Here is a 461,373-nt window from a genome sequence, read left to right as displayed (position 1 = left end):
CACAAGCCACCCCCACGCCCCACCTCGCTCGCCGATCCACGCCCTTGCCTCCGCCTCGGCAACCTCCACGCCCCACCCGCCCATCCACCGTCCCCTCACGCCTCGATCGCCCCCACTCGCGTCTTGGCCACCCTCGCGCCCCGCACCGCCACGCTCCGGCCCCACCTGTCGCCCCGCACCCGAGCGCTGCGCACGCCCCACACACCGGGTTTCCACGGCAGGGGGCCTCGGGCATAGCTGTGGAGCCCGTCAGGCGGGCGTGTGTGGCGGCAAGAGGGGCCCTGTGGGCGTGCGGGAGCCCGGGGCGGCGGGAAGGGGTGGGGCGGTCGCGGGTGTGCGGCGAGGCCCCGGCAGGGAGCGAAAGGGAAATCCGCCGCCGACCCGGCGAGGCGAAGACCGGGAGAGCGGGGTTCCGGGCTAGGTGCGAGGTGCTGTCGGGCGTGAGAAGGGATGGGTTAGGGGTCGGAGCGGAGGACGCCGCGTTCTGTGGCGCGGACGCCGGCCTGGAAGCGGCTGCGGGCCCCCAGGAGTGTCATGAGCTCGGCGGTGATCCGGCGCGTGGTCCGGATCGAGACGCCGAGGCGGCGGGCGATGGTCTCGTCGGTGTGGCCGTCGGCCAGCAGGCGCAGTACGGCCAGCTGCTGCGCGGTCAGCTCCTCTCCCTGGCGGCGTGGCTGCCCGGCCCCGAGTTCGGCGGAGTTCTCCCACACCGACTCGAAGTGCTCGCACAGCGCGTTGACGATCCCCGTCCCTCTGATCAGGACGGCCCCCATGGTCTCCTCCTCCGGGTTGACCGGCACCAGCGCGCTCTCCCTGTCGTAGATGAGCAGCCGCTGGGAGAGCGCTCCGTACGTGCGCACCAGCGCGCCGGCCTCGGTCAGCCAGTGGGCGTACTCGAGGGTCAGGCTGTCGTTGTAGATGCTCTGCACGTAGATCGTCCGCATGAGGACGCCGCGGTCAAGGATGGCCTGATCGAGCGGGCGGCTGGCTTCCATAGCCTCCCTGGTCTGCGCGCCGCGGGGCGCGAAGGCCATCAGCTCGGTCTGGCAGGTGTTGGCGAGCTCTTCGATACGGGTGCGGATCTCGTCGAGGCCGGTCAAATGGTCAACCTCGGGGTGCTGGGCCGCACGCTGTCTCGAGTGTTGCTCGATGAGCTCCATCACCGCCCGCCGGTTGGCGGCCAGTTCTTGCTGGCGCTGGAGAAGCTCCTGCTCCTGGCGGGCCAGGAGAGTGGAGAACCCCACCGCGGGGGTCACCGCCAGCAGGGTTTCCGGATGTTCCCACGACGGGCGTACCAGCGATAACTCGGCCAGCTCGTCGAGGATGTGGCGCACTCGTTTCGGCGGCCAGCCGAGGAGGTCCGCCAGATCGTTCACACCGTACTGAGGGTTGTCCAGGATTGCGCTGTACAACGTAGCTGCGTCTGGGCCCAAACCTATGGACTCGAACACGCCGCCTCCCGAAGCTGCCAACGGGCATCGTTGGACGTTGAGTCTCCCGTGGGGATTCTACTTTGGCAATCTTGACATGGCCCTTTCCTTTGGCCACTTTTTCTCAGTTTGGCGAGCCCGGCTCGTGCTTTACCGCAGTGAGAAATAGGACGTCCAGATAAGCGGGCCGCCGCGGGCTCTGTTTGCGCTGGTACGCCGTTGATCCACGGCCGTCCCGGCGCGCTTCGCGCCGGGCCCGTCGGAGCCGCCGCGGGGGCTGATGTCGTTCTCCACCCGCTCATCCTCACAGTCCGTGTTCGTGCGGGTACGGCAGGCCGACCCGGGCACAGGAGGCTGGCAGCACCCTGCCACCGCAGGTTCATGACACGGCAGCATGCTGCCCATCCAATATTTGTGGCCATATACTTATGGAGATCGATTGGGAGAAAGTGCTGCGGTTTTAATCAGGGATTGATGAATAGTGTATATCGTCACAGCCCGATTGAGCGGGCGGTCACCTGGAGCGAACGCAGAACGGTTCGAACTCTCCCTGCGGAGCTTCGTCGGTCGCGCGAGCGGCCTGGAGCATTTCCACGTGAGAGCCGAGCCAGATGGCATGAACGTGGTCTTTTTCCTCCTGCAGGCGTCGCTTCTGGAAGCGGAGGCCAAGGCCGTCGAGATCTGCCAGCAGGCGCTGGACATGGCCGGACGCGGCGATTGGGTCATAACGCAGTGCATGGCCACCATCGTCGACCAGGCGGAGGACATCATCATTTCCGACTGGGCGGCCGTGCCGGTGCCGCAGTTCCCGGAAAAGGGCGTCACCGAGCGCCCGTCGACCAGGGTGCGCGGCGTCGGCCCCAGCGTGATCGGCCAGATGAACGAGCGCTACGTCCTCGACCTGATCCGCCACCTCGGCCGGGTCTCGCGGGCCGAGCTGGCCAGGGTGTCCGGGCTGTCGAAGCCGACGGTCTCCTCCGCGGTCATGAACCTGGAGAACAACGGCCTGGTCGAGCGCTACGGCAAGCAGGAGGGCGGGCCGGGACGGGCCGCCACCCTCTTCCGCGTGCGGCGCGAGGCAGGCTGGGTCATGGGCGTCGACGTCCGCGACGGCGTCGCGCAGTGGGCGGTCTCCCGGCTGGACGGCGACACGCGGGTCACCCGGGTCTCCGCGCTGCGCGGCGAGAACGAGGCCGAGTGCTTCGAGGACGTCATGCGCACCGTTGACCTGGTCTGCAAGCAGGCCGGCATCGCCCGCGAGGACCTCACGTGGGTGGTGGCCGGCTTCTCCGCGCCGCCGTGCGAGGTGGCGCCCAGCCCGCGCGGCACCAGTTGCCACGCCGCCGTGGACCGCGCGCTCAGCCGCCTGTTCGGCCCGAACTACCTGGCCAGGCGGGCGGTGGAGATGGAGATGCTTTACAAGTACCGCATCAGCGACCGGCGTGAGGCCAGGGACATGGCCTACGTCGCGGTCGGCCGTTCCATCGAGATCGGCCTGATCGTCGACGGCCGGCTCCAGGCCTCGCCGGCGCCCGTCTGCGTCCCCGAGGCGCTGACGCTCGCCGGCCGCATGTCGGGCGCCGCCGAACGGCGGGTGTGCGAACGGCCGGCCGACGGCCCCGTCCAGACCGACCTGGAACGCATCCTGGCCACCCGTGGCCTGGGCGAACTGTCGCTGGACGAGCTGGTCGAAGGCGCGGAGCGCGGACACGACGACGCGCTGCGGATCGTGGCGGAGATGGCGGTGCTGACCGCCAGGCTCCTCGTCGCGGTCTCCGCGATCACCCGGCCTGAACTGGTGGTGTTCATCGGCAGGCTGGCCTGCCTGCCGGGCTTCCCTGACCAGGTGAGCGCCGAGCTGGCCGCCATGGCCGCCTGGATGTCGCCCGAGATGGAGGTCGGCACGGGACGGGGCGAGGTCGTCCTGGACGGATGCCTGGCCGAGGGCTTCGACCTCGCGTGGAATTCCATACTCGACGACCTCGGTCGTGGATAGCGTTTACCGAACATCATTCGGTTCGCCGGGTGTTCGGCCTGCCGGGACGACGGGACGTTCCCGGACCATTGGGCGCGCTTTCGCCTTGCGTTAAGTGCGCGTTCAATTGGTCCGGGATATTCGCATGCCCTTTTACCGACCTCTTTGACACGGTCCTGCCATTGCAGGGTGCTGACACTTGAAAACCTCGATTTCGGCATTGCGGCGGTCAAGAATCAAAAGCGAAGCAAGGGCTTCAAGAAATACACGAAGGAGGAAGAACAATGATCAGCACGATGGCCAAGCGAATCGCCCTTCCGATCATCATCAGCGCCGCCGCTTTCTCTTCGGTCGCCGCAGTGTCCTCCGCCGCGTACGCCGCAGCGCCGCCCAACACGACCACGGCCGACAAGGACACCAATGGCTGGGGCTGACCTTTCAGAATCGCCGGCCGAACGCCGTCGCATTCGTGAAAAGGCCCGGGACGATGCAGATCGCTGATCGGATCCCGGGCCCGCGCGCCGGGGGCGCGAGAAATCTGAACTTTTCCTGTGAAATTCGGGTGCAGTTGCCATTCGGGGGTTCTGATGGAAGGTCCGCACAACCCGCATTACGCGACCGGGATCCGTGTCCAGGACCCGTGCGCCTTCCCCGCCGCCACGCTAGGTAGCCGTACCCGGGAGCATCGCGTGTCCTCAGGGGGATATTCCGGTATCGCGATGGCCACCGCCCTCCTGGCGCTCCTCACAGGAGTCTTCGCCCGAGGGAGCAGGGACATGAAGACGAGGATCACTCCGGCCGACACGCACGCCGACCCGTCACGGGACCCGGGCGCCCCGAGGGTGCCCGCCGCACAGCCCGACCTCACACGGGTCGCCGCCACGCTGCCAGAAGGCGTGGAGATCGACTGGCCGTAGGCCCACCCGGCCGTGTACCTCCCCGGCCGCCAGGACCACCGCCACACCAGGATCACCACACCAGGATCACCACACCTGGATCACCGCCACACCTGCACCGCCACCTGGATCGCTGTCACGCCTGGATCGCTTTCGCAGGCCGACGCCGCACGCCCGCGTCGACCCGCCCACGCGCTCGCGCAGGCAGTCCTGCGAAGCCATCCACCCAGCGCCCGCGCCGCCACCCCCAGGCCGCGCGGGCGCTCCCATGCACAAGAACACCGGCTGGTGCGCCCCACGGTCACCCCCAACCCGCCAAGCCCAAAGCCACCCACATTGCAAGCCCAAAGCTCCCGTGGCAAGACCGGATCCAGCGAGAAACCGGCCACGTGGCAAGACCCTGACTGGCCGGAGGCCACGCACGTGGCAAGGCTCTGACGGGCCGGAGGCCGCGCACGTGGCAAGGTCAAGGGCACTCGCATGGCAAGGCCGTGCATGACAGGGCCGCGGGTTGGCGCCGGAGATGGGCAAGAGCGGAGTCGTTGCGGTGAGGACCCCGTGAGCCCTCACGACCGGCGCTCGACAGAGGCCCGCCCTCGGCGGCGGGGCGGGGTGGCGTGGCGCTAGCCGTAACGGAGCAGCGAGGTTGTAAGGGGCGCGCGGGCAGAAGAGAAACAGCACGGAACTACGTCGAGGAACCCAAGTAGTAGTGGGTGGCGTCGCCGCGGAGGGGGAGGCTGGGGCGGCCGTCGGGGCCGATGGGGACGTCGCCGGCGACGGTGAGGCGTTCGCCGCGGCGGTGCTGGTCGCCGTAGTCGAAGACGGCGTAGTGCTGGGTGGCGCGGTTGTCCCAGATGGCAAGGTCGCCTGCGCGCCATTTCCAGCGGACCGTGTTCTCGGGGCGGGTGACGTGTTCCTGCAGGACGCGGATCAGGTCGCGGCCGGCCTGGCGGGGGTAGCCGGACACGCTCACGGCGAATCCGCCCAGCAGCAGGGAGCGGTTGCCGGTTTCGGGGTGTACGCGGACGGCGGGGTGCTCGGTTTCGAACACCTTGGACAGCATCGACTCGTGCAGCGCCCGCACGGCCGCGTCGGTGGCGCCCTCGCGTTCGTAGATGGCGGCGTAGTCGGAGTCGTTGCTGTGGACGATCCGCAGCCGGTCGGCCAGGTCGCGGAGTTCGGGCGGCAGGCCGGCGTAGGCGGTCTCGGTGTTGGCCCAGATCGTGTCGCCGCCGACCGGCGGGATGACCACGCCGTACAGGATGGTGAACGCGGGTGGCCGGTCCACGAACGTCAGGTCGGTGTGCCAGTGGTTGGCGCGCATGCCCTTGTGGGAGTCCATCTCCTCGCGGAGCGGCTCTTTCCCGTGGGATTCGAAGATCGGGTGCCCGAGCGTCACGTCGCCGAGCCGGCGCGCGAAGGCCACCTGGGTGTCGTAGGTGAGGATCTGGTCGCGCAGGAACACCACCTTGTGGTCCAGCAGCGCCTGCCGGACCGTGGCGGCGGTGTCGTCGGCGAGCGGGGAACCGGCGTCGACGCCCCGGATCTCGGCACCGATGTTGCCGGCCAGGCGGACGATCTCCACGGCGGTGGCGGCGGGCAGGGTGGGTGCGGTCATGGTGCGTACCTTTCTGCTGGTCGATAGCCAGGTACGGCCTTGCCAAACTTGGCATCAAGCTTGCCATATATTGCCTAATGTGACAATCTCGGGGGTGAAGGTGTCGGCTTAGACCGAGGAGCCTCCCGTGATCCCTGTCCACATCGGCCCGCCGCCGCCGTTCGACCACGAGCTCGCGGCCCCGCTCCGGGCGATTCTCAGCGACCTGCCGAGCCCGCTCACGCCCGAACTGATCGCCGACCGGCGCCGCCGTACGCTCGCGGGGTCGCTCTCCGACACCGAGATCCGCCGGGGCGGCGCCTTCGACGTCGAGGAGCGGGTGGTGCCGGGGCCGCCGGGCGCGCCGTACATCTCGCTGCTGGTCTGCCGACCTACGGCCACGCCGGGACCGCACGCGATCATCTACAACACCCACGGCGGCGGGATGGTGGCCGGCAACAACCGCACCACCGAACTCGCCTCCGAGCTCGAACGCGCGCAGGAGCTGCAGATCGCGGTCGTGGCGGTCGAGTACCGCCTGGCCCCCGAACACCCGGATCCCGCGCCGGTCGAGGACTGCTACGCCGGCCTGGTGTGGCTGTATCACCACGCGGCGCTGCTCGGGCTCGACTGCGACCGGATCGTCATCAGCGGCAACAGCGCCGGTGGCGCGCTCGCGGCCGGGGTCTCCCTGCTGGCCCGCGACTGCGGCGGCCCGCCGCTGATCGGCCAGATGCTGCAGTGCCCCATGCTCGACGACCGGTGCGACAGCCCATCGGCCCACCAGATGGACGGCGTCGGCCTGTGGGACCGCCGCTCCGGCCTCACCGGCTGGACGGCCCTGCTCGGCGAACGGCGCGGCGGCCCCGGGGTGTCCTGTTACGCCGCTCCCGCCCGTGCCCGCGACCTGACCGGGCTGCCGCCGGCGTTCATCGACGTCGGCTCCGTGGAGGCCCTGCGCGACGAGGCCGTCGCCTACGCCGGCCGGATCTGGCAGGCCGGGGGTCAGGCCGAGCTGCACGTGTGGTCCGGCGCCTTCCATAGCTTCGACGAGTGGGTGCCCGGCGCGGTCATCTCCCGCGCCGCCCAGAACGCCAGGATCGCCTGGCTGCGCCGCGTGCTGGCCGCCTGCTCCACCCGCCAACCGACCGCCGCACACGTCTAGCCCGCTCCCGAGCCCACGGCAGCTCCAGCGACGACGCATGCCCTGAGGCGGGGAGCCCCGGCGGTGACGACGAAAAGTCCTGGCGGTGAACGCAAACGGTGGTGGCGGACGCAACGGCGCCTGGTCCCTGTATGAGGACCAGGCGCCGTCGCGATGTCGGAGCGTCTGTCATGGGCCCGCTGCGGCCACGGGCTCCGCCAGCAGGTCGAGCACGATGGTGGTCTGACGTCCGAGGGTACGGCCGGCCAGCATCGACCGGATCGGCACCCGGATCCCGAGCTCCTGGTTGACCTTCCTGGCCAGGCTGGTGATGAGCAGCGAGTCGCCGCCGAGCTGGAAGAAGTCGGACTCGGCCGTCAGATCCGACTGGCCCAGCAACTCCGCCCACAGCCCGGCCAGCACCGCGGGCGCGTCCGTGGCCCGATCCGCCGGGACCTCGTCCCAGGAGGGGCTCTCGACGACAGACAGGGCGAGGTCCTGGGCGGCGGCCTCCGGAGCCACCCACCGAGGCCCGGCGAACGGATACGTGGGCAGGTGTACGCGCTGCCCGACCCCGCACAGCGCGCGCGGATCGACAGGCTGACCGAGGGTCCACAGCCGGCCCAGCGCGTTCAGCACCTCGTCGGCCGGGCGGGTGGAGGCGCGGCCGGGGGAGAGCGGCACGGTGACCAGGTTCGCTGCCAGGGCCGACAGCGTGGTGCCGGGGCCGATCTCGATCGCGACCGCCCCGGGCAGCGACAGGGCGGTGGAGGCCATGGCCTCGGCGTAGCGTACGGTGTGGCGGGCCTGTTCGATGAACGTCTCCGGGCTCACCACCACCCCGGCGGGAATCACCCGCCCGGTGCTGTTGGCCGCGTAAGGGAGCACGGGCCGCCGCAGCCGGATGTCGGTGAGCTCCATCGCCAGCTCCGGCACCGCGGGCTGGACCAGGCGCGTGTGGAAGGCGTGGCTGGTACGCAGCCTGCGGTGGAAGACCTTGTCGCCCAGGGCCAGCTCGAAGCGTTCGACCGCGGCGACGGTGCCGCCCAGCACGCAGGAGTCGGCCGAGTTGACCGCGGCCAGTTCCAGGTCGACGCCGGCCTCCGCGGCCAGCTTCATGCCCTGCGCCTCCGGGCAGCCCAGCGCGATCATGGCACCGGCCGGGCAGCCCTGCATCGCGCTGCCCCGCACGGCCACGAACCGGGCCGCGTCGGGCAGCGTGAACACCCCGGCCAGGCAGGCGGCGGTGATCTCGCCGAGGCTGTGGCCGATCAGGGACGCCGGCCGTACCCCCAAGGCCATGAGGGCGGTGGCGGCGGCGTGCTCCAGCGCGAACAGCGACGGCTGCGCCAGCTCCGTCTCCCGCAGGTCGTCGGCGGGGAAGGCGGGATCGAGCAGCGCCCGCTCGACCCGCTCGGCGAGTTCCGGGGTGAAGCAGTCCAGGCAGGCGGCCAGCGCCGAGGGGAAGCCCGGCAGCGACCGCGCGAACGGCACCGCCATCCCCGGACGCTGGCTGCCCTGGCCGGGGAAGAGGAAGACGACCGGGGCGGGCCCATCCGTCGGACGGCGCCCCCGGGCCGCGCCGTCCGACAGGGCCAAGGCCACCTCGGCGGCCGTGCGCCCGGTCACCGCCAGCCGCTCCGGCAACTCCGCCCGGCCGGTGGCCAGCGTGAAGGACACGTCGGCCAGTTCGGGCGCCCGCGCGGTGAGGTGACCCGCCAGCCGGCGCGCCGCCCGATCCAGCGCCTCACGATCAGCCGCCGACACCAACACAAGCTGCGCGGGCTCCTCTTCCTGCCGATCGAGGCCGGACGGCTCATCCAAGAAGCGGTCGAGAGCGATCCCGGCGTTGTGGTGCGCGGGCGTCCCTTCCCGCGCGGGCGTCCCTTCCCACAGGTCGAGAGCGAAGGGGGCGAGGGGGGAGAGGGCGGTGTGGTGGGTGGGGGGTTGCTCGATGATGACGTGGGCGTTGGTGCCGCCGATGCCGAAGGCGCTGACCCCGGCGCGGCGCGGCAGCGGCCCGGTCCAGGCGGCCAGTTCCTCCGGCACGCGAAGGGGCGACTCGCCGGTCTCCAGCAGCGGGTTGAGCCGGGTGAACCCGGCCACCGGCGGCACGATGCCATCCCGCACCACCAGTAACGCCTTGACCAGGGCGGCGAGCCCGGCGGCCGCGTCGAGGTGGCCGATGTTGGCCTTGAGCGCGCCCACCGCCACCTGTCCCGGCCCGGCGCCCATGCCCTTGAGGGCTGCCGAGGCGGCCGACCACTCGATGGGGTCGCCGACCCGGGTGCCGGTCGCGTGCGCCTCCAGATAGCCGATGGACTCGCCGCCGACGTCGGCGGCGCCCAGCGCGGACCTGATCACCGCCTCCTGCCCGGCCACGGACGGGGCGTGGTAGCCGGCCTTGGCGGCGCCGTCGTTGTTGATCGCCGTGCCGAGGATGATCCCGTACGGCGAAGGCCCGTCGTCCAAGGCGTCGGCCAGCCGCCGCAGCACCACGCAGACCACCCCCGACCCGGCGACCACGCCGTCGGCCCGCGCGTCGAAGGGCCGGCAGGATCCGGCGGCCGACTGGATCCCGCCCGGCATGCACAGATGCCCGGCCTGCGGGAAGCCGAGCCCGGCCGCCACGACGACGGCCTGGTCGCAGTCGCCGGCGACCAGCGCCTGCACGGCCAGGTGGACGCCGACCAGCGAGGACGAGCAGGCGGTCTGCACGGCCATGGCGGGCCCGGTCAGGCCGAGCTTGTAGGCGATGCGGCTGGCCATGAAGTCGGGCTCGGTGCCGTGGATGACCTGGTCGAGCGTGGCCGGGTCGAGCGTGCGGCCGGCGACCAGGCTGCGCAGGTAGCCGCTACCGCTGCTGGAGGCGTACACGCCGGTGCGGGGGCCCTCGCCGGACCGTCCGGCCCCGGCGTCCTCCAGCGCCGCCCATGCCGCTTCCAGCATGAGGCGGTGCTGCGGGTCCATGAGCTGCGCCTCGCGGGCGCTGACCCGGAAGAGCGTGTTGTCGAAGCGGTCGGCGCCGTCGAGGTGGCCGCGCACGGGCACGTAGTCGGGGTCGTCGGCCAGCGCGGCCGGCACTCCGGCGGCCAGCAGCGCGGCCCTGTCGTAGCGCGTGGTGAGCACCGTCCCCGACGTCAGCGCGGCCCACCACGCGTCGAGGTCCTTCGAGCCGGGGAACCTGGCGGAGATTCCCGTCACGGCGATGTCGAGCGATCGGTCGCGGGCCATGAGCACACCTCCCGGGAACTGTCGAGCAATAGCTTGCCGGATTTGGCAACCATATGGCAACCTTTTGACAAGAATGTTGGAAAGCGGTGGCACGTGAGGGGAGTGGAAACCGTGCAGCCAGATTCGAGCTGGACGACGGGGCGCCCGTGCGCCTCGCTCAGCGAAGGCCTGCACGAGGTGCTCGCGCGGACGGCACTGTCACGACCGGACGCGCCCGCCTTGGTGTCGGGACACACCACCGTGACCTATGGCGAGCTCAACCGGACCGCCGACGCGTGGGCGGCCCGGCTGGCCGAGGCCGGAGTGACCAGGGGCGCCCGCGTGCCCATCCTGCTGCCGAGAAGCATCGAGCTGGTGATCGCGCTGCTGGCCGTACTGAAGACGGGGGCCGCTTACGCGCTGCTCGACCCCGCCTGGCCCGAGCGCCGCCTCACCGAGGTGACCGAGGACCTGGCCGCCGGGCTGGTGGTGTGCTGGCCGGACGCCGGCTGCCCCGACCTCGGGCTGCCGGTGTGGTCGCCGCCGGACGGGCCGGTCACCGTGCCGGACGGCTACCGGCCGGCCGCCGTCAGCGGCGGCGACCCCGCGTGCGTCTTCTTCACCTCGGGCACGACGGGACGGCCCAAAGGCGTGCTGACCCCGCATTGGGCCACGGCCCGGCTCTTCCAGCACGACGGGTTCGCCCGCTTCGGCGCCCACACGGTGATGCCGCTGGCCGCGCCGACCCCGTGGGACGCCTTCTCGCTGGAGTTGTGGTCGGTGCTGCTGAACGGCGGCACCTCGCTGATCGTCGAGGAGCCCTACCTGTCGGCGGGCTGCCTGCGCGCGGCCGTCGAGACCCACGGCACGGACACGATCTGGCTCACCAGCAGCCTGTTCAACATGATCGTCGACGAGGACGTCGACGCCTTCCACGGCCTGCGCCAGGTCATGATCGGCGGCGAGCGGCTGTCGGCCGGGCACGTGGCCAGGTTCATCGCCAGGCATCCGGTGATCGTGCTGCTCAACGGCTACGGCCCGGTCGAGAGCACCGTCTTCGCCACCACGCATCGCGTCACCGCCGCCGACTGCGAACGCCCCGGCGGCATCCCGCTCGGCCGCCCGGTGCCCGGCACGCAGGTGCACGTCCTGGACGGCGTCCGCCCCTGCGCCGTGGGGGAGACCGGCGAGATCTGCATCGCCGGAGAGGGCCTGGCACTCGGCTACCTCGGCGACGAGGAGCTCACCCGGGCCAAGTTCACCCACGTGCGGGTCGGCGGCCGCCGCACCCGCGTCTACCGCACCGGCGACCTCGGCGTCTGGAGCCCCGACGGCCTGCTGCACTTCCGCGGCCGCGCCGACCGCCAGGTCAAGATCCGCGGCCACCGCATCGAGCCCGCCGAGATCGAGCGCCAGGTCGAACGCCTCCTGCCCGCGGTACGGCACTGCCGTGTGCTGGCCCGTCCTGGCGACGGCGGCGCCGCCCGCGACCTGGTGGCGTTCTGCGTGCCGCAAAACCCCGGCGACCCGCTGGAGGCGGCGCTCGGCGCCCTGAACCTGGTTCTGGCCCCCTACCACCGCCCCGCCGCGGTGGTGAGCGTGCCCGCCTTCCCGGTGACAGAACGCGGCAAGCTCGACGAACCCGCCCTCCTGGCCCTGGCGCCGACCACCGCGCCCCAGCCCGGACCCGACGCCGATGCGGTCTCGGACGATCCCCTCGACAAGCTCGTGGCCGCCGTCTTCCGCGAGGTGCTCGGCAGGCAGGAAGTCCCCCACGACGTCCCCCTGGTCGAGCTGGGCGGCGACTCGCTGGCCGCCGGGCGGGTCTGCGCCCGGCTGTCGGCCCGCCTGGACCGGCCCGTCCCCGTCTCCCGCATCTACGCCCACCCCACCGCCGCCGCCCTGGCCGCCTGGCTGCGTACCACCGCCGGCCAGGACGGCCAGGACGGCGCCCCGGCCGCCTGCGACGTCGTCCCGCTGACCCCCATGCAGGTCGTCTACCTGACCAAGCACCTGGTCTCACCCGGCGACCGCACCGCGCACTGCCTGCTCACCTGGACCGTCGAGGGCGAGCTCGACCGCGCCGCCCTGGAAGCGGCCGTGGCCGCCGTGCACCGCAAGCACGAGCCGCTGCGCGCCGTCTACCTGGCCGACCCCAGGCCCGCCGCCTGGACCTCGCCCGACATCCCGCCCCCGCCCCTGGAAGTGCTTCCGGCCCGGCCGGACGTCGAGGCCGCCGTCCGCGAACTGCGCACCGCCCTGGCCGACCCGCTGGAGCTGACCGGTGGCGAGGTGTGGCGCACCGCGCTGGTCCCCGTCACGCCAAACCTGGCCGTCTTCGGCGCGGCCGTCCACCACATCGCCTTCGACGGCTGGTCGGAGTCCGTCCTGGCCGCGGACCTGGCCGACGCCTACAACCACGGCCACTGCGGCCCCGCGCCGCGGCCGAGCCGCCACCCGGTCGCCGCCGACCTCGCCGACCACCGCGACTACCTGCTCGACGAGCTCACCGGAGTCCCCGAGCTGCGCTGGCCCGCCGACGAGGTGAACCCGCTGGCCGGCGGCCCCCGCCACCTGGAGAGCCCGCTGGCCCCCGCCGTCGTGGCCCGGGTCGACGAACTGGCCGCCCGGCTCGGCGTCACGCGCTTCGCCGCGCTGCTCGCGCTGTGCGCGAGCAGCCTGGCCGAGGTGACCGGCCAGCGCGACTTCGCCGTCGGCGTCCCCATCGCCCAGAGGTACGGCCCGGCCCTCGACCGAGCCGTCGGCTGCCACATCAACATGCTCTGCGTCCGCCTGCGCGACAGCGCGCTGGACGGCGGCCCGGCCGCGGTGAGGGAGACCGGGAACGTCGTCGCCAGAGCGTTCGCCGCCCAGGACGTGCCCTTCCCCGAGGTGCTGCGGCTGGTGAACCCGCCGCGCACCGACCGCCCGCCGATCTACCAGACGCTCTTCGCCCTGCAGGACAACGCGCCCGCCGGGCTCGCGCTGAGCGGGCTCAGGACCGCGTTCGTGCGGCAGCCGTACCTGGAACTGCCGCTTGAGCTGCACACGGAGCTGTGGCCACGGGCGGACGGCGGCCTGCGGATGGTCGTCTCCTACCGGCCGCAGACCGTCGCGGAGAGCACCGCCGAGGAGTTCGCCAAGCGCTTCACCGACCGCCTGCACACCATCCCGTCAGGAGTCCGGCCATGACGGCACCCACGATCGAGCCCGCCAGCCTTGCCGATCCCGCGCTGTTCGCCGACGGCGACCCGCACGGGCTCTGGCGGTGGATGCGCGCGCACGCGCCCGTGCACTGGCATCCGCCGGGCGAACTGCCCGGATTCTGGTCGCTCACCCGTTACGAGGACGCGCGGGCGGTCTACCGGGACGCCCAGACGTTCAGCTCGGCGCGCGGGGTGCTGCTGCGGCCCGTGCGCTGCGGCGAGGACCCGGGCAACGGGCGCACGATCGCGCTGACCGACCCGCCGCGCCACCGGCGGATGCGCGGGCTGATCGCCGGCTGGTTCGGCGAGCGGGCCGTGCGCTCGGTGGAGGAGAGCATGCGCCCGCTGGCCCGCCGCCTCATCGCGCGGGCCGCCGAACGCGGCACGTTCGACTTCGTCGACGATCTGGCCGCCCGCTTCTCCCTGTCGGTCATCTGCGGCATCATCGGCGTCGCCGAACGCGACCACGACGACCTCTTCCGCTGGAGCAACGCCGCCTTCGACGCCAAGGGCATCGCCCACCAGCGCGTCATGCAGTACTTCCTCGACCTCATCTACGACCGCATGGCCGAGCCGGCCGACGACATGATCAGCGCGCTCGTCCACGGCAAGGTCGACGGCGAACTGCTCACCGAGGAGGAGATCCTCCTCAACTGCGAAAATCTGCTCGGCGCCACCGAGAACGGACGGCTGGCGCTCATCGGCGGCATGCACGCCTTCCTCGAACACCCCGCCCAGTGGGAACGGCTGCGCGCCGAGCGCGGCCTGCTGGCCACGGCCGGAGAGGAGGTCCTGCGCTGGACCTCCAGCGGCACCCACTCCATGCGCACCGTCACCCGCGAGACGAGCGTGCGCGGGGCGCGGATGCGGCCCGGCGACCGGGTCGTGGTCTGGCTCCCTTCGGCCAACCGGGACGAGTCCGTCTTCCCCGACCCCGACCGCTTCGACATCACCCGCACCCCGAACCGCCACCTCGCGCTCGGCGGCGGCGAACACTTCTGCATCGGCGCCACGCTCGTCCGCGCCGAGATGCGCGTGCTCTTCGACGAACTGCTGGAGTCCGGCCACCGCATCGAACAGGCCGGCCCCGCCGTGCCCGTGCGCTCGATCGCGGTCAGCGGGCTGGCCCATCTCCCGGTGAGGATGACGGCACGATGACCCAGATGTCCACGCTCGACCGCCTGTCCAGGCCCGCCTCCGAGTCCGCCATCGAGGTGCGGCGGCTGGTCAAGACGTTCAGGACCGCCCGCCGTTCCCCGGGGGTGCGCGGCGCGCTGCGCGCGCTGATCGCGCCGGAGCTGGAGTCCAAGACCGCCGTGGACGACGTCTCCTTCTCCGTCGCGACCGGCGAACTGCTGGCGCTGCTCGGACCCAACGGCGCCGGCAAGTCCACCACGATCAAGGTGCTGACCGGCATCCTGACCCCGACCTCCGGGCAGGCCACGGTGGCCGGCGTCGTCCCCTACCGCGAGCGCGAGCGCAACGCGCGCAACATCGGCGCCGTCTTCGGCCAGCGCACCCAGCTGTGGTGGGACCTGCCCGCCCGCGAGTCGTTCCGCATCCTGCGCGACATCTACGGCGTCGCCCCCGGCGACTACAAGGCCAGGATGCGCGAGTTCGACGAACTGCTGGAACTCTGCTCCTTCTGGGACACCCGGGTCCGGCACCTGTCGCTCGGCCAGCGCGTGCGCTGCGACCTGGCCGCCGCCCTCCTGCACGACCCGCCCGTGGTCGTCCTCGACGAGCCCACCATCGGCATGGACGTCGTCGCCAAGGAACAGGTGCGCGAGCTGCTGCGCCACCAGGTCGAGCGGCGCGGGCGCACCGTCCTGCTCACCACCCACGACATGACCGAGGTCGAACGGCTGGCCGAACGCGTCGTCCTCATCAACCACGGCCGCATCGTCCTGGACGGCACGCTCACCGAGATGCGCGAGCGCTTCGGCCGGGGCTGGCGCGTCCACGTCACGCTGACCGGCCCCGACGAACGGCCCTGCCCGCCCGGCCTGACCGTGCTCGAACGCGACGGCGCCCGGCTCGTCCTCGGCCCCACCGGCGGCGCCGACGCCGTCCCCACGCACCAGGCGCTCAAGCGCATCATCGAGCGCTACGAGGTCATGGACATCCGCGTCGAGGAGAGCGACCTGGAGGACGTCATGCGCGCCGCCTACCGCGACGCGCGGCAGGAGTCGCCAGCGTGACCATACTCGCCGTCCCATCAGGCTGGCGCACCGGCGCCATCACCGCCGTCACCGAATGGCACTCGCCGAGCCGGATGACCGCCGCGGGGCTGCGGCTGGCCGTACACCTGTTCCTGGTGGTGTGCCTGTGGCACGCCCTGTACGCCGGCACGACCGTCAGCGCCGGACTGACCGAGGCGCAGGCGGTCACCTACGCCGTGCTCGCCGTCCTCATCGTGCGCCCGCGCGCCAACGACCGCTACAGCGCCAGGGACACCGTCATCCAGCACATCAACTTCGGCACCATCGTCTACTGGTTCCTGCGCCCGCTGCCCGCGCGCCGCTACTACTTCTTCCGCGCCGCCGGCGACCAGGTGTACGGCCTGGCCTGGGCGCTGGCCGGCTACCTGGTCTGCCTGGCGGCCGGCGTGCTGGACCCGCCGCCGAGCGCCGGGGCCGCACTCGCCTTCGCGGCCACGTTCGCGCTCGGGCAGGCGGTGACGTACTACCTGCTGCTGCTGACCGACCAGCTGTGCTTCTGGACGATCAAGAACAGTTCGGCGGTGGACATCATGATGTTCACGCAGAACCTGCTGTCGGGGGCGTACGCGGCGCTGTGGTTCTTTCCCGGCTGGTTCCAGGCGCTCAGCGCGGCGCTGCCGTTCCAGGCGACGATCAACGTTCCGCTGTCGTTCTACGTCGGCCGGCTGCCGCTCTCCGAGCTGCCTGGGCAGCTGGCGCTGCAGGGGTTCTGGGTGCTGCTGCTGGCGGCGCTGACCAGGTTCCTGTGGACCAGGGCGGCCGGTCGCGTCGTGGCGCAGGGAGGATGAGGATGCGCGGCTTTCTTCCGGCGTGGGCGCTGGCGTTGCGGGTGGTCGGGCTCACCTTCCGGGCGCAGCTTGAATACCGGGGCGAGTTCTGGATGCGGGTCGCGCTCGGCCTCGCCTGGCAGACCTCGATCATCGTGTTCGCCACCGTGCTGCTCGGCCGCTTCCCCGGCATGGGCGGCTGGTCCAGCGACGCGGTGCTGATGATCGCGGCCGTGCGGATGCTCGGCCACGCCTTCTACGAGGTGTTCTTCGGCCGGGTGGGGGAGCTGGCGGTGCTGGTGCAGGAGGGCAGGTTCGACGCGTTCCTGCTGCGGCCGCTGCCCGTCTACCGGCAGGTGCAGCTGTCGGCGTTTCCCAGCAACGCGCTGGGCGACCTGCTCGTCGGCGGGTCGCTGTTCGCGTGGGCGGTGTGGAGCATCGAGCTGGAGTGGGCGCCGTGGCAGATCGCCTACATCGTCGCCGCGCTGGTCGGCGGCATGCTGGTGGAGGCGGCGGTCTTCACCGCGCTGTCCAGCCTCCACCTGCACTTCCCGTCGGCGATCACGTGGAGCTACTGGACCGAGGAGCTCATGACCACGTTCGGCAACTACCCGCTGAAGATCCTGCCCGGCGTGATCAGCGGCGCGTTCACGTTCGTGGTCCCGCTGGCCTTCGTCGCCTACTTCCCGGTGGCGGTGCTGACCGGCAACACCGCGGGGCTGGGGGTGCCGGTAGCGGTGGCCGCGGCGGCGCCGCTGATCGGCCTGGCCGCCTTCGCCGGTTCGCGGGTCCTCTGGAACTGGAGCCTGACCCGCTACACCGGCGTCAACGGCTAGCGATCAGGCCTTGCTGTAGAGCGTGGTGGCCAGGATCTTCCAGATCTCGGCCGCCAGCTCGACGTTGAGCGCCTCCTGCGCCTGCGTGGCGAGCGTGCGCAGCGCGGTGTTGCCCTCCTCGACCTGGCCGTCGAGGATGAGCAGCTGGCTGCGCAGCGCCTGGAACCTGATCCGGTCGCGGAAGGACAGCAGCAGCTCGCCCACCTCGCCGATCCGCTCGACCAGCTCACGGGCCTGCTCGATCCGGCCCTCCTCGAAGGCCAGGTGGGCGCGGAGCGTGAGCAGCTGCTGCTGGTGCAGGTCGGTGCCGACCAGGTCGAGCACCGGCCCGACCTCGTCCAGCCTGGCCGCCGCCCGGTCGGTCAGCGGCGGGGTGATCTGCAGGTAGAGCGAGGCGGCGGCGAGGCGCAGCCGCATCCACAGCTGCAGGTCGCCCCGGCTGTCGAGGCCGAGCAGCGCGCGCTCCAGCGCCTCCTGGGCGCCCAGATAGTCGCCCTGCCGGATGCGGACGGTGGCCGAGGCCCACAGCGCCTTGATGAACAGCGTGCCGCCGGCCTGCTCCGTCACCTCGCACAGCTCGTCGGCGTGCGCCCTGGCCTCGGCCAGCCGGCCGGCCTCCGCCTCGGCCGAGACGAGTGCCTGGAGCGCGCCGGCCCGATCGGCGGTGGACAGGTCGGGGGAGAGCGAGTAGGCCTCGTGCGCGTAGTCGCGGGCCCGCGTGTTGTCGCCGAGGGCCTGCACACACCGCGACAGCTCGGTGCGCGAGCGGGCGCGCAGCTCGGGCGAGCCCAGGCTGTCGCTCAGCGCGACCAGCTCATGCAGAAGCTGCAGCTCCTCGTCGTGGCGGCCCTGGCCGCCGCGGATGCGGGCGAGCAGCCACATCGCCTGCCAGCTCAGGGCGGGGTTGACGCGGTCGTCTGCGCGCAGGGCGTCGGCCAGGGCCTCGCCCGGGTCGCCGGTCTCCTCCGCTGAGGTCACCGAGGCCAGCACCTGGGCCAGCGACTGCGGTTCGTGCGCGGCGTCGAAGGCCGACACCGGCACGCCGAGGCGTTCCGCCAGGTGCTCGACGACGCGGGCGGTGGGCGGGCGGGCGCCGGACTCCAGCCGGGAGAGATAGCCGGTGGACAGCCCGCCGGCGGCGAGCGCGGCCTGCGACAGCCCGCGTTCGAGACGGAGCGCCCTGAGGCGATGGCCGAAGGCCGGTTGAGCGAGCATTCCTTCTCTCAGCAGACATTATGAGGCGTGTGCATTGTGTCAGAAACTAATCACATTGTGCCAGAAATGGCAACGTGATGTCGGTCATCGATGACTGGATGTGACCTTGGCAACACGCTGCAATGGGCACATGCTGCCGCACACAGATGCTGCAGGGGTGGTGGTATGCCTGGAAATGTGTAAGTCATGACACTCACGGGGATAGCGGGGGCGTCGCTGGCGATTGCCGGTCTTTCTGGAGTACGCGCGGTCGCCTTCGACTTTAACGGCACCATCACCAGCGACGACGAACTGCAATATCTCGTCTACGCCGAAACGGCCGCCGCCGAGCTGGGCGTGGAGCTCGACCGCCCTTTCTTCCGCGCCAGACTCGACGGCCTGAGCGATCAGGACCTGTTCCATGAGATCCATCGTGCCTTCCGCCTGCGGCCACCGACGCCCGAACAGCTCGAACGGCTGGGCCGGGTCCGCCTGGCGCGTTACCTGGATCGCCTGCGCACGGTGTCGCCGGTCCGGCCCGAGGCGGCCGTGCTGATCCGGCGCCTCGCCGTCCACCTGCCGCTGGCGCTCGTCACCAACGCGCCGCGCGCCGAGGTGGAGCCCGTGCTGGCGCTCGCCGGGCTCACCCACCTGTTCGCGACCGTGCTGTCGCGCGAGGACGTCACACACGGAAAACCACACCCGGAGGGATATATCACGGCGATGGAGCGGCTCGCCGAAATAGTCCCGAGGTTACGCCCCGAAGACATCGTTGTCTTCGAGGATTCGGCGGTTGGAATTTCGGCCGCCGGAGCCGCCGGAATGCGCACCGTGGCCGTTCACCCGGCCGCCGGAAAGCACGCCGACCTGATGTGCGCCGCCATGGCCGAAATGGAGTTGGCACGAGAGGGATGGACAATTGGCTGACCTCAAGCTGAGCGTCGCGGTCATGTATCACCCGAGCCGGGAAACGGCCGCCAAGGCGCTCGCCGCGCAGTGCGCGGAGCTCTCACCCAGGCTCGTCGCCGACCCCGACCCGACCGGCCCGCCCAGCCCTCTGCGCACCGCCAAGCGCGCCTGGGCGGCCTGCCCCGCCGAGGCCACCCACCACCTGGTCCTGCAGGACGACGTGGTGCTCGCCAAGGACTTCGTCGCGCACCTCAAAGCGGCCATCCGGCAGCGCCCCGGCCACGGCATCGCCCTCTACGTCAACCGCAACAGCCCGCGCAACTCCTACCTGTTCCGCCGGGCGGCGGCACTCGGGGTGCCCTGGGCGGCGCTCTCACACCACGAGTACACCCCGACGCTCGGCTTCCTGCTGCCAGCCGACCACGCCCGCGCGCTGGCCGCGCGCCTGGCGGAGGTGCCGGACGAGTACCGCGACGACGACGAGGTGGTGACGGTCTTCTGCCGCGAGCGCGGCGTGCGCGTGGTCTCGGTCGTGCCCAGCCTCATCGACCACGGCGACCTGCCCAGCGTCGCGGGCAACGACGATCACGGGGTACGGCACGCCGTCGCCTTCGCCGACCACGCCGGGATCGACCCGTCCTCCTGGGCCGGGGGCGCGGCCGACGGGGTCGCCTGGCCGTGGCCCGGCCTGCCGTACACGCTGGAGCTGCATGACTCGCGGTGCCTGATCAGGTTCGCCCGCCCGGTTTCGGGCGAGCCCGTCGACAACCTGTTCGGCTGGTACTGGCACGACTGGTGCGACCTGCTGGGCGTCGTCGCGGACGAGGTGATCGACGGGTGGACGGCGTACATGGAGGACATCTCGCTGTTCAAGCCCGTCAGCGTGGCCGGGCTGGTCTTCCCCTACGCCGCCGCGCTCGAGGTGTGGGCAGCGGGCTACATCCTCGGCTTCGACGTCTGCTCCTCGCGGCCCGGCAGCCGCCCGCCCGACCCGGTCTCGCCGACCTTCCGCGCCGGCGTGGCCTCGTGGCTGGCCGGCGGGCTGAGCCGGGAGGACGAGGAACGCCTGGACTCCTACGGCCGGGCGGAGCTCGCCGACATGTGCGTGGCCGGGTTCGGTGCCGGATGCGCGGCGACCGTGCTGGTCGCCAGCCTGGAATGATCTTCAGAAGGAGGTCAAGTGAGATGTATCCGACGCTGCCCTTCGACCTGCTGTCACGGATGGCCCGGCGGGAGGCCGGAGCCCTGACGCTCGTCCCGGACCTGCGGGTGCGGACCGACCGGCCGGAGCCGGAGATCCTGTTCACGTTCGTCCCGTGCCGGTGGTGCGCCGCCGCCGGCCCCGCCCTGCCGCCGCTGCGCGAGGTGGCCGTGGTGGAGAAGCCGAGCCTGGCGCGCGACACCACACTGCCCGTGCTCACGCTGCTGCGCTGCGAGGAGCTCACCGCGCGCTCGCTGCTGCCGCTGAGCCTGATCAGGACCGCGCCCGCCGCGCCGCAGCCGCGCTTCAGCACCCGCGCGGCCTACTGGAGCCGGTACGTGCCCGCCGACTGGACCTCGCCATCCGCCGTGGACCGGGGCCTGGAGCTGCTGGACGCCAAGGAGAGCTGGCTGGACGCCTTCCGGCCCGGGGCCGTGCCGTGGACCTGGGGCGAGGAGGTGGTGCTGCCCGCCTCCACCCGCGCCGCCGCCCATCCCGGCGTGCCCGACCGGCCGACCGACGAGGTGGCCGCCGGCCGCCGCAGCCTCCACTTCCTGACCCCGCACGCGGCCTCCGCCTACACCGCCCGCCTCAACGACGCCTACCTGTTCGCCCGCATCACCGCCGTGCGGGCGGCACTGAGCACCCAGGACCACATCGCCTACGCGGTCTGACCCAACCCACCCCCAACACCCACGGCACGCTCGCAAACCCGAAATGTCTAGTGGCTCCGCCAGATTCCGAGGGGCTGCCGCGGGGCCGGGCCGGGAAGCGGGGCCGGTTGCCGGGGCGACGGACGGGGCTATCGAGCGGGGGTGTCGGGGGCGAGGGAGGCGGTGATGCCGTCCAGGACGAGCGTGAGTTTGCGGTCGAACCAGACGGCGGCCGGCTCGCTGAGGGCGGCGCGCATCAGGGTTTCGATCTCGGGTCCCACGCCCTCGGCCCACGCGTCAGCCGTCGCCACCCGCACCGGCCCGTCCGCCGCGGGCCGGTCCATCTGCTGCCCCCGCCCGAACACGTCCACCGTCAGGTCGAACACCGTGTCCACCGCGAGGAAGGCCCGCTCCGGCGTGAACCCGCACGAGACCAGCTGCCGCACCGCCGCCCCGAACCGCACCATGATCTGCGACGGGAACCGCGTCAGCCGCAGGAACTCCTGGATGAGCCCCGGGTGCTCGTCGAGCAGCCGCCAGATCGCCCACGCCTGCTCGCGCAGGTCGGCCCGCCAGTCGCCGGTGGGAGGCGGCCACTCGGCCCGCTGCATGGCCCGGTCGATGGCCAGGATGACGAGCTCCTGCCGGTCGGTCACGTGCCGGTAGAGGGCGGAGTGGCTGACGTGCAGCCGTTCGCCCACGGTGGCCAGCGTCAGGTTGTCGAAGCCGACGGCGAGGGCGGCGTCGGCGATGGCCGGGCGCGTGATGCGGGGCGGCCGCCCGCGGGGGCGGCCGAGTACTCGCCACTGGGGTCGTTCCTCGGCCATGGCCCCATTGTCCCCTACGCCCGCCCGGCCAGCCTCCACCCCTGCGCCCGCGACCGCTCCCGCCAGAACGCCGCGTAGCGCCCGTCGCGGGTGAGCAACTCGTCGTGGGTGCCGAGTTCGGCCACCCGCCCGGCCTCCAGGACCACGATCTGGTCGGCGCGCGCGATCGTCTGCAGCCGGTGCGCGATGACCAGCAGCGTGCGCTCGCGGGCCAGCGCCGACAGCGCGTCCACGAGCGCCGCCTCGTTCTCGGGGTCGAGCGCGGCGGTGGCCTCGTCGAGCAGCACGATCGGGGCGTCCTTGAGCAGGGCGCGGGCGATGGAGACGCGCTGGCGTTCGCCTCCTGACAGGGTGGCGCCGCCCTCGCCGACCCGGGTCTGCCAGCCGCCGGGCAGGCGCTCGACGATCTCGTCCACGCGCGCCGCCCGCCCGGCCGCGCGTACCTCGTCGTCGGTGGCGGCGGGGCGGCCGAGGCGGATGTTGTCCTCGACGCTGCCCTCGAAGAGGTAGACGTCCTGGAACACCATGGAGACCATGCCCATGAGCCGCTCGGTGGACAGTTCGCGCACGTCCTGGCCGCCGACGCGGACGGTTCCGGAGCCGGTGTCCCAGAAGCGGGCGATGAGCCGGGTGAGCGTGGTCTTGCCCGAGCCGGACGGGCCGACGAGCGCGGTCATGGTGCCGGGGGCGACGGTGAAGGAGACCTCGTGCAGGACGGGCGCGTCGCCGTAGGAGAAGCCGACGTCCTCAAGCTCCACCGACGGTACGGCGGGCTCCTTCGGCGAGCCGGGCTCGGGCAGCGCGGGCGTGGACAGGAGCTCGTTGACGCGCGCGAGGCTGCCCCGCGCCAGCCGCAGCTCGGCGCCCACGTCCGCGGCGGCCAGCAGCGGCTCGGTGAAGCGCACGGCGAGGACGAGCACCCCGGCCAGCTCCGGCACGTCCACCGAGCCGCCGAGCGCGAGCGCGCACCCGGCGATCAGCGTGACGGTGAAGGCGAGCTGCACCGACAGCGCGACCGCGCCGAGGCCGGGCAGCGCGGTGCCGAGCAGCCTGCGCAGCGCGGTGCGCTGCCGGGCCAGCGCCTTGTCCAGCAGGTCGAAGCCCTCGCTGGTCCGCCCGAAGGCGCGCAGCACCGCCTGCTGCTGGGCGAACTCCACGACCCGGTCCCCGGCCTCGGCGGCGGCGTCGTGCACGGCGGCGTCGTTGCGCTGCACGAGCGCGGCGGTCCAGCGGAAGGCCAGCCAGATCAGCGGCGCCGTGGCCAGCGCGGCCAGGGCCAGCCGCCAGTCGAAGAAGAGCATGCACACCAGGACGGTCGCCGGCGTCACGACCGCGGTCACCAGCACCTGCATGAGGTGGGCGGGCACGCTCATGACATCCATGACGCCCTTGCCCGCCAGCTGCCCGAGCCGGCCCACGCGGTCGCCGCTGAACCAGCCGACCGGCAGCGTGGCCACGTGGTCGCCGATGCGGTGGAACAGGCCGCGCATGGCCGACAGGCCGACGGCGTAGCCGTACCGGGACTGGATGTAGTGGGCGACGGCGGTGGCGGCGACGACGGCGGCGAAGACGGTCAGCCAGCCGGTCGCGGACTGACCGCCGAGCAGCGCCCGCAGGACCGGCACGAGCAGGGCGAACGTCAGTCCCTGCAGGACGGCGTAGACGGCGGTGATGGCGAGCTGCCGCCGGAAGCTCGCGCCCAGGAGGGTGGTGAGGCTGCGGATCATCGGACGACCTCCTCGTCGTGGGTCCAGTCGCGTTCGCTCGCGCGGGCGTAGGCGGCCCACTGGCGGGCGTAGGGTCCGTCCTGGGCCAGCAGGTCCGCGTGCACCCCGCGCTCGCCCACGGCGCCGCCGTCGAGGACGAGGATCTGGTCGGCCCCGGTGATCGTGGACAGCCGGTGCGCGATGACCAGGAGCGTGCGGCCGGCGATCAGGGTGGACAGGGCGTCCTGGATGGCCGACTCCGACTCGGGGTCGGCGAACGCGGTGGCCTCGTCGAGCACCAGGATGGGCGCGTCGGCCAGCAGCGCGCGGGCGATCGAGACCCGCTGGGCCTCGCCGCCGGACAGGTGGGCGTCCTCGCCGATCACCGAGTCGTAGCCGCGCGGCAGGGCCAGGATGCGATCGTGGATCTGCGCGGCCCTGGCCGCCCGTTCGATCTCCTCCGTGCCGGCGCCGGGGCGGCCGAGCGCGATGTTGGCGGCGACGGGGGCGCGCAGCAGCTGCACCTCCTGGAAGACGAAGCCCACGTGCCGGTAGAGCCGGTCGGAGCCGATCGCCCGCACGTCCTGCCCGCCGATGAGGACGGCGCCCTCGGTGACGTCGTGGAAGCGGGGCAGCAGCTTGGCCAGCGTCGACTTGCCCGACCCCGACGGGCCGACCAGCGCGGTGACCATGCCGGGCTCCATGACCAGGTCGATCTCGCGCAATACCTGGGTCTCGCCGTCGTAGGAGAAGCCCACGCCGCGAAACTCCACCCGGCTGCCCTCCGGCGCGACCGGCTCCTCCGGCTCAGGCAGGACCGGGCTGTCCAGCAGCGCGGCGACCTTCCCGGCCGACTCCGCCGCCCGGCGCAGCCGCATCGAGCCCATGTCGAGCGTCAGGAACGGGGCAGTCAGCCCCACGCCGACCAGCGCGAACGGCAGCACGTCCGGCGCGGCCAGCCAGCCCTGCGAGACGAACAGCGCGCCGCCCGCCAGCACGACGAGCAGCATCGTCGGCGGCGAGATCAGCGCCATGCTGAGTCCGCTGAGCCGCAGCATCGGCCGTACCCACGCGCCGAAGAAGTCGGCGAAGTCGTCCACCGCCTCGGCGAAGCGCCGGTAGGAACGCTGCGTCTGCCCGAACGTCTTGATCACCGCGATGCCGCGGACGAACTCGACGACCGCCGCGTTGATCCGCTCGTTCGCCTCGGCCCAGCGGCTCATCTGGTCGCCGAAGCCGCGCATCATCACCGCGAAGGCCACCGCGAACAGCGGCACCGGCAGCAGCGTGACCAGCGTGAGCCGCCAGTCCACCGTCAGCAGGTACGCCAGCGCCGCCAGCGGCGTCACCACGGCCGCCAGCAGGTCGAGCAGGGCATGCGCGACCAGGTGGTGCATCTCCCTGACGTCGTCCTGCACGGCCTTCTTGACCTGGCCGGAGTTGCGGTCGGTGAACCAGCCGAGCGGCACCCTGGCCAGGTGCGCCGCCATCCGCCTGCGCAGGTGCAGCTGCAGGTCGGCATCGGCGAAGTGCATGATCGCGCCGGCCGCGCCGAAGGCGAGGAAGCGCACCAGCAGGCCGCCGATCGCCACCGCCGCGATGGTCCAGACACGCGCTCCGTCGGGCGGGCCCGGGGCCAGCAGTTCCCTGGCCAGCTCCGCCACGCACACGAACGGCACCAGCGCCGACACCGCGTACACCACCTGCAGCGCCGACGCCGCCACCACCCGGCCGCGGATCGGCGCCATGAGATCCATCAGCGCCGCGCGATCGCTCATCGGGGGCCTCCCTGGTCGTCGAGGAGAGCGGACAGCATGGGCCGGAACTTCAGCCACGTCTCGGCCAGCTCCCGCTCCGGGTCGGAGCCGGCGACGATGCCGCAGCCGGCGAAGAGGGTCGCGACGGCGCCGTCGAGCAGCGCCGAGCGCAGCGCGACCGCGAAGTCGCCCTCGTGGCCGGCGTTCACCCAGCCGATCGGGCCGGAGTACCAGCCCCGGTCGAACCGCTCGGCCGCGCGCAGCCAGCCCAGCGCCTCCTCGCGGGGGTGGCCGCCGACGGCCGGCGTCGGGTGCAGCCGCTCCACGAGGTCGAGCACGCCGGTCGTCTCCGGGTCGGCGATCCGGCCGCGCACCCGGCTGTGCAGGTGCCGTACGTGCGGCAGGTCGAGCACCTCCGGCTCGTCCGGCGCCTCCACCTCATGGCAGACCCCGGCCAGCGCGCCGCGCAGCATGTCGGTGACGATGGCCTGCTCGCGGCGGCACTTGGCGTCGCCGAGCAGCTCCGCGCGCAGCCGGGCGTCGTCGCCGCCGGTGCTCCCGCGCGGCAGCGTGGCGGCCAGGCTCATCGTCTCGGCCCGCCCGCCGCGCACCGCCACCAGCCGCTCGGGGGTGGCGCCGGCGAAGGTCCTGGTGCCGGTCCCGGCCGCGAAGACGGTGGTGCCGGGCTGGGCGCCGACGAGCGTGTGCAGCAATCCACCCAGGTCCGGCGGGTACGGCAGGCGTACCCGCAGCCGGCGGGCGAGCACGACCTTGCTGAACCGGCCCGCCTCGATGTGGCCGACGGCCCTGGCCACCATCGCCTTCCACTCCCCGGCCGTGGGCAGCTCCTCGATCACGGCGCCGGTGACCGGGAGCGGCGGGCACGGCCGTACGACGGTGTTCGCCAGCCAGCTGACGGCGCGCCAGGCCGTACGGGCGGCATCGTCCTCGACGCCGTGGACCGGATCGGCGCGGGCGGCCAGGCACAGCGTGGCCGGGCCGCGGGCGCGCTGCGCGACCAGCACGCGCGGCACCCACATCAGCGAGCCGGGGCCGTCGCCGAAGGAGAACGCGCCCACCAGCGCGGGCGTGGCGCGGTCGCCGGGACCGCCGCCGACCATCGTGCGCGCCGCCCGTTCCCACGCCCGGCGCACCTCGGCGAAGCGGTTGGGGCCCTCGGCGGGGAAGGCGGCGGCGCGGTCCATGGCCAGGATCGTGAGGTCCCCCGACGACCAGAAGAACGTGCCGCGCGACGGCGTGGACGGCAGCAGCGGCTCGACCCGCTCGATCTCCTCGCGCCACACCGCCAGGACGGGGTGCCCGGCGTTCCCGGCCTCGGCCGCGGCCTTGGCGCAGATCTCCTCGAATCCGGCGTGCATCAGCCGACCATCGCGGTCAGGGCCTTCTTGCTGACCTTGCCGAGAGGGGTGAGGGGGAACTCCGCCATGATCCACAGCCGGTCGGGCACCTTGAACGCGGCCAGCCCGCGCTCGCGCAGGAACGCGGCCAGCTCGGCCAGCGTCGGCGGCTCGCCGCGCGGCACCACGCAGGCGCAGCCGCGCTCGCCGAGCACCTCGTCGGGCACGCCGACCAGCGCGACCTGGCGGACCTTCGGGTGGGCGAGCAGGTGGTTCTCGACCTCCTCGGCCGCGATCTTGTCGCCGCCGCGGTTGATCTGGTCCTTCACCCGGCCCTCGAAGACCACGTGGCCGGTGGGCAGCAGGCGCACCAGGTCGCCGGTGCGGTAGAAGCCGTCGGAGGTGAAGGACTGCGCGTTGTGCTCGGGGGAGCGGTAATAGCCGCGGATCGTGTACGGCCCGCGCGCCAGCAACTGCCCGATCTCGCCCGGCGGCACGTCCCTGTCGTCCTCGTCGACCACCCGCAACTCGTCGGCCGGCGAGACCGGCAGCCCCTGGCTGACCAGCACCACCTCGGGCGGATCGGCGGGCCGGTGGAAGCCGCACAGCCCCTCGGCCATGCCGAACGCCTGCTGCAGCCGGCAGCCGAGCGCGGGCTCGACCCGGGTGGCCAGCTCGTCGCTCAGCTTGGAGCCGCCGATCGTGACGCGCCGCAGGCTGGACAGGTCGTGCTCGCCCCACTCGGCGGCCTCCATCCAGAGCAGCGCGACGCCGGGCACCAGCCCGGTCTCGGTTACGCCCTCCCGCTCGACCAGCGGGAACGTCTCGTCGGGGCTCGGCCCCGAGGCCAGCACGAGCGTGCCGCCCGCGTGAACGGTGGCCAGCAGGCCGTGGGTCAGCGGCCAGTTGTGGCCCAGCGGCAGGCTCACCAGGTGAACCGTGCTCGCGTCGTAGTCGCAGGCCTCGGCCACGGCCCGCCCGCTGTAGGCCCACTCCTGGTGGGTGCGGGGGACCAGCTTGGGCACGCCCGTGGTGCCGCCCGACAGCAGGAACAACGCCACGTCCGCCGGGTCGGGCCTGGGCAGCTCGACCGGCTCGGCCTCCGGGATGGTGGTCAGCACGTGTTTGAGCGCGGGCAGGCCGGCGCGTACCTCCTCGGCGAGCGCGCGGTACTCGGGCTCGTCGGGGATGGCGTACGCGGCCGCGCCGGTGAACGCGCAGAAGTACCCGATCTCGCTGGAGCGGTGGGCGGGCAGCGCGAACACCGGCAGCGCGCCGAGCCGGAACAGCCCGAAGATCAGCGCCACGAAGCCCGCGGTGTTCGGCAGCTGGACCACGACCCGGTCGCCCGGCCCGATGCCCAGCGCGAGCAGCCCGGCCGCGACCCGGTCGGCCCGCGCGTCCAGCTCCGCGTAGGTGTATCTCTCCTGTCCCACGACCAGGGCGGGCCGCTCGCCGCGCTCGCGGGCCCGGGCGCGCAACATCTCGCCCAGCGTCTCGTCTTTCCAGTACCCGGCGGCGCGGTATCGCTCCGCGAACTCCTCCGGCCAGGGCACGCACCCGTCCAGCACAGAACCCGTCCTCTCGCCCGATGTCTACGGGGTTCCCGATTTTGTTACAGGGAGTCTTGATTAGGCAAGGGTTACCTAACTATTGTCGCGGTGGCCCCGGCAAGCTGACCGATAAGGGAAATCTGTGCTGTCTTTGGAGTCCATGCGTGCCGACATCGCGGCGCAGCTCGACATCTCCCCCTCCGTCATCTCCGACGACGCCGACCTGATCGGCCTCGGCCTGGACTCGCTGCGCGCCATGCGGCTGGCCGGCCGGTGGCGGCGGGCCGGCGCCCGCATCGCCTTCGCCGACCTCGCCGGGGAGACCACGCTGGCCGCCTGGTGGGCCCTGGTCGCCACCCGCCTGAGCGCGACGCCGGCCGCCGCCGCCCCGCCCGTGGACGAGGCCGCGCCGTTCCCGCTGACGCCCGTGCAGCTCGCGTACGCGATCGGACGGGCCGACGGGCAGCCGCTCGGCGGCGTGGGCTGCCACGCCTACCTCGAGTTCGACGGCCGCGGCGTCGAGCCGGAGCGGCTGGAGGCGGCCGTGCGCGCGCTCGTGCGCCGCCACGGCATGCTGCGCGCGGTCTTCCACGACGACGGCACCCAGCAGATCACCGATACCGGCGCCTGGCCGGGACTGACCGTCTACTCCTCCGGCGCCGAGAGCGTGCGCGCGGAGCTTTCGCACCGCCGTTTCGACGCCGCGCGCGGCGAGCTGTTCGACGTACGGCTGTCGCTGCTGCCCGGCGGAGCCACACGCGTCCACGTCGAGGTCGACTTCCTGGCCGCCGACGTGCTCGGCCTGCAGATCTTCCTGCGCGACCTGGCCAGGCTCTACCTCGGCCGCGACCTGCCGGGTCTGGACTGCTCCTTCCCCCGCTACCTGGCCGCCAGGCCCGCGCCGCCGGAGGCCGACCGCCTCTACTGGGAGGGCCGTCTGGCCGGGCTGCCCGGCCCGCCCCAGCTCCCGCTGGCCGCCGACCCGGCCGCGATCACCGCGCCGCGCTTCGTGCGCCGCGAGCGCTGGCTCGACGTCGACACCTGGAAGCTGGTCAAGGAGCAGGCCCGCGAGCACGGCCTGACCCCGGCCATGGTCCTGGCCACCGCCTACAGCGAGGTGCTGGCCGCCTGGAGCGTCGAGCCGCGCTTCCTGCTGAACGTGCCGCTGTTCGACCGCGACGAGACCGTGCACCCGTCCGTGCCGCACCTGGTGGCCGACTTCACCAACCTCATCCTGCTGGAGGCCGACCTCACCGAGGGCGAGTCGTTCGCCGCCCGCGTGCGGGCCCTGCAGCGGCGCTTCCGCGCCGACGCCCGCCACACCGGGCACTCCGGCGTGGACGTGCTGCGGGACCTGGCCAAGCGGGGCAGCCCGGCCGCTGCGCCCGTCGTCTTCGCCTGCAACCTGGGCGCCGAGCTGATCGCGCCCGAGGTGCGCGAGGCGTTCGGCGAGCCCGGCTGGATGATCACCCAGACGCCGCAGGTATGGCTGGACCACCAGATCAACGAGTACGACGACGGGCTCCACCTGGCCTGGGACGCCGTCGACGAGTTGTTCGCGCCCGGGGTGCTGGACGCCATGTTCGGTGCTTATGGGGCGTTGCTGGAGCATCTGGCGCGGGCCGACTGGTCGGTTCCGGCGCCCCTGCCGCTGCCGGAGGACCAGCTGAGGGTGCGGCGGGCGGTCAACGACACGGCGGGAGCCGTACCCGAGGGGCTGCTGCACGACGCGTTCTTCGAGCGGGCCGCCCGCGAGCCCGCCCGCCGGGCACTCGCCGGCGACTTCGGCACGGCCACCTACGGCGAGCTGGCCGCCGACGCCCTTCAGGTGGCCGGTCGGCTGCGCGCGCAGGGGGTACGGCCGGGCGACGCGGTGGCCGTGACGCTGCCCAAGGGGCCGGGGCAGGTGGCGGCGGTGCTCGGCGTGCTGGCCGCGGGCGGCGTGTACGTGCCGGTCGGCGTCGAACAGCCGCCCGCCCGCCGCGAGCGCATCCTCACCCGCTCGGCCGCCGCGCACGTGATCGACGCCGCCTGGCCGAAGACGCCCGCCGAGCCGCTGCCCGCGCCCGTCCGCGTGGATCCGGGCTCGTCCGCGTACGTCATCTTCACCTCAGGCTCCACCGGCGAGCCCAAGGGGGTGGAGGTCGCCCACCGGGCCGCCCTGAACACCATCGTCGACATCGGCGAGCGCTACGGCGTCGGCCCCGGCGACCGGGTGCTCGCCCTGTCCGCCCTCGACTTCGACCTGTCCGTCTACGACCTGTTCGGCGTCCTCGGCGCGGGCGGCACGCTCGTGCTCGTCGAGGAGGACCAGCGCCGCGACGCCCAGGCCTGGGCCCGCCTGTGCGCCGAGCACGGTGTCACCCTCTGGAACACCGTGCCGACCCTCCTGGACATGCTGCTCGTCACCGCCCCCGAACTGCCGCCGTCGCTGCGCCTGGCGTTGGTCTCCGGCGACTGGGTCGGCCTCGACCTGCCCGGCCGCCTCGCCGCCCAGAGCGGCGGACGCTGCCGCCTGGTCGCCCTCGGCGGCGCCACCGAGGCCGCCATCTGGTCGAACGCGCACGATGTCACCGGCGTGCCGCCGCACTGGACCTCCATCCCGTACGGCAAGCCGCTGCGCAACCAGCGCTACCGCGTCGTAGACCCCACCGGCGCCGACCGCCCCGACTGGGTGCCAGGCGAGCTGTGGATCGGCGGCACGGGCCTGGCCACCGCCTACCGGGGCGACCCCCAGACCACCGCCGCCCGCTTCGCCGAACACGACGGCGAACGCTGGTACCGCACCGGCGACCTCGGCCGCTACTGGCCCGACGGCACCCTGGAGTTCCTGGGCCGGGCCGACCAGCAGGTCAAGGTCCGCGGCCACCGCATCGAACTGGGCGAGGTCGAGGCGGTCCTGGAATCACACCCGGCGGTCGCCCGCGCCGTCGCGGTCGCCACCGGCCCGCGCACCCACCGCCACCTGCACGCCTTCGCCATCGCGCCCGGAACCGCCCCGACCGGGGACGACCTGCGCGCCCACGCCGCGGAACTGCTGCCCGGCTACGCCGTCCCGGCGGCAGTCACCCTGGTGGAGAGCCTCCCGCTGACCGCCAACGGCAAGGTCGACAGAGGGGCCCTGGCCGTGCTCGCGCGACAGCCCGTACCGGATGAGAAGGCGGGCGGGCAGGCTCCCGAGGGTCAGGTGGAGGAGACGGTCGCGGCGATCTGGGCCGACCTCCTGGAGGTGCCCGAGGTGAGCAGGGACTCCGGGTTCTTCGCCCTGGGCGGTGACTCCCTGCTGGCCACCCGCCTGATCGCCCGCCTGCGCGCGGCCGGGATCGCCGACGCCAAGCTCAGCGTCCTTTTCCAGCGCCCCACCCTGAGCGCCTTCGCGGCCACGCTCACCCTCGGCGACGCGGCCGGCCTCACCCCCGAGATCCACGCGGACGACGAGCACCGCCACACCCCGTTCCCGCCCACCGAGGTCCAGCGCGCCTACTGGCTGGGCCGGGCCGGGCACTTCACCCTGGGCGGCGTCGGCTGCCACTTCTACACCGAGTACGACGGCGACATCGATCTCGACCGCCTCGAAGAGGCCTGGAACCGCCTGATCGCCCGGCATCCGATGCTGCGCGTCGTCTTCGACGCCGACGGCCTGCAGCGGGTCCTGCCCGAGGTGCCGCGCTTCACGATCCGGCGCGAGGACACCGCGGACGAACTGCGCGCCCGCATGTCCCACCAGGTCCTGGACCCCGCCGTCTGGCCGCTGTTCGACGCCCGCGCCGTCGTCCACGAGCAGGGTGTACGGCTCGGCGTCAGCTTCGACAACATCGCCATGGACGCCCTCAGCACCATGGTCTTCCTCAGCGAGCTCGACCGCCTCTACCACGACCCCGACGCCCGGTTGCCCCCGGTCGAGGTCACCTTCCGCGACTACCTCCTCGCCCAGCACCCCGACCCCGCCGTCCTCGAACGGGCCAAGGACTACTGGTCGGCCCGCCTGCCCGGCCTGCCGCCCGCGCCGCGCCTGCCGCTGGCGACGCTCCCCGAGGAGGTGGAGCGGCCGAGGTTCGCGCGCCGCGAGGCCAGGCTGCCCGCCCGGCTGTGGCGGCTGGTCGGCGGGCTGGCGCGGGGACACGACCTGACGCCGTCCACGGTGCTGGCGGCGGCGTTCGGCGAGGTGCTGGGGGCGTGGAGCGGGCAGCGCGAGCTGACGCTGAACCTGACCCTGTTCGACCGGCGCGAGGCGCACCCGCACATCCACCGGGTACTCGGCGACTTCACCTCGCTCATGCTGGTCGCCCACCAGGCGGGCGGCGGATGGCTGGAGGGGGCGCGCGGGCTGCAGGAGGAGGTGTGGCGCGGGCTCGAACACGGCGAGGTGTCGGCCGTGTGGGTCATGCGCGAACTGGCCCGCCGGGCCGCCGCCGCGGCCATGACCATGCCCGTGGTCTTCACCAGCACCCTCGGCGTCGCCGACCCCGCCCTGACCTCGGGCCCGTCCTTCGCCCGGCCGGTGTGGGGCGTCTCGCAGACGCCGCAGGTGTGGCTCGACTGCCAGGTGGGCGAGGTGGACGGCGAACTGCTGATCCGCTGGGACGCCGTCGAGTCCCTCTTCCCGCCCGGCGCCCTGGACACCGCCTTCACCACGTACCTGCGGGTCCTGGAGTGGCTCGCCACCGCCGACTGGACCACCCCGCCAACCCCCCTCTCCGAGTACGGCCCCGCCACCGGCACGGCCGATGGTGCGTCCGGGGCTGTGGCGGACGGGCATGAGGCGGGGGTGCCTCGGGGCGGGCTGGAGGCGGAACTGGCCGCCGTCTGGGCGGAACTGCTGGGGACACCGGTCATGGACCGGGTGGACAACTTCTTCGCGCTGGGCGGCGACTCGCTGCTGGCCACGCGGATGGCGGCGATCGCCGCCGAGCGGCTGGGCGTGGAGGTGCCGTTGCGGCGCTTCTTCGCCGACCCGACGCTCGCCGGGTGCGCGCGGGCCATGGACGACATCGAGGAGGGGACGCTGTGAGAGGAGGGGACGCGGTGAACGGGGCGCCTGCCGTACAGGAGCTGATCGCCGAGCTGGAGACGGCCGGGATCAGGCTGTGGGAGGACGACGGGCGGCTGCGGTTCCGCGCGCCTAAGGGCGCGCTGACGCCGGAGCGGCGGGCGGCGGTGCAGGCCGTCAAGGGGGAGATCCTTGAGGTCCTGCGGCTTGAGGCCTCGGCGGAGGTGTTCACGGCCGATCCGGGCGGGCGCTTCGAGCCGTTCCCGCTGACGGACGTGCAGCAGGCCTACCTGCTGGGACGCAACGACGCGTTCGGGTTCGGCGGGGTCGCCTGTCACGGGTACGTGGAGGTGGCCTTCGCCGAGCTGGACCCGGTACGGGCACAGGCGGCGTGGCGGGCGCTGATCCGGCGGCACGACATGTTGCGGGCCGTGGTGCATGCCGACGGTTATCAGCGGGTGCTGCCTGAGGTGCCCGACTACGAGATCCGGGTGACGGATCTGCGCGGGGTGGATCCGGGGGCGGCGATCGCGGCGATCCGCGAGGAGATGGGGCACACCGTCTACCCGGTGGGGGCGTGGCCGCTGTTCGAGCTGCGGATCACGCTGACGGACGAGGGCGCGGTGCTGCACGCCTCGATCGATCTTCTTATTTCGGACTATGTCAGCATTCAGGTGCTGTTGAGGGAGTTTCAGGGGTTGCATGATGATCCGGAGGTGGGGCTGCCTGCCGTACCGGTGAGGTTCCGTGACTGTGTGCTCGCGTTGCGGGCGCGGCGGGAGAGCGCTCGCCACGAGCGTGATCGCGCCTACTGGCAGGCTCGGCTGGACGATCTGCCCGCCGCGCCCGAATTGCCCGCGCTTAGTGGTGCGCCGGGGCGGTTCCGGCGGTGGGAGAGCGTGGTCGGGGCCGAGGTCTGGGCCGCGGTGCGGGAGCGGGCCTCCGGGCAAGGGGTCACGGCGTCGCAGGCCGTGCTGGCCGCCTACGCCGAGGTCGTCGGCCGGTGGAGCCGCCGTCCGCGCTTCACGCTCAACCTCACCCTGCTCGACCGGCCCTCGCTGCACCCCGGGATCGACGGGGTGGTCGGCGACTTCACCTCGCTCAACCTCCTGGCCGTCGACACCACGCCCGACGCCACGTTCGGCGAGCGCGCCAAGGTCGTCGGCCGGCAGCTCTTCGACGACCTGGAGCACCGGCGGCACACCGGCATCGAGGTCATCAGGGAACTGGCCCGGCGGCGGGGACGGGCCGCCAGCCTGATGCCGGTCGTGTTCACCAGCGCCATCGGGCTCGGCCAGGACGAAGCGGAACGCGGAAGGCCCGGCTACGGCATCAGCCAGACGCCGCAGGTGTGGATCGACTGCCAGGTCAAGGAGCACCGGGGCGAGCTGCTGGTCAACTGGGACGTCCGCGAGGGGGTCCTGCCTGACGGGGTGGTGGACGACATGTTCGCCGCCTTCACCGGCCTGCTGCCTCGGCTGGCCGCGCCGGAGACCTGGGCCGCGTACTCGCCCGTGGACCTGCCCCCGGCCCAGCGCCGACGCCGGGACGAGGCGAACGCCACCGCCGCCCCGCTGCCCGACGGCCTGCTCCACGAGCCGTTCCTGCGGCAGGCCGCCAAGACGCCCGGCCGGGTGGCCGTGATCACCCCGGCGGAGCGGGTCACCTACGGCGAACTGCTACGCCGGGCCACCGAGGTGGCCGGGGCCCTCAAGGAGCGCGGCCTGACGCCGGGCGAGACCGTGGCGGTGGCCATGGACAAGGGCGTCGAACAGGTGGCCGCCGTCATCGGCACCCTTCTGGCGGGCGGCGTCTACCTGCCCATCGACACCACCCAGCCCCAGGCCCGCCGCGACCAGATCCTCACCGACGCCGAAGCCCGCCTGGTCCTCCTCCCCACCGCCCCAACCGCCACCGGAAGCACAGAAAACACCGGGAAAGCCAATGACACCACCACCGGCGCTGTCTTGAGCACCCCGGGGAATCCCGATGACGCCGCTTACGTGATCTACACGTCCGGGTCCACCGGCACGCCCAAGGGTGTCGTGGTCAGCCACCGGGCCGCCCGCAACACCCTCGACGACATCACCGCCCGCTTCGGCGTCCACGAGGGAGATCGCGTCCTGGGCCTGGCCGCGCTCGGCTTCGACCTGTCCGTCTACGACGTCTTCGGCACGCTGGCCACCGGCGCCGCCCTCGTGCTGCCCGACCCGGCCCGCAGGGGCGACCCCGCGCACTGGGCCGCCTGCGTGGCCGAGCACGGCGTCACCGTGTGGAACTCGGTGCCCGCCCAGCTCCAGATGCTCCAGCACTACCTGGACGCCGAGCCCGCGCTCGACCTGCCGTCCCTGAGGCTCGGGTTGCTGTCCGGCGACTGGATCCCGCTCACCCTGCCCGGCCTGGTACGCACCAGGCTGCCCGGATTCCGCCTCATCAGCCTGGGCGGCGCCACCGAGGCGGCCGTCTGGTCGATCTTCCACCCGATCGAGGGGGAACGGCCGGGCTGGCCCAGCGTCCCGTACGGCAGGCCGCTGGCCAACCAGAGCTTCCACGTCCTCGACCCGGCGATGCGCCCGTGCCCGGACTGGGTGCCGGGCGAGTTGTACATCGGCGGCGCCGGACTCGCGCTGGGCTACCGGGGAGACGAGGCGAGGACGGCCGAGCGGTTCGTCCACCACGGCGGCGAGCGCCTCTACCGGACCGGCGACCTGGGCCGCTACCGGCCGGACGGGAACATCGAGTTCCTGGGCCGCGAGGACCTCCAGGTCAAGGTCCGCGGCCACCGCATCGAGCTGGCCGACGTGGAGGCGGCGCTGCTGGCCCATCCGTCGCTGGCCGCGGCGGCCGTCATCGCCGACGGTGAAGGGCCGATGGAGCGCCGCCTGCTGGGGTTCGCGCAGGCCGTACAGAAGCAGGACGAGGAGCAGGCGCCGCTGCCTGCCCCGCCCGCCGCCGAGCGGGTGGACACCGGCGCGGTGGTCGAGGTGGCCGCCACGCTGGAGGAGATCGCCATGACCGCGATGGCCGCCGCGCTCCGCGCGGCCGGCCTGTTCGACGACCAGAGCACCGGCCATGACGTGAAGGAGGTGCTGGAGCGGGCCGGGGTCGTGCCGCGTCATCACGGGCTGATCCGGCGCTGGCTGGCCGCGTTGCACGAGCGTGGCCGTCTGGACCTGGACCCGGTGACCGGCCGCTACCACCGCCTGCGCGAGGGCCCGGCCCTGGAGGACGCCTGGCGGCGGGTCGAGGAGCTCACCAAGGATCTCGACTACGGCGACGAGCTGATCGCCTTCCTCAGACAGGGCACCACCCGGCTGCCCGAGCTGATGAGGGGCGAGCTGGAGGCCAGGGACCTGCTGTTCCCCGAGGCCGCCACCCGCACCGCCGAGGGCGCCTACCGGGACAACGTCCTGAGCCGCTATGTGAACGGCGTGGCCAGGCACGTCCTGGGCCACCTCGCCGGCGAGCACGCGCAGCGCGGGAGGGGAGCGCTGCGCGTGCTCGAGGTGGGCGCGGGCGTGGGCGGCACCAGCGCCGAGCTCATCCCGGAGCTGGCCGGGCACGAGGTGGACTACCTGTTCACCGACCTGTCCCGCTTCTTCCTGGACGAGGCGGCCGAGCGCTTCGCCGGGCACCCGTGGGTCCGCTACGGGATCTTCGACCTGAACGCCGACCACCGCGCGCAGGGGCTGGCGCCGAACGCGTTCGAGGTCGTGGTGGCGGCGAACGTCCTGCACAACGCGCACGACCGGGCGGCGGTCCTGGCCCGCTTCCGCGAGCTGCTCACGCCGGGCGGCTGGCTGGTGTTCATCGAGACCACGCGCGACCACGCGCAGATCATGGCCTCGATGGAGTTCCTGATGGACCCGCACGACCGGCCCAGGACGTTCACCACCCGCGAGGAGTGGCTGGCGCTGCTTGAAGAGGCCGGCGCCACCGCCTACACGTGCCTGCCCGGCCCGGACGAACCGCTGGCGGCGCTCGGGCAGTGCGTGTTCGCCGCCCGCTTCCCGGCCGACCGCGCCGTGGTCGACCTGGCGGAGCTGCGCGCCTTCCTGGCCGACCGGTTGCCCGAGTACATGATCCCGGCCACCGTCCAGGTCGTGGACGCGCTGCCGCTGACCGGCAACGGCAAGCTCGACCGGGCCGCGCTGGCCGCTCTCGTGCCCGGCCGCGCCGGACCGGCCGCCAGCGCGGGCGAGGCGCCGCGAGACGAGCTGGAACGCGCCCTCGCCGCCCTGTGGGCCGAGGCGCTCGGCCTGCCCGAGGTCGGCCGCGACCAGGACTTCTTCCTGCTCGGCGGCGACTCGCTGCTGGTCACCAAGCTGGCCGGCCGGATCAGGGAGACGCTGGCGCCCGACCTCTACTGGGACAGCCTGGTCAGGCGGCTCATCAACCAGCCCACGGTGGCGGCGCTGGCCGTACACCTGAGGGAGGAGCGCGAGGATCAGGAGCGCGGCACGACGGCGGCGTCGCCGCTGGTCAGGCTGGCCGAGGGGAGCGGCGCCACCCGCGTGCTGGTCCACGACGGCTCGGGCACGCTGGCCCCCTACCGCGCGCTGATCCGCGAACTCGGCGACGGCGCGCCCCTGGTGGGTCTCGCCGTCGCCGACCTCGCCGGATACCTGGAGCTGGACCCGGCCACCGCCGTCGGGACGCTCGCCGCCGCCTACGCCCGCCACCTGCTCAAGGACGGCGCCACCCGCTTCGAGGTGATCGGCTACTGCATGGGCGGCCTGATCGCCACCGAGCTGGCCCGCCACCTCACCGAGAGCGGCGCGCACGTCGAGCGTCTCACCGTGATCAGCAGCTCCCGCTTCCCCTACCGCGTCGAGGACGACCTCATGATCGAGTACGGCTTCGCGCAGGCCGCCGGCATCGACCCGGCCCGCCTGGGCTACCCGCCGCTCGACCTGGCCGGGGCCCTGCGCGAGGTGCTGGCCGGCTCGCCCGGCCTGGTCGGGCAGGGCGCGCTGGCCGCACTGGACGGAGAGACCGGCCGCGCCTTCGCCGCCTTGGCCGCCATTCCCCGCGAGGAACGTGTGGCCGCGCTGTCCCGCGAGGCCGGCACGGACGTGGACGGCGCGCTGCGCGTCTTCAGCCAGAGCTTCGCCGCCGTCACCCGCTACGACCCCGAGCCGTACGCGGGCGACCTGACCTTCCTGCGCCAGCGCGGCGTCACGAACCTGGTGCCCACCCTCCAAGACGACATGACCGCCTTCTGGCGCGAGCTTTGCCTGGGCCGCCTGACCGTCGAGGACGTCGACGGCGACCACTTCACCTGCCTCGACCCCGCCCACGCCGCCGACGTCGCCCGCCGGATCGCCCGGTGATCGGCGTGCTGGGCGCCTCGGGCGCCGTCGGGCGCACCGTCGCCGCCCTGCTGGCGGACCATGAGGTACGCCGGGGCAGCAGGTCGAGCGGCGCCGACGCCTACGATCCGGGCGCGCTGGCCGCCTTCTGCGTGGGCTGCCGCGTCGTGGTCAACTGCGCGGGCCCCTCGCACCGGCTGGGCGACCGCGTCGCGCGGGCCGCCTTCGCGGCGGGCGCGGACTACGTCGACGCCGCCGGCGACGACCCGTTGCACGACCTGCTCACCCGATCCGGTACGGCCGGCCGCACCGCGATCGTCTCGGCCGGAATGCTGCCCGGCCTGTCCGGCCTGCTCCCGCGCCTGCTGGCCGGGCCGGGCGGCGTCGCCCGCCTGGACGTCTTCACCGGCGGCCGAGACCGTCTCACCCCGGCCGCGGCCGAGGACGTCCTGTTGTCCGGCGGGTACGGGGAGGCGCTGGCCGCCTGGCGTGGTGGCGTACGGGTCTCGCGGGCGCTGAGCCCGGCCGAGGAGGTGGAGCTGCCGTACTTTCCCGAGCGGGTGAACCTGCACCCCTACCTGACCACCGAGGCGGAGCGGGTGGCCCGCCGGCTCGGGGTGGGGGAGTCGCGCTGGTACACGGTGACCTCGCGGGAGCGGGTGCTGGCCCTCGCGCAGGGATCGGCCGCCGACCTGGAGCGGGCAGCGGCTCTCGAACTTGCGGGACGTACACCGTACTATGTCATGCTTTTTCAAGGGAGTGATGCTCAGGGGGGCATCCGGACTCTCGCCCTGCGCACCACGGACACCTCCGCGCTCACCGCGGCCGTCGCGGCACACGCGGCGCGCACGGTCCTGGCCGGCGGGCCCGGACCGGGCACGCACTACGCCGCAGACGTGCTCGATCCCGCGGCCGTGCTGAGCGCGATCGCGCCCGTGGCCCAGGCCGGGCTGAGCACGACGGTCGCGCCCCTGGACCCGCACGCTCCGCCGATCGAGGAGGGCGAGCTGTGAAGCGGATCGTGGTCTGCGGCACCACGTTCGGCCAGGTCTACCTGGACGCGCTGCGCGAGGGGCCGTTCGAGCTGACCGGCATCCTGGCCAAGGGCAGCGCCAGGTCGGCCGCGCGTGCCCGCGAGCACGGCGTCCCGCTGCTGACCCGTCCGGATCAGGTTCCCGAGGTGGCCGACGCCGCCTGCGTGGTCGTGCGCTCGGGCGTCGTCGGCGGCGACGGCACGGAACTGACCGCGGCGCTGCTGGAACACGGCGTGCACGTGCTCCAGGAGCACCCCGTGCACCCCGACGAGCTGGCCCGCGTGCTGCGCACCGCCAGGTCGGCCGGGGCCGTGCACCACCTCAACACCCTCTACCCGCACCTGGAGCCGGTCCGCCGCTTCATCGAGGCCGCCCGCAGGCTGCGCGCCCTCCAGCAGCCGCTGTACGTGGACGCGGCCTGCAGCGTTCACGTCGCCTACGCCCTGCTCGACATCCTCGGGCAGGCGCTCGGCTCGCCGCGCCCCTGGTCGTTCGCCTCGGCCGCGCCCGGCGCGCCGTTCACCGGCGTGAGCGGCAGCTTCGGCGGCGTGCCGCTCACGCTGCGGGTGCAGAACCAGATCGCCCCCAACGACCCCGACGCCCATCTGCACCTGCTGCACCGCATCACGCTCGGCGCCGAGGGCGGCAGCCTCACGCTGGTCAACACCCACGGCCCGCTGGTGTGGAGCCCCCGCATGTACGTCGGCCGCGAGGACGACGGCCGCTTCGCCACCGGCGGCCCCGGCCTGGAGCTGCCCAGCGCCACCGTGTTGGGTCCCGCCGAGGCGCCCGCCTTCCGCGACATCGTCACCCGCCTGTGGCCGGAAGGGGTACGGCGCGCCCTGACCGGCCTGCACGACGCCGTCACCGGCGGCGGCGACCCCCTGAGCCAGGGCCAGTACCACCTGGCGCTGGGCCGCGCCTGGCTCGACCTGACCAGGACCATCGGCCGCCCCGACCTGCTCACCCAGGAACCGCCCAGGCCGCTGGCCGCCGAGGAGATCGCATGAATCCCTTCCACTGCTACGAGGTCCGCCCCGAGGCCACGCTGCGCGTGTTCTGCTTCCCGCACGCCGGAGGCAGCGCCGCCTACTTCCGCCTCTGGCACCGCGGCTCGCCCGGGGCCGAGGTGCGTGCCGTGCAATATCCGGGCCGAGCGGACCGCTCCGGCGAGCCGTTCGCCGAGAGCGTCGCGCTGCTGGCCAAGCATCTCGCCGAGGCGATGACGCCGCTGCTCGACCGGCCCGCCGTGCTCTTCGGCCACAGCCTCGGCGCGCTGATCGCCTACGAGAGCGCCCGCGAGCTGCGCGCCCGCGGCCGCGGCGTCGCCGCCCTGGTCGCCTCGGGACGGCACGCCGCCCACGAACGGCTGGCCGTCAGCGCCCACCTGGGCTCCGATGACGAGCTGGCCGCCGAGCTGGGCAGGCTCGGCGGCTCCGACCCGGAACTGCTGGAGGATCCGGTGATCAGGGAGCTGGTTCTGCCGGCCGTACGCAATGACTACCGGCTGGAGGAGACCTACCGGCACCGCCACGACGCCCCGCTCGACTGCCCCGTCCTCGCCCTCGTCGGCGCGGACGACCCCGAGGTGAGCGCCGAGCAGGCCGCGCGCTGGGCCGAGCTGACCAGCGGCGGCTTCACCCTGCGCACCCTGCCCGGCGACCACTTCTACCTGCAGGACCGGCGGGAGGACGTCATGCGGGCCGTGCTCGCCGCCGTGCCGCCGTCCACTCCTTGAGGAGCACCACCATGATCGAGAACGAGCTCATGCGCATTCTCACCGGCGGGTGGGTGGCGCAGGCGACCAACGTCGCGGCCAGGCTCGGCATCCCGGACGCGCTGGCCGACGGCCCGCGCACCGCCGAAGACCTGGCCGAGGCCCTGAAGGTCAACCAGAGCGCCCTCACCCGGCTGCTGCGCCTGCTGGCGGCGGCGGGGATCCTGGAGGGGCGCGGCGAGCGCTTCGCGCTGACCGAGATGGGCGCCCTGCTGCGCCGCGACCAGCTCGGCCCGCTGGCCGCCCTGTATGCCTCCGACTACTTCACCGCCTCCTGGGCCGCGCTGGAGGACAACGTCGCCACGGGCGAGCAGGGCTTCCACCACGTGTACGGGCTGCCCGTCTTCGACTACCTGGCGGGCGAGCCGGACAAGGCGGCGGAGTTCAACGCCGGGATGGCGGCCGGGACCCTGTACTTCCGCCGGGTCCCGGAAAAGCATGACTTCTCCGGCGCCCGCACCGTGGTCGACCTGGCCGGAGGCACCGGGGCTCTGCTGGCCCAGGTTCTGCGGGCCGTACCCGGCGCCCGGGGGGTGCTGTTCGACGTGCCCGAGGTGATCGCCGCGGCCGGGCCGCACCTGGAGGGCCTGCTGGATCGCTGCGAGCTGGTGGCCGGAGACCTGTTCGCCGCCGTGCCCGACGGCGGCGACGTCTACATGCTCTCCCGCGTCCTGCACGACTGGGACGACGAGCAGTGCGCCGCCATCCTCGCCAACTGCGCCAAGGCCATGCCGGCCGGCGCCAGGTTGCTCGTCATCGAGCGCGTCGCCGGCGCCGACGCTCTGCTGCCCGCCGCCTTCGACCTGCACATGATGGTCATGACCGACGGCCGCGAACGCACCCTGCCCGAATACCGCGCCCTGCTCGGGCACGCCGGGCTGACCATCGAGTACGTCACCGAGCTGCCCCTGGGCATGAGCCTGCTGAGCGCCGTCCTGGAGACCACGTGAACCGACTGCTGCCCGTCCTGGCAGGCCTCTACTTCGCTCAGGGCGTGCCCGTGGGCTTCTCCCTCGTCGCCCTGCCCGCGATCCTGTACGGCGCGGGCGTCGGACTCGGCCAGCTCGGCATGCTGGGCGTGCTGATCATGCCGTGGGCGCTGAAGTTCCTGTGGGCGCCGCAGATCGACAACCGCACGCCGCCGGTGCGGTTGGGCGCGGGCCGCCGGGCGGGCTGGGTGCTGACCTGCCAGCTGGCCGCCGTCCCCGCCGCCGCGCTCCTGCTGGCCGTGGACCCGGTACGCGACTTCACCTGGCTGCTGGCCGTGCTGTTCGTGCTGAACATCCTGTTCGCCACCCAGGACATCGCCACCGACGCCCTGGCCGTCACCCGGCTGGCCGGACGCGGGTGGCTCAGCGCCAACGCCGTCCAGGGCGGCGCGTTCTCCGTCGGCCTGGTGGCGGGTGGCAGCGGCACCCTGCTGGCGTACGCGCTGCTCGGCTGGCCCGGCACGGTGGCCTGCCTGGTGCTGCTGCTCGTGGCCGGGCTGGCGCCGCTGTGGCTGTCACGCGCCCACTTCAGCACCGAGCAGGGGGAGCCCGCCGCCGGGCGCGCCTCCATCCGCCGCTTCCTGCGCCGGAAGGGCTCCTGGGGACTGCTGGCCCTGTCGGCCGCGTACAAGCTGCCGCTCATGATGGGCTACGGGCTGGTCAGCAGCCTCTTAGTTCACCAGGGCGCCTCCTACACCACGATCTCGGTGACGGCGGCGACCGCCGTCACGGCCGTCTCGGTCGCCGGGGCCGTGGTCGCGCCCAGGCTGACGGTGAAGCTCGGCTTCCACCGGTACCTGTTCACCGCGCTGGCGCTGTCGGCGGTGGTGTGGCTGGGGCTCGGCGCGTGGCTCCTGCTGGCCGGCGACGGCATCGTGGTCCCGATCGTCGCCCAGGCGCTGGGCTACCTGTTCGTGACGTCCGCCGCGGTCACCGTGTACGCCCTGTTCATGGCCCTGTCCAACCAGGGCCAGGCGGGCACCGACTACACCCTGCTCTACTGCGCCGAGGCCTTCGGCAACGCCGCGGCCGGCGGCCTGGCGGGTGCGATCGCGGGAGCGCTCGGCTTCGCGCCCACCTTCATGATCGCCGGAGCGCTGGGGCTGCTGCTCCTGCCCGTCCTCGTCCCCGCCTTCCGCCGCCTGCGCGGCCCCGCGGAGGAGCTCACCACCGTCACCGCATAGAGCACCTATCCCGCAGGACGCCCACACCCCAGCATGGACGACATGACCGACATCAGGCTGGTCCAGCGGCGAACCCTCGTCGTCCTCCTCTTCTCCCAGGTCATCGGCACCATCGTCCTCGGAGTCCTCGGCCCCGTCTTACCCCTGCTCGCCGAGGAGATGACCGGATCGCAGACGCTCGCAGGACTCTCCCAGGCGCTCATCACCTCCGGGGCGATGGTGTTCACGATCGTGCTGGCCGCCCTCGCGGTCCGGCACGGCCGCCGCGCCGGCATCGCCACCGGCTCCCTGGTGAGCGGGGCCGGGGTGCTGCTGATCGTGCCCGGCTACCACCTCGACGTCTTCCCGCTGGTCCTGGTCGGCTGCCTGCTGGCCGGCGGCGGCATCGCGGCCGGGCTCCAGGCCCGCTTCGCCGCCACCGACCTGGCCGAACGGCCGGGCCGGGCGCTCGGCGTGCTGCAGTGGGCCTCGCTGGCCGGGGGAGTGGCCGGGCCGCTGCTCATCCCGCTCGCCGACCGGATCATCCCGGGACTGCCGCCGATGACCGGGATGTTCGTCGTGACCGCCGCGCTGTTCTTCCTCGGGGCGCTGATCGTGGCGCTGGGCCTGCGCCCGGACCCGCTCAGCCTGGTCGCCGCGCCCGAACGGGTCCCGCTGCGGACCGCGGTGCGCACCGTCCTCACCATCCCGGCCGCCCGGCACGGCCTGGTGGCCATGGTGACCGTGCACGCCGTCATGGTCGCGCTCATGAACATGGCCGGCATCCACCTGCACCACCACGGCGCCACCCTGCAGGTGATCGGCGTCGTCGTGAGCTTCCACGTGGCCGCGATGTTCCTGCCGGGACCGCTGGTCGGCCTGCTGGCCGACCGCCTCGGCCCCGAACGGCTCCTCGCGGCGGGACTGCTGCTGCAGGTGGCCGCGGCCGCCGTGCTGCAGTCGGGCGACGGGCCGGTCGTCATCGGGACCGGGCTCGTGCTCCTGGGCGCGGGCTGGTCGGCCGGGTTCATCGCCGGGTCGATCGTGCTGACCACCGCCATCCCGGTGCCGCGCCGCCCGATGGCCCAGGGCGCCTCCGACTTCCTCATGCAGCTGACCGCCGCCGCCGGGGCGCTGGCCGCCGGGACGGTCGTGTCCTTGCTCGGGTACGCGGGGCTGGCCAGGGTCGCCGGAGTGATCGTGCTGGCGGTGCTGGCCGGGCCGTACGTGGTCAGGCTGCTGCGCCGCCGCGGCGGCGGCGCGGGCGCGGAGGAGCCCGAGGGGAGTCTCACCCAGCGGTGAGAACGGCCGCCGGGGTGGCTAGGATCGGCGCCATGGTGGCGACGGGAGGCCCGGCGGGCGTTCGAGGGGCAAGAAGCCGGCCGTGATGGCGTTCAGCAGGCGTGCCCGCTGGACGGCCGCCGTCCTCTCCCGCTTCCACCACCCCGCCCAGGTCGTGGTGACCTCCTTCGGCCTGCTCGTGCTCGCCGGCACGTTCCTGCTCATGCAGCCGATCTCCACCGTCGGCCCCGCAGCGACCACGGTCGAGGCGCTGTTCACCGCCACCTCCGCGGTCACCGTCACCGGCCTGGCCATCGTCGACACCCAGTCGCACTGGTCGGTCTTCGGCGAGGTGGTCATCGCCGGGCTCGTGCAGGTGGGCGGCCTCGGCATCATGACGTTCGCGACCCTGTTCGCGGTGATCGTCGGCCGCCGCGTGGGCCTGCGCTTCCGGCTGCTCGCCCAGGCCGAGACCAGCATGCTGAGCGTCGCCGACGTGCGCTCGATCGCCCGCCGCGTGGTCGTGTTCAGCCTTTCCTGCGAGGCGGTCTTCGCCGCCGTCCTCGCCGGCCGCTGGATGATCGGGTACGGCGAGCCGTTCGGCCAGGCCACCTATTACGGCGTCTTCCACAGCATCATGGCCTTCAACCACGCCGGGTTCGCCCTGTGGCCCGACAGCCTGACCAGGTTCGTCGCCGACCCGTGGATCAGCCTGACCGCCTCGGCCGCCGTCATCGTCGGCGGGCTCGGCTTCCCGGTGGTCTTCGAGCTCATGCGCACCTGGCGGCGTCCCGGCACGTGGTCCATCATGACCAGGCTGACCGTCTGGATCTCGCTGGCGCTGCTGGCCATCGGCACGTTGTTCCTGCTCGTGGCCGAGTGGAACAACCCGAAGACGTTCGGCCCGCTGGACGACGGCGGCAAGCTGCTGGCCGCCTTCTTCGCCTCGACCATGACCCGCTCGGCCGGGCTCAACTCGGTCGACATCGGGCAGATGGAGACTTCCAGCCTGCTGGTCAGCGACGTGCTCATGTTCATCGGCGGCGCCAGCGCCAGCACCGCGGGCGGCATCAGGGTCACCACGTTCGGCGTGCTCGCGTTCGTCATCTGGGCCGAGCTGCGCGGCGAGCCGAGGGTCAACATCGGCCATCGCAGGGTGGCGGACTCCGTGCAGCGCCAGGCCATCGCGATCAGCCTGCTCAGCGTCGCCGTCGTCGTGGTCGCCACGTACGTGCTGCTGGTGATCAGCCCGTTCGCCCTCGACCAGGTGCTCTTCGAGGTGATCTCGGCCTTCACCACGACGGGCCTGTCCACCGGCATCACCGCGCAGTTCTCGCCCGCCGGACAGATCGTCCTGACGCTGCTCATGTTCATGGGCAGGACGGGCACGCTCACCCTGGGGACCGCCCTGGCCATGCAGGAGCGCACCCGCCGCTACGAACTCCCGGAGGAGAGGGTTCTCGTTGGCTGACAAGAACAGCGACCCGGTGGTGGTGATCGGCCTCGGCCGGTTCGGCACCGCCATCGCGCTGGAGCTCACCCGGCGCGGCACCGAGGTGCTGGCCATCGACAGCAGGCCCAAGGTCGGGCAGTCGCTGGCCGGGCGCATCACGCACATCGCCACCGCCGACGCCACCGACATGGAGACGCTGAACCAGCTCGGCGTCCCCGACTTCTACCGCGCGGTCGTGGCCATCGGCGGCGACCTGGAGGCCAGCATCCTCGCCACCTCGCTGCTGGCCGAGCTGGAGATCGACGACATCTGGGCCAAGGCCATCAGCGAGCAGCACGGCCAGATCCTGCGCCGCATCGGCGCCCACCACGTGGTCTTCCCCGAGCACGACATGGGCGAGCGCGTCGCCCACCTGGTCAGCGGCCGGATGCTCGACTACATGCAGGTCGACGAGAACTTCGCGCTCATCAAGAGCCGGCCGCCGAAGGAATACACCGGCGTCCCGCTCGGCCGCTCCGGCCTGCGCAAGAAGTACGGCGTGACCGTCGTCGCGGTCAAGAGCGAGAACGAGGAGTTCACGTACGCCACCGCCGAGACCGAACTCGTCTACAGCGACGTGGTGCTGGTGTCGGGGCGCACCGAGGACGTCGAACGGTTCGCCGAACTACCGTAAACGCCAGTATCCCTCCCCTCCGTCGCGACGGAACATGAGTCGGCCGACTACCGGGCGTCAGACGTAAGGGGATCGCGTGCGCGCAGACGGATCGCTGCCCAGCTATGCCCAGCTCTTCGGTCAGCTCGACTTCCGCGAGGGGGAGGAGGCGCGCACCGTCAGCTCGCCCGCCGCCTACCTGGTCGAGCTCTTCCGGCTCATGGAGGGCGCCTTCGGCCGCGTCCCGATCCTGGACCGGCGGCCGGACCTGCGCGAGATCCCGCTGGACGCGGGCAACACCTTCACCCCGGTCCCGTACCTCGACATCGTCAACCGGGTGCTGGAACGCCTGGTCGAGGGCAAGCCTCCTTACGAGGAGCTGCTGGAGCGGCGTCACCCGCTGGCGCTGCCGTTCTCGATCGACCACGAGCGGGTCAAGAACCACCTGCGTCACCTCGGGGTGGATCCGGTCGAGTTCGCGCGGCTGTTCACCGGCGCCGGCGGCCACGCCCTGGCCGCCCGCCTCCACCTCGGCCTGTCCGCCGACGACGTCGAGGTCATCGTCACGCCGGTCAGCGGGGCGACCGGAGTCAAGGGACTGTACGGGCTGGGGAACCGGGACCCGGTCGCGAACCTGTACGAGCCCGAGACCTTCCGCCGCGCCCTCGGGCTGGGCCCCGCCGAACTCGGGGAACTGCTGAGGTTGCCCGGGTCGCGGGTCACGGCCGACGCCACGCGGACTCGGCTGCTGTGGGACGGGGCCGAGGTGGCCCTGCCGCTGGAGTGGCTGGACCTGGTGAACCGGTTCGTGCGGCTGGCCCGCCGTACCGGATGGACGCTGACGGACCTCGGCCTGGCGCTGCGGACCTGCAACGAGGCACGGGTGGACGCGGCGGCGGTGCGCGTCGTCGCGGCGCTCGCCGGCCTGCGCGAGGCGTTCGGGCTCGGCGTCGAGGAGCTCTGCGTCCTGGTGTCTCCCGCCGCGATCCGCACCGAACCCCGTGAGGAGTACGCCGCCGGCGCGGCGCTGGCCGGGCTCGGCGTGTGGACCGGGGACCTGCTGGGCGCGCACAACAAGCAGTACCGGCACGACCTCGCGCACGCCGCCGACCTGGCGGAGAGCGACCTCGCCGAGATCGTCGCCCGCTACCGCGCCCGCCACGGCGAGACCGATCCCGGCCCGTTCGACCGGCCGCAGGAGACCTGGCAGGCGCTGACGCTGCTCCACCGGGCCGGCCTGCTGGCCGGTGCGCTGGGCGTCTCGGTCGCCGAGCTGCTCGACCTGCTGGACGCCCTCGAAAGCGACCCCGCCCTCGACCGGCACACCGCCTTCCCCGTGCTGAGCGGCCGCGGCCCCGGCATCCAGAACCTCCACCGCGTCCTGGAGGGCGGCGCGCCCGCCGACGCGCTCTGGCTGGTCGAGACGCTCCACGCGCTCACGACCTGGATGCGGGAGACCGGCTTCGGCGGCCGCGAGTTGAAGGCCGTGCTCAACGGCCCGCCCGAGGAGGCGGCCGAGCGGGAGGCGCTGCTCGTGGCGCTCGCCCAGCGCTTCGAACGGGTCGAGCTGGAGCCCAGGGTCTTCGCCGGAGAGCGCTTCGGCGAGCGGGCCGCGCAGGTCGTGCACGACGTGCTCGCCGCCTACGACGACGGCGTGGTCTCCCGCCGCGACCCCCGCCTGCTCAAGCTCGACCCGGCGACGGTACGCGCAGCGGCCTACGACGCCGTGCACGACCTCGGAGTGATCACCAAGGAGGACTTCACCGGGCTCGGCCTGGGCGAGCGGCTGGCCGGGAAGATCTTCACGAACCTGGTCCTGACCGGCGGCCTGGCCGAGGGCGGCCTGCTGGCCGAGCCCGTCGATGACCGGCCCCTGGCCCGCGACTTCTCCGCGCACGCCGCGGCCGTCGCCGCGCTGGCCGAGGCGGGCGAGGGGCGGCTGTACCCGTCTGACCTGGCGGGCCTGGCCGGCCTGTCCGAGGCGGAGCGGGCGGAGCTGTACGACAACCTGCTGTACAACGGCGTCGTCGACACCGAGGGGAGCGTCCTCGGGCCGATCGAGGTCAACGCCGAGCTCGGTGACGTGGCGGCGGCAGTGCTTGAGGTCCTGCGCGAGCGGGCCGCGCGGTTCGCGGCCGAGCCCCTGGTCGCCGAACTCGGCCTGTACGGCGGGCAGGACCCCATCCCGAGCCTGCGCTTCAACGGCTACCTGGACGAGGACGGCGCCTACCTGGACAAGGCGGCGCTGGCCCGGCTCCGGCCGGCGGACTTCACGCTGGCGCTGGAGTTCTACCCGCACCGGCGGGCCATCCTCGACGCGGTTCAGGGGCAGATCGCGGCGTTCAGGACGGAGCTGTTCACCTTCACGGCCGACGACTTCGCCCAGGTCGCCGACGAGGCCGCCGCCCGGCGCGTACTCCAAGCCTTCACCGCCAACCTGGAGGAGCCGCCGTCCCCCGACGACGGCCTGCCCCTGTGGGTCCTGGACGCCACGGGCACGGTTCCGGCGGACGGGTCGCCGGGGCTCACGACGGCGATCACGGCGGGCGTCACGACGGACTTCACGGCCGCCGAGGTGGCGACGGTCGGGACCCGGCTTGAGGAGATCCGGGCCGAGCAGCGGCCCTACCGGCTCGATCCGGCCGCGCTGGAAGAGCTGGGGTTCGACGAGGGCGAGCGCGACGGGCTTATCGGGCTGCTCGTCGAGCGGGGCGACCTGGACGACGGGCTGGCCGTACCGCTGGAGCGGCTGGACGTGTTCGGCAACGTGGCCGCGGCGCTCGACTTCACGCTGGAGGGCCTGGAGGACTACGCCAAGGACGTGTTCTTCCTCCTGCACACGGCGGCGACGGAGACCACGGCCGCGATGGCCGAGGTCGGCGCGGCGCTGGCCAGGCAGGTGGGACGGCAGCGGGCGGCGCTGGCCGACGTGCTCCAGGACGCGCTCGGCGTCCCGGCCGACACGGCCGAGGCGATCTGCGCGGCCGTCGCGGGCAGTATGGACGAGGCGCTCGACATCCTGGTCCCGCCCGCGCTGGAGGGCGCCGCCGACACCCGGTTCCGGCTGACGCACCGGCGCGTCAGGCGGTTCGCGCTGCTGGCGGCCAAGCTGGGCCTGGACCCGGCCGAGGTGGCCGTGGCCTTCCACGACCAGGACCTGGTCGGCAAGTTCCCCGAGCCGCTGGTGCTGCCGCCGGGCACCGAGCGCTTCGACGCGCTGCTGGACAGCTCAGACGGCCACGTCTACGTCTTCATCGGCGACCGCTACCTGCTCTACTCCGCCGGAACCCTGGCCAGGACCGACGAGGTGACGCACCCGCTGAGCGAGCTGTCGCCCCGCTTCGCCGGGCTGGAGGCGGTGGACGCCGCCTTCGCGCTGCCGGACGGCGAGGAGTGGATCGTCGCGCACGGCCCCGACCGGGCCGCCCGCTCCTTCACCCGTCAGCGAGGCGGCACCCGCTGGGTGCCGAGGGAGCAGCAGTGGGGCAAGGTCGCGAACGCCTTCGACGACCCGGCCAGGATCGACAGCGCCCACGTGGACGCGGCGGGCCGGGTGCACCTGGTCGCGGGCGGCCAGCGGGTGCGCTACTCGGGCCGCGACTACGGCTTCGCCGACGAGGGCTTCCCGCGGGCCGCCGGTGCGGGCATCGACGCCCAGTTCTACGGCGGCGACGGCCGTACCTACACCTTCACCGGCGGCACCTGGCACGTCACGACCGGAGACGCCGAGCCCACGGGCCAGGAAGACCACGCCGAGGGCACCTCGGTGGCCGGAACGTGGGGCCGGGTGCGCAACGCCTTCGACGGCGCCACCCGCGTCGACGCCGCCTACACCGACCGAGGCAAGGTCTACCTGTTCACCGGCGACCAGGTCGTCCGCTACACCGACAGCATCGAGAACGACGGCGTCCACGTGGACGACGGCTACCCGCGCCGCGCCGAGGAGCAGTTCGACGCCGCCTTCGCCGACGCCTCCGGCACCCTGCACCGGTTCAGGGACGGCATGGCCACCTCGGGCGACGACCGGCCCGTCCCGGCGGCGCAACGATGGGGCGTACTGGAGCCCGCGCTACGCGACGGCCAGGTGGACGCGGCGTTCGTCGGTCTGGACGGCAAGACGTACCTGTTCGGCGGCGAGAAATACATCCGCTACTCCGGCGCCGACTACACCACGACCGACCTCGGCTACCCCCGGCGCATCGCGGGCGACTGGGGCGGGCTGACACGGGTCGGCGCGGCGTTCGTCCTGGACGGCAAAACCTACCTGTTCGGCGAAGGCCGGTACGTCCGCTACTCCGGGCGGGACTACACCGTGCCCGACGAGGGCTACCCGAAGCCGGTCTCGGACAACTGGTGGAACCTGCCCCAGCCGATGGCGGTGGACGCGGTGTTCACCGGCCGCGACAACCTCACCTACCTGTTCTCCGGCGGCCGGTTCGTGGTCCATGACAACAAGCGGCGCTGGTGGTCGGAGCCGCGCGGGCTGCGGGAGCACTGGGACAGCGTGCCGTTCGGCCAGGTCGACGCGGCCTTCGTCGGCATGGACGGCCGCACCTACGTCTTCGGCGAGCGTAGTTACGTGCGCTATTCGAGCGCCGACTACACCAAGGCGGACGACGGCTACCCGGCGCCGGTCACCTCCTTCTGGGGCAACGTGGACTGCACCCTGGCCAGGACCGGGCGGGTGGACGCGACGCTGGTCACGCAGGCCGTCGAACTGGTCGGCGAGGTCGAGACTCCGCGCCGCTACACCTACCTGTTCTCCGGCGGGCAGTACGTCCGCTACACCGACGACCGCTTCCACGTCGTGGACGACGGCTACCCGCGCGCCCTGTCGGCGTTGTCCGGAGAGCCGCGCCTGTCCGGCCTGCGGATGCCGCTCGACGGCCTGGACGCCGCCTTCGCCGACCGGCGCAACGTCTACCTCTTCCGCGGCGACCGGTGCCACGTCGTCTCGGACACCCTCTACCGCCGCTACGACGGCGTCCCGGTGACCTGCGCCTTCCTGGAGGACGGCGCGATCATGGCCGAGCGGGACGGCGCGTGGCGCCACCTCCCGTCGATCGAGGCGGGACCGTCGGGAGACGCGGATCTGGTGCGCCCGAGGACGCTGCGCACGGTCCCCGACGCCTTTCGCGGCGGCCTCGACGCGGTGCTGACCGGCGCCGACGGCACCACGTACCTGTTCAAGGGCGCCGCGTGCCTCAACGTGCGGCTGGGCAAGGAGTACCCGCTGGCGGAGGAGTGGGGCCACCCCCGTAACCGCATTTATCATGACAACACGGTCGATGCGGCCTTCGTCGGCCGGGACGGGAAGACGTACCTCTTCAGCGGCGACCAGTTCGTCACCTACACCGGCGCGGACACCGTCACCGACGCCGACCCCCAGCCCGTCGCCGCCCACTGGGGCGGCCTCACCAGCGTCGCCCTGGCCTACGTCAGGAACGGCACCACCTACCTGTTCGAGAGGCCCGACCCGGGCGGCAAGACGCGCTACGTCGCCTACTCGGGCACCAGCTACGCCGAACCCGATCTCGGCTACCCGGTCACCGCCGACTCCGGCTTCTGGGACGTCCCCGACCACTACCGAGTCGAGGGCCACCCGATCCCGGACGCCGTCCTGTTCCAGGACCAGACCATGCTCCTGCTGTACGGCGAGCAGTGCGTCCAGTACGACGAGCGGGCGGCCCACTGGTCCTACCCGCGCCCCGTCGCACGCATCTGGCCCGGCTACGACCGCGGCCTCGAACCCGGCGACGCCCTGCGCACCGCCTTCACCGCCGCCGACGGCGCCATGTACTTCTTCTTCAAGGAGCACTACACCAGGCACGGCGAGTCCCCCGCGCCCATCCGCGAGCGGTGGGGCAGGTCCCGCAACCCGTTCGTGGCCGAGGGCGGCACGATCGACGCCGCCGTGGTGACCGGCCGCCACACGTACCTGTTCTCCGGGCCCCGCTACGTCCGCTACACCGGCCCCGAGTACCGCTACACCGACCCCGGCTATCCCAGGCCGATCGCCGGGAACCTGCGCGCGGAGGAGGCCTTCGCCGCCCTGCCCGAGGCGTTCGACGACACCGAGCGGGTGGACGCGGTGCTGGCCGGACCGCGCAACGTCTACGTGTTCGCGGGCGGCGCCTGCCACGTGGCCGCCAGGACGGCCGCGGCCACCGACGGCCTCGGGCAGCTCGGCCGGGTCCGCAACGTCCTGGCCGAGCGGGGCCGGGTGGACGCGGCGCTGGTCAGCGGCGGCCGCACGTACCTGTTCTCCGGCGACCAATATGTCCGCTACACCGGCACCGCCTTCGCCCACGTGGACGACGGCTACCCGCGCACGATCGCCGCCGGCCTCCCCGGCGAGCTGCCCGGCCTGCGCGACCTGCCGCCGGACTTCCAGGACGGGATCGACGCCGCCTTCGCCGCGCCGAGCGGCGTCTACCTGTTCAAGGGCAGGAACTACCTGGACAAGGGCCGGGTACGCCCGGTCGCCGGGACGTGGGGCCGGGTGCGCAACGCCTTCACCGGCGCGATCGACGCCGCCTTCGCCACCCCGGCGGGCGAGATCTTCGCCTTCCGCGCCGGACAGTACGTCCGCTACCGCCCCGGCGTGCTCGACCAGGTGGAGCCGGGCTACCCGCGCACGGTCCTGGACGACTGGGGCGACCTGCCCGACACTTTCGAGCGCGGCCCCGAGGCCGCCTTCACCCTGCACGAACGCACCTACCTGCTCCAGCACGGCCAGTTCGTGCGCTACTCCGGCCCCGGCTTCGCCAGGATCGACCGCACCTTCCCCCAGGAGGTACGCCACCGCTGGGCCGACGCGGCCGACTACCGGCTGAGCGACCTGCACACGATCGCCGCCTTCGCCCGGCTGTCCGGCGCCCATCCCGGCCTGCCGGACTTCCTGGACAAGGGCGGGGCCGACCCCTACACGTTCCTGTCGGGCCTGTTCGGCTGGGACCTCGACGAGGTGCGCTGGGCACGGCGCAACACCGGGCTGCTGCACGCGGTCACGGTCGAGGAGTCGCGCTTCGAGATCGAGTTCCTGCTGCGCCTGGACACGCTGTTCACCGTCGCCGGGCGGATGGGCGTGCCGCCGTCGCGGCTGCACGCCGACGTCTGGGAGCCGCTGCGCACCGGAAGGCTCGGCGTCGTGGGCGACGCGCTGGAGCGGCTGCTGGCCCGGCGGCCCGGCTGGGCCACGTTGTCGGCCACGGTGCGCGACGAGCTCAACGTGCTCAGGCGGGACGCGCTCCTGGCCTGCGTCGCGGCGGGCCGTACCCCGAAGGAGCTGTTCGAGCGGCTGCTCATCGACGTCGAGATGGGCGCGGCCGGCCGGACCTCACCCGTGCGCGAGGCGATCGCGGCCACCCAGCTCTACCTGCATCGTTACCTGCTCGACCTGGAACAGGTGAGCCTGCCCGCCGGGCGCGAGCCCGAGACCGTCAGGCGGCGGATCCGGACGTGGTGGGCCTGGATGCGCAACTACCGGCTCTGGGAGGCCAACCGCAAGGTCTTCCTGCACCCGGAGAACTACCTGCGGCCCGAGCTGCGCGGCGGCAAGACCCCCGCCTTCCGCGTGCTGGAGGACGAACTGCTCCAGGGCGAGATCACCGAGGACGGGGTACGGCGCGCCTACAAGCGCTACCTGGACGAGTACACCGAGGTCTCGCGGCTGGCCATCGCCGGCGGCTACGTCTACACCGCCGACGGCGCGCTGCCCGGCGAGCGGCGGCTGGTGCTGTTCGGCCGCACCAGGACAGCGCCGATGCGCTACTACTGCCGGACCGCGGAGTTCAGGGACCGCGACCGGCTGTCGGCCACGTGGCAGCCCTGGCAGAAGGTCGGCGTGCAGATCGACGTCGAGAAGGTCTACCCCGTGCACGCCTTCGGCCGGATCTTCGTCTTCTGGCCGGTCGTCGAGACCGTCTCCCCGCCGGTCACCGCGACGACGACCATCTCCGACGAGCAGAAGGACGGCAAGCGGGAGGTGAGCGCGCCGCCGCCGTCCTACCAGATCAGGATCCGCTACTCCTTCTCCAACCTCACCGACGAGTGGGTCGCCGCGCAGGAACTCCCGGTCGAGGAACTGGCGGACGAGCCGATCACCGGGGTGACCCTGTCCGTGCAGGCCTCGCGGACGGTGCCCGGGCAGGCCGCGGGCGCGCACGACACGATCGTGGTCACCTGCTCCTACCAGGTCGGCGGCCTGACGACGAGCTCGTCGTTCGTGCTCACGCCCGAGCTGTACGCCAGCCGCGCCACCGTGCCGGTCGCGCTGCCCCCGAAGGCGGCCGAACCGGTGAACATCTTCGACGAGCACGTCGCCGCCGCGGGCGTCGTGCCGTTCAACATGCCCGTCGGGTCGCAGGACGGCCCGTGGCTGAGCGTCGACCACAAGGGCGGCAGCTTCCTTTGCCGGCCGATCACCGCCGTGCCGGGCGACGAGCCGCAGCTCCGGCCGATCAGCTCGGCCCCCGGCGAACTGCCCGCCTGGAACCGGATCGACGCGGGCTTCGTGACCTCCTCCGGCGACCGCTACTTCTTCGACAACGGCGCCAAGCGCTACACGGTCCTGTCCGGCAAGGGCGAGGCGGACCCCCAGCCCACCTCCGGCCGGTGGGGCGTCGTGGCCACCAACCTGCTCAGAACCGGCGTCGTGGACGCGGTGCTGGTGCGCGGCGAGCAGGTCTTCCTCTTCTCCGGCGACCAGTACTACCGCTACACCGGCCGCACCTTCGGCACCCTCGACCCCGGCTACCCCCTGCCGCTCGCGGGCAACATCGAGAACCTCCCGCAGTGGCGCAAGGTCGAGGCCGCCTTCAGCGGCCCCGGCGACACCGAGCACTTCCTGTCCCATGACGGGTACGCCCGATCCGGCGCGCTCGGCACGCTCATCCCGCTGCCGGGCCGCCGCTCGGAGTCGGCGGTGAAGCGCTTCCTGCGCGCGGTGAGCGGCCGCGACGACGCCGACGACCGCGTCGCCTTCGCCTTCGGCGGCCGCACGTACGTCTTCGACAACGCCGCGGGCACCTACACCGACGGCGACCGCACCCGCCGGACCCGCGAGCTCGGCCGGGTCGCGACCGCCGTCGACACCAGCGGCACGGTCGAGTCCGCCTTCGTCGAGGGCGACTTCCTTTACCTCACCTCCCAGCTCGAGGTCGTCCGCTACACGCTGCCCCCGGGCGGCGGCGTCCCCGAGTACGTCGACGCCGGCTACCCCAAGCCGATCCAGGCGCGGGTCAACGCCGTCTTCCGCCGCTACGTCTTCTCCGGCCCCCTGTACGGCCGGCTCCGCCCCGGCCAGGCCCTCGGCACGCTCCGGCCGCTGCTGCCCGTCAGAGAGAACTGGCGCTCGCTGCCCGCCGGCCCGATCTCCGGCGTGCTCGACGCCGAGAACCTGCTCTACGTCTTCAGCGGCGAGTCGTACGCCGCCTACCCGAAGGGCGTGCCGATCCCGCGCCCGTACGAGTGGGCGGCGCTGCCGCACGAGATCGTCCGCCTGACCTCCAGCACCGCCTACGAGCTCAACCGGCGGCTGCTGGTCGGCGGCGTCCCGGCGCTGCTCGACCCCGAGACCCAGGAGATCGACGAGCTGCCCGCCTTCAGCGCCGAGCCGACCGACGCCTCCACCCCGACCATGATCAAGGTCAAGGGCGAGGTGTTCCCCTCCGGCGTGCCGGCCAGCACGCACCTGGACTTCCAGAGCGCCAACGGCCTCTACTACTGGGAGATCTTCTTCCACGCGCCGATGCTCATCGCGCAGGCGCTCAACGGCGCCCAGAACTTCGAGGAGGCCCGCCGCTGGTACGAGTACGTCTTCGACCCCACCGAGCCCGGCGGGCACTGGCGCTTCGTGCCGTTCCTGGCCGCCGACGTGCGCGCGCTCGTCGACGGCTGCCGCGCCGACCTGCGCGAACTCGGCACGCCCGCGGACGCGGTGGCCGCCGAGCTGGAGCCGCACCTGCGCCGCCTGGAACCGCTGCACGAGGCCTTCCTGCAATACCGCGAGCTCGACGGCCGCGAGCTCGACTTCCTCGCGACCCTGTCCACGGTACGGCCGGCCGTACCGGATGGCACCACGCCGCAGACCCGTGAGGCGGCGCGGCGGCTGCGCGAGCGGATCGGCATGCTGGGCCGGCTCGGCCGCCAGTACGCGCTCATGGGCGACCGGGGAGCGCTGATGAAGGCCTACATGGACGACCCGCGCGACCCCCACGCGATCGCCGAGCTGCGCCCGTCCGCCTACCGGCGATGGGTCGTGATGGCCTACGTCGACAACCTGCTCGACTGGGGCGACCTGCTGTTCGGCCAGCACACGGCGGAGAGCGTCGACGAGGCCAGGATGCTCTACGTCTTCGCCCACGACCTGCTCGGCGAACGCGACTTCGGCTACGGGCCGAAGGCGCTGTCGCCGGCGCTGCCCTACGCGCGGCTGCCGGTGGCGAAGAACGGCACCACCCCGGCCGAGCTCACCGCCGGCGGCAGCCTGCTGAAGGAGTCGGGGGAGGTGCACGCGGGGGTGGCTGAGCCGTACTTCCACGTGCCGGAGAACGCCGAGTTCGGCGCGTACTGGACGCGGGTGGAGGACCGGCTGCGCAACATCAGGCGGTCGCTGAACATCCACGGGGTCGCCCAGCCGCTGCCGCTGTTCGAGCCGCCGGCCGACGTCATGGCGCTGGTGCGCGGCACCGCGGCGAACGGCGCGGCCGCCGGGGCCGGGGCGGCGGCGCTCACGGCGCCGGTGCCGCACCACCGCTTCCCCGTCGTGTTCAGGAAGGCGCAGGAGCTGGCCGACAAGCTGCGCCAGTTCGGCGCCGACCTGCTCAGCGCCTTCGAACGGCGCGACGCCGAGGAACTGGCTCTCCTGCAGAACCGGCAGCAGGGCACGATCCTCGACCTGACCCGCGCGATCAAGGAGGCGGAGGTCGGCATCGCCGCCGAGAACCTGAACGAGCTGGAGGCGGGCCGGGCCGCAGCCAAGGACCGGGCCGGCCACTACGAGCGGTTGCTCGCCACCGGGCTCACGCCGACGCAGCGGGCGCAGCTCGACGTCATGGCCGCGGCGGCGGCCATGCACTTCGCCGGCAGCGGGCTGAAGATCGCCGCGGCGCTGGCCTCCGGGACGCCGCAGGCCCTCGTGGGCCCGTTCATCATGGGCATCGAGTACGGCGGCGACCAGCTGGGTGACGCGCTCGACCAGATCGCCGAGATCTCCACGACGCTGGGCGAGGGGCTCAGCGTGGCCGGCGAGCTGCTCGGGGTCCGCGCCGAGCACGAGAGCACCAGCGACGACTGGCGCCTGCAGCTCGGCCTGGCCAAGAGCGACCTGACCCAGCTCGGGCACCAGATCGCCGCGGAGAAGCTCAGGCTCGGCGCCGCCCGGCGCGAGCTGGAGATCCTCGAACAGGACCTCGCCCACCAGCGGGCCGTGGCCACCTTCCTCACCGGGAAGTTCGCCGGGGCGCAGCTCTACCAGTGGATGTCCGGGCAGCTGGCCGGCATGTACTTCCAGGCCTATCACCTGGCCCACGAGCTGGCCCGGTCGGCCGAGCGCGCCTACCAGTACGAGCGGGGCGGGGAGGGCGAGCCGTACATCCGGCCGGTCTACTGGGAGAGCAGGCGCGGCGGCCTGATGGCGGGGGAGAGCCTCGCCTTCGACCTGGACCGGCTCGGCAAGGCCTACCTGGACGGCTCCGGGCGCGACCTGGAGATCACCAGGCAGGTCTCGCTGCTGGACCTCGACCCGCTGGCGCTGCTCAGCCTGCGTGACACCGGCAGGTGCGAGTTCTCGCTCGGCGAGGCGATGTTCGACCGCGACTTCCCCGGCCACTACCGGCGGCGCGTGCGCACGATCGCGCTCGCCTTCGACGCCGCCGAACCGGTCAACGCGACCCTCGTCCAGCTGTCCGGGCGTACCGTGCTGGAGCCCGATCCGAAGGCGGTCGCCTACCTGCTCGACCCCAAGGGCGCGCCGCCCGCCGCGCTGCGCGCGGACTGGCGGCCCGGCCAGCAGGTCGCGCTGTCGCACGTGCAGCCGGGGATGGAGAACAACGGCCTGTTCGAGCTGCGCTACGACGACGACCGTTACCTGCCCTTCGAAGGCTGCGGCGCGGTGTCCACCTGGCGGCTGGAGCTGTCCGGCCGGCGTCCCGCCGACCTCGCCGACGTCATGATCACCCTGCGCTACACGGCCCTGCCCGGCGGGGAGGTCTTCGCCAACGCGGTCAGGGGCATGCTGCGCCCGTACCCGGCCGCCCGGTTCTTCGACGTGCCCGCCGACTTCCCCGTCGCGTGGGAGGACTTCCTGGCGGATGAGGGGACGCGCGGGCTGACGCTGCCGCTGACGCCGGAGCTGTTCCCCGGCATGAGCGGCCGCCAGATCACCGGCGTCTACGCCCGCTACGACCTCGACGGCGGCGCCGCCCGCTTCCTGGTCAACGGCGACCCGCGCTTCGCGCTGGAGCACGGCAAACCGGTGCGCACCCCCGGACTCGGCCTCGGTGCTCCCTGGGCGCTGGTGCTGGAGGGCGACAAGAACGCGCTCGCCGGCCTCGGCCTGGTCCTGACCTACCGGGCACTGTAGATCTTCCGGGCGCTTCAGAAGGAGGCACGCCATGCCCGCCCACGGCAACGCCAGGAACCGGCAGAACACCAACACGCGCACCCGCCGCCGCAGCACGGGCACCACCACGGCGGCGAACCTGCGCCGCCCGCGCGGCGGCGTGACCAAGAACAGGCGGCTCACCTCGGTGCCCGCCTGGACCGACACCGAGCGCCAGACGCTCAGCTCCGACGCCGACAAGCGGGCGCTGCGCGCCGTCTACAACCGCTTCTACCAGGGCCAGGAACGCCGGCTCTCCACGGCGGCAGCCGACAGCGTGACCTCGACGAAGGTCTACAACTTCGTCACCAAGGCCGACAACGGCTACCTGAACCGGAGCGTCGACAAGGCCGCGATGCGCCGGTTCAGGGACGACGGCGGCCGGGTCTACGACGTGGTCCCCCAGAGCGGCGACCGCTTCGAGGACGCGCTCAACTCCAATGGCGACTACTTCCGCGTCCAGAACCGCAACGCCGCGCGCGACGACGCCACTCTGGACGGCAAGGCCCGGCGCATCGTCGTCAACGTCAACAACCAGGAGGCCGCCCTCCGCATAGGCCGCAACCTCACACAGCTCTACTCAGACCCCCTGGTGTCCCGATATTTCCGGCAGTTCAAGATGTACGCCTCAGGCCAGGACCAGCAGGGCGTCCCCACCAAACACGACAAGATCGTGATTTATTACGCCATGCGGGACAACAACGCGCCCCAAGACCAGGTCGGCAACCGCATCGTCGAGGTGCTGGAGGAGTCCGTCGGCCCCGAGGACCTCGACGACACGCTCGCCCCCTTCTACCGCCGCCTGGCCCCCGGCATCGGCTGGTCGCACGAGCCCGCCCGTTACCTGAAGAGCCTGCAGAAGGACAACCCCAGCTTCACCGAAGCGCGCTCGGAGGTCATCGCCAACGCCATGCTCGCCAACCCTCAGGTCAAGACCGCGCAGGAGTTCTACGACATGATCAACGCCGCGCTGCTCAACGCCAAGGTCGACCCGGCCCGCCCCCACCGCCAGGGCAGCTAGTCCGGCGCCCAGTACTTCTCCAGGGCCTTCTCCAGGTCCCTGACCACCGGGGACCAGGTCTTGGTGAGCTGATACTTGCTGACGCGGTGGCCGCGATACGTCAGCGTGTACTTCAGGAAGTCGGCCCCCTGCGGGCGGGCCTGCGACCTGCCCAGCTTCAGCCGCTTCAGGTGCGCCTTGAGCGTGCGCCACTCCGCCCTGGTCAGGCACTTGTCGACGGTCGGGCCGGTGCGGCGGCTGAGCCGTACGCAGGAGTTGGTGTAGACCCTCACGCGGTCGCTGAACCCCGCGAAGCCGCCCTCCCTGCGCAGCTCCACCAGCAGTTTCTTCTGCTGTACGGCTGCCGCCTGGGCGGGCAGGCCCAGCCCGGCGACCAAACCGAGCAGCAGCACCGGCAAGAGGATGAGGCGCCAGATCTTCATACCCTTTAGACGCGCGGCGGGGCCGCCCGGCTCACGTGTTCCTCGATCCGTTCGCGTTCCCACGCGCCGTTGCCGATCACCAGGGCGTAGGCGAGGTCGAGGGTGGCTTCCGGCGGCAGCCGTACCTCGTCGTGGAAGGCGATCGACGGGTTGACCGCCGGGAACCACGCGTTCCTGGCGAACCACGTCTGGCCCGGCCCGCTCAGGAACAGCAGCGTCGAGGCGCGGTCCACCTCGTCGTGCCTGCCGGTGTAGGCCAGCCAGGGGGCGTTCTGGCCCATCATGTCCTCGCCCGACCGGCCGTCAGAGGACAGGATCGTGCCGCCGGTGAGGTCGCGCGGGCCGCGCCAGAACAGGCCGCTGTAGCCGGCCAGGGGACGGCCGTGCGTCGTGGGGCTGCCGAACATCAGGTCCGCGCCGCGCACGTTGCGCAGGGAGGTGGCGAAGTCGAGCCGCCACCACGACTCCTCCACCGTGACGCGGAAGCGGCGGGTCTCCTCCACCCACCGCTCGCCGGCCCGCGTCCACCAGGTCAGCCGTTCGACGCCGGGGGCGAGCCACTCCTCGTGGCGCATGGCGCCGTTGTTGTCGCGCTGGATGTAGCGGGCCCGGTCGTGGACGTACGTGCCGCCGCCCCAGAAGTTCTGCCCGGACAGGTGCGAGGCGGTCATCTGCAGGCCCTTGTGCCAGCGGTGGTCGTGCGGGCGGTAACCCGTGACGACGTCGCCGTCCAGGGTCCGCAGCGGGTGGAAGTACGGCTTGGGGGACTCCTCGACGGGCATGTCGGGGCGGTAGACGTAGCGGAGGATCTCCACGCCGCCCGCCTCGTGGATCAGCTCGGAACCGGTGTCCTTCACGGCGGTGATGCTATCCGTTGGGAAAGCGGTTTCCAAGGTGGGCGGCGCGGATCGCTCCTCTTACAGCCCGTACTCCTCCAGCAGGCGCAGCCACACCTCGCTGACCGCCGGGAAGGACGGGACCGCGTGCCACAGCTTCTCCAGCGGCACCTCGGCCGTCACCGCGATCGTCGCCGCGTGCAGCAGCTCGCCCACGCCCGGCCCGACGAAGGTCACCCCGACCGGCACCTTGCGCGACTCGTCCACGACCATCCTGGCCCGTCCGACATATCCGTCGCCGAGCAGGTACGCCCCCGCCACCGACGCCATGTCGTAGTCCACCACCCGCACGTCCATCCCCTGGTCCCGGGCCGCCTGCGCGGTCAGGCCCACCGAAGCGGCCTGCGGATCGGTGAAGACCACCTGCGGCGCCCCGCGCCCGTCCGCGCTGTCGCGCAGCGCCGGGCCGTCGTCCGGCTCGCCCGCCGCACGCGCCACGATCACGTCGCCGCACACCCGCGCCTGGTACTTGCCCATGTGGGTGAGCAGGTTGCGCCCGTTGACATCGCCGACCGCGTACAGCCAGTCGAAGCCCGGCACCCGCATGCTGTCGTCCACCTCGACGGGCCCCTCGGCCGCCAGGCCGACGCTCTCCAGCCCCACGTCGCCGACGGCCGCCTCACGCCCCGTCGCCACCAGCAGCTCGTCGGCCTCCACCGCCGAGCCGTCCGACAGGCGCACGGTGACCGGCCCGCCGTCCACCGGCCGCTCCACCCGCTCCACCGACACGCCGGTACGCAGGTCGATGCCCGACTTCCGCAGCGAATCGGCCAGCAGTTCCCCGGCGAACGGCTCCATCCGGCCCAGCAGCCCGCCGCGTACCAGCAACGTCGTCTCGCGCGCGCCCAGCGCGTGCAGCGCCTGCGCCATCTCGCAGGCCACCACGCCGCCGCCCAGCACGACCAGGCGCTCGGGCACCTGCCGCACCGTGGTCGCCTCCCGGTTGAACCACGGGCGCGCCTGCGCCAGGCCCGGGATGCCGGGCACCACCGGGACGCTTCCGGTCGCCAGCACCACCGCGTGCCGGGCCCGCAGGCGGGTCACCGTACCGTCGGCCGCGGTGACCTCCACCTCGCGCGGGCCGGTCAGCCGCCCTCGGCCGCGCACCAGCGCGGCCGGAAGCTTCTCCACCCACTCCACCTGGCCGCTGTCGTCCAGGCCGGAGATCGCCTCGTCGCGCCGGGCCAGCACCGCGGCGACGTCCACCGGACCGGTGCTCAGGCCCGGCACCCGCGACACCTCGGCCGCCAGCTCCATCGGGCGCAGCAGCGCCTTGCTGGGGATGCAGGCGTAGTAGGAGCATTCGCCTCCGGCCAGGTGCTCCTCCACGACCGCGGCGCTCAGCCCGCCGCGCACCGCCCGGCCTGCCACGTTCTCCCCGGCCGGTCCGGCGCCGATGACCACCACGTCCACGTCCACACGCGGCTCCCTTCTCGTCGGCCACCCACGCTAGCCTGAAACGCACGATGAACCGTTTGACCACGTCACGCGGCGAGCTTGAGCTCACCCGCCACCCAGAGGACCCTCGCGACCCGCTGCGCGCGTGGGACGCCGCCGACGCCTACCTGCTGCGCCACCTCGGCGAGCCGGCCGATCCCGGCCAGGTCGTGATCGCCTTCGACCGGTGGGGCGCCCTGGCGACCGCGCTGGCCGCCTGCCGGCCCACCCAGATCTCCGACTCCCACCTCGCCCAGGAGGCCACCCGCGCCAACCTCAAACGCAACGGCGTGGACGCCGACGCGGTCCGGCTGCTGTCCACCCGGGACGATCCGCCGCCGCGCGCCGACACGCTGCTCGTGCGGGTGCCCAAGAGCCTGGCCCTGCTGGAGGACCAGCTCCACCGGCTGGCGCCGTCGCTGCGTCCTGGCACGGTCGTGGTGGGGGCCGGGATGGTCAAGGAGATCCACACCTCGACGCTGCGGCTGTTCGAGACCATCATCGGGCCGACGCGGACGTCGCTGGCCGAGCAGAAGGCCCGGCTGATCTTCAGCACGCCCGCTTCGCCGGGTGGCGTGAATCCCTGGCCGCTGTCCTACGCCCTGCCGGGCGGGATCGGGCCCGCCTCGGGGCGCACGGTGGTCAACCACGCCGGGGTCTTCTGCGCCGACCGGCTCGACGTCGGCACCCGCTTCTTCCTGGCCCACCTGCCCCGCACCACCGGGCCTGTCACCATCGCCGACCTGGGCTGCGGCAACGGCGTCGTCGGCATGTCCGCCGCCCTGGACAACCCCGAGGCCACGATCGTCTACGCCGACGAGTCACACCAGGCCATCGCGTCGGCCCGGGTCAACGCCCCGCCGGGGGCCGCGCGCTTCCTGCTCGCCGACGGCCTGACCGGGGTCGACCCGGGCTCGGTCGATCTCGTGCTCAACAATCCGCCCTTCCACACCCACCAGGCCGTCGGCGACGCGACCGCGTGGCGGATGTTCACCGGGGCGCGGCGGGCGCTGCGGGCCGGGGGAGAGCTGTGGGTGATCGGCAACCGGCACCTCGGCTACCACGTCAAGCTGCGCCGGATCTTCGGCAACTGCGAGGTGATGGCCAGCGATCCCAAGTTCGTGGTGCTGCGCGCGAGAAAGGACCGGCCATAGCGGGCTTTACGGTGAGTCCCCCTGCGGAGTGTCGGTCTGTGTGCCTTCGGGGTGGCGGAGCCCCGTGGCCGTCTTCTTGCCGCCGTCCCTGCGCCGCCTGCGGCTGCGCCGGGCGGGGGCGCGGTGGGAGCCGGTGCCGGTCAGCGAGCGTACCGACAGCTCCTGGTAGCGCTCCGGATCCACCTTCTCGTCGCTGAGCAACGTCCCCAGCACCGCGCACAGGAACCCGAACGGGATCGACACCAGCCCCGGGTTCTCCAGCGGGAACACGTGGAAGTTCACCCCGGCCGGCAGCAGCGACAGCGACCGTCCCGACACCGGGTCCACCTTGCCGGAGACCACCGGCGACAACACCACCAGGAGCACCGACGCCCCGAGCCCGCCGTAGATCCCGGCCACCACCCCGCTGGAGTTGAACCGCCGCCAGAACAGCGACAGCACGATCGCGGGCAGGTTCGCCGAAGCGGCCATCGCGAACGCCAGCGCCACCAGGAACGCCACGTTCTGGTGCCGGGCGATCACCGCCAGCCCGATCGCCAGCAGCCCGATCACACACGAGGAGAACCGGGCCACCGCCACCTCCTGCGACTCCCTCGGCCGGCCGAACATCAGCACGTGCCCGAAGTAGTCGTGCGCCAGCGAGGTCGAGGAGGCCAGCACCAGCCCCGACACCACCGCCAGGATCGTCGCGAAGGCCACCGCGCCGATGAACGCCAGCAGCACGTCACCGCCCAGCGCCCGCGCGAGCTGCAGCGCGGCGGCGTTGCCCGCCGGGTCCTGGGCGGCGATCGCGTCCTGCCCCACCAGCGCCGTCGCGCCGAACCCCAGCGCCAGCGTCATCAGGTAGAAGACGCCGACCAGGCCGATGGCCCAGTTCACCGAGGTACGCGCCGCCCGCGCGTCCGGCACCGTGAAGAAGCGGCTGACGATGTGCGGGAGCCCGGCGGTGCCCAGCACCAGCGCGAGCGCCAGGCTGATGAAGTCGAGCTTGTTGACCAGAGTCCGCAGCGGATCGCCGGCCACCTCCTTGCCGAACCGGCCGCCGGGCTGCAGGAACCCGGCATGGCCGCTGTTGCGGGCGGCGGCGCCGAGCATGTCGCTGAGGTTGAAGCCGAACCGGCTCAGGACCATGACCGTCAGCACGGTGGTGCCGCCCATGAGCAGCACCGCCTTGATGATCTGCACCCACGTGGTGGCCTTCATGCCGCCGAACATGACGTAGACGATCATCATCGCGCCGACCGCGACGATCGTCACGATCTTCGCCGTGTCCGTGGAGACGCCGAGCAGCAGGGACACCAGCGCGCCCGCGCCGACCATCTGCGCGAGCAGGTAGAAGACGGACACGGTGACGGTCGACGCCACGGCCGCCGTTCGCACGCGGGGCTGGCGCCGTACCCGATAGGACAGGACGTCGGCCATGGTGAAGCGCCCCGCGTTGCGCATCAGCTCCACCAGCAGGAGCGTGAGCAGCCAGGCGACAAGAAAGCCGATCGAGTACAGAAACCCGTCGTAGCCCGACAACGCGATGATGCCCGCGATGCCGAGGAAGGAGGCCGCCGACATGTAGTCACCGGCGAGCGCGAGCCCGTTCTGGGCGCCGGAGAAGGCCCTGCCCCCGGCGTAGTAGTCGTCGGTGCCGCGGGTGTTGGCCCTGGCCCAGAACGTGATGACCAACGTGATGGCGATGAACAGGATGAACAGCGTGAACGTCAGCGCCGGCCCCATCAAGAGCGACCTTCCCGGGTCCTGCGATGAGCGGCGTTACGACGAGGCGGCGCCCAGCTCTCGATCCGCTGCCGCTCGGCCGCCAGCCGTTCGGCGTGCTCGCGCTCCGCCTCCATGGCGGCCGCCTCTTCCCGAAGCTGCTCGGACAGAGGATCGAGCATGCGGCGCGCATAGCGCGAGTAGCGCCAGGCAAGGGCGAACGTGGACACGAACTGCAACACGCCCAGCAGCAGGGCCACGTTGATGTTGCCGACGACGGGCCGGGCCATGAACTCCCGGGCGAAGGCCGACAGCCAGATGTAGAGGAAGTACCAGCCCAGGAACGAGGCGACGATCCCGATGGCCAGCCGATAGAACCTCGTCCGTAGTAACCGGAACCTCCGGTCTTGCGCCAGGCCCGCGTACCACCCCCGCGGAGCCCCGGCGCTGCGATGCCGCGCCTCCCCCACCATCACTCCTACCTGGTTGTGACATTCTGTGGCGAGTTGACTCCACAGTGATACGAACGATAGGGGCCCCAGGCTGGTAATTCCGGCGATTAGCGGTATTGCCCACGAGTACGGTCTTCGCGCGGGGCGCTTCGCGCTTTGGCTCAGGCAGTGCCCCTTTGGGGCGCCGCCCCAAGCCCCGACCGAGCGCTCGCGCCCACGCGTGGCCAGGAAATCGACGGCGTGCACCCAGACTCAGTTGGGAAGTGGAGTGCCAAGGGAGCAGGGCACGCCACATGTCGTCCGCAGGACCACCGCGCCAGTGCCTACTGGGGCGAGCCAGAGTCGGTCACCATCCGCCGGGCGGTCCTCGCCAAGGCGGGCGCTGGTCAGGTGGGCGTGTGGCTGGGCGGGGCGGACGGGGGCGCGACGCCGGGACCCGCTCAGTCCTCCACGGCCAGCATCACATCCGACGCCTTGATCACCGCGGCCAGCTCACTCCCCGGCCGCAACCCGAGCTCCTCGACCGCCTCCACCGTGATCGACGCCATCAACCGCACACCACCGGCGTCCAGCTCCACGTTCGCCGTCGCCTCGCCCTTGGTGATCGCCGTCACCCGGGCCGGAATCCTGTTACGCGCGCTCAGCCGCATGATGTCCCTCACCTCGTCGCCCGCCTGACCTGCCGGCGAATCCAGCGATCACATCCCTGGCCGCCCACATCGGGGGCATGAGGTGATCTTGCCTGGGACGTCCAGGGCAATGCGGTCCGGGGGAGTAAAGAACCGGCAACGCTGAGGAAGGACGGGGTCGCGGGGTGTCAGGCGATGCCGTCCGGCCGTTCCTCGTGCTCCAGCACGTCGATCGCGTCGAGCACGCCGCGCAGCCCGATCTGCTCACGCTCGACGTCCGTGGGGTCGAACAGCCACTCGGTGATCGGCAGCGCGTACTCCTCCTCCGGACGGCTGGCCACGGTCGCGGTCAGTTCGACCTCGACCTCGCTCTCAAGTTCGTGCAAGAACTCGTCCTCGCCGCGCATGTCGTCTCCTAGCCCTGGGCCGCGAGCCAGTCGCGGTAGCGGATCCGGCCGAGGGTGGCGCCGTCGCCGGGGACGAGCGTGCGCTCGCCGGGCACGCTGCCGAAGTACTGCGCCTGCGGGTCGGTGACGACTTCGCGTGAGTCGCCCCAGGCGGTCAAGGCCTCGCGGAAGAACTCATCCATCGGGGACTGTTCGGGCCCGGCCACCTTCACCCGGCCGTTCAACGGCGTCCCGGCCGTCGCCCGGCTCACCGCCTGGGCCACCTCGTCGCCGGCGATCGGCTGGAACCGTACCGGCGCCACGTGCACGGTTCCGTCCACCGTGGCGGCGTCGGCGATGCTGCGGGCGAACTCGAAGAACTCCATCACCGCGGCCCGCTCGAACGACGGCGAGTTCGACACGTCGACCACCACCTGCGCACCGGCCAGCACCTCGGCCAGCCCTTCCCCGGTGAGCGTGTTGACCCCGGTGTTCGGCGACGCCGCCACCGCCTCGTGGCCGTGCTCCGTCAGCTTCGTCACGACCTCGGACCCGATGAGCCCGGTCCCGCCGATCACCACGATCTTCATGGCACGCCTTCCTGTACGCCGGAGGCGCCCGTTGCCCCGGTCGCCAGCTAAGACCGGGCAGCCTCCGGCGTTGTGACAGCCGCGGCGAAGAAACTTGTTCTATTCGACGAGCTTGCCCTCGCTGGAGACCTCGCGCATGAGCCCGGCGATCTCGGTGGGAATCGCCGGGATGGTCTCCCTTTCCACTGATCCAGGGCCGGACCACACGAGATTGACCTGCAGGGCGGGGTCGAGCTCGGGGTAGTCGGAGCGGTTGTGGCAGCCGCGGGTCTCGCGGCGTTCGAGCGCGGTCTCCATCGTCGCGCGGGCGGACAGGGCCGCGGACTTCAGGTCGAAGGCGTGGGCCAGATCCTGGAAGCCGGCGATGTCCGGGTGCACGCCGACCTGGCCGATGCGCGCCTCCAGCGTGGCGAGTTCGGCCAGGCCCTTCAGCAGCCCGGCCTCGTCGCGGACCACGCCGGCGTGCTCGGTCATGATGTTGCGCAGGGCGCGCTGCAGGGCCCGCACGTTCTCGGGTCCGTCGGCGGCGAGGAGTTCGTCCACCTCGGCCCGCGCTTCGTCGAGCGCCTCGGCCGAACGGCGCTGGGCGTCCAGACCGGCTGAGTACGCGGCCGCCTCCTGGCCGACGATGCGGCCGAAGACGAGCAGCTCGATGAGCGAGTTGCCGCCCAGGCGGTTGGCGCCGTGCAGCCCGCTGGCTGCCTCGCCGATCGCGTACAGGCCGTCGACCCCGGTGCCGTGGTCCTCGGGCCGCACCCAGACGCCGCCCATCGAGTAGTGCGCGGTGGGCGCGATCTCGATCGGATCCGTGGTGATGTCGAGCATCTGCAGTTCCATGAGCGTCTGGTAGACGCGCGGCAGCCGTTCCATGATCGTCTGTCGGGGGAGGTGCGACACGTCGAGCCAGACGCCGCCGTCCGGCGTGCCGCGTCCTTCCTTGATCTCGGTGTACGCGGCCAGCGCGATCCGGTCACGTGTCGACAGTTCCATGCGCTCCGGGTCGTAGTGTGACATGAAGCGCTCACCGAGCTGGTTGCGCAGGATGCCGCCTTCGCCGCGGGCGGCTTCGGAGACGAGCGTGCCGGCGGCGTTCTCGGGGGCGATGAGCCCGGACGGGTGGAACTGCACCAGTTCGGGATCGCGGATCCGGCACCCGGCGAGGCTGGCCAGGCGGAAGGAGTCGCCGGTGTTCTCGTCGCGGCGCGAGGAGGTGCGCCGCCAGATGCGGGTGTGGCCGCCGGCCGCCAGGATGACCGCGTCGGCGTGGATGACGTAGCGGCGGCCGTCGTTCAGGTCGAAGCCGTACGCGCCGAAGACGGCGTTGTCCTTTACCAGGATTTTGGTGATGTAGGCGGTGTCGAGAATGGGGATGTCGAGCTGGGCCGCCCGGTTGATCAACGTGCGCTGGATCTCCAGCCCGGTGTAGTCGCCGGCGTAGGCGGTGCGCCGGAAGGTGTGGGCGCCGAAGAACCGCTGCGAGATCCGGCCGTCCTGCTCACGGGCGAATGGCATGCCGTACCGCTGAAGATCTTCGATGCCCCGCGCGGCCCCTTCGGTGACGATCTGAACGGTGTGCGGGTTGGCGAGGAGATAACTCTCCTTGAGGGTGTCGGCGGCGTGCTGCTGCCAGCTGTCCTCGGGGTCCATCGTGGCCAGCGCCGCGTTGATGCCGCCGGCCGCGAGCGAGGTGTGCGCGTCCGCCTTCGGCCGTTTGCCCACCGCCACCACGCTGACGCCGCGCTCGGCGAGCTCGATCGCGGCCCGCAATCCGGCCCCTCCCGTGCCGATGACCAGGACTGAGGTGGCGATCCGGTTCTCTGGCGAGTACATGGCGCTCCTTTAACCGCATCTGCGAAGAACAGTTCCTAATCTAATGACTTGACGGTGGCGTGATTTGTGACGTCGACACTGGTGAGAGCGGTCACACTCGGCCGTCGCTGGGGGAGTGTTAGCCTGCGGCGGGGCCACCGGCACCGGTGCCAAGGCAGGGGGCGAAAAGTGGAGGATCTCGACGAAGCCGTGGCGGTCTTCGAGGGCGTGCGGTCGCGCCTTTTCGGGATCGCCTACCGGATGCTGTCCAGCGTCACCGAGGCGGAGGACCTGGTGCAGGACGTCTGGCTGCGCTGGCAGGCCTACGACCGCACGACGGTGGAGAGCCCCACCGGGTTCCTGGCGACGATCACCACGAGGCTGGCGATCAACGCCTCCCAGTCGGCCCGCGTACGCCGCGAGACTTACCTCGGCCCCTGGCTGCCCGAACCCGTCGACACCACCGCCGACCCCTACCTGGGCGCGGAGCGGGGCGAGGCTCTGGAGTTCGCGGTCCTGTTGCTTCTGGAACGGCTCTCGCCGCTCGAACGCGCCGCCTATGTGCTGCGCGAGGCGTTCGACTACCCGTACCGGCAGATAGCCGAGATCATCGAGGTCAGCGAACCGGCGGTCCGCCAGCACGTCAGCCGGGCCAGAAAACACCTGCGGGCCGAGCGGCGGGCCGCCGTCACCGGCGCCGAACAGCGCAGACTGCTGGCGGCCTTCGTCACCGCCGCCCGCTCCGGGGAACTGGAGGCGCTGGAAGAGCTGCTGGCGGCCGATGCGATCAGCTACTCCGACGGGGGCGGGGCCGTGCGCGCGTCCCGGTTTCCGGTGGCGGGCTCGGTGCGGGTGGCGAAGTACGTCAAGGCGTTCGCCGGCCACTTCTGGGTGGGGGTGGAGGTGGCATGGGCGAACACGAACGGCCAGACCTCGGCCCTGCTGATCCGCGACGGCCAGGTCTTCACGGTCCTCACGATCAACGCCTCACCGGACGGCATCGACCAGATCCTGTGGATGATGAACCCCGCCAAGCTCGCCGGCGTGGCGCCGAAGGCATAGGGATCATCCATAATCGGGATCATGAGGCGCAGGTGGGTGTCCGTCGTGTTGACGGCCGCGCTGCTGACCGGTGGTGTGGCCGCGGCGGATGTGACGACGCGGGGCGAGGCGGCCGCGCGCACCGATGATCCGGGCGGCATGAGCTCGCGGACCGGCGAGGTGGAGCGCGCGGTCGCGCCGCTGCCCCCGCCCCGGGGGCCGTGGCCGACATCCGGGGGTCTCATGGTGATGCTTCACCTGGTTCTGGATGATCCGGCGGACCTCGCCCCGATCGCCGCGGCGGTCAAGGGGCTTGCCGCGGTGGACGAAGTCTCACGGCACATGTGAGGCGCGGCCATGAGAGTCATCGTCGTCGGCGGCAGCGGCTTCCTGGGCAGTGAGCTCGCCCGGCGGGCCGCGGCCGACGGCCATCAGGTGGCCGCCACCTTTCTGACCCGCCCGGGTCAGGCGCGGGGAGCCGAGTGGCTGAGGCTCGACGTCCGCGACCGCGCCGCTGTCGCCGCCCGGATCGCCGAGTTCGGCCCTGACGTGGTGGTCAACGCGGCCTACCGGCCCTCTGACTGGGTGACGACGGCGGTGGGCGCCGCTCATGTGGCCGGGGCGGTGTCCGAGAGCGGCGGGCGTCTGGTCCACGTGTCCAGCGATGCCGTCTTCTCCGGTCAGGCGGTCGTCTATGCGGAAACGAGCGTCCCTGACCCGATCAGCCCCTACGGCGCGGCGAAGGCGGCGGCTGAGGTGGCCGTGCGGGCGATGGTCCCCGCGGCGGCGATCGTGCGGACCTCGCTGATCGTCGGGGACGGCGGTTCGTCGCACGAGGCGTTCGCCCACGCGCTGGCGGCGGGGCGGGAGGGCGTGTTGTTCACCGACGACGTGCGCTGCCCCGTGCACGTCGCCGATCTCGCCGCCGCGCTCCTGGAGCTCACGGGTCCGGACGGGGCGGGGGTCCACCACGTCGCCGGTGCGGACGCGGTGAGCCGGTACGAGCTGGGATGCCTGATCGCGCGCCGGGACGGGCTCGACCCCGCCCGCCTGCCGAGCGGCACCCGAGCGGCCACGGACCTGCGCGGGCCCCTCGACGTGCGGCTGGACTGCCGGGTCACCCAGGCACGGCTGCGGACCCGGCTGCGCGGCGCCCGCGAGTTCATGACGTGACCCTCAAACAGCCCAAGGCCGCGCACGCGCTGCGGACGTGCGCTGCCTTGGGGTGAGGCCGGTGGCGGCGCACGTCCGGACGTGCGCCGCCTGGTGTCGTGTTATCCGGCGGCGTCCTCGGGGTCGCACGTCTCCGCCAGGTCGGCGCCGAACCCCTGGATCGGCTTGGCCCGCTTGAGCGCGTCCAGCAGGGACTCCACCTTCTGTCCGGCCAGCTTCCCGGCGAGCGCCCCGTCGGGGCTCTCCCCGGTCATGAGCGCCTTGTTCTGTACGGCGGTGCGCACCCGCCCCTCGTACTCCCCTTGACCGATGACCTCCCCGTCGTACGGCAGGATCGCCCCCGAGCCGAGGCTGCCCCAGGTCCCCTTGGCGGGGTCGTCCGAGCAGGGATCGTCACGCCAGCGCAGGGCCGCGATGTAGGTGTGCCCGGCCTCGACCCGAGGCCGGCCCTCCAGCGCGAACTTGGCCGTCCCGGCGCCGTCGTTGTCGTTGAAGGCCGAGCCGTACGTCCGGAAGTCCCAGGCCCCCGCGGGCGGCTTGAGCGCGCCGTCCCCGGACCACAGGACCTTGTCGATGCGGGCGTGAACGGTGCGGTAGGTGAGGCCTTCCCGCCGTTCGATCTCGCTGTCCTGCGGTGGTTGCTCGGTCTCGCCGGTCACGGTGTAGGTGACGACGTGCTGGGCGCCGGACACCCAGTGGTCGGCGGTCTGGCTGTCGACGACCTCCAGGCCGTGGCCCATGACGATGGCGTCACGGGGGCCGGCCGAAGGGTTCGCGGCGGCGCCGCCGTTCATCATGAGGACGCCGGTGGCCAGGACCGCCGCGCCCGCCAGCGCCGAGAGGGAGATCGTGGAAGTGCGGTTCATGGAGCTCCTCCAGCGGGCTAGTAGACCTCGTTGATGAAGTACTTGTTGTTGGCCCCGAGCGAGCCCGGGGGGATCCTGCCCGTCTGCATGCACCCGAGGCGGCTGTCCTGGTAGTGGATCTCGGGGTCGGTGTTGAATCCGTGCAGGAGCCCCACCACGTGGCCGGTCTCGTGGCAGGTGACCCCGTGCTTCTGGTAATAGCCGTTGCCCGCGATGCGGACGTAGGTCTGGTCGCAGCGCCAGTTGTTGCCGTTGACGCGGTCGTTGCACCACGCCACGCCGATGGCGCCGTCGAGGCCCCGGCTGTCTTCCTGGTAGACGATGTCGGTCTCCGCCTCGCCGTCGAAGACGGGGCTGTAGTCGTAGGAGACGCTGAGGTTGGTGGGGTCGTACTGCTGGTAGAGCATCTCGCCGAGTTCCAGCTTGTCGAGGTCCTCGACCTTGCCCCACCCGGAGGAGTCGGCGTAGTACGTGAGCGTGCTGTTGTCGGTGAGGCAGACGGTGGCCGAGCCGGTCGGCTCGCCGCCGAGGTCGGCGCAGGTGGGGCGGTATCTGTCGTTGGGGTAGATGCCGTCGTAGCCGGGGGCGGCGGCGGAGGCCTGCAGCGGGGCCAGCACGGCGACCACGCCGATCAGCACGGCGACGATGCGCGCCGGGGCCGATCTGCCGAGGGTCGCGGCGTGCTTGGCGTACGTGTGGAGCAAGGCAGCGTTCCTTCCATGCGGGTAACGGTGCGAACGAGCTCTTGGCGCAGGCCGGCCTGCTGGCGGAGTCCGCGGGGAAGGGCGCGCCGTCGCGGACTCCGTCAGTGAGGTGATCTTGGTGAGCCCGGTGCTAAACCGACATAAGTTCTGGGCTCGAAGAGATCTGATCACTCAGTGATCAGATCTGTCAAGATGTCAGAAAACGGCGACAAGTCCTGATATTTCGAGGGATTGGCGCTCTTGGCCAGGTCAGTCCGGGAAGCGGATGTACACCGGCGGCACGGTCGCGGCGAGCCAGACACCGTTGGCGGTCAGGTGGAAGTCATGACCGGAGGCGTGCATGGCGGCGGAGTCGACGACGAGGATGACCGGGCGGCCGCGGCGGGCGCCCACGCGCCGGGCGGTCTCGCGGTCGGGGGAGAGGTGCACGTGGTGACGGTTCATCGGGCGCAGGCCCTCGGCCCTGATGGCCGGCAGCACCCGGGCCACCGTGCCGTGGAACAGGATCTCGGGCGGCGTCGCGACCGGCAGGTCCAGGTCGACGGGGATCGAGTGGCCCTGGTTGGCGCGGATGCGGCCGTCATCGACGGTGAAGCGGCGCTTGTCGTTCTGGGCGACGGCCGCGTCGAGCTCATCCCCGGTGATCGGGAAGCCGTGGGCAGTGGCGGCGGCCAGGAACGTGCCGATGTCCGTCCAGCCGTTGGGGTCGAGCTCCAGGCCGATCCGGCCGGGCTCGTGCCGCAGGTGCTTGGACTGGTACTTCGAGACACGCACCAGCCGCCGCTCGTCCATCAGCGCAGTCCGGCGAACAGGTCGTCCTCGTGGTCGGGGGCCTCGACCGTGGAGCTGACGCGGATGAAGGCCTCGTGGGAGAAGACCATCTTCTGTGCCTCGTCGGGCATCTGCAGGACGAAGATGCTGTCGCCCTGGCTGGCGTGCGCGCGCAGCGCCTTGAGCTTGCGCTCTATCATCGCGGAGACGTCCACGACGGAGGTGATGAGCTCGTCGGGGGTGCCGAAGTCGGCGTCGGGGTCGAAGTCCTCGCCGAAGTCGACGCCTGCGGCCTTCATCTGCTCGAACATCTCGCGCATCCGCGCGCGGGGGATGGCGGTGTAGTAGAACTTCGCCGGGATGCCCGTGCTCTTCGCCGCGGCGAGCGCGACGCGGTGGGCCTGGATGTGGTCGGGGTGGCCGTAGCCGCCGTTTTCGTCGTAGGTGACGACGACCTGCGGGCGGTAGCGCTCGATCAGGGCGCTCAGCTTGGCGGCGGCCTCCTCGACCGGCACGTTGGCGAAGGAGGAGGCGTCATGGTTGGCGTCCCAGCCGTCCATGCCGGAGTCCTGGTAGCCGAGCAGCTCCACGTGGGTGATGCCCAGGTGCCCGGCCGACTCGCGCAGCTCGGCCAGCCGCTGCTGGGCCACGGCGGCGGCGTCATGGCCTTCCTGACCCGGCTTCACCCCGCCCACGCCGTCGCCCTGCTCCCCGTTGGTGCAGGTCACGAGGACGGTGCGGATGCCCTCGTCGGCATAGCGCGCGAGAATGCCACCGGTGCTCAGGACCTCGTCGTCGGGGTGGGCGTGCACGGCCATCAGCGTCAGTTGGTCCATGAAGGTGGAGCCTACTCGGCGAGCCCGACAAATCCCGTCCGGGTCTCGCACGGCGGCCGGTACGGCAGGCCGGGGAAGTGCGTGGCCCATTCCGCCTCGGTGATCCGGGGGAAGGCGGCCTCGCACAACCGGGCGGCCAGCCGTACCGTGGCGGTCTCCCAGACCAGCGCCGTGCGGTCGTGACTGCCGGTCGCCACGGTGTGGCCGTCGGGACCGAACGCGACGGAGGAGACCCCGTCGGCGTGCGCGCCGAGCGCGGCCATCTCCACGGGGCGGCGGCGGTCGGCCAGGTCCCACAGACGCAGCGAGCGGTCGTTGCCCGTCGTGGCCAGCCGGCGGCCGTCCGGGCTGAAGGCGACCATGGAGACGCTGCCGGTGTGACCGTTGAGCGTGGCCAGCGCGTGGGCGTGCGCGGGGTCGGTGACGTCCCAGAGGCGGGCGGTGCGGTCGAAGCTCGCGGTGGCCAGCGTGCGGCCGTCGGGGCTGAAGGCGAGGGAGTTGATGCCGTCGGCGTGGCCGGTCAGCGTGGACAGGGGGATGGGGCGGCTCAGGTCGGTGACGTTCCACAGCCGGGCGTCGTGGTCCCAGCCGGCGGTGGCCAGGGTGCGGCCATCGGGGCTGAAGGCGAGCGTGTTGACGCCTTCGGCGTCGGCCGTGAAGCCGCCCGAGTGGCGGGGCCGGCGGGGGTCGCGCACGTCGGTGAACCGCACGGTGGTGTCCAGGCTCGCGCTGGCCAGGGTGGCGCCGTCGGGGGAGAAGGCGACGGCGTTGACGTTGGCGGTGTGGCCGGTGAGCGTCGCGAGCGGGCCGGGGCGGGCGGCGGCGACGTCCCAGAGCCGGACGGTGCGGTCGTAGGCGGCGGTGGCCGCTGTGGCGCCGTCGGGGCTGAACGTCACGCCCCAGACGGCCGCGTCGTGGCCGGTCAGGACGGCGCGCTGCCGGGTGCGGCCGGGCTCGGCGACGTCCCACAGGTGCAGCGCGCGGTCCTCCCCGACGGTCGCGAGCGTGCGGCCGCCGGGGCTGAACGCCAGCCAGTAGACGCCGCCGGTGTGCCCGGTCAGCGCGGGATAGGGCAGGTCCCAGAGCCGGACGGTGTAGTCGTCGCTGGCCGAGGCCAGCGTGCGCCCGCCGGGGGCGAACACGGCCGAGACCGCGTTGCCGGTGTGGCCGGTGAACGTGGTCAGTGCCCGGGGCCGGTCCGGGTCGGCGACGTCGGTCAGGCGCACGGCGTCGTCGTGCCCGGCGCTGACGAGCGTGCGGCCGTCGGTGCTGAAGGCGACCGAGCGCACGATGTCCTCGTGCTCGCCGACGAGCCCCCGCGCCCGCGCGCGGGTCCCGTCGACCTGCCAGAGGCGGACGTCGCCGTCGTTGCCGGCCGTGGCGAGCAGGTGGCCGTCCGGCCGGTACGCCACCCAGGCCACAGGGCCGATGTGCCCACGCAGGGAGACCGGCCGGCCGGGGCCGGCCAGATCCCACAGCCGGGCGGTGTGGTCGAAGCAGCCGGTGGCCAGCGTGCGCCCGTCGGGACTGAACGCCACCGACACCACGGCGGCGCGGTGACCCCGCAGGCTCGCCGCGACCCGCAGCCCGGCGACGTCCCACACCCGGGCGATGCGGTCGTCGCTCGCCGTGGCCAGCAGCCTGCCGTCGGGGCTGAAGGCGACCGCGTTCACGTTGGCGTCGTGCGGCAGTACGGCCGGCGGCCGCCCGGGATCGGAAAGGTGCCACAGCCGCACCGTGTGGTCCCAGCTCGCCGTGGCGGCCAGCCGGCCGTCGGGGCTGAAGGCGGCGGCGTTGACGTTGCCGCGGTGCCCGGTCAGCACCGCCAGCCGGCGCGGCCGGTGCGGATGGGTGATGTCCCAGAGCTGCGCGGTCCGGTCGCGGCTCGCGCTGATCAGCGTGTGGCCGTCCGGGCTCACCGCGACCGAGTTGACCCGGTCACTGTGGCCGGTCAGCCGGGTGGCGTACGGGGTGGCGAAGACGCGCAGCAGGCTGTTGCGCGCGTCCTCGGTGGGCGACAGGCGGTAGGCGGCCAGGCTGAGCTGCGCGGACAACGCAGGGTCGGTCTGGCGGAGCCGGTCGGCCTCGCCGGCGACCTTCTGCGACAGGGCCAGGTCGCGCTGGCGGGTGGCGGCCTGCTCGGAGCGGACGGCGTAGATCATGGTGGCCGTGGTCAGCATCACCAGGACGGCCAGCAGCGCCGTGAGCCGCCGCAGCCGCCGGGCCCGCCGCCGGGCCGCGGCCTGGTCCTCGGCCGCCGCGGTGGCGCTGGCGGCCAGGAAGTCGCGTTCCCTCGGCGACAGGAGCGGACGGTGGGCGGCCGCCCACTCCAGGGCGACGGCCAGGCGGGTGCCGCGGTGCAGCGCGGCGTGGTCCCTGCTCTCCTCCTCCCACGCCTCGGCCGCCTCGGTGATCTGGCGGTGGACGCGCAGGCCGTCGCGGTCATCGGCCAGCCAGGCGCGCAGGCGCGGCCAGGACCTGATCAGCGCTTCGTGCGCGATCTCCACGGCGTCGCCGTGCAGGGTGATGAGCCGGGCGCGGGCCAGCGCTTCGAGCACCTCGGCGGCCTGCGGATGGTCGAGTTCGCCGCGGGAGATGCGGCGTCTGGTGTCCTCGGTGCCCTCGCCGAGCGCGGTCAGCCGGAGGAAGATCTGCCGGACCAGTGCCTGCCCGTCCGCGCCGAGCGCGTTGTAGACCGCCTCCGAGCTCTGGGCGACGGCGCGTTCGATGCCGCCGGTGGCCTCGTACCCGGTCAGGCTGACCGTGTTGCCGCGCCGCCGCCGCCAGGTCTCCAGCAGCGTGTGGGACAGCAGCGGCAGCACGCCCGCCTGGCCGGTGGCGTCGGCGACCAGCCGGGAGACCAGCGCGGTCTCGACCCGGTAGCCCAGGTCGACGGCCGGTTGCGTGATCGCCAGGTGAAGCTCTTCCGCGGTCATCGGGCCGACGAGCACCTGCGCGTCCTGCAGGACCTCGGCCAGGCCGGGGTGCTGGGCGCAGTGGTGGTAGAAGTCGGTGCGCACGCCGATGACGACGCGGGTGCGGTTGCCGGGATCGCCGGCCGCGGCCACCAGCGCCGCGATGAAGGCGGCCCGCTCCGCGGCGTCCTGGCACAGCGTGAACACCTCCTCGAACTGGTCGGCGACCAGCACGAAGTCCTGCTCCGAACCCTCTTTGGCCACGACCTGCCTGGTCAGCAGGCCGAGGTCGGCGGGCCGTTCGGTCAGCTCCCTGAGCAGCCCTCCTGGCGCGACGCCGAGCATCGCGCCCAGACCCGTCGCGTACTCGCGCAGCGGATGGGCGCCCGGGGTCAGCACCAGCGAGGGCCGCCCCGCGAGCGCGGGCAGCAGCCCCGCGCGCAGCAGCGACGACTTCCCCGAGCCCGACGCCCCCAGCACCGCGACGAACCGCCGCTCCGACACCATCGTCCGCACCCGCTCCACGAGCCGCTCCCGGCCGTGGAAGCGCTCGGCGTCCTGCTGCCTGAAGGCCGCCAGTCCGAGGTACGGCGCCGCCGCCTCGTCGACCGGCTCCTCCGGGGCCAGCTCGTCGGCCAGCCCGTACCATCGGGCCCGCCACTCCTGAAGGTCCCCGCCACATGAGGCGACATAAGCCAACGTCACCGACAAACTCGGAAGTTTACGGCCCCCGGCCGCCTCAGAAAGGGTGCTGGCCGAATAATGCGCGCGTTTGGCGAGTTCCCGGTACGACGGCGTCCCGGCCTTTTCCCTGAGTTTCCTCAGGTCCGCCGCGAACCGCGATAACCCGTCGTCAGCCGGGCCCAGCGGGCGTTCCTGGCGAGGTATCGTCGCCCCCCTTGTCGATAGGCGGCCGGGGTTCATTGTTCAGCGGTTGATGTTCGGTGTCCAGCGCGTGAGACCGAACAACGCCTTTACTCCTATACAGGGAGGCGTCCGCGAAAGCCGGAATACCGAACCCGGAAAACGAGGGGAAATGACCATGAAGAGACTCGCGGTGGCACTCGTCGCCTCCGTCGCGCTGCTGGGGCTCGCCGTCCCGGCCCAGGCGGCTCCCGTCCGCGCGGCCGAGGTCTCGGCCGCCGCGCTGCCCACGAAGTGCAACAACATCGGCTGGGGCCCGAGCCTGGTGTGCATCGACATCAACGCCGGGGAGCGGTGGATCACCGTCTGGTACGACCGCAGGGACGGGGTCGGCCGCCAGTGGGTGCACGGCCTGTCGTACACGGGCCCTGATGGAAACCACCAGGACGAGGGCGGTTTCTACATCAACCCCGGTGAGCTCAAGGGGTACCGCTGGTACAACGTGCCCACCGGTCGCGGTGGCTACGTAGGTTTCGTGCGCACGGACGCCGGCACCGACAACACCGGCACGCTCTGGATCTAGCGACCGGGGGCGGGGGTCCAGGAGGGGGCCCCGCCCCCACGCGGTCAGCGGGCGGCGACCGTGGCGGCGAGCACCAGGCAGGCAGCGCCGAGTGCGTGGGCGCTGTCGTCCCACGGCCGCACCGAGATCTCCAGGCCCGACAGGACGCCGCCCTCCACCGCGGGGCGGAACCCCGGCTCCAGATAGGGCCACAGCACATGGCTCTCACCGATGACCGTGAGGGCCCGCACCGCCAGCACGTTCACTATCCCGGCCGCCGCCCGGCCCAGCGTGGCTCCCGCCTCGGCCATCAGGTCGCGGATGCCGGGCGTGTCGGCCAGCGCGAGCGCGTGCAGCTCGTCCACGGCCACCGCCCGCGAGGTCAGCCCCCGCTCCACCGCCCGAGCGGCCAGCGCGTAGTCCGCGGCGTAGGTCTCCACGCAGCCGCGCCGCCCGCACACGCACGGCGGGCCGAGCGGGTCGACGGGCACGTGCCCGAACTCCCCGGCCACCCCGTCCGGTCCCCGGTGCACCCGCCTTCCGAGCACGATGCCCATGCCGACGCCCCCGCCGACGGCCAGCACGAGGAAGTCGTCGTGGTCGCGCCCGGTGCCGAACAGCAGCTCGGCCGTGGTGCTGGCACGCGTGTCGTTGTCGATCAGCACCGGCACCGGCAGCAGCTCGGCCAGGCGCGGGCGTAGGGCCAGGTCCGACCAGCCGAGGTGCGGCGAGAGCCGTACCACTCCCTTGGCGGGGTCGATCACGCCGGGCACGGCGAGCCCGACGCCGCGCACGCGCTCGCCCGTGCCCGGCTCGCCGAGCACCTCCAGGCACATCTTGGCCAGCTGCTCCACGGGCTCGGCGCGCGGGTCGAAGGGCTGGGTGAAGCGGCGTACCTCGCTGCCGTTGAGCCGCATGAGCACCCCCACGACGTGGGTGTGGTGCACGCGCAGGCCGAGCGTGTACGCGGCGTCGGGCAGCACCTCCAGCGGCACTCTCGGCCGGCCTCGCCCGCTCACCTGTGGAGCGAGTTCTCGCAGGTAGCCTAGGTCGATGAGCCTCCGCGTGTGCTCGGTGACGGTGGCCGCACCGAGCCCAAGCCGGGCCGCGATCTCCGAGCGGTTGAGCGGCTCCCGCCCGAGCATGGCCAGGATCTCCGCCCTGACCAGATCTTCGCGCAATGTTCCTCCTGCCCCTTGACGTCCTCGGCCGACCAAGCCTAGGGTCCACGACCATAATAATTTCGTCGCCGAAATTAAGGAAACCGCACATGAAGGGCTTTCTGGCAGCGGGGCTCGCGCTCATCCTCGGAGCGACCGCCTGTGGCGGTGGCGGTGCATCTGGTACGGCGGGCGGCGCCAAGCAGGACGACGGCACGGTCACCCTCGACTGGGAGATGTGGGCGGGCAGCGAGGACGAGAAGGCCCAGCTGGACCACCTCGCCAAGCTCGTCACCCAGCAGAACCCCAAGATCAAGATCGCGCTGCGCACCGCGCCGTTCAACGACTACTTCACCAAGCTCCAGACCGAGTTCGCCGCCGGCAAGCAGGCGTGCATCGTCTCCATGCAGAGCCTGCGCCTCGGCGCGTACGCCGACCTCTTGGAGCCGCTGACCGCCCCCGAGGGGTTCGCCCCTGCCTCGCTGGAGGCGCTGAAGATGGGCGGAAAGCAGCTCGCCCTGCCGTACGACCTGGCCTCGATGCTCGTCTACTACAACAAGGACGCCTTCGCGAAGGCCGGGCTGCCCGAGCCGAAGGCGGGCTGGACCGTCGCCGACTTCGAGAAGGCCGCGAAGACCCTGTCGACCGGGGGCAAGGCCGGGTTCGGCATGTCGTTCTCCGACCTGCACACGCTGTCGCTGCTGCTGTCCTACAACGGGGCCGCGCCGGTCACCCAGGACGTCAAGCTGCAACTGGACAGCCAGCCGATGGTCGACGCCCTCACCTGGTACGCGGGCCTGGCCAAGAGCAAGTCCGGCAGTGTGCCCGCCTCCTCGGCCGAAGGCGGCTGGGGTGAGACGCAGTTCGTCAACGGCAACGCGATGATGGCCGTGGACGGCTCCTGGAACCTCGGCTCCCACATCAAGGACGCCAAGTTCGACGTCGGCCTCGCGCCGCTGCCCGCCGGGGCGAACGGGTCCAAGACCTACGTCGCCGGCTCCGGCTTCGGCGTGGCCAAGAGCTGCCCCTACAAGGCCGAGGCGATCAAGGTGGTCGAGACGCTGACCGGCAAGGACGCCCAGGCCTACCTCGCCGGCGTCGGGCGCGGCTTCCCCTCCCGCACCGAGCAGCAGGCCGGCTACGAGGAGTTCCTGGTCAAGCAGAACGCCGGCAAGGCCGCCGACGTCAAGGCGGCCATGGGCGCGGTCAGGGAGGGGCTGGCCGGCGGCACCCCGCTGTTCACCACCAAGAACTGGGACAACGTCAACAAGCTCATGGCCCAGTACTTCCTGCAGGTCTACACCGGGGCCCAGGCGCCCAAGGACGCCCTGGCCACCATCCAGCAGCAGGGAGCGCGCGGCCAGTGAGGACTCGCGAGACGTGGAGCGCGCTCGGGTTCGCCACCCCGAGCGTGCTCGGCCTCGGGCTGTTCACGCTGTTCCCCGTCGGCATGGCCGTGGTCATGAGCTTCTTCAACTGGCCGATGCTGGGCGGCAGCGAGTTCATCGGGCTCGACAACTTCCGCTACCTGTTCGGCGAGGACCCCGACTTCCTGGCCGCGCTGCGCAACACGTTCGTCTTCACCGGCCTGTACGTGCCGCTGAACATCCTGCTCGCGCTCGGCCTGGCCTTCTGGATCAGCAACTCGCGCTGGCAGAACCTGTGGCGGGTGCTGTTCTTCATCCCGGCGATCACCCCGATGGTGGCCAACGCGGTCATCTTCAAGCTGCTCTTCCAGCTCGTCGGCACCGAGCCGAACCTGCTGGCCGACGGCCGTACGGCGCTGCTGTCGGTGGTCGCGATGAGCGTGTGGCAGGGCTTCGGCTACAACATGATCGTGTTCTCGGCGGCGATCAACGAGATGCCCAAGCCGGTGCTGGAGGCCGCCTCGCTGGACGGCGCCACCGGCCTGCGCCGCCTGGTGAGCGTGCAGCTGCCGCTGATCTCGCCCGCGCTGTTCTTCGCCACCACCATGACGGTGATCACCGCGCTGCAGGTGTTCACGCAGCCGTACATCCTCACGGCCGGCGGTCCCGGCAACGCCACCGAGACCCTCGTCATGAACGTCTACCAGGCCGGCTTCCAGTCGCGTGACCTGGGCCTGGCCGCCGCGGCGGCGTGGGTGCTGTTCGCGATCATCCTGGTCGTCACGTTCGTGCAGTTCCTCGGCCAGAAGCGGTGGGTGCACTATGAAAGTTAAGAGCCCCCTGAAGAGCACCGTCTCGCACGCTCTGCTGGCCGCGGTCACACTGGCCTTCCTCTACCCGCTGATCTTCGCCGTCGCCACCGCGCTGAAGCCCGCCGGGGAGACCTTCTCCGACCCCGGCTCGCTCGTGGGCTCCTCGATCCGCTGGCAGAACTTCGCCGACGTCTTCACCTACGTGCCCTTCCAGCGCTACATCCTCAACGGGGTGCTGGTCGCCGGCGTCGGCACGCTCGTGGTGCTGACCGCCTCGGCGCTGTCGGCCTACGCCTTCGCCGCGCTGCGCTGGCGCGGCCGCGACGGCGTCTTCCTGATCTTCCTGGCCACGCTGATGGTGCCGCAGGAAGTGCTGGTCGTGCCCATGTTCATCCTCATGCAGTCGCTCGGCTGGGTGGACACCTACCAGGCGCTGATCTTCCCGTGGGCGTTCACCGCGTTCGGCACGTTCCTGCTGCGCCAGTTCTTCCGCTCGGTGCCGCGCGAGATGCAGGAGGCCGCCCGCATCGACAGCGCCGGAGAGCTGCGCATCTTCACCCAGATCATGCTGCCGATGGCCAGGCCCGCGCTCGGCGTGCTCGCCGTCTTCACCTTCATCAACTACTGGAACAGCTTCCTGTGGCCGCTCATCATGATCAACGACGTGAGCGCGCGGGGCACCGTCCCGCTCGGCCTGCAGCTGTTCTTCGGGCAGAACGGCAACCAGTGGCACCTGGTCATGGCCGCCTCCATCGTCTCCATCCTGCCGACCCTGCTGCTGCTCATCGCCCTGCAGAAGCACCTGGTCAAGGGCATCGCCACCGCCGGCCTGGCCGGCCGCTGAAAGGATCGGTCTTGCTGCAGTTCGACCGCCGCGTCGGGCCCGACCTGGGCGTCACCTACCCGTCGCGGGAGGTCCCCGCGTGGTTCAGGGACGCCAAGTTCGGGGTGTTCGTCCACTGGGGCCTCTACTCGGTGCCCGGATGGGCCAGCCCCCGGCTGCCGGGGCAGAACGTGCCGGCGGAACTCGAATACAGCCACCACCAATATGCCGAGTGGTACGCCAACACCGTCCGCATCCCCGGCTCGCCCGCGCAGGACTTCCACGAGCGCAGGTACGGCGTCGGCGTCTCCTACGAGGACCTCGCCGACGTCTGGACCGCCGAGGCGTTCGACCCGGCCGGATGGATGCGCCTGTTCGCCGAGAGCGGCGCCCGCTACGTCGTGCCCACGGCCAAGCACCACGACGGCTTCTGCCTCTGGGACACCGCCACCACCCCGTTCAACAGCGCCCGCCGCGGCCCGCGCCGCGACCTCATGGCCGCCATGGCCGAGGAAGCGCGGGAGGCCGGGCTGCGGTTCGGCTTCTACTACTCCGGCGCGCTCGACTGGCACGTCTCGCACTTCCCGCCGATCCGCTCGCTCACCGACCTGTTCACGCTGCGCCGCAACGACGAGGCCTTCGCCCGCCACTCCTTCGAGCAGGTGGCGGAACTGGTCGACCGGCACGCCCCCGACCTGCTGTGGAACGACATCGACTGGCCGGACTCGGCCAAGGCGGGCGGGCCGTACGGGTTGAGCGAGCTTTTCGATCGCTACTACGCGCGGGTGCCCGACGGCGTGGTCAACGACCGGTGGGGGGTGGCGCACCTCGGCTACCGCACCCGCGAGTACCAGTCGGAGTCGCGCACCTCGCCGTGGGTGTGGGAGGCGACGCGCGGGCTCGGCCAGTCCTTCGGCTACAACCGGGCCGAGGACGAGCGCCACCTGCTCGGGCGCGAGGAACTGGTGCACCTGCTGGTGGACACCGTCGCCAAGAACGGCAACCTGCTGCTCAACATCGGGCCGCACGCCGACGGGTCGCTGCCGGGGGACCAGGTGGAGCGGCTGCGGTACCTGGGGGAGTGGCTGCGGGCCTTCGGGGACGCGGTCTACGGCACCCGTCCTTGGGTACGGCACGCCGAGCCGGCCGGTCAGCCGGTGCGCTACACGCTGCGGCCGGACGGCACGCTCAACGTGATCGTGCTGGACCCGGGGGCCGGGGTGCTGACCTTGGCCGGGGATCTGGTGGAGACGGCGCGGGCCACGGGGTCGTGGGGGGACGGGCCGGTCAAGATTGACTCGTCCGGAAATATCGAGATTCCCGGGGGTTTGCGGGAGCTGCCGGCCGCCGTCCTCACCATGCGAACGCCCTAGCCGCCGTTGTCGCCGTGGGGCGGGCTGACGTCAGTTGTCGCCGTGGGGCGGGCCGGCGTCAGGCCTGCCGTACCAGCTGATCGGCCTTGAGACGGGCGGCGGTCGCGGCGGCGCGCTCGCCGAGCTGCTCGGCCAGCGCGCCCTGCTTGAGCCAGTTGAACGGGCTGCACGGCCGCACCCCGATGCGCTCGCTCAGCAGCACCCTGGCCACGTCCCCGCGGCCGCCGCGCAGCGCCGCCTCCAGCAGGGTCTTCTGCACGGCGTCGCGCTGCGCGTGGCTGCCGCCGAACTCGTTGATCCGGTGCCGGATCGGATACAGCAGGTCCACCACCGTGTCGTACGCGCCGCGGCCGAAGGCGACGATCGCCCGGCACACCGGCAGGCCCACCCGGGCGGTCATCTCCTGGTTGGTGACCCCCGGGCGCGGCTCGGCGAGGTAGTGCTGCCGGTCGGCGATCAGCTTGTCCGCCTCCCGCAGGCGGCCCGAGCCGGTGTAGGCCATGACGGCGTGCATGTCGTTGAACGCGTAGAAGGCCGCGCCGGCCTTGGGTGTCCAGGCGTCGGCGAGGGCCTGCCAGCGCTCGTGCCGTATGTCGCCTTCGAGGTAGAGCCGCCACAGCAGCGCCGCCGCGTCCAGCAGCTCTATCACGCCCTGGCCGCCGGCGAGCACGGCGTCGTAGATCTCCAGGGCCCGCCCGGTGTCTCCGGCTTCGAGCGTGTAAAGGGAGTAGTGCCACCAGTTGTGCACGTTGAAGAACGTGCCGGTGGACCAGTCGTCCAGCCTGGCGTCCATGTAGCGCACGCCCTGGCCGAAGCGGCCCTGCATCTCGTAGGTGTGCACGACCGCGTGGATGCCCCAGACGTCGCGGGCGTTGAGCTCGACCGCGCGCAGGCCCACCTCCTCCGAGCGGTCGTAGTGGCCCGCCTCCTCCAGCCCGAAGGCGTACATGCCCAGCACGTGCCCGTAGTGCCGGTCGTCCTCCGACCAGCCGGTCAGCGCGCCGCCGATCCGGTCGCGCAGCGAGCGGGCGTCGCCGGTGAAGAAGTCGACCTGATGACCGGCGGCCAGGGCGAGCGCGTCGCGCGGGTGCGCCTCGGTGATCGCCTGCAGCCGGGTGCCGCAGGTGCGGAAGTCGCCGTCCAGCAGGGCCTGCACCGCCTCCACGTGCGCCCGCTCGCGGGGGAGCAGGCGGCTCTCGTCGGCGCGCGCCCGGAAGGCGGCGAAGCGCTCGCGGGCCGCCCTGGCGTCGTCCGCCTCGGTGGTGAGCAGCCCGAGGTAGGCCTGGAGCACGTTGCCCATCGCGAACCCGGGCTCCGCCTCGACGGCGGCCGCCGCGTGCCCGTCCACCTCGATCTGGAAGTGGAGCAGCGCGTCGACGGCCTGGTCGTAGTGCCGGACGGCCGCGCCGGAGCCCGTGGTCGCCAGTCCATGCTGATCCGTGGTCATATCCCCTAAACTAGTGGGTATTACGGTGGGCAGAGTGCCAGGCCCGCGCCGATGTCGGCGAGGTCGGCGTCCGGCACGAACCCCGACCCGGTGGCCGCGGCCAGCAGCCGGTTGGTGACCATCGAGGCGCGTACGACCGAGGTGGGCGGCAGCGCGTCGCGCAGCTCCTCCCACCACAGCGCCGCGACCCCCGCCACGTGCGGAGCCGCCATGCTGGTCCCGTTCTTGGCCGACAGCCCGCCGCCCAGCCGTGCCGAGAACACGTCCTTGCCCGGCGCGCACACGTCGGCGAAGGTGTTGGAGAACCGGGTCACGTCCAGCAGGCCGTCCACCTTCTGCAACGCGCCCACGGCCAGCACCCCGTCGGCCGCCGACGGCAGCTCCGCCCCCACCTCGAACGCCGGGTTCACCTCCCGCATGCTCGAGTTGCCCGAGGCCGCGATGACCAGCGTGCCCTTGTCCACGGCGGAACGCTCGGCCAGCATCCGCATCAGCGAGTCGAACAGCCGCAGGTTGGCCCGGTAGGCCTCCAGCGCCCGCGCCGTGGCCAGGAAGACCGGCAGCCCCTCGGCCACGTCCTCCTCGACGGCCTTGGTGAACGCGAACGACACCGACATCGTGATCACGTCCGCGCCCTGCTGCGTGGCCCACAGGATGGCTTCGAGCAGCGCGTCCGTGGTGCCGCCCCCGGCGTCCCTGATGACCTTGCCGATGAGTGCTTTCCTGATGCCCGGGGCGACGCCGATCCTGATGCCCTCCACCGGCCGTCCGAACACGGTGCCGGCGACGTGCGTACCGTGGCCGCGTTTGTCGCCGTTCCCGTCACCGGTGAAGTCCTTCTGCACGAACTCCATCCCCGCGAACGCCGAGTGCCCCGCGTCGATGCCCGAGTCCAGCACCGCGACCAGCGACCCCTCGCCCGTCCTGCCGGACCCCGCCGCCCCGACCGCCGCGACACCCCACGTGACGTCGGTGGGCGCGGGCGGCTCGTCCCCGTCCACGTCGATCGGCAGCCCGATCGGCATCGACGGCGCCAGCGCCGCCACACCCGGCTCGGCCGCCAGCGCCCGGGCCTCGCTCTTACTGAGGTCGACCATCTCCAGATGCGGCTCCCCCGGCCCGCCACCCGTCCGCCGAGCCTCCAGCGGCCCCGCGGTGAACGTCCGGGTCAGGTCGCGCAGCACCACGTATCTGTCGCCCATCACTTCCGCCTTTCCGAAGGTATGGGCACAGCCTGCGCGAGCACGACAGGAACGACATGAGTAGCCCCTACTCAGCCATCGGCGACGCCGACGGTGAGCATGTGCCCGGAGACGCCGAGCAGCGTCGGCTCGGTCTCCATCGAGCGCTGGGCGTCGAGGACGAGCGAGCGGCGCCACGGGTCGTCGAGCCAGTCGTCCATGTCGCCGTAGAGCCAGAAGGCGCCTTCCACCCCGTACCTGACCGGATCGGGCAGACCGGCGTCGGCGAACTCCCCGGGCACCTCGTCCGGATCGTGGAAGTAAGCGGTGAACCCCGCTCCCGGGGAGAGCATGAAGCCGTCGGCCGCGGCGGAACGAGCCGCCCGCCGTTCCGGCTCACGCAGGTAGTGGCCGAGACAGATCGTGCCGAGTGTGGCCGCGTGGCGGTTGATGGTGGCGGCGGCCACCGGTCCGCCCGGCCGTACCACGCGGCGGGCCTCGCGCAGCGCCCGCACCCGGTCCGCGCGCTCGCCCAGGTGGTAGAGCGGCCCGAGAAGCAGCACCGCGTCCATGACGGCGTCCGGGTACGGCAGCCGCCGCGCGTCACCGGCCACCGCGGTGACACCCGGCAGCGCGGCGGCCCGTTCCACGTGCAAGGGGATCGGATCGATCACCGTCACCTCGTAGCCGTCGGCCGACAGCCACTCGGCGTGGACCCCGGGCCGCCGCCCACATCCAGGATCCGGGCGGGCGGCGGAGGCAACACGCGGCGCAGCACGTCCTGGGTGCGCCAGAGCTCCAGCCGGTCACGGCCCGCACGCAGCCTCAGATGTTCCTTGTCCCTCTCGTAGTAGGCCTGGAGTTCAGGTGTGACGTCCATGTCTGATCATGCGTGGCGGCTCTCGGCGCGAACAACCGATTTTCCGTGCCCGGTCAGCGGGTGCTGAGGTCGGTTACCAGGTTGGTGACGCCCAGGGAGGCGAGGGCCTCTTCCATTGAGCCGGCCGGGCGGAGGTCTTCCAGGTGGTCGCGCCATACCCGCAGGTCGTCGCGCCAGGCGTCCAGGTAGCGCACGCACAGTTCCGGGGTGATGCGGGTCAGGCGGCCGAGTGCGGCGCGCAGGGACTCCTCCATCGGCGTCCGCTTGGCCGGGTCGGCCTCGGGCAGGCGGGCGTGGATGTGTTCGATGAAGCTTCTGCGCCTGCGCAGGAACGTCCGCCAGTGCTCCAGGTCGGCCTCGCTCACCGGGCGCCGGTCGTCCAGGAGCCAGAAGATGCCTTCGGCCAGCACGTCGCCGAACTCCTCGTCGCGGGCGCGCTCGGGGCTCTCGTAAGGATCGTACGGCGCCTGCCACATCCGGCCCGTCACCGCCAGCCGGGGCACTTCGAGGACGAAGAACCAGTCCTCGTTGTACACGTCGGGAAAGAAGGAGCGCGCCTGTGCGGTGTCCACGACCAGCGCGCCGCTGCCGACGAAGGTGTCCTGGTCGCCGCCGACGTCGCGGTAGGCATGGCAGACCACCGAGTTGTCCGGGTAGCCGGAGACCGACAGCGCCACCGCGCCGTGCTCGTCCAGCAGGGCGGCGGCCGAGCGCAGGTCGCCGGGGGAGGAGACGACGATGTCGTCGTCGAGGAAGGCCAGGTTGCGCCAGCCCATCATCCTGGCCAGCAAGAGTCCCGCGTTCCGCTTGGCCGCCAGGTCGCCGGAGCGCTGGAAGGAGTGGGGCAGCACGCGGGAGGTGGCGAAGTCGGGTAACCGGAGCTGCTCCGGCCCTGGGAAGTCGGCGGCGATCACCCAGGGCAGGCGCCGCCGTACCAGGGCCGCGCCGGTGCGGGGGCCGCTGCACAGGGCGACCACGGGACAGCCGAGCTGCTTGGCCAGGTCGGCGGCGTGGTCGAGGAAGGCGGGCGGGCGCGCCGTCGGGATGACGATGGCGTCGATCCGCCCCGTACGCGCGGGAGCGGTTCGGGAGGAGAGCAGCTTGCGATGTGAGCCGTGATGATCAGGTGACAAAGAAGCCTCTTTCCCACGAAGCTCCCATCATCGCAATGATGACGGGAACGGAGAAAGAGTCTTGTAAAGAATGTGACATCTGTCTGGTTTGCGCTCGCTTGTCCCGTCCTCGTGGAGGATCTCCTCGGTCGTCGGCACCGGGGAGTGCTTCCACTTGCGGTACCCCAGGCGCAGATACAGCCGGTACGCCTGCTGGTTGTCCGGATCGACGCCGAGCGCGACGGTCGAGTGGCCGCGTTCGATGAGCTTCTGCTCGGCCACGTAGACGAGCATGGTGCCGAACCCGGTGTCGCGGTATTCGGGCAACAGATCAAGATGCATGAGCAGGGGCGTACCCGGTAGCCGGCGCCGCAGCCTTTTCTCCTCCGCCTTGTCCAGCCAGATGTAGACGGTGCCCACGGCCCGCTCGCGATCCCAGGCGATCAGCAGGACGCCGTGGCCGCTCTCCTGCCTGGCCAGGGCGCGCACGAAGTAGGGCCGCTGCCCGAAGGAGGCCACCAGGGCGGGGATGCCGGCCTCGGTGAGCGGCTCGAACCTGACCAGCCCGCCCTCGGGACGGGGGATGCGGACCGCGTACGGCGCGGCCGTACCCGGCGGGTCGCCCAGGGTGTAGGCGGCCGGACGCCGCTCCTGGTGGTGCACGGCCAGCTCCGGATGGCGCTCCCGCAGCTCGGCGCAGGCCCGCGCGGTCGTCAGCCCGGTCGGCAGTGAGTCGAGGTGGGCCTGCCAGCTCTTCCTGGCGACGGCCCAGTCCTCCACGAAGCGATGGCACGCGCGCGCCTTGATGAGCTTGAGCTGCTCGCGGGCGGCCACCAGCGCGGCCCGCGCGGGCGCTCTGCGCTCCCTGAGCAGGAGGTCATCGACCAGCCTGCGGCGCCGGCGCAGCATTTCCCGCCAGTGGTCCAGGTCCGCCGCCTGCCAGGAGACGCCCGCGTCGAGCAGCCACATCAGGCCCTCGCCGAGCACGTCGCCGAACTCCTCGCGCCTGGCCCGCTCCGGCGTGCCGTAGGGGTCGTACTCCCGCTGCAGCGCCGCGCCGACGCTGGCCGTCGGCCGCAGCAGGCCGTCGTCGCCGAGCAGGTCGAACCAATCCTCGTTGTAGACGGCCGGATAGTAGGCCGGAGCCCTGGCCGCTGCCACGGCCATCGCGCCCGCTCCGGCGAAGGTGGACTGGTCGGCGCCGCCGTTGTCGCGGTAGGCGTGGCACACCACGGAGTTGTCGGGGAAGCCGCCGAGCGTCAGCGCCACCCGGTCGTACGAGCCCAGCAGCGCCGCCGCCCGGGACAGGTCGGCCGGATCGGGTACCACGACGTCGTCGTCCAGGAACATGACGTTCTCCCAGCCGGTCATGGTGGCCAGCAGCATGCCGACGTTGCGCTTGGCGGCGGTGTCGGCGCGGCAGTCGAGCGGCGTTGAACGCGGGAACTCCGGCCCATGGACGGGCGCGGCCAGCGGCCGGTGCCGCGACAGGTCGATGGCGACCAGCTCCACGCCCAGCTCGCCCAGCCCGCGCATGGTCCGCGCCGCCGAGGTGTAGCGCCCGCTCGACAGCGTGACCAGCGGGCAGTCGAGCCGCTCGGCCACCGCAGCCGCGTCCCGCAGGTACGCCGGCGGCCGCACGGTCGGCACGATGATCGCGTCGACCCGCGCGGTCCCGGCGGGCCGCGGGACGGACGCCAGGAGGTGCCGGTGTGAGCCGTGATGGTGACGGCTCACCCCGTCTCCTCCGGCCACTCGTGGAGCACGTTGCCGGAAAGGCGCCAGTCGGGGGTGAGCACGGCGCCGCCCATGACGAGGACCCGGGTGATCAGGCTGAAGCTCTCCTGCCCGGCGAAGCGGGTGTTGAGGTACTCGCTGTTGGCCTCGGCCAGCGCCGGATCGGTCAGCGCGCGCACGGCGCCGAGGGTGCCGCGCCCGAACATGCCGTTGCACATGGTCAGCGTGCCGCTCTGGTAGAGCGGGTTGGGGCCTCGGTAGAAGTGGGCCACGTCCTCCAGCAGGATCTCCCGCCCGTCGGCGCCCCTCTCCAGCGTCGGCGAGTAGTGTTCTTCGCCGACCTCGAAGTAGACCCGGCCCGCGTCCCACTCGGCCACCTGCTTGACCGGCATCGCGGGGTCGGCCAGCACGTCGGCGGTGCGCGGGTTGAAGTCGACGCCGCCGAGCAGCACGACGTGGCCGGCGAAGTCCTCGGTCGGCGAGACGGTGTCGACCCGGCGGCGGCGGACCTTGCTCGCCGGGTTGAGCGCGCGCAGGTGGCCGTGGAGCTCGAAGAGGGCGTCGATGTCGGCGTAGGTGTAGAGGTCCATGTAGTCGGGGTCGTCGGGGTCGACGTACTTGCTCAGGCTCGCGGTCAGGTCGGGCGGCAGGCTGCCGCAGATGATGGTGATCGGCCGCTCGTCGCGGAAGTCCCACGGGTTGGCGGTCGCGCCGGCCGGCTCGTGCACCGCGTCGTTGCGCAGGCTGAGCAGGTCGGCCCGGATACGCCCGCGCTCGGCGAGCTCCTCGGCGGTCAGCTCGGCGACCGGCAGCAGGCGCAGCGTGCCGTCCTTGATCGAGCGCGGGGTGCAGAACAGGGTGGCGTAGTCGTCGAGGCGCGCCAGCGGCGGCGTCTTCGGAGTCGTGCTCGACTCCCAGGAGCTGATCAGTCCGGAGCTGAGCGGCCGGCCGCCCTTGGCCAGGGCCTCGCCCAGCATCGGCTGGGTGATCTTCACCTCCGGCCAGCGCCGGGTGCGCAGCGACTTCAGCCGTTGCGCCAGAACCCGGACGGCGTCGTCCATCGGTTCCATCAGTGAACACCCTTCATCTGAACTTCAGTCTCCAAGTAAACATCTACTGGCGTCCAGATGCGAGTAGTTCGTTTGGCCAGTTCACTGGCATGGCCGCCAGCGTAAAGCCATGAGCCCCGTGTGCGCAGGTTTTTCGCGCCGTCAGCAGGGGAATTCTTCCTTCAGGAGAAGAAGTGAAGATTAGGTAAAGGTTAACCATGAACCAGTCGCGCGCACCGCCCCGCATCAGTCAGACGCGGGCACAGCACCCCCTGCGATCACGCAGGCACTCCCGGGTCGGGGCAGACGATCTCCAGGAGTGCCCGCACTCGTAAGCCCCATCGGCGCGTCAAACACCGGGGAACTCCATGACAACCGTAATCCTCCTCACCACCGCCAGCCCAGAGGGAGTGGCAGCGGCCCGCGGTCTGCTCTCACTCCTCGCGATAGCCTCCGTCTGGGCGATGCTCTTCGCCGTCCGCCAGGTGGCGAAGGCAGTCTCCTTCCTCCTGCGCATCGTTCTCGTCCTGATCGCCGCGGTCGCGCTGGGCGCGCTGGCCGTGGTGCTCCTCGCGCAGGTCGCTCTGGCCCTCGGGCCGTGAACCGCGGAGATGGGCGCGACCCCGCAGCGCCCATCTCGGGTGACGCCTACAGGCGCGCCAGCCTCCTATAGGAGTCGAGACGCTCGTCCAGGTCGTAGGTGTTCATCGTGACCAGCACCTCATCGGCCCCTGACCGCTCCACCAGGTCGTCGAGGGCCAGCGCCACCTCCCCGGCCGTCCCGTGGATCTGCCCGGCCCGCGCCTCCTCCAGATACCCCCGCTCCCTCTCGCTCATCTCCGCGGCGAGGATCTCCGCCGCCGGGGCAAGGGGCGGGAAAGCGCCGCGCGTCCGTGACACCGCCGTCGCCCAGGCCTCCGGCACCTGCAGGTACGCCGCCGCTGCCGCCGTCTCGCCGACCGCCACGTTCGCCGCCACCATCACGTACGGCCGCGCCGCCCACTCCGAGGCCCGGAACGCGGCCCGGTAACGCCCGACCGCCTCCGCCGTCCGGGCGCCGTTCCCGATCACCATGGGCAGCCCGTGCTCGGCGGCGATGTCGGCGCCGGCCCCCATCGCCAGCACGAACACCTCCGGCCGCAGTCCCTCCGCGGGATAGGCGTGCACGCCGGGATGGGCCTCCTGCTTGCCGGTGAAGAAGCCGAGCAGTTCCTCCAGCCGTTCGCCGAAGTCGTCGGCGTCGGCCAGCCCGTGCCCCAGTGCCTTGCGGATGCCGCCGGTGAACCCCACGGAACGGCCGAGCCCCATGTCGACGCGCCCCGGATACAGCGACTCCAGCACGCCGAACTGCTCGGCCACCACCAGCGGCCGGTGGTTGGGCAGCATCACGCCGCCGGTGCCGACCCTGATGCGCGAGGTCGCCGCCGCGACGGCGGCGGCCAGCACGGTCGGCGCGGAACCGGCCACGCCGGGCACGCTGTGGTGCTCGGAGACCCAGAAGCGGTGGTAGCCCAGCTTCTCCGCCTGCCGGGCGAACTCGATGGTGTCCCGCAGCGCCCGCGCCGGTTCCTGTCCGGCGCGGACGAGCGAGCGGTCAAGGATCGAGTAACGAGTCACCTTTGCTGTAACACCTGACGGCCGGAAAGATTTCCTACTTGCCGTACACGCCCACCGACCAGCGGACGGGCCGGTTGGGGTGGGAGCCGCCGTCCATGCGCAGCTTGAGCGTGACGGTCGAGGTCTTGCCCTCCGGCAGCGCGTGCATCCCCATCGCCCAGGGGAAGTCACCCCGCTTCCAGACGGCGCAACTGCCGTTGACGCCGGTGTCCGTGCCGTTGACGGACACACTGAACCTGAGCCGCGAGGCCAGATCGCCGGTGCAGATCTTCTCCAGGCCGATCGCGCCGGTCGTGCGGAAGGTGACGGTGTCCTGCTCCGGCCAGGTTCCCGACTCGCTCTTTCGCAGTTTCATCTCGCCCATCCGTCCCGGCAGGGCGCGCGGCTCCTCGGGGATCACCGGACGCGCCGGAGGGATCCACTCGTAGAAGGCGAGCGACCAGACGCTCCGCTCGATCTTCGGCTGGTCACACGGACCGTTCTTCTTCGTCTGGATGCAGCCCGTGCCGGCGACCATGGGATCGATGACGACCTCGGCCTTGCCGGCGCCCTTCGGGACCTGGAGGCCGAGCACCTGCATCTCCTTGGAGCAGGCCACGAGGCCGTGCTGCGGGGGCAGTCCGGCCGCGGCGACCGACGGCGTGATGCTTCCCCGGACCGCGCCCGTGCAGCTGGCGGCCAGGTCGATGGGGTTGCCGGTCAGCGGGACGGTCACGATGACCTTCTTCTTGCCCGGGGTCACCACGGTCGTGGCGGCCACCTTGCGGTACTCGGTGCCGTCGGCGGCGACGAAGGTGTCGGGCAGCGCCGGCTTGGTGGCCGCCGTCTGGTCGGGCGGCTGAGCCGTACCGGGGAGAAGGGTGGCGGCGAGTGCGACGGCGGCCGCGATCGCGCCGCCCGCCACCGCGCGGCTGCGCAGCCGCCTGCGGCGGATGCGGGCCTCGACCTGGGTACGGCGGGCCGGGTTGGGCGGCGGCGCGGCGGCACCGTGCTCCCGGAGCACCTCGCGCAAGTCCTGCACGGTCATCGCTGCAACTCCTTCACGATCGATTCGTCCACCCGCAACTTGGCCAGGGCCTTGGCCGTCTGGCTCTTGACCGTGCCCGGTTCGCAGCCGAGGGCCTGGGCCGTCTCGGCGACCGGCAGGTCCTCGTAGAAGCGCAGCACGATCACCGCCCGCTGCCTGGCCGGCAGCCGTCCGATGGCCCGCCACAGCGAGTCGTGCTCGTCGATGCCGCCGGTGGCGTCGAGGTGCGCGGTCTCGGGCAGGTCGTGGCTGGGCAGCTCGCGCCGCCAGCGCCGCCGCCACCAGGAGGTGAAGGTGGTGACGATGACCCGGCGCACGTACGGCTCCGGCTCCTCCACCCTCGGCCAGGCGAACCACGCCTTGGTCAGCGCCTCCTGCAGCAGGTCCTCGGCCAGCGCCCAGTCGTGGGTCAGCAGGTAGGCGGTGCGGAGGAGGCGGTCCGAGCGTGTCGCCACGAAATCATGAAATATCGATCTGTCTGCCACCTGATGGCCTCTCGGGTCGTCGCCTGTCGACCGTACTGACGCATCGGGCGGCGGGCCCGGTTGCCCTGGGGCAGGATGGAATCCATGGCGATTCCGGCGCGGCTGACCTGGGCGGTGGACACCCTCGACGTGCGGCCGGGGGAGCGGATACTCGAGATCGGGTGCGGCCGCGGCGTGGCCGCCGAGCTGGTCTGCGACCGGGGCGGGAGGGTGACCGGGCTCGACCGTTCCGCGACCGCGATCAAGGCGGCCGAGCTGCGCAACCGCCGCCACCTCGACGCCGGTCTGGCCGTCTTCCGCCTCGGGGCGCTGGAGCACGGCATCGGCGACGGCGGCTACGACAAGGTGTTCGCGGTCAACGTCAACCTCTTCTGGACCCGCTCACCGGCCAGGGAGCTCGGCCTCATCACCGGCGCCCTCGCCGGGCGGGGCGCGCTCTACGTCTTCTACGAGCCGCCGGGACGCGTCGAGGAGCTGGCGGAGAAGGTGGGCGGCGCGCTGGCCGGAGGCGGCTTCCACGTCACGACCGTGCGCGAGGGCAACCTGCTGTGCGTGAAGGGCGAGGTCACAGCGCCCGCTTGACGGTGAACGGCACCAGCTCGCCCAGCCCGCGCACCGTGAGCCGGTCGACCGGGACCAGCCGGAAGGCGCGGTCACCGGTCAGCTCCTCGGCGATGTCCGGGTCGGCGAGGATCGTCCCGGGGTGCGCCAGCGCCGTCAGCCTGCTGGCGAGGTTGACCGTGGTGCCGAACACGTCGCCCATGCGGCCGATGACCGGCCCCACCGCCAGGCCCACGCGCAGCTCCGGCATGCCGCGCACCTTGGCGTGGGCGGCCAGCAGCCGCAGCGCGATCTCCGCCGCGTCGTGCGCCTTGCCCGAGACGAACAGCACCGAGTCGCCCAGCGTCTTGATCACCCGGCCGCCGGTCGAGGTGACCACGTCGGCCGACCTGCCCTCGAACTCGTCGACCAGCGCGGCCAGTTCGATCTCGGAGATCTGCCTGCTCAGCCGGGTGAACCCGACGAGGTCGGCGAAGCCCACCGCCAGGCGTACCGCGGTCTTCTCCTGCTCGACCATGCGGCCGGCCGCGGCGGCGAGCTGCCTGCGCCAGGCGTAGACGAGCAGCTTCTCCAGGTCGGGGACCACGCGCCTGGCCCGGCGCGTCCACGCGCGCGGCCGGTCGGCCAGCGGCACGCCCGCCTGGTCGAGCTCCTCGGCGCCCAGCTCGGCCTGCGACTCGGCCAGCCGCGCCGTCGCCCGGCCCAGCGAGCGGGCCATGAGCAGCACGTGGCCCTCGTCGTACAGGCCCCTGCTCACCATGCCGAGCAGCGTGCGCAGGGCCTCGACGTCGGAGTCGGTGAACTCGACCGCGTCGTCGGCGACGTTGGCGAAGCCGAGCGCGCGCCAGAACTTGCGCGCACGGTAGACGGGCACCCCGGCCATCTCGGCGACCTGGTGGCTGGTGTAACGACGGTGCTCCCGGAGGAACGCCTCCGTCAGCCCGTCCTCACTCGTCACGGCTGCAACCTAACACCCAGACGGGCCGCCGGTCAGTCCAGGAGGGCGCGCAGGGCGGCGCGTTCCGGGGCGGGCACATAGGTGACGTAGTAGTCGTACATGGTCTGCCGCGACAGCCGCGCCGCCAGCGGTCCGTCGCCCGCCCGCACCGCGGCCAGGACCTCCTCGTGGTGGCGGATGCTCTGCCGCATCAGCCCGTCCTGGTCGGGCGCGGCGGCGATCTTCTCCGCGATCAGGTTCAGCACGATCGAGCGCACCACGTCGGTGCAGATCTGGATGAGCTTGTTGCCGCTGGCCCTGGCCACCGCGTCGTGGAAGGCGACGTCGGCCGCGCTGAACGCGTCGTAGCCGGTCCCGGCCGCGGCCCGCATCGCGCTGATCGCCGCGTCCATCTCCGCCAGCTGCGCCTCGGTACGCAGCCGCGCCGCCAGCAGGTTGGCCGCGGCGTCGAGCGTCATGCGGAACCCGACCAGCTCGCCCAGCGACAGCTGGTCCACCCGGGCCAGCGTGGTCATCGACTTGTGCAGCGCGGCCGGGGTGAACGGCAGCACCTCGGCCCCGTTGGGGTCGCCCGGCCGGGAGCGGACCAGCCCGCGGGCCTGCAGCACGCGCAGCGCCTCGCGCACGGTCGAACGGCTGACGGAGAACTGCGCCATCAGGTCCCGCTCGCTGGGCAGCCGGTGTCCGGGGGTGAGCGTGCCGGTCTCGACGGCCTCCTCGATCTGCTCGACGATGCGCTCGTACGCGCGGACGGTGCGCACCGGTTCAAACCGCGGTCCGCCCATGGAAGAGCCCCCTTGACCCGAGCAGTTGAGGACTGGCAGTGTGCGTAGCCTACTGGTCCGACCAGTGCACTAGCCAGGAGGCTGTTGAACATGAGGCGAATCGGGACCATGATCGCCGCCGGCGGTCTCCTGCTGGCCACTGCCTGCGGCGGCGGTGGCGGCGGGCAGCCGGGCGGGAACACGGCGTCGAAACAGGAGTCGCTGTCGGTCGGGTTCGTGGCGGAACCGGCCAACCTCGACTTCACCGCGACCGAGGGCGCCGCGATCCCGCAGGCCCTGCTGGTCAACGTCTACGAGGGCCTGGTCAAGCTGGACCAGGACGGCAAGATCGTCCCGCTCCTCGCCGAGAAGTGGGAGATCTCCCCGGACCGCAAGAGTTACACCTTCACCCTACGCAAGGGCGTCACCTTCACCAGCGGCGCCCCCTTCACCGCCGACGACGTCGTCTTCTCCTTCGACCGGGTCAAGTCCGACTGGAAGCTGAAGATCAAGGCCCAGCTCGACGTCGTCGACAAGGTGGAGAAGAAGGACGACACCACCGCCGTCGTCACGCTCAAGCAGCCGAGCAACGGCTTCCTCTACGCGCTGGCCACCCGCCTCGGCGCCATGTTCAGCAGGACGGGCGTCGCCGACCTGGCCAACAAGCCCGTCGGCACCGGCCCCTACCAGCTCGGCAGCTGGAAGCGCGGCGACTCCATCCAGCTCACCGCCAACGGCGAGTACTGGGGAACCAAGCCCGCCATCCCCGGCGTCACGCTGAAGTACTTCAAGGACGCCACGGCGATGAACAACGCGCTGCTGACCGGCGGCATCGACGTCATCTCCAGCGTCCAGGCCCCCGAGTCGCTGCAGCAGTTCGCCGACCCCAACAGGTTCCAGACGGTCGAGGGCACCACCAACGGGGAGGTCGTGCTCTCCCTCAACAACGGCCGCCCGCCGTTCAACGACAAGAAGGTACGGCAGGCCGTACGCCACGCCATCGACCACAAGGCGCTCCTGGACACCGCCTGGGCCGGAAGAGGCCAGCTCATCGGCACCATGGTCCCGCCCACCGACCCGTGGTACGAGGACCGCACCGGCGACCACCCGCACGACGTGACCAAGGCCAAGGAACTGCTCGGCGGCAAGACCTACAACGTCAAGATGCGCATCCCCAACCTGCCGTACGCGGTGGCCGCAGCCCAGGTGGTCAAGTCGCAGCTCGCGCAGGTGGGCATCACCGCCGACATCGAGCCGCTGGAGTTCCCGGCCCGCTGGCTGGACGTGGTGTTCAAGCAGGGCGACTACGACCTGTCGATCATCAACCACGTCGAACCCCGTGACATGGGCATCTTCGCCGACAAGTCGTACTACTTCCGCTACGACAATCCCGCGTTCGGCAAGCTGCTCGCCGAGGCCGACAAGGGCACCGAGCAGGAGCAGACCGACAAGCTCAAGCAGGCGGCCAAGCTGCTGTCCGACGACGCCGCCGCCGACTGGCTCTTCCTCTTCCCGAACCTCATCGTCGCGAAGAAGGGCGTCACCGGGCTGCCGAAGAACGCCATCGCCGAGTCCTTCGACTTCACCGGACTCGCCAAGCAGTGATCGTCTACCTGGTCAAGCGGCTGGCGGTGCTCCTGGCGAGCACCGCCGTCGCCGGCGTGGTCGTCTTCGCCTTCATGGCGCTGCTGCCGGGTGACCCGGCCGAGATCGCGCTCGGCGTCAACGCCACCCCGGAGGCCGTGGCCCAGCTGCGGCAGCAGTACGGCACCGACCGGCCGCCCGTCACCCAGTTCCTCGACTGGTTCGGCGGCCTGGTCACCGGCGACTTCGGCACCTCCTACGTGACCAGCTCGCCCATCGGCCCGCAGATCGGCGAGCGGCTGGCGGTCACCGCCGTGCTCGTGACCGGCGGCATGGTCATCGCGCTGCTGGTGGCGGTCCCGGCCGGCACCTTCGCCGCCGTGCACCACCGCAACCCGCTCGGCGCCGCGATCAGCGCCGTCAGCCAGGTCGGCATCGCCATCCCGGCGTTCCTGGCCGGCATCCTGCTGGTGTTCGTCTTCGCGGTGAAGGCGCAGGCGCTGCCCTCGGGCGGCTACGTGCCCATGGCCGAGGACCCCGCACAATGGCTGCTGAGCCTGCTGCTGCCGTGGCTGTCGCTGGGCCTGGTGCAGGGCGCCGTCCTGACCCGCTACGTCCGCTCGTCGGTGCTCGACGTCATGCGCGAGGACTACCTGCGCACCGCCCGCGCCAAGGGCCGCGGCCGCATGGGCGCCCTGTGGCGGCACGGCCTGCGCAACGCCTCCATCCCCGTCGTCACCGTGCTCGGCCTCCAGCTCGCGACGCTGCTCATCGGCGCCGTGGTCGTCGAGCGCGTCTTCGTCATCCCCGGCCTCGGCGACCTGCTCCTGAACGGCGTGGCCGGCCGCGACCTCCTGCTCGTCCAGGGCGTCGTCATGGTGCTCGTGGTCGCGGTGCTGCTCATCAATTTCGTGGTCGACCTGGCCTACGCCGTGCTCGACCCCCGGCTGCGAGGTGCGCCATGAGGGGCAGGATGAACGCCGGGCTGATCGTCGGCGGCACGCTCGTCGCCCTCGTGGTGATCGCCGCGCTCGTCTCGTTCGTGTGGACGCCGCACGACCCGACCCTGGTCGACGCAGCCAGGAAGCTCCGGGAACCCGGCGGCGGCTACCTGCTCGGCGCCGACAAGTTCGGCCGCGACACCTTCAGCCAGCTCATGGTCGGCGCCCGCACCACCTTGTACGTCGGCATCGTGGCCGTCGGCATCGCCGCGCTGATCGGCGCCCCGCTCGGCATGATCGCCGGGATGACCCCGCACGGCTGGCTGTCGGAGCTGGTCATGCGGGTCAACGACCTCGTCTTCGCCTTCCCCGCGCTGCTGCTCGCGGTCATGCTCGGCGCCGTCTACGGGGCCGGCACGCTCACCGCGATGATCGCCATCGGCGTGGCCACCGTGCCCGCCTTCGCCCGCGTCGCCCGCGCCGCGACCATGCAGGTCATGGTCACCGACTACATCCTGGCCGCGCGCGCCGCCGGGCGCGGCCGGATGGCGATCGCCGGACGGCACGTGCTGCCGAACATCGCCTCGATGCTCATCGTGCAGGCGTCGGTGTCGTTCGCCATCGCGATCCTGGCCGAGGCGGCCCTGTCGTTCCTCGGCTTCGGCACCCGGCCGCCCACCCCGTCGTGGGGGCGCATGCTCCAGGAGTCGCAGGAACTCCTCTTCTCCACGCCCCGCCTGGCCCTGTGGCCCGGCCTCGCGATCGCGCTGGCCGTCCTCGGCTTCAACCTCCTCGGCGACGGCCTGCGCGACTATCTCGACCCGAAGCTGAGGAGGATCAGGGAGCGAACCCGACGCAGCGAACGGAGTGGAGGCCCGACGAAGGAGGGACTCCGCGGAGTGAGTGAGGAGCGGTGAGCGACCCAGTGAAACTGCTGAGCGTTGAAGGGCTCTCCGTCCGCGCCGGGGAGCTCGAACTGGTGCGTGAGGTCTCCTTCGCCATCGCGCCCGGCGAGCGGGTCGGGCTCATCGGCGAGTCCGGTTCGGGCAAGTCGCTCACCGCGCTGTCGCTCATGGGACTGCTCCCGGAGGGCGTCAGCGCCTCGGGCACCGCCGTCCTGGGCGGGCACCGGCTGCTCGGCGTGCCGGAGAAGCGGCTCAAGGGGCTGCGCGGCCGTACCGTGTCGATGGTCTTCCAGGAGCCGATGACCGCGCTCAACCCGCTCATGCGGGTCGGCGCGCAGGTGTCGGAGGTGATGACGCTGCACGGCCGCGACCGCGCGGCCGCCCGCGCCCGCACGCTCGACCTCCTGGATCGGGTACGGCTCCCGCACCCCGCCCAGATCGCCCGCGCCTACCCCCACCAGCTCTCCGGCGGCCAGCGCCAGCGCGTCATGCTGGCCATCGCCCTCGCCAACGAGCCCGACCTGCTCATCTGCGACGAGCCGACCACCGCCCTGGACGTGACGGTGCAGAAGCAGATGCTGGAGCTGATCGCCGAGGTGGCCCCGGCGCTGCTGTTCATCACCCACGACCTGGCGGTGGTGGCGTCGATGTGCGAGCGCGTCCTGGTCATGTACGGCGGCCGCGTCGTCGAGTCCGGACCCATGCGCGAGGTCTTCACCCGCCCCCGCCACCGCTACACCGAGGGCCTGCTCGACGCCTCCCGGCTGACCCCGCGCGGCACCCGGCTGCCCACGATCAAGGGCAGCGTGCCGTCGGCCGGGGCGTTCCCGGAAGGCTGCGTGTTCCGCAACCGCTGCCCCCACGCCGGCCCCCGGTGCGAGACCGAACCGGCGTTGACAGGAGAGGCCCATGGCTATGCCTGCTGGCACCCCGGTGATTGAGGCCCGCGACCTCACCCGCGTCTACCGCCGCCCGCGCACCTCGCTCACCAGGCCGGGCGAGGCCGTGCACGCGCTGAAGGGCGTCTCGCTGAGCGTCGCCCGCGGCGAGCGCTACGGGATCGTCGGCGAGTCCGGCTCCGGCAAGTCGACGCTGCTGCGGCTGCTGTGCGGGCTCGACCGGCCCACCAGCGGCTCGATCAGGTTCGCCGGGCAGGAGATCGTGGGACGCCGCGACCTGCGCTTCCTGCGCAACGACCTGCAGATCGTCTTCCAGGACCCGATGAGCTCACTCGACCCGCGCATGCGGGTACGCGACATCGTCGCCGAGCCGCTGGTCGCCCAGAGACTCCCGGTAGGGACCCGGGTCGCCGAACTGCTGGACGAGGTCGGGCTGCCCGCCGCCGCGGCCGAGCGCTACCCGCACCAGTTCTCCGGCGGCCAGCGCCAGCGCATCGCCATCGCCCGCGCGCTCGCGCCCGCCCCCAAGGTGCTCGTCGCCGACGAGGCGGTCAGCGCGCTCGACGTCTCGGTCCGCGGCCAGATCCTCAACCTGCTCGCCGACCTCATCGACGCGCACGGCCTCACGCTGGTCTTCGTCTCCCACGACCTGTCCGTGGTCAGGCACGTCTGCGAGAGCGTCGCGGTGATGAGCGAAGGGGAGATCGTGGAGAGCGGAGCCGTGGACGAGGTCTGGGCCGAGCCCAAACACCCCTACACGCGCACGTTGCTGCGGGCCGTACCGACCTTGGAGGGACTTCTGTGATCGAGATCGACATCGAGATCGACTCTGTGGGCGTGGTGGAGTTCACCCAGGCGCTGGTGCGCGTGCCCAGCACCAACGACCCGGCGCGCGGGCGCAACGAACTGCCGGCCGCCGAACTCGTCGCCGCGAAGATGCGCTCCTGGGGCTGGGAGCCGCGGATCTCCGAGGCCGCGCCCGGCCGTCCCAACGTGGTCGCCGTCGTCGAGGGCGGGCTGCCCGGGCCCACGCTCATGTTCGAGGGCCACACCGACGTGGTGACCGAGGGCGACCTGTCGGAGTGGACCGTCGACCCGTTCGGCGGCGAGATCCGCGACGGCCGGCTGTGGGGGCGCGGCAGCGCCGACATGAAGTCCGGCCTGGCCGCCACCCTCTACGCGGTACGCGCGCTGCAGCTCGCTGGACCGTTCCCCGGCCGGGTGAAGGTGTGCGCGCTGGCCGATGAGGAAGGGCTGATGCTCGGCGCCCACCACTTCGTCGAATCCGGGCTGGCCGCCGACGTGGACGGTGCCATCGTGGCCGAGCCCGAGGCGGGCGAGATCTGCGCCGTGGCCAAGGGCGCGCTGCGCCTGCGGGTGGACTTCACCGGCAAGATGGCGCACGGCGCGATGCCCCAGCACGGCCGCAACCCGATCCCGGCCGCCGGCGCGCTGATCGTCGCCCTCGGGGCCTACCAGGACGAGCTGCAGAAACGTTTTCCCGAGCACGAGCACCTCGGCCAGGTGTACGTCACGCCCACCGTGGCCCGCGCCGGGACCGAGGAGCAGGTCAACGTCATCCCGGTGGCTGCCTCGGTCTTCGTGGACGTACGCACGCTGCCGGGCATGTCGCACGCCGAGATTGCCGGCCGGGTCGGTGAGCTGGCCGCGTTCACCGGGATCGCCACCGAGGTCGCCGTCCTGGTGGACCGGCCAGCGGTCGAGGTCCCCGTGGACGACCCCGTCGTGGCCGCCCTCGCCGCGGCCCACCGCGCCGTCACCGGGGAGGAGCCGGTGTACGGCGGCGTGCCTGGCTCCACCGACGGCACCGTCCTCACCCACTGGGGCGGCGTCCCCTCGGTGGTGTACGGCCCGGGCGGCAAGTGGATCGCCCACCAGGCCGACGAGTTCGTGGAGGTGGCGGAGATCGTCCGGTGCGCCCGCGTGTTCGCCGAGGCCGCCCGCCGCTTCCTGACCCGGGACCCCGCATGAAGCCGGGGGCCGCTCTTTGGAGGACGACGTGAAGCCGGGGCCGCTCTTTTGGGGGACGACGGCGCTCTTTCGGGGAGCGGCGTGAGGGCGGGGGCGCGCAACGCGCTCACCGACGTTCCGGGTATCCGGGTCGGGCACGCGCAGCGTGTGGGCGGCGGCTATCTCACCGGGACCACCGTGATCCTGCCGCCGGGCGAGGGCGCGGTGGCCGGGGTGGACGTGCGCGGCGCCGCCCCAGGCACCCGCGAGACCGAGCTGCTCGACCCCCGCAACCTGGTCGAGCGGGTCCACGCCGTCGTCCTGACCGGCGGCAGCGCGTACGGCCTCAGCGCGGCCTGCGGCGTCATGGACCGCCTCGCCGACGCCGGGGCCGGCTTCCCGGTGGAGGGCGGCGTCGTCCCGATCGTCCCCTCCGCCGTCATCTACGATCTGGGCCGGGGCGGCCACTTCCGCGCCACCCCCGCCGCCGAGCTGGGCGCCGCCGCCTACGACGCCGCCTCGGCCGACGAGGCGCGCAACGGCTCCATCGGCGCGGGCACCGGCGCGGTGGCGGGCGGGCTGGCCGGTGGCGTCGGCACCGCCAGCGCCGTCCTCGGCTCGGGCGTCACCGTGGCCGCCCTGGCCGTGGTGAACGCCGCCGGATCGGTCCTGGACCCCTCGGGCGGCCTGCTGGCGGGCGCCCGTTACGGCCTGCCGGGCGAGTTCGGCGGTCTCGGGCCGCCGTCCGCGCGGGAGGCGGACGCCTGGCGGCCGGTGAAGGTCACCAGCTTCAACACCACCATCGGCGTCGTGGCCACCGACACCGCGCTGTCGAAGGCCCAGTGCGGCAAGCTCGCCGGGGTGGCCCACGACGGCCTGGCCCGCGCGATCCGCCCGGCCCACACCATGGTCGACGGCGACACCATCTTCGGGCTGTCCACCGCCGCCCGATCCGCGCCGTCGAGCGCGGAGCCGCAGGACGTCCTGGCCGCAGGGGCCGACGTGTTCAGCCGCGCCGTGGCCCACGCCGTGCTGGCCGCCACCGGCCGCCCGGAGGCGCCCGCCTATCTCGACGTCTTCCCCAGCGCCCGACTCCTGCAGGAGGAACGACCGTGAACTGGCCGAGCGGACTGCCGATAGGGGCGGGCTGGCTGCCCGTCGAGGACACCACCGAGATCGTCTTCCCTTACGACGGCAGCGTGGTGGCCACGGCGCCGCTGGGCACGGCCGAGCTGGCCGCTCAGGCCGTGGAGGAGGCGCTGGCCGTGGCGCCCGCCATGGCGCGGGTGCCCTCGCACGCCCGCCGTACCGCGCTGATGGGCGCGCACGACGCGCTGGTGGAGCGGCGCGCGGAGGTCGAGCGGCTGCTCGTGCTGGAGACCGGCAAGCCGCTGGTCGACTGCCGGGTCGAGGTGGCGCGGACGATCGTCACGCTGGCCACAGCCGCCGAGGAGGTGGCCAGGCTGCACGGCGAGACCGTCCCGCTGGACCTGCTGCCCTCCGGCGAGGGGCTGACCGGGTTCTGGACGCGGCGGCCGATCGGCGTCGTGGTCGGCATCACCGGCTTCAACTACCCGCTGCTCCTGGCCGCCCACAAGATCGCCCCGGCTATCGCGGCGGGCTGCCCGGTGATCGTCAAACCGGCGCCGGCCACCCCGCTGGCCACGCTCTGGCTGGTCCACCTGCTGCGGGAGACCGGAGCGCTGCCTTCGGCCGCGGTTCAGCTGGTCACGGGGGACGTCGAGGTCGGCCGTACGCTCGTCGAGGACCGCAGGATCGGCGCGGTCTCCTTCACCGGCTCCGCGGCGGCCGGGCACGCCATCGCCCGCAACGCCGCCCCGACCAAGGTCGTGCTCGAACTCGGCTCCAACGCCGCTCTGGTGGTCGCCGCCGACGCCGACCTGGAGGCCGCGGCTGACGCGGTGGTGCGCGGCGGTTACTACGCCTCCGGGCAGGCGTGCATTTCGGTGCAGCGGGTGCTGGTCGAAGAGCGGGTCAGGGACCGGTTCCTGCCTCTGCTCGCCGAGCGCATGAAGAACGTGGTCAGCGGCGACCCGCGCGAGGCGGAGACCCGGGTCGCGCCGCTGATCGACGAGCGTTCGACCGCGCGCGTGCTCGAATGGGTGGAGGCGGCCGTGGACGCGGGCGCGAGCCTGGCGACCGGCGGACGGCGCGCGGGCCGGGAGATCGTGCCGACGCTGCTGGCCGACGTCCCCGACGGGGTGGCCGCCTGGGACGAGGAGATCTTCGGCCCCGTCGTGTGCGTACGGACCGTGGCGGACCTGGACGAGGCCTTCGCCACCGTCAACCGCTCCCGCTACGGCCTGCACGCCTCCGTCTTCACCACCTCCCTGGCCACGGCCTTCGCCGCGATCGACCGGATCGAGGCGGGCGGCGTCGTGGTCAACGAGGTGCCGGGCTTCCGCGCGGACAACATGCCCTACGGCGGCGTCAAGGACTCCGGCATCGGCCGGGAGGGTCCGCGCTTCGCCATCGAGGAGTTCACCGTCACCCGGATGGCGATCATCCGCCCGTAGCCGTGCGGGCCGGGGGGAACCCGGCCCGCACGGTTCTATCCGTGGGAGTCGGGTGAGGTACGGGCCAGGCCGAAGCAGGAGGGCCCGTTGGGTCCGTCGAACCTGACGGAGTTGAAGAAGTCGCGGAAGGTGCTGAAGAAGTTCCCCTTGTCGCGGGGCCGGGTGACCGCGGAGCAGCCGCCGTAGTCGGCCTCGGAGTAGAGGTGGATCCACGAGTCGGTGCGGTTCCAGTCGGACTTGCCCCTGCTGCCCATGCCGAGGGCGGCGAGGCTGGGGGTGTCGCCCTGGATCTCGATGATGTCGCCGGTGCCGTCGAGCCCGGAGAACATGCAGTAGTAGCCGTCGCGGCAGCGGTCGTACCCGTCTGCCGCCTGGGCGGGGGTGCTGGTCAGGGCGGCCATGGCCATGGCCGCGATCGGGAGCGCCAACAGGTGAAGCTTCTTGCCCACTGTCCCTCCATACCTGAAACTTTCCTTCGACCCTACAGGCTGCGATCTTGGCGGTGAAGAGGGATCTTGCGGCGGGTAAGGAATTCCTGTCTAGGCTGGCGCATGATCACTCACGCGGTCTCAGCCGTGGCCCTGACGGCCGCCCTCTCCCAGCTCGCCAACCGCACGACCTGCCTGTCCTCGCCGACCGGGCCTCAGGACAACCGCAGAGTCCTGGTACGGCCCTGCGCCAAGGCCGGCCGGCTCACGTTCACCCGCGTCCGCCGGGGCATGGACGGCGAGCACCTGCGGATCTCCTGGAAGAACGGCCTGTGCCTGGCGGGCAACTACAAGGGCCACGTCTACCGGGCGGCTGCTCGGCCATCGCCGCCGCATGGGTCGTCGTCCGCTGGTCCATGGACTAGCGGACGGCCCACCTGGTGCACTGGTCGGACCAGTCACTAGAGTGCTGACCATGACGAGCTACGAGAGGTTGTTCCGCCTGGACGGACGGCGGGCGGTCGTGATCGGCGCCGGCAGCGGGATCGGCAGGGAGTCGGCGCTGGCCCTGGCCGCCCAGGGCGCCGAGGTGGTCTGCGCCGACCGGGACCTGCCCGCCGCCGAGCGGACGGCCGCCCTGTGCGGCGCGAGCGCGTACGAGGTGGACGTGCTCGACGCCGCGGCCGTGTGGACGCTGGCCGCCCAGGAGCCCGCCGACGTGCTCGTCTTCACCGCCGCCACCAACGTGCGCAAGCGCCTGCTCGACTACACCGGCGAGGAGTTCGCCCGCGTGGTGGACCTCAACCTGCGCGCCTCCTTCGAGGTGGTGAGGGCCTTCGGCGCCGGCATGGTGGAGCGCGGGCGCGGCTCGATCATCGGCTTCGCCTCCATCAGGGCCGCGGTGACCGAGCCGGGCCAGGGCGTGTACTCGGCCACGAAGGCCGGGCTCGTGCAGCTTCTGCGCACCGCGGCGGCCGAGTTCGGACCCTCGGGGGTGCGCGTCAACGCGGTCGCGCCCGGCGTGGTCGAGACCCCGCTGACCCGCCAGATCAAGGACAACCCGGACTGGTACGCCGCCTACGCCGCCAAGTCCGCCCTGGGCCGCTGGGCCCGCCCCGAGGAGATGGCCGGCGCCGTCGTCTACCTGGCCGGTGACGCCGCGAGCTTCGTCACCGGCTCCGTCCTCTACGTGGACGGCGGCTGGACCGCCGTAGACGGCCGCTTCGACCCGCCCAACTGACCCATCAGGCCCGCTCCAGCCGACCTCCCAGGCCCGCGTCAGCTGACCTCTCAGGCTGGTCCAGCTGATCTCTCAGGCCCGCTCCAGCCGTGCCTGCAGCGGCCGTCCGTGCACGGTCTCGAACTCGACCACCGTCCGCGCCCCCGCCGGGCGCACGCGGCACGGCTGCCCGCCGGAGGCGCGCCAGCGGCCCGACAGCGTCGCCCGCAGCAGGTGCGGATGGCTCGGATCGTCCAGCCAGCGGCGCGACCACGGGCTGTAGTGGCCGACGTAGCGGCCCCGCTCGTACTGGTCGGGGTCGATGCCGCCGTACAACCGCAGGTCGGGGTCGCACACGGCGAGCACGAGGCCATCCGCCTCCTGCCTGGTCAGCAGCATGGACGGCGTGTCGACCGCGCGCACCAGCCCCTCCCCGGCCGACAGCCGCTCGAACAGCGCGTACCCGGTGATCCCGCTCGCCCGGTCCGTCACGATATGAGCTCCCTCGTCCGCCCGATGCACCGTGTACGGCGCGCGCCCCGCGTCGGCCATGTCGGCGGCGAAGGCGGCCATGCGCGCGGCAGTGGCGTTGACGACCATCGCGTACTCGTAGCGCCCGCCCCTGGGCGCCGTGCCGTGCCTGATCCAGGCGGTGGAGAAGTCGCCGCTGGTCGGCGCCTCGGTGGCGTTGTGCCGCGAGGCCTGGGTGGTGCGGGTGAGCGCGACCCGCTGGCCGGGGGCGAGGTAGTAGCCGATCCCCTTGTCGTCCAGCAGCCAGCGCGGCGACAGGTCGCGGGCGTCGTGGCCCCAGGGGACCTCGGCCCCGTCCATGAGCAGCGCGCCGCCGGTGCGGGTGGTCTGGAAGAGCGTGGTCTCGGTCTCGTCGCGGGCCTCGTCGTTGCCGATGCCGGTGCCGATCGCCACGATCCGGTCGTCGAACAGGAAGACGGACTTCCTGGCCCGGTGCGAGCCCTCGTACTTCGGGTGCTCGCGCAGATCCATCGCGAACATGCCGTCGCGGTCGTCGATGCTGTGCGCCCCCGCGAACCGCGCGTCGGTGAGCAGCATCTCCTCGATCGCGCCGGTCAGGTCGCCCTTGAGGTCGTCCCAGGACTTGTGGATCGTGGTGGCGCCGGGGCGGCGGTTCCAGTCGTAGCCGTTGTGCGCGTAGCCGCTGTCGAGGTTGGTGCCCTTGTTCACCACCTGGATCTGGCCGTAGGTGTTGTAGCGGCCGTACCAGTTCGCGCCGACGTAGATCTCGGTGCTCCACAGGTAGCGGTTGTGGCCGCGTACCGTCACCTGCCACTCCTCGCGGCGGTGCACGGCCAGCGCCGCGTAGTTGAGCGCCCACGTGCCCGTGGGCGCCGCCTCGGGCTTGACGCCGCGCGCGGCCAGCCGTTCGGCGATCGCCTTCTGCTGCGGCGTCGGTACGGCCGGCAGCAACCGCAGGAACGCGGCGCCGATCTCGTCGTCCACCTGGGCCAGCCACTGGAAGGGCACCACCGACAACGCCGTCAGCCCGCTGGGATTGCGGCCGCTGCACGAGATCGGCCACTGGGTCCGGCCGGCGTAGACACGCTGGGCCAGCAGGGCCTTCCTGAGCCAGCCGTACGCCTGCGTGGACAGGCCGAAGCTGCCGCCGTGCAGCAGATAGACGATGGGCGCCAGCCCCGCGAAGCCGTCGCGCACGTAGTCGGGGAAGAAGCCGACGTGGTGGAAGGCGGTGCCGTCGACCTTGATGCCGTCCTGGATGCCGTCGGTGGGCAGGAGGGTGGCGCTGAGCCAGTCGCGCAGGACCCGGAGGTAGGCGACCTGCTCGGCGTCGCCGTCGCGCAGCATGATGGTGGCGAGCATGCCGCGCACGGTCGTGTTGTAGAGGTCCATCATGCTGCCGCGGGCCATCCGGAAGCCGAATCCGCGGAACATCCGGCCGAGTCCGGTCAGCCAGTCGAGGTCGGCGCGGATCTCCTCCAGCAGCCCGGCCTCGCGCAGGGCGTCGCGCATGAGGTAGGCGGAGTCGTAGTAGCCGCGCACGTCGTAGCCGAGGTGGTGGATGGTGCCCTGGCAACTGCCCCGGGTCCAGCCCTGCTCGCGCAGGTGGCGCAGCATCTTGACGTACAGGGCGGCGAGGGCGGGACGGTCGGGCGGGCTGGCGTGGTGGGCCAGGGCGACGGTGCGCAGCAGGTCGGTGACGGCGCGCAGGGTCGCCGGGTTGACGAATGCCCTCAGCTCGGCGGCGATCTCGGCCGGGTAGATCTGGGCCTGGTAGGCGTGGACGGGGCGGCCGAGCAGGGCGTCGGCCTGGGCGGTCAGGCCGGGCACGTCGACGGTGACCGGGGCGATCAGGTACTCGTCGAGGTAGCGGGCGCGCAGGGCGTGGAGGTCGGCGGTTTCGGCGGCGGACGGCGGCGACATGTCCGGCTTTTTCGTCTTAAGCAGGTGATCGAACCGATAGAGCGCCTGCCAGTGCTGGTTGTCGTACTCGTCGCCCTCGGGAGCGATCTCCGGCAACTGGTAGTCACGGCACGGCGCGTCCGGGCGCAGCGGCACGTTGAGCATGAGCTGGTCGATGTGCAGCACCCCGGCGCGGCGCGGCGCGACGATCCGCAGCGTGTCCATGTCCGGATGCGGGCGGCCGCGCATGTCGTAGGCGTACCGCAGCCAGGCGGTACGCCAGCCGGTGAACCCGAGCCGGAACTCGAACCAGACGTCGGTACGCGCCCCCCGCCCGAACTCGAAGCGCACCACGTCGTCGGCCGGTTCCGTGTTGTGGATCCAGACGCAGAAGGCGTCCACGAGCCCCTGCCAGGCCTGGTCGTCACCGAGCCGGTAGGGGTCGGGTCGCCAGCGCAGCGGGGCGCTGACCGTGATCACGTCCCGGCCGCCGTGCTCCCAGCGCAGGGAACGCGTGCCGCAGACCGCCACCTCACCCGACAGGCTGAGCCCGGTCCCGGACAACTGCGGCGGCACCGCCGTCTCCAGCAGGAACACCGGCGGATCCATGGCCAGCGCGCGCTGCTCCAGGTCCAGGGCGCGCTGCTCTGGGGCCAGGAGTCCGGGGGTCGTCTGGGCGGCGGCGGGGAGGTGGGGGAGGAAGAAGGCGCTTGCCGCACCGGCCGCGATGGCGGATCGGCGGGTGATCTCGGGTGCCATGCGCGTATCCAATGCGAAAATTATCTTCACGTAAACCCCTCCTCGCGGCACATTCTGCCGCCACCCACCCACCGCACTCGCGGACTGGCAAACCGCCGGCTGGCCAGCCCCGCCGAGTGGCCAGACCGCCAGACCGCTGGGTGGCCAGACTGCCGGGCGGCCAGACGGCCAGACCGCCGGGCGGCTGGACTGCGGGGAGAGGGCCGCCGGGCTGCTGGGTCGTTGGGTAGTTGGGACCCCAAGTCGGGGACGAATTGACGGTGAGTTGGGACCTGTGGTCGGCTCGTTACTTATGTTTCTGATGGGATGATGAGAACCGGTTCCGGGGGATAGCTCTTCGATGTCGTGGCGTGTCCACACCACTTCCGCGTTCCTGGCCGTCTGCGCGCTGGTCGTAGGGCCAGTTCCGGCTCCGGCTTCCGCGCAGGCCAAACCGGTGATCACGCCGGTGCCCGAGGTGGCGGCCCCGCCTCAGGCCGCGGACGGGAGCGCCGTGAAGCGGCAGCCGTCGGCGGCCCTGGCGGCGGTTCCCGAACGGGCCGTCGGACCGGCGGCCCCCGAGGTGACCACACCTGCCGGGCCCGCGCTCATCGACGAGCTCAGCGCCGCCGCCGACCGGCGCCGCCATGCCGTACCGGATCTGATCCCGGACACCCGCCAGGCCGGGACGCTCGCGTTGTCGCGCCCGCTCGCCTCGGTCACGAAGCTGTTCGACGGGATCGACCCGCTCAAGGGCGTCCCGCTGCTCACTTACCGGCTGTGCGTGAAGACCGCCGAGGTCGCCTGCTCGGCCACGCAGCCGCTGGTCAAGCCGGTGGTCGCCGACGTCAGCGGCGACGGCGCGCCCGACCTGGCCGCGAACCTGGTGCCCACCGCGGGCGCCGAGGGCACGGTCGGGCTCGGCTTCACGACCCGGCGGCTGAGTGAGGAGCCGCTGGAGGCGACGGTCTGGGCCGAGTACGACGGCCGCGTGGCCATCGGCTTCTCCGGCGACCTCTCGCGCGCCGACAAGGGCACGTTCAGCGTCGACCTGGACGGCAAGAGCGTCAGGGCGAGCGTCAAGCGGACCGAGCCCGGCGACCGCGTCGCCACCATCGCCGGGCTGCCCGGCAAGAGCGCGGTCCGCCTGACCCAGGAGCCCGCCGCCACCAGCTTCACCGCCACCGCGCGGCTGGACCGCCCGCGCCTGGAGGTGACCAGCTCGACCCCGGCCAAGCTGGAGGCGCTCGCCGTCAGCGGCGGCCAGACCACCCAGGTGGTCCTGGACAAGCTGCGCGCCCGCACCACCGTCGAGCTCGTCAGGGGCGCGGCCACCGAGGCGCGCTTCCGCTCCGGCGCCGCCATCGGCCGCGCCGAGCTGCGCACCTACGCCTACCACGACGGCCGCCTGGCCCGCCTGGCCGAGGTCGCCGTCGACCGGGTGCCGCCCACGTTCACCGCCCGCTACGGCAAGCAGCGCCTGTCCGTCGACTCCGGCGCGCCGCGGGCCCGTTCGGCGACGATCACCTACTTCGACCGCGCCGCCGACAAGACCGTGCTGAAGGCGGCGCTGCGCGGCCTGCCCGCCGGCGTCACCCTCCAGCACGACCTCGCCGCCCACCGCGTCACGCACACCTCCAGCTCGGCACTCGGCCGCTTCGAGATCCTGCTGCAGCGCAACGAGGGCGCGATCGCCAGCCCGCGCGGCGGCCACGTCACCATGATCAAGAACGGCGCCGCCGTCGGGGTGTCGGCCCTGATGAGCGGCCTGTCCGGGTTCGACGTCACCTACGGCGCCGCCCCCAAGGCACACCTGAAGACGGGAGCGGGCGGCAACTCCTTCACCGGCGCCGCCAGCATCGACGGCACCCACCTGGCCCGCCTGGAGATCTCCAACACGCCCGCCGAGGTGGACGTGGCCCTCGACCCCGCCGCGCGGACCGCCGAATACACCGCGAAAGGCGTCATCAAGACGCTGCGCGCCGCGTACACGAACATGAAGACAGGACCGACGGTCGAGGGGACCGTGCGCGGCATCCGCGACCGGGTCAAGGCCACGTGGGAGCTGGGCGAACGCTCGACCGTCGAGGTCAGCACCGCCTCCAGCCTGCGCGACATCACCCTGTACGCCAACCGGGCACACGTCACCAAGCCCCCGGACCGGAGCGCGAAGGGCGGGGCCGAACTGCGCGCCGAGGTCGCCGGGCTGCGCAAGCGGGTGACGCTGACGGCCGGCCCCAAGTCGCTCACCTGGGACGCCGACGCCGCCGTCCGATCGGTCTCGGCGACCGCCAGGGCCGACGTGGGCGGACGGGACTTCCGCGCCGCCGCCGCGATCAAGGACGTGCCCGCCCGGTTCGAGGCGTCCTGGGGCCCGGACGGCTACCGCTTCGACGGCGCCGGCGGCAAGATCGGCGAGGCAGCCCTGGCGGTCACCAACCACGACGACGCCCGGGCGCCCGGCGGACCCCACCTGGCCGCCCACTACGACCAGGCCACCGGCGACCTGGACGCCAGCGTGCGGATCAAGGGACTGCGGTCGGCCACGTTCGCCCCCTCGGGCGAGGGTTTCGCCGCCGAGGTGCGCGGCACGCCCCAGACCCTGGCCCTGGACGCCGACCTGTCCGTGGCCGACCTCCGCTATGGTGCGCTGGGCACCGTGGGCCCGTTCCCCGGCCGGCTGGCGGTCTCGGCGGGCGGCGGCAAGGTCACCTACGCGGGCACCCGCCTGGACGTGAAGGGCCAGGTCTGGCTCGGCAAGTCCGCTGCCCTCAGCGCGCTGCGCCCCGCCCCCGTGCTCAAGAACGGACTCTCCCTGACCACCGCCCCCGCCACCGGGGACGGGGCGTTCTGCGTGGCGGGCAAGGGGTGCTTCGGGGTGCGGGCGCACCTGGACCTGACCGGGCTGCCCGAGCAGGTCACCGTGGACACCACGGCCAAGACGTTCGCCTTCTCCGGATATCGCCCCAAGAGCCGCACCCTCCGCCTCTACCTCCACTCCACCGCGCTGGCCCAGGTCAAGGCGTCGGCCACCCTGCGCGGCCTGCCGGAGCGGATCACGAAGATGGACCTGGGCCCGTTCGAGGCGGGCAACGCGGCCTACCGGATCGAGCCCGCGGCCACGCTGGGCTCGCTCGACCTGCGGGCCGAGTCGGGTGACATCAGGGGGAGCCTGTCGATCGATCCGGTGCCCGCGGCGGTAGCCGTACAGGGGACTTATGGGGCGCAGACCCGCATCCGCGTGCAGAACTCCGCGGCCGTGCGGCGGCTCGCGGCCAAGGTGACGGTCAAGGGCAAGGGGAGCGGCGAGCTGCGGCTGGGCGACGTGCCGAAGACCTTCTCCGTGGACGCCGACGCCTCGGCCGCCGGGCTGAAGGTTCCTGCGGTCACCTACAGGGCGGACGCGGGGACGCTGGACGGGTTCATCGGGGTGGAGAGCGGGCTGGCCGATCCGAGCGGGAAGCTGGGCGACGTGTCGCTGGCCGTGAAGGATCTGGCGGCCGAGACGACCGTCCGGCTGAACCCGGACCAGTCGCTGGACCTGGTGTCGCGGCCGAAGCCGACCGGGCTGCTGCGGGTGCACGCGGGGCTCACCGTCGAGGCCGTGGCGCCGCAGCGGATCGCGGTCAGCAAGGAGGTGCCGCACGCGGCCGGGTTCCTCAGCTACCACGTCGGCGGCGCCTTCGGGCTGGGGCGCAGCACCGTCGATGACCTGTCGCTGGGGATCAGGGGCCTGACGTGGCTGAAGATCCGGCCGGGGAAGGTTCCGTTCGGGCTCAAGGCGCCGCCCGCGCTCGGGTACGTGACGCCGGGCTTCGAGGGCCAGTACACCCGGCTGGACCTGCGGGCGGACGGCGTCGACCTGCGTCCGGACGTTCGGCTGGACGTCAAGCTGAGCCGGAAGATCGGCGAGGACCTGTTCAAGGAGAGCGTGCGCCTCGTGCCGACCGGCGACCTGGCGCTGCGCCGCTACGACCAGCGCATGCGCCGCATCGGGGCCAAGCAGCGCGTCAGCACCGCCGGGCTCCAGCTGGCCTGCCTGACCCTGGACGCCAAGCCCGGCTTCGCCGCGGGCGGCGCCAACGCCATCACGCTGCGCGGCGCCGACGGCCCGCAGATGGTCTCCCTGCTCGACCCCGGCGGCCGCGCGCCCGACTATGCCGTGGACCTGCTCACGCACTTCATGTCGCCGTTCCCCGGCGCGGACTGGCAGGTGGCCGGGGTGAAAGCCGGGAAGTGTGGCTGAGGAATGCCGGTATCTGACTTACTAGAGGGGGATTTGTCGCTGAGTCGCGGGAGCTGACCGATGGGCGAGCCGCTGCGCGTGGCCGGACGGGCCGTGCACGAGCTCCTGGACAAGCAGAAGGTACGGCTGGCGCGCGAGCTCGTCTCCGGCTTCGTGGCCGAGATCCCCTTCTACCGCGAGTTACCCGCGGAAGAGCTGAGCGACGACATCTTCCGCATCACCGAGGAGAACCTGCGCCTGGTGTCCAGGCTGTTCCGCGAAAGGCGCCTGCCCAGGCCCGAGGAGCTGGAGCCGTCCTGCGCCTCGGCCGCCCGCCGGGCCCAGGAAGGGGTGCCGCTGGAGGCCATCCTGGCCGCCTACCACCTGGGCGCCGGCCGCGTCTGGGACCTGGTGACGACGGACGCGCGGCCGGAGGAGGTGTCCGACGCGCTGGCCGCCGGCCGGCTCATGCTCGGCTACACCGAGGCGGTGACCACCGCCGTCTGCGCCGCCTACCAGCAGGAACGCGAGAGCATGGTGAGCCAGGACCAGCACGCCCGGCACGCCGCCATCACCGCGCTGCTCAGCGGCGAGACCCAGGCCGGGGCCGGCATCCGGCTGGCCGCCCGCTACCTGGTGCTGGCGGTGACGCTCGACGCCCATCCCGACGAGCGCTTCGGCGCGGTCGCCGGGCGGCGCAAGCTGCACCGCGTGCGCGACGCCGTGCAGAGGCACGCGGCCGAGCCGGTGCTGTCGCTGCTCGAACCCGCCGGTGGGCTCATCCTGGTGCCCGACCTCGACTGGTGCGCCGCGGCGGCGCTGGTCGCGGCGATGGCGGAGGCGGCCGGGGTCGAGGTGCGGGCGGCGGCTGAGGTCGCCGCGCCCGAGGGCGTGGCGGCGGCGGCGCGGCTGGCGCAGGAGGTGCTCGACGTGGTCCACCTCTTCCACCACCCGGCCGGGCTTTACCGGCTGGCCGACGTGCTGCTGGAATACCAGCTGACCCGGCCGAGCGAGGCGATGAGCGGGCTGGCCACGCTGCTCGACCCGCTCACCGACAACCCCGACCTCCTGCAGACGCTCACCGTCTACCTGGAGACCGGACTGGACCGCAGGCGCACCGCCGAGCGGCTGCACGTGCACCCCAACACCGTCGACTACCGGCTGCGCCGGGCGGTCACCCTGACGGGTCTCGACCCGGTGGACCCGGCGCAGCTGCAGAGCATCGGGGCGGCGCTGGCCGCCCGGCGCGTCACGAACCGGCCGGGACCTCTGCCGGACTCCGCCGCCTGAGCAGGAATCCCGCCGCGGCCGCGGTGAAGAACATGATCACGCCATAGGTGGCCGAGGGGACGGCCATCTGCGGGATGGCCAGCAGCCCCATCGCCACCGTGATCGACAGGGTGGCGTTGTGGATGCCGATCTCCATGCAGGACGCGATCGCCTGCTCACGCCCCACCTTGAACAGGCGCGGCGCCCAGTAGCCGACCGCCAGGCTGAGCACGCTGAAGACCAGGGTGATCAGCCCGACGTCGCGGATGTAGCCGCCGATGTTGGCGCGCTCCTGCAGGACCACGCCGACGACGACCAGGAAGAGGATGATCGCCGAGGCGATCTTGACGGGCTTGTGCATGCGCTCGGCGAACGCGCTGAACCGCGCCCGCACGAGCATGCCGATGGCCACCGGCACCAGCACGAGCGCGAAGACCTGCAGGCTCTTGTCGAACTGCAGGCCCAGCGCGCCCGATTCCGCGCCGAAGTAACCGATGGCCAGGTTCGTCACCAGCGGCATCGTGAACACCGCGAGCACCGAGTTGATGGCGGTCAGCGTCACGTTGAGCGCGACGTCGCCGCCGAACAGATGGCTGTACAGGTTGGCGGTCGTCCCGCCGGGGGAAGCGGCCAGCAGCATCATGCCCACCGCCAGCACGGGCGGCAGGTCGAACAGCAGCACCAGGCCGAGGCACAGTGCGGGGAGCAGGAGGATCTGGCACACGAGCGCGATCACGCTCGCCTTCGGGTAGGCCAGCACGCGGCGGAAGTCCGCCACGGTCAGGCCGAGCCCCAGGCCGAGCATGATGATGGCCAGGGCGATGGGCAGGAAGACGCTGGCAAGGCTCATAGAAGCGGGGTCCTGACTGTACGGGTGACGATGGCCGCGAAGTTCCGCATGCCGAGGGCGTTCGGATGGAACGGCGTGGCCGCCGACGCTGGGACGTAGGGCTCGATCCAGCGGACGCTGGAGGACTTGCAGGGATCGTGGCCCTCACTGGGGGTCTGGAAGTCGACGAAGCCGACTCCCTGTGCCGCCGCCTGCTCCCGGAGGGCCTGGTTGAAGTAGGCGATGGTGGCGCGGATGTAGTTGGCGTCGACTCCGAGCACCGGGACCCGGGGCCAGCAGCCGTTCCTGGGGGCGTAGGTGGCGTAGCCTACGACGAAGATCCGGGCTTGGGGAGCGCGGGCGCGGATGTCGCGGATCAGCTGGTCGACGCGGGGGCGCAGGGCGTCGGTGCCGTCGCGGAAGCGGTCGCGGCCGTTGTCCTGGTACTCGTCGTAGCAGGGGTCGCCGGGCAGCAGGCTCAGGCAGTCCTCGATGAAGCCGGTCAGGTCGAGGTCGTTGCCGCCGATCTGCACCGTGACCAGGGTGGCGTCCGGGCCGACGGCGTCGAGCTGGGGCGGCACGCTGCCCAGCTCGGTGCTCTGCGACTCGTACATGTCCTGGATATCGGCGCCGGAGCAGGTGACGTCACGCAGGGAGCCGCCGAGATCGCGGGACGACAGGTGGGCGTAGTTGCGGTCGGAGCGGAAACAGCCGAGCTGGGGCAGGATCTGGTTCGGGATGAGCGGGCCGGAGGCGGCCGAGTCGCCGAGCGCCACGTACACCTCGGCGGCCGCGTGCGCGGGCGGCGCCACGGTCAGGACGAGGGCGGCGGCCGTGCACAGGGTGAGTAATCGACGGATCATCGTGCGCTCCCTAGCGTCGGAACGGACCGGTGACTTCGTACGTGATGCCGCCCGTGCCCGCCGCCTCGCCGCTGGTGCCGCGCTGGGAGGAGAAGTACAGGCGGCTGCCGTCGGGGGAGAAGGCGGGGCCGGTGATCTCCGAGCGCGACTGGCCGTCCAGGCGCATGATCGGGGCCACGACCCGGTCGGGCGTGATGACGTTGATCTCCATGTTGCCGCCGTCCTCGGCGACGTACAGGTCTCCGGCGCGGCTGCCGGTGATGTTGTCGACGCCGTCGAGCGAGCCGCCGCCTTCGTAGACGGTGCCGAGCACGTTGCGGCCGGCGTCGTAGAACCACACCTTGCGGTCGCCCTTGGCGGTGAAATAGCAGACGCCGCCCGCGTAGTGGCAGCCTTCGCCGCCGTTGAAGTGCAGGGCGTCGCTCACCTGGTGCCTGGTCTGACGCTCCAGTACGGCGGGGCCGGGATCGGGCACCCGCTTCCAGGCCGGCCCGGCGCAGAGCACGTCGAGACGGCCGCTCGACAGATCGCCCCAGGTGTTGGGGACGAACCGGTAGAAGCAGCCGTCCGACTCGTCTTCGGTCAGGTAGATGACCCCGTGGTCGGGGTCGCAGGCGGCCGCCTCGTGCTTGAAGCGGCCCATGGCGTTGCGCGGCTGGGCGGAGCGCACGCCGTACGGGTCGGTCTCGTAGACCCTGCCGCGGAAGATCTCCTCACACGACAGCCACGTGTTCCACGGCGTGGCCCCGCCGGCGCAGTTGAGGTTGGTGCCGGACAGGATGCGGTAGGCGCGCTCCACCGACCCGTCGGCCCTGAACTTGATGGCCGAGGCGCCGCCGGCGAGCGGGATCTCGGAGTTGGAGACGTAGATCCAGCCGGTGGCGTCGGGGAAGCAGGCGCCGCCGTCGGGGGCGGGATGCCAGCGGGTGCCGCCGACGGTCTGGCCGGAGCGGGCGACGATCCGGCTGGTGAACCCGGCGGGCAGCGCCATGCCGTTGGCGTCGGGCGGGCCCAGCGGGCCGTAAGGACTCAGCCCTGCGGAGGCGTGGGCGGCTTGTTGCCAGAGTGAACCGGAGAAGGCGGCGGCGGAGACGGCGAGGAGGAACGTGCGTCGCTGCATGGCACACACCATGAGGCGGGCTCGCGGATCTGTGAATTGGGTGGGGCGGCAAACCTGGGCCGGGTTTCCTGTGACCCATCACAAACGCCCTTGACGCCGGTGAAGTCCGGCTGGTCAGTCGACGCCGGGCGCGAAGAATCCCATCGACATCTCCTTGCCCGCCGCGACCTCTTCGGGGGTGGCGGTGCCCGACGCCGTGATGGCCGTCTCCCAGGCCAGCACCGACGCGAGGGAGTAGCGCTGGGCCTCCTCGGAGTTGGCCGCCTCGACCGGGTCGTCGCCCTCCTTGACCTCTCCGGTCAGGAACAGGGCGAGGCCGAGCAGGGCGCCGTCCCAGCCGGGGCCGACGGTGAACGCGCCGGCGCCGCTCTGGGCCATCGCCAGCGGGACGGTGTGCTCCAGGACGAGGTCGGTGCGTTCGTCGCCGGTGGCGGTGAGCCGTACCTCGATGACGCTGGTGGCGTCGCCGAAGGTGACCTTGTAGCGGGCGGGCGGCTCGCACTCCAGGATCTCGCCGCCCGCGTTGCCCTCAAGCTGGAACGTTCCGCCGACGCGCAGGTCGCCGCTGATCGGCATGAGCCAGCGCTTGATGCGGTCGGGGTCGGTCAGGGCCTCCCAGACGTCGTCCACGGCGGCGTCGTAGGTGCGGCCCATGATGACGGACACGCTCTCCTCGTCGCGGGTGACGTCGCGGCGGGTGGCGTTGATGTGGGCGGCGATGTCGATCATGGTTCTCTCTTCTCGTCGGTTTCTTCCGCGGTCTTGCGGCGCTCCCGCTTGCCGCGGGCGAGTTCGGTGGCCAGGGCGTCCAGGTGCTGGGCCCAGAACCTGCGAAACGGCTGCAACCACACGTCGACCTCCTGCAGGGGGGCGGCGTTGACGGCGTAGAGCCGCCGCACGCCTTCTGCCCGCACGGTCGCGAACCCCGACTCCCGCAGGACGCGGAGGTGCTGGGACACGGCCGGCTGCGAGATGCCGAACTCCGCCTGGATGGCGGCGGTCAGCGAGCCGGAGGTCTGCTCGCCGCCGGCGAGCAGCTCCAGGATCCGGCGCCTGACAGGGTCGCCGAGGACGTCGAATGCGTGCACGGCCCCCACTATCGCAGCACCCGCTTATATTAGTCAATCCTTATATAAGCGGGCTAATTCGGTGGCGCGCCGCCCATCCGCCGCGTACCGTCGATCACCTCCCCACCTACCAGATGACCCGGACGGAACCGTGTCTCGTCGCCGTCCGATGGCTGCCCGGTCGCCGATCCACGTCGGCTCGATCGGCAGGGCCCGTGGGCTGTCGCCGCGACGGGCACCTTTGCCTTTCAGCCGGTCAGCAGCCGCCTGATCGCCTCGGGAGGCTGCACGCCGGAGACCGGCCCGGCGCCGTCGATCACCAGGGACGGCACGCCGGTGACCCCCTGCGTCGCGGCCCGCCGCTCGTCGTCGCGCACCTCCTCGGCGTAGGCGCCCTCGGGCAGCGGCACACCGGGCAGCACCTCCTCACGCAGCGCGTCCAGCACCTCGGGGTCGGCGATGTTCGCGCCCTCGGTGTGGTAGGCGCGCAGCAGGCGCTCCATCATCTCCTCGCCCTTGCCGTGCTCCTGGCCGAGCTTCCAGAGGCGGTGGGCGTCAAAGGTGCTCACGGGCCTCGCCAGGTGCAGGTTGAGCTCCAGCCCGTCGGCCGCGCCGGTCGTCCTGATCAGCTCCGTGCGGGCCGGGGCGCGCTCGCCCCACCACTGCCGCATCGCCTCCTCCGCCGTGGGTCCGGGAGCACGGCCGGCCCCGGGGTCGAGCTCGAAGCTACGCCACACGATCTCCGGCGGATCGGCCAGACCCTCCAGCGCCCGTGACAGGCGGCGCTTGCCGATGTAGCACCAGGGGCAAAGGATGTCGGCATAGATCTCGAGTTTCATGACGGCATCCTGCAACCTCAAGTGCGGTTGAGATCAAGCCGGGCCGAGGTAGCCGGGCGGCGGCCGGTCACCGGCGGGCGTACCCGTCGGCCGCCCGGCCAGGAAGGAACGCAGCGCCTTCAGGTACGGCCCCGGCCGATCCGCGTAGACCGCGTGCCCGGCGTCCTCGACGTAGACCAGCCCGCCCCGCGGGTAGTCGCGGATCGACGACCACGGCTGGAAGTCGCACGACCCCTTGACCACCAGCACCGGCACGCCGCTCGCGGCCGGCGGCTCGACGTCGCGCGGCGCCAGGCTCGCGTACCCGCCCGACCCGCGCGGCTCCGGCGTGAGCTTGGCCCCGGGGCAGTGGTAGGAGGCCGAGGCCAGCGCGCGGGTGCGGTCCAGGCGGGCGTCCAGCTCGCCGTCGCCCGCGAAGGCGCGCGCCGCCTGGGGCTCCACCCGCAGCAGCGCGTGGGTGACCAGCATGCGGGCGTCGACGTCCGGCACCCGCAGCGACTCGCCGGGGGCGGGGAAGCCCAGCACGGTCGGCGGGGGACGCAGGGGGGCGGGGGAGGAGAAGACCACCCGCTCCACCCGGCCGGGGAAGGCGCCCAGGTAGGCCGCCGCCAGCCGGGCGCCCTCGCCGTGGCCCACCAGCACGAGGCGCTCGGCGCCCAGCTCGTCGCGGATCGCCTCCAGGTCGGAGACGTCGCGCGGCAGGCCGTACCCGCGAGGGTCCCGCAGCCGCTCCGAGCGCCCGGTGCCGAGCGCGTCGTAGACGTAGACCTCGCGCCCGCCCTCGGCCAGCTGCCCGAAGAACGCGGCGTCCCCGGCCAGGTCGCCGCGTCCTTGGAGCACGACCACCGGCGCCGCGCTCGCCTTCCCGGCGGCCACCCGCACGTACGCCAGCCGCGAGCCGGTCGGCAGCTCCCACTCACGCTGGCCCTCCACCCGGGCGGCGGGCGGCGGCGTGCCCGGCGGCTCGGTCAGCACCTGCGCGCAGACGTGCCAGACGACCACAGCCTCCACCCCGAGCAGCGCCACCGCCCGCGCCCACCGCGCCCATCTGGCCGCCGGTCGGGGCACGCACAGCAGCAGCCCGAGGTAGAACACCGAGGCGAAGACGGCCAGGCCGGTGACGCTGAACACCTGCGGCCCGGCCATCACCGTCGCCATCCCGGCCAGCGTGGCCAGGCCGAGGACCGGTGACAGCAGCAGCACGGCCAGCCCGCAGACCAGCCGTCCCGCCACGCGTAAGAAGCGCCTCACACCGGCCGAAACTACCGACTCACGGCCTCCGGGGTGGGTGGGATAGCGGTTTCCAGGGTGAATGCGGTGAAATATCAGGGAACTCTACGAGAGGTTTGGTGATCCCCCCATGCCGCTGTTCGACCTGCCGCTGGAACGCCTGCGCGACTACCGCCCCGAACGCGACGAGCCCGCCGACTTCGCCGACTTCTGGGCCCGGACCCTGCGCGAGGCCCGAGCCTTCCCGGCCGATCCCGTCTACACGCCCTATGACCTCCCGCTCACCGGGGTGGAGGTGTTCGACGTCCAGTTCTCCGGCTGGGGCGGGGACCGGATCAACGGCTGGTTCATCGTGCCGCGCGGCGCCGACGGGCCGCTGCCGTGCGTCATGCACTACATCGGCTACAGCGGCGGGCGCGGCTTCCCCCACGACCATCTCCTTTGGCCGAACGCGGGCTACGCGGTGTTCGTCGTGGAGACCCGCGGCCAGGGCGGCGCCAGCGTGGGCAGCCCCGGCGCCACGCCCGACCCGCGTGGCGGCGCCTCCGCGCAGGCGCCCGGCATGATGACCCGTGGCATCCTCGACCCGGACGACTACTACTACCGCCGCGTCTTCACCGACGCCGTCCGCGCCGTCGATGTGGCCATCGACCATCCCCTCGTGGACGGCGCCCGCGTCGTGGCCTCCGGCGGCAGCCAGGGCGGCGGCATCGCGCAGGCGGTCACCGGGCTGCGCGACGACGTGGCCGGGGCCCTGATCGACGTGCCGTTCCTGACCCACTTCCGGCGCGCCCTGGAGATCACGGGCCGTGACCCCTACCAGGAGGTCGTCCGCTATCTGGCCAGCCTGCGCGGCAACGCCGACCAGGTCTTCCGCACGCTCTCCTACTTCGACGGACTCAACTTCGCCGCCCGGGGGAACGCTCCGGTCTTGTACTCGGTGGCGCTCATGGACGACGTCTGCCCGCCGTCCACCGTCTTCGCCGCCTACAACCACTGGCAGGGCTCCAAGGAGATCACCGTCTGGCCCTGGAACCAGCACGAGGGCGGCGGCGGCTTCCAGCGCGAGGAGCAGGTGCGCTACCTATCCAAGCTCTTCACGTCCTGAGGCTCTTCACGTCCTGAGGACGGGCGGGGCCCCGGCGGGCGGGGCCCCGCCCGCTGATCAGGCGGGCTTCTCCATCACGACGAAGGAGACGCCGCCCTGGTCGTCGGCGCCGGCGTCCAGGGACTTGTCCTCCAGGACGCTCGCGGCCACCGGGTCGAGGTAGACGCGGGCGCCCTCGGTCTCGACCACCTCGTCCAGCGGCTCGGGCGCGGAGGCCAGTGTCAGGGTCAGCGATCCCGCGCTCTCGCCCTTCGACGAGATGCGGACGCCGCTCTGCGCAGGCTCCGGCGTGGTCGCGGTGAGATCCCGGATGGCCTGGGCTGCGGTAGGTGTCAGGGTGAGCACGACGGCTCCTCCTCGTTCTCGGCGTGCATGAGTTGCCTGCCCTTCCCCCTATGTCGCCGCCCAACCATCCTGACGAAAATTCTTTGCCCGTCGTGACCGCCGGGATCACGGCCGCTCAGCGGCCTCGTAGGAGATCACGAGCCGGGTGTCGCGCTTGTCGATCACCAGGGAGCCGGAGGGCGGCGCGACGGACGAAGGCAGGTCCTGCGCCTCGACGCGCAGGCCGTCCACTGCGGGCCGGCCCGCCTCCTGCCAGGCGCCGACGTGCGCGGCCAGGTCGGTGGCGAGCTCGGGCCCGCGCGGGCCGAAGCCGAGCGCGGCCAGTTCGTCGTCGAGCACCGCCAGCCCGCCGTCCTCGGCCAGGCCCGAGGTCATCCGGACGCCCCCGTGGGTGACCGGCGCGGGCGGCAGCAGCATGGAGTCGCCGTAGAGCGTGCACCAGCGGGGATCGTGGATGGCCAGCCACAGGCTCAGCCCGACGCTGACCTCGCCCATCGTGGCGCGCACGCCGGTCGCCACCTTCGCGACGGGCTCCCGCGCCAGCGTGCGGGCCACATCGCCCACCTCGCGCGGCTGGGGCAGGAACAACGTGAGCCCCTCGGCCACCTGCCACAACCGCTCGGGCCCCGCCGCGGCGCCGCGCATCCGCATGAAACCGGCGGGCACCACCGAGACGCTGCTCCAGCGGTCCTCCGCGCGCTCGAACGCCGCCGAGACCTGCACCCCGCGCAGGTCGAGCGGGGCGACCAGCCGTCCGTCCGGCTCGAGCTGCGCCGCCCACGCGGGCGCGAGGTCCCAGACGCCGACGGTCGCGATGATCCGGTCGTACGGCGCGCCGCCCGGGAAACCGGCCGCCCCGTCCGCGCACTCCACCCGGACCCCGGGGAAACCGGCCCCGGCCAGGTGGTCGCGGGCGTGCCGTACCAGATCGTCGTCGATGTCGACGGTGGTCACCTGGCCGCCGGGCGCGGCCAGCGACCACAGCAGAGCGGCGTTGTAGCCGGTGCCCGCGCCGATCTCCAGCACCCGGTGGCCGGGCTCCACGCCGAGCTGGTCGAGCATCGTGGCCATGATGGCGGGCTGGGAGGAGGAGCTGATCGGCAGGCCGTGCTCGTCGCGCTTGGTGACGATGGGCTCGTCGCGGTAGGCCTCGCGCGGGTCCACGTCCGGCAGGAACAGGTGCCGCGGCACCGTGCGCAGGACCTCGGCCACCCGGTCGCTGATCTCCGCGTGCTGCAGCAACTGCCGGACCATGGCCTCCCGTGCCTGCCTCATGGGTTGATTATCCCGCCTGTAAGCCCTTCTGCCAGGAATGCGCACGTGCCGCATCCCGGCGCGTCTACCCGAACGCGGCGGCGTTCTGCCCGGCCCAGGTGGCGAAGGAGTGCGGCGCCCGGCCGAGCACCCGCTCCACGTCCGGGCTGATCTTCTGCTCGTCGGCGGTCGGCTCGCCGAGGATGTCCAGCGTGCCGTCGGCCACCGCCTCGGGCATGAACGCGAGCATCCGGGCCCTGGCCTCGGCGCGGGTCAGCTCGGTGAAGGCCAGTTCCTCGCCGAGCGCGTCGCCCAGGGCCGCGGTCATCTGTCGGGGCGTGATCAGCTCCGGCCCGGTCAGCACGTACGTACGCCCGTCGTGGGCCGGGTCCCGCAGCGTGGCGGCTCCCACCTCGGCGATGTCGTCCGGATGGACGACCGGCAGCGGCACGTCGGCGAACGGCGCGAAGACCTCGCGCCGCGCCCGGACCGACTCGGCCCAGGCGTAGGCGTTGGAGGCGAAGCCGCCGGGCCTGATCACCGTCCAGCCGAGGCCGCTGGCCATGGCCTGGTCCTCGAAGTGCCGCACCCGCAGGCCGTGGCCGGGCGACTCGGGCCGGGTGGCGGCCGACTGTGAGGTCAGGACCACGATCCGGCCTACGCCCGCCGCCTCGACCGCCGCCATCACCCCGGCGTCGGCCTCCGGCGCCAGCACCGGCGGCACCAGGAGGAACGCCGCCCGCGCGCCCCGCAGCGCCGGGCCGAGCGTGGCCGGGTCGGTCAGGTCGGCGGCGACCGTGCGGACACCGTCGGGCGCGTCGGCGGCGGTGATCCGGCGGGCGACGGCGGTGACCTGCTCGCCCGCCTCGTACAGCGTGCGCACCAGGGCGCGGCCGACGTTCCCGGTGGCTCCCGTGACAACGAACATGAGGTTCTCCAGTTAGTTAGTTGGCTGACTTAGAAGAACCGTAGCACAGGTGCGCCGCTATAGTGAGTCAGGTGACTGACTCGAAGGGTTCCACGCGGGTGCGGGCGGCCGGCGCCAAGAGGCAGCGGCTGATGAGCGCCGCCGCCGAGGTCGTCCACCGGCAGGGCGCCGAGCGGACCACGATCGCCGACATCGCCCGCGCCGCCGACGTCCCCGTGGGCAACGTCTACTACTACTTCAAGACCAAGGACGAACTCGTCGCCGCCGCGCTGTCGGAGCACGCCAGGCGGCTGGGCACGCTCACCGGCGGCCTGGACGCGCTGCCCGATCCGCGGGCCCGGCTCAAAGGGCTGGTCGAGGCCTGGGTGAGCCAGCGCGAACTGGCCGCCCGCTACGGTTGCCCCACCGGCACCCTCGCCGCCGAACTCGACAAGCGCGCAGAGGGCGGGCTGGACGCCGAGGCCGGGCGGGTGATCAGGCTGCTGCTCGACTGGGCCGAACGCCAGTTCCGCGAGCTCGGCCTGCCCGAGCCCGACGGCCTCGCCCTCACGCTCGTCGGCGCCTACCAGGGCATGTCGCTCCTGGCCAACGCGCTGCGCGAGCCCGGCGTCATGGACCGCGAGGGCGCGCGCCTCCTGGCCTGGCTGGACTCGTTGTAGGCCCCGCCGTACCCCACCCCTCCGCGGCCCCCGCCGTACCCCACTCGCCCTCCACGGCCCCCGCCGTACCTCACCCCTCCACGGTACGGCGGGGCGCCGGCCTCAGCTCTCGAAGGCGGGCATGATCTGGTCGTGGATCAGCCGGAGCTGGGTGTCCACGTCGGCCACGTCCGGCAGGTCGCGGCCCATGAACTGCTTGACCAGCGTCGCGTCGGTCACCGCGAGGATCATGTGATTGACCCCGGCAGGCTCGATCTCCCGCTTGATCTTGGCCACGCACTCCTCGGGCGTGCCGGCGATGGACAGGCGCTCGCCGATCTCGGGGGTGGTGAGCTCGATGGCGCGGGCCAGATCTCCGGCGCCGAGCGCCTCCACCACGGGCTTCATCGCGTTGGGGTTGACGCCGTTGCGCTCCAGTTGCTCGGCGGGCATCGACGAGGCGTACAGGCCGACCATGCTGCGGGCGGCCTCCTTGGCGACGGCCGAGTCGGGGCCGGTGGCGAAGACGACCCAGGCGCCGATGTCCAGCGCGGACGGGTCCTTGCCCGCCTTCGCGGCGCCGGCGCTGAAGTGCTCGACCAGGTAGTCGTAGGCCTCGCGGGTGTAGCTGAGCGCGTGGTGGACGCCGTCGGACAGTTCGCCGGCCGCCTGGAAGGAGCGCGGGCCGCGCATGGCGCCGAACTTGACCGGCACCCGCTCCTGCACCGGCCGGGCGAAGGTGAACAGGCCGTTGTAGGTGAAGAACTCGCCCTGGTGGGTGATGGCGCCGGTGTCGAGCAGGGTGCGGACCACGTACGCCGCCTCCTTGACCCGCGACAGGGGCTTGGAGACGGTCCAGTCGATGCCGTACTGGGCGAGGAGGCCGAAGTTGCCGCAGCTCAGCACCACTTCGGCGCGTCCGCCGCTGAGCTCGTCGAGCGTGGCGGCGGCCTGGGCGATGAGGGACGGCTCGCGCAGGACGACCGAGGAGACGCTCGGGCCGAACCGGATGCGCGAGGTCTGCTGCGAGGCGGCGGCGAACAGCAGCCACAGGTCCTTGTGCCAGGTCTCGTCGGCTGCGTAGCAGGCGTGGAAGCCCAGTTCGTCGGCGAGCTTGATCGAACGCAGGGAGTCGGTCAGCGGGTAGTCGGGGAGCATCACGTAGCTGAACTTCATGGGGAACCTGCCTTCTGGGGGATGGCGTCGCCGGCGGGGGCGGCGCCGTGCTCGTACGGCCGGGCGGCCACCAGATAGACCAGCCCGGCGGCGACGACCGCCACGCCGGACAGCAGCACGAGGTAGTCGTCGTACCAGGGCGCCTCGGGTGTGCGTGGCCAGACCATGTTGAGGATGGCCAGCACGCCGTACACCAGGGCCGCGATGTTGACCGCGAGCCCGGCGGCGCCCAGCGTGAAGGGCCCGGACGGCCGCCAGCCGCGCAGCCGCGCCCGCAGCGCGGCGAGGACGACCATCTGGAAGCCCAGGTAGATGCCGAGGACCGCGAACGAAATGATCTTCACCAGCGCGTCAGCCGAGATGACCGAGCCGAGCACCACGAGCGCGGGCACGACGGCGGCCACCAGCAGCGCGTAGGGCGGGATGTGGCGCGCGGGGGAGAAGCGCTTGAAGATCCGGCTGCCGGCGATCATGTCGTCGCGGGCGTAGGAGTAGAGCAGGCGGCCGGCGGCGGCCTGCAGGCTGAGCGCGCACGACAGGAACGACAGCAGCACCACGCCGAGCACCACCCGCAGCCCGCCCTCGCCGAACGCGGCGGTGAGCACGCCGGTCACCGGGTCCGTGCTCGTGCCGGCGATCACCGCGGCGAAGTCCGGCACGGCCAGCAGCAGCGCCAGGCAGACGAAGGTGGCCGCGGCGCCGCCGACGTAGATGGTCATGCGCATGGCCTTGGGGATGCGCCGGGTGGGGTCGGGCACCTCTTCCGCGACGTCACCGCAGGCCTCGAAGCCGTAGTACTGGAAGATCCCGATCAGCCCGGCCGCCAGGAAAGCGGTGAAGTATCCGGAGCCGCTGCCCGCCCCGAACGTGTCGAACAGCACCCCGAGCCCGTGATGGCGCTGCGTCAGCAGCAGCCAGCCGCCCACGGCCAGCGCCCCGGCCAGCTCCGCCGCGAACCCCACGATGGCCGCGACCGCCAGCGCCCGCGTGCCGGCCAGGTTGATCGCCAGCGCCACCCCGATGATCACCACCGCGCCCAGGATCGTGTTCCAGGTGCTCACCCCGATGCCGAGGAACGCCGACAGGTACGGCCCCGCCCCGTAGGCCACGCTGGCGATCGTCACCAGGAGCGCCACGAGGTAGACCCACCCGGTCATCCACGCCCAGCGCCGCCCCCACAGCCGCCGCGCCCACGGGTAGATGCCGCCGGTCAGCGGATATTGCGAGACGATCTCCCCGAAGACCAGCGCGACCAGGAACTGCCCGGCGCCCACGAGCACCAGGCTCCAGATCATCGGCGGCCCGCCCGCGGCCAGCGAGGTGGCGAAGAGCGTGTAGATCCCGACGACGGGGGACAGATAGGTGAACCCGAGCGAGAAGTTCGCCCACAGGCTCATGTCCCTGCGGAACTCCGAGGTGTAGCCGAGATCGGCCAGGCGCCGGTCATCCGTCGAGCTCATGGAGCAGCTCCTCGCCCGAGACCACCGTGTGCGCGAAGTGGCGGTGCATCCAGGCCAGGTGGTCGGCCCGGGAGTGGACCAGCCGCAGCGTGTCCCAGTTGGGGAACTCCTGCTGGAGGACGTGCTCGGTCATCAGCTCCGGCGCGACCTCGTAGACGTGCTCGAACCGGGTGATCGCCACATCGGTCACGGGTACGGCAGGCGGTGGCGACATTTCCTCCGACCGGCGATATTTCATGATGGTGCTCCGTATGCCTGGTCGAGCAGGTACTTGCCCGGGTTCATGATGTTGTGGGGATCCAGCGCCCGCTTGATCTGGAGCATCACCTCGAAGCCGCCGCCGAGCTCCTGCGGCACCAGGTCCACCTCGCCCTCGCGGCACGAGCCGTGGCAGGCGCTGATCGACCCGCCGTGGGCCAGGGCCACCGCCGCCAGGTCCCGCTTGGCGCGTACCCAGGCCGCCCACGTCCGGTCGTCCAGGCGCTGCTCCCAGATGCCGATGTCGATCTCGGTCAGGTAGTCGGCGCCGGTCGCGCCGTTGGTGTAGGCGAACATGCCCCAGTCGTCGAAGACGTCGCTCTCGCGCCGCAGCCGGTCGGCGATCTCGTGCCAGGCCAGGCGGACCGAGGGGAGATTCGTGTAGTTGATCGAGGCGTCCTCGCAGTGCCAGCTCATCGGCGCCACCTGGCCGGACTTCGTGCGGCCGTGCAGCGGGGTGGCGTAGCGGTCGTGGCGGGCGGCCCAGTCGCCCTGGGAGATCTCGTCGCCCAGATAGCGGGCGCCGGCGTCGCGGGCGATGCGCATGAGCCGCCTGCCGCCCGCTTCCACCTCGTCGGCGTAGCCGTACAGGGCGGCGCAGACCAGGGCCTTCACCGACGACGGCTGCGGGATGTAGGCCTCGTCGTCGCGGCGCAGGTAGGCGACCTTCCACTCGTCGAACAGCACCGCTCCGGCGAACGTGGCCACCCCGGCGCGGGCCAGCAGGCCGACGCAGCGGTAGGCGTCGGCGTAGTCCGAGAACGCCCAGAAGGGGGAGAACTCGGCCTCCGGCTTGGGGAAGAGCTTGAGCGTGGCCTCGGTGGCGATGCCGAGCGTGCCCTGATGGCCCATGAAAAGGTGTTTGAGCTGGTAGCCGCTCGACGATTTCGTGATTTTTCGGCCTATGCCATCGCCTACGTGGATGACCTGCCCGCTCGGCAGCACATGGTCGAAGCTCAGGACCAGGTCGCGCGTGTGCCCGTAGCGGGAGCCGATGAGCGACCAGCCGCTCGTGCCGATCCGGCCGCCGACCAGCGAGCACGGATAGGAGGCCGGGTCGTCGGGATAGATCAGATCGTGTACGGCCAGCCGTTCGTTGAGCTTGAGCGCGTTGATGCCGGTGCCGACCGTGCAGGTGCGGTTGTCCAGATCCAGATCCTTGATGTGGTTGAGCCGTTTCACGTCCACGAGGATGCCGCCCCGCAGCGGCACCGCCCCGTCCGTCAGCCCGGTGCCGCCGTCGCGCGGCACCACCGGGACCCGCAGCCGGTTGGCCAGCTTGAGCACCTCGGCCACCTCCTCGGTGCTGCCGGGCATGACCACCAGGTCGGGCAGCCGCTCGGCCCAGCGGTGCACGGGGAACGGCGCGGGCACGCGGGCCCGGTTCAGCCGGTCGGCCTTGCCGGTGAGCACGTGCTCGTCGCCGAGGATCTGGCGCAGCTCGCCGAGCACGGGATCGCTGAGCGCGGTGACGGTCACGGCGCCACCCCCAGTGAGGTCGCGAGCAGCTCGAACAGGTCCACCACGTCGATCGAGCGGGCCCGGCCCGCCTCCGACAGCGGCCGCTCCGACCACGGGCAGGCGCTCACCAGCGTGTCCACCCCCAGCTCGGCGGCCTTGTCGATGCGGCTCGCGCTGATCCGCGCGGTCAGCTCCGGCTTCTCGATCGGCAGCCCGCCGCCTCCGCCCGAGCAGTAGGACCACTGGGTGACCCGGTCCACGTCGGTGAAGGTCAGCCCGGGGATCGCGCGCAGCAACTCGCGCGGCTCCCGCCAGACGCCCTTGCGCTTGTTGAGGCGGCACGGGTCGTGGTAGGTGACGCTGCGCTCGACGGGGATGTGCGGCGTGAGCCGTCCCTCGCGGACCAGCTCCGCGAGCAGCTCCACGACCAGCACGATCTCGATGTCGTAGTCGTCGCCGAAGTACTTGGGGTAGTCCTCGGTGAAGGTGATGTAGTCGTGCGGGTCGAGCACCAGCACCCGCCGCACGCCCGAGGCCCGCCAGTCGTCGAGGTTGTGCCGTGCGAAGCGCCTGGCCTGCTCCTCGTAGCCCATCTCGGCGGCCGGTCCGCCGCAGCACCACTGCTCGTTCATCAGGCCGAACTTGTATCCGGCCAGGTTGAGCATCCGGGCAACGGCACGCGGCACGCTCGTACGGTGGAAGGCGGCCTCGCAGTCGACGAACAGGATCGTCTCCCCGCCGATGGCCAGCTCCAGGCCCTCGGCCCAGTCGCGCACGCGCTCCTGCCCGGCGGCCTCGGTGACGGGCTCGTGGGAGCGCTCGTCGGTCTCGGCGTTCCAGCGCCGCCAGGCGTCCTGGTGCACGTCCTGGGAGACGGCCAGCGCCCGCGCGGCCTTGACCAGGTCGACGGTCCGGGTGCGGAAGCGGTAGAAGTCGCCGGTGAACAGGGAGTTGGGGCAGCGCAGCTCGCAGGCTCCGCAGCCGGTGCAGTTGACGTAGTCCGCCGCCACGTCGGAGATCTCCAGTTCGCCCTTCTCCATCGCGACCACGTTGGCGTGGAAGGCGGTGGGGCTCCAGGACTCGTTCCGCGTGACCTGCATGACCGGGCAGACCTCGCGGCAGAACTTGTGGCCGGAGGAGAAGCAGTTGTAGGCGGCGTCGCGCCACTCCTCGGCGAACCTCTTGTCGGCGTCGGGCACGGGGGCCTCCCAACGAGTTCGGGGTTGCGCTTAAAACTATGAGTTCATATTTCAAAAGGCAATATGCTGGTGCCCGTGACCCAGCTGCCGGTGTCGGCTGTCTTCGCCCCGCTCGACGACGGCTCGGGCCGCGTGGAGGTCGTCGTGCGCCGCCTGGCCGAGGCCATCGCCCTGGGGCTCGTCGCCGACGGCGACCAGCTCCCCTCGGAGCTGGAGCTGGCCGGAGCGCTCAACGTCTCCACCGTCACCCTGCGCGCCGCGTTGGCCGCCCTGCGCGAGCGCGGCCTGGTCGAGACCCGGCGCGGCAGAGGCGGCGGCACGTTCGTGCGCGGCCCGGCCGACCCGTCGGCCGCCCGCCTGCGCCAGCGCCTGCGCGAGCTGAGCAGCTCCGAGCTACGCGAGATCGGCGACTACCGCGCCGCCATCGCCGGAACCGCCGCCCGCCTGGCCGCGCTGCGCGCCTCGGGGGAGAACGTCCAGCGCCTGCGCCAGGTCGTCGCCAAGCTGGAGAAGGCCACCACGATGGGCGAGCGCCGCCGCGCCGACGGCCGCTTCCACATCGAACTCGCCGCCGCCGCCCAGTCCGTCCGGCTCACCCGCGCCGAGATCGACATCCAGGCCGAGGCGGGCGAACTGCTCTGGCTCCCGTACGGCGAGGCCGTCGACCCCGCCGAGGTCGTGCACAGCCACACCGCGGTCATCGACGCCGTGGCCGCCCGCGACGCCGAGAGCGCCAGACGCCTCACCGAAGCGCACATCGACAAGGGCGTCCAGCGTCTGATGGAGTTCCATTGGCGGCTCGTCGCGACAGCGGGAGGTGACGATGGCGGATCCACGCGTTGACCGGGTGGCCGACCGGGTTCACACGATCATCGAAGACATCTTCAGCTCCCTGGAGGAGATCAGGGTGGCGGCCGTCGCCTGCTACCGGCCGGAGCTGTCCACCTCCGACCTGGTGGCGATCCGGCCGCAGATCTTCGGCTGCCTGAGCCGTTCGCCGGACGTGCTGGCCGGCGCCGGGCTCATCCTGGCCCCCGGCGTCCTGGCCGACCGGCCGCGCTGGCTGGAGTGGTGGCAGGCGCCCGACCCGACCTTCCTCGACGTCGACCTCAACCCCGACAGCCTCGACTTCTACGACTACACCGCCGCCGAGTGGTTCGCGGTGCCGGAGCGCACCCGCCGCCGCCACGTCGTCGGCCCGTACGTCGACTACGGCGGCACCGACACCTACATGCTCACGCTCACCACGCCCGTCGAGGTCGAGCGCCGCTTCCTGGGTGTGGTCGGCGCCGACGTGCGCGCGGCCCGCTTCGAGGAGCTGCTGCTCGGCGTGCTGAGCGCCTGCTCGGCCGAGGTGGCCCTGGTCAACGCGGAAGGCCGGGTCGTGGCCGCCAATTCCCCGCGCCGCCCGTCCGGCTCGCTGCTGCCGGTGACCGGCGGCGACCCCCTGCCCAGCCTGCCCTGGCGGCTGATGTCCATAGAGACGACCACGCACGCGGGGTAGCAAAGATTACACCTGGAGGGAGATTATCGCTCCGGTGCATAAAAAATAAACGCAAGCAGTTTTCGTGTTTCACCGCCGCTGCGTACTATTGTCGTTGGAAGGGCCTCCTGCCTGCAGGCTTGTGCAAGGCTCGGCCGGCAGGAGGCCCGACCACCGCTAGGTGGAATTGATCACCCAGACGATCCAGATCACCGCTCGGGCGGCGGACCAGGTAATCCGGCCAATGGCCAGAATGTCCTTATATCTCGACGGGCGACCGTGACGTCCCATTTCTACCTCCTTTCGGGGATCGCGGAACTTCAGGATAAGAGCATGTGGGAGACGTGCAAATACACGTCAAGCGCTCTCAAGGTAGATGGTAATGCCATCTAGGCAGGTTTGAATGCCTCTCGGGTGAGGATTAATCCACCCCAATGAAGTGACTTTCTTGATCGTGTCGTTTTTTCGCGACACGTACTTGAAAGTTGTTTCATTATGGACGTCGTGGATACCCTTAATTCCCTCGATAATCTTGAAACGCGGCATATACACACGCTCTACACAATTCCGCCACCGGGTCCCGTGGACGAGGACCTGTATCAGCTGCAGCGCATGATGACGGTGGTCGTGAGCGAGACCTGCCTGCACCGCCGGATGCCCGACGACGGCGCCGGGCCCGTGCTCGACGCCCTCCATCTCGTCGGCCGTCTGCGCGCCGGCCTCGACCGGATGGAGGCCGAGCTCGTCCTGGAGGCCAGGGCGCGGCGGGTCACCTGGCGCAGGATCGCCGAGGCGTTCGGCGTGGGCGGGCGCGCCGCCGCCGAGCAGCGCGCCAGGCGGCTCCTGCTCAGAACCGGCGGCTAGGGCGCCACTTCCAGGTAGTCGAGGTTCGGGCCGCCGTTGGACGTGGTCGCGGTGGCCCGGATGACGTTGGAACCCGCGTTCAGGGGCAGCGTGACCGTCTTGGTCTGCCAGGTGGTCCACGCGCCGGTGCCGGGGAAGTCGAGCACCGTCCCGGCCACGTTCATGCGGCGGTTGGCGGTGGTGCCGTTGGCGTAGCGCAGGCGTACCCTGGCCGGGCCCGCCGCGGCGGCGGTGACGGTGAACTCGACGTAGCTACCGGTGGCGTTGTCGTAGTTGACGAACCCGGTGCCCGAGTAGCCGGCGTGGTTGGACTCGACCACGCCACGCGAGATCACCGCGTTCTCGGCCTCGTAGCGGCCCTGCGGCGGGGTCGTCGCCCACGAGACCTGCGGCGAGCGGTAGAAGCCGATGCCCATGACCGCCCAGCGCGGCGCCTGCGCGCCCAGGCGGGCGCGGAAGGCGGTCCAGTTGTGCGTCGACCACGGCGACCAGCCCAGCTCGGCGATGGCGGGCAGGCGCGGGAAGGCCATGAACTCGATGTGCTCCTCGGTGACCAGCGTCTCGGTCCACAGCGGCGCCTCGACGCCGAGCACGGCGGAGGCGGGCACGCCGCTGAGATGAGTGCCCGGGTTCCACTCGTAGGCGGTCTTCACCTCGATGAGCGCGGCCCAGTCCTGCCCGAGCGGCGTCGAGGCGGTGTACTTCATGTCCAGGTACGCCTTGTTGGCCGGAGACATGATCACCTTGGCGCCCTTGGCCACGGCGTTCGTGATCAGGGAGTCCGACGTCGTCGTCCCCCAGTACTGGGCCACCCGGCCGGGCGAGTGCTGCACCGCCGACGCGCCGATCTGGTGCCAGCCCACGACCGCCTTGCCCCGCCCGGCCACCATCGGCTGCACGCGGTTCATGAACGCCGCGTACTGCGCGTCCGGCGTCGCGTCCGCCTCGTCACCCCCGATGTGCAGGTACGGCCCCGGCGTCAGCTCGGCCAGTTCCCTGACGATGTCGGCCGCGAAGGTGTAGGTGACCTCCTTGGTGGTGCACAGCGAGCTGAAGCCCACGCCCGTCCCGGTGTAGAGCGGCGGCGCGACGCCGTTGCAGTTGAGCTCGGCGTAGGAGGCCAGCGCGGCGTTGGTGTGGCCGGGAATGTCGATCTCCGGCACGACCGTGATGTGCCGCTGGGCGGCGTAGGCGACAATCTCCTGGTACTGGGCCTTGGTGTAGTAGCCGCCGGGCCCGCCGCCGACCTGGGTGCTGCCGCCGTAGGTGGCCAGGCGCGGCCAGGAGTCGACGACGATGCGCCAGCCCTGGTCGTCGGACAGGTGCAGATGCAAGTAGTTGACCTTGTAGAGCGCGATCCTGTCGATGTGCCGCTTGACGGTGGCGACCGGGTGGAAGTGCCGGGCGACGTCGAGCATGGTGCCCCGGTAGGCGAAGCGGGGATAGTCCACGATGCGCCCGCCCGGCACCGTCCACGGCCCCGGCTGCACGCTCGCGCTCTCCACCTGCGGCGGCAGGAGCTGCCGCAGCGTCTGCACGCCGTTGAACAGCCCGGCCGCCGTCCGCGCCCGGATCGTGACGCCGCCGGTGGCGACGTCGAGCTGGTAGCCCTGGTCGCCGACGCTCGGGTCCGCGCCGGACAGCAGCAGCGACACGCTGCCCTGGCCGCCGGTGCTCAGCGGCAGCGCGTACCCCGTGGAAGGCCGCAAAAGTCCCGCGAGGTAGCCGCCGACGCCCGCGTCGTCGCTGGCGATCGTCGCGTCCGCGGCCAGCGTGTACGGCGTGGCCGCCGCCTGAACCGACACCGGCGCGGGGATCACGTCCCCGAGCGCCTGGGCCGCGCTCGCCGAGGCGACCAGGCTGCCCGCTCCGGCGGCCCCGGTCGGCAACGTCCCCAGCGCGGCCAGCAGCACCCCCGCCAGCAGTGTGCGCGATACCAGCGCGCCGATCCTGGAACGGCCCATGACGGTCCTCCGCGGATGCTCCCGGTTAATTGTTAGTAAGCTTTACTTCCCTGAGTCGTCCGGTCAAGAGACGAACCCGCGCCCCGCCTGGTCGGCCCGCAGCGCGTCCAGCCGCTCGAAGTCCATGACCCGCACCCCGGCGCCCCGCACGTGGTACTCGGCCGGCCGGGCCGGATACGGATCGGCGAACCCCGTCACCCCCGCGCACGGCGCCCCGTGATAGCTGGCGCCGCGTTCCCAGTCGCTCACCGCCACGTACGTCATGAACTCATACGCCCTGGCCACGCTCATGTGCCGCCACAACGCCCGCGACGGCTCCGGCGAGTCCCACTGCGTCACCGAGAAGGCCGGAACCAGCACCGCGTCCACCGGCGCCGCCAGCCGGGCCGAGTACCACAGGTCCGCGCACACCAGCACCCGCACCTGCCGCCCCGCCAGCTCGAACGTCCGCGAAGGCCGCCCCGGCAGCACCCCCGCCCGATGCTCCACCCCGTAGGGATGCGCCTTCTCGTACTCGGCCACGACCAGCCCGGCCGGATCGGCCACCACGCCCCGGTTGACGATCCCGCCCTCGACCGCGTCGTAGTGCGACCCGCCCACCACGTACGCCCCCGCCCGCCGCGCCAGCCCGGAAACCCGCTCCAGATACTCCGCCCTGGGCAACCGCGACCCGGCGAGTTCCGGCAGCACCACCAGATCGCTCTCCTCCAGCAGCTTCTCCGCGGCGTCGAAGTTGTCGTGCCCGTCGGGCGACCAGGCGGCGGGCGCGATCATTGACACCTTCACCCCGTCATCGTCGCAGCCGCCCACACCACGGGTGCCGCGGGGTGGGGTCTGGGAAGCTGGGCGCATGACGGAATTTCAGGAAGTGGTACGGCGACGGCGCATGGTCCGCAACTACGACCCCGACCGCCCCGTTCCGGCCGAGGTCCGCGAGCGCATCCTCGGCAACGCGCTGCACGCGCCCTCGGCCGGTTTCAGCCAGGGCTGGGCGTTCCTGGTGCTGGAGGAGCCGCAGGACATCGAGCGGTTCTGGAAGTTGTCCAGCGACGAGGCCGACGAGTGGGGCAAGGGGCTGCGCCGAGCCCCGCTCCTGATCATCCCGCTCTCGCACAAGCAGGCCTACCTCGACCGCTACGCCGCCCCCGACAAGGGCTGGACGGACAAGGACGAGAACCGCTGGCCGGTGCCGTACTGGGACATCGACACCGGCATGGCCTCCCTGCTCATGCTTCTGACCGCCGTGGACGAGGGACTCGGCGCCTGCTTCTTCGGGGTCCCGCCAGGTGACCGCACGGCGCAGCTGAAGGAGTCGTTCGGCGTGCCCGACGCCTACACCCCGATCGGCGTCATCAGCGTCGGCTACCGGGCCCAGGACAAGGCCTCGCCGTCCCTGAAGCGCGGCCGCAAGCCCACCGGCGAGGTGGTGCACCGCGGCGCCTGGGGCCGCCACTGACGTCCGGTGAGCCTTCCCCGGACAGACGTCTGGGGAAGGCGCGGGAGATCTCAGCGCCTACGGCGGCGCTTCACGATGGCCCGGATCGTCAGCAGCAGCACGACCGCCACGATCTGGCCGCCGAGCACGATGCGGTTGACGTCGACGACCGGCTGCCAGCGCACCTCGCCGTCCTTGACCACGAAGACGCCCGCCGGGGCGGCCCCGAAGCCGAAGCCCCCGCCCGCCCCCTGGCCGGGGTGCTCGCCGCCCTCGGAGGTCCCCGATCCGCCGCCCCCGCCCTGGCCGATCTTGGCGACGGGGATGACGGTGACGTCGCCGTGCCGGATCGGCTCGCCGAACACCCGCCTGACGCTCGCCGCGTCCTTCGTCTTCTCCACCAGTTCCATGATGTCCATCCACCCAGACTCTCACCGGGCGCGGGAGTTCAGTCGAACGTGGTGGAGATCTCGTGCCAGCGCACCATGTCGGCCGCCGCCGCGGGACCCCACGTGCCCTTCTCGTACGGCAGCGGCGCCTGCGGCAGGTCGAGCACCGGCTGAACGATCCGCCACGACTCCTCGGCCAGGTCGAAGCGGACGAAGCGCCGAGGGTCGCCCGACACCGCGTCGGTGAGGATGCGCTGGTAGGCGGCCTCCATGGGCCCGAGCACCTTGGTGAAGTCGACGCTCACCGGCACCAGCCGGGTGGCGTCGCGGCCCGGCTCCTTGGCCAGCAGGTCGAAGGTGACGCCCGCGTCGGGCTGCAGCCGGAACCTGATCAGGTTGGGCTTGACGTCCCCGTGGAACAGCGTGACCGGCGGCATCCGCAGCTCGGCGACGATCTCCAGGTCGGTGGTGGGCAGCGCCTTGCCGGAGCGGATGTAGAAGGGCACGCCCGCCCAGCGCCAGTTGTCGATGGCGGCGCGCATGGCCACGAACGTCTCGGTGGTCGAGCCGGGGCGCACGCCTTCGGTGTCGAGGTAGCCGGTGTACTGGCCGCGTACGATGTCGGCGGGGTGGATGTCCTGCACGGCGCGCAGCACGCGCCACTTCTCGTCGATGAGCGCGCGGGCGTCCTTCGACGGCGGCGCGTCCATCGCGAGCATGGCCAGCAGCTGCATCAGGTGGTTCTGGACGACGTCGCGGATGGTGCCGTTGGCGTCGTAGAAGGCGCCCCGGTCGGCCACGTCGAAGCTCTCGGCCATGGTGATCTGGACGTTGCGCACGAAGTTGCGGTTCCAGATGGGCTCCAGCAGCATGTTGCCGAGCCGGAAGACGAGCAGGTCCTCCACCGGCTCCTTGCCGAGGAAGTGGTCGACGCGGCGCAGGTGGTCCTCGTCGAAGTACTTGAGCAGCTCGGTGTTGAGCTCGCGGGAGGAGGCCTGGTCGTGCCCGAACGGCTTCTCCACCACGAGCCGCGCGTCGCGGTGGAGCCCGACGCCGGCCAGGCCCTGCGCGACGGCGCCGAACAGCGACGGCGGCACCGCCAGGTAGTGCACGAGGAAGCCCGCGCCGTCCACCTCGTCGCGGATGGCGGTGAACGTGGACTCCTCGCGGTAGTCGCCCGCCACCAGCCGCAGGTTGCCCGCGAACTTCTCGAAGGCCGCGTCGCTCGCCCCGCCGCAGGCCTTGCGGGCCCGCTCACGCAGGCCCGCCAGGTCGAGGTCGGTCTTGGCCACGCCGACGATGGGCAGGTCGAGCACCCCGTCGGCGGTCAGCCGGTAGAGCGCGGGCAGCAACATCTTGTAGGCCAGATCACCGGTGATCCCGAACAGGACCATCGCGCCCGCACGCGTCATGTCAAATGCGCCTTCCTCTAAGTTCCCGGTACTTCTTTACCAGCTGGGCGGTGGAAGCGTCGGGGAACGCCACAGGCGGCTCTTCCGAGGTCAGCAAGGGCTCCAGGCCGAGCGCCATCTTCTTGCCCAGCTCGACGCCCCACTGGTCGAAGGAGTCGACGCCCCAGATGACGCCCTCGACGAAGACGATGTGCTCGTAGAGGGCGACGAGCTGACCGAGGGTGTACGGGGTGAGCTTCGGCGCCAGGATCGTCGAGGTGGGCCGGTTGCCCGGCATCACCTTGTGCGGCACGACCTCGGCCGCCGTGCCCTCCGCGGCGATCTCCTCGGCGGTCTTGCCGAAGGCCAGCGCGGTGGTCTGGGCCAGGAGGTTGGCCGTGAGGATGTCGTGCATGCCCGCCGCGTCCTCGTACGGCTCGGCGAAGCCGATGAAGTCGGCGGGCACGAGCCGGGTGCCCTGGTGCAGGAGCTGGTAGAAGGCGTGCTGGCCGTTGGTGCCCGGCTCGCCCCAGAAGATCTCGCCGGTGTCGGTGGTGACCGGCGTGCCGTCGGCGCGCACGGACTTGCCGTTGGACTCCATCGTGAGCTGCTGCAGGTAGGCGGGGAAGCGGTGCAGCCGCTGGCTGTAGGGCAGCACGGCCCTGGTCTGGGCGCCGAAGAAGTCGTTGTACCAGATGCCGAGCAGCCCCATCAGCACCGGCATGTTCCGCTCGAACGGCGTGGTGCGGAAGTGCTCGTCGATCGCGTGGAAGCCGGCCAGCATCTCGCGGAAGCGCGCGGGCCCGACCGCGACCATCAGCGACAGGCCGATGGCGCCGTCGTAGGAGTAGCGGCCGCCGACCCAGTCCCAGAAGCCGAACATGTTGGCGGTGTCGATGCCGAACTCGGCCACCTTCTCCGCGTTGGTGGAGACGGCCACGAAGTGCTTCTCGACCGCGTCCTCGCCCAGCGCCGCCACCAGCCAGTCGCGGGCCACGCGGGCGTTGGTCAGCGTCTCCAGCGTCGTGAACGTCTTCGAGCTGATCACGAACAGCGTCGTGGCCGGGTCCAGGCCGCGCAGGTTGCCGTGGATGTCGGCCGGGTCGATGTTGGAGACGAACCGGGCCGTGATCCCGGCGTCGGCGTAGTCCTTCAGCGCCTCGTAGGCCATCGCCGGGCCCAGGTCGGAGCCGCCGATGCCGATGTTGACCACGGTGGCGATGGGCTCGCCGGTCGCGCCGCGCCACTCCTTGGCGCGCACCCGGTCGGCGAAGGCGCTCATCTTGTCCAGGACGGCGTGCACGTCGGCCACCACGTCCTGGCCGTCGACCACCAGAGCGGCGTCCGCGGGCAGGCGCAGCGCCGTGTGCAGCACCGCCCGGTCCTCGCTGACGTTGATGTGCTCGCCGCTGAACATCGCCTCGATCCGCTCGCCCAGCCCGGCCCGCTCGGTCAGCCGTAGCAGCAGGTCGAAGGTCTCGTCGGTGGCGCGGTGCTTGGAGTAGTCGAGGTAGAGGTCGCCCGCGCGCACGCTCAGCCGCTCCGCCCGGCCCGGGTCGGCGGCGAACAGCTCGCGCAGGGTGGCGCCCGCGATCTCCTCGTGGTGCTTGGCCAGTGCCGTCCACTCCTGGCTCTGGGTGATGTCGCCGCTGTTCATGTGTCCTCCTCGGGCCGTCAAACCGATCACATCGTCCCGTAACGCAGTACCCAACCTGACCATTTCCGCGCATGGCGCAGAAGACTCTTTGCCGTGCTCAGTGCGACTCCCTGGCCACGGCCGAACCGCTCGAACCGGTGAGGAAGTCCAGGTCGCAGCCCCGGTCGGCCTGCTGGACGTGCTCCACGTAGAGCTTCTCCCAGCCTCTGGCCGGGCGGGCGAAACCGGTCGTGACCGGCTCGCGGGCGGCCAGGTCCGCGTCGGGCACGTCCACGCGCAGCGTCCGTCCCGGCACGTCGAGCACGATCGGGTCGCCGGTCCTGACCCTGGCCAGCGGCCCGCCCGCGGCGGCCTCGGGCGCGACGTGCAGCACGACGGTGCCGTAGGCGGTGCCGCTCATCCGCGCGTCGCTGATGCGCACCATGTCGCGCACCCCCTTGGCCAGCAGCTTGGCGGGCAGCGGCAGGTTGCCGACCTCCGGCATGCCCGGGTAGCCCTTGGGGCCGCAGCCGCGCAGCACCAGCACGGAGTTCTCGTCGGCGTCCACGCTGTCCAGGCGCGTGTGCAGGTCCTCGACGCTGTCGAAGACGATCGCCCGGCCGCGGTGGCGCAGCAGTTCCGGCGAGGCGGCCGCCGGCTTGATCACCGCGCCGTCCGGGGCCAGGTTGCCGCGCAGCACGGCGATGCCCGCGTCGGGCAGCAGCGGGTCGGTGCGCGGCCGGATCACGCCGGCGTCCCAGATGGGCGCGTCGCCGAGGTAGTCCGTGAGCGGGCGTCCGGTGACGGTGCGCGCCGCGGGGTCGAGAAGGTCCTCCACCTGATGGAGTACGGCCCGCAGCCCGCCCGCCCTGAACAGGTCGTCCATGAGGTGCCGCCCGGCCGGCTGCAGGTCGGCCAGCAGCGGCACCCCGGCGCCGGTCCGGTCGAAGTCGTCCAGGCTCAGCTCGACGCCGAGCCGCCCGGCGATCGCCAGCAGGTGCACGACCGCGTTGGTGGAGCCGCCGATCGCGGCCAGCGTGACGATCGCGTTGAGGAAGGAGGCGCGGGTCATGACCGCGCCGGGCCGCCGGTCCTCCCTGACCAGCTCGACGGCCAGCGCGCCGCTCGCGTGCGCGCGCTCGAGCAGGCGGCTGTCGGCCGCCGGGGTGCCCGCGGTGCCCGGGATGGTCATGCCGAGCGCCTCGGCCATGCAGGCCATCGTGGAGGCGGTGCCCATGGTGTTGCAGTGCCCGCGGCTGCGGATCATGGACGACTCGGAGTCCAGGAACGACGCGCGGGTCAGCGTCCCGGCCCGCACCTCCTCGCTGAGCCGCCACACGTCGGTGCCGCAGCCCAGCGGCATGCCCTGGAAGTGGCCGGTCAGCATAGGGCCGCCTGGCACGACCAGCGCGGGCAGGTCCACGGAGGCGGCGGCCATGAGCAGCGAGGGGATCGTCTTGTCACAGCCGCCGAGCAGCACGACGCCGTCCACGGGGTTGGCGCGCAGCATCTCCTCGGTGGCCATGGCGGCGAGGTTGCGCCAGAGCATGGCGGTGGGGCGGACGTTGGTCTCGCCGAGCGAGACGACGGGCAGGTTCAGCGGCACGCCGCCGGCCGCCCAGACGCCGGCGGCGACGCTCCTGGCCACCTCGTCGAAGTGGGCGTTGCAGGGGGTGAGGTCGGAGGCGGTGTTGGCGATGGCGATCTGGGGGCGGTCGAAGGCGTCGGCCGGGGTGCCGCGCCGCATCCAGGCGCGATGGATGTAGGAGTTCCTGTCGTCGCCTGAGTACCACTGAGCACTGCGGAGAGGCATTTCGGCAGCTTAGCGCCCACATGATCGGGATATATAGGATATATCCCCCCTTAAGGGGAGGTATGTGATGCGCCGGTTCATCGTGCTCGTGGCCTCGCTGGCCGCCGCCGCACCGCTGTCACTGTTCGTCCAGACGCCCGCTTCCGCCGCCTCGTCCTGCGTGTACGAGGTGGCGCCGCCGTATCCGGCCAACCTGTGGATCAGGTCGGGGCCGGGCACGCAGTTCGAGCGCGTCGGCGCGGTGGGCTACGGCGAGACCGTCGAGGGCTCCTGCGGAGGCGGCCGCGCCTGGATGCGCGTCTGGACAGGCGACGCGGAAGGCTGGGCCTACGGCCCGTACCTGGAGCCGGTCGACTACGACTACTAGAGCGACTCCAGGATCGTCGCGTTGGCCAGCCCGCCCGCCTCGCACATCGTCTGCAGGGCGTAGCGGGCGCCGCGCTCGCGCATGGCCCCGACCAGGGTGGTCATGATCCGGGCGCCGCTGGCCCCGAGGGGGTGGCCCAGCGCGATCGCGCCGCCCTTCACGTTGACCTTGGCCGGGTCGGCGCCGGTCTCCTGCTGCCAGGCCAGCACCACGCTGGCGAACGCCTCGTTGACCTCGAACAGGTCGATGTCGTCCAGGCGCAGGCCGGCCCTGCGCAGCACCTTGTCGGTGGCCGGGATGACGCCCGTGAGCATGAGCAGCGGGTCGGAGCCGGTCACCGCGAAGGAGTGCAGCCTGGCCAGCGGGCGCAGGCCCAGGCGGGCGGCGTGCTCGCTCGTGGTGATGAGCAGGGCGGCGGCGCCGTCGTTGATCGGGCTGGAGTTGCCCGCGGTGACCGACCAGTCGATCTGCGGGAAGCGCTCGGCGTAGCCTGGGTCGGCGAAGGCGGGCTTCAGCCCGGCCAGGATCTCGGTCGTGGTGGCCGGCCGTACCGACTCGTCGTGGCCGAGGCCGGCGATCGGGGCGAGCTCGGCGGAGAAGTCGGCGGCGGCGGCCTTGGCGTGTGAGGCGGCGGAGAAGGCGTCCATCTGCTCACGGCCGAGCGACCACTTGGCGGCGATCAGTTCGGCGCTGACGCCCTGCGGGACCAGGCCGCCGGGGAAGCGCCCGGCCACGCCGGGGCCGAACGGGTCCTTGCCCGGCGGCACGTTCGACCACATCGGCACCCGGCTCATCGACTCCACGCCGCAGGCCACCACCAGGTCGTACGCGCCCGCGATGACGCCCTGGGCGGCGAAGTGCACGGCCTGCTGGGAGGAGCCGCACTGGCGGTCCACGGTCACCGCCGGCACCGAGTCGGGGAACCCGGCCGACAGCAGGGCGTATCGGGTGGTGTTCATGGCTTGCTCGCCGACCTGGTCGACGGTCCCGCCGATCACGTCGTCGACCAGCGCGGGGTCCACTCCCGAGCGTTCCACCAGGGTACGCAGCGTGTGGGCGAGCAGCTCGACCGGATGGACCCCGGCCAGGGCGCCGCCCGGCTTGCCCTTGCCGATGGGGGTGCGCACGGCCTGCACGATGACGGCGTCACGCATGAGAGCCCTCCTGGGGTTAGTTGGAAAACTGGACTAACTGTAGTCCGGGATCGTCCGGTTTTCCAACGCACTGCCGTACCCTGGGATGATGACGACGGCACGGCCCTGCACGATCGCCGACACCCTCGCGGTAGTCGGCGAGAAGTACTCCCTGCTCATCCTGCGCGAGGTCTTCTTCGGCGTGCGCCGCTTCGACGCGATGGCGCGCAACATCGGCGCGCCCCGCGACATCCTGACCGCGCGGCTCAAGCGCCTGGTCGAGGCCGGGCTGCTGGAGAAGGTCGCCTACAGCGAGCGCCCGCCGCGCTACGAGTACCGGCCGACGGCGGCCGGGGTGGAGCTGCAGGGCGTGCTGCACCTGCTGCGCCAGTGGGGCGACCGGCACCTGGCCGGCAGTCCGCCGGTCGTCTTCTCGCACACCTGCGGGCAGGAGCTCGACCCGGTCGTGACCTGCCGCGGCTGCGGGGAGAGCGTGGCGCCCGGCTCGCTGACGGCGGACTTCAAGGTGCCCGGATGGGGAGCGTCCGGCGCGGTCTGACCCCGCCGGAACGGGCTGGAACGGGTTGGAACGCCTCTACGCGAGGGACCAGACCCGGGAGGCAGACCCGTGCACACCATCGCAGCGGCGCTCACCGCCGCCGTCACCGCGTTCGCCCCGTCGGCGGTCTTCGCGCCCGCCCAGACCTGGGGCTGGGGGTGGAACCAGTCCGGCCAGCTCGGCCTCGGCGACACCCGCGTCGCGGTCAACCAGCCCGTCACCGCGGCCGGATCGTCGAGCTTCAAGCAGGTCGAGCCGGGCTTCACGCACAGCCTGGCCATCGCCGCCGACGGCACCGTGTGGGCCTGGGGTGACAACTCCAACGGGCAACTCGGCACCGGCACCCGCGCGACCTCGTCCGAGCGCCCGTTCGGACTGACCGTGCTCGCCCGGACCACCGAGGACCTGGCGCTCGACCTGTTCACGCTGACCGTCATCACTACGCTCACGGCGGATCAGCGCCCGGCGTAACGCCTGTCCCGGCTGACGACCCTGCCAGTAGCGTCGAGCGCATCATGATCGAGCTCCTCAAGGACAGCACCTACCTGCGCTACTGGCTGGCGGTGGTCATCTCCTTCCTCGGTGACGCGATGACCCGCGTCACGCTGATCTTCCTGGCCGGACGGCTGACCGACAGCCCGGTCGTCATCTCGCTGGTCGTGCTGTCCCAGCTGCTGCCCTCCGGGGTGCTCGGCGCCTTCGTCGGCCCGCTGGCCGACCGGCTGCCCACCCGGACGCTGCTCATCGGCGCCGACCTGGCCCGGGTCCCCGTCGTGCTCGCCATGATCCCCGCGCTCGACTCGATGGGGCTGCTGCTCGCGCTCATCCTGCTCGAAGGCGTGGGCAAGGCGTTCTTCGAGACCGCCAGGATCACCGCCATCCCCAGGGTCGTCGGCGGTCACGACATCGCCTCGGCGGTGGCGTTGTTCCAGAGCACCAACCAGACCGTCAACATGATCGGCCCCGCGCTCGGCGGCCTGCTCGTCGCCCTGGGCAGCGTGCCGGTCGTGCTCGGGCTCAACGCCGCGACCTTCGTGGTCTCCGCCCTGCTGCTGGGCAGCCTCGGCGTGCTGCGCCACGGGCCGGTCGCGCGGGCGGCCGCCGAGCCGTACTGGCAGGCGCTGCGGAGCGGGGTCAGCGGCGTGCTCGCCATCCCGTCCCTGCGCTTCCTGCTCGCCTTCCTCGTCCCCGTCACGCTCGTGACCGGCCTGTTCACCACCGGCTTCAACGCCCAGCTCCTCACCGTCTTCGACCTCCGGGCCATGGAGTACGGCACCGCCCAGGCCCTGTTCGCCGGCGGCTCGATCGCCGGAGCCCTCCTCGGCCCCGCGCTGATCCGCCGCTACGGCTCGACGCCCCGGATGCTGGTGGCCACCGTCACCCTGTTCGGCCTGGCCCTGCTCACCCCCGTCCTGCTCGGCGGCAGCCCCGGGCTGGCCGTGATCATCGGCTGGTGCCTGGTCGTCGGCCTCTTCGCCAGCCTCTTCCAGGTGCCGCTGGCCAACACCATGCTCAGCGACCTGCCCGAGGAGCTGCGGGGCAGAGGCGTCGGGCTGCTCAACACCGTCATGGTCAACTTCACGCTGGGCGGGGTGGCGCTGGGCGGGCCCGCCGCGAGCGTGTTCGGGGTGGCCGGGTCGCTGGTCGCCTCCGGGGTCGTGCTGCTGATCGCCTGCGCGGCGTTCCTGCCCGCCGCCCTGCGGGCCCGGCCCGCCGTACCTCAGGAGGGGTGAGATAGCTTGCCCGCCATGACGGAACCCCTCCTCGACCTCGTCCGGCGCACCCCCGAGGCGGCCCGGCTGCTCGCCTGGCCCTTCGGGTTCGACGTGGCGCGCACCGAGCACGTCGAAGCGGTGCGGCCGGCCTCGGGCGACGCCCTCGAAGCGGTCGCCGGCGACGGCTCAGGGGGCACGTATTTCCTCTGCGGCGACCCGGGCGGTCCGCGCCCCGTGCTCTACGCCGACTCCGAGGGCGGCGCCGCGCTCGTCGCCGCCGACCTGACCGCCGCGCTCCAGCTGGTCGTGCGGGCGCCCTACTGGGTCGACTGCCTGGGCCTCGGGGGAGTGGCCGAGATGGCGGCGGCCGTCCCCGGGCTGGAGAACGAGTACGAGGCCGACGACCTCGACGGCGGGCGCTCTGCGGTGTCCGGGATGCTCGCGCCGGCCGTTCCGCCTGTGGGCGAGGTGCTGGCCCGGCTGCTGGAGGCGACCGGGCGGCCCGGGTACGTGCTGCTCAACGACGAGGACGGCGCGTACGAGAGACTAGGGTGATGATCGACCTGCTGACGGCCGCGCCGGGGCCGGAGTTCCACATCCCCGGCTCCACGCTGCCGGTCCGCCTCGCCCGTCTGCACGGCCCCACGTGCCTGGTCGGCTTCCCCGCCGGATGGGAACGCCGACAGCGCGGCCACTACCTGGCGGGGGAGGAGTTCGTCCTCCTGGCCGGCGCCCTGCACATCTCCGGCGTCACCTATTCGCCCGGCCACCACGCCTGGCTGCCCGCGGGCACGCTCCGCCACGACTCCGCCGCCCCGTCCGGCGCGCTGGCGCTGGCGCACTTCGCGGGCCCGCCCAGCTGGGTGCCGAGCGTCCTGGACGAGGCCGACGGGCCCACGACGCGGACGCCGCTGGAGAGCGTGGTCATCCCGCCGGGCGGGCTGGCGCTGTCGCCGCTGTCGTGGCTGCGGGACTCCCCGGTGCCGCTGCCGGGGGACGCGGAGATCGTCACGGTGGGCACGTGGACGTGGCAGCTGTCGGCCTTCATGCCCGAGGGGCGGGTGCTGGTCCGCGGGTGATCGGCGGGCGGTCGAGCCCCAGCGCGTGGCGGAGGAGGGCGCGGATCTCGGAGTAGGGGATCGGGTTGTCTTCCAGAAGGACCCCGGCGCAGATGCCGTCCGACGCCGCGACCAGGGAGCGGATGAGGATCGGGTCGTCGGTGTAGAGCCCGGCCACCTCGGCGACCGCGGCACGCCAGAGCCCGGCGACGGGGCGCAGCGCCGGGCGGCGGGTCGCCAGCATGGTCAGCTCGCGTTCGGCCAGCGCACGGGCGCGGCCGGGTCCCGCCGCGTCGGAGATGAGCTGGGCCAGGCCGTCCACGCCGTCGCGGCCGTCGTCGATGATGGCGCGCAGCTGGCGGGAGTACTCGCCGGAGGCCGCTGTCAGCGCCGCGACCAGCAGGTCGTCGAGCGTGGCGAAGTAGTAGAGCGCCAGGCTCGGCGGCGCGCCCGCCTCGGCCGCGACCGAGCGATGGGTCACCCCGGCGACGCCCTCACGCTCGATCACCCGGAGCGTGGCCTCGATGATCTCCCGTCGGCGTCGTTCTCCTCTGGCCTTGCGCCCGTCCGTGCCGGTCACGGCCTCGCTCAATGCCGTCCTCCCCTGTTAATTGAACGTGCGTACAACAAATTACCGTAGGCTGCTCCCCATGGAAAACGTGATCATTGAACCGCAGACCGGCCGGGCGCTTGAGGTGGCGCGCGGCAGCCTGATCGAGGTCGTCGACCTGGAAGGCCGTCAGGTCGGCGACATGTGGGCCATCGACAGCGGCGCTCCGGACCGCTGGCTGTCCACGGCGCACACCCGCGACCGGCTGGAGCGCCTGTTCCCCAAGACCGGCGAGGCGTTCACGGACCAGACCGGCGAGCCCATTCTGGAACTGGTCGCCGACACCTCGCCGGGCCCGCACGACATGCTCTACCCGCCGTGCAACGCCCCCTTGTACGAGGCCGAGGGGCTGTTCGGGCACCCCAACTGCCACGACAACTTCCTGGGCGCGGTGACGGCGGCGGGCCTGACGCTGCCGGTCGTCCCCGATCCGGTCAACCTCTTCCAGAACTCCCCGCCGCGGCCCGACGGCAGCCTGCCGGTCGGCACCGCGGCCTCCAAGGCGGGGGACGGCATCACCTTCCGCGCGCTGCGGGACCTGTGGTTCGTGCTCACCTCGTGCTCGGTGGACAACTGGCCGACCAACGACTACGTGTGCACGCCGCTGGCCGTACGGGTCACTCGCTGAGCGGCGGCCCGATCGGCTCGGTGTAGCAGAAGAAGATGACCGGACGGCGATCGGCGGGCTCGTCCTCGGCGTTCTCGCCCATCGACTGGTAGCGCATCACCAGGTCGTCGAGCTCGTCGTCGAAGCGGCTGAGCTCCTGCGCGGTCAGCCGCATCGGGCCCTTGCGGGCGAGGGTCGAGGCGTCCTGCCACTCCGGGGGCCAGGCGTGCATGGCGTTCACCCACTCGCGCATCCGCTCGGCCGTGGCGTCGATCAGCTGGAGCATCGTGGCCCGCGAGGCGACGCGGCCGACCGGGTCGTCGGCGAACTCCGATGGCGTCATCGACACGCTCTCGGTCGGCACCATCCGCCACCAGCGCTCGCGCCGATCGCGGGCCAGCTCGGGGACCTCCGCCACCAACCCGTGCAGCGCGAGCTGGCGCATGTGATAGCTGACCACGCCCACGGGCTGGGCCAGCCGCTCGGCGAGCATGCCCACCGTGGCCGGGCCCGTCTCGTGCACCAGCAGGAGCAGCCGCATCCGGAGGGGATGGCTGAGCGCCTTGAGCGTGCCGGCGTCCTTGGGGCCTAGGTGGCGGCGAGCCTGTTCCATGCCCGTCACCTTACTAGAAAGGTTGTACAAGGATTCTTGTACAACTATTGTCGTCGGTTGTGCAGCCGTTGAGAAAGAACCTCCGCTTCCAGCTGTTCTGGCTGGGCTCGGCCGCCTCGGGGCTGGGCTCGACCCTCACCCTGCTGGCCTACCCCCTGCTGGTGCTGGCGCTGACCGGCTCACCCGGCCAGGCCGGGCTGATCAGCGCGGTCAGCCTGGCCAGCGGGATGCTCTTCGCGCTGCCCGCCGGCGTGCTGGTGGACCGCTGGGACCGGCGCCGCGTCCTGCTCGGCGCCGACCTCGTCCGCGCCGCCACGATGGCGAGCGTCGCGCTGGCCGCCGCGAGCGACAGCCTGGTCCTGCCACACCTGGTGGCGGTGGCCATCGTGAACGGCGCCGCCGGCGCGATCTTCGAACCCGCCCACGCCGCCTCCCTCCGGACACTGGTGCACCGGGAGCAGCTACCCAGCGCCTACGCCCAGGAACAGACCCGCCAGCACGCCGCCGAACTGGCCGGGCCACCGCTGGGCGGCCTCCTGTTCGCCCTGGGCCGGGCCTTGCCCTTCGTCGTCGACGCCCTCACCTACGTGGTGTCCTTCGTCTGCGTGGCGCTCGTGCGCGTACCCCGGCGGCCGGAGGAGCCGGCCCCGCGGCAGAGCATGTACCAGGGGATCGCCGAAGCCGTCCGCTGGATGTGGGGCCGTCGCCTGCTGCGCGCCGTCTGCGGGCTGGTCCTGGCGGTCAACCTGGCGTTCAACGCGACCACGATCCCGCTGATCGTCCTGGTCGGCGCCCCGGAGCAGGTCGGCCTCGTCATGGCCGCCCTGGGCGTCGGCGGCCTCATCGGCGCCGCGATCTCCGGCCGCTTGATCAGGTCGCTGCCCACCGGCGCGCTCATGCTGGCCGGGTGCTGGTTCGTCACTCTCGCGCTGCCGTTGATGGTGCTGCCGGTCGGCTGGTACTGGCCCGCGAGCGTCCTGTTCGTCACCGGCCTGGTCGCGCCCGCTCTGAGCATCGCGCTGGTGGTCGAGGTCGCCCGATCCGTCCCCGACCACATGCAGGGCCGCGTCCAGTCGCTGCTCAACGTCGCCACCATGGGCATCACGCCGCTGGCCCCGCTGGTGGGAGGAGTCCTCACTCAGTTCGCCGGCGCCGTCCCCGCCATCCTCGTGATCAGCGGCTACCTCGCCATCTGCTGCGCCCTCGCCACCCTCTCCCCAACCCTCCGCCGCACCCCGGCCCTGACCGAGTAGCCCCTGGTCCGAACCGACCCCGGCACGGGATGACCTCACCCACCCGCCGCCCGACCCGACCTCGGCCACCTCCTCCGAGGCGACGTCGGCGGCCTTCATCTCGGCTGCCGGGGTTTCGATGGGTGGCCCGGGGTGGTGATCCCCGGGGCATGGTGCATGGGGGTCGCCATGCCCCGGGGGAGTCGCGGGAGCCGTACCGGCTAGGAGACGGTGACGCCGAGCAGGTGGCCGAGGCCGTACGTGACCGACGCGGCCGCGACGCCCAGGGCGAGCTGGCGCAGGCCGCCCAGCCACCACGGCCGCGCCGTCATCCGCGCCACCACCGCCCCGAACCCGAACAATCCCAGCAAGCTCAGCACCACAGCCACCACCATCCCGGAAGCCCCGAACAGGAACGGCGCCAACGGCACCAGCGCCCCCACCGCGAACGCGCCGAACGACGAGGCCGCGGCCAGGTACGGCGAGGGAAGATCGTCAGGGTCCACGCCGAGTTCCTCACGGACATGGACGCGCAGGGCCTGCTCCGGGTTGACCGACAGCCCGGCGGCGACCTTGGCGGCCAGGTCGGGTTCGAGGCCGCGGGCACGGTAGAGGGCGGCGAGCTCGGCCTGCTCGCCCTCCGGGTCGCGGGCCAGCTCACGGCGCTCCACGGCGATCTCCGCACGCATCAGCTCGGTCTGGGACTTCACCGACGTGTACTCACCCGCCGCCATCGAGCACGCCCCCGCGACCAGACCCGCGAACCCGGCCAGCACCGCCCCACGCCCGGCCCCCGCCGCACCGACCACTCCGGCGATCAACGCGAAGTTGGACACCAGCCCGTCCATCGCCCCGAACACCGCCGGTCGCAACCACCCGCCGGTGACATCGCGGTGGTGGCGATGTCTCTCTGGTGAGTACGGCGCGGCCAGCTCGACAGTCATGATTTCCTCCACATGATGACACCTTGTCGCCAAATCTAGGCATATTTCCGGAAGATCCGCAACGAAGGGGAGGCTAGCCTGACCTGCGGGAAGACCTGATGGTGACACCATGACGCGAACATCTTCCCGAAAACCAGGACGGTTCCCGAAGAAGCCACACAAGCTCCCTCACCCGCCACACCACACCACCAGCCCGGCACCAACCAACGCTCGCGCCGCCGGCCCGGCGTTGGCCGGCGCTCGTGCCGCCCACCGACGCACCCGGCCCAGCCAGCACACGTGGCACCGACCAACACGCGGGGCGTCGACCAACACGTGCGGCGTCGATTAACGCGCTTGACGCAACCAGCGCACGCGACCTGCGAGCCCTCAACGCCGGGTGCGGCACGCACGGACGTTGCGGGTGCGGTGTGAAGGGCGGGATGCCGGAACTGGGCGAGGGAACCGTGCCGAGCCCGAAAACCAGCTTGCCCCCATCACGCGATGAGCGGATGAGGGCAAGGGTCGCGTCGAGCGGGCCCGAGGGTGAGGACGGGGCGTCGGGCAAACCCAGGGTCCAGGGCAAGCCCAGGGCGAGCCCGGGGGTGGGGCCGGGATGGGGGTTAGACCGGGGTGGGGAGGGTGTGGGGGTGGGGGTCGGGCGTGGGGATGAGGCGGCGGCAGTCCGCTATGGCCGACTCCAGCAACGATCGCAGCACCTGGTCAGGATTGGGGATGCACGCCTGCACGATCCCCACCACCGACAACTGCACCGCGTTCGGCGCCGCGTACCGGCGGAAGCCCTTGTCGGTGATCCGCGCGGCCCGGCTGAACCTGCGCGCCTCGCGCGCCGTCTGCGGGACCTGTTCCATGGCGCGCCGGCTCATGGATGACAGCTGCCCGACCGGCCGCCCGTCGAGCCGGGCCAGCATCTGCTCGGCGGCCAGCACGGAGACGGCCAGGGCGAGCTGGCGTTCGGCGGCGGCCACGGGCAGGGCGGTGGTCGCGCAGCGCAGGGCGATCGTGGCGTCGACCCGCAGGTCGTCGCTGGACAGCCCGATGATGGACGGGACGAGTACGGCCAGGCCGTCGCGGTTCTCGTCGCCGGTGTTGTCGTTGACGAGCCGGGCGAGCGCGGCCAGCAGCGGGTGCGTGCAGGCCGGATGGTCGCTCCAGCGCTCTCCTGCCAGGTAGGAAGCCAGTTCCATGAAGCACGCGCCGCGTTTCGGATTGCGGTGCCTGCCTCGCGACAGAACCGGCATGTGGTCGAGGTGGTTGTCCACGGATGCTCCACTACTCCACGTTCGCCTGTCTTTCCAGTCTGCGCTCCTGTCGCGCGAGATGCCAGTGGTGGGAGGTCTTGAGAACGGAGTCAACTCGCTTGACAGTGATGGTGGGGAGTGATCCCATCAATACGAGTTAGGAAGTTTTCCTAACTATCACCCCCCATCAAGGAGGATCCATGCGCGTGTTAGCCGGCGCGCTTGTGGCGGCGTTACTGATGAGCGTGGCGGCGGCCGTGCCGGCCTCGGCCGCGCCGACCCGCCACGAAGCGGAGAACGCCACCATCTCTCAGGGCCTCGTGGAATCCAACCACGCGGGCTACTCCGGCACCGGTTTCGTCAACGGTGACAACGTGGCCGGAAGCTACACCGAGTTCACCGTCAACGCGGCGGCCGCGGGCCAGGCGGAGATCGTCATCCGCTACGCCAACGGCACCGCCGTCAACCGGGCCGCCGACATCGCCGTGAACGGCACCGTGGTCTCCGCGGCCCGCGCGTTCAACGGCACCGGCGCGTGGTCCACGTGGGCGAACTCCACGCTCACCGCGCCCGTGACCGCGGGCGCCAACAAGATCCGGATCACCTCCACGACGGCCAACGGCAACCCCAACCTGGACTACGTCGACGTCGAGGTGGCCGCGCCCAGCTCCGACCTGCAGGCCGAGGACGCCACGATCGTCCAGGGCGTGGTGGAGTCGAACCACCCCGGATTCACCGGCACCGGCTTCGTCAACTACGACAACGTCGTCGGCTCCTACGTGGAGTTCACGGTCAACGCGCCCACCGCCGGCAACTACGAGGTGAAGTTCCGCTTCGCCAACGGCACCGCCGCCGACCGGGCCATGGCCATCACCGCCAACGGCGGCGCGGCCCAGAACGTGAGCTTCCCCGGCACCGGGGCCTGGACCACGTGGGTGGAGAAGTCCGTGACCGCCTCGCTGATCGCGGGCGCCAACAAGATCAGGGCCACCGCCACCACCGTGAACGGCGGGCCGAACCTCGACCGGATCAGCACCACGGTGCCGCCCGACCCGGAGCCGCCGACCGCGCCGGGCAACTTCCGCATCGTGGGTGAGGTCCGTCCGAGCGCCGTGGACCTGGCCTGGGACGCCTCCACCGACAACGTGGGCGTCTCCAGCTACGTCATCTACAACGGCGGCAACGTGATCAAGACCGTGGGCGGCAACCAGACCACGGCCACGGTCACCGGCCTGACGCCGAACACCGGCTACGTGCTGAGCGTGCTGGCCTACGACGCGGCCGGGAACGGCTCGCCCGCCAGCAACAACGTCCCCTTCACGACCCCGCCGAGCGACGACCACCAGGCGCCGACGGTGCCGGGCAACCTGCGCGCCACCAACGTGGCCGCCACCAGCATCACGCTGGCCTGGGACGCCTCGACCGACAACGTCGAGGTCACCGGCTACAACGTCTACCGCGACGGCACGAAGTTCGCGACCGTGCCCGACCTGACCGCCACCGCGGACGGGCTCACGCAGAACACGCAGTACTCCTTCCAGGTCGAGGCGTTCGACGCCAACGGCAACATCTCGGCCAAGAGCGCCGCGCTGAGCGTCAGGACCTCGACGCAGGCGACCGGCGGCGACCCGGTCTTCGACCGTGACGTCACCAAGCTCGACCTGCCCTGGGGCATCGCGTTCCTGCCCGACGGCAGCGCGCTGGTCGCCGAGCGCGACCGGTTCGAGATCGTCCGGGTCACGGCCGCCGGCCAGAAGACCGTGGTCGGCAAGGTCACCGAGGCGGTCGGCACCGTCGGCGAGGGCGGCCTGCTCGGGCTCGCGCTGTCGCCGAACTTCGCCACCGACCACTACGTCTACGCCTACCACACCGCGTCCGGCGACAACCGGGTCGTGCGCTTCAAGTACGAGAACAACGCCATCGGCGCCCGCGAGCCGGTCGTGACCGGCATCAGCAAGGCCAAGTTCCACAATGGCGGCCGGATCAAGTTCGGCCCGGACGGGATGCTCTACATCACCACCGGCGACGCCCAGACGAGCAGCAGGGCGCAGGACCTCAACTCGCTCAACGGCAAGATCCTCAGGGTCACGCCGACCGGCGCCGGCGCTCCCGGCAACCCGTTCCCGAACGCCCCGCGCGTCTACAGCCTCGGCCACCGCAACCCGCAGGGCATCGCCTGGGACTCCCAGGGCAGGCTGTGGGAGTCGGAGTTCGGCGACGGCACCTGGGACGAGCTCAACATCATCCAGGCGGGCAAGAACTACGGCTGGCCGACCTGTGAAGGCACCTGCAGCGACAGCCGGTACGTCAACCCGGTCAGGACGTGGAGCGTCTCCAGCGCCTCCCCGAGCGGCCTGGAGATCGTCAACGACTGGATCTACATGGCGGCCGTGCGCGGCTCGCGCCTGTGGGTCATGAAGATCACCGGTAACACGACCGACACCCCGCGCGCCTTCTTCAACGGCAACTGGGGCCGGCTGCGCACCGTGGTCAAGACCCCCGACGGCGGCCTCTGGCTGACCTCGACCAACAACGACAAGAACGGGGGCACCCCCACCACCATCGACAACGACATCGTCAGGCTGAAGTTCGCCGGCCCGCCGTTCGCGCTGACCAGCACGGCCTTCGCGAACAACGGCAACATCCCGGCGCGCTTCACCTGCGCGCAGGACGGGGTGTCGGGCAACGACATCTCGCCGCAGCTGGCCTGGTCCACGCCGCCTGCGGGCACGCAGAGCTACGCGATCACCTTCATCGACACGGCCAACGGCGGCAAGCACTGGGCGATCTGGGACATCCCCGCCGCCAAGTCGTCGCTGCCGGAGGGGCTCGGGCTCGGGTACGAGGTGCCGAGCCAGGCTCCGGCCAAGCAGAAGGCGATGAGCAGCGGCAACAAGGCGCTGCAGTACTTCGGGCCCTGCCCGGGCGGCTCGACCCACAAGTACGAGTTCACGCTCTACGCGCTGGACACCGCGACGCTGCCGGGCGTGACCTCCGGCTCGTCGGTGGCGGCGGTGGAGACCGCGATCCTGGCCCGTGACCTGGCTTCGACCAAGCTGGCGGGCAACTCGAACGCGTCCACCCGCTGACCTGCGTCAATGGAGGGGCGGGAGGCACTCGCCTCCGGCCCCTCGAAACATCGGAGGAGTGGGAAGCGATCTCTCATAAGAGATCCCATCTTTGGCGGGAAAGGGCCCCCATGCACAGATCGACGCTGGCCATGATCTTAGTGGCCGGCCTGCTCGTCTGGCCCGGCCAGGCGGCATCCGCGGCCTCGGTCGTCTACGAGGCCGAGAGCGCGGCCATCGGCAACGGCGTGGTGGAGAGCAACCACGCGGGTTTCTCCGGCACCGGTTTCGTCAACAGCGCCAACGCGGCGGGCGCGTACGTCGAGTTCACCGTGACCGGCGCCGGTGACACCAACCTGGCCTTCCGGTACGCCAACGGAACGACCATCGCCCGCCCGGCCACGCTCACCGTCAACGGATCCACCATCGAGACACTCCAGTTCGCGGGCACCGGCGCCTGGACGACGTGGGACAACGAGACCGTCGCCGCCGTCCTCGCCCAGGGCGCCAACAGCGTCCGCCTCACCGCCACCACCGCCGCGGGCCTGCCCAACGTCGACGCCCTGACCGAGGGCGCGGAAGGCGGGGGCGGCACCGGCCCGATCGCCGACCCGATCCCGCAGAACCCCATCCAGTCCGACCTCGGCCTGGTCCTCACCGAGTACGCCCAGTTCCCCAGGACCGAACCCGTCCCCTCGCCCACCGACTCCCGCCTGCGCCGCCATGCCCGGATCAACCACCTGGGCCAGCTCGCCGACGGCCGCAGGTTCGTACCCGACCTCAACGGCAGGCTCTACACCCTGCCGGCCGGCGGCGGCACGCCCGGCGTGTACCTCGACGTCAGAGCCGCGGTCGGCGGCAACTTCTTCTCCGGCCGCGGCCTCGGCAGCGGGTTCGGCTTCGTCGCCTTCCATCCGGACTTCGCGGCCAACGGCCGCTTCTACACCGCGCACAGCGAGGCGTTCCAGGCGCTGAGCACCCAGCGCGCCGACTGGACGCAGTCCGGCGCGGTCGTGCAGAGCGTGGTCACGGAGTGGACGGCGAGCGACCCGGCGGCGCCCGTCTTCAGCGGCACCCGCAGGCAGCTGCTCCGCCTCGGCTTCGGCACCTACATCCACGGAATCCAGCAGATCGACTTCAACCCCAACGCCACGCCGGGCAGCCCCGACTACGGCCTGCTCTACGTGGCCGCGGGCGACGGCGGCAGGGGCACGAGCAGCACCGTGCCGCAGGCCCGCAACCAGCCGTTCGGCAAGATCCTGCGGATCGACCCGCGCGGGAGCGACAGCGCCAACGGCCGGTACGGCATCCCGGCCGGCAACCCGTTCACCGGTCAGCCGGGCACCCTCGGCGAGATCTACGCCCTGGGCATGCGCGACCCGCACCGCTTCAGCTGGGACCGCGGCGGCAGCGGCCGGATGTTCCTCGGGCACATCGGCGAGCACGACATCGAGGCCGTCTACGACGTGCGGGCCGGCGACAACTTCGGCTGGAGCGAGCGCGAGGGCGCCTTCCGCTTCGACCGGAGCGAACCCTGCTACCTCTACCCGCTGCCCGCCGACGACAGCCGGTTCGGCTACACCTACCCGGTCGCCGCCTACGACCACAACGGCCCGCCCGGCTGTACCGGCGACCTCGGCCGGGCCATCGCCGGCGGCTTCGTCTACCGGGGCGCCGCGCTGCCCGCCCTGCGGGGCAAGTACCTGTTCGGGGACCTCGTGCAGGGCTGGATCTTCGCGACCAACGAGATCGAGATGACCCGCGGCGGCACCGACCTCGCGCCGCTGCACCAGCTCAAGATCTACAACGCCGCCGGCAGCCAGGTCACCATGCAGACGCTGGCCGGCAACTCCCGCGTTGACCTGCGCTTCGGCATGGACCGCGCGGGAGACCTGTTCGTGCTGTCCAAGGCCAACGGCAAGATCTGGAAGGTGACCGGCACCCGCTGATCACCAGACCAGGTGGAGCGCCTCCGGGGCGCGATGGATCAGCGTCGGCGCCATCGTGACCTCGGGGCTCTCCAGCCGGATCCCGGGCAGCCTGCGGATCAGCTCCTCCAGCGTGATCCGCAGCTGCTCGCGGGCCAGCTGCGAGCCGGGGCAGCCGTGCACGCCGTGGCCGAAGCCGAGGTGGCGGGCGGGCGGCCGGGTGATGTCGAACCCTCCCGCGCCGTCGCGGCCCGCGGAGCCGTAGGAGACGAAGACCGTGTCCCCGGCCTTCAGCTCGGTTCCGGCGAAGGTGAGCGGGCGGGTGACCGTACGACGGAAGCCCTGCACGGGCGCCTCGAAGCGGGCGGTCTCCTCGATCGCGGCCGCGATGAGCTCGGGGCGCGCGCACAACGTCTCCCACTGTGCGCGATCCCGCAGCAGATGGTGTACGGCGGAGCCGATCAGCGCGGTCGTGGTCAGGTGTCCGGCCAGCAGGAGGTTCTGCAGGTTGGAGACGATCTCGTTGCGTTCCTCGGTGGTGAGCAGGGCGGTGCCGGGGGCCAGCGCCCGCACCATCTCGGTGGTCAGGTCGTCGCGCGGTTCCTTCCTGCGGGTGCGGGCGTAGCCGTCGAGCAGGTGCTGGAGCCGGACGATGTCGCGGGCCGCGGCGGCCTGCTCGTCGTCGGTCATGGGCTGGAACAGCAGGTCCTCGGCCCGGTTCCCGGCTTCGACGGCCGGCCGTACATCGGCTGGGTCGAGGCCCATGAGGTGGCCGATGACGTCGGCGGCGAGCGGACGCGCGTACGCCGACATCCACTCCACGCGGCCGTCGGCGGCGAAGGCGTCGACGAGCTCGGCGGCGCGGCGGGCGATGAACGGCACGGCGGCGGCGACCCGCGCGGGCGACAGGCCGCGCACCAGCGGCTTGCGCAGGCGGCGGTGTTCCTCGCCGTCCCTGCTCAGCACCGCGGGCCGGCCGCCGAAGCCCTTGACCAGCTCGCTCAGCGCGGAACGGCGCGGCAGGTGGTCGGGCCGGAGCGCGCCCTCGGAGGAGAACTCCTCGGGGCGGCCGAGCACCTCGCGCACGTCCTCGTAGCGGGAGACCAGCCACGCCTGCAGCTCCGGTACGAAGGTGAGGCCCGGTTCGCGCCGGGCGGCTTCGTAGGCGGGGAACGGGTCGCGGTAGAAGGCCTGGAGATCCACAAGCCCCATCTTCGCCCAGACCTACCTATCTCGGACCATGAAATTTTCTTTTAGTTCACCCCTGGGTCTTGAAAGTTATATCCGCGAGCGATTGAGTTCGGGGCGTGATCACCCTCAAAGTCGTGGCCGCCGCGGCCTTGGTGTTAACAGCGGCACTCGACCCCCAAGCTCCCGTCGAGGACGCGCCCCCCGCGTCGTCCTACCCGCCCCCCTCCACGCTCCTCGCGGCCCCCGCCCCGAAGCACCTGGAGACGGCCAAGAAGAGCAGGCCGGTGGCGCCCGGCATCACCTTCACCGCCTTCGACCGCTACGACGCGGCAGGCTGGCTGCGCGCCGACGCGCTGTCGGCGGACCTGTCCGGCGGCGTCAAGGCCGGTTACCTGAACTCGGGCGAGGTCTCCAAGACCGAGCCGCTGTCCGGCCCCGCCAAGCGCGCCCGCGCGGTCGCGGCGGTCAACGGCGACTTCTTCGACATCAACCGCTCGGGCGCCGCGCTCGGCATCGGCGTCCAGAAGGGCACGCTCGTCCAGTCGCCCACCAGCGGCTGGAACAACGCGGTCGCCCTCACCGGCGAGGGCGTCGGCCGCGTGCTCAAGATGTACTTCGAGGGCAGCGCCACCCCGCCGAGCGGCGCCCCGATCGCCCTCACCCAGTTCAACCAGCTCATCCAGGACAACGGCGTGGGCCTGTTCACCCCGCTGTGGGGCAGCCACGCGCGGGCCCGCGCGGTCGAGGGCGCGGCCAAGGTCACCGAGGTCGTCCTCACCGGCGGCGCGGTCACCGAGGTCCGCACCACCGCGGGCAGCGGCCCGATCCCGGCCGGCACCACGATCCTGCTCGGCAGGGACGCCGGGGCCGACGCCCTCGCCGCGCTCAAGCCCGGCGACAAGATCGACGTCAAGTATCAGCCCAAGCCGTCGGACGGCGGCCAGGTCGAGACCGCCATCGGCGGCAACTACGTCCTGGTCAAGGACGGGGCCGTGCAGAACTCCACCGACCAGGCGGCGCACCCGCGCACCGCGGTCGGCTTCTCCGCCGACGGCAGGAAGATGTACCTGCTCACCGTCGACGGCCGCCAGGCCGACAGCCGCGGCGTCACGCTGAACGAGCTGGCCGCCATGATGATCGAGCTCGGCGCCCACAACGCGCTCAACCTCGACGGCGGCGGCTCCTCCACGATGCTCGCCCGCGAGCCCGGCGCCGCCGAGCCCCAGGTCGAGAACAGCCCCTCCGACGGCGGCGAGCGCCCCGTCCCCAACGGCCTGGCTCTCTACGCCCCCGAGGGCAGCGGCAAGCTCAAGGGCTTCTGGCTGGAGACCGCGAGCGACCCCGCCAAGGCGCCCGGCGTCGGCCCCGTCACCGGTGGCCGCCCCGACCGCGTCTTCCCCGGGCTCTCGCGGCGGCTGAGCGCCGCCGGTTTCGACGAGACGTACGGCCCCGCCGCCGGAACCCCGAGCTGGCGCTCCAAGCCGGTCGTGCACGGAATCGTCGACCACAAGGGCGTCTTCCGCGCCCTCGTCCCCGGCCAGACCACCGTCACCGCCTCCCGCGGCGACGCCAAGGGCACGCTGGAGCTGACCGTGCTCCAGCCGCTTACCCGCCTCGGCGCCACCACCGACCGGGTCGGCCTGGCCGCGGCGCAGGCCACCGGCACGTTCGGCCTCGTCGGCTACGACCGCAACGGCAACTCCGCGCCCATCGAGCCGGGCGACCTGTCGCTCGACTACGACCGCGCGCTGTTCGAGGTCACGCCCAACCCCAACGGGTTCTTCACCGTGAAGGCCAAGCAGGACAAGGGCGCCGGGCTCATCACCGCCAAGGTCGGCCGCGTCACCACCGCCGTGCCCGTGACCGTGGGCACCGAGGAGCAGAACGTCGCCGCCTTCGACGACGCCGGCTCCTGGACCTTCGCCGCCGCACGGGCCACCGGCTCGCTGTCGGCCGCGCCCGGCCAGAGCGGCGGCGGGCTCAAGCTGACCTACGACTTCACCCAGTCGACGGCCACCCGGGCGGCGTACGCCAGCCCGCCGCAGCAGATCGTGGTGCCGGGCCAGGCGCAGGCGTTCGGGCTCTGGATCAACTCCACCGGCAAGGGGGAGTGGCCTTCGCTGGAGTTCTACGACGCCCAGGGACAGTCGCAGATCCTGCGCGGGCCGTACCTGACCTGGACCGGGTGGAAGTACGTGGAGTTCCAGGTGCCGCCCGGGGTGTCCTACCCGCTGAAGCTGCGTCGTTTCTACGTGGCCGAGACGAAGGCGGACGCTTCGTACACCAACGAGATCCTCATCGACGGGCTCGTGGCCAAGGTGCCGCCGCCGGTGCAGGCGCCGCCGGCGGAGAAGATCGCCGATCCGGTGGTGAAGGCGTCGGTGGAGGCGATGCCGTGGCGGTTCGCGGTCATGTCGGACGCCCAGTTCGTGGCGCGTGACCCGGACAGCGACATCGTGCGCAACGCCCGCCGTACGCTGCGGGAGATCAAGGCGGCCAAGCCGGACTTCCTGCTGATCAACGGCGACCTCGTGGACGAGGCGTCGCCGGCGGACTTCGCGCTGGCCAAGAAGATCCTCGATGAGGAGCTGGGCGGTGAGCTGAAATATCAGTACATCCCGGGCAACCATGAGGTGATGGGTGGCAAGATCGACAACTTCCGGGCGGTCTTCGGCGACACCTACCGCAGCTTCGACCACAAGGGCACCCGGTTCGTCACGCTCGACACCTCGCGGCTGAACGTGCGCGGTGGCGGCTTCGACCAGGTCGCCCTGCTGCGCGAGCGACTCGACGCGGCCGCCAAGGACCCGGCGATCGGGTCGGTGGCGGTGCTGTTCCACGTGCCGCCGCGCGACCCCACACCGGGCAAGGGCAGCCAGCTCGGCGACCGCAAGGAGGCGGCGCTGGTGGAGCAGTGGCTGGCCGACTTCCAGCGGGAGACCGGCAAGGGCGCCGCCTACATCGGGGCCCACGTCGGGACCTTCCACGCGTCCCGGGTGGACGCGGTGCCGTACTTCATCAACGGGAACTCCGGCAAGAACCCGGCCACCGCGCCTGACGACGGCGGCTTCACCGGCTGGTCTTTGTGGGGCGTCGACCCCGTCACCCCGCGCGAGGCCGAGCACGTGCGGCGCAACTGGTTCGTCGACGCGCCCGCGTGGATCGGCGCCCAGGTACGCCCGCACGTGGACGAGCTCACGCTGACCGCGCCCGCCACCGTGGTCGTGGGCCGGCCGGCGGCGGTCACCGCGGCCGTCAAGCAGGGCGCCCGCCAGGTGCCCGTCGCCTATCCGGTGTCGGCGTCGTGGAGCGGCTCGCCCGCGCTGCACATCGGCGCGCGCTCCGGCGCCCGGCCGTGGCACAAGGCCGTCCTCGACCCCGCGACCGGCACCCTGACCGCGCTGCGGGAAGGCTCGATCGTGGTGGCGGTGACGGTCAACGGCGTCAAGCGCGAGGGCACAGTGGCCCTGACCGCCAAAGCCGCCGCCTGACCCTTAACCCGAGCTCCTACCCCGACCTTCCGCGGTGATGAGAACGCCCGGCGGCCGCAGCCGCCGGGCGGTTTCATGACAGCGCGTATCAAGCGATCATTAATCGCGATTCGCTAGGTTAACCGGCCATGACCCGACTGAGTCCGCGCCTGGGACCGCTCACCCCCCGCCAGCACTGGCGCAGAGCCCGGCTCCAGGCCTACTCGTGGCTGCTGACCGGCGCGTACCGGCTCGGCGCCATGCACCCGGCGGTGTGGAAGTTCGTGGCCCGCTCCTACCACCCCGTGCTGGACCGGCTGGCCGCCCGGCACGCCCGCGTGGCCTGCCAGTTCGCCGCCGTGGACGTGCCCGCCTACCGCGACTTCCTGCGCGAACGCGGCGCCGGACAGGCCAGCCGCCTGGCCGACTTCCCCGAGACCACCAAGCAGAACTACGCCGGCGCCTACGACGAGCGCAGCCGCTGCCAGGAGGGCAGGCTGCATCGGCCGGGCGTGATCGTGGACGAGTCATCGGGTTCGAGCGGCAAGCCGTACAACTGGGTGCGCGGCCCACGCGAGCTCAAGGGCATCTACCGCAACGCGGCGGGCTACATCGAACTGGTCTTCCCCGGCCGCCGCCTGTTCGTGATCAACGCGTACTCGATGGGCGCCTGGGCCACCGGCACCACCACGGGCACCGCCATGGCCCGCATAGCGATGGTGAAGAACACCGGCCCCGACCTGGAGAAGATAGCCGACACCCTCCAACATTTCGGCCCCGGCTACGACTACGTGGTGGCCGCGTACCCGCCGTTCCTGAAACACCTGCGCGACCGCCTGGACGCCAGCGGCTTCCCCTGGACGGACTACCGCATCCGCGGCATGGTCGGCGGCGAGGGCATGACCGAGGCGCTGCGCGACTACCTGGAGGAGCGCTTCGAAGAGGTCCGCTCGGGCTACGGCGCCAGCGACCTCACCATCGGAATGGGCGCGGAGACCGGCTTCACGGTACGGCTCCGCAAACGCCTGGCCACCGACCGCCACCTACGCGAAACCCTGCTGGGCCCCGACGAGCAACGCCTCCCCATGATCTTCCACTACAACCCGCTGGAGACGTTCCTGGAGGTCAACGACTCCGGCGAACTCCTGTGCACGATCAACACCAAAAGCTGCCTGCAGCCCAAGCTCCGCTACAACGTGGGCGACGAAGCCCTGCTACGAACACTTCCCGAAGTAAAACGAGCCTTGGGCCCCGAATACGCGGGCATGTGGACCGACGAGCGCATGAACCTGCCGCTGCTGTTCCTGTTCGGCCGCAAGGACTCAACAATCTCGTACATGGGCGCGAATCTTTACCCGCAGGACGTCGAGTACGGCCTCTACAAAGGCAACCCCTACGCGGCCTCGATAGCCCGCTTCTGCCTGTCACTGGAAGAACTACCCGGCCTCGAATACCGCCCCGTCATCAACATCGAACTCCGCGAGGACGCCACCACCGACCGCGAGGCGTTGACCGACATCTGCCGCAAGGGCGTAGTGGCCCATCTGAGCCACGTCTCCCGCGACTTCGCAGAATCCCTCAAGGAAGACCCGACAGCGGCCGACCTCCGCGTGAAACTCTTCAACCACGGCGAAGGCCCCTTCGCCAACCTCACCAAAATGAAAAACGTCTACCTCGTCTGAGCTTCACCATGGATCGGCCACCGCGAGCACAACCGCCCTGACCCGTGCTGCTCCTCTAACAGTTGCTCCATCCTCCACCCCAGCTGGGGTTGGTGTTGAGCATCCTGCCGCGCGCACCGGGATTTCCGTCGTAGAGCTCAAGCCGGTACTCGGAATAGAGTCCCGTCGTCGACTTCTGGAATTGCTTCCCCCAGGGCACCGTGCCGCTGGCCACCGTACGTCTGCTGACGATGTCCACGAGCTTCCACCGCACAGAAGAGCCGACCCCGCTGACGTAGCAGTTGCGCACCTCGGTCCACATGACATTGCCGGGCGTGGGCATGATGCCTGTATTGCATTCCTGCGCGAAGACCTTAATCGTGCAGGTCGTGGTGGCCGCTTGGGCGGTTTGGCCCGGCAGAACGGTGAACGTGATCAATGCGGCCGCAGCCACGATCGATGCGGTCGTGCTCTTTTTCATGGAAATGTTCCCATCGGGAGGAGGGAATGTGGGACGTGGCCACGATAGCGAGCACCGCTTTTGTTTCGCTTTAGACCTCGGACAGTCCGGCGCGCGGGTTTAAGGATTCAGCGGCTCATTATGGTTTCGCGGTCGACGCGGGACGGTTTTTCGGGGGTGCGCACGTGGTAGGCGTTGACGGTTCGGGGATGCCCGATGCCGGGATCGCCGCCGAGGGCGGGTTCCTGCCCGGCCCGCATGACAAGCTCGCCGGTCCGACCTTCCGGGAGTGGCTCGACAGCCGACCCTGAGCCGGCCTGGTTCCCGGGGCGGCTTCGGGAACCAGGCCGGAGCGCCACGACCGGTGAGATCATCGGCCTGCCGGCCAGGGGTCCCGACTGGTCTGCCACACCGGGGGCTACAGGCCGGTCATCACCAGGCTCATGTAGTACCAGTAGTCGCTTCCGAAGATGTGCTGCGGGACGTAGGTGATCTGGCCGGTGGACAGCGTGGCGAGGCGGAGCCCCACGCGGTGACCGAGCCGAGGTGCTTGCCCTGGCCGACGGCGGGCGGGGTGACCTCGCGCAGGCTGAACAGCGCCGATCCGGTGGTGCCGATGGTGGTGGTCGGGTTGGCGAAGTTGCCGGAGTAGGCGCGGTCACCGTTGTCCATGGGGACGTACTGGTTGCCGCTGGGGTACATGTACCCGGCGAGGTTGATCCGGATCTCGTCGCCGTTGTTCTCGTCCACGTCGTAGGCGTCCACGTAGTTCAGTTCCACCCGGCACGTGGCGGCCGTCGCGTCGGCGGGCGAGGCCGCCGCGACGGCCAGGCCCGCTATCAGTGCGAGCGCGGGTAAGAGCCTGTGAGATCGCATGCCGTTCTCCTCTGTTGACCGGCGTTTCATGCCGAAACGCCGGCATCTCAGAGTGCGGCGGCAGCGTGTGCGGGTCAGTGGCCGAATGCGCACTCCATCCACGCTCTTTTACTCGTTCGTACGGCCGGCTCGTCGTGCCGCCGCCAGGCAGGAGAGGCGCTTCGCCACCGCACCCGCGCATCGATCAGGAATCGAGAAGCGCCGGCCGATCCCCTCGCAATAACGTGACGCGGGTAGTCACGGAACGAAATCAGCGAGGAGCCGATACGATATGGCGAAGACACAAAGGATCGTCTACTGGTTTTCCACCGTCGGGCTCGCATCGGGACTGGTCGGTTCCGGAGTCCAGCAACTCCTGAGGATGGAGGGCAGGGAGGCGTTGGCGCCGCCTTATGCCTGGGGCATGGCCGAACTGGGCTACCCCGTCTACCTTCTCACGATCCTGGGCGTGTGGAAGCTCCTGGGGGCGCTGGCGATTCTGCTTCCCAAGTATCCGCTGCTCAAGGAATGGGCGTACGCGGGCATGGTCTTCCTGTTCACCGGAGGGCTTTTCTCGCACATCGCCACGGGCAACTCCTGGTATGAACTGGTTCCGGCACTTCTTCTTCTCATTCTCGCGATCGCGTCATGGCATTTCAGGCCGGAGAGCAGAAGGCTGGTGACGCGATAGGCCGTGGTCGCGCGGTTCAGCAGCCGCCGATCCGGCAGAGCTTGGCGGCCATCCGCTCGGCGTCCTTGGCGTGCTGGGCGATGGTGCGCAGGGCCTTGGCGTCGTTGCGCAGGTCCCAGTACAGCGCGACCGCGGCACCCTTGCGGACCGCCACGAACTTCTGCACCTGCGAGACCGCCCCCGGCTGCTTGACCGTGCGCGCTCCGCCCACCGCGCTGTCGCCGACCGTCTGCAGGATGACCTTGACGCCCTCGCATCGCGCCATGCGCGCGTGCATCTGCTTGATCATTTTCTCTGCCCCGCGGATGTCGGCGAAGAGGAAAACCTGCTCGCCACGGGAGGAGTGGGTTTTCTCGTTGCCGTCGTTCTTCGGATTGAAGGTGACGTCACGCCGGTCGATCCAGCCTTTGAGGCTGGCATTGGAGCACTGAATGTTGTTGACCTCCGCCAGGTCGCGCTCCTTGCCCTCGTTGACGTACCAGTGCTTGTTTTTCACGTCCTGGCGCGCCTGCTTCTCGTAAAGCAGGAAGTTCTTCGGAATCGACCGGCTCTCGGCCACCGCCGCCTGACTCGTGAGTATTCCCGCCACCGCGACCCCGGCCATCACCAAAGAAATCCGCACGTGTGTCATCCCCCTTTTTCATGTGGATCTTTCGCAAGGTTGGATGACACCTCCCCGGGAAAAGTTCGGACCCGATCGAGAATTCGGTCACGGCGGCGCGCGTACCGCCTGGCGCGAGGTGAAAACGGCGTTTGACGGCGAACTCCGACGCGGGAGGCGACGGCCGCGGGCTCCAGCAGGAATCGGTCGGCCATGGTCGTGCGCCACCAGGCCAGGCCGGCGAGGGCGCCGACGCGGCGGTCCGCGCCCGGTCGGCCGGCGTCGCGGCCCACCCGGTCACGCCGGACTCCCCACCGCGATGCGTAAGTCGGAATTCGGGTTTCCTTGTAGATTCCCAAGCATGACCTTGGATGACCTACGGGTCTTCCTCGCCGTGTGCGAGGCGGGCAATCTCAGCGCGGTGGCCAGAACCATGTCGTGCAGCCAATCGGCGGTCAGCCAGCACATCAGGCGGCTGGAGCGTGAGGTCGGCCTGGCCCTGTTCGAACGGCTGCCGCGCGGAGTCGCCCTGACTCCTGCCGGACGCGTGCTCCGCCGAGGCGCCGCCGATGGCCTCGGCGGCCTGGACGCGACACTGCGGCTGCTGTCGGAGATGGAACGCGGCGAAGGCGGAACCGTACGGATCACCACGGGCGCCACGAGCGTGCGGCATTTCCTGGCAGAGGGGGTGGCGGCCTTCCGGGCGCGCCACCCCGAGGCGGTGCTGGAGTTCCAGACAGGCCATTCCAGCACGCAGTGCATGGAAGCTGTCCGCGACCACGACGCCGACCTGGCATGGGTGACGATGGGGCCGCCCGTGCACGAGGTCGAGCAACGGCCCGCCTTGGAACTGCCGTGGGTGCTGGCCGTACGCGACGACGACCCGCTGGCTTCCCGCACCCACCTCGAACCCGCCGACCTGGCCGCAATCCGGTACATCGAGCTGCCCGAGCGCTCCACCTCGCGCACCTGGCTGGAGACACACCTGGCCGGTCACGGGATACGGCTGGCCGCCAGCGCCGGGGTCGCGGACTGGGACACCGCTCTCCTGCTGGCGGAACTCGGCATCGGCCATGCCCTCGTCCCGGCGATGCCCGGATGGGGCCGGCGGCTGCGGCCCATCGCCATCCCCTGGCTGCCCGCGCTGACGGTCGGCTGGGCGGTCCGCCAATGGCGGGCCCTGAGCCCGCTCGTGCTGGAATTCGCCGAGACCGTGAGCGGGAGTGCCGGGGGCACGGCAGTCGCCGATCATCCAAGGTAGGGCTTGGGTATCTGCAAGGAGATCGGAGGATTGACTTGCCTGTTCTGCCGCCCGACGATGTGACGCGGGGCGGCAACCCGGCGACTTCGGGTGCCGACCCCGCCCCATCGAACAAAGGGAGCGTCGCTTGGTCACCCCACTCGACCTGTTGATCGACCTGGGAGCCGGCGACGTCGAGCACCCGGGCGGCACGCTGCTGGCCCATCTGCTGCGGGTCGAGGCGCGGCTGGGGGAGTGGGGAGCCGATCAGGCGGTACGGCGGGCGGGACTGTGCCACGCGGTCTACGGCACCGACGGGTTCGGCACCGCGCTGCTGGAGTTGTCCGAACGCGCCGTCGTCCGGCGGGTGATCGGCACGCAGGCGGAAGAACTGGTGTACTTCTATGCGTCCTGCGACCGAGGCGCCCTCACCGCCGATCGATTCCGCGACCGTTTCACCGGCACGCTCCACCGCCCCCGGCCGGATCTCCTGCGCTCGTTCATGGAGATCACCGCCGCCAACGAACTGGACGTCGCCGAGCACAGCGCCGAGATCAGAAGACGGCACGGCGCCGCCCTGAGCGAGTTCTTCGACGACCACCGCGCACTGCTCAGCGAGGAGGCGGCACGGACCTGCCACGCCTTCCACTGGACCGGGCCTTAGGTCATCTACGGCGGCGCTGTTCGTGGATCAGCAGCCACACCAGATAGCCGCCACCGGCGCCCTTCCCGGCCGAGCCGATCAGATAGACGCCGAGCGTCGCGGCCAGAGCGTCGGCGAACGCGAACCACAGGTATCCGCCGACCGAGCCCACCCCGAACACGGCGATGCCGATCGCGACCGACAGCGCCGCCCCGGCGTTCACACCCGGCAGGCCCGGGTCGGCGAGCGGGTTGCGGGTCAACGCCTGGATCAGCGCGCCCGACGCGCCGAGCGCGGCGCCGGCCAGCAGCCCGGCGGCCGTGTGCGGAAGACGGAGGTCACGCACGATGTGGTGTTCGTCCGACCCGTCGTAGTCGGTGAGCGCCCCGGCGATCGCCGTCGATCGGCTTGGCCCCGACGGCGATGCTCAAGATCGCCACCATCACCAGGGCTACCACGGCGACGACCAGCCACAACGTCCGCGCCGCCCGGGACCGCGCGGGCCCTGTCCCTACAGCGTGAGTGCCGGGTGCCGGGCTCATGAGGCGGCGGTGATCCGTGCCCTCAACGCCGGCCCGGCTGACGCGTCGGCGATCCGCCCCTCGCCGAAGAGCAGCGCGTCGAGGTCGTTGAGCACCCAGACCTGGTTCAGCGGGCCGACTCCGAACCAGGCGGAGAAGTCCACCTCGCCGGTCCGCGATCCCGAGGTGTCGAGCAGCGGGTTCTTGAACGGGGACGGAGCCCCGAACGAGACCGAGCCGGCGAACGCGACGATGATCTCGGCCTTGTGCTCGCCGAGGTTCTCCGGCGACAGGTTCTCGTATCCCCACTCGTTGCCCTTGAGCGCCTGCTGAGGGGGACGCCTCAGGCCGAGATCGGTAAGGATCGGGCCGAAGCCGCGGGCGTTGCCGTACACGCAGAAGGCGTCTTCACCACAAGCGGACAGTGCCGATACGGCGGCGCCCGCGAACTCCGAGGCCTTGACGTGGCGCGCCAGATCGGTGCGCGCCGTCGTGAGACGCCGGGCCACGGCGGCGGCCTCGGCCCGGTGGCCCGTGATCGCGCCGAGGGTGTCGAGCGTGTCCTCCAGCACGGGCAGGCCGGGCAGGATCACGACCGGCGCGATCTCGCGCAGCTGGGGGACGATCGTGTCGCTGCCGGTGTTCGGCAGGCCGACGACGAGCTCCGGCGCGGCGGCGGCGATGAGTTCGGCCTTGCCGGTCTCGACCAGCTTGACCCCGGCCTTCGTCAAGATCGTGTAGGCGGCGGACACGAAGGGGTCGGTGGCGTAGCCGTACTTTGAGTATCGCCCGCGCGATCGCGACACGCTGGCGTTCGCCGCCCGAGAGCTGGGCGCCGGCCTCGCCCACGCGGGTGGCCCAGCCGTCGGGCAGCCGCTCGATCACCTCGTCGAGCCGCGCGGCGGCGGCCGCCTCGTCGAGCTCGTGCCGGCTCGCGTCGGGGTGCGCCAGGCGCAGGTTGTTCTCGATGGTGTCGTCGAACAGGTAGACGTCCTGGAGGACGATGGCGATCTCGTCGAGCAGGGCGCCCTGATCGAGGTCGCGGACGTCGACGCCGCCGACGCGCACGCATCCCGTGTCGACGTCGAAGAACCGGGCGATGAGCCGCGTCACCGTCGTCTTCCCGGAGCCCGAGGGCTCGACGAGCGCGGAGCTACTGAGCTGACCCGGTCTGGCTGCCGCAGAACGCTGTCTTGACGAGGTCGTTCAGCAGCTTCGGGTACTTGGTGAAGTCGAAGGCGGCGTCGCCGGCCGTCAGTGAGGCGGTCAGGGTCTTGCTGCCGTCGGGTGTGCTGTACATCAGCGCCGCGTAGCCGCTGGGCGGGCTGCCGTTGTGGTTGATGACGGTGCCGCAGGCCGGGCCGAGGTTCTGGACGAACACGCCGAGGCCGTAGTTGCCGTAGAGGGGGTCGCTCTTCGGGTGCGGCTCGCGCATCTCGGCCAGCAGTTTGGCGGGCAGGAGCTTGCCGCTGTTCAGCGCGGAGAAGAACGTGTGGAGGTCCTTGGTGGTCGAGAGCATGTCACCGGCTCCGGCCAGCAGGGAGAGGTTCTGGCGGGAGACGTCGGCCACCTTCCACTGGCCGGCGTCCTGGTAGCGGAAGTAGCCGTGGGCGTACGGCGCGGGCAGCTGCGTCCGGTTGCCGGGCACCATGGTGCCCTTCAGGCCGAGCGGTCCCACGATCCGTCGCTTCAGCTCCGTCTCGAACGAGCGGCCGGTGACCTTCTCGATCAGCAGCCTGGTCAGCGTGTAGTTGGTGTTGGAGTAGCCCCAGGTCGCCCCCGGCTCGAACCGGGCCGGCTTGGACAGCGCGAACCGCACCAGTTCCTCCGGCCGGTACGAGCGGAAGCGGTTGTCCAGCCACTCCTTGCCCGTCGCGGGGAGTCCCGGAACCCATGATCCGTCGGGGTCGAGGTCGCCGGTGTAGTTGAACAGTCCGCTGGTGTGCTGCAACAGCATGCGTACCGTGATCCGGCGGTCCAGCCCGAGCTTGGGCAGGTAGCCGGCCACCGGGGCGTCGAGCCCGATCTTGCCCTCGGCGGCCAGTTGCAAGGCCACGGTCGCGTGGAAGGTCTTGGTGACGCTGCCCACCCAGAAATGCCCGTTCGCGGGCGGCTTCGCGCTCGTGCCGAGCTTGCGCTGACCTGCGGTGCCGACCCACTGGCCCCGCTCGTCGTTCACGCGCACCTGAACCCCGAGGAATCCGGCGTCGACGAACGTCTGGATGGCCTTGCGCAGCTCTGGACGATCCTTTCCGGTGGCGGCCACCGCGGGTGTGGCCGACCCGGCCAGCAGTGCGGCCATCAGCGCCGTGACCGCCGCGCGGTGGTAGGCGCGCGGCCTCTTGTCGGTAGGACTCATGGATGTTTCCTCGCTTCGCGATAGTACGTGTCTTGTGCAACTCGAAAGCTACGTTGCGTTCACAGTCACGTCAATCACAAGTAAGGCATTTGCCCAGGTAAAAGGCGATAAAGTGGTGCAATGACGCTGAGGCCTAAAGCAACGCTGTGTTGCAACGAATGATGGCTAAGGCAACAGTGACACCACCCGGCGTTGTCCGGGGACTCGGCCGGGCCGACCCGCGAGCTGAAGGGTCAGCCCGGCATCACAGATTCACCATGGGGCGTGACCGCACCAGTGTGAGGCGAAGTAGGTGTCCTTCGTGTCGCCATCCGACCCGCCGTCGTTGTCCGCCCACCAATCCCACAGGTATTTCCCGGTAATCGAGTCCCTGCCGAATTCACGGATGTAGTGATTGCCGGTGTCGTGCGAGTGGCCGCGGGCACTGACCATGGGATCTCCGCCGGGACTGTCATTGATCCGGAGATCGACTCGCCCAGTATCAGGGCGACCGATCGCGGGAGTCTTTACCAGGGCGGGCAGTGTTCCTTGTCAATGAGCGCATCTGACGCCCGGCCTTGATCGGTGCTGCCGCGACGACTAGCCTGAGCGCCTTGTCGCCGGAAGGCGGGGCCGGGCGATCGCATCACGGGGGAAGAGGATGAGTGCGGAAGAGGATTTCCACCAGGTTGGCGCCGAACTGGCCGACCTGGGTGTGCGGATCTCCAGGATGATGGGGAGCCCGGCGCTCAAGGATCAGGTGGGGAAGGTGTTCGCGAGCCTGCAGCGTGACGGCGCGATGGTGTTCCGGCTGGTCAGGGACACCCCCGAGCACGCGGCCGCGCTCGAGCTGCCCGGAGCGTCACTGTTCGACCCCTCGGGGCAGGGCAGGACCATGAAGGACTGGGTGGTCGTGCCCCACTCCGCGGCCGGGCAATGGACGGATCTGGCCGAGGCCGCCCTCAGCCGCCCGCGCTGATCAGCGCCGGGCGCAGGGGCCGGAACGCGTCGTGACAAAGCGTTAGTCTTGACTCGCGCCGCCGCCCGCGTCGCGCGGAGCCGTTCCACAGGACCAGGATGGACGCATGTCGGGAGAGACTTCACCCAGCGGTAAGCCCGCGGTGCGCGCCTCCCACGCGGACCGGGACCGCGTGGTGGAGGTGCTCCGGATCGCGGCGGGAGAGGGCCTGCTGAGCGCGGAAGAGCTGGACGAGCGCGTGGAAGCCGCCCTGTCGGCACGGACCCTGAGCGAGCTGACGCCGCTCACCGCCGACCTGCCGCCCGTCTCGGCCACAGCCGGTACTGCGGTCGCCGAGGTCAAGGACCTGGTCCGGATCGAACAGGTCCACAGCGGGGCGATCGAGCGCACGGGCCGCTGGGTGGTTCCGCGGAGGCTGGAGCTCGCGGTGACCTACTGCGCCGTGACGCTCGACTTCACCGACGCGGTGATCACACACGACACGTTGCGGATCGACGTGAGCATGGCGGGCAAGACCCTGACGCTGGTCACGAAGCCGGGCATCGTGGTCGACACCGACGGCCTGCAGCTGGTGCACAGCAAGGTCAAGCACCACCGCGGCCCCGAGGCGCCGGTCACCCTGCGGGTGGTGCTGGTCGGTCAGAAGGTTCACGGCCGCGTGGTGGTGCGGCCACCGCGCCGGACGTTCGGGCAGTGGCTGATGCGCAGGGCTTGACCTTGCCCCAGGGGCAAGCTTCGAGGATGCTCCACATGAACACCAACGCACCGCAGACCATCGAAGCTCAGATCCGCGACCAGGTCGCCGCCTACTGCGAGTCCGCCGACGTCCCCGGCTTCGTCGCCGGCGTCTACCAGGCCGGCGAGCAGATCATCGTCGCCCACGGCACCGCGAACGTCGCCACCGGCGCGCCGATGCTGCCCGACACCGGATTCCTGTTCGGCTCCGTCACCAAGGTCCTGACCACCACCCTGGTCCTCCAGCAGGTCGAGCGCGGGGTGCTGGACCTCGACGCGCCGGTGACGACGTACCTGCCCGACTTCGCGCTGGCCGTACCGGGCGCCGCGGACAAGATCCTGGTCCGGCACCTGATCGGGCACACCAACGGCATCGACGCCGACCTGTACTTCCCCGGCGACAAGGGCCGCGACGCCCTGGCCGCCTACGTCAAGGGCCTGGCGAGCGGCTGTGGCACGCTGTTCGAGCCCGGCGAGCAGCTCAGCTACTCCAACGGCGGCATGATCGTCGCGGGCCGCCTGCTCGAAGTGGTGACCGGCCTGTCCTTCCCCGAACTCCTCGCCCGCGACGTCTACGCCCCCGTCGGCATGACGAACTCCAGCACCTCGGCCGAGCAGGCCATCCTGCGCAGCACGGCCGTCGGCCACTTCCCCGACCCGGAGACCATGGAGCCCAAGCCCACGAACATGTTCACGCTGCCCGACACCTGGGGCCCGGCCGGCGGCACGCCGATCGGCACCATCGCCGACCTGCTCGCCTTCGGCCGCACCCACCTCGCGGGAGGTCTCTCGCCTTCCGGTACGCGCGTCCTGTCGGCCGAGTCGACCGCGCTCATGCAGCGGATCTCCTTCGACATGGGCAGCCCCAACACCCCGCCGATCGGCCTGGGCTGGGTGCTGTACCCGTTCGGCGAAACGACCGTCCTGGCCATGTCGGGCGCCTCGCCCGGCGGCGTCTCGATCCTGTGCGTGGTCCCCGAGCACGACCTGGTCTTCACCGCCTACGGCAACAACCCGGCGGCGATCATGCTGCAGGACCAGCTCCTGGGGTGGCTCCTGAGCGAGCACCTCGGCGTCCGGATCCCCAAGCTGGTCACCGAACTGGAGCAGGACGTCGACCTCACCCCCTACGTGGGCACCTACCGTTCCAACCAGCTCCGCGTCGACGTCAGCATCGTCGACGGACAGCTCGAGGAGCGGGTGACGTACGAGCCGGCGGACGCGTCGCAGGAGCACATCTTCACGGAGTTCGCCGGCGGCGCCACCTCCGCCCCGCCCCAGCGCTACGTGCCGATCCGGCCGGGCCTGTTCGCGCCCGAGGGCTACCCCCTGGAGGCGTTCGACGGCTACCTGCGGCTGCTGCTCGTCTCCTTCCACGACGTCCGCGACGGGCAGACGCGCTTCCGCAACGGCGGCGGCCGCCTGACCCGCCGGGTCTGACCCGTTTACACCGAGGTGGAAGGATGGTCGGCATGCTCACGATCGGCCAACTCGCGGACTACGCCGGAGTGACCACCAAGGCCGTCCGCCACTATCACGAGCGCGGTCTGCTCACCGAGCCCGACCGGGACTCCTCCGGCTACCGGCGCTACACCGCCGCGCACGCCATCACGCTCGTCAAGATCAGGACCCTGGCCAACGCGGGTGTGCCGCTGGCCCGCGTCAGGGACCTTCTCGACGCCGGCCAGGAGGCGCTCGCGGCGGCCATCGCCGAGATCGATCACGGCCTCGAGAACCGCATGGCGCAGCTGAGCAAGAGCCGCGACCAGCTCGCCCAGCTGCGCGGCGGTGACCGGCTCTACGTCTCCCCGGAGGTCGCCGACTACCTCGACGACCTGCGCGACCTCGGCGTCAGCGAACGCGCCATCCAGGTGGAACGCGACGGCTGGATCCTCATGCAGACGGCCTCGCCCGAGGACTCGGCCCTGTGGATCGCCGAGAAACGCGAGCTCCTGACCCATCCCGGGTTTCGCGCCCTCTACCTCGACCATGACGCCGCCTACGACTGGTCGCCCGACGACTCCCGCCTGCCCGGCCTCGCGGACCGTACCCGCGACTGGTTCGCCGCGCACCCCAGCCGGGTCGAGAGCCGCCCCGTCCACAACCCGGAGATCGCCGAGCTGGCCGCGCGGTCCCAGCCCGGAGCCTCCTCCCCGGCGTGGGAGCGCCTGGCCGAGCTCATGACCCGCCGGCCCCAGCGGCCGTGATGAGCGCGGGACGGCAACCACTAGGCTGGCTGCGAGATCGCGAGCACGTGGGCTGAGAGGTGCCGGTTGGCCGAGGAAGCGGCGCGGCTGCTGGTGCGCTTCGGCCGGCGCTACGCGGCCGCGGTGCGCCTGGCGACGCTGGTTCCGATCTGCGCGATCGCCCTGTTCCGCGCCCCCGCCGGGAACGTGACGGCCACCGTGTGCACGTGCTCGGCTTTCCGCTGTGCGTGGCCGTGGTGGCGAGCGTCCTGCGCGGCCTCGGCGCGGCCGCGGCGACCTCCCGCCGCGAGATCGAGCGGGTACGCGTCGCCGAGGCCGTCGCGGCCGAGACCCACCGCCGCAGGCGGCAGCGCTTCACCGAGCTGTCGGCGACCACGGTCCCGCTGCTGGAGGGCCTGGCCGACGGCTCACTGCGGCCGGGCGACCCCGTGGTGCAGCGCTCCTGCGCGATCGAGGCGGCCCGGATGCGCAGGTTGTTCGCCGAGACCGACACCGTCGCCAACCCTCTGCTGCACGAGCTGCGTCACTGCATCGACGTGGCCGACCGCAAGGGCGTCGTGGTGGAACTGGACGCGCGCGGCAGATGGCCCGCGCCGCCGGTGGCGGTCCGGCGCGATCTCACCGAGGCGGTCGTCGTCGTCCTGGCCACCGCCGCCTCCCGGGCGCGGGTCACGGTCGTCGGCAGCGCGGAGCTGGTGTCGGTCAGCGTGGTCGCGGACTCCGGCGAGGTCGACGTGCCGACGCCGGTGACGCCGGGAGTGGGAGTTGAGGCGTTGAAGAACGGCAACACGGTCTGGATGGAGGCCCAATGGCAGCCGGCGAGCTGATCACCGCGGTGATCGTCGATGATCACGCGGCCATAGGCGCGGGTGTCCACTCCTGGTGCTCCCGGGCCGATCCGGAGATCGCTCTCGTCGACGCCGGCGACCGGCTCGCCGACGTCTGGACCGGACCCGGCGCCGAAGCCGACGTCGTCATCTTCGACCTGGAGTTGGTGCCGGGCCGGCCGGACTTCGGAGAGCTGCGCCGGCTGGTCGACAGCGGCCGGCGGGTGATCGTGTACTCCCAGCACACCGACGACGCGACCGCGATCAAGTGCGTGGACCTGGGCGCGCTCGCCTACCTGACCAAACGCGAGGGACCCGAGCACCTGGTGCCCGCGATCCGGGCGGTCGCGCGGGGCGAGGCCTACACCGCGCCGTCGTTGTCCGGGGCGCTCATCGCCGACGACGACCCCGGCCGGCCACGCCTGTCCCAGCGGGAGACCGAGGTGCTGCGGGCGTGGTTCGTGTCCTCCTCCAAGGACCTCGTCGCCGCGAAGCTCAACATCACCGTGAAGACCGTCGACACCTACATCACCCGGGTCCGGGTGAAGTACGCCAACGTGGGACGGGCCGCGCGTACCAAGAGCGAACTCGTCGGGCGCGCCCTCGACGACGGGCTCATCACGCTCGCCGAGCTCAACCAGACCTCGATCAGTGAGGGGCCGTCGCGATGAGATCGGCAGTGGATATCGTGCACATGGGTCATATCGGCTGGCTGGTGAAGGACTGATGAGGACCACCGACTTCAGCAAGGCGCCGCCCCAAGGGCAGGCGGGGGCGATGTTCGTGGGGGCGACGCGCTACAGGGGGCCGCTGTCGATCCTCACGCTCACCTTCACGTGGGTGCGCATGGTGCGGGACATGAAGCGCATGCGCGGTTACCGCTGGCACAAGGTCTACTGGGAGTTCCCGTTCACGCTCGGGACCCTGGCCTTCTTCGAGGACCGGGACTCGCTGCTGGTGTTCGCGCGCAGCCGCCATCACCGCGAGCTCATGCGGTGGGTGACCGACGGGACCAAGAACGCCACCGGCGGCTACATCAGGCTCTACAACGCCGAGCCCGAGGGCTACTCCAACGGCGTCTGGCGGGCCGAGGGCGGGCCCATGGCGCACATCGCGACGTTCACCCCGCTGTCCGGCGAGGACGGCGAAGGCCCGGCGGTGACGCGGGCGTGAGTCTGCGCACCGTCGAGTCGCGCCGGGACATGGCGGAGTTCCTGGCGCTGGCCGATCGGGTCTATCCGCCGGGCTCGGGGCATGTGCCGCCGTTGCGCGCACAGGTCAGGGCCTGGCACCGCCAAGGGGTACGGCTGGCCGTCCTGCGCCGCGGCGGCCGGGTCGTGGCCAGGACCACCCTGCACACCGACGCCGCGTTCGACGCCAAGCTGGGCGGCAAGACGCAGCTGTTCGGGCTGACGGAGTTCGAGGAAGAGGCGGCCGGGGAACTGTTCGAGGCGATCGTGGCCGAGGGGCGGGCGGCGGGGCGGCGGAGCGTCTTCGGGCCCGTTTCGCTGCTGCCCAACCAGAGTGGTGGGGTGATCACCTCCGGGTTCGGGGAGCGCGGGTTCATCGACAGCGCCTGGAACCACCCCTACTACCCGGCGGCCTATGAGAAGCACGGGTTCGCGCGCCGGTTCGAGGCCGACACCTGGATCTGTCCCGTGCCGGACGAGGCGGTCTTCGACTTCGACGACGCCCGCCTCGCGGCCGAGGGGCTGGAGGTTCACCGGGGGGAGCGGCGGCGGCTGGGGGAGCAGCTGCCGATCCTGCGCGAGATGCTCAACGCCGCCTTCGCGCAGCTCGGGTACTACACGGAGATCTCCGCCGAGCAGCTGGCCCGGCAGACCGACGGGCTGTCGTTCCTGCTGGACGAGTCGCTGCTGCTGTATCTGACCAAGGCGGGGCGGCCGGTGGCGTTCGTGCTGTGCGTGCCGGATATCTCGGTGTTCGTGGCCCGGATCCGCGGGGACCTTCACCTGGTCAACCAGCTCCGGCTGCTGCTCACCAGGGGACGGTACCGGCGCGAGGCCGTTCTGATCATCAAGGGGACGGTCCCCGCCGAGCAGGGACACGGCTACATGCGGCTGCTCTCGCGCGAACTTCACCGCGGGCTGCTGGACGGCGGCTATCACACGCTGCGCAGCACCTACGTCGAACGGAGCAACCCCGGCTCCGCCGCCCAGTTCCGGGCCATGGGCGGACGGCCGCTGCACGGCTACACGTTCTACGAGAAGGCGCTGTGAAGGCGTTGCGGGAGCTGGAGGCCGACTTCCGGCGGGCTCCCAGCGCGCACAACACCCAGCCCTGGACGCTGACCTACACCGGCACCGGGGCGGTCGTCGGCTGGGATCCGGAGCGGGCGCTGCCGGTGAGCGACCCCACCGGGCGTGACCTGCGGCTCGGGCTCGGGGCGTTCGTGGAGACCTGCCTGATCGTCTGCGCGTCGGCCGGGCTGCGGGTGGGGTTCCGGGCCGATCCTGGGCCGCTGCGGGTGGGGGTGCTGCACGAGGCGGCGGAGCCGTACCGGACGGAGTTCACGACGGCGGACGTGCGCGGGCGCGGCACCAACCGCGGCCCCTACCACCCGGGACGGCTGCCCGGCGACCTGGTGCCGGGGGTGCGGCGGGTGGCCTGCCGGGACCTGGCGGCGCTGCTGCACGCGGCGGACCTGCACCAGTTCGGGGACGCGGCGGTCACCGCGGAGCTGCGCGAGTGGCTGCGGCTCACCCCGCGGCATCGGCGCTACGACCTCGACGGGCTGACGGACCGGGCGCTCGCGCTGTCCGGAGCCGAGGCGCTCGGGCTGCGGGCGGCGCTGGCGGTCTATCCCGTTCTGCGGCGGGCCGGGCTGCCCAGGGTGCTGGCGGCGGCCGGCAAGGGGCTGCTCGACTACGACGGCGAGGCGCTGGTGCTCGTCGGGCCGCCGGGGGAGGAGGTCGAGATGGGGCGGGAGCTCATGCGGATCTGGCTGACCCTGTCCACGCGGGGCTACACCACTCATCCCCTCAGCCAGATCATCGACAGCCCGCCCACACGCGCGCTTCTGGCCGCTCACCTGGGCGTGGACGATCCCGACAGCCTCCTGCATATCGCCCGTGCCGGGCTGCCCAAGGGCGCCGCGCCACGTTCTGCCAGAATCCCTAGTTGACAAACCATCTCAGGCATTGAAAAGTGCCCAGTTAGGTGGATCATCGGGTGGTTGGGGGGTTGCCGCGTGGACGCCAAGACCTATATGGCCGGGGTTTTCGACCGGGCGTCCGGGACGTACGAGCGGGTCGGCGTGCCCTTCTTCGGGCCGGTCGGCGCCGAGCTCGTGCGCCAGGCGGGTCTGCGGCGCGGCGAGAGCGTCCTGGACGCCGGATGCGGCACCGGGGCCAGCCTGATCCCCGCCGCCCGCGCGGTCGGCCCGCTCGGGCTGGTCGTCGGCCTTGACCTGGCGCCCGGCATGCTCGCCGTCGCCAACGCCGAGATCGAACGGCACGGCCTGTCCAACGCCACCGTCCTGTCCGGCGACATCGAACAGGCATCCATCCTGCTGCCCGCCGCGCGCTTCGACACCGTGCTGGCCGGGATGATGTTGTACTTCCTGCCCGACCCCGCTGCCGCCGTACGCGCGATGGCCGGGCTCCTGCGCCCCGGCGGCCGCCTGGCCGCCAGCCTCCTCGCCCAGCCCAGTCCAGCCGAGGCCGACCTGCTCGGCCAGGTGGCGCTCGCCCTTGCCCCCTTCACCAACGGAGCCGGCGGCGCGCCGTTCACCCACCGGCTCAACACCGAACGCGAGCTGGCCGACCTGCTGTCCGGCAACGGGCTGGCCGGAGTGCGGTGCGAGGAGGTCGTCTTCGAGGTGAGCGTCGAACGCGGCCAGGTCTGGGACTGGCTGTGGTCGGCCGCGCGCCGCGCCTCCCTGGAGAGCATCCCCCAGGAACGGCACCCCGACGCGCGGGCCGCACTGGAGTCGTCGCTGCCCGAAGAGGTGTACGTGCTGCCGCGCACCGTCCGCTTCGCCACAGCGGTACGGCCGGGCTCCCTGCTGAGACCCCGGCCGTAGCCCATCGTGCACACGGGACCCGCGACGCCTGTGAGGGGGCGCCACGGGTCCCGTGCTTTCAACCGGTCACGGCGACGACCGTGCCCGCGCCGACGGTCAGGCCGCCCTCGCGGATCGCGAAGCCGAGCCCTTCCTCCAGCGCGACGGCCTTGCCGAGCTCCACCTCGACCTCGACCGTGTCACCCGGCTGGGCCGGGGCCGGAAGGTCGATCCTGCCGGGCACGTCGGTCGTGCGCAGGTAGAACTGCGGCCGGTACCCGTCGGCGACCGGCTTGCGCCGGCCGCCCTCCTCGGCCGTGAGGAGGTAGACGCGGGCGGTGAAGGAGCTGCGCGCCTGCTGCGTGCCCGGCTCGGCCAGGACCATGCCCCGCCGTACCTGCTCGCGACGCACGCCCCGCAGCAGGACCGCGGCGTTGTCCCCGGCCTCGCCCCGCTCCATCGTCTTGCCGAACGTCTCCACCCCCGTCACGACGGCGGAGAACGCCTCGCCGAACCCGACGACCTCCACGGTGTCGCCGACGCGCACGACGCCGCGCTCGATCGCCCCGGTGACGACCGTGCCACGGCCGGTGACCGTGAGCACGTTCTCCACCGGCATGAGGAACGACGCGTCGACGTAACGCACCGGCACCGGGATGTGGTCGTCCACCGCCTGGAGCAGCGCCTCGACCGACGCCGTCCACCCGGGGTCGCCTTCCAGCGCCCGCAGCCCGGAGACCCGGACCATGGGCACGTCCGTGTACCCGTGCTCGGACAGCAGCTCCGACAGCTCCAGCTCGACCAGGTCGGCGAGCTCGGGGTCGGCGCCGTCGGCCTTGTTGAGCGCGACGACGAGGTGCTCGACGCCGACCCGCTTGGCGAGCAGCACGTGCTCGCGGGTCTGCGGCATGATCCCGTCCTGCGCGGAGACCACCAGGATGGCGCCGTCGAGCTGCGCCGCCCCCGTGATCATGTTCTTCACGTAGTCGGCGTGGCCCGGCATGTCGACGTGCGCGTAGTGGCGGGTGGCCGTCTCGTACTCGACGTGCGAGATGTTGATCGTGATGCCCCGCTGCGCCTCCTCGGGCGTGCGGTCGATCCTCTCGAACGGCGTGTACGTGGCGCCGCCGCGCGCGGCGAGCACCTTCGTGATCGCGGCGGTCAGCGTCGTCTTGCCGTGGTCGACGTGTCCCATCGTGCCGATGTTGAGATGCGGCTTGTTCCGCACGTAAGCCTGCTTGGCCATGATCTTGTTCCGTTCGCGAGAGCCTTGAAGGTGTGACCCGTGGCCGGGCCGATCAACCTCCCCCCGCCGGGTCACCGTCAGGACTTACGGGGAGAGGTCAGCGCTCCAGGCCGTCGCAGGCACGCTCGAAGACACCCGCGGCGATCGCGGGAGTCATCGGGTGAACGTGCCGGAACATGAGCGTCATAGTGACGTACCAGAGCAACAGGAGGCAAACGGATATTCCCCGGGCGTTGGTGTGGTGCACAACACAGGGGCGGTGGTTCGTCGCAAAGGCCGAAGCATGGGCCCGCGACGGTCGCCTAGCGTTCGGCCATGCCCCGTCTCTCCTTGGACGACCTCTACCGCCTGGCCGTACCGTCTGATCCGCAGGTGCGTCCCGGCAGTGCCGCCGTGGCCTACACGCTCACCACCGCCGAGCGCGACACCGACGACAACGTCACCCAGATCTGGCTCGCCGCCCCCGGGTCCGAGCCACGCCGTCTGGCGACCGGCACCCTCCCTCGCTGGTCGCCGGACGGCGGCACGCTCGCCTTCGTCCGTCCCGTGGACGGAAAGCCGCAGATCCACCTGCTGCCGATGGACGGGGGCGAGCCGCGCGTGCTCACCGCCGCGCCGCTCGGCGCCGGCGCGCCGCTCTGGTCGCCCGACGGCACCAGGATCGCGTACGGCGGGCCGCACTTCGCACCCTCGGCCGACGGCCCCGACCCGAACGCCCCCATCGTCGCCGACCGGCTCGACTACAAGGCCGACGGCCCCGGGCTGCTGCGCGGGCTGACCTCGCACGTGTTCGTGGTGGACGTCGACTCCGGCGCGCTCACCCAGGTCACCGAGGGCGACTTCCACGCCGCCGGGCCCGCCTGGTCGCCCGACGGCCAGCGGCTGGCGTTCACCACGTCCATGGAGCCCGACCGCGACCTCGTCCCCGGCGGCGCCGTCTACGTCGTGGACGCCACCGGCGGCGAGCCCAAGCGCCTGACCACCCAGGACGTCGTCTGCACGGGCGTGTGGTGGCTGGGCGGGCGGCTGGTCGCGACCGCGTTCAAGGACGGGCCGATCGGGCACACGCGGCTGTTCGCCGTGGGCGAGGACGGCCAGGAGGAGATCGTCACCGGGCTGGACAGGAACGTGATGGTCGGCGGTCCCGGCTACCCGGGCGCGCCGCCCGCGCTGGACGGCGGCGACCTGGTGTTCTGCGCCCGGGACGGCGGGGCCACCCATCTGTACCGGCTCCGGGGCGGGGCCGTGGCGGCGGAGAAGATCGTGGGCGGGGAGCTCAGCGTCTCCGGCGCCGGGGTCGCCGACGGGCGGGTGGCCTACGTGGCGGCCTCGCCGTACACGGTGGGGGAGGTCTACCTCGACGGCGAGAAGCTGACGAGCCTCGCGCTGGCCGGCGTCGAGCTCTACCCGCCGCGCGCCCGGGTGTTCACCGCGCCCGACGGCACCCGCGTCGAGGGCTTCCTGACCGGCGATGCCAAGGGCGGCCCGCTGCTGCTCGACATCCACGGCGGCCCGCACAACGCCTGGGCCCCCGTCTTCGACGGGGTCCACCTCTACCACCAGGTGCTCGCCGCCCGCGGCTGGACCGTCCTCACCCTCAACCCGCGCGCCAGCGACGGGTACGGCGAGGCCTTCTACACCGCCGCGCTCGGCGAGTGGGGCGTGGCCGACGCCCACGACTTCCTGTCGGCCGTGGACGAGCTGGTGGCCGACGGCACGGCCGACCCCGAGCGGCTCGCGGTCACCGGCTACAGCTACGGCGGCTACATGACCTGCTACCTGACGGGGCACACCGGCAGGTTCAAGGCGGCGATCCCCGGCGGCCTGGTCAGCGACCTGACCAGCATGGCCGGAACCTCCGACGCGGGGTACTTCCTCAAGATGTGGGAGTGCTCGGGCGACCCCGCGCCGCAGTCGCCGCTCACCCGCGTGGGCGAGGTCACGACGCCCACGCTCATCCTGCACGGCGACGCCGACGATCGCTGCCCGGTCGGACAGGCCGAGCAGTGGTTCGAAGCCCTGCGCGAGCGGGAGGTGCCGGTCCGGCTGGTCCGCTATCCGGGCGGCTCCCACCTGTTCATCGTCCAGGGGCGTCCCTCACACCGTTACGACTACAACGAGAGGATCATCGCGTGGCTGGAGCAATGGGTCAGCGGCTCGCCGAACTGATCGCGAAGTACGAGGTCCCGGGCGCCGCCCTGGCCTACCTGCACAACGGCGAGCTGCACGAGTACGCCGCGGGCGTGCTCCACCGCGGCACCGGCGTCGAGACCACGACCGACTCGCTCTTCCAGATCGGCTCCGTGACGAAGGTCTGGACGGCGACGCTGCTGATGCAGCTGGCCGAGCGCGGCCTGCTGACGCTGGACACGCCGGTGGCCGAGCTGCTGCCGGAGTTCAAGGTGGCCGACGCCGAGGTCACCAAGACGGTCACGGTTCGCCACCTGCTCTCCCACACCAGCGGCATCGACGGCGACCTGTTCCTGGACACCGGGCGCGGCGACGACTGCGTGGAGAAGTACGTGGCGGCCTGCGCCGGCCTGCCGCAGAACCACCCGCTGGGCGCCACCCAGTCCTACTGCAACTCCGGCTTCATCGTGGCCGGGCGCATCGTGGAGAAGCTGACCGGCAAGACCTGGGACGAGGCCCTGCGCGAGCAGATCTTCGAACCCCTCGGCCTGACCCACGCGGTCACGCTGCCCGAGGAGGCGCTGCGTTTCCGCGCCGCCATGGGCCACATGGGCGGCGGCGAGCCGGCCCCGGTCTGGGGCCTCATGCGCTCGTGCGGCCCGGCCGGGCTCATCAGCGCCCGCCCCGCCGACGTGGTCGCCTTCGGCCGCGCCCACCTCGAAGGCGGGCTGCTGGAGAACCCGCAGGTGATGTGGGAGCCGCAGGTCGCCATCCCCAACCCGTACACGCTCGGCGCCCATTGGGGCGTCGGCTGGATCCTGGACGAGTGGAGCGGCCAGAAGGTCGTCTCCCACGGCGGCAACACCATCGGCCAGCACGCCATGCTCTGGGTCGTGCCCGGCACCGGCACGGTCGTGTGCGTGGTGGCCAACGGCGGCCACAGCGGCGCGTTCACCCACGCGGTGGCCACCGAGCTGTTCGCCGAGCTCGACGGGCTGGAGGTGCCGCCCACGCTCGGGCCGCCCGCGCAGCCGGTCGAGGTCGACGTCACCCGCTACCTCGGCGTCTACGAGCGGGCCGGCGCCCGCCTGACGATCAGCCTCAAGGACGGCGGGCTGTCGCTGCTCATGGAGTCGACCGGCGAACTGGCCGGCCTGGACCAGCCGGAGGAGATCCCGCTGGTCGCCGTGGACGACGTCACCTTCGTCGGCCGCCGCCCCGGCGACCCCGACTGGCTGTCGGCCGTCTTCTTCGAGCTGCCCGACGGAACGCTGTACGTGCACGCGGGCGCCCGCGCGACCCCGAAGGTGAGCTGACCATGGACCTGCAGAAACGCCTGGACGAGGCGGCGGCCAAGCACGGCGTGCCCGGCGCCGCGATCGCGGTCTGGGCCGGCGGCGAGCTGCACGAGGCCGCCACCGGCGTCGTCAACAAGAACACCGGCGTGGAGACCACGCCCGACAGCGTCTTCCAGGTCGGCTCCACCACCAAGGTGTGGACCGCCGCCCTGATCATGCAGCTCGTCGAGGAGGGCAAGGTCGAGCTCGACCGGCCGGTCACCGACTACCTGCCCGAGTTCGGCCTCGCCTACGAGGCCGAGATCACCGTGCGCCACCTGCTGACGCACACCGGCGGCTTCGACGGCGACCTGTTCGAGGACACCGGCCGCGGCGACGACTGCCTCGACAAGTACGTCGCCTACCTGCACGGCACCACGAAGGTGCACGAGCCGGGCGCCCTGTTCTCCTACTGCAACTCGGGGTTCGCGGTGCTCGGCGCGATCGTGGCCAAGGTGCGCGGCGTCACCTGGGAGGAGGCGATGGCCGAGCACCTGTTCAAGCCGCTCGGCGCCACCCAGACGGCGCTGTTCGGCGAGGAGGCCGTGCTCTTCCGCGCCTCGGCCGGGCACATCGGCCCCGACCAGGTCGTCTACCCCAAGTGGCAGATGCCCCGCTCCAACGGGCCCGCCGGGTCCACCATGTGCCTGGCGCCGCGCGAACTGGTCCGCTTCGGCCGCATGGCGCTCGCGGGCGGGCTGGCCGAGGACGGCACCCGCGTGCTGGCCGAGCGGACCCTGGCCGACATGCGCACGCCGCAGACCGAGGTGCCGACGGTGCCCGGGATGCTGGCCACCGCGTGGGGACTGGGCTTCGAGCTGTTCGACTGGGGCGCCTTCGGCCACGACGGCGGCACCCCCGGGCAGAGCACGCTCTGGCGGATCGTGCCGGGCAGCGACGTCGTGCTCGCGATGAGCGCGAACGGCGGCGCCGTCGCGGGCCTCATCGAGGACGTGGTGCTGCCGGTGCTGCGCGAGACGACCGGGATCGACGTGCCGGGACTGCCGCTTCCCCCGGCGAGCCCATCCGCCGTGGACGCCGCGCCGTACGCCGGGACCTTCACCGGGCCGGTCATGTCGCTGGAGGTCGCCGGCGCGGACGGCGGCCTGGACATCACCGAGATCCCCGGCGAGTTCATGGCGAGCATGGGCGCCACCCGCAAGACCACCAGGTACGTCCACCTGAGCGACGACCACTTCGTCGCCGCCGAGGCGGACGGCGGGATGCACGCCACGGTCACGTTCGTGATGCGCGACGGCGTCGCCGCCTACCTGCACAACAGCCGGGCGGTCCCGCGTGCGTGAGATCTTCGACGCCGCCGGCGCGGCCGGGTTCGTGCACGCGCGCGAGGTGGACGGCGACGCCGAGGTGGCCTTCGGGGCCGACGACCCCGTGGTGCTGGCCTCGGTGTTCAAGATCCCGATCGTGCTGGAGTACGCCCTGCAGGCGGCGGCAGGTGAGCTGGAGCGCACCGAGCGGCTCATGGTCACCGCGGCCGACAAGGACGGCGGCATCGGCACCTCCGGCTGCGCCGACGACGTCTCGCTGACGCTGCGCGACCTGGCGCACTTCATGATGACGATGAGCGACAATGCCGCCACCGACGTGCTGCTGCGCCGGGTGGGACTGGACCGGGTGCATGGCACGCTCAGGTCGCTCGGCCTGCCGCGCACCCGGCTCATCGGCGGCTGCGCGGAGTTGTTCGAGCAGGTCAGGCAGGAACTGGGCCCGGTGGACCTGGAGAAGCTGACCGGGGAGCAGGTCAGGATGCTGGCCATCCGCGACCCGGAGCGCACGACCTCCAGCACGCCGCGCGAGATCACCACGCTGCTCAGCCTGATCTGGCGCGACGAGGCCGGTCCCGCCGAGGCCTGCGCGGAAGTGCGGCGCGTCATGGGCAACCAGGTGTGGCCGCACCGGCTCAGTTCCGGCTTCGGGGACGAGGTCAAGGTCTCCGGCAAGACCGGCACGCTGTGGGGCGTGCGCAACGAGGCGGGCGTCGTGGAGTTCCCCGACGGCCGGCGCTACGCCGTCGCGGTGTTCCTGCGCACCGTCGGCCTCGGCCTGCGCGACGCCGCCGCGGACGCCGCCATCGGCCGGGCCGCGCGGGTGGCGGTGGACCGGTTGCGGGTCTGATGTCCGAGGTGACGTATGGTGAGCGGGTGATCGACCGCCCGCTCGCCAGCCTCGGTCGCATCCTGCTCGACCTGGGCACCACCGTGATGGGAGTGGCCGCGTCGCCAGGCGACCTCGGCACCGAGGTCACCGGCGTGCACATCTACGACCCGCTCGACGAGCTGCTGGTGCCGCCGGGCGGCATCCTGCTGGCCGTCGGCGTCCACGCCGCGAGCGACATCCGCGACCTGCTCTACCGGGCCAGGACCGCGGCGGCGATCGTGGTCAAGGTGCCGGTCGAGGTGGACGAGCAGGTACGCGCCGCCGTCCTGGAGACCGGCATCGCGGTGCTCGGGCTGACCAGGGCGGCGTCCTGGTCGCAGGTGGCGGCGCTGCTGCGCTCCCTGCTGGCCGAAGGCGACCTCGACGAGCCGGGCGAGGAGCCGCAGGGCGACCTGTTCGCCCTTGCCAACGCGGTCTGCGCGCTGCTGGACGCGCCGGTCACCATCGAGGACCGCTCCTCGCGGGTGCTGGCCTACTCGGGGCGGCAGGACGAGGCCGACCCCGGGCGCGTCGAGACCGTGCTCGGCCTGCAGGTGCCCGAGCGCTTCCAGCGCATGCTGGACGAGCGCGGCTTCTTCAAACAGCTCTACCAGAGCCGCGAGCCGGTCTACATCGAGCTCCACGACGGCACCAGCATCAACAGGACGGCGGTCGCCGTACGGTCGGGCGACGAGATCCTCGGCTCGATCTGGGCGGCGGTGCGCGAACCGCTCAGCGAGCAGCGCCAGCGCGCCTTCGCCGACGCGGCGAAGATCGTCGCGCTGCAGCTGCTGCGCGAGCGGGCCGGGGCCGACACCCAGCGGCGGCTGCGCGCCGACCTGCTGTCGACCGTGCTGGCGGGCGGCGCCGACGCCGCCGAGGCTGCGGGCCGGCTGGGCGTCGCCACCGAACGGCTCTGCGTGCTGGCCGCCCAGCTCACCGACCTGACCGACGCCGACCCGGCCCGCGGCGAGAGCGACCGCCAGCGCTTCTGCGACGCCTTCGCCCTGCACGTGGGCGCCATCCATCCGCGGGCCGCCGCCGCGCTCGTCGGCTCGGTCGCCTACGCGGTGCTGCCGCTCAGCACCGGCGGCGAGGAGGAGGAGCGGGCCGTGCGGGTCGCCCAGAGCTTCCTGTCCCGGGTCGGCCCGCGCTACGAGGCCAACATCGGCGTGGGCCGGCTGGCCGCCAACCTCGCCCAGGTGGCCAGGTCGCGGGCCGACGCCGACCGGGCGCTGCGCGTGCTGCGTGCCCGCGGCACCTCAGGGCAGGCCGCCGGCTACACCACCGTGCATTTCGAGTCGCTGCTCATGCAGGTGGCCGATGTCGTGACGGCGGAGGAACAGACGCCCACCGGGCCGTACCAGCGGCTGCTGGAGCACGACGCGGAACACGGCAGCGACCTCGTGGCCACCCTGCGGGCCTATCTCGACGCGTTCGGCGACGTCAACCTGGCCAGCGCCCAGGTCCACGTGCACGCCAACACCTTCCGCTACCGGCTCAAGCGGCTGGTCGAGATCAGCGGCCTCGACCTGGCCGACCCCGACGCCCGGCTCACCGTGATGCTCCAGATGCGGATCTTCGGGCCCTAGGACGAGGGCGGCTGTAGTTTTCGTCACAGGGCACGAAGAACCCGCGCCGGGCAGGGACGAAGGTGGGTGACCAACCCCCCACCCGCTCACCCGGAGTCCCCTATGAAGAAAGTCGCGGCGCTCGCCTGCCTGGCCATGTTCGCCTCCGCGTGCGGCGGCGGAACGGCCCAAGCGCCCTCCGCCCGGCCTGTGGCCGGCGGCACCTTCACCTACGCCATCCCCGCCGACCCCGGCCTGCTCGACCCCGCGACGGCCGTCATGTCGGTGACCAACACCGTGCTGGGCTTCGCCTACGACACGCTGGTCAGCGCCGACCGCGACGGGCGGACCGTACCGGGCCTGGCCGAGAAGTGGGAGGTCAAGCCGGACTCGGTGACGTTCACCATGCGCAAGGACGTCACCTGCTCCGACGGCTCCAAGCTCACCGCCGCCGACGTGGCCCAGAACGTCAACCACATCGCCGACCCGGCCAGCAAGTCGCCCATCTACGGCGTGCTCCTGCCGCCCGGGATGAAGGCCACCTCGGACGACGCGGCCGGAACGGTGACGCTCTCGACGGACAAGCCGTTCGCCTTCATCCTGCAGAGCGCCCGGGACCTCTACATCGTCTGCGGCAAGGCGGTCAAGGACCGTTCGCTCATCGCCCGCGCCACCTCGGGCAGCGGCCCGTACGTGCTGAGCGAGTCGATGCCCAGCGACCACTACACCTTCACCCGCCGCAAGGACTACACGTGGGCGCCCGGCGGCGCGAAGACCGAGGGCATGCCCGACAAGCTCGTGCTGAAGATCGTGCCGAACGAGCAGACCTCCGCCAACCTGCTGATCTCCGGCGGCCTCAACGCCGCCGTCTTCTACGGCGCCGACCGCACCCGCCTGGAGGCCACGCCCGGCCTGCTCAAGAAGAGCCCGATGGCGGGCAACGGCCAGTTCTTCTACCACCAGGGCGAGGACCGGCCCACCAAGGACCCGGCCGTACGCAAGGCCCTCACCCAGGCGCTCAACCTGAAGGAGCTGGCGGGGATCGCCTCCAGCGGCACCGGCAGGCCCGCCACCGGCCTGGTCATGGAGCCCCGCCCGTGCAAGGGCGACACCGTCACCGGCCACGTGCCCGCCTTCGACGCCGCGGCGGCCGTCGCCGGGCTGGAGGCCGCGGGCTGGAAGGCCGGTCCCGACGGCGTCCGGGTCAAGGACGGCAAGCGGCTGACGCTGCGCTACCTCTACAGCTCCACCAGGGGCGCCGGGGTCCAGGCGGCCGCCGAGTACGTGGCAGCGGCCTGGAAGAGCGTCGGCGCCGAGGTCAAGCTCAACGGCGTGCTGGACACCAAGATGTCGGAGTCGCTCAACGCCACCCAGGACTGGGACGTGGTCTGGTTGCCCATCGGCGTCTCCCTGCCCTCGCAGCTCGAAGGCTTCCTGTCCGGCCCGGCCGCGCCCAAGGGCGCCAACTTCGCCCACCTGGACAACGCCCGCTACACCGAGCTGATCGCCCAGGCCAAGCTCAAGCCGGGCGAGGAGGGCTGCAAGCTCTGGCTGGAGGCCGAGTCCGCGCTGTTCGACAACTCCGACCTGGTCCCGGTCACCGAGAACACCGTGCTCGTGGCCGGCAAGGGCGCGACGTTCGACCTGGTCGCCACCGTCCTCATCCCCACGTCCATCCGCCTGACCGAAGGAGGCTGAGTGCTGCGGCATCTGGTGCGCTTCATCGTGTCGCTGGGGGTGCTGCTGGTGGCGTCGTTCGCGATGATCCACCTCATCCCCGGCGACCCGGTGCGCGCCTCGCTGGGCCCCGCCGCGCCGATCGAGCTGGTTCAGGCCAGAACGGCCGCGCTCGGGCTTGACCGCCCCCTGCTGGAGCAGTTCACCACCTATGTGGCGAACCTGTTCTCCGGCAACATGGGCGTCTCGTTCCTCACCGGCGAGCCCGTCGGACAGGTGATCCTCACCCGGCTGCCCAACACGCTCGGCCTGGCGCTGCTGGCCACCGTCGTGGCGATGCTGGCGGCCGTGCCGATCGGCATGTGGGCGGCGATCAGGACCGAGAACGGCCGCAACCGCGGCACCGAGGCCACCTTCACCTCGGTCACCGGCACCGCGGTGGCCGTCCCCGAGTTCCTCTACGCCATCGGCCTGGTCACCGTCTTCGCCATCGGCCTCGGGTTGTTCCCGCCCGCGGGCAAGTCGGGTCCGGCCTCGTACGTGCTGCCCATCCTCGCGCTCGCGATCGGGCCGATCGCGATGATCTCCCGCATCTCCCGCGTGGAGACGCTGCGCGAGCTCGGCACCGACTACGTACGGCTGGCCCGCGCCAAACGCCTGCCCGCCGCCCGCCTCTACCTGCGCCACGTGCTGCCGAACACGCTGACCGCCACCCTCACCATCGGCGGCCTGCTGCTCACCGCGCTGATCGCGGGCAGCGTCCTGGTGGAGTACGTCTTCGCCTGGCCCGGCCTCGGCCTGAAGATCGTCGAGTCGATCACCCAGAAGGACTATCCCGTGGCCCAGGGCGTGATCCTCGTCTACGGCGCCATCGTCCTGGTCGTCAACTTCGCCGTCGACCTGATCCTCGGCAAGCTCGACCCGACCTCCTCCATCAAGGAGTCCTGATGCCACGCACTCCCGCCGCCGTCGTCTCGGCGGTGCTGGTCACCCTCATGGTGGTGCTGGCGATCATCGGCCCGCCGATCTGGGGCGAGACCGCGGAGAAGATCGACGCCGGCGCCATCCTGCAGGGCGCCTCGGCCGCCCATCCGCTCGGCACCGACAACCTGGGCCGCGACCTGCTGGCCCGCGTGCTCGTGGCCGGCCGCTACTCGCTGGCGCTGGCCCTGGCCGCGACGCTCATCGGCGCCGTCATCGGCATCGTGCTCGGCGCGCTGCCGTCGGTGCTGCCGCGGCGCGGCGCCCGCCTGGTCACCGGCACCGTCAACGCGCTGGTCGCCTTCCCCGGACTGCTGCTGGCGATGTTCACCGCGGTCGTGTCCGGCATGGGGGCACGCGGTGCCGTCCTCGGCATCGGCGTGGCCATCGCGCCGAGCTTCGCCCGGCTCACCCAGACGCTGGCCGCCTCCGTCGCCGGGGCCGACTACGTGCTGGCCGCCCGCATGCTCGGCGTCCCGCGCCGGCGGGTGCTGGGCCGGCACGTGCTGCCCAACATCGCCGAACCGCTCATCCTCAACCTCGCCCAGGCGCTCGGCGGCGCGCTGCTGGGGCTGGCCGGCATGTCCTTCCTGGGGCTTGGCGTGCAGCCGCCGGACTTCGACTGGGGGCGGCTGCTGTTCGACGGTTTCGCCCGCATCTACGTCACGCCGGAGGTTGCGATCGGGCCGGCGGTGGCGGTCGCGCTGGCCGGCATCGGGTTCAACCTGCTCGGTGACACGCTGGCCAAGCGGGCGGCGCGCACCGCCGTACCGGCGAGGAAGGAAGAGCTCGCCGCGCCGGAGCCGTCGGGCGCGCCCGATCCTCGGGCCGTGCTGGAGGTGCGGGACCTGACCGTCACCTTCCCCGGCGGCGTCACCCCCGTGCGCCACCTCTCGCTGACGGTACGGCCCGGCGAGATCGTCGGCATCGTCGGCGAGTCGGGCAGCGGCAAGAGCCTGACCGCGGCGGCGATCGGCGGCCTGGTGCCCTACCCGGGCACGGTCACGCACGCCGCGCTCCGCCTGGACGGCCGGGAGGTCGCCGAGCTCAGCCAGAAGGAGCTCGGCACCAGCCTGGCCATGGTCTTCCAGGACCCGATGGCCTCGCTCAACCCGGCGCTGCGCGTCGGCGGGCAACTGGCCGAGGTGGCGATCGTGCACCAGGGCGCCACCCGCGCCGAGGCCGCCCGCCGGGCCGTGGACCGGCTCGGCCACGTTCACCTGCCCGAGCCGGCGAAGCAGGCCAAGCGTCATCCGCACGAGCTGTCGGGCGGCATGCGGCAGCGCGCGGTGATCGCGATGGGGCTCATGGGCACGCCCAAGCTGATCATCGCCGACGAGCCGACGACCGCGCTGGACGTCACCGTGCAGCGGCAGATCCTCAAGCTGCTGCGCGAGGTGGTCGACGAGAGCGGGGCGGCGGCGCTGTTCATCTCGCACGACATCGCGGTCGTGGGGGAGCTGTGCGACCGGGTCGTGGTCATGTACGCGGGCCGGGTGGTGGAGGAGCTGCCCGTGTCGGCGCTGGCCAAGGGGGCGGCGCATCCGTACACCAAGGCCCTGGTGGACTCGCTGCCCGACATGGAGACCGACCGCTCGCTGCCGCTGGCCAGCATCCCCGGCACGCAGCCTGCGCCCGCGCTGGTGGGGGCGGGGTGCGCGTTCGCGGGAAGGTGCGCGCTGGCGACCGATCGTTGCTCGACGTCGTTGCCGCCGGTCACCGAGTACGGCATCGCGCACACGGTGGCCTGCTGGGAGGTTTCATGAAATTTACTGACGTGACGGTGCGATTCGGATCGTTCACCGCGGTCGACTCCGTCAGCCTGGAGGTGCCGCGCGGCGGCATCGTCGGGCTGGTGGGGGAGTCGGGCTCCGGCAAGTCGTCGCTGGCCAAGGCGGTCAGCGGGCTCGTACGGTACTCCGGGCAGATCACCGGCGCCTCCCGGGTGCAGATGGTCTTCCAGGACCCCTACGCCTCCCTCGACCCGCGCATGAAGGTCGGCGAGTCGGTGGCCGAGGGCCTGCTGGAGCTGCCCAGGGCCGCCCGCCCCGACGAGGTGACCCGCCTGCTCGGCCTCGTCTCCCTGCCCGCCGACCTCGCCTCCCGCTACCCGCGTGAGCTGTCGGGCGGGATGCGCCAGCGCGTCGCCATCGCCCGCGCGCTCGGCGCCCGCCCCGACCTGCTGGTCGCCGACGAGATCACCAGCGCCCTGGACGTCTCCGTGCAGGGCTCCGTGCTCAACCTCATCCGCTCGCTGCGCGACACGCTGGGGTTGTCGATCCTGTTCATCTCCCACAACCTCGCGGTGGTCCGCTACGTCTGCGACACGGTGGCGGTCATGCACCGGGGCCGCATCGTCGAGCACGGGCCCACCGAGGACGTGGTCGGCCGGCCCGCGCACGACTACACCCGCACCCTGCTGGAGGCGGTGCCCCGCCTGCAGCGCTGAAGCCGCTCCGGCGGCGGGCAGGCGCCGCCGGAGCTTCCGTCCATCGGGTCAGGCGGCGCCCTGACCCCGTCCATGGGGTCAGGCAGCCGCTCTGACCTCCACCTCCCAGAGCGAGTAGCCGAACGACGTGGCCCGCCGTACCCCTTGGACGCGCAGGTGGCGGGTGGTGTTGGGCCGGTCGATCCAGAGCGTGTCCACGCCGCCGTCGCCCGCGCCGACCTCGGCCAGCGGGGTCCAGGCGGCGCCGTCGGTGGAGGACTCGACGCGGTAGGCCGCGCCGTGGGCGGTCTCCCGGCGCAGCACCACCTGGCCCGCGTCCACGGCGGAACCGAGGTCCACCTGGAGACATTCGCCGTTCGCCGGCCGTGACGACCAGCGGGTGGCGGGGTCGCCGTCGACCGCCTTGCCCGGCTCGAACGTGGTGCCGCCCTCGACACCGGAGGCCGTGGCGATCTTGCCCCGGGCCAGGTTGTCCTTCGCGACGGGCCGGTGGGTGGTGACCTCGACCTTGGTGGTCACCCCGGCGAAGGAGATCTCCTGCGTGCCCGAGCCCGACGGCGTGAACACGACCGGCACCGTCAGCAGCCCGCCGCGCGGCAGCGTCAGCCGCCGGTCGGCGGGCAGCTTCCACCCCTGCGGGTCGCGGACGGTCAGCGTGCCGCGCACGGCGGCTCTGGAGGAGCTGACGCAGGGACAGGGCGGCGTAGTAGGTGCCGTCGGCGTCCACGCCGTCGAGGACGATGTCGCCGCGCCCGGCGGCCAGCACGTAGCCCTCGGCGGGCAGGCCGTCGGCGTTCTTGACGCCGAGCCTGGTCAGGCGGGCGTCGCCGTCCCCGAGCCAGACGGTCACGGGGGTGCGGGGGTCGGTCCCGTCGGTGGTGGTCACCCGCTTGACGCCGGCGTCGGCGAGGACCTGCCTGACGACGGCCTCGGCGTGCGGGTCGCTCTCGCTGGTACGGACCAGTCCCACGACGGAGGGGATCGGGAAGCCGTCGGAGCGGGGCTTCAGCTCCTGGGCCACGGGGGCGAGCCGGAGGGTGCCGGCCGCGGCGGGAGCGGCGATGAGCAGGGGAGTCGCGAGGAGGCCGGTGGCTAAAGACGGCTCAGGTGCACACTGTCTCCTGGTCGAGAAGGTGCCACCATAGGATCATCCCCCCTGCAACTGATCAATACCAGTTCAGGTCCCGAAATGTCGGTGGTACGGACCGGATGGGGCGACTGGCCCGTCCCATCGCAGGGGGCGCGCCGCCCGCGCACGACACCCGACCTGGTCGTCCGCCCCGGCCCGGTACGGACCGCGCTTCACCGCCCGCCACGACGAAGATCGAGGCATTGGGCACGAGCACCAAGGGTGCGGGGGTGCTTGGTGAACTGGCACGAATCGAGGCGTCCTCACCATGGTTTACCGTCGCCGTGACAACGGACGACTCGGAGGGCATGCGTGATCGCGATCAGGGAGCTTCACGAGATCGCGGACCTGGAAGAGGTCCACGCGCTGTTCGGTGATATCTGGCATTTCGACCCGGGCGGCGAGCCGATCTCGGTCGAACTGATGCGGGCCTTCTCGCACGCCGGCAACTACATCACCGGCGCATACGACGGCGCCACGCTGGTGGGCGCTTCGGTGGGCTTCATGGCGGTCGGCGGCGTACTGCACTCGCACATCACCGGTGCGGCCGTCGGGCGCGGCATAGGGTTCGAGCTCAAGATGCACCAGCGCCGCTGGGCACTCGAGCGCGGGCTGACGCGCATCTCCTGGACCTACGACCCCCTGGTGCGCCGCAACGCGCACTTCAACCTCGCCAAGCTGGGGGCCAGGCCGCACGAGTACCTGCCCAGCTTCTACGGGGTCATGGGCGATGCGATCAACCAGGGCGACGAGTCCGATCGGGTGCTCGCCGTCTGGGACCTCACCGCGCCGCACGTCGAGGCGGCGGTACGGCGGGAGCCGTACCCGCTGGACGTGCCCCCGGGAACGGCGGTGGCCCTGCGCAACGAGGGCGGCAGGCCGGTGCTCGGCGACATGGACGCGCCGGTCGTGCTGGTGGCGATCCCCGCCGACGTGGAGGGGTTGCGCGGCGTTGATCCGGGAACGGCCAAGGCGTGGCGGCATGCGGTACGCGACGTGCTGGGCGGCATGCTGGCCGAAGGCCGAAAGGTCACTGGATTTCATGACAAGAAGTACTACGTAGTGGAGAAGGCGTGAAAATCACAGGAGTAGAGCTGCGCAGGATCGCGATGCCCTTGGTGGCGCCGTTCCGCACCTCGTTCGGCACCGAGACCTCGCGCGACGTGCTGCTCGTGCGCGTGGTGACACCGGACGCCGAGGGGTGGGGCGAGTGCGTGGCCATGTCGGAGCCGCTCTACTCCTCCGAGTTCGTCGACGGCGCGGCGGAGGTGATCAAGCGGTTCCTGCTGCCGTCGCTGCCGGAGGAGGTCGACGCGTACGGCGTGGGCCGCGCCCTGGAGCCGATCAAGGGCCACCGGATGGCCAAGGCGGCCGTGGAGACCGCGGTGCTGGACGCCCAGCTCCGCGCGGCCGGAGAGTCGTTCGGCCGTTTCCTCGGCGCCGAACGCGACCGGGTGCCGTGCGGCGTCTCCGTCGGCATCATGGACTCGATCCCCGAACTGCTGGAGTCCGTCGAGGGCTACCTGGACGAAGGCTACGTCCGGATCAAGCTGAAGATCGAGCCCGGCTGGGACGTCGAGCCGGTGCGCGCGGTCCGCGAGCGTTTCGGCGACGACGTGCTCCTGCAGGTGGACGCCAACGCCGCCTACACGCTCGTGGACGCCCGCCAGCTCGCCAAACTTGACGACTTCGAGCTGCTGCTCATCGAGCAGCCGCTGGCCAACGACGACTTCGTCCAGCACGCCCAGCTCGCCAAGCAGCTCAGGACCCCGATCTGCCTCGACGAGTCCATCGAGTCGGCCGAGCACGCGGCCGCCGCGATCGCGCTGGGCTCCTGCTCCATCGTCAACATCAAGCCGGGCCGCATCGGCGGCTACCTGGAGGCCCGCCGCATCCACGACCTGTGCCGGGCGCACGGGATCGCGGTGTGGTGCGGCGGCATGCTGGAGACGGGCCTCGGCCGGGCCGCCAACGTGGCGCTCGCCGCGCTGCCCGGCTTCACGCTGCCCGGCGACACCTCGGGCTCGCGCCGCTACTACGCGACCGACATCACCGAGCCGTTCGAGCTGCGCGACGGCCACCTGGACGTCCCCGCAGGACCCGGGCTGGGCGTCGAGCCGATCCAGTCGATCCTCGACGAGGTCACCACGTCCACCGAGTGGATCACGCTCTAACTCAGATTCCGCAGGTCGAGCTGGCGCAGCACCCGCGAGATCACCTGCGGGTCGGCGTCCGGCTCGCGGCGCGCGTCCAGCACGGCGCGCCGGGCCGCCGACATCATCTCGTCGCTGACCCGGCGCACCACCTTGATACGTTCGAGGCGCTGGCCGAACGCCTCGCGGCGTTCCTCGTCCGCCAGCTCGGGGCTGATCCGCACCGCGATGTCGGTCAGGCGGCGGCCGAAAATCTCCACCATGTCGTCGGGCACCTGATCGGTGTCGACGAGCTCCCGCAGCCGCTGCCTCGCCGCGCCGGCCGCCTGCTTGGCCAGCCTGCGCTCGAAGGCGCGTTCCGCCTCGGTGTCGGCGGTGACACCGAGCAGGCGTACCACCCAGGGCAGGGTCAGGCCCTGCACCAGCAGCGTGGCGAGGATGACCGCGAACGCGACGAAGACCAGCACGTCGCGCTGCGGCACCTCCAGCGGGATGGCCAGCGCGAGCGCCACCGAGGCCACGCCGCGCATGCCCGCCCACCACATCACGACCGTCTCGCGCCAGCTCGTCGGCGTCTCGGAGTCGTCGCCGCGCGACTGGTGCAGGCGTCTGGCCAGCGAGGCGGTCGGCAGCAGCCACAGCAGGCGCACCCCCACGACCACGGCGACCACGATCAGGCTCCACACCATCACCTCGCCGAACCTGCCGGTCACGGTGCCGAGCACGTTGTGCAGCTCCAGCCCGATCAGCCCGAACGCCACCCCGGTCACCAGCGTGTCCACGACCTGCCAGAAGGCGGCGCCGGTGAGGCGGCCGATCGAGTCGTCGGCGTCGCTGGTCTTCTCCCGCAGGTAGAAGGCGGTGGTCAGCACCGCCAGCACGCCGGAGCCGAGCAGCTGGTCGGCCAGCACGTAGCTGGCGTACGGCACCAGCACCGACAGCCCGATCTGCAGCGTGGGGTCGCCGAGCAGGCTGTCCAGCCGGGCAGCCACCCACCCCACCCCGAACCCGACGACGATCGCCACCACCCCCGACAGCACCAGCTCGCCCGCCGCGCCCGGCCACGAGAAGGTGCCGGTGAGGGCCGCCGCGATCGCCACGTGGTAGAGCACGATGGCCGTCACGTCGTTGAACAGCCCCTCGCCCTCCAGCAGCGACACCAGCCGCCTGGGCAGCCCGAGCGAGCCAGCGACGCTGGTGGCGGCGACCGGGTCCGGCGGGGCGACCAGCGCGCCCAGCGCCGCCGCCGCGGCCAGCGACAGGCCGGGCACCAGCGCGTGCGCCACCCCCGCGACCGCCGCCGTGGTCACGAACACCAGCGCCACGGCCAGCAGGAAGATGGGCCGCCAGTTGGCCGCGAACTGCCGCCACGAGGTACGGCTGGCCGCCGCGTACAGCAGCGGAGGCAGCAGGGCCGGGAGCACGAGCTCCGGCGGGATGGCCACGTTCGGCACGAACGGCAGGACGGCCAGCACGATGCCGTAGAGCGTCATGAGCACCGGCGCCGGAAGCCCCAGCCGGTCGCCGAGCGGCACCGTGACCAGCGCCCCGAGCAGCACGAGCATGAGCAGCACGAACTGGCCCACGACACCCCCCGATGATCGTCGTCAACCAGCGTGCCACAGGGCGGCGGGAGAAAAGGCGCACCTCGCCCTGGGCTTCGGGGGGTCGTCAGCGGTCGAGCACGACGAGGGCGGGGGGCGGGGTGGTGAGGAGGCGTGGAGTGGACTCCGTGCAGACGGCCACGTCGGCGAGGCGGGCGCCGAACAGGTCGGGGAGGTAGACGGCCGGTTCGAGGCAGAGGGCCATGCCGGGGGCCAGCGTGGCGGGGTCGGCGGGGGACAGGTGAGGCGGTTCGTCGTCGGCCAGGCCCACGCCCCTGCCGAAGTGCCCGGCGGCGAACTGGCCGTAGCCGGACTCCTCGATCATCGACTGGGCCGACCTGGCGACGGAGGCGACGGGCAGGGCCTGCCGTACACCGTCGAGGGCGGCGCTCTGCGCGGCGAGGACCACCGAGTACAGGGCGTCGAAGTCCTCCGGCGGCTCGGCCACCGCGAGAACCCTGGCCACCTCGGCGCAGTAGCCGTCCCACCGCCCGCGCACGGCGACCTGGAGTGCGTCGCCCGGGTTGATCACCCGGTCGGTGGGGCGGTGCGCGGGGATCGCGGTGTGCTCCCCGGCCGCCACCTGGACGCCCAGGATCTCCTCGCAGCCGCTCTCCAGCATCGCGACCCGCAGGTGGCGGGCCATGGCCCGCTCGGTGGCCCCGAACCACCGCAGCTCCCGCGCCCGCGCCACCACCCCGTCCGCCGCGGCGGCCGCGCGGGCGATGGCGTCGAGCTCGCCCTGGTCCTTCCGCAACCGCAGGGGCGCGAGTACGGCTCCCGCCGGCACCAGCTCGGCGTCCACCGACAACCCGAACAGCTCCCGCACCCGCATCTCCGGATCCACCCCGACCCGGCGGGCAGCAGCCGGTACGAGCGCCGCCGGGGTGGCCGTCTCCGCATAGTTCTCCCGCGTGACCACGAGAAACCCTTCGCCCCTCCCGCCCAGGAACCGGAAGTCCGGCGAGGGCCGCAATACCAGCGCGTCCACCTCGGCCGCGGCCATGGCGACCCGCACCGCCCCCACCCGCTCGGCCAGCCCGCCCTCGCCAAGCCCGCCCTGCCTCAGCCCGCACACGAGGGCCCGGTCCTGCCTCCGCCCACGGTCCTGGCTCAGCTCGCCCGCGGGAAGCCCGCCGCCGTCCTCGGGAAGCCCCCGCTGGGCGGGCACCTCCCCGGCCAGGTCTCCGTCCGCCCGGCTGCCTTCCACCTGACCGTCCTTGGCCAGGCCGCCCTCGGTGGATGCCCCTTCGGGGGGTGTGGGGGTCACGTGGGCTCGTGGAGCCAGCAGGCGACCGGGCCGAAGTCCGGCTCCTTGTCGCGGCAGACGTCCATCACGTGCGGGCAGCGCGGGTTGAAGCGGCAGCCGCCCGGCGGGTTGGCCGGGTCGGGGACGTCGCCGGGTAGTTCCGCGGGCAGGGTGCCCTGGCCGTCGGGCAGCGGGATCGCGTTCAGGAGGGCCTGGGTGTAGGGGTGGCGGGGGTTGTCCCAGACCTCGGCGGTCCTGCCGATCTCGACGATCTTGCCCAGGTACATGACGGCGATCCGGTCGGCGATCAGGCGTACCACGGACAGGTCGTGACTGATGAACAGCAGCCCGGCCCCCGAGTCCACCGCCAGGTCGCGCATCAGGCGGGCCACTTGCGCCTGCGCCGAGGCGTCGAGGGCGGAGATGGGCTCGTCGCCGATGAGCAGGCGGGGCTCGGCGGCCAGCGCGCGGGCGATCGCGACGCGCTGCCGCTGCCCGCCGGAGAACTCGTGTGGATGGCGGTCGGTGAAGTCTCTCGGCAGGCCCACGCGTTCGAGCAGGTCGGCCGGGGTGACGGTGCTGCCGCGCGCCACCCGCAGGCCGTCGGCGATCTGGTCGCCCACGCGCCGGCGCGGGTTGAGCGAGGCGTACGGGTCCTGGAAGACCATCTGGATCCCGGTCAGCGTACGGCGCCGCAGCCCGAGCGGCGTCACCGGCTGCCCCTCGAACCTGATGGCGCCCTCGGTCACCGGGTTCAGCCCGCAGACGGCTCTGGCCAGCGTCGACTTGCCGCATCCCGACTCGCCCACGAGGCCGACGACCTCACCGGCGCTCACCGTGAGGCTGGCCCCGGCGACCGCGCGGACGACGGGACGGCCGGGGGAGCGGTGTTCGACGACCAGGTCGTCGATGGTGAGCAGGCTCATGAGCGCTCCTCGTCGGGTGCGGGGGCGAGCGGACTCTCGGGCAGCGAGGCCAGGAGGGAGCGGGTGTAGGGGTGGTCGGGGGTGCGCAGGACGTGGGAGCGGGGCCCGCTCTCCACGATCAGGCCGTCCTTCATGACGCTGACCTCGTCGGCCACCGCGGACATCACGCCGAGGTCGTGGGTGACCAGCAGCACGGCCAGCCCCAGCTCGTCGCACAGCCCGCGCAGCAGACGCAGGATGCCCGCCTGGACGGTCACGTCGAGCGCCGTGGTCGGCTCGTCGGCGATCAGCACCCGGGGCGAGCAGGCCAGCGCGACGGCGATGGCGATGCGCTGCCGCATGCCGCCGGAGAACTGGTGGGGGTAGCGCCCGTACGCCTCGCCGGCGCCGGGGATGCGGACCTTGCCGAGCAGTTCTACGGCCCGCGCCCGCGCCTCGGCCTTGCCCAGGCCGAGGTGGTGGCGCATGTGCTCGGTGAGCTGCCTGCCGATGGTGAGCATGGGGTGCAGGCTGGTGGCGGGGTCCTGGAAGACCATGGCGACCTCGCCGCCGCGTACCTTGTTGAGCTCTTTGGCGGGCAGTTCGAGCAGGTTGCGGTCGTTGTGGAGGATCTCGCCCGTCGCGCGCGCGCCGTGCGGGAGCAGGCCGAGGGCGGCCAGGCCGGTCATGGTCTTGCCCGAGCCCGACTCTCCGGCCAGGCCGTGGACGCGGCCCTCGTGCAGGGTGACGGAGACGCCCTTGAGGATCTGCCGTCCGTGGATGTCCACCCTCAGGTCGGTGATCTTCACAGTGCGCGCTCCTTGATGGCGCGGGCCGTACGCGGGTCGAGGGCGTCGCGCAGGGTGTCGCCGAGGAAGTTGAAGGCCAGTACCACGGTCAGGATGGCGAGACCGGGGAAGGTCGCCACCCACCAGGAGTCGAAGACCTCCACGCCCGAGGCGACCATCGCGCCCCACTCGGGCGACGGCGGCTTGGCGCCGAGCCCCAGGAAGCTGAGGCCGGACAGGAGCAGCAGCGCGGTGCCGATGTCGAGCGTGGCCAGCACCAGGATGGGGCCGGTCACGTTGGGCAGCACGTCCACGCGCAGCGAGCGCCAGGGCGAGAAGCCGAGCAGCCGCCCGCTGAGCACGAACTCCCGCTCGCGCACGCCGAGCACGAGGCCGCGGGTGACGCGGGCGTAGGCGGGCCAGGCGACCACGAGTACGGCCAGCACCGCGTTGGTCAGGCTGGCCCCGAGCGCCGCGGCCACGACCATGGCCAGGATGACGGTGGGGAAGGCGAAGACCAGGTCGGCGATCCGCATGATGGTCTCACCCACCCATCTGCCGAAATATCCGGCGGCGGCGCCGAGCAACCCGCCGACCAGCACGCTCATGGCCACGAGCAGCAGGGTGAGCGGGATGGAGACGCGGGCGCCGTACATGACGCGGCTGAGGATGTCGCGGCCGAGCTGGTCGGTGCCGAACCAGTGCCCGGGGCCCGGCTCGGCCAGGCGGGGCAGGTCCTGCGCGAGCGGGTCGTGCGGGGCCAGGAACGGCGCGGCCAGCGCGATGACCAGCCAGGCCAGCGCGATGACGGCCCCGGCCACGGCCAGCGGCTGCCGCCAGGCCTCGGGCACGCGCCGCTTGCGGGGCGCGAGCGGGTCACGCCTCAGAGCACGCCTCATTGCAGCCTCACTCGCGGGTCGATGATCCCGTACAGCACGTCCACGATCAGGTTGATGATCAGGTACACGACGCCGACCACCAGGCCGACGCCCATCACCGCGGGCAGGTCGAGGGAGGTGGCGCTCTTGTACGCGTACTGCCCGACCCCCGGCCAGGCGAAGATCGCCTCGACCAGCACGGTCCCGGACAACAGCGAGCCGAACGCCAGACCGGCCACGGTGATGATGGGCACCAGGGCCGAGCGCAGGACGTAACGGAACAGGACGGTCCGCCCCGGCAGTCCCTTGGCCCGCGCGGCGCGCACGTAGTCCTGGCCCAGGACCTCCAGCACCGCGCTGCGGGTGAAGCGGGTCAGCAGCCCGATCGTGTAGAGGGCCAGCACCAGCGCCGGGGTGATGAGGTGGCCGACGGCGCTGGCGAAGACGTCCCACTGCCCGGTCAGCGCCGCGTCGAGCGTGTGCAGGCCGGTGATCGGCCCCGGCGCGGTCATGCCGGGGTCGATGCGGCCGCTGCCCGGCGTGAGCTGGAGGCGGTAGAAGAAGACGTAGAAGGCCAGCAGCGCCAGCCAGAACGTCGGCACCGAGATGCCGATCAGGCTCAGCACCCGCAGCAGGTGGTCGGGCAGCCGGTCGCGGCGCAGGGCCGCCACGACGCCGAACGCCACGCCCAGCACCAGCGAGATCAGGATCGCCGCCCCGGCCAGCTCCAGCGTCGCCGGGACGAACGCGGCGAGGTCGTCGCCGACCGGCCGGTGGCTCTGCTGGCTGGTGCCCAGGTCGCCCTGGAGGATGCCCTGCAGGTGCAGCAGGTACTGCTCCGGCAGCGGCTTGTCCAGGCCGTGCTCGGCCTTCCACTGCGCGACGATCGCCGGGTCGCCCAGCGCCCGCTGACCCAGGTTGGCCGCGACGGGGTCGCCGGGCACCATGTTGGTCAGCACGAACGTGACCAGCGTGATGCCCCAGGCCAGCAGCAGCGCGATGAGGATCCGGCGGATCAGGAACCGGGCCAGGGGGTGCCTGGCCCGGGTACCGGTCGTCTTCACTTCACGCCGAGGTCGGCCACGTCGACGGTCCAGACCGGGTGGTACTCGAGGCCGGTCACCGTGGCGGCGGTCACGATGTTCTGGCTCGGCTGGATCAGCGGGACGAACGGGCCGCCCGCGTTGAGCTTGGTCTGGACGTCCCGGTAGACGGTCTTGCGGGCGTCGTCGCCGATGGTGACCGCCGCCTTGTCTCCGGCCGCCTCGATCTCCTTGGCCGCGCCGGGCTTCCATCCGGCGCGCAGGCCGACGGTCTTGCCGGGCAGGAAGGCCAGGTAGTCGCTGGGGTCCGGGTAGTCAGGGCCCCAGTACCACAGGCCCATCTCCTCCTTGCCGTTGCGGTAGTTGTCCAGGGCGGTGGCGACCGGCGCCGGGGCCAGTTCGACCGTGATGCCGACCTCCTTGAGGTTGGCCTGGATGCGCTCGGCCAGCGGCTGGAAGGACAGGCCGTTGACGGTCAGCTCGCTCGGGTACTCCAGCTTGACGCTCGGGTTGGACAGCCCGCTGGCGGCCAGCGCGGCCTTGGCGCCCTCGACGTCCCGCTTGGCGGCCTGGTCGGCGGGCAGCGCGCCGAGCAGCTGCGACGGGATCACGCCGGGCGCCTGCGTCGAGCCCTCGCCGGCCAGCTCCAGCAGGCCCGCGTAGTCGACGCCCTTGCGCACGGCCTCGACGAACTTGGCGTTCGTGGTGGTCTTGCTGATCGCGGAGTCCTGGTTGGCCAGCAGGAAGATGACGTTGGCCGAGGCGGTCTTCTTGACCTGCAGCGTGTTCGGCATGCCGGTGACCTGGTCGCCGGACAGGTTGAGCGCCACCTGGCTGTCGCCGCGCTGGACGTTCAGCTTCTGCGTGGCCGCCTCGACGTTGCGGATGACGACCTTGTCGTAGGCGGGCTTGGTCCCGTAGTACTTCGGGTTGGCCTTGAGCACGACCTGGCTGCTGACGTTGAACGACTCGATCGCGTAGGGGCCGGAGCCGAGGGAGGCCGAGTTCAGGTACTGCTCGGCCTTGTCCTTGGCGTCGGTGGTCGCGCCGTGCTGCTGGGCGACCTTGCTGTTGATGATCCCGAGCGCGGGGTTCGGCAGGATGAACGGCAGCGCCGGGTTGGCCGCCTTCGACGTCAGCTTGATCGTCGAGTCGCCGTCCTTGGCCACCTCCACGCCGTCCAGCAGGAACGACGGGGTGCCCTTCATGTCGCGCACGCGGGTCAGGGAGAAGACCACGTCGTCGGCGGTGACCGGGGAGCCGTCGGCGAAGACCGCGCCCTGCTTCAGCTTGAGCGTGAGCGTCTTGCCGTCCTGCGACAGCTCGTACGACTCGGCCAGCGCGGGGACGGGCTTGGTCACGTCGGCGCCGTCGAAGGTGAGAAGTGTCTCGTAGGCCGCCTTGCCGATGATGAGGCCGGTCGGCTCGTAGGTGCGGCCGGGGTCGCCGGTCTTCAGGTCGAAGGAGGTGTCGATGACGAGGGTCTTGCCTGCGGCGCCGCCGGCGGCGGGGGTCTTGGAGCCGCCGCTTCCGCAGGCGGCGAGGGCGAGTGCACCGGCGAGCAGTACAGCCGCCGTCTGCGAGCGGGTCGCCATGGGTCCTCCAGATATTCTGTGAAAGTTGTCGTGGATTGTCCGGCAGAACGTCCAGCCCGTGTCACGTCGGTGAGACGGTTTGTCGAGGAGTGTGGTACTGGTGACGGAAATTTCCAGAAATGGTGGAGAGAGTGGGTTGCGGTCTGGACGGATCGGCATCGGCCTTGAGCTGGACGCCGTCCATTTGAAGATCCTGCAGGTCCTGCGCGAGAACGGCCGCATCTCGGTCGCCGCGCTGGCCGAACGGGTGGGGATCTCGCGGGCGAACGCCTACACCCGCTTCGAGGCCCTGCGCGCCGACGGCGCCATCAAGCGCTTCACCGCCGAGATCGACCACGTGCGGGCCGGGCTCGGCATCACCGCGCTCATCTTCGTGACCGTGCGGCAGCAGATGTGGAAGCAGTTCCGCGCGGAGCTGGCCCGGATGCCGGAGGTGGAGTACTGCGCCATCACCACCGGGCAGCACGACGCCATGATCCAGGTGCGGGTGTCCGACGTGGCCGAGGTGCACACGCTGGTCACCGACCGGCTGGCGGGCATTCCCGCGGTCAAGGCCACGGAGACCGTCTTCATCCTGGACGAGGTGCTCAAGCGGCCGTACGTGCTGCCCAGCGACGGCCCGCGCCCGCAGCGCCGCCAGGCGCCCGACCCGAGCCCGGCCGAGGTGCCGCTGGGCAAGATGCGCTTCGTCGGCGCCGCGGAGGGGCGCGCCGCCCTCAGGAAGGAATGAACCTAGCGGGCCGCGAGCGTTTCGATGCGGGAGACCGCCTCGGCCACGCCGTCCTCCGTGGCCACGTCGGCGGCGACGGCGGCCGCCGTACCGGATAGCTCCAGGGCGGCCGCGAACGCGGCGGCCACCTCGGGCGCGCGCGGCCGTCCCCGCAGTGGCGGGGGCGCGACGCCCAGCCGGTGCAGGCGGTCGGCCCAGAACGGCTGGTCGCCGAGGAAAGGGCGGACGACCTGCGGGACCCCGGCGCGCAGGGCCGCCGCGACGGTGCCGATGCCGCCGTGGTGCAGCGCCACGGCCACGCGCGGCAGCAGCCAGTCGTGCGGCGCCTCCTCGATCACCAGCACGTCCTCGCTCTCCTCGTCGGTACGCAGGCCGCCCCAGCCCGTCGCCAGGATCGCCCGCCGTCCGGCCAGGCGCGCCGCCTCCACGACGGTCGCCGCCAGACCGCGCGGATCCCGCCCGGCCATGCTGCCGAACCCCGCGTAGACGGGCGGCGGCCCCTCCTCCAGGAACGCGGCCAGCCGCTCGGGCGGGGTCCAGTCGGCGGCGGGCAGGATCCAGAAGCCGATCGGATCCGCCTGCGGGGGCCAGTCGGCGGGCGCCGGCAGCAGGCGGGGGCTCCACGCGTGCAGCACCGGCCCGGCCGCGATCAGCTCCGCCGCCGGGCGGAAGCCCTCGCACAGGCCCAGGACCTCCGTCCGCCACGTGCGCACCACCGAGCGGTAGGGCGCCTCGACCGCCGCCGCGACCCGCCAGGTGGCCCGGTTGACGGCGGGCGGCAGCCGTACCGGGAGGATGGGGGAGGCGAAGTCGGCGGTTGGCACGTAGAGCGGCAGCAGCAGCCCCGCCAGCGACGGGATCCCGGCCTTCTCCGCCAGGTAGGGCCCGCCGAGCGCCTTCGGGTGGTAGACGATCACGTCGGGGCCGGGCTCGATCAGCGCCGCCTCCGCGTCCAGCACCTGGCGCACCATCGGCTTCACCGAGCGCGCCGCCGTGATGGCCGCGCCCGCCCCCTGCCCCTTGACCTGGTCCTGAAGGTCGAGCATCTCATCGGGCAACGGCTCGAAAGCGATCCCGTACGGCGCCGCCAGCGACCCGAACCGCCGCGGCCCCGCCACGACCGGCTCGTGCCCGGCGGCCAGCAGCCCGCGCGCCAGCGCGACGTACGGCTGCACGTCCCCCCGGCTGCCCATCGTGAGCAGGAGCACCTTCACGTTTTCCCACTACCCCGGCGTGTCCCGGCCGAAGCCGTGCCCGTCGTGCGGTCACAGTGAGTCATGGCCGATCATCGCTGGTTGTTGACCGCCCTCCAGCACCTGGCCGTCGTGGCCGGGCTCGTCGCGCTCTACTACCTGATCCCGCTGGGCGACGGCTCCAGCGTGGCGCGGCTCGGCGTGGCGGCCGCGCTGTTCATGCTCGGCGTGCTGGTGCTGGTCTGGGTGTTCGGCCGGCACACGATCGCGGTCGCCCACCACGACAAGAAGGCCAGGCTGCGCACGCTCCTGCTGATCGTGTACGTGGTGACGATTTTCTTCGCCCTCGGCTACCTCATGGTGGCCACGATCGACCCGGCCCAGTTCGCGGGCCTGCGCACGCGCACCGACGCCCTGTACTTCACCGTCTCCACCATCGCCACCGTCGGCTTCGGCGACGTGCACGCGGTCGGGCAACTGGCCCGCGCGCTGGTCGCCACGCAGATCATCTTCGACCTGGTGATCCTCGCGTCCCTGGTCGGCGCCTACCGGGCCGCCATGATCCGCGAGGATCGCTAGGCCCACTCCCACCGGACGCCGTGCACGCCGGGCCGTACCTCGACGTCGGCGATGTGCACCGAGTCCCAGCCGCTCAGCCGTAACTCGCCCACGTCGGCGGGCGGGGTCGCGGTCGTCGGCTGGTGCGTGCGGAAGCAGCGCACCGGCGTCGCCCCCGGCGCGAACTGCACGGTCAGCAGGTACGCGTGCGCGGGGAAGCGGAACCACCGGTTGTAGAACAGCGCCTGCGGCCCGCGTTTCCTGTAGCGGAACTCGTACTCCACCACATAGGTCTCCCCGGCCGCCAGGGGCCGGTCGAACAGCAGCTCCAGTGCCGTCAGCCCGGCCGGCTCGTCCTTCTTGACCCGGCCCAGCCTGCAGAACGACGCGGAGAAGTCCTCGGGCAGGTGCGAGCGCTCGTTGTAGTGGATGGCCACGTGCCGGTCCACGCCGTCCGAGCGGGCCTGGAAGACCGCCCGGGTGCGCACCGAGCGCTCGTCGCGGTCCGTCCCCGTGGTGATGTGGTCGTGGTAGGACAGCAGCGCGAGCTGTCCGTCGGTGACGTTCTTGATCTCGCCGAGGAGCCGCTGCAGGCTCCCCGCTTCAGGGCACAGATCGCGGTACGGCACCGCGCCCGGCACATGGCTCACCCAGCGTCCCCTCGGCCTGGGCGGACCCAGGCTGGCGATGAGAGTGTCGCCCGGCAGGGCGAGGATCTCCTCCAGCGCGTGGAGTGCCCGGAGCGACTGCGATCGCTCCGGGCGGCACTTCCCGCGCTGCCAGTTGCTGAGGCTGGCCAGGCTGACCTTGATGCCGCGCTGGGACAGGCGGGCGTGCAGGCGCTCCAGGCTGAGTCCGCGCGCGGTGATCGCGTCACGGAGTAAGCGGTCAAAATGCTGATCCATCGGGACAACTCCCCTGTTTCAGGAGTGATCAGCCCGAATTTACAGCGCATGTGTCAGAAAGTCAGGCTCCAGGCGTCGATATAGCCCGAGTGGTTGGAGTCGACGTCCTTGACCCGCAGCCGCCAGGTGCCGTTCGCGGGCGAATCGGCGGCGTTCTTCGTGTACGTCTCGTGGATGATCGTGCCGTCGTCGTCCGGCGCCGGATCGCGCAGCCGGTAGACCACGCCGGTCGGGCTGACGAGGTCGAGCTGCAGGTCACCGCGCCAGCCGTGGTGGACGTCCGCGTAGACGCTCAGCGTGGCGGGCGCGTTGCCGGGCACGCCGGTGACCGTGATCGGGGACTCGCCCTGGCCCAGGTCGGCGACGTCCACGTTGGCCGCGTTCTCGAACGTGCGGCCGCCGGGGGTCTCCGGGCCGTAGTTCTGGATCCAGTCGCCGACGTAGCGGGTGGTGGTGCCTCTGCGGGCGCCGCCGCCGTACGCGCCGGAGCCCTCGAAGTAGGTCCAGCCGCCGATGGTCTTGTCCTGAAGCGCGACCCACGAGGAGCCGCTCTTCAGCGCGAAGTGCACGTGGTTGCTGCCCGCCGAGCCGCCGCAGGGGATGCGGGTGCTGGTCAGGCCGAGGTAGTCGCCCATCTTGAGCTGGGTGCCGTTGGGGCGGATCTCGTTGAGCAGGTGGTAGTACTCGGTGGTCCAGCCGTTGTCGTGGATGATGCGGATGTGCCCGCCGTTGGAGCAGACCCAGTAGGCGCGGCCGGACTGCGCGGCGAGCACGCTGCGGTCGCTGGCCCGGCTGTCGAGGTCGATCGAGCTCCACGGCCTGGGCTGGCCCGACCAGCCGTGCGGCCCGCCGATGATCTTCCAGGAGGCGCCCTGCGGGTAGGGCAGGGACAGGCCGGTGGGTGCGGCCTGCGCCTGGGTCTGGGCCTTGGTGTTGGCGGCGAAGGTACGCTTCTCGCCGTCGCTGACCACGGAGGCGGGCGCCTGCTGGGCCAGGGCGGCGAACTCGGGCGTGCCGTCCAGACCGGCCTTCCATCCGGCGGCGGTGCGCTGGGCGACGAAGAGCCAGCCCTCGGGGTAGGCGCCCTCGACGTTGGGCGCCTTGATCACCGAGGAGCCGAACACCCAGTCGCCCCGCGGACTGCGGCGCTGCACGTTCACTTCGGTGCCGGCGCCGGCGGCGGCGAGTCTGGAGCCGTCGGCCTGGCTGCGGGCGGTCATGAGCTGGACGACGGTCGAGTCCAGGTCGGGCTGGGCGGTGGGAGCCGCCGCGCCCATGGACGCGGCGGTAAGGACGATGACTGCGAGAACGGTGGATAAACGGCGGTGCCTCATCGAAGGCTCTCCTTCTCACTCCGGAGGCGGTCTCTCGCCGTGTACCGTCCACCAGTCCGCGGTGGGGCAACAACCACCCTCGGTGGCGGCCACCCCAATACGCTGATAAATCCGCCTTCAACGCTGAAGACGGCTTATGTTCTGGCAGGTCGGGGGCATGAGCTTTTCCTGGGGGTTGAAGTTTCAGCGTTGAGGCAGCCGGTGGAGATTTCCTGATAACGCCCTCACGGCCGCAATGCCTGCCGTACCTTCCTAGTCACAATATGCAGGCATGCGAACACAGGCGGTGAGGTCGTGATGCGGCGGTCCATACGGGGGAACCGGATCCTCGCCAAGCCCTACCGGGACCTGGTCCTGCTCGGCTACCTCGCCCTGCCCGCGACCGGCGGCGAGGACCGGCGGCTGGCCTGGGCGCACCGGCTGGCCGCCGCCGCCGTCGCCCGCCACGGCAGGCTGGACGAGGCCGGCCTGCGCCGCGTGTTCCTGCGCAGGGTGCTGCGGCTGCGCCTCATGCCGTGGTCGGGGCGGCTCGGGCCGGTCGAGGTGGTGCCCGTCGTGGTGTCCAGGTCCGACGTGGCGCTTCTTCGCGAGCTCAACGGCCTCACCGGGGCGGGCCGCGCCGCCTACGCGATGCTCCTGCTGGAGGGCCGCCCGCCCGCCGAGGTGGTGGAGATCCTCGCGGGCGCCGGAGCCGCCGACCCCGGCGGCGCGCTGGCCGAGGCGCGGGCGGTGGAGCAGACGCACGGCGCCCTCGCCCTGGACCCGTCCGTCGCCCGCGTCTACGGCCGCCCGCTGCGCCGCGTCCGGATCGCCTTCGCCGCCCTCCTGCTGCTCGGCGCGGTGGCCGTGGCCGCGCCCGACGTCGGCTCAGGCGGGCCGGTCAGCGCCGCGCCGCTGCGGGTCGAGCGCGCGGCGGCGGGCGCCTGGCGCACGGGCACCGACCTCACGCTCGCCTCCTGGCCGCCGCGCGGCTCCCTCACCGACGACGTCGAGCTGGTACGGCGGGCCCAGCGAGCCTGGGGCTCCGGGCCCGTCCAGCTGATCTACGCGGGCGAGCTGGACGGAGCCCGGATCGTCCTGCTCCGCCGCCACGACCGCATAGCCCGCTACACCACCACCGCCAGCCAGCCGTCCACCGGTGGGCAGGGTGCCAGGGGCGGGCACAGCACCACGGCCGGACACAGCACCACGGCCGGTCAGGGCGCCACCGGCGGTCAGGGCGCCACTGGCGGGCAGGGGGTCGCCGGTGGGCTGGGCGCCACGGGTGGGCAGGGTGTCTCGGGTGGGCAGGGTGTCTCGGGTGGGCAGGGTGTCTCGGGTGGGCAGGGTGTCTCGGGTGGGCAGGATGGGTTGGAGGTTTTGCCTGCGCCTCGGGCCAAGCCTGATGGCACGAGCCCGTTGAAGCTGCTCGCCACCCCGCGGGGCAACCGCTATCTGGTGCCGCCATGGGTGACCGAGGTGTCGGCGGCGGCCCTGTCGGGCGGTGGGCCGCGCTGGCGCAAGGTCGGCCTGAAGGACGGGGTCACCGCTCCGATCACCGCCGACGCCACGGGATCAGCCTCCGGGCAGGGGTGCTGGCGGGGGCCGGTGTTGCGGTTCCGGGCGCCGGAGATCGCGCACGGCATGCCGTACACGATGCTGGACTTCGGGCGGCTGTCGTCGGCGAGTGCCACCTACCAGCCGCCGCCACCCGCCGACATCAACCGGTACGGGCCTTGGGAGCTGGACGCGCTGGCGGAGGGGTTCGGCGCCTGGCGGGCGCTGAGCTGTGTGCTCGACCGGCCGTCGGGGGAGATCCAGGCGGCGACGGCGTGGGAGTTCTGGGCGGGGAGGCTGCCCGAGGGGGTCGGCGGGCGGTGGATGTGCCTGCGGCTGTCGGACGCCACCGGCGGCAACTCGGTGCGGGCGGTCCTGGTCACGCGGCGCGGCGCGCGCACCGTGGGCACGGCGACCGCGACCAGGACCGGCAGCTGGGACTGCAGCCGCCTGCGCCGGGACGTGGTCGCGGGGGTGAAGTGGACGGCGCCGTCCGGCAAGAGGTACTTCGTGAGCGCGGGCAGCCGCCGGGTCGTCCGGATCACGCTCGACGGACGCGAGACGAGCGGCCGGTACGCCACCAAGGCCACGAGCGGGGCCCCCGCCCTGACGGCCGTCAACGAGCAAGGGGACAAGGTGCCCGTCCTGAGGTGAGCGACGAGCCTGGTGTAGAGTGAGTTGGAAATTCAAACTCACTAGGAGGACGCCATGACCGGACTGCCGATCGAAGGCGCGGTCGCGCTCGTGACCGGAGGCAACAGAGGGCTGGGTCGGGCCTTCACCCGGGCCCTGCTGGACAGGGGCGCGCGGACCGTCTACGCGGGCGCCCGCGACCCGGGCACCGTCACCGAACCGGGCGTCGTGCCGGTCAGGCTCGACATCACCGACCCCGCCCAGGTCGCCGCTGCCGCCGCGAAGCTCGGCGACGTCACCCTCCTGATCAACAACGCGGGGATCTCCCGCACCAGCGGGCTCGTCACCGAGCCCGACGCGCGGGCCGCGCGGGCGGAGATGGAGACGAACTTCTTCGGCACGCTGGAGATGTCCAGGGCCTTCGCCCCGGTGCTGGCCCGCAACGGCGGCGGCGCGCTGGTCAACGTGCTGTCGGTGCTGTCCTGGGTGGTGCTGCCCCAGGCCGCCTCCTACTCCGTCTCCAAGGCGGCGGCGTGGTCGCTGACCAACGGTGTACGCCAGGAGCTGCGCGAGCAGAAGACCCTGGTGGTGGGGGTGCACGCGGCGTTCATCGACACCGACATGGCCGCCCGCGTCACCCAGTCCAAGATCAGCCCGGAAGAGGTGGCCGCCCAGACGCTCGACGCGGTCGAGCGGGGACGCGAAGAGGTCCTGACCGACGCGTTCACCCGCGAGGTGAAGGCCGGGCTCTCCGCGCCCCTGTAGCCGGTCAGCGGGCCACGGCCGCCACGTACTCGCGGAAGCCGTCCCAGGCCGTCCTCGTGTCCGGGTCGTCCTCGTGCGGGGCGCGGAAGTCCTGGACGTAGAGGGAGATGTCGTCGAGCTGCCAGCGCAGCCGGAAGAAGTCCATGGCCGGCTGCGAGACCTCGTGGCCCGCCGCCGCCGTGTACGCCTCCCGCGCCCGGCGGCAGTCGCCCAGCGCCAGCCACAGATCCCGCTCGGGCGGAGCCAGCGCCACCGTGTCCCAGTCGACCAGCAGCCGCCTGGACCCCGCGCGCAGGACGTTGCCCGGGTGCGGCTCGCCGTGCGTGATCACCGTGCCGGCGCCGTGCTCGGCCGCCCGGGCGTCGAACCCGGCCAGGACCTCGCGCAGCGCCGCCGCGCCGTGGCCGGACAGCAGGCAGCGGGCCGGCTCCGCGTACGGGCCGCCGGTCCACGGCCGGTCGAGCTCGTCCAGGGCCCGCTCCAGGGCGGCCCGGCCGGTCAGCGACGGGTCGAAGACCGGGACGCCGGTGGCTGTGCTGCCGTGGAGTTCGGCCAGCAGGGCGGCCATCGCCGTACGGTCGGAGTCGGTCTGCGCCTGGCCGAACTCGCCCGCCGTACCCTCGACGAGGGGGTAGACCGTCAGCGCGTAGTGCGGCGGGAAGGCCGCGATCGGCGCCGCGTCGCGGGCGGGCAGCGGCCGGACCACGAAGTCGAGGTCCAGGCTCGCGGCGGTGCGCATCGCGGCGGCCAGCGCGTCAAAGGAGCGGGCCGGGCGGGCGGCGGTGACGAACCAGCGGCCGTCGGCGGTCCAGTGGTGGTCGCCGAAGCCGACCGGCGCGTGGGTCAGCCGCTCGATCGGCAGGTCCCAGTGCTCGCGCAGCGCGCGCAGCAGGTCGTCGGTGCGGATGTCGGCGGGAGGGTTCCGCAAGGTCACGTCCTCTCGGTCAGCAGCCGCGCGAGCAGCCGCCGGTAGTCGTCCTTCATGGGCAGTTCGCGCTCGACGCGCACGCGCCGGCGCCGGGTGACCACGTCCACGCCGCGGATCGGGTCGTGGCCGGGGTGCTCGTGGTTCTCCCACCACAGGCCGACGCCCCGGCGCTGCCAGGCGGGCAGGCCGTTGAAGTCGACGCCGTGGTGCGACAGCAGCTCGTTCTTGGCCGCGACGCCGGTGCGTTCCAGCGCCCGGGCGGCCTCGCGCTGGCTCTGGCCGGTGCCGCGCAGCGTCCAGTAGGACCAGCCGTTGAGCGCGCAGCGGGCCGCGTCCGCCTGCCGCCACGACAGGTAGTCGATGACGTCGTCCACGCCCGCGCCCAGCCACACCCGGCTGTCGAACTGCACCGGCTCGCCCGCCTCGTGGGTGAACGCCGAGGCGGCCACCGCGGCCGAGATCGACACGAGCTTCTGCAGCCCGCGGCCGAACATCGCGAACGCGGGCGCCAGCACCACCGACACCTCGTCGCTCTCGGTGTAGGCGTAGCGTCCGCCGAGCTCCTCCAGCAGCGCGCGGGCCGTGCCCGCCATCAGCGCCGAGAACCTCTCGTCGAACGGCTTGCCGTAGCGCCGCTCGGTGTAGCGCGAGAAGTTCCGGCCGTCCACCCGCACGATCGCCCAGGCGCCGGGGTCCAGCCGGAGATCGTGGAAGCACTCGCCGGCCCGCATCCGGGCTTCGAGTTCGCTGTAGTGCACACCCGAGCCTGGCACAGGATGCGGCGGCGGGGCACCCGATTTTGGCCCTGGCCGAAAAGTCCTGTTCCGTCCTGGCCGGGTCCGGCCAGTTCACCGAGATCGTCGGACACGCGACTGCCGTACGTGATAGCTACGTGACGCAATGTAATCACGGCGATTCCCGGGAGAAAAAACGATGGTGGCTTACGCGCTCGCGGTGGGGGCGGCGGTGGGCGTGGTGGCGCTCGCCGCCCTCGTGTTCAGGAAGATCGGCAAGGGCAGCGACGACAACGACCCCGGCGGTCCGTCGGTCGCGCACGCCGGCGCCATGCTGTCGGCGCTGTTCCTGCTCGCGTTCGCGATCGCGATCATCGTCCCCTGGACCAAGGCCGACTCCGCCCGCCAGAACACCCAGACGGAGAGCCAGGCGGCCGTCGAGGCCTACTGGGCGGCCGCCGGCCTGCCCGACGCGACGCGCGACGCGGTCCGCTCCGGGCTGCGCGACTACGTCGGGTTCGTCGTCGACAGCGAGTGGCCGCTCATGGCCCAGGGCGCGGTCGACCCCGTCGGCGCCGAGCGGGTCGACGCGCTGCGCACGCAGGTGACCGGGCTGGCGACCAAGTCCGACGACGTGGCCGACGCACAGGACCAGGTGCTCGCCCACGTCCAGGATCTCGCCGCCGCGCGCGCCCAGCGCGTCATCGACGCCGGGGCCACGCCGCCGAACGGCCTGCTCCTGCTGACGGCGCTGTCCGGAATCATCGTGGTGCTGTTCCCGCTGCTGGCCGGCGCCCGGCCGCGCGGCTGGTCGGTGCTGCCGCTGATGGCGCTGGCCGCGATGCTCGGCTTCGGCATCTACCTCACCTGGGACATCATGCGCGTCTTCGACGGGCCGCTCGCGGTCGGCCCCGACGCGTTCCGCGCGGCGCTGCAGGAGTTCGCCCGCATATCCGGGGGCGTGTGACCGTGGCTCTGCCACGCACGCCGCTGCTCGTGGCGGCGATGACCCTCGTGCTGTGCGCGGTCGCGCCGGGCGCGGCCGCCTTCTCACCACCCCCCGACCACGGTACGGCCCGGCACGGTCCCGAGCCGGATTCCGAGGTCGTGGCGGGGCCGGTGGACATCTCGATCTGCCTGGAACTGGGGCTGGTGAGCGTCCAGCTGGGATGCGCCCACGAGCCGCCACCGCCACCCCCGCCTCCGCCGTCCAAGACCCCCGAGCCGACGCCCACACCTGAGCCGACGCCGGAACCGACCCCGGAGCCGACCAGGAAACCGACACCGACCCCCGCGCGGCCCACACCCACGCCCACGCCCACACCCACGCCCACACCCACGCCGTCACCCGTGACCCAGCCGGTCGTCCAGCCGAAGGTCGTGGAGCGTGAGACGGCCACGCCGACCCCGGAGCCCAAGCCGACACCCAGCGCGCGCCGCGCCCGCGTGCGCGTCCCCGAGCCGCCGCCCCCGCGCAGAAACCCGCTGGGCACGGTGCTCCTGCTGGTGGTGCTGACCACCGCGATCGCCTCGACGACCGCCGTGGCCTTCGGCGCCTTCCGTTAGCCGTTTCGTGGCCCGCCCGGCCTTCCGGGCGGGCCACGAAACGTCAGCGGGTGCGCGTCATCTGCTCGTTCATGATCAGGAACGCGCCCAGTCCGTGGAAGTCGTTGACCGGCCGCGCCCGGTTGAAGTAGTAGCTGAACACGTCGTCCACATTGGTGCCCTCGCTGATGTCCACGATGTTGGTGCGCCCGTCGGAGCCGGTCGACACCTTGGCGAGGACGCCCTGGTAGCCGCGCTCGGCGTACACCTGGTAGGAGGGGTCGACGTAGCCGCGCTCGACCGAGCGGGAGATCGTGTAGGTGTACATGGCCGAGCACGAGGTCTCGGTCCAGTTGCCGGAGTTGCCGCGCTCGGTCACGACCTGGAACCAGCGCCCGGTCGCCGGGTCCTGCCAGGTGGCGTAGGCGGGGACGAGGTTGCGGAGCATGGTGATCAGCGCGGCGCGGCGCGGGTGGTCGGCGGGGATGATCTCGAGGATGTCGATCGCGGCCATGCCGAACCAGCCGATGGCCCGGCACCAGGAGATGCCGTTGGTGTTGCCGAGCGAGGGCTTGACCCAGGAGGCGGTGAGCCCGCCGGGCTGGTCGTAGGCGTGATAGAGCAAGCCGGCCGCGCTGCCCGACGTGCGGTTGAGCCGGCTGTAGTAGATCTCCATCTGCTTGGCCGGCTCGGTGCGGGTGAAGGCGTCCTCGGCGACCCACGCGCCGTAGCGGGCCAGGAACGGGTTGACCATGAACACGCCGTCGGCCCAGAGCTGGCCCTGGCGCGAGTCGGAGGTGGAGTGCCACCAGCCGCCGTCGGTGGTGCGCGGGTAGGTGTTCAGCCGGTTGCGGATCTTGGCGGCGGCGGTGCGGTAGCGGCTCTGGCCGGTCTCCTTGTAGAGCGCGAGCAGCACGTTGCCTGACTGCATGCTGTCGAGGTTGCTGAAGCTGTGGGAGATGTCGCCGGAGGAGTCGACGAAGCGGTCGGCCCAGTCCTTGATGTACTGCAGGAGGCGGGGGTCGCCGGTGCGCTGCCAGACCAGGTACTGGCCCCACAGGTACAGGCCGCGGGTGTAGCCCCAGCCGCCGAGCGAGCCGGGGGAGTGGCGGGCCATGGTCGACTCGACCACCGCGGTGGACCAGTCGACGCCGCCCGGCTCGTCCACCGACAGCGAGTCGACGTTGGGCCCGCCGTTCGCGGTGGTGGCGGTGGCTCTGATCGGAGTGGTCCCGGCGGCCAGGGAGACGGTGAGGCGGGCGGTGCGCCAGTTGGTCCACGCGCCGGTGCCCGGGAAGTCGACGACGGTGCCGGCCACGTTCATCTGCCGGTTGGCCGCGGTGCCGTTGGCGTAGCGCAGGGTCAGGCTGACGGTGCGGGCCTCGGACGACTCGACGGCCCATTCCACGTAGGAGCCGATGAGGTTGTCATAGTTGACGAAACCAGTCCCGGTGTAGCCGGGGTGGTTGGACTCGACGACTCCCTGGGAGATCGCGGCGTTCTCGGCTTCGAGGAGCGCTGCCGCGCCGGCGGGCTGGGTGTGGAGCAACTGGGCGGCCAGCATGAGCGCCGTGGTGATCTTCAGGATCACGGCGAAGACTCCTCACTGTGAGACATCCCATGTATCACCTGCCCCTGACGGCAGAGTGAGGTCTCCCGGGCTAGCTGGAGGCTGATATAGCCCGGGAGACAGATCCAATCTTTCGCCGGAAGAGATCTGCTCCAGAGCTATCACCAAACGGTTGCTGCGTCCAGGGCCCTACCAGAACATCGGATCTTTGACTCTCCGAAGTTAGGAAACCTTCTTAAAGAATGGAGCGTTCCAAGATCTGAAATCTGTTGACGGATGTGACTCTTTGTGGGAACACGATGAAAAGCTCCAATCTTTCGCCGCCAGTTCTCAAGGAGCACCATGAAGTTACGTAGGTCCCGGGGAGCCTGTGCCCTCCTGCTCGCCGCCGGGATGCTGACCGCCTTGCCTCCCACGGCCGCCCAGGCCGCGCCCATCCGCCACGAAGCCGAGAACGCCACGATCGTCCAGGGCGCCGTCGAGTCCAACCACGCGGGATTCTCCGGCACCGGATTCGTCAACGGGGAGAACGTCGCCGGGCCGTACGTGGAGTGGACCGTCAACGCGCCCGCCGCCGGAACCGCCACCCTCGCCCTCCGCTACGCCAACGGCACCACCGCCAACCGGCCCAGCGACATCAGCGTCAACGGCACCCTCGTCGCCGACGACCGCGCGTTCGCCCCCACCGGCGCCTGGTCCACCTGGACCACCAGCACGCTGACCGCGACGCTCCAGGCCGGGCCCAACAAGATCAGGGCCACCGCCTCCGCGACCGGCGGCAACCCCAACTGGGACTTCCTCGACGTCGAGATGTCCGCGCCGACCACCGAGTACCAGGCCGAGAGCGCGACGATCTCCCAGGGCGCCGTGGAGTCCAACCACCCCGGCTACACCGGCTCCGGCTTCGTCAACCTCGACAACCTCGTCGGCAGCTACGTTCAGTGGACCGTGAGCTCGGCCACCGCCGGCACGCAGGGCCTGTCCTTCCGCTTCGCCAACGGCACCGCCGACGCCAGGCCGATGGACATCTCGATCAACGGCGGCGCCCCCGTCAGCCTGAACTTCCCCTCCACGGGAGCCTGGCCGACCTGGCAGACCGTCAGCCTCAACACCGCGCTCACCGCCGGCGCCAACACGATCAGGGCCACGTCGAGCACCGCCAACGGCGGCCCCAACCTCGACAAGCTGGACGTCACCGGACCCGGCGACACCGAGAAGCCGACCGCGCCCGGCCAGCCGTCCTGCACCCAGATCACCCACAACAGCCTCCGGCTGGACTGGCCGCCGTCGACCGACAACATCGGCGTGGCCGGCTACGACATCTTCCAGCTGGGCACCCAGATCGGCACCGCCGCGGCGCCCCCGCACACGTTGACCGGCCTGCAGGCGGACTTCACCTACACGATCTCCGTCTTCGCGCGTGACGGCTCGGGCAACGTCTCCGACAGCAGCCCCGAGGTCACCTGCCGGACGCAGCCCGCGCCGCCGGACGACCCGCCGACGCAGCCGGGCAAGCCCGCCGTCACCGGCGTCCAGCCGACGCAGGCCACGCTGACCTGGACCGCCTCCTCCGACGACAACGGCGTGCGCGCCTACCTGATCCGCGACGCGAGCAACACCGTGCTGCACACCGTGACCGGCACGCCGCCGGCCAACACCGCGCAGGTGGCGCTGGAGTGCGACAAGACGTACCAGCTGCACGTGGTCGCGCGTGACTCCGCCAACCAGCTGTCCACCCCGAGCGCGGCGTCGGACTCCTTCACCACCGGCGGCTGCGGCACCGTGCCGCAGGCCCCGAGCACGATCGCGGGCGCCTGGGACATCCCCTGGGACATCTCCTGGGCCCCGGACGGCTCGTTCGCGCTGGTGACCGAGCGCGACACCTTCCGGGTGTTCAAGCTGACCCCCTCAGGCACGAAGACGCAGGTGGGGACCGTACCCAACAGCCAGACCACCGGCGGCGAGGGCGGCCTGATGGGCCTGGCGATGTCGAAGACCTGGAACGGGACCTCCGACCAGGAGGTGTTCTTCTTCCACACCTCCTCGGAGGGCAACCGCATCGCCAAGATGAACTTCAACGGCACCGCCCTGTCCGGCTACACCTCGCTGCTGCAGGGCATCGCCAAGAACCGCTACCACAACGGCGGCCGGCTCAAGTTCGGCCCCGACGGCTACCTCTACGCCACCACCGGCGACGCCCAGCAGACCAGCCACGCGCAGAACCTCAGCTCGCTCAACGGCAAGATCCTGCGCATCACCAAGACCGGCGCCGCGGCCCCCGGCAACCCGTTCAACAGCCGCGTCTACAGCTACGGCCACCGCAACCCGCAGGGCATCGCCTGGGACTCCGCCGGCCGCCTGTGGTCCTCCGAGCTGGGCAACTCCTCGCGTGACGAGCTCAACCTGATCCAGTCGGGCAAGAACTACGGCTGGCCGCAGTGCGAGGGCACCTGCTCCGTCTCCGGCATGACCAACCCCAAGCGGACCTGGGGCGTCGGCGAGGCTTCGCCGTCCGGCATCGCCATCGTCAACAACACGGTCTTCATGGGCGCCCTGCGCGGCCAGCGGCTGTGGCGCATCGTCCTCAACGGCGAGAACGTCGGCACCGTCAACAGCTACTTCAACGGCACCTACGGCCGCCTGCGCGCGGTGGAGAAGGTGCCGGGAGCCAGCGCGATCTGGTTCGGCTCCACCAACTCCGACAACAACGGCAACGGCAACCCGGACGTGATCCGCCGCTCCAACATCCAGTGACCTGACCGCCCAGCACTCGCCCGGCGGCCGCACCAGCGGCCGCCGGGCGAGTCACCCCCCGAGCGGAGCCTCGATGACACCCTCTCGACGTGACCTCCTGAAGGCCGCGGGCATCGCGGGCGGCGGCGCGGTCCTGCTGCCCCGCACGGCAGTCGCGGCATCCGGCACGGCCGGCACGGCGGTGGCGGCATCCGGTACGGCCGGCGCGCTCGCCTCACCCTGGGACCAGGTCCCCGCGATCCTGGCCAGAATCGTGCCGCCGGTCTTCCCCGACCGGACCTTCCCCATCACCGACTACGGCGCCAGGCCGGACAACACCACCGACTGCACCCCCGCCTTCCGCGACGCCATCGCCGCCTGCAACGCCGCCGGCGGCGGCACGGTGCTCGTCCCCGGCACGGGACGCTTCCGCACCGGCAAGATCCACCTGCTGTCGAACGTGCGCCTGCACGTGGAGTCCGGCGGCACGATCCGCTTCCGCTCCGACGCCGCGTCCTTCCTGCCGACCGTGTTCACCCGCTGGCAGGGCATCGAGTGCTACAACTACTCGCCCTTCATCTACGCCCGCAACCAGACCAACATCGCGCTGACCGGCACCGGCACGATCGACGGCAACGGCGCGGCGGGCCCGTGGTTCGGCTTCGACGGCCAGCGCGACCCCGACTGGCAGCGCCTGCAGGCGATGGCCGTGGACGGTGTCCCGGTCGACCAGCGCCAGTTCGGCGACGGCCACTACCTCAAGCCCAACATGATCCAGCTGTACGGCTGCGCCAACGTCCTCATCGAGGACCTCGACATCAGGAACCCGGCGATGTGGGCGGTTCACCCGGTCCTGTCCCGCAACGTCACCGTCCGGCGCGTCAAGATCTACAGCCGGGGCGCCATGGTCGACGGCGTGGACCCGGAGAGCAGCGCCGACGTGCTCATCGAGAACTGCTCCTTCGACACCGGCGACGACGGCACCGTGATCAAGTCGGGCCGCGACATCGACGGCCGCCGCGTCGGGGTGCCGTCGGAGAACATCGTCATCCGCGGCAACAAGTACTACGGCCGCTGGGGCGCGATCACCGTCGGCAGCGAGATGTCCGGCGGCGTGCGCAACATCTTCGCCGAGAACAACCAGATCTTCCCCGGCTCCAGCTACAAGTCGTTCTACGCGCTCTACCTCAAGACCAACAACCGTCGCGGCGGCGTGGTCGACGGCGTGCACGTACGCGGCCTGACCGGCGGCCCGTGCGACCGGGGCGGCTTCTACATCGACATGAACTACAGCCTGACCGGCCCCGGCCACGGCCCCATCGTGCACCCGGTCATCCAGAACATCACCGTCGAGCACCTCGACATCAACGACTCCCCGTTCGCGATCAAGCTCTCCGGCTCCTCGGCCAGCCGCGTCAAGAACGTCACCGTCTCCAACTCCACCTTCACCGCCATCGACACGCCCGCGCCGCAGATCAGCAACGCCGACAACGTGCAACTGCACAACGTCAGAATCAACGGCACCCTGTACGGCACGCCGCCCACGGGCACCCGCTACGAGGCCGAGAACGCCACCATCGTCAGGGGTGTGGTGGAGTCCAACCACGCCGGTCACACCGGCACCGGCTTCGTCAACTACGACAACGCGGTCGGCTCTTACGTCGAGTTCACGATCACCGCGGCCAACGCCGGGACGGCCACGCTGGCCTTCCGCTTCGCCAACGGCACCACCACGAACCGCCCGATGGACATCGTGGTCAACGGCACGGTGATCGCCGCGGGCAAGGCGTTCAACGGCACCGGCGCCTGGACCACCTGGCAGACCGCCACGGTCTCGGCCCAGCTCAACGCGGGCGCCAACACGGTCCGGGCCACCGCCACCACCGCGAACGGCGGCCCCAACCTCGACCACCTGGAGGTAACCGCATGACCCCCGCCGCCCCACGGGGGAACACACCCGGCACACCAGACTCGCCCACCCCGTCACCGGCACCCGGCCCGTCACCGGAAGACCAACCCTCCGCGCTTCCGCATGACCCGTCCCACGTGTCCGGTGCGCCGGAGGGGTGGGATGTGTCGCGGCGGGTGGTGCTTGGTGGGGCCTTCGGGTCCATGGCGGTCACGGCGTTTCCCGGGGCGTTCGGGTCCACGGCGGTCGCGGCGCTTCCCGGTGGAGCGGAGGCGTTTCCCGCCGGAGTGAAGGCGAGCGGTGCCGGGTGGGAGTTGGAGGAGAGGGTGGGGACACCCGCCCAATGGCAGGATTTCCTGGAAAATCAGGACCTGCTCTGGGCCCGCCTGCCCACGATCTGGCACGAAGGCCCCTTCCTGGGCGACGGCCTGCTCGGCAGCATGGTCTACAAGGAGCCCGGCGCCAACAAGGTCCGCTTCACCACCCAGCACGGCCGCGTGCAGGACCACCGCCCCCAGTTCGGCAGCGGGTTCGGCACCTGCCGCCTGCCCGTCGGCCATCTCACCCTCGACCCGGTCGGCGCCATCACCGCCGTCGACTGGCGGCTGAGCCTGTGGGACGCCGAGCTCACCGGCTCGATCACCACGACGTCGGGAAGGATCACGTTCACCGCGTTCATCCACGACGAGCTCTTCGTGGCCGACGCCGCGGCGACCGGCGGCGAGCAGGTCCGGTGGACGTTCCATCCGGAGGCGGCCAACAGCCCGCGGGAAGCCTCAGAGGCCCCGCCGTCCGGGTACGTGCGCAACCCCGCCTGGACCACCAAGACCACCGGCGAGGTCAGGCAGGTCCTGCAGGCGCTGGCCGGAGGCGGGCAGACGGCCACCGCCTACCGGCAGAGCGGCGGCCTCCTGCTGCTCAGCGTCGCCCACAGTTTCCCGTCGAACACCGCCGCGGACGCCGCCTCCCTGGCCAAGGTGCGGGACGCGGGGCCGTACCAGAGCCTGAGAAGCGCGCATCAGGCCTGGTGGCACGCCTTCTACCCGAAGAGTTTCCTCAGCCTGCCCGACGAGCGGCTGCAGTCCTTCTACTGGATCCAGTTGTACAAGACGGCGAGCGCGACGCGGGCCGGCGGGCCGGTGATGGCGACCACCGGGCCGTGGCTGGAGCCCACGCCGTGGCCGGGCGTGTGGTGGAACCTCAACGTGCAGCTCGAGTACTGGCTGATCCACGGCTCCAACCACCTGGAGCTCGACTCGGTCACCACCACGCTCGACCAGAACCGGCAGCGGCTCGTCGACAACGTGCCGAGCGCCTACCGCGCCGACTCCAGCGGTGTGGGGCGCAGCTCGGACATGTTCGCCACCAGGAGCGTCGGGACGCCCGGCAGCGGGGCCGAGGTCGGCGACCTGACGTGGGCGCTGCACAACGTGTGGCTGTCCTACCGGCACACCATGGACGACACGCTGCTGCGCGACACGTTGTTCCCGCTGCTCAGGCGGGCGATCAACTACTACCTGCACTTCCTGCGGACCGAGGGCGACGGGAAGCTGCACCTGCCCAGCACGCTGTCGCCGGAGTACCCGGTGGTGCCGCCCAAGGACACCAACTACGACCTCGCGCTCATCCGGTGGGGCTGCCAGACGCTGCTCGACGCGGCGGCCAGGCTCGGCGTGGACGACCCGCTCAAGCCCAGGTGGCAGAGCACGCTGGCCAACCTGACGCCGTATCCGACGGACGGCAACGGGTACATGATCGGCGCGAGCACGCCGTACAGCCAGTCGCACCGGCACTACTCGCACCTGATGATGATCTACCCCTTGTACCTGGTCACGTGGGATCAGACGGCCGGCCGTACCCTCATCGAACGCTCGATCGCGCGCTGGCACGCGGTCACCGGCGCGCACCGCGGCTACAGCTACACCGGCGCGGCCTCCATGTACGCGAGCATGGGCCGCGGCGACGCCGCGCTCGGCTACCTGATGCGCTTCTTCGACCCGGCCACGTCCTTCCCCTGCCGGGCCAACACCCACTACACCGAGGCGGGCCCGGTCATCGAGACTCCGCTCTCGGCCTCGCAGAGCATCCACGACATGCTCTGCCAGAGCTGGGGCGGCGTGATCCGGATCTTCCCCGCCGTGCCGGCCGCCTGGCCCGACGTGACCCTCCACGACTTCCGCACCCAGGGCGCCTTCCTGGTCTCGGCGGTACGGCAGGCGGGCACGACCAGGTTCGTCCGGGTGCGCAGCCTGGCCGGTGAGCCGCTCAGGCTGCGCCACGGCCTGCCCGGCCCGCCCAGCGCGACCCTGGACGACGGCACCCCGGCCCAGGTCACCGACCTGGGCGGCGGCACCGTGCAGATCACGCTGGACAGGGACCGCGAGGTGCTCCTGCACACGGGCCCGCGACCGCCGCTGGTCATCGACCGGGCGCCGATCTCCCGGCCGGGCGCGCGCTGGGGCCTGCCGGGGACGCCGTCGCCGCCGGGCCGCCACGAGGCCGAGAACGCGACGATCTCCCAGGGCGTGGTGGAGTCGAACCACGCCGGGTTCTCCGGCTCGGGCTTCGTCAACCTGGACAACGTCGTGGGCTCGTACGTGGAGTTCACCGTCGCCGCGACGGGCGCGAGCACGCTCACGATCGGCTTCGCCAACGGCACCACGAGCGCCAGGCCGATGGCCGTCACCGTGGACGGCGCCGCGGCAGGGACGGTGGACTTCCCGCCCACCGGGGCGTGGACGACCTGGCGGACGGTGTCGATCCCGGCCCAGCTCGGCACGAAGATCCGGCTCACCTCGGCCACCGCCGACGGCGGGCCCAATCTCGACTACCTCGACGTGGCAGCGTCCGGCACCGACTACCAGGCCGAGGACGCCGTCATCACGCAGGGCGCGGTGGAGTCGAACCACGCGGGCTTCACCGGCACCGGCTTCGTCAACCTGGACAACGTCGTGGGCTCGGCCGCCGAGTTCACCGTCACGGGCGGCGGCACGCGGACGATCACCGTCAGGTTCGCCAACGGCACCGCCGTCGCGCGCCCCATGGACGTGCTCGTCGACGGCGTCCGGGCCGGAGCGCTCAGCTTCCCGCCGACCGGGGCGTGGACGACCTGGCAGACGCTCTCCCTCCAGGCACAACTCGGCACCAAGATCAAACTCGTGTCCACGTCCGCCGACGGCGGCCCGAACCTCGACAAGATCACTATCGGATAGGCAATCATGGAACTGTCACGCCGCCAGCTCGGAATCCTCTTCGGCGCCGCCGCCACGGCGCCGCTCCTGACCGCCCGCCCCGCCTTCGCCGCGCCGACCCTCCTCCCGCCCGGCCAGACCTGGCAGCAGATGTGGGCGCCCACCGCGCGCGGTGACGGCATGCGCGCCTGGGAGTCGATCGAGGACGACCGGGCCGACTCCCACACGTCGGCCGCGCCGCACATCTTCCCCGAAGGCGACAACTTCCGCTTCAACATGCACACGGTCGACCGCGACACCAGCACCGACCGCCAGCGCCACGAGGTCACCGGCAACCGCACCCCGGCCGGCCACCTGCTGTGGAAGCCGGGGGAGTTGTGGCGGGTCACGTACTCGATGTTCATCCCGGCCACGCTCAAGGCCACCACGACCTTCACCCACATCTTCCAGACCAAGATGCCGGGCAGCGGCACCGCGCCCATCACCGTCACCTCGCTGCGGCGGGTGGACGGCAGGCAGACGATCGAGCACAAGGTCTTCGAGCCGAACATCCTGGTGGGCCGGGCCGACCTCACGCCGCTGCACGACAAGTGGATCGACATCGACTACGAGCTCAAGATCGGTGACGGGTCGTCGGGCGCGGTGCGCTGGGTGCTGAGCAGCGGCGGCACGACCGTCGTGGACGCCACCAGGACCGGCGTGGACACCTTCCTGGGCGACCGGGTGCGGCCCAAGTGGGGTATCTACCGCTCGCTGGGCGACACCTCGGGCTCGCTGCAGAACTGCCACCTGCTGCTGACGAACCTGAAGTCGTACAAGGCGGTGCCGGGCGGCGGTGGCAACACGACCCGCTACGAGGCGGAGAACGCGACGATCTCGCAGGGCGTGGTGGAGTCCAACCACGCGGGCCATTCGGGCACGGGTTTCGTCAACGGCGACAACGTGGCCGGCAGTTACACCGAGTGGACGGTCACCGGCACCGCGGGTCCGGCGACGTTGCGGGTGCGCTACGGCAACGGCACGACGGTCAACCGCGCCGCGGCCATCGCGGTCAACGGCACGGCCGTGGTGGCGAACCAGTCGTTCAACGGCACCGGCGCCTGGACCACCTGGGCCACCACCACGCTGCCGGTCACGTTGAACGCCGGGACCAACACGGTCCGGATCACCGCGAACACCGCCAACGGCAACCCCAACCTGGACTACATCGAGGTGACCCAATGAGCAGCCAGTTACCCGGCGGGGCGCTGCGCGCCGCCGCGCTGTCCCGGCGCGAGGTCCTGCGCACCGCGGCCCTCGGCGCCGGGGCCCTGGTACTCGGGGGCACGCTCCCGGCGGCCGTGAGCGAGCGTGCGGCGGCACGCGCGAGTGACACGGCCGCCGGAGTGCGGGGCGGGGCCGCGGTCGTGGAGGGTACGGCCGCGGCCTCGCCCTGGGACGAGGTGCCCGAGATCCTGGCCAGGATCGTCCCGCCCACCTTCCCCGACCGCACCTTCTCCATCACCGACTACGGCGCCGTCGGCGACAACAGCACCGACTGCACCACGGCCTTCCGCAACGCCATCGCCGCCTGCAACGCCGCGGGCGGCGGCCGGGTCCTGGTTCCGGCGGGCGCCTTCCGCACCGGCAAGATCCACCTGCTGTCGAACGTGAACCTGCACGTCCAGGGCACGATCAGGTTCCGCACCGACCCGGCCTCCTACCTGCCGCCGGTCTTCACCCGGTGGGAGGGCATCGAGTGCCACAACTACTCGCCCTTCATCTACGCCAACGGCAAGACCAACATCGCGCTCACCGGCGCCGGGACCATCGACGGCAACGCCCCGGCGGGCGACTGGTCCTCCTGGGGCGGCGGCGGCGCCGACCGCGACCGGCTGCGTGACTGGGGCGCCGACGACCACCCGGTCGACCAGCGGGTGTTCGGCTCCGGCACGAAGCTGCGGCCGAACATGATCGGCCTCTACAACTGCACGAACGTCCTGGTGGAGAACCTCAACCTGCGCAACCCCGCCATGTGGACGCTGCACCCGGTCTACTGCGCGAACGTCACCGTCAGGAACGTCACCTTCTACAGCACCAACTCCCAGGGCGACGGCTGCAACCCCGACTCCTGCACCGACGTCTTCATCCACGACTGCCGGTTCAACACCAACGACGACTGCATCCCGGTCAAGTCGGGCCGCGACCGCGACGGCCGCCGGGTCAACCGGCCCTCGCAGAACATCGTGGTGCGCAACTGCAAGTTCTCCGGCCGCTGGGGCGGCATCACGGTCGGCAGCGAGATGTCGGGCGGGGTGCGCAAGGTCTTCGCCGAGGACTGCCAGTGCAACGCCGCCGACTTCCCGGGCCGCTACCCGGTCAAGTACGCGCTGTACGTGAAGACCAGCTTCAACCGGGGCGGCTTCGTCGAGGACATTCACCTGCGCCGCTTCACCGGCCGCAACCTCGAACGCGACGCCGTCTACATCACGATGAACTACGAGACGTCCGGCAGCATCCCGCCCACGGTCCGCAACTTCACCGTCGACGCGATGACCGTCACCGGCGGCCGGGCGGCCTTCAACATCGACGGCCGCTCCGCCAAGCACATCCAGAACGTGACGATCTCCAACAGCACCTTCACCAACATGACCAATTCCGGAAATGTCGCGAACAATGTCGACAACCTCCAGCTGATCAACGTCTTCCACAACGGCCGCGACATCTCCACCACCACCCCGCCCACCGGCACCCGCTACGAGGCGGAGAACGCGACGATCTCGCAGGGCGTGGTGGAGTCCAACCACGCGGGCCATTCGGGCACGGGTTTCGTCAACGGCGACAACGTGGCCGGCAGTTACACCGAGTGGACGGTCACCGGCACCGCGGGCGCGGCGACGTTGCGGGTGCGCTTCGCCAACGGCACGACGGTCAACCGCGCCGCGGCCATCGCGGTCAACGGCGCAGCGGTGGTGGCGAACCAGTCGTTCAACGGCACCGGCGCCTGGACCACCTGGGCCACCACCACGCTGCCGGTCACGTTGAACGCCGGGACCAACACGGTCCGGATCACCGCGAACACCGCCAACGGCAACCCCAACCTGGACTACATCGAGGTGCAGCAATGAGAGGTGCAGCAATGAGACGCGTCGCCTGGCCGCTGGCCCTCGCCCTCCTGGCCTTCCCCCTCACCGCCGCGCCCGCGAGCGCCACCACCGCAACCACCGCCGCCGCCGAGTTCAACGTGCGCGACTACGGCGCCACCGGCAACGGCAGCACCAACGACGACGACGCCGTCGACCGCGCCATCAACGCCGCCAGCGCCGCCCCCGGCGGCATCGTCGTCTTCCCCTCGGGCAACTACCGCGCCCGCACCATCCACCTGAAGAGCAACGTCACCATCCGCCTCGACTCCGGCGCGACCGTGCGCGCGGCGAGCAGCGGCATGGACGCCCCCGAGCCCAACGCCTTCGACGACTACCAGGACTTCGGCCACAGCCACTTCAACAACTCGCTGTTCGTCGGCAGGGGCGTCACCAACGTGCACTTCGCCGGCGCCGGCTCGATCGACGGCGACGGCAACCTGTCCACCAGCAACTCGCCGCCCTCCGGCGCCGGCAACAAGGCCATCGCGCTGACCGAGTGCGCGAACGTCAGCATCACCGGCATCACCATCCGCCGCGGCGGCCACTTCATGGCGCTGCTCAACGGCTGCCACGACATCCTCATCGACAACCTCAAGACCGTCTACGCCGAGAACGGCGTCCGCGACGGCATCAACCTGATCAACAGCTGGAACGTCGTCCTGCAGAACAGCCGGATCGAGGCCAGCGACGACGCGGTGGCGCTGAAGAGCGACTTCGCCCTCGGCCACACCTACACCAGCCAGAACGTCCGCGTGCGCGACACCACGATCTACTCCCACGAGAACAACGCGATGCAGTTCGGCTCGGAGACCTGCGGCAACTTCCGCGACATCCGCTTCGACAACATCACCGTGCTCGGCGCGGGCAAGGCCGGCATCGGCATGGTCTCGATGGACGGCGCGATCATCGAGGACGTTCACTACACCAACGTCACGCTCACCAAGACCACCACCCCGATCTTCATGAAGATCGGCGAGCGCAAGCGCTGCCCGGGCTCGCCGCCCGCCGGCCGGATCAGGAACATCCACCTGACCAACGTGACCGGCCGCGAGCTCACCGCCCCCGAGCCCTCGGGCACCACCGGCGGACCCGAGCTGACCAGCACCATCACCGGCACGCCCGCCGTCGACATCGGCCCCGACATCACGCTCGACGGCGTCAAGCTGACCGTCCCCGGCGGCCACCCCGCCTCCGACGCCACCCGGGTGCCCGGCGAGTTCCTGACCAGCTACCCGCCCCGCGACTACGGCACCCGCCCCGCGTTCGGCATCTGGGCCCGGCACGTCCAGGGCCTGTCGGTCAAGGGCGAGATGCGCGTGGACGAGAACGACAACCGCCCCGCCTTCATCGTCGACGACGGCTCCGGCATCCAGCTCGACGTCATCGCCCAGCGCGGCTCCGGCAGCGCCTACGACGTCGGCGTCAGCGGCATCAGCGGCTACTCCGTCACCGGCGCCAACACCGCGGGCGGCGCGCTGCGGGTGCGCGCGACGAACTCCACCCCCGTCCCCGGCAACCCCGTCAGCCTGTACGGCGAAGCCGAGGCGGCCACCATCACCGCCCCCATGCAGACCCAGCAGGACCCGGCCGCCTCCGGCGGCTCCTACGTCACCGTCGCGCCGGGCAACAACAGCCAGTCGGCGGCCCCGCCGACCGGCCACGCCACGCTCAGCTTCGCCGTACCCGATCCGGGGTCCTTCAAGGTCTGGGCCCGCGTCATCGCCCCCACGACGAGCGACGACTCGTTCTGGGTGCGCGCGGACGGCGGCTCGTGGACCAACTGGAACACCGTCCCGCTCGGCGCCTCCTGGCACTGGGCCCAGCTTCCGGTCACCTACGACCTGAGCGCCGGAACCCACACCGTCACCTTCGCCTACCGCGAGGACGGCGCCCGCCTGGACCGGGTGGCGATCTCCAGCGACCCGTCCTTCACCCCGTCCGACGGCCCGCCGCCGACCGGCTCACGGTACGAGGCGGAGGAGGCGACGATCGCGCAGGGCGTCGTGGAGTCCAACCACGCCGGGTTCACCGGCACCGGCTTCGTCAACGGCGACAACGCCGCCGGGCCCTACGTGGAGTGGACGGTCACCGCCGCCCAGGCGGGCGCCGCGACGCTGGCCTTCCGGCACGCCAACGGCACCGCCGTCAACCGGCCGATGGCCGTCTCGGTGAACGGCGGCGCGCCCGTCACCGTGAACTTTCCCGGCACCGGCGCCTGGACCACCTGGACCAACGCGACGCTGCCCGCGCAGCTCAACGCCGGTGCGAACACCGTCAGAGCCACCTCCACCACCGCCAACGGCGGACCCAACCTCGACCACCTCGCCGTGACCGGCCCGTAGAGGAGCGCGAATGTCCCGAGCCCCACGTGCGGCCTTACTGGCCGTACTCACGCTCATCCTCGGCATGCTGGTCGCCGTCCCGGCGCGGGCCGAGCTGCAACACCCGCGCCAGGCGTTCCTGCGCTCCTCCGTCGGCGGGCTGTTCCTGCACTGGGGCATGCGCACCTCGCCCCAGCACACCAGCTGCAGCGCCTGGGAGGCGGCCGTCACCGGCGGCGGCTGGAACCCGAACTACTGGGTCCAGGAGGCCAAGAAGCTGCACACGCAGTACATCGTGCTGGCGACCTTCCATTCGCGGCTGGGGTACGCGCGGCCGTACCCCAGTGCCGTGCCCGGCTCCTGCCGTACCAGCAGAGACCTGCTCGGCGAGCTCATCGACGCCGCCGACGCGCAGGGCGTGAAGGTCATCCACTACATGACCGACGACCCGCAGTGGTGGAACGAGGGGCTCGGCTCCGGCCAGTCGTGGCTGAACTCCGCGGCCTACTCCAGCTACAAGGGCCGCAACGTGGACCTGCACACGCGCGACGGCTTCGGCGAGTTCAGCTACGACCAGTTCGTCGAGCAGCTCACCCGCTACCCGAAGCTGGCCGGGTTCTGGATCGACAACGACAACGCCTACTGGGAGCGCAACGGCCTCTACGAGCGCATCCGGCGCGAGCGGCCCGACATGACGCTGTCGAACAACAACGAAGACACGCCGATCATGGACATGATCAGCAACGAGCAGAAGACCGGCATGACGCCGAGCTACGACTATCCGCAGGCGGTCTACACGGCGGCGCCGCGCCTCATCGAGGCCGACTTCAAGCTGCCGACCAGCGGCCCGTGGTGGTACGGCGGCTCCGACCAGGCCGTCGACTACAAGCTGACGCTCGGCCGCCTGATCACCAACGCCGGGTCCTCGGTCAAGGCGCTCATGGCCGAGACGCCGATGAAGGCCGGGCGCATGCCGCCGGCCCAGGAGAGCTTCAACAACTTCGCCAGCACCTACCTGGCGGCGATCTGGGAGTCGCTGTCCGGGACCGAGGGCGGCGGCTACATGTACGGCGGGCTCGATCCGGGCTTCTGGAACAACGGCGCGCACGGCGTGACCACGATCAGCAAGACCAACCCGAACCTGCACTACATCCACGTGATCAACCGGCCGTCGGGCAGCACGCTGTCCCTGCGCGACAACGGCTACAAGATCAGCTCGGTGGTGAACCTGCGCTCCGGCGCGCCGGTGAGCTTCACGCAGGCCAACGGGACGCTCACGCTGAGCGGCGTATCCACCTGGGACCAGTACGACACGGTCTTCAAGGTCGTCTCCGCCGGCCGGGAGGGCATTCACACCGGTGTCACCCTGTCGGCCTCCGCCTCGGCCGGTGGCCATCCGGCCGCCGACGCGGGTGACGGCGACTACCTGACGTACTGGGACGCCACCTCGGCGGGCACGGTGTCGCTCCGCTTCGACCTGGGTTCGCAGCGTCCCGTCCGCTACATCGGGATCAACCAGCGGGAGGACTCCACGACGTACCCCGCCGCGAACTCCGCGCGGATCAACGGCTACCGCGTCTACGTCAGCAACGACGGCAGCAACTGGGGCAGCCCGGTCAAGACCGGCAACCTGCCCAACCATCGCGGCGTCCAGTTCATCGACATCCCGCCCACGACCGCCCGGCACGTACGCCTGGAGAAGACCGGCAGCCACGGCATCGCCCGGCTGCGCGTGGACGAGGCGTGGATCGGCGGCGCCTACCCCGGCGGCGGCGTCGAGCCGCCGGAGAATCGTTACGAGGCGGAGAACGCGACGATCTCGCAGGGCGCGGTGGAGAACAACCACGCCGGATACTCCGGCACCGGCTTCGTCAACGGCGACAACCTCGCGGGCCCCTACGTGGAGTGGACGGTCAACGCGGCCCAGGCCGGCAACGCCACGCTGACCTTCGGCTTCGCCAACGGCACCACCTCCGGCCGCCCGATGGACATCACGGTCAACGGCGCCCAGGCCGCCGACGAGTTCGCCTTCGACCCGACCGGCGCCTGGACGAACTGGACCACGCGCACGCTCACCGTGCCGCTGAACGCCGGGTCCAACACGGTCAGGGCGACCGCCACCACGGCGGGCGGCGGGCCGAACCTGGACTACCTCGACGTCGAGGCGGCGAGCGGCCCCTCACCGACCGACTTCCAGGCGGAGGACGCGGTGATCTCGCAGGGCGTGGTGGAGTCCAACCACGCCGGCTTCACCGGCACCGGGTTCGTCAACTACGACAACCTGGTGGGCTCGCACGTGGAGTTCACCGTGAACGCGGCGAGCGCGGGCCCGGCGACGCTCACGCTGCGCTTCGCCAACGGCACCACGGCGGGCCGTCCGATGGACATCACGGTCAACGGCGCCCAGGCCGCCGACGAACTGGCCTTCGACCCGACCGGCGCCTGGACCACCTGGACGACCCGGACGCTCACCGTCCAGCTGAACGCGGGCGCCAACACGATCAGGGCCACCGCCACCACCGCCGGCGGCGGGCCGAACCTCGACCGGATCAGCCTCGGCTGAAGGAGAACGCGTTGAATCCGACAAGACTGCGCGCGGCCGCCGTGGCCGTGCTGCTGGCCGCCACCGGCCTGGCGATCTCCTCCTCGCCGGCCGCGAGCGCCTCCGACAACGGGCTGTCGATCCGGCCCGCGATGGGCTGGAGCAGCTGGAGCTTCGTGCGCCGCTGGCCGGACGAGGCCAAGATGAAGGCCCAGACCGACGCCATGGTCAGCAGCGGCCTGCCGGCCAAGGGCTACGTCTACATCAACCTCGACGACTTCTACCAGAAGTGCGACGCCAACGGCTTCCTGGTCGACGGCTTCGGCCGCTGGCAGGTGGACGCCGCCAAGTTCCCCTCAGGGATCAAGGCGCTGGCCGACTACGTGCACTCCAAGGGGCTGAAGTTCGGCTTCTACGTCACGCCGGGCATCGCCAAGAACGCCGTCACCCGCAACACCCCGGTCGAGGGTACGAGCTACCGCGCCGCCGACATCGCCGACACCGGCGCGAGCATGCACAAGAACTACAACTGCAAGAACATGTACCGGCTGAAGTGGTCGCATCCGGGCTCCCAGGCGTTCATCAACTCCTGGGCCAACCAGATGGCCTCGTGGGGCGTGGACTACCTCAAGATCGACGGCGTGGACGCCACGACGGTCGCCGACGTCGAAGCCTGGGACAAGGCGCTGCGGCAGACCGGCAGGCCGATCAACTTCGCGCTGTCCAACAACCTGCCCATCGCCCAGGCCACCACCTGGAAGCGGCTCGCCAACAGCTGGCGTACACAGGGCGACGTCGAGTGCTACTGCGGACCGGGCCCGAACGGCTCCGGCTACCCGCTCACCACCTGGGCCAAGATCACCAGCCGGTTCGCCTCCGCCGCCGCGTGGCAGCAGTACGCCGCGCCCGGCGGCTGGAACGACCTCGACTCCCTGCAGATCGGCAACGGCGACCAGATGGGCATCAACGCCGACCAGCGGCGCTCCCACCTGACGTTGTGGGCGATGGCCGCCTCGCCGCTGCTGCTGGGCAGCGACCTGACCGCGCTCACCTCGACCGACCTGGCCATGCTCACCAACGAGCGGCTCATCGCGGTCAACCAGGACGGCGTCGCCGCCGACCGCATTGTGAACAGCGGCGTCAACCAGGTCTGGCGTAAACGGGAGTCGAACGGCGACTACATCGTGGCCCTGTTCAACACCGGAACCTCGGGCAACTCAACGGTCAGCGTGAACTGGTCGCAAGTCGGCTTCTCCGGCGCCGCCGAGGTCACGAACCTGTGGTCCGGCGGCGCGGAAGGCACCGTCACCTCCTCCTACAGCGCCACCCTGCGCCCCGGCGAGGCCCGCCTGATCAGGGTCAGGCCCACGTCGGGCACGGTCACCCGGCTGGAGGCCGAGCAGGCCGTGATCACGCAGGGCCTCGTGGAGTCCAACCACGCCGGCTACTCCGGCACCGGCTTCGTCAACTTCGACAACGTCACCGGCAGCGGCATCGAGTTCACCGCCAACGCCGCCAGCGCGGGCACCGCGACGCTCACCCTGCGCTTCGCCAACGGCACCGCCGTCAACCGCCCGATGAGCATCTCCGTGAACGGCGCCGCCCCCGTCACCCGCGACTTCCCCGGCACCGGCGCCTGGGCCACGTGGGTCAACGCGCCGATCACCGCCGAGCTCAACGCCGGGGCCAACACGGTCAAGCTGGTCGCCACCACCGCGAACGGCGGCCCGAACATCGACTACCTGGACGTGCCGGTCCCGTCGGCGCCGAGCTCGGAGTACCAGGCGGAGAGCGCGGCCATCTCGCAAGGGGTGGTCGAGTCCAACCACGCCGGCTTCACCGGCTCCGGCTTCGTCAACCTCGACAACCTCGCCGGCTCCTACGTGGAGTTCACCGTGACCGCCGCGGCCGCCGGGCCGCGGCCGCTCACGATCCGCTTCGCCAACGGGACCACCGCCGGGAGGCCGATGGACGTCCTCGTCAACGGCGTGCTCGCCGCCGACGAGCGGCCCTTCGACCCCACCGGCGCGTGGACCACGTGGGTGGAGACCACGGTGACGGCCGACCTTCAGGCGGGGGCCAACACCGTCCGCCTGCTGTCCACCACCGCCAGCGGAGGGCCGAACCTGGACCGGATCACGCTCGGCTGACCGGGGCGTGGGCGGCCCGCCGTTCCAGCAGGACCGCCCACGCCAGCACGGCCAGCGCGGGCACCATCAGGCCCGCGCTCACCCACACCGGGGCGCGGAAGCCGAAGCCGGCGTCGAGCGCCAGCCCGCCGAGCCCGGGACCGGCGGCGGCCCCCACGTTGAACGCGGCCGTGGCGAACGCCCCCGCCAGGGTGGGCGCCCCGGCCGCGAGCTGATAGGCGCGCGAGGCCAGGGCGGGCGCCAGCCCGAAGGCCAGCAGCCCCTGCAGGAACACCAGCGTGACCAGCACCACCTGGTTGCCGCCGGCCAGGGCGAGCACCGCCCAGCCTGCGGTCAGCGCGGTCATGCCGTAGCCGAGGACGCGCATGGGGTGCGCGTCGCCGAGCCGCCCGCCGAGCGTGATGCCCAGGAACGCCCCCGCGCCGAACAGCACCAGCATGCCCGGCACCCACCCCTCGCCGAACCCGGCCACCTCGGTGACCAGCGGCGCGAGGAAGGTGAAGGCGCAGAAGGTGGCGCCCTGGATCAGCGCGTTCAGCAGGTAGGTCACCACGACCCGCCGATCGGCCAGCGCCCGCAGCTCGGCCCGCACACCGCCGCCCGTCGTGGAAGGGCTCGTGGAGGCGGTCCGGCGGGCCGTACCGGAAGGCAGGGCGCGCAGGATGGCCACCGCGGACAGGGCCGACAGGACGGCGACGGCCCAGAAGGCCGAGCGCCACCCCCACAGCTGCCCGAGCACCGCGCCCGCGGGAACCCCCGCGACGCAGGCGACGGTCACGCCGCCCACCACGATCGCCAGGGCCCGCGCCCTGGCACCGGCCGGAACCATCGCGACCGCCGCGGCGGCGGCCACGGCCCAGAACCCGGCGTTGGCCAGCGCCGAGACGACGCGGGCCGCGAGCAGCACGGCGTAGTCGGGGGTGAGGGCCGACACCACGTGGGCGGCGGCGAAGACGGACAGGAACAGCACCAGCGAGCGCCGCCGCGGCCAGTGCAGGGTGGCGGCGGCCAGGACGGGCGCGCCGACCACCATTCCGATGGCGAAGGCCGAGGTCAGCAGACCGGCCTGGGACAGGGACACGCCGAGGTCGGCGGAGATGTCGGGCAGCAGCCCGGAGAGCATGAACTCCGAGGTGCCCTGGGCGAAGACGGCAAGGCCGAGGATGAAGACCGCCATGGGCATGGCAGTGAGACTCCCGAGTGAGAGACGGACAGGACCTTGACGGCGGTCCCGGTCACGCCATCCGCGCACGCCGCGCGGGCATGCGGAGGCCGACCACCGGAGCGCCGGTGGTCAGCGTCTGTCGGACTCGGGGCTGGACATAGACACGGGACCCTAGTCGGCGATGTCCGGGAACGCAAGGAAACGGGTGTGGACGCGGCGGGCCTCGGGGGAGTGCTCGGCGCTGTCGCTGTAGCGCATGACCAGCGCCACGTACTCCTCGAAGAACTCCATGAGCTGCGTCAACGTGACCGTGATCGTGCCGCGGGAGAAGGGGAAGGCGTCACCCCAGCCGCCCGGCTCCGACGAGGCCAGAGCGTGGCGGAACGCGGCCATGTCCTCACTGTAGGCGCGGGCGTGGAGTTCGTCCATGACCGCGCGGGTCTGCTCGTCCTGCTCGCTGCGCCGGGGGAAGCGCAGGTCGGCGGAGACGTGGCGCCACCAGCGCTCGCGTCCGCGCGCCTTCTCCGGGACCTCTTCGACGAAGCCGTGCTTGGCCAGCTCGCGCAGGTGGTAGCTGGTGGCTCCGGTGTTGAGGTCGAGGTCGCGGGCCAGGTCGGCCGAGGTGGCCGGGCCGTGCGCGCTGAGGCGGTCGAGGATGCGCTGGCGGCGGGGGTGGGCGAGCGTCCGCAGCGCGTCGAGGTCGGTCAGCGTGCGTACCTCACGATCAGCCATGAACGTCAACCTACAGGATTTCTGTGCATTGTTTCCCGTCCTCATCTGCGTTTTCGTGCTGCCCTGTGCACAATGCAGCTTGCACAATCTGTTGTGCACAAGTCATTGTGTACCCATGCACACGCTTGAGAGAACCGGCGTCGCGCCGGTCCGCGCACCCCGGCGCACGCTCGCCGGGGCCGTCGCCTTAGTGGCCGTCGTGGCCGTGGCCTGCGCCGCCTGGCTGTTCGAACGCCCGCCCGCGGCGGCGGGCGCCGGCGCCCCGGCCGGGGAGTTCAGCGCCGCCCGCGCCTGGCCGCACCTGGAGAAGATCGCCACCGGCGGTCCCACGCCGATCGGCTCGCCCGGCGGCGACCGCATCCGCGACTACCTGCTCGCCCAGCTGACCTCACTCGGCCTGAAGCCCGAGGTCCAGACCGGGGTGGGGGCCCGCTCGTTCGGCTCGGACATCAGCTCGGGCCTGGCCGAGAACGTCGTGGCCGTCATCCCCGGCAGCGCCTCCACCGGCCGGGTCGTGCTCGCCGCCCACTACGACTCCACCACCACGACCCCCGGCACCAGCGACGACAAGGCCTCCGTCGCCGCCATCCTGGAGATCGTCCGCGCGCTCAAGTCCACCGGGCAGCAGCCGCGCAACGACCTGGTCATCCTGCTCAGCGACGGCGAGGAGCCCGGCCTCATCGGCGCCGAGGCCTTCGCCGCCCACCACCCGCTCGCCAAGGACGGCGGCGTGGTCGTCAACCTGGAGGGACCCGGCAACGGCGCCCCCTCCGCCATTTTCAACGTCACCCCCGGCGGCACCGGCCTCGTGCGCGCCCTGTCCTCGATGCCGCACCCGGTGGGGGAGTCCGCCCTCATCGGCGCCTTCCGGCAGTCCGGCTTCCACACCGATCTGACCACGCTGGAGGAACACGGCTTCATCGGCGTCGACCTCGGCACCGCGGGCGGGCGCGCCTACTACCACCACCCGCGCGACACGGTCGAGAACTTCGACCCGGCCGTCCTGCAGATGCACGGCGACAACGGCCTCGCCCTGACCCGCGCCGCGCTGGCCGCCGACCTGCCCGCCCAGCGCGGGGCTGGCGACGCCACGTTCTTCTCCGCCTTCGGCGTCGTCTTCGCCTACCCCGGCGGGTTCGTCGCGCCGCTCGCGGCCCTGGGCGTCCTGGCCGTGCTCGGCCTCGCCGTCCTGGCCCGGGTACGGCGGGCCGCCACCCTGCCCCAGATGGGCCTGGCCACGCTGGCCGGAGTGGTGCCCGTCGCCCTGGCCTATCTCCTGGGCGACCGTGTCTGGCAGCTGCTGACCACGATCCAGCCGGGGTACGCGGGGATGGTGTTCGGCGAGCCGTACCGGCCGGACCTCTACCGGCTGGCGCTCATCGCGCTGGCCGTGGCCCTGGTCTGGGGCTGGTACGCGCTGCTGCGGCGACGGCTCGGCACGGCGGCGCTCACCGTGGGCTCGCTGGCCTGGCTGGCGGTCGCGGGCGCCGCGCTCGCCGGCCTGATGCCCGGCATGTCCTACTACGGCGCCATCCCCGCGCTGGCCGGCGGGATCGCCGGGATCGCCGCGTTCCTGCTGGAGCCGGCCCGGCCGCATGCCGCCCTGGCCGTGCGGGCGGTGGCCGCCGCCGTGGGCGTCGTGCTGCTGACCGTGGGGGCGCGCACGTTCGCGGCCTTCGGCCTGGCGATGGGCGCGGTGACCGTGGTCCTGCTCGTGCTGGCCGCCTGCTCGGCGCTGCCGCTGCTGGCCGAGGTCACGCCCGGCGCACGTGGTCCGCGGGGGCGGTCACGTGCGGCGCTCGGGCCGCTGACCGCCGCGGCGCTGGTGCTCGTGCTGATCGGGGGCGGGCTGATCCACGACCGCTTCGACGAGCGTCATCCGCGGGCCGCCCACCTGGCCTACGTGCTCGACACCGCCACCGGCGCCGCGAGCTGGATCACCGCCGACGACCGTCCGCACCCCTGGGCCGCCGCCCTCACCCCCCAGACGCCGGGGGAGTGGAAGCTGCCCCTGCCGAACGGCATGCGCCCCGCCCACACCGGCGGCGCGGAGGCGGCGAACCTGCCCGCGCCCGAGGTCCGCGTGCTGAACCGGCGGCAGGAGGGCGCCGACACCGTCACCCGGGTCCGCGTCCGCTCGCAGCGCTCGGCCTACCAGATCTCCCTGCACGCCGACCGGCCCGCGACCGGAGGCGTCATCCAGGTGGCCGGGCGGCCCGGCGTGCCGTTGCCGGAGCTGGAGAGCGCGCCGCGTCCGGGGGCGGCCTGGCCGTTCGAGGCGCAGTTCTTCGCGCCGCCCGGCGACGGGGTGGAGTTCGAGCTGCGGACCAAGGGCGCGCCCCGGCTCGTGGCCAGCGACGTCACGCTCGGCCTCGACGGCCTGACCGGCTACCGGCCCAGGCCCGCCGACGTGGACCTGAGCTCCTCGACCGGCGGCCTGCCCACCGACTCCGTCACCGTCGTGGGAAGGATCCAGACCCCGTGACGGTTGCCAGAGATCGTGGACATCACTGACGTCGTGGTCATCGGCGCTGGGCAGGCGGGCCTGTCCAGCGCCTACTTCCTGCGCCGCTTCGGCCTGGACACCGTGGTGCTCGACGCGGAGGACGGGCCGGGCGGCGCGTGGCGGCACCGGTCACCGACGCTGACCATGGACAAGATCCACAGCATCTTCGACCTGCCGGGCGTCGGGCAGGAGGACGGCCAGGACGACACCGCCCCGGCCCGCGAGGTGGTGCCCGCCTACTACGGCGCCTACGAGGCGGCGATCGGCCTGGACGTGCGCCGCCCGATCCGCGTCAGCACGGTCGCCCGCGGGGGCGGCGACCGGCTGGCGGTGGCCACCTCCGGTGGCGACTGGGCCGCGCGGGCGGTGGTGAACGCCACCGGCACCTGGACCCGTCCCTACTGGCCCTACTATCCGGGCGGCGGCGACTTCCTCGGCCGTCAGATCCACTACGCCGGCTACCGGGGGCCGCAGGAGTTCGCCGGGCGGCGGGTGGCCGTCGTCGGCGGCGGCGCGTCGGCCATGCACGTGCTGGCGGAACTGGCCGGCGTCGCCGCCGGCACGCTCTGGTTGACCAGGCGCGAGCCGGTCTGGCGCGACGACGCGTTCGGCGAGGTGGCCAGGCGCGACGCGGTCGCCCTGGTCGAGGAGCGGGTACGCGCCGGGCTGCCGCCGCAGAGCGTGGTCGGCGTCACCGGGCTCAGCTCCACCCCGGTGATCAACGCGGCCCGCGAGAAGGGCGTGCTGAACCGGCTGCCGATGTTCGCCCGCATCACCCCGGACGGGCTCACCTGGCCGGACGGGCGGCACGAGCGGGTGGACGCCATCGTGTGGGCCACCGGTTTCCGCTCCGCCCTCGACCACCTGGCCCCGCTGCGGCTGCGCGAGCCCGGCGGCGGCATCAAGGTCGAGGGCACCCAGGTGGTCAAGGAACCGCGCCTGCAACTCGTCGGCTACGGGCCGTCGGCCAGCACCATCGGGGCCAACCGGGCGGGCAGGACCGCCGCGGGCAACGTGCGCCGCCTGCTCGCGGCGCGCACGCTTCTTTCCGCCTAGTTTCCCGCCGGTCGTTGACCGGGGCTTCGACGGCTGGCTTGGATGGGTGTCAGACACCCGATGTCTGTCGCTGCGGTAAGGAGCCTGTCGTGCGCCCCATCCTCGCTGTCCTTCTGTTAGCCGTCGCGCTGGTCGTACCGGTCCAGCGGGCTTCGGCGGAAAAGGTCGGAGCTGCCTTCAACCATCCCGGCGTCCTGGTCAGCCGGGCCCAGCTCGACCACGTCAAGGCCAACCTGGGCGCCGAGCCCTGGAAGCCGGCGTGGGCGGCGCTGCGCGCCAGCTCGTTCGCCTCGCTGTCCTACACACCGAAGCCGCGCGCCAACGTCGAGTGCGGCCCGTCGTCCAACCCCAACAACGGCTGCTCGGACGAGCGCAACGACGCGATGGCCGCCTACACGCACGCCCTGCAGTGGTACCTGACCGGCGACGACCGCCACGCCAAGAAGGCCGTCCAGATCATGGACGCCTGGTCGGCCGTGATCACCGAGCACACCGGCCACAACGCCCGCCTGCAGACCGGCTGGGCCGGGGCGTCGTTCTCCCGGGCCGCCGAGCTCATCAAGCACACCTACACCGGCTGGGCCAACGCCGGCCGCTTCGCCGGCAAACTGCGCACCGTCTACCTGCCGATCGTCATCGCGGGCAGCCCCAACACCAACGGCAACTGGGAGCTGATCATGACGGACGCGGCGATCGGCATCGCCGTCCACCTCGACGACCGCGCCGCCTTCGACCGCGCGGTCACCACCTGGCGCGGCCGCCTGGCCGCCTACGTCTACCTGACCACCGACGGCTCGTTGCCCAAGCAGGCGCCGGGCAGCAGGTACGACACCCGCGACGAGCTCATCGGCTACTGGTACGGCCAGAGCACCTTCGTCAACGGCCTGGCCCAGGAGACCTGCCGCGACTTCGGCCACACCGGCTGGGGCATCGCGGCGGCCGTACACGTGGCCGAGACCGCCCGCCACCAGGGCCTCGACCTCTACGCCGAGGGCAAGGACCGGCTACGCCACGCGATGGGCTTCCACGCCGGCCTGCAACTGGGCGAGCCGGTGCCGTCCTGGCTGTGCGGCGGCTCGGTGAAGCCGGGACTCGGCCCGACCTTCGAGGTGGGCTTCAACGCCCTGCGCAACCGGATGGGCATCGGCATGGCCCGTACCCAGCGGCTGGTCGAGCAGGGGCGGCCTGCGGGGGTGAGCCACTTCCTCGGCTGGGAGACGCTCACCCACGCGAACAACCCGGCCTAGTGGTAGGCGTGGACGACGGCGTGCCCCTTGCCCTTGCCGATCAGCCACTTGTTGACCGGTGTGGTCACCAGGAAGGCGACCACGAAGGCGAAGGCCAGCGCGCCCCAGAACAGTCCTGAGGCCAGCCCGGCGTCCATGGCGCCGGGCACGACCACCATGACGCCGTTGTCCACGATCTCCATCACGAGGATCGACACCGTGTCGGCGGCCAGCGCCACCTTCAGCGCCTGCTTGAAGCTCACGCCCGCCCTGAGCACGCCGACCATGGTCAGCGCGTAGCCGAACACGAACGCCAGGCCGACGGCCAGCGCGATGGTGGCCACGTTGCCCCAGCCGAGCGCGGTGCCGATCACCATGCCCAGCACCTCGCCGATGGCACAGCCGGTGAGGCAGTGCAGCGTGGCCAGCGCCGCCATCTTCCAGGTCGTCGCACCCGGCCCGTGCCCATGCTCGTGCGCCGCGTGCTGGGCGTGGTCTCCGTGTTCGTGGTGGCCCTGGTGTTCCTGGTGCGTGGACATGCTTGAAGCTCCGTTCGTCAATCAGCGCGGTCACGGTATACCCCTATGGGGTAATGGAGCAAATGTGGCCGCGCCGGCTACTATAGGAAGTAGTAAAAAGTGTCGCGTCAGCAGAGTGGCGGTCACACAGCGTGATGTAGCGTGCACGCCATGACCTGGAGGCCGTTCGTGGCGCTCATGGTCGTGCTCACCCTTCTGTGCATGGCCGGACCGCACGCGCACGCCGACACCCCGCAACCCGCCGGGGTGTCCGGCTGCGACACCGGCACGCATCCGCACGAGCACGAGGCCTCCTGCGACGCCCCCGCCGCGCAGCAACCGGCCGTCGACGCGCCCGCGCCAGGTCAGCAGGGCCGCTGTGCCGCCGCGCCGGTCCCGGCTGCCCCGCCGTCCCAGGCCCAGCCGCCCGTACGGCCCGCCGCCCTGCTCGCCCTCCTGTGCGTGAGCCGGATCTAGAAGCGCCCCGGCGCATCTATCCGTACCTCAGCACAGGAGAAACAAGTGGATATTTCAGGACTCCTCGCAGATCTCGTGGGCAATACCCCGGTGTTGTGGGTGCCCGAGCTCTGGTCAGGCGGCGAGCGCGGCTTCTGGGCCAAGCTCGAGGGCTACAACCCCGGCGGCATCAAGGACCGCCCCGCCCTGCACATGGTGGCCGAGGCCCGCAGGCGCGGCGCCCTGCGGCCCGGCGCCCCGATCATCGAGTCGACCAGCGGCACACTCGGCCTCGGACTGGCGCTGGCCGGAGTGGTGCACGGCCATCCCGTCACACTCGTGGCCGACCCGGGCATGGAGCCGCTCATGCGCCGCCTGCTGCTCGCCTACGGGACGCGGCTGGAGATCGTGGCCGAGCCGTACCGGGAAGGCGGCTGGCAGGCCGCCCGGCGCGCCCGCGTCCGTGAGCTCATGGCCGGCGCGCCCGGCGCCTACTGCCCCGACCAGTACGCCAACCCCGACAACGCGGCCGCCTACGCCGGGCTCGCCGCCGAACTGACCGCCCAGCTCGGCCGCGTCGACGTGCTCGTCTGCAGCGTCGGCACCGGCGGGCACAGCGCCGGGATCCACCGCGTGCTGCGCGAGCACAGCCCGGACGTGCGACTGGTCGGCGTGGACACCGTCGGCTCGACCATCTTCGGCCAGCCCGCCAGGCCACGCCTGATGCGCGGACTCGGCAGCAGCATCCACCCCGCCAACGTCGCCTACGACGCCTTCCACGAGGTGCACTGGGTGGCGCCCGCCGAAGCCGTCTGGGCCTGCCGCCGCCTGGCCGCCGCCCGCTACGCCACCGGCGGGTGGAGCGTCGGCGCGGTCGCGCTGGTCGCCTCGTGGCTGGCCCGGCGCGAGCCGCCGGGCACCCGCATCGCCGCCGTCTTCCCCGACGGACCCGAGCGCTACTTCGACACCGTGTACGGCGACGCCTACTGCGCCGAACACGGCCTGCTCGACGGCAAACCCGAGCCCGAACCCGAGGAGCTGCCGCACCCGGCCGCCGCCGAGGCCGAGCGCTGGACCCGCTGCGCCGCCGTCACCCGCCCGGCCGGAGCCGCCTCGTGATGTCCGGATACAGCACGCCGATCCGGCTGCTCATGGTCAACCAGCTGACCATCAACATCGGCTTCTACATGCTCATGCCGTACCTGGCCGCCCACCTCACCGGCGACCTCGGCCTGGCCGTGTGGGCGGCGGCGCTGGTGCTCGGCGTGCGGAACCTGTGCCAGCAGGGCCTGTTCCTGCTCGGCGGCAGCCTGGCCGACCGGCTCGGCTACAAGCCGATGATCCTCACCGGCCTGCTCCTGCGCACGGTGGGCTTCGCGATGCTCGGCCTGGTCGATGCGGTGCCCGCGCTGCTCGCCGCCTCCGCGCTGACGGGGCTGGCCGGGGCGTTCTTCAACCCCGCCGCCCGCGCCTACCTGGCCCAGGAGGCGGGGGAGCGGAAGGTGGAGGCGTTCGCGCTGTTCAACGTCTTCTACCAGACCGGCATCCTGGCCGGGCCGCTCGTCGGGCTGCTGCTCAACGCCGTCGCCTTCCGCCTCACCTGCCTGACCGCGGCGGCGCTGTTCGCGGTGCTCGCCCTCGCCCAGGCCAGGGCGCTGCCGGCGCGGCGGGGCAGCCGGGCCGACGCGGACGTCTCGATCCTGGCCGACTGGCGCAGCGCGCTCGGCGACCGGGCGTTCTGCCTGTTCGCGCTGGCCATGACCGGCTCGTACGTGCTCGGCTTCCAGGTCTACCTGAGCTTGCCGCTGGCCGTACCGGAGCAGGCGGTGTGGATCTTCGTGGTGTCCGGCGCGATGGCCATGCTCGGCCAGGTGAAGGTGACCGCGTGGGCGGCGGCGCGCTGGACGCCAGGACAGGCGATCACCCGCGGGCTGACGCTGATGGGGCTGGCCTTCGTCCCGCCCGGGCTCATCGCGGCCGGGCTCCCTGGCGGCGTGGCGGTGCTCGCCGCCACCGTCTTGCTCACGCTCGGCAGCATGATCGTCTACCCCTTCGAGATGGCCACCGTCGCCCGCTTCGGCGGCGAGCGGATCGGCACCTACTACGGCCTCTACAGCACGGCCTCCGGCATCGGCGTGGCGGCCGGCAACGTGCTGTCCGGTGTCGCGCTGGAGGCGGGTCTGGCCTGGTGGGGGCTGGTGGCGGTGGGGCTGGGGTGCGCGGCGGGCGTGCACCTGCTCTGCCGATCCCGTCACGGGTTCTCGACGGAGCGTGTTGTACCGCCCGCCAATACGGGCTAGTGTCCGGGATACTGGATCTTTTGCCCAGGGGGTTCCGCGATGCAGGTTCCGGGCTACACGGAGATTCGCGAGCTCGGACACGGCGGCACCGGCCAGGTCATGCTGGCGGTGCGGACGTCGGACGGCTTACCCGTGGCGATCAAGCACCTGTCGCCGGGGCTCCGTGAGGACAAGGAGTTCGTCGCCAGGTTCCGCGACGAGGCCAGGGTGATCGGCGCGCTGGACAGCCCGCACACCGCCCGGCTCTACGAATACGTCGAGGCCGAGGACGACGCCGCGATCGTCATGGAGCTGGTGGACGGCATCACCCTGCGCCGCCTGCTCACCCACGAGGGCGCCACCGGCGCCGAGGCGGCGCTGGCCGTGCTCAAGGGCGCCCTCACCGGCCTGGCCGCGGCCCACGGACTCGGCGTCGCCCACCGCGACTTCAAGCCGGAGAACGTCATCGTCGCCGCCGACGGCGGCAGCAAGCTCGTCGACTTCGGCCTCGCCACCCCCTTCGGCGAGGCCGGCGCCTACGTGGGCACCCCGTCGTACATGGCGCCCGAGCAGTGGGAGGACGCCCCCGCGGGGCCCGCCACCGACGTCTACGCCGCCACCGTCGTCTTCTTCGAGTGCCTCACCGGGCACCGTCCGTTCCCCGGCGAGGACGCCGCCGTCCTCGCCTACCAGCACCAGAACGTGCCGCCGCCGCTGGCCAACGTGGAAGAGCGGGTCAGAGGGCTGGTCGAGCTCGGCATGGCCAAGGACCCGGCCGAGCGGCCTTCGTCGGCGCAGGCCTTCCTGGCCGAGCTGGAGGAGGTGGCGGGCCGCGCGTACGGGAGCGGGTGGGAACGGCGTGGCCGCGCCGGGCTCGGACTGCTGACCGTCCCGCACATCGCGTTGCTGCCGTTGGTGCCCTCCGCCGGGGCCGAGGTGGCGACAGGGTTCGCGCGCACCGCGCTGACACCGGTGGCCAAGTTCGCCATCGCCGGCGGGCTGATCGCGGCCACGGCCGCCGCGGTGGTCTCGGTCTTCGTCATGTGGACCGAGGCCCCGCCGATCCAGTCCGCACGCGCGTTACCCCCGGTGAGCTCGGCGCCGCTGCTGTCGCCGCCGGCCACCACTCCAGAGCGCACGCCCGGTCCCTCCACCGGCTTACCCGCCTCGCCGCCGATCACCGACGCGGGCGACCGTGCGGGCACCGGCTTACCGCCGGACGAGGTCACCGCGGCCGGGGAGCCGACGCGGACGCTCCAGCCGACGGCCCAGCCCAGCCGTACGGCCGCGCCGAGCCGCACCCCCGGCAAGACCGCCGAGCCCACCCGCAGCCCGGCCCGCGACACCGACCCGACCCGCGGCCCCGAGCCCACCAAGGACGCGCCCACGAAGGGCGAGCCCACCAAGCCCACCCCGCCGCCCGCGACGCAGCCCCCGTCCTCGGGCGACAAGCCGCCGGAGAAGAAGCCCGAGCCGCTGCTGTCGGTGTCGCTGAAGGTCTCCCTGGACCTGCCCGTGCTCAAGGGCGGCGACCAGCTGCTCGACGCCGATCTCGGCCTCGGCCTGGGCAGCAGCCTGCTGGGCATGGCCGTACTGCCCGGTTCGGTGCTGCTGGGCCGCCACCTCGCCGCGCGCCAGGCCCGGAGGAGCCGCTCCCCGCGCGATACCGAGATGACCTGATTGCACCTCAACGGCCGCTATCCCCTACTATCTTCGATCGGACAGAGGGCGCCCCCCGGCCTGCGGTTAAGGAACGGCGACCGCCCGTGGGCTCGGTCGAAGGAGAAGCGTGGCGGTTGCGTCACCCGCTGGCGTGCGGCGCGGGCCGCTGTGGAGAAAACTCGCCGCGCTGGCGGCGGCGCTGGCGCTCGCCGTGGCCCCGATACCGGCCTCGGCCAAGCCCAAGCCGACGGTGAAGCAGCTGAAGAGAGAGCTGGCCGCCCTCCAGAAGGAGTCGGACAAGCTCATCACCGACTACTACAGCACCCGCGTCGAGCTGCAGAAGGTCGACAAGACCGAGAAGGCCGCCCGCGAACGCTTCAAGGGCGCCCAGGCCGTCTACGACCGCGAGGCCACCAACCTCCGCCTCATGGGCACCACCCAGTACATCAGCGGCGAGCCCAACCTGGCCAACATGTTCAGCGGCGGCGGCGACCCGGAGTCCCTGCTCAACAGGCTCGCGCTCAACCGCCACATGGTCGACGTCCAGAACGCCCGACTGCGGGGGTTCGCCCAGGTACGCGATGAGCTCCAGCGCGCCCAGGAGGAGTCGGCGGCCCAGGAGGAGGAGCTGCGCGCGACCGTCGAGGACCTGGAGGACCGCAAGAAGAAGGCCGAGAAGCTGATCGCGAAGATGCGCGACAAGATCGAGCAGCTTCACGACGTGCCCGGCGCCCGCCGCGACGGCACCTTCGTCCCGCAGCTGCCCGCCGGCGAGGACAACATCACCCCGCGCATGCGCCTGGTCAAGCAGCTCGTCCAGGAGCGCTTCGAGGTGCCGTTCGGCATCGGCTGCTACCGCTCGATCCGCGACGGCGGCGAGCACCCGCTCGGCCGGGCCTGCGACTTCATGCTCAGCCGGGGCGGCGCCATGCCCTCAGCCGCCGAGATCGCCCGCGGCAACGAGATCTGCGCGTGGGTCGTCAAGAACGCCAAGCGCCTCGGCATCATGTACGTGATCTACCGCCAGCGCATCTGGCACGTGCGCAACGGCCAGTGGCGCACCATGACCGACCGGGGCGGCACCACCGCCAACCACTACGACCACCCCCACATCTCGGTCTACTGAGAACACCCACCGGCGCGTGTACCGTCAACATGTGAGCAACCTGGAGCGCGACCCGCAGGAGGTCGTCTGCGCGGCGGACGACGCGGGTCAGACGGAGCTGCTGACCGGCCGCGCGGTCCCGCTGGGCGGGCCGCGCGCGATGACCGTGACCCGCACCCTTCCCCACGTACGGCGGCGCATGATCGGCGCCTGGTGCTTCGTCGACGCCTACGGCCCCGAGACGGCGGCGATGCGGGTGCCGCCCCACCCGCACACCGGGCTGCAGACCGTGAGCTGGCTGGTCGAGGGCGAGGTGCTGCACCGCGACAGCCTCGGCAGCCTGCGGGCGGTCCAGCCGGGTCAGCTCAACCTGATGACCGCCGGACGCGGCATCTCGCATTCCGAGGAGTCCGCCGAGGGCGGCACGCTGCACGGGGTGCAGCTGTGGGTGGCGCTGCCCGAGCAACATCGGGGCGTGCAACCGGCGTTCGAGCACCACGCGGACCTGCCGGTGCTGGAAGGGCCGGAATACCGCTCCCGCGTGCTGATGGGCGGACCGTCCCCCGCCACCGCCTACTCGCCGCTGACCGGCGCGGAGGTCGCGGTGGACGGCCGGGCCGAGCTGCCGGTCGAGCCGGGGTTCGAGCACGGGCTGCTGCTGCTCGACGGCGCGGTCACGCAGGTGCCGGACGGCCCGCTGCTCTACCTGCCGCCCGGCCGGGAGCGGATCGTGCTGGAGGGACGCGGACGGGTGCTGCTGATCGGCGGCGAGCCGTTCGCGGAGGAGATCGTCATGTGGTGGAACTTCGTCGGACGATCCCATGACGACATCGCCGCCTATCGCAAGGAATGGATGGAAGGCAGTGGCTTCGGCGAGGTGCGCGGGTTCGACGGCGCGCCGCTGCCCGCCCCCGAGCTGCCGGGCATCCGGCTGAAGCCGCGAGGGCGGGTGCGCTGACGGGGGCTACCAGCCACCGCGGTGGAGCTGGCCGCGCACCGCGCCGCCGGGGAACTCCTGCGTGTGCAGGTTCGTGTACCAGTTCTTCGGGTTCCTGTTGATGCCCCGCACCACGGCGGCCTTGGCGGTCGTCGCGCCGGCCACACCGTTGATCGAGGCGGGCAGGCCCTTCGGATCGCCGAAGAAGTCGGCCACGACCGGGCCGTTCTTGCCCCTGGCGCCGCGGTGGATGTGGCCGTTGGTGGGCGCGCCGATCCTGGACCAGGCGGTGGCGAACGCCACCCGGGTGCCCCGGGCCCACACCAGCCACGCGGCGCGGCCGTCCCGGTCGCCGACCTTCGTGCCGGGGGCGGGCACTTCCTGCGCGCCGGTCGCCACCGACGTCAGCGTACGGCCGGAGCCGTAGGCGAGCACGGAGTCCAGGGCGACCGGGCGGATGCGCTGAAGCTGGGCGCGCACGGCGCCGCCGCCGAACTCGGCGGTGTGCAGGTTGGCGTACCAGTTCCTGGGCGTTCCGATGATGCGGCGCAGCAGGGCGCTGTCGTTGACGGTCACCGTGCCCTTGACGGCGGTGAGGTTGCCGGGCAGCGCGGCGCCGAAGAACGGGATCTTCACCTCGCCGTTCCTGCCGGCCCTGCCCTGGTGGATGTGGAACGCGGTCGGCGCGGCCACCCGGTTCCAGCGGATGGCGTAGTCGACCCGGCTGCCGTGGATGCGGAAGACGGCGACGGCCCGGCCGTCGCGGTCGCCGACCTTCTGGCCCGGCGTGGGAACCTCGTTGGCGCCGGTGAGCGTGGCGGCGAAGTAGACCGGGGTGGTGGTGGCCTGCGCGGGGGCGGTGACCAGGGAGGAGGCGGTCAGGGCGGCGGCCACGGCCAGGCCGGAGACGACGAGCTTCTTCATGATCGATCCTTTGGCTGAGGGTGCTGGGTGGTAGCGCCCGGTTGTACGGGGCGGGCACCGCCCGGGTTCAGCCGAAGAGTGTGCAAAAAGACGCGTTCAGCGTTTACGCATCTCGAAGCCCCGCATGTGCTCCAGCCGAAGCTGCTGGGGCACCGCCGTCTCGGACGGTTCCCACGACGAGGTGCTCCGCAGATACGCGGCGCCACACCGGGCGGCCAGCCGGAAGAACCACCACTTGAGGTGCTCGTCCACGTCGGCGAAGGTGCAGTGGGTCAGCGCGGCGGCCAGCAGGGAGAGCAGGAGCTGGTGGCGCCAGTCGTCGCGGAAGCCCTGGGGCACGAGCTTGTCGTCGTACAGGACGCGGACCAGGGGCGCCACCAGGTTGTCTTTCCCCTTGCCCCGCGCGATCAGGTCGAGCAGGGACTCCCGGGGCTGCGGGATCTGCTTGGCGATGAGCGACAGAACCAGCTCCGCCGGGTCCCGGGACAGCGAAGCGGCCTTCTCGAACGTGGTCAGGTCGATGAGCCGGAACAGATCGGGTTTGAGCTCGCCCGTGTGCGCGCGGGGGACCAGGACGTTTCCTTGGTGGAGGTCGCCATGGGAGAAGCCCCGCAGGTGCTGGACATGGTGGCGGCCGACGACGGTCCCGGCGACCATGGCCAGGGGGTTGGGCAGCACTTTCGCGGACCGGTCGCCGGAGAACCAGATCCAGCTCCGCTCCGGCTCCAGCAGCCCGCACTCGCGTGCCCAGGTGTGCAGCTTCGCGCCGTCGCCGAACCGGGCGCCCAGTTCGGCGCGCAGGTATCCCTCCGAATCCAGGTCCGCGTGCACCTCGGGCGGGTACGGGTTCCACTCGGACATGACGCCTCTGATGACGCGCTGGAACACCGGGACGAGCTCGTGAGGCGCGCTCAGCTCGGCCATCTGCACCATGTCGGTGAGGCTTCCGCCGGCGGGCTCCTGGAAGTAGACATACCCGCCGGTGTCGGGCGATGTACGGCGGATGAGGCAGCAGGCCGACAAGGTGCTTGTCGCGGAAACCCGGCACGCTCACCTCCAGGGCGAGCCGGTGACGGGAGTATTCACGAGAGAGCGGGCCCGGCGGGCACACCTTCGCGATCACCTTGCGCGGCGGCGTGCTGGTGCCCGGGAGCGGTTTGATCAGGAGCGCCGCGAGGCTGCAGTCGGTGTAGCCCCGTTTGGTCCAGACCGGGGTGTTCAGCGTGATCTCCAGGCCTTCCGGGTCGCCCCACCCCTTGATGGCGACCGCGACGGGGACGCCGAGTTCCGCGGCGATCCCCTGGTCGTAGTCGCGTCCGGGCTGCGGGGAGGCGTCCACCGCCGATTCCGCCGCGAGCTGCCGGAACTCGGCCACCAGCCCGTCCGGATCGTCGAACAGCCGAGGGCGGCTGTGCAGGAACGCCTGCTCGGCCGATGACAGGCGGCGGGTGGTGATCTTTCCCTGGGCGTGCACGATGAGGGTCCGCTCGATCAGCACCACGGCGGGACCGGCGGTCCGCAGCACGGTGAACAGCCTGGCGACCGAGGGCTCCCGGGGCGGATCCTCGCGCAGGCGGCTGTCCATCTCCTCCAGGCGCTGCTCGGCCGGGACGTCCTCGCCGTCGTCGCGGGGCCTCAGGCCGTAGGCGGTTCCGCCGTCGCCCTCCTCGACCAGCATGGTGAAGCCGAAGGCGCGCGCCACCCGCTCGACGGCGGCCTCGGTGAGCGCGGCGCCCGCCGGGTCGGCGACCCTGATCTTCAGCTCCGTCAGCTCGCCCGCGGTACGCGTCCCCAGCGCCAAGGCGGTCGCCCATGCCAGATCCAGCAGCATGCCGGAGTCGAACGCCTCCTGGTAGGCGTCCTCGCCCAGCGCCTCGCGGCACTTCCGGGTGAGCGCCTCGTGGTCGTCGGTGAGCCACGGCGCGCCCAGCATCGGCAGGCCGGCGGCCTTCCAGTTCTCCTCGAGCGCGCCGAGCAGGCGCACCGAGACCGTGGGCTGCCCCAGCGCGGCGTAGATTCCGGCGGCCGTCTCCAGCGCGATCAGCATGCCCAGGATGTCGTGGAACTGGCGTTTGAGCCGCAGTGCCTTCCGGACGTCGTCCAGTGCCGCCTGGCACCGGCCCATGGCCAGCCGCGCGTCCGCCAGGGCCCAGTACGCGTAGGACCCGACGAACAGCTCTCCCCGTTCCTCGCACGTGAGCAGGCACTCCAGCAGCAGCGACTCCGCTTCTTCGAGCCCTCCCTGTTTGGTCAGCACGATCGACTGCTCGACGACGGCGGGCAGCAGGCCCGGGTTGAGCTCCCCGCTCTCGGCGATGAACTCGATCGCCACCCCCAGCAGCTCGCTGGCCTGCTCCAGGTCCCCCTGGAGCAGGGCGGCGGTGCCCCGCATCTTGGACGACAGGATCATCGCCTTCGTGTCGTTGATCTGCCGCGCTTCCTCACCGCACAGCTCGGCCATCGACATCGCGCCCATGCTGTCGCCCTGGGCGCTGCGCACGTACGACAGCACCCACATGGCCTTGCAGCGCTCCCGGCTCGGCTCGGGGTTGGCGTCCAGCGCGCGTTCCAGATATTTCCGGCCTTCACCGGCGAAGCCACAGCACACCCACATGAACCAGAGCGACGACAGCAGTCTCAGCGCCAGCCCGGCCTCGTCGGGGGTGTGCAGGGCGTGCTCCAGCGCCACCCGGACGTTGTCGTGTTCCTGGCGCATGCGCTCGAACCAGTACATCTGGCGCGGGCCTGACCAGTCCTGATCGCTGCGGGTGGCGAGGCCGAGGTAGTAGAGCAGGTGGCGGTGGCGGATCTGGCGGCTGTCGTCCAGCCGCGTCGCGCCGTACTCCGCGAGCGTGCCGAGCAGCTTGTAGCGGGTGCCCGGGTAGTCGGTCCTGATGAGCAGGACTGACTTGTCGACCAGGGCCTCGACCAGGCCGTCGATCTCCTCCCCGCACACGAAGCGGGCGGCCTCGAGGTCGAAGTCGCCGGCGAAGACCGACAGCTGGGCCCAGAGCAGGCGCTCGGCCGGCTCGCACAGGTCGTAGCTGCGGGTCAGGGAGTCATGCAGGCTCCGGCCATCGGCCGGTCCGGTGAGCAGGGCGAAGCGGTCCTTCAGCCCGGCGGCGACGCCGTTCACCGTCATGCTCGTCAGCCGCAGCGCGGCGAGCTCGATCGCCAGCGGGATGCCGTCCAGGCGGGCGCACAGCTCGGCGACCGAGGTGACGGTGAGCTCGTCCAGCTCGAAGCCGGGCTGCACCTCGCGGGCCCTGGCCGCGAACAACCGCACGGCCTCGTTGTCGGCGCCCGCCGTCTCCATCGGCGCCAGCGCGACCACCCGCTCATCCGGTACGCCCAGCGGCACCCGGCTGGTGACCAGCACGTGCAGCCCGGGAGCCGCCCGCAGCAGTTCCCCGGCGACCTGGGCGCAGACCGGCGCCACCCGCTCGCAGCCGTCGAGCACCAGCAGCCCGCGCCGCCCACCGGCCCATCCGGACAGCGAACCGGTGCCCAGCGCCGCCTCGATCATGGGCCTGACCAGGCACGGGTCCGTCACCGCCGACACGTCGGCGAACCAGACGCCGCCCTGGTGACGGTCGCGCCTCTCGTGGGCCAGGCGCAGCGCCGTGCGGGTCTTGCCGACGCCGCCGATGCCCGTCACCGTGACCAGGCGCGCCTCCGCCACGTGCCGTCTGAGGGTGGCGAGCACGCCGAGCCGGCCGATGAAGCCGGCGTCCTCATCAGGCAGTTTTCCCGCACATCCGAAGGTCATCGCTCTCCCGCAGTGTGAAGGAGACCAGCCTATGAGCCGGGGTTTGCCCGGGGAGAGCTGATCGTGAATCCCGGATATCGTGGATCGGGTGCGAGTAGCGACCTGGAACGTGAACTCGGTCAAACAGCGGCTGCCCCGCCTCCTTCCCTGGCTGGATCAGCGCCGCCCCGACGTCGTCTGCCTTCAGGAGACCAAGCTGGCCGACCAGGCCTTCGCCGACCTGCTCGGCGAGGAGCTGGCCCGCCGCGGCTACGAGGTGGCCGCGCACGGCGAGCCCCGCTGGAACGGCGTGGCGATCCTGTCCAGAGCGGGCCTCGACGACGTGGTCACCGGCGTGGCCGGCGCGCCCGGCTTCCCGCACCAGGAGGCGCGGGCGGTGGCGGCGACCTGCGGGGGAGTGCGGGTGCACTCGGTGTACGTGCCGAACGGGCGCACACCGGACTCCGACCACTACCGGTACAAGCTCGAATGGCTGGCCGCGCTGCGCGAGGTGGTGCGGCTCGGGCCGGAGGAGGCGATGGTGTGCGGCGACGTGAACATCGCGCCCGCCGACGCCGACGTCTTCGACCCGGCCGCCTACGAGGGGCAGACCCACGTGACCGCGCCGGAACGGGCCGCGCTGGCCGAATTGCGCGAGCTGGGGCTGCACGACGTGGTGCGCGAGCGGTGGCCGGAGGAACGGGTGTTCACCTACTGGGACTACCGGGCGGGCATGTTCCACAAGGACCTCGGCATGCGCATCGACCTGGTGCTGGCCTCCGATCCGGTCGCCGGGCGGGTGCGGGCGGCCTGGGTCGACCGGCACGCGCGCAAGGGCACCGGGCCGAGCGACCACGCGCCGGTGATCGTGGACCTGGACGAGGCGCCCGACGGCGACATCGGGCCGGTCGTGCCGCCGCCCTCGGCGCCCGCCCCCAAACGCGGATCGGTGAAGCTGCCGCAGGCGCCTAGCGGGTGAGCGCCCACAGGGACGCGGCCATCGCGAGCGCGGCCACACCGGCGCAGAGCATCACGGCGTTGACGCCCAGCGTGTCCACGACCATGCCGCCGGCCAGCGCGCCGAGCGCGAACGTGGCCTGGAACGAGCTGGTGAACACGACCGTGGCCGCCTCCGGCGCGTCGGGGGCGGCGCGGGCGAACCAGGCCTGCGAGCAGACCGGGACGGCGCCGTAGGCCAGGCCCCACAGGGCCAGCAGGGCGACCGCGCCGCCGGTCGTGCCGCCGACGACGGGAAGCAGCAGGGTGGCCGCCGCGATGAGGGCGCCGGCCGCGGTGAAAGTGGCGCGGGGGTGGGCGGTGACCGTCCTGCCCGCGACGAAGTTCCCGGCCACGCCCGCGGCGCCGTACAGGAGGAGGACGGAGCTGACGGCGGCCGGGTGCAGCCCCGTGACCTGCTCCAGGAACGGCGTCACGTAGGTGTAGGAGCCGAAGTGGGCCAGGACGACCAGGAACGTGGCCAGCAGGGCGATCGCGGTGCCTCGGCGGCGCAGCAGGGCCGCCAGCGTCCCGGCGGCGGTGATCCGGTCGGCGGGCAGCGGCGGGAGCAGGACCAGCAGCGCCACCAGGACGAGCAGGGCCAGCCCCGCCAGTACGGCGAAGGCCGCCCGCCAGCCCGCGGCGTGGCCGATGAGCGTCCCGGCGGGCACGCCCAGCACCGAGCCCAGCGGCACCGCGGAGAAGATCAGCGCCGTCGCGGTGCCCACGGCGGCGGGCGGCACGAGTCGCCCGGCCAGGCCCGCGCCCACGGACCAGAACCCGCCGATCGTGAGCCCGACGAGAACCCGGGAGACCAGCATCGCCTCGTAGGACCACGCGGCCGCGGCCAGCACGTCGGCGGCGGCCAGCAGCGCCATCATCGCGACCAGCATCACCCGGCGGTCCAGGCGGGCCGTGGCCAGCGTGAGCGCCGGGGCGGCGAGCGCGGCCACGATGCCGGGCAGCGTCATCGTCAGCCCGGTGACGCCGTCGGTGAGACCGAAGTCGGCGCCGATGGCGGTCAGCAGGCCGATGGGCAGGATCTCGCTGGTGACGATGCTGAAGATGCCCAGCGTGAGGGCGGCGACGGCGAGCCATCGAACGAGTGGTGTGGTGGACATGGGAGTCCAGCCAAGCAGCGCCCGCCCCGCGGCACTGGCAGGATTCGGACCAGGCCGCCGCCGCCCTCAGCGGTCTAGGCGAGCATCTCCCACCAGGTGTCCAGGGCCGGCGCGTCGGCGGTGTCGACGAGCTCGCCCGGACGCGGCACCACGATCTTGACCTCGCGCGCCTTGGCCTCGCGCCACAACCGGTCGACCGGCTCGCCCCACGGGTGCAGCGCCAGCGTGAACGTCGCCCAGTGCACCGGCAGCATCAGCGTCGCGCCGAGGTCGATGGTGGCGTTGACCGCCTCCTCCGGGTTCATGTGGATGTCCGGCCAGGCCGGGCTGTAGGCGCCGATGGGCATCAGGGCCAGGTCGAACGGGCCGTGCGCGGCGCCGATGCCCTTGTAGCCCTCGAAGTAGCCGGAGTCGCCGGCGTAGAAGACGCGCTTGTCCCGGCCGGCCACCACCCACGAGCCCCACAGCGTGTCGTTGCGGGTCAGCGAGCGGCCGGAGAAGTGCCGGGCGGCCGTGGAGACGAAACGCAGCCCGGCGACCACCGCCTCCTCGTCCCAGTCCAGCTCGATGATCCGGAACAGCGGCACGCCCCAGCGCTCCAGGTGCGCCCCGATGCCCAGCGGCACCAGGAACGGCGCCTTCTGCGAGCTGGTCAGCCGGCGCACCGTCGCCATGTCCAGGTGGTCGTAGTGGTCGTGCGAGATCACGATCGCGTCCACCTGGGGCAGCTGGCCCAGCTCGACCGGCACCGGGTGGTGGCGCCTCGGGCCCACGAGCTGTGAGGGCGACGGGCGGTTGCTCCAGATCGGGTCGAACAGGACCCGCTTGCCCTCGATCTCGATCAGCGTGGAGGCGTGGCCGTACCAGATGGCCCGAAGACCCTCGGCGGCCGGCTCGCCCGACGGCGGCGTCAGCACCGGGATCAGCCCGGCCGGCCTGCGCTGGGTCCTGTCGCGCGTCAGCTCCGCCAGCATGCTGGGGTCGGGCCGGCCCGTCTGGGTCGGCTCGGGCATCGGGTTGAAGAACGTCCCGTCCTTGAACTGCGGCGAGCGCCGCATCCTGGCCGCCCGCTCGGGCCCCGACACCAGTGGCCGTACCCCGAGCTCGGCCGGCACGTCCCGCAGCGCCCATCCGGCCGCGGCCAGGGCGGCCCCGCCCACGAGCAGACGCCGTGCCGTCCGCAATCCCGCCATGTCACACTCCTTGCATAGTCAACTCTCTTCTCGAAGATATATCGCGATAGGTTGTGGCGAGCGTGAGGGTCAGGTCATGGCGTGGAAGCCGGCCTCCGACCACAGGGCCCGGGTCGCGGACCCCGGGTCGCCGACGTCCGACGGGGTGACGTCGAAGAGATGGGTCATGGCGTTGACCGGCTCGTACTCCGGCCAGCCCGGGCTGCCCGTGGCGGCGAACCGCGTCCAGGCCGAGCGGAACTGCGCCGACAGCCCCTCCGCCTCGGGTGAGCCGTCGGTCATCAGCCGGGCCAGCTCCGAGTCGAGCGTGCCGAACGTGAGCGGCACGTCCAGCCCGTGACAGGCGCCGAGGGCGGTGGGCGCCCAGGTCAGCTCGTAGGCGTAGGTCGGGCCGGTGTGCGCGTCGGCCAGCAGCGTGCTCGGCATCCTGAACAGCCAGTCGGACATGAGCCGCAGCTGCAGCTCCGCCTCCGGGTAGGAGGTCCGGTAGACGACGCCGGCCTGCGGCGGCGCGAGCGTCTTCAGCGCCAGCGCGGTGTCCCCGCCCTCGCCCATCGCCAGGAACAGCGAATACTCGTCGCGGGTGAAGCCCACCAGCAGGTCCACGTCACTGGCCGCGCCGTCGGCCAGCGCCTCCCACGGCGTCTCCGGCAGCACCTCGCCGTCCACGACGGGCGCGAACGGCATCTCGGCGATGCCGCACGCACCCCACTCGGCGGTGTTCCCGCGCAGGTCAAGGCTGGAGAAGGCCTGCACGGCCGCGAGCAGTTCCTCCGGGCTCCGCTCGTACGGCGAGCCGCCCGCCCTGGCCATGATCCCCGCCGTCATGCGGGCCGCCAGCTCCGGGGTGTAGAACGTCGCCGGCACGCTCTGCGCGATCACCCGCCGGAACAGCCCCGCCGCCGACGGCATCGCCATGAGGCAGGCCGCCGCCCCGGCCCCGGCCGACTCCCCGAACACGGTCACGTTGCCCGGATCGCCGCCGAACGCCGCGATGTTCTCCCGCACCCAGCGCAACGCCTGCACCTGGTCCAGCAGCGCCCGGTTGGCCGGCGCCCCCGCGACGTGGCCGTACCCTTCCATGCCGATCCGGTGGTTGAACGTCACCACCACGACGCCCTCTCGGGCCAGCCGGGTCCCGTCGTACTCGGGCAGGGCGGCGGCGCCGATGATGTAGGCGCCGCCGTAGATCCACACCATCACCGGCAGGCCGGAGCCGCCGGGATCGGGCGTCCAGACGTTGACCGACAGGCAGTCCAGGCCGTCGGCGGAGCTCCACGGCGCCATCCCCGGCACCATCGACGGCTGCGGCGGCACCGGGCCGAACCGCACGGCCTCGAACGTGCCCTCCCACGGACCGGCCGGGACGGGCGCGGCGAACCGGTTCGGTCCGAAGGGGGCTTCGGCGTAGGGGATGCCGAGGTAGGAGGTGACGTCGTCGGTGGTCCGACCGGTGAGCTTTCCCGTGGAGATCGTCGTCATGTACCAAACTTACGCTTGGCAGGCAGCCGTCCTCATCCGCATTTCGGGTCCTGCGGCGGGAGGCTGCCGAACGTGATCGCCTTCCTGAGGCTCAGCTTGGCCCGCACGACCAGGCAGCCGTCCCGCGCGACGGCCTCCTCCAGGTGGATGTGCGCCTTGTCGTAGAGGTAGGCGGCACTCCAGGCGCACAGGCCCGCGAAGAGCTTGTGCGGGATGCGGACGCAGATCAGCTGGGTCACCGCCTGGGTGCTCCGGTCGGTGGCCTTCAGCCTGGCGTGGATCGAGGCGGTACGCGCCCGCGTGAACGTGTACTGGCACGACAGGCCGCCGCACCGCAGCCCGGACGGCGGCGCCGCCGCCTGGGCGGGGACGGACAGGAGGGCCGAGGCCAGGACGATGACCACGGCGACGCGGGCGGAGAGGAGGTGGCTCACGACAGGTGCCCCTTTCTGATCGGTTGACGGCCTGACGCTCGGTGTCCGGGGCGGTGTCCGGCAACGGCCAGGACGCTTTTCCCGGCAGGCCGGTCCGGCCGCAGGTCCTGGCATAGGCTTCGGACGCGAGGAGGTGTCCGGCGGCGCCGGACGGCGGGCGAGGAGCTCGGCATGCGCGAGGACGGTGATCTCCGGCTGCGGTTCGCCGAACGGCTGCGGGCGCTGAAGGACGCCACCGGGATCTCGGTGCGCGACCTGGAGGCGGCCAGTGTGCGCACACCGCGCCGCCGCGCCGGGCAGCCGCCGCTCCGGCTGAAGCGCGGCACCATCGCCGGCATGCTCAGCACGACCCGCCCGGTCTGCCCGGAACGCGAGCACGTCGAGGTCTTCGTCGACACCTGCCTGCGCAAGGCCGCCGAGTCCCGCCGGTCGCTGCCCGCCGAACTGGGCGAGCCCGCCGCCTGGGACCGCGCCTACGACGACCTGCTCATAGGGCGGAGCAGCAGCCCTGTGGCGCCCCCGGCCTCTCCGGAGACCCCCGCGCCTCCCACTGCCCCGGCCCCTCCGGCGACCCAAGCCCCTCCGGCGACCCCTGCTTCTCCGGAGAAGACCCCCGCCCTTCCGGAGACCTCCGCTCTTCCGGGGACCCGCGCCCGCCGCGTTCCCGAGGCGCTTGCCGGTGCCAAGGAGGTGCTGGCCGATCTGGTCGAACAGCAGTGGCGTATCGAGGCGCGGCTGCGGTCGCTCGACGACCCCGGCCCCATGCCGGTGCGCTGGCGGCTGACCGGTGACGGGCGCCTGCTCGACCACCCCGACAACCTCACCCCGCTGGCCGCGCCGCTGACCGTGTCGAGCGACGACGTTCCGGCCCTGGCCCGGCGGCTGCGCGGCATGCGACGCCGCCGCCTGGTGATCCTCGGTGGTCCCGGCTCGGGCAAGACGACGCTGGCCGTACAACTGCTGCGCGAACTGCTGGCGACCAGGCACGAGCACGGCGACGAGCCCGTGCCGGTGCTGCTTCCGGCGGCCGACTGGGACACGGGAACGTTCCCGCTGCTGCAGGACTGGCTGACGGCCCGGCTGGCCAGGGACTATCCGGCGTTGCGCGCCACCGAACAGGGCGCGCGGGCAGCCGCCGCGCTGGCCGCGCGCGGCCACATCTTGCCGATCCTGGACGGCCTGGACGAACTGCCCGAGGCCGCGCGTACCGCCGTCATCGCCGCGCTCAACCGCTCACTCGGCGACGGCGACCAGCTCGTCGTCACGGCCCGCACCGCCGCCTACCGCGAGGCGGTGGACGGCGCCGCCGACGTGATCACCTCCGCGACCGTCATCGAACCCGACCCGCTGGAACCGTCCGTCGCCGCCGGTTACCTGCGGCGTTGTCTGCCCGCGCAGGCGGGGCCGCTGTGGGAACGGGTCCTGGCCGGGCTGGCGGCCGGGCCGCCGGGGCCGCTGGCCGAGGTGACCGCGACGCCGCTGGGGCTGTGGCTGCTGCGCGCCGTCTTCATCGCCCCGAACGCCGAGCCCGCCGTGCTCCTCGACCGCTTTCCGGACGCGGGCGCGCTGCGTGCCCACCTGTTCGACCGGCTCGTGCCCGCGCTCATCGACGCCCGCCCGCCCGGCGCGCACTCCGGCGAGCTGTTCCGGCCGCGCCGGCGCCGCGACCCGCAGGAGGTACGCCGCACGCTCACCCTCCTGGCCCGCCACCTCACCCACCCCCGTGGCCCGGACGGCAGTCCCCGCACCCGCGACCTGGCCTGGTGGCGGCTGGCCCATGACACCCGCGGCGTCACTCCCGCGATCAGGCTCGCCCTGGGCTTCGCCGTGGCCCTGGCGATCACCGCGTGCTCCACCATCTCGCTGTGGATCCTGAACGACGCCGTTGGCGGCGGGGTGACGTACGGCCTGTTGTTCGGCGTGGCCGCGGGCGGGGCGGTGGCGCTGGCCGCCCGCTCCTGGCCCGCCCAGCAGCCCGGCTACGCCGACCTGCGCGGCCGCGGCCGCCGTTCGAGACCCGCGTTCCTGCCGGTGCGCGGGCTGGCGCTCGGCCTGGTCGCCGGGGTGGCGATGGTGCTGATGATGGGCTTCACCGTCGGCTTCGGGGCCGCCGCCTACCTCGCCGGAGGCGTCTCGGCCCTGACGGTCGGTCTCGCGTACGGCTTCGCCTCCGGCCTGGCCGCCTGGGCCGAGGCGCCGACCAGGGACGGCCGGGCGGGCTCCCCGCTGTCCAGCTGGCGGGCCGACCGTACGCTCAACCTGGTGCGCGCCGCCACGATCGGCGGCACCGCGGCGCTGACCGGCGGGCTGACGGCGGGCCTTGCCGCCGCCTACACGGACACTCCGGGGTTCGGCCTGGCGGTGGGGCTGAGCTACGCCCTCACGTTCGGCTTGACGGCGGGACTGGTGGCAGGACGTCACCACGCCTGGATGGCCTTCGTGATCGCCACCGGGACGGGCCGGATCCCGCGCGGGCTGATGTCCTTCCTGGACGACGCCCACCGCCTGGGTCTGCTGCGCGCGGTGGGGCCGATCTACCAGTTCCGCCACGCCGAACTTCAGGACCACCTGGCCGATCCCCGGTAGCTCAGGGGTGCGGCCAGGGGTTGGGGCGGCAGCCGTCCAGGGACTTGGACTGCTGGAGCATCACCGGGGCCGGGCGGCCCCTGCCCGGGCAGGAGCGGTGGCTGTGGCCCAGGCCGTGGCCGACCTCGTGGTTGATCACGTAGTGACGGTAACGGGCCAGGTCGCCGTGGTACTGGGGGACGCCTCTGGCCCAGCGGACGGCGTTGATCACCGAGCGGTCGCCGTCCCAGCAGGACAGGTCGCCGCCGGTGTTCAACGGGAGGCACAGGTGGTCGGTCAGGCTGGGGCTGGTCAGGGCCACGCTCAGGCGTACCGGGCCGTGGTCGACGCGCAGGAAGCGGCCCCAGCTCCGCCGGTCGTTGAGGGTGCGGTGGACGGCTTCGGCGAACTCCCCGGGGTTGAAGGGGAGGCCGCGCTCCACCTCGACCATGTACCGCACCGGCTGGGCGCGGCCGGGACGCGGTTGTGCCCGGCCCTTCACCACGGTGTACCGGCCCGAGGCGGAGAAGGGCACCTTGACCCGCTTGCGGGGCTCTGGGCCGTCCGCCGCGACCGTCCGGGTGTTCGGCAGTTCGGCGTTCGGGATGTCCCGGGTGGGCGCGCTGACCGGCGGCCCGGGAACGGCGGCTTCGCCGCAGGCGGACAACGCGAGCAGCACCACCAGCAGGACCGGCACTCGCACCCGACTCTCCCCACATGATCACGAGTGGGGAGAAGACGATCATACGCCGGGAACGACCGCATAAGGCCCCAGGTCAATCTCCGGCGTTTCGCCCAGAACCAGCGATGTGGCCAGCATCCCGGCATAGGGCCCCGCGGTCAGGCCGTAGGCGCTGAGGCCGGTGACCGCGACCACCTCTCCGCTCAGGCGGGCGATGAGCGGGCGCTCGCCGTCCATCACCGGACGCAGCCCCGACCGGGTCTCGGCGACGCCCGCCGAGGCGAGGCCGGGCGCCAGCCGTACCCCGGAAGACAGCACGTCGGCCAGCCCCGCCACCGTCACCCGCGCGTCGAAGCCGGCGTCCTCCTTCGTCGCCCCCATGACCACCCGCGAACCCGGGAAGCCCAGCAGGTACGGCCCGCGCCGCGGCAGCACGATCGGCCAGCCCGAGGTGTCCACCCCGTCGAGCACGGCGTGCACGATCTGGCCCCGCCACGGCCTGACCGGCAGGTCGGTCCCGAGGGGCGCGCACACCTGGCCGGTCCAGGCGCCGGCGGCCACGACCACCGCGTCGGCGGGCAGGGGCACGCCGTCGCCGGGTGACGCGTCGTGGTGGAGCAGGACGGTGCCGTCGGGCAGGAGTTCGGCGCGGCCGTGGAGGAGGGCGACGCCGCGGGCCACGGCGTCGGCGAGCAGCGCGTCCCTGACGGCCCGGCCGTCCACGCGCGCCGCGCCGGGCACGTGCAGGGCGGCCAGGCCGGGAGCCAGGGGTGGGAAGAGCGCCGCGGGATCAGGAATCTCCGCGATCTCTCCCATCTCCGGCGCGTCCGGATATCTGGCCTCAAGCAGGCGGCGCATCGGCTCCAGCTCCGCCCGATCCTCGGCCACCAGCAGCGCCCCCACCCGCGCGTACCCGGCGCCGACCGGCTCAGCCAGCTCCGGGTAGTGACGGGCGGCGGCCCGTGCCAGCTCGTACCAGGCGGCGTCGTCCTCGTGGTCCACCCACGGGCAGACGATCCCCGCCCCCGCCTCCGTCGCCTGCCCGGCCAGCCCGGCGTCGACCACCGTCACCGCCACCCCGCGGCGGCTCAGGTGGTAGGCGGCGCTCGCTCCGACGATTCCCTTGCCGATCACCACAACCTTCATACCCAGATGATCGCAGCGGGGATAACGTCGGTCACATGGCAGTGGTACTGATCGGAACGCTGGACACCAAAGGGCCGGAGTACTCCTGGCTGCGCGACCGCCTCGCCGAGCTGGGCCGCGAGGTGATCGTGGTCGACACGGGCGTCGGGCTCGCGGCCTCCGTGCCCGCTGCCTCCGGGCCCGCTGCCTCCGGGCTCGCTGCCTCCGGGCCCGCTGCCTCGGGGCCCGCGGCCGACTTCCCGGCCGGTCAGGTGGCGGCCCTGGCCGGGGCCGATCTGGAGGCGCTGCGGGCGGCGGGGGACCGGGGCGCGGCCGTCACCGCGATGGGGGAGGGGGCGGCCAAGGTCCTGGCCGACCTGCACCGGGCGGGACGGGTGGACGGCGTGCTAGCCGTCGGCGGCAGCGGCGGCTCCTCGATCGCCGCGCGGGCCGTGCGCGACCTGCCGATCGGGCTGCCCAAGCTCATCGTCTCGACCATGGCCTCCGGCGACGTCGCGCCGTACATCGGGGCCAAGGACGTCACGCTCATGTACTCCGTCGTGGACATCGCGGGCATCAACCGCGTGTCCCGCGCGATCCTGGGCAACGCCGCCGCCGCTGTGGCGGGCATGGCCGGGGCGTACGCGGCGCGCGGACCGGCGCAGGACGGGGACCGGCCGCTGATCGGGGCCTCCATGTTCGGCGTGACCACCCCGGCCGTCGACGCGGCCAGGGCCCGGCTCGACGAGCTCGGCTACGAGGTGCTCGTCTTCCACGCCACCGGCTCCGGCGGGCGCGCCCTGGAAGGCCTGGCCGAGAGCGGCATGCTGGCCGGGGTCCTCGACCTCACCACCACCGAGCTGGCCGACGAACTGGTCGGCGGCGTCCTGTCGGCCGGACCCGACCGGCTCACCGCCGCCGGACGGCACGGCGTCCCGCAGGTCGTCGCCCCCGGCGCGCTCGACATGGTCAACTTCGGCCCGCGCGACACCGTGCCCGAGCGGTTCGCCGGGCGCACGCTGTACGTCCACAACCCGACCGTCACGCTCATGCGCACCACTGAGGCCGAGATGGCCGAGCTGGGCCGCGAGATCGCCGCCAAGCTCGCGCGGGCCACCGGGCCGACGGTGCTGTTCATCCCGGAAGGCGGCGTCTCCGCCCTCGACGCGCCCGGGATGCCCTTCCACGACCCGGCGGCGGACGCGGCGGCCTTCGCCGGACTGGCCGCCTACCCGGAGACCGTGCGCCTGGCCGCGCACATCAACGACCCGGAGTTCGGCCGCGCCATGGCCGACCGGATCCACCTGCTGATCAAGGGGGACCAGTGAACAGGCAGACGGTTCTGGAACGGCTGCGCCGTACCGCCGGGGAAGGAAAACCGATCATCGGCGCGGGCGCCGGGACGGGCCTGTCGGCCAAGTGCGCCGAGGCGGGCGGCGTCGACCTGATCATCATCTACAACTCCGGCCGCTACCGGATGGCCGGGCGCGGCTCGCTGGCCGGGCTGCTGCCGTACGGGGACGCCAACCAGATCGTCGTGGACATGGCCGCCGAGGTCCTGCCCGTGGTGCGCGACACGCCGGTGCTGGCGGGCGTGTGCGGCACCGACCCGTTCCGGATCATGCCGCTCTTCCTCGACCAGCTGAAGGCCATGGGGTTCGCCGGTGTGCAGAACTTCCCGACCGTCGGCCTGTACGACGGGGTCTTCCGGCAGAACCTCGAAGAGACCGGCATGGGCTTCGACCTGGAGGTCGAGATGGTCCGGCTGGCCCACGAACGCGACCTGGTGACCGCCCCCTACGTCTTCGACGAGGACCAGGCGCGGGCCATGGCGCTGGCGGGCGCCGACGTGCTCGTCCCGCACGTGGGCCTGACCACCAAGGGCTCCATCGGCGCCGGGACCGCCCTCACCCTGGATGAGGCGGTGGCCCGCGTGCAAGCGATGCGCGACGCCGCGGTGGCCGCGCGGCCGGACGTGATCGTGCTGTGCCACGGCGGGCCCATCGCCGAACCCGCCGACGCCGCCCACGTCCTGCGCAATACCAAGGGCGTGGCGGGCTTCTTCGGCGCCTCGTCGGTGGAACGCCTGCCGACCGAGCGCGCCATCACCGAGCAGGTGGCCGCATTCAAGAACCTGGAGGTCTGATGCTGGTAAGTCCGGACAGGGTGACGACGATGACCTTCGACTGGGGGTCGATCAAGTGGTTCGTCACGCCGTCGCTCATCCCCGGCGCGGGCTCCACGCTCGGCGAGGTGATCGTCAACCCGGGCAAGGGCCACGCGCGGCACAACCACCCGAACGCCGAGGAAGTGATCTACGTGATCTCCGGCGAGGCCACCCAGATGGTCGACGACGGCGAGCCGTTCCCGATCAAGGAGGGTGACACCGTCCACATCCCGGCGGGCGCGTACCACTCGACGTTCAACAGCACGTGGCGCCCGCTGCGGCTCATCGTCACCTACACCCCGGGCGGCGAGGAGAAGGCGCTGGAAGGCGCCCCCGACTACTGCCTGCACGAGGCGGGCACGATCGCCGAATGGCGCCAAGCCGGGGCCTAACCGTCGGCGGCCCAGCCGTGGGTGCGCTTGAGCAGGGCGGCGACGCGGGCGAACCGCTCGCCGTCCAGCACCGCGCCCTCGCGCCTGATGTCATCCTCGTCCAGCGCGAAGACCCGGTCCATGCGCAGGAAGGACGGCTTCCCGTCGCGGTTCCACGCGCCGAGCGGAAACCACTCGGGCCCGTCGTCCCCACGACTCGACACCATGAGCCCGAGCAGCCTGCGCCCGCTCCTGCCCACGATCAGCAGCGGACGATCCTTGCCCCGAGCCGGATCCTCCTCATAAGGCACCCAGGCCCAGACGATCTCCCCGGGATCGGCCAGGCCGTCCAGGTCGGGGGAGTAGGCCAGGCTCGCGGCCCGGTCCACCGTGTAGATCTCCCGCACCGCGCCCCGCGCCGGACGCGGGTCCTCTCCTAGATCACGCACCCGACGGAGCTTACGACCCCAACCCCCCAAAATCCACCACCCACAACCCCACACCCCGGGCCACAACCAGGCCCAGGCCGGAGGCAAGGGCGCGGGGCTCAGGAGCACGGTCGGCGCGGGACCAGGACCAGGACCGGAGGCTGGGCCGCGGCCCAGGACCAGGACCAGGGTCGGCGCGGAGGCGTGGCCAGGGCCGGGGCCGGGGCCAGGGGCGGGGTCAGGGCAACGGCCAGGGGCAGGGGTCAGCACGCCGCGCAGGGGGTGCCCCAGATCGCGGGCCAAGGGGACGGTCGTAACGGCGGGCGGCCACGCACGGTGGACGGCCGTTTCCTGGAATGTCGCCCGCCACGTACGGCGGGTGGGGGTGGGGGCGGCTCGCCGTAAAGCATCTAAGGCCTTTATCGCATCAAAAGGGTTGTAAAACAGCTCATGGGGATAGATGTCGGCGCAGGTTGGTGAGGTGGATGCGCCAGCCGGCACGGTGGTCGGCGGCGGTGGCGGGGCCGTCGGGGAGGTGGTTCCAGCCGACCTCAAGCACCCGGACCACCGTCCCCGCCTCGGCCGGAGTCAGGGTGATCTCGACGGCGGTCGCGACGGGCCGGTCGGTGTAGGACCAGGTGAAGCGGAACATCCGCCCCTCCTCCACCTCCGTCACCACGCCCTGGGTGAGCATCGGGTGGCCGGAGTCGTCGCTCCAGCGCTCCTCGACCTTGCCGCCCGGGGTGACGTCGAGGTCGATGTAGCCCCACCACTCGGCGCGGTCGAGCGCGTCGGTCAGGGCGCGCCACACGCGCTCGGGCGGGGCCGGGATGAGGAGCGACTCGTCGACGATCATGCGAAGGTCCTCTCCGGCGCGAGCTGGCGGCGCAGCGCGGCGGGCGTGTGGCCGAGGTGGCGGCGTACGGTCCGGGTCAGGTGCGCCTGGTCGGCGAAGCCCAGGTCGGCGGCGAGCGCGGCCAGGCTGGTCTCGCCCTGCTCCAGCCGGTCGAGGGCGCGGCCCACCCGCACGCGGTTGCGGTAGTGGGTGAGGGAGACGCCGACGACGCCGGTGAAGGCCCGGCTGAGCTGGAACGGCGACACGCCCAGCAGCGCGGCCAGCGGGAGGAGACCGGCGGCGGCGGGGTGATCGGCGTCGATCGCCGCCCTCGCGCGCCCGACGATCGCCTCCGCCGCGCCGCCGCCCGGTGGTGCGGGATGGGTGCGCAGGGTGGCGCCGAGCAGGGCGAGCAGCGCCTCGGTCAGCGCATATGGCACGTCGCCCGTGCGCGCGGCCCCCAGCAGGCGGCGATGGGCCAGGTCGAGCCCGCCGTCCACGTAGACGGCCGAACGCACCTCCCGCCCGTCCGTCAGCTCCCGCCACAGCCCCGCCGACACGCACAGCGACGTGCACTCATCACCCCCGGCCGGATGCGCGAAGTGCTCCTCCTCGCCCGGCCTGCCCACATACGCCATCGTCGGATCCACGTCGGCGGCCCGCCCGTCGGCCATGCGCCGGAAGCGCCCCCGCCGCGCCAGCACCACCCGGAAGTCGGAGCTGACCTCCGCCGCGCCCCAGCGGCGGTGATCGTCGGCACAGGTCACCGCGTCGAGGGTGAATCCGGGCCCCGAGCCCAGGCGGACGCTTGAACGCATGCCGGGAACGTTACGCGGCGGGTACGACAAACTCGCAAGGATGTTCAAGACCGCCCGGAGCCCCAGGCGGAAGGCTGGCTGCCATGAGCGACACGATCTCCATCTCGTCCATCGTCATCAACAGCGCCGACCCCGTCGCGCTGGCCGCCTTCTACCGCAAGGCCACCGGCTGGCAGGTCACCTCGGACGACGCCGACTTCACCACGCTGAGCGGCGGCGCGGTGACGGTGTCGTTCCAGCGTGTGGCGGGCTACCAGGTGCCGGTCTGGCCGCGGCCGGGTGGGCACCACGTCCACCTCGACCTCACCGTGGCCGACCTCGACACGGCGGTCAAGGACCTGGTCGCGCTGGGCGCGGGCCGGCCGGAGGAGCAGCCGGGCGGCGGTGACTGGGTGGTGCTGACCGACCCCGAGGGGCACCCGTTCTGCGTGATGGCGGGCTGACCGTGGCCTCCGTACGGATCTCGGCCGTGGTCGGCGCGTCCGCCGCGACGGTGTGGGCGGCGCTGCGGGAGGTACACGACCTGCCGAGCCTCGCGCCCGGTTTCGTGGTGAAGAGCGAGCGCGACGGCGAGCGCCGGGTCATCACGTTCGACAACGGGGCGGTGGCCACGGAGCTGGTCGTCGACGTCGACGAGGCGGCCCGCCGGGTCGCCTACGCGGTCGTGGACAGCCCGCTCGGGCTCACACATCATCACGCGACCTCGCAGGTCACGGCGGCGGGCGAGGGGCGGTGCGCGTTCGCCTGGCACGCCGACTTCCTTCCGGCGGACCGGGAGCCGGTCGTGCGGGCCTTCATGGAGCGCGGGCTGGCGGCGGTCGTGCGGGCCCACGCGAACGTCCTCGACTAGAATCTCATTCTGTGTCCCAAGCCTTCTTCGAGCTGAAGGGCGGGGAGTTCCTGCCCGCCCCCCACGCCCACAGCCCCTGGTCCCCCGACATGCTTCACGGCCGCCTGCTCGGCGGGCTGGCCGCCCGCTGCCTGGAGCGGGAGCACCGCTCGGACGGGCTGCGCTTCGCCCGGCTCACGGTCGACCTGTTCAAGAACAGCCCGATGCTGCCCGTGCGGGTGGAGACGGTCCGGGTCAGGGACGGGCACCGGATCCGGGTCGCCGACGCCACCCTCAGCACCGGGCAGGGCGTGATCGGGCGGGCCTCCGCCGTACTGCTGAGAGAGGGTGAGCAGCCCGGCGGCGAGCGCAACGACACACCGGCGTGGGACGAGCGGCCGCCCCAGCACCCGCCCGCCGAGCTGGGCTGGCGGCCGCCCTTCGACCTGTGGCGGCTGACCGCGTGGGACACCGCCGAGCCGCGGCGCGTCTGGATGCGCGAGAACCGGCCGCTGGTGGGGGAGGAAGAGCTCAGCCCGTTCGCGCGGGCGGCGCTGGCGGCCGACTTCGCCAGCCCGCTGAGCGGGTCGGGGACGCTCGGCGTGCAGTTCATCAACGCCGACTTCACGCTCACCCTCGCCCGCGAGCCGGTCGGCGAGCTGATCGGCATGCAGGCCGCCGGGCACCTCAGCGCCGACGGGATCGGCACCGGCGACTGCGTCCTGCACGACGCGGACGGGCCGATCGGCTACTGCGTGGTCACCGCCGTGGCCAACCCGGTGCCGCTGGGCGCGGGCTAGGTCAGCTGCCGATCGTCGCGGTCACCAGGCTCCACTCGACGCGGGCCGCGCCGTCGGCCCAGTGCGCGGCGTGGGCGCGCTCGCGGCTGTCCTGGGCCACCCAGGAGACGCCGGTGTCCTTGCCGTCGCGGGACAACCGCGCCACGCCCGCGCTGTCCACGCTCACCCGCCAGACCGCGGGACCGCCGGGGTGCGTGTGGACACGTTCCCACCGCTGCGAGCCCTTGCGCATCGCCCGCACCTCCGAGCGGCCGATGGAGAGCATCAGGCGTTTGGCGCCGTTCGCCACCTCGGTGTCGAGGTTGCCGTCGATCGCCTCCCCGAGGAACTCCACCGTGAAGTCACCGGCCGTCACCGGCTGCGTCACGCTCGTCCCGCGCAGCGCCAGCGGCCGTGGCCACGCCGCCAGGCAGTCGGTCACTTCCAGAAACTCCGGCTCCCCGTGTACGGTCACCCGCCCCGCCGGCACGCGGGCGCTCCACGCGAGATCGGTGCCCAGCAGGGTGGCTCGGCCCTCGCGGTCCACCAGCACCCGCCACGGGCCGGGGCGCGAACGGGTCAGAAGCCTGCCGTCCTGGTAGAGCCCGTCGTCGCGCCACTCCAGCACCATGCCGCCGACGTCCACCGCGAACCCGGCCCCGGCGGCGGTCACCGCATATGGCCCCTGCGGCCCCGGTTCCCAGACGCCGCCCCGCCGCGTGCGCACGCCGGTGAAGCAGGTCGCCAGGTCGAGCGTGGCGGTGCGGATGGCGCTCCGGTCGTGCTCCCAAACGACGCGCAGCTTGCCGGGAGCCTCCTCTTCGGCGCCGGCGTGGACGTCCCAGCCGCGCGCGTCCCCCGTCGTCAGCCTCGGCCCGTCGGCGAACAGCCGCCCCGGACTCCACGGCCGTCCCGGCTCCTTGACCTTGAAGTGCAGCACCTCGCGGTAGTGATCGGGACGATCGCCGCGGTACGGCCCGGCCAACGTGTTATAGATCGTGACATATCGGCCTTTGGAGTCTTTGGTGAAGAAGCCCTTCCCGAAGGAGTTGGGCAGGTTCTCGTCCAGCACCATCGGCGTCCAGGTGAGGCCGCCGTCGCGGCTGAGGCAGGTGGCCGAGTACGCCGGGCGGGTGCGGTAGTAGGCGTCCTTCTGCTCCGGTGTGCCCTCGACCAGCGTGCGCACCACCATGAGCAGCGCGTCCGGATCGTCCTGGGAGAGCACCACCTGCGGTTCGTCGACGAGGATTCCGCGTGGCGGCACGGCCAGCCCTCCGCGCCGCCACGTGCGCAGGTCGGACGAGCGCAGCACGCCCGCTCCCGCGCGCTCGAAACACGGCAGCAGCCAGGCCCCGCGATGACGGACCGGCTTGCCCGTCACCACGACGCCCCGTCCGTTGCCGGGAACGTCCACCTCGATCGGCCAGTCGGTCCAGGTCGCGCCGCCGTCCGCGCTGTGCTTGGCGGTCAGCTCGACGGGGAGGTCCTCGCGCGTGCGGTCGATCCGGCCCAGGAGGGCGAAGAGCGCGCCGCCGTCGTTGAGGAAGATCACGTTGTGGTAGCCGTGGGCGGCTGTGGCCGCCGCGAGGGTGCCCGCCGTCCACGTACGCCCGCCGTCGTGCGAGCGCGCCAAGCCGATGGAAGCCCGGTCGCCCGGCCCCGCGCGCCAGCCGGCCACGATCCGCCGCTCGCCGAGCACCGCGACATCGGGGACCCGGTGGGCATCGAGGGCCGGTCCGCCGCCGGGCGGCGTGCGCACGTCGGCGAACACGGTGACAGGGCCGCCGACCCCCGGACCCGCCACGTCCACGTCCATGGCGCAAAGCCCAGTCGAAGCGGACGCCGGGGGCAAGCGATGTCAGCCGATGTTCAGCGGTTCTTCGCCCGACTGGCCCCTGCGGGTCAGGAGCCGGTGGCGCGCTCCTTGCGGTCGCCCGACCAGTCGGTGTGGAAGGCGCCCTCGCGGTCCACCCGGTGGTAGGTGTGCGCGCCGAAGTAGTCGCGCAGGCCCTGCACGAGCGCGGCGGGCAGCCGGTCGCGGCGCAGCCCGTCGTAGTAGGCCAGCGCCGAGGAGAAGCCCGGGGTGGGCACGCCGATGCGGACCGCGGTCGTGACCACGCGCCGCCACGCGTCCTGCGCGGCGTTGACCACCGAGGCGAACTCGGGGGCTGCCAGCAGCGTCGCCAGATCCGGGTCGGCGTCGTAGGCGGCGCGGATCCGGTTGAGGAAGCGGGCCCTGATGATGCAGCCGCCGCGCCAGATGGTGGCCATGGCGCCGGGGTCGACGTCCCAGCCGTACTCCTTGGAGGCGGCGGCGATCTGGTCGAAGCCCTGCGCGTAGGCGACGATCTTGGAGGCCAGCAGCGCCTGCCGTACATCCTCGATGAGCTCGCGGCCCCCCACGCCCGACAGCGACGGACCCTCAAGCGAGCGGGCGGCGGCGCGCTGCTCCGGGTGGCCCGACAGCGCGCGGGCGAAGACCGCCTCGGCGATGCCGGTCACGGGCACGCCCAGGTCCAGGGCGCTCTGCACGGTCCAGCGGCCGGTGCCCTTCTGCTCGGCCTGGTCCACCACCACGTCCACGAACGGCTTGCCGGTCGCCTCGTCCACCTGGTCGAGCACCTGCGCGGTGATCTCGATGAGGTACGACTCCAGCTCGCCCTTGTTCCACTCGCGGAAGACCTCGGCCAGCTCGGCGGGGGTCGCGCCGAGCGCCTGGCGCAGCAGGTCGTAGGACTCGGCGATGAGCTGCATGTCCGAGTATTCGATGCCGTTGTGCACCATCTTCACGAAATGCCCGGCGCCGTCGGGGCCCACGTGCACCGCACACGGCACGCCGTCCACCTTGGCCGAGATGTCCTGAAGGATCGGCCCGAGCGCCTCCCACGACTCCACGGAGCCGCCCGGCATGATCGACGGGCCGTTCAGCGCGCCCTCCTCGCCGCCGGAGATGCCGGTGCCGACGAAGTGGATGCCGCGCTCGCGCAGCGCCGCCTCGCGGCGCCGGGTGTCGGCGAAGTGCGCGTTGCCGCCGTCGACGATCATGTCGCCCGGCTCCATGTGCTCGGCCAGCTCCTCGATCACCGCGTCGGTGCCCGCCCCGGCCTTCACCATGATGATCGCGCGCCGCGGCCGCTTCAGCGACGCGACGAACGCCGCCACCTCGTGCGCGGGTATGAACGTCCCCTCGCCGCCGAACTCGTTCACGAGGTCGTCGGTACGGCTGGCCGTCCGGTTGTGCACCGCCACCGCGTACCCGTTCCTGGCCAGGTTGCGGGCCAGGTTCCGGCCCATGACCGCGAGGCCCGTTACGCCGATGTCTGCCAAATCCATGTTCAGGCTCCTTTGCCGGTGATACGCACGATCAAGCCCGGGGGTTCGGAGGGATATTCCCCATGCAACCATGAGGCATATGCGAACCATCATCGCGGGTGGACACGGTCAGATCGCGCTGCGGCTCGCGGCGCTGATGGGCAAGGACGCGGTCGGGCTGGTCCGCAACCCCGATCACGTCGCCGACGTGGAGGCCGCCGGCGGCTCCGCCATCGTGTGCGACCTGGAACACGCGTCGGTGGAGGAGGTCACCTCGCTCCTGGCGGGCGCCGACGCCGCCGTCTTCGCCGCCGGCGCCGGGCCGAACAGCGGGGCGGCCCGCAAGGACACCGTGGACCGGGGCGCCGCTGTGCTGCTGGCCGAGGCGTGCGAGCGGGCGGGCGTGCGCCGGATCGTCCAGATCTCCTCGATGGGCGCCGGTTCGCCGCCCGACCTGTCACGCGGTGAGGTGTGGGCCGCCTACATCACCGCCAAGACGGCGGCCGAAGACGACCTGCGCGCCCGCGACCTGGCCTGGACCATCCTGCGCCCCGGCCGCCTGACCAACTCCGACCCGACCGGCTCGGTCCTGCTGGAGCCGTCGGTGCCGGGCGGGTCGGTGCCGCGCTCCGACGTGGCCGCGGTGGTGGCCGAACTGCTGCGCTCGGGTGCGGGGGTGGGCGACACGCTGGAGCTGATCTCCGGCCCGGTCCCCATCCACGAAGCCTGCGCCCGCTACATCCACTAACACTCCCACACCGCCCTCCACACGTCGCCCAACCCTCCAGGCGTGTCCGCCGACCCGCGTCTTTCGGCGCGTCCCCCGCGCGTCGCTCTCCGCGCGCCTACGCGTCGCCCGGATCGCGCACAGGCGTCGCTCTCCACGCCGCGTCCCTCCGCACGGGTCCCACCCAGGCGCAGGTCCACCCACGCGTTGCGCCCTCAGGGTTGACCGCCCTGGAGGTTGTCCGAGGCGGTAGGAGGGTTTGGGAACTTTGCGGAAACCTGGGGTTGTTTGTCCGGGTTTCCGGTAATGGGCCTTTCCGGAGAGGGGAGAGGTCATGTCGGAAGCATCGCCGTTCGGGTCGTTCTTTGGCAGGGATCCGTTCCGCGGGTTCGAAGAGCTCACAGGCCGGGTCTTCGGCGGGATGGACGCCTGGCCGCCCTCCCGCCCCAGCGTTCAGCGCGTGGACGTGGGCAAGCTCCTCAGCCAGTCGGCCCGCGAAATGCTGACCAGCGCCCTGGAGATCGCCGCCCGCCGCGGCGCCCCCGACCTGGACGTGCTCGACCTGCTCGACGCCGCCACCCAGGACGACCCGGGCCGCGCGCTGCTGCAGACCGCGGGCGTGGACGCCGACCGCCTCCACGCCCGCATCGCCGCCCTCACCGGAGCCGGAGCCGGGGCCGACGCCGCCGGCCAGCCGCCCGACACGTTGAGCCCGGCGGCGAAGCGGGCCATCCTCGACGCGCAGCGCGTGTCCAGAGCCCTGGGTTCTTCCTACATCGGCCCCGAGCACCTGCTGCTCGCCCTGGCCGCCAACCCGGACTCCAGCGCCGCCCGCCTGCTGGCCGAGCAGGGCGCCTCGGCCAACGAACTGCAGCAGGCCCTCATGTCCGGCGCCGCCCAGCCCGGCCGCCGTACCGAAAACGCGACCAGAAGCTCCGGCGAGACGCCCGCCCTCGACGAATACGGCCGCGACCTCACCGAGGAGGCCAGGCAGGGCAAGATCGACCCGGTCGTCGGCCGTGAGGACGAGATCGAGCAGGCCATCGAGGTGCTCTCGCGCCGCACCAAGAACAACCCGGTCCTCATCGGCGAGCCGGGCGTCGGCAAGACCGCGATCGTGGAGGGCATCGCCCAGCGCATCGTCAACGGCAGCGTCCCCGACACCCTCAAGGACCGCCGCGTCATCGCCCTCGACCTGACGGGCATGGTCGCCGGCTCCAAGTACCGGGGCGAGTTCGAGGAGCGGATCAAGAAGGTCATCGACGAGGTACGCGAGCACGCCGACGAGACCATCGTCTTCATCGACGAGGTCCACACCCTGGTCGGCGCCGGCTCCGCCGAGGGCGGCATGGACGCGGCCAACATCCTCAAGCCCGCCCTGGCCCGCGGCGAGCTCCACGTCATCGCCGCCACCACCATCGACGAGTACCGCAAGAACATCGAGAAGGACGCGGCGCTCGAACGCCGCTTCCAGCCGATCCTCGTCCCGGAGCCGACGGTCGAGCAGACGGTGGAGATCCTCGCCGGCCTTCGCGACGCCTACGAGGCCCACCACCAGGTCCGCATCACCGACGAGGCGCTGGACGCCGCCGCCACGCTCTCCGACCGCTACATCTCCGACCGGTTCCTGCCGGACAAGGCGATCGACCTCATGGACCAGGCCGCCGCCAGGGTACGGCTGCGCGCCCGCACCCCCGGCGCCGACGTACGCGAGCTGGAGGAGCGCCTCGACAGCCTCCACCGGGAGAAGGATCAGGCCGTCTCCAGGGACGACTTCGACCGCGCCAAGGAGCTGACCCGCGAGATCGACAAGCTCCGGCCCGAGCTGGAGAGCGCCCGCCACGGCGACGACAGCGTCCCCGAGGTGTCGGTCGCCGACATCGCCCAGGTCGTCTCCCGGCGCACCGGCATCCCGGTCGCCCAGCTGACCGAGCAGGAACGCGACAAGCTCATGCGCCTGGAAGAACACCTCCACCACCGCGTCATCGGCCAGGACGAGGCCGTGGTCGCGATCGCGGAAGCCGTTCGCCGCGCCCGAGCAGGGCTGTCGGACCCGAACCGCCCGATCGGCAGCTTCCTGTTCCTCGGCCCGACCGGCGTCGGCAAGACCGAACTGGCCCGCGCCCTGGCCGACGCGCTGTTCGGTGGCGAGGACCACATGGTCCGCATCGACATGAGCGAGTTCCAGGAACGCCACACCGTCTCCCGGCTGATCGGCGCGCCGCCCGGATACGTCGGCTACGAGGAGGCCGGGCAGCTCACCGAGGCCGTCCGCCGCCGCCCGCACGGCGTGATCCTGCTCGACGAGATCGAGAAGGCCCACCCCGACGTCATGAACATCCTGCTCCAGATGCTCGACGACGGCCGCCTCACCGACGGGCAGGGCCGTACCGTCGACTTCACCAACACGATCGTCATCATGACCAGCAACATCGGCGCCCAGCTCATCCTCGACTCCACCAGCGACGAGGCCGAGCTGGAAGAGCGCCTCATGGACCTGCTACGCCACTCGCTCCGCCCCGAACTCCTCAACCGGATCGACGAGACGATCATCTTCAAGCGCCTGGAGAAGGAGGAACTACGCCAGATCGTGGACCTCCTCCTGGAAAAGACCCGCCGGCGCCTGAAGGGCCAGGACATCGGCATGGAGGTCACCGACGCGGCCAAGGACTGGCTGGCCGAGAAGGGCTACCAGCCGGAGTTCGGCGCCCGCCCGCTGCGCCGCACGGTCCAGCGGGAACTGGACAACCGGCTGTCCACGATGGTGCTGACCGGCGAGGTGGGCGAGGGCGGCACGGTAAAGGTCGACGTCGGCTCCGACGACCGCCTTATGCTCCAGGCCACCACCCCGGAACCAGCCGCCACCGCCCAGGACGTCCCCGAACAAAGCCTGGAATCCTCCCCCTAACCCGCCCCGTCCCGAGGCGTCGGCGGACTCCGGGTCGTCGCCTCGCGCCCTTCCACCTCTTGCCGCAGCCCATCAGCCAGGGCGGCGCACTTCACCACCCTGGCTGACACCTCGGCCGGATGGGCGGCTCGCCCCGCCGCCTTGGCCGAGTGCCCCTGGCATGCGAGCCTCGCCAGGGCCTCGCCAGGGCCTCGCCAGGGCTTCGCCGCGCGGCGCTGCGGCTCTTGCCCCTGCGGGCGTGCGGCCCTTGCCCTGTGGCGCCGCGGCTCTGGCCCGGCGTCCGGGCTTCGTGGCGTGTGCCCTTTGGCAGGTGGCCGCGGCCCCGGGTTGCGGTGGGGTTCTGGTCTGTGGTCTTGGGCGGCCGTGCCGGGTTGGGGTCGGGTTGGGGTCTGTGTCTTGGCGGGGGGTGGGAAAGGCTGGGTGGCCCGTGGGGTGTGGGGGGATCTGGTAGTTATGGTCGGGTGCGAATTAAGCCCTTGGCCGCGCTCGCGGCAGCCGTACCCCTGGTGGCCGGATGTGCGGCCGGAGCCGCCGGGTCGTCGTCGAGCGCGCAGAGCAGTGCGCACCCCCTCGGATCCGGCACCGCCGGCGGCACGGAAAGCTCGAAAGTGACCCCCTCCAAGACACCTGCCGTGAACAAGACGCCTGCCCTGAAGCGCCCCAAGGTGCCCGCGGGCACCACCGCGGGATATGTCGTGTTCGACCGGACCACCGGGAAGATCGTGGTTCACCAGAACGCGCGCAGGAAGTTCCGGTCGGCGTCGGTGAGCAAGATCCTCATCGCGATCGACTTTCTGGAGAGCCACAAGAACGTCCCGGCCGGCGATGCGCGGCTGCTGCGGATCATGCTGAGGTCCAGCGACGACGGCGCCGCCACCTCGTTCTGGAACCGGGGCGGCAAGGGCGCGATCATCACCCGGATGGCCCGCAAGCTGCGCCTGGCCGACACCACGCCGCCGCCCGCCTCGAAGCCCGGTTTCTGGGGATACGTGTCGCTGAGCGCGTACGACGTCGTCAAGACCTACCGCTACCTCCTCGACACCGCGGACCCGCGCGTTCGCGACCTCGTCCTCGGTCATCTGCGCAAGTCAACGCGGTGCGGCACCGACGGCTTCGACCAGTCGTTCGGCATCCCTGGCGCGATCCCGCGGCCGTGGGCGGTGAAGCAGGGGTGGTCGGGGTTCGGGCTGACGCCTCCGGTCCGGTGCGCGAACACCGCCGCGGCGGCCGAGATCATCCCCGCCTCGGTCGGCGCGCCGGTCGGTGGCGGCCCCATCAGCGTCCTGGCGGCCAACGCCCGCGGCACCACCGTCCCCGACTACGGCCACCCCGTGCTCCACACCACCGGCCTGCTCGGCAAGGACGACCGCCTCATCATGGCCCTGCTCACCGCCCACCCGGCCGCCGGCACCTGGGACGCGTCGGTGAAGCGCATCAACAAACTCGCCGCCGACCTGTATCGGCGCGTCTCCTGACTGTCCTGTCTCTCCGCGTGTCCTGACCGCGCGGTCCTTCTCCTGGCTTCTGGGTTACGGCTACCGCCCCCCAACCCGCACCGCCGACCCCGGCCGGCGCCCGTCGAGCGCCGCCGGTGAGGGCTCACGGCGTACTCGCCGCAACGCCGCCCTCTTGGCCGGTTCCCTGGTCAGGACGTTCCCCAATGCCCCCTCGGTTCCCTGGTCAGGACGTTGGCCAACGCCGCCCGCTGGTCAGTTCCCTGGCCAGGAGGTTGTCCCCGCCCTCAAGGTCAGACCGCGGGCTCAACGCGTGAGGACGAGGCGGCCGCCGGGGAATTGTCGGTGGGCGGGGCTAGGGTCGGGCCGTGATCACTGTTGAGGATGTGCGGCAGGTGGCGTCGCGGTTGCCGCGGTCGTCGGAGCATCTCATCCGGGACCGGGTCAAGTTCCGGGTGGGCAGCATCGTCTACGTGGCCTTCTCCAGAGACGAGACGATCATGGGGTTCGGGTTCCCGAAGGAGGAGCGGGAGGCTCTGGTGGCGGCGGAGCCGGAGAAGTTCCTGATGCCGTCGCAGGGTGACATGCGCTACCAGTGGGTCCAGGCCCGGATGGCGGCGCTGGAGGTGGACGAGATGCGGGAGCTGGTCGTGGAGGCCTGGCGGATGACCGTGCCGAAAAAGGTGTATGCGGAATATCTCGCGGCGCAATGAAATATCATTCTAAAACGCGGTGCATCTAATTAAATGGGACTAGCCCGGCGATCATCCGTCTGATAGATATTTCGCTCTGGTCATGTGAGCGGTATCGAATATCGGGCTTCCACTAAGGGTGAATCATGCGGGCGCTAGCCGACGAGCTCTTCCTGGTCGGCTGGGACACCACGAGCACGGGGCGTCCCCGGCTGCATGTCCAGGGAGTCGAACTGGGCCTGGCAGGCGCACTCATCGGTGAGCTGGTGCTGGCCGGGCGGGTCGGGGTGCGCGGGTCCACGGTGCGGCTGGTCGATTCTCGGCCGGTTCAGGAGGTCGTGGCCGACCGGGTGCTCGCCGACATGGGCAGCATGCCGCAGCACACGGATCTGCGGACCTGGCTGGTGTACCTGTCGCAGCGCGCGGTCGACGACGTGTCCGGGAGAATGATCCTGGCCGGATTCCTAGAACGTGAAGCGCCGAAATTATGGCGGCGCAAGCCCGGCCGCTTTTTCGCCACGGATTTCGGTCCGGCCGCATGGCCCAGAACCCGCCTCCACATGGCGCTCACCCGATGGCAGCCGCTCGACCCGCACGACATGGCGCTGGCCTCGCTGGTGGAGGCGTGCGGGATGACGGACGTCGTGGTCGAGGACCCGGCCGAGCGGCGCACTGCCCGCCGCCACCTCACCACCGTCCTGGCCGCGCTGCCGCCGCAGCTGACCGACCTGGCCCGCCACGTCCACGCCGCCGTCGGCGACGCCGTCCTGACCTACCGCACCTGACCGGTCCCACCCCATGCCCACACACCGCCCGCCCGCCTCCCCCCGGCGCCCCCGCCCACCCCAACCCCCCGCATCCCCCGAAGGCCCCGCCTTACCCCCAAGCCCCCGATCACCGCACGCCGCCCGATCACCGCACGCCGCCCGATCACCGCACGCCGCCCGATCACCGCACGCCGCCCGATCACCGCACGCCGCCCGATCACCGCGCAGCCCCGGTTTGCCGCGACGCCGTGGGACACCCCCAGGTCGCGGGCTGCCCCCAGGCCGCCGGTTACCTCTGAGCTGTGGGTTACCACTAAGCCGTGGGGTTGCCCCCAAGCCGTGGGACACCCCCAGGCCGCGGGCTATCCCTGAGTCGTGGGTTGACGCTGGGCCGAGGGTCCCCCTAAGCCGCGGGACACCCCCAGGCCGTGGGTTGCGCCCCAACCGTGCGTCACCCCCAGGCCGCGGGTCACCACCAGGCCGTTGGTTGCCCCGGAGACCTGGGTTGCCAGGAGGTCCCGGGCTGCCGGACGCCTGTGAGCGCGCGGCCGGGCGGCGGGCGTACCGGCCACTGAGAAGTGGAGCGGCCGGCGGCGGGCGTGTCAACCACTGACCTGCAGCATCCAACCCCTCCTCACAGAAAGGATGCCGATGGAAACCCCCCAGCCAGACCCGATCACCCGCGCTCTGGCCGCCGATCGGCTCGGCGCCCCCTCGGTCGTCTACTTCGTCCTCTCGGCCGCCGCCCCGCTCACCGTCGTGGCGGGCGTGATGACCACCGGCTACAGCGTGACGAAGATCACCGGTCTCCCGGTCGCGTTCCTGGTGGTCGGACTGGTGCTGGCGTTGTTCGCGGTCGGTTACGTGGCGATGGCCCGCCACATGGCCAACGCCGGCGCCTTCTACACCTACGTCAGCCGCGGCCTTGGCCGCCCCGCCGGCATCGCCTCGGCCTGGGTGGCGCTGATCGCGTACAACTCCCTCCAGGTCGGCCTCTACGGCGCGTTCGGCGCGGCGGCCACGCCCATCGTCGAGCGGTGGTTCGGAGCGGCGCCGCCCTGGTGGGTGCTGTCGCTGATCGTCTGGGCGCTGGTCGCGGTGCTCGGCGTCATGCGCGTCGACCTGAACGGCCGGCTCCTGGCCATCCTGCTGACCCTGGAAGTGGCGGTCATCCTGCTGTTCGACTTCGCCGACCTGGCCAACCCGGCTCCCGGCGGCCTGTCGCTGGAGACGTTGTCGCCGGGGGCGTTGTTCGTGCCGGGCGTGGGGGCGCTGCTGGTGATCGCGACGCTGGGTTTCGTGGGGTTCGAGTCGTCGGTGGTGTTCTCCGAAGAGAGCCGCGACCCGCGCCGCACGGTGCCCCTCGCCACCTACTCCTCGGTCGTGATCATCGCCTGCCTGTACGCCCTGTCGGCCTGGGCCATGACGGTCGCCACCGGTCCGGGCAACATCGTGGCCACGGCCACCAGGGACGGCGCCGAGACGATCTTCGTCCTGGCGGGTTCGCACCTGGGATCGCTGGTCGTGGACATCGCCCGCGTCCTGTTCGTCACCAGCGTGTTCGCCGCGATGATCTCCTTCCACAACACGACCGCCCGCTACTTCTTCGCGCTGGGCCGCGAGCGCGTGCTGCCCGCGGTGTTCGGCCGCACCCGCCCGCGCAGCGGCGCGCCCCAGGCGGGCTCGATCGCGCAGAGCGTGCTGGGCCTCGTGGTGATCGTCGTGTATGCGGTGCTCGACCTCAACCCGCTGGTCCAGCTCTTCTTCTACGGCGGCGCGTTCGGCGGCTTCGGCGTCCTGCTGCTGATCTTTACCACGTCGATCGCGGTCATCATGTTCTTCGTGCGCGAGCCGAGCGGGGAGAGCGCGCTGCGGAGGATCGTCGCGCCGGTGCCGGCGGCGATCCTGCTGGCGGTGATGGTGTGGCTCGGGTACACGAACATCGACGCGCTGCTCGGGGTGCCGCCCGGCGACCCGCTGACCTGGATCCTGCCGCTGGTGTATGTGGCGGGCGTGGCCGTGGGCGTGATCTGGGCGCTGGTGCTGCGTGCCCGGCAGCCCGCCGTCTACGCCCGGGTCGGCCTCGGCGCCAAGGCCGTCACCGCGCACGAGGCGGCCCGGTGAACGTGCGCCGGGCCGGCGCGCACGAGGCGGAAGCGGTCGCGGAGCTGATCGCGACCGCGTTCGCCGAGCTCAAGGTGGTCCGCTACCTCGTGCCCGAGCCCGAGCGCCGCCAGCGGGTCATGGCGGCGAACTTCCGCATCTTCGCCGAGCACGGGATGATGGAGCATCACCATGCCGCGCTGGGCACGACGCCCGCGTACCTGGAAGCCGGCAGTGCCCGCGCCCTCTATGCCCGGCACGGCTACGAGGTGCGGCAGCCGTTCGCGATGCGGGACGGGACATTGTTCTGGCCGATGTGGCGAGCGGCGCCCTGACGGTTACGGCGGGCCGGGGCCTCGGGTCCCGGCCCGGTCCGGCCGCATAATATGGCGATCATGGAGGAACCCGACTGGCACGGCTGGCACACCGGCTACGACTCCCCAGGTTCTCTGTTGTGGCGCAGGCTGCGGGTGGTGCGCGCGGCGATCTCCGGCGTGCTCGACGACGGCGCCCGCAGCGTGGTCAGCCTCTGCGCGGGCCAGGGCCGCGACCTGCTGCCCGTCCTGGCCGACCACCCCGCGCGGGCCGGTGTCAGTGCCCGCCTGGTGGAGCTCGACGAGCGCAATGTACGGCTGGCGCGGCAGTCGGCCCCCGAAGGGGTGGAGGTCGTCACGGCCGACGCCGCGCTCACCGACGCCTACACCGGAGCCGTCCCCGCCGACCTGGTCCTGGTCTGCGGGGTCTTCGGCAACATCACCGACGCGGACGTCCGCCACACGATCGGCTGCCTGCCGATGTTGTGCGCGCCGGGCGCCACCGTGATCTGGACCCGCCACCGCCGCGAGCCCGACCTGGGGCCGCAGGTGTGCTCGTGGTTCGCCGAGGAGGGCTTCGAGCTGCAGGGACTCACCCAGGAGGACTTCACCGTCGGCGTCCACCGCTACGCGGGCCCGCCCCGCCCGCTGGAGCCGGGCCTGCGGATGTTCACCTTCTGAGCGGGCGAGGTCAGGTGGTGGCCAGCGACTCCTCGTAGGCCTTGAGCACCTGCTTGCGGCGCTTGGCCGGGAGGCGGTCGATGTAGAGGTGGCCGTCGAGGTGGTCGCTCTCGTGCTGCAGGCAGCGGGCCATCAGGCCGGTGCCCTCGACGGTGACGGGGGCGCCGGTGACGTCCTGGCCGTGGACGGTGGCGACGTCGGCGCGGGGCAGCGGCGCGTACTGGCCGGGCACCGACAGGCAGCCCTCGTCGCCCGGGTCGAGGTTGCGCTCGCCGACCGGCGGGAGTTCGAGCGTGGGGTTGACGACCACGCCCACCTGGCGCTCGCCGTCGGCGTCGGGGCAGTCGTAGACGAAGACGCGAAGGCCGACGCCGATCTGGTTGGCGGCCAGGCCCACGCCCTTGGCGGCGTACATGCTGGCGAACATGTCGTCGACCAGCGCGGCCAGTGCCTCGTCGAACCGGGTGACCGGCTCGCAGGGGGTGTGCAGCACCGGATCCCCGACGTACACGATCGGACGGACCTCTCCCACGACGGACGCCCTCCCTAGATGCGAAAGATTCGCAACAAGTGTACGACAAAGAGAGTCTCGCTAGATGAGACAAACGTTCCCAAATTCTGAGACCAAGTTAGAGTGACCCTCATGTACACACATGGCCACCACGAGTCCGTCCTGCGCTCCCACCGCTGGCGCACCGCCGAGAACTCGGCCGGATACCTCCTGCCCCACCTCCAGCCGCACATGACCCTGCTGGACGTGGGCGCCGGCCCCGGCACCATCACCGCCGACCTGGCCACCCGCGTAGCCCAGGTCACCGCCGCCGAGGTCACGGAGGAGGCCCTCCAGCTGTCCCGCGACGAGGCGGCGGCCAGGGGAGCGGGCAACATCGACTTCGCCGTGGCAGACGTGCACGCGCTGCCGTTCCCCGACGACACCTTCTGCGTCACGCACGCCCACCAGGTGCTCCAGCACGTGGCCGACCCCGTGGGCGCGCTGCGCGAGATGCGACGCGTCACCAAACCGGGCGGCATCGTGGCCGTGCGAGAAAGCGACTACGCGGCATTCGCGTGGTACCCGGAATTGCCGGAACTCGACGAGTGGATGAACATCTACCAACGCGCCGCGAGAGCCAACGGAGGCGAACCAGACGCCGGCCGCCGCCTGCGGTCATGGGCAAGGCAGGCAGGCTTCACCGACGTGAAGACCACCTCGTCCACCTGGTGCTTCTCGACACCGCAGGACCGGGAATGGTGGGGCGGCACGTGGGCGGAGCGCGTCGTCTCCTCCGCCCTGGCCCACCAGGCAACCTCAACCGGCCTCGCCACGGAGCAGGACCTGGCGTACCTGTCAGAGGGCTGGCGCACCTGGGCGGCCGACGAGGACGGCTGGTTCTCCATCCTCCACGGCGAACTACTCTCAAGAGCTTGAGCAGCGGATCAAGGGCGGAGTCGTAACGGCGAGCACCCCGTGAGCCCTCACGACCGGCGCTCGACAGACCCCAGCCCACGACGGCGAGTCCGGGCAAGCGGGCGCAAGCCGTAACAGATTAGATGCCGAGAGTGGGAGTGCGTTGCCAGCTGGGGTCGCGGTAGAGGACCACGTCGGTGCCGTCGAGGAGCTCGTCGGGGGCGGAGATCATGGTGATCTCGCCGATGGACTGGAGCTCCAGGAGCAGGTCACGCACCCTCGGCCCCACGGGAAGCCGCCCCACCGGCAGGTCGAGACCCGAGCGGATCGTGTCGGCGATCTCCGACAGCCGGAACGGCCCGTCGAACCCGGCGATCACCCCCCGCACCGTGCTCATCGTGATCAGCTGCTCCGCCTCGGAGTGCGCGAGCTGCCAGATGATCTGCTCCCTGCGCCCCCCGCTGCCCGCGCAGTTGGTGCAGGGCCGGGTGACGCCGGGCGCCATGGTCTCCTCGCCGGAGCCGAGGCAGCCGGTGCACCGGTCGTTCTCGGCGGCGTGGAGCTCGGCGGGCATCCGGTCGGCGAACGAGGCGCCGCACGAGCAGGCGTAGGCGTCCGCACCGAGCAGGACGCCGGGAGTGGGCGAGATGGTGTGGTTCATCGTCGATGACTCTACTTGCTAGAGTCCCCCGACCTGGATGTTGTGGAGGAAGTGTGCTCTTTCGCCCCTCGGTCGAGTCTGATCTCGACCGCCTGCTCGCCTGCGCCGTCGACGACGGCATCAGCTGGGCCGACCCTGACCGCCTGACCGGCTTCCTGGCCGACGGGCAGTACCGGCACGACCATATCTGGATCGCCGAGCAGGACGGGCGTGTCATGGCCCGCGCCGTCTGGTGGAGCTTCGCCGCCAGTGACAAGCCGATGGCGCTCGACTGCGTCTACGTCGATCCCTCGGTGGAGGACCGCGTGGCGCTCGCCGCCGACCTGCTCTCCCACGCCCACGAGGTGTACGGCACGCGCCCCGCCTACCATGTGTTCCTCCCGAACGGCTGGCGCGAGCGCCCCGCCGTCGCCGCGGCCATCGCCTGGCGGCAGGAGGCGGCGGCCCGCGCCGGGCTGACGTTCGAGCTGGAGCGGCTGCGCTACGAGTGGACCCCGGCCGATCCGCTGCCCGCCGCCCCCGGCAGGCTGGTGTTCAGGAACGAGGACGACGACGAGGTGTTCGTCGAGGCGTTCCGGCGGGTCGCGGAGGGCACGCTCGACCACGAGACGCGCCAGGCGCTGGCCACCATGGACCCGGCCGATCAGGCCAGGCAGGACGTCGAGGACTACAAGTCGATGCCGGGCGAGCGTTCGTGGTGGATGCTGGCCCACACTCCGGGCGGCGACCTGGTCGGCATCGCGCTGCCGTCGGCCAACAACGGCGGGCCGGTGGTCGGCTACCTGGGTGTGGTGCCCGAGCACCGCGGCCACGGTTACGGCGACGACCTGCTGGCGGAGATCACCAGGTTCCTGGCCGGGCGGGGCGCGGCGCGGATCGCGGCGGACACCGATCTGGGGAACGTGCCGATGGCGCGGTCGTTCGAGCGGCTCGGCTATCGGAACTACTCGATCCGCCTGGTCCTCTCACCCGCCGAGTAACCCGACAAAACGGGATTGTCGCTGAGTTCTGCAAGGATGCCAGCCATGTCGGAAGATGTGACGTGGGTGGAGGCCGAGGGCGGCTACCGGCTGGCCCTCGACGGAGGCACTCTTGTCTGCCAGAACGCCGCCGGCAGACGGCTCAAATCGGTGCCCAAAGCGGTCAAGGACAGCCCCGCGGCCGAGGAACTGCTCGCCCTGCGCGACCACCTCGCCCGGCACGCGGCCGAGTGCCTGGCGACGGTGGAGTCCTGGATGCTCGGCGGCCACCCGGTCCCGTCCCCGATGATCGCGGCCGTGTGGCCGGATCCGGCCTGGCGCGAGGCGCTCACCGACCTGGTCGTCCTGCGTGACGACGAGCCGGGGCTGCTCAAGGACGCCGGCCGGGACGGCCGGCTCGGCGTCGTCGACCTGGACGCCGAGACCGCCTGGCTGGAGCCGGGGCCGGTGCTGATCCCGCACCCGGTGTTGCTGGAGGACCTGGCCGACCTGCGTGAGTTCGCCGCCGAACTGGGCGCGGCGCAGCGGGTGCCGCAGCTGGCCCGCGAGGTCCACCACAAGGGCGACGTGCCGCCCGACTACGCGGGAGGCCGCTTCTCCGAGCTGCGCCACGCCACCGCCCGCGCGGCCCGCTTCGGCTTCCGGGTGCGCGGCGGCTACGCCGTCTGCCCGGTCGTCGACGCCGGCCGTCCCGTCCAGGCCCGCTACTGGCTGGGCGACGACGGGCCCGACTACGAGGCGTACACGGGAGATCTGATCTGGGTCGGCGCCGACGAGCGCCCGCTCGAACCCGCCGACGTCGGCCCGGTCGCCTGGTCGGAAGGCGTGCGCATGGCCGAGCTCATCTACGCGGGAAGGATCACCGACGGTGACTGACGACCTCCTCCTCGACGCCGGACTCGCCCCGGCCGGCGCCGAAGGCGGCCAGCCCGTCCGGGCCCGCGCCTACGGCCACCCCGCGCTCGGCGAGCGCCCGGTGATCCGCCTGGTCGGCGAGACGACCGCACCGGCCGAGGACCGCGCCATGGCCTTCCTCGGGTACGGCGAGCCGCAGGTGAGCCCGCCCCTGGCCACCGGACGCCGCCGCGGCCTCGGTTACCCGGCGTGGGCCCTGGTCAACGACCCGCGCGGCGCCAAGGCGGCGCTGGCCGCCGTCACCGGCATGGAGCGCGCCGCCCGCATGGCCGCCGCCCGTCCGGGAGCCGCCGCCGACGCCTACGCGGAACTGGCCGACACCCTGCCGCGCACCCACCTGCCGAGCTTCTGGGAGCAGGCAGGCCGGACGTTCATCGTGGCCGGGCACGGCGGCCAGGCGGCGGTGATGTTCGGACGGGCCCGCGAGGCCGAGGCCACCTACGCGCTGCCCGTGGACGAGGCGGCCCGCCGGGCGGTGTTCCTGGAGTACGCCTTCGCCGGAGCCCTGCCGGTCAAGGCGGTCAACGTCTACGTGGGCGAGCTGGCCGAGCGCTACGAGCCGCGCCGCGCCTACGACGAGCTGTTCGAGCTGGCGGTCCGGCGCACGCTGGGCGGCCTGCCGCCGTGGAGCGACCTGCCCAAACAGCTGCGCAAGCTGGCCAAGGCCGCGAAGCTCGACCCCGCCGCCGAGGACGAACGCCTCATCACCACCCTGATCGGCGCCCCGGCGGTGAAGCGGGCCCGCCCGCTGTTCTGGAAGGCCTACCGCACGACCCTGCTCGCCCAGCCCCGGGAGACGCTGCTGGAGGTCTTCCCCACCGCCGACGGCGTCGACGAATGGTGGATGGAGCTGCTGCGGGAGTCCGGCGCGCTCGACACCGTCCCGGCCGCGTGGCTGTCGCGGCAGGTGGCGCACCTCAAGCGCGGCTGGCGCTCGGAGCCCGGCTCACCGGCGCTGCTCGCGCTGGTGGAGCGGGCCGCCGGCCGGCTGGTCGCCGAGGGCGAGCCGGTCCGGCTCGAAGGGGGAGTGGCCTGGCGCAGCCGGATGCTCGACCTCGATCTGCTGGACGCGTGCCTGACGTTCGGGGTCCCGGTCGCCGATCCCGGCAGCGAGGCCGTCGTCCACCTGGGCAGGTGGCTGATGAACGGGCGGAAGCGCGACCTGGAGGCCGTCGTCGCCGACCCGCGCTTCGCGCCCCTGCTGGACCAGGCCGTGGGCAACCACCGCGAGGTCCAGGAACTGATCGAGATCCCGGTGCTGCGGCCGATGGTCCACGCCTGGCTGCTCGACAAGGTCCGGCAGACGGGCTCCGGCGGGCTGCTGGACGCGCGTACCGCGCTCGACGCTCTGGAGAACGCGCTCACCGGTCCCGTGCTGGCCGCCTTCGACGGGCTGCGCGAGGCCATCGAGGGCATCGACTTCGCGGTGCCGCTGGGCCGTACGCTGCGGGCGGGCGTCTACGACGAGCTGGGCTGGGACGCCTTCGACGCCGCCCTGGAAGAGCTCGGCGAGGACGCGCGCATCAGCGCGAGCTGGCCCGTGCTCACCGTCTTCACCGCCGCCAAGGCGATCGCGCTCGGGCCCGGCGGCCGGGTCGCCGAGCACGACCTGCGGGTGCCCGCCGGCATGCCCTACCTCGACGTCCTCTACGCCGACGGCGCGTTCCGCGTCGCCTGGGGCGACCACGACTCGCGCTCGTTCTACTGGTCGTCGGCGCCGTCCGAGATCCACGAGAAGGACGGCTGGCACTACTTCCACGAGCACCGGGCCGGGCTCGGCTACGCCTTCCTCACCCCCTCGGGCGGGCGCGTCACCGGCCGCAAGGCCCTGCACCCCGGCGACCGGCGGCCCGAACTCGACGAGACCGGCCGCATGTTCTGGGACGGCGCCACGTTCTGGATCCAGCCCGACGCGTGGCGGCCGGTGCTGCGCGAGCTCGACCCCGCCTCCGGGCAGCTCGGGCGGGCCAGCCTGCCGGCGTTCCTGGAGGACGCGCCGCCGCCGGACGGCGCGCGATGGCAACTGGAGGGCTGCTCGCTCGCCCCGCTGCCCGAGGGCCTGGAGGGCACGCCGCTCGGCGCCGCGGACGGCATGATCGGCTTCCGTGTTTACTCGGCCGGCGGCCACCACACCTACATGCGCGCCGACGGCCAAGGCGGCAGCGCGAAGCTGACGTCGACGCCCTGGGGGCTGCTCGACCTGCCCGGACACGCTGAGCCACTGCTGCTCACCGGCACCGGCAACACGGTCGTCCTCACCGAGACCGACGGGACGCACCACTGGGACGTCACCACCGGCCGCGACAGGTGGAGCAACGCCAAGGGCAGCTCGGACGGCACCGCCCTGGTGCCGTTCCAGGCGTTCTGGCACCATCTGACGCCGCGTGACCCGGACGGCTCCGCCGTACTGCGGAAGCTGCCGGAGGCCGGTGCGCGGGCGCTCATGGACGGCGGCGAGCCACCCGTGACGCACGAGCGGCTGCGGCGCGGCGTGGCCGGGCTGGTACGGCAGGCCAACGAGCTGGCCACCCGCCGCGACGAACTGCTCATCGCCGCGGGCGCCACCGCCGGGCTCGTCCCCGGCCTCGACGAGGACGAGCTCGCCAAGGCGCTGGCCGACCTGGTGAACGCCCAGGGCCTGCTCACCTACCAGGCCGGGCGGCAGATCGCCTTCACGGCCGCGTTCCTGTCCGGCGAGGTCCCGCCCGAGGCGGTCAAGGGCGGCATGCCCGGCAGCTTCCAGGACTGGACCGACCTGATCGGCAGCCTCGGCGGCCTGGCCGTGCGCGCGATCTCGCCCGCCACGCCCGCGCCGCGCAGGGCCGCGATCCGCACCCTGCTGGAGATGTGGTCGGGTTCGCGGCTGGCCGAGCCCGGCTGGCGCCGCGGCGTCGCCGACGTGGCCGACCTCACCGGCCACCTGTCCGCCGGCGGCGCCCACCTCACGCTCGACCTCACCCCCGACTACTCGGGCATCTACCAGGCGCGGCGGCGCAGGTTCATCGAGTACGGCACCGCCCCCCGCGCCGGCGAGGTGCTGGACGTCTCGGCCGAGCTGCCCATCGGCTGGGCCAAGCCGCGCACGCTCGCCGCCTTCGTCGACCGGCTGCGCGCGGAAGGCCCCGCCGAGCACGATCCCGAGGCCGTCGAGCTCCTGTGCGCCGAGACCGGTCTCGGCCGGCCCGCCGCCGCGCTGCTGATGGCCGGGCTACCCGGCCTGGACAGCTGGGGCCGCGACTTCCTCGACGCCGAGACCCGCGAGGTCCTCGACCTGAAGCCGGCCGAAGCCGTCATCGCGCGCGACGAGCTCAAGTCGCTCACCCAGCAGGAACGGCGCGATCTGCTCGACGCCGCCGTCCCCGCCGACCCCTGGGACCAGAAGGCGCTCGCCCGCGGCCTCGCCGAAGCATGGACCGCCCGCTTCGGCCGCCGGACCCGCGTGCCCGAGGACGCGGTCACCGCCGCCAGGACGCTCCCGCTGCGGCTGCCCGCGACCAGGGCGCTCGGCGCGCTGACCGACCCGTCCCCGGTCGCCGAGCTGAACCGGGACCACGACACCTGGCTGGCCGGCGACAGCTACCACGAGGTGGTCGAGCCCATCGCCCTGGACGACCTGATCGCCGACCTCGCGCTGGCGCTGCCGTGGGCGTATGCCACGCTGCCGGGCGGGCATCCCGTCCGCGCGGGGCTGCCCGCCGCCCTCGACCTGGTACGGCGCCGCCTGAACCACCCGGGGCTGCTCCTGCGCGGCGGCACGATGGAGGGCGACGGCTTCACCGGCGAGCCGTACCACGGCAAGCTGGACGACGGGGTCACGGCCGTCGACGACGGCCTGACCATCGTCGTCACCCACGGCCAGACCTTCTACCGCCCGGCCCTCCTCGGCGGCGACGCCCGCTCCCTGCTGCAGCTGTCGCTGGAGAAGCCCTGGGGCGACCAGACGCCGCCGGCCCGGTTCGTGGAGCTGCTGCGCTCGGACGGCTACACCCGGATGGCCGAACGGACCCCGCTGCTGGAGGCGGGCCGCTGGGAGGCCGACCCGAGGGCCGGCGCACCCGCCGTGGTCGCCGCGGCGGCGGGCGCGCTCGGCCTGGACGAGGACGCCGCCGTCCTCTACCTGCAGCTGCTCACGCTCCTCGAACCCACCGACCGTAACGTCCGCACCTGGAACGACTGGACGCCCGCCCGCCACAAGAAGGCCGCCGCCGCCCTGTCGGAACGCGGCCTGGTCATGGCCGCCAAGCGCGAACGCGCGGGCCGGGGGTTCTTCCTGCCCGGCGGCTGGACCAAGGGCAAGGCGCCCGACCTGCCCGCCGAGACGTGGAAGCTGGAAGCGCTGTATCCGCGCACGCTCGCCCGCCGCCTGCCGGACACGTCGCTGCCCGAGCTGTTCGAGCGGGCCTGGCAGCTCGTCAGCGAAGGGGCGGGCCCCCGATGAGCCTTCAGGCCCAGGTCGAGCCCGCCGAAGTCCGCCACGCCGAAGAGCTGGAGCAGCTCGCCGCCCGCCCCGGCCCCCGCCCGCCCGGCTGGCGGCTGACGCCCTCGGCCGTCGTGGACTTCGTCATGGGCGACGGCCGGCGGATCGCCCGCAAGTTCGTCGGCGAGCGGGCGCTGGTCGAGCGGGCCGTGGTCACGCTCGCCGGAGAACGCGGCCTGCTGCTCGTCGGCGAGCCCGGCACCGCCAAGTCCATGCTGTCGGAACTGCTCGCCGCCGCCGTCAGCGGCGCCAGCGAGCGGGTCGTCCAGGGTACCGCAGGCACCACCGAGGAACATCTGCGCTACGGCTGGAACTACCGCCTCCTGCTGGCCGAAGGCGTCAGCGGGCAGGCGCTCGTGCCCTCCCCGATCCTGGCCGCCATGCGCGCCGGCGCCGTGGCCAGGGTCGAGGAGATCACCCGCTGCCTGCCCGAGGTGCAGGACGCGCTGGTGTCGGTGCTGTCCGAGCGCCGCATGGCCGTGCCCGAGCTCGGCGCCACCGAGTACGCCGCCCAGGGCTTCAACGTGATCGCCACCGCGAACCTGCGCGACCGGGGCGTGTCCGAGATGAGCGCGGCCCTGAAGCGGCGCTTCAACTTCGAGGTCGTGCCGCCCATCGGAACCCTCGCCGACGAGGTCGCGCTCGTCCGCACCCAGGCCACCGCCGCCCTCGCCCGCGCCGGAGCCACGCTGGAGGTCGACGACGCCGTCATGGAAGCGCTGGTGACGGCCTTCCGCGACCTGCGGCTCGGCACCGCGGAGGAAGGCTGGCCGGTGGAACGGCCGACCGCGGTGATGAGCACAGCCGAAGCCGTGGCGGTCGCCGGGTCGATGGGGTTGCAGGCCGCCTACCTGCCCGTCCCCGATCCGCTGTCGCTGCTGCCCGGGTATCTGCTGGGCGTGGTGCGCAAGGACGATCCCGACGATCAGGGCAAGCTGCTGGCGTACTGGGACACGACGGTGCGGCGGCGGGCCGAGAGCGGGCCTCGGTTGTGGCGGCGGCTGTACGAGCTGCGCGACGCGCTGTCCGGAGGGTCGTGAAGGAACTCGAGGACCTGGTCGGGGGGCGGGAGCCCTACCTGATCGGGGTACGTCACCATTCGCCGGTGCTGGCGGCGGCCATGCCGTACCTGCTGGAGGCGGCGCGGCCGCGCGCGGTGCTGGTCGAGCTGCCCGGGGAACTGCAGGAGTGGCTGGGCTGGCTCGGCTCGCCCGCCACCACGGCGCCCGTGGCGCTGGCCGTCGCCTCGCAGGAGGGGGAGCGGCTGGGCTTCTACCCGTTCGCGGACTTCTCGCCGGAGCTGGCCGCGGTGCGGTGGGCGGTCGGGCACGGGGTGCCGGTGCACGCCATCGACCTGCTCACCGGGCTGCCCGGCGACAGCGCGGAGGGGACGCTGGTGCCCGCCCTGATGCGGCAGGTGGACGTGGACGACCACGAGGAGCTGTGGGACCGCCTCGTGGAGACCCCCTCCCACGGGGCCGAACCCGCGCGGATCCGCCGTGCCGCCCTCGCCGTCGGCTGGGCCATGCGGCAGGACGCCGGCACGATCTCCGAGCGGGATCTGGCGAGGGAGGCGTGGATGCGGCGCCGTATCGCCGACATCGGCCCGGAGGGCGCGGCCGTGGTCGTCGGCGCCTTCCACGCCCCCGCACTCACCGCTCCCGCATTGATCGCCCCCGCCTCCACCACCGAGCTGCCCGCCTCCACCTCTGCTGTTCCGGAGGCTGCGGAGGGTGAGGTGGTGACCGCGCTCGTCCCCTACGGTTTCGAGCTGCTGGACTCGCGCTCCGGCTACCCCGCGGGCATCAAGGACCCGGAATGGCGCCAGGCCGTCTACCTGGCCGAGGGTGATCCCGCAGCCGTGGAGCGCGCCGCCGCCGAGACGATCGCGCGGATCTGCGCGGAGTTGCGCCGCGACGGCCACGTGGCGGGCGTCCCCGACGCCAAGGCCGCGTACGGCATGGCCCGCGACCTGGCCGCCCTCCGCGACCTCCCCGCCCCCGGCCGCCGCGAACTGGTCGAAGCCCTCCAGAGCACCCTGGCCCAAGGCGAACCCCTGGGCCGCGCCCGCGCCGTGGCCCGAGCCGCCGAACGTGTCCTCATCGGCGCCCGCCGCGGCCAGGTCGACCCCGCGGCTCCCCGCTCCGGCCTGCTCACCCACGTCGAGGCGCTCGTCGCCGACCTGGGCCTGCCGGGACCCGGCCAGCCGGAGGCCGTCCTGCGCCTCGACCCCCACCGCTCACCCCTCGACCAGCGCCGCCACCTCACGCTCAGCCGCCTGTCCGCGCTGGACGTCGGCTACGCGGAGGAACGCCCCATGACCGGCGTCGGCGGCGCCGACACCCTGGGCCGTTCGTGGACCGCCCGCTGGCGTCCCCTGACCGAGGCCACGCTGGAGCGCGCCGCCGTCTACGGCGCCACCCTCGCTCCCGCCGCCGAGGGCCGCCTGCGCCGCGCCGCCCTCTCAGAACGCCTCCCCGTGATCGTGGAGAAGGCCGCCGAATGCGGCCTGCCGGAGCTGACCGCGGAGCTCGTGGGCCGTCTCGCCACGGAGTTCATCCCCGTGGCCGGCGCGGCGGACCTGGTGGCCTGCCACCGCCTCCTCAGCCGCCTCGCGGCCCTTCCGTCCCCGCCGCCCGGCTGCCAGGAAGCCGCCGAACTCGTCCTGACCGCGGCCGTCGCCTCCGTCGAAGGCCTGTCCGGCATGACCCGCCACGAGGAGGCGGCGCTCCTGGGCGAACTGGTCCGGCTCGCACCGGCACGGGGCCGCCTGACCTGGGCACTGCGCCGCATGGCCACGGACGGCACCCCACTCGCCCAGGGCGCCGCCGCCGCGGCCCTGCTCGTCGCGGGCGCGACCACCCCCGCCTCACTGTCGGTACGCCTCGCCGCCTGGGCCGATTCCGCCTCCCCAACCCCCGCCAAGACCGAGACCGGCACCGATCCTGGGACCGGCACCGATCCTGGGACCGGCACCGATCCCGATACCGGCACCGATCCCGGGACCGGGGCAGGGCCGATGGCTGAGCGAGGGCCGGTGGCTGGGGTGGCGGTGGCGGGGCGGGTTGCTGGGGCGGTGCTGGTGGCGGGGGCGATGCTGGAGGCGTCGGCCGAACTGCTGGCACCGCTGGCCGAACGGGTCGAGGTCTGGGACGACGCCGGGTTTCTCGCCCGGCTGCCCGCGCTCCGTGACGGGTTCGAGGCGTTGTCTCCCGCGTCCCGCCAGCGCCTGCTCGACAGCCTCGGCCTGGACGCCGACGTGACCCTGCACGCCCCGGCCGACGAGCTCGCCGCCTGGGCAGCGGCCGACGAGGCGGGGCGGCTCGCCGTACTGGAGCTGGATCCCGCCGCGCTGGACGGTACGGCGCTGGATCCCGCGGCGCTGGACGGCGCGGCGCTGGACGGCGCGGCGCTGGATCCTGCGGCGTTGGATGGTGCGGCGGGTGAGGTGGCGGGCGGTGCGCAGCCCGTGGGGGCCGCGCTGGACGGGCCGGAAGACTCGCGGCGCATTGGGCGGGTGGATCGGTGGCGGATGGTGCTGGGGCGGGAGGCGGACCGGCTGGATCCTCCGGCCAGGGCGGTCGCGCGGGCGCTGGACGATCTGTATGGGGCCGGAACGGGGGAGGGGGCCGACGGTGGTGGGGGCGGGCGGCCGTATCCGTCGGCCCGGGAGTGGGTGGAGGAGCTGGAGGCGCTGTTCGGGGCCCGGGTACGCGAGGAGGTCGTGGGACGGGTGGCGGCACGCGGGCGGGTGGACGCGCTCCTGGCGCTGGACCCGGAGCGGGTCAGCGCGGACGTCGGCCTGCTCGAAGGAATGCTGGCCCTGGCCGGGGCGCTCCCCGAGGCGCGGCTGGCCAGGTTGCGCCCGCTGGTGGCGCGGGTGGTGGCCGAGCTGACCGAGAAGCTGGCCCGACGCATGCGGCCCGCGCTCACCGGCCTGACCACGCCCCGGCCCACGCTGCGGCCGGGCGGGCCCATCGACCTGCGCCGTACCCTGCGGCGCAACCTCCACACCGCCCGGCTCACCGAACGCGGGCCGGAGGTGGTGGTGGAACGCCCGGTGTTCAGGACCCGGGCCCGGCGTGGCGCCGACTGGCACCTGCACCTGTGCGTGGACGTGTCGGGCTCCATGGAACGCTCGACCATCTACGCCGCGCTGGCCGCCGCCGTGCTGCACGGGGTTCCGGCGTTGAGCGTACGTTTCATCACGTTCTCCACCGAGGTGGCTGACCTGTCCGACCGGGTGACTGATCCTCTGTCGCTGCTGCTGGAGGTGTCCGTGGGCGGCGGCACCGACATCGGCACGGCCCTGCGCTACACCCGCGAACGCCTCACCGTCCCGCGCCGCAGCATCGTCGCCGTGGTGAGCGACTTCGACGAGGGGGTGTCGGTGGGCCGCCTGCTGTCCGAGGTACGCGCGCTGGCCGGAACCGGTGCCCACACCCTCGGCCTGGCAGCCCTCGACGACCAGGGCCAACCCGTCTACAACCGAGCAGTCGCCGAACAGGTGGCGGCCGCCGGAATGCCGGTGGCCGCCCTGTCCCCGTCCGAGCTGGCGGCCTGGATCGCCGAGAGGGTACGCGGATGAGGCCAGACGTGATGCCCGCCGTCCTGGCCGACGCGCTCGCCGCCGCCCCCGCCCGCGTCACCAAGCGCCTCGACGCCGCGCCGGGCGCGGCGGAGGCCTGGCAGTGGAGTCCCGAAGGCGCCGAACTGCACGTCAACACAGGCCAGGAGACGGTACGGCTGCCGCTCGGGGGCCTGCTCACCGACATCGCCCAGATCACCTGCACCTGCCTGCTCACCCCACGCTGCCTGCACACCCTGTCCGTCCTCAGCGCCCTCCCCCTGGCCACCCCCGACACCCCGTCACCAGGCGAAAAGCCCGACCCCTCGCCGGCCCAGAGCGACGAGCCCCCCGCCTCAGGCACCCCGCGAACGCCGAGCCAAGCGGATCCCGACCAAGCACGTCCGACAGCCGACACGGGAGGGCCTGCGGGAGGCGGACCGGGCGGGGCGGCGGCCGGGATGGCGTGGGAGGCGGGGGCCGAGGTGCTCGCGGCCGGGGTGGCGCACGCGGGCGCGGCGGCCAGGGAACGGCTGCTGCGTGCGGCCCATGCCTGTGCCGAGGCGCGCCTGTACACCCTGGCCAGGCTGACCACGGCGGTGGCCCAGGGCGTTCATGACGTGCGGGCCAAGCGGCCGGAGTTCGAGCTGGCACGCTACGCCCAGGACCTGGCCGACCTGCTCAGGACCGCCCGCCGACCGGACACCGATCCGGGGACCGGCAGGCGCCGCTACGAGGCGCTGCCGCCCTTGATCCTGCAGGGCTTGTTCAGCGAGCCCGTAGTCACGGCCTCCGGCTACGCGGGTGTGGTGACCTGGCTGGCCGACGAGACAGGACAGCTGTACACCGTCGCCGACGTGACGCCGGGCGGCGCGGAGCGGGTGGCCGCCGCCTACCGGGCAGCGGTCAGGTTCGGCGGCCTGGCGCTGTCGCCGGAACGCCTAGGCCGTAGCCGCGTCTTCGCGCAGAACGCCGCCGCCAGCGCCGACGGCAGGCTGAGCAGTACAAAGGACACCAAGGCCGCGATCCACGGCGTCAGCACATGGACCGGCCCCCCGTGGACGGAACCCCCAGCCGACCAGCTGGCCAGGGCGCTGCGAGGCGAGCGCGACGGCCTGATGTTCCTGCGGGCCGAACCGGCGGGCCGCGACCTGCGCACCGGCGCGGGCACCCTGACCGCAATAGGCGCCACACCCACCGGCGAAGCCAACCTCCGCAAGCTCACCCCGGCACACGAGAGCGACGTCATCGTCCGGGTGGTGCCCGACCAGCCGGGCGTGGTCACCGTCCTGGCCGTCGATCAGCAGGACCTGTCGTTCACCGACCTGCCCGGCCCGTCAGGCCCACCGCTACCGCCCAGACCCGGCGGCCGCGCCGCACCCCTCACCCCGCTGCGCCGCGTGCTGCACCGGGTGGCCATGGGCGGAAGGGCGACCGCGGGCCCCACGGCGGCCGCCACGATCGCCGCCACCGCCGCCCGCCTGCGCCGCGATCAGCTGCCCACCGCCGCCGCCCTCCTGGAGCGCCTCGCGGGCCGGGCCGCCGCCGTCCGGCGTACCGTGACGGGCGAGTCGCTGCCGGAACCGCCCGGCGAGCTGGCCCGCGTCTGGTCGGCCGCCATGACCTACGCGGAGCGAGCCGAGGGGGAGCTCACCCTGCGTCGCTGGCGGGCGGCGATGGAGCCGGGACCCGGTTAGGCGAGGCGGTGGCGGATCACCAGGTCGTTCAGGGCGTCGTGGGTGGTGGCGGTCTCGGGCAGGGACGAGACGGTCTGGGCCTCTTGCAGGGCCGCAGTCATCCTGGTCACGTCCGCCGCCACCCCATCGATCACCGGCGCCGCCCCGTGTTCGGCCTCCCGTTTCGCCTCCACCAGCTCCGGCAGGTACGCAGGCCCGTACCCGAACAGCAGGGTGAGGTCGGCCACCAGCTCGCCCGTGCGCATCAGGTGGGTGCCGGTCGCCAGCACCCGGAACGTGTAGAGCAGCGGCTTGAGCTCGCCGGTCTTCTCGAACAGGCGCCACTGGGTGCGGGCGAAGCCGAGATAGTGGTGGGCGTGGTGGTTGGTCAGGCAGCCGGAGGCGAGCGCGGTCAGCTCCGCGTGCGCCGACGAGGTGGCCACGACCAGCGGCGACAGCAACTGCTCCAGCACGTAGCCGTTGCGGTTGAGCAGCAGCCGGCAGAACTTGGCCAGGTCGTGCGTCACCAGGTCCACCTCGACCGACTCGCGCGTCCAGGTGCGGTCGAGCGTCTCGGGGCCGGTGCGCAGGCCGACGACCTCCCGTAGCGGCAGCACGTGCGCGCCGCGCAGGTCCACGTCGGAGTCGCGGGAGGGGAAGCCGTACAGGTGCGCGCCGCTCACGGTCGCGAACACCAGCGGGTACGGCTGCTCGCCCGGGATCTCGGGCAGCCAGCCGGGCAGGTTCACAGGTGGGCCCTTCTGACGTCCAGCAGGAACTCCTCGACGGCCGCGCGGTCCGGGGCCGCGGGCAGGACGCTCACCGCGGACTCAAGCTCGGCGGCCAGGCTCTCCCGCCACGCGGCCACCTCCGCCCAGGCGACCTCGCCGCGCTTGACGGCCAGCAGCCGTTCGCGCTCCGGGCCGGCGTCGATCTCGAGGTCGCCGTGCCGTACGAGATGAAGGCCGCAGCGCATGAGGCGGATCATGTGCATGGCCTGCTTCCACTTCGGCGCGGCCGGGTCCAGGCGGCGGAACTGGGCGTCGGCGTACCCGCAGAAGGTCTGGCGGGCCCGCTCGGACAGGAACGCGCGGCGCAGCCCGAGCAGCCGCTCGCCGAACGGGGTGGTCAGCTCGACCAGCGGCGACCACAGGCACTCCAGCACGGTCGGGTTGGCCTCCAGGGCCAGGCCGCAGAAGCGCTCCACCTCCCAGGAGAACTGCTCGGGCAGCGGCCCGTCCCGGTGCGTGGGCGGCTTGTCCAGCCGCCAGAACGCCTGCGTCGGCGCCACGAACACGCCCCTGCGGTCGGTGTCGGAGGCGTCGGTGTCCAGGCCGTAGGCGCGCGAGCCCACGACGACGGACAGGATCAGGTCGTCGGTCACGGCGCCAGCCCGCTCAGCAGGTCGGCGGCCTCCAGGCGGCGTCCGCCCGAACGGTCCGGGTAGAGGGCGTAGACGCCGGCGTCGCCGGGCAGGTCGACGTCGCCGCGCACCAGGATCGCGAGCTCGACGCCGTCCGGCCGGCCCTCCGGCGCGTCGGCGCGGGCGGACAGGCGCGCGGCGAAGCCGGCGACCGGCTCGCCGGGGCGGCGCTCGTAGCGGACGACCGCGCCGTCACGGCGGCGCACCAGCACCTCCCGCGCGCGTCCCGCCGCGTGCCAGCACGCCAGCTCCCACATGGTCACCCGCTCCTCGAACGCCTCGCCCAGCGCCCGGCCGAGCGCCGCCAGCTCGTGGCCGCTCCTGGCCACCTGGTGACCGTACCCGGCGGCCGACAGGTTGAGGTCGGCCCACACCGACGTACGCGACCACAGGTCGGCCACCAGCGGGACCAGGATCTTCGCCGGACCGGACAGGTCGAAGCGCTGCCGCACCGCCAGCGGGTCGAACAACGTCCCCTCCGGCCGCCGCATGAACCCGGCGAAGCCGCGTACCAGCTCGTCGAAGGGCACGTCGTTGTAGCTGAACACGACCGGCACCAGATACCGCCCGCGCAGCGTCCGCACGTCCACGTCGATGAACTCCGACGCGCCGAGCGGCATCGGTGCCGACGTCAGGTCGCCCGAGTGCGTCAGCGCCGAGCCCAGCCGCAGCCGGGTGTAGTCGCACAGGCCGGCGAAACGCCAGCTCTCGTCGAAGACGGCCACCGACAGGTCGAGGTCGACGCGGGTTCCCGGCGGTTCGGCCCAGTGCAGGAAGAAGCGCAGCCGGGCGTCGTCGGGGATCGGCTGCCTGCTGCCGCGCGTCAGCCGTACCAGCGCCTTGGACGCGGCGCGCTCGGACGTCGGCGCGACCAGGTCGGCGAGCGCCTCGTCCAGCAGCGCGCGGCGCACCCCGGGCAGCGCGGACGCGCGCCGCAGGAGCTCGGCCGTGAGCACGTCCTCGGCGCCGAGCACCACCTCGTCGGCCAGCGGCGACCGCTCGTCGGGCAGCGTCCAGAACCGGGCGGTGCCACCCCTCGGCAGGAACAGCCGCCGGCTTCCCGGAGCCGCCCGCAGCAGCCCGAGCGCGGACACGAGCACGCCCGGCGCCACCCGTTGCACCGCGTCCTCAAGCACCGCCCCGGGACCCAGCAGCGTCTCCGGCGACAGCCGCAGCATCTGCGACAGGCGGCGCACCAGTTCGCCCGGCCGCGCGGCGAGCAGCCCGGCCGCCTCCTCATACCGCTTGGCCGCCAGCGCCGGCTCCACCAGCCCGTTGAACGTCGTCGCCCGCAGACGCCCGTCACGCACCCGCACCGCTTCCGGATGCCGCGCCGCCCGCGCCAGCAGCGCCCGCCCGAACGCGGTCCCGCCGTCGAGCGCCGTCCCGCGCAGCGCCGCGAACGCCATCGCCGCCACCGGGAACCTGCGCGCGTGCTCGTGCGGGTGCAGCACCTCGCCCATCCGCACCCACAGCCGGGCGTGCCGCCGCAGATCCTCCAGCAGGTACGGCACCGCCATCCGATCCAGGCATCCCAGCACGACCCTCCGCATCCCCCGGCCCAACGCCAGCCGCTCGGGCGCCACCCGCAGCCCGGGATCGCCGCCCATCAGCTCGAACAGCAGCCGCAGCACGTCAGTGGCGGTCTCCAGATGCGCCTCCAGCAGTGCGGTGGCGCCATGCCGGGCGGCCACGGCCATGGCCACCGCCCTGGTCTCCTTGACCGGGATCGCCTCCGGCAGCCAGGCCGCCGACTCGGGCCAGCAAGACTCCAGCAGCGTGCGCAGTTCGGCCCGCTCGTGCGGGGGCATGGGAGTGCGCCGTTCGAGGAGGGAGCCGGTCAGCTCTCGGACGGCCTCCGCCGGGTCGTCGCACAGTCCCAGCACCGCGACCGGCCTGGCGAGGACGCCACGCGGAGCCGTACCGGCTGATCCTGGGGGTCCAGTGGGGCGCAGGAACGGATCGCCGGCGGCGATCCGCCGGTGGCAGATGGGGCAGGCGCTGAAGTCGGCGCCGTCCCAGCACAGGCGGCACACGAGGTGCGCGCACGGCGAGACGGGATGGACGGTCCTGCGCTCCCCGCACAGCACGCACGGCTGCTCGGCCGCCTGGGTGAGCAGGCTGAACACGCGGCGCACGTAGAAGTCCTGGGTGTCCTGAGGCACGCTGTCAGGAAACTTCCGGAAAAGCGGGATGTGCTCCGCGCCCGCGCCCACCTCGTTCCGCGCCCAGTGCAGCACCCTCCGGCCGACCTTCGCCAGGCCGTCCGCCTCCAGCCCGGACAGCGCGTCCCGCAGCGGCCCCGACAGCAGGAACCCGAGCTGCACCAGCTCGGCCTCCAGCGCCGCGACCCCGCGCGGAACGTCCGCCGCCACCAGCCGCATCCCCTTGCGCAGCTTGCCCACCGGCGGCACCGCCCGCGGGTCGGCCAGCATGGGCGCGAGCGCGACCAGCCGCCGCGCGCGCAGCAGTACCTCGGCGATCACCCTTGGCCTCCCCTGAAGAAGCGTGCGGGAGGCCGCGCTGAGCACGGCCTCCCGGGGCGGAGAGCGGGCACGCTGTTCAGTCGAATGAAGGAGAAGGAAGCGCACCCTGAGCCGCCCAGGCGCCACACGCTACCCGGATGAACACGGCCATGTCCTCCCCATATTCGCGGCACCGGCTGAGATAAGGTCACGGACGTCGAGAAAGGGCGGACCCTTGTCCATGCGCGAATGGCTGCTGCACGGCCTGCAGCCCACCTCCGGGATGCACGACGAGCATCCCGGCAAACGCCATTCCTGGTGGCAGGTCATGTGCCTGACCGGCGTCGACTACTTCTCCACGCTCGGCTACCAGCCCGGCATCGCCGCCCTGGCCGCCGGGGCGCTCTCGCCGATCGCCACGCTGATGCTGGTCGCGCTCACGCTGCTCGGCGCCCTGCCCACCTACCGCGTCGTCGCCGCGGAGAGCCCCAACGGCATGGGCTCCATCGCCATGCTGGAACGGCTGCTGCCGTCGTGGTGGGGCAAGCTGCTCGTGCTGGTGCTGCTCGGGTTCGTGGCCACCGCCTTCATCTTCACGATCACGCTGTCGGCCTCCGACGCGACCGCCCACATCCTGGAGAACCCGTTCTTCCCCGCCGCGCTCGACGACCAGCAGGTGCCGATCACGCTGCTGCTCGTCGCCGCCCTCGGCGCGATCTTCCTGCGCGGCTTCAGCGAGGCCATCGGCCTGGCCATCGCGCTCGTCGCCGTCTACCTGGCGCTCAACGTCGTCGTGGTCGGGCGGGCCGTGGCCGAGGTGCTCAACCAGCCGGTGCTGGTCCACGACTGGCAGGACGTCCTGGCCACCGACTACTCCTCGCCGCTCGCGATGGTCGCCCTGTCGGCGTACGCGCTGCCGAAGCTGGCGCTCGGCCTGTCCGGCTTCGAGACCGGCGTCGCGGTCATGCCGCAGATCGAGGGCACGCTGGAGCAGCGCATCCGCGGCGCCCGCCGCCTGCTCACCACCGCCGCGCTCATCATGAGCGTCTTCCTGGTGTTCAGCAGCTTCGCCACCGCCATCCTCATCCCGCACCGCGAGTTCGAGGAAGGCGGCAAGGCGGCCGGGCGGGCGCTGGCCTACCTCGCCCACCAATATCTGGGCGACTGGTTCGGCACCCTCTACGACATCAGCACCATCGCCATCCTCTGGTTCGCGGGCGCGTCGGCGCTGACCGGCCTGCTCAACATCGTCCCCCGCTACCTTCCCCGGTACGGCATGGCCCCCGACTGGGCCCGCGCCGTCCGGCCGCTGGTGCTGGTGTTCACCGCGATCTCGTTCGCCATCACGATCATGTTCGGCGCCAACGTCGAATCCCAGGGCGGCGCCTACGCCACCGGCGTCCTCGCCCTCATCCTGTCGGCCGCCGTGGCCGTCACCATCTCCGCCGCCCGCCGTGGCCGCCGCGGCCAGGCGATCGCCTTCGGCGTCGTCTCCGCCGTCCTCGCCTACGCCTTCGTCGCCAACGTCATCGACCGCCCCGACGGCCTGTCCATCGCCGTCTTCTTCGTGATCGCCATCATCGTCACCTCGCTCGTCTCCCGCGCCACCCGCTCCACCGAACTCCGCGTCACCGGCATCACCCTCGACCCCGAAGCCCAGCGCATCCTCGACACCCTGCCCCCGGGCGCGCTGCGCATCATCGCCAACGAGCCCGACGCCCGCGACGCCGCCGAATACACGGAAAAGGACCGCGAGACCCGCGAATACCACCACCTGCCCGCGGACGAGCCCATGATCTTCCTGGAGGTGACGCTGGGCGACGCCTCGGAGTTCACCTCGGAGATCGAGCTGAAGGGCGAGCTCCGCCACGGGCACCGGGTGCTGACCGTGGAGAGCGCCGCCGTCCCCAACACGATCGCCGCCATCCTCCTGAACCTGCGCGACCGCACCGGCCGCATCCCCCACGTGTACTTCCACTGGGCCGAGGGCAACCCGATCGGCGCGCTCCTCCGCTACCTGCTGTTCGGCGGCGGCGACGTGCCCCCTCTGACCCGCGAGGTCCTCCGCCAGGCCGAGCCCGAACTCTCCCGCCGCCCCCACGTGCACGTTGGTTGATCTCTTTCTGCTCTCATTCCGTTTCCGGCCTTTCCGTTACGGCTCCGCCGCCCCGCCCGCCGCCCGCCGTCGCCCCGCGGCCCTGTCACTTCCACGCTCCCCGGGCGGCGCGGGTACTCGCCGCGACGGCCTCGATCCTTGCCTGGCCGGGGTGGGGTTGGCCACTTAGGGGGCTCAGGGGGCGGCCGTTGCGGTGCTTTGCTCGCGCGCCCGAGAGGTGTGGAAGCCGTGGAGGGCGGCTCGGGTCGGCGGGGGTGGGTGGGGTGGCGGAGCCGTAAAAGATAGGAAGCTTGTGGGTTGATTGGAGGGTGGCGCGGCTGGTGGGATCGGGGGGTGGGTTTTGATGAGGTGTATCGGCGGAGCATTGAGCAGTCCGAGCGGTTCTGGGCCGAGGCGGCGCGGGGGATCGAGTGGGACGTGGAGCCCGCTCAGGTCCGGGCCGACGGGCGGTGGTTCGCCGACGGGTGGCTGAACACCTGCCACAACGCGCTCGACCGGCACGTCGCCGCCGGGCGCGGGGAGCAGGCGGCGCTCGTCTACGACAGCCCGGTCACCGGCGTCAAACGGACCTACACCTACCGCGAGCTGCTGGACGAGGTGGCGCGGACGGCGGGGATGCTGGCCGGGCTCGGGGTCGGGCGCGGGGACACCGTGGTGATCTACATGCCGATGGTGCCCGAGGCCGTCGTCGCCATGCTGGCCTGCGCCCGGCTGGGGGCGGTGCACTCGGTGGTGTTCGGCGGGTTCGCGGCGCCCGAGCTGGCGGTGCGGATCGACCACGCGCGGCCCAAGGTGGTGCTGTCGGCCTCGTGCGGGATCGAGCCGTCCCGCCTGGTGGAGTACAAGCCGCTGCTCGACGCCGCCCTCCGGCAGGCCGGGCACCGGCCGGGCCACTGCGTGATCCTGCAGCGGCCGCAGTGCCGCGCGGAGCTGGAACCGGGCCGCGACCTCGACTGGGCCGAGGCCCTGAGCACCGCCGAGCCCACCGGCTGCGTCAGCGTCCGGGCCACCGACCCGCTCTACGTCCTGTACACCTCGGGCACCACCGGCCTCCCCAAAGGCGTCGTACGCGACAACGGCGGCCACGCGGTCGCGCTGTACTGGAGCATGAGCGCCGTCTACGGCGTCGCGCCGGGCGAGGTCTTCTGGGCGGCCTCCGACGTGGGGTGGGTGGTCGGGCACTCCTACATCGTGTACGCGCCGCTGCTGGCCGGCTGCACCACCATCCTCTACGAGGGCAAACCCGTCGGAACCCCGGATCCCGGGGCGTTCTGGCGGGTGGTGGCGGAGCACGGGGTGCGCGTGCTGTTCACGGCGCCGACGGCGATCCGGGCCATCAAGAAGGAGGACCCGGCGGGGGAGTGGGCCGCCAAACCCGACCTGTCCGGCCTGCGGCATCTCTTCCTGGCCGGGGAACGCCTCGACCCCGACACCTATCACTGGGCCACCGGCCTGCTCGGCATCCCCGTCATCGACCACTGGTGGCAGACCGAGACCGGCTGGCCCATCGCCGCCAACTGCGTCGGCATCGAGCAACTCCCCCTCAAACCCGGCTCACCCACCAAGCCGGTCCCCGGATACGACGTGCGCATCCTGGACTCCGCCGGCGCCGACTGCCCGCCCGGCACCGAAGGCGCGGTCGCGATCCGCCTGCCGTTGCCGCCCGGCTGCCTGCCGACCCTGTACAAGGACGACCAGCGCTTCACCGAGTCGTACCTGACCCGCTACCCCGGCCACTACCTGACCGGCGACGGCGGCTACATCGACGCCGACGGCTACCTCTACGTCATGGGCCGCATCGACGACGTCATCAACGTGGCCGGCCACCGCCTGTCCACCGGCGCCATGGAAGAGGTCGTCGCGGCCCACCCCGACGTGGCCGAATGCGCCGTCATAGGTGTCGACGACCCGCTGAAGGGCCAGCTCCCCATGGGCTTCGTCGTCCTGAAGGCCGGAGCCGACCGCGACCCCGCCGACCTCGAACGCGAACTCGTCACCATGATCCGCGACCGCATCGGCCCCGTCGCGGCCTTCCGCCGCGCCCTGGTCGTCACCCGCCTCCCGAAGACCCGCTCGGGCAAGATCCTCCGGGCGACGATGCGCGACATAGCCGCCGGCCGCCCCTACCGCACCCCCTCCACCATCGAGGACCCCGCAGCCCTCCAGGAAATCACCGACGCCCTGTAACCCCCACCCCACACCCTCGGGTGGGGATAGTTCGATGAAGGGTGAAATGTCGTGGCCCTAGGGTCAGGGGTATGGAGCAGAGCGTTGAGGTGAGGACCGACCGGCGCGCGTTGGTGGCGGCCGGGGTGACCGTGGTGTTGTGGGCGTCGGCGTTCGTGGCGATTCGCGCAGCCGTACAGGACTATTCGCCGGGTGCGCTCGCCCTCGGGCGGCTGCTGGCAGGGTCGGTCACGCTGGGGGTGATCCTGCTGGTGCGCCGGGAAGGACTGCCCTCGCGCAAGGCCTGGCCCGGGATCGTGGTGTCGGGGGTGTTGTGGTTCGGGGTGTACATGGTGGCCCTGAACTGGGGTGAGCAGCAGGTCGACGCCGGTACCGCGGCCATGGTGCTGGGGATCGGGCCGGTGCTGATGGCGTTGCTCGGCGGGTGGCTGCTCAAGGAGGGCTTCCCGGGGCGGCTGCTGGCGGGGCTGGCGGTGTCGTTCGCGGGCGCGGCCGTGGTCGGGGTGTCGATGTCGGAGGGCGGGGCGTCGTCGGTGCTGGGGGTGGGGCTGTGCGTGCTGGCCGCGGTGTCGTGGGCGGTGGCGATCATGGCGCAGAAGCCGGCGCTGAAGTACGCCTCGGCGCTCCAGGTCACGGCCTACGGGTGCATCGTCGGCACGATCGCCTGCCTGCCCTTCGCCGGGCAACTGCTCACCGAGGCGGCGCGGGCTCCGCTGTCGGCCACGCTCAACCTGGTGTACCTGGGCGTCTTCCCCACCGCCGTCGCCTTCACCACCTGGGCCTACGCCCTCGCCAGGACCACCGCGGGCAAGATGGGCGCCACCACGTACGCGGTCCCGGCGCTGGTCGTGGCCATGGCATGGGTGGCTCTGGGTGAGGTGCCCGGCTGGCTGACGTTCGCCGGCGGCCTCCTGTGCCTGGCCGGCGTCGCCGTAACCCGCTCCAGAACCACCCGCTGACCCACCCGCCCCCAACCACCCGGACAAGATCGACGTTCCGGGCGAAAACCTAGCTCCTGCTAGCGAGGAGGGGTACGGCGTGCCCCGGTCTTGGTCGCGAGCAGGCGGGTCAGGCTGGGGGAGGCCCAGGCGGCTCCCAGCATGAGGCGCATCATCACCGGCAGCGACGTGCGCCCGCGCTCCCGGCGCACCGCGTTGACCAGAGCGCGGGCCACCTGCCCGGGAGTGACGGTGGGGATCAGGTCGGCGATGCCCGGGATGCGCTCCTCCGAGCCGGGGTTGTTGGCGAAGTAGTCGCTGGACACCTTGCCGGGGATGATTTCGGTCACCCCGACCCCGGTGCCGGACAGGTCGGCGCGGAGGGCGGCGACCAGGCCGCGCAGGCCCCACCGGGCGGCGGTGTAGCCGAACGCGCCGGGCCAGGCGATGCGGGAGGCGGGGGAGTTGACGACGACGATGCGGCCGCTGCCCCGCCGTACCATGTCATGGGCGAAGGCGGCGCTCACGTAGCCGGCGGCGAGGAACGGCACCGCGGCCAGCTCCCTGAACTGCTCGGGAGAGGTCTCGTCGGCGAACAGCCACAGCCCGGCGCCCGCGTTGTTCACGATGACGTCGGGCACGCCCACCGTGGCCTTCACGTGCTCGGCCATGGCGGTGACGGCGGCCGGATCGCCCAGGTCCGCGGGGAAGACGTGGGACTTGCCCAGCTCCGTGGCCAGCGCGTGGAGCTTGACCTCGTTCCTGGACGTCAGGACCAGCCTGGCCCCGGCGCGGGCGAACTCCCTGGCCGTCTCCGCTCCGATGCCCGACGACGCGCCCGTCACCAGTACGACCTTGCCCCGCAGTTCCACCGCATCTCCCGAAAGATCGCCAAATATCAGCTCAGAGTATCGGCCATCCGAAAACCCGGCGTCACCCGGAGGCGTGGTCCAGCGGCAGTTCGACGGTGATCGTCAGCCCGCCCTCCTCCCGGGGCCGCGCGGTGACGGTCCCCCCGTGGGCCTCCGCGATCACGCGCACGATCGACAACCCCAGCCCGCTGCCCCGATCGGAACGCAGCCGGTCCCCGTGCAGCCGCCGGAACGGCTCGAAGATGGACTCCAGCTCGTACGGCGGCACCGGCAGCCCGGTGTTGGCCACCACCAGCTCCACCTGCGCGGCCCGTTCCCGCGTCGTCACCCACACCTCGCCCTGCGGATGGTTGTGGCGGACCGCGTTCTCGACGAGGTTCTGCACGAGCCGCTCGACCAGCACCGCCTCGCCGCTGGTCGGCGCGGTGTCCAGCAGCCGGTGGATGCTCACCTCGGCCTTGGCGGCCTCGACGGCCACCTGGTCGAGCACGTGCTCGGCCACGTCCATCAGGTCGAACGGCCGCCGGTCCAGCAGCGCCCGCTCGCCCTCGGCCAGCGCGAGCAGCCCGTCGATGAGCCGCTCGTGCCGGGTGTTGACCAGCAGCAGCGACTCGCCGAGCCGCTTGACGTCCTCGGTGGCGTCGGGACGGCGCACGGCCACGTCGACGAGGGTCCTGTTGATGGTCAGCGGGGTGCGCAGCTCGTGGGAGGCGTTGGCGACGAAGCGCCGCTGGCCGTCGAAGGAGCGGGCCAGGCGGACGAGCATGGTGTCGAAGGTCCCGGCCAGTTCGGCGACCTCGTCGCGGGGGCCCTCGTAGCCGATGCGCTCGGTGAAGTCGTGGCTCTGGGCGACCCGGCGGGCGTTCTCGGTCATCGCCCTCACCGGGCGCATCGCCCAGGAGGCGGCCCGCCAGCCGACCAGGAACGCCAGCCCGGTCCCCGCCGCCACGGAGGCCAGCCCGATCAGGCGGACGTTGGCGAGCGTGTCGTGCCGGTAGACGGTCTGGATCTGCATGGCCCGCGCGCGGGCGATCTCGTAGGGGGCGGTGAAACGTTCGAAGGTGCCGTAGCCGTACTCCGTGGGCACGTTGACCGAGATGCTGGCCGGCGTCATGAGGCCGGAGCGGTAGGAGAGGCTGTGCTGCACGACGAAGTAGACGGCGGCCAGCACGACGGCGCCCAGCACGAGGAACACCCCCGCGCAGGCGACGGAGAAGCGCAGGCGCACGCTCATGGGATGCGGTACCCCGCTCCCGGCACGGTCTCGATGACCTGCGGCTCGCCGAGCTTCTTGCGCAGCTTCATCATCGTGGTCCGCACGGTGTTGGTGAACGGGTCGATGTGCTCGTCCCACACCTTCTCCAGCAGGTCCTCCGCCGACACGACGGCGCCCTTGGCCCGCAGCAGCTCGGCGAGCACGCCGAACTCCTTGCGCGCCAGCGGCACGTACCGTCCGTCGCGGAAGACCTGGCGGTGCGCCCAGTCGAGCCGCACGCCCGCCCGGTCCAGCATCGGCGGGTCGGCGGGCCGGGCCCGGCGGCCCAGGGCGTGCACCCTGGCGACCAGTTCCTCGAACGCGAACGGCTTCGGCAGGTAGTCGTCTGCCCCCAGCGACAGCCCCGCCACCCGCGCCCTGATGTCGCTCGCGGCCGTCAGCATGAGGACGCGCACCAGCGCCCCGTCGGCGACGACCCGCTTGCACACCTCGTCCCCGTGCACGAGCGGCAGGTCACGGTCGAGGACGAGCACGTCGTAGGCGTTCACCGACAGCCGCTCCAGCGCCGACTCCCCGTCGTAGGCGACGTCCACGGCCAGCGCCTCGGCGCGCAGCCCCTCCGCGATCGAGTCGGCGAGCATGCGCTCGTCCTCGGCGATCAGCACTCGCACTCTTCCCCCAAATGATCTTAAACTCCCGTAAGTCTGGTGATTCTCACATAACCTCCGCGTAACCAGATCACGTGACGCCGAGGCTACCTCCGGGGCGGTGGGCTACCCGCCCGTGACCACCCTGACCTCGACACACCGGCTCTTCCTGGTCGTCCTCGCTCTGGCGGCGGCGTTGCGCGTGCTCGTCATGCTGGCCTACGACACCGCCCAGCTCTATTGGTACGACTCCTTCACCTATCTCGACACCGCCCTGCGCATGCGCCCGCAAGGGGCCTTCCATCCGGCCGGGTACTCCTGGTTCCTGTGGCTGCTGCGCCCCTTCCACAGCGTCGAACTGGTCGCCGCCGTCCAGCACACCATGGGTCTCGGCATCGCCACGATGATCTACCTGCTCCTGCGCCGCCGCGGCCTGCCCGGCTGGGCCGCGACACCGGCCGCCGTGCCCGTGCTGTTCGACACCGGGTTCCTGCGCCTGGAGCACGCCGTGCTCTCCGACCTGCAGGTGATCTTCCTGACGATCGGCGCGATCACCGTCCTGCTGTGGCGCGAGCGCGTGGCGCCCGGCGCCGCCGCCGCGGCCGGCCTCATGCTCGCCCTGGCCGGGCTGACCCGCACGGCCGCCGTCCCCCTGATCGGGCTGGGGCTGCTCTTCCTCCTGGTACGGCGGACGCCATGGCGCACCGTCGCCGCCATGGCCGCCACGGCTCTGGTGCCCCTGGTGCTGTACGCCGGATGGTACGCCCAGCACCACGGCCGCTTCGCCCTCAGCGGCTCCGACGGCGTGGCCCTGTGGGCCAGGACGATGACCTTCGCCGACTGCGCCAAGATCCGCCCACCGGAAGACCTGGCCCCGCTCTGCCCGAACACCGTCCGCCTGGACGCCGCCTCCGAGTATGTCTGGGACCCCGGCGCCTCCCTGAACCTCCTCGGCGACCGCTTCGCCCACAACGACCGCGCCCGCCGCTTCGCCGTGGCCGCGATCACCGCCCAGCCCCTCGACTACCTCCGCGAAGTCGCCAAGGACACCTCACTGGCCTTCGCCTGGACGCCGATCGCGCACCCGAAACGTGTCTCGGTGCCCGACGGCGCCTTCCCCACCGGCGTCTGGAGCCTGCCCGACCACCCCCTGGTCGCCCAGGCCCGCGCCGCCTACGACCCCGGCATCCGCGCCCAGCGCTCCGTCGAACCCTTCGCCGGCCTCCTGGCCCGCTACCGCTGGCCCTGGCTCCTGCACGGCGGCCCCTTCTTCGCCCTGCTCCTGCTGACCGGCCTGTCCGGCCTGGCCCGCCTGCGCCGCCCGGCCCGCCACGAGGCCGTGGACGGCGCGCGGGCCGAGGCAGCCGCCCGCGCCGGCGGTGACGCGCTGCTGCCGTGGGCGGCGGCCGTCTTCCTGCTGGTGGCGCCGGTCGCCGCGCTCGACTTCGACCACCGCTACGTGCTCCCCGCCATCCCGCTGGCCTGCGTGGCGGCCGCGCTGGCGCTGAACAGCCTCCGCCCATCTCTGCCAAAGGCCGCGAAATCGCCGTAGTATCCGGACAAAACCAGCATTTGGGGGCGCCAGTTGCCGGTACAGCCTGTGAGTGTGGTCATCGATCCAGCGGTCTCCGCCGAGACGGCAGGACTCCTGCGTGCGAACGCTCACCTGCTGTCCAGGATCCGCTTAGGCTGGCGGCCCGAGCCCGTCGTGACCGAGCGCCCGCGCAGAAACCCGTCGAGCCTGCTCCTGCTGATGGCCACGCCGCCCATGATCGCGCTGGTGGCCGTGCTGCTGGAGTCCCGCGTGGCCCCCGCCGGCTTCGTGGTGCTGGGCGCGTTCGTGGTGCTGGTCCTGGTCAGGATGGCGGCCATCAACGAGAGCCCGCCTGACGCCAGGGTCCACGAGCGGGTCGTCTTCGAGCAGGCCCGCTGGAACGAGGGCCGCTACCTGCTGCCCGAGGACTTCGACACCGAGGCGCGGGCGATCCTGGCCCGCGCGCAGGAGGCCATCGGCACCGTCCTGCGCTCCCACGTCAACGCCGAGGGCCTGCTCGACGACATCCGCAACGCCGTCATGCTGCCCGCCCAGGAGTGGGAGATCGCCCGGCTGCTGGCCAAGCTCTCCTCGCTGCGCACCGAGCACCGGGCGCTGCTCGGCCGGGGGGTCGCGCCGGAGGTGGCCGAGGTGGTCGCGCCGCTGGAACGTGCCCTCGACTCCAGCGAGGCCGCCGTGCTGGCGCGCGTCGAGGCATTGGAGGGGTACGCGGGCCACGTGGCCGAGGCCGAGGCGGCCTACCATGCCCGCGGCCAGATCGAGGAACTCAGGGCCAGGCTGCCCCGCTACGAGGAACTGCTGGCCGAGTCGGGGGCGGACGCGCTGGCCGTGCCCGAGATTGAGCGGCTGGCCGAGGACGCCGGCCACCTTGAGCGAGCCTTACGGCGAAGCGTGACTTCCGCACACGAGGCGTTTCGCCATCTCGAAGGCTGACATTAGGACAGAACGTTACATAGGATCATTTGCGTGTCCGGGCGTCAGGCGAAAGTGGTTGTCGATCCAACCGTTCCCGACCAGGCGGCGGAGCTGTTACGGCAGCACCGCAAGCTTCTCGTCCGCATGCGCGGCGGCTGGGCGCCACCGCACAAACGGCGCAGCGTGGCGGCGCGCATCACCTACAAGATCATTCTGATCGCGATGGCGTCCTGTGCGACCGTGGCCGCGCTGGCCTTCTTCCGCGCCGCCCACTACACCACGTTCGCGTTCATCATGACCGGCGTCTCCTTCCTCATCCTGGCCTCCCTGCTCAAGCCCAACCCCGACGCCGAGGTGGAGAAACAGCTCGACTCCGAGCTCGACGTCTACGAGTGCGCGCGGAAGTATCAAGGCCGGTTCGTGCTGCGGGAGGATCTCGACGAGGCGGCCAGGGCGTTGATGTTGCGGGCGCACTGCGCGATCGACGCTGTCACCGAGTCGCGGGTGAACGCGGAGGGGCTGCTGGACGGGGCGCGTAACGCGGTCATGTTGCCCGCGCAGGAGTGGGAGATCGCCCGGCTGCTGTCAAAACTGTCGGGGTTGCGTTCGGAACATCGCGAGGTGATGTCGGAGGGTGTCACGCCGGAGGTTCTGGCGGTCTCCGTGCCGCTGTCCCGAGTGCTGGAGAGCAGCGAGCGGGCGGTGATCGACCGGGTCGAGGCGCTGGAACGTTACGCGGGGCACGTGCGCGACGCCGAGCGCGCCTACCGTGCGCGCAGCCAGATCGAACGGCTGACCGCCAAGCTGCCCCGCTACGAGGAACTGCTGGCCGAGTCGGGCGCCGACGGGCAGGCGGTGCCCGAGCTGACCGAGCTCGCCGACGACGCCGGCCGGCTGGAGCAGGCCCTGCGCGACAGTGTCAGCTCGGCGCACGAGGCGTTCCGGCATCTGGAAAGATAAGCCGATGGCCGATGTCATCGTGGATCCCGACGTGCCGGACCATGACGCTCACCTGTTACGCCGCCACGGGCCCCTGCTGGCCAGGATCCGCCGCGGATGGGTGCCACCCCCGCGCACCGACGCGAGCCCGGCCCACAAGCAGAAGCTGCAGCTCGGCCTGTCGGCGGCGCTCGCCGTCCTGCTGATCATCACCGTCGTCAACTCCGGCTTCGACGGCTTCGGGTTCGTGCTCGGCATCACCACCGTGATCATCTTCATGACCGGGATCGTCCGGCGCGACATCGACCCCGTCGAAGACGAGCGCGAGGCCAACCTGCGGGAGGTCTTCGAACACGCCCGCTGGTACGAAGGCCGCTTCATCCTCCTCGGCGACCTCGACGAGTCCTCCCAGCGGCTGCTGGGCAGGGCGGGCCGGGCGGTCCAGGCCGTGCTCGCCTCCCGGGTCAACGCCGAGGGCCTGCTCGACGACGTGCGCAACGCCGTCATGCTGCCGGCCGAGGAGTGGGAGGTCGCCCGGCTGCTGGCCAAGCTCTCCTCCCTGCGCGCCCAGCACCACAGGACGGTGTCGAACGGCCTCGCGCCCGAGGTGCAGGCGGTCGCGGCGCCGCTGGCCAGGGCGCTCGACATCAGCGAGGCGGCCGTCGTGGCCCGGGTCGAAGCGCTGGAGCGCTACGCCGACCACGTGGCCGAGGCCGAGCGGGCCTTCCACGCCCACCACCAGATCGAGGAGCTGCGGGAGCGGCTGCCCCAGTACGAGGAGCTGGTGGCCGAGTCGGGGGCGGACGGCTTCGCCGTACCGGAGCTCGATCGGCTGGCGGGCGACGCGGACCTGCTGGAACAGGCGCTGAGGCGGAGCGTCCGCTCCGCCCACGAGGCCTTCCGCCACCTCGACCCCCAGGACCAGAAGCACCTCGCCCCCGCCGAAGACGACACCCCGCAAGACGACACCCCGCAAGGCGACACCCCGCCCGACGACACCCCGCCCGATGACACGCCGCACGGGGGCACGTGGCCGGGCGATCCCCGCGAGCGGGACACCAGACCAGGCGACACCGGGCCGGGCGACACCAGGCCCGGCGGCTGAGGGCTCAGCCTCTGCCGGAGCTCGCGGCGGCCTGCAGCAGCACGTCGGCCAGCGCGTCGGCGGCGTCCACGCGGCCGAGCTTGCGCGCCGCCTCCGCCATCGCCGCCCGCAGCGCCGGGTCGGCCAGCATCGGCATCAGCTCGGCCAGCAGCATCTCGGCCGACGGCCGCGGCTCCAGCAGCGCCCGCGCAGCCCCGGACGAGGCCAGGTAGGAGGCGTTCTTGCGCTGCTCGTCGCCGCCGGTCGGGATCAGCGGGACGAGCACCGACGGCTTGCCCACGGCGGTCAGCTCAGAGACGGTGCCCGCGCCGCTGCGCGCCACCACCACGTCGGCGGCGGCGAACAGGTCGGGCAGCTCCGCGCCGACATAGGGCACGGGGTGGTAGCGGTCGGCCAGCTCGGGAGGCAGGGGCACGGCCCGCATGTGCTCGATCCACGCCGGGCCGCACTGGTGCACGATCTGCGCGTGCCGCAGCAGCACCGGCAGACTCTCGGAGATCAGCGTGTTGATCTGCTTGCTGCCCTGGGCGCCGCCGGTCACGTAGATGAGCGGCACCTCGAAGGTGAGCCCGAAGTGGTCGTAGGCGGCGGCCCGGTCGCCGCGCAGCAGCTCGGGGCGGATCGGGTTGCCGGTCACGACCGCCTTGGCGCGGGCGGAGGCGGGCAGGTAGTCCAGCGACGACTCGTGCGACAGCGCGATGCGGGTGGCGAGCCTGGACAGGATGCGGTTGGCCAGGCCGACCACGGTCGTCTGCTCGTGCATGACCAGCGGGCGGCGGATCAGCTTGGCCGCCACCCCGATCGGCACCGCGACGTAGCCGCCGGTCGACAGCACCACGTCGGGCAGGTACCTGGCGGCGTGCCCGACCGCCTGCGCGACGCCCACGGGGATGCGGAAGACGTCGGCGATATTGGTGCCCAGCTCGCGCAGGTTGGGACGGCGGCGCAGCTTGCCCGTCGTGATCGCCTTGAACGGGATGCCGTGCTCGGCGGTGATCCTGGCCTCCAGGCCGTTGGCGGTGCCCACCCAGAGCACGTCGTGCGGCAACTGCCGCCGTTGCACCGCGCCCAGGGTGGTGAGGGCCGGGTACGTGTGACCGCCGGTGCCGCCGCCGGTGATCAGGAGTCGCAGGGTTCGTGCCATGCGATCAGAGTATTGCCGCACAGCGGAAACCGGTGTGCCCAGTTGAGGAGTCGGGCGTGTTCATGGTGCGCGCGGCGACCCGGTAGCGGTTGCAGTAGGAGTCGTGGCACATGTACGAACCCCCGCGAACGACCTTAGCGTCGCCGACCTCCGGACCTGTGGGATTTTCCGCGAAATCCCGCCACGAGGTGCCCCACCAGTCGGCCGTCCACTCCCAGACGTTGCCGGAGACGTTATAGAGACCGTAACCATTCGGCTGGAAGGACTTCACCGGCACGGTGCCCTTGCCGGGCGCGCCGGGGAAGGGCCCTTCCCAGATGTTGCACCGGCGGCGTCCCTTCGGTGAGAGCTCGTCCCCCCACGGGTACTTCGCCCGTTCCAGCCCGCCGCGTGCCGCCTTCTCCCATTCGGCCTCGGTCGGCAGCCGCTTGCCGGCCCAGGTGGCGTAGGCGTGGGCGTCGTTCCACGACACGTGCACGACCGGATGGTTCTGCCGGTCGCCGACCGCCGACCCGGGGCCCTCCGGCGTCCGCCAGGCGGCCCCCTCGACACCGGCCCACCAGGGCGCCTGCGGCACCGAGGCGTCCATGATCCCGCCGGTGGCGAAGGGCCGGAACACGAACGACCAGCCGATGCTCTCCGCCTCGGTGACGTACCCGGTCTCCTTCACGAACGTCGCGAACTGCGCGTTGGTCACACACACCGGATCGATGAGGAAGGCGTCCACCCGCACCTCCCGCACGGGCCCCTCGCCGTCCCCGGGCCGCCCGTCGGCGTCGTCGCCGCCCATCAGGAACGGCCCGCCCGGCACCCGCGCCATCCCGCGCGGCGCCTGCCGCCTGGGCGTCACCTCGATCTGGTACGGCACCGCCCCAGCATCCCTGCTGGGCCCGCAGCACGACTCCACCTGCACCCCTTCGCCCGTCCGGCGTTTCCTAGGCAGGGTAGCCAACGCGTAAGCCGCATATCACCCGCTCCCCACGGACCGGGCCCCGAGACGGGCGGGAGATCAGGGACGGGAGCGAGACACGAGACGATCACGCTCCCACGTGCGCGGGGTACTTCGCACTCCGCTTCGCCGCGAGGCCGCATGGACCGGTAGCGTTCCTGCCATGCGACTCGGCGTTCTGGACATCGGCTCCAATACCGTCCATCTCCTCGTCGTGGACGCCCACCGCGGCGCGCGTCCCATCCCCGCCTACTCCCACAAGGAGGAGCTGCGCCTGTCGGAGCACCTGGAGAAGGGCGACACGCTCTCCTCCAGAGGCGTCGAACGGCTCGGCGCCTTCGTCGAAGAAGCGCTCCAGATCGCCGAGGACAAGGGCGTGGAGGACTTCCTGGCCTTCGCCACCTCCGCCGTCCGCGACGCCTCCAACGGCGAGCAGGTGCTCTCCGAGATCGACGCGAGCTGTGGCGTCAACATCCAGATGCTCACCGGCCAGGACGAGGCGAGGCTCACGTTCCTGGCCGTGCGCCGCTGGTTCGGCTGGTCATCGGGCCGGCTGCTGGCCTTCGACATCGGCGGCGGCTCGCTGGAGCTGGCCGCGGGGGTGGACGAGGAGCCGGACGTGGCCGTCTCGCTCCCGCTGGGCGCCGGGCGGCTGACCCGTGACTGGTTCACCGGCGACCCGCCGCCCGCCGCCGAGGTGCGCAAGCTCCGCAGGCACGTGCGCGCCGAGATCGCCCGCACGGTCGGCGACATCGTCCGCTTCGGCCAGCCCGACCGCGCGGTGGCCACCTCCAAGACGTTCAAGCAGCTGGCCAGGCTGGCCGGCGGCGCCCCCTCCAGCGACGGCCCTTACGTCTCCCGCTCGCTGACCAGGGAGGCGCTGGCCGACTGGACGGTCAAGCTCACCACGATGGACGCCGCCGCCCGCCGCCAGCTGCCCGGCGTCTCCGAGGGCCGGGCGATGCAGCTGGCCGCGGGAGCGATCGTGGCCGACGCCACGATGGACCTGTTCGAGGTGGACCGGCTGGAGGTCTGCCCGTGGGCGCTGCGCGAGGGCGTCATCCTGCGCCGTCTGGACCTTCTCCCGAGCCGTGTGGTCCGCACCACATGAACGCATAAATCGCGCTATATCGGGCAGGGCATGGTCCCATGTTGACGATGCTCGGCATGGCCGCCTCCCTGACAATCACCCTCCTGCTGTGCTTCCTGGCCGTCCTGGTCATCTCCGCGGTCACCCTCGTCGTCCTCGGCGTGCTGGCCAGACCCCGCTAAAAGGTCACATGGACAGGCCGGCGGCTCCGGCCTCGAAGCGCAGCCGCTTCTCCAGCGACACGACCGCGCCGTTCTCGCGGCGGTTGGTGAAACGCACGTCATCGGCGAGCGCGCGCATGATGAGCAGCCCCCGCCCGCTCTCCGCGCTCTCCTTGGGCTCGCGGACCTGGTGGGGGTCGAATCCGCCGCCGGTGTCCACGACCCTGATCACACACAGGTCGTCGTGGACGCCGGCGGTCACCATGTACTCGTCGCTCGGCGCGGCGTGCCGTACCACGTTGGTGCAGGCCTCGCTCAGCATGAGCTCGATGTCGTCCCTGATCTGGGGGACGACGCCGAGCGATCGGAGCGTGCCGTCGAACATCTGACGGATGAGCGGCACGCTCGCGGCGTCTCTGGGCAGTCTCAGCGCGATGGTCGCCTCCATGGGCGCACCATGCCCGAAACGCCACCGGTTATGCGTCCCTAAGACTCCAGCAGGCTGATCGCGACCTCCACGGTCGCCTTCCTGCGCTCCTCCGGGCCGGCGTCCACGCCCTGGGTCAGCCACATGCCCGCGTGCAGACTGAAGATCGCCAGCGAGCGCCTGATCCTGGTGGTCAGCGGGTCGCCGGGCTCGACGAGCTCGCCGACCACCTCCAGCATCTTCTCCCGCATCCGCAGGATCTTCGGGTGCTCGCGCAGGGCCGTCTGGTTGCGTTCGAGGAAGCGGGCAAGCTCGGCCTGGCGCGGCTGGTCGAGGCGCTCGGCGTAGCGCACGACGAGCTCGCGGCGGGTCTCGGGCGTGCGGGGCTGGGCCCGCAGCCACTCCAGCAGCTCCTCGATCTCGGCGACACGGTCGTCCGCCAGGCTCGCGACGATGTCGTCCTTCGTCTTGAAGTGGTAGTAGAGCGCGGCCTTGGTGACGCCGAGCTCCTCGGCGATCTCGCGCAGAGAGGTCGCCTCATAGCCCTGCTCGGTGAAGAGCCTGAGGGCGATCTGCTGGATCCGCGATCGGGTGTCTTCCCGCAATGTGCACCTATTTCGAAGGATTAGTACGTAGTCTAGTCTAAGCTTGCCGGTCGGCAAGTAAGTAAGATCCAAAACTGGGGGTGGAATCGTGGAAAGACGGCGCGAAGTCATGGTCGTCCTCCCTGGCCTGATGCTCGCGATGGTCCTGGCGATGCTCGACAACATGATCGTGGGTACGGCGATGCCGCGCATCGTCGGCGAGCTGGGCGGCGTCACCCATCTGTCCTGGGTCGTCACCGCGTACGTGCTGGGCACCACCGTCTCCACGCCGATCTGGGGGAAGATCGGCGACCTGTACGGACGCAAGACCATCTTCATGGTCTCCATCGTCATCTTCATGATCGGCTCGGTGCTGTGCGGCATGGCCGGGTCCGAGCTGCTCGGCGGCCCCGAGGGCGGCATGATGGAGCTCATCGCCTTCCGCGCGATCCAGGGCCTGGGCGCCGGCGGCCTCATGGTCAACGTCATGGCCATCATCGGCGATCTCGTCCCGCCCCGCGAGCGCGGCCAGTACCAGGGCATCACCGCGGGCGTCATGTCGCTGGCGATGATCGCCGGCCCGCTGGTCGGCGGCTTCATCACCGACCACCTCGACTGGCGCTGGGCCTTCTACGTGAACCTGCCCGTCGGCGGCGTCGCCCTCGCCTGGCTCGCGATCAAGCTCAAGCTGCCCAAGCACGTCAACCAGGTGCGCATCGACTGGCTGGGCGCGATCCTGCTGTCGATCAGCATCACCGCGATGGTGCTCGTCACCGCCTGGGGCGGCAGCCAGTACGCCTGGACCTCCCCGCAGATCCTCGGCCTGGGCGCGCTGGCCGTCGTGACGCTGGCCGCGTTCATCCCGATCGAGCGCCGCGCCGCCGAGCCGATCATGCCGCTGCAGCTCTTCCGCAACCGCAACTTCACGCTGATCTCGGCCATCGGCTTCCTGCTGGGCTTCGCGATGTTCGGCGCGATCAACTTCCTGCCGCTCTACCAGCAGACCGTCCAGGGCGCCTCGGCCACCAACTCCGGCCTGCTCCTGCTGCCGATGATGGGCGCCGCGATGGTCGTCTCGATCTTCGTCGGCAAGGCCATCACCGTCACCGGCAAGTACAAGCTCTACCCGATCCTCGGCGGCGTCGGCATGGCGCTCGGCATGTGGCTGCTCTCGCTCATGGGCGTGGGCACCCCGGAGTGGCAGACCGCCCTGTTCATCGGCGTGCTCGGCGTCGGCATGGGCTTCCTCATGCAGACCACGATGCTCATCGCCCAGAACAGCGTCGAGCAGCGTGACCTCGGCGTCGCCTCCAGCACCTCGACGTTCTTCCGCTCCATCGGCGGCTCGTTCGGCGTCTCGGTGTTCGGCGCGATCTTCAACAACCACCTGCTGTCCGGGATGACCGAGCGCCTCGGCGCGCAGGAGGCCGCGCGGCTGGCGGGTGGCGGAGGCCGCCTGGACCCGGCGACGCTGGCCGCCATGGCGCCAAGTCAGCGCAGCGGAGTGCTGGAGTCGCTGGCCGGGGCGACCTCCAACATCTTCTGGTGGGCCATTCCGTTCGCGGTCGCCGTACCGCTGCTGGCGTTGTTCATCAAGGAGATCCCGCTGCGGGGCGGCACGCCCGAGCCCGCCCAGGAGGAGGCCGAGCAGTCGCTCAAGGGAGCCTGAACAACTGGTCGAGCGCGGTCACCTTGAGCAGCCTGCGCAGGTGCGGGCTGACCGCGACCAGCCGCAGCGCCGCGCCCTCCGACTCCGCCTGCTGGTGGAGCCGGACGAGCGCGGCCAGGCCGGAGGAGTCGATGAAGGAGATCCCGGCCAGGTCCAGGTCGAGACGGTGGTAGCCGGGCTCGAACACCAGCCCGGAGAGTTTTGCCGCAGTGTCGAAGGCGAGGTCGCCGGTCAGCGAGATCCTGACGGTGCCCGGGGCGGGGGTGGCGACCTCGACGCGCAGCGGGGTCTTGTCGAGCACGCCTCCACCCTACGACGGCGGGAAAATCGGAGGCGGAAAACCCGATAGATCGGGACAATATCCTGCATGAACACCCATCGGATTCGGCGCCCGCAGGTCGAGGACGCCGCCGCCATCCACGACCTCGTCTCCGCCTGCGACCTGGCGGTGCTCGGCCACGTCGACACCACGCTCGAGGACATCGCCGACGAACTGGTCGAGCCCGAGTTCGACCGCGACACCGACGGCTGGCTGGCGGAGGACTCCGATGGGCGCCCGGTCGGCTGGGCATGGGCCTGCCGCAAGGGCGACAGCGACAACGTCGACGTGGAAGTCCTCGTACGGCCCGGCACCGAAGGCCTGTCAGCGGGCCTCTGGGCGCTGGTGCTCGGCCGGGCCAAGGAGATCGCCGCCGAGCTCGGACACAGCGGCGCCACCGTCGACATCGGCGTCTACCGCGCCGACGAGGGCAAGCGGGCCGAGGCCGAGGCGAAGGGCTTCCAGCCCGCCACCAGCTTCCACCGCATGCGCATCGACTTCACCGCCCCGCCCGCGCCCCCGGAACCCCTGCCCGGCCTCACCCTGCACACCGGCGAGGACGAGGAGGTACGCCGCCAGGCCCACCTCGTCCACCAGGAAGGCTTCGCCGACCATTTCGGCTTCATCAAGGTCGACTACGACGCCTGGTACGAGCGGCGCACGGCCCAGAGCGTCAACGACTGGTCGCAGCTCATCGTGGCCAGGGTGGACGGCGAGCCCGCCGCCATGCTCCACGCCAACAACGCCTTCGTCCCCGACGAGGACTGCGGCTACGTCGGCACGCTGGCCACCCTGCCCGCCTACCGGGGCCGGGGCCTGGGCCGCCACCTGCTGCTGCGGGCGTTCGCCGCCGACGCGGCCCGCGGCAGGAAGGGCACGATCCTGCACGTCGACTCCAACAACACCACCCCGGCGCTCGGCCTCTACACCTCGGCGGGCATGCGCCCGGTCATGGTCATCGACGTGTGGCGCCGAAGGGTCTAGCGTTCAGGCCTGTACCCGGTGGGCGGACAGGTGCTCCAGCACCGACTGGTTGGCCTCCCACCCGTCGGGGAACTTCACCGGCACGCCCAGCTGCACCGGCTCGGCCGACGGGTGGGCGTCCAGGAGTTCGGCGATGCCCGCCCGCGCCACCACCACGCACGCGTGCCGATGCCGCGAGGCCAGCACGCACAGCCGTCCCGACTCCAGGTGGAAGGCGGTCGCGTCACGCCGCCCCGACAGCGGGTGCAGCACGATCGTCACGTCGTACTCGCGGCCCTGCAGCCGGTTGGCGGTGTCCACGGTGATCTCCGGCGGCAGCCCGGCGTTCCTGATGGCCGCCACCTGGTCGCGGTGGGCCGCGCCGACCGCGATGCGCTCGGCCGTCACCGGCCGCTCGCCCTGCTCAGAGCTCGCCACCGCGCCCCGCTGCAGCAGCCGCGCCGCCAGCAGCGCCACCGCCTGCACGGCCTCGCCGTCGGTACGGACCGTGTGCCGGTTGGGCAGCTCCAGCAGCGACCACCCCGAGCGCGCCGCCTCCTCCAGCGCCCGGTCGTGCACGGTCCCGAGCCCGCCGGTGCTCAGCTCCAGCTGACGCTCGCCGGAACCGGTGCCCGAGGTGAAGCCGGTGAACGGATAGAAGGCCCGCGAGACCACCGGCGCCGCCGAGGCCGGCAGCCGCCAGGAGACCGGCAGCCGGTGCACCGGCAGGTCGTCGTTGTGGCGCAGCAGCACCGACACCGCGCTCTGCAGCGGATCCCACGACAGCCCCGACCAGCGGTCCGCCTCCACGATCGAGAACGGGTCGAGCTGGCCGGGATCGCCCACGAACAGCGCCCGCTCGAACAGCCCCGCGATGCGCAGCAGCTTGTCCGAGCGCATCTGGTACGCCTCGTCCACGATCGCCCACGGCCAGGTGCGCCCGGAGATCCACGCCCACTTGTCGGAGGTGGCCAGGACGATGTCCGGGTCGCCCAGGTCCTGGATGCGGGTGCCGACGGTGACGCCGGGAAGCTCCAGCAGCCGGCGCGGCGCCACGTACCCGCTGGCCGACAGCCGGCCCACGGTCAGGTCGGGGTGCTTGTCGCTGATGCGGGTGACCAGGTCGTCGACCTGCTCGTTGGTCTGCGCCACGATCATCAGCGGCTCGCCCGTCGCCGCGATGTGCGCCGCGGCCCGCACCACGAGCGTCGACTTGCCCGCGCCGGGCGGGGAGTCGACCACCACGCCGCGGTGCTTGGGCAGGTCGGCCAGGACGTTCCTGATGACCTCCTCGGGGCTCACTCCCACGCCTCCCTGGCGTCGTCGTCGTTCGGCACGTACTCCAGCGGCGGGCCGCCGTGCGTCCACGGCGTCGCCTCGGGCTCGGGCAGCGTCGCGGCGCCCTGGAAGTCGTCGGTCAGCGTGGTGTAGCAGACTCGCTCGCCGACCTCGGGGACCGAGCCCGGGGCCGGCGTCTTGCCCCTGCCCATCCCCTTGGTGATCTTCAGGGTGACCAGGCCGCCGGCCGCCTCGACCAGCTCGGCGCCCTGGCCCTTGCGCTGCGGGGTGCCGAGGGCGCTGCCGGGCGGCAGCCGTACCGGATCGTCGGTCTTGACCACCACGAGCGGGCGCAGCTTGCGCGAGCGGCCCTCGCCCTCGAAGTTGTCCGGCTCGGTCTGCACCACCTCGCCGGCGAACGCCTCGCCCGACAGCCGGTGGTCGGCCATGATCAGCGGGTCGTCGTAGGCGCGCTGCACGTCGTAGGAGGCCTGGGCGCGCTCCATGCGCGACAGGCGGGAGGCGGCGGCGACCGCGCCGTCGCGGCGGGCCTGCGGCGGGCCGCCCTCGGCGAGCTGGGTGGCGAAGCCGCTGTAGGAGCCGCGGTCCAGCTCCCAGCGCTGCGCCACGCTCGCGCCCTCGGGCAGCGTCCGCAGCAGGTCGGCGGCCTGCCACATCAGCCGCCACGTGGGCTCCAGCTGGGTGCGCAGCGCCTCGGTGATGCGCTCGGCCGAGCCGTTCTCGATCGCGGGCGCGAGCACCTCGGAGTCGAAGCCGGGGTCGGTGGCGGGTCCGGCGGGCGGCCAGACCAGCGGGTCCTCGGCCTCGTCGGAGGGGCGCCCCTCGACCCACGCCATCAGGGCGGCCAGGTTGGCGTCCTCCAGCGCGCTCTGCCCGCTGGCCCAGTGGCGGCTCAGCTCCTCGGTCACGGCCAGCGTCAGCGACGAGCCCGGGTAGGCGGCGCGCTCGGCCAGGTACGTCAGCCAGCGGCCCAGCAGCGGCACGCCCTCCGGCACCGGGTAGGGGCCGTCGGTGCGGCGAAAGCGGGTCGAACGGCCCAGCAGCGCGGTGAACGCCACGCCCGCGCGGTTGGGCAGCAACAACTGCGGCGCGTCGAGCGCGCGCTCGTAGGGGTCGGCGTTCTTGCGCTCGACCGTCTCGGTGTCGGCCAGGAAGCTCTCCAGGTACGGCAGCAGCAGCCCGGCCAGATCCGCGGTGAAGGCGAAGCGCAGGTCGCGGTTGCGCGGCTGGGCCACCACGAGCAGCTGGGGCGCCTGCCGGTCGGTGCCGAACATCGCGGCCAGCGGCGCGGCGGCCTCGCCGGACAGCTTCAACGGGATGAACACCATCGGCCGGTCGGACAGATGGCAGTGCCGCACGGTCGCGATCGGCTGCGCCCGCCCCTCCTGCAGGGCGCGCAGCTTGGCCAGGGACGTCAGGAGACTCATGCGAGGCAGTCCTGGCGCAGCCGCTCGGCGCCGCGCAGCAGGCGGGCGATCTCCTCCTGCCCCTCGCGCGGGGCACGGGTGCCGTCGGCCAGGCCGAGCGCCTCCTCGACGCTGGCCACACCGCCCAGCTCGTCGCGGACGTTGCGGCCGAGAAGGTCGGACGCACCCTCCTCGCGGGCCTCGTTCCGGCAGAAGAAGCACAGGTCGCAGGTGGACAGGCAGTCGGGCGCGTAGCGGGCGGTCACTCCGCGCAGCGCGTCGGCGAGGTCGGCGGCGCGGCGCAGCGGCAGGCCGTCCTCGCCCGGCTCCAGGTCGAAGGTGAGCCCTTCCGGCAGCTCCTCCAGCAGCCGGTCGAGCGTGGTCATCCTGGTCAGCTGCCTGCGTAGCACCGCGAGCTGCCTGCGCACGTCCACCAGTTTCGCGACCGGGCGGTTGGCGAAGTTCTCGGGGCAGACCAGGACCACGTCGTGGGAGACGGTCAGCGGGTCGTGGCCGAGCTCCTCCAGCATCGTGCGCAGCGCCAGCACGTAAACGGCCGCCTGCCGCGCGGCCGCCGCCACCGCGGCCGGGTCGGCCTGGCCGTCCACGATCGCGAACGACTTGATCTCCACGATGTGGAAGCGGCCCTCCAGCTGGAAGGCGACCACGTCCGGCTCCAGGTAGGCGGTGTGGCCGGCGATGTCCAGGCTCAGCAGCGGGTGGTCGTAGAGCGTGCCCGCGTCGTGCTCGCCCCTGGCCGCCCGCTCGAACAACGCGCGGGTGTGGGCGTGGCGCAGGTGCGCGCCCACGTTCTCCACGTCGTGGTAGGCGACCTCGGCGATCGGCAGCTCCAGCAGCTCGCGCAGCATCCGCAGCAGCTCGGCGCAGCCGTCGGACTTGACCAGGGCCTCGAACTGGTTGCCGCGGGTGATCGCGAACGGCGACTGCCCGAACGGCGCGGGAAAGCCCAGATGCCGCGCGGCCGCGTCCTTGTCCACCCCCGCGCCGTCCATGAGCGCCCGGCGCGCGCAACCCGGATTCGCGGCCAGCGCCGCGATGGCCCGGGCGTCGTGCGGTTTCGGCGGTGTCGTCCCCCGCAGCGCGTCGATCCGTCTCACGCCGTGATCCCTTCCTTGCCGAGGGCGCCGACGTTGGCGGCGCTCAGGAGCGCGGCGCCGAACAGCCGCGCGGGGTCGTCCAGTTGCTCGCGCGCGCGGGCCGCCAGCTCGGCCCGGTCGCGGGTGTCCCGATCAAGGTGTACGGCCAGCTCCGCCAGCGCCATCTCGGCCACGCGGCCGGGATCGACGTCCTTGCCCAGCTCGACCAGCTCGCCGCCGGGGATGTTGCGCCCCATCCTGGCCACCAGCCGCAGCGACTCCGGTGACGGGCCCGCGCTGCGCTGGATGTGCTGGGCCACCGCCGCCGCGCAGGTCAGGAAGTCGACCCTCGGGCTCAGCGGTCCCACCACCCGGCGCTCCAGCGGCCAGGCGCTCAGCGTGAGCAGGCCCCGGGCGGGGGAGAGGCGGTCGGTCAGGGCAGCGCACAGATAGTACGGCCGGCCGTACGGGCTGGAGCGGAAGGAACGTTCCTCGTCGCGGCGGATGCTGGTGAGCTGCGCCGAACGCAGCCCGCCGGAGAAGAACGCCTCGCTGACGGCCACGATCAGCCGGGGCTGGGCGGGGGCGCCGAGCGCGTCGAGCGCCTGGTGCACCCGCTCGCGCACGGTCGTGGCGCCGGCCCGCTTGCCGCCCGGGGTCTGGACGGGGGAGCTGACCAGGGAGTCCCAGGTGCGTTCCGCGGCGCGCAGGTCGGCGCGCAGGGCCCGGGCGGTGACCGCGTCACGGGCGCGCATGGCGCGGCGCACCCCGGCGCGGAGTTCGTCGATGCGCCTCTCCAGCTGGTCCAGCCGGTCACTCATGGCGCGAGGGTAGCAGGAGTTCCAGTATTTCCCAGTAATTGCGGCACGCGGCGGCGTGGCGCATGGCGCGAACCTCTGGTAGAGAAGCTGATGATACGTATAATCACGCCATGAACTACAAGGACCCCTCACTCCCCACCGCGGCACGGGTCGACGACCTCGTGGCCAGGATGACCCTGCGGGAGAAGGCGGGGCTGCTCTTCCACACCATCTGGTTCGCGCCGCCGCCGGGGGCCGAGACCGCCGAGAGCATGATCGACGGCAGGCACATGAACCACTTCAACGTGCTCGGCGGCGGCTCCCCGCGCGAGATGGCCGAGTGGCACAACGCGCTGCAGGAGCGGGCCGCCGCCACCCGGCTCGGCATCCCGGTGACGTTCTCCACCGACCCGCGCCACTCCTTCTCCAGCAACCCGGGCGCGTCGATGATGGCCGGGGCGTTCTCGCAGTGGCCGGAGCCGCCGGGGCTGGCGGCGATCGGCTCCGCGGAGCTGGTCCGGAAATTCGCCGACATAGCGCGGCGGGAGTACGTGGCCGTCGGCATCCGCGTCGCCCTCCACCCCCAGATCGACCTGGTCACCGAGCCCCGCTGGTCGCGCGCCAACGGCACCTTCGGCCAGGACGCCGAGCTCACTTCCCGCCTCGTGCGCGCCTACATCCTCGGCTTCCAGGGCGAGCGCCTCGGCCCCGGCGGCGTCGCCTGCATGACCAAGCACTTCCCCGGCGGCGGCCCGCAGAAGGACGGCGAGGACCCCCACTTCGCCCACGGCCGCGAGCAGGTCTACCCCGGCGGCCGGTTCGAGCACCACCTGAAGCCCTTCGAGGCCGCCTTCGACGCCGGAACCTCGCAGATCATGCCCTACTACGGCATGCCGGTCGGCACCGAACACGAAGAGGTCGGCTTCGGCTTCAACAAGGGCGTCATCACCGGCCTGCTGCGCGAGCGCTACTCCTTCGACGGCATCGTCTGCACCGACTGGGGCCTGATCACCGACGCCTTCATCATGGGCCAGGAGATGCCCGCCCGCGCCTGGGGCGTCGAGCACCTCACCCCCGCCGAGCGCATGCTGAAGGCGATCGAGGCCGGCGTCGACCAGTTCGGCGGCGAGGCCTGCCCCGACCTGCTCGTCGAGCTGGTCGAGGACGGGCGGATCAGCACCGCACGGCTGGATGAGTCGGTGCGGCGGGTGCTGCGGGAGAAGTTCACGCTCGGGCTGTTCGACGCGCCCTTCGTCGACCCTGACGCGGCCGAGGAGGTCGTCGGGCGGGCCGATTTCGCTCGCGCCGGGTTCGAGGCGCAGACGGCCTCGCTCACGCTGCTCAAGAACGGGCCGCTGCCGCTGGCCGACGGTGCGCGCGTATACGTGGAGGGCGTGGACGCCGACGTCGCCGCCGGTTACGGCAAGGTCGTCGCCACGCCCGAGGAGGCCGACGTGGCCGTGGTACGGCTGGCCGCGCCGTACGAGCACCGGCCCGGCGCCTTCGAGGCCTTCTTCCACTCCGGCAGCCTCGCCTTCCCCGCCGCCGAGATCGACCGCATCACCCGCCTGCAGGCCACGGTGCCCACCGTCGTGGACGTCTACCTGGAGCGGCCCGCGGTCTTCCCCGAGATCGCCGAGGGCGCCGTCGCCGTGGTCGCCGACTACGGGGCGAGCGACCGGGCGCTGCTGGACGTGCTGTTCGGGCGGGCCGAGCCCCAGGGGCGGCTGCCGTACGAGCTGCCGCGGTCGATGGCGGCCGTCGAGGCGAGCCCGTCCGACGTCCCGGGCGGCACCGCCGACCCGCTCTACCCCTTCGGACACGGCCTGACCTCCTGACCCGGCCACCGGCATCACCCACGCACAGAAGCCTGACCGTCCGCCGGGTCACTCGCGGACGGCCAGCACCCAGCTGTGGTCGTCGGTCAGGAAGCGCTCCAGCCGCAGCCCTGCCGGCTCCAGCTCGGCCCGGAGGTCGTCGTCGGTCAGCCGCCGCGACCAGAACGACTGGGTCCACACCCGATCGTCCTGTGTGTACCGCATCGTGGATGCGACCACCCCGGGCCGCACCGGCTCCAGCGCCGTGAGGGTGATGCTGAGGTTGCCCGTCGTGCGCCCCCGGCCGACCTCCCACGCGTCGTGCTGCTCGGCCGGGGTCCACTGGATGAGGACGGAGCCGCCGGGCCGTACGTGCCGGGCGCACGCCGACAGCAGCTCCCGGCGCGCGTCGTCGTCGGCGGTGTTGACCAGGTAGGAGGCGAGCAGTACCGCGTCGAACACGCGCTCCAGCCGCAGCTCCTGCGCCCGCGCCTTCACGGTCTGCGCGCCGCGCACGTGTGCGAGCATGTCCGCGGACTCGTCCACGGCCACGACGTCGTAGCCGAGCGCGAGCAGGGGATGGGTGAGCCGCCCGACCCCCGAGCCGATCTCGAGGATGGACGCGCCGGGCGTGAGCGCGGCGCTGATGATCTCGGGCTCGCCGTTGGGCTCGATGAGGAGATAGAACTCAACAGGGGATCCGTCAGGTGTGATCGAACCAGGACCAGTGCCACTGTTAGCCATGTATCCACGCTAAAGCGTGTAGTCCCGGCCGTCTGTCCCAAGATCGAGACATTGCCCGGATTCCACGGGACGATGGTGACGTGGGACGTCATCTGGCCGCCGCCGCGGCGGGCCTGCTCGCGCTGCCCGCCTTCTACTACCTGACCGAGGCCGGCGCGCGGGCTCTGCGCGCCGGCTACACCGGCTTCGGCCCGAGCCCCGCCGGATTCGGCTACCTGAGCGCCGTGGCCGCGCTGGCCGGGCTGCTGACCGGATGGCAGCGGCTGTCCCCGCTGGCCGCGATCATCTGCGGGCTGCCGCTCGTCGCCCTCGGCGCCCTGTTCGCCACCCGGCTCGACCTCGCGCTGCTGGTGGCGGCGGGGCTGCCCCGCTGGGGCGCGCTGCCGGGCGAGCCGCCGGGCACCCTGGCCGGGGTCACCGGCCTCTACACGGTCGTCGGCGCGCTGCTGGTGACCTCGGCTCTGTTACGCGCCCGGGAGCGATCTATCCTTGCCGGGTGAGGGGACGCAGCCCGGACCGGCGCAGGGCGCTGCTCGACGCCGCCGACCGGGTGATCGAGCGTGACGGGCACGAGGTGTCGATGGCCGCGATCGCCGTGGAGGCCGGGATCACCAAGCCCATCCTCTACCGCCACTTCGGCGACAAGAGCGGCCTCTACCAGGCGCTGGCCGACCGCCACGTGCGCACCGTCATCGACCGGCTGCGCCCGCGGTTCACCGAGGGCGGCGGCGACCTGCGCTCGCGCGCCCGCGCCGCGATCGCCGTCTACCTCGACCTGATCGGCGCCAACCACAACCTCTACCGCTTCCTGTTCCACCGGGCCAGCGCCGAGGACAGCAAGATCCGCAGCCACATGACCACGCTGGTCAGAGGTCTCGGCGAGGAGCTGGCGCAGGTGCTGGTGGCCGAGGGCGTCACCCCCGATCCGGTACGCGCGCAGGTGCTCGGCCACGCCTTCATCGGCATGGTCCAGACGACCGCCGACTGGTGGCTCGACCATCCCGGCGTCGACCCGGGCGAGGTCGTCGACGGCCTGGCCGAGGTGATCGTGGCGGCGCTCGTGCCGCGCCCGGTCAGTCCCCGAACCGCGACAGCTTCCCGTGGGCCCGCGCGTACCTGAGCGCCCAGGCGAACAACGCGAGCGTCAGTCCGAGATAGACCACGTCGAGCCCCGCCGCCCACAGCAGCCGGTCCCACGGCAGCGGCCCGCCGGACATGACCGTGCGCATGCCCTCGAACACATGCGAGGCGGGCAGGAACCACGACAGCGCCTGCACCGGCGCGGGCAGCACCGAGATCGGATAGAAGATCCCGGCCAGCGGCTGCACCACGAACACCAGCGACCAGGCGATCACCTGTGCGTTCTCCCCGAACCGCAGCACCGCCGCGATCCCGACGAGCCCGAGCGACCAGCCGAGCACCAGCAGCAGCCCCATGAACGGCGCCAGCCCCACCCCGAACCCGCCCACCCCGAAGCCGTACAGCGCGAACGCCAGCCCCGACATCACCGTGACCGCGAAGACCACCTTGCCCAGCGAGAACACCACGAGCCCGACCAGATACTCCACGCTCGACAGCGGCGAGACCTGCACGTTCAGCAGGTTGCGCGACCAGATGTCCTCCAGGAACGCGATGGAGATCTCGTTGCTGGCCTTCTGCAGCACCTGCCACAGCAACACCCCGCCCAGCAGGAACGCCACCACGAACGGCACCCGCTGCGTCTGCAGGAACGCCGTCACGAAGCCCCACAGCAGCAGCTCCACCGTGGGCCAGAACAGGATCTCGAACATCCGGATGGGGCTGCGCCGCAGCGCCGCGAAGTCCCGCCGCACCACCCCCATGATCCGGGTACGGCGGGCCGCCCAGCTCAGCGGCGGGAGAGAGATCGTCGTCATCCGCGTGCCACCTTCAGGAAGACCTCTTCGAGGTCGGCCGCCCCATAGGCGCCGGCCAGCTCGGCGGCGCTGCCCGCGGCCACGATCCGGCCGCCGGACATGAAGTGGATCCGGTCGCACATGCGCTCCACCTCGCGCATGTTGTGGGAGGTGATCAGCATGGCGCTGCCGTTCGTGCGGGCCAGGTCGCCGAGCAGCCCTCGGATGCGGTCGCCCGCGTCGGGGTCGAGGTTGGCGGTCGGCTCGTCGAGCACGAGCAGCCGCGGCGCGTTGAGCAGCGCCTTGGCCAGCTGCACCCGGGTGCGCTGGCCGGACGACAGCGCCATCATCGGCCGCCTGGCCAGCGGCTCCAGCTCGAACAGCTCGATCAGCTCCGCCACCCGCGCCTTGGGCCGGCGCAGGCCGTAGAGGCGGGCGAAGGCGTCCAGCACCTCAGTCACGAGCAGCGCGCCGGGCAGGTCCACGTAGCTGGCGGCGAAGTTGACCTTGCTGAGCACCTCGGTGCGGTGGCGTGCCAGGTCCATCCCGAACATCCGGATGCTGCCCGCGTCGGGGGTGATCAGCCCGAGCAGCATGTGCAGGGTGGTGGACTTGCCCGCGCCGTTGAGCCCCAGCAGCGCCACCACCTCGCCCTCCGCCACGGTCAGGCTCAGGTCGTGGACCGCGGTGACGGGGCCGAACCGCTTGGCGAGATGTTCCGCCTCAAGAATGACCACCCGGCCAGCGTGCGGTGCCGGCCGGGCGCCCGCAACGCATTTTCACCACGCTGCGGCCGGGCCCGCAGCGCGGTTTTCAGCGGGCGCCGAGTAGCTCCAGCAGGTCCCATTCGGTCTCGCACACCCGCCGCCCGATCGCCGCCAGCTCCACCGACCGCGCGCCGCCGGCCAGGTGCCGCATCGTCTGCATGACGCAGATGACGCCCCATTTCAGCACCCCGAACGCCTCCCACCACCGCAGCGCCTCCCGGTCCACCACGTGCCCTGAGGTCTCCTCGTAGGCGTGGACCAGCTCGTCGTAGGTGCCGAAGCCGCCCACCGGCGCCTTCTCCCCGAACCGCCACGCCTTCACGCACAGCCAGCCGAGGTCCTCGACCGGGTCGCCGGCGTGGGCCAGTTCCCAGTCGAGCACCGCCCGCACGCCTTCGGGCCCCACGATCAGGTTCCCGTTGCGGAAGTCGCCGTGCACGACCGTCCGCCGCGCGCCTGCCGGCCGGGTCGCCGCCAGCCTGCGGAAGGCCAGCTCGAACACCGGATGCGGCTGCCCGGTCAGATCCAGCACGTCGCGCCACTGGTCCAGCGCGTCGGCTTCCTTCTGCGCGGGCAGGGCGTCGAGCGGCATCCGGTGGACTGCCGCCAGCGCCCGTCCGCACTGCGCGGCCAGCAGCGGCCGGGCACGCCGGTAGGCGTCGTCACGCAGGATCTTGCGCGGGATCGTCTCCCCGTCCACCCGCGCCATGAGGATGTAGGAGTCCCCGGCGGCGACGATCTCCGGGACAGGGACGCCCGCCTCAAGAGCGGCGCGCATCAGGACCGCCTCAGCCGCCAGCCCGCTCTCCGGGGAGGTGCCGGGGCTCAGGGGCGCGCCGGGGGAGTCCAGGCGCAGGATGAGCGCCCGCTCGCCGCCGGGCGTGTCCACGTCGAGCGACCAGGTCTCGCGGGAGGCGCCGCCGGGCAGTCGCGCGCTCGACCGCACCGCCGCCGCCGCGCCCAGGGCCTCCCGCACGATGCCCGCCACCCGGTCGCCGGTGTGCGCGTTCATCGCAGGCCGAACTCCCACGAGCCGCCACTGGTGTACGCGCCCAGGACCCGTCTGCCGACCGAGTCGATGTGCACCTCGTCGGGGCCGTCGTAGATGCGTCCGGCGCGGGCGTGCCGGTACATCCGGTCCAGGGGCGTGTCCGGGGTCAGGCCGGCCGCGCCGTACACCTGGATGGCCCGGTCGATCACGTTGTGCAGCATGCGCGCCCCCACCACCTTGATCGCCCCGATCTCGACGCGCGCGTCCGAACCGGCGTCGACCGCGTGTGCCGCGTGCAGGGTGAGCAGCCGCGCGGACTGGATCTCGGTGTAGGAGTCGAAGACGTGCTGGCGCATGAGCTGCTTCTTGGCCAGCGGCTCACCGAACGCCGTGCGCCCGTGCAGGCGGCGGCACATCAGGTCGAAGGCCCGCTGCGCCTGCCCGAGCCAGCGCATGCAGTGGAAGATCCGGCCGGGCCCGAGGCGCTTCTGGGCGATGACGAAGCCGTGGCCGCGCTCGCCGAGGAGGTTGGCGGCCGGGACGCGGACGTTCTCGTAGCGCACCTCGCAGTGGGCGCCGCCGAGGCCGAGGACCGGCGTCTCGCGGACGATCGTGTAGCCGGGCGTGCCGGTCGGCACCAGGATCATGGAGAAGGCCAGGTGGGGCCGGGCGTCCGGCTCGGTGCGGCACATCACGGTGGTGTAGGCGGCCCGGGAGGCGCCGGTGGTGAACCACTTGTGGCCGTTGATGACCCATTCGCCACCGTCGAGGACCGCTTCGGTCTGGATCTGGGTGGGGTCGCTGCTGGAGACGTCCGGCTCGGTCATCGCGAAGCTCGGCCAGATGTCGCCGCGCACGAGCGGCTCCAGGTAGCGCTCACGCTGGCCGCCCGACGCGTGCTCGTGCAGCATCAGCGAGTCCTGCAGGGTGAACGTGCCGAGCGCGAGCTGGCCGAACTCGCTGCGTCCCTGCACCTCGTTGACGTAGACGTAGTCGAGGAACGGCAGGCCGCCGCCGCCCAGCTCACGCGGGTGTCCGAGCGCCCACAGGCCCTCCTTCTTGGCCTCCTCCTGCAGCTCACGCAGGGTGGCGGCGTCGCCGTCGCACAGGGCGGGCTCGGCGGGCTCGACCCGCTCGGTCATGAACGCGTGGACGGCGTCGCGAACCGGCCGGACGCTGTCGGGTACGGCGAAGGTCATGAAAGGATCACACCGTCTATCCGTTGCCCGGTCAACGGATAAGCGGTCACTTTCCAACGTCTTCGGCGAAGCGGAGAGGAGGCGCCATGGCGGCGCCGCACGACGTGCCCGACGCGACCCAACTGGTCGCGGCGGTCAGGCAGTTCCTGGAGGCCGACGTGCTGCCGGCGGTCGAGGGGCGGGTGCGCTTCCACACGCGGGTGGCGATCAACGTGCTCGGCATGGTGGAGCGGGAGATCGAGCTCGGCCCCGCCCAGGCCGCCGAGCACGCGGAACGGCTGGCCGGGCTCGGCGTGGGCGGTGACGCGGAACTGGCCGCCCGCATCCGGGAGGGCCGCGCCGACGACCCGGAGCTGCTGGCCGCCCTCACCGCGGCCGTGCGCGCCAAAATCGACGTCGCCAACCCCGGCTACGCGACCCCGTAACGCCTGCCAGAGGCTCGGGCGGACGACAAGGCGCAGGTCGCCGCCCGCCCGAACCGGGGCACGTACCGTCTGCACGGGGGCGACGGACGGGGCGTGCCCATTTGTCCACGGTGTGCCCGCGGAGGTTGCATCAACGTTGCTCCCTCCGCGCGATCCGCTAGTGCGGCGCGGCCAGGTCCAGGTCCTTGACCCGGGGGTCGCCCTCGTCGGCGAAGTACTCGTCGCGCCGCGTGCCGTCCACGCCGTCGGCCACCTTCGCGGCCCGCAGGGCCACCGTGACGACGGCGGCCACCAGGAGGTTGACGGCCAGGGCCAGGACGCCGGCGTAGACGGTCGTCTTGGTGTCGAAGCCGAGCTCGCCCAGCGAGAACGCCGAGCCGCCGAAGTGCAGCTTGCCGGAGGCGGGGTTCGGGATGGTGTAGAGCATCCACATGCCGGCCGCCAGGCCCAGGGCCCAGCCGGCGATGAGGCCGCCCTTGTGGAACCACCGGGTGTAGAGGCCCAGGGCCACGGAGGGCAGCGTCTGCAGGATGATCACACCGCCGATGAGCTGCAGGTCGATGGAGAACTGCGGGTCCAGCAGCAGGATGCACAGCACCGCGCCGACCTTGACCACGAGCGAGACGAGCTTGGAGACCGTGGCCTCCTGCTTGTCGGTGGCGTTCTTGTTGAAGTACTCGCGGTAGATGTTGCGGGTGAACAGGTTCGCCGCGGCGATCGACATGATCGCGGCCGGCACGAGCGCGCCGATGGCGATCGCGGCGTAGGCGACGCCGGCGAACCAGTCGGGGAACATGTTGTCGAACAGCACCGGGACGACCGTGTTGCCGATCGGCTTGCCGTTCTCGCCGATGACGGGCTTGGTGCCGGCGGCGATCGCCATGTAGCCGAGCAGGGCGATGAGGCCGAGCAGGAAGCTGTAGGCGGGCAGCGCGGACATGTTGCGCTTGATGACGGTGCGGTTCCTGGCGGCCAGCACGCCGGTGAGGCTGTGCGGGTAGAGGAACAGCGCCAGCGCCGAGCCGAAGGCCAGCGTGATGTACTGCAGCTGGTTGCCCACGTTGAGCAGCGTGCCGTCACCCGGGGCGGGGGATTTGTCGAACTTGGCCGCGGCCGCGTCGAAGATGTTGCCCCAGCCGCCCAGCTTGATCGGGATGTAGATGACCGCGGCCAGGATCACGATGTAGATCAGCGTGTCCTTGACGAAGGCGATCAGCGCGGGGGCGCGCAGGCCCGACTGGTAGGTGTAGGCCGCCAGGATGGCGAAGGCGACGATGATCGGCCAATGGCCGGTGACGCCCATCGACTGCAGCACGGCCTCGATGCCGACGAGCTGCAGCGCGATGTAGGGCATGGTCGCGACCAGCCCGGTGATGGCCACGACCAGCGCCAGCGTCGGCGAGCCGAAGCGGGACCGGACGAAGTCGGCCGGGGTGACGAAGCCGTGCACGTGCGAGACCGACCACAGCCGGGTCAGCACGAGGAAGACCAGCGGATAGATCACGACGGTGTACGGCACCGCGTAGAAGCCCAGCGCGCCCGCGCCGAACACCAGGGCGGGCACCGCCACGAAGGTGTAGGCGGTGTAGAGGTCGCCGCCGACCAGGAACCAGGTGATCCAGGTCCCGAAGTTGCGCCCGCCGAGGCCCCACTCGTCGAGGCTCTCGATGTCCTTGGGCTTACGCCAGCGGGCGGCCACGAAGCCCATGCCGCTGACCAGGGCGAACAGTGCGATGAAGACGACCAGCTCGGTCGTGTGCCCGCTCACTTGGTCATCCTGTAGACAACCACGGTGCAGGTGACGCCGACGAGGATGAAGGCGAGCTGCAGCCAGTAGAACAGCGGGAAGCCCATCAGCCGGGGTTCGTCGGCGTTGAACAGGAACGTGCACAACGGCAGCACGATCGGCACGATCAGCAGCCAGTTCCACGGGCCTTTGTCGGTGCGAGGTGGCGGCTCGGCCATGACCCCTCCGGTGTGACAGTGGTACGCGAGTGAGGGGACACTAGCGTCACAACCCAGATCACCCAATGACCGATACATCACGTTTTGGCCTATTTCTAGACCTTTCGGGTGGTATGTCTCGATATGTGGGCCGACGGGGGCGGCGTCATCCGACGTGACAGTAGTGAGGTTCCGCCGGGAATCCGGACCTGGATCGGCGAACGGTCGGCTCTTCGCGACGAACGGTCAGACGGACGGTCAGGCGAGCTCGTCGGCGATGTCCCGGGTGCCGTACCCCTCGGGTGCGGGCACCTCGGTGATCGGGTCCTCGCGGTCGTCGAACTCCACCCGCAGCGCCCTGGCCATCGTGGCGTGCATCTCGTACATGCAGGTGATGTAGGTGAGCTCGAGGATCTGCTCGTCCGGCAGATGCTTCTTGAGCACGGCGAATACCTCGTCGTGCACCCGGCCACCGTCCAGCACGAGCGCGTCGGTGTAGGCGAGCACGGCCCGCTCCAGCTCACCGAAGACGGTGCTCACCTGCCAGGAGGCGACCGCCCGGATCTTCTCCTCCGGCACGCCGATCGCGCGCATCTGCTTGCAGTGCTGGGAGTAGACGAACCGCGACTGCCTGGCCCATCCGGCGCGCGTCTGGCCCAGCTCGCGCAGCACCGGGTCGAGCGCGGACTTCCGGTAGAGCTGGAAGCCCTTCACGCAGTGCCGCAGGATCGCCGGGTCGAGCGCGAAGACCTCCCACCAGTCGCCGGGCGAGCCCGTGGCGGTGCCGCCGGCGGTCAGCAGCCGGTCGTAGAAGAACGCGGTCAGCGGATCGGCGACCTCCTCGCGCGGGACCCGGCGCAGCCGCGGCATCAGACGGTCCGGTCGGCGGCGGTTTTCGGCTCGTGCCGCACGTCCTCCTCGCGGCCCAGCTCCCGCAGCCAGCAGGCGAACTCGATGAGCACGCCGTCGGGGTCCTTGAAGTAGATGGAACGCACGAACACGCCCTCGTGCGGGGCGGGGGCGACGCCGAACTCGCTGTCGTCGTGGTTGAGCAGCACGCCCACGTCCACGCCCTTGGCGATCAGCCGGTCGCGGTACTCCTCGATCTTGTCCGGCGGCACGTCGAAGGCGATGTGGTTCATCGAGCCGACCGCCGACAGCAGTTCGCCCCGGTCCGGCAGCCCCTTGGGCGCCGAGACCCCGGGCACCGCGTCCGGCGCGTCGGGGAACCAGAAGAAGGCCAGCGCGTTGCCGCCGCCGGCGTCGAAGAAGAAGTGCTGGCCCCAGCCCATCGGCAGCTCGATCGTCTTGATCAGCGGCATGCCCAGCACGCCCGAGTAGAAGTCGACGGTCCGCTTCATGTCCGAGCAGACCAGCGCCAGATGGTTGACCCCGCGAAGTTCGAACTCTTCGTTCATGGTAACTCCTTACTTATCACGCGAGAATCTTGAAGAAAACATGACATGGGGTGTCCTCTTTCCGGCCGAGAGTGGTTCTCATGAACATCGCACTGGTGGCAGGGGCCACCCGAGGCACGGGCCGGGGCATCGCCGAACAGCTCGGCGCCGCCGGTTACACCGTCTACTGCACCGGCCGCACCAGCGGATCGCGGCGCTCGGAGATGAACCGGCCGGAGACCATCGAGGAGACCGCCGCGCTCGTCACCGCAGCCGGCGGCACCGGCATCCCGGTCCAGGTCGACCACCTCGACCAGGACCAGGTCAAGGCCCTGGTGGAGCGGATCGAAGCCGACCACGGACAGCTCGACGTCCTGGTCAACGACGTGTGGGGCGGCGACCGGCTCACCGAGTGGAACGTCCCCGTCTGGGAGCACAACCTGGACAACGGGCTGCGCCTGATGCGGCTGGCGATCGACACCCACATCATCACCAGCCACTACGCGCTGCCGCTGCTGTCCAGGAAGCCCGGCGGCCTGGTCGTCGAGGTGACCGACGGCACCAAGACGTACAACGACGGCCACTACCGGCTCTCCCTCTTCTACGACCAGGCCAAGACCGCGGTCATCCGGCTGGCGTACGCGCTCTCGCACGACCTGCGCGAGCACGGCTGCGCCGCCGTGGCGCTCACGCCCGGGTTCCTGCGCTCGGAGGCGATGCTGGAGAACTTCAACGTCACCGAGGAGACCTGGCGCGACTACATCCCGAAGAACGCCACCTGGGCGGTGTCGGAGACGCCGGCCTTCGCCGGGCGGGCCGTGGCGGCCCTGGCCCAGGACCCGGACAAGATGCGCTGGACCGGGCAGTCGCTCGACAGCGGCAGCCTGGCCCAGGCCTACGGCTTCACCGACCTCGACGGCAGCCGCCCGGACGTGTGGCGCTACATCGAGGAAGTGGAGGACGGCGGCAAGAAGGCCGACCCGTCCGAGTACCGCTAGGCGTCCGGGGTGTACAGGCGGGCCGTCCGCAGGACGGCCTCGCGCACCATCTCGCGCAGCTCCGGCGGTTCCAGCACCTCCGCCTCCGGCCCGAAGCGCAGCACCTGCGTGTACGCGACCCTCACCGACTCCACGCCCAGCTCGACCGTCCCGTCCTCGCCCAGCGAGGCGAGCGCGCCCTCCAGCGCGGCCGGGTCGGCGATGTGGCGGAGCATGCGCACCCCGGACGGGCTGAGCCGCAGCTTGATGGTGGTGCGCAGCAGGGAGCGGGCGAAGCGGGCCGACTGCAGCCGCCAGTACTCCGCCAGGTCGAACCCCGGATCCCGGGAGAAGCCCTCCTCCCGGGCCATGACCGCCTCCACCCGGTCCACCCGGAAGGTGAGGAAGTCGCCAGCGTGCGCCACCAGATACCAGACGCCCGCCTTGAGCACCAGCCCGTACGGGCGCAGCGTGCGCTGCCTGCCCTTGTACGCCAGATCGACCACCCGATCGCCCCACACCGCCCTGGCCAGCGGCGCCAGCGCGGCCGGCGGCGGGTCGTCGGCGGCGAACCAGCCCGGCGCGTCCAGGTGGAAGCGCTGCGCCGCCGTCGAGGGCGCGTCCCGCAGCCCGGGTGACAGCGCCGCCGCCGCCTTCAGCCGGGCGGTGGCCGCCACGTCCTGCATTCCCATCTCGCGCAGCGCCCCCGGCACCCCCGACAGGAACAGCGCCTCGGCCTCGGCCCGGTCGAGCCCGGTCAGCCGGGTGCGGTAGCCCTCCAGCAGCCGGTAGCCGCCGCGCCGCCCCCGGTCGGCGTAGACCGGGACGCCCGCCTCGCTCAGCGCCAGCACGTCGCGGTGGACGGTCCGCTCGGACACCTCCAGCTCCTCGGCCAGCTCGGCCGCCGTCATCCCGCCCCGCCCTTGCAGCAGCAGGATCACCGACATCAACCGGGACGCGCGCACGATCCGACTCTACGGTCCGGTCACTTCGGGCAGGAGCACGGCCGAGGGATGGTCGGGGGAGTGAAGGACCTCGACGTCGGCCGGCAGCATGGGCCCGCCGTCCGCGATCGGATCGCCCGTGCCCGGGTTGCGGGCGATCGTCGGGTACGCCCCGGCCGCCACGTGGACCCGGATCCGGTGGCCGCGCTTGAAGCGGTGCCCGATCGGCCACAGGTCCACCTCGACCCGCCGGATGTCCTCCGGTCCGCCGAGCGTGCGCCGTACCCCCTCGCAGATGTTCATGGACGCGCCCGACGGGTTCACGTCGCAGACCCGCACCACCACGTCCGTGCAGGGCGCGCTGGAGCGCACCGAGAGCTCGGCGCCCACGGGACCGATCATCTCGGTGTCGGCGCGCAGCGGCGCGGAGGTGTAGACGAGCACGTCGCGGCGGGCCTCCAGGCGGCGCTGGTCACGTGGGCGGGAGTCGGCCAGCAGCACCGGGCCGCCGATGACCGGCGTGGGATGGGCGGGGTGGTAGCGGAAGCGGTCGGCGCCGTCCTCGCCGGGCGCGGCCGGATCCAGCCCGAACCCGGACCGCAGGTGCCAGCGGCGCATCCGCATCCCCGGAACCGGCCAGTCCGGATAGTCGCGCCACTCGCCGGCGCCGGTGACGTGCAGCCGCACCGGGTCGGCCCGCAACCGGGAGAAGTCGCCCAGCAGGTGGGCGCGGAACCAGGTCAGCGCCTCGGCGACGGAGGGGCGGCCGTGGCGCATGTCCACGTGGTACCAGGGCCCGATGGTCAGGTACGGCCGCCGCCCGGCTCTGCGCATCGTCAGATAGTCCTTGATCTGCCAGGGCAGGAACACGTCGTACCAGCCGCCGAGCATCGTGACCGCGGCCTCGACGTCGGCCACGTCGGGCGAGAAGTCGCGCTTGACCCAGTACGGCGCGGCCGGATCGCCGTGGTGCGCGAGCAGATCCTGGTAGAAGGCCAGCGGATGCCCGGCCGAGACCAGGTCCAGCTCGCCCATCGGCCGCCCCGACAGCACCGCGCGGCGGGTCAGCCGGGGCGCGGTCAGCGCGGCGGTGCCGCCGAAGCGCCGTGACATCGCGTCGGTCAGCGTCGTCCAGCTCAGCGCCGACTCCAGCGCGAACGCCCCGCCCACGTAGGCGGCGTCGCGGAACTGGGAGGCGGTGATCTGGGTGGCCATCGCCTTCAGGTCGGGACCGGCGTAGGGGGCGATGGCCCACTGGGTGTAGCCGAGGTAGGAGGGGCCGAAGGTGGCGAAGCTGCCGCTGTACCAGGGCTGCTCGCGCATCCAGGCCACGGTGGCCAGGCCGTCGTCGTGCTCGTCGCCGAGCGGGTCGAGCAGCCCGCCGGAGCCGAAACCGCCCCGGCAGGACTGCATGACCACCTGGAAGCCCCGCCGGGCGAAGCCGCGGCCGAACATCCACCCGAAGGCGCCCCTGCGGCCGTACGGCGAGCGGATCAGCACGACCGGCGCACGCGGCGCCCCGACGGGCACGTAGTGGTCGGCCAGCAGCCGCACGCCGTCGGGCATGGGAACGGGCAGGTCTCTGGTGACACGTACTGGATATCTCCCCCGCATACCTCAACGGGTAACAGACGCGTGGGCGGGGGGACAAGGGGGATTCGCGCCCGTGGGCGGGTCATGCTTTCCTGCGGATGCGCCTTGACTGCCGGGGCCGGGTGTGCGGCGGGTGGCGTCAGCTCTGGTCGAGCGGCAGTGCGATGTCCACGACCTGGCGGCGGGCCGGGAACGTTCCCACCTGGGTGGCCGCACCGGTCAGGGGGTCGATGGCGTAGAAGCGGGCGGAACCGCTCACCGTCAGCGCCGCGTAGGCGGTGTTGGCCGAGGCGGCGCCCTTGCGCAGCGTGGTGTAGATGTCGAAGCCGGCCGCGGGGCCCGCGTCCACGCCGAGCTTGCCGGTCGGGGCGAGGTTGCCGGCGTTGGCCGGCGATTGGACCGCGATCTGGTCGGCGGTCGTGTCCGCGTCGAAGAGCGTCGTGGCCGTCGTCGCGTCCAGGTCGTTGTTGGTGTAGGCGGCGCCGCTCACGCCGAGGGCGGTGACGCCGGTCGTGGCGGGCGGCACGGGCGGATTGGTGAGCTTGCCGTCGGTCGCGGTCGTGCCGGCGGCCGGGGCGCCCATCGGGTCGTCGATGTTGTGCCGCAGGTTCTGGCCGGTGTCGCTGATCACGCGCAGCCGGTTGGCGGCGGGGTTGAAGTCGACGCCGAAGTTCTTGCCGTCCAGGGCGACGCTGAGCTGGGAGACCTTGGTCGCCTTGGCCGCGCCGGACAGCGTGTAGACGCCGCCCTGGTCGCCGACGGCGTACAGCTTGCCGTTCTGCACGCGGTAGTCGATGCCGACCACCTTCGCGTCGCCCGTCAGCCCGTTGACCTTGCCGACGTCGGTGACGGAGCCGGGACGGTCGGCGCGGAAGGCGACCAGCCTGCCGTCGTCCGTCAGCCCGGCGACCCGCAGGGTGACGCCGTCGCGCCGGGGGGAGGCGTCGGCGAGCGCGGGCGCGGCCAGGCCGGCGCCCGCGCAGGCCACGATGGCGGCGAGGGCCAGTGTCGTGCGCATGAGGTGTGCTCCTTCTGGTTGGGGACTGTCGCCTCCTACTTCGTCCCGGAGCGTCCGCCGGATTGACCTACGGTCGCGTAGGGCATGACATTCGCGGCAAACTATCCCGTCATGGGACGAATTTCTTCATACGTCGCCCTAGGGGACAGCTTCACAGAGGGACTCGAAGACCCGGCCGCCACGGGCTTCCGCGGCTGGGCCGACCGCCTCGCCGAGCACATCGAGGCCGATGGGCCGGGACTGCGCTACGCCAACCTCGCGGTGCGCGGCCGGATCATCGACGAGATCGTGGCCGAGCAGGTGCCGCAGGCCATCGCCATGGGCGCCGACCTGGTCTCCCTCTGCGCGGGAGGCAACGACATCCTGCGGCCCGGCAGCGGGCCCGCGATCGTCGCCAGGAGGCTGGAACAAGGGGTGCGCGCGCTCACCGAGGCCGGGGCCAAGGTGATGCTGTTCACCGGCTTCGACCTGCGGCACGTGCCCGTCATGCGGCTGGCGCACAGCAAGATCGAGGTCTACAACCTGCACATCCACGACATCGCCCGGCGCTACGACGCCCACCTGGTCGACCTGTGGCCCATGGCCGTGCTGCGCGACCCGCGCGCCTGGGACTCCGACCGGCTCCACCTCAACGGTGACGGCCACCGCCGCGTGGCGCTGGCCGCAGCCGAGGTGCTCGGGGTGCCGGTCGAGCAGGACTGGCGGGTGCCGTACCCGCCGCGGCGCCCGCCCGTCTGGACGGACGCCCGGCGGGAGGACCTGCGCTGGGCCAGGCAGTTCCTGGCCCCGTGGATCAACCGCCGCCTGCACGGCCGCTCCTCCGGCGACGGCGTCAGCCCCAAGCGGCCGGGGCTGACGCCGGTGCGGCCCGGCTAGTTCTTGTCGGGCCGCTCGGAGATACGCACGGCGTTGACGATCGGCTGGCCGTCCCGCCGGGCGAAGCGCACGTTCAGCTGGCCGTCGGTGACCTTCACGGTGTACGAGCGGTTCGCCGCCGTGTAGGCGCCCACCTCCAGGGCCAGGTCGAGCGCGGGTACGGCGAGCTGGCCCTCGACGATCACGTCGAAGACCCGGTCACCGGGCTGCTTCGAGGTGATCTCGGCGAAGCCCAGTTCGACGGTGTAGGTGCCGTTCGGCACGTTGTCGAAGCGGTACTCCAGCAGGTTCTCCCGGGCGGTGCGGAACAACGTCTGCTCCGTGGTGCCCGCGATGGTCCTGCGGGTGTCGGCCGTGCGGTTCTGGTTGGCCACGTAGCCGTGGCCGCCCTGGGTGTACTTGCGGTCCGGGGTCCACACGTCGCCCTGGGCGTCGACGACCTGCCTGGTGGCGCCGGTGTCGAGCGCGACCTGGTGCTTGGGCACCACGACGTTCACGGTGATCTCCAGGATCGGCTGGCGGCCGCTGTTGGACTTCACCGTGAGCTTGCCCGCCCGGACCGTGCCCGGCTGCACGCCCTGGCTGCTGACCGTGACCTTCACCGCGGCCTTCTCGCCCTTGGCGAGGCGGCCGGCGGTCGGCGCGGCGGTGAGCCAGGCGGCGTCGCTGGTGACGGTGTAGTCGGCGGGCGCGCCGAGGTTGGTCAGCTCGAACGAACGGCTGCGGCTGACGCCCGTGGGCATGACCACCGCGACCTCGCCGACCGAGGCGCTCACCGCGCCGGTGATCAGCGCCGTGTCCACGCGGGTGAACGCCAGCGGGGCGATGGTGACGTCCTGGGAGAACGTGCCGTAGTGCTCCCTGGACACCTCCACCTTGTGGTCGCCGGCCGGCACCTGACCGTAGAACGTGCCGTCAGCGCCCGTGGTGAACGTGGCCGCCTCGCCCACCTTCACCGTCGCGCCCGCGATCGCCTTGCCGTCGTTGGCGTCGGTGACCGTGCCCGTGACCAGCCCGTGGCGGGTGGCCGCGACCGTCACGCTCTGCCCGGTGGAGACCGCCGCGGTGTTGAACGAGTACAGCAGCGCGTCGGTGCCGGTCCCGTTCTCCACCCCGATCGTGGCGCTGTTGCCCTGCTCGCGGGCGCCCTCGATGTCCTTGTAGCGGTAGGACACCGAGCCGTTCTCACCCAGGAGCATCGACACCGAGATCCGCAGCGTCGCGTCGGAGTAGAACTTCACGTTGCGCCACTCCACCACGTAGACGCGGTTGGGCGCGGTGCCCTGCGTCGCGGTGTAGATGCCCGACTCGGCGTCGGCCACGAGGTCGTCGAAGTAGGCGTAGACGCCGTTGTTCGGCGTGCCCGTGGTCGGCAGCGTGCCGTTCGAGCCGGTGGTGACCTTCTCGTTGGCGAAGGAGGCGTAGCCGTTCGTGGTGATCCACGCCTTCGTCTGCGCGGCGCCGTAGAACGGGAAGGTGAACGGCAGCGTCACCTGCTGCGCCTCGTCGTCGCCGGTCAGCGCCAGCTTCTCGGTCCCTCCCACGTACGGCAGGGCCCTGCTCTCACAGGTGTAGCCGAACCCGTCGCCCCGCAGCGGCAGGTCCACGTCCTTGACCACGTCCCCGGCCACCGTCACCTGGACGGTCGTCGAGGCCGTCGCGCAGCGCGAGCGCGGCGTGATGGTCACGTCGTAGGTGCCGTGCGGGATCGTGAACCGGTAGCGGCCGTCGGCGCCGGTGACCGCCTGGACCGGCGTGCCCGCCACTGCGAGCGTCGCGCCGGACTCGGGCACGCCCGCGATCGCGACGAGACCGGAGACCGTTCCGCTGTCCTTCTGCGTCATCGTGACGTCCGCGGTGGCCGTCTGCCCGGCCGCCACGGTCGCGCTCGCGGTGCCGGTGGTGTAGCCGAACCTGGTCGCGCTCACCTGGTAGTCGCCGGGCAGCAGGCGCGGCACCGTGTAGGTGCCGTCCGCGCCGGTGAAGACCGTACGGCTCAGCGGCCCGGTCAGGCTGACCTCGGCGTTGGCGACCGGAGCGCCGCCGGCGGTCACGGTGCCGCCGAGGTCGCCGAGCCCGTCGCGGGGCGCCGACTGGACGGCGGCGAAGGAGTCGAGCCTGCCCTCGCCCCAGACGTTGTTGTCGGTGGGCGTGCCGCCGCAGCTGGTGTCGTTGACGTCGATCGCCGTGCTGTCGAGCAGCGGCCGCGTGGCGGCCACGTTGCCCTGCAGGCTCGGGGCCGCCGACCACAGCAGCGCCACCGTCGCGGCCACGTGCGGCGTGGCCATCGAGGTGCCGGTGAAGGCCGCGTAGCCGCCGCCGGGCACGGAGGAGCGCACGTTCACGCCCGGGGCGGCGATGTTCGGCTTGATCTCGCCGTTCTCGCCGGCGCCCTTGCTGGAGCGGGCGTAGAGGGCGTTGTTGATGTCGAGGCCGCCGACGCTGTAGCTGATCACGTACTGGCCGGGGGAGCCGCTGGTGTTGCAGGCCGGGCCGGCGTTGCCGTTGGCGAAGGCGGGGAAGATGCCGGCGGCGATCCACGACTCCACGATCGTCTTGTACCAGGGGTCGAAGCCCGCCCCGCCCCAGGAGTTGTTGACGATGTCGGGCGCCAGGTCGGGCCGTTCGTTCTCACCGTTGAGGTCGGTCGGGGCGGCCATCCACTGGCCGGACCTGATCAGCGACTCGTCGGTGCAGGTGTCGGTCTCGCAGCCCTTGGCGGCGATCCAGCGCGCGGCCGGCGCCACGCCGATGCCGTTGGCGCCGACCATGGTGCCCATGACGTGGGTGCCGTGGTCGTTGTTGTCGCACGGGGCCGCGCTCGGGCACACGCCCGCCGGGTCGAACCAGTTGTAGTTGTGGTCGTAGGCGCCGTCGGGGCTCCGGCCGCGGTACTGCGCGGCGATCTCCGGGTGGGTGAAGTCGGCGCCGGTGTCGATGTGGCCGACGACGATGCCCTCGCCCTTGCTGCCGAGCTCGCTCCAGACGCGGGGCGCGTTGACCCGGTCGATGTTCCACTCGACGGCGGCCCTGGTCCTGGCCTCCGCCCTGCCCTGCTCCGGCTTCGGCACCGCGAGCGTGCGTACCGGGAGGATGCTCTCGACCGCCGCCAGGTCCGCGATGGCGGTGGCGAGCTTGGCGCCCGCGCCGGTGACGCGGACGGCGTTGACGATCCAGTAGGCGGCGAAGTCGGCGTTCTGCGCGGTCAGCAGCTCGCGCAACTCCGCCTGGGAGGACGCGGCGTGCCCCTTCTTGGTCTTGAAGACCTCGGCGGCCTTCGCGTCCTTGGAGGTGGCCCGGCGGGCCGCGGATAAGTTGGCCTCGCCCTTCATCTTGACCCAGAAGGTCGCCTTGTCATCGGCCTTCAGGTCGTCCATCACGGACTTGTCGATCTTGTCGGGTTGGGGTGCGGCCAGAGCCACGGACTGGGGGAGCAGGAGGCACAGGGCGGCTGCGGCCCCCGTGAGAGCCGCCCGCCAGGCGATCTTGACAACCATGTGCAGAGCGTGATTCGACACAGTCAAGTTGGCAAGAGTCAAAGTGGTAATTCGGGTTTTCTACGAGTAATGGTGGAAGTTGCGCCAGCCGTCGCGCCACGGGATCTTCAGGCCCCTGCAGACGAAGATCACCATGCCCTGGATCTCGTTGTCCAGGTCGAGGCCGTTGTCGATCTCACCGGCCTCCTCGCACTTGGTGAACTGCTTGTTCATGGCCCACCGGATCACGTCGACCGCGATGACCACGGTGCCGGTCTCGGGGGGCGGGCCGTACTCGAACAACTGGTTGTGCGCGCTGTAGACGCGCGGCAGGCCCGCACGGTCGGCAGCGCCCGCGTTGCCGTAGTTGCCCATCAGCAGGATCACCCGCGAGCGGTCCTCCGGCGACAGCTTGTCGAACACCGTCCGTAGCTGCGTGGCGAAGCTCGGCCAGCCCAGAGACTCGCGGACCACCTGGTTGGCCTCCGGGATCACCGTCTGCGCCACCTCCTTGACGGGCAGGATCGGCAGCGCGATGAACAGGTTGCCCGCCGCCACCAGCGCCAGCGCCGCCGTGCCCGCCACCCGCCAGCGCGGGCGCGCCGCCTCCAGGCCCACACAGCCCGCAGCGAACAGCAGCACCATCAGCCCGGTGATGTAGTCGGGACGGCCGCCGCTGAGCACCGTGAGCAGGGCGGTCACCGGATAGGCCACCGCCAGCGCCCGCACCCGCCGGTCGCGCCACAGCCGCACGAACCCGAACACGGAGACCACCGCCGCCGCCGGGCCGAGCAGCAGCACCTGCATCGGAAGGAACAGAGCGCGCATCTCCGCGCCCTTGTCGGCGCTCAGCGCCGCCGCCATCTTCAGCTGCGGCCAGCCGTTCGTCACCTGATAGACGAGATTCGGTACGGCCAGCAGCACCGCGATCAGCGCCCCCGCCCACAACCACGGGCTGAGCAGCACCCGGCGCGGACCCACCGCGAGCAGGCCGACGGCCAGGCCGATGACCAGCAGCGCGATCAGATGCTTGTTGTAGGTCGCCACCCCGATCACCGCGCCGGCGGCCAGCCACCAGCGGGGCTCGTTGCGCAGCAGCACCTTGAGGATGAACAGGATGGCCGCCGCCCACAGCGGCAGGTCCACGCTGAGCGTCAGCAGCGAGTGGCCGACGATCAGGACGAATCCCGCCGTCGCCACCCCCAGACTGGCCAGGATCTGCGCGAACCGGCCACCGCCGAGCTCGCGGACGATGAGTGCCACCAGCACCAGCAGCACCGCCGCGCACACGGCGGCGGGGATGCGGATGGCGGTGAGCGTGTCGCCGAACACCCCGATGGCGGCACGCGCCAGCATCGGGGTGAGCGGAGGTTGGTCGACGTAGCCCCAAGCCGGATGCTCGGCGAGCATGCGGAAGTACAGCTCGTCGCGGTGATAGTCGTAGGCCCCGCTTAAAGCCACCAGGATCGCGGCCGTGCCGAGAGCGATCGCGGTGACGGGCCGCCAGGCGAAGGCGCGCTCCATACTCGCTGAAGTTAGGTGCTTGACTCGGGCTTGTCACCACGTGCGAGCCCCTAACCCGCCCTTACACGAACCGCTCCCGCGTCAGGGGGCGCGCCATGGTCGCGACCTCGGCCTGGCGTGTTAACATCCCTGCATGCGAATCGGCTTGCAGAGCCAGTGGTGGCGCCCCTTCTAGGCGGCGCGTACTTCGCATTCCTCAACGACGGCCGCCCCGGAAGGCGGCCTTTGTTGTCTCGCCTCCGGGGCTCATTGGGTTAGCAAGGGGCAGGCAGTGGAGACGAGCGGATATACGACCGCCGGTGGCGTCCATGTCGAGCGGGAGACACGTGAGGTCGCCGAGGAGACGCTCGAAGAGATCGTGAGCGCGCTCGGAGAACGGCGCGGCGGCGCGTTCTCCTCGGGCATGGACTACCCAGGCCGCTACAGCCGGTGGGCCTTCGGCTATGTCGACCCGTGCGTCGAACTCGTCGCCAGAGGGCGGCGCATCAGCGCGACGGCGCTGAACGAGCGCGGCAGGGTCGTGCTGCCCGTGCTGGCGACCTGCCTGCTGGCCGCGGGCAAGCCGGTGGCCCAGCCCACCGCCGACCGCGTCGAGGTGCACGTCGCCGAGAGCGACGAACTGCTGCCCGAGGAGATGCGCAGCCGCCGCCCGACCGTCTTCACCGCCATCCGCGAGGTGATCGCCGCCTTCGCCGGGGACGACGCCCACCTCGGCCTGTACGGCGCCTTCGGCTACGACCTGGCCTTCCAGTTCGAACCGATCCGGCACGAGCTGACCCGCCCCGACGACCAGCGCGACCTGGTCCTTCACCTGCCCGACCGGCTCGTCGTGATCGACCGCCAGCGCGAGACCTGCGTCGAGCACCGCTACGAGTTCACCGTCGACGGCGTCTCCACCCGCGGCCTCGAGCGCACCGGCGCCTCGGTGCCGCAGGTGGTCCCCGGCCAGATCCCGCCCAACCCCGAGAAGGGCTCCTACGCCAAGGTCGTGGCGGCGGCCAAGGAGAAGTTCAAGCGCGGCGACCTGTTCGAGGTCGTGCCCGGCCAGGTCTTCCACTCCGTCTGCACCGACCCGCCCGCCTTCTACCGCACCCTCCACCGGTCCAACCCCGCCCCGTACGAGTTCATCATCAGCCTCGGCGAGGGCGAGCACCTCGTCGGCGCCTCACCCGAGATGTACGTGCGCGTCAGCGGCGACCGCGTGGAGACCTGCCCCATCTCCGGCACCATCGCCCGCGGCTCCAACCCCGTCGAGGACGCCGAGGCCATCCGCACCCTGCTGTCCTCCGTCAAGGAGGAGAGCGAGCTGACCATGTGCACCGACGTCGACCGCAACGACAAGTCGCGCATCTGCGTGCCCGGCACCGTCAAGGTCATCGGCCGCCGCCAGATCGAGCTCTACTCCCGCCTGATCCACACCGTCGACCACATCGAGGGCCGCCTGCGCCCCGAGTTCGACGCCCTCGACGCCTTCCTCACCCACATGTGGGCCGTCACCGTCACCGGCGCCCCCAAAGCCTGGGCGATGCAGTTCATCGAGGACCACGAGGCCACCACGCGCAGATGGTACGGCGGGGCCATCGGCTTCATCGGCTTCGACGGCTCCATGAACACCGGGCTCACCCTGCGCACCGCCCAGATCAAGCACGGCGTGGCCACCGTACGCGCCGGAGCCACGCTGCTGTTCGATTCCGACCCCGAGTCGGAGGAGCGCGAGACCGAACTCAAGGCCAGCGCGCTGCTCGGCGCACTGGACGCGGTCAACCAGCCCGCGTCCATCCCCGTCCCCCCAGCCCTTGAGCAGCCGGGACTCGGCATGAAGGTCCTGCTCGTCGACCACGAGGACTCCTTCGTCAACACCCTCGCCGACTACTTCCGCCAGCAGGGCGCCGAGGTCACCACGCTGCGGCACGGCTTCCCCGCCCAGATGATCGACACGATCGCCCCCGACCTCGTCGTCCTGTCTCCCGGCCCGGGATGGCCGTCCGACTTCGGGATGTCCGCGCTCATCGACGAGCTGTACTCCAGGAACCTGCCGGTCTTCGGCGTGTGCCTGGGGCTGCAGGCCATGGTCGAGCACGCCGGCGGGACACTTGAGCTGCTCGGCTACCCGGAGCACGGCAAGCGCGGGCAGGTCTCGCGGCTGGGCGAGAGCGCGTTGCTGGAGGGCCTGCCCGAGACCTTCACCGCCGCCCGCTACCACTCCCTGCACGCCAAGCGCCCCGGGGTGGTCTCCTTCACCCCGACCGCCCTGACCCCCGACGGCAACGTCATGGCCATCGAGGACCCGGAGAACCGGCGCTACGGCGTCCAGTTCCACCCCGAGTCCATCCTCACGGCAGAGGGCGACGCCGGCGCCAAAATCATCGCCAACGTCCTCCGCCTGACCCGCCGCTAAACCCACAGGTGGGTGGGCAGCCCCTCCTCAATCCCTGCCCACCCACCCCACACACCTTCCCCACCGCGTCCACCGCGCCCGCACACCCTCCCCACCGCGTCCACGCACGCTCCCCTCCGCCCATGCGCTTGTCCGCCCACCCCACGGCCTGCCTCACTCACCCGCTACGCCCTTCCCTCCCCGACCTTCCTGGTCGTCCGAACCCCCCGGCTTTCACGCCCCCACGTCTCACGGGTTCCTGGCTCGTGACTGTCTGGGCCGTTGGGGTGGAACGGGCTCTGCCCTGGGTGAACAGGGGTCCGGCGTTACGGGGCGCATCGGGGCATCCCCGGGCGGTGCCGCCGAGACAAGTGCGGGAATCGCGGCGTGTGGCCCGGCGCGAACGCCTAGGCTCGCCCGCATGCTCCCCGTAGACCTTCCCGACGCGGTGCGCGAAGCACTGCAGGCGCCCCTGGTGGACCACCACTGCCACGGGGTGAGGCGCGACGAGCTCAGCAGGGCACAGTTCGAGCTGCTCATCACCGAAGGCAGCACCCCAGCGCCCCCCGGCACCACTCATTTCGACACCCCCGTCGGCGCCGCGATCCGCCGATGGTGCGCCCCGGTGCTCGACCTGGAACCGCACGCCCCACCCGCCGTCTACCTGGCCAGACGCGCCGAACTGGGAGCGGGCGAGGTCAACAGGAGGCTCCTGGAGGCGGCCGGCATCGTCGCGTTCCTGGTGGACACGGGCCTGGAGTCCCCCGAACTGCTGTCAGCCGCCGAGATGGGACGTCACGGCGGCGCCGCGGCGGACGAGATCGTCCGCCTGGAGCAGATCGAACAAGACGTGTCAGAAACCGCCCATATCGCCGTCGACTACATGGACAGCCTCGCCGAGGAACTGGCCGCCCGCGCCGCCCGCGCCGTAGGCCTGAAGTCCATCGTCGCCTACCGGTGCGGCCTCGACTTCGACCCCGCCCGCCCGAGCAGAGGCTCGGTCATCGCCGCCGCCAACCGCCGGCTGTCCGACCCGAAGCAGCGCCTGACCGACCCGATCCTGCTGCGCCACCTGCTCTGGACCGCCGTGGACGTGGCCCGCGAGCGCGGCCTCCCCCTGCAGTTCCACACCGGGTACGGTGACCCCGACCTGGACCTGGACCGGGCCGACCCGGCCCTGATGACCGGCTTCATCCGTTCTCTGCAGCCGATCGGCGTCCCGGTCATCCTGCTCCACTGCTACCCCTACCACCGCCAGGCCGCCTACCTCGCCGCGGTCTTTCCGCACGTCTACGTGGACGTCGGCCTGGCCCTCACCTACACCGCCGCAGGTTCGGCCAGGGTGATGGCCGAACTGCTGGAGCTGGTGCCGTTCCACAAGCAGATGTTCTCCTCCGACTGCTACGGCGTCGCCGAGACCTGCCACCTGGGCGCCCTCTACTTCCGCCACGGCCTGGCCCGCACCCTGCGCGCCCGCCTGGACGACGGCGAGTGGAACCCCACCGACTGCGCCCGCATCGCCCACATGATCGGCTCCGGCAACGCCCGCCGCGTCTACCGCCTCTGAACCCCGCGCCCACATGCGCCAAACCCCGCGCCCACATGCGCCGCCGACCACACGGGCTCCACCGGGATGCGTGGACACGCGGGCGGGCTGCCGAGCTGATGCGGTGAACCGGCAGCGCGTGCGCCCCGGGGTCAAAGGCCCGCTGGCGGACTCCTTCGAGCAGACGCCCGGATGGCGGGACGCCCGCGTGGGAGCTGCCCTGGTAAGCGGTGCCCGCGCTGGTGGGAGCTGCCCTGGTATGCGGTGCCCGCGCTGCTGGCCCCCGGTCGGCAGAGGCCAGGGGGGCAGCGGTCGTGGGTGAGGCTGCGGCGGGTGATGTCGCGGAGGGGAGGGGAAGGGGAGGGGCGGGCGGGGAAGGAGTGGCGGGGTGTGGGGTTAGGTGGGGTCTACGCAGGCGCCCAGGTTGGTGCCGACCGTTTGCATGGCTTCGGCCAGGGCGTTGACCTGGTCTCGGGTCAGGTGGTCGAAGAGGACCTCGCGCAGTGCCTTCGCGTGGGCCGGGGCGATCTCGGCGATCAGGGCGCGGCCGGTGTCGGTGAGTTCGGCGACCGTGGCCCGGCCGTCGTTCTCGTCGGGACGCAGCCGCACGTACCCCCGCTCCACCAGCTTGCTGATCCGGTGGCTCAACCGGCTGATGGACACGTTGGAGATCGCGGCCAGGTCGGACAGCCGTTTCGGGGCGGTCTCCAGCGAGCACAGGAAGCCGTACTCGATGTGCACCAGCCCGTGCGCGCGAAACGTCCGCTCCACCTGCGGAATGCCGACCAGGAACACGGCCATGAGCCCGTGCCAGGCGCGCTGCTCGTCGGTGTCGAGGCCCTCGATCAAAGAACTCCCAGCGTCAGAACCGTCCGATGGCGATGACGACCGCCACCGCCAGCAGTACCAGGTTAATGGCGAAGTTCTCCTTGCGTCGCACGTGTACGCCCGCCGCGACCACCATCGTGACCGCGAGCCCGACGGCGGCCAGCGGGGTGAGGATGGGCGCGATGCCGGTGGCCCAGGGCAGTACGAGGCCGAGCGCGCCGAGGAACTCGACGAACCCGACGAGCCGGATCTGCCCCTGGGTGAAGTCGTCCACGTACGGCATGCGCTCCCTGACCCGCTCCTTGGCCACGACCATCTTGCCGACGCCGGAGGCGGCGAAGGCGAGGGCGAGCAGGATCTGGAGGATCCAGAGCACCACGTCCATTGGTTGTCCCTTCAAGTTATTACGGTGCGTCAGACTGTAGACCTGAAAACTTGAAGCGACAACCTTTCGGCAGAGGTTGCGGCCGTAACCGAGTCCGTGCCGTGACCAACCTGATCACCGGGCGACCGCCCCGCGGCCCGCGACGGCCAAGGGGCCGTAACTCCGCCCCACACATCTACGCAATGCCCAAGAAAAGCGAAATTTCCTGACTGATGATATTGAATCGTGACACGCCGGTAAGTCAGGGCGAGGCGATGATCAAGACGCCAGAACCACTTACGCAACACCTGGAGGTGTCGTGTCCTGGCGTCCCATCACATCATCGGCTCTTGCCCTCTCGCTCGCGTTAGCCATCCCCCTGGTCGCCCAGGGCCCGGCCCACGCGGCCGACCCGCCGGCGGTCGAGCCCCGCGCCGGCACCGAGGCCCCCGCCGAAGTGAGCGGCCTGGCCGAGGCGGCCGCCGAAGGCGACCTCGCGACCGCGGCCAAGAACCACCTGAAGAACCCCCGCTACCACCTCGACCCCGCCGACCTCACCCCGATCCAGACCGTCACCGACGGCCGGGACACTGCGGTCAGGTTCGCCCAGAAGCACCGCGGTCTGGAGGTCCTCGGCGGCCAGTACCTCGTGCACTTCCGCGGCAGCGGGGCCGCCCGGCAGGTCACCGGCGCCGGCGGGCGCTTCCTCACCGAGCTCAGCGTGGACACCACGCCCAAGCTGACCGCCGAGTCGGCCGGCCGGATCGCGCTGATGCGCTTCGTCACCGACCCGCTCGCCCGCCGAGGAATGAAGACGGGCCAGGGCGGCCTCGTCGTCGTCCCGCGCGGGGCCGGCGGCCGCCTGGCCTGGAAGCTGCCGATGACCGGCGTCGACCGGGCCAAGAAGAAGCTCCTCGCCTTCGACGCCTACGTCGACGCCCACTCCGGCCAGCCGCTCCAGGCCATCAGCCGGATCCAGATGGAGGGCCCGGCCACCGGTTCCGGAACCAACTCGCACGGCCGGGCCGTACCCCTGAACCTCTACCAGCGCGCCGACAGCGTCTACGAGACCCGCGACCGCGCGCGCCCGATGTGGAACGGCACGAGCGGCGAGATCCTCACCTACGACGCGAACAAGGGCGATCTGCTCGACTACCTCGTGCCCGGCGTGCCCCCCGGCGCGAAGCTGGCCGAGTCGCCCACGCCCGTCTTCGGGCCCGCGCACACCGAGAGCGGCGCGTCCGACGCCCACTGGGGCACCGGCAAGGTCTACGAGTACTACCGAGGGCTCGGCCGCGAAGGGCTCGACGGCAAGGGCGGCTCGATGCTGTCCGTCGTCAACGTCACCTTCTTCGGCGAACCGTTCGAGAACGCCCTGTGGGACGGCACCAAGATGGTGTACGGCGGCGGCGGCCCCACCTACCACTCCCTGGCCGCCGGCCTCGACGTCGTCGGCCACGAGATGACCCACGGCGTCATCACCAACAGCGCGAACCTCGCCTACTTCGGCCAGTCGGGCGCCATGAACGAGGGCCTGGCCGACTACTTCGGCAACGCCATCGAGGTCGACGCGCTCGGCGTCCCGATGAGCCACCCCGACGCGAGCCTGCTCGGCGACCGGCTGTGCAAGACGCTGCCGCCCCGCGAGTGCGCCATCCGCGACCTCGACGACGACCGCTCGGCCGCCAAGGACTGGATCGGCGTCGGCGTCAGCCTCGACGGCGGCGGCGTCCACCTGAACTCCACGATCTTCTCCGGCGCGCTCTGGGACATCCGCGAGAAGCTCGGGGCCAAGGCCGACAAGGTCGTCTACAAGGCGCTGACGGAGTACATGACGCCCATCGACGACTTCGCCGACGGCCGGCGCGCCGTCGAGTCGGCCGCACGCGCGCTCGGCGTGTCGCTGCACGACCGGCTGACGATCGCCCTGGCCTTCGAGCGCCACGGCATCCGGCGCGGCTGGGAGCGTGACATCCGCACCGACAGCCGGGTGCTGGTCGACAACGTCAGCGACGCGGGCTCCCGCGTGGGCGTGGCCGGCGACAGGTACGTGGTCGGCAACTCCTCGCCCGACGGCTCCGAGCCGAGCTGGATCCTCACCGGCCGCGTCCGGGGCGGCAAGCCGGTCAAGCTGTCGCAGAACGACGACTGGAACTTCGTCCCGGTCATCGACGGCCGGCGGGCGGTGTGGGCGGGATTCGACGGCGACACCGGCAACTACCGGATCCTCACCCGGCCGCTGGACGGCAGCGCCCCCGAGCAGGTGGTCGCCGAGGTGTCCACGCCACTCGGCACGGTGACCGCCTCCGGTGACGCCATCGCCTGGGACTCCCTGGACACGACCACCGGCGAGATCGACGTGTGGCTGAAGAAGGGCGCCGCCGCGCCGGTCAAGGTCACCGCGCCCGCCGACGTGCTCGGCATCCAGCCCGAACTGAAGGGCGGCAAGCTGTCGTACCTGCGGATCTGGAGCGTGGGCGAGCGGACGCACTCCACGCCGGTCGTGCACGACGTGGCCACCGGCGCCGAGACGGTGTTCCCGGAGATTCCGTCCACGGGCCAGGAGCCGTCGTCGTCGGTCCTGCCCGTGCTCACCGCCAAGCACGTCGTCTGGTACGCCGACGCGGACGCCGACAACGTCTTCGGCCTGGTCCGGGCCAACCGCGACGGGACGGGCCTGACCTGGCTGGTGCCCGACGGGCCGAAGGCGCTGCAGCCCAGCACCATCGACGCCAACGACGACGTCGTCACCGTCGGCGTCATCCCGCACGGCGACGGCACGCTCACCAACGCGAACCTGCCCAAGTTGTTCCAGCTGCCGGTCGCGGGCGGGCCGCTGACCCGTTTCTCCTGCAACAGGGGCGACCAGTTCGCCAACAACTCCGGCGACGGCGCGCTCACCGCCTGGATCGACGGCTCCGCCGGAGACACCGATCTGGTCTACCGCGAGCGGCCCGCCGGCCGCTGCTGACACCTCTCCGGCCGCCCGCCGTACCCCATCACTCAGAGGTACGGCGGGCAAGTCGCGAACCGACCCCCGGACCTGGTTTGCTAGGGCCGTCACATCGCCAAGCCGGGGGGCTGCCATGCACGCCGTTGAACCAGAGGTCTTTATCGTCGCCCGTCCCGAACTCGACTACGACGAGCTGGCCCGCTACCTCGGCGAGGTGGGCGGCACGGCGTGGCTGGAACGGCTGGATCGCGGCGACCTCGACGCCCAGAACCTCGCCGAGTTCGCCGGGCGGCTGTGCTACCGCTCCTTCGAGCCCGGCCTCAACCCCAACGTGGTGCGCATCCGCAAGGACCAGACCGAATACCTGCAGAACATCCTGGCCAGCGCCCACGGCTCGGTCCTTGAGCACGTCAGCTTCAGCTTCGTGCTCCACAACGTCAGCCGCGTGCTCACGCACGAGCTCGTCCGCCACCGGCCCGGCGTGGCCATCTCGCAGGAGTCGCTGCGGTTCGTCCGGCTGACCGAGCTGCCCTTCTGGTTCCCCGACTGGGCCCGCGAGGACCCCGAGCTGATGAAGCGGGCCAGTGCGGTGCTGGAGCAGCTGGAGGAGTTCCAGGGGTGGATGGCCGGGCACTTCGGCCTCGACGAGGAGGGCGTGCCGTTCTCGGAGAAGAAGCACCGCACCTCCTTCATGCGGCGCTTCGCCCCCGAGGGCGTGGCCACCGGGCTGGTGTGGACGGCGAACGTGCGCACGCTGCGTCACACCATCGAGGCGCGCACGGCGGTCGGCGCGGAGGAGGAGATCCGCATGCTCTTCCAGCGCATCGGCGAGCTGATGAAGAAGGAGGCGCCGGCGCTGTTCGGCGACTACGTGGTCGAGGACGGCGCGTGGGTCCCCGGCTGGCGCAAGGTCTGACCCCTGCATCACCGGCGGAGTAAGGGTTTACGTCAGCGGGCGGCGCACCAACAATGAGCGTGTGCGCCGACTGCTGATCATCCTCGGAGTTCTGGTGCTGGTCGCCGCCGCGGCTTACGGTGGCCTGTGGGCCAGCACCGGCCGTTCGCAACTGGCCAGGGCGTTCTTCTGGGGCGACTCGGACGTCGGCGACTGGCAGCGTTTCCCGTTCCGCAAGGTGGCCACGGGCACCCCGGCGCCGCTGCCCAAGCAGCCGCAGGCGATCCCCGGCCTGGACGAGCAGGCGCTGGCCGCGGGCCAGACCACCGCGTTCGTCGTGGTGCGCGACGGCAAGCTGCTGTACGAGGGCTACTTCAACGGCACCCGCCGCGACTCCACGCTGACCTCGATGTCGGTGGCCAAGTCGGTGCTGTCGCTGCTGGTGGGCGTGGCCGTGGGCGAGGGGAAGATCCGGTCGGTGGACGACCCGATCACCGCGTACGTGCCGGAGCTGCGCGAGCGCGACCCGCGCTTCGAGAAGATCACGCTGCGGCACCTGATGGGCATGCGTTCCGGGCTGCGCTACGACGACGAGGGCACGCCGTTCAGCGACGACACCAGCACCTACTACAGTCCCGACCTGCGCGGTCTGGCCATCGACGACTCCGGCGTGGAGAGCGAGCCCGGCCAGGGCTTCCGCTACAACAACTTCAACCCGCTGCTGGTCGGGCTGGCGCTGGAGCGCACGACGAAGGTGCCTGTCGCCACCTACCTGGAGCAGAAGCTCTGGCGCCCGCTCGGGATGGAGGCCGACGGCTCGTGGAGCCTGGACTCCTCCGACGGCTTCGAGAAGATGGAGAGCGGCGTCAACGGCCGCGCCGTCGACTTCGCCAAGCTCGGCATGCTCGTGGCCGAGCAGGGCAGGTGGAACGGCCGGCAGCTCGTGCCCGCCGACTGGATCAACGAGCCCAACACGCCGGTGGTCGCCCCGAACGGCTGGGCCGACGGCTACCAGTACTTCTGGTGGGCGCGCGGCGCGGCCAGGGTCGCCTCCGGGCGCTACGGGCAGGTCATCTACGTGGTGCCGGAGAAGAAGCTGGTGATGGTGCGCTTCGGCGTGGACACCGGCGGGCGCGCCTGGCCGGCGTTCATGGAGACGCTGGCCGAGAAACTCTGAGTGCCCGCGCGTACGCGGGCACCAGGGCCGTCAGAGGGCGGGCAGGACGTAGACCTCGGCGCCCGGTGGGAGTTCGCAGTCGAGGCGGCCGACGCCGTGGCCGTTCTCGCCGCACACGATCATGTTGATGTGGCGGCGGATGCTGCCGTACTCGTCGCGCAGCCGTTCCTCCAGCGACGGATGGACGCGGCGCAGGGTGTCGAGCGCCGAGCCGAGCGTCGGCGGCGTCTCGGGGTCGGCGCCCACGGCGAAGACCTTCACCTCGCTCTGGCCGCTGACCCACCGCTGGAAGGCGCTGGGGAGCACGAACACCACCATGGTGACGGGCCTGGCCATCGCCTAGAGCACCGCCGCCCGGACGGTCTGGACATCCGGCAGGTGCGCGGCCACCTGCGACCAGCTCTCGCCGCCGTCGCGCGAGCCGTACACGCAGCCGTCGCGGGTGCCGAAGAAGACGCCCGCCTCCGACGCGGTCATCGCGTCGCGCAGGACGGTGGCGTAGACGGGTGGTTCGGGCAGGCCCTCGGCGAGCGGGCGCCAGGTGTCCCCGGCGTCGTCGCTGCGGTAGACGCGGTAGCGGTGCTCGACCGGGGTGCGGTCCATGTCGGCCTGCAGCGGCAGCACATAGACGGTGTCGGGCCGCGCCGGGTCCACCACGATCGGGAAGCCGAAGTCGGACGGCAGCGACGAGCCGATGTCCTTCCACGACGAGCCGAAGTCGTCGCTGCGGTAGACGCCGAAGTGGTGCTGCAGGAACAGGCGTTCCGGGCGCGCGGGGTGCACGGTCACCTTGTGCACGCACTGCCCGAACTCCGGATATTGCTGGCCCTCCGGCAGGAACGGCGCGCGGATGCCCTGGTTGGCCGCCTCCCACGAGGCGCCGCCGTCGGTGGAGCGGTAGAAGCCGCCGGTGGAGATGGCGACGCCGAGGACCTTCGGGTCGGTCGGGTGGTTGAGGATCGTGTGCAGGCACAGCCCGCCGCCGCCGGGCTGCCACTGCTCGCGGTGCGGGTGCCGCCACAGGCCTTCGACGAGCTCGTAGGTGACGCCGCCGTCCTCCGAGCGGAACAGCGCGCCCGGCTCCACCCCGGCCCAGACCACGTCGGGCTCGGAGGGGGAGGGCAGCAGCTGCCAGACCCGCTCCAGCGTCGCGCCGCTGTCCTCCGGAAAGGCGATCGGCGCCCGGTCGGCCTCCCGCCAGGTCTCGCCGAGGTCGTCGGAGTACATGACCGACGGGCCGAAGTGGCCGTACTCGATGCCGGCGAGCAGGCGGGGCGTGTCGCCGCGGGTGTCGATCGCCACGGCGGGCACGGCGACGGTCGAGAAGTGGATCGGGCCGACCTCGAACGGGCCGCCGTCGCCGGATCGCGCGAGGAACAGGCCCTTGCGGGTGCCGATCGCGAGTATGGCCTCACTCATGTCGGAGCTCCCATCGTTCGCATGTTCGCTTCTCGGCCATCGTGTCACGGCATGGCAGGTACCGCCGGTGACTGCGGGATTTGTACCGAAGGTCGTTCGATTACCCGCCAGGTAATCGTGATACTTCCCCACGCTCGGTAGATTCCGGGTTATGGAAGCGCTTGCTATGAATGAAGAGTCCTTTGGCGACCTGCTGAGGTCCTGGCGGCAGCGGCGCCGCGTCAGCCAGCTCGACCTCGCCATCGAGGCCGAGGTGTCGGCCCGGCACGTCAGCTTCCTGGAGACCGGCCGGGCGCGGCCGAGCCGCGAGATGGTGATGAAGCTCGCCGAGGAGCTGGAGGTGCCGCTGCGGCACCGCAACCGGCTGCTGGTCGCGGCCGGGTTCGCGCCGGTCTTCCGCGAGCGCGACGTCGCCGCCCCCGAGATGGACGCGGTACGGCGGGCCCTGGACAAGATCCTGGCCGGGCACCAGCCGTACCCGGCGGTCGTCGTCGACGCGACCTGGAACCTCGTGGCCGCCAACGAGGCCGCCGGGATGTTCATGGACGGCGTGCCCGACCACCTGCTCAAGGACCCGATCAACATCATGCGGCTGTCGCTGCACCCGGAGGCGATGGGCGGGCGCCTGCTCAACCTGCCCGAGGTACGCGCCCACCTGCTGCACCGGCTGCGCCGCCAGGCGGAGACCAGCGGCGACGGCCGCCTGGCGGAACTGCACGACGAACTCGCCGCCTACACCTACCCCGGCGTCGAGCTGAACGTCGCCGTCGTGCCCAGCCCCGCCGACATCCTGCTCCCGCTGCGGGTGCGGCACGGGGAGCGCGTGCTGTCGATGTTCACCACGATCGCGACGTTCGGCACGCCCGTGGAGGTGACGGTGTCGGAGCTGGCCATCGAGACGTTCTGGCCCAACGACGAGGAGACGGCGGCGTTCTTCCGTTAGGCGCTCACCGCTCCGACTGGACGATGTCGCGGTGGATGCGCGACAGCGGGACGCCGTCGATCTGCAGGCGGCGCACGGTCTCGTTGACCATCGCGGGCGGGCCGCAGACGTAGACGTCGTGCTCGGACCAGGTGTGGAAGCGCTGGGTCACCTCCGGCAGGTGGCCGCGCATGCCGTGCCACGACGGCTGGTCGGAGACCACGGGCAGCACCCGCAGCCACGGGAACGACGACTCCATCCTGATCAGATCCGGCAGGTCGTAGAGCTCTTCCGCGGTACGCGCGCCGTACAGCAGATGGATGTTGGGACGCCGGCCCGAGGCGATGACGTGTTCGATGATCGCCTTGATCGGCGCCAGCCCGGTGCCGCCCGCCACGCACAGCATGTCGCGCGCGCCGTGCTCCTCGGCCGCCATCGTGCCCATGGGCGGGCCGAGCATGACGGTGTCGCCGATGCGGGTGTGCCGGATCAGCGTGGTCGACACCCAGCCGCCCGGCACCGCGCGTACGTGCAGGCGCAGGGTGTTGTCGGCGCGCGGGGCGTTGGCGATGGAGAAGGTCCGCCAGACGCGCGGCCATCGCGCCGTCTGGACGTTCACGTACTGTCCCGCCGTGTACGGCAGGCGTTGCGTCGGCCGGAGCGTGAGGACGGCGATGTCCGTGGCCCGGCGTTCGTGGTCGATCACCTCGGCCAGCCACCACGCGGGCGAGACCCCGGCGTCGGCGGAAGCCGATTCGATCATGAGGTTGGCGGCGGCGGTGTAGGCGGCGACCCAGGCCGTCTCGATCTCGGTGTTCCACACCTCGGCGGCGAAGCGCCTGATCGTGGCCAGGAGCGCGTTGCCGACGGCGGTGTAGTGCTCGGCCACCACGCCGTACTTGCGGTGGTCGCGGCCGAGCTGTCCGAGGTAGGAGGCCAGGCTGTCCGGACTGTCCAGGCTCCACACGATGCGGGTGAGGGCGGTGAAGAGCCGGTCGCGCTGGATGTCCATGGCCGGCGGGAACATCCCTCTCAGGTGCGGGCTCTCGGCGAACAACCGGCCGTAGAAGTAGGCGGCGGCTTTGTCGGCCACCGGTTCGACGACGGAGAAACTTTCCTTGACCAGGCGCGGATTCAACGTCATTTAACTGACCCCACTTTTTGGCCGGAATCTCATTCCGGTCGTGATGTTCACCTCCCTGACGGCTCCGGGTGACGAGCGCTCGACGGGCCCCGGCTCGGCCGATCGCTCGCTTTGGAGTCTTACATCACTGCGTTGGGGCCACAACCGTTTCACCTCAATATGGTGCGAACCACAACTATCCGTAACTGTAACGTTATTTTCCGCATTCATCTGGTTATGGCGGCTCGCATTAAAAGTGAAAGTTAATCGGATTCGCATTCCCGGCCCATTTCCCGGCCCCCGGCATTCCTGCCCTCCGCCCGCCTCTCTGGCAACCTGTCCGGTTCGCCATGGGCGACGCTTGCCGATCAGGAAGGCCTGGCGGCCGAGGTGTTCGGCATCACGGGGTCCGGAGCGGTGCTGATCCCGTCGGACGAGTTCGTGGGCAGGCGGGGGGCTAGTCGGATCTGGGGTTGAAGATCAGGGCCAGCGACCTCAACGCCAGGATGAACCCGATCAGCAACAACGCGCCCCCGGCCACCGCCAGCAACCGGATGTTCGGCGTGATCATCGGTCCGATGTCCGCCGTGATCAGCATGATCGCGCCCAGCGTGGCGCTCCCCGCCAGCACCGCGATCACGATCTGCTGCACCAGCCCGGTCAGGAAGCGCCGGTCGCCGTCGTCGGCCAGCGGCCGTACGTTGAACGAGAGCCTGCCCTGCTCCAGGTCCTCCACGACGTGGTTGATGCGCCGCGGCAGCCGCTGGAGGATCGGCAGGTAGCCGGCCAGCCGTTCCTCCAGGTCGGCCCTGACCTTGCCGGGCTCGGCGGCCTCGCGCATCAGCGCGCGGCCCTGCTCGCGGGCGGCCCCGACCATGTCGACGTCGGGACTGATCAGCGCGAGGGTCCCGTCGAGCGCGGCCAGCGCGCGGAAGGCGGCCGCGATCTGCGGCGGTACGGCGAAGCCGTTGTCGTGGACGACCCTGAGCAGGCTGCCGAACATGCCGCTGGACCCGCCGCGCCCGGTCCCGGTCCGGTAGCGGACCATGAGCTGCCCGATCTGCCGCTCCAGGTCGCGTTCGGCCAGGCCGCGCGGCCGGTCGAGCAGTTCGATCAGGGCGTCGGTGGCGGCGATCGCGTCGTCCCTGTCGACGGCCAGCAGCAGCATGCCGAGCGCCCGCCGGGTGGAGTCGTCGAGCCGGCCGACGGAGCCGAAGTCGAGCAGGCCGAGCCCGCCGTCCTCGTCGACCAGGACGTTGCCGGGGTGCAGGTCGGCGTGGAAGACACCAGTGCGTACCTGCTGCCTGAGCACCTCGCTGAGCAACTGGTGGGCGATCTGGGCGCGGCGTTCGCGGCCCAGGGCGGCCAGCACGGGGGCGGCGGCGCCGACGGGGGTGCCGCGCAGGCGGGTCATGACGAGCAGCGTGCCGCTGGAGTGTTCATCGACGACCTCGGGCACCGCGATGCCGCCGTCGAGCGTGGCGGCGACGCTGCGCAGGTTGTCGCGTTCGACGGTGTAGTCGAGCTCCTCGTCCAGTGAGGCGGCGAACCCCTTCGCCAGCGTGAACACCCGCAGCGAGCGCCCCCACGGCGTGCTGCGCTCCAGCCTGCGGCTGAGCCTGAGGATGATCTCCATGTCGGAGGCGACCTGGGCGCGGGCGCGCGGCCGCTGCACCTTGAGCACGACCTCGCGGCCGTCGAGCAGCCGCGCCGCGTGCACCTGGGCGACGGAGGCGGCGGCCATCGGCTCGGGGTCGACGGAGGCGAACACCTCGGCCACCGGCCTGCCGAGCGCCGCCCGGATGGCTGCCTCGATCTCGGGCCACGGCTCGGGGTCGGCGCTGGTCTGCAGAGTGGCGAGCTGGTCGGCGAACTGCCCGGGGATCAGGTCGCGGCGGGTGGAGAGCATCTGGCCGAGCTTGACGAAGGTGACGCCGCCCTCGTTGAGCGCCGCCTTCAGGGAGCGGGCGAGTTTCGCGGCGCCCTGGTAGGGGTCGGTTCTGCGCCTGCCGCGCAGGTAGCCGCCGAGGCCGTGCCGTACCGCGATCTTCATGATCTGCGCGTAGCGGCGGGTGCGGCGGCGGCGGGCCTTCCAGCCCTTCAGCAGGTCGAGCGGGGACGGCAGCGTGCCGGTGGGGACGACCACCTCCAGCACCACGAGGGCGGTGAGGCCGAGGACGAACAGCCACGCGATCACCAGGCTGAGCACGAGGTACGCGGCCGGCATCGAGACCATGATCCGGCCGTCGGCGACGATCCCGGCGAACTCGGAGAAGGACGTGACGGCCGAGCCGATGGCGCTGGTCACGAAAAAGCCGACGACGATCGTGCGCGGCCAGCCGACCGGGATGCCGAGCGCGCGCCTGGCCACGACCGCGGCCAGCCAGGCGACGGCGGCCAGGCTCAGGGGAGTGAGGAGGTCCATGTTTAGGAGCGCTCCTCGTCGTCTTCGTCTTCCTTGTCCTTGTCGTCCTCGTCGGCCTTCCGCAGGGCCGCCAGCATGCGGGACTCCTCCTGGTCGATCCAGCGCATGGTCGACTTCGTGAAGTGCTTGCCGTAGCGGAACAGGAGCTCGGGGGCGCCCAGCGAGGCGGCCTGCTCGGCCTCGGGAAGCCGGTCGCCGGGCAGCACCGCGTCGATCACCTTCTCGAACTGGGAGAAGATCTTCTTGCGTTCCTCGAGGAGCCGCCCGACGAGGTCGGGGCTGCCGCCGCCGGCGAAGAAGAGCTTGACCAGGTTCTCGTCCCTGATCTGGACGGGCGAGGACAGCGACTCCAGCCAGGCGCGCAGCGCGGAGCGGCCCAGGTCGGTGATCTCCCAGCGCTGGCGCGAGCGCGGCCCCTCGGCCTCCCCGGCCGGCCGGATGAGCCCCTGCTCGGCCAGGTGGTGCAGCTGGGGGTAGAGCTGGCCGTTGCTGATGCCCCAGAACGCCTCCATCGAGCGCTTGGCGGCCCGCAGGATCTCGTAGCCGGACTGCGCCTTCAACGACAGGAAGCCGAGGATCGCCCACGCGGTGGGCGTCAGGTCGGGCAGCTGGTCATCTTGTGCCATGCGGCCAGCCTAATACGTCTGGCAGACATATGGTGGAGCCCGCTGACCTGCCCTCGCCTCCGATCGGCGACCGCACGTACGTATCTGCCAGACATATTAGGCGGTGCCGGGCCGGAGGAAGGGGGTGGGGTGCGCGCCGACAAGGCCCGAAAGCCCCCAAAGGCTGATAAACCATCCAAAACAAGGATAAAAACAACCTTTGCCATATATCTGACAGATAACGCGAGATGGATTGACTCATCGTGTGAAGTCGGAATAATCGGATCTTGGTGTGAGTTCCTCCGCCGCCACAAGCGACACCAAGCAGGACGGCCACGCCTCCCATCCACCCATGCAAAGGTTGTCATGGCTTCCCCTCGCTCGCCCCAGCAGGCGCAGTGGCTCTGGCCCGTCACCCTGGCCCTCCCTATCCTCGCCGCGCTGCTGGCCTTCGCCGCCGCGACCGGCGCCGCCGCCTGGTTACCTGTCGCCGCGGGCGTGACGGCGCTGGTCTGCGCCGTGGCCGTGGCCGCCGTCCGGTACGAGCACGGCGCCACCGTCCAGGCCCTGGAGCAGCGGGAACGGGCGAGCAAGCAGCGCGAGGCCGAGTTCCAGCACCACGTCCAGCAGCGCAACCTCCAGTGGAACAACCACCTGGCCGCCCGCGCCACCGCCCTCGACGAGGCGGTCAAGCACCTGGTCACCGAGCGCATCCCGGCCGTCGGGAACGACACCCCGGTGCCCCCGCCGTACCAGAACGGGGCCCTGGACGAGGAGGTGGCCGCCAGGCTGGAGGACGTCCTCGACACCGTGGCCGACTCCGCCAAGCAGGACCGCGAACGCCAGGAGTCGCTGCGGCTGGCCGTCGTGGCGCTGGCCCGCCGGGTGCAGACCTCAGCGCACCGCATCCAGGAGACCGTCTCGCTCATGGCCGAGCGGCACCCCGGCAACCCGGACGTCCTCGAAGCCAGCATGCAGGTCGACCACGCCGCCGCCCAGCAGGGCCGCCACGCGCAGAGCCTGGCCGTGCTGTGCGGCGACTGGCCCGGCCAGCAGTGGCCCAAGCCGCTCGCGCTGGTCGACGTGGTACGCGCCGCCGCCTCGCGCATCGTCGCCTACAAGCGCGTCGAGGTCTCCGGCGACCCCGACACCGCAGCCTCCGCCAAGGTCGTCGAGCCGCTCATCCACCTCGTCGCCGAACTGCTGGCCAACGCCACCCAGTCCTCGCCCCCCGCCACCACGGTGCTGGTCGCCATCCGCAACGTCCAGCGCGGCGCGGTCATCGAGATCGACGACGGCGGCGTCGGCATGGACGAGCACCACCTGGAGCAGGCCCGCGAGGTCGTCTCCGGCCGCCGCACCGTCGGCGTCGGCGAGGTCGGCGAGATCCCGCAGACGGGACTGGCCGTCATCGGGCACTACGTGCGCCGCCACGGGTTCCTCGCCGACCTGCTGCCCTCGCCCTACGGCGGCGTGCGCGCGGTGGTGCTGGTGCCGACGGACGTGGTCGAGACGCTGGAACCGGTGTCCGCGCCGCCGGTGCGGGCTGCCCGCCCCGCCGTACCCGAGGAGAGGGCGCCGCACGCCGCGCCCCAGGATCCCGAGCTGCCCCGCCGCCGCTCCAAGCGCGGCGAGGCCGCGCCATCGGCAGAGGGTACGGCGGGCGGCCCGTTCACCGCGGCGGAAGGCGACGGCGAGGAAGGCGCGCCCGCGGACCAGCCCGCACCGGAGCGCACCGAGACGACGCCCGAGCAGGCGGGCGCCTGGATGGCGGCCTTCTTCGACCACAACGCCGACACCGAGCCCGGCGACGACGGCGAATGACGGATGGGCGAATGACGGATGGACGAATGACGGATGGACGAATGACGGAGGAACGGATGCAGCAGGACCAGGACTGGATGATCGGCGAGGTCGTCTGGGTCCCCGGTGTCAGGCACGTCGTCGTCCTCAGCTCCGACGGGCTGCTGAAGGCACGCTCCGCCGGGACCCCGCGCGACGTCGCCGACCGTCTGTCGGCGGCCTGCTCGGGACTGCAGTCGCTGGCGCAGAGCGTCGGCAGGGAGTTCGGCATGGACGGCGGCGGGGTGAAGGAGCTGATGGTCGGCTTCGAGGGCGGCTACCTGTTCGCGCGCTCGGCGGGCACCGGCTCCCACCTGGTGGTGATCACCGAGCCGGTGGTGGACCCGCGCCTGATCGCCCAGCAGATGCAGGCCCAGGTCATCAAGATCGGAGAACGGAACTTCAGCACCCCGGCCCGCAGGGCATGACGGACCCGGGCGACTACAAGGACCATGCGGTCCGCCCGTACGTGCTGACGCAAGGCAGGGCCCGGCCCTCGCGCAACACGATCGGCCTGGACACCCTGCTCGTGGTCACCGAGGCGGGCAAACCGCTGCCGGTCTCGGCCAGCCGCCAGGAACGCGAGCTGGTGCGCATGTGCCGCAGGCTGCTGTCGCTGGCCGAGGCGGCTGCCTATCTGGAGCTGCCGCTCAGCGTCGCCTCGATCCTCGCCTCCGACCTGGTCGACTCCGGCCACCTGACCGCCCGCTCGCGTATCCCCGAAGTCGCCCGGCCGTCACAGAACATGCTCAAGGAGGTGCTGGATGGCCTCCGCAGGCTCCGCTGACCGCTACCTTCCCGACACGGTCCAGGAATCGGTGAAGATCCTCGTGGTCGGCGACTTCGGCGTCGGAAAGACCACCATGATCGGCTCTGTCAGCGAGATCGAGCCGCTGCGCACCGAGGAGACGATGACGCAGGCCAGCGTCGGCGTCGACGACCTGGCCGGGCTGGAGGCCAAGGCCACCACCACGGTCGCCATGGACTTCGGCCGCATCACGCTGAGCCCGCTCACCGCGCTCTACCTGTTCGGCACGCCGGGCCAGCAGCGCTTCTGGGACCTGTGGGCGGGGCTGTCGGAGGGGGCCGTGGGCGCGCTGGTGCTCATCGACACGCGGCGCCTCGAAGGCAGCTTCGAGGTGCTCGACCAGCTCGAACTCCGCGGCGACCTGCCGTTCGCCGTGGCCGTGAACCTGTTCCCCGACTCGGTCAGGTACGGCAGGAAGGCGCTGCGCGAGGCGCTCGACCTGGCCCCGGACACGCCGATCGTCGAGTGCGACGCCAGGAACCGGGCCTCCTCCCTCGACTGCCTCATCACGCTGGTCGAGCACGCCGTACAGAAAGAGCAGGCGGGCCAGAAGGCGCCCGCCGTACAGAAAGAGAAGGCATGACCACCCCGCTCACGGCCACCACCGACTACGAGGAGCTGCGGGCGCGGTGGGGTGACGTGGCCTGGGTCGAGCTGGAGCCCGGGGTGGGCGCCTGGCTCGTCATGGGCTACCAGGAGATCCTCACCATCACCCGCCAGGAGAAGCTCTACAGCCGCGACGCCCGCAACTGGCGGTTGTTCCAGGAGGGCGTGGTGCCGCCGGACTCGGGGCTGGGGCCGATGATGTTCTGGCGGCCGAACGTGATCGGCGCCGACGGCGGCGAGCACCGCAGGCTGCGCCGTCCGCTGGACGACGGCGTGGCCGCGATCGACCAGCGGCGCATGCGCCGCTCGGTGGAGGGCATGTGCGCCGACCTGATCGCCGGCTTCCGCGACAAGGGCAGCGCCGACCTGGTGGGGGAGTACGCGGCGGTCATCCCCATGCTGGCCATCGCCGACCTGTTCGGCCTGGACGTCACCCAGGGGCACGAGCTGCTGGCGGCGCTGCGCGCGCTGTTCGGCAGCGCCGAGGACTCCCAGGCCGGCAACAAGAAGTTCGAGGAGATCCTCGGCGGCATCATGCACGCCCGCCAGCAGGACCCCGCCGAGGACCTCACCAGCCGCTTCCTGCGCCACCACGACCTGAACGGCGACGCCGAGGTCCTGCAGTCGATGGTGGTGATGATCTCCGCCGCCCAGGAGACCACCACCACGTGGATCTCCCAGACGCTGCGCCTGGTGCTCACCGACCCGCGCTTCGCCGGCCGCATGCGCGGTGGCCGGCTCGGCGTCGACGACGCGCTCGACGAGGTCCTGTGGCGCGACCCGCCGATGACGAACATGCCGGCGAGGTACGCGCTGCGCGACACCGAACTCGGCGGCCGGCGCATCGCCCGCGGCGACGCCCTGGTCCTGGGCCTGGCGGCGGCCAACGCCGACCCGAGCGCGCACACCGGCGAGGCGGTGATCGAGCTCGGCAACCGGGCCCACCTGGCGTGGAGCGCGGGCCCGCACGCCTGCCCGGCCCCGGTCCCGGCGCGCCTGATCACCCGCACCGCGGTCGAGACGGCCCTGCACCTGCTGCCCGACGTCCGCCTCGCGGTGGCGCCGGACGAGCTCACCCCGCACCCCTCGCCGTGGACCCGCTGCCCCGCGGCGCTCCCGGTCCTGTTTGGAGATCACTGATGGACGTCATCACGCTCGACCCGGCCGGAACCGACCACCACGGCGAGGCCGAAAGGCTCCGCGAGGCGGGGCCGGTCGTGCGGGTGGAGCTGCCCGGCGGCGTCCGGGCGTGGGCCGTCACCCACCACGAACTGCTGGCTGAGCTCGTCGCCGACCGCAGGGTGAGCAAGGACTGGCGCAACTGGAACGCCGTCCGGCGCGGCGAGATCCCCGACGACTGGCCGCTGATCGGCATGGTCAAGGTCACCAACATGGTCACCGCCGACGGGCGCGAGCACCACCGGCTGCGCAAGTTCGTCACCCAGACGCTGACGCCGCGCCGCGTCCAGGGCATGCGGCCGAGGCTGGAGCAGATCGTGGACGGGCTCCTGGACGAGCTGCCCGGCCACGCCGCCCCCGACGGCACCGTGGACCTGCGCCCGCACTACGCCTACCCGGTGCCGATGCGGATGATCTGTGAGCTGGTCGGCGTGCCCGAGCGGGAACGCGACGAACTGCGCACGCTGGTGGACAGCATCTTCCGCTCGACCACCTCCCCCGAGGAGGTGCTGCGCACCCAGCGCGACATCTACCTGCTGCTGGGCCGCCTGGTGGCGGGCAAGCACGCCGCGCCCGGCGAGGACCTGACCAGCGCGCTGATCGCCGCGCAGGTGGACGACCCGGAGCGGCTGACCGATGAGGAGCTGGCCGGGACCATCTGGCTCATGCTGGCCGCCGGGCACGAGACCACGCTCAGCCTCATCGTCAACGCGGTGCGGGCGCTGCTGACCCATCCCGACCAGCTCGCCCTGGCCCTGAAGGGCGACGAGGCCACCTGGGCGGCGGTGGTGGAGGAGACGCTGCGCTGGGACGCGCCCATCGGGAACTTCATGGCCCGCTACCCCCTGGAGGACCTCACGGTGGCGGGCGTGACGATCCCGGCGGGCGAGGCCATCCTCGCCCCCTACAGCGCGGTGGGCCGTGACACGGCGCAGCACGGCGACGACGCGGCGCGGTTCGACATCACCCGCGAGCAGCGCCGCCACCTGGCCTTCGGCGGCGGGCCGCACGTGTGCCTGGGCGCCGGGCTGGCCCGGCTGGAGGCGGCGGCGGCCCTGCCCGCCCTTTTCGCCCGATATCCGGAAATGTCGCTGGACGCCGCCCGGATCCCCCCGGTCCCCTCCCTGTTCTCCAACTCCGCCGCCACCCTCCCCGTCCGCCTCCAGCTCTAGCCGAAGATCGCGGGCGGGTCGCCGGTGTACCAGACGTTGTCGATGACGACCCGGCTCATCAGCCAGCGCCCGTCCTCGCGTACCAGCTCCACGTCGTAGAGGTTCTTCAGCAGCGCGTGCACGCTCCGGTCGGCGGTGAGCAGGTGCTGGGCCTCGACCATCGCGGTCAGCCGGGCCGTGTCGCCGGTGACCTCGACGCGCGGGTTGGTGACCTGGTGCGTGGTCGCCACCCGGCCCGCGAACTGGCCCAGGATGGTCGTGACGATCGTGTCCCTGCCCGACATCACCGGCGGCGCGGCCCCCCACTTCGCGGCGGCCGGGCCGAAGTCCAGCCGGGCGTCCTCGGCGAAGGCCGAGGCGAACAGCTCCGCGTCCCCCAGGTCCTGGCCGAGCCCGAACCGGTAGAGGGCGTCGGTGATCTCCGGCAGGTCGCGCGGGTCCGCGCCGTCCGCGAGCGCGCGGTCAGTAGTGACGTACATGTGATTCATCCTTGTTTCGTCAGTTCTCGTCATCAATGCGAGTCTGTGCAAGGATCATGAAGCGTGGTTTAACGGTCCGGGGTGGCATGTGGAGAGATACGAGCTGGAAGCCTTCCTGACGCTGGCCGAGGAACTGCACTTCGGCCGCGCCGCCGAGCGGCTGCACGTGTCCACGGCCCGGGTCAGCCAGACGATCAAGAAGCTGGAGCGGAAGGTCGGGGTGCCGCTGTTCGACCGCAGCAGCCGGCGGGTCGAGCTGTCGGCGGTCGGACGCCAGCTGCACGAGGAGATCCGGCCCGCCTGGGAGCTGATCGGCGCGGCCGTGGAACGCGCCATCGAGACCGGCAAGGGCATCACCGGCACGCTGACCGTCGCCTTCGTCGGCCCGGCGGGCGGGCAGCTCGTCATGGGGGCGGCGGAGGAGTTCCGCGCCAGGCAGCCGGGGTGCGCGGTGGACATCAAGGAGGCGCAGCTCGGCGACGTCGTGCCCTGGTTGCGCGAGGGCGTGGCCGACCTGGCGCTGACCGGCTTCCCCATGGAGGCGGCCGGCGTGGTGGCCGGGCCGGTGCTGGTGCGCGAGGCGCGGATGCTGGCGGTGCCCGCCGGGCATCCGTTCGCCCGCAGGACGCGGGTGTCGGTCGAGGACCTGGCCCGGGTTCCCGTGCTGCGGCTGCCCGAGTCGGTGCCGGAGTCGCACCGGGCGGACCGCACGCCCCGCCGTACACCGGCCGGGCGGGCCATCGCTCCCGGACCGGTGGCGGCGACCCTGCACGAGATCCTCACGCTCGTCGGGGCCGGGCGCGGCGTGTTCCCGGTCGGCGCGCAGACCCGCCGCTACCACCCCCGCCCCGACGTGGCCTACGTGCCGTTCGGCGACGCGGCTCCGGTGGAGTGGGGCCTCATGTGGCGGTCAGGGGGAGGCAGCGCGCGGGTACTGGCTTTCGCCCGCGCCGCCGGCGATCTCCTGTCCGCCCACCGATAGCTGAAAAGTGGATCAACACGGCAGGCGAGGACAGGGGTGAGATTCGGGCGGGGATAGAAGTGACAGAACGGGATCTCCGGGAGAGCTGACATAACCGAAATGGTCTGCGCCATGATGGGCTTGAGGCCCCAACTCCCTGGAGATCGCATGTCTCGACCCCTGATCGGTATCACCGCCTACTTCGAGGCCGCCCGCTGGGGCGACTGGGTCAGGGAGGCCGTGCTGTCTCCGCCCTCGTATGCCAAAGCCGTCACCCGCGCCGGCGGCGCCCCCGTGATCCTGCCGCCGCTCGGCCTGCACGCCGTCGAGGACTACGTACGCGGGCTGAAGGGCATCGTGCTGGCCGGTGGCGTCGAGGTCGGCGCGCAGGCCTACGGCGAGGACGACGACGCCAGGGTGCCGGAGCCACAGTCGCACCGCGACCGGTTCGAGCTGGCGCTGGCCCGCGCAGCCGTCCAGGCCGACGTGCCCATCCTGGCCGTCGCCCGCGGCATGCACGTGCTCAACGTCGCCCAGGGCGGCACGCTCATCCCGTGGCTGCCCGACGTGCTCGACCACGAACGGCACGGCGAGCAGGGGCCGCACGTGATCCAGGTGAGCGTGTCGAGCAAGCTCGGCAAGGCCGTGGGCGACAAGGTCGAGGTCGTGGCACCGCACACCCAGTCGGTACGCAGGCTCGGCTCCGGCCTGCTCGCGGTCGCCTGGGCCGACGACCAGATCGTCGAGGGCATCGAGCTCCAGGGGCACCGGTTCGGCGTGGGAGTGCAATGGCACCCGGAACGCGCCGAGGAGATCAAGCTCTTCGATGCGCTCGTGGAGGCGGCCCGCTAGGCTTCGGATCATGCCGCTGCATCCCCAGGCGCGGGACTTCATCGCGCGCTTCCCGTCGGATCTGGGCGTCGACCCGGACACGCTCGATCTGGGCGCCATCCAGCGGATGCGCGCGGAGGACGGCCTGGCCGCCGAGCGCGGGCCGATCACGCACCTGCCGTTCGTGCGCGACGAGACGGCCGAGGGCGTGCCCATCAGGATCTACCGCTCCGACCGCGGCGAGGACGCCCTGCCGGTGGTGGTCTACTTCCACGGCGGCGGCTTCGTCTTCGGCAGCGTCAAGCGCAACGACGCCGTGGGCCGCGACCTGGCCATCCGCACCGGCGCCGTCGTGGTCTCCGTCGACTACCGCCTCGCTCCGGAAAACGTCTTCCCCGACGCCGCCGACGACGCCTGGGCCGTCGTGCGCGACGTCTTCGCCCGGCCCGCCTTCTACCAGAGCAACGGCCGCGTGGCCGTCATCGGCGACAGCGCCGGGGGCAACCTCGCCGCCGTGGCCGCCTGGCAGGCGCGTGACGCCGGGCTGAGCCTGGCCCACCAGGCGCTGGTCTACCCGGTCCTGGACGCGGCGATGGACACGCCGAGCTACACGGAGTTCGGCACGGGCTTCGGGCTCGACGCCGGGGAGATGGCCTGGTTCTTCGCCCAATACGCGCCGGACGCCGACCCGGCCGACCCGCGCCTGTCGCCGCTGCGGCTGGACTCCTGCGAAGGGCTGGCGCCCGCGACCGTGGTGACCGCCGGCTGCGACGTGCTGCGCGACGAGGGCGAGCGTTATGCCGAACGCCTGGCCAAGGCCGGAGTCGCGGTGGACTCACGCAGGTTCGACGGCGCCGTGCACAGCTTCTTCGGCCTGCCGGGGCTGTTCGACCAGGCGATCGAGGCCCGCGAATACGTGGCGGAGCGGCTGCGCGAGGACCTGGCCCCGTGACCTACGCCTACGACAAGCTCAAGATCGACATGCCCGCCGACGGCGTGCTGCGCGTGACCATCAGCGAGCCGCGCCGCCTCAACGCCGTCGACATGGCGGGCCACCGCGAACTCGCCGAGATCTGGCGCGACGTCGACCGCGACGACGCGGTCCGCGCGGTCGTGGTCAGGGGAGAGGGCAGCGCGTTCTCCGCCGGCGGCGACCTGTCGATGATCGAGGAGATGACGCTCGACCACGCCACCCGGCTGCGCGTGTTCGGCGAGGCCCGCGACATCGTCTACAACGTGCTCAACTGCTCCAAGCCGGTCGTCTCCGCCATCCAGGGCCCGGCGGTCGGCGCGGGGCTGGCCGTGGCGCTGCTGGCCGACATCTCCGTCGCCGGGCGCACCGCCCGCATCATCGACGGCCACACCCGCCTCGGCGTCGCGGCGGGCGACCACGCGGCGATCATCTGGCCGCTGCTGTGCGGCATGGCGAAGGCCAAGTACCACCTGCTGCTGTGCGAGCCGGTCTCCGGCGCGGACGCCGAGCGGATGGGCCTGGTCAGCCTGTGCGTGGACGACGACCAGGTCCACGACAAGGCGATGGAGATCGCGGTACGCCTGGCCGCCGGAGCCCAGGAGGCGATCCGGCTGACCAAATACTCGCTCAACAACTGGCTGCGCATGGCCGGACCGGCGTTCGACGCCTCGCTGGCGATGGAGTTTCTCGGCTTCACCGGCCCCGACGTCCAGGAGGGAGTGCGGGCGCTGCGCGAGAAGCGGCCGCCGAGCTTCTAGTCCGCCAACCGGGTCAGCGTCGCCCCGGGGCGGCCCGGTCACCGGTGCCCCTGACGGACCTCCTCACCCTGGGCGTCGGCGAGGCCGCCCGCCCGATCACCGCGGTCGTCGTCGGAGTGGGCGCCGACCTGGACACGCTCATGCGGGCCACCTCCGCCTGCCTGGCCGCCGTCACCGCGCTGGGCACGGCGGCCGGAGCGCGGCTCCTGTCCGGAGGCGGGCGGCGCGCGGCGCTGGCCGCCACCGGGTTCACCCTGCTCGTGCTGGCGGCCTGCGGGCCGTACCTGCTGATCCCGGTGGCGATCGGCGCGCTCGCGCTGCTTCAGAAGCTGCGCGGCAGGCCGAGGACCTGGGTGGCCAGGTAGTTCAGGAGGAGTTCCTCGGTCACCGGCGCCACCTTGCCGATCCGGGCGTCGGTGAGCAGGCGGGCCACCGGGTACTCCAGCGAGTACGCCATGCCGCCGTGCGTCTGGAAGGCCGCGTCGGCCGCCTCCCACGCGGCCTGGGAGGCGGTCAGCTTGGCGATGTTGGCCTCGGTCCCGCACGGCAGCCCCCGGTCGAACGACCACGCCGCCTTGTACAACATCAGCCGGGCCAGCTCGATCTTGGCCTTGACCCGGGCCAGCGGGAAGGCGATCGCCTGGTTCGCGCCGATCGCCCGGCCGAACACCTCGCGCTCCTTGGCGTACTCGACCCCGACCCGCAGCGCCACCTCCGCCCCGCCCAGCGCCGAGGCGGCCAGCAGGATGCGCTCGGGGTTCAGGATGTCCCACAGCACCAGCGCGCCCTGGTCCACCTGGCCCACGACGTTGCTCGCCGGAACCCGCAGGTCGTCCAGGAACACCATGTTCGACGGCGTCGTGTTCGCGCCCATCTTGGGGATCGGCCGGTAGCTGAGCTGCCCGGCGGCGACCGCCTCCGGCACGTTCACCAGCAGCACGGTCAGGCCGTTGGTGCGCGGCTTGGCCTCGGCCGCCGGGATCGTCCGCGTCACCAGCAGCATCCAGGTCGCCCGCTGCACGCCGGTGATCCAGATCTTCTGCCCCTTGACCACGAACTCGTCGCCGTCGCGGCGGGCCGAGGTGGTGATGGCCAGCGAGTTCGACCCGGCGTCCGGCTCGGTCAGCGCGAAGCAGGTCTCGATCTCGCCCGTGGCCATCTTGGGCAGAAGCGCGGCCTTCTGCTCGTCCGAGCCGTGCCGGGCGATGGTCAGCGCGCCGAACCCGGGCGTCAGCACGTACGTGAAGGCCGAGCCCCCCGCCGACCCCGACGCCGACAGCGTCTCGGTCGCGACCGCGAGCTCCAGCAGCCCCTGACCGCCACCCCCGTGTTCCTCGGGTACGGCCAGCCCCAGCCACCCGCCCTTGGCCAGCTCCGCCCAGACCTCCTCCGGCCACCGCTTCTCGGCCTCGCAGCGCTGCCAGTAGTCCATGTCATATCGGGCGCAGATGTCGCCGACGCCGCGCTGTACGGCCAGCGCGCTCTCCGGAAGCGTGAAATCCATCGGCCCATCGTAGAAGGAAGTTCTGGTCAGGGTCGAGGCCGGGAAGCCGCCGCGCGGATCACCGTCGATCCACGCGGGCGGCGGGCGCGGGCAGGCTCAGGGGCGGGGGCGGCGCGCGTTGAAGACGAAGGCGGGCGGCGCGTTGCGCCACACCGTACGGCCCGGCACGACCTCCTCGAACCGCTCATCGAGCAGGTTACGGAAGCGGCGGGCCGCGTTGAGCGGAATCGCGTGGATGTAGGAGAACGTGGTGAACGCCCCGCCGGGCCCGAGCGCCGTGCACACCGCGCCGAGCAACTGCCGCTGCAGGCTGTCCGGGAAGGCGGCCCAGGGCAGGCCGCTGACGACCACGTCCGCGCGGTTCAGGCGGCGCTCGGCCAGCAGTTCCGGTAGCCGGGCGGCGTCGTCGCGTACCACGTCCACCAGCGGGTAGCGCTGGGCGAGCAGCCCGGCCAGCGAGTCGTTCAACTCGACGGCCAGGTGGTGCCCGCGCCCGCACAACCGGCGCTGGATCTCGGCCGTGAAGGGACCGGTGCCGGGGCCGAGCTCGACCACGACCGGTTCTCCGCGTTCCGGGATCGGGGCCGAGACCAGCTCGGCCAGCCGCCTGGAACTGGGTGCGAGCGCGCCGATGCTGGCGGGCGAGCGCAGGAACTGGCCCAGAAAGAGAGCGGTGTCGTTAGACATGTGAGGAAACTTACGGCATAGATCGGCGCTCACTCCTCGGTCGAACGGACAGAGTTCCGGCCACTTGGAGGAGGCCCGATCCTCCGCGGGGAGGACCCGGCAGCCGACACGCGGGGATAGCGTTTGTCCATGTTCTGGCGATGGCGGGGAGTACCGCTCGATCTCCTCCTGGCCGCCTCCGGCATCGGCCTTGACCTGCTCATCTCGGGCAAGGCCCCCGCTTGGGAGGCACGGCCGGCCCTGTCCGTGATCCTGTTCGCGGTGCTGGCCGGGGCGCCGATGGGGTTCGTGCGCCGCTGGCCGGTCGCGGTCGTCTTCTACCTCGCGGGCTTCCTCGTCTACACCGACCAGATCGGGTCGTTCACCTCCAACACGGCGCAGGTGCTGCTGTGCGCGGCCCTCGGCGCCGCCGCGTACCGCACCCGCTGGCCCTGGATGGTGGCGGCCGTCGCGGCGGGCGCGGTGGCCAGCGCGTTCAACATCGCCGACCCGGGCGTGGCGTTCACGTCCAGCGCGTGGATGTACTCGGTGGGGATCGTGCTGTTTCCCGCGCTGCTCGGCGCCTATCTGCGGCGGCCGGCCGTACGGCTGGAAGAGCGCGCCATCGCGCCCGACCTGCTGCTCGCGGCGGGCGGCGTCGCCTACGCGGTGCTCAGCACGTGGACGAGCTGGCACGCCGCCGACCAGCCGATCTGGCTCACCGGGCTGCTCGCGGTGGGCGGCGGGCTGTCGCTCGGCGTGGCGCGGCGGCTGCCCGGCCTGGTCTTCCTGCTCCAGGCGATGCTGCTGCTGGCCGCGGACACCTACCTGCCGCAGGTGGTCAACACCTGCATGCTGCTGGTGCTCATCTCCATCGGCGTGTTCGCGATGCGGGTCTCCTCGTGGTTGTGGACCGCCGCCGTCTACCTCGCCGCGTGCATCCTGGGCTCGATCGCCGTCGTCGAGCCGGGCGTCGAGACCACTCCGTTCCGCGTCGTGGTGCTCATGGCGCTGGTCGTCACGCCGGTGGCCATCGGCCGCTACATCGGCGCGAACCAGGCCGCGCGCTCGGCCGAACAGCTGCGCGCCCGCGAGTCGGCCCGCCTGGCCGTCGCCCAGGTACGCGCCGACCAGCTCGCCGAGCGCGAGCGCATCGCCCGCGAGGTCCACGACATCGTCGCCCACCACGTCGGCGCCATGGTGCTGCGAGCCGGCGCCGCCCGCTACGCCGCGCCCGAGGGCCCGATCGCCGACGCGCTCGCCGACATCCGCGAGACCGGCCACCAGGCGCTGGAGGACCTGCGCGGCCTGCTCCACCTGCTGCGCGACCCCGACAGCCCGCCCGACCTCCTCGCCGACCCCGGCGACGTGGTCAGGGAGTCGGCCGAGCGGATGAGCGCCGCCGGCCTCGTCGTCGCGCTCGAACTCGACCCAGCCACCGAGGCGGCGCCGCTGGTCACCCGCGCCTCCGCCGCCCGCATCGTCCAGGAAGGCCTGACGAACGTGCTCAAACACGCAGGACCCGGCACCGAGGTGAGCGTCAGCGTCACCCCCGCCCGCACCGCGGGCGGCCTGTCGGTCGAGGTGCGCAACGGCCCGCCGGCCACCGCCCGCGAGCAGCTGCCCTCCTCCGGGCAGGGGCTGGCCGGGATGCGCGAACGGGTGCGCGCCCTCGGCGGCGCCCTGACCGCCGGCCCCGACGGGCACGGCGGCTGGCTGCTGAGCGCCACCCTGCCCGGCGCCCGGGGGAGCGCCGCGTGATCCGCGTGCTGGTCGCCGACGACCAGGCCCTGGTACGGGCGGGCGTACGCATGCTGCTGCAGGCGGCGGGCGGCATGGAGGTGGTCGGCGAGGCCGTGGACGGCGCCGAGGCCGAGCGCCTGGCCGCCCAGCTCACCCCCGACGTCATCCTCATGGACCTGCGCATGCCCCGCGTCGACGGCCTGGAGGCGACCCGGCGCATCCTGGCGGCCGCCCCGTCGGCCAAAATCGTCGTGCTGACCACCTTCGCCGAGGACGCCAACGTCTACGCCGCGCTGCGCGCCGGGGCGCTCGGCTTCCTGGTCAAGGACGACGAGCCCGAGCGCATGGTCGACGCCGTGCGCAGGGCCGCGATCGGCGAGCAGCTGCTGGCGCCGTCCGTGCTGCGCCGGGTGGTGGAGCGGGCGCTGGCCGCCGAGGACGTACGCGCCGAGTCCACGCCGGCGGCCCACCTGACCGACCGGGAACTCGACGTGCTGACCCTGCTCGGCTCCGGGCTGTCCAACAACGAGATCGCCGAGCTCCTGCACGTGGGCGTGACCACGGTCAAGACGCACGTGGGGGCGGTGATGGAGAAGCTGGGGCTGCGCAACCGCATCCAGGCGGCGGTGGTCGCCCACCGGATGGGGCTGGTGGACGCGCACTTCCGCCCCATCACGCGACCCGCCCCCTGATCAGCTCCGCCAGCGGAGAAACACCGTAGACCCTGGTCATCGTCGCGGCGGTCCTCGGCATCGTCGCCACCCCGCCTGAGATCCTCGGCTTGCCCCCTGAGGTCCTCGGCCTGCCTCCAGAGGTACGGCCCGCCGACGCCTCGTCCGCCGAGGGCGGGACGGCGGGGCGGTCCGTTCTCGGTGCAGGCCCGTTCCCCGTGATCCCCGGGTGCGCGGCCCGCATGATCTCGGACGTGCCGCGGGCCCGCTGGAGCCGGGCGCCCACCATGACCATGCGCAACGCCCGCTCGGCCGCAGCCACCAGGAACTCCTCGCCGCCGTCGATCGCCTCGGCCAGCCGCATGGGTCCGGGCACGATGCTCTCGAAGGCGTCGATGCCCGCCTCGTGCACCTGGCTGGCCCCGGCGCCGATGGTTCCGGCCAGGGCGAGGACGGGCTTGCCGTACCTCTTGGCCCGGCGCGCCACCTCGGCCGGGATCTTCCCCGACGGCGTCTGCGCGTCGATCGCCCCCTCGGCGGTGATCACCAGGTCGGCGGCGGCGATCTTCGCGTCGAGGTCCACGTGGTCGAGCAGCACCTCGAAGCGTGGCAGCAACCGCCCGCCGAGCGCCGCGAGACCCGCGCCGAGGCCGCCGGACGCCCCGCTGCCCGGCGCGGTCCGCAGCCCGGCGGCGCCGAGGTCGCGCTCCAGCACCTCGGCCCAGCGCTCCATCGCGGCGGCCAGTTCCTCGACCCGCTCGGGCGTGGCCCCCTTCTGCGGCCCGAACACCCGCGCCACCCCCTGCGGACCGCACAGCACGTTGCACGGGTTGCAGGCCACGAGCAGCTCCACGCCCGCGAGCCGCGGGTCAAGCCCCGAGACGTCGATCCGGTCCAGCCGGGCCAGCGCCGCACCACCCGCCGGAAGCGGGAGCCCGTCCGCGTCGAGCAGCCGGGCGCCGAGAGCCGTCAGCGCGCCCGCGCCGCCGTCGGAGGTGCCGGAGTCACCACAGCCGACCAGCACCCGCCGCACCCCGTGATCGAGCGCGGCGGCGATCAGCTCGCCCACCCCGTACGTCGTGGTCAGCCCGGGATCGCGCAGCTCACGCGGCACCAGCCGCAGCCCCGCGGTCGCCGCCATCTCCACCACCGCCGTCCCGCCGGGCAGCAGCGCGAGGTGCGAGTCCACCGGCGCGCCGACCGGCCCGGTCGTCCGGTACGGCACCAGCCGCCCGCCCCGCGCCTCGGCCAGCGCGGCGGCCGAGCCCTCGCCTCCGTCCACCAGGGGCAGTGTCTCGGTCCTGGCCAGCGGCAGAACCCGGCGTACCCCTCGGGCGATGGCCTCGGCGACCATCCCCGCGCTCAGGGACTCCTTGAAACCACTCGGGGCGATGAGAATACGCATGATCATCCTTCAGTAGGGCAGGCCGAGAAGCGGCCACACCATGAGTGCGAAAAGCAGAACGAGCCCGGCGGTCAGCGGCGCGAGCACCGCCGACAGGGCCAGCAGGTGGCGGGAGCCGTACGTGGGGACCTCCTCGATACGGTGGAAAAGCGCCACGGGCTTGGCGGAGGCGGGAAGGGTGTGGCAGAACCCCGCGGCGGCCGTCGAGGCGAACGCGGCCGCGGCGGGGGAGACCCCGAGACCGGCGGCGGCGGTGATGACGAGCGGGACCAGCACGCTGGAGCGCGCCGAGCGCGACTGCAGCAGCAGGTGCGCCAGCGTGCTCACGCCGACCACCGCGGCCAGGAACTGCCAGGCCGGCACCCGCACCCCGAACAACCCGCCCGCGAGCCAGCCGGCCGCGCCGGACGTGGTCATGGCCACGCCCATGGCCATGGTGGCGGCCATGAACATGAGCATCGCCCAGGGCACGGTGGCCAGGGCCTTGTTCATGGTGATCGTCCCGGCCTTCGGCGTGGCGGTGAGCACCGCGCCGACGAACGCGACGACCGCGGGCGAGACCCCGTGCAGCGGCTCGGCGCACCACAGCGCCACGACGACGCAGAGCAGCACGGCCGAGCGGCGCTGCGGCCCGTCCAGCGGCCCGCTGACGGCCACGCCGGTCGCCTCGCCGACCGCCTCGGCGTCCACGCTCACCGGCTCGCGCCGGTCGGCCGGCCGCGTGATCATGAGCAGCACGATCTCGGCGCACAGGTGCGAGGAGACGACGGCCAGCGGCAGCCCGAGCAGCAGCCAGTGCGCGAACCCGATCCGCTCGCCCGTGGCCTGGAACAACATCTCGACCGTGATGAGATGCGCGCCCGCCCCGATGAGGGAGGCGACAGCCGAAAGCAGAATCACGGCCGGAAAGACCAGCGCCAGCGCCACCACGACCCGGCGCCGCCCCTCCAGCACCTTGGCCAGCGCCAGGAACACCGGCACGGCCAGCGCCGCCCGCCCCGACGTGGCCGGAACCGCGAACGCGCTCACCACCAGCGCCGCCGTGGTCAGGTGCACCAGCCGCCGCACGGTCTTCGCCCGCGACACCAGCCAGGCGGTCGCCCGCGCGGCCAGCCCCGATGCCGACACCCCGGCCGCGATCACGAAGGCGCAGATGAGCAGCCACACGGTCGGCTCACCGAGCGCCCCGAAGAAGTCGTCGGCCGGCAGCACCCCCGACACCACCAGCACCAGCCCGGCCCCGAGGGCGACGAGGGTGTCGTCCACCTTGGCGATCACCCACAGAACGGTCGCCACCGCGAACACCCCCAGCGTGATCTTCCCCTGCGTGCCGAGCCCCGGCGTGAACATCACGACGGCGGTCACGGCGAGGGCGCTGAGGAGTGCGGCGGAGATCGTTCTTGTCACGACCACGATCGTCGCGGCGCGTGATTACCCGTTCATGAGGCGTTCATGAGCGCTCTCTCACGATTGCCGTAGCCTGGAGGGGTGTACGTCAAGATCTGCGGCCTGAGCGAAGAAGAGCACGTCCGGACCGCCGTCGAGGCCGGCGCCGACGCCATCGGCCTCGTGCTCACCCACAGCCCGCGCCGCGTCACCCCCGAGCGCGCGGCCGAACTCGCCGCGCTGGTGCCCCCGCATGTCCTGACCGTGGGCGTCTTCAAAGGCGAGGACCCCGACACGGTCAGAGCCGCGGCCCTCGCGGCAGGCGTGCGCGCGATCCAGCTCCACGGCAACCACCCGCACTCCGACTTCACCGCCCTGAAGGACCTGGGCCTCACGCTGGTGCGCGCCGTGGCCGCCGACGCCGACCTGCGCTGCGGTGCCTACGACGAGGACCTTTTGCTGGTCGACGCGCCCCGGGCGGGCGCGGGCGAGCCATGGGACTGGTCCGCCGTCCGCGGCCGCCCGACGGGCCGCTGGCTGTTGGCGGGCGGCCTCACCCCCGGCAACGTGCGCGCGGCTGTGGCGGCCGCCGCGCCGTGGGGCGTGGACGTCTCCAGTGGCGTGGAGGTCGCGCGCGGCGTCAAGGACTCCGCCCTCATCCGCGCCTTCCTCACCGCCGCCCGCCCCTAACCCCCCTCCCAGGTACGCCCCCGCCCACCACCTCCCAACCACCCTCCCTGCACCACCTGCAGATTGAACCCCCTACGCCCGCCTCCGGGACCCGCGTGCCCTGACCTGAGAGCCCGCGTTCCGGGTCGCCATGCCGCGTGCCCCGCTCCCGTGCCCTGACCTGAGAGCCCCGCCTTCCGGGGTTCCCGCGCCGCGGGCCTGCCGTCCGGGGCGCCGCGTCACGTGCCTGCGCCCGCGAGCGTGGTGGGGGGAAATGGGGGAGTCCGGGGATGCGCCGCAGGTGATCGCGTGGGAGGACAACCCGACGCAGTAGGGTCGCAGCGTGAGCGAAACTTCCGCCGAGGACCGGATCTGGACAGTTCCGAACCTGCTGAGCTTCCTGCGCCTGCTTGGCGTCCCCGTGTTCCTCTGGCTGGTTCTCGGGCCCAAGGCGGACGGCTGGGCCATCGCGCTGCTGATGGTGGCCGGGTTCACCGACTGGCTCGACGGCAAGATCGCCCGCGCGTTCAACCAGACCAGCCGCCTCGGCCGGATCATCGACCCGGCCGCCGACAAGCTCTACGTGTTCGCCACGATCATCGGCCTGCTGTTGCGCGAGGTCATCCCCTGGTGGCTGGTGGTGCTGATCCTCGGTCGTGAACTCTTCGTCGCGAGTTTCGCTCCCGTCCTCCGCAAACACGGCTACAGGGCACTCCAGGTGCATTTTCTGGGCAAAGCCGCCATGTTCAACCTGATGTACGCCTTCCCGCTCCTCTTCCTCGCGTCCCACACTGGGTGGTATGCGGAAATTGCCCGGATTACCGGCTGGGCCTTCGCGATCTGGGGAACGGGCCTGTACTGGTGGGCGGGGCTGTTGTATGTGGTACAGGTGCGCCAGCTCATAAAGGCCGACAAGAAGGAGTGATCGGGTGAAGGCGGTCGTGATGGCGGGCGGGGAGGGTACTCGGCTGCGACCGATGACCGCCAACCAGCCCAAACCTCTCCTGCCGGTGGTCAACCGCCCGATCATGGAGCACGTGCTCCGGCTGCTCAAACGGCACGGCCTCACCGAGACCGTCGTGACCGTGCAGTTTCTCGCCGCGCTCGTGCGCAACTACTTCGGCGACGGCGACGAGCTCGGCATGAGCCTCAACTACGCCACAGAGGACCTCCCGCTCGGCACCGCCGGAAGCGTCAAGAACGCCGCGGACAAGCTCAGGGACGACCGCTTCCTGGTCATATCCGGCGACGCCCTGACGGATATCGATTTATCGGACATGATCCGTTTCCATCGTGAGAATGCGGCGCTTGTCACCATCGGCTTGAAACGCGTGCCCAACCCGCTCGAGTTCGGGATCATCATCGTCGATGAGCACGGCCGCATCCAGCGCTTCCTCGAAAAACCCACCTGGGGCCAGGTCTTCTCCGACACCGTCAACACCGGCATCTACGTCATGGAGCCCGAGGTCCTCGACGAGGTCGCCGACGGCGAGGTGGTCGACTGGTCGGCCGACGTCTTCCCCCGCCTGCTCAAGCGCGGCGCCCCGCTCTTCGGCTACGTCGCCGAGGGCTACTGGGAGGACGTCGGCACCCACGAGAGCTACCTCAAGGCCCAGGCCGACGCCCTGTTGGGACGCGTCCAGCTCGACATCGGCGGCTTCGAACGCTCCCCGGGCGTCTGGGTCGCCGAATCGGCCACCGTGGACCCCGACGCCGTCCTGAAGGGCCCCCTGCTCATCGGCGAGTACGCCAAGATCGAGGCCGGCGCCGAACTGCGCGAGTACACCGTCGTCGGCAACAACGCGCTGGTCCGCGAGGGCGCCTTCCTGCACCGCGCCGTCCTGCACGACAACGTCTACCTCGGCCCCGGCGCCCACCTGCGCGGCTGCGTGATCGGCAAGGGCACCGACCTCATGACCGGCGCCCGCGTCGAGGAGAACGCCGTCATCGGCGACGACTGCGTCATCGAGGCCGAGGCCTACGTCTCCAGCGGCGTGCGCGTCTACCCCTTCAAGACCATCGAGGCCGGAGCCGTCGTCAACACCAGCGTCATCTGGGAGTCGCGCGGTCAGCGCAGCCTGTTCGGCCCCCGCGGCGTCAGCGGCCTGGTCAACGTCGAGATCACCCCCGAGCTGTGCGTACGGCTGGCCAGCGCCTACGCCACGACCCTCAAGAAGGGCGAACGGGTGGTCACCGCCCGGGACTCCTCACTGGCCGCCAGAGCGCTCAAACGGGCCGTCATCGGCGCCCTGACCGCCAGCGCCATCAACGTCCTGGACCTGGAGGCCGCTCCGCTGCCCGTGGCGCGCTTTCACACCTCCCGCGAGGCGGCGGCGGGCGGCATCGCCCTGCGTACCACCGCGGGCGACCCCCAGAGCGTCGACATCGTCTTCATGGACCAGCGCGGCGCCGACCTGCCGCCCGCCGCCCAGCGCAAGCTGGAGCGCGTCTACTCCCGCCAGGAGTTCCGCCGCGCGTTCCCCGGCGAGATCGCCGAGCTGCGCTACCCGGCCAGGGCCGTCGAGGACTACGCCCACGAGCTGCTGGCCTGTGTGGACATGACCGGAGTGCGCGAGATGAAGGTCGTCGTCGACTGCGCCGGAGGCACCTCCACGCTGGTCCTGCCGACGCTGCTCGGCCGCGTCGGCGTCGAGGTGCTGACCGTCAACGCCCGCCTGGACGAGGCCTCGCCCACCGAGACCCTCGCCGAGCGCCGCCGCGATCTGCAGCGCCTGGCCGAGCTGGTCAGCTCCTCACGGGCCGCGTTCGGCGTGCGCTTCGACCCCATGGGCGAGCGCATCGCCCTGGTGGACGAGATGGGCCAGCTCATCGGCGAGGAACGCGCCCTGCTCGTCGTGCTCGACCTCGTCGCCGCCGAGCGCCGCCGCGGGCGCGTCGCCCTGCCCGTCACCACCACCCGCGTCGCCGAGCAGGTCTGCCGCTTCCACGGCGTCCAGGTCGAGTGGACCTCGACTGCCACCGACGCGCTCACCTCCGCCGCGTCCGCCGAGGACCTGATCTTCGCCGGAGACGGCAGGGGCGGCTTCATCGTGCCCGAGTTCAGCCCCGCCGTGGACGGCCTCGCGGCCTTCATGCGCCTGCTCGGCCTGGTCGCCCGCACCCGCCTGTCGCTCAGCCAGATCGACGCCCGCATCCCCGAGGCGAGCCTGCTCAAGCGCAGCGTCCCCACCCCGTGGGCGGCCAAGGGCGCGGTGATGCGCTCGGTCATCGAGGCCGCGGAAACGGTCGGCGAGGGCTTCCGCGTCGACACCACCGACGGTGTACGGCTGGCCGCCGAGGACGGCAGCTGGGCGCTCATCCTCCCGGCCGCCAGCGAGCCCGTCACGGACGTCTGGGCCGAGGCCGCCGACGCCGACTCGGCACAGGCACTCCTGGAACGCTGGGCCCGCATCGTCGAACAGGCCTCGGGAGCATGAGACACCGGACGGCCAAGCGGCTCCGGCAGCATGAGACACGGGACCGCCGAGCGGGCCTCGGCAGCATGAGACACCGGACCGCCGGGAGGGCTTCGGGGGCGTGAGGCGCCGGGTCGCCGAGCGGGCTTCGGAGGGCGTGTGGGATCGGACCGCCGAGGTGGGACGCGCGGAGTCGCCGCCGGGCCACCAGAACGTAACGGACCCGATCATTGCGCGGGATTCCGGAGTGTGACACGCCGGAGCTTCGAGTGGATCATCGGGGGCGGATCTGGGAGGATGACCTGCCGGATTGCCCGGCAGGCAACAGGAACGTGACAGAAAGGCAGCGCGGCGGCATGGACCTTGAGGCAGACTCGGCGGTAACTTTGTCACCGTCCAAACCTGTCGTCAGGCGTCCGTCTTGACCTTCGTCGCTGATCAGCGTAAGTTGCGGCATTCGCAAACTTGAAGAGCGAAGCGAGGCGCGCCCCGAGCACCGTTGCCGCGACTTCGCGGTAGGAGGCCGAGCCGATCGATGCCGAGCGTCTACTGCACGCAGTGCGGGCACGCCAACCCCGAGGATGCCCGTTTCTGCTCCCGCTGTGGGTCACCGCTGACCAGACCCGAGGTCGCCGGGGACACCACTTCGACCATCTCGGTGGCGGGAATCGAGGCGTACGAGGCGGAGACCGGTGAGTTCATGCTCGCCGAGCGGGCCCTGGTGGAGCAGTTGCCTCCGGGCACCGCGCTGCTCACGGTCACCAGGGGTCCCAACGTCGGCAGCCGCTTCCGGCTCGACAAGGACCTCACCACGACCGGGCGCCACCCCGAGAGCGACATCTTCCTCGACGACATCACGGTCTCGCGCAGGCACGTGGAGTTCTACCGCCACCACGGCGGCCAGTTCTCCGTGCGCGACGTGGGCAGCCTCAACGGCACCTACGTCAACCGCGAGCGCATCGAGGAGGTGCCGCTGCACTCCGGCGACGAGGTGCAGATCGGCAAGTTCCGGCTGGTCTTCCTGATGCGGACCGCCCTCGCGGGATGACCTCTCAGGCGGCCCGCTCGCACATGAGCATCGGGGAGGTGCTCGGCCTGCTGCACGCCGAGTTCCCCGACGTGACGATCTCCAAGATCCGTTTTCTGGAGGGGGAGGGGCTCATCGAGCCCGAGCGCAGCCCGTCCGGTTACCGCAAGTTCACGCATCTGCACGTGGAGCAGCTGCGTTTCATCCTGCGCGAGCAGCGTGATCACTATCTCCCGCTGCGCGTGATCAAGGATAAGATGGCCGAGTCGTTCGGGCGGCCGCATGCCGTACAGGAGAATTCCGAGGTGCGGCTCAGCCGCGCCGAGCTCCTGGAGGCGGCGGGGCTGAGCGAGGAGACGCTCACCGAGCTGGAGGACTACGGCCTGCTGGCCCCCGTCGCGCGCCGCTATGACGAGGACGCTCTCCAGGTGGCGCGCAGCGTCGGCGCGCTGGCCAGGTTCGGTCTGCACGCCCGGCATCTGCGGGCGGTGAAGGCCGCGGCCGAGCGTGAGGCGGGGCTGGTGGAGCAGACCGTCGCGCCCATACTCAAGCGCCGCCGGCCGGGCGCGATCGGGGAGGCCGACGAGGTGGGCAGGGAACTGTCCACACTTCTGCTCGACTTGCACGCGGCCCTGCTGCGCACGGGCGTGCGGAGTGTCCTGGGCCGATGAAGAGGCCACCGGCGCGCCCTCAGGTGTCCGCCGGGTGTTACGTTGAATTGCATAAGAGCGGTCAGGTGTCGGATACGGAGCAGCCCGTGTTGCAGATGGAGGTAGTGGGCGTTCGCGTTGAAATGCCCACAAATCAGCCGATCGTCTTGCTCAAGGAGGCACACGGAGAGCGGTTCCTGCCGATCTGGATTGGGATGACCGAGGCGACCGCCATCGCGCTGGCCCAGGCCGAGGAGCCGCCGCCGCGACCCCTCACCCACGACCTGTTCCGCGACGTGCTCAGCGCGCTCGGCGTCGGCCTGCGCGCGGTCAACATCGTCGCGCTGCGTGACGGCATCTTCTTCGCCGATCTGGTCTTCTCCAACGGCGTCGAAGTGAGCGCCAGACCCTCCGACTCCATCGCGCTCGCCCTGCGCACCGGTGCCCGGATCTTCGCCAGCGAGGAGGTCGTGCAGGAAGCCGGTGTGATCATCCCTGACGACCAGGAGGACGAGGTGGAGAAGTTCAGGGAGTTCCTTGACACGATCACGCCCGAGGACTTCGGCAGGGCGGGGTAGGTATTTCAGTGAATTTACGCTTCACGACGCGCCGAGCCGGATCGTTGACTGCGCTTGGTCACGGTCCTACGGTGCAAGTGAAACCCGTGGTCGCGCGTTGCGAACCCCCAGATCAGGCCGCGGGATGAGAGAAAGCCGGAGGTCCGCGTGGCGGTCAGCAGCGGCGAGGGAAAGACGGCCGGCCAGGAAGATCCGGCGCGGCGCGAGAGCGCGCGGCAGCGTGCCGGAGAGCAGGGCCTGCTCTTCGACGACGCCCCCGCGACACTTCCCGGTGACATCGGCTACCGGGGCCCGACGGCCTGCTCGGCGGCCGGCATCACCTACAGGCAGCTCGACTACTGGGCCAGAACCGGCCTGGTCGAGCCCACGATAAGGGCCGCCCAGGGCTCCGGCTCGCAGCGCCTGTACAGCTTCCGCGACATCCTGGTGCTCAAGGTCGTCAAGCGGCTGCTCGACACCGGGGTCTCGCTCCAGCAGATCCGCACCGCCGTACAGCATCTGCGTGATCGAGGCGTCGGCGACCTCGCGCAGATCACGCTCATGAGCGACGGCGTCAGCGTCTACGAGTGCACCTCGGCCGACGAGGTCATCGACCTGCTGCAGGGCGGTCAGGGCGTGTTCGGGATCGCGCTGGGCAAGGTCTGGCGGGAAGTCGAGGGGTCGCTCGCGGAGCTGCCGGGGGAACGAGCCGCGGCCGGTGACGACCCGGCCGACCACCCCGCGGACGAGCTGGCCCAGCGGCGGCGCGCGCGCAAGATCGGATAGCTGAGCGAGCCGGAGCGCCCGACGCGGTCCGGCGTAGTAATCTAGAGCCCGAAGGCTGACGACCCCGTGCGGGAGAGTCCCCGACCCTGAGTCGGGGCGCCGAAGGAGCAACCCTCCCCGGAATCTCTCAGGCAACCGGTACCGCTCGGGTGAGGCAACTCTGGAAAGCAGGCACGCCAGCCAGGCGCGCCTCACCGACGGTGCAAGCCCCGCCCGCGGGGTGAAGCTCTCAGGTCCCATGACAGAGGGGGAGACCCGGCCACCGCGCCCCGGCGCCGGTCTCCATCGCCTCGGGAGGGCACCCTCATGACCGACCTGACAGCACCCGCGTTCTCCACCCGCCACATCGGGCCCTCGGCCGACGAGCAGCAGCGGATGCTGGAGGCCGTCGGCTTCGAGTCGGTCTCCGACCTGGTCGCGGTGGCGGTGCCCGAGGCCATCAGGGCCAAGGACCAGCTGAAGCTGCCCCCGGCGGCCAGCGAGACCGAGGTCATCGCCGAACTGCGCGAGCTGGCCGGCCGCAACCGCGTGCTCACCTCGATGATCGGCCTGGGCTACCACGACACGATCACGCCCGCGGTGATCCGCCGCAACCTGCTGGAGAACCCCGGCTGGTATACCGCGTACACGCCCTACCAGCCCGAGATCTCGCAGGGCCGCCTTGAGGCGCTGCTCAACTTCCAGACGGTCGTCTCCGACCTCACCGGCCTCGACGTGGCCGGCGCCTCCCTCCTGGACGAAGGCACAGCAGCCGCCGAGGCGATGACGCTGGCCCGCCGGGCCGGCAAGTCCAAGAGCGACGTGTTCGTCGTCGACGCCGACGCCCTCCCGCAGACCAAGGCCGTGCTGGCCACCCGCGCCGAGCCGCTGGGCATCGAGCTCGTCTACTCCGACCTCGACGGCGAACTGCCCGAGTGTTTCGGGGTGCTGGTGCAGTACCCGGGCGCCTCGGGCCGGGTGCGCGACTTCCGCGCGCTGGCCGAGCGGGCGCACGGCGCGGGCGCCCTCGTGGTCGCCGCCGCCGACCTGCTCGCCCTGACGCTCATCGCCGCGCCCGGCGCGCTCGGCGCCGACATCGCGATCGGCTCATCCCAGCGCTTCGGCGTGCCGTTCGGGTTCGGCGGGCCGCACGCCGCGTACATGTCGGTGCGCGAGGGGCTGCAGCGGCAGATGCCCGGCCGCCTGGTCGGGGTCTCCGTGGACGCCGACGGCGCGCCCGCCTACCGCCTGGCCCTGCAGACCCGCGAGCAGCACATCCGCCGCGAGAAGGCCACCTCCAACATCTGCACCGCCCAGGTGCTGCTGGCCGTCATCGCCGGCATGTACGCGGTCTACCACGGGCCCGACGGCCTGCGGCGGATCGCCCGCCGTACCCACGCCCACGCCGTGACGCTCGCCGAGGTGCTGCGCGCGGGCCGGGTGGAGGTCGCGCACGGCGAGTTCTTCGACACCGTGACCGCCCGCGTGCCCGGCAGGGCCGCGCGGGTCGTCGCCGAGGCGGCCGCCCGCGGCGTCAACCTCTGGCAGGTCGACGCCGACCACGTCTCGGTCTCCTGCGACGAGAAGACCGAGCTCGCCCACCTGGAGCAGGTCGCCGCCGCCTTCGGCGTCTCCGCCGAGCTCAGCGGCCTGGCCGGGGACGACGCGCTGCCCGCCTCGCTCGCCCGCGAGGACGACTACCTCACCCACCCGGTCTTCCACAGCCACCGCTCCGAGACCGCCATGCTGCGCTACCTGCGCAAGCTGCAGGACAAGGACATCGCCCTCGACCGTTCGATGATCCCGCTGGGCTCCTGCACGATGAAGCTCAACGCGACCACCGAGATGGAGCCGATCACCTGGCCCGAGTTCGCGGCCGTGCACCCCTACGCCCCGGCCGAGCAGACCGAGGGCTACCTGGAGCTGATCGGCACGCTGGAGTCCTGGCTGGCCGAGGTGACCGGCTACGACGCCGTCTCCATCCAGCCCAACGCCGGCTCCCAGGGCGAGTTCGCCGGGCTGCTGGCCATCCGCGCCTACCACCAGGCGGCCGGCGACACCGCCCGCGAGGTCTGCCTCATCCCGTCCTCCGCCCACGGCACCAACGCCGCCAGCGCCGTCATGGCCGGCATGCGCGTGGTCGTGGTCGCCTGCGACGACGAGGGCAACATCGACCTCGCCGACCTCGACGCCAAGATCGCCAAGCACCGCGACGCGCTGGCCGCGATCATGGTCACCTACCCGTCCACCCACGGCGTGTACGAGGAGACCATCACCGAGATCTGCGCCAAGGTCCACGAGGCCGGCGGCCAGGTCTACGTCGACGGCGCCAACCTCAACGCCCTCGTCGGCCTGGCCAAGCCCGGCGAGTTCGGCGCCGACGTCTCCCACCTCAACCTGCACAAGACCTTCTGCATCCCGCACGGCGGCGGCGGCCCCGGCGTCGGCCCGGTCGCCGTCCGCGCGCACCTGGCCGCCTATCTGCCCGGTCACGCGCTGCGTCCCGGCTCGCCGGTCGGCGCGGTCTCCGCCGCCCCGTACGGCTCCGCCGGCATCCTGCCCATCTCCTGGGCCTACATCAGGATGATGGGCGGCGAAGGCCTCAAGGCCGCCACCGAGCAGGCCATCCTGTCGGCCAACTACCTGGCCCGCCGCCTGGCCCCGCACTTCCCGGTCCTCTACACCGGCCGTGGCGGTCTGGTCGCCCACGAGTGCATCATCGACCTGCGCCAGATCACCAAGGAGACCGGCGTCACCGTCGACGACGTGGCCAAGCGCCTCATCGACTACGGCTTCCACGCGCCCACGATGTCGTTCCCGGTGGCCGGCACGCTGATGATCGAGCCGACCGAGAGCGAGGACCTGGCCGAGCTCGACCGCTTCGCCGACGCCATGATCGCCATCCGCGGCGAGATCGCCAAGGTGGCCTCGGGCGCCTACGACAAGGACGACAACCCGCTGCGCAACGCCCCGCACACCGCCGGGGCGGCCACCTCCGACACCTGGGCGCACCCCTACACCCGCGCCGAGGCCGCCTACCCGGTCAGCTCGCTGCGCGACGGCAAGTACTGGGTGCCGGTGCGCCGCATCGACCAGGCCTACGGTGACCGCAACCTGGTCTGCGCCTGCCCGCCGCTGGAGGCGTACGAGGACTGAGCTTCTTCTGACGGCCCCGGGAAGGCGCTTTGTGCCTCCCCGGGGCCTTCGGCTGTCCGGGCTCGGGAGCCGACGGTAAAAGGCTGCCGGAGCCCCGGCATGTCCTCATGACTTTCCTCTTGATCCACGCTCTCATGTGCTTGCTCAGGCCCCGAGGGGGCCCGTTTCCAAGCCGTGGAGAAGTGAATGTTCCTTCGGGGAAGATCGGTGCGGGCCGTTCTGGCTCTGGCGCTGGCGGTCAGCGCGCAACTCGTCGCCGCCCCGCCGTCGAGCGCCGCCTCCGCCCCGCGGCTGGGGTTCAGGATCACCCGGTTTCTCGGTGAGCAGCTTCTCGCGCACAAGATGGAGTTCGACGGCACGGTCGTCGGCGGCCTGTCCGGCATCGACCGCGACCCGCGGACCGGCACCTGGTACTTCATCTCCGACGACCGCTGGCGCTACAACCCGGCCCGCTTCTACACCGGCGCCCTCGACATCGACCGGCGCACCGGCGCGTTCACCGGAGTGCGGCTGACCAGCGCCATCACGCTGCTGCGCCCGGACGGGACCCCCTACCCCGGGTACGGCGAGCCCGGGTCGGCCGACCCGGAGACGATCCGCTTCGACCGGTGGAGCCGCAACCTGCTCTGGGGCCACCAGGGCGACCGGCCGGACGCGCGCGACCCCGCGATCCCGCTCTCGGACCTGTTCGTCCGCTGGGCCGGGCGCGACGGGCGGCACCTGGGTGAGCTCCCGCTGCCCGCCAACCTGAAGGTCACCGGCACGGATAGCGGCCCGCGGCGCGACCTCGGGTTCGAGGGGCTGACGTTCGCGCCGGCCACGATCGCCGCCGTCGTGGCGGGCCCCCGCTACGAGGACGGCGAACCGCCCACCGCCGGGTCCGGCGCCCCGGCCCGGATCACCGTGTGGGGCCGCGACGGCCGGCTGCGCGGGCAGTACGCCTACCCGATCGACCCGCTGCCCGCCGCCCCGATCCCGCCGGACGGCGCCGCCCGCAGCGGCGTGTCGGAGATCCTCGCCCTCGACGACCACCGCTACCTGGCCCTGGAGCGCTCCTGGATCGAGGGCGTGAACTACAAGGTCAAGCTCTACGAGATCGACCTGCGCCGGGCCACCGACGTCCAGGACAGGGACGGCCTGGCGACCGGACGCCCCTACCGGCCCGTCTCCAAGCGGCTCGTCATGGACCTGGAGAACGTCAGGGCACCGGTCCAGAACCTGGAGAGCCTGGCCTGGGGGCCGCGCCTGGCCACCGGCGAGTGCACGCTGGTGATCGGCAGCGACGACAACTTCGACCAGCGCGAGGTCACCCAGTTCCTGGCGTTCGGCGCCCGGGGCTGCTGAAGTCCTCATGCCCGCTGTCGTGTTGTCTGTCATCGGCCGCCCTGGGTGTTCGTCACGGCGGCAGGCAACAAGAGCGTGTCCATCAGGGATAGATGAGGACAGGCCGAGTTGCGAGACGTGATCGCCCCGAGTCGTTAGGCTCGGGGCGATCAACGTTCAGAAGGAGCCTCCTTGACACCCCCAGACGTCGACGCGTCCCCGCTGGAACACGCCAGGAGGCTGGCCGAGGGCGGTGATCTCGACGCGGCGGCGGCGATCCTGTCCGAGCTGGCCGCCGACCCCGCAGGGCCCGACCGGGCGCAGGCCGCGGTGGGGCTGGCGGTCGTGCTGGAGCAACGGGGCGACGCCGAGGGCGCGCGGGCGGCCGCTCGGGTGGCGCTGTCCACCGGCCATCCCGAGTACGGAGCGCAGGCCGCGTGCCACCTGGCCCAGGGCTTCGAGCGCGAGGACCGGCCGGACCAGGCCAGAGGCGCCTGGCAGGCGGTGCTCGGCATGGGCGCCCCGGAGTACGTGGCGCTGGCGCGGCTGGGGCTGGCTCGGCTGGCCGTACAGCGGGACGACCTGGAGGGGGCGGAGGAGGAGTTGCGCGCGGCGATCGGCGCCGGTGACCCGCACCTCGGCGCGCGGGCCGCCCAGCAGCTCGGTGACCTGCTGCTGCTCCAGGGCGAGCCGGGTGAGGCCGCCGACGTGCTCATGGCCGCGCTGCACGACGCGCCGGCCGCGGAGGTGGCCAGGCTGCGGGTGCAGCTCGGGATCGCCCACCTGGAGCTGGCGTGCGCGGAGTTCGCCGGCGCGGTGGAGGACGGCGACGAGCCGGGCACGAGCGCGCTCGCCATCGAACTGCTGGCGCGCACGCTGCCGCTGCGCGGGCGCGCCGACGACGCCGACCGGGTCTGGAGCTACGGCCTCAACCACACCGACCAGGCACTGGCCGAAGAGGTCCGCCTACGCCTCGGCCGAGACGGCTGACCACCAGGCCATTGACCGCGCGCCTGTAGACCGCCCGGCCCCCGCCGGGCATGGTGCTGCTCCCGCCGGGCCTGACTGCTGCCGGCGGAGGCACCGCGGGCCACGGAGCCCTCGTACCCGTGGCAGAGCGGTGGGTCAGCGGCCGCGCATGATGGCGACGGACGCCACGATGTTCACCGTGATGATCGCCAGCCACGCCATGACGAGGCCCGCCGGACCGGCCGCCGAGGCGGCGATGGCGGTGAGGGGGATGCTGAGGCCGAGTGACCCCAGCGCGATGGGGATCAGTGCTGAGGTGCTGGACTTGTGGTTCTTGCCGGGCCTGGGGCCGTGGATGTCGAGCTCGGCGCGCACCCGGGCCGCGATCGTGGCGTCCAGCCGCTCCACGAACGATTCCACCAACGCCTGCTCATACTCAGGACCAAGATCGCGCCGGGCGTCGAGAGTCGCCTGCAGCTCGTCGCGGAGAGGACGCATGTCTGCCATACCGAGATTGTCCCCTCCCGGCGGCGCGCCGTCATCCCACCTGAGATCCAGTTCCCGCCTCCTCCCCGAGTACCGTTGGCGCCATGGAGATCACCACTGCGCGCGGTCCCGCGCGGGTCGACCTCGACGAGGTCCGGCGGCCGAAGCTGCTGCTGGTGCTGACGCACGGCTCGGCCGGCACGGTGGACGCCCCCGACCTGCTGGCGGTGCGCGAGCACGCGCTGGCCGCGGGCGTGAGCGTGGCCAGGGTGACGCAGCCGTTCCGGCTGGCGGGGGCCAGGGCGCCGGGCTCGCCGGAGCGGCAGGACGAGGCGTGGGAGGTCGTGCTGGCGGCGCTGGTCGCGCGGTTTCCCGGTCTGCCGCTGGTGCAGGGCGGGCGGAGCAACGGGGCCCGGGTGGCCTGCCGTACGGCGCGGCGGGTCGGCGCGGCGGCCGTGGTGGCGCTGGCGTTTCCGCTGCATCCGCCGGGGCGGCCGGAACGTTCCAGGGCGGGGGAGCTGCGCGAGGCGGGCGTCGACGTGCTCGTGGTCAACGGTGACCGGGACCCGTTCGGGGTGCCGGACCCGGCAGACGCCGCTGAGCTGGTCGTCCTGCCGGGGGAGGGACATGATCTGAAGAAGGACCCCGAGAAGGTGGGCGAGGTGGTCGCCCGCTGGATCGTGCGTTACGCGTAGATCAGGCGGCGCCCACGGCGGGGCGGTGCGGGGCGATGACGATGCCGCCGGGCAGGAGCTCCCCGGTGTCCTCGAACAGGACGACGCCGTTGCAGAGGAGGCTCCACCCCTGCTCGGGGTGGCAGGCGAGGGTTCTTGCTGCCTCGCGGTCAGGCGCCTCGGCAGACGGGCAGACCGGGTCGTGCGGGCACATCGGCGTGCCTCCGATATCTCGTGAATGGCTCCCATGTCGCACTGAGCTGACGGGGAGCGGCTCGGCTGGTTCGTTTCTAGCAAGTGTGCGACGTGGGTCACACAAACCGACATAGCCCGTTCGGGCGGTTAGTGGAGGGTGCCCCGGGTGAGTCTGTGACCTACGACACAGCGTGTCTTAAGCAGGATAACGGTCCAAGCGCGACACGCCGACTAAATTTGCAGTCCTTTGATGAGTGCGTCGAGGCCGCGCTCGAAGTCGGCGTCGGCCCGCTCGTCGCGGCGGGTCCAGGTGTCGACCTCGGGATCGGCCCAGCCGGACTGCTGGACCTCGACCGCGACGCTGCCGAAGACGAAGGCGCGCATGGTGCGCACGGCGTCGGCGGCGGCGGGCAGGCCGGCGTCGGCGAGCTGCTCGGTCTGGTCTCTGATCGAGACCGTGGTGGCGCCCTTGGGCGGTTTCGTCAGGGCGAGGGCGAGCACGCCGGGGTGGTCGCGCAGCGCCTCGCGCCCGGCCCTGCACCAGGCCTTGGCCGTCTCCTGCCAGCTCGAACCCGCTTCCACCCGGACGGCGGTGACGTGCTCGGCCAGGGCGTCCATCAGCGCGTCCTTGCCTCGGGGCAGGTGGTGGTAGATGGCCATGGCCTCCACCTCCAGCGCGTCGCCGAGGCGGCGCATGGTGAGCCTGCGCAGGCCCTGGCTGTCGGCGATGTGCAGCGCGGCGTCGATGATGCGCTCGCGGGACAGGGGCACGGGCGGTCGCTTCGCGGGCATGTAAGAAATCTACTATGTAAAGGCGCCGGGGCGGGTCCGATTACGGCCCGTGTCCCGCGACGGCGTACGCTACGCCTGATACGCAGCGTTGAGAAAGGCAGAGTCGATGGCGTTTTTCCGTCCCCGGGTGAGCCGCGAGGCCGAGGTGCGCTACCACGCGGACATCGAGATCTCCAAGACCTTCCCGGAGCTGCTGGCCAAGGCCCGCGAGGCCGAGCTGACCGTGCGTGAGCTGCGGGCCGCCGACGTCGACGACATCGAGCTGCTGGCCGCCGGCCAGGCCTTCGACCGGGCGCTGACCGAGGCGCTGCGCGGCGCGGAGGCGGGGCAGCGGGCCACGTTCGGCGTCAAGGCCTACGACGACCGCATCGCCCGCCGCAAGGCCAAGGCCACGCCCGCCGGCGCCGAGTGGAGCGCCGAGGTGGAGCGCCTGCGCACGTTGCGCGAGGAGAACCGGCTGTGGGGCATGCCGCGCGTGCCGCGCGCCATCCCGGCCGCGTCCTAAAGAGCTCGGGCAGGGGTACGGCGGCGCCGCCGTACCCCAGAGGTGACCTCAGCGGGAGAGTAGTTCCGTCAGGCGGTCGAGTGGCAGGGCGGGGGAGCGGTGGCCGTCGCGGCCGATGCTCTCCTCGGCGCCGGTCAGCGCGTTGAGCACCGCCTCCTCCACCGCCTCGACCACGGCCGTGTAGAAGGGGTCCATGCGGCCCCACGGCACGAACCGCAGCGTCTCGTAGTCGTCACCGGCCGCGAACCCGCTGCCCAGCGCCCCTTCGTTGGCCGTGGAGAAGGCCAGGAAGATGTCGCCGGAGAAGTGGCTGCCGGTGGTGCCGGTCCTGGCCAGGCCCATCGGCACCCGGCGCGCCAGCGCCTTGCACTGGCCGGGCAGCAGCGGCGCGTCCGTGGCCACCACGACGATCACCGAGCCCGCGCCGGCCCGTGCCCGCGCGTGCTCCTCCATGGGGTTGTCGTCGAGGAGTTCCTGCCCGACGGGCACGCCCGCGACGGTCAGCTCGGATCGCCTGCCGAAGTTGGCCTGGACGAACGCGCCGACGGTGTAGGTGTCGACGGCGTGCTCGACCTGGCGTGAGGCGGTTCCCGAGCCGCCCTTGAAGCCGTAGCAGTTCATGCCGGTGCCGCCGCCGACGTTGCCCTCGGCGACCGGCCCGCCGGCGGCCGACTCGATGGCCTGGCCGGCGTGCTCGGGGCGGACGTGGGGGCCGTTGATGTCGTTGAGGTAGCCGTCCCAGGTCTCGGCCACCACTGGCAGCAGCCATTCGGCGCCGAGCGCGGGATGGGCGGCGACGACCCAGTCGATGACGCCGCGGTGCACGGTGCCGACGGCGTGGGTGTTGGTGATCGTGACGGGCAGCGTCAGCGCGCCGCTCTCCTCGATCCACGTCACGCCGGTCATCTCGCCGTTGCCGTTGAGCGAGTAGACGCCGGCCGCGCACGGCAGGCCGACCCCGTCGCGGCCCCTGGGCAGGATCGCGGTGACCCCGGTGCGGGCCGCACCCTCGGTCAGCGTGACGTAGCCGACCTGGACTCCGGGTACGTCGGTGATGGCGTTGGCGGGACCTGGGCGGCCCCGCAGGGCGATGGGTAGCTCACGAGCGCGCACCCGGCCATCCTACGGAAGGCGATCACCGGGAGAACAGGGGCGCGATCCGGTTGTCGACCATCGTCAGCGCCGAGCCGATGGCGGCGTGCATGTCGAGGTAGTGATAGGTGCCCAGGCGGCCGCCGAACAGCACTCCGGGCTCGGCCTTGGCACGTTTCCTGTAGCGGGCCAGGGTCTGGCGGTCGGCGGCGGAGTTGACGGGGTAGTAGGGCTCGTCGCCGTCCTCGGCGAAGCGCGAGTACTCGCGCATGATGACGGTGCTGTCGCCGGGGTAGTGCGCGCGCTCGGGGTGGTAGTGGCGGAATTCGTGGATGCGCGTGTACGGCACCGCCGGATCCGGATAGTTCACCACCGGCGCCCCCTGGTAGTCGGGCACCGGTTGGACCTCGACCTCGAAGTCCAGGGTCCGCCAGCCCAGGCGGCCCTCGCCGTAGCCGAAGTAGCGGTCCAGCGGCCCCGTGTACACGACCGGCACCCGTCCGACCGGGCTGGATTCGAGGTCGAAGAAGTCGCTGCCGAGCCGGATCTCGATGCGCGGGTGGTCGGCCATGCGCTCCAGCCAGGCGGTGTAGCCGTCGCGCGGCAGGCCCTCGTAGGTGTCGTCGAAGTAGCGGGTGTCGAAGGTGTAGCGCACCGGCAGGCGGGTGATGATCTCCGCGGGCAGGTCGCGCGGGTCGGTCTGCCACTGTTTGGCGGTGTAGCCGCGGATGAACGCCTCGTACAGCGGCCGGCCGATGAGCGAGATCGCCCGGCCCTCCAGCGTGGCGGGGTCGGCGTCCTCGGCCCGCTGGGCGGCGATGAGCGCCCTGGCCTGGGCCGGTGACATCATCGCGCCGAAGTAGGAGCAGATGGTGCCCAGGTTGATCGGCATCGGGTAGACGCGGCCTTCGACGACCGCCATGACCCGGTGGCGGTAGTCGGTGAAGGAGGTGAAGCGGTTGGCGTAGCGCCAGACCCGCTCGTTGGAGGTGTGGAACAGGTGGGAGCCGTAGCGGTGCACCTCGATGCCGGTCTGCGGCTCCGGCTCGCTGTAGGCGTTGCCGCCGAGGTGGTCGCGGCGTTCCAGCACGACGACGTTGAGCCCGAGCAGTGTCGCGCAGCGCTCGGCGACGGTCAGGCCGAAGAACCCGGAGCCGGCCACGAGCAGGTCTGCCCTCATGTCCGCAGGCTACGAACCGCCCGTCCGGCGCGGCAACGGACAGAAGGGGCCGGTGCAGGATGCTGCCACGCTCAGCCGTCCAGGCCGAACAGTCGCCGCCAGTTCTCTCTCGACGACAGCTCGGGCAGCGCCGCGCGATAGCGCTCACGTACGGCCCGGCCCTCCTTGGCCAGCCTGAGCAGCACCGCGAGGCCGCGTCTGGCCAGGGTGAGCAGGCGCCGCCGGTCGTAGCGCAGGACCCGCACTCCCCGCTGGGAGGCGTCGGTCACCACGGCGGTCTCGAACAGCGCCACGTGCCACCAGTGCGCCTCGTCGTGCGCGATCGCGCCGAGGGGGTGCCGGTGGCGGCCGAGGAGCTGGTCGAGGGCGCGGCGCGGGGCGGCGAGGAGCGGGCGGCGGCCGGCGGCGAAGACGGCGAGCTCGCCGGTCGCGACTCCCGGGGGTGCGGCGGCGGGGTGGGTGATCGTCTCGGGGTGGCCGGAGCGGGCCGCGCGCACCTTGCGCAGCGCCTCGGGGCCGCCGTCGCGCAGACAGTCCGGGCCGGTGAGAAAGTCCTCGACCGCGAGCAGGAGGGTTTCGGCCAGGCCGTACCGCATCGACAGGAGGTGGCGGGCGAGCTCGGCGGCGAGTTTGCCGAGCAGGCGGGGCAGGTCGAACGTGCCGTGCAGGGCCGAGATGATCGTGTAGTTGCGCAGCAGGAAGTAGCGGTTGAGCTCGTCGAGGTCCTTCATCGCGAAGTCGGTGTGCCACAGTCCGGCGCCGGGCAGCGTGATCGTGGGCAGGCCGTGGGCGCGGGCGCGGTAGGAGTACTCGGCGTCGTCGCCCTGGAAGAAGACGGGCAGCGGGTAGCCGATGGCCGCGACGACCTCGGGCGGGATGAGGCAGGCCCACCAGCCGTTGTAGCCGGCGTCGAGGCGGCGCTCCTGCAGGGGGCCGGTGAGCAGGTTCACGTCGGTGCGGCTGTGCGGCATGGGCACGCCGGGCTGGATGCCGTCGAGGTCGGTCTGCTGGGCGTCGGCGAGCAGGATCGCGGGGTGGTGGAGGTTGATCATCTGGCCGCCGGTGATCAGCGGGTGGGTGGCGCGGGCGGCGAAGGCGGTGATCCTGACGACGAGGTCGGGCTCGAGCAGCACGTCGTCGTCCATGAGCAGGGCGTTGACGGGTTCGGGTGCCAGTTCGTAGAGGCCGCGGGTGAAGCCGCCGGCGCCGCCGAGGTTGGGCTGGGCGAGGTGGCGTAAGCGGCCGCCGAGGTCGGCTTCGACCTGCTTGAAGCCGACCTGGGCGTCGACTCTCCGGGTGCCGTGGTCGACGACGTAGATCGCGGCCAGGGCGCCGAGCGCGGCGGGGTCGGCGGCCAGGGCGCGCAGGGTGGCCAGGCAGTCGCCGGGGCGGTCCATCGTGCAGATGACCGCCGCCGTCCGACGGCCGGCGGCGGGGGCGTCGGTGCTCCAGCGCACGTCAGTGAGGGTGAGGTCCTGGCCGGGTTCGGTCTCGGCCTCCAGCCAGAGGGAGCCGCCGTCGGTGAAGCGGTCCAGGCGGGCTGTCAGCGTGACCTCGCCGGTGGTGACGTCGCGGGCGGTGACGAGGCGGGCGAAGCCGTTCACGTCGGAGGCGGCCAGGGCGAGGCGGCCCGTGCCGGTGGCGCGCGCGTGCAGGCTGACCTCGCGGGCGGTGGTCCAGCGCTGCCAGTAGGAGGCGGGCAGGCGGCCGAAGTAGGTGTCGCAGGAGACCTTGGCGGACGGGCCGAGGACGAGGCCGGTCCGGCTCCTGGAGACGGGGCCGTGGGTGACCACCGCGTACAGGTCTTGGCTCACGATCTCCGACGGCCCGCGGAACAACACCCGTTGAATCGTTCGCGTCACCGCGGACTCCCTCATTGACAGGTGATCGTCTCCGTGCGGACGATAGTTCACGATCTGGCTGCCTGCCAGGCCCTATGGAGGTGAACCGCTCTGACGGGATTTCCCCGCCTCATCGCCACCGACCTCGACGGCACGGTCGTGCGCGAGGACGGCACGGTGTCCGCGCGCGTGGTGGCGGCCTTCGCCGCCGCGGAACGGCTGGGCGCGCGCGTCGTGTTCGTCACCGGCCGCCCGCCGCGGCTGATCCACGAGATCGCGCCCGCTTTCGGTCACCTCGGCGTGGCCATCTGCTCCAACGGCGCGCTCGTCTACGACCTGGGCGGCCGCCGGGTCGTCGAGGAGAACGCCATCCCGGCCGAGGTGCTGGCCGAGGCCGCCGCCCGCCTGCGCGCCGCCGTCCCCGGCATCGGCATCGCGGTCGAGTACGCCGGCACGCTGGCCGCCGACGACCTTTACGAGCCGTGGGACTGGGACCGCGGCATCACGCTGCAGCGGATGGCCGACCACGAACTGTTCGCCAAACCCGGCCCCAAGCTGCTGGGCCGCCACCCGACGCTGTCGGCCGACGAACTGCTCGCACTGGCCGCGCCCGAGCTGTCCTCGCTCGTCACCGTCTACCACTCCAACGGGTCACGCCTGGTCGAGGCCATCGCCACCGGGGTGAGCAAGGCCTCGGCCCTGATGTCGTACGCCGCGGGGCTGGGCATCGGGGCCGAGGAGGTGATCGCGTTCGGTGACATGCCGAACGACCTGCCCATGCTGGCCTGGGCAGGCACGTCGTACGGCATGGCCAACGGGCACGCCGACGTGCTGGCGGCCGTGGACCACGTGATCGGCTCCATCGACGAGGACGGCGTCGCCCTGGAGCTGGAACGCCTGGCTTTGCGGGCCGGAGGCGCCGTGGCCTAACCCCGGGGGGCGTCGGCCCAGTCGGCGACGAGGCGGGTGAACAGCTCGGGCTGTTCGAGGTTCCAGATGTGCCCGGCGCCCGGGATCACCCGCAGTTCGGCCTGGGGGAGTCCGGCGGCCAGGACCTCGGCGGGCGCGACGTTGGCCTTGTCCTTCTCGCCGACGAGCACCAGGGCGGGCGCCTTGACCTCGGCGAGCCTGGGCCGCAGGTCGAGCTCGCCCAGCTCGCGCAGCCCGGTGAGCAGCGCCGCCTTGCCCGCCGCCCGCAGGTCCTCGGCGGCGGTGGTGGCGTGCTCGGGGCGGCCGCCGGAGTACATGCCCTTCATCATCGACACGATCATCCCGGTCGGCAGCAGCCCCATCACGGTGCGCTGGAGTCCGTCGCCGCCGGTCGGGGCCGCGACGCCGCCGGACAGGACGAGGCTCGCCACCTTCTCCGGTTCGGCCAGGGCCGTCAGGAGGGCGACGCTCACCGATCCGGAGATCCCGACGAGGTGGACCCGCTCCTCGGCGGCCAGCAACTCGCGGACGGACTGCACGGCCGCGTCCAGGGAGAACGGGCCGGGGCTGGAGTGGTGGCCGGGCAGGTCGGGGGTGAGCACCCGGTGCCGCTGTGACAGTTCGGCGACCTGGGGAGACCAGGCACGCCGGCTGGAGCCGAAGGCATGGAGAAGCACAATTGTCGACATGAGACCCCAAACCGGTTCATATGACCTGAAAACTATTGGATCCGGAGGATAGCCCAGTTCAGGACGTTCGGCGATGCACCAGGCCGTGGTCGAAGGCGAAGACGGCCGCGTGCACCCGATCGCGCAGGCCGAGCTTGTCCAGGATCCGCTTGACGTGGGTCTTGGTGGTGGTCTCGCCGATGTGCAGGCGGGCCGAGATCTCCGCGTTCGACATCCCGCGCCCGAGCAGTAGCAGGACCTCGTGCTCGCGGGCCGTCAGCCGGGCCAGCGAGCGCCGGACCTGCTCGGGCGGCTTGGGCGGCGCGGCGCGGGCGAACTCGGCCAGCAGCCGCTTGGTGACCGACGGGCCCAGGATCGCCTCGCCCGCGGCCAGCGTCCTGATCCCGGCCAGCAGTTGCTCGGGCGGGGTGCGCTTGAGCAGGAACCCCGCCGCCCCGGCCCGGATCGCGGCGAAGACGTACTCGTCCAGCTCGAACGTGGTCAGCACCAGCACCGCCGCCGCAGAGCCCGACGCGACGACGGCCCGGGTGGCGTCGACGCCGTCCATGCCGGGCATGCGCACGTCCATGAGGATCACGTCCGGGGAGGTGGCCGCGGCCAGCCGTACCGCCTCGGCGCCGTTGGCGGCCTCGCCGACGACCTGGAGGTCGGGCTGGGTCTCCAGCATCATGCGCAGGCCCGCGCGCATCAGATGCTCGTCGTCCACCAGCAGCACCCTGATCACGGCCGGTCCTGCCTGAGCGGCACACAGGCCACGACCCGCCACCCGGTTCCCGGCACGGCCGGACCCGCCGTCAGCGTTCCCCCCACACGCTCAACCCGGCCACGCATGCCGGCCAGCCCTCTGCCACTCCCCGCTACCCCTCTGCCGCTTCCCGCCGTCCCTCTGCCGCTTCCCGCCGTCCCTCTGCCGCTTCCCGCCGTCCCGCTGCTCGCTGGCCCACTGCCTCTGCTCGCTGGCCCGCTGCCGTTCCCCGCTGTCCCGCTCCCCGCTGGCTCGCTGCCGTTTCCCGCCGGTCCGCTGTTCATGCTCGCGGGCGTTTCGCCGGTGCCGTTGTCAGTGACCACCAGGCGTACCTGTCCCTCATCCAGGGTCACCTCGACCGTCGCGCGGGTGGCGCGGGCGTGTCTGATGACGTTGGTCAGCGACTCCTGCGCCACCCTGCGCAGGGTTTCCGCGAGAGAAGGGTCCAGGTCGTCCAGGCCGGGCCCGAGCGTCAGCTCCACCTCGACCGGCAGGCCGCGCACGAGCTCGCGCAGCCCCGGCGCCAGGCTCTGCCGGTCCGACAGCAGGCCGATGACGCGGTCGAGATCGGCCATCGCGTCCCTGCCCGCCTCCTCGATCCGCGACAGCGCCGCCGTCACCTGCGGCGGACCGTCCGGCAGCGACAGCCGCGCCGCGCCCGCGTGCGTCGCCATCAGCGTCACCGCGTGCCCCACCGCGTCGTGCAGCTCCTGCGCCAGCAGTGCGCGCTCGTCGGCGCGCACGCGCTGGGCCCGCTCCTCGGCCGCCTGCCGCCGCAGCCGCGCCTCCCTCTCCTTCCTGGTACGGCCGGCCGTACCAGACCCCCAGGCGACAGCGTGTACGGCGGCCACCAGCACGATCTGCGGATGCGTGGCCATCACCCCCACGACTGCCAGCACCGGCGCCGCCGACAGCGCCAGGCTCACCGCCGGCCGCCGCCCCTGCGCGATCATCGTCAGCGGCAGCGCGCTGGCCAGCGAGAGGTTCGTGACCGGCTCTCCGGCCAGCATGACCGCCACGGTCGCCGCCGCTCCCGCCCACAGCGCCGTGGCCGGGGCCAGCCTGCGCAGCCCGATCGCGCAGAACCACACCACCACCGCCACCCGGCTCACCAGCGGACCGCCGGTCAGCGACGCCACGTACTCGGACGAGCCGAAGGCGATCCCCGCCGACGCCCAGGCCACCGCCACGTCCAGGGCGACCCACCAGGGGCCGCGTTCGATCGCCCGGTCGGGCAGCCACCATCGCACGATCACCCAGTAGACACCGCCGCGCGGCCCGGCGTCGTCATCCTCCAGGAGGACCGGCTCCGCCCGCCGGGACGTTTCCCCGGCCACCGGCCGGCCGCCACCTTGGCCTCATGAGACAGACATTCGGATTCCTCCTGCTGGCCGCGGGCTTGGCGGCCGGACCGGTGGCGGCGGTCGCCGCCTTCTTCGCCATGGCGCTGGTGTGGCCGTCGCTGCCCGCGATGGTGACCGCGGCCGTGCTCGCGCTGGTGGCCGGGGGCATGCTGCCCGCCTGGGGCGCGGCCCGGCTGACCCGGCGGCGGTGGCCGCCGGTGGTGGCGGGCGTCGTGATGGCGGTGTGCGCGGCGGCCTCGGTGACGGTGTTCCTGCCCGGTGAACGGGCCGAGCCGGGGGCCGCGCCGGCGTACTGGCAGCTGCCCACCGGATCCCGCCTCGCCTACCACCTGACCAAGGCCCAGGGGCGGGCGCGGCCGACGCCGGTCATCCGGCTGCACGGCGGGCCCGGCACGCCGGGGGAGGGGCAGGACGCGCTCGACCGGGCGCTGAGCCGGGCCGGGTTCGACGTCTACGCCTACGACCAGCTCGGCTCGGGCGACTCCCCGCGCCCCGACCAGGTCTCCGGCTACACCGTGGCGCGGCAGGTCGAGGACCTGGAGGCGGTGCGGCTGCGGATCGGGGCCGAGCGGGTGGTGCTCGTGGGGGCGTCGTGGGGCGCGACGCTGGCCGCCGAATACCTGGCCCGCCACCCCGGCAACGTGGCCAAGGCCGTCTTCGTCTCGCCCGGAGCGCTGTGGACCCCGGAGTGGGACGACGCCGAGGCCGGACAGCTCTGGGACCGGCTCACCCCGGAGCAGTCCGCGCAGGTGGGGGCGCTGGGCGACAATCTGCGGTTCACGGTGTGGGAGACGTTGATGGCGCTCGATCCGCAGGTCGCGCACGCGTTCGTGCCCGACGCGGAGGTGGACCACCTGTTCGGGGAACTGCTGCGCGTCGCCGGTGGCGCCGCCTCCTGCCGGCCGGGTACGGCGGAGCTGCCCGCCAAGGTGCCCGGCTTCTACGCCAACCAGCTCATCGCCGCCGACCAGGAGCTTCGGCCCGACCCCAGGCCCGCGCTGCGCCGCTCCGGAACCCCGGCGCTGGTGCTGCGGGCCGAGTGCGACTACAAGCGCTGGCCGATCACTCGCGAGTACCGCGACACGATCCCCGGGGCCCGGCTGGTCTACTTCAAGGGCGCGGGACACGCCATCGCCCTGGACAAACCAGCCGAGTTCGCCGCCACCGTGACCGCCTTCCTCACCGACCAGGCCCTGCCGCTGCCGGCGTACACCGGAGAACAGGAGCCCCGTTGATCACCGAAACCCCGGTAACCCACCCCATTTATCCCTAATATCGGGAGTTTCCGGGGCGAGGGGAGACGGGCATGTCGGGGGCGGAATCCGCAGGGCTCCTCGCGGGCCGCTACCGGCTGCTGTCCCAGCTCGGCCAGGGCGGCATGGGCATCGTCTGGCTGGCGCTGGACGAACTGCTGCGCCAGGAGGTCGCCGTCAAGGAAGTACGGCTGCCGCCGGACCTCGACGCCGCAGCCCGCGCCGAACTGAGCGAACGCACGCTCCGCGAGGCACGGGCGGCGGCGCGGCTGCGCTCGCACCCGGCCATCGTCACCGTGCACGACGTCGTCCTGGACGGCGGCCGGCCCTGGATCGTCATGGAGCTGGTACGCGGCCGCTCCCTCGACCGGGCGTTACGCGAGCACGGCCCGCTCCCGCCCCGGCAGGTCGCCGCGATCGGCGCGCGTGTCCTGGAGGCGCTCGCGGCCGCGCACGCCTCGGGAATCCTGCACCGCGACGTCAAGCCCGCCAACGTCATGCTCACCGACGACGGGCGGGTGCTGCTGACAGACTTCGGCATCGCGAGCGTCGCCGATGACGCCGTGCTCACCCAGACCGGGCTGCTGACCGGCTCGCCCGGCTACATCGCCCCCGAGCGCCTGCGCGGCGAGGCCGACGGCCCGCTCGCCGACCTGTGGTCGCTCGGCGCCACGCTCTTCGCCGCGGTGGAGGGCACGGCGCCGTTCGCCCGCCAGAACCCGGCCGCCTCCATGGCCGCCGTGCTCATGCAGGAGCCGCCGCCCGCGCGCAGGGCCGGGCCGCTCGCCCCGGTGCTGGCCGCGCTCCTGGAGAAGGACCCGGCCCGCCGTTGCTCGCCCGCCCAGGCCGCCGACTGGCTGAACGCCGCCGCCCAGGGCGCACCCGCGACCGCCGGACGCCGCCGGGCCGCCAAGCCGCCGCGCCGCCGTAAAGCCGTCATCCTGGGCGCCGCGCTGGCGGTGGCGCTGGCGGGCACGGCCACGGTGGTGGTCGTGACCCGGAACCTGCCCGGCCTCACCACCGCGACCGGCGGCCCGACCACGACCGGCACCCCGGCCGGCAGCTCGAGGAAGGTGACCTCGGCTCCGAAGTTGTTCACCCGCGACGTCGACTCCTGCAAGGTGCTGAACGCCGCCGAGGTCGGCGAGCTGCTCGGGCCCGGGACCAAGCGCCGGTTCGTGAACGCGAACTCCTGTGCCTGGGAGCGTTCGGACGGCACCTACCTGGGCGTCACCGTCATCCGGTACGCGAAGCTCGCCTTCGCCCGCGACCATCAGACGCAGATGGTCAAGTCCATGAAGGACACGCCGAAGATCACGCCGGGTACCAAACTCCACGCGCTGCCGAAGGTCGGCGAGGGGTCCTTCATGTTCACCCAGTACTCGACCACCGGCGCGGCCGGGCCGTACCGCTCGCAGTTCGCCTTCCGCCTGGCGAACGTCGTGGTGCTGGTCGTCCACCACAGCCTGCGCCGCTCCGGCCACGACTCCACCGTGCGCGCGGCCAAGCTCCTGGCGAAGAACCTGCGCGCGCGACAGTGAACCGGGCACGGCCGGGTGCGACACGGCCGTGCCCGTCCTCCGGGGTCACCGCACGGCGCCGGATCTCGTCAGGAGGTCCTGGTACCACGCGGCGTCCGGGTGGTCCGTCGCCGGATAGCTGGCCAGCGGCGTGGTCGCGTCGCCCGCCGAGTTGAAGCCCCACCCGCGCACCAGCCGCCCCGCCTGCCGGGAGGCGATCATGAACGAGGACGCGTTCGCGGGGGCCGCGTAGAACAGCGCGTCCTGCTGGAGTTCGGCGCTGTTGCCCTGCTGGAACTCGGTGAAGGCGGTCTGCGGGTAGCGGATGCGCGCGCCGGTGTGCCGGTCGGTGTCCACGCGCAGGGTCTGGGCCGGGGTCGGGCCGTCGGCGCCGGTCCACACGCGCACCCGGGAGGAGCCGCTCACCGAGGTGGTCTTGTCGTAGCGGGCGTCGGAGGTTCTGGCGTTGCCGCTCCAGACGACCGATCGGCCTCCGGCGTTGAACGCGCCGTTCCACGTCCAGTTCTGGCTGTTGGCCTGGCTGCGGTGGATCTCGCGCAGCTGGGTGCCCGCCGGGTCGGTGAACCTGACCGTTGGCAGGACGCCGTTGTCGTAGCGGTTCGAGGCCGACCAGGTGATCTCGCCGTCGGCTGCCAGGCGGCCGACGCGGTACCAGAGCGTGGTCGCGGTCTGCGACTGGTGGACCTCGACCAGGTCGCCGTTGTCGTTCAGGGTGACGGCCGGGGTCACGCCGCTGTCGTACCTGCCGTGGCGCAGCCAGGTGACGCGGCCGTCGGCGCCGTACACGCCGGACCAGTACCAGAGGTCGCCGGAGCCCGAGTCGTGCACCTCGACGACCTGCCCCCGGCCGTTGATCGCGACGGCCGGGTTGTGGCCGACGTCCCGCTTGTACTGGGTCCTGGTCCCGCCGTCGCCGGAGATCACCGGGAGCACCCGGCCGCGCAGCGCGTCGACCGTGGGCGGCTGCGCCGGGTAGTCCTTGGCCCGCAGCAGCCGCGCGCCGAAGACGGAGGTGAGCTCGTCGTTGAGGGCGGCCAGGTTGCCCGCGGCGTAGGAGGTGTTGTCGGTGAGGTTGTCCTTGATGTCCAGGGCGACGACGATCGGCGCGGCCTCCGGGTGCTGGGCGGACCAGTTGTTGATCACGGTGAGCCAGTCGCGCAGGTTGTTCGAGCCGGGGTTGCCCGCCTGGTGGTCGACCTCGTCGCCGGGGGAGTCGTGGCCGACTGCGTAGTCGCGGGAGGTGGCGTAGCCGTTGTCGTGGATGTCGAGCTCGACGAAGCGTATGCCGCGGTCGAGCTGGGCGGGGATCGACTTCCTGGCGCCGCCGATGTCGCCCGAGTAGCTGTTGTGCGTGGCGCGGAAGATCGCCGAGGGTAACGGCTGGTCGGCCGAGGCCTGGGCGGGCCCGCCGTACAGGAGGGGCGCGGCGAGGGCGAACAAGGCCAGGACGGTGCGTGATCGGGGCATCCGAAGATCCTCACGTCGGGAATCTCTCCAGACAATACGATCATCGGACCCGGCCAACCACCCCGGAAAAATGTTTCGATGCTTTATATGACTGACTCAGTCAGCTATTATGGGAGGTATGGACGACAGATCTGCGAACCTTGTCAGCGCTCTGGTCGTCGGGCTCGCCGACGAACTGGACGAGGCCACGCGGCGGGTCACCGCCCAGGGCGCCACCGGGGCCTCGGCCCTGGCGACGATCCTGGCCGTGCCGGGCGAGCACGTCGACGAGCTGAGCCGGGTGCTCGGCATCACCGGCTCGGGGACGGTCCGCCTGGTCGACCGGCTGGCCGCCGAAGGGCTGGTCGAACGGCGTCCGGGGCGCGACCGGCGCAGCGTGTCGCTGTGGCTGACCGAACGCGGCACGGAGGTGGCGACGGAGATCGTGGCCGAGCGGCGGGCCGTGCTGCGGAGGGCGCTCGGCACGCTCACCGGCGAGCAGGAGCGGCAGCTGACCGGCATCGTCGAGCAGGTGCTGACCGCCCTGGCCGTCAGCCGCGAACGCGCGGACCGCATCTGCCGCCTCTGCGACTACGTCGCCTGCCCGCAAGAAGACTGTCCAGTAGAACGGTCCGTGTCATGAACCGCCTGCTCCTGATCGTCGCCGCGGTGGGCTGGGGCGCCGCCACGACCGCCACCAAATACGCCCTGGACGGCTTCGGGCCGCTCACCCTGCTGGTCGTCAAGCTCGCCGCCGCGACCGCCGTGCTCTGGGTCGTCCTGCTCCTGCGCGGCAGGCGCGACGGTGCGCCCGGTCCGTGGCGGTTCGCGCTGCTCGGCCTGTTCGAGCCCGCGCTCGCCTATGGCGGGCTCACGCTGGGGCTGACCTTCACCACGGCCACGAACGCCTCGCTGCTGGGGGCGACCGAGTCCGCCTTCGTCCTGGTGCTGGCGGCGATGTTCCTGAAGGAGCGCATCCGCAGCAGGTCCGTGCTCGGGCTGGTGCTGGCGCTGCTCGGCGTTCTGGTGCTGGACGGCGGCGGCTTCGGGAGCGGCTTCAACGTCGGCGACCTGATCGTGCTCGGCGGCTCGCTCGCCGCGGCCGTCTACGTCACGCTCGCGGCCAAGACCGCGCCGACCGTGGACGCGCTCACGATGACGACCTACCAGTTCACCTACGCCACGGCGATCGTGCTGCCGCTGGCGGTGTGGCCGTGGATGAGTGGCCGGGAGCCGTTGCCCACCGACGTGGCGGCGCCGTACTGGCTGGCCGCGATCTTCGTGGGCGGGGTCTGCTTCGCGCTCGGGTTCGTGCTCTACAACCACGCGATCAGGCACATTCCCGCCGGTACGGCAGGCGTGATCCTCAACATGGTCCCGGTGATCGGCGTGCTGACGGCGGTGGCGTTCCTGGGCGAGGCGCTCACCGTCTGGCATGTGGCCGGTGCGGCGCTGGTCGTGGCCGGGATCATGCTCTTCCCCGCGGTCAAGGGGGAGAAACGAGCCGAGGCCCGCACCCATCGGGTGCGAGCCTCGGCCTTCACGCGTCAAGACTAGGCGGGAACGATGTTCTCCGCCTGCGGGCCCTTCTGGCCCTGGGTGATGTCGAACGACACCTTCTGGCCCTCACGCAGCTCGCGGAAGCCGCCCTGAGAGACGATCTGCGAGTAGTGCGCGAAGACGTCCGGGCCACCCTCGTGCTCGATGAAGCCGAAGCCCTTGTCCGCGTTGAACCACTTGACAGTTCCGACGGCCATGTCTATCTCCCTTTGATAGGTGTGCAGAACCGGCATCCGTACCTACGGATTCCGAGTTGCCGCGATGTGCCCATCCGGAGATGACCGGCAACAAAAAACGCACCTGACCAATCACGTTCGCCAGGTGCACCAAAAGTTTGTATGGGGTACCACAACTGCAACTGCCAACGACTGTATCAGGCCGTTGGACTGCCTGCGGTAAAAAGCGGTTAACGGGGCTCCCTGCTCGGGAGTCAGACGGCCGTTCATCCTTCGAGCTCGGCGACCGCTTCCCGCACGCTGTGACGCAGTTCGGCCCGCTCGGTCAGGCCGTGCCGTTCGACGGCCCGCGCGACCGGTGGGCCGGCGGCGGCCATGATCAGGCGGATGTCCCGGCGCGCCGCGTGCTTCATGGCGGCGATGATCGCCCCCATGCCCTGGACGTCGCAGGCGGGAACCTGTTCGAGGTCGAGGATGACGGCAGGGGTCGCCCGCTCGTCGACGGCCGCGAGCGCCTCGCCCAGCCGCTGCGCCGCGCCGGCGCCCAGCGGCCCGGACAGGTGGATGACGACGCCGCGCGGGTAGGTCGTCACGGAGACGCCGAGCTCGTTCGTCATGGGTCACCATCCGACCTGGTCGCCGAGCCGCAATCGTAGCCACAGCACCAGGCGTTCGTCCGGGTCCGCCAGGTCGAAGCCGAAGATCTCCTCGGCACGCGAGAGCCGGTACCTGATCGTGTTCGGGTGCACGGACAGCCGCTGGGAGGCGGCGGCGAAGTCGCCGTCGGCGTCCAGGTAGGCGAGGAGGGTGTCGGCGTAGGTGGTGCCGTGCTCGAGATCGTGGGCGCGGACCGCCGGCCCGAGGCTGCGGGGCAGCGCGCCGTGCGCGGCCAGGATCTGGGCCAGCGCCGACAGCGTCGCGCCCGCCCACACCTCGTCGATCGTGGCCACCTGGCACGGCTGGGGCTCGCCCGGCCGGTCGGTCAGCGCGCGCAGGACGAGATCCGCGTCGGCGCGCGAGCTCACGATCGAGCGCAGTCCCGGGACGAGCGAGCCGAGCCCGGCCTGGATCGGCACCCGCAGCGCGCCGTGGGCCCGCCGGGCGATGTCGGCGACGAGTTCGTGGTGCGCCTTCGGCGACGGCCCGCTCGGCAGCAGCGCGTAGACCGTCCCGTCGATCAGGGCGCAGCCGTGCCTGCCGTAGTGGGCCTCGCAGTGCAGGCTCACCAGGTCGGCGAGCCGGGTGGCCGCGTGTGCGGCCAGGACGTCGTCGGCCCTGCTCGACACGACGGCGAACGCGGCCACCGCGACCGGCTGGTTCGGGTCCAGGCCGAGCTGCGGGGCGACCGCGGTGACGCTGCTCGGGTCGGCCAGCAGCCGCCGCAGCAGGTCCGCGCGCCTGCGCCGGACGGCGTCGTCGGCGGTACGCGCCGCGAGCAGGTGCAGCGAGACGATGTCGGCCACGTCGGACAGCGCCTGTTCGGCGGCGGCGTCCAGGTCGCCCTCCGCGTCGACGACCCAGATCGAGCCCAGTTCCTCGCTGCCCGCGCGGACCACGACGCCGAGACGGGGAAGCCCGCCGCGAAACGCGGGGAACCGGCAGGTACGCCCCGCCTTGACCAGCGCGCGGTACACCTCGTCGTAGTCCGGGCCGGTCGGCACTTGCAGGCCGAGGATGCCCTGGCGGCGGCCCTCGTCGATGGCCTGTCCCGGCAGGGTCGAATAAGCGAGGATGCGCCGCCGCGGATCCTCGATCACGGTGGCGCCGCCGACCATCCCGGCGATCGCGTTGGCCAGCGCGAAGAGGTCGCCGGCGGCCGGCGCTCCGGCGGCCTGCTCGAAACGGACCGTGGAGGCCAGGGCCGTGGAGATCATGGCGTCCAGGTGATGCCAGGCGACGGCCTCGTCGGCGGCGAGCAGCACGACGCCTGACCGCTGCGCGGCGTCGACCAGGTCGGCGACCGGTTCGCCGAAGCTCTTCACCACCAGGCAGGCGCAGCCGACGCCGGCCGCCGCGGCCACGAGCTCCTTCGCCCGCGCTTCCGCCGTGCCCACGCCGACGGCCAGCAGGATCGCGTCCCTGACGTTCGGCAGCGGGGCGCGCGGCTCGAAGATGAGCACGCCGGAGACCGGCACCGGCCCTTCCGGCAGCGCGGTCAGCGGGCGCAGCAGCGAGGAGCCCAGGGCGTCCAGGACTTGGGCGAGATCGGGTACTCCGGTGTCGAGCATCCTCACCTCTTTGGCCGACCGTACAAAGCATGCACGGAATGTCTGGACGGGCACCGAATGCGGAGGGTCAGGTCAGCCGCGACGCTGTCAGCATGCACGTGCCGTGGGTATCCGCCTTACGCAGGAGTATCGTCAAAGGAGACAATATGCGAGGTGTTCTCGTGGCCTTCGTGGTCACGGCCTCTCTGGTGGCCGCGCCGTCCGCCGCGCCGGCCGCGACGCCACGGTGCGACACCAAGCCGATCCGGACGGCGCTGAACGCGCTGGAGAAGATCGGGGCGGGCATCGCGGTGACGGTGAAGAGCCCGCGCTGCGGTGTCTGGACCGGCGGCGTCGGCCTCGCCGACCGCAGGACGGGCCGCGAGGTCCGGGGCGACGAGCACAGCCGCATCGGCAGCGACACCAAGACCTGGACGGCCACGGTCGTGCTGCAGCTCGTCGGCGAAGGCAGGATCGAGCTGGACGACACCGTCGACCGCCATCTGCCCGGCCTCATCCGCACCAAGGACTACGACGGCCGCGAGATCACGATCCGCCAGCTCCTGCAGCACACCAGCGGCCTGCCCGACTACCTGGCCGCGCCGTTCTGGGAGGACGAGGAAGAGCACCGCTGGGACCACATCGAACCCCTGCAGACGGTGAAGCAGGCGCTGCCCCTGCCCCCGCCCGAGCGGACCCCGTCGGGCTTCGCCTACTCCAACACCAACTACAACCTGGCCGGGCTGATCGTCACGAAGATCACCGGCCGCGGCATCGGCGAGGAGATCAACCGGCGCATCATCAAGCCCCTGCGGCTGCGCGAGACGTCCTGGCCGGGCGACCGGACCACCATCCCCAAGCCCGACCTGCGAGGCTACGTCAAGCGGGGCGGCAAGCTGGTCGACAAGACGGAGTGGAACACCTCCGAGGCCGACGCGTCGGGCGCGCTGATCTCGACCGGCGCCGACACGACCGCCTTCTGGACCGCGCTGATGACCGGCGAACTGCTGGCCCCGGCCGAGCTCGCCGAGATGAAGAAGACCATCAAGGACGACTTCGACCAGGACTACGGCCTGGGCGTCGAGGGCTACCAGTTCGCTCCCGGCCTGATCACGTGGGGACACAGCGGCAGCATGGCCAGCGGGCACAAGTTCAGGAACGCCGTCACCGACGACGGGCAGCGGGCCGTCACCCTGCTGATCGGCTCGGACTCGTTCAACTCGGAGAAGGTCGAGTCCATCGTCGGCGCCCTCATCCGCGACCTCCGCTGACCGGGCCGCCGATCTTGCGGTCGGGTTCCGGGTTGTGGACCCTGGGACGGTGGACGAGATCGTGGACGCGGTGTACGGAACCTCCTTGCCCGGAAGGAGCCCCGTGGCCTCCATGTCCACCGACCAGGTGCCGAAGCGGCATCGCCTGGAGTGGTGGACACGCCTGGCCGCGCAGGAGATCGTGCCCACGGCGCTGAAGACCGAGCACGTGGACGACTTCCACGGCCGGGCGTACACCGTCGACCTGGCGGGGGTACGGCTGGCCGAGATCGTGATGTCGCCGATGACGGCCCGGCGCACGCCGGTCCACATCGGGCGCCACGACCCGGAGAGTTACCAGCTCTTCGTGGTTCAGGACGGCCCGTTACGGCTGGAGCAGCGCCGTAACGACGCCGCCCTGGACGCCGGGGACATCGGGCTGCTCAACTCCTCCAACCCCTCCGTCGTCGACTGGGCCGACCAGGGACGGCCGGCCCGGGTGATGATCCTGTCGATGGCGCGGGAGGCGCTGCCCCTGCCCGGCGACGAGGTGGACCGGCTGCTGGCGTCCAGGCTCCCGGCCCGGACCGGTTCCGGGGCGGTGCTGGCCCGCTATCTCACCGGTCTTCGTGAGCACGCCACGGGCTGCGATCCGGCCGAGCTGTCCCGGCTGGGCGCGATCGGCGTCGACCTGGCCGCGACGTTCCTGGCGGGCCTTCTCGGCGCCGGCCGTACTCTGCCGGCCGAGAGCCGTCACCAGACGCTGATGGCGCGGATCGACGGCTTCATCGACCGCCACCTCGGTGATCCCGAGCTGGGGCCGGTCGGCATCGCCGCGCACCATCACATCTCGGTGCGGACGCTGCACGTGCTGTTCGAGGGGCGGCCGGAGACGGTGAGCGTCACGATCCGGCGGCGGAGGCTGGAGCGGTGCCGCGCCGAACTCGTCGATCCCCGGCTGCGGGAGCGGCCGATCGGGGAGGTCGGTCTGCGGTGGGGGTTCAGGAACGCCGCGGAGTTCAGCCGTGCCTTCCGCGCCGCCTACGGCATGAGCCCGACGGACCAGCGCAGGCAGGCGCTCGCGGAGGGCGGCGTCGAGCGGCGGTGAGACGGCGCCCGCCCTGACCGTGGACCGGGCGGGCTCCGCGCTTCAGCCGCGTTCAGGTTCTCTTCAGCTTGCACTGGCGACAGTGAAGTCTCATGACCAACTCCCGAGTGCCGCTCATGATTGCCGCGGCCCTACTGGCGGCTCTCACCGGATGCGCCACGTCCAGTGAGAACGGTGAGACCGGGGCGGCCGCCCCGCCCGCCGCCGATTCCGCCAACAAGCAACGCGAGCACCAGGCTCAGCTGGCCACCTGCATGAAGGGCAAGGGGTTCACCTATCACCCGATGGTGACCACGCCCAAACTGCCGGACGCCATCAAGCATGAAATGTCCGGCGACTACCAAGGCATGCGGAAATATCGCGAAAAGTACGGGTTTGGCTTCGCCGCCTCCTTCGTCTACCCCAACGACGGCGTCGGCCGGATGGCGTGGCGGACGAAGGAGATGGACGGAGCCGGCGACGACCCCAACGGAAAGGTCATCGCCGGGCTGCCGAAGGCGCAGCGGGAGGCGTACTTCGACGCGATGGGCGCCTGCACGCTGCAGATGATCAACAAGGTCACCGGCAAGAACATGAAGTCGATGGAGGAGGTCTCCAAGGCCCAGGGCGAGATGCTGAAGCAGATCATCGCCCGCGAGATCGACGGCGACCCCAAGCTGGTGGAGCTGGCCGGCGCGTTCGCCGACTGCCTGAAGGGCAAGGGCTACCGGGTCTCCTCGCAACGCCCCTCGGACATCGCGCGCAGCACCGAGGAACCGTTCATGCAGGAGTTCGGCAAGCTCGGCCAGGGCAAGACCCCCACCGCCGACCAGGCGCGGCCGCTGCTGCAGCGCGAGATCAAGGCGTCCCTGGAGGACCTGGAGTGCGGCAAGGACTTCTACGCCGCCTACCGGCCCAAGGCGAACGGGGTCTACGAGAAGGCCCAGTTCCTGCCCGGCGTGGGCATGATGATGGCGACGGTTGCGAGCTAGCGTGCGCAGATCCCGAGTGCTCGCCCTGGTCGTGACCGGGGTGCTGGTGATCGCCGCGGTCGGCTGGGTCGTCGGCTCCCGGTTGCGGTCCCCGGCAGAGGAGGCCGCCTCGCGCCGCCCGCCCAAACCCTCCCTGGTCACCTCGGCCGTCGAGCGCCGCAAGCTCACGAGCACGGTGACGGTCAGCGGCACCCTCACGTACGGCTCGCCGCTGCCGATCACCCTGGCCGGGATGGTCGGCGGGAACAGCGGCGGCGGCGGGGCCGGACCCGGCGGCGGGGCCAACGGCGCCGCCCAGCGTGTCACCACGGCGCCCAAACCCGGCCCGATCCGCGCCGGCCAGACGCTGATGCAGGTCAACGGCCGGCCGGTGTTCGCGCTGCAGGGCAAGAAGCCGATGTACCGCCCGCTCGTGCCCGGGACCGAGGGCGACGACGTCAAGCAGCTCCAGCGCGCGCTGCGGGTGCGGGCCAGCGGCGTCTTCGACGCGGCCACGGTCGCGGCGGTCAAGCGCTGGTACGCCAAACGCGGCTACAAGGCGCAGGAACCCGACCTGGAAGCGCGCAAGAGCCTGCAGCAGCTACGCCAGGCCGTGCAGACCGCGCAGGAGACCCTGGCCGCCGACCGCAAGGCGCTGGACGAGGGCCTGGACGTGCGGCCGCTACGGCTGCGCCACGACAACGCCCGCCGGGACCTGAAGTCCGCGCAGAAGGCGCTGGCCGAGGCGCCGGAGGTCACGCCGGAGCAGGAAACCCAGCTGGCCGCGCTGCGGCGGGCCGTACGCACTGCGGAGGAGCAGGTGCTCGCGGCCGAGCAGGCGCTGGCCGAGGCCAGGAAACCCGCGCCCACGCCGACCGCGACACCCGCGCCCACGCCCAGCGAGGTGGACACCAGCCTGCTGGAGATGAAGCTGGCCAACGCCCGGCAGGACCTCGACGAGGCGCACCGGGCGGTGGCCGCCTACGAGGAGCAGGTCCGCGTCGACCGGGACAAGCGGCTGGAGGAACTGCGCAAGGCCGTGCGCACCGCGAAGGAGGCCGAGGCCACCGCCGACCAGGCGCTGAAGCGGGCCAGGAAGGTCTCGCCGCTGCGTACGAAGGTCACCCACAGCGCCGCGAACCTGGCCGACGCGCAGACCCTGCTGGCCGAGTTCCGCAAGACCTACGGGGTCAGCGTCCCGGCCGGTGAGATCGTCTTCCTGCCGAAGCTGCCGGCCCGCATCGACAAGGCCGAGGTCAAGCCGGGCGACACCATCGAGGGCAAGGTCGCGACCGTGACCAGCTCGGCCTTCGCGGTCACCGGGTCGGTCGAGGCCAAGGAGGCCAAGCTGCTGCGCGCCGGCCAGGAGGCCTCGATGGAGACCATGGACGGAACGCAGCTGCCCGCCACGCTGAGCGCGGTGGGGGAGGACGCCAAGGCGGGTGCGGACAAGCCGAAGGACGAGGAGGCCGAGACCGGCTCGGTGCCCATCCTGCTCACGCCCGGCTCGGCCAAGAAGCTCAAGTCGCTGGTCGGCTCGCCCATGACCGTGCGCATCTCGGTCGGCTCGACCGAGGGCGAGGTGCTGGCCGTCCCGGTGGCCGCCGTCATCACCTCCGCCGACGGCCGGCCCCGGGTCAGGGTCACCCTGGACGGTGACCGTACGCGCGAGGTCGAGGTGCGGACGGGCCTGACCGCCGACGGCGTGGTGAAGGTGACCCCGGTCGGCGGGGGCCAGCTCAAGGAGGGCGACCGGGTCGTGGTGAGCGATGCCTGAGCCCGTCATCGAGCTGGCCGGCGTCTGCCGGGACTTCCCCTCCGACCCGCCGGTACGCGCGCTGGCCGACGTGGACCTGCGCGTCGAGCAGGGTGACTACATGGCCATCGTCGGGCCGTCGGGCTCCGGCAAGTCCACCCTGCTCAACATCCTCGGCCTGCTCGACCGGCCGACCTCCGGCACGTACCGGCTGGACGGGGTCGAGACCACGGCGCTGCGCGACGGCGGGCGGACCCGGCTGCGGGGCACCCGCATCGGGTTCGTCTTCCAGTCCTTCCACCTGCTGGCCCACCGCACGGTCGTGGAGAACGTCATGCTCGCCGAGGTGTACGGCCCGCACCCGCGCGCCGGCCGCCGGACCCGCGCGGAACAGGCGCTGGAGCAGGTGGGCATGAGCCATCGCATCCGGTTCCTGCCCGATCGCCTGTCGGGCGGCGAACGCCAGCGGGTGGCCATCGCCCGCGCCCTGATGGCCCAGCCGGCCCTGCTTCTGTGCGACGAGCCGACCGGCAACCTCGACAGCCGCAACACCGAGGCCATCCTGGACCTGTTCGACGGCCTGCGCGCCGAGGGGCTGACCATCCTGGTGATCACGCACGAGGACGGGGTGAGCGCCCGCGCCAAACGCCGGGTCCGGATCGCGGACGGGGTGCTCCGTGAAGCTCCGTGACCTGTGGACCGAGTCCATGGCGGGGATGCTCGCCCGCCCGGTGCGTTCGGCCCTGACCACGCTCGGCACCGTCCTGGGCATCGGCACGCTGGTGGTCACGCTGGGCATCGCCGCCACCGCGGGCAACCAGATCGTCGGCCGGTTCGACGAACTGCTGGCCACCAGCGTCACCGTCGAGGTGCCACGCGGCGGCCACAATCCCCTCGTGTCCTGGGACGCGGCCAAAGAGCTGCGCCTCCTGCGCGGCGTGACCTCGGCGACGGCGCTGGCGCAGAGCGACAAGAGCTCCAACCTCGTCGTGACCGCCAACAACCTGCTCGACCCCACCCGGGTGTCCGGGCAGACCCTCGCGGTGGTCGCGGCCACCCCCGACCTGCCGCAGACCACCCTCGGCCGGATGCTGGCCGGGCGCTATTACGACGCCGGCCACGTCAGCCGCCGCGACCGGGTCGTCGTGCTGGGGGAGCAGGCCGCCGCCATGCTCGGCATCACCAGCCTGGAACACGCGCCCGCCGTGTTCATCAAGGACCGCGCCTACACCGTCATCGGCATCATCGGCGGCCTGCGGCGCGAGCAGATCCTGGCCAGCGCGATCCTCGTCCCGCCCACGCTGGGCCCCGACATCGGGCTCAAGGACGTCACCCGCGTCCTGGTCGCCACCCAGCTGGGCGCCGCCGAGCTCATCGCCCGCCAGGCCCCGCTCGCGCTGAGCCCCAACCGCAGCGCCGAGCTGCAGGTGATCGCGCCGCCGAGCCCCAAACGGGCGCGCGACGGCGCCCAGGACGACGTCAACGGCCTCTTCCTCATCCTCGGCCTGGTCTCCCTGATCGTCGGTGCGGTCGGCATCGCCAACGTCACGCTGGTCACCGTCATGGAACGGGTCGCCGAGATCGGCCTGCGCCGCGCCCTGGGCGCGGCCCGCCGCCACATCGCCGCCCAGTTCCTGATGGAGTCCAGCCTGATCGGCCTGACCGGCGGGGTGATCGGGGCCAGCGTCGGCATGGTGACCGTGGTCGCGGTGGCCGCCGTGCGCCAGTGGACCCCGGTCCTCGACGTACGGCTGGCGCTGGCCGCACCCGTGGCCGGCGCGCTGGTGGGGCTGCTGGCGGGCCTGTATCCGGCGCTGCGCGCGGCCCGCATGGAACCGGCCGACGCGCTGCGGTGAGAGATCCGCCTGGTGAAAAGCCTTTGAGACACCAGAGGCGCGCTGGCTAACCTGCCCTGCGTGATCTCACTCGCCCGTCACCGCCTGACACCTGCGCAAACCGGTCCCGCGCTGCACGCGCTCGCGGAGTGGACGCCGGCCGACGCCCCGGCCGGCGGCCTCCATCCCGGAGACGTGGGGTGGTACCTGCGCTTCACCGACGCCGCCGTCTACCTCTGGACGGACGACGCGGCGCCGGTGGCGGCCGGCTTCCTCGACGGCCCCGTGCTGCGGGTGACCGCCGCGCCCGGCGCCGATCTCGGCGCGCTCGCGGCCGACGCCGAGCAGCTGCTCGAACCCGGCAACGACTGGTCCGACGGCCTGCCGGTGCCCGGATGGGAGCGCGAGCGGGAGTCCTGGCTCGTCCTGTCGTGGACCCCGCGCCCGGTGTCCAGCCGGGCCGAGCCGGTCGGCGCGGCCGACGTGGCCGACCGGGCGCTGGTGCATCGCGCCGCCTTCAAGTCCACGCTCACGGTCGAGAACTGGCACACGATGAGGCGCTCGCCGGCCGGCGAGCTGGCCGTGGAGACGATCGTGCGCACGCCCGCGGGGGAGCCGGCGGCCGCCGCGACCGGATGGTTCGCGGGCGCGGGCAGGTGCGGGCTGCTCGAGCCGGTCGGCACCGCTCCCGACCATCGCGGGCACGGCTACGGGCGCGATGCCGTGCTGGGCACGTGCGCGGCCCTTGTCCAGCGGGGCGCGAGCGCGGTCGCCGTGCTGACGCCGTCCTCGAACCACGCCGCGGTGGCGCTCTACCGATCGGCCGGGTTCACGGTCCTGCGCGAGAACCGCGACTGGGTCCGCCCCGCTTCGGTCTGATTCCTCGTCGGAATGGGTACGTTTCTAGCATTCCCCCTCGCCGGTGACAGCGTCGTGACCAGGGAGGCGAGACGATGGCTTCGTTCGGAGGCGGCTCGGGAGTGTTCCGGCGCAAGCCGGTCGAGCAGATCGCCAGCGAGCACGAAGGGGAACTGACACGGGTGCTCGGCCTGTGGCAGCTCACCGCGATCGGCGTCGGCGGCATCATCGGCGCGGGGATCTTCGCCCTCGCCGGCGCGGTCGCCAACCAGACCGCCGGGCCCGCCGTGCTCATCTCCTTCCTCATCGCCGGTGTGGCCAGCGCCGCAGCGGCGTTCTCCTACGCGGAGTTCGCCGGGCTCATCCCGAAAGCGGGCTCCGCCTATACCTACGGCTACGCCGTACTGGGAGAACTGGCCGGGTGGTTCATCGGCTGGGACCTGCTGCTGGAGTACACCGCCATCGTCGCGGTCGTGGGGATCGGCATCTCCGGCTACTTCGGGTTCCTCGTCGGCAACCTCGGCCTCCACCTGCCCGAATGGATGCTGGGCGCGCCGGGCACCGGGCCCGGCCGGGTCGTCGACCTGTTCGCGGTGGTGTTGTGCCTGCTCATCGCGTTCCTGCTGAATCTCGGCATCAAGGCCGCCGCCCGGTTCGAGACCTTCGTCGTCGGGGTGAAGGTCGTCGTCGTGCTGATGGTGATCGTGGTCGGCTTCTTCTTCATCAACCCGGCCAACTACACCCCGTTCTTCCCGTTCGGCGTGACCGGCGCGATCACCGGCGCGGCGACCGTCTTCTTCGCCGTCTTCGGCTACGACGCGATGAGCACCGCCGCCGAGGAGTCCAAGGACGCCCAGCGGCACATGCCCAAGGCGATCATCTACTCGCTGGCCATCTCGATGGTGTTGTACGTGCTGGCCACGCTGGTCCTGACCGGTATGCAGAACTACAAAGACATCGACCCCGAGAGCGGGTTCTCCTCGGCCTTCGCCTCGGTCGGGCTGTCCAAGCTCGCGGGCGTCATCGCGGCCGGAGCGATCATCGGCATCCTCACCGTCATGTTCACCTTCATGCTCGGCGTCACCCGCGTGTGGTTCGCGATGAGCCGTGACGGATTGCTGCCGCGCTGGTTCGCCAAGGTTCATCCGGTGCGCCGGGTGCCGAGCCGTATCACCTGGATCGTGGGTGTGGTCTCGGCGCTCATCGCGGGATTCCTGCCGATTCGCGAGGCGGCCGAGCTGACCAACATCGGCATCCTGCTGGCCTTCGTCGTGGTGTGCGTGGCCGTCATCGTCCTGAGGTACCGGCAGCCGGACCTGCCGCGTACCTTCCGGACGCCGGGCATGCCGGTGGTCCCGGCCATCGGGGTCGTCTTCTCGGTGTGGCTGATCACCTTCCTGAGCCCGGCGACCTGGCTGCGCTTCGCGGTGTGGTTCCTGATCGGCCTGATCATCTACGTCGCCTACAGCTACCGCCACTCCGCGCTGAACCGCCCGCGGGAGTGATCTCGCGGTTCAGACGCCTTCGACGAGGATCAGCTCGCCCTTCAGGTGGTCCGTGCGGAGCCGGAGGATCTCCTGGTAGGCGGCCGAGTCGTAGAAGTCGCGGGCGTGCTTCATGGACGGGAACTCCACCAGGATCACATCGCCCGGCCAGTCGCCCTCCCGGACGTCGACCTCGCCCCCGCGCACGATGAACCGGCCGGAGAAGGGGTCCAGGGCCGACTGGACCCGTTCCTTGTACTCCAGCACGTCGGGGTGGATCTCTTCCGGCTTGCGCAGGTGGGCGAGCAGGTAAGCGGCCATGATTCCTCCAGGGTTCCTCGGATCGTCGTGATCCCAACGCTAGACAAACGCTGACAACGGCGAATCTGTCGCGCTTAGGTACTTTGCACCGTTCGCTAGCCGGCTCCGTGCTCGCGCAGTTCGCCCAGCCGTTCCCCGGCGAACGAGCGGATCTCCTCGTCCTCGGCCCTGGCCGCGTGCTCCAGGAGGCTCAGGTCGTCGGGGCCGGACAGGCTGATGGCCGCGGCGGCGGCGAACAGCCTGGTCACCGGGTCGCTCGCGGCCAGCCGGGTGATGATGCCGGAGGTGTCGGGCTCCTCGTCCTCCTGCAGGACCAGCCATTCGGTCAGGTCCCTGAGCTGGCCGGGAGCCAGGCAGGACGCCCCCGCCTCAAGCTGCTCGACGGACGACTCGGTCAGGAATTCCAGGACTTTCCAGCGGATCGCGCTTTCCAGGTCCTGGCTCAGGGCGATGACCTGGGCGATGACCGGCCCGTGGCGTTCGTCGGCGTTCTCCAGGACGACCGCCGTCGCGTAGTACCGGACGATGCGGTTCCGGTGGGAGAGCAGGGCCGGGATCTCGTCCATCATCGGGGCGGCGAACTCCGCCAGCTCCGCCAGCAACCAGGCGCCCGTCCCGGCGACCGCCTCGTCGTCGCTGTGCAGAAGCCTGCTGAGGTTCTCCACCGGGTATCCCGCGTACAGCTCGCCGAGCAGGTCGTTGGCCGCCGGGCCCACGATGTCGTCGTCGGCCGCGTGCGCGCGGATCCGCTCGATCAGGGCGTCGCCCGCCTGCGTCTCCATCGACTCCCACCACCTCCTTCTCGTGCCGCCCCCCGGGCGGCAGCCTCACGCCCGTGCGCGGCCGAGGTCCACGATGGATTCGCCTGTACGGCATGCGGCCCTTGGCTGGTTTCGTCCATCACCATGGCCGGCCCGTCGCGGCGTGGTGGTCATCGGCATGAGTCGTGATCCGAGAGGCTTCCCGCCCTGACCCCGATCTCGACTCCTGTCATGCCCAAGCACGATATCGCTACTTATCCCGATATTGAGGTTCCCCCGCCAAGAGAACACGAGAACACGGGAGAATCTGCCGTCGCCGTCGCCGTCGCCGTCGCCGTCGCCGTCGCCGTCGCCGTCGCCGTCGCCGTCGTGTCGCGGTCGTGGCGCGGTCGTGAGCTACCGCGCCCCGCGGAGGTACAGCGCGAGCGGCACGACGGCCGCCGAGGAGACGGCGATGGCCGACAGTGCGGCGGGCAGCCCGACGTGCTCGGCCAGGAAGCCGATCAACGGCGGCCCGCCGAGCATCCCCGCGTGGCCGATGCTGGAGGCCAGGCTCACGCCCGCCGGTCCGCCGAGCGCCCCCGCCTGGGCGATGGCCAGCGGGAACACGTTGGCCAGCCCGCACCCGACCACCACGAACCCGGCGAACGCCACCGCCACCGAACCCGTCCACGAGGCGGCCAGGCCGCCGCACACCGCGAGCACGGCGCCGGTCACGAGCACGGTGCTCTGCCCGAACCGCGCCACCAGGCGGCTGCCCGCCAGCCGGGTGGCCGCGATCGCCACCGAGTAGGCCGAGAACCCGTACGCGGCCAGGTCGGCCTCGGCGCGCAGGTCGTCGCGCAGGTGCAGCACGCTCCAGTCGGCCACCGCCCCCTCGCCGAAGGCCGCGCACACGGCCAGCACCCCGCACAGCGCCACGGCCAGGCGGAACGTCCGGGGTCCGCCCCGGCCCGGGGTGCTCGCGACCGCGGGGACCGTACCGCGCAGGAGCGGCCTGGCCAGGACGGCCGTGCTGAGGAGGATGAACGCGGACACCAGCAGGAAGTGCTGCGAGGTGGTCAGCGAGCCGAGGAGCAGGCCGCCGAGCAGCGCACCGGCCAGGCCGCCCGCGCTCCACAACCCGTGCAGCACCGACATGACCGGCCGGCGGGTGGCCCGCTCGACCTCGACGGCCGCGCTGTTCAGCCCGATGTTGAGCGTGCCGTAGCACAGCCCGGTCACGGCGAGGGCCAGGCACAGCTCCACCATCGTGTCGGCCGGCGAGATCACCGGCAGGGCCAGGCTGAGCAGGCTGATGGCGGCCAGGATGACGCGGCGCGTGCCGTACCGCAGACAGAGCCTTCCGCTCACGGTCATGGCGAGGCCGGTGCCGATCGCCATGCACATGAGCGCCACGCCGAGACCGCCGGTGGAGACGCCGAGGTGGTCCTTGACCGAGGGGATGCGAACCACCCATGTGGCGAAAACAACGCCATCCAGGAGGAAGAACAGCGAGAGGGGCATAGCTGGCAAACTAACAGGACGGTATCCAGAAAGAAAAGGTATGCGGCCGCATCGTCTCCGCATCGCGGATGTATCAACCCGCTCCGGCACCTTTGGTCTTACAGCGACAACGACGAAGGAGCACACGATGAGCAGCACCACCACCACCGCGTACGAGGGATTCACGGCCGAGGAGCGCGCCGCGATGAAGGACCACGCCAAGGAGCTGAAGACGACGGCCCGCCGCAGCGAGGCCGAGAAGGCCGCGGCGGCGGTACGGGACGTGCTCGCCAAGATCGCCGAGATGAAGGACGAGGACCGCGTCCTGGCCGAGCGCGTGCACGCCATCATCACCGCCGGCGCCCCCGGCCTCGCCCCGAAGCTCTGGTACGGCATGCCCGCGTACGCGCTCAACGGCAAGCTGGTCTGCCACTTCCAGCCCGCGGAGAAGTTCAAGAGCCGCTACGCCACGCTCGGCTTCAGCGACCCGGCGCAGCTGGACGACGGCGCCATGTGGCCGGTCTCCTACGCCCTGACCGAGATCACCCCCGAGATCGAGGCCCGCATCAGCGCGCTGGTGAAGCAGGCCGTGAGCTGAAACGCCCGCGGCCTTGCGCCCACCCGGGGTGTGGCGGGAACCTGATCGCCTGGGTGGGCCGACGGAACGAGGCGGTTTCGTGAACGAGCTGATGCCGGTGGTGGCCGGATTCCTGCTCACCACCGTGCTGGGTGGCGTGCTGGGCTTCTTCTTCCAGCGGCGGGCGTGGGCCCACCAGCACCGGGTCCAGACGCGCGACCGCGACCGCGAGCGGGCGGTCATGGTGTTCGAGGAGGTCAGCAGGCTCCTCGACAAGCGGCTCTACCGCCTGCGCCTGCTGTACTGGAGCCTCGCCGGCGAGACCGGCACCCGCTCGGCGAAGTCCGAGACGAGGATGGAGGGCTACCGGCAGGTCCTGTTCGAATGGAACGACAGCATCAACCGCAACCTCGCCCTCATCCAGCAGTACTTCGGGGTCGAGCTCCGGGACCGGTTCGACAACCGGATCGGGGCGGACTTCGTCACCCTGGGCAAGGCCGTGGAGGCGATGTGGAACGGCCGGGCGGACGGCGAGCCGATCGACGACACGCGGCTGAACACCCTCGCCGACCAGGTCTACGCCTACAACCTCGACATGCTCCAGGCCATTCAGACGGGAACCGTGGGCATCACCGGTTCAGGCCTGCCGGCGTCTGCGAGGGGCGGCCGAGCGGGGGGGTAGCGAGCGCATGTGGTCCCGGACCCGGACCATGATGTCGCCGAGCCGGCTCAGGTCCTCGTCGGCCAGAGGGTCGAACAGCATGCCGCGGGCGACCTGGATGTGCCCCGGCATCACGCGCCCCAGCAGCGCCAGACCGTCCTCGGTGATGGTGACCAGGGTGGTGCGCTCGTCGTCGGGACAGGGGCCGCGGGTGATGAGACCGGCCTTCTCCATCAGCCCGGCCTGGTAGGTCAGGCCGGAGCGGCTGTAGACGACGCTGTCGGCGAGTGCGGTCATGGTGAGCTGCCCCTGCGCGTCGGCGAGCCGGGCCAGGAGCTGGAACTGCACGTAGCTGAGGTCCCCCGAGGCCTGGAGCTGCTGCTCGACGTGGTGCTGAAGCAGGCTGACGGCCTCCATCAGCGCGAAGTAGGCCTCCAGCTGCCGGGGGTCGAGCCCCTGGACACCGTCGTCGGTCATCCCCCCACCTTATATGTTTCGAACTCAAAGCATTGTGATCAGGATCACCCGCCGGCCGGGTATTGCTTCGAACTCAAAGCAAGCTACGGTCATCACACGCTTCAACTTCGAAGCAATATGTGAAGGAGAGATCATGAAGGCAGTGCGCTACCACTCCTACGGCGACACCGACGTCCTGGTCCACGAGGACGTCGACCTCCCCGTGGCGGGACCCGGCCAGGTGGTGGTGAAGGTGGCCGCCACCGCGTTCAACCCGGTGGACGTCGCGATCCGCGCCGGCTACCTGCGGCAGGTGTTCCCGCTGACCCTCCCGCACATCCCGAACTTCGACCTGTCCGGCGTCATCACCGAGATAGGCGAGGGCGTACAGACCTGGACCGAAGGCGACAAGGTGGTCGGCTTCCTCCCCGCGACCGACCCCGGAGCGGCTGCCGAGTACACCCTCGCCCCGGCCGCCCTCCTGACCGCCGCCCCGCGAACCGTGCCCCTCGCGGACGCCGCCGCCCTGCCCGCCGTCGGCCTGACAGCCTGGCAGGCCCTGTACGAGCACGCCCACCTGCGGGCAGGCCGGCACATCCTGATCAACGGCGCCGGCGGCGCGGTAGGCGGATACGCCACCCAGCTGGCCAAGCGAACCGGGGCCGTGGTCACCGCCACCGCCGGCCCACGCAGCGCCGCACGCATCCGCTCCTACGCCGCCGACCAGATCGTGAACTACACCGAAACCCCCGTCCCCCAGGCATTGGCGGGCCGCCGGTTCGACGTGGTGCTGAACCTGGTTCAGACCGGCCCGCACGAGACCGCCCAGCTCACGAACCTGGTCGCCGACGGCGGCACCTTCGTCAGCACCACCACCGAGGCGGAGGAGCCCGGTCGCGGAGTGCGCGTCACACGCGTCTTCGCCCGCAGCGACGCCGGGGCGCTCGCCGAGCTGGTGGCCCGTGTGGACGCGGGAACCCTGAAAATCGACGTAGCCGACCGCCGGCCCTTGGCCGACCTCCCCGCCGTCCACGACGCGGCCACCACCGGCCGCCTCCCCGGCAAGACGATCCTCATCCCCTGAGCGCCGCCTCGTCGCTCGCTTCACGGAGGATCACCATCTCCTCCCGGCGGGCCCCGTCCGGCACGAGCTGCGTGACTATGAGGTCCCGGAGTTCAGGACCGCGTCGACGGCCATGTACAGGGTGTCGTTTTCGGCCTGCAGGATCGAGCCCTCGGCGGGCAGGGCTCGTTCCAGGGCGAGGCCGTTGAGGACGGTGAGCAGGAACTGCGCGCGCCGGGAGGTGTCGCCGGGGGTGAGCGCGCCTTCGCTGGTGAGGACCGTCAGCCAGTACTCGACGCGGCGTCTGCCTTCTCGTTCGAGGGTGAGATAGGCCTGTTGCACCTGTTCGGTTGGTTCCGGGGCGATGAACTGCTCGTGGATGACGCGATGGGCCTCCCGCGCGCCGGCGCCGACCCCGGCCGGGGCGAGGACCTGGCGCAGGCAGTCGACGAGACGCTCACGGGCCGGCACCGTCCGGTCGTGGATCCGGTTCTCGTCGACGATGACGTCGTACAGGCGGGTGAGCACCTGGTCCTGGAGGGCGCGCTGCGTCGGGAAGTGGAATCGGAGCGATCCCGTACTCACCCCGGCGCGCGCGGCGACCGCCCGCACGCTGAGCTTCGCCCCGGGGTTCTCCCCGATCATCTGCATCGCCGCCAGTAGCACCTTGTCCCGGCTACCGAGCTGCTCGTTTTCTTCGGCCACCCGTTCACTCTACTAGCACACTGTGACACCTTGCCATCAGGTCACGTGCGGGCGGTAGCGGAACTCGGGGGAGACGGGCGGGTCGCCGCGGTACAGGAACTGGCAGACGTCCAGCCACAGCGCCTGCTCGGCAGCAAGGTTGGCCGGAGGTTCCAGGCCGAGTTCGTGCAAGACCAGCCGCCGGTGCAGGTCGAAGGCGGACTTGAACTGGTCGGAGAAGGCCAGCGCCGCCTCTTTCGCCCCGGCGTGGACGACCATGGCCAGGACGAGTACCGCCGCCACCAGCACGACCCCCACGCAGGAACGGAGGACCGGGACGAGCGCCGGGGGAGTGGTCAGGGAGAAGAGCACGACCGGCAACGACAGCAGCGCCGCCGCCGGGGCGGCCACGACGAGGGGACGGCGCAGCCGTACCAGAGCGGGGATGATCACGAGCACCGCGGCCAGGCAGCTCCACGCGAGCGCGCCCGGACCCAGGGGTGCGCTGACCGCGGCGAGGACCGCGACCGGGATTCCCACCGCGATCAGGTACGCGGTCAGCGTGAGCATGAGGTCCAGGGACGCCTTCGCGTCCTTGAGGGCGGCGGCGAAGGGGTCGGGCAGCAGCGGTTGCAGCCGGGACCAGATCACGACCGGGTCCAGCCCGTAACGCAGCCGGGGATGTTGCTCGGCGGCCAGCAGGATGTTGCCGATCGCGGTCGGCACGACGTCGACGGGGTCGTCGGGGTAAAGCACGAACAATCGCTGCTGTACGGCGGCGCGCCGGGAACGCACGTCCTGCAGGAACCGCCCGGCCAGCCGCGTCGCCGTGGCGACCAGCCGGGCGAAGCGCGGGTCGTCCAGCTCCGGGGCGCCGGTCGCGGCAAGGGCGGCGAGGCGGGCGCTCAGGCCGGGCAGGATCGCCGACGCCCGCTCGGACGGCAGCGCCGCCGCGTCAGCCCAGGCCCGCTCGACCGCCTCCAGCTCGGCTGCGGAGTCGCCGTCGAAGGGCTCGCCGGGTTCGCCGGGTCTGGGCAGCGACTCCACGGCCTGCAGCAGCGCGGCTTCGTGGAGTTCGAGGCGTTCGTCGGCCCTGAGGTCGCGGGCCCGCGCGTCGCGGTGGCGGGCCGTGCGCACGCGGGCCAGCGCCGTGAGCGGGGCCGACTCGCCCCAGCGACCCTGAAAGACCTGGTCGGCCACCGGCCGCAGGTTCACCAGCGCGAACGACCACAACGCGACCACGACCAGGAACCCCACGATGAGCAGCGCCTGGACCACGCCGGGCAGCGCGTCCCACAGCCGCACGGCCACCCGCGGGTCCAGCGCGGACCACACCACGGCCACGACCAGCACGCCCGCCGCGACCAGCGTCGGCAGGAAGGACGACAGCAGCGCCCTGCGGTCGAAGTAGCCGGTGATCTCTTTCAGGACGGTGGCGAACACCGGGCCGTCAGCCTCCTTCGAGCTCCATCGGGCCGTGGGACCAGACGCGCGAGCACGCCGGGGGACCGTTCGTGGCCGAGCGGGGCAATCTGCGCGAGGGCGGCTCGCACTTGCGGCAGACGTAGCGCCGCGAGGGCAGTCCGGGCGCGTTGCCGAGCCGCTGCGACCCCTCTTCGAGCAGCTCCAGCGGGAGCGCCGCGGCCACGTCCGCGCGGGCCATGATCCCGTACGGCCGGCCGTCCCGCTCCACGAGCACCCCCGGCACCTCGGTGAGCAGCCCGAGCAGGTCGGCCAGGTCGAGCAGGACCGCCTCGTCGACCAGGTCGCCGTCCAGCTCCACGACGACCAGCGGCGGATAGGGCCCGCCGCCGCCGTCCACGACCGCGACCACCCGGTCGTCGTGGGTGAGCGCCGTGAGAGTGGCGCCGCGAGGCGGCGCCGGCCCGAGAGAGGCCTGGACGGGGAAGGTCCTGACGAGCACAGCGATCATCCGGTTCGCCAATCTCCCACGAGCGTGAAGGCTGCCCAATGGTAGGGGTCGGCGAACGGCCTGCGCCCGTAGTCGAGCTGCTCCGGCGCCTCGGCTTTCAGCCGCAACCGGCGCAGCTGGCGTCGTACCAGCACGTCCTCGCCGCCCGCCAGCAGCTCCTCGTACACGGCGATGGCAGCGCCGAGGTCGCCGGCGCGTACCCGCAGCCGGGCCACGTCGAGCCGGGTGCCGGCGTCGGTGCCGGACTCGATCCGCTGGATCGCCTGTGCGCAGGTCATGTCCCTGACCGCGAGCTGGGCGGCGGCCAGCGCCTGCGCGGGCCCTTCGCCGTGGCCGCGCCAGCGGGCGTAGAACTCGCGCATGAGCAGCCCCGTGGACAGGTCGTCGACCGGCCAGAGGCTCACCAGCAGCGAGGCCGCCCCGGCGTACATGAACGCCCGGACCAGGCCCATCAGCTCGTCGCCCGGCCGGTTCTCGCCCAGCCCGCTCTCGCAGGCGCTGAGCACGACCAGGCTGGCGTTGAGCCGCAGGTCGTAGACGTCCTCGACGGTGAGGCGGTCACCGCGCAGCAGGATTCCCGACTGCTCGGGGTGCTCGGCGTCGAAGGCGGCGTGGCAGGCGAGGTGGATGACGTCGTAGGCGTCGGCGCCGTCGGCGAGCAGGTCCCTGACCGCGTCCCGGCCGAGGTGGGCGCGGGCGCCGAGCAGTCCGGCGACGGCCTCGGCCTCGGCCCGGGCGTGGCGCAGGTCGTCGCGGGAGTCGCCCAGCACCAGCGCCGAGAACGGCTGCCGCGGCGTCCCCCGGCGGGCCCGGCACAACGCCAGCACCGAGGCGCTGGGCAGGTAGCAGACGGGGTTGCGGGCGATCAGCGGCGCGCCGTCCACGAGCGTGGCGTGCAGCGGCAGGTGGTGCAGGGGACCCGACGGCACCAGGCAGATCAGCTCGCCCGGCCGGCTGGCCCGCTGAAGGTGCCTGGCGAGGGGGCCGGGCTCCTCGTCGGGCCAGGACGACCAGGCGGTGCCGTACCTGCTGACCAGGAGCAGGCCGATCCCGGTGGAGCCGGTGGCGGCGAACTCGGCGAGATGAACGGCGGGCTCGTCCGGGCCCGTCGTCAGCAGGTCGCGGACCTCGGCGGCGGAGCTGACCTGGCCCGCGACCGACTCGCGGGCCCCGAGCGTGGCCCGCAGCAGGCGTTGTTCCAGCCGCCGCAGGGCCGGGCCCTCGCGGGAGATCTCCGTGGCGAGCCGCTCGCCGAACCCGTCGTCGCGCTCGCCCAGGTCGACGCCGAGCGCCCGCAACCGGCCGAGGTCGGCGCCGGGGTCGGCGGCCACCTCCAGCAGCAGGCGGCGGCGCTCGCGGGCGGCGGCGACGGAGGCGGCCAGCCCGGCGGTCTCGGGGCCGCGCAGGGGCGGGCCGAGCGTGAGGCCGTCCACGAAGGCTCTCGCCCGGCCGCGTTCGACCAGCTCCAGCGCGGTGTCCAGGCGGACGGCGGCGACCGCCGCCCACAGCGCCTCGGTCAGGACGGGAAGGGTGTTCGCCTGCCAGCTGATGCGGTCGTCCTCGGCCCGGAAGCCGCCTCTGACCTGGTCGTTGAGGTCGAGCGCGACGAGCAGGGCGGCCAGCGCGGCCGCCGGTCTGCCCATCGAGCCGAGGATCTTGCCGCGGCCGTAGTGCCAGGCGGCCCTGGTCGACGACGGGGCGGCCGGATCGGGCCGGTGCTCGTCAAGGGTGCGCAGCGCGGCGCGCGGGCGGCCGCCCACGCGCTGGGCGTCGGCCAGGTTCCCCGCGATGATCACCTGTTCGTGCGCGTCGAGGTCGTCGCGGTCGAGCGTACGGCGCAGGATGCGGGCCGCCTCGGCGTGCTCGCCGCTCAGCCGGTGGATCGTGGCGAGCACGTTCGCCGCCCGGAGGTCGTCACCCACCTCGCCCAGGACCTCCAGCGCCTCGTCGAAGCGCCCGCTGTCCCGCAGGACCCGGGCCTTCAGCAGCCGCTTCGACCTGACCAGATAGTCCGGGCCGCTGTCGGCCAAGGTCCAGCTCAGCCGCTCCAGCGCGGACGGCAGGTCGCCGAGCCGTACCGCGATGTCGGCGTGGACGAGGTCGATGTAGCCCTGCAGGAAGTCGAGCGCGGCCACGATCACCTCCTGGTGGTCGATGTCGAACACCATGGCCGAGCGGCCGCGCTGCTCGGCGTCGGCCTGCCGGGCGGCCAGGTCGGCGTGGCCCCAGCTCGGCAGGAACTCCGCGTTCGGGATCACCCCGAGGAAGGAGATGACCGCCTCGGCGGCGGCCAGGTGGTCCATCGCGCCCTGCACGTCGGCCAGACGCAGCAGGACGTCGGCGTGCAGCAGGTCGATCTGGGCGGCGAGCTGCGGCAGCCCGGCGGCCACCGCGTGCTCGCGGGCCGTGGCCAGCGCGTACGCGCTGTCGTCGTGCGCCTGGCTCGGATTGAACGCGAAGGTGAAGGCGACGAGCATCTCCACGACCGTCTCCAGCCCGGGAATCGCCTCCAGGATCCGGTCGCACGGCTCCGCCTTCTTGCCCAGCAGGATCATCAGGGCTTCGCGCAGATCGGGGATCGCCAGCGCGTACTGCAGCAGCCAGCGCAGCGCGTTCATCGGCCTGGCCTCGCCGGGCGGCGCCGCGCCGGCCGCGTCCACCAGGCTTTCCAGGGCGTCCATGACGTTGGCGCCGGCGAACGACTCGTTCCAGCCCGCTTCGCCCTCGGCGTGCGTGACGTGGGCCATGCCGCGCAGCAGCAGCCCGTACCAGTCGCCGGGGGCCTCCTCCAGCAGCACGTCCAGGTGGGCCAGCGCCGCCATCGGCCGCCAGCGGGTGATCAGGACGTCGGCGAGGATCCGCCGGACGCCGGGGTGGCGCGGATGCCGGGCGGCCAGCAGCTCGAGCAGCCCGCCCAGCGCCTCGAACGACTCCATGTCGTACGGCCGCAGCCGCATCTCCTCCAGGACGACCAGCGCCCGCTCGACCTCGTCCAGCACGATCAGGCAGCGAGCCCTGGCCATCCGCGACGGCGCGTCGTCGGGCAGGAGCTCCAGGATGGCCGCCGGGCCGTCCATCGCCCCGGCCAGCTCCTCCAGCATGTCCTGGAGCTGGGCGAAGCCGCGCAGCCGGGGGTCGGCCAGCGCCTCGGCCACACAGAGCGCGGCGTCGCCGGTCCGCTCGCTCTCCACCAGCAGCGACAGGCGGAACGCCAGCGCCTGCTCGGCCAGCTTCTCGGTGGGCAGGGTGTCCAGATAGGGGAGGTTCGCGGTGGGGTCGGCGGCCAGCACCTCGGCTTCGGCGTTGGTCTGCGCGACGCAGACGGCCAGGTCGACCAGGGCCTCGCCCATCAGCCCGGCCTCGACCAGGAACTCGGCCCTGACGAGCCGGTGGCGGGGCTGTACTGGCTCGCCGTTCACGGCCGAGCCCATCGCCTCGATCGCCTCCGGCAGCCGGTCCAGCCGCGCCAGCACCCTCGCCCGGCCCTCGTGGGAGCCGAACCGGCCCGGGTCGGCGGCGATGAGCCGGTCGAAGTAGACCAGGGACTCCTCCAGGCGGCCCTGCCGGGCGGTGCCGTAGGCGGCGGCGAACAGCGCGGAGGGTTCGTTCTCGTCGATGGTGAGCGCGGCCTGGGTGAGGACGATGGCGTGGACCAGGTCACCGTGGTGGTGGGCCGCCCGCGCCGCCTTCCCGAGCGAGGAGGCCGCCTCGGCCACGCCCTCGTCGGCCGTCCCCGGTTCGCCCCACTCCCATTGCGCCCATAAGTGGACGAGCTCCAGCCCCGCGTCGGCGGCGGCCTCGAACTCGTCCATGACCGCCTCCAGGACCACCAGCTTGCCCAGCGCTAGCAGTTCGCCGCGCGGCAGGTCCGCCGCCCGGCAGCTGGTGCGCATCCTGGTGAACAGCAGGCGCAGGGCGTCCATGTCGCCGAGCGCGCCGTGGACGCCTTCGAGCAGTTCGGCGAAGAGGGCGAAGGCCGTCAGCCGCCCGTCGCTCCACTCCCCGCCGCCGCCGTCCACCCGGTCGAGGCCGCGCTGGAGCAGCTCGGCGGCCTCGGGCAGCCGTCCTTCTTCGGCGAACTCCTCCGCCTGGCCGGCCCACTCCTGCGCCCAGTCGTACGAGCTGGCCATACGCGCTCCTCGTCATCGGCGCCCCCGGCGCGAATCCAGCCGAGCATATGCCCGCCCCCTCACGCCTGCCTACGTCCTTTCCACGCAGGGAAAAGCGGCCTTCGCCCTAGACTGCCCCCATGATGGTGGGACGTTCCGCCGAACGCTCCCGGCTGGTCCGTCTCGTCGCCGACGCGAAGGCCGGCCGGAGCCGGTCGCTGGTCGTCCGCGGCGAGGCGGGCATCGGCAAGACCGCCCTGCTGGAGTACGCGGCGGGCGTCGCCGGCGGCATGCGGATCCTCCGGGTGGTCGGAATCGAGTCCGAGGCCGAGATCCCGTTCGCGGCGCTCCAGCTGATGCTGGCCCGCGACGTCGAACGCTTCGACGCGCTGCCGGCGCCGCACGCGCAGGCGCTGCGGGCGGCGTTCGGGACCGGCTCGGCCTCCGGCGACCGGCTCATGGTGGGCGCGGCCACGCTGACACTGCTGTCGGAGCTGGCCGGTGAAGGACCGCTGCTGTGCCTGTTCGACGACGTGCAGTGGTTCGACCGGTCCTCCGCTGACGCGCTGCTGTTCGCTGTCCGGCGGCTCCACACCGATCCGGTGGGCGCGGTCTTCGCGGTGCGCGACGGCGAGCGGCCCTTCCCCGCCGCCGGCATCGACGACATCAGGCTGCCGCGGCTCGGCGCGCGCGACTCCGCCGAACTGCTGGCCACGGTCGGCCCGCTGCCGCAGCCGGTCGCCGACCGGGTGCTCGAGGAGTCGGGCGGCAACCCGCTCGCGATCATGGAACTGGCCAGGTCCGGCACCGCCGCCCTCCCCTCACCCGTCGCGCCCCTGGCCGCGGTCGGCCGGCTGGAAGAGCACTACCAACTGCAGGTACGCGCGCTGCCCTCGCGCACGCGGCTGGCCCTGCTGCTCGTGGCCGCCGACCACGGGTGCGAGCTGTGGTCGTTCCTGGCCGCGGCGGAGCGGCTCGGCCTGGGCGCGGACGACCTGGAACCGGCCGAGCAGATGGGGCTGGTGCGGGTGACCGGCGAGGCGGTGGAGTTCCGGCATCCGCTGATCCGGGCGGCGGCGTACCAGGAGGCGCCGTTCGCGCGGCGGCTCGCGGCGCACCGGGCGCTCGCCGACGTCCTGTCCGATCCGCGCGACGCCGACCGGCGCGCCTGGCACGCCGCGACCGCCGCGGGCGGGACCGACGACGGGGTGGCCGACGAGCTGGAACGGGCCGCCGAACGCGCCCTCGCCCGCGGTGCGCCCGCGGCCGCGTCCCGGGCGCTGGAACGGGCGGTGCAGCTGAGCGGCGACCCCGCCGTCCAGGCCCGCCGCCTGGTCACGGCCGCGCGCGCGGCCTATGACGCCGGCCTGCTGGACCACGCGGCCACCTTGGCGGCGGCGGTCACCGCGATGACCGGCCCCGCACTGGCAGGCGCCGACCCGGCCGAAGGCGGCGCGATGTCCGGGAATGTGGCGTGGGTTCAGGCTGAGGCGGCGTGGATCCGGGCGCAGGTCGCCTACGAGCGGGACTCGCCCGCGCGGGCCTGCGAACTCGCCATCGACGCCGCCACCCCCGTCCTCACCGCCGATCCGGCCCGCGCGATCTCCGTGCTGATCGAGGCGGTGTGGTGCGCCCGCGACTCCGCCGACGAAGGGCTCCTCGCCCGGTGCGGGGAGCAACTGGGGCGGGTGCGCGGCGGCCCGCCCGAGGTCGCCCGCGCGCTGGGCGGTTTCGTCGGCCTGCTCAGCGGCCGGACCGAGGAGGCGGTGCCGCCGATGCGCGACCTGCTCCTCGCGGCCGGCGACGGGGGCATGGACGCCACCCTCGAAGGGCTCTCCGCCGGTTTCCTCGGCGTCCTGATCGGCGCCGACGACCTGGCCCTGAAGGTGCTCGACCGGCAGGTCGCCACGATGCGCGCCCAAGGCGCCCTGGGCTGGCTGCCGTACGCCCAGGAGCCGCTCGCGCTCGCCCAGCTCGTTACCGGCAGGTTCCGCGACGCGGAGGCGAACGTCGCCGAAGCCCTCTCCCTGGCCGCCGAACTGGGCCAGGACCTCCAGGCGATCGTGCTCACCGCGATCTCGTGCTGCCTCGCGGCCGTCCGCGGCGAGGTGGACACCGCCAGGCAGCAGGCCGACCTGGTGCTCAAGCACGCCGGCCGCCACGGCATGGCCGCCGCCCAGGCCACCTGGGCACTGGCGCTGATCGACCTCATGGCCGGTGATCCGCACGCCGCCCTCGACCGCCTCGACGAGGTCTGCGCGGGCCCGCCCGGCCGCGACGTGACCGTCCGCGCCATCGCCGACCACGTCGAGGCCGGGGTACGCGCCGGCGATCTGGACCGGGCCCGCCGCCACCTGCCGCAACTGGCGAGTTGGGCCGGGCACACCGCGAGCCCGGCGGCCGAAGCACTCCTGCTGCGCTGCACGGCCCTGCTCGACGACAGCCGGGAGGCACAGGGGCACTTCGAGGCGTCGCTGGCCGTGGACGGCTGTGGCCTCCACGACCGGGCCCGCACCCGGCTCGCCTACGGAGAATGGCTGCGCCGTCACCGCCGCCCCACCTCGGCACGGGCCCAGCTGTCGCAGGCGCTGGCGACGTTCGACCAGGTCGGCGCCTACGGCTGGCACGCCCGCGTGCGGACCGAGCTCGTCGCGCTCGGCGGCCCCGTCCCGCCCGCCGACACCGCGGCCGCCGAACAGCTCACCGCGCAGGAACTCCAGGTCGTCCGGCGCGCCGCCCTCGGCCTCAGCAACCGCGAGATCGCCGCCCAGCTGTTCCTCAGCCCGCGCACCGTGGGCCACCACCTGTACAAGGCCTACCCGAAGCTCGGCGTCAGCAGGCGAGCCGAACTGGCCCAGCTCGACCTGTAGGTAGGCCGCCGGTTCAGCGCCAGTAGTTCGACCGATGCGGCCTGCCGCCCCCGGCTCCTAGCGTGCCTAGGTAGGCGTCGAAAGGGGCAGCCATGGGAAAGCTCATCGTGCACAACATGATCACCGTCAACGGCGTGTTCGACTCGCCCGCCCCCGACACCTGGCTGGAGGCGGACAACGACAGCGGCGACGCCTCGCTCGAACAACTCCTGCTGGCCGACGCGCTGGTGCTCGGCCGCAAGACCTACGAGGGCCTGGCCGCCGTCTGGCCCCACCTCGGCGGCGATCCGGGGCTCGGTCGCTACGCCGAGCGCATCAACGGCATGCCCAAGTACGTCGCCTCCCGGACCCGGCCGGGCCCGCTGGAGTGGAACGCCACCCTGATCAGGGGCGAGCTCGACGAGGCCGTGCCCGAGCTGAAGGACACCCACGGCGGCAACCTGGTCGTCTCCGGCTGCGGCGAGTTCGCGCACACGCTGGCCAGGCGCGGGTTCGTCGACGAGTTCTGGTTCTGGGTCAACCCCTGTCTCTGGGCGGCGGGCCCTCGGGTCTTCGACGGCGTCGGCCCGATCCGGCTGCGGCTGGTGGCGGCGACGCCGTACCGGTCGGGCGTGCTGTGGCTGCGCTACCGTCCGGCGGGCCCGCTCACATGATCGCGAGCTGGCCGCCGTCGATGACGAGCTCGGTGCCGTGGATGAACGCGGCGTCGTCGGAGGCCAGGAAGGCGTACGCGGCGGCGACCTCCTCGGCAAGTCCCGCCCGGCCGAGCGGGATGTGGTCGCGGGCGTAGCCGGAGACGAAGTCGTCGGCCAGACCGGCGGAGATGGAGGAGTTGAGCGGCGTCTGGATGTAGCCGGGGCACAGCGCGTTGATCCGGATGCCGTGTTTGCCGAGCTCCACCGCCATCGTCTTGGTCAGCAGGAGCACCCCGCCCTTGGAGGTGTTGTAGTGGGCGTAGTCGGCCTCGCCGCCCAGGCCGTTGGTGGAGGACATGTTCAGGATCACCCCGCCGGAACCGCGCTCCACCAGGTGCTGGGCGACCGCCTGGGCGACCAGGAACATGCCGCGCAGGTTCACCGAGATGATCCGGTCCCAGTGTCCGGGGGTGATCTCCAGGAACGGCTCGCGCCACGCCGTACCCGCGTTGTTGACCAAGATGTCGATCCCGCCCAGCGCCGCGACGGCGCCGTCGACCAGGCGGGCCACGTCGGCCTCCGCGCTGACGTCGCCGGCCAGCCCGCTCACCTCGCCGAGCGCGGCGAGCTCGGTCACCGCCGCGTCCACCTCGGCCTTGTCGAGGCCGCCGAGCACGACCCTGGCGCCCTCTTCGAGAAACCTGCGGGCGGTGGCGGCGCCGATGCCGCTGCTGCCCCCGCTGATCAGCACCCGCTTGCCGGCCAGGCCGCGCATGCTGCCTCCTTTCAGCGCACGGCCCCGCGGGCGGCGACGCTCAGTTCGGTGATGACTTCCCCGTCCTCGACGCCGTAGGCGATGTCGAAGAGGTTGACGACAGAGCAAGCATGGCTGGGAATCAGCCCCATCCGCGAACCGACGGGCAGCTCAGCGTGGTGGCCGGGCTCCAGATGCGCCACGCCGTGCTCCTCGTTCAAGAACTCCATCCGCAGGTACGGCAGGCCGACCGCGCGGATCCAGCCCGGCGTGCCGTACCCGTCGGAGGTGAGGCACTTGGTGCCCGCGTCACACACGACCCGCTCCGGCATCGGCCGGCCGATCACCGTGGTCAGGATCCTGGCCGCGGTGCTCTCCTCGGTGGCGACGCCGAGGCGCATCATGGCGGTGTCGTTGAAGATGTAGGTGCCCGGCCGGATCTCGGTCACGCCGGCGACCCCGGCCACGTGGCGGGCGGTGGGGGTCGAGCCGACGCTGATCTCGCGCAGCGAGATGCCGTCGCGGGCGCACATCTCGGCGGTCTCCACCAGGTCCTCGCCTTCGCGGCGGGCGGCCTCGGCCAGCTCGGCCGGGGTGCGGGAGTGGTAGGCGTGCCCGGCGAGGGTGAGCAGGCCGACGACCTCCACGCCGGGGATCGCGGCGATCTCGGCGACCAGGTCGGCGCTGGGCCGGCCCGGCGGGCGGCCCAGCCGGTGCTGGCCGGTGTCGACCTCCACCAGCACCTCCACCGGCGGCCCGCCGAGTCGGCCGAGATCGGCGGCGACCTCGGGGGAGTCGAGGCTGACGCGCACCCTGGCCCGCTCGCGCAGCGCGGCCAGGCGGCGCAGCTTGGGCCGGCCCCAGATCGGAAACGCGAGCAGGATGTCGTCGATGCCGGCCTGCGCCATCACCTCGGCCTCGCCGAGCTTCGCGCAGGTGATGCCGCTCGCGCCGGCTTCGAGCTGCATCCTGGCCAGCTCGGGCATCTTGTGGGTCTTGACGTGCGGCCGGAGACGGACGCCGTTCGCGGAGGCCACCTTCGCCATCTCGCTCACGTTGGCCCTGACCACATCGAGGTCGATGACCAGGGCAGGGGTGTCGATTTCTGGATACATCTATGGATCACGCCCCCTCGGGTCTTTGCCTGCTGAACGTAACACAGCCATTCCGTCAGACGCATCAGCTTTCCGTCATACAGAATGCTGGACAGTTCCAGGTAACTCTTGACAGGTGCCCCCGCCACTGCTGTCCTTTTCGCCTAGCCGGAATGGCATTCTGCATCACGGAATGGAGAGCTCGCATGAGAGTCGGCACGGTCCGGGTCGGACAGGCCCGCATGGCCGCGGAGGAACGCGACGGACGCTGGTACGCCCTCGACGTGCCATCGGGCACCCCGCTGGAGTCCGTGCTGGCCGCCGGGCTCGGCACCGCTGGGCTCGGCACCGCTGGGCTCGGCACAGTGGGGACCGGCGGGCTCGGCACCGGCGAACCGCTCGACGGCGCGGTGCCCGTCCGGCCGCTGCGGCCAGGCAAGATCGTGGCGATCGGGCTCAACTACCTCGACCACATCCGCGAGGCCGGGATGGACAAGCCCGAGCGGCCGCTGATGTTCGCCAAGTTCCCCTCCAGCGTGATCGGGCCCGGCGAGCCCATCGTCATCGACGCCGGACTGACCGAGCGTGTGGACTGGGAGGTCGAGCTGGCCGCGGTCATCGGCACGCCGCTCAGGAACGCCGGCGAGGACGAGGCCCTGGCGGGCGTGGCCGGCTATACCGTGGCCAACGACGTCTCCGCCCGTGACCTGCAGTTCGCCGACGGCCAGTGGACCCGGGGCAAGAGCCTGGACACCTTCTGCCCGCTCGGCCCGGTCATCGTGACGCCCGACGAGCTCGGCGACCCGCAGGCGCTGAAGCTCTGGACCCGCGTCAACGGTGAGACCGTCCAGGACTCCAGCACCGCCGAGATGCTCTTCGGGGTGGCCGAGCTGCTGGCCTTCTGCTCGCGCGCCTTCACCCTCGAACCCGGCGACGTCGTGCTGACCGGCACCCCCTGGGGCTGCGGCGAGTTCATGAACCCGCGCCGCTCCCTGCGCCCCGGCGACACCGTCGAGGTCGGCGTCGAGGGCATCGGCACCCTGGTCAACCCCGTCACGGAAGGCACCCGATGAAGGTCCTGGTCACGGAAGGCGCGATGAAGGCCCCGGTCACGGGAGGCGCGATGAAGGTCCTGGTCACGGGAGGCGCGATGAAGGTCCTGGTCATGGGTGGCGTGCGATGAGGGCTCTGGTGTTCACCGGGCCCGGCGCCATGGAGGTGCGTGACGTGCCGGAGCCCGAGGTCGGCGCCGGTGAGGAACTGGTGCACGTGGTGACCTCCGGCATCTGCGGCAGCGAGCTGCACGGGGTCAGGACTCCCGGGTTCCGGGTGCCGCCGCTGGTGATGGGGCACGAGTTCGCCGGCCGTACCGGCGACGGCAGGTTTGTGGTGGTGAACCCGATCCTGTCGTGCGGCGCCTGCGACCTGTGCGCGCTCGGGCTGCGCAACGTGTGCAGGAAGCGGGAGATCGTCGGGGTGCACCGGCCGGGCGGGTTCGCCGAGCGGGTCGCGGTGCCGTCGGGCACGCTGACCGAACTGCCGGAAGGGCTCGGCTGGACGGCGGCCGCGATCGTGGAGCCCGCGGCCAACGCGGTGCACGCCTGGTCGCTGGCCGGCGCGCCCGCCGGCGCCCGCGTGGGGGTCATCGGGGCCGGCGCCATCGGCCTGGCCTGCCTGCTGGTCGCCGGCTCCGGCGGCGCGGCGCGGATCGAGGTCGCCGACCGCTCCGAGCACCGCCGCGAGATCGCCGGCCGGCTCGGCGCCGACGCGGCCGTGGCGGAGCTGGCCGGAGAGTACGACGTGATCTTCGACGCGGTGGGCGCGGCCGGCACGCATGAACAGTCGCTGGCCCGGCTGCGTCCCGGCGGCACCGCCGTCTGGCTGGGCCTGGCCGACCCGACGGCCGGATTCGACGCCGCCGCGCTGGTGCGCGGGGAGAAGCAGGTGGTCGGCTCCTTCGCCTACCGCGACGCCGACTTCGCCGCGGCCGTCGGCCTGGTCGCCGGCTGGGACCTCAGCTGGGTGGCCACCTTCCCGCTCAGCGAGGGCGCGGAGATCTTCACCTCGCTGATGAACGGGCGCACCACCCCCGTCAAAGCCCTGCTGACCTTCTGAATCGAGGCGTCCATGTCCGTGCGCACACCTCTGTCCGACTACCGCCCGATCTCGCAGCTCAGGGTCCCCGTCCACCACGTGGAGCGGGCCCGGCTGCCGGTCGTGGACGCCCACACCCACCTCGGCCGCTGGCTCAGCGAGGACGGCGACTGGATGGTCAAGGACGTGCCCGCGCTGCTGGCCGAGATGGACACGCTCAACGTGCGCGCCATGGTCAACCTCGACGGCCGCTGGGGCGCGGAGCTGGCCGCCAACCTCGAACGCTACGACGCCGCCCACCCCGGCAGGTTCGCCACCTTCTGTCACGTCGACTGGTCGCGGACCGCCGAGCCCGGCTTCGGCGAGCGCCTGGCCGCGCAGCTGCGCGCCTCGGTCGCCGAGGGCGCCGCGGGGCTGAAGGTCTGGAAGGACGTCGGCCTGCGCGTGCGCGACCACCGCGGCGAGCTGGTCATGCTCGACGACGTACGGCTCGGCCCGCTGTGGGCCGCGGCGGGAGAGCTGGGCATCCCGATCGCCCTGCACACCGCCGACCCGGTGGCGTTCTTCGAGCCGGTCGACGAGCGCAACGAACGGCTCGAACAGCTCGCCGCCAACCCCGGCTGGGTGTTCTCCGGCCCGGAGTTCCCGCCGTTCGAGCGGCTGATCGAGGCCATGGAGACCATGATCGGCATGCATCCGGCCACCACCGTGATCGGCGTGCACGCCGGATGCTGGCCGGAGAACCTGGCCTGGGTCGGCGCGATGCTCGACGAGCACCCGAACTTCCACGTCGACATCGCCGCGCGCCTGGCCGAACTGGGCCGGGCGCCGCGGGCCGCGCGCGAGCTGATCATGCGCCATCCGGGCCGCGTGCTGTTCGGCACCGACGACCTGCCGCCGGACCCGGAGTCGTACCGGATCCACTTCCGCTTCCTGGAGACCGCCGACGAGGCGTTCGCCCACTCCACCGAGGACCCTCCGCTGATGGGCCGCTGGACCATCAGCGGGCTGGACCTGCCTGACGACGTGCTGGCCAGGGTCTATGCCGGGAACGTCCGCGCGCTCGTGCCGAGGCTGGCGTGAACGGGCGGCCCCACCCCCGGCAGGGCCGCCCCGTGCCCTCACCTACACGGCTTGTACGGCTTGTCGTACAACGAGTAGTCGGTCGCCTTCTTGATGGAGTTGAACTTCAGCGTGGCGGCCTTGGCGCAGAAGCTGCCCGGCGCGGTCTTGTACTCCACCTGGAAGACCGGCTTGCCCGCCTTGACGAAGGCGGACAGGACATCGCACTCCTTCCACTCGAAGCACTCCTCGTTGACCGCGTAGTCGAAGTGGGAGACCAGCTCGTCCACCTGGCTGAGGTCGTTCTTCAGCGCGACGGACAGGCCCTTCCTGTGGGCCATGGCGGCCAGCGCCTTGTTGTAGGTGAGCTGGGTCTGCGCGCTGATGTTCCAGCCGGTGACCTGCTGGCCCTCCTCGTGCGCGTGGACGACGTCGAACTCGACCCCGTCGAACCCGGCCCGCACACACTTGTCGACGCGCGCCTCCATCATCTTCAGCAGGAAGTCCCGCTGGCCCTTGTCGTTGTTGATGTTGGCCCAGCGCTCGTTCGGGAACTCGTCGCTGAACGGCTTGCCCAGCAGCGACTTGCCGTGGCTGTCGTGCCACTCGACGAACGTCTGGTAGTCGGGGCGGAAGTCCTCGATCGAGCCGGCGTCGATGTAGCAGACGGCCTTGGCGCCCTTGGCGTGGATGGCGCTGACGCCCGCGGTGTTGAGCGTGGTGTTGTTGCCCGCGACCTCGGCGTCCACGTACAGGTCGATGTCGAAGACGCTCGGCCGTACGCAGGCGCCGCCGGACTGCGGCACCTCGCAGATGCCGACGTTGATGCCGCCGGTGGCGGCATGGGCCTTGCTGCCCTGGAGCTGGTACTGCCAGCGGCTCTGCACCGGCGGTCGCCAGATCGCCGCGCCGCCCGACGCCTCGGCCGTCGCACCGGCGGTGAAGGCCAGCGCGGGCACGAACGCCAGCGCCGCGGCCAGGGCCAGGCGGGATATGCGATGGATCAACAAATCAAGCCTCCGTTCCGTATTGCGGAATCATGTTCCGCAGTTAAGGAAACAGAGGAAGATCGGAGGTTGTCAACCTTCTCTCGATGTCGAGAATTCCGTGCTGACGATCATTCCACAGTATGGAATTCTGGTCTGTATTACGGATAGCTGGTTATACTGCCGCACGTAGCGGAGACCCACGCCCGCTTCGTGCTCTGTGGAGGGAAAGTGGCCCATGGCACGCATCGTGTTCGTCGGCGCGGGCAGCGTCGAATTCACCAAAAATGTTCTCTCTGACATTCTGACATTTCCGGAACTGGGGGATTCCACCACCCTCGTCCTGCACGATATCGACGCGGAACGGCTGGCCACCGCGGAGGCCATGGCCGCCTGGATGGTCGCCAAGCTGGGCCTGGGCGCCAAGGTCGAGGCCCACCTCGACCGGCGCCGGGCCGTCGAGGGCGCCGACTACGTGATCAACGAGATCGCGGTCGGCGGGTACTCCGCCACGCGCACCGACTTCGAGATCCCACGCCGCTACGGCCTGCGCCAGACGATCGCCGACACCCTCGGCATCGGCGGCATCTTCCGCGCCCTGCGCACGATCCCGGTCATGGTCGGACTGGGCAACGATCTGGCCGAACTGGCGCCGGACGCGCTCCTGCTCAACTACACCAACCCGATGGCGATGATCCCGCGCGCCGTCTACCAGGGCACGCCGTTCAAGAACGTGGTGGGTCTGTGCCACTCGGTCCGCGACACCCAGGCCCGCCTGGCCTCGCTGGTCGGCGTGCCGGAGGAGGAGGTCTCCTTCGTCACGGCCGGGGCCAACCACCAGGCGTTCGTGCTGAAGTTCGAGCATCAGGGCCGCGACCTCTATCCGGCGCTCGACGAGGTGATCGCCGCCGACCCCGAACTGCGCAGGACCGTGCGGGTGGAGATGTACCGCCGCTTCGGCCACTTCCCGACCGAGTCCAGCGAGCACGGCTCGGAGTACCTGCCGTGGTTCCTCCATCACGACGACCAGGTCGAGCACTTCCGCATCCCCGTGGAGATCTACCTGCGCTGGTCGGAGGAGAACCTCGACACCTACGAGGAGACCAGGCGGCGGCTGGCCGCGGGGGAAGGCGTGGAGATCGAGCCCGCCATGGAGCTCGCCTCCGAGGTCATCCACTCCATCGAGACCGGCACGCCCCGGGTGGTCCACGGCAACGTGCGCAACGACGGCCTGATCGCCAACCTCCCGGCCGGCGCCTGCGTCGAGGTGCCGTGCCTGGTGGACCGGGCCGGGGTGCGCCCGACCCGGATCGGCGCGCTGCCGCCGCAGCTCGCCGCCCTGAACGGGACGTTCCTCAACGTGGGCGAGCTGACCGTGCTGGCCGCGCTCGAAGGGCGCCGCGAGCACGTCTACCACGCGGCCATGCTCGACCCCAACGCCGCGGCCACCCTCACGCTGCGGCAGATCCACGATCTCGTGGACGAGATGATCGCCGCCCACGGCGACCTGATGCCGGAGGGCGTGCGATGAGGCGGGCCCTGGCCGCGGCCGCGGTCCTCGCGCTGGCCGTGAGCGGCTGCGGGGGAGGCGGCAAGGAACCCGCGGCGAACGGCCCGGTGGAGATCACCATCTGGCACGGCCAGGAGGACGCCTCCGCCAAGTCGATCGAGAAGCTGGTCGCCCAGTTCAACCAGAGCCACCCGGACATCAAGGTCGACACCGAGTCCGGCGGAGCCACAGCGGACGGCATGCTGCCCAAGATCACCGCCGCGCTCACCTCCGACGCCTACCCCGACATCGCCTACCTCTACGGCTCCTGGGCGCCCAACATCGCCAGGAACCCCAAGACGGCCGACCTCACCGAGTTCGTCCAGGACCCGGCCATCAAGTGGCAGGACTTCTGGGCCAGCGAACGCGAGGCCATCACCGTCAACGGCAAGGTCATCGGCTTCCCCGCGGTCGTCGACAACATGGTGGTCCTCTACAACAAGAAGGTCCTGGCCAAGGCCGGGCTCAAGCCACCGGGCCCGGACTGGACCTGGGACGACTTCCGCGCGATGGCCAAGCAGTCCACCGACGCCAAGGCCGGCGTCTTCGGCGCCACCTGGCCGATCAGCGGCGGCGAGGAGGCGGTCTGGGGCCTGTGGCCGATGGTCTGGCAGGCGGGCGGCGACATCCTCACGCCCGATCACAAGAAGGCCGCCTTCAACTCTCCCCAGGGCCAGCAGGCGCTCGACCGGCTGCGCGGCATGGCCGTGGACGACAAGTCGCTCTACCTCGACTCCAGCCCGGCCGAGAAGGGGCAGAAGCTGTTCGAGTCGGGACGGCTGGCCATGTTCATGTCCGGGCCGTGGGTGCTGCCCGACCTGCAGGCGGCCAAGGTCGACTACGGCGTCTCGCCGCTGCCCGGCACGAACGGCAACCACGAGACCATCTCCGGGCCGGACAACTGGGTGGTCTTCCAGCACGACGAGCGCCGGGTCAAGGCGGCGGCGACGTTCCTGGCCTGGCTGACCTCGGCCGAACAACAGCTCGTGTGGATGAGCGACACGGGGTCGCTGCCGATCCGCGAGTCGATCACCAAGCTGTCCGGCTACCAGGACTATCTCAAGAAATATCCGGGCATTGATGTGATCTCCGCCAACCTGGCCAACGCCAAGCGGGTCCGGCCGCCGACCACGCGGTACCCGAGGGTGTCGGCGTTCGTCGCCGAAGGCATCGCCCAGGCCCTGCTCGGCAAGAGCGACGCCAAGACGGCCCTGGACGAGGCGGCCAAGAAGGCCGACGCGGCGCTGGCCGTACCGGGATCATGAGCGCGACCGCGCTCGGCGCCACCGCCAGCCAGCACCGGCGCCAGAAGGACCGCAGAAAGCTCGGCGAGAACATCGCCGGGTGGTCCTTCGCCGGGCCGGCGACCCTGGTCATCCTGGGGTTCTCGCTCATTCCGATGGCCTGGGCGCTGGCGCTGTCGTTCACCGACTCCGACCTGATGTCGCCGGGCCGCAACGTCGGGCTGGACAACTACCGGGCGCTGCTGGCCGACCCGGTGTTCTTCCAGGCGCTGCGCAACACCGGGCTGCTCCTGGTGTTGTACATCCCGTCCTCGCTCATCGCCGGGCTGCTCGTGGCGGTGCTGCTGAACAGGAAGGTGCGCGGCATCGGGTTCTACCGGACCTGCTTCCTCGTGCCCTACGTCGTGTCGGCCACCGCCACGGGCCTGCTCATGGGCTTCGTCTTCGACCGTGACTTCGGCCTGGTGAACGGGCTGCTGGCCAAGCTCGGGCTGCCGCTGCAGGGCCTGCTCAGCAGCCCCTCGCAGGCGATGCTCGTGCTCACGGCGATCTTCTTCTGGACCCGCTTCGGGTTCGCCGTGGTGATCTACCTGGCGGCCATCCAGGAGATCAGCAAGGAGGTGCTGGACGCCGCCGCGATCGACGGCGCCGGCGCCTGGGCCAGGTTCCGCCACATCATCGTGCCGTCGGTGCGGCCGATGACGATCTTCCTCACCGTGTGGGGCGTGATCGACGCGCTGCAGTTCTTCGACCTGGTCATGACCACGACCAAGGGCGGCCCGGCCAACGCGACCGTGACCATCGTCTACTACGTGTGGCAGCTCGCCTTCAGCTTCTCCACCGCCGGGTACGGCGCGGCCGTGGCCTACGCCCTGTTCGCCGGAACCCTGGTGCTGATCGTCGCCGGCCTGCTGCTCGCGCGGCGCAAGGGGGTGACGACATGAGGCGCTGGTCGGGCAGGTGGCATCTGCTCCTGGTGCCGATGTCGGCGGTGGTCATGCTGCCGTTCGTGTGGCTGCTGCTGAGCTCGGTGATGACCCAGGCCGAGCTGAACAGGTTCCCCCCGGCGATCTGGCCGGAGAGCATCGACCTGGGCGGCTACCGCACGGTCGTGGAGCGCTCGAACTTCCTGCGCTGGTTCGTCAACAGCATCATCGTCTCGGGCGCGATCGTGGTGGCCCAGGTGGTGCTGTGCAGCATGGCCGGCTACGCGTTCGCCAGGATCAGGTTCGCCGGCTCCAAGCTGGTCCTGATCCTGGTCATCGCCACCGCGCTGATCCCGTTCCAGCTCACCGTCATCCCGACCTTCCTGATCTTCAACGAGGCCGGGCTGACCGACACGCTGGGCGCGCTGATCGTGCCGCAGCTCGCCTCGGCCGTGGGCATCTTCCTGATGACCTCGTTCTTCCAGTCCTTCCCGAAGGAGCTGGAGGAGGCGGCGCGCATCGACGGCTGCTCGCGGGTGGCGACGTTCTACCGGGTGGTGCTGCCGGTGGCCAGGCCCGCCCTGGCCGCGCTGGCGGTCATCACGTTCATCACGGCGTGGAACGACCTGTTCTGGCCGCTGGTGGCGATCAACTCGGAGGACAACTACACGGTCCAGGTGGGCCTGACGACCTTCCAGGGCCAGCACCGGGCGGACTGGCCGGCCATCATGGCGGGCACCGTGCTGACCACGCTTCCGGTGCTCGCGGTGTTCCTGTTCGGCCAGCGCCGGTTCGTGCAGGCGCTGACCGGCGCGGTCAAGGGCTGAGGTCGCGGTAGGGGTTGGCGGGGAGACCCGTATAGGGAGTACGGCAGCGCCACAGCTCCCCGCCCGTCCTGCCGTCCCAGGCCGTGGTGATGTACAGCTCGCCGAGGCCGGGGCCGCCGAAGGCGCAGCTCGTCACGTTGGCGGCGGGCACCTCCACGGCCAGGTCGAGCCGCCCGTCGGGCCGCAGGCGCAGGACCGCGCCGCCCTCCCACAGGGCGACCCACACATGCCCGTCGGCGTCGACCGTGATCCCGTCGGGGAAGCCGCGCGGGATCTCGGCGAACACCCGGCGCCCTGCCGTCCGCCCGCTGGCCGGGTCGTAGTCGAAGACGTCCACCCGGCCCGTCGGGGTGTCCACGTAGTAGAGCAGCCGCTCGTCCGGGCTCCAGGCGATGCCGTTGGAGATCGAGACCCCCTCCAGCACCCTCTCGCATCGCCCGTCGGGGTCGAGCCGGTAGAGCGCGCCCGCGCCCGGCGTGTCGTCCTCGGCCTTGGTCCCGGCGAAGAAGCGCCCGGCGCGGTCGCAGGCGCCGTCGTTCATCCGGTTGCCCGGCCGCTCGGCCGCCGTCACCGCCGCGACCACCTCCAGCCCGCGCCCGTCGCGCACTCCTCGCCCGTCGCGCGGCCCGCCCCCGTCCCGCAGTACGGCGAAGCCCTCCATGACCGCCAGCGCCAGCCCGCCGCCGATCCTGGGCACCGCCACGCCCACCGGCCGGCCGACCTCGGTCACCTCGTGCGAGCCGTCGGCCGGATCGAGCCGGTGCACCAGCCCGGCCGGGATGTCCACCCACAGGAGCGTGCCCGTCTCCCCGTCCCAGCGCGGCCCCTCGCCCAGGCTGGCCCGCGGCACGGGAACGACCTCCGGCTCCATGGCTCCTCCTTCTTTCCGCGATGCAGAACCTCATTCCACGCCAAACCCACACCATCACCCCGGGAATCGGGCTGTCAACCGTCAGCCCTGCTCGGCGATCGCCTTGCGCAGGCTGTGTCCCAGCTCCTCCATCCGGGCCGGCGGCATCCTGTCCTTGATCGCGGTCACGCTCACCGCGGCGACCGGGGACGTCCTGCCCAGGAACAGGGGAGCCGCCACGCAGCGCACGCCCGGCTCGTTCTCCTCCAGGTCGAGCGCGTAACCGCGGCGCCGTACCTGGTCGAGGTGGGTGGCCAGCTTCGCCGGGTTCGTGATCGTGTTGCGGGTCCTGGTCGACAGCGGGCCGAACCGCTCGGCCCAGGCCTTGATCGCCTCGTCGCTCGGGTACGTCCAGGCCAGCAGCGCCTTGCCCACGCCCGTGCAGTGCGCGGCGTTGCGCCCGCCCACCACCGAGGTCATCGTGATCGAGCGCACCGCCTCGACCTTGTCCAGGTAGACCACCTCGGTGCCGTCGAGCGTCGCCATGTGCACGGTCTCGGCGAACTCCTCGCTGAGCCGCAGCAGCAGCGGCCGCACGAGCGTGCGCAGATCCATGCTCTCGTAGAACCTGAACGCGGTCGCGAGCATCTCGGTGCCCAGGAAGTACGGCCCGCTCGGCTCGGGCTGCGCGGCGAACCCCCGGTGCTTCAACGCGCCGAGCAGCCGATGGAGCGAACTCTTGGGCAGCCCGAGCCGCGTGGCCAGCTCGTCGAGCGTGACTCCGCGGCTGTGCCTGCCGATCTCCTGCAGGATCAGCAGGGCACGGTCCACGCTTCCCACCGGTGACTGGGTCTCCGCCATAACGCCTCCCTCGCTTATTCCGGATAATGGAATGCTAGAGCGTTATGCGGAAGATCCGTAATCGGCGTGTCGTTCAGTCCTTCTCCTCGCCGGGGTCGTGGAGGGTCCAGGTGCCGCGCCGCCGTACCACGGTGAGATAGACCACCGTGCCCGCGACCAGGATGGCGGCGGTGACGATCAGGCTGGGGCGGCCGATCACGGGGTCGATGGCGCTGGTGTAGATCACGTACGCCAGCGCGGCCAGGGCGGCGACGGGCGCCAGCGGGTACAACGGCATGCGGTAGACGCCGTGGGCGGTGCTGCCGTTGCGGCGGCCGCCGATGACGGCGACGCAGAGGGCGGCGTAGATCACCACCAGCGAGGTGCCGGTGACGACGAGCAGGTAGCGCTCGGGCACGAAGCAGAGCGCCGCGCTGACCGCGCCGGCGGCGATCGTCGCGGTCCAGGGGGTGCCGAAACGCGGGTGGATGCGGCCGAAGAGGGTGTTGACCCGCGCCGGCCAGGTCGCGTCGCGGGCGCTGCTGAAGATCAGCCGCGCGGTGAGCAGCATGATGGCGATCACCGCGTTGCCGATGGCCAGGGCGACGCCCAGGCTGATCAGCGTGTTCAGGGTGCCGCCGCCGTGCTCGGCGACCACCTGCTGGACCACGTTGCCGCCGTCGAGGCTGGTGGCCGACAGCAGGACGGCGGTGATCGGGATGAGTTCGGCGGCGACGGTGATGGCCAGCGCCCACAGGATGACCCGGGCGATGTTGCGCCGGGCGCCGTGGGTCTCCTCGCCGAAGTAGACGGCGGAGCCGTACCCGTTGTAGGAGAAGATCGCCACGGCGGTGGCGAGCGCGATCAGCCCGAGCGTGGCGGGGGAGCCGTCCGGCGCGACCGGGTTCACCAGCAGGTCGGTGAAGGGGCGCTCGACGTTGAGCACGCCGATGGCCGACAGCGCGAGCAGCGCCAGCATCTCCAGGGCCAGGAAGACGCCGGTCACCACGGCGTTGAAGCGGATGTCGAACACCGCCACCGCCGCGGCCAGCGCCACCGTGACCGCGCCCGCCAGTGGACCGGGCAGGCCGGGGAACAGCACGCCCAGGTACGTGCCGACGCCCAGGGCAATCACCGCGAGGATCAGCAGCTGTGTGACCAGGACCAGCACCAGCGCCAGGAATCCGGGCAGCCGGCCGAGGGTCCTGCCGATGATCGTGTACTCGCCGCCGGTCAGCGGATAGGCCGACGACAGCTCGGCGTACACGAAGGCCATGAAGACGCCCACCACAGCGGCGAGGACGTAGCTCCAGAACGCGCCCGTCCCGGCCTGCCGGACCACGCCCGGGCCGATGATGAAGACGGACGAGGCGGGTGTGATGGCCGACAGGACGATCAGGAGAGTTCCGAACGCGCGCAGCCCGCGCTTGAGACGGGCACCGGGACGGGTCTGGGACGTGCTCATCCGCGCCTCCATACTTTTAACCAGCATCAAAGAACTCCGCCGAAGCGCAGTCAAGAGCGGCCGACTAAAGTTTGATATGCCTTCAAAGAATGCGAGGTGCCATGGCACGACCCAGCCGAGCCCACGAGCGGCGCGCCCATCTCATCGCCGCGGCCAGGCGCAGCGTCGTCGAACGCGGGCTTCTCGGCCTGCGCCTGCGCGACGTGTCGCAGGAGGCGGGCATGTCCTCCGGCTCGGTGCTCTACTACTTCCCCGGCCTCACCGACCTGCTGCGGGAGGTACACCGCGAGGCCGTCGAGCGGTTCTGCGACGAGCGCGAGGCCGTCGTGCGCCACGAGAGCGACCCGCGGCTCCAGCTGTCGGCGATGATCTCCAGCGGGCTGCCCGGCGACCCGCGCGACGAGCTGTGCGTCCTGCTGTATGAGCTGGGCGCGATCGCCAGGCGCGACGCCGCCTGCGCCGCCGCCTACATCAAGCTCTACGAGCGGCAGGTCGGCATCTACGCGGCCATCCTGCAGGCGGGCGCCGCCACCGGCGCGTTCACGCTGACCGACGAGCCGCTGGCGATCGCGCGCAACCTCGTCACGCTGGAGGACGGCTACGGCCTGCACATCACGATGGCCGTGCCCACGCTCTCGCCCGCGCTCGCGGAGCGCCACCTGCGCGCGTACGCCGCCGGGGCGACCGGGGTGAGCCTGTGACCCTTCAGGCCGCCCGGAGAGTACGCCTGCCCGCCAGCACCGCCACGCCCACGGTGACGGCCATCCCCGCGGCGATCGTGCCCGCGTAGACCAGCGGCGCCGCGGCCTGCAGCGGGTCGCCCGTCTTGACGATCGCGAACGGCAGCACGCTGGCGAACGCGCCCAGCCCGCCCGCGGCCACGCTGACCACGGCGGCCGCCGCGACCTCGCGCACGAGCATCCCGAGCGTCTGCGCCCGCGTCGCCCCGACCAGCGTCATGACCGAGAACTCGGCCCGCCGCCTGGTGATCGAGGCGATGAGGTTGTTGCTCAGCGCGATGGCCATGAAGGCCGAGATCAGGACCACGACCAGGTAGTTGATCGAGGCCATCAGCTGGCCCGCGCCGCCTCCGGCGCCGGCGGCGTTCTCGATGCCCTGCATGCTGAGCGTGCCGGCGGCGATGCCGGTGAACAGCGTCAGGAACGTCGCGGCCGGCCGTACCCGGTCGGGGGCGGCGGACAGGTTGATCGCGGCCAGGTGCGCGGCGGCCCCCCGCCGGCCACGGACCGCGCCGAGCAGGCGGGACACGAGCGCCAGGAACTCGGGCGCGAGCGTGCTCAGGCCCGCGGCGACCAGCACGCAGCCCGGCCCGGTCATCGCCGTGGTCAGCACGCTCGCGGGATCCATCGCGAGCACGGCGGCCGAGGAGACCAACCCGGCGGCGATCGCGGCCACGCCCGCGACGCGCCGCCCCCGACCCGGCCGCTTCGAGGTACGGCGGCGCGCCGGTGCGGCGGCGTCGGCGACCGGGCTGCGGTAGGCCGGCGACCTGCTGCCGAACCAGGCGGCGACGACGCTCGCGGCCATCACCACGAGCGTGCCGGCGACCGGCAAAAGCACGCCGGGCGCGTAGACCGTGACGTCCGCGATGAGTCCCGTGTCGCGGATCGCACCAGTGACGGCCCAGCCGAGGAGGTAGCCCCCGGCCAGGCCGGGGAGCGCGGCCATCGTGGAGACGGCCAGCGTCTCGACGGCGATCATGAGCCGCACCTGGCGCGGCGTCGCGCCGATGAGCCGCAGCCCGGCGATCTCGCCGGCCCGGCCGCCCAGGGCGACGCCGATCGTGGAGACCATGGCGAACAGGACGATCGCCACCACCCAGCCGCCCATGATCAGCGGGAACTGGGTGAGGAACGGGCGGTCGGCCGTGGCGGTGCCCTCGGCCAGCCCGGTGGCCAGCAGGCTCGTCATCGACGAGACCAGGACCGTGCCGACGAGCGCGACCAGCCCGGTGGCGAGCGCGACCGTGCGGTGGTGTGCGAAGGAGCGCAGCGCGAGAGTCAGCATCAGCGGGCCGCCGACTGCTCGGCCGACTCCACCAGCACGGCCATCCTGGCCGCGACCTCCTGGGCGGTGGGTCTCGGCAGCCGGTCCACGATCCGGCCGTCGGCCAGGAACAGCACGTGGTCGGAGTAGGAGGCGGCGACCGGGTCGTGGGTGACCATGATGATGGTCTGCCCGTGGTCGGCCAGCTCGCGCATCAGCGTGAGCACCTCGCGGGCGCTGCGCAGGTCCAGGGCGCCGGTGGGCTCGTCGGCGAAGACGACGTCGGGATCGGTGATCAGCGCGCGGGCGACGGCGACGCGCTGCTTCTGGCCGCCGGACAACTGGTCGGGCCGGTGACCGGCGCGGTTGCCCAGCCCCACCCGGTGCAGGAGCGCGGCCGTGTGCCCCGGCCTCGGCCTGCGCGCGTCCAGGCGCAGCGGCAGCTCCACGTTGTCGTGCGCGGACAGCGCGGGAAGCAGGTTGAACGACTGGAAGACGAATCCGACCCGGCGCCTGCGCAGGTGGGCGAGCTGGGTCTGGTCGAGCGTGCCCAGGTCGCGGCCGTCGAGCTCGGCCACGCCCGAGGTCGGCTTCTGCAGGCCCGCCGCGCAGTGCAGCAGCGTGGTCTTGCCCGATCCGGACGGTCCCATGATCGCGATGAACGAGGAGCGCGCCACGTCGAGGTCGACGCCGCGCAGGGCGTGCACGGGTCCGGCCTCGCCGGGGTACTCGCAGCGCAGGTCACGGATGCGGACGATGGGCGGTGCGGTCATGTGTCACTCCATGTATGAACGTATATTTAAAACGAACGTTTAACTGATACCGTAGGACACATGGGGCACAAAGACAAACTGCTGACGGCGGCCCGCGACTGCCTGCTGACGATCGGGTACGCGCGCACCACCGTCCGGGACCTGGTCGCGGCGTCGGGCGCGAACCAGGCGTCGATCAACTACCACTTCGGGTCCAAGGAGCAGTTGCTCACGCGCGCCCTGCACGACCTCAACAAGGAGTGGGGCGAACTGCTCTTCGCGATCCTGGAGACGCCCGACCTGCCCGACAGCGGCGCCCACGAGGCCAGATGGGCGCGGATCATCGAGTCGATCACGGCCAACCGGGAGCTCTGGTTCGTCAACTTCGAGTCCGTCGCCTCGGCGCGCAACGACGACGAGATCCTGAGCATGATCGTCGAAGGTCAGGAGAAGGCGAAGGTCTCGATGGCCCGCGCCTTCGCCGGCCTCGGCCCCGAGGCCCCGCCCGAGGAGGTGCGGGCGGTGGGCTCGCACTACTTCGCCCTGCTCGTCGGCGTCGCTATGCAATGGCTGACCGACCCCGACCACGCGCCGGCGGCCGCTCAGATCGCCGCCAGGCCCGCCTATTGACGGAAGGCTCGCGGACGCTGAACGTGAGAGGCCAGAGCTGTCAGGGTGACCGGGCGAGGCGACCGTGAGTGAGTTGAACCGCAGGCGATTACTGGGCGGGCTGGCCGGAGGCGCACTGATGGCGGGCGGCCTGCCCGCCGTGCCGGGCGGGGGCGTCACCGCGCTCGTCCGGGCCACGCTCATCGACGGGAGCGGCGCGCCGCCGGTGCGGAACGCGACCGTCGTCCTGGCCGGCGACCGGATCCTCGCCGCCGGCCGCCGTCCGGCCCCGCCCGGGGCTCGCGTGGTGGACCTGGCCGGCCGCTACCTCATCCCGGGCCTGTGGGACATGCACACCCACAGCGCCGACCTCGAACGCACCTTCCCGCCGCTGCACGTGGTGCACGGCATCACCGGCATCCGGGAGATGGCGGGCACACCGGCCGCCCACGCCGTACGCCGGCGCATCGAACGCGGCGAGCTGCTGGGCCCGCGCATGGTGATCGGGAGCAACCTGATCGACGGCCCGCCCGGCGCCTGGCCGGGCGCCGACGTGGTCACCACCGACGCCGAGGCCCGCGCCGCGGTCCGCGAGGCCCGGCGCGAGCACGCCGACTTCGCCAAGGTCTACACCTACCTCTCGCCCGGGGCCTACGCGTCCGTCGCGGACGAGGCCCGCCGGCTCGGGCTCCCGTTCGCCGGGCACGTGCCCGCCCGCGTCCCGGTCGAGCAGGCCGTCAGGCTGGGCCAGCACACGATCGAGCACCTGTACGGCATGTACCTGTCCACCTCGGCCCAGGCCGCCGACCTGTACGCCCGGCTGGCGGCCATGCCCGCCGACCCCGCTCATCCGGACTGGTGGGGCCGCCAGTGGTGGCGGCTGGAACGCGACGCCGTGGCGACCCACAGCCCGCGCCGGGCCGGGAAGCTGTTCGCGCTGATGAGGCGGCACGGCGCCTGGCAGTCGCCCACCCTGGTGACGCTGCAGCGCTTCCGCCGCGCGCCCGACGACCTGCTCAACGACCCCGAGCTGCGGGCGCCGCTGCGCTACATGCCCGCCCAGGTGCGCCTGTGGTGGGAGGAGGAGGTACGCGCCCGCCCCCCGATGACCCCGGACGAACCGGCCCGGTGGCGCGCGTACTTCGAGGCCCAGCTCCGCCTGGTCAAGGCCATGGACGAGGCCGGAGTGGACATCGTGGCCGGCACCGACGCCGGCGGCGCCTTCATCTTCCCCGGCATCGACCTCCACGCCGAGCTGGGCCTGCTGGTGAGGGCGGGCCTGTCACCGGCGCGGGCACTGCGCGCCGCCACCAGGGACGCCGCGCGCTGCGCCGGCCTGGAGCGGGCGTCGGGCACGGTCGCCCCCGGCAAGTACGCCGACCTGGTGGTGCTGGACGGCGACCCGCTGGCCGACATCGCCAACACCCGCAGGATCCACGCGGTGGTCTGCCGCGGGCGCTACCTCGGCCCCGGTGACAGGGCGCGCGTGTTCGCCGAGGTCGAGGCCGCCGCGGGCACTCCCTAGGAGCTGGTGAGGATGACGAGCTGCTGGGTCGCCCTGGTCATCGCGACATACCGGTCGACCGCCCCTTCGATGCCCTCGCCGAACCTGTCCGGGTCGACGAGGACGACCAGGTCGAACTCCAGCCCCTTCGACAGCTCAGGCGTCAGCGACCGTACCCGCGTCGTCGCCCGGAACGTGGGGTCGCCGATGACGCAGGCGATCCCGTCCGCGCTCCCGGCGAGCCACGTGTCGAGGATCTGCTGAAGGTCGGAGAGCGGTCCGCGCACGACGGGGAGGTCGCCGCGGCGGATCGAGGCCGGCACGTTGGCGTCGGGGAGCGCGGCCCGGATGACCGGCTCGGCCTCGGCCATGACCTGCTCCGGCGTGCGGTAGTTGACGCTCAGGGTGGCGAGGGTGATCCGGTCGAGCCCGATCCGCTTCAGCCGTTCCTCCCACGTCTCGGTGAACCCGTGCCTGGCCTGCGCGCGGTCCCCGACGATGGTGAAGCTGCGCGAGGGGTTCCTGAGCAGCAGCATCTGCCATTCTGCGTCGGTCAGCTCCTGCGCCTCGTCCACGACGACGTGCGCGAACGGCCCGGCCAGCACGTCCAGGTCGGTGGCCGGCGGCGCGCTCTCGTCCACCAGGGCGTCCTGCAGGTCCTTGCCGTGCAGCATCGTCACCGCGCCCTCGCCGTCGTCATCGGCCTCCAGCAGGCGGTCGATGGCCTCGGCCATGTGCGCGCGCTCGGACTCGGCGGCGGCCTTGCGCAGGCGCTGGCGCTTGGCGGCCTCCGGGTCGCCGAGCCGCTGCCGGGCCGCGTCCAGGAGCGGCAGGTCGGACACCGTCCAGGCCTGCGCCTCCGGGCGCTGCAGCGTGCGGATCTCCTCGATGCTGAGCCAGGGAGCGCAAAGGCGCAGGTAGGCGGGCACCGTCCACAGGTCCCCGACGAGGTCGGCCGCTTCGAGCAGCGGCCAGGCGCGGTTGAAGACCTCGCGCAGTTCCCTGTTCTGCTTCAGGGACTTGCGCAGCAGGTGGTCAGGTGCCTCGCCCTCGTGCCGGTCCACCAGGATCGTGAGCAGCTCCTGCCAGATCTGCTCGCGGGCGTCGTTGTGCGGTGTGCCGGGGTCCGGCGCCTCGAACGCCTCGGCCCAGTCGTCGGCGCTCAGCCGGATGTCGGACCAGGGGGTGGTGACCGTCATCGGCTTGGTGGGCGGGTTCTCGTAGAACCTGACGGCCGGCTCGATCGCCGTCACCATCTCGGCCGACGACTTCAGCCGGGCCACCTCGGGGTCGGCCTCGGCCGTCGCCCGGGCCCCCTCGGCGACGAGGTCGCGCAGGGTGCACGTCTGCACGCCCTCCTCGCCCAGACTCGGCAGTACGTCGGCGACGTACGCGAGATAGGGCTGGTGCGGACCGACGAACAGCACGCCGCCACGGTGGTGGCCGAGACGGGGGTCGGAGTAGAGGAGGTAGGCGGAGCGGTGCAGGGCGACGACGGTCTTGCCGGTGCCGGGACCGCCGTCGACGACCAGCGCGCCGCGCGAGCCCGCGCGGATGATGGCGTCCTGGTCGGCCTGGATGGTGCCGAGCACGTCGCGCATCCGCGGCGAGCGACTGCTGCCCAGGCTGGCGATGAAGGCGGACTGGTCGTCGAGCGCGGCGGCGTGCCCCTCGAACCCGTCGGAGGTGAACACCTCGTCCCAGTAGTCGCTGATCCGGCCGCGGGTCCAGCGGTACCTGCGGCGGCTGGCCAGGCCCATCGGGTTGCCGTGCGTGGCGCCGAAGAACGGCTCGGCCGCGGGGGAGCGCCAGTCGAGCAGCAACCGGCGGCCTTCGCTGTCGGTCAGGCCGAGCCGGCCGACGTACACGGGCTCGCCGTCGTCGCTCACCATGTGCCCGAGGCACAGGTCCAGGCCGAAGCGGCGCAGCGCGCGCAGGCGGGCCGAGATCCGGTGGATCTCCAGGTCCCGGTCCAGCGCCTGCCGCCCCTTGCCACCCGGCGCCTTGCGCTCGGCGTCCAGGCGGCCGGACAGCTCGGCGATCGACTGCTCAAGGCTGCTCGCGATGGCCGCGAAGTGCCGCTCGTCGTCGGCGATCAGCGCCGGGTCGGCCTTGGGGGCGAGGTGGGCGGGTAGGTCGAACGCGCTGGTGTTCAGGTGGTTCACGTCCTTCAGTTCCAATATGTGGGTTCTCGCGCGGGAGTCAGCGCTGGTTACCTGCATTCTGTCCCCCGTTTCCGCAGGTTCTGGCCTCGGCCAGCGAGTATGCGGCATGACGGGGGTCTTGCCGCAAGCCCCCCGGTGCGCTATACGTTGAGAGTGGAAAGGCGCGGGTCTTCCCCTTTCCCTCTGCGGCCGCTCCGTCGGACCGCCTACTCTTGCCTGTACGGCGCAGCCTCTCGTGGACAGAACTTCCGAATTGACGAGGCCCTTCGAGGCGTGTAATAATGAAGATGCGTCGAGGTTGACATGCAAAGTAGTTGTGGACTTTCGTTTGCTCTTTAGGGTATGCTGCGATTTCGCACGACCCTTTGCCGCCCCGCTTTCGCCTAGCGATTGACGGGGCGTCCGGCATGCGTGCGCTCGGATCCATCCGCGCCGCCTCGGAAGGACAACTGTTGGCAGCTTCACGCACCGCTCCACCTCGCCTCTCCTTCGCCCGCATCCAGGAGACCCTCGAAGTCCCCGACCTGCTGGCCATGCAGACGCAATCCTTCGACTGGCTGCTGGGCAACGACAACTGGCGGGCGCGCAAGGACATCACGCCCCAGTCCGGCCTGGAAGAGATCTTCGAAGAGATCAGCCCGATCGAAGACTTCTCCGGGACCATGTCCCTGTCGTTCCGCGACCACCGGTTCGAGCCGCCCAAGCACTCGGTCGAAGAGTGCAAGGACAAGGACATGACGTTCACCGCCCCACTGTTCGTGACGGCGGAGTTCATCAACAACGCCACCGGTGAGATCAAGAGCCAGACGGTGTTCATGGGCGACTTCCCGCTCATGAGCCCGAAGGGCACGTTCATCGTGAACGGCACCGAGCGGGTCATCATCTCCCAGCTCGTCCGCTCTCCCGGCGTCTACTTCCACCGTAGCCTCGACAAGACCTCCGACAAGGACCTGTTCAGCTGCCAGGTGATCCCGTCACGCGGCGCCTGGCTGGAGTTCGAGATCGACAAGCGCGACAGCGTCGGTGTGCGCATCGACCGCAAGCGCAAGCAGCCCGTCACCGTGCTGCTGAAGGCGCTCGGATGGACCACCGAGCAGATCCTCGAGCGCTTCGGCCAGTACGAGTCGCTGCGGGCCACCTTGGAGAAGGACCACACCGCGGGCCAGGACGACGCCCTGCTCGACATCTACCGCAAGCTCCGTCCGGGCGAGCCGCCGACCAAGGAGTCGGCCAAGACCCTGCTGGAAAACCTCTACTTCAACCCCAAGCGCTACGACCTCGCCAAGGTCGGCCGCTACAAGGTCAACAAGAAGCTGGGCGTGGACGCGGAGATCACCCGCACCACGCTGACCGAGGACGACCTCGTCGCCACGATCGACTATCTGCTACGCCTTCACGCGGGGGTTGAAGGCGCGGAGATCGACGACATCGACCACTTCGGCAACCGTCGTCTGCGCACCGTCGGCGAGCTCATCCAGAACCAGGTCCGCCTGGGCCTGGCCCGCATGGAGCGCGTCGTCCGCGAGCGGATGACCACCCAGGACGTCGAGGCGATCACGCCGCAGACCCTGATCAACATCCGCCCGGTCGTCGCCTCGATCCGGGAGTTCTTCGGCACCTCGCAGATGTCGCAGTTCATGGACCAGACCAACCCCCTGGCCGGTCTGGCCAACAGGCGCCGCATGTCCGCGCTGGGCCCCGGCGGCCTGTCGCGGGAGCGGGCCGGCGTGGAGATGCGTGACGTGCATCCCTCCCACTACGGCAGGATGTGCCCGATCGAGACCCCGGAAGGCCCGAACATCGGCCTCATCGGGTATCTGGCGTGCTTCGGCCGGATCAACGCCTTCGGCTTCGTCGAGACGCCCTACCGCAAGGTCGTCGACGGCAAGGTCACCGACCAGATCGACTACCTGACCGCCGACGTGGAGGACCGCTTCGTCAAGGCGCAGGCCAACACGGCGCTCAACGCCGACGGCACCTTCGCCGAGTCGCGGGTGCTGGTGCGCACCAAGGGCGGCGACACCGAGCTCGCGCGTGCCGAGGAAGTCGACTACATGGACGTCTCGCCGCACCAGACGGTGTCGGTGGGCACGTCGATGATCCCCTTCCTGGAGCACGACGACGCCAACCGCGCCCTGATGGGGGCGGGCATGCAGCGGCAGGCCGTACCTCTGCTGAGGAGTGAGGCGCCGCTGGTCGGGACCGGCATGGAATACCGTGCGGCGACCGACAGCGGTGACATGGTGATGGCGGCGAAGGCCGGCGTGGTCGAGGAGGTCTCCGCCGACTACGTCACCGTGATGAACGACGACGGCACCCGCATCACCTCCCGGGTGGCCAAGTTCAAGCGTTCCAACCAGGGCACCTCGTTCAACCAGAAGCCCATCGTCGTCGAAGGCGACCGGGTCGAGGTCAACCAGGTGATCGCCGA

387 protein-coding genes, 3 pseudogenes and 1 riboswitch are annotated in these 461,373 nt (G+C 71.9%); of the genes and pseudogenes, 212 read left to right on the top strand and 178 right to left on the bottom strand.

All coding sequences use genetic code 11. From position 1 onward, the window contains the following. Nucleotides 1-455: 455 nt before the first annotated feature. Nucleotides 456-1,376: a helix-turn-helix domain-containing protein gene (locus HNR40_RS53630; protein ID WP_184963744.1), complete on the bottom strand. Its 921-nt coding sequence runs from the start codon at nt 1,374-1,376 to the stop codon at nt 456-458. Between the two features lie 670 nt (nt 1,377-2,046). Between HNR40_RS53630 and HNR40_RS20920 the strand changes: the two genes are divergently transcribed. From HNR40_RS20920 to HNR40_RS20910, 3 genes are all read left to right on the top strand, one after another. Continuing rightward, complete coding sequence (locus HNR40_RS20920; protein WP_184963742.1) at nt 2,047-3,426, top strand: MarR family transcriptional regulator; 1,380 nt, start codon at nt 2,047-2,049, stop codon at nt 3,424-3,426. 263 nt (nt 3,427-3,689) lie between these two features. Beyond that, nucleotides 3,690-3,839 (top strand): hypothetical protein, encoded by a 150-nt coding sequence (locus HNR40_RS20915; protein ID WP_184963740.1) that lies wholly within the window; start codon nt 3,690-3,692, stop codon nt 3,837-3,839. A 342-nt stretch (nt 3,840-4,181) separates the two neighbouring features. Beyond that, nucleotides 4,182-4,322 (top strand): hypothetical protein, encoded by a 141-nt coding sequence (locus HNR40_RS20910; RefSeq protein ID WP_184963738.1) that lies wholly within the window; start codon nt 4,182-4,184, stop codon nt 4,320-4,322. A gap of 664 nt (nt 4,323-4,986) precedes the next feature. Here HNR40_RS20910 and HNR40_RS20905 read toward each other — a convergent pair. Next, a complete protein-coding gene (locus tag HNR40_RS20905) occupies nt 4,987-5,919 on the bottom strand; it encodes a TauD/TfdA dioxygenase family protein (RefSeq protein ID WP_184963736.1) in 933 nt (310 codons plus the stop codon). Between the two features lie 127 nt (nt 5,920-6,046). On the opposite strand from HNR40_RS20905, the gene HNR40_RS20900 reads away from it, so the two are divergent. Next, nucleotides 6,047-7,063, top strand: a complete 1,017-nt coding sequence (locus HNR40_RS20900) for an alpha/beta hydrolase (protein ID WP_312896453.1) — start codon at nt 6,047-6,049, stop codon at nt 7,061-7,063. 168 nt (nt 7,064-7,231) lie between these two features. On the opposite strand, the gene HNR40_RS20895 is transcribed toward HNR40_RS20900, so the two are convergent. Further along, nucleotides 7,232-10,276: a type I polyketide synthase gene (locus HNR40_RS20895; RefSeq protein ID WP_184963734.1), complete on the bottom strand. Its 3,045-nt coding sequence runs from the start codon at nt 10,274-10,276 to the stop codon at nt 7,232-7,234. A 111-nt stretch (nt 10,277-10,387) separates the two neighbouring features. Between HNR40_RS20895 and HNR40_RS20890 the strand changes: the two genes are divergently transcribed. From HNR40_RS20890 to HNR40_RS20870, 5 genes are read left to right on the top strand one after another with little or no spacing between them, the layout of a single operon-like run. Beyond that, the gene (locus tag HNR40_RS20890; RefSeq protein ID WP_184963732.1) at nt 10,388-13,447 is read left to right on the top strand and encodes a non-ribosomal peptide synthetase; all 3,060 of its coding nucleotides are present in this window, start codon (nt 10,388-10,390) and stop codon (nt 13,445-13,447) included. Continuing rightward, the gene (locus tag HNR40_RS20885) at nt 13,444-14,619 is read left to right on the top strand and encodes a cytochrome P450 (RefSeq protein WP_184963730.1); all 1,176 of its coding nucleotides are present in this window, start codon (nt 13,444-13,446) and stop codon (nt 14,617-14,619) included. Before HNR40_RS20890 ends, HNR40_RS20885 begins: the two co-directional genes overlap by 4 nt. A gap of 5 nt (nt 14,620-14,624) precedes the next feature. Next, on the top strand, nt 14,625-15,662 hold the full coding sequence (locus HNR40_RS20880) for an ABC transporter ATP-binding protein (protein ID WP_184963728.1): 1,038 nt from the start codon (nt 14,625-14,627) through the stop codon (nt 15,660-15,662). Then, nucleotides 15,659-16,471: an ABC transporter permease gene (locus HNR40_RS20875; RefSeq protein ID WP_221340617.1), complete on the top strand. Its 813-nt coding sequence runs from the start codon at nt 15,659-15,661 to the stop codon at nt 16,469-16,471. The genes HNR40_RS20880 and HNR40_RS20875 overlap by 4 nt, the downstream gene beginning before the upstream one ends. Before the next feature lie 2 nt (nt 16,472-16,473). Next, nucleotides 16,474-17,286 (top strand): ABC transporter permease, encoded by an 813-nt coding sequence (locus HNR40_RS20870; protein ID WP_184963726.1) that lies wholly within the window; start codon nt 16,474-16,476, stop codon nt 17,284-17,286. Between the two features lie 3 nt (nt 17,287-17,289). Here the strand turns inward: HNR40_RS20870 and HNR40_RS20865 are convergent, their stop codons facing one another. Beyond that, nucleotides 17,290-18,501 carry a helix-turn-helix domain-containing protein gene (locus tag HNR40_RS20865; protein WP_184963724.1) on the bottom strand — a complete coding sequence of 404 codons (1,212 nt, stop codon included), beginning with the start codon at nt 18,499-18,501 and terminating at the stop codon, nt 17,290-17,292. 186 nt (nt 18,502-18,687) lie between these two features. Between HNR40_RS20865 and HNR40_RS20860 the strand changes: the two genes are divergently transcribed. Genes HNR40_RS20860 through HNR40_RS20850 form a run of 3 tightly spaced genes read left to right on the top strand, consistent with a single transcriptional unit; the run spans nt 18,688 to nt 21,264 of the window. Continuing rightward, the gene (locus tag HNR40_RS20860) at nt 18,688-19,407 is read left to right on the top strand and encodes an HAD family hydrolase (RefSeq protein WP_184963722.1); all 720 of its coding nucleotides are present in this window, start codon (nt 18,688-18,690) and stop codon (nt 19,405-19,407) included. Continuing rightward, nucleotides 19,400-20,551: a hypothetical protein gene (locus HNR40_RS20855; RefSeq protein ID WP_184963720.1), complete on the top strand. Its 1,152-nt coding sequence runs from the start codon at nt 19,400-19,402 to the stop codon at nt 20,549-20,551. The genes HNR40_RS20860 and HNR40_RS20855 overlap by 8 nt, the downstream gene beginning before the upstream one ends. A 23-nt stretch (nt 20,552-20,574) precedes the next feature. Continuing rightward, nucleotides 20,575-21,264, top strand: a complete 690-nt coding sequence (locus HNR40_RS20850; protein WP_184963718.1) for a hypothetical protein — start codon at nt 20,575-20,577, stop codon at nt 21,262-21,264. 128 nt (nt 21,265-21,392) lie between these two features. On the opposite strand, the gene HNR40_RS20845 is transcribed toward HNR40_RS20850, so the two are convergent. Genes HNR40_RS20845 through HNR40_RS20825 form a run of 5 tightly spaced genes read right to left on the bottom strand, consistent with a single transcriptional unit; the run spans nt 21,393 to nt 28,462 of the window. Further along, complete coding sequence (locus HNR40_RS20845) at nt 21,393-22,070, bottom strand: TetR/AcrR family transcriptional regulator (protein WP_184963716.1); 678 nt, start codon at nt 22,068-22,070, stop codon at nt 21,393-21,395. Nucleotides 22,071-22,084: 14 nt separating this feature from the next. Next, nucleotides 22,085-23,797 (bottom strand): ABC transporter ATP-binding protein, encoded by a 1,713-nt coding sequence (locus HNR40_RS20840; RefSeq protein WP_184963714.1) that lies wholly within the window; start codon nt 23,795-23,797, stop codon nt 22,085-22,087. Next, nucleotides 23,794-25,554 carry an ABC transporter ATP-binding protein gene (locus tag HNR40_RS20835; protein WP_184963712.1) on the bottom strand — a complete coding sequence of 587 codons (1,761 nt, stop codon included), beginning with the start codon at nt 25,552-25,554 and terminating at the stop codon, nt 23,794-23,796. The genes HNR40_RS20840 and HNR40_RS20835 overlap by 4 nt, the downstream gene beginning before the upstream one ends. Further along, nucleotides 25,551-26,912: an isochorismate synthase gene (locus HNR40_RS20830; protein WP_184963710.1), complete on the bottom strand. Its 1,362-nt coding sequence runs from the start codon at nt 26,910-26,912 to the stop codon at nt 25,551-25,553. The genes HNR40_RS20835 and HNR40_RS20830 overlap by 4 nt, the downstream gene beginning before the upstream one ends. Next, nucleotides 26,912-28,462 (bottom strand): (2,3-dihydroxybenzoyl)adenylate synthase, encoded by a 1,551-nt coding sequence (locus HNR40_RS20825; RefSeq protein ID WP_312896452.1) that lies wholly within the window; start codon nt 28,460-28,462, stop codon nt 26,912-26,914. Before HNR40_RS20825 ends, HNR40_RS20830 begins: the two co-directional genes overlap by 1 nt. 142 nt (nt 28,463-28,604) lie before the next feature. Between HNR40_RS20825 and HNR40_RS20820 the strand changes: the two genes are divergently transcribed. The 12 genes from HNR40_RS20820 to HNR40_RS20765 all read left to right on the top strand — a co-directional run bounded on the left by HNR40_RS20820 (nt 28,605) and on the right by HNR40_RS20765 (nt 60,720). Beyond that, nucleotides 28,605-33,455 (top strand): non-ribosomal peptide synthetase, encoded by a 4,851-nt coding sequence (locus tag HNR40_RS20820; RefSeq protein WP_184963708.1) that lies wholly within the window; start codon nt 28,605-28,607, stop codon nt 33,453-33,455. A 14-nt stretch (nt 33,456-33,469) separates the two neighbouring features. Further along, on the top strand, nt 33,470-38,767 hold the full coding sequence (locus HNR40_RS20815) for a non-ribosomal peptide synthetase (protein WP_312896451.1): 5,298 nt from the start codon (nt 33,470-33,472) through the stop codon (nt 38,765-38,767). Continuing rightward, nucleotides 38,764-39,759: a saccharopine dehydrogenase family protein gene (locus tag HNR40_RS20810; RefSeq protein ID WP_184963704.1), complete on the top strand. Its 996-nt coding sequence runs from the start codon at nt 38,764-38,766 to the stop codon at nt 39,757-39,759. The genes HNR40_RS20815 and HNR40_RS20810 overlap by 4 nt, the downstream gene beginning before the upstream one ends. Next, nucleotides 39,756-40,790, top strand: coding sequence for a Gfo/Idh/MocA family oxidoreductase (locus HNR40_RS20805; protein WP_184963701.1), 1,035 nt, complete (start codon nt 39,756-39,758; stop codon nt 40,788-40,790). The genes HNR40_RS20810 and HNR40_RS20805 overlap by 4 nt, the downstream gene beginning before the upstream one ends. Continuing rightward, the gene (locus HNR40_RS20800; RefSeq protein ID WP_184963699.1) at nt 40,787-41,518 is read left to right on the top strand and encodes a thioesterase II family protein; all 732 of its coding nucleotides are present in this window, start codon (nt 40,787-40,789) and stop codon (nt 41,516-41,518) included. The genes HNR40_RS20805 and HNR40_RS20800 overlap by 4 nt, the downstream gene beginning before the upstream one ends. 11 nt (nt 41,519-41,529) lie before the next feature. Next, nucleotides 41,530-42,507: a methyltransferase gene (locus HNR40_RS20795; RefSeq protein ID WP_184963697.1), complete on the top strand. Its 978-nt coding sequence runs from the start codon at nt 41,530-41,532 to the stop codon at nt 42,505-42,507. Then, nucleotides 42,504-43,730 carry an MFS transporter gene (locus HNR40_RS20790; protein ID WP_184963695.1) on the top strand — a complete coding sequence of 409 codons (1,227 nt, stop codon included), beginning with the start codon at nt 42,504-42,506 and terminating at the stop codon, nt 43,728-43,730. Before HNR40_RS20795 ends, HNR40_RS20790 begins: the two co-directional genes overlap by 4 nt. A 42-nt stretch (nt 43,731-43,772) precedes the next feature. After that, entirely contained in the window at nt 43,773-45,011 is a 1,239-nt protein-coding gene (locus HNR40_RS20785) for an MFS transporter (RefSeq protein ID WP_184963693.1), read from the top strand. Between the two features lie 85 nt (nt 45,012-45,096). Next, nucleotides 45,097-46,461 carry a TrkH family potassium uptake protein gene (locus HNR40_RS20780; protein ID WP_184963691.1) on the top strand — a complete coding sequence of 455 codons (1,365 nt, stop codon included), beginning with the start codon at nt 45,097-45,099 and terminating at the stop codon, nt 46,459-46,461. Then, complete coding sequence (locus HNR40_RS20775; RefSeq protein WP_184963689.1) at nt 46,454-47,116, top strand: potassium channel family protein; 663 nt, start codon at nt 46,454-46,456, stop codon at nt 47,114-47,116. The genes HNR40_RS20780 and HNR40_RS20775 overlap by 8 nt, the downstream gene beginning before the upstream one ends. A 76-nt stretch (nt 47,117-47,192) precedes the next feature. Then, a complete protein-coding gene (locus HNR40_RS20770; RefSeq protein WP_184963687.1) occupies nt 47,193-59,681 on the top strand; it encodes a Tc toxin subunit A-related protein in 12,489 nt (4,162 codons plus the stop codon). Between the two features lie 31 nt (nt 59,682-59,712). Next, complete coding sequence (locus tag HNR40_RS20765) at nt 59,713-60,720, top strand: T3SS effector HopA1 family protein (RefSeq protein ID WP_184963685.1); 1,008 nt, start codon at nt 59,713-59,715, stop codon at nt 60,718-60,720. Here HNR40_RS20765 and HNR40_RS20760 read toward each other — a convergent pair. From HNR40_RS20760 to HNR40_RS57265, 3 genes are read right to left on the bottom strand one after another with little or no spacing between them, the layout of a single operon-like run. Next, nucleotides 60,717-61,142, bottom strand: coding sequence for a hypothetical protein (locus HNR40_RS20760; protein ID WP_184963683.1), 426 nt, complete (start codon nt 61,140-61,142; stop codon nt 60,717-60,719). The two genes, HNR40_RS20765 and HNR40_RS20760, sit on opposite strands and share 4 nt — an antisense overlap. A gap of 5 nt (nt 61,143-61,147) precedes the next feature. After that, a complete protein-coding gene (locus HNR40_RS20755) occupies nt 61,148-61,999 on the bottom strand; it encodes a DUF6807 domain-containing protein (RefSeq protein ID WP_312896450.1) in 852 nt (283 codons plus the stop codon). Nucleotides 62,000-62,059: 60 nt separating this feature from the next. Next, nucleotides 62,060-63,457, bottom strand: a complete 1,398-nt coding sequence (locus HNR40_RS57265; protein ID WP_312896449.1) for a dihydrolipoyl dehydrogenase family protein — start codon at nt 63,455-63,457, stop codon at nt 62,060-62,062. Between the two features lie 47 nt (nt 63,458-63,504). Between HNR40_RS57265 and HNR40_RS20745 the strand changes: the two genes are divergently transcribed. Then, the gene (locus HNR40_RS20745; RefSeq protein ID WP_184963681.1) at nt 63,505-64,629 is read left to right on the top strand and encodes a methyltransferase; all 1,125 of its coding nucleotides are present in this window, start codon (nt 63,505-63,507) and stop codon (nt 64,627-64,629) included. Between the two features lie 6 nt (nt 64,630-64,635). On the opposite strand, the gene HNR40_RS20740 is transcribed toward HNR40_RS20745, so the two are convergent. The 6 genes from HNR40_RS20740 to HNR40_RS20715 all read right to left on the bottom strand — a co-directional run bounded on the left by HNR40_RS20740 (nt 64,636) and on the right by HNR40_RS20715 (nt 70,223). Continuing rightward, complete coding sequence (locus HNR40_RS20740) at nt 64,636-66,357, bottom strand: monocarboxylic acid transporter (protein ID WP_184963679.1); 1,722 nt, start codon at nt 66,355-66,357, stop codon at nt 64,636-64,638. Then, nucleotides 66,357-66,809 carry a DUF485 domain-containing protein gene (locus tag HNR40_RS20735; RefSeq protein WP_184963677.1) on the bottom strand — a complete coding sequence of 151 codons (453 nt, stop codon included), beginning with the start codon at nt 66,807-66,809 and terminating at the stop codon, nt 66,357-66,359. Before HNR40_RS20735 ends, HNR40_RS20740 begins: the two co-directional genes overlap by 1 nt. Nucleotides 66,810-67,228: 419 nt before the next feature. Then, nucleotides 67,229-67,438, bottom strand: a complete 210-nt coding sequence (locus HNR40_RS20730; RefSeq protein WP_184963675.1) for a TOBE domain-containing protein — start codon at nt 67,436-67,438, stop codon at nt 67,229-67,231. Nucleotides 67,439-67,605: 167 nt separating this feature from the next. Further along, a complete protein-coding gene (locus HNR40_RS20725; protein WP_184963673.1) occupies nt 67,606-67,824 on the bottom strand; it encodes a hypothetical protein in 219 nt (72 codons plus the stop codon). An 8-nt stretch (nt 67,825-67,832) separates the two neighbouring features. Continuing rightward, entirely contained in the window at nt 67,833-68,393 is a 561-nt protein-coding gene (locus HNR40_RS20720) for an NAD-dependent epimerase/dehydratase family protein (protein ID WP_184963671.1), read from the bottom strand. 99 nt (nt 68,394-68,492) lie between these two features. Then, a complete protein-coding gene (locus HNR40_RS20715; protein WP_184963669.1) occupies nt 68,493-70,223 on the bottom strand; it encodes an L-aspartate oxidase in 1,731 nt (576 codons plus the stop codon). A 168-nt stretch (nt 70,224-70,391) separates the two neighbouring features. Between HNR40_RS20715 and HNR40_RS20710 the strand changes: the two genes are divergently transcribed. Genes HNR40_RS20710 through HNR40_RS20700 form a run of 3 tightly spaced genes read left to right on the top strand, consistent with a single transcriptional unit; the run spans nt 70,392 to nt 72,416 of the window. Then, nucleotides 70,392-71,264, top strand: coding sequence for an RNA polymerase sigma-70 factor (locus HNR40_RS20710; RefSeq protein WP_184963667.1), 873 nt, complete (start codon nt 70,392-70,394; stop codon nt 71,262-71,264). A 21-nt stretch (nt 71,265-71,285) separates the two neighbouring features. Then, the gene (locus HNR40_RS20705; RefSeq protein WP_184963665.1) at nt 71,286-71,591 is read left to right on the top strand and encodes a hypothetical protein; all 306 of its coding nucleotides are present in this window, start codon (nt 71,286-71,288) and stop codon (nt 71,589-71,591) included. 9 nt (nt 71,592-71,600) lie between these two features. Further along, nucleotides 71,601-72,416: an SDR family oxidoreductase gene (locus HNR40_RS20700; RefSeq protein WP_184963663.1), complete on the top strand. Its 816-nt coding sequence runs from the start codon at nt 71,601-71,603 to the stop codon at nt 72,414-72,416. Between the two features lie 101 nt (nt 72,417-72,517). Here the strand turns inward: HNR40_RS20700 and HNR40_RS20695 are convergent, their stop codons facing one another. The 5 genes from HNR40_RS20695 to HNR40_RS20675 form a co-directional block, all read right to left on the bottom strand. After that, complete coding sequence (locus HNR40_RS20695) at nt 72,518-73,282, bottom strand: hypothetical protein (RefSeq protein ID WP_184963661.1); 765 nt, start codon at nt 73,280-73,282, stop codon at nt 72,518-72,520. 17 nt (nt 73,283-73,299) lie between these two features. Continuing rightward, on the bottom strand, nt 73,300-73,986 hold the full coding sequence (locus HNR40_RS20690; protein ID WP_184963659.1) for a hypothetical protein: 687 nt from the start codon (nt 73,984-73,986) through the stop codon (nt 73,300-73,302). Nucleotides 73,987-74,235: 249 nt separating this feature from the next. Further along, on the bottom strand, nt 74,236-74,778 hold the full coding sequence (locus tag HNR40_RS20685; RefSeq protein WP_184963657.1) for an RNA 2'-phosphotransferase: 543 nt from the start codon (nt 74,776-74,778) through the stop codon (nt 74,236-74,238). Continuing rightward, nucleotides 74,778-75,593: a PIG-L family deacetylase gene (locus tag HNR40_RS20680; RefSeq protein ID WP_184963655.1), complete on the bottom strand. Its 816-nt coding sequence runs from the start codon at nt 75,591-75,593 to the stop codon at nt 74,778-74,780. The genes HNR40_RS20685 and HNR40_RS20680 overlap by 1 nt, the downstream gene beginning before the upstream one ends. Before the next feature lie 11 nt (nt 75,594-75,604). Then, on the bottom strand, nt 75,605-79,213 hold the full coding sequence (locus HNR40_RS20675) for an nSTAND1 domain-containing NTPase (RefSeq protein WP_312896470.1): 3,609 nt from the start codon (nt 79,211-79,213) through the stop codon (nt 75,605-75,607). A gap of 337 nt (nt 79,214-79,550) precedes the next feature. Here HNR40_RS20675 and HNR40_RS20670 point away from each other — a divergent pair, with 337 nt between their 5' ends. Continuing rightward, on the top strand, nt 79,551-79,955 hold the full coding sequence (locus tag HNR40_RS20670; protein WP_184963651.1) for a hypothetical protein: 405 nt from the start codon (nt 79,551-79,553) through the stop codon (nt 79,953-79,955). A 44-nt stretch (nt 79,956-79,999) separates the two neighbouring features. On the opposite strand, the gene HNR40_RS20665 is transcribed toward HNR40_RS20670, so the two are convergent. Beyond that, entirely contained in the window at nt 80,000-81,115 is a 1,116-nt protein-coding gene (locus HNR40_RS20665) for an ROK family transcriptional regulator (RefSeq protein WP_184963649.1), read from the bottom strand. Here HNR40_RS20665 and HNR40_RS20660 point away from each other — a divergent pair. From HNR40_RS20660 to HNR40_RS20645, 4 genes and pseudogenes are all read left to right on the top strand, one after another. Beyond that, a pseudogene (locus HNR40_RS20660) lies at nt 81,115-82,167 on the top strand (ABC transporter substrate-binding protein); the annotation flags it as partial. The gene HNR40_RS20665 and the pseudogene HNR40_RS20660 overlap by 1 nt on opposite strands. A gap of 290 nt (nt 82,168-82,457) precedes the next feature. Then, nucleotides 82,458-83,294: a carbohydrate ABC transporter permease gene (locus tag HNR40_RS20655; RefSeq protein WP_221340615.1), complete on the top strand. Its 837-nt coding sequence runs from the start codon at nt 82,458-82,460 to the stop codon at nt 83,292-83,294. Then, nucleotides 83,284-84,117 (top strand): carbohydrate ABC transporter permease, encoded by an 834-nt coding sequence (locus HNR40_RS20650; protein WP_184963645.1) that lies wholly within the window; start codon nt 83,284-83,286, stop codon nt 84,115-84,117. Before HNR40_RS20655 ends, HNR40_RS20650 begins: the two co-directional genes overlap by 11 nt. An 11-nt stretch (nt 84,118-84,128) precedes the next feature. Continuing rightward, entirely contained in the window at nt 84,129-85,469 is a 1,341-nt protein-coding gene (locus tag HNR40_RS20645) for an alpha-L-fucosidase (protein WP_184963643.1), read from the top strand. Between the two features lie 58 nt (nt 85,470-85,527). Here the strand turns inward: HNR40_RS20645 and HNR40_RS20640 are convergent, their stop codons facing one another. From HNR40_RS20640 to HNR40_RS20615, 7 genes are all read right to left on the bottom strand, one after another. Continuing rightward, nucleotides 85,528-86,916 (bottom strand): tetratricopeptide repeat protein, encoded by a 1,389-nt coding sequence (locus HNR40_RS20640; RefSeq protein ID WP_184963641.1) that lies wholly within the window; start codon nt 86,914-86,916, stop codon nt 85,528-85,530. A gap of 20 nt (nt 86,917-86,936) precedes the next feature. Next, entirely contained in the window at nt 86,937-88,118 is a 1,182-nt protein-coding gene (locus HNR40_RS20635; RefSeq protein ID WP_184963639.1) for a S8 family peptidase, read from the bottom strand. A gap of 71 nt (nt 88,119-88,189) precedes the next feature. After that, nucleotides 88,190-88,798, bottom strand: a complete 609-nt coding sequence (locus tag HNR40_RS20630) for a class I SAM-dependent methyltransferase (RefSeq protein WP_246509328.1) — start codon at nt 88,796-88,798, stop codon at nt 88,190-88,192. Next, nucleotides 88,774-88,977 carry a hypothetical protein gene (locus HNR40_RS54765; protein WP_246509280.1) on the bottom strand — a complete coding sequence of 68 codons (204 nt, stop codon included), beginning with the start codon at nt 88,975-88,977 and terminating at the stop codon, nt 88,774-88,776. The genes HNR40_RS20630 and HNR40_RS54765 overlap by 25 nt, the downstream gene beginning before the upstream one ends. A 53-nt stretch (nt 88,978-89,030) precedes the next feature. After that, nucleotides 89,031-90,110 (bottom strand): hypothetical protein, encoded by a 1,080-nt coding sequence (locus HNR40_RS20625; protein ID WP_184963637.1) that lies wholly within the window; start codon nt 90,108-90,110, stop codon nt 89,031-89,033. A 27-nt stretch (nt 90,111-90,137) separates the two neighbouring features. Beyond that, nucleotides 90,138-91,826 carry a GNAT family N-acetyltransferase gene (locus HNR40_RS57260; RefSeq protein ID WP_184963635.1) on the bottom strand — a complete coding sequence of 563 codons (1,689 nt, stop codon included), beginning with the start codon at nt 91,824-91,826 and terminating at the stop codon, nt 90,138-90,140. Then, on the bottom strand, nt 91,823-92,896 hold the full coding sequence (locus HNR40_RS20615; RefSeq protein ID WP_184963633.1) for an XRE family transcriptional regulator: 1,074 nt from the start codon (nt 92,894-92,896) through the stop codon (nt 91,823-91,825). Before HNR40_RS20615 ends, HNR40_RS57260 begins: the two co-directional genes overlap by 4 nt. 347 nt (nt 92,897-93,243) lie before the next feature. Here HNR40_RS20615 and HNR40_RS20610 point away from each other — a divergent pair, with 347 nt between their 5' ends. Next, on the top strand, nt 93,244-93,477 hold the full coding sequence (locus tag HNR40_RS20610) for a hypothetical protein (protein WP_184963631.1): 234 nt from the start codon (nt 93,244-93,246) through the stop codon (nt 93,475-93,477). Between the two features lie 46 nt (nt 93,478-93,523). Here the strand turns inward: HNR40_RS20610 and HNR40_RS20605 are convergent, their stop codons facing one another. Genes HNR40_RS20605 through HNR40_RS20595 form a run of 3 tightly spaced genes read right to left on the bottom strand, consistent with a single transcriptional unit; the run spans nt 93,524 to nt 96,004 of the window. Continuing rightward, entirely contained in the window at nt 93,524-94,492 is a 969-nt protein-coding gene (locus HNR40_RS20605) for an LLM class flavin-dependent oxidoreductase (RefSeq protein ID WP_184963629.1), read from the bottom strand. 34 nt (nt 94,493-94,526) lie between these two features. Continuing rightward, nucleotides 94,527-95,519, bottom strand: a complete 993-nt coding sequence (locus tag HNR40_RS20600) for a hypothetical protein (protein WP_184963627.1) — start codon at nt 95,517-95,519, stop codon at nt 94,527-94,529. Next, nucleotides 95,516-96,004: a SigE family RNA polymerase sigma factor gene (locus HNR40_RS20595; RefSeq protein ID WP_184963625.1), complete on the bottom strand. Its 489-nt coding sequence runs from the start codon at nt 96,002-96,004 to the stop codon at nt 95,516-95,518. The genes HNR40_RS20600 and HNR40_RS20595 overlap by 4 nt, the downstream gene beginning before the upstream one ends. A gap of 84 nt (nt 96,005-96,088) precedes the next feature. Between HNR40_RS20595 and HNR40_RS20590 the strand changes: the two genes are divergently transcribed. Further along, nucleotides 96,089-96,586, top strand: coding sequence for an SAM-dependent methyltransferase (locus HNR40_RS20590; RefSeq protein WP_184963623.1), 498 nt, complete (start codon nt 96,089-96,091; stop codon nt 96,584-96,586). On the opposite strand, the gene HNR40_RS57255 is transcribed toward HNR40_RS20590, so the two are convergent. Further along, nucleotides 96,570-97,523, bottom strand: a complete 954-nt coding sequence (locus tag HNR40_RS57255; RefSeq protein WP_184963621.1) for an adenylate/guanylate cyclase domain-containing protein — start codon at nt 97,521-97,523, stop codon at nt 96,570-96,572. The two genes, HNR40_RS20590 and HNR40_RS57255, sit on opposite strands and share 17 nt — an antisense overlap. A gap of 32 nt (nt 97,524-97,555) precedes the next feature. Next, nucleotides 97,556-98,308 carry a FadR/GntR family transcriptional regulator gene (locus HNR40_RS20580; protein ID WP_184963620.1) on the bottom strand — a complete coding sequence of 251 codons (753 nt, stop codon included), beginning with the start codon at nt 98,306-98,308 and terminating at the stop codon, nt 97,556-97,558. A 90-nt stretch (nt 98,309-98,398) separates the two neighbouring features. On the opposite strand from HNR40_RS20580, the gene HNR40_RS20575 reads away from it, so the two are divergent. The 8 genes from HNR40_RS20575 (at nt 98,399) to HNR40_RS20540 (ending at nt 107,124) form a co-directional block, all read left to right on the top strand. Next, complete coding sequence (locus HNR40_RS20575) at nt 98,399-99,892, top strand: ABC transporter substrate-binding protein (protein WP_184963617.1); 1,494 nt, start codon at nt 98,399-98,401, stop codon at nt 99,890-99,892. Continuing rightward, nucleotides 99,889-100,836, top strand: a complete 948-nt coding sequence (locus HNR40_RS20570; RefSeq protein ID WP_184963615.1) for an ABC transporter permease — start codon at nt 99,889-99,891, stop codon at nt 100,834-100,836. The genes HNR40_RS20575 and HNR40_RS20570 overlap by 4 nt, the downstream gene beginning before the upstream one ends. Further along, nucleotides 100,833-101,729, top strand: a complete 897-nt coding sequence (locus tag HNR40_RS20565) for an ABC transporter permease (protein WP_246509279.1) — start codon at nt 100,833-100,835, stop codon at nt 101,727-101,729. The genes HNR40_RS20570 and HNR40_RS20565 overlap by 4 nt, the downstream gene beginning before the upstream one ends. Next, a complete protein-coding gene (locus HNR40_RS20560; protein WP_312896448.1) occupies nt 101,726-102,658 on the top strand; it encodes an ABC transporter ATP-binding protein in 933 nt (310 codons plus the stop codon). Before HNR40_RS20565 ends, HNR40_RS20560 begins: the two co-directional genes overlap by 4 nt. Next, nucleotides 102,627-103,421: an ATP-binding cassette domain-containing protein gene (locus HNR40_RS20555; protein WP_221340614.1), complete on the top strand. Its 795-nt coding sequence runs from the start codon at nt 102,627-102,629 to the stop codon at nt 103,419-103,421. The genes HNR40_RS20560 and HNR40_RS20555 overlap by 32 nt, the downstream gene beginning before the upstream one ends. Beyond that, entirely contained in the window at nt 103,418-104,608 is a 1,191-nt protein-coding gene (locus HNR40_RS20550; RefSeq protein WP_312896447.1) for a M20 family metallopeptidase, read from the top strand. The genes HNR40_RS20555 and HNR40_RS20550 overlap by 4 nt, the downstream gene beginning before the upstream one ends. A gap of 81 nt (nt 104,609-104,689) precedes the next feature. Further along, nucleotides 104,690-105,703 (top strand): P1 family peptidase, encoded by a 1,014-nt coding sequence (locus HNR40_RS20545; RefSeq protein ID WP_184963613.1) that lies wholly within the window; start codon nt 104,690-104,692, stop codon nt 105,701-105,703. Then, nucleotides 105,700-107,124 (top strand): aldehyde dehydrogenase family protein, encoded by a 1,425-nt coding sequence (locus tag HNR40_RS20540; RefSeq protein ID WP_184963611.1) that lies wholly within the window; start codon nt 105,700-105,702, stop codon nt 107,122-107,124. The genes HNR40_RS20545 and HNR40_RS20540 overlap by 4 nt, the downstream gene beginning before the upstream one ends. 35 nt (nt 107,125-107,159) lie before the next feature. Here the strand turns inward: HNR40_RS20540 and HNR40_RS20535 are convergent, their stop codons facing one another. Beyond that, on the bottom strand, nt 107,160-107,573 hold the full coding sequence (locus HNR40_RS20535) for a peptidase inhibitor family I36 protein (RefSeq protein WP_184963609.1): 414 nt from the start codon (nt 107,571-107,573) through the stop codon (nt 107,160-107,162). A gap of 102 nt (nt 107,574-107,675) precedes the next feature. Here HNR40_RS20535 and HNR40_RS20530 point away from each other — a divergent pair, with 102 nt between their 5' ends. Both HNR40_RS20530 and HNR40_RS20525 read left to right on the top strand, forming a co-directional pair. Further along, a complete protein-coding gene (locus HNR40_RS20530) occupies nt 107,676-108,017 on the top strand; it encodes a hypothetical protein (protein WP_184963607.1) in 342 nt (113 codons plus the stop codon). Between the two features lie 10 nt (nt 108,018-108,027). Continuing rightward, nucleotides 108,028-108,792, top strand: a complete 765-nt coding sequence (locus tag HNR40_RS20525) for an SDR family NAD(P)-dependent oxidoreductase (RefSeq protein WP_184963605.1) — start codon at nt 108,028-108,030, stop codon at nt 108,790-108,792. 72 nt (nt 108,793-108,864) lie between these two features. On the opposite strand, the gene HNR40_RS20520 is transcribed toward HNR40_RS20525, so the two are convergent. Beyond that, nucleotides 108,865-111,924: a chondroitinase family polysaccharide lyase gene (locus HNR40_RS20520; protein ID WP_184963603.1), complete on the bottom strand. Its 3,060-nt coding sequence runs from the start codon at nt 111,922-111,924 to the stop codon at nt 108,865-108,867. 340 nt (nt 111,925-112,264) lie between these two features. Here HNR40_RS20520 and HNR40_RS20515 point away from each other — a divergent pair, with 340 nt between their 5' ends. Then, nucleotides 112,265-116,149, top strand: a complete 3,885-nt coding sequence (locus tag HNR40_RS20515) for a hypothetical protein (RefSeq protein WP_184963601.1) — start codon at nt 112,265-112,267, stop codon at nt 116,147-116,149. Between the two features lie 60 nt (nt 116,150-116,209). Then, nucleotides 116,210-117,418: a PucR family transcriptional regulator gene (locus HNR40_RS20510; protein ID WP_184963599.1), complete on the top strand. Its 1,209-nt coding sequence runs from the start codon at nt 116,210-116,212 to the stop codon at nt 117,416-117,418. Here the strand turns inward: HNR40_RS20510 and HNR40_RS20505 are convergent. From HNR40_RS20505 to HNR40_RS20475, 7 genes are all read right to left on the bottom strand, one after another. After that, nucleotides 117,378-118,247: a bile acid:sodium symporter family protein gene (locus HNR40_RS20505; protein WP_184963597.1), complete on the bottom strand. Its 870-nt coding sequence runs from the start codon at nt 118,245-118,247 to the stop codon at nt 117,378-117,380. The genes HNR40_RS20510 and HNR40_RS20505 overlap by 41 nt on opposite strands. Continuing rightward, nucleotides 118,244-119,089 carry an SGNH/GDSL hydrolase family protein gene (locus tag HNR40_RS20500; protein ID WP_184963595.1) on the bottom strand — a complete coding sequence of 282 codons (846 nt, stop codon included), beginning with the start codon at nt 119,087-119,089 and terminating at the stop codon, nt 118,244-118,246. Before HNR40_RS20500 ends, HNR40_RS20505 begins: the two co-directional genes overlap by 4 nt. Before the next feature lie 10 nt (nt 119,090-119,099). Then, entirely contained in the window at nt 119,100-120,209 is a 1,110-nt protein-coding gene (locus HNR40_RS20495; RefSeq protein ID WP_184963593.1) for an alkaline phosphatase PhoX, read from the bottom strand. A gap of 114 nt (nt 120,210-120,323) precedes the next feature. Then, nucleotides 120,324-120,938, bottom strand: coding sequence for an SRPBCC family protein (locus HNR40_RS20490; protein ID WP_184963591.1), 615 nt, complete (start codon nt 120,936-120,938; stop codon nt 120,324-120,326). Beyond that, complete coding sequence (locus HNR40_RS20485) at nt 120,935-121,297, bottom strand: ArsR/SmtB family transcription factor (protein ID WP_184963589.1); 363 nt, start codon at nt 121,295-121,297, stop codon at nt 120,935-120,937. Before HNR40_RS20485 ends, HNR40_RS20490 begins: the two co-directional genes overlap by 4 nt. Nucleotides 121,298-121,524: 227 nt before the next feature. Then, on the bottom strand, nt 121,525-122,115 hold the full coding sequence (locus tag HNR40_RS20480) for a DsbA family oxidoreductase (RefSeq protein WP_184963587.1): 591 nt from the start codon (nt 122,113-122,115) through the stop codon (nt 121,525-121,527). A gap of 33 nt (nt 122,116-122,148) precedes the next feature. Then, nucleotides 122,149-123,366, bottom strand: a complete 1,218-nt coding sequence (locus HNR40_RS20475) for an alpha/beta fold hydrolase (RefSeq protein WP_184963585.1) — start codon at nt 123,364-123,366, stop codon at nt 122,149-122,151. Nucleotides 123,367-123,475: 109 nt separating this feature from the next. Here HNR40_RS20475 and HNR40_RS20470 point away from each other — a divergent pair, with 109 nt between their 5' ends. Beyond that, nucleotides 123,476-124,453 (top strand): acetylxylan esterase, encoded by a 978-nt coding sequence (locus tag HNR40_RS20470; RefSeq protein ID WP_184963583.1) that lies wholly within the window; start codon nt 123,476-123,478, stop codon nt 124,451-124,453. A 57-nt stretch (nt 124,454-124,510) separates the two neighbouring features. Here HNR40_RS20470 and HNR40_RS20465 read toward each other — a convergent pair whose 3' ends face one another. The 3 genes from HNR40_RS20465 to HNR40_RS20455 all read right to left on the bottom strand — a co-directional run bounded on the left by HNR40_RS20465 (nt 124,511) and on the right by HNR40_RS20455 (nt 126,980). Then, nucleotides 124,511-124,798, bottom strand: a complete 288-nt coding sequence (locus HNR40_RS20465; protein WP_184963581.1) for a HesB/IscA family protein — start codon at nt 124,796-124,798, stop codon at nt 124,511-124,513. Nucleotides 124,799-124,903: 105 nt separating this feature from the next. After that, complete coding sequence (gene fxlM / locus HNR40_RS20460) at nt 124,904-126,073, bottom strand: methyltransferase, FxLD system (RefSeq protein ID WP_184963579.1); 1,170 nt, start codon at nt 126,071-126,073, stop codon at nt 124,904-124,906. Between the two features lie 64 nt (nt 126,074-126,137). Beyond that, nucleotides 126,138-126,980, bottom strand: a complete 843-nt coding sequence (locus tag HNR40_RS20455; RefSeq protein ID WP_184963577.1) for an SDR family oxidoreductase — start codon at nt 126,978-126,980, stop codon at nt 126,138-126,140. A 71-nt stretch (nt 126,981-127,051) separates the two neighbouring features. On the opposite strand from HNR40_RS20455, the gene HNR40_RS20450 reads away from it, so the two are divergent. Next, nucleotides 127,052-127,639, top strand: coding sequence for a TetR/AcrR family transcriptional regulator (locus HNR40_RS20450; RefSeq protein ID WP_312896446.1), 588 nt, complete (start codon nt 127,052-127,054; stop codon nt 127,637-127,639). A gap of 102 nt (nt 127,640-127,741) precedes the next feature. Here HNR40_RS20450 and HNR40_RS20445 read toward each other — a convergent pair whose 3' ends face one another. The 5 genes from HNR40_RS20445 to HNR40_RS57250 are packed head-to-tail and all read right to left on the bottom strand — an operon-like array spanning nt 127,742 to nt 133,172. After that, complete coding sequence (locus HNR40_RS20445) at nt 127,742-128,794, bottom strand: LLM class flavin-dependent oxidoreductase (RefSeq protein ID WP_184963575.1); 1,053 nt, start codon at nt 128,792-128,794, stop codon at nt 127,742-127,744. Beyond that, nucleotides 128,791-130,254, bottom strand: a complete 1,464-nt coding sequence (locus HNR40_RS20440) for an APC family permease (RefSeq protein ID WP_184963573.1) — start codon at nt 130,252-130,254, stop codon at nt 128,791-128,793. The genes HNR40_RS20445 and HNR40_RS20440 overlap by 4 nt, the downstream gene beginning before the upstream one ends. Beyond that, nucleotides 130,238-130,492: a hypothetical protein gene (locus tag HNR40_RS20435; RefSeq protein ID WP_184963571.1), complete on the bottom strand. Its 255-nt coding sequence runs from the start codon at nt 130,490-130,492 to the stop codon at nt 130,238-130,240. The genes HNR40_RS20440 and HNR40_RS20435 overlap by 17 nt, the downstream gene beginning before the upstream one ends. Next, a complete protein-coding gene (locus HNR40_RS20430) occupies nt 130,489-131,991 on the bottom strand; it encodes an FAD-binding oxidoreductase (RefSeq protein ID WP_184963569.1) in 1,503 nt (500 codons plus the stop codon). Before HNR40_RS20430 ends, HNR40_RS20435 begins: the two co-directional genes overlap by 4 nt. Further along, on the bottom strand, nt 131,988-133,172 hold the full coding sequence (locus HNR40_RS57250) for a (Fe-S)-binding protein (protein WP_184963567.1): 1,185 nt from the start codon (nt 133,170-133,172) through the stop codon (nt 131,988-131,990). The genes HNR40_RS20430 and HNR40_RS57250 overlap by 4 nt, the downstream gene beginning before the upstream one ends. 75 nt (nt 133,173-133,247) lie before the next feature. Here HNR40_RS57250 and HNR40_RS20420 point away from each other — a divergent pair, with 75 nt between their 5' ends. The 3 genes from HNR40_RS20420 to HNR40_RS20410 all read left to right on the top strand — a co-directional run bounded on the left by HNR40_RS20420 (nt 133,248) and on the right by HNR40_RS20410 (nt 135,519). After that, nucleotides 133,248-134,015, top strand: coding sequence for a FadR/GntR family transcriptional regulator (locus HNR40_RS20420; RefSeq protein ID WP_312896444.1), 768 nt, complete (start codon nt 133,248-133,250; stop codon nt 134,013-134,015). Then, the gene (locus tag HNR40_RS20415) at nt 133,996-134,676 is read left to right on the top strand and encodes a cache domain-containing protein (RefSeq protein WP_184963563.1); all 681 of its coding nucleotides are present in this window, start codon (nt 133,996-133,998) and stop codon (nt 134,674-134,676) included. The genes HNR40_RS20420 and HNR40_RS20415 overlap by 20 nt, the downstream gene beginning before the upstream one ends. Before the next feature lie 561 nt (nt 134,677-135,237). Continuing rightward, nucleotides 135,238-135,519 carry a hypothetical protein gene (locus HNR40_RS20410; RefSeq protein WP_184963561.1) on the top strand — a complete coding sequence of 94 codons (282 nt, stop codon included), beginning with the start codon at nt 135,238-135,240 and terminating at the stop codon, nt 135,517-135,519. On the opposite strand, the gene HNR40_RS20405 is transcribed toward HNR40_RS20410, so the two are convergent. Together HNR40_RS20405 and HNR40_RS20400 are read right to left on the bottom strand one after the other, a co-directional pair. Continuing rightward, complete coding sequence (locus HNR40_RS20405) at nt 135,516-137,483, bottom strand: family 20 glycosylhydrolase (protein WP_184963559.1); 1,968 nt, start codon at nt 137,481-137,483, stop codon at nt 135,516-135,518. The two genes, HNR40_RS20410 and HNR40_RS20405, sit on opposite strands and share 4 nt — an antisense overlap. A gap of 63 nt (nt 137,484-137,546) precedes the next feature. After that, nucleotides 137,547-138,269, bottom strand: a complete 723-nt coding sequence (locus HNR40_RS20400) for a carbon-nitrogen hydrolase family protein (protein WP_184963557.1) — start codon at nt 138,267-138,269, stop codon at nt 137,547-137,549. Between the two features lie 64 nt (nt 138,270-138,333). Between HNR40_RS20400 and HNR40_RS20395 the strand changes: the two genes are divergently transcribed. Continuing rightward, nucleotides 138,334-138,939: a nitroreductase family protein gene (locus tag HNR40_RS20395; RefSeq protein WP_221340612.1), complete on the top strand. Its 606-nt coding sequence runs from the start codon at nt 138,334-138,336 to the stop codon at nt 138,937-138,939. A gap of 50 nt (nt 138,940-138,989) precedes the next feature. Here the strand turns inward: HNR40_RS20395 and HNR40_RS20390 are convergent, their stop codons facing one another. The 4 genes from HNR40_RS20390 to HNR40_RS20375 all read right to left on the bottom strand — a co-directional run bounded on the left by HNR40_RS20390 (nt 138,990) and on the right by HNR40_RS20375 (nt 144,147). Further along, complete coding sequence (locus HNR40_RS20390; protein WP_184963555.1) at nt 138,990-139,337, bottom strand: spore germination protein GerW family protein; 348 nt, start codon at nt 139,335-139,337, stop codon at nt 138,990-138,992. A gap of 29 nt (nt 139,338-139,366) precedes the next feature. Further along, a complete protein-coding gene (gene zwf, locus HNR40_RS20385; protein WP_184963553.1) occupies nt 139,367-140,719 on the bottom strand; it encodes a glucose-6-phosphate dehydrogenase in 1,353 nt (450 codons plus the stop codon). 1 nt (nt 140,720) lies between these two features. Next, complete coding sequence (pgi, locus tag HNR40_RS20380) at nt 140,721-142,355, bottom strand: glucose-6-phosphate isomerase (protein WP_184963551.1); 1,635 nt, start codon at nt 142,353-142,355, stop codon at nt 140,721-140,723. Between the two features lie 97 nt (nt 142,356-142,452). Continuing rightward, nucleotides 142,453-144,147, bottom strand: coding sequence for an IlvD/Edd family dehydratase (locus tag HNR40_RS20375; protein WP_184963549.1), 1,695 nt, complete (start codon nt 144,145-144,147; stop codon nt 142,453-142,455). A gap of 67 nt (nt 144,148-144,214) precedes the next feature. Here HNR40_RS20375 and HNR40_RS20370 point away from each other — a divergent pair, with 67 nt between their 5' ends. After that, nucleotides 144,215-144,514, top strand: coding sequence for an SH3 domain-containing protein (locus HNR40_RS20370; RefSeq protein ID WP_184963547.1), 300 nt, complete (start codon nt 144,215-144,217; stop codon nt 144,512-144,514). Here HNR40_RS20370 and HNR40_RS20365 read toward each other — a convergent pair. Beyond that, a complete protein-coding gene (locus tag HNR40_RS20365; protein WP_184963545.1) occupies nt 144,511-145,668 on the bottom strand; it encodes a thiolase family protein in 1,158 nt (385 codons plus the stop codon). The genes HNR40_RS20370 and HNR40_RS20365 overlap by 4 nt on opposite strands. A gap of 88 nt (nt 145,669-145,756) precedes the next feature. Between HNR40_RS20365 and HNR40_RS20360 the strand changes: the two genes are divergently transcribed. The 5 genes from HNR40_RS20360 to HNR40_RS20340 all read left to right on the top strand — a co-directional run bounded on the left by HNR40_RS20360 (nt 145,757) and on the right by HNR40_RS20340 (nt 149,000). Further along, nucleotides 145,757-146,206, top strand: a complete 450-nt coding sequence (locus tag HNR40_RS20360) for a winged helix-turn-helix transcriptional regulator (RefSeq protein WP_184963543.1) — start codon at nt 145,757-145,759, stop codon at nt 146,204-146,206. A 69-nt stretch (nt 146,207-146,275) separates the two neighbouring features. Next, on the top strand, nt 146,276-146,677 hold the full coding sequence (locus HNR40_RS20355; RefSeq protein WP_312896443.1) for an RCC1 domain-containing protein: 402 nt from the start codon (nt 146,276-146,278) through the stop codon (nt 146,675-146,677). A 44-nt stretch (nt 146,678-146,721) separates the two neighbouring features. Next, on the top strand, nt 146,722-147,939 hold the full coding sequence (locus tag HNR40_RS20350; RefSeq protein ID WP_184963541.1) for an MFS transporter: 1,218 nt from the start codon (nt 146,722-146,724) through the stop codon (nt 147,937-147,939). A gap of 15 nt (nt 147,940-147,954) precedes the next feature. Next, complete coding sequence (locus tag HNR40_RS20345; RefSeq protein ID WP_184963539.1) at nt 147,955-148,476, top strand: hypothetical protein; 522 nt, start codon at nt 147,955-147,957, stop codon at nt 148,474-148,476. Beyond that, nucleotides 148,476-149,000 carry a hypothetical protein gene (locus HNR40_RS20340; RefSeq protein ID WP_184963537.1) on the top strand — a complete coding sequence of 175 codons (525 nt, stop codon included), beginning with the start codon at nt 148,476-148,478 and terminating at the stop codon, nt 148,998-149,000. Before HNR40_RS20345 ends, HNR40_RS20340 begins: the two co-directional genes overlap by 1 nt. On the opposite strand, the gene HNR40_RS20335 is transcribed toward HNR40_RS20340, so the two are convergent. Beyond that, nucleotides 148,966-149,571: a TetR/AcrR family transcriptional regulator gene (locus tag HNR40_RS20335; protein WP_184963535.1), complete on the bottom strand. Its 606-nt coding sequence runs from the start codon at nt 149,569-149,571 to the stop codon at nt 148,966-148,968. The genes HNR40_RS20340 and HNR40_RS20335 overlap by 35 nt on opposite strands. Before the next feature lie 58 nt (nt 149,572-149,629). Here HNR40_RS20335 and HNR40_RS20330 point away from each other — a divergent pair, with 58 nt between their 5' ends. After that, on the top strand, nt 149,630-150,217 hold the full coding sequence (locus HNR40_RS20330) for a DUF1989 domain-containing protein (protein WP_184963533.1): 588 nt from the start codon (nt 149,630-149,632) through the stop codon (nt 150,215-150,217). Here the strand turns inward: HNR40_RS20330 and HNR40_RS20325 are convergent. Next, nucleotides 150,207-150,809 carry an ArsR/SmtB family transcription factor gene (locus HNR40_RS20325; protein ID WP_184963531.1) on the bottom strand — a complete coding sequence of 201 codons (603 nt, stop codon included), beginning with the start codon at nt 150,807-150,809 and terminating at the stop codon, nt 150,207-150,209. The two genes, HNR40_RS20330 and HNR40_RS20325, sit on opposite strands and share 11 nt — an antisense overlap. Nucleotides 150,810-150,868: 59 nt before the next feature. Here HNR40_RS20325 and HNR40_RS20320 point away from each other — a divergent pair, with 59 nt between their 5' ends. After that, entirely contained in the window at nt 150,869-152,062 is a 1,194-nt protein-coding gene (locus tag HNR40_RS20320) for an MFS transporter (protein ID WP_312896442.1), read from the top strand. A 200-nt stretch (nt 152,063-152,262) separates the two neighbouring features. On the opposite strand, the gene HNR40_RS20315 is transcribed toward HNR40_RS20320, so the two are convergent. Together HNR40_RS20315 and HNR40_RS20310 are read right to left on the bottom strand one after the other, a co-directional pair. Beyond that, the gene (locus tag HNR40_RS20315) at nt 152,263-152,985 is read right to left on the bottom strand and encodes a VIT1/CCC1 transporter family protein (RefSeq protein ID WP_184963526.1); all 723 of its coding nucleotides are present in this window, start codon (nt 152,983-152,985) and stop codon (nt 152,263-152,265) included. Nucleotides 152,986-153,587: 602 nt separating this feature from the next. Then, the gene (locus HNR40_RS20310; RefSeq protein WP_312896441.1) at nt 153,588-154,247 is read right to left on the bottom strand and encodes a hypothetical protein; all 660 of its coding nucleotides are present in this window, start codon (nt 154,245-154,247) and stop codon (nt 153,588-153,590) included. Nucleotides 154,248-154,426: 179 nt separating this feature from the next. On the opposite strand from HNR40_RS20310, the gene HNR40_RS20305 reads away from it, so the two are divergent. Next, nucleotides 154,427-157,315 carry a YbhB/YbcL family Raf kinase inhibitor-like protein gene (locus HNR40_RS20305; RefSeq protein WP_184963524.1) on the top strand — a complete coding sequence of 963 codons (2,889 nt, stop codon included), beginning with the start codon at nt 154,427-154,429 and terminating at the stop codon, nt 157,313-157,315. A gap of 110 nt (nt 157,316-157,425) precedes the next feature. Continuing rightward, on the top strand, nt 157,426-159,243 hold the full coding sequence (locus HNR40_RS20300) for a PQQ-dependent sugar dehydrogenase (protein WP_221340611.1): 1,818 nt from the start codon (nt 157,426-157,428) through the stop codon (nt 159,241-159,243). Here the strand turns inward: HNR40_RS20300 and HNR40_RS20295 are convergent, their stop codons facing one another. Further along, complete coding sequence (locus HNR40_RS20295) at nt 159,244-160,425, bottom strand: cytochrome P450 (RefSeq protein WP_376773481.1); 1,182 nt, start codon at nt 160,423-160,425, stop codon at nt 159,244-159,246. Between the two features lie 104 nt (nt 160,426-160,529). Between HNR40_RS20295 and HNR40_RS20290 the strand changes: the two genes are divergently transcribed. Next, nucleotides 160,530-163,904, top strand: a complete 3,375-nt coding sequence (locus tag HNR40_RS20290) for a phosphodiester glycosidase family protein (protein WP_184963521.1) — start codon at nt 160,530-160,532, stop codon at nt 163,902-163,904. Nucleotides 163,905-164,032: 128 nt separating this feature from the next. Beyond that, on the top strand, nt 164,033-165,565 hold the full coding sequence (locus HNR40_RS20285) for a phenylacetate--CoA ligase family protein (protein WP_184963519.1): 1,533 nt from the start codon (nt 164,033-164,035) through the stop codon (nt 165,563-165,565). A 55-nt stretch (nt 165,566-165,620) separates the two neighbouring features. Here the strand turns inward: HNR40_RS20285 and HNR40_RS20280 are convergent, their stop codons facing one another. After that, the gene (locus tag HNR40_RS20280; protein WP_184963517.1) at nt 165,621-166,025 is read right to left on the bottom strand and encodes a hypothetical protein; all 405 of its coding nucleotides are present in this window, start codon (nt 166,023-166,025) and stop codon (nt 165,621-165,623) included. Nucleotides 166,026-166,445: 420 nt separating this feature from the next. Beyond that, a complete protein-coding gene (locus HNR40_RS20275; RefSeq protein WP_184963515.1) occupies nt 166,446-166,880 on the bottom strand; it encodes a hypothetical protein in 435 nt (144 codons plus the stop codon). Between the two features lie 271 nt (nt 166,881-167,151). Between HNR40_RS20275 and HNR40_RS20270 the strand changes: the two genes are divergently transcribed. Further along, a complete protein-coding gene (locus HNR40_RS20270; protein WP_184963513.1) occupies nt 167,152-167,550 on the top strand; it encodes a DoxX family protein in 399 nt (132 codons plus the stop codon). Between the two features lie 16 nt (nt 167,551-167,566). On the opposite strand, the gene HNR40_RS20265 is transcribed toward HNR40_RS20270, so the two are convergent. Next, complete coding sequence (locus tag HNR40_RS20265) at nt 167,567-168,172, bottom strand: hypothetical protein (RefSeq protein ID WP_184963511.1); 606 nt, start codon at nt 168,170-168,172, stop codon at nt 167,567-167,569. A gap of 340 nt (nt 168,173-168,512) precedes the next feature. Between HNR40_RS20265 and HNR40_RS20260 the strand changes: the two genes are divergently transcribed. Both HNR40_RS20260 and HNR40_RS20255 read left to right on the top strand, forming a co-directional pair. Continuing rightward, complete coding sequence (locus HNR40_RS20260; protein WP_184963509.1) at nt 168,513-169,412, top strand: LysR family transcriptional regulator; 900 nt, start codon at nt 168,513-168,515, stop codon at nt 169,410-169,412. Nucleotides 169,413-169,539: 127 nt separating this feature from the next. Further along, a complete protein-coding gene (locus tag HNR40_RS20255; protein ID WP_184963507.1) occupies nt 169,540-170,055 on the top strand; it encodes a DUF6817 domain-containing protein in 516 nt (171 codons plus the stop codon). Nucleotide 170,056: 1 nt separating this feature from the next. Here the strand turns inward: HNR40_RS20255 and HNR40_RS20250 are convergent, their stop codons facing one another. The 4 genes and pseudogenes from HNR40_RS20250 to HNR40_RS20235 all read right to left on the bottom strand — a co-directional run bounded on the left by HNR40_RS20250 (nt 170,057) and on the right by HNR40_RS20235 (nt 172,914). Next, nucleotides 170,057-170,428 carry an iron chelate uptake ABC transporter family permease subunit gene (locus tag HNR40_RS20250; RefSeq protein WP_184964190.1) on the bottom strand — a complete coding sequence of 124 codons (372 nt, stop codon included), beginning with the start codon at nt 170,426-170,428 and terminating at the stop codon, nt 170,057-170,059. A gap of 144 nt (nt 170,429-170,572) precedes the next feature. After that, entirely contained in the window at nt 170,573-171,361 is a 789-nt protein-coding gene (locus tag HNR40_RS20245) for an ABC transporter substrate-binding protein (protein ID WP_184963505.1), read from the bottom strand. Between the two features lie 31 nt (nt 171,362-171,392). Beyond that, nucleotides 171,393-171,668: pseudogene (locus HNR40_RS20240) on the bottom strand (ABC transporter ATP-binding protein); the annotation flags it as partial. A gap of 40 nt (nt 171,669-171,708) precedes the next feature. Further along, on the bottom strand, nt 171,709-172,914 hold the full coding sequence (locus HNR40_RS20235) for a serine hydrolase domain-containing protein (protein ID WP_184963503.1): 1,206 nt from the start codon (nt 172,912-172,914) through the stop codon (nt 171,709-171,711). 640 nt (nt 172,915-173,554) lie between these two features. On the opposite strand from HNR40_RS20235, the gene HNR40_RS20230 reads away from it, so the two are divergent. From HNR40_RS20230 to HNR40_RS20185, 10 genes are all read left to right on the top strand, one after another. Then, nucleotides 173,555-173,872, top strand: a complete 318-nt coding sequence (locus HNR40_RS20230) for a hypothetical protein (RefSeq protein WP_184963500.1) — start codon at nt 173,555-173,557, stop codon at nt 173,870-173,872. Nucleotides 173,873-173,978: 106 nt separating this feature from the next. Then, complete coding sequence (locus HNR40_RS20225) at nt 173,979-174,587, top strand: DUF1707 SHOCT-like domain-containing protein (RefSeq protein ID WP_184963498.1); 609 nt, start codon at nt 173,979-173,981, stop codon at nt 174,585-174,587. A gap of 35 nt (nt 174,588-174,622) precedes the next feature. Beyond that, a complete protein-coding gene (locus tag HNR40_RS20220; RefSeq protein ID WP_221340610.1) occupies nt 174,623-176,047 on the top strand; it encodes a serine hydrolase domain-containing protein in 1,425 nt (474 codons plus the stop codon). A 32-nt stretch (nt 176,048-176,079) separates the two neighbouring features. After that, nucleotides 176,080-176,814, top strand: a complete 735-nt coding sequence (locus HNR40_RS20215; protein WP_184963494.1) for a MerR family transcriptional regulator — start codon at nt 176,080-176,082, stop codon at nt 176,812-176,814. A 206-nt stretch (nt 176,815-177,020) separates the two neighbouring features. Next, nucleotides 177,021-177,641: a hypothetical protein gene (locus HNR40_RS20210; RefSeq protein ID WP_184963492.1), complete on the top strand. Its 621-nt coding sequence runs from the start codon at nt 177,021-177,023 to the stop codon at nt 177,639-177,641. Then, nucleotides 177,623-178,312: a response regulator gene (locus tag HNR40_RS20205; protein ID WP_184963490.1), complete on the top strand. Its 690-nt coding sequence runs from the start codon at nt 177,623-177,625 to the stop codon at nt 178,310-178,312. Before HNR40_RS20210 ends, HNR40_RS20205 begins: the two co-directional genes overlap by 19 nt. 55 nt (nt 178,313-178,367) lie before the next feature. Further along, a complete protein-coding gene (locus tag HNR40_RS20200; protein WP_184963488.1) occupies nt 178,368-178,814 on the top strand; it encodes a DUF4188 domain-containing protein in 447 nt (148 codons plus the stop codon). Continuing rightward, nucleotides 178,811-179,881, top strand: a complete 1,071-nt coding sequence (locus HNR40_RS20195; protein ID WP_312896440.1) for a hypothetical protein — start codon at nt 178,811-178,813, stop codon at nt 179,879-179,881. The genes HNR40_RS20200 and HNR40_RS20195 overlap by 4 nt, the downstream gene beginning before the upstream one ends. Beyond that, nucleotides 179,878-180,786: a nitroreductase family protein gene (locus HNR40_RS20190; RefSeq protein WP_184963486.1), complete on the top strand. Its 909-nt coding sequence runs from the start codon at nt 179,878-179,880 to the stop codon at nt 180,784-180,786. The genes HNR40_RS20195 and HNR40_RS20190 overlap by 4 nt, the downstream gene beginning before the upstream one ends. A gap of 66 nt (nt 180,787-180,852) precedes the next feature. Next, nucleotides 180,853-181,686, top strand: coding sequence for a class I SAM-dependent methyltransferase (locus HNR40_RS20185; RefSeq protein WP_184963476.1), 834 nt, complete (start codon nt 180,853-180,855; stop codon nt 181,684-181,686). Nucleotides 181,687-181,744: 58 nt separating this feature from the next. Here HNR40_RS20185 and tuf read toward each other — a convergent pair whose 3' ends face one another. Next, a complete protein-coding gene (tuf, locus tag HNR40_RS20180) occupies nt 181,745-182,911 on the bottom strand; it encodes an elongation factor Tu (RefSeq protein ID WP_184963474.1) in 1,167 nt (388 codons plus the stop codon). 315 nt (nt 182,912-183,226) lie between these two features. Between tuf and HNR40_RS20175 the strand changes: the two genes are divergently transcribed. The 9 genes from HNR40_RS20175 to HNR40_RS20135 all read left to right on the top strand — a co-directional run bounded on the left by HNR40_RS20175 (nt 183,227) and on the right by HNR40_RS20135 (nt 195,213). After that, a complete protein-coding gene (locus tag HNR40_RS20175; RefSeq protein ID WP_184963472.1) occupies nt 183,227-185,080 on the top strand; it encodes a S9 family peptidase in 1,854 nt (617 codons plus the stop codon). Continuing rightward, nucleotides 185,044-186,357 (top strand): serine hydrolase, encoded by a 1,314-nt coding sequence (locus HNR40_RS20170; RefSeq protein WP_312896439.1) that lies wholly within the window; start codon nt 185,044-185,046, stop codon nt 186,355-186,357. The genes HNR40_RS20175 and HNR40_RS20170 overlap by 37 nt, the downstream gene beginning before the upstream one ends. A 2-nt stretch (nt 186,358-186,359) precedes the next feature. Next, the gene (locus HNR40_RS20165; RefSeq protein ID WP_221340609.1) at nt 186,360-187,682 is read left to right on the top strand and encodes a serine hydrolase domain-containing protein; all 1,323 of its coding nucleotides are present in this window, start codon (nt 186,360-186,362) and stop codon (nt 187,680-187,682) included. Then, nucleotides 187,675-188,514, top strand: coding sequence for a serine hydrolase (locus HNR40_RS20160; RefSeq protein WP_184963469.1), 840 nt, complete (start codon nt 187,675-187,677; stop codon nt 188,512-188,514). Before HNR40_RS20165 ends, HNR40_RS20160 begins: the two co-directional genes overlap by 8 nt. A gap of 8 nt (nt 188,515-188,522) precedes the next feature. Next, complete coding sequence (locus tag HNR40_RS20155; RefSeq protein WP_376773480.1) at nt 188,523-190,127, top strand: PucR family transcriptional regulator; 1,605 nt, start codon at nt 188,523-188,525, stop codon at nt 190,125-190,127. Nucleotides 190,128-190,229: 102 nt separating this feature from the next. Beyond that, on the top strand, nt 190,230-191,804 hold the full coding sequence (locus HNR40_RS20150) for an ABC transporter substrate-binding protein (protein ID WP_184963465.1): 1,575 nt from the start codon (nt 190,230-190,232) through the stop codon (nt 191,802-191,804). Next, nucleotides 191,805-192,731, top strand: coding sequence for an ABC transporter permease (locus HNR40_RS20145; protein ID WP_312896438.1), 927 nt, complete (start codon nt 191,805-191,807; stop codon nt 192,729-192,731). Further along, entirely contained in the window at nt 192,731-194,530 is a 1,800-nt protein-coding gene (locus HNR40_RS20140; protein ID WP_184963463.1) for a dipeptide/oligopeptide/nickel ABC transporter permease/ATP-binding protein, read from the top strand. Before HNR40_RS20145 ends, HNR40_RS20140 begins: the two co-directional genes overlap by 1 nt. Beyond that, nucleotides 194,527-195,213 carry an ABC transporter ATP-binding protein gene (locus tag HNR40_RS20135; protein WP_184963461.1) on the top strand — a complete coding sequence of 229 codons (687 nt, stop codon included), beginning with the start codon at nt 194,527-194,529 and terminating at the stop codon, nt 195,211-195,213. Before HNR40_RS20140 ends, HNR40_RS20135 begins: the two co-directional genes overlap by 4 nt. A gap of 78 nt (nt 195,214-195,291) precedes the next feature. Here the strand turns inward: HNR40_RS20135 and HNR40_RS20130 are convergent, their stop codons facing one another. Beyond that, nucleotides 195,292-195,879, bottom strand: coding sequence for a discoidin domain-containing protein (locus tag HNR40_RS20130; RefSeq protein ID WP_184963459.1), 588 nt, complete (start codon nt 195,877-195,879; stop codon nt 195,292-195,294). Nucleotides 195,880-195,937: 58 nt separating this feature from the next. Beyond that, a pseudogene (locus HNR40_RS57865) lies at nt 195,938-196,234 on the bottom strand (glycoside hydrolase family 20 zincin-like fold domain-containing protein); the annotation flags it as partial. Nucleotides 196,235-196,654: 420 nt separating this feature from the next. Here HNR40_RS57865 and HNR40_RS20120 point away from each other — a divergent pair. Both HNR40_RS20120 and menC read left to right on the top strand, forming a co-directional pair. Then, a complete protein-coding gene (locus tag HNR40_RS20120) occupies nt 196,655-197,419 on the top strand; it encodes a GNAT family N-acetyltransferase (RefSeq protein WP_184963457.1) in 765 nt (254 codons plus the stop codon). Further along, the gene (gene menC / locus HNR40_RS20115) at nt 197,416-198,516 is read left to right on the top strand and encodes an o-succinylbenzoate synthase (protein WP_184963455.1); all 1,101 of its coding nucleotides are present in this window, start codon (nt 197,416-197,418) and stop codon (nt 198,514-198,516) included. Before HNR40_RS20120 ends, menC begins: the two co-directional genes overlap by 4 nt. Here the strand turns inward: menC and HNR40_RS20110 are convergent. The 7 genes from HNR40_RS20110 to HNR40_RS20080 all read right to left on the bottom strand — a co-directional run bounded on the left by HNR40_RS20110 (nt 198,513) and on the right by HNR40_RS20080 (nt 206,557). Next, on the bottom strand, nt 198,513-200,081 hold the full coding sequence (locus HNR40_RS20110) for a Na+/H+ antiporter (RefSeq protein WP_184963453.1): 1,569 nt from the start codon (nt 200,079-200,081) through the stop codon (nt 198,513-198,515). The two genes, menC and HNR40_RS20110, sit on opposite strands and share 4 nt — an antisense overlap. Before the next feature lie 85 nt (nt 200,082-200,166). Then, entirely contained in the window at nt 200,167-201,369 is a 1,203-nt protein-coding gene (locus tag HNR40_RS20105; RefSeq protein ID WP_312896437.1) for a M24 family metallopeptidase, read from the bottom strand. After that, a complete protein-coding gene (locus HNR40_RS20100; protein ID WP_184963451.1) occupies nt 201,366-202,274 on the bottom strand; it encodes an ABC transporter ATP-binding protein in 909 nt (302 codons plus the stop codon). The genes HNR40_RS20105 and HNR40_RS20100 overlap by 4 nt, the downstream gene beginning before the upstream one ends. Further along, a complete protein-coding gene (locus HNR40_RS20095; protein WP_184963449.1) occupies nt 202,271-203,062 on the bottom strand; it encodes an ABC transporter ATP-binding protein in 792 nt (263 codons plus the stop codon). Before HNR40_RS20095 ends, HNR40_RS20100 begins: the two co-directional genes overlap by 4 nt. Next, complete coding sequence (locus HNR40_RS20090) at nt 203,059-203,940, bottom strand: ABC transporter permease (protein ID WP_184963447.1); 882 nt, start codon at nt 203,938-203,940, stop codon at nt 203,059-203,061. The genes HNR40_RS20095 and HNR40_RS20090 overlap by 4 nt, the downstream gene beginning before the upstream one ends. Continuing rightward, nucleotides 203,937-204,983 (bottom strand): ABC transporter permease, encoded by a 1,047-nt coding sequence (locus tag HNR40_RS20085; RefSeq protein ID WP_312896436.1) that lies wholly within the window; start codon nt 204,981-204,983, stop codon nt 203,937-203,939. Before HNR40_RS20085 ends, HNR40_RS20090 begins: the two co-directional genes overlap by 4 nt. Continuing rightward, entirely contained in the window at nt 204,980-206,557 is a 1,578-nt protein-coding gene (locus HNR40_RS20080; RefSeq protein WP_184963445.1) for an ABC transporter substrate-binding protein, read from the bottom strand. Before HNR40_RS20080 ends, HNR40_RS20085 begins: the two co-directional genes overlap by 4 nt. Nucleotides 206,558-206,693: 136 nt before the next feature. Here HNR40_RS20080 and HNR40_RS20075 point away from each other — a divergent pair, with 136 nt between their 5' ends. Next, nucleotides 206,694-207,287, top strand: a complete 594-nt coding sequence (locus HNR40_RS20075; RefSeq protein WP_246509277.1) for an Lrp/AsnC family transcriptional regulator — start codon at nt 206,694-206,696, stop codon at nt 207,285-207,287. Between the two features lie 2 nt (nt 207,288-207,289). Here HNR40_RS20075 and HNR40_RS20070 read toward each other — a convergent pair whose 3' ends face one another. Further along, nucleotides 207,290-208,501, bottom strand: a complete 1,212-nt coding sequence (locus HNR40_RS20070) for a glycosyltransferase (RefSeq protein WP_184963441.1) — start codon at nt 208,499-208,501, stop codon at nt 207,290-207,292. 63 nt (nt 208,502-208,564) lie between these two features. Here HNR40_RS20070 and HNR40_RS20065 point away from each other — a divergent pair, with 63 nt between their 5' ends. Continuing rightward, complete coding sequence (locus HNR40_RS20065) at nt 208,565-209,059, top strand: ion channel (RefSeq protein ID WP_184963439.1); 495 nt, start codon at nt 208,565-208,567, stop codon at nt 209,057-209,059. Here the strand turns inward: HNR40_RS20065 and HNR40_RS20060 are convergent. Continuing rightward, on the bottom strand, nt 209,056-209,943 hold the full coding sequence (locus HNR40_RS20060) for a helix-turn-helix domain-containing protein (RefSeq protein WP_184963437.1): 888 nt from the start codon (nt 209,941-209,943) through the stop codon (nt 209,056-209,058). The genes HNR40_RS20065 and HNR40_RS20060 overlap by 4 nt on opposite strands. Nucleotides 209,944-209,996: 53 nt before the next feature. After that, the gene (locus HNR40_RS20055; protein WP_184963435.1) at nt 209,997-211,277 is read right to left on the bottom strand and encodes a proprotein convertase P-domain-containing protein; all 1,281 of its coding nucleotides are present in this window, start codon (nt 211,275-211,277) and stop codon (nt 209,997-209,999) included. A 297-nt stretch (nt 211,278-211,574) separates the two neighbouring features. Between HNR40_RS20055 and HNR40_RS20050 the strand changes: the two genes are divergently transcribed. Together HNR40_RS20050 and HNR40_RS20045 are read left to right on the top strand one after the other, a co-directional pair. After that, nucleotides 211,575-213,467, top strand: coding sequence for a hypothetical protein (locus HNR40_RS20050; RefSeq protein WP_184963433.1), 1,893 nt, complete (start codon nt 211,575-211,577; stop codon nt 213,465-213,467). Nucleotides 213,468-213,521: 54 nt separating this feature from the next. Further along, nucleotides 213,522-214,211 carry an SDR family oxidoreductase gene (locus HNR40_RS20045; protein WP_221340608.1) on the top strand — a complete coding sequence of 230 codons (690 nt, stop codon included), beginning with the start codon at nt 213,522-213,524 and terminating at the stop codon, nt 214,209-214,211. A 4-nt stretch (nt 214,212-214,215) separates the two neighbouring features. Here HNR40_RS20045 and HNR40_RS20040 read toward each other — a convergent pair whose 3' ends face one another. Both HNR40_RS20040 and HNR40_RS20035 read right to left on the bottom strand, forming a co-directional pair. Beyond that, nucleotides 214,216-215,139, bottom strand: coding sequence for a phosphotransferase (locus HNR40_RS20040; RefSeq protein ID WP_221340607.1), 924 nt, complete (start codon nt 215,137-215,139; stop codon nt 214,216-214,218). Nucleotides 215,140-215,141: 2 nt separating this feature from the next. Continuing rightward, on the bottom strand, nt 215,142-215,897 hold the full coding sequence (locus HNR40_RS20035) for a tRNA(His) guanylyltransferase Thg1 family protein (protein ID WP_221340606.1): 756 nt from the start codon (nt 215,895-215,897) through the stop codon (nt 215,142-215,144). Between the two features lie 175 nt (nt 215,898-216,072). Between HNR40_RS20035 and HNR40_RS20030 the strand changes: the two genes are divergently transcribed. Together HNR40_RS20030 and HNR40_RS20025 are read left to right on the top strand one after the other, a co-directional pair. After that, on the top strand, nt 216,073-216,840 hold the full coding sequence (locus HNR40_RS20030) for a bestrophin-like domain (protein WP_184963431.1): 768 nt from the start codon (nt 216,073-216,075) through the stop codon (nt 216,838-216,840). Then, nucleotides 216,837-217,439 carry a hypothetical protein gene (locus HNR40_RS20025; RefSeq protein ID WP_184964269.1) on the top strand — a complete coding sequence of 201 codons (603 nt, stop codon included), beginning with the start codon at nt 216,837-216,839 and terminating at the stop codon, nt 217,437-217,439. The genes HNR40_RS20030 and HNR40_RS20025 overlap by 4 nt, the downstream gene beginning before the upstream one ends. Before the next feature lie 43 nt (nt 217,440-217,482). Here the strand turns inward: HNR40_RS20025 and HNR40_RS20020 are convergent, their stop codons facing one another. Continuing rightward, nucleotides 217,483-219,009: a glycoside hydrolase family 88 protein gene (locus tag HNR40_RS20020; RefSeq protein ID WP_184963429.1), complete on the bottom strand. Its 1,527-nt coding sequence runs from the start codon at nt 219,007-219,009 to the stop codon at nt 217,483-217,485. A 321-nt stretch (nt 219,010-219,330) separates the two neighbouring features. Between HNR40_RS20020 and HNR40_RS20015 the strand changes: the two genes are divergently transcribed. From HNR40_RS20015 to HNR40_RS53615, 8 genes are all read left to right on the top strand, one after another. Beyond that, the gene (locus tag HNR40_RS20015) at nt 219,331-221,742 is read left to right on the top strand and encodes a PQQ-dependent sugar dehydrogenase (protein ID WP_184963427.1); all 2,412 of its coding nucleotides are present in this window, start codon (nt 219,331-219,333) and stop codon (nt 221,740-221,742) included. Between the two features lie 73 nt (nt 221,743-221,815). Next, nucleotides 221,816-223,651, top strand: coding sequence for a glycosyl hydrolase family 28 protein (locus tag HNR40_RS20010; RefSeq protein WP_184963425.1), 1,836 nt, complete (start codon nt 221,816-221,818; stop codon nt 223,649-223,651). A gap of 305 nt (nt 223,652-223,956) precedes the next feature. After that, nucleotides 223,957-226,842 carry a glycosyl hydrolase family 95 catalytic domain-containing protein gene (locus HNR40_RS57245; RefSeq protein ID WP_221340605.1) on the top strand — a complete coding sequence of 962 codons (2,886 nt, stop codon included), beginning with the start codon at nt 223,957-223,959 and terminating at the stop codon, nt 226,840-226,842. 6 nt (nt 226,843-226,848) lie between these two features. Then, complete coding sequence (locus HNR40_RS54730; RefSeq protein ID WP_246509276.1) at nt 226,849-228,045, top strand: carbohydrate-binding protein; 1,197 nt, start codon at nt 226,849-226,851, stop codon at nt 228,043-228,045. Next, nucleotides 228,042-229,928 (top strand): glycosyl hydrolase family 28 protein, encoded by a 1,887-nt coding sequence (locus HNR40_RS19995; RefSeq protein ID WP_184963423.1) that lies wholly within the window; start codon nt 228,042-228,044, stop codon nt 229,926-229,928. Before HNR40_RS54730 ends, HNR40_RS19995 begins: the two co-directional genes overlap by 4 nt. 11 nt (nt 229,929-229,939) lie before the next feature. Continuing rightward, on the top strand, nt 229,940-232,288 hold the full coding sequence (locus HNR40_RS19990) for a glycosyl hydrolase family 28 protein (RefSeq protein WP_184963421.1): 2,349 nt from the start codon (nt 229,940-229,942) through the stop codon (nt 232,286-232,288). 10 nt (nt 232,289-232,298) lie between these two features. Continuing rightward, nucleotides 232,299-234,830 carry a carbohydrate-binding protein gene (locus tag HNR40_RS19985; RefSeq protein WP_184963419.1) on the top strand — a complete coding sequence of 844 codons (2,532 nt, stop codon included), beginning with the start codon at nt 232,299-232,301 and terminating at the stop codon, nt 234,828-234,830. Between the two features lie 11 nt (nt 234,831-234,841). Beyond that, nucleotides 234,842-236,959, top strand: a complete 2,118-nt coding sequence (locus HNR40_RS53615; RefSeq protein ID WP_221340604.1) for a carbohydrate-binding protein — start codon at nt 234,842-234,844, stop codon at nt 236,957-236,959. Here the strand turns inward: HNR40_RS53615 and HNR40_RS19975 are convergent. Together HNR40_RS19975 and HNR40_RS19970 are read right to left on the bottom strand one after the other, a co-directional pair. After that, nucleotides 236,946-238,142 carry a Cmx/CmrA family chloramphenicol efflux MFS transporter gene (locus tag HNR40_RS19975; RefSeq protein ID WP_184963417.1) on the bottom strand — a complete coding sequence of 399 codons (1,197 nt, stop codon included), beginning with the start codon at nt 238,140-238,142 and terminating at the stop codon, nt 236,946-236,948. The genes HNR40_RS53615 and HNR40_RS19975 overlap by 14 nt on opposite strands. A 153-nt stretch (nt 238,143-238,295) precedes the next feature. Beyond that, on the bottom strand, nt 238,296-238,856 hold the full coding sequence (locus tag HNR40_RS19970; RefSeq protein WP_184963415.1) for an ArsR/SmtB family transcription factor: 561 nt from the start codon (nt 238,854-238,856) through the stop codon (nt 238,296-238,298). A gap of 115 nt (nt 238,857-238,971) precedes the next feature. On the opposite strand from HNR40_RS19970, the gene HNR40_RS19965 reads away from it, so the two are divergent. The 3 genes from HNR40_RS19965 (at nt 238,972) to HNR40_RS19955 (ending at nt 243,665) form a co-directional block, all read left to right on the top strand. Continuing rightward, nucleotides 238,972-241,341: a M20/M25/M40 family metallo-hydrolase gene (locus tag HNR40_RS19965; RefSeq protein WP_184963413.1), complete on the top strand. Its 2,370-nt coding sequence runs from the start codon at nt 238,972-238,974 to the stop codon at nt 241,339-241,341. Nucleotides 241,342-241,356: 15 nt separating this feature from the next. After that, nucleotides 241,357-242,418 carry an FAD-dependent oxidoreductase gene (locus tag HNR40_RS19960; RefSeq protein ID WP_312896435.1) on the top strand — a complete coding sequence of 354 codons (1,062 nt, stop codon included), beginning with the start codon at nt 241,357-241,359 and terminating at the stop codon, nt 242,416-242,418. A gap of 89 nt (nt 242,419-242,507) precedes the next feature. Continuing rightward, complete coding sequence (locus HNR40_RS19955; protein ID WP_221340603.1) at nt 242,508-243,665, top strand: alginate lyase family protein; 1,158 nt, start codon at nt 242,508-242,510, stop codon at nt 243,663-243,665. On the opposite strand, the gene HNR40_RS19950 is transcribed toward HNR40_RS19955, so the two are convergent. Next, the gene (locus HNR40_RS19950) at nt 243,662-244,183 is read right to left on the bottom strand and encodes a DUF4396 domain-containing protein (RefSeq protein ID WP_184963407.1); all 522 of its coding nucleotides are present in this window, start codon (nt 244,181-244,183) and stop codon (nt 243,662-243,664) included. The two genes, HNR40_RS19955 and HNR40_RS19950, sit on opposite strands and share 4 nt — an antisense overlap. Before the next feature lie 150 nt (nt 244,184-244,333). Between HNR40_RS19950 and HNR40_RS19945 the strand changes: the two genes are divergently transcribed. From HNR40_RS19945 to HNR40_RS19920, 6 genes are all read left to right on the top strand, one after another. Then, nucleotides 244,334-244,639, top strand: coding sequence for a hypothetical protein (locus HNR40_RS19945; protein WP_184963405.1), 306 nt, complete (start codon nt 244,334-244,336; stop codon nt 244,637-244,639). 45 nt (nt 244,640-244,684) lie between these two features. Continuing rightward, nucleotides 244,685-245,737, top strand: a complete 1,053-nt coding sequence (locus tag HNR40_RS19940) for a PLP-dependent cysteine synthase family protein (protein ID WP_312896434.1) — start codon at nt 244,685-244,687, stop codon at nt 245,735-245,737. After that, nucleotides 245,737-246,918 (top strand): MFS transporter, encoded by a 1,182-nt coding sequence (locus HNR40_RS19935; protein ID WP_184963404.1) that lies wholly within the window; start codon nt 245,737-245,739, stop codon nt 246,916-246,918. Before HNR40_RS19940 ends, HNR40_RS19935 begins: the two co-directional genes overlap by 1 nt. 39 nt (nt 246,919-246,957) lie before the next feature. Beyond that, nucleotides 246,958-248,577, top strand: a complete 1,620-nt coding sequence (locus tag HNR40_RS19930; protein ID WP_184963402.1) for a serine/threonine-protein kinase — start codon at nt 246,958-246,960, stop codon at nt 248,575-248,577. A gap of 109 nt (nt 248,578-248,686) precedes the next feature. Next, entirely contained in the window at nt 248,687-249,685 is a 999-nt protein-coding gene (locus HNR40_RS19925) for a coiled-coil domain-containing protein (protein ID WP_184963400.1), read from the top strand. A 31-nt stretch (nt 249,686-249,716) separates the two neighbouring features. Continuing rightward, nucleotides 249,717-250,622, top strand: a complete 906-nt coding sequence (locus HNR40_RS19920) for a pirin family protein (protein WP_184963399.1) — start codon at nt 249,717-249,719, stop codon at nt 250,620-250,622. A 6-nt stretch (nt 250,623-250,628) separates the two neighbouring features. Here the strand turns inward: HNR40_RS19920 and HNR40_RS19915 are convergent, their stop codons facing one another. After that, nucleotides 250,629-251,525: a CHRD domain-containing protein gene (locus HNR40_RS19915; protein WP_184963397.1), complete on the bottom strand. Its 897-nt coding sequence runs from the start codon at nt 251,523-251,525 to the stop codon at nt 250,629-250,631. A gap of 103 nt (nt 251,526-251,628) precedes the next feature. After that, nucleotides 251,629-255,294 carry a hypothetical protein gene (locus HNR40_RS19910; RefSeq protein WP_184963396.1) on the bottom strand — a complete coding sequence of 1,222 codons (3,666 nt, stop codon included), beginning with the start codon at nt 255,292-255,294 and terminating at the stop codon, nt 251,629-251,631. Nucleotides 255,295-255,382: 88 nt separating this feature from the next. Here HNR40_RS19910 and HNR40_RS19905 point away from each other — a divergent pair, with 88 nt between their 5' ends. Next, nucleotides 255,383-256,252, top strand: coding sequence for an exodeoxyribonuclease III (locus tag HNR40_RS19905; protein WP_312896433.1), 870 nt, complete (start codon nt 255,383-255,385; stop codon nt 256,250-256,252). Here HNR40_RS19905 and HNR40_RS19900 read toward each other — a convergent pair. The 4 genes from HNR40_RS19900 to HNR40_RS19885 form a co-directional block, all read right to left on the bottom strand. After that, the gene (locus HNR40_RS19900) at nt 256,242-257,390 is read right to left on the bottom strand and encodes an MFS transporter (protein WP_184963393.1); all 1,149 of its coding nucleotides are present in this window, start codon (nt 257,388-257,390) and stop codon (nt 256,242-256,244) included. The two genes, HNR40_RS19905 and HNR40_RS19900, sit on opposite strands and share 11 nt — an antisense overlap. A gap of 74 nt (nt 257,391-257,464) precedes the next feature. After that, nucleotides 257,465-258,583, bottom strand: a complete 1,119-nt coding sequence (locus HNR40_RS19895; protein ID WP_184963391.1) for an MBL fold metallo-hydrolase — start codon at nt 258,581-258,583, stop codon at nt 257,465-257,467. Nucleotides 258,584-258,652: 69 nt separating this feature from the next. Beyond that, complete coding sequence (locus HNR40_RS19890) at nt 258,653-260,065, bottom strand: carboxylesterase/lipase family protein (protein WP_184963389.1); 1,413 nt, start codon at nt 260,063-260,065, stop codon at nt 258,653-258,655. Between the two features lie 32 nt (nt 260,066-260,097). After that, a complete protein-coding gene (locus HNR40_RS19885; protein ID WP_184963387.1) occupies nt 260,098-260,499 on the bottom strand; it encodes a hypothetical protein in 402 nt (133 codons plus the stop codon). 171 nt (nt 260,500-260,670) lie between these two features. On the opposite strand from HNR40_RS19885, the gene HNR40_RS19880 reads away from it, so the two are divergent. After that, nucleotides 260,671-263,085 (top strand): NACHT domain-containing protein, encoded by a 2,415-nt coding sequence (locus tag HNR40_RS19880; RefSeq protein WP_184963386.1) that lies wholly within the window; start codon nt 260,671-260,673, stop codon nt 263,083-263,085. 1 nt (nt 263,086) lies between these two features. Here the strand turns inward: HNR40_RS19880 and HNR40_RS19875 are convergent, their stop codons facing one another. Both HNR40_RS19875 and HNR40_RS19870 read right to left on the bottom strand, forming a co-directional pair. Then, nucleotides 263,087-263,767 (bottom strand): DUF3152 domain-containing protein, encoded by a 681-nt coding sequence (locus tag HNR40_RS19875; protein ID WP_184963384.1) that lies wholly within the window; start codon nt 263,765-263,767, stop codon nt 263,087-263,089. Nucleotides 263,768-263,806: 39 nt separating this feature from the next. Beyond that, a complete protein-coding gene (locus HNR40_RS19870; RefSeq protein WP_184963382.1) occupies nt 263,807-264,892 on the bottom strand; it encodes an NAD(P)/FAD-dependent oxidoreductase in 1,086 nt (361 codons plus the stop codon). Nucleotides 264,893-264,927: 35 nt separating this feature from the next. Here HNR40_RS19870 and HNR40_RS19865 point away from each other — a divergent pair, with 35 nt between their 5' ends. Genes HNR40_RS19865 through HNR40_RS19855 form a run of 3 tightly spaced genes read left to right on the top strand, consistent with a single transcriptional unit; the run spans nt 264,928 to nt 267,430 of the window. Beyond that, nucleotides 264,928-266,199 carry a Tm-1-like ATP-binding domain-containing protein gene (locus HNR40_RS19865; RefSeq protein ID WP_184963381.1) on the top strand — a complete coding sequence of 424 codons (1,272 nt, stop codon included), beginning with the start codon at nt 264,928-264,930 and terminating at the stop codon, nt 266,197-266,199. Continuing rightward, entirely contained in the window at nt 266,196-267,017 is an 822-nt protein-coding gene (locus HNR40_RS19860; RefSeq protein ID WP_184963379.1) for a phosphoenolpyruvate hydrolase family protein, read from the top strand. Before HNR40_RS19865 ends, HNR40_RS19860 begins: the two co-directional genes overlap by 4 nt. A 29-nt stretch (nt 267,018-267,046) precedes the next feature. Then, on the top strand, nt 267,047-267,430 hold the full coding sequence (locus HNR40_RS19855; RefSeq protein ID WP_246509275.1) for a cupin domain-containing protein: 384 nt from the start codon (nt 267,047-267,049) through the stop codon (nt 267,428-267,430). Here HNR40_RS19855 and HNR40_RS19850 read toward each other — a convergent pair. The 3 genes from HNR40_RS19850 to HNR40_RS19840 all read right to left on the bottom strand — a co-directional run bounded on the left by HNR40_RS19850 (nt 267,427) and on the right by HNR40_RS19840 (nt 269,490). Continuing rightward, complete coding sequence (locus HNR40_RS19850; RefSeq protein ID WP_184963376.1) at nt 267,427-267,858, bottom strand: type II toxin-antitoxin system PemK/MazF family toxin; 432 nt, start codon at nt 267,856-267,858, stop codon at nt 267,427-267,429. The two genes, HNR40_RS19855 and HNR40_RS19850, sit on opposite strands and share 4 nt — an antisense overlap. Before the next feature lie 427 nt (nt 267,859-268,285). Then, nucleotides 268,286-268,693: an SRPBCC family protein gene (locus tag HNR40_RS19845; RefSeq protein ID WP_184963374.1), complete on the bottom strand. Its 408-nt coding sequence runs from the start codon at nt 268,691-268,693 to the stop codon at nt 268,286-268,288. Further along, nucleotides 268,690-269,490: a helix-turn-helix domain-containing protein gene (locus HNR40_RS19840; RefSeq protein ID WP_184963372.1), complete on the bottom strand. Its 801-nt coding sequence runs from the start codon at nt 269,488-269,490 to the stop codon at nt 268,690-268,692. Before HNR40_RS19840 ends, HNR40_RS19845 begins: the two co-directional genes overlap by 4 nt. A gap of 83 nt (nt 269,491-269,573) precedes the next feature. Between HNR40_RS19840 and HNR40_RS19835 the strand changes: the two genes are divergently transcribed. The 3 genes from HNR40_RS19835 to HNR40_RS19825 are packed head-to-tail and all read left to right on the top strand — an operon-like array spanning nt 269,574 to nt 271,119. After that, nucleotides 269,574-269,933, top strand: a complete 360-nt coding sequence (locus HNR40_RS19835) for a VOC family protein (RefSeq protein WP_184963370.1) — start codon at nt 269,574-269,576, stop codon at nt 269,931-269,933. Between the two features lie 2 nt (nt 269,934-269,935). Then, nucleotides 269,936-270,340, top strand: coding sequence for an SRPBCC family protein (locus HNR40_RS19830; protein ID WP_184963368.1), 405 nt, complete (start codon nt 269,936-269,938; stop codon nt 270,338-270,340). 11 nt (nt 270,341-270,351) lie between these two features. Then, nucleotides 270,352-271,119, top strand: a complete 768-nt coding sequence (locus HNR40_RS19825; RefSeq protein WP_312896432.1) for an acyl-CoA thioesterase domain-containing protein — start codon at nt 270,352-270,354, stop codon at nt 271,117-271,119. Between the two features lies 1 nt (nt 271,120). On the opposite strand, the gene HNR40_RS19820 is transcribed toward HNR40_RS19825, so the two are convergent. Next, entirely contained in the window at nt 271,121-272,914 is a 1,794-nt protein-coding gene (locus HNR40_RS19820) for a sialidase family protein (protein ID WP_184963366.1), read from the bottom strand. Nucleotides 272,915-273,000: 86 nt separating this feature from the next. Then, on the bottom strand, nt 273,001-274,431 hold the full coding sequence (gene gnd, locus HNR40_RS19815) for an NADP-dependent phosphogluconate dehydrogenase (RefSeq protein ID WP_184963364.1): 1,431 nt from the start codon (nt 274,429-274,431) through the stop codon (nt 273,001-273,003). 79 nt (nt 274,432-274,510) lie between these two features. Here gnd and HNR40_RS19810 point away from each other — a divergent pair, with 79 nt between their 5' ends. The 5 genes from HNR40_RS19810 to HNR40_RS19790 all read left to right on the top strand — a co-directional run bounded on the left by HNR40_RS19810 (nt 274,511) and on the right by HNR40_RS19790 (nt 280,976). Beyond that, on the top strand, nt 274,511-275,158 hold the full coding sequence (locus HNR40_RS19810; RefSeq protein WP_184963362.1) for an NAD(P)H-binding protein: 648 nt from the start codon (nt 274,511-274,513) through the stop codon (nt 275,156-275,158). 313 nt (nt 275,159-275,471) lie between these two features. Next, nucleotides 275,472-278,045: an ATP-dependent Clp protease ATP-binding subunit gene (locus HNR40_RS19805; RefSeq protein WP_184963360.1), complete on the top strand. Its 2,574-nt coding sequence runs from the start codon at nt 275,472-275,474 to the stop codon at nt 278,043-278,045. Between the two features lie 632 nt (nt 278,046-278,677). Continuing rightward, entirely contained in the window at nt 278,678-279,520 is an 843-nt protein-coding gene (locus HNR40_RS19800) for a D-alanyl-D-alanine carboxypeptidase family protein (RefSeq protein ID WP_184963358.1), read from the top strand. A gap of 347 nt (nt 279,521-279,867) precedes the next feature. Continuing rightward, on the top strand, nt 279,868-280,212 hold the full coding sequence (locus HNR40_RS19795) for an MmcQ/YjbR family DNA-binding protein (RefSeq protein WP_184963356.1): 345 nt from the start codon (nt 279,868-279,870) through the stop codon (nt 280,210-280,212). Between the two features lie 125 nt (nt 280,213-280,337). Beyond that, nucleotides 280,338-280,976, top strand: coding sequence for a GOLPH3/VPS74 family protein (locus HNR40_RS19790; RefSeq protein ID WP_184963355.1), 639 nt, complete (start codon nt 280,338-280,340; stop codon nt 280,974-280,976). Here HNR40_RS19790 and HNR40_RS57860 read toward each other — a convergent pair. Beyond that, complete coding sequence (locus tag HNR40_RS57860) at nt 280,964-281,179, bottom strand: hypothetical protein (protein WP_376773488.1); 216 nt, start codon at nt 281,177-281,179, stop codon at nt 280,964-280,966. The genes HNR40_RS19790 and HNR40_RS57860 overlap by 13 nt on opposite strands. A gap of 430 nt (nt 281,180-281,609) precedes the next feature. On the opposite strand from HNR40_RS57860, the gene HNR40_RS19780 reads away from it, so the two are divergent. Genes HNR40_RS19780 through HNR40_RS19770 form a run of 3 tightly spaced genes read left to right on the top strand, consistent with a single transcriptional unit; the run spans nt 281,610 to nt 284,056 of the window. Then, nucleotides 281,610-283,082, top strand: a complete 1,473-nt coding sequence (locus HNR40_RS19780; RefSeq protein ID WP_246509274.1) for an APC family permease — start codon at nt 281,610-281,612, stop codon at nt 283,080-283,082. Then, complete coding sequence (locus HNR40_RS19775; protein WP_184963350.1) at nt 283,079-283,396, top strand: hypothetical protein; 318 nt, start codon at nt 283,079-283,081, stop codon at nt 283,394-283,396. The genes HNR40_RS19780 and HNR40_RS19775 overlap by 4 nt, the downstream gene beginning before the upstream one ends. A 60-nt stretch (nt 283,397-283,456) precedes the next feature. Next, the gene (locus HNR40_RS19770; protein ID WP_184963348.1) at nt 283,457-284,056 is read left to right on the top strand and encodes a class I SAM-dependent methyltransferase; all 600 of its coding nucleotides are present in this window, start codon (nt 283,457-283,459) and stop codon (nt 284,054-284,056) included. Nucleotides 284,057-284,066: 10 nt separating this feature from the next. Here HNR40_RS19770 and def read toward each other — a convergent pair whose 3' ends face one another. Beyond that, complete coding sequence (def, locus tag HNR40_RS19765; protein ID WP_184963346.1) at nt 284,067-284,588, bottom strand: peptide deformylase; 522 nt, start codon at nt 284,586-284,588, stop codon at nt 284,067-284,069. A gap of 111 nt (nt 284,589-284,699) precedes the next feature. Between def and HNR40_RS19760 the strand changes: the two genes are divergently transcribed. Further along, on the top strand, nt 284,700-285,485 hold the full coding sequence (locus tag HNR40_RS19760) for a class I SAM-dependent methyltransferase (protein WP_184963344.1): 786 nt from the start codon (nt 284,700-284,702) through the stop codon (nt 285,483-285,485). 118 nt (nt 285,486-285,603) lie between these two features. Here the strand turns inward: HNR40_RS19760 and HNR40_RS19755 are convergent, their stop codons facing one another. After that, on the bottom strand, nt 285,604-286,125 hold the full coding sequence (locus HNR40_RS19755; protein ID WP_184963342.1) for a hypothetical protein: 522 nt from the start codon (nt 286,123-286,125) through the stop codon (nt 285,604-285,606). A gap of 53 nt (nt 286,126-286,178) precedes the next feature. Here HNR40_RS19755 and HNR40_RS57240 point away from each other — a divergent pair, with 53 nt between their 5' ends. From HNR40_RS57240 to HNR40_RS19725, 6 genes are read left to right on the top strand one after another with little or no spacing between them, the layout of a single operon-like run. Then, complete coding sequence (locus tag HNR40_RS57240; RefSeq protein WP_184963340.1) at nt 286,179-287,105, top strand: GNAT family N-acetyltransferase; 927 nt, start codon at nt 286,179-286,181, stop codon at nt 287,103-287,105. Between the two features lie 45 nt (nt 287,106-287,150). Further along, a complete protein-coding gene (locus tag HNR40_RS19745) occupies nt 287,151-287,981 on the top strand; it encodes a DUF4132 domain-containing protein (RefSeq protein WP_246509273.1) in 831 nt (276 codons plus the stop codon). Beyond that, nucleotides 287,974-292,458: a hypothetical protein gene (locus HNR40_RS19740; RefSeq protein WP_184963339.1), complete on the top strand. Its 4,485-nt coding sequence runs from the start codon at nt 287,974-287,976 to the stop codon at nt 292,456-292,458. The genes HNR40_RS19745 and HNR40_RS19740 overlap by 8 nt, the downstream gene beginning before the upstream one ends. Then, complete coding sequence (locus HNR40_RS19735) at nt 292,455-293,537, top strand: ATP-binding protein (protein ID WP_184963337.1); 1,083 nt, start codon at nt 292,455-292,457, stop codon at nt 293,535-293,537. Before HNR40_RS19740 ends, HNR40_RS19735 begins: the two co-directional genes overlap by 4 nt. Continuing rightward, entirely contained in the window at nt 293,534-297,085 is a 3,552-nt protein-coding gene (locus tag HNR40_RS19730) for a DUF5682 family protein (RefSeq protein ID WP_312896431.1), read from the top strand. The genes HNR40_RS19735 and HNR40_RS19730 overlap by 4 nt, the downstream gene beginning before the upstream one ends. Continuing rightward, on the top strand, nt 297,082-298,761 hold the full coding sequence (locus HNR40_RS19725) for a hypothetical protein (protein WP_184963335.1): 1,680 nt from the start codon (nt 297,082-297,084) through the stop codon (nt 298,759-298,761). Before HNR40_RS19730 ends, HNR40_RS19725 begins: the two co-directional genes overlap by 4 nt. Here the strand turns inward: HNR40_RS19725 and HNR40_RS19720 are convergent. Genes HNR40_RS19720 through HNR40_RS19710 form a run of 3 tightly spaced genes read right to left on the bottom strand, consistent with a single transcriptional unit; the run spans nt 298,758 to nt 302,649 of the window. Continuing rightward, entirely contained in the window at nt 298,758-299,489 is a 732-nt protein-coding gene (locus HNR40_RS19720) for a nucleotidyltransferase domain-containing protein (RefSeq protein ID WP_184963333.1), read from the bottom strand. The two genes, HNR40_RS19725 and HNR40_RS19720, sit on opposite strands and share 4 nt — an antisense overlap. Beyond that, nucleotides 299,486-300,124 (bottom strand): nucleotidyltransferase domain-containing protein, encoded by a 639-nt coding sequence (locus HNR40_RS19715; protein ID WP_184963331.1) that lies wholly within the window; start codon nt 300,122-300,124, stop codon nt 299,486-299,488. Before HNR40_RS19715 ends, HNR40_RS19720 begins: the two co-directional genes overlap by 4 nt. Beyond that, nucleotides 300,121-302,649 carry an MXAN_6230/SCO0854 family RING domain-containing protein gene (locus tag HNR40_RS19710; protein WP_312896430.1) on the bottom strand — a complete coding sequence of 843 codons (2,529 nt, stop codon included), beginning with the start codon at nt 302,647-302,649 and terminating at the stop codon, nt 300,121-300,123. Before HNR40_RS19710 ends, HNR40_RS19715 begins: the two co-directional genes overlap by 4 nt. 220 nt (nt 302,650-302,869) lie before the next feature. Between HNR40_RS19710 and HNR40_RS19705 the strand changes: the two genes are divergently transcribed. The 3 genes from HNR40_RS19705 to HNR40_RS19695 all read left to right on the top strand — a co-directional run bounded on the left by HNR40_RS19705 (nt 302,870) and on the right by HNR40_RS19695 (nt 307,890). After that, entirely contained in the window at nt 302,870-304,744 is a 1,875-nt protein-coding gene (locus tag HNR40_RS19705) for an APC family permease (RefSeq protein ID WP_184963329.1), read from the top strand. Between the two features lie 333 nt (nt 304,745-305,077). Then, nucleotides 305,078-306,931 carry a propionyl-CoA synthetase gene (locus tag HNR40_RS19700; RefSeq protein WP_184963327.1) on the top strand — a complete coding sequence of 618 codons (1,854 nt, stop codon included), beginning with the start codon at nt 305,078-305,080 and terminating at the stop codon, nt 306,929-306,931. Between the two features lie 71 nt (nt 306,932-307,002). Beyond that, nucleotides 307,003-307,890, top strand: coding sequence for a DMT family transporter (locus HNR40_RS19695; RefSeq protein WP_184963326.1), 888 nt, complete (start codon nt 307,003-307,005; stop codon nt 307,888-307,890). 59 nt (nt 307,891-307,949) lie between these two features. On the opposite strand, the gene HNR40_RS19690 is transcribed toward HNR40_RS19695, so the two are convergent. From HNR40_RS19690 to HNR40_RS19680, 3 genes are all read right to left on the bottom strand, one after another. Continuing rightward, nucleotides 307,950-308,741: an SDR family NAD(P)-dependent oxidoreductase gene (locus HNR40_RS19690; protein WP_184963324.1), complete on the bottom strand. Its 792-nt coding sequence runs from the start codon at nt 308,739-308,741 to the stop codon at nt 307,950-307,952. Between the two features lie 61 nt (nt 308,742-308,802). Next, nucleotides 308,803-309,975, bottom strand: coding sequence for a sensor histidine kinase (locus HNR40_RS19685; RefSeq protein ID WP_184963322.1), 1,173 nt, complete (start codon nt 309,973-309,975; stop codon nt 308,803-308,805). Further along, complete coding sequence (locus HNR40_RS19680; RefSeq protein WP_184963320.1) at nt 309,972-310,628, bottom strand: response regulator transcription factor; 657 nt, start codon at nt 310,626-310,628, stop codon at nt 309,972-309,974. Before HNR40_RS19680 ends, HNR40_RS19685 begins: the two co-directional genes overlap by 4 nt. A 112-nt stretch (nt 310,629-310,740) precedes the next feature. On the opposite strand from HNR40_RS19680, the gene HNR40_RS19675 reads away from it, so the two are divergent. The 4 genes from HNR40_RS19675 to HNR40_RS19660 are packed head-to-tail and all read left to right on the top strand — an operon-like array spanning nt 310,741 to nt 315,118. Then, nucleotides 310,741-312,156, top strand: a complete 1,416-nt coding sequence (locus tag HNR40_RS19675) for a hypothetical protein (protein ID WP_184963318.1) — start codon at nt 310,741-310,743, stop codon at nt 312,154-312,156. A gap of 54 nt (nt 312,157-312,210) precedes the next feature. Next, nucleotides 312,211-313,092 carry a hypothetical protein gene (locus tag HNR40_RS19670; protein ID WP_184963316.1) on the top strand — a complete coding sequence of 294 codons (882 nt, stop codon included), beginning with the start codon at nt 312,211-312,213 and terminating at the stop codon, nt 313,090-313,092. Nucleotides 313,093-313,125: 33 nt separating this feature from the next. Next, on the top strand, nt 313,126-314,034 hold the full coding sequence (locus HNR40_RS19665; RefSeq protein ID WP_312896429.1) for a hypothetical protein: 909 nt from the start codon (nt 313,126-313,128) through the stop codon (nt 314,032-314,034). A 4-nt stretch (nt 314,035-314,038) separates the two neighbouring features. Beyond that, on the top strand, nt 314,039-315,118 hold the full coding sequence (locus HNR40_RS19660; protein WP_184963314.1) for a hypothetical protein: 1,080 nt from the start codon (nt 314,039-314,041) through the stop codon (nt 315,116-315,118). Between the two features lie 4 nt (nt 315,119-315,122). Here the strand turns inward: HNR40_RS19660 and HNR40_RS19655 are convergent, their stop codons facing one another. Beyond that, nucleotides 315,123-316,262 carry a UDP-N-acetylglucosamine--N-acetylmuramyl-(pentapeptide) pyrophosphoryl-undecaprenol N-acetylglucosamine transferase gene (locus HNR40_RS19655; protein WP_184963312.1) on the bottom strand — a complete coding sequence of 380 codons (1,140 nt, stop codon included), beginning with the start codon at nt 316,260-316,262 and terminating at the stop codon, nt 315,123-315,125. A gap of 4 nt (nt 316,263-316,266) precedes the next feature. Then, on the bottom strand, nt 316,267-317,082 hold the full coding sequence (locus tag HNR40_RS19650) for a formylglycine-generating enzyme family protein (protein WP_184964158.1): 816 nt from the start codon (nt 317,080-317,082) through the stop codon (nt 316,267-316,269). Between the two features lie 292 nt (nt 317,083-317,374). Here HNR40_RS19650 and HNR40_RS19645 point away from each other — a divergent pair, with 292 nt between their 5' ends. Both HNR40_RS19645 and HNR40_RS56390 read left to right on the top strand, forming a co-directional pair. Further along, nucleotides 317,375-318,322, top strand: a complete 948-nt coding sequence (locus HNR40_RS19645; RefSeq protein ID WP_184963310.1) for a Ppx/GppA family phosphatase — start codon at nt 317,375-317,377, stop codon at nt 318,320-318,322. 38 nt (nt 318,323-318,360) lie between these two features. Next, on the top strand, nt 318,361-318,483 hold the full coding sequence (locus HNR40_RS56390; protein ID WP_281395424.1) for a hypothetical protein: 123 nt from the start codon (nt 318,361-318,363) through the stop codon (nt 318,481-318,483). Nucleotides 318,484-318,487: 4 nt separating this feature from the next. On the opposite strand, the gene HNR40_RS19640 is transcribed toward HNR40_RS56390, so the two are convergent. Together HNR40_RS19640 and HNR40_RS56385 are read right to left on the bottom strand one after the other, a co-directional pair. Next, nucleotides 318,488-318,910, bottom strand: coding sequence for an ATP-binding protein (locus HNR40_RS19640; protein ID WP_184963308.1), 423 nt, complete (start codon nt 318,908-318,910; stop codon nt 318,488-318,490). Nucleotides 318,911-318,948: 38 nt separating this feature from the next. Continuing rightward, nucleotides 318,949-319,494, bottom strand: coding sequence for a TetR/AcrR family transcriptional regulator (locus tag HNR40_RS56385; protein WP_281395423.1), 546 nt, complete (start codon nt 319,492-319,494; stop codon nt 318,949-318,951). Between the two features lie 88 nt (nt 319,495-319,582). On the opposite strand from HNR40_RS56385, the gene HNR40_RS19630 reads away from it, so the two are divergent. Further along, entirely contained in the window at nt 319,583-321,142 is a 1,560-nt protein-coding gene (locus HNR40_RS19630; protein WP_312896427.1) for an MDR family MFS transporter, read from the top strand. Here the strand turns inward: HNR40_RS19630 and HNR40_RS54715 are convergent. Then, entirely contained in the window at nt 321,129-321,443 is a 315-nt protein-coding gene (locus HNR40_RS54715) for an STAS domain-containing protein (RefSeq protein ID WP_184963302.1), read from the bottom strand. The two genes, HNR40_RS19630 and HNR40_RS54715, sit on opposite strands and share 14 nt — an antisense overlap. A 66-nt stretch (nt 321,444-321,509) precedes the next feature. On the opposite strand from HNR40_RS54715, the gene HNR40_RS19620 reads away from it, so the two are divergent. After that, entirely contained in the window at nt 321,510-322,445 is a 936-nt protein-coding gene (locus HNR40_RS19620) for a GNAT family N-acetyltransferase (RefSeq protein ID WP_184963300.1), read from the top strand. 3 nt (nt 322,446-322,448) lie between these two features. Here HNR40_RS19620 and HNR40_RS19615 read toward each other — a convergent pair whose 3' ends face one another. The 4 genes from HNR40_RS19615 to HNR40_RS19600 are packed head-to-tail and all read right to left on the bottom strand — an operon-like array spanning nt 322,449 to nt 327,047. Next, on the bottom strand, nt 322,449-323,726 hold the full coding sequence (locus tag HNR40_RS19615; RefSeq protein ID WP_312896426.1) for an AAA family ATPase: 1,278 nt from the start codon (nt 323,724-323,726) through the stop codon (nt 322,449-322,451). Next, nucleotides 323,723-325,150 carry a hypothetical protein gene (locus HNR40_RS19610; protein ID WP_184963296.1) on the bottom strand — a complete coding sequence of 476 codons (1,428 nt, stop codon included), beginning with the start codon at nt 325,148-325,150 and terminating at the stop codon, nt 323,723-323,725. Before HNR40_RS19610 ends, HNR40_RS19615 begins: the two co-directional genes overlap by 4 nt. Beyond that, nucleotides 325,147-326,247: a hypothetical protein gene (locus HNR40_RS19605; protein WP_184963294.1), complete on the bottom strand. Its 1,101-nt coding sequence runs from the start codon at nt 326,245-326,247 to the stop codon at nt 325,147-325,149. The genes HNR40_RS19610 and HNR40_RS19605 overlap by 4 nt, the downstream gene beginning before the upstream one ends. After that, nucleotides 326,244-327,047: a hypothetical protein gene (locus HNR40_RS19600; RefSeq protein ID WP_184963293.1), complete on the bottom strand. Its 804-nt coding sequence runs from the start codon at nt 327,045-327,047 to the stop codon at nt 326,244-326,246. Before HNR40_RS19600 ends, HNR40_RS19605 begins: the two co-directional genes overlap by 4 nt. A gap of 110 nt (nt 327,048-327,157) precedes the next feature. Here HNR40_RS19600 and HNR40_RS19595 point away from each other — a divergent pair, with 110 nt between their 5' ends. Beyond that, the gene (locus HNR40_RS19595; RefSeq protein WP_184963291.1) at nt 327,158-328,864 is read left to right on the top strand and encodes a glycoside hydrolase family 3 protein; all 1,707 of its coding nucleotides are present in this window, start codon (nt 327,158-327,160) and stop codon (nt 328,862-328,864) included. 48 nt (nt 328,865-328,912) lie between these two features. Here the strand turns inward: HNR40_RS19595 and HNR40_RS19590 are convergent, their stop codons facing one another. Further along, nucleotides 328,913-329,587 (bottom strand): class I SAM-dependent methyltransferase, encoded by a 675-nt coding sequence (locus HNR40_RS19590; protein ID WP_184963290.1) that lies wholly within the window; start codon nt 329,585-329,587, stop codon nt 328,913-328,915. An 80-nt stretch (nt 329,588-329,667) separates the two neighbouring features. Here HNR40_RS19590 and HNR40_RS54710 point away from each other — a divergent pair, with 80 nt between their 5' ends. Then, nucleotides 329,668-330,087, top strand: a complete 420-nt coding sequence (locus tag HNR40_RS54710) for a hypothetical protein (RefSeq protein WP_184963288.1) — start codon at nt 329,668-329,670, stop codon at nt 330,085-330,087. Continuing rightward, nucleotides 330,084-330,707 (top strand): TetR/AcrR family transcriptional regulator, encoded by a 624-nt coding sequence (locus HNR40_RS19580; RefSeq protein WP_184963286.1) that lies wholly within the window; start codon nt 330,084-330,086, stop codon nt 330,705-330,707. The genes HNR40_RS54710 and HNR40_RS19580 overlap by 4 nt, the downstream gene beginning before the upstream one ends. Here the strand turns inward: HNR40_RS19580 and HNR40_RS19575 are convergent. The 4 genes from HNR40_RS19575 to HNR40_RS19560 form a co-directional block, all read right to left on the bottom strand. After that, nucleotides 330,661-331,482, bottom strand: a complete 822-nt coding sequence (locus HNR40_RS19575; RefSeq protein WP_184963284.1) for an ABC transporter permease — start codon at nt 331,480-331,482, stop codon at nt 330,661-330,663. The genes HNR40_RS19580 and HNR40_RS19575 overlap by 47 nt on opposite strands. Continuing rightward, nucleotides 331,479-332,198 carry an ABC transporter ATP-binding protein gene (locus tag HNR40_RS19570; protein ID WP_184963282.1) on the bottom strand — a complete coding sequence of 240 codons (720 nt, stop codon included), beginning with the start codon at nt 332,196-332,198 and terminating at the stop codon, nt 331,479-331,481. Before HNR40_RS19570 ends, HNR40_RS19575 begins: the two co-directional genes overlap by 4 nt. 76 nt (nt 332,199-332,274) lie before the next feature. Further along, the gene (locus tag HNR40_RS19565; protein ID WP_184963280.1) at nt 332,275-333,240 is read right to left on the bottom strand and encodes a phosphotransferase family protein; all 966 of its coding nucleotides are present in this window, start codon (nt 333,238-333,240) and stop codon (nt 332,275-332,277) included. Continuing rightward, nucleotides 333,237-334,418: an acyl-CoA dehydrogenase family protein gene (locus HNR40_RS19560; RefSeq protein ID WP_184963278.1), complete on the bottom strand. Its 1,182-nt coding sequence runs from the start codon at nt 334,416-334,418 to the stop codon at nt 333,237-333,239. The genes HNR40_RS19565 and HNR40_RS19560 overlap by 4 nt, the downstream gene beginning before the upstream one ends. A gap of 86 nt (nt 334,419-334,504) precedes the next feature. Between HNR40_RS19560 and HNR40_RS19555 the strand changes: the two genes are divergently transcribed. Next, a complete protein-coding gene (locus HNR40_RS19555; protein WP_184963276.1) occupies nt 334,505-334,843 on the top strand; it encodes a DUF6285 domain-containing protein in 339 nt (112 codons plus the stop codon). 157 nt (nt 334,844-335,000) lie between these two features. On the opposite strand, the gene mctP is transcribed toward HNR40_RS19555, so the two are convergent. The 4 genes from mctP to HNR40_RS19535 all read right to left on the bottom strand — a co-directional run bounded on the left by mctP (nt 335,001) and on the right by HNR40_RS19535 (nt 338,205). After that, a complete protein-coding gene (gene mctP, locus HNR40_RS19550) occupies nt 335,001-336,611 on the bottom strand; it encodes a monocarboxylate uptake permease MctP (RefSeq protein ID WP_312896425.1) in 1,611 nt (536 codons plus the stop codon). Continuing rightward, nucleotides 336,608-336,808, bottom strand: coding sequence for a DUF3311 domain-containing protein (locus HNR40_RS19545; protein WP_184963274.1), 201 nt, complete (start codon nt 336,806-336,808; stop codon nt 336,608-336,610). The genes mctP and HNR40_RS19545 overlap by 4 nt, the downstream gene beginning before the upstream one ends. Nucleotides 336,809-337,045: 237 nt before the next feature. Then, nucleotides 337,046-337,657 (bottom strand): carboxymuconolactone decarboxylase family protein, encoded by a 612-nt coding sequence (locus HNR40_RS19540; protein WP_184963273.1) that lies wholly within the window; start codon nt 337,655-337,657, stop codon nt 337,046-337,048. Then, nucleotides 337,657-338,205, bottom strand: coding sequence for a VOC family protein (locus HNR40_RS19535; protein ID WP_184963271.1), 549 nt, complete (start codon nt 338,203-338,205; stop codon nt 337,657-337,659). The genes HNR40_RS19540 and HNR40_RS19535 overlap by 1 nt, the downstream gene beginning before the upstream one ends. Nucleotides 338,206-338,285: 80 nt before the next feature. On the opposite strand from HNR40_RS19535, the gene HNR40_RS19530 reads away from it, so the two are divergent. Then, complete coding sequence (locus HNR40_RS19530; RefSeq protein WP_184963269.1) at nt 338,286-339,182, top strand: SDR family oxidoreductase; 897 nt, start codon at nt 338,286-338,288, stop codon at nt 339,180-339,182. On the opposite strand, the gene HNR40_RS19525 is transcribed toward HNR40_RS19530, so the two are convergent. From HNR40_RS19525 to HNR40_RS19515, 3 genes are all read right to left on the bottom strand, one after another. Then, complete coding sequence (locus HNR40_RS19525) at nt 339,179-340,126, bottom strand: helix-turn-helix transcriptional regulator (RefSeq protein ID WP_184963267.1); 948 nt, start codon at nt 340,124-340,126, stop codon at nt 339,179-339,181. The two genes, HNR40_RS19530 and HNR40_RS19525, sit on opposite strands and share 4 nt — an antisense overlap. Before the next feature lie 9 nt (nt 340,127-340,135). Further along, on the bottom strand, nt 340,136-341,671 hold the full coding sequence (locus HNR40_RS19520) for a CocE/NonD family hydrolase (RefSeq protein WP_246509272.1): 1,536 nt from the start codon (nt 341,669-341,671) through the stop codon (nt 340,136-340,138). A 166-nt stretch (nt 341,672-341,837) separates the two neighbouring features. Continuing rightward, nucleotides 341,838-342,716, bottom strand: a complete 879-nt coding sequence (locus HNR40_RS19515; protein ID WP_184963263.1) for a DUF4394 domain-containing protein — start codon at nt 342,714-342,716, stop codon at nt 341,838-341,840. Between the two features lie 111 nt (nt 342,717-342,827). On the opposite strand from HNR40_RS19515, the gene HNR40_RS19510 reads away from it, so the two are divergent. Then, on the top strand, nt 342,828-343,592 hold the full coding sequence (locus tag HNR40_RS19510; protein WP_184963261.1) for an SGNH/GDSL hydrolase family protein: 765 nt from the start codon (nt 342,828-342,830) through the stop codon (nt 343,590-343,592). On the opposite strand, the gene HNR40_RS19505 is transcribed toward HNR40_RS19510, so the two are convergent. Next, nucleotides 343,589-347,089 carry a S8 family serine peptidase gene (locus HNR40_RS19505; RefSeq protein ID WP_184963259.1) on the bottom strand — a complete coding sequence of 1,167 codons (3,501 nt, stop codon included), beginning with the start codon at nt 347,087-347,089 and terminating at the stop codon, nt 343,589-343,591. The two genes, HNR40_RS19510 and HNR40_RS19505, sit on opposite strands and share 4 nt — an antisense overlap. A 60-nt stretch (nt 347,090-347,149) precedes the next feature. Then, a complete protein-coding gene (locus HNR40_RS19500; protein WP_184963257.1) occupies nt 347,150-348,592 on the bottom strand; it encodes a glycosyltransferase family 39 protein in 1,443 nt (480 codons plus the stop codon). Nucleotides 348,593-348,863: 271 nt separating this feature from the next. On the opposite strand from HNR40_RS19500, the gene HNR40_RS19495 reads away from it, so the two are divergent. Both HNR40_RS19495 and HNR40_RS19490 read left to right on the top strand, forming a co-directional pair. Then, nucleotides 348,864-350,990: an anthranilate synthase component I gene (locus HNR40_RS19495; RefSeq protein ID WP_184963255.1), complete on the top strand. Its 2,127-nt coding sequence runs from the start codon at nt 348,864-348,866 to the stop codon at nt 350,988-350,990. 400 nt (nt 350,991-351,390) lie between these two features. Beyond that, on the top strand, nt 351,391-352,536 hold the full coding sequence (locus HNR40_RS19490; protein ID WP_184963253.1) for an amidohydrolase family protein: 1,146 nt from the start codon (nt 351,391-351,393) through the stop codon (nt 352,534-352,536). A 375-nt stretch (nt 352,537-352,911) separates the two neighbouring features. On the opposite strand, the gene HNR40_RS19485 is transcribed toward HNR40_RS19490, so the two are convergent. Then, nucleotides 352,912-353,364 (bottom strand): MarR family winged helix-turn-helix transcriptional regulator, encoded by a 453-nt coding sequence (locus HNR40_RS19485; RefSeq protein ID WP_184963251.1) that lies wholly within the window; start codon nt 353,362-353,364, stop codon nt 352,912-352,914. A 13-nt stretch (nt 353,365-353,377) separates the two neighbouring features. Then, nucleotides 353,378-353,728, bottom strand: a complete 351-nt coding sequence (locus HNR40_RS19480) for a DoxX family protein (RefSeq protein ID WP_184963249.1) — start codon at nt 353,726-353,728, stop codon at nt 353,378-353,380. Between the two features lie 298 nt (nt 353,729-354,026). Between HNR40_RS19480 and HNR40_RS19475 the strand changes: the two genes are divergently transcribed. The 3 genes from HNR40_RS19475 (at nt 354,027) to HNR40_RS19465 (ending at nt 358,732) form a co-directional block, all read left to right on the top strand. Next, complete coding sequence (locus HNR40_RS19475) at nt 354,027-356,678, top strand: M4 family metallopeptidase (RefSeq protein WP_184963247.1); 2,652 nt, start codon at nt 354,027-354,029, stop codon at nt 356,676-356,678. A 115-nt stretch (nt 356,679-356,793) separates the two neighbouring features. Next, a complete protein-coding gene (gene thyX / locus HNR40_RS19470) occupies nt 356,794-357,576 on the top strand; it encodes an FAD-dependent thymidylate synthase (protein ID WP_184963245.1) in 783 nt (260 codons plus the stop codon). A gap of 61 nt (nt 357,577-357,637) precedes the next feature. After that, a complete protein-coding gene (locus tag HNR40_RS19465; RefSeq protein ID WP_184963243.1) occupies nt 357,638-358,732 on the top strand; it encodes a serine hydrolase domain-containing protein in 1,095 nt (364 codons plus the stop codon). A gap of 30 nt (nt 358,733-358,762) precedes the next feature. On the opposite strand, the gene HNR40_RS19460 is transcribed toward HNR40_RS19465, so the two are convergent. Then, the gene (locus tag HNR40_RS19460; RefSeq protein ID WP_184963241.1) at nt 358,763-359,068 is read right to left on the bottom strand and encodes a ubiquitin family protein; all 306 of its coding nucleotides are present in this window, start codon (nt 359,066-359,068) and stop codon (nt 358,763-358,765) included. A gap of 3 nt (nt 359,069-359,071) precedes the next feature. Then, nucleotides 359,072-360,151: a WD40/YVTN/BNR-like repeat-containing protein gene (locus HNR40_RS19455; RefSeq protein WP_184963239.1), complete on the bottom strand. Its 1,080-nt coding sequence runs from the start codon at nt 360,149-360,151 to the stop codon at nt 359,072-359,074. Between the two features lie 166 nt (nt 360,152-360,317). Here HNR40_RS19455 and HNR40_RS19450 point away from each other — a divergent pair, with 166 nt between their 5' ends. Further along, nucleotides 360,318-361,094, top strand: coding sequence for a helix-turn-helix domain-containing protein (locus tag HNR40_RS19450; RefSeq protein ID WP_184963237.1), 777 nt, complete (start codon nt 360,318-360,320; stop codon nt 361,092-361,094). Between the two features lie 4 nt (nt 361,095-361,098). On the opposite strand, the gene HNR40_RS19445 is transcribed toward HNR40_RS19450, so the two are convergent. From HNR40_RS19445 to HNR40_RS19435, 3 genes are all read right to left on the bottom strand, one after another. Continuing rightward, nucleotides 361,099-362,217 carry a globin domain-containing protein gene (locus HNR40_RS19445; RefSeq protein ID WP_184963235.1) on the bottom strand — a complete coding sequence of 373 codons (1,119 nt, stop codon included), beginning with the start codon at nt 362,215-362,217 and terminating at the stop codon, nt 361,099-361,101. 436 nt (nt 362,218-362,653) lie between these two features. Continuing rightward, on the bottom strand, nt 362,654-364,621 hold the full coding sequence (locus HNR40_RS19440) for an ABC1 kinase family protein (RefSeq protein ID WP_184963233.1): 1,968 nt from the start codon (nt 364,619-364,621) through the stop codon (nt 362,654-362,656). 2 nt (nt 364,622-364,623) lie between these two features. Further along, a complete protein-coding gene (locus HNR40_RS19435; protein ID WP_184963231.1) occupies nt 364,624-365,247 on the bottom strand; it encodes a PadR family transcriptional regulator in 624 nt (207 codons plus the stop codon). A gap of 345 nt (nt 365,248-365,592) precedes the next feature. Between HNR40_RS19435 and HNR40_RS19430 the strand changes: the two genes are divergently transcribed. Genes HNR40_RS19430 through HNR40_RS19405 form a run of 6 tightly spaced genes read left to right on the top strand, consistent with a single transcriptional unit; the run spans nt 365,593 to nt 370,833 of the window. Continuing rightward, the gene (locus HNR40_RS19430; RefSeq protein ID WP_184963230.1) at nt 365,593-367,050 is read left to right on the top strand and encodes an ATP-binding protein; all 1,458 of its coding nucleotides are present in this window, start codon (nt 365,593-365,595) and stop codon (nt 367,048-367,050) included. Nucleotides 367,051-367,091: 41 nt separating this feature from the next. Further along, on the top strand, nt 367,092-367,496 hold the full coding sequence (locus HNR40_RS19425) for a roadblock/LC7 domain-containing protein (RefSeq protein WP_184963228.1): 405 nt from the start codon (nt 367,092-367,094) through the stop codon (nt 367,494-367,496). Continuing rightward, nucleotides 367,493-367,855 carry a DUF742 domain-containing protein gene (locus tag HNR40_RS19420; protein WP_184963226.1) on the top strand — a complete coding sequence of 121 codons (363 nt, stop codon included), beginning with the start codon at nt 367,493-367,495 and terminating at the stop codon, nt 367,853-367,855. The genes HNR40_RS19425 and HNR40_RS19420 overlap by 4 nt, the downstream gene beginning before the upstream one ends. Further along, nucleotides 367,833-368,459 carry a GTP-binding protein gene (locus HNR40_RS19415; RefSeq protein ID WP_184963224.1) on the top strand — a complete coding sequence of 209 codons (627 nt, stop codon included), beginning with the start codon at nt 367,833-367,835 and terminating at the stop codon, nt 368,457-368,459. Before HNR40_RS19420 ends, HNR40_RS19415 begins: the two co-directional genes overlap by 23 nt. Then, nucleotides 368,456-369,622: a cytochrome P450 gene (locus HNR40_RS19410; RefSeq protein WP_184963223.1), complete on the top strand. Its 1,167-nt coding sequence runs from the start codon at nt 368,456-368,458 to the stop codon at nt 369,620-369,622. Before HNR40_RS19415 ends, HNR40_RS19410 begins: the two co-directional genes overlap by 4 nt. Continuing rightward, nucleotides 369,622-370,833, top strand: coding sequence for a cytochrome P450 family protein (locus HNR40_RS19405; protein ID WP_184963221.1), 1,212 nt, complete (start codon nt 369,622-369,624; stop codon nt 370,831-370,833). Before HNR40_RS19410 ends, HNR40_RS19405 begins: the two co-directional genes overlap by 1 nt. Here HNR40_RS19405 and HNR40_RS19400 read toward each other — a convergent pair. Then, nucleotides 370,830-371,312, bottom strand: a complete 483-nt coding sequence (locus HNR40_RS19400) for a nuclear transport factor 2 family protein (RefSeq protein WP_184963219.1) — start codon at nt 371,310-371,312, stop codon at nt 370,830-370,832. The two genes, HNR40_RS19405 and HNR40_RS19400, sit on opposite strands and share 4 nt — an antisense overlap. 88 nt (nt 371,313-371,400) lie before the next feature. Here HNR40_RS19400 and HNR40_RS19395 point away from each other — a divergent pair, with 88 nt between their 5' ends. The 5 genes from HNR40_RS19395 (at nt 371,401) to HNR40_RS19375 (ending at nt 375,200) form a co-directional block, all read left to right on the top strand. Continuing rightward, the gene (locus HNR40_RS19395; protein WP_184963217.1) at nt 371,401-372,294 is read left to right on the top strand and encodes a LysR family transcriptional regulator; all 894 of its coding nucleotides are present in this window, start codon (nt 371,401-371,403) and stop codon (nt 372,292-372,294) included. Between the two features lie 147 nt (nt 372,295-372,441). Then, nucleotides 372,442-373,125, top strand: a complete 684-nt coding sequence (locus tag HNR40_RS19390) for a gamma-glutamyl-gamma-aminobutyrate hydrolase family protein (protein WP_184963215.1) — start codon at nt 372,442-372,444, stop codon at nt 373,123-373,125. A 10-nt stretch (nt 373,126-373,135) separates the two neighbouring features. Continuing rightward, nucleotides 373,136-374,056: an alpha/beta hydrolase gene (locus tag HNR40_RS19385; RefSeq protein ID WP_184963213.1), complete on the top strand. Its 921-nt coding sequence runs from the start codon at nt 373,136-373,138 to the stop codon at nt 374,054-374,056. Then, nucleotides 374,053-374,835 (top strand): enoyl-CoA hydratase/isomerase family protein, encoded by a 783-nt coding sequence (locus HNR40_RS19380; RefSeq protein ID WP_184963211.1) that lies wholly within the window; start codon nt 374,053-374,055, stop codon nt 374,833-374,835. The genes HNR40_RS19385 and HNR40_RS19380 overlap by 4 nt, the downstream gene beginning before the upstream one ends. A 44-nt stretch (nt 374,836-374,879) precedes the next feature. Beyond that, nucleotides 374,880-375,200 (top strand): hypothetical protein, encoded by a 321-nt coding sequence (locus HNR40_RS19375; RefSeq protein WP_184963209.1) that lies wholly within the window; start codon nt 374,880-374,882, stop codon nt 375,198-375,200. On the opposite strand, the gene HNR40_RS19370 is transcribed toward HNR40_RS19375, so the two are convergent. Together HNR40_RS19370 and HNR40_RS19365 are read right to left on the bottom strand one after the other, a co-directional pair. Beyond that, nucleotides 375,158-376,339, bottom strand: a complete 1,182-nt coding sequence (locus tag HNR40_RS19370) for an acyl-CoA dehydrogenase family protein (protein WP_184963207.1) — start codon at nt 376,337-376,339, stop codon at nt 375,158-375,160. The genes HNR40_RS19375 and HNR40_RS19370 overlap by 43 nt on opposite strands. Before the next feature lie 96 nt (nt 376,340-376,435). Further along, a complete protein-coding gene (locus tag HNR40_RS19365) occupies nt 376,436-377,026 on the bottom strand; it encodes a class I SAM-dependent methyltransferase (protein ID WP_184963205.1) in 591 nt (196 codons plus the stop codon). 129 nt (nt 377,027-377,155) lie between these two features. On the opposite strand from HNR40_RS19365, the gene HNR40_RS19360 reads away from it, so the two are divergent. Next, nucleotides 377,156-378,766, top strand: a complete 1,611-nt coding sequence (locus tag HNR40_RS19360) for a sensor histidine kinase (RefSeq protein ID WP_246509271.1) — start codon at nt 377,156-377,158, stop codon at nt 378,764-378,766. Continuing rightward, nucleotides 378,763-379,440 (top strand): response regulator, encoded by a 678-nt coding sequence (locus tag HNR40_RS19355; protein WP_184963203.1) that lies wholly within the window; start codon nt 378,763-378,765, stop codon nt 379,438-379,440. Before HNR40_RS19360 ends, HNR40_RS19355 begins: the two co-directional genes overlap by 4 nt. Here the strand turns inward: HNR40_RS19355 and HNR40_RS19350 are convergent. Both HNR40_RS19350 and HNR40_RS19345 read right to left on the bottom strand, forming a co-directional pair. After that, on the bottom strand, nt 379,421-380,824 hold the full coding sequence (locus HNR40_RS19350) for a glycerate kinase family protein (protein WP_246509270.1): 1,404 nt from the start codon (nt 380,822-380,824) through the stop codon (nt 379,421-379,423). The genes HNR40_RS19355 and HNR40_RS19350 overlap by 20 nt on opposite strands. A 9-nt stretch (nt 380,825-380,833) precedes the next feature. After that, the gene (locus HNR40_RS19345) at nt 380,834-382,231 is read right to left on the bottom strand and encodes an SLC13 family permease (protein WP_221340596.1); all 1,398 of its coding nucleotides are present in this window, start codon (nt 382,229-382,231) and stop codon (nt 380,834-380,836) included. Nucleotides 382,232-382,312: 81 nt separating this feature from the next. Here HNR40_RS19345 and HNR40_RS19340 point away from each other — a divergent pair, with 81 nt between their 5' ends. The 10 genes from HNR40_RS19340 to HNR40_RS19295 all read left to right on the top strand — a co-directional run bounded on the left by HNR40_RS19340 (nt 382,313) and on the right by HNR40_RS19295 (nt 394,763). Then, a complete protein-coding gene (locus tag HNR40_RS19340; protein WP_184963197.1) occupies nt 382,313-382,900 on the top strand; it encodes a phosphoribosylanthranilate isomerase in 588 nt (195 codons plus the stop codon). 322 nt (nt 382,901-383,222) lie between these two features. Then, a complete protein-coding gene (gene clsA, locus HNR40_RS19335) occupies nt 383,223-383,804 on the top strand; it encodes a cardiolipin synthase ClsA (protein WP_184963195.1) in 582 nt (193 codons plus the stop codon). Nucleotides 383,805-383,808: 4 nt separating this feature from the next. Beyond that, nucleotides 383,809-386,316 carry a mannose-1-phosphate guanyltransferase gene (locus HNR40_RS19330; protein ID WP_184963193.1) on the top strand — a complete coding sequence of 836 codons (2,508 nt, stop codon included), beginning with the start codon at nt 383,809-383,811 and terminating at the stop codon, nt 386,314-386,316. A 514-nt stretch (nt 386,317-386,830) separates the two neighbouring features. After that, nucleotides 386,831-387,343, top strand: a complete 513-nt coding sequence (locus HNR40_RS19325) for a double zinc ribbon and FHA domain-containing protein (RefSeq protein WP_184963191.1) — start codon at nt 386,831-386,833, stop codon at nt 387,341-387,343. Next, complete coding sequence (gene ftsR / locus HNR40_RS19320) at nt 387,340-387,993, top strand: transcriptional regulator FtsR (RefSeq protein ID WP_184963189.1); 654 nt, start codon at nt 387,340-387,342, stop codon at nt 387,991-387,993. Before HNR40_RS19325 ends, ftsR begins: the two co-directional genes overlap by 4 nt. 86 nt (nt 387,994-388,079) lie before the next feature. Further along, nucleotides 388,080-388,550 (top strand): bifunctional nuclease family protein, encoded by a 471-nt coding sequence (locus HNR40_RS19315; protein WP_090771501.1) that lies wholly within the window; start codon nt 388,080-388,082, stop codon nt 388,548-388,550. Nucleotides 388,551-388,697: 147 nt separating this feature from the next. After that, on the top strand, nt 388,698-389,315 hold the full coding sequence (locus tag HNR40_RS19310; protein ID WP_184963187.1) for a MerR family transcriptional regulator: 618 nt from the start codon (nt 388,698-388,700) through the stop codon (nt 389,313-389,315). 59 nt (nt 389,316-389,374) lie between these two features. Next, nucleotides 389,375-389,469: riboswitch (glycine riboswitch) on the top strand. A 152-nt stretch (nt 389,470-389,621) separates the two neighbouring features. Beyond that, nucleotides 389,622-392,450, top strand: coding sequence for an aminomethyl-transferring glycine dehydrogenase (gcvP, locus tag HNR40_RS19305; RefSeq protein WP_184963185.1), 2,829 nt, complete (start codon nt 389,622-389,624; stop codon nt 392,448-392,450). 207 nt (nt 392,451-392,657) lie between these two features. Next, nucleotides 392,658-393,794, top strand: coding sequence for an esterase-like activity of phytase family protein (locus HNR40_RS19300; RefSeq protein WP_312896424.1), 1,137 nt, complete (start codon nt 392,658-392,660; stop codon nt 393,792-393,794). 171 nt (nt 393,795-393,965) lie between these two features. Beyond that, nucleotides 393,966-394,763 carry a tetratricopeptide repeat protein gene (locus HNR40_RS19295; RefSeq protein WP_184963181.1) on the top strand — a complete coding sequence of 266 codons (798 nt, stop codon included), beginning with the start codon at nt 393,966-393,968 and terminating at the stop codon, nt 394,761-394,763. A gap of 135 nt (nt 394,764-394,898) precedes the next feature. Here the strand turns inward: HNR40_RS19295 and HNR40_RS19290 are convergent, their stop codons facing one another. Continuing rightward, entirely contained in the window at nt 394,899-395,249 is a 351-nt protein-coding gene (locus HNR40_RS19290; RefSeq protein WP_184963179.1) for a hypothetical protein, read from the bottom strand. Between the two features lie 83 nt (nt 395,250-395,332). Here HNR40_RS19290 and HNR40_RS19285 point away from each other — a divergent pair, with 83 nt between their 5' ends. Further along, nucleotides 395,333-395,923: an alpha/beta hydrolase family protein gene (locus tag HNR40_RS19285; RefSeq protein WP_184963177.1), complete on the top strand. Its 591-nt coding sequence runs from the start codon at nt 395,333-395,335 to the stop codon at nt 395,921-395,923. Between the two features lies 1 nt (nt 395,924). On the opposite strand, the gene HNR40_RS19280 is transcribed toward HNR40_RS19285, so the two are convergent. Continuing rightward, entirely contained in the window at nt 395,925-396,116 is a 192-nt protein-coding gene (locus tag HNR40_RS19280; protein WP_184963175.1) for a DUF5999 family protein, read from the bottom strand. Nucleotides 396,117-396,328: 212 nt separating this feature from the next. Then, a complete protein-coding gene (locus HNR40_RS19275; protein WP_184963173.1) occupies nt 396,329-396,889 on the bottom strand; it encodes a TetR/AcrR family transcriptional regulator C-terminal domain-containing protein in 561 nt (186 codons plus the stop codon). A 106-nt stretch (nt 396,890-396,995) separates the two neighbouring features. Here HNR40_RS19275 and HNR40_RS19270 point away from each other — a divergent pair, with 106 nt between their 5' ends. Next, a complete protein-coding gene (locus tag HNR40_RS19270) occupies nt 396,996-397,394 on the top strand; it encodes a hypothetical protein (RefSeq protein WP_184963171.1) in 399 nt (132 codons plus the stop codon). A 48-nt stretch (nt 397,395-397,442) separates the two neighbouring features. On the opposite strand, the gene HNR40_RS19265 is transcribed toward HNR40_RS19270, so the two are convergent. The 3 genes from HNR40_RS19265 to HNR40_RS19255 all read right to left on the bottom strand — a co-directional run bounded on the left by HNR40_RS19265 (nt 397,443) and on the right by HNR40_RS19255 (nt 401,528). Beyond that, nucleotides 397,443-398,507: a DmpA family aminopeptidase gene (locus HNR40_RS19265; protein WP_184963170.1), complete on the bottom strand. Its 1,065-nt coding sequence runs from the start codon at nt 398,505-398,507 to the stop codon at nt 397,443-397,445. Nucleotides 398,508-398,529: 22 nt separating this feature from the next. Continuing rightward, entirely contained in the window at nt 398,530-399,666 is a 1,137-nt protein-coding gene (gene glf / locus HNR40_RS19260; protein ID WP_184963168.1) for a UDP-galactopyranose mutase, read from the bottom strand. A gap of 71 nt (nt 399,667-399,737) precedes the next feature. Further along, nucleotides 399,738-401,528, bottom strand: a complete 1,791-nt coding sequence (locus HNR40_RS19255) for a glycosyltransferase (RefSeq protein WP_184963166.1) — start codon at nt 401,526-401,528, stop codon at nt 399,738-399,740. A 90-nt stretch (nt 401,529-401,618) separates the two neighbouring features. On the opposite strand from HNR40_RS19255, the gene HNR40_RS19250 reads away from it, so the two are divergent. Then, the gene (locus HNR40_RS19250; protein WP_184964152.1) at nt 401,619-402,437 is read left to right on the top strand and encodes an HAD family hydrolase; all 819 of its coding nucleotides are present in this window, start codon (nt 401,619-401,621) and stop codon (nt 402,435-402,437) included. On the opposite strand, the gene HNR40_RS19245 is transcribed toward HNR40_RS19250, so the two are convergent. From HNR40_RS19245 to HNR40_RS19235, 3 genes are read right to left on the bottom strand one after another with little or no spacing between them, the layout of a single operon-like run. Continuing rightward, the gene (locus HNR40_RS19245) at nt 402,434-403,126 is read right to left on the bottom strand and encodes an alpha/beta fold hydrolase (protein ID WP_184963164.1); all 693 of its coding nucleotides are present in this window, start codon (nt 403,124-403,126) and stop codon (nt 402,434-402,436) included. The genes HNR40_RS19250 and HNR40_RS19245 overlap by 4 nt on opposite strands. Before the next feature lie 58 nt (nt 403,127-403,184). Next, a complete protein-coding gene (locus tag HNR40_RS19240) occupies nt 403,185-403,850 on the bottom strand; it encodes a response regulator (RefSeq protein ID WP_184963163.1) in 666 nt (221 codons plus the stop codon). Continuing rightward, nucleotides 403,847-405,208, bottom strand: coding sequence for an ATP-binding protein (locus HNR40_RS19235; RefSeq protein WP_184963161.1), 1,362 nt, complete (start codon nt 405,206-405,208; stop codon nt 403,847-403,849). The genes HNR40_RS19240 and HNR40_RS19235 overlap by 4 nt, the downstream gene beginning before the upstream one ends. Before the next feature lie 23 nt (nt 405,209-405,231). Here HNR40_RS19235 and HNR40_RS19230 point away from each other — a divergent pair, with 23 nt between their 5' ends. After that, nucleotides 405,232-406,470, top strand: coding sequence for an alpha/beta fold hydrolase (locus tag HNR40_RS19230; protein WP_184963158.1), 1,239 nt, complete (start codon nt 405,232-405,234; stop codon nt 406,468-406,470). A 71-nt stretch (nt 406,471-406,541) separates the two neighbouring features. Then, nucleotides 406,542-408,029: a serine/threonine-protein kinase gene (locus HNR40_RS19225; protein ID WP_184963157.1), complete on the top strand. Its 1,488-nt coding sequence runs from the start codon at nt 406,542-406,544 to the stop codon at nt 408,027-408,029. Between the two features lie 45 nt (nt 408,030-408,074). On the opposite strand, the gene HNR40_RS19220 is transcribed toward HNR40_RS19225, so the two are convergent. Then, complete coding sequence (locus HNR40_RS19220; RefSeq protein WP_184963155.1) at nt 408,075-409,496, bottom strand: PI-PLC domain-containing protein; 1,422 nt, start codon at nt 409,494-409,496, stop codon at nt 408,075-408,077. Nucleotides 409,497-409,614: 118 nt separating this feature from the next. On the opposite strand from HNR40_RS19220, the gene HNR40_RS19215 reads away from it, so the two are divergent. Further along, nucleotides 409,615-410,118: a MarR family winged helix-turn-helix transcriptional regulator gene (locus HNR40_RS19215; protein WP_184963153.1), complete on the top strand. Its 504-nt coding sequence runs from the start codon at nt 409,615-409,617 to the stop codon at nt 410,116-410,118. After that, complete coding sequence (locus tag HNR40_RS19210) at nt 410,115-411,032, top strand: DMT family transporter (RefSeq protein ID WP_184963151.1); 918 nt, start codon at nt 410,115-410,117, stop codon at nt 411,030-411,032. The genes HNR40_RS19215 and HNR40_RS19210 overlap by 4 nt, the downstream gene beginning before the upstream one ends. On the opposite strand, the gene HNR40_RS19205 is transcribed toward HNR40_RS19210, so the two are convergent. The 3 genes from HNR40_RS19205 to HNR40_RS19195 form a co-directional block, all read right to left on the bottom strand. Then, entirely contained in the window at nt 411,029-411,232 is a 204-nt protein-coding gene (locus HNR40_RS19205; protein WP_184963150.1) for a cold-shock protein, read from the bottom strand. The two genes, HNR40_RS19210 and HNR40_RS19205, sit on opposite strands and share 4 nt — an antisense overlap. A gap of 245 nt (nt 411,233-411,477) precedes the next feature. Beyond that, entirely contained in the window at nt 411,478-411,828 is a 351-nt protein-coding gene (locus tag HNR40_RS19200; RefSeq protein ID WP_184963148.1) for an STAS domain-containing protein, read from the bottom strand. Nucleotides 411,829-411,831: 3 nt separating this feature from the next. After that, the gene (locus tag HNR40_RS19195; protein ID WP_184963146.1) at nt 411,832-413,439 is read right to left on the bottom strand and encodes a PucR family transcriptional regulator; all 1,608 of its coding nucleotides are present in this window, start codon (nt 413,437-413,439) and stop codon (nt 411,832-411,834) included. Nucleotides 413,440-413,585: 146 nt separating this feature from the next. On the opposite strand from HNR40_RS19195, the gene HNR40_RS19190 reads away from it, so the two are divergent. From HNR40_RS19190 to HNR40_RS19155, 8 genes are all read left to right on the top strand, one after another. Beyond that, nucleotides 413,586-414,689, top strand: coding sequence for a serine hydrolase domain-containing protein (locus HNR40_RS19190; protein WP_221340595.1), 1,104 nt, complete (start codon nt 413,586-413,588; stop codon nt 414,687-414,689). 49 nt (nt 414,690-414,738) lie between these two features. Continuing rightward, nucleotides 414,739-415,776 (top strand): AraC-like ligand-binding domain-containing protein, encoded by a 1,038-nt coding sequence (locus HNR40_RS19185; protein ID WP_221340594.1) that lies wholly within the window; start codon nt 414,739-414,741, stop codon nt 415,774-415,776. Nucleotides 415,777-415,868: 92 nt separating this feature from the next. After that, nucleotides 415,869-416,747: a hypothetical protein gene (locus tag HNR40_RS19180; protein WP_184963145.1), complete on the top strand. Its 879-nt coding sequence runs from the start codon at nt 415,869-415,871 to the stop codon at nt 416,745-416,747. Nucleotide 416,748: 1 nt separating this feature from the next. Beyond that, nucleotides 416,749-418,503: a peptidoglycan-binding protein gene (locus tag HNR40_RS19175; RefSeq protein WP_184963143.1), complete on the top strand. Its 1,755-nt coding sequence runs from the start codon at nt 416,749-416,751 to the stop codon at nt 418,501-418,503. Next, nucleotides 418,496-419,173 (top strand): ABC transporter ATP-binding protein, encoded by a 678-nt coding sequence (locus HNR40_RS19170; protein WP_184963141.1) that lies wholly within the window; start codon nt 418,496-418,498, stop codon nt 419,171-419,173. Before HNR40_RS19175 ends, HNR40_RS19170 begins: the two co-directional genes overlap by 8 nt. After that, nucleotides 419,160-420,338 carry an ABC transporter permease gene (locus HNR40_RS19165; RefSeq protein ID WP_184963139.1) on the top strand — a complete coding sequence of 393 codons (1,179 nt, stop codon included), beginning with the start codon at nt 419,160-419,162 and terminating at the stop codon, nt 420,336-420,338. The genes HNR40_RS19170 and HNR40_RS19165 overlap by 14 nt, the downstream gene beginning before the upstream one ends. 60 nt (nt 420,339-420,398) lie before the next feature. Then, a complete protein-coding gene (locus HNR40_RS19160) occupies nt 420,399-421,196 on the top strand; it encodes a GNAT family N-acetyltransferase (RefSeq protein ID WP_184963137.1) in 798 nt (265 codons plus the stop codon). Between the two features lie 74 nt (nt 421,197-421,270). Further along, nucleotides 421,271-422,680, top strand: coding sequence for an amino acid permease (locus HNR40_RS19155; RefSeq protein WP_184963135.1), 1,410 nt, complete (start codon nt 421,271-421,273; stop codon nt 422,678-422,680). Nucleotides 422,681-422,689: 9 nt separating this feature from the next. Here HNR40_RS19155 and HNR40_RS19150 read toward each other — a convergent pair whose 3' ends face one another. The 3 genes from HNR40_RS19150 to HNR40_RS19140 all read right to left on the bottom strand — a co-directional run bounded on the left by HNR40_RS19150 (nt 422,690) and on the right by HNR40_RS19140 (nt 425,247). Further along, complete coding sequence (locus HNR40_RS19150) at nt 422,690-422,980, bottom strand: DUF1330 domain-containing protein (RefSeq protein ID WP_184963133.1); 291 nt, start codon at nt 422,978-422,980, stop codon at nt 422,690-422,692. A 95-nt stretch (nt 422,981-423,075) separates the two neighbouring features. Then, complete coding sequence (locus HNR40_RS19145; RefSeq protein ID WP_184963131.1) at nt 423,076-423,762, bottom strand: hypothetical protein; 687 nt, start codon at nt 423,760-423,762, stop codon at nt 423,076-423,078. Nucleotides 423,763-424,137: 375 nt separating this feature from the next. After that, a complete protein-coding gene (locus HNR40_RS19140) occupies nt 424,138-425,247 on the bottom strand; it encodes an MFS transporter (RefSeq protein ID WP_184963129.1) in 1,110 nt (369 codons plus the stop codon). A gap of 127 nt (nt 425,248-425,374) precedes the next feature. On the opposite strand from HNR40_RS19140, the gene HNR40_RS19135 reads away from it, so the two are divergent. Beyond that, nucleotides 425,375-425,824, top strand: coding sequence for an iron chaperone (locus tag HNR40_RS19135; RefSeq protein ID WP_184963128.1), 450 nt, complete (start codon nt 425,375-425,377; stop codon nt 425,822-425,824). A 79-nt stretch (nt 425,825-425,903) separates the two neighbouring features. Beyond that, nucleotides 425,904-426,485: a hypothetical protein gene (locus HNR40_RS19130; RefSeq protein ID WP_184963126.1), complete on the top strand. Its 582-nt coding sequence runs from the start codon at nt 425,904-425,906 to the stop codon at nt 426,483-426,485. Here the strand turns inward: HNR40_RS19130 and HNR40_RS19125 are convergent. Next, complete coding sequence (locus tag HNR40_RS19125) at nt 426,441-426,941, bottom strand: MarR family winged helix-turn-helix transcriptional regulator (protein ID WP_184963124.1); 501 nt, start codon at nt 426,939-426,941, stop codon at nt 426,441-426,443. The two genes, HNR40_RS19130 and HNR40_RS19125, sit on opposite strands and share 45 nt — an antisense overlap. Before the next feature lie 133 nt (nt 426,942-427,074). Here HNR40_RS19125 and HNR40_RS19120 point away from each other — a divergent pair, with 133 nt between their 5' ends. Beyond that, nucleotides 427,075-428,004 carry an NADP-dependent oxidoreductase gene (locus HNR40_RS19120; RefSeq protein ID WP_184963122.1) on the top strand — a complete coding sequence of 310 codons (930 nt, stop codon included), beginning with the start codon at nt 427,075-427,077 and terminating at the stop codon, nt 428,002-428,004. 75 nt (nt 428,005-428,079) lie between these two features. On the opposite strand, the gene HNR40_RS19115 is transcribed toward HNR40_RS19120, so the two are convergent. Genes HNR40_RS19115 through HNR40_RS19100 form a run of 4 tightly spaced genes read right to left on the bottom strand, consistent with a single transcriptional unit; the run spans nt 428,080 to nt 434,730 of the window. Beyond that, a complete protein-coding gene (locus HNR40_RS19115; protein WP_312896423.1) occupies nt 428,080-428,688 on the bottom strand; it encodes a TetR/AcrR family transcriptional regulator in 609 nt (202 codons plus the stop codon). A 36-nt stretch (nt 428,689-428,724) separates the two neighbouring features. Next, nucleotides 428,725-430,110, bottom strand: a complete 1,386-nt coding sequence (locus HNR40_RS19110) for a hypothetical protein (protein ID WP_184963120.1) — start codon at nt 430,108-430,110, stop codon at nt 428,725-428,727. A gap of 7 nt (nt 430,111-430,117) precedes the next feature. After that, complete coding sequence (locus tag HNR40_RS19105; protein ID WP_184963118.1) at nt 430,118-430,600, bottom strand: hypothetical protein; 483 nt, start codon at nt 430,598-430,600, stop codon at nt 430,118-430,120. Then, nucleotides 430,597-434,730 (bottom strand): CHAT domain-containing protein, encoded by a 4,134-nt coding sequence (locus HNR40_RS19100; RefSeq protein ID WP_184963117.1) that lies wholly within the window; start codon nt 434,728-434,730, stop codon nt 430,597-430,599. The genes HNR40_RS19105 and HNR40_RS19100 overlap by 4 nt, the downstream gene beginning before the upstream one ends. 119 nt (nt 434,731-434,849) lie before the next feature. Between HNR40_RS19100 and HNR40_RS19095 the strand changes: the two genes are divergently transcribed. Both HNR40_RS19095 and HNR40_RS19090 read left to right on the top strand, forming a co-directional pair. Further along, complete coding sequence (locus tag HNR40_RS19095) at nt 434,850-437,579, top strand: ATP-binding protein (protein WP_184963115.1); 2,730 nt, start codon at nt 434,850-434,852, stop codon at nt 437,577-437,579. A gap of 92 nt (nt 437,580-437,671) precedes the next feature. After that, nucleotides 437,672-438,232, top strand: coding sequence for a dihydrofolate reductase family protein (locus HNR40_RS19090; RefSeq protein WP_184963113.1), 561 nt, complete (start codon nt 437,672-437,674; stop codon nt 438,230-438,232). Here HNR40_RS19090 and HNR40_RS19085 read toward each other — a convergent pair. Further along, on the bottom strand, nt 438,225-438,989 hold the full coding sequence (locus HNR40_RS19085) for an SDR family NAD(P)-dependent oxidoreductase (RefSeq protein WP_184963111.1): 765 nt from the start codon (nt 438,987-438,989) through the stop codon (nt 438,225-438,227). The two genes, HNR40_RS19090 and HNR40_RS19085, sit on opposite strands and share 8 nt — an antisense overlap. An 11-nt stretch (nt 438,990-439,000) precedes the next feature. Then, the gene (locus tag HNR40_RS19080; RefSeq protein ID WP_184963109.1) at nt 439,001-440,083 is read right to left on the bottom strand and encodes an alanine racemase; all 1,083 of its coding nucleotides are present in this window, start codon (nt 440,081-440,083) and stop codon (nt 439,001-439,003) included. A gap of 185 nt (nt 440,084-440,268) precedes the next feature. Between HNR40_RS19080 and HNR40_RS19075 the strand changes: the two genes are divergently transcribed. The 3 genes from HNR40_RS19075 to HNR40_RS19065 all read left to right on the top strand — a co-directional run bounded on the left by HNR40_RS19075 (nt 440,269) and on the right by HNR40_RS19065 (nt 443,239). Further along, the gene (locus HNR40_RS19075; RefSeq protein WP_184963107.1) at nt 440,269-441,135 is read left to right on the top strand and encodes a fumarylacetoacetate hydrolase family protein; all 867 of its coding nucleotides are present in this window, start codon (nt 440,269-440,271) and stop codon (nt 441,133-441,135) included. A gap of 106 nt (nt 441,136-441,241) precedes the next feature. Then, nucleotides 441,242-442,177 carry a zinc-binding dehydrogenase gene (locus HNR40_RS19070; RefSeq protein ID WP_184963105.1) on the top strand — a complete coding sequence of 312 codons (936 nt, stop codon included), beginning with the start codon at nt 441,242-441,244 and terminating at the stop codon, nt 442,175-442,177. A gap of 12 nt (nt 442,178-442,189) precedes the next feature. Then, nucleotides 442,190-443,239 carry an amidohydrolase family protein gene (locus tag HNR40_RS19065; RefSeq protein ID WP_184963103.1) on the top strand — a complete coding sequence of 350 codons (1,050 nt, stop codon included), beginning with the start codon at nt 442,190-442,192 and terminating at the stop codon, nt 443,237-443,239. 38 nt (nt 443,240-443,277) lie between these two features. On the opposite strand, the gene HNR40_RS19060 is transcribed toward HNR40_RS19065, so the two are convergent. Continuing rightward, nucleotides 443,278-444,225: an endo alpha-1,4 polygalactosaminidase gene (locus HNR40_RS19060; RefSeq protein WP_184963101.1), complete on the bottom strand. Its 948-nt coding sequence runs from the start codon at nt 444,223-444,225 to the stop codon at nt 443,278-443,280. A gap of 217 nt (nt 444,226-444,442) precedes the next feature. Here HNR40_RS19060 and HNR40_RS19055 point away from each other — a divergent pair, with 217 nt between their 5' ends. The 4 genes from HNR40_RS19055 to HNR40_RS19040 are packed head-to-tail and all read left to right on the top strand — an operon-like array spanning nt 444,443 to nt 448,750. Continuing rightward, the gene (locus HNR40_RS19055) at nt 444,443-445,735 is read left to right on the top strand and encodes an alpha-glucosidase/alpha-galactosidase (protein ID WP_184963099.1); all 1,293 of its coding nucleotides are present in this window, start codon (nt 444,443-444,445) and stop codon (nt 445,733-445,735) included. Continuing rightward, nucleotides 445,732-447,018 (top strand): ABC transporter substrate-binding protein, encoded by a 1,287-nt coding sequence (locus tag HNR40_RS19050; protein WP_184963097.1) that lies wholly within the window; start codon nt 445,732-445,734, stop codon nt 447,016-447,018. The genes HNR40_RS19055 and HNR40_RS19050 overlap by 4 nt, the downstream gene beginning before the upstream one ends. Then, complete coding sequence (locus HNR40_RS19045; protein ID WP_184963095.1) at nt 447,015-447,941, top strand: carbohydrate ABC transporter permease; 927 nt, start codon at nt 447,015-447,017, stop codon at nt 447,939-447,941. The genes HNR40_RS19050 and HNR40_RS19045 overlap by 4 nt, the downstream gene beginning before the upstream one ends. After that, nucleotides 447,938-448,750, top strand: coding sequence for a carbohydrate ABC transporter permease (locus HNR40_RS19040; protein ID WP_184963093.1), 813 nt, complete (start codon nt 447,938-447,940; stop codon nt 448,748-448,750). Before HNR40_RS19045 ends, HNR40_RS19040 begins: the two co-directional genes overlap by 4 nt. Here the strand turns inward: HNR40_RS19040 and HNR40_RS19035 are convergent. From HNR40_RS19035 to HNR40_RS19025, 3 genes are all read right to left on the bottom strand, one after another. Then, the gene (locus HNR40_RS19035; RefSeq protein ID WP_184963091.1) at nt 448,740-449,621 is read right to left on the bottom strand and encodes an SMP-30/gluconolactonase/LRE family protein; all 882 of its coding nucleotides are present in this window, start codon (nt 449,619-449,621) and stop codon (nt 448,740-448,742) included. The genes HNR40_RS19040 and HNR40_RS19035 overlap by 11 nt on opposite strands. Nucleotides 449,622-449,702: 81 nt before the next feature. Then, nucleotides 449,703-450,461, bottom strand: a complete 759-nt coding sequence (locus HNR40_RS19030) for an IclR family transcriptional regulator (RefSeq protein ID WP_184963089.1) — start codon at nt 450,459-450,461, stop codon at nt 449,703-449,705. Nucleotides 450,462-450,534: 73 nt separating this feature from the next. Then, entirely contained in the window at nt 450,535-451,905 is a 1,371-nt protein-coding gene (locus HNR40_RS19025) for an APC family permease (protein WP_184963088.1), read from the bottom strand. A gap of 101 nt (nt 451,906-452,006) precedes the next feature. Here HNR40_RS19025 and HNR40_RS19020 point away from each other — a divergent pair, with 101 nt between their 5' ends. Continuing rightward, nucleotides 452,007-452,606: a TetR/AcrR family transcriptional regulator gene (locus HNR40_RS19020; protein WP_184963086.1), complete on the top strand. Its 600-nt coding sequence runs from the start codon at nt 452,007-452,009 to the stop codon at nt 452,604-452,606. Between the two features lie 4 nt (nt 452,607-452,610). Here HNR40_RS19020 and HNR40_RS19015 read toward each other — a convergent pair whose 3' ends face one another. Both HNR40_RS19015 and HNR40_RS19010 read right to left on the bottom strand, forming a co-directional pair. Next, the gene (locus HNR40_RS19015; protein WP_184963084.1) at nt 452,611-453,933 is read right to left on the bottom strand and encodes an FtsX-like permease family protein; all 1,323 of its coding nucleotides are present in this window, start codon (nt 453,931-453,933) and stop codon (nt 452,611-452,613) included. Continuing rightward, nucleotides 453,933-454,685, bottom strand: coding sequence for an ABC transporter ATP-binding protein (locus tag HNR40_RS19010; RefSeq protein WP_184963082.1), 753 nt, complete (start codon nt 454,683-454,685; stop codon nt 453,933-453,935). The genes HNR40_RS19015 and HNR40_RS19010 overlap by 1 nt, the downstream gene beginning before the upstream one ends. 60 nt (nt 454,686-454,745) lie before the next feature. Between HNR40_RS19010 and HNR40_RS19005 the strand changes: the two genes are divergently transcribed. Both HNR40_RS19005 and HNR40_RS19000 read left to right on the top strand, forming a co-directional pair. Further along, a complete protein-coding gene (locus tag HNR40_RS19005; protein WP_184963080.1) occupies nt 454,746-455,294 on the top strand; it encodes a TetR/AcrR family transcriptional regulator in 549 nt (182 codons plus the stop codon). Between the two features lie 64 nt (nt 455,295-455,358). Continuing rightward, on the top strand, nt 455,359-456,798 hold the full coding sequence (locus HNR40_RS19000) for an amidohydrolase family protein (RefSeq protein ID WP_221340592.1): 1,440 nt from the start codon (nt 455,359-455,361) through the stop codon (nt 456,796-456,798). On the opposite strand, the gene helR is transcribed toward HNR40_RS19000, so the two are convergent. Further along, nucleotides 456,795-458,942 carry an RNA polymerase recycling motor ATPase HelR gene (gene helR, locus HNR40_RS18995; protein WP_184963078.1) on the bottom strand — a complete coding sequence of 716 codons (2,148 nt, stop codon included), beginning with the start codon at nt 458,940-458,942 and terminating at the stop codon, nt 456,795-456,797. The two genes, HNR40_RS19000 and helR, sit on opposite strands and share 4 nt — an antisense overlap. Nucleotides 458,943-459,394: 452 nt before the next feature. Here helR and rpoB point away from each other — a divergent pair. Then, on the top strand, nt 459,395-461,373 hold a 1,979-nt coding region (gene rpoB, locus HNR40_RS18990; RefSeq protein WP_246509267.1), incomplete at its 3' end, for a DNA-directed RNA polymerase subunit beta.

The sequence above is a fragment of the Nonomuraea endophytica genome, from assembly GCF_014203235.1.
GTDB lineage: Bacteria > Actinomycetota > Actinomycetes > Streptosporangiales > Streptosporangiaceae > Nonomuraea > Nonomuraea endophytica.
The sequence above is the reverse complement of the archived record's forward strand: the minus strand, read 5'-3'. Positions and strand labels throughout refer to the sequence as shown.

Coding starts and splice junctions, on each gene's coding strand:
- HNR40_RS20920 (WP_184963742.1), top strand. CDS start 2,047: ATGAACGTGGTCTTTTTCCTCCTGCAGGCGTCGCTTCTGGAAGCGGAG.
- HNR40_RS20915 (WP_184963740.1), top strand. CDS start 3,690: ATGATCAGCACGATGGCCAAGCGAATCGCCCTTCCGATCATCATCAGC.
- HNR40_RS20910 (WP_184963738.1), top strand. CDS start 4,182: ATGAAGACGAGGATCACTCCGGCCGACACGCACGCCGACCCGTCACGG.
- HNR40_RS20905 (WP_184963736.1), bottom strand. CDS start 5,919: ATGACCGCACCCACCCTGCCCGCCGCCACCGCCGTGGAGATCGTCCGC.
- HNR40_RS20895 (WP_184963734.1), bottom strand. CDS start 10,276: ATGGCCCGCGACCGATCGCTCGACATCGCCGTGACGGGAATCTCCGCC.
- HNR40_RS20885 (WP_184963730.1), top strand. CDS start 13,444: ATGACGGCACCCACGATCGAGCCCGCCAGCCTTGCCGATCCCGCGCTG.
- HNR40_RS20880 (WP_184963728.1), top strand. CDS start 14,625: ATGTCCACGCTCGACCGCCTGTCCAGGCCCGCCTCCGAGTCCGCCATC.
- HNR40_RS20870 (WP_184963726.1), top strand. CDS start 16,474: ATGCGCGGCTTTCTTCCGGCGTGGGCGCTGGCGTTGCGGGTGGTCGGG.
- HNR40_RS20865 (WP_184963724.1), bottom strand. CDS start 18,501: ATGCTCGCTCAACCGGCCTTCGGCCATCGCCTCAGGGCGCTCCGTCTC.
- HNR40_RS20860 (WP_184963722.1), top strand. CDS start 18,688: ATGACACTCACGGGGATAGCGGGGGCGTCGCTGGCGATTGCCGGTCTT.
- HNR40_RS20850 (WP_184963718.1), top strand. CDS start 20,575: ATGTATCCGACGCTGCCCTTCGACCTGCTGTCACGGATGGCCCGGCGG.
- HNR40_RS20845 (WP_184963716.1), bottom strand. CDS start 22,070: ATGGCCGAGGAACGACCCCAGTGGCGAGTACTCGGCCGCCCCCGCGGG.
- HNR40_RS20840 (WP_184963714.1), bottom strand. CDS start 23,797: ATGATCCGCAGCCTCACCACCCTCCTGGGCGCGAGCTTCCGGCGGCAG.
- HNR40_RS20835 (WP_184963712.1), bottom strand. CDS start 25,554: ATGAGCGATCGCGCGGCGCTGATGGATCTCATGGCGCCGATCCGCGGC.
- HNR40_RS20830 (WP_184963710.1), bottom strand. CDS start 26,912: ATGCACGCCGGATTCGAGGAGATCTGCGCCAAGGCCGCGGCCGAGGCC.
- HNR40_RS20820 (WP_184963708.1), top strand. CDS start 28,605: ATGCGTGCCGACATCGCGGCGCAGCTCGACATCTCCCCCTCCGTCATC.
- HNR40_RS20800 (WP_184963699.1), top strand. CDS start 40,787: ATGAATCCCTTCCACTGCTACGAGGTCCGCCCCGAGGCCACGCTGCGC.
- HNR40_RS20795 (WP_184963697.1), top strand. CDS start 41,530: ATGATCGAGAACGAGCTCATGCGCATTCTCACCGGCGGGTGGGTGGCG.
- HNR40_RS20785 (WP_184963693.1), top strand. CDS start 43,773: ATGACCGACATCAGGCTGGTCCAGCGGCGAACCCTCGTCGTCCTCCTC.
- HNR40_RS20780 (WP_184963691.1), top strand. CDS start 45,097: ATGGCGTTCAGCAGGCGTGCCCGCTGGACGGCCGCCGTCCTCTCCCGC.
- HNR40_RS20765 (WP_184963685.1), top strand. CDS start 59,713: ATGCCCGCCCACGGCAACGCCAGGAACCGGCAGAACACCAACACGCGC.
- HNR40_RS20760 (WP_184963683.1), bottom strand. CDS start 61,142: ATGAAGATCTGGCGCCTCATCCTCTTGCCGGTGCTGCTGCTCGGTTTG.
- HNR40_RS20745 (WP_184963681.1), top strand. CDS start 63,505: ATGAACCGTTTGACCACGTCACGCGGCGAGCTTGAGCTCACCCGCCAC.
- HNR40_RS20740 (WP_184963679.1), bottom strand. CDS start 66,357: ATGGGGCCGGCGCTGACGTTCACGCTGTTCATCCTGTTCATCGCCATC.
- HNR40_RS20735 (WP_184963677.1), bottom strand. CDS start 66,809: ATGGTGGGGGAGGCGCGGCATCGCAGCGCCGGGGCTCCGCGGGGGTGG.
- HNR40_RS20730 (WP_184963675.1), bottom strand. CDS start 67,438: ATGCGGCTGAGCGCGCGTAACAGGATTCCGGCCCGGGTGACGGCGATC.
- HNR40_RS20725 (WP_184963673.1), bottom strand. CDS start 67,824: ATGCGCGGCGAGGACGAGTTCTTGCACGAACTTGAGAGCGAGGTCGAG.
- HNR40_RS20720 (WP_184963671.1), bottom strand. CDS start 68,393: ATGAAGATCGTGGTGATCGGCGGGACCGGGCTCATCGGGTCCGAGGTC.
- HNR40_RS20715 (WP_184963669.1), bottom strand. CDS start 70,223: ATGTACTCGCCAGAGAACCGGATCGCCACCTCAGTCCTGGTCATCGGC.
- HNR40_RS20705 (WP_184963665.1), top strand. CDS start 71,286: ATGAGGCGCAGGTGGGTGTCCGTCGTGTTGACGGCCGCGCTGCTGACC.
- HNR40_RS20700 (WP_184963663.1), top strand. CDS start 71,601: ATGAGAGTCATCGTCGTCGGCGGCAGCGGCTTCCTGGGCAGTGAGCTC.
- HNR40_RS20695 (WP_184963661.1), bottom strand. CDS start 73,282: ATGAACCGCACTTCCACGATCTCCCTCTCGGCGCTGGCGGGCGCGGCG.
- HNR40_RS20685 (WP_184963657.1), bottom strand. CDS start 74,778: ATGGACGAGCGGCGGCTGGTGCGTGTCTCGAAGTACCAGTCCAAGCAC.
- HNR40_RS20680 (WP_184963655.1), bottom strand. CDS start 75,593: ATGGACCAACTGACGCTGATGGCCGTGCACGCCCACCCCGACGACGAG.
- HNR40_RS20670 (WP_184963651.1), top strand. CDS start 79,551: ATGAAGAGACTCGCGGTGGCACTCGTCGCCTCCGTCGCGCTGCTGGGG.
- HNR40_RS20650 (WP_184963645.1), top strand. CDS start 83,284: ATGAAAGTTAAGAGCCCCCTGAAGAGCACCGTCTCGCACGCTCTGCTG.
- HNR40_RS20640 (WP_184963641.1), bottom strand. CDS start 86,916: ATGACCACGGATCAGCATGGACTGGCGACCACGGGCTCCGGCGCGGCC.
- HNR40_RS20635 (WP_184963639.1), bottom strand. CDS start 88,118: ATGGGCGACAGATACGTGGTGCTGCGCGACCTGACCCGGACGTTCACC.
- HNR40_RS54765 (WP_246509280.1), bottom strand. CDS start 88,977: ATGGACGTCACACCTGAACTCCAGGCCTACTACGAGAGGGACAAGGAA.
- HNR40_RS20615 (WP_184963633.1), bottom strand. CDS start 92,896: ATGGAACCGATGGACGACGCCGTCCGGGTTCTGGCGCAACGGCTGAAG.
- HNR40_RS20610 (WP_184963631.1), top strand. CDS start 93,244: ATGACAACCGTAATCCTCCTCACCACCGCCAGCCCAGAGGGAGTGGCA.
- HNR40_RS20600 (WP_184963627.1), bottom strand. CDS start 95,519: ATGACCGTGCAGGACTTGCGCGAGGTGCTCCGGGAGCACGGTGCCGCC.
- HNR40_RS20590 (WP_184963623.1), top strand. CDS start 96,089: ATGGCGATTCCGGCGCGGCTGACCTGGGCGGTGGACACCCTCGACGTG.
- HNR40_RS20580 (WP_184963620.1), bottom strand. CDS start 98,308: ATGGGCGGACCGCGGTTTGAACCGGTGCGCACCGTCCGCGCGTACGAG.
- HNR40_RS20575 (WP_184963617.1), top strand. CDS start 98,399: ATGAGGCGAATCGGGACCATGATCGCCGCCGGCGGTCTCCTGCTGGCC.
- HNR40_RS20565 (WP_246509279.1), top strand. CDS start 100,833: ATGAGGGGCAGGATGAACGCCGGGCTGATCGTCGGCGGCACGCTCGTC.
- HNR40_RS20555 (WP_221340614.1), top strand. CDS start 102,627: ATGGCTATGCCTGCTGGCACCCCGGTGATTGAGGCCCGCGACCTCACC.
- HNR40_RS20530 (WP_184963607.1), top strand. CDS start 107,676: ATGATCACTCACGCGGTCTCAGCCGTGGCCCTGACGGCCGCCCTCTCC.
- HNR40_RS20525 (WP_184963605.1), top strand. CDS start 108,028: ATGACGAGCTACGAGAGGTTGTTCCGCCTGGACGGACGGCGGGCGGTC.
- HNR40_RS20520 (WP_184963603.1), bottom strand. CDS start 111,924: ATGGCACCCGAGATCACCCGCCGATCCGCCATCGCGGCCGGTGCGGCA.
- HNR40_RS20515 (WP_184963601.1), top strand. CDS start 112,265: ATGTCGTGGCGTGTCCACACCACTTCCGCGTTCCTGGCCGTCTGCGCG.
- HNR40_RS20510 (WP_184963599.1), top strand. CDS start 116,210: ATGGGCGAGCCGCTGCGCGTGGCCGGACGGGCCGTGCACGAGCTCCTG.
- HNR40_RS20505 (WP_184963597.1), bottom strand. CDS start 118,247: ATGAGCCTTGCCAGCGTCTTCCTGCCCATCGCCCTGGCCATCATCATG.
- HNR40_RS20500 (WP_184963595.1), bottom strand. CDS start 119,089: ATGATCCGTCGATTACTCACCCTGTGCACGGCCGCCGCCCTCGTCCTG.
- HNR40_RS20495 (WP_184963593.1), bottom strand. CDS start 120,209: ATGCAGCGACGCACGTTCCTCCTCGCCGTCTCCGCCGCCGCCTTCTCC.
- HNR40_RS20490 (WP_184963591.1), bottom strand. CDS start 120,938: ATGATCGACATCGCCGCCCACATCAACGCCACCCGCCGCGACGTCACC.
- HNR40_RS20480 (WP_184963587.1), bottom strand. CDS start 122,115: ATGAAACTCGAGATCTATGCCGACATCCTTTGCCCCTGGTGCTACATC.
- HNR40_RS20470 (WP_184963583.1), top strand. CDS start 123,476: ATGCCGCTGTTCGACCTGCCGCTGGAACGCCTGCGCGACTACCGCCCC.
- fxlM (WP_184963579.1), bottom strand. CDS start 126,073: ATGAGGCAGGCACGGGAGGCCATGGTCCGGCAGTTGCTGCAGCACGCG.
- HNR40_RS20455 (WP_184963577.1), bottom strand. CDS start 126,980: ATGTTCGTTGTCACGGGAGCCACCGGGAACGTCGGCCGCGCCCTGGTG.
- HNR40_RS20445 (WP_184963575.1), bottom strand. CDS start 128,794: ATGAAGTTCAGCTACGTGATGCTCCCCGACTACCCGCTGACCGACTCC.
- HNR40_RS20440 (WP_184963573.1), bottom strand. CDS start 130,254: ATGAGCTCGACGGATGACCGGCGCCTGGCCGATCTCGGCTACACCTCG.
- HNR40_RS20435 (WP_184963571.1), bottom strand. CDS start 130,492: ATGAAATATCGCCGGTCGGAGGAAATGTCGCCACCGCCTGCCGTACCC.
- HNR40_RS20415 (WP_184963563.1), top strand. CDS start 133,996: ATGGCGGATCCACGCGTTGACCGGGTGGCCGACCGGGTTCACACGATC.
- HNR40_RS20405 (WP_184963559.1), bottom strand. CDS start 137,483: ATGGGCCGTTCCAGGATCGGCGCGCTGGTATCGCGCACACTGCTGGCG.
- HNR40_RS20395 (WP_221340612.1), top strand. CDS start 138,334: ATGACGGAATTTCAGGAAGTGGTACGGCGACGGCGCATGGTCCGCAAC.
- HNR40_RS20390 (WP_184963555.1), bottom strand. CDS start 139,337: ATGGACATCATGGAACTGGTGGAGAAGACGAAGGACGCGGCGAGCGTC.
- zwf (WP_184963553.1), bottom strand. CDS start 140,719: ATGACGCGTGCGGGCGCGATGGTCCTGTTCGGGATCACCGGTGATCTG.
- pgi (WP_184963551.1), bottom strand. CDS start 142,355: ATGAACAGCGGCGACATCACCCAGAGCCAGGAGTGGACGGCACTGGCC.
- HNR40_RS20375 (WP_184963549.1), bottom strand. CDS start 144,147: ATGCCTCTCCGCAGTGCTCAGTGGTACTCAGGCGACGACAGGAACTCC.
- HNR40_RS20370 (WP_184963547.1), top strand. CDS start 144,215: ATGCGCCGGTTCATCGTGCTCGTGGCCTCGCTGGCCGCCGCCGCACCG.
- HNR40_RS20365 (WP_184963545.1), bottom strand. CDS start 145,668: ATGCGTGACGCCGTCATCGTGCAGGCCGTGCGCACCCCCATCGGCAAG.
- HNR40_RS20360 (WP_184963543.1), top strand. CDS start 145,757: ATGACGACGGCACGGCCCTGCACGATCGCCGACACCCTCGCGGTAGTC.
- HNR40_RS20350 (WP_184963541.1), top strand. CDS start 146,722: ATGATCGAGCTCCTCAAGGACAGCACCTACCTGCGCTACTGGCTGGCG.
- HNR40_RS20345 (WP_184963539.1), top strand. CDS start 147,955: ATGACGGAACCCCTCCTCGACCTCGTCCGGCGCACCCCCGAGGCGGCC.
- HNR40_RS20340 (WP_184963537.1), top strand. CDS start 148,476: ATGATCGACCTGCTGACGGCCGCGCCGGGGCCGGAGTTCCACATCCCC.
- HNR40_RS20330 (WP_184963533.1), top strand. CDS start 149,630: ATGGAAAACGTGATCATTGAACCGCAGACCGGCCGGGCGCTTGAGGTG.
- HNR40_RS20325 (WP_184963531.1), bottom strand. CDS start 150,809: ATGGAACAGGCTCGCCGCCACCTAGGCCCCAAGGACGCCGGCACGCTC.
- HNR40_RS20315 (WP_184963526.1), bottom strand. CDS start 152,985: ATGACTGTCGAGCTGGCCGCGCCGTACTCACCAGAGAGACATCGCCAC.
- HNR40_RS20305 (WP_184963524.1), top strand. CDS start 154,427: ATGCGCGTGTTAGCCGGCGCGCTTGTGGCGGCGTTACTGATGAGCGTG.
- HNR40_RS20300 (WP_221340611.1), top strand. CDS start 157,426: ATGCACAGATCGACGCTGGCCATGATCTTAGTGGCCGGCCTGCTCGTC.
- HNR40_RS20285 (WP_184963519.1), top strand. CDS start 164,033: ATGACCCGACTGAGTCCGCGCCTGGGACCGCTCACCCCCCGCCAGCAC.
- HNR40_RS20280 (WP_184963517.1), bottom strand. CDS start 166,025: ATGAAAAAGAGCACGACCGCATCGATCGTGGCTGCGGCCGCATTGATC.
- HNR40_RS20275 (WP_184963515.1), bottom strand. CDS start 166,880: ATGCGATCTCACAGGCTCTTACCCGCGCTCGCACTGATAGCGGGCCTG.
- HNR40_RS20270 (WP_184963513.1), top strand. CDS start 167,152: ATGGCGAAGACACAAAGGATCGTCTACTGGTTTTCCACCGTCGGGCTC.
- HNR40_RS20260 (WP_184963509.1), top strand. CDS start 168,513: ATGACCTTGGATGACCTACGGGTCTTCCTCGCCGTGTGCGAGGCGGGC.
- HNR40_RS20235 (WP_184963503.1), bottom strand. CDS start 172,914: ATGAGTCCTACCGACAAGAGGCCGCGCGCCTACCACCGCGCGGCGGTC.
- HNR40_RS20230 (WP_184963500.1), top strand. CDS start 173,555: ATGAGTGCGGAAGAGGATTTCCACCAGGTTGGCGCCGAACTGGCCGAC.
- HNR40_RS20225 (WP_184963498.1), top strand. CDS start 173,979: ATGTCGGGAGAGACTTCACCCAGCGGTAAGCCCGCGGTGCGCGCCTCC.
- HNR40_RS20220 (WP_221340610.1), top strand. CDS start 174,623: ATGAACACCAACGCACCGCAGACCATCGAAGCTCAGATCCGCGACCAG.
- HNR40_RS20215 (WP_184963494.1), top strand. CDS start 176,080: ATGCTCACGATCGGCCAACTCGCGGACTACGCCGGAGTGACCACCAAG.
- HNR40_RS20205 (WP_184963490.1), top strand. CDS start 177,623: ATGGCAGCCGGCGAGCTGATCACCGCGGTGATCGTCGATGATCACGCG.
- HNR40_RS20200 (WP_184963488.1), top strand. CDS start 178,368: ATGAGGACCACCGACTTCAGCAAGGCGCCGCCCCAAGGGCAGGCGGGG.
- tuf (WP_184963474.1), bottom strand. CDS start 182,911: ATGGCCAAGCAGGCTTACGTGCGGAACAAGCCGCATCTCAACATCGGC.
- HNR40_RS20175 (WP_184963472.1), top strand. CDS start 183,227: ATGCCCCGTCTCTCCTTGGACGACCTCTACCGCCTGGCCGTACCGTCT.
- HNR40_RS20165 (WP_221340609.1), top strand. CDS start 186,360: ATGGACCTGCAGAAACGCCTGGACGAGGCGGCGGCCAAGCACGGCGTG.
- HNR40_RS20150 (WP_184963465.1), top strand. CDS start 190,230: ATGAAGAAAGTCGCGGCGCTCGCCTGCCTGGCCATGTTCGCCTCCGCG.
- HNR40_RS20140 (WP_184963463.1), top strand. CDS start 192,731: ATGCCACGCACTCCCGCCGCCGTCGTCTCGGCGGTGCTGGTCACCCTC.
- HNR40_RS20135 (WP_184963461.1), top strand. CDS start 194,527: ATGAAATTTACTGACGTGACGGTGCGATTCGGATCGTTCACCGCGGTC.
- HNR40_RS20100 (WP_184963451.1), bottom strand. CDS start 202,274: ATGAGCCTGCTCACCATCGACGACCTGGTCGTCGAACACCGCTCCCCC.
- HNR40_RS20090 (WP_184963447.1), bottom strand. CDS start 203,940: ATGAGGCGTGCTCTGAGGCGTGACCCGCTCGCGCCCCGCAAGCGGCGC.
- HNR40_RS20080 (WP_184963445.1), bottom strand. CDS start 206,557: ATGGCGACCCGCTCGCAGACGGCGGCTGTACTGCTCGCCGGTGCACTC.
- HNR40_RS20065 (WP_184963439.1), top strand. CDS start 208,565: ATGGCCGATCATCGCTGGTTGTTGACCGCCCTCCAGCACCTGGCCGTC.
- HNR40_RS20060 (WP_184963437.1), bottom strand. CDS start 209,943: ATGGATCAGCATTTTGACCGCTTACTCCGTGACGCGATCACCGCGCGC.
- HNR40_RS20055 (WP_184963435.1), bottom strand. CDS start 211,277: ATGAGGCACCGCCGTTTATCCACCGTTCTCGCAGTCATCGTCCTTACC.
- HNR40_RS20050 (WP_184963433.1), top strand. CDS start 211,575: ATGCGGCGGTCCATACGGGGGAACCGGATCCTCGCCAAGCCCTACCGG.
- HNR40_RS20045 (WP_221340608.1), top strand. CDS start 213,522: ATGACCGGACTGCCGATCGAAGGCGCGGTCGCGCTCGTGACCGGAGGC.
- HNR40_RS20030 (WP_184963431.1), top strand. CDS start 216,073: ATGGTGGCTTACGCGCTCGCGGTGGGGGCGGCGGTGGGCGTGGTGGCG.
- HNR40_RS20015 (WP_184963427.1), top strand. CDS start 219,331: ATGAAGTTACGTAGGTCCCGGGGAGCCTGTGCCCTCCTGCTCGCCGCC.
- HNR40_RS20010 (WP_184963425.1), top strand. CDS start 221,816: ATGACACCCTCTCGACGTGACCTCCTGAAGGCCGCGGGCATCGCGGGC.
- HNR40_RS54730 (WP_246509276.1), top strand. CDS start 226,849: ATGGAACTGTCACGCCGCCAGCTCGGAATCCTCTTCGGCGCCGCCGCC.
- HNR40_RS19995 (WP_184963423.1), top strand. CDS start 228,042: ATGAGCAGCCAGTTACCCGGCGGGGCGCTGCGCGCCGCCGCGCTGTCC.
- HNR40_RS19990 (WP_184963421.1), top strand. CDS start 229,940: ATGAGACGCGTCGCCTGGCCGCTGGCCCTCGCCCTCCTGGCCTTCCCC.
- HNR40_RS19985 (WP_184963419.1), top strand. CDS start 232,299: ATGTCCCGAGCCCCACGTGCGGCCTTACTGGCCGTACTCACGCTCATC.
- HNR40_RS19975 (WP_184963417.1), bottom strand. CDS start 238,142: ATGCCCATGGCGGTCTTCATCCTCGGCCTTGCCGTCTTCGCCCAGGGC.
- HNR40_RS19970 (WP_184963415.1), bottom strand. CDS start 238,856: ATGGCTGATCGTGAGGTACGCACGCTGACCGACCTCGACGCGCTGCGG.
- HNR40_RS19965 (WP_184963413.1), top strand. CDS start 238,972: ATGCACACGCTTGAGAGAACCGGCGTCGCGCCGGTCCGCGCACCCCGG.
- HNR40_RS19950 (WP_184963407.1), bottom strand. CDS start 244,183: ATGTCCACGCACCAGGAACACCAGGGCCACCACGAACACGGAGACCAC.
- HNR40_RS19945 (WP_184963405.1), top strand. CDS start 244,334: ATGACCTGGAGGCCGTTCGTGGCGCTCATGGTCGTGCTCACCCTTCTG.
- HNR40_RS19935 (WP_184963404.1), top strand. CDS start 245,737: ATGTCCGGATACAGCACGCCGATCCGGCTGCTCATGGTCAACCAGCTG.
- HNR40_RS19930 (WP_184963402.1), top strand. CDS start 246,958: ATGCAGGTTCCGGGCTACACGGAGATTCGCGAGCTCGGACACGGCGGC.
- HNR40_RS19915 (WP_184963397.1), bottom strand. CDS start 251,525: ATGAAGAAGCTCGTCGTCTCCGGCCTGGCCGTGGCCGCCGCCCTGACC.
- HNR40_RS19910 (WP_184963396.1), bottom strand. CDS start 255,294: ATGACCTTCGGATGTGCGGGAAAACTGCCTGATGAGGACGCCGGCTTC.
- HNR40_RS19900 (WP_184963393.1), bottom strand. CDS start 257,390: ATGTCCACCACACCACTCGTTCGATGGCTCGCCGTCGCCGCCCTCACG.
- HNR40_RS19895 (WP_184963391.1), bottom strand. CDS start 258,583: ATGGCGGGATTGCGGACGGCACGGCGTCTGCTCGTGGGCGGGGCCGCC.
- HNR40_RS19890 (WP_184963389.1), bottom strand. CDS start 260,065: ATGACGACGATCTCCACGGGAAAGCTCACCGGTCGGACCACCGACGAC.
- HNR40_RS19880 (WP_184963386.1), top strand. CDS start 260,671: ATGCGCGAGGACGGTGATCTCCGGCTGCGGTTCGCCGAACGGCTGCGG.
- HNR40_RS19870 (WP_184963382.1), bottom strand. CDS start 264,892: ATGAAGGTTGTGGTGATCGGCAAGGGAATCGTCGGAGCGAGCGCCGCC.
- HNR40_RS19865 (WP_184963381.1), top strand. CDS start 264,928: ATGGCAGTGGTACTGATCGGAACGCTGGACACCAAAGGGCCGGAGTAC.
- HNR40_RS19855 (WP_246509275.1), top strand. CDS start 267,047: ATGACCTTCGACTGGGGGTCGATCAAGTGGTTCGTCACGCCGTCGCTC.
- HNR40_RS19845 (WP_184963374.1), bottom strand. CDS start 268,693: ATGATCGTCGACGAGTCGCTCCTCATCCCGGCCCCGCCCGAGCGCGTG.
- HNR40_RS19840 (WP_184963372.1), bottom strand. CDS start 269,490: ATGCGTTCAAGCGTCCGCCTGGGCTCGGGGCCCGGATTCACCCTCGAC.
- HNR40_RS19835 (WP_184963370.1), top strand. CDS start 269,574: ATGAGCGACACGATCTCCATCTCGTCCATCGTCATCAACAGCGCCGAC.
- HNR40_RS19820 (WP_184963366.1), bottom strand. CDS start 272,914: ATGGACGTGGACGTGGCGGGTCCGGGGGTCGGCGGCCCTGTCACCGTG.
- gnd (WP_184963364.1), bottom strand. CDS start 274,431: ATGGATTTGGCAGACATCGGCGTAACGGGCCTCGCGGTCATGGGCCGG.
- HNR40_RS19810 (WP_184963362.1), top strand. CDS start 274,511: ATGCGAACCATCATCGCGGGTGGACACGGTCAGATCGCGCTGCGGCTC.
- HNR40_RS19805 (WP_184963360.1), top strand. CDS start 275,472: ATGTCGGAAGCATCGCCGTTCGGGTCGTTCTTTGGCAGGGATCCGTTC.
- HNR40_RS19790 (WP_184963355.1), top strand. CDS start 280,338: ATGCGGGCGCTAGCCGACGAGCTCTTCCTGGTCGGCTGGGACACCACG.
- HNR40_RS19780 (WP_246509274.1), top strand. CDS start 281,610: ATGGAAACCCCCCAGCCAGACCCGATCACCCGCGCTCTGGCCGCCGAT.
- HNR40_RS19770 (WP_184963348.1), top strand. CDS start 283,457: ATGGAGGAACCCGACTGGCACGGCTGGCACACCGGCTACGACTCCCCA.
- HNR40_RS19760 (WP_184963344.1), top strand. CDS start 284,700: ATGTACACACATGGCCACCACGAGTCCGTCCTGCGCTCCCACCGCTGG.
- HNR40_RS19755 (WP_184963342.1), bottom strand. CDS start 286,125: ATGAACCACACCATCTCGCCCACTCCCGGCGTCCTGCTCGGTGCGGAC.
- HNR40_RS19745 (WP_246509273.1), top strand. CDS start 287,151: ATGTCGGAAGATGTGACGTGGGTGGAGGCCGAGGGCGGCTACCGGCTG.
- HNR40_RS19735 (WP_184963337.1), top strand. CDS start 292,455: ATGAGCCTTCAGGCCCAGGTCGAGCCCGCCGAAGTCCGCCACGCCGAA.
- HNR40_RS19725 (WP_184963335.1), top strand. CDS start 297,082: ATGAGGCCAGACGTGATGCCCGCCGTCCTGGCCGACGCGCTCGCCGCC.
- HNR40_RS19705 (WP_184963329.1), top strand. CDS start 302,870: ATGCGCGAATGGCTGCTGCACGGCCTGCAGCCCACCTCCGGGATGCAC.
- HNR40_RS19695 (WP_184963326.1), top strand. CDS start 307,003: ATGGAGCAGAGCGTTGAGGTGAGGACCGACCGGCGCGCGTTGGTGGCG.
- HNR40_RS19685 (WP_184963322.1), bottom strand. CDS start 309,975: ATGAGCGTGCGCCTGCGCTTCTCCGTCGCCTGCGCGGGGGTGTTCCTC.
- HNR40_RS19660 (WP_184963314.1), top strand. CDS start 314,039: ATGGCCGATGTCATCGTGGATCCCGACGTGCCGGACCATGACGCTCAC.
- HNR40_RS19655 (WP_184963312.1), bottom strand. CDS start 316,262: ATGGCACGAACCCTGCGACTCCTGATCACCGGCGGCGGCACCGGCGGT.
- HNR40_RS19650 (WP_184964158.1), bottom strand. CDS start 317,082: ATGGCGCGGGTGCCGGGCGGGCCGTTCCTGATGGGCGGCGACGACGCC.
- HNR40_RS19645 (WP_184963310.1), top strand. CDS start 317,375: ATGCGACTCGGCGTTCTGGACATCGGCTCCAATACCGTCCATCTCCTC.
- HNR40_RS56390 (WP_281395424.1), top strand. CDS start 318,361: ATGTTGACGATGCTCGGCATGGCCGCCTCCCTGACAATCACCCTCCTG.
- HNR40_RS19640 (WP_184963308.1), bottom strand. CDS start 318,910: ATGGAGGCGACCATCGCGCTGAGACTGCCCAGAGACGCCGCGAGCGTG.
- HNR40_RS19620 (WP_184963300.1), top strand. CDS start 321,510: ATGAACACCCATCGGATTCGGCGCCCGCAGGTCGAGGACGCCGCCGCC.
- HNR40_RS19610 (WP_184963296.1), bottom strand. CDS start 325,150: ATGAGTCTCCTGACGTCCCTGGCCAAGCTGCGCGCCCTGCAGGAGGGG.
- HNR40_RS19600 (WP_184963293.1), bottom strand. CDS start 327,047: ATGAGTGACCGGCTGGACCAGCTGGAGAGGCGCATCGACGAACTCCGC.
- HNR40_RS19595 (WP_184963291.1), top strand. CDS start 327,158: ATGAACTACAAGGACCCCTCACTCCCCACCGCGGCACGGGTCGACGAC.
- HNR40_RS19590 (WP_184963290.1), bottom strand. CDS start 329,587: ATGGCTAACAGTGGCACTGGTCCTGGTTCGATCACACCTGACGGATCC.
- HNR40_RS19575 (WP_184963284.1), bottom strand. CDS start 331,482: ATGACGACGATCTCTCTCCCGCCGCTGAGCTGGGCGGCCCGCCGTACC.
- HNR40_RS19565 (WP_184963280.1), bottom strand. CDS start 333,240: ATGAACGCGCACACCGGCGACCGGGTGGCGGGCATCGTGCGGGAGGCC.
- HNR40_RS19560 (WP_184963278.1), bottom strand. CDS start 334,418: ATGACCTTCGCCGTACCCGACAGCGTCCGGCCGGTTCGCGACGCCGTC.
- HNR40_RS19555 (WP_184963276.1), top strand. CDS start 334,505: ATGGCGGCGCCGCACGACGTGCCCGACGCGACCCAACTGGTCGCGGCG.
- HNR40_RS19545 (WP_184963274.1), bottom strand. CDS start 336,808: ATGGCCGAGCCGCCACCTCGCACCGACAAAGGCCCGTGGAACTGGCTG.
- HNR40_RS19540 (WP_184963273.1), bottom strand. CDS start 337,657: ATGCCGCGGCTGCGCCGGGTCCCGCGCGAGGAGGTCGCCGATCCGCTG.
- HNR40_RS19535 (WP_184963271.1), bottom strand. CDS start 338,205: ATGAACGAAGAGTTCGAACTTCGCGGGGTCAACCATCTGGCGCTGGTC.
- HNR40_RS19530 (WP_184963269.1), top strand. CDS start 338,286: ATGAACATCGCACTGGTGGCAGGGGCCACCCGAGGCACGGGCCGGGGC.
- HNR40_RS19520 (WP_246509272.1), bottom strand. CDS start 341,671: ATGCCCGACGGCGTGCGGCTGCTGGCCGACCACTACGTGCCCGTCGGG.
- HNR40_RS19515 (WP_184963263.1), bottom strand. CDS start 342,716: ATGCGCACGACACTGGCCCTCGCCGCCATCGTGGCCTGCGCGGGCGCC.
- HNR40_RS19510 (WP_184963261.1), top strand. CDS start 342,828: ATGGGACGAATTTCTTCATACGTCGCCCTAGGGGACAGCTTCACAGAG.
- HNR40_RS19505 (WP_184963259.1), bottom strand. CDS start 347,089: ATGGTTGTCAAGATCGCCTGGCGGGCGGCTCTCACGGGGGCCGCAGCC.
- HNR40_RS19500 (WP_184963257.1), bottom strand. CDS start 348,592: ATGGAGCGCGCCTTCGCCTGGCGGCCCGTCACCGCGATCGCTCTCGGC.
- HNR40_RS19490 (WP_184963253.1), top strand. CDS start 351,391: ATGCTCCCCGTAGACCTTCCCGACGCGGTGCGCGAAGCACTGCAGGCG.
- HNR40_RS19480 (WP_184963249.1), bottom strand. CDS start 353,728: ATGGACGTGGTGCTCTGGATCCTCCAGATCCTGCTCGCCCTCGCCTTC.
- thyX (WP_184963245.1), top strand. CDS start 356,794: ATGCACGCCGTTGAACCAGAGGTCTTTATCGTCGCCCGTCCCGAACTC.
- HNR40_RS19460 (WP_184963241.1), bottom strand. CDS start 359,068: ATGGCCAGGCCCGTCACCATGGTGGTGTTCGTGCTCCCCAGCGCCTTC.
- HNR40_RS19455 (WP_184963239.1), bottom strand. CDS start 360,151: ATGAGTGAGGCCATACTCGCGATCGGCACCCGCAAGGGCCTGTTCCTC.
- HNR40_RS19450 (WP_184963237.1), top strand. CDS start 360,318: ATGAATGAAGAGTCCTTTGGCGACCTGCTGAGGTCCTGGCGGCAGCGG.
- HNR40_RS19445 (WP_184963235.1), bottom strand. CDS start 362,217: ATGACGTTGAATCCGCGCCTGGTCAAGGAAAGTTTCTCCGTCGTCGAA.
- HNR40_RS19440 (WP_184963233.1), bottom strand. CDS start 364,621: ATGGACCTCCTCACTCCCCTGAGCCTGGCCGCCGTCGCCTGGCTGGCC.
- HNR40_RS19435 (WP_184963231.1), bottom strand. CDS start 365,247: ATGGCACAAGATGACCAGCTGCCCGACCTGACGCCCACCGCGTGGGCG.
- HNR40_RS19430 (WP_184963230.1), top strand. CDS start 365,593: ATGGCTTCCCCTCGCTCGCCCCAGCAGGCGCAGTGGCTCTGGCCCGTC.
- HNR40_RS19425 (WP_184963228.1), top strand. CDS start 367,092: ATGACGGAGGAACGGATGCAGCAGGACCAGGACTGGATGATCGGCGAG.
- HNR40_RS19420 (WP_184963226.1), top strand. CDS start 367,493: ATGACGGACCCGGGCGACTACAAGGACCATGCGGTCCGCCCGTACGTG.
- HNR40_RS19415 (WP_184963224.1), top strand. CDS start 367,833: ATGGCCTCCGCAGGCTCCGCTGACCGCTACCTTCCCGACACGGTCCAG.
- HNR40_RS19410 (WP_184963223.1), top strand. CDS start 368,456: ATGACCACCCCGCTCACGGCCACCACCGACTACGAGGAGCTGCGGGCG.
- HNR40_RS19405 (WP_184963221.1), top strand. CDS start 369,622: ATGGACGTCATCACGCTCGACCCGGCCGGAACCGACCACCACGGCGAG.
- HNR40_RS19400 (WP_184963219.1), bottom strand. CDS start 371,312: ATGTACGTCACTACTGACCGCGCGCTCGCGGACGGCGCGGACCCGCGC.
- HNR40_RS19390 (WP_184963215.1), top strand. CDS start 372,442: ATGTCTCGACCCCTGATCGGTATCACCGCCTACTTCGAGGCCGCCCGC.
- HNR40_RS19385 (WP_184963213.1), top strand. CDS start 373,136: ATGCCGCTGCATCCCCAGGCGCGGGACTTCATCGCGCGCTTCCCGTCG.
- HNR40_RS19370 (WP_184963207.1), bottom strand. CDS start 376,339: ATGGATTTCACGCTTCCGGAGAGCGCGCTGGCCGTACAGCGCGGCGTC.
- HNR40_RS19365 (WP_184963205.1), bottom strand. CDS start 377,026: ATGTCTAACGACACCGCTCTCTTTCTGGGCCAGTTCCTGCGCTCGCCC.
- HNR40_RS19360 (WP_246509271.1), top strand. CDS start 377,156: ATGTTCTGGCGATGGCGGGGAGTACCGCTCGATCTCCTCCTGGCCGCC.
- HNR40_RS19350 (WP_246509270.1), bottom strand. CDS start 380,824: ATGCGTATTCTCATCGCCCCGAGTGGTTTCAAGGAGTCCCTGAGCGCG.
- HNR40_RS19325 (WP_184963191.1), top strand. CDS start 386,831: ATGCCGAGCGTCTACTGCACGCAGTGCGGGCACGCCAACCCCGAGGAT.
- ftsR (WP_184963189.1), top strand. CDS start 387,340: ATGACCTCTCAGGCGGCCCGCTCGCACATGAGCATCGGGGAGGTGCTC.
- gcvP (WP_184963185.1), top strand. CDS start 389,622: ATGACCGACCTGACAGCACCCGCGTTCTCCACCCGCCACATCGGGCCC.
- HNR40_RS19290 (WP_184963179.1), bottom strand. CDS start 395,249: ATGGCAGACATGCGTCCTCTCCGCGACGAGCTGCAGGCGACTCTCGAC.
- HNR40_RS19285 (WP_184963177.1), top strand. CDS start 395,333: ATGGAGATCACCACTGCGCGCGGTCCCGCGCGGGTCGACCTCGACGAG.
- HNR40_RS19280 (WP_184963175.1), bottom strand. CDS start 396,116: ATGTGCCCGCACGACCCGGTCTGCCCGTCTGCCGAGGCGCCTGACCGC.
- HNR40_RS19275 (WP_184963173.1), bottom strand. CDS start 396,889: ATGCCCGCGAAGCGACCGCCCGTGCCCCTGTCCCGCGAGCGCATCATC.
- HNR40_RS19270 (WP_184963171.1), top strand. CDS start 396,996: ATGGCGTTTTTCCGTCCCCGGGTGAGCCGCGAGGCCGAGGTGCGCTAC.
- glf (WP_184963168.1), bottom strand. CDS start 399,666: ATGAGGGCAGACCTGCTCGTGGCCGGCTCCGGGTTCTTCGGCCTGACC.
- HNR40_RS19245 (WP_184963164.1), bottom strand. CDS start 403,126: ATGTCGACAATTGTGCTTCTCCATGCCTTCGGCTCCAGCCGGCGTGCC.
- HNR40_RS19230 (WP_184963158.1), top strand. CDS start 405,232: ATGAGACAGACATTCGGATTCCTCCTGCTGGCCGCGGGCTTGGCGGCC.
- HNR40_RS19225 (WP_184963157.1), top strand. CDS start 406,542: ATGTCGGGGGCGGAATCCGCAGGGCTCCTCGCGGGCCGCTACCGGCTG.
- HNR40_RS19220 (WP_184963155.1), bottom strand. CDS start 409,496: ATGCCCCGATCACGCACCGTCCTGGCCTTGTTCGCCCTCGCCGCGCCC.
- HNR40_RS19215 (WP_184963153.1), top strand. CDS start 409,615: ATGGACGACAGATCTGCGAACCTTGTCAGCGCTCTGGTCGTCGGGCTC.
- HNR40_RS19210 (WP_184963151.1), top strand. CDS start 410,115: ATGAACCGCCTGCTCCTGATCGTCGCCGCGGTGGGCTGGGGCGCCGCC.
- HNR40_RS19205 (WP_184963150.1), bottom strand. CDS start 411,232: ATGGCCGTCGGAACTGTCAAGTGGTTCAACGCGGACAAGGGCTTCGGC.
- HNR40_RS19200 (WP_184963148.1), bottom strand. CDS start 411,828: ATGACGAACGAGCTCGGCGTCTCCGTGACGACCTACCCGCGCGGCGTC.
- HNR40_RS19195 (WP_184963146.1), bottom strand. CDS start 413,439: ATGCTCGACACCGGAGTACCCGATCTCGCCCAAGTCCTGGACGCCCTG.
- HNR40_RS19190 (WP_221340595.1), top strand. CDS start 413,586: ATGCGAGGTGTTCTCGTGGCCTTCGTGGTCACGGCCTCTCTGGTGGCC.
- HNR40_RS19180 (WP_184963145.1), top strand. CDS start 415,869: ATGACCAACTCCCGAGTGCCGCTCATGATTGCCGCGGCCCTACTGGCG.
- HNR40_RS19170 (WP_184963141.1), top strand. CDS start 418,496: ATGCCTGAGCCCGTCATCGAGCTGGCCGGCGTCTGCCGGGACTTCCCC.
- HNR40_RS19155 (WP_184963135.1), top strand. CDS start 421,271: ATGGCTTCGTTCGGAGGCGGCTCGGGAGTGTTCCGGCGCAAGCCGGTC.
- HNR40_RS19150 (WP_184963133.1), bottom strand. CDS start 422,980: ATGGCCGCTTACCTGCTCGCCCACCTGCGCAAGCCGGAAGAGATCCAC.
- HNR40_RS19145 (WP_184963131.1), bottom strand. CDS start 423,762: ATGGAGACGCAGGCGGGCGACGCCCTGATCGAGCGGATCCGCGCGCAC.
- HNR40_RS19140 (WP_184963129.1), bottom strand. CDS start 425,247: ATGCCCCTCTCGCTGTTCTTCCTCCTGGATGGCGTTGTTTTCGCCACA.
- HNR40_RS19135 (WP_184963128.1), top strand. CDS start 425,375: ATGAGCAGCACCACCACCACCGCGTACGAGGGATTCACGGCCGAGGAG.
- HNR40_RS19125 (WP_184963124.1), bottom strand. CDS start 426,941: ATGACCGACGACGGTGTCCAGGGGCTCGACCCCCGGCAGCTGGAGGCC.
- HNR40_RS19120 (WP_184963122.1), top strand. CDS start 427,075: ATGAAGGCAGTGCGCTACCACTCCTACGGCGACACCGACGTCCTGGTC.
- HNR40_RS19105 (WP_184963118.1), bottom strand. CDS start 430,600: ATGATCGCTGTGCTCGTCAGGACCTTCCCCGTCCAGGCCTCTCTCGGG.
- HNR40_RS19100 (WP_184963117.1), bottom strand. CDS start 434,730: ATGGCCAGCTCGTACGACTGGGCGCAGGAGTGGGCCGGCCAGGCGGAG.
- HNR40_RS19095 (WP_184963115.1), top strand. CDS start 434,850: ATGATGGTGGGACGTTCCGCCGAACGCTCCCGGCTGGTCCGTCTCGTC.
- HNR40_RS19090 (WP_184963113.1), top strand. CDS start 437,672: ATGGGAAAGCTCATCGTGCACAACATGATCACCGTCAACGGCGTGTTC.
- HNR40_RS19085 (WP_184963111.1), bottom strand. CDS start 438,989: ATGCGCGGCCTGGCCGGCAAGCGGGTGCTGATCAGCGGGGGCAGCAGC.
- HNR40_RS19080 (WP_184963109.1), bottom strand. CDS start 440,083: ATGTATCCAGAAATCGACACCCCTGCCCTGGTCATCGACCTCGATGTG.
- HNR40_RS19075 (WP_184963107.1), top strand. CDS start 440,269: ATGAGAGTCGGCACGGTCCGGGTCGGACAGGCCCGCATGGCCGCGGAG.
- HNR40_RS19070 (WP_184963105.1), top strand. CDS start 441,242: ATGAGGGCTCTGGTGTTCACCGGGCCCGGCGCCATGGAGGTGCGTGAC.
- HNR40_RS19065 (WP_184963103.1), top strand. CDS start 442,190: ATGTCCGTGCGCACACCTCTGTCCGACTACCGCCCGATCTCGCAGCTC.
- HNR40_RS19055 (WP_184963099.1), top strand. CDS start 444,443: ATGGCACGCATCGTGTTCGTCGGCGCGGGCAGCGTCGAATTCACCAAA.
- HNR40_RS19050 (WP_184963097.1), top strand. CDS start 445,732: ATGAGGCGGGCCCTGGCCGCGGCCGCGGTCCTCGCGCTGGCCGTGAGC.
- HNR40_RS19045 (WP_184963095.1), top strand. CDS start 447,015: ATGAGCGCGACCGCGCTCGGCGCCACCGCCAGCCAGCACCGGCGCCAG.
- HNR40_RS19040 (WP_184963093.1), top strand. CDS start 447,938: ATGAGGCGCTGGTCGGGCAGGTGGCATCTGCTCCTGGTGCCGATGTCG.
- HNR40_RS19035 (WP_184963091.1), bottom strand. CDS start 449,621: ATGGAGCCGGAGGTCGTTCCCGTGCCGCGGGCCAGCCTGGGCGAGGGG.
- HNR40_RS19030 (WP_184963089.1), bottom strand. CDS start 450,461: ATGGCGGAGACCCAGTCACCGGTGGGAAGCGTGGACCGTGCCCTGCTG.
- HNR40_RS19025 (WP_184963088.1), bottom strand. CDS start 451,905: ATGAGCACGTCCCAGACCCGTCCCGGTGCCCGTCTCAAGCGCGGGCTG.
- HNR40_RS19020 (WP_184963086.1), top strand. CDS start 452,007: ATGGCACGACCCAGCCGAGCCCACGAGCGGCGCGCCCATCTCATCGCC.
- HNR40_RS19015 (WP_184963084.1), bottom strand. CDS start 453,933: ATGCTGACTCTCGCGCTGCGCTCCTTCGCACACCACCGCACGGTCGCG.
- HNR40_RS19010 (WP_184963082.1), bottom strand. CDS start 454,685: ATGACCGCACCGCCCATCGTCCGCATCCGTGACCTGCGCTGCGAGTAC.
- HNR40_RS19005 (WP_184963080.1), top strand. CDS start 454,746: ATGGGGCACAAAGACAAACTGCTGACGGCGGCCCGCGACTGCCTGCTG.